The sequence below is a fragment of the Pseudomonas sp. FDAARGOS_761 genome, from assembly GCF_013343155.1.
GTDB classification, from domain to species: Bacteria; Pseudomonadota; Gammaproteobacteria; order Pseudomonadales; family Pseudomonadaceae; genus Pseudomonas; species Pseudomonas aeruginosa.
Genome location: NZ_CP054572.1, coordinates 2,108,845 through 2,560,561, shown reverse-complemented (window position 1 = coordinate 2,560,561; position 451,717 = coordinate 2,108,845). Strand labels below are relative to the sequence as shown.

General features: G+C 68.0%; 403 protein-coding genes and 7 pseudogenes (2 of these 410 running past the window's edge). 182 read left to right on the top strand and 228 right to left on the bottom strand.

Translation table 11 applies throughout. The annotated features are described in order from the left end of the window. The 10 genes and pseudogenes from FOC67_RS12040 to FOC67_RS11995 all read left to right on the top strand — a co-directional run. A protein-coding gene (locus tag FOC67_RS12040) for a GntR family transcriptional regulator (RefSeq protein ID WP_003089358.1) crosses the window boundary here: on the top strand, positions 1-132 show its 3' portion. Its footprint begins 618 nt before the window's first position; 132 of the gene's 750 nt are visible here — the last part of the coding sequence; its start codon lies beyond the left edge, outside the window; its stop codon occupies positions 130-132. Continuing rightward, positions 129-1,853, top strand: coding sequence for a fumarate reductase/succinate dehydrogenase flavoprotein subunit (locus FOC67_RS12035; protein WP_003139390.1), 1,725 nt, complete (start codon positions 129-131; stop codon positions 1,851-1,853). Before FOC67_RS12040 ends, FOC67_RS12035 begins: the two co-directional genes overlap by 4 nt. Positions 1,854-1,938: 85 nt before the next feature. Further along, positions 1,939-2,184, top strand: coding sequence for a ferredoxin family protein (locus FOC67_RS12030; protein ID WP_003089354.1), 246 nt, complete (start codon positions 1,939-1,941; stop codon positions 2,182-2,184). A gap of 149 nt (positions 2,185-2,333) precedes the next feature. Then, positions 2,334-2,525, top strand: a pseudogene (locus tag FOC67_RS12025) (ABC transporter ATP-binding protein); the annotation flags it as partial. Next, the gene (locus FOC67_RS12020; protein ID WP_024947886.1) at positions 2,522-3,487 is read left to right on the top strand and encodes a HEAT repeat domain-containing protein; all 966 of its coding nucleotides are present in this window, start codon (positions 2,522-2,524) and stop codon (positions 3,485-3,487) included. The pseudogene FOC67_RS12025 and the gene FOC67_RS12020, both read left to right, overlap by 4 nt. After that, a complete protein-coding gene (locus tag FOC67_RS12015; RefSeq protein WP_003112225.1) occupies positions 3,484-3,765 on the top strand; it encodes a gamma-butyrobetaine hydroxylase-like domain-containing protein in 282 nt (93 codons plus the stop codon). Before FOC67_RS12020 ends, FOC67_RS12015 begins: the two co-directional genes overlap by 4 nt. A gap of 301 nt (positions 3,766-4,066) precedes the next feature. Then, positions 4,067-5,464, top strand: a complete 1,398-nt coding sequence (gene oprB / locus FOC67_RS12010; RefSeq protein ID WP_152934953.1) for a carbohydrate porin OprB — start codon at positions 4,067-4,069, stop codon at positions 5,462-5,464. A 153-nt stretch (positions 5,465-5,617) separates the two neighbouring features. After that, positions 5,618-8,029, top strand: coding sequence for a glucose/quinate/shikimate family membrane-bound PQQ-dependent dehydrogenase (locus tag FOC67_RS12005; protein ID WP_174707731.1), 2,412 nt, complete (start codon positions 5,618-5,620; stop codon positions 8,027-8,029). 131 nt (positions 8,030-8,160) lie between these two features. Beyond that, a complete protein-coding gene (locus FOC67_RS12000; protein WP_003089339.1) occupies positions 8,161-10,281 on the top strand; it encodes a TonB-dependent receptor in 2,121 nt (706 codons plus the stop codon). Between the two features lie 120 nt (positions 10,282-10,401). After that, entirely contained in the window at positions 10,402-10,689 is a 288-nt protein-coding gene (locus FOC67_RS11995) for a hypothetical protein (RefSeq protein ID WP_003089338.1), read from the top strand. 12 nt (positions 10,690-10,701) lie between these two features. Here the strand turns inward: FOC67_RS11995 and FOC67_RS11990 are convergent, their stop codons facing one another. From FOC67_RS11990 to FOC67_RS11965, 6 genes are read right to left on the bottom strand one after another with little or no spacing between them, the layout of a single operon-like run. Beyond that, positions 10,702-11,337 (bottom strand): hypothetical protein, encoded by a 636-nt coding sequence (locus FOC67_RS11990; protein WP_003089334.1) that lies wholly within the window; start codon positions 11,335-11,337, stop codon positions 10,702-10,704. Continuing rightward, positions 11,324-12,868, bottom strand: a complete 1,545-nt coding sequence (locus FOC67_RS11985) for a M48 family metallopeptidase (RefSeq protein ID WP_174707730.1) — start codon at positions 12,866-12,868, stop codon at positions 11,324-11,326. The genes FOC67_RS11990 and FOC67_RS11985 overlap by 14 nt, the downstream gene beginning before the upstream one ends. Continuing rightward, complete coding sequence (locus tag FOC67_RS11980; RefSeq protein ID WP_004349794.1) at positions 12,869-13,531, bottom strand: hypothetical protein; 663 nt, start codon at positions 13,529-13,531, stop codon at positions 12,869-12,871. Next, entirely contained in the window at positions 13,528-14,199 is a 672-nt protein-coding gene (locus tag FOC67_RS11975) for a hypothetical protein (protein ID WP_014603818.1), read from the bottom strand. Before FOC67_RS11975 ends, FOC67_RS11980 begins: the two co-directional genes overlap by 4 nt. Then, complete coding sequence (locus tag FOC67_RS11970; protein ID WP_174707729.1) at positions 14,196-15,653, bottom strand: M48 family metalloprotease; 1,458 nt, start codon at positions 15,651-15,653, stop codon at positions 14,196-14,198. The genes FOC67_RS11975 and FOC67_RS11970 overlap by 4 nt, the downstream gene beginning before the upstream one ends. A gap of 6 nt (positions 15,654-15,659) precedes the next feature. Further along, positions 15,660-16,088 carry a hypothetical protein gene (locus FOC67_RS11965; RefSeq protein WP_009315805.1) on the bottom strand — a complete coding sequence of 143 codons (429 nt, stop codon included), beginning with the start codon at positions 16,086-16,088 and terminating at the stop codon, positions 15,660-15,662. A gap of 287 nt (positions 16,089-16,375) precedes the next feature. On the opposite strand from FOC67_RS11965, the gene FOC67_RS11960 reads away from it, so the two are divergent. Continuing rightward, the gene (locus FOC67_RS11960) at positions 16,376-17,230 is read left to right on the top strand and encodes an AraC family transcriptional regulator (RefSeq protein ID WP_003131783.1); all 855 of its coding nucleotides are present in this window, start codon (positions 16,376-16,378) and stop codon (positions 17,228-17,230) included. Positions 17,231-17,242: 12 nt separating this feature from the next. On the opposite strand, the gene arsH is transcribed toward FOC67_RS11960, so the two are convergent. The 5 genes from arsH to FOC67_RS11935 form a co-directional block, all read right to left on the bottom strand. Further along, complete coding sequence (gene arsH, locus FOC67_RS11955) at positions 17,243-17,935, bottom strand: arsenical resistance protein ArsH (RefSeq protein ID WP_003112097.1); 693 nt, start codon at positions 17,933-17,935, stop codon at positions 17,243-17,245. Between the two features lie 11 nt (positions 17,936-17,946). Next, positions 17,947-18,417: an arsenate reductase ArsC gene (locus FOC67_RS11950; protein ID WP_009315803.1), complete on the bottom strand. Its 471-nt coding sequence runs from the start codon at positions 18,415-18,417 to the stop codon at positions 17,947-17,949. 31 nt (positions 18,418-18,448) lie between these two features. After that, positions 18,449-19,732 (bottom strand): arsenic transporter, encoded by a 1,284-nt coding sequence (locus FOC67_RS11945; protein WP_009315802.1) that lies wholly within the window; start codon positions 19,730-19,732, stop codon positions 18,449-18,451. A gap of 13 nt (positions 19,733-19,745) precedes the next feature. Further along, positions 19,746-20,096, bottom strand: a complete 351-nt coding sequence (locus FOC67_RS11940) for a metalloregulator ArsR/SmtB family transcription factor (RefSeq protein ID WP_003089312.1) — start codon at positions 20,094-20,096, stop codon at positions 19,746-19,748. A gap of 78 nt (positions 20,097-20,174) precedes the next feature. Further along, positions 20,175-21,065: an AraC family transcriptional regulator gene (locus tag FOC67_RS11935; RefSeq protein WP_003110753.1), complete on the bottom strand. Its 891-nt coding sequence runs from the start codon at positions 21,063-21,065 to the stop codon at positions 20,175-20,177. Positions 21,066-21,273: 208 nt separating this feature from the next. Between FOC67_RS11935 and FOC67_RS11930 the strand changes: the two genes are divergently transcribed. After that, the gene (locus FOC67_RS11930) at positions 21,274-22,335 is read left to right on the top strand and encodes an NAD(P)-dependent alcohol dehydrogenase (protein ID WP_003139432.1); all 1,062 of its coding nucleotides are present in this window, start codon (positions 21,274-21,276) and stop codon (positions 22,333-22,335) included. A 24-nt stretch (positions 22,336-22,359) separates the two neighbouring features. Here FOC67_RS11930 and pumA read toward each other — a convergent pair whose 3' ends face one another. Then, positions 22,360-22,737 carry a monooxygenase PumA gene (pumA, locus tag FOC67_RS11925; protein WP_009315800.1) on the bottom strand — a complete coding sequence of 126 codons (378 nt, stop codon included), beginning with the start codon at positions 22,735-22,737 and terminating at the stop codon, positions 22,360-22,362. Between the two features lie 77 nt (positions 22,738-22,814). Between pumA and soxR the strand changes: the two genes are divergently transcribed. Beyond that, entirely contained in the window at positions 22,815-23,285 is a 471-nt protein-coding gene (gene soxR / locus FOC67_RS11920) for a redox-sensitive transcriptional activator SoxR (RefSeq protein WP_003089301.1), read from the top strand. Positions 23,286-23,292: 7 nt separating this feature from the next. Here soxR and FOC67_RS11915 read toward each other — a convergent pair whose 3' ends face one another. The 3 genes from FOC67_RS11915 to FOC67_RS11905 all read right to left on the bottom strand — a co-directional run bounded on the left by FOC67_RS11915 (position 23,293) and on the right by FOC67_RS11905 (position 26,225). Further along, positions 23,293-24,990: a penicillin-binding protein 2 gene (locus FOC67_RS11915; RefSeq protein WP_009315799.1), complete on the bottom strand. Its 1,698-nt coding sequence runs from the start codon at positions 24,988-24,990 to the stop codon at positions 23,293-23,295. Positions 24,991-25,111: 121 nt separating this feature from the next. After that, on the bottom strand, positions 25,112-25,627 hold the full coding sequence (locus FOC67_RS11910) for a GNAT family N-acetyltransferase (protein ID WP_003139434.1): 516 nt from the start codon (positions 25,625-25,627) through the stop codon (positions 25,112-25,114). A 7-nt stretch (positions 25,628-25,634) separates the two neighbouring features. After that, on the bottom strand, positions 25,635-26,225 hold the full coding sequence (locus tag FOC67_RS11905; RefSeq protein ID WP_009315798.1) for a TetR/AcrR family transcriptional regulator: 591 nt from the start codon (positions 26,223-26,225) through the stop codon (positions 25,635-25,637). 146 nt (positions 26,226-26,371) lie between these two features. Between FOC67_RS11905 and FOC67_RS11900 the strand changes: the two genes are divergently transcribed. Further along, on the top strand, positions 26,372-27,577 hold the full coding sequence (locus FOC67_RS11900) for an MFS transporter (RefSeq protein ID WP_003117816.1): 1,206 nt from the start codon (positions 26,372-26,374) through the stop codon (positions 27,575-27,577). On the opposite strand, the gene FOC67_RS11890 is transcribed toward FOC67_RS11900, so the two are convergent. Continuing rightward, the gene (locus tag FOC67_RS11890; protein ID WP_009315795.1) at positions 27,541-28,611 is read right to left on the bottom strand and encodes an antibiotic biosynthesis monooxygenase; all 1,071 of its coding nucleotides are present in this window, start codon (positions 28,609-28,611) and stop codon (positions 27,541-27,543) included. The two genes, FOC67_RS11900 and FOC67_RS11890, sit on opposite strands and share 37 nt — an antisense overlap. A gap of 86 nt (positions 28,612-28,697) precedes the next feature. On the opposite strand from FOC67_RS11890, the gene FOC67_RS11885 reads away from it, so the two are divergent. Next, complete coding sequence (locus FOC67_RS11885; protein ID WP_009315794.1) at positions 28,698-29,594, top strand: LysR family transcriptional regulator; 897 nt, start codon at positions 28,698-28,700, stop codon at positions 29,592-29,594. A gap of 99 nt (positions 29,595-29,693) precedes the next feature. Here the strand turns inward: FOC67_RS11885 and FOC67_RS11880 are convergent, their stop codons facing one another. From FOC67_RS11880 to ptxS, 8 genes are all read right to left on the bottom strand, one after another. Next, positions 29,694-31,013 (bottom strand): cytochrome c, encoded by a 1,320-nt coding sequence (locus FOC67_RS11880; RefSeq protein ID WP_009315793.1) that lies wholly within the window; start codon positions 31,011-31,013, stop codon positions 29,694-29,696. An 11-nt stretch (positions 31,014-31,024) separates the two neighbouring features. After that, entirely contained in the window at positions 31,025-32,800 is a 1,776-nt protein-coding gene (locus tag FOC67_RS11875) for a GMC family oxidoreductase (RefSeq protein WP_009315792.1), read from the bottom strand. Positions 32,801-32,802: 2 nt separating this feature from the next. Continuing rightward, on the bottom strand, positions 32,803-33,519 hold the full coding sequence (locus FOC67_RS11870) for a gluconate 2-dehydrogenase subunit 3 family protein (RefSeq protein ID WP_009315791.1): 717 nt from the start codon (positions 33,517-33,519) through the stop codon (positions 32,803-32,805). A 167-nt stretch (positions 33,520-33,686) separates the two neighbouring features. Continuing rightward, positions 33,687-34,673 (bottom strand): D-glycerate dehydrogenase, encoded by a 987-nt coding sequence (locus FOC67_RS11865; protein WP_009315790.1) that lies wholly within the window; start codon positions 34,671-34,673, stop codon positions 33,687-33,689. An 18-nt stretch (positions 34,674-34,691) separates the two neighbouring features. Next, a complete protein-coding gene (locus FOC67_RS11860) occupies positions 34,692-35,999 on the bottom strand; it encodes an MFS transporter (RefSeq protein ID WP_003113740.1) in 1,308 nt (435 codons plus the stop codon). Positions 36,000-36,061: 62 nt separating this feature from the next. After that, a complete protein-coding gene (locus FOC67_RS11855) occupies positions 36,062-37,012 on the bottom strand; it encodes a sugar kinase (RefSeq protein WP_003139444.1) in 951 nt (316 codons plus the stop codon). Next, a complete protein-coding gene (locus FOC67_RS11850; protein WP_009316370.1) occupies positions 37,005-37,787 on the bottom strand; it encodes a TIM barrel protein in 783 nt (260 codons plus the stop codon). The genes FOC67_RS11855 and FOC67_RS11850 overlap by 8 nt, the downstream gene beginning before the upstream one ends. A gap of 71 nt (positions 37,788-37,858) precedes the next feature. After that, positions 37,859-38,881: a transcriptional regulator PtxS gene (gene ptxS, locus FOC67_RS11845; protein ID WP_003089268.1), complete on the bottom strand. Its 1,023-nt coding sequence runs from the start codon at positions 38,879-38,881 to the stop codon at positions 37,859-37,861. Between the two features lie 563 nt (positions 38,882-39,444). On the opposite strand from ptxS, the gene ptxR reads away from it, so the two are divergent. Next, a complete protein-coding gene (ptxR, locus tag FOC67_RS11840) occupies positions 39,445-40,383 on the top strand; it encodes an HTH-type transcriptional regulator PtxR (RefSeq protein ID WP_003124663.1) in 939 nt (312 codons plus the stop codon). A 268-nt stretch (positions 40,384-40,651) separates the two neighbouring features. On the opposite strand, the gene pvcD is transcribed toward ptxR, so the two are convergent. The 6 genes and pseudogenes from pvcD to FOC67_RS11810 form a co-directional block, all read right to left on the bottom strand. Further along, positions 40,652-41,299: a paerucumarin biosynthesis heme-binding protein PvcD gene (gene pvcD / locus FOC67_RS11835; protein ID WP_009315787.1), complete on the bottom strand. Its 648-nt coding sequence runs from the start codon at positions 41,297-41,299 to the stop codon at positions 40,652-40,654. Continuing rightward, entirely contained in the window at positions 41,292-42,794 is a 1,503-nt protein-coding gene (pvcC, locus tag FOC67_RS11830) for a paerucumarin biosynthesis protein PvcC (RefSeq protein WP_009315786.1), read from the bottom strand. Before pvcC ends, pvcD begins: the two co-directional genes overlap by 8 nt. Before the next feature lie 51 nt (positions 42,795-42,845). Continuing rightward, the gene (pvcB, locus tag FOC67_RS11825) at positions 42,846-43,721 is read right to left on the bottom strand and encodes a paerucumarin biosynthesis oxygenase PvcB (RefSeq protein WP_009315785.1); all 876 of its coding nucleotides are present in this window, start codon (positions 43,719-43,721) and stop codon (positions 42,846-42,848) included. A gap of 17 nt (positions 43,722-43,738) precedes the next feature. After that, a complete protein-coding gene (pvcA, locus tag FOC67_RS11820) occupies positions 43,739-44,725 on the bottom strand; it encodes a paerucumarin biosynthesis protein PvcA (RefSeq protein ID WP_003089256.1) in 987 nt (328 codons plus the stop codon). Between the two features lie 214 nt (positions 44,726-44,939). Continuing rightward, a complete protein-coding gene (locus tag FOC67_RS11815) occupies positions 44,940-45,926 on the bottom strand; it encodes an asparaginase (RefSeq protein ID WP_174707728.1) in 987 nt (328 codons plus the stop codon). Between the two features lie 99 nt (positions 45,927-46,025). Next, positions 46,026-47,471 (bottom strand): annotated as a pseudogene (locus FOC67_RS11810) (alanine/glycine:cation symporter family protein). Positions 47,472-47,639: 168 nt separating this feature from the next. Here FOC67_RS11810 and FOC67_RS11805 point away from each other — a divergent pair. Further along, a complete protein-coding gene (locus FOC67_RS11805) occupies positions 47,640-48,458 on the top strand; it encodes a Cro/Cl family transcriptional regulator (protein ID WP_009315780.1) in 819 nt (272 codons plus the stop codon). A 132-nt stretch (positions 48,459-48,590) separates the two neighbouring features. On the opposite strand, the gene lpdA is transcribed toward FOC67_RS11805, so the two are convergent. The 4 genes from lpdA to FOC67_RS11785 are packed head-to-tail and all read right to left on the bottom strand — an operon-like array spanning position 48,591 to position 53,557. Then, positions 48,591-49,985 carry a dihydrolipoyl dehydrogenase gene (lpdA, locus tag FOC67_RS11800; protein ID WP_003120146.1) on the bottom strand — a complete coding sequence of 465 codons (1,395 nt, stop codon included), beginning with the start codon at positions 49,983-49,985 and terminating at the stop codon, positions 48,591-48,593. 3 nt (positions 49,986-49,988) lie between these two features. Next, positions 49,989-51,275: a dihydrolipoamide acetyltransferase family protein gene (locus FOC67_RS11795; RefSeq protein WP_126573657.1), complete on the bottom strand. Its 1,287-nt coding sequence runs from the start codon at positions 51,273-51,275 to the stop codon at positions 49,989-49,991. After that, complete coding sequence (locus tag FOC67_RS11790; protein ID WP_003089248.1) at positions 51,276-52,328, bottom strand: alpha-ketoacid dehydrogenase subunit beta; 1,053 nt, start codon at positions 52,326-52,328, stop codon at positions 51,276-51,278. Next, entirely contained in the window at positions 52,325-53,557 is a 1,233-nt protein-coding gene (locus FOC67_RS11785) for a 3-methyl-2-oxobutanoate dehydrogenase (2-methylpropanoyl-transferring) subunit alpha (protein ID WP_003124669.1), read from the bottom strand. Before FOC67_RS11785 ends, FOC67_RS11790 begins: the two co-directional genes overlap by 4 nt. Positions 53,558-53,866: 309 nt before the next feature. On the opposite strand from FOC67_RS11785, the gene FOC67_RS11780 reads away from it, so the two are divergent. Both FOC67_RS11780 and FOC67_RS11775 read left to right on the top strand, forming a co-directional pair. Next, positions 53,867-54,328, top strand: a complete 462-nt coding sequence (locus FOC67_RS11780) for an Lrp/AsnC family transcriptional regulator (protein ID WP_003089245.1) — start codon at positions 53,867-53,869, stop codon at positions 54,326-54,328. Positions 54,329-54,399: 71 nt separating this feature from the next. Continuing rightward, positions 54,400-54,693, top strand: coding sequence for a hypothetical protein (locus FOC67_RS11775; RefSeq protein ID WP_003089244.1), 294 nt, complete (start codon positions 54,400-54,402; stop codon positions 54,691-54,693). On the opposite strand, the gene FOC67_RS11770 is transcribed toward FOC67_RS11775, so the two are convergent. From FOC67_RS11770 to FOC67_RS11680, 19 genes are all read right to left on the bottom strand, one after another. Continuing rightward, positions 54,694-55,695 (bottom strand): DNA topoisomerase IB, encoded by a 1,002-nt coding sequence (locus FOC67_RS11770; RefSeq protein WP_009315774.1) that lies wholly within the window; start codon positions 55,693-55,695, stop codon positions 54,694-54,696. Between the two features lie 55 nt (positions 55,696-55,750). Next, positions 55,751-57,484 (bottom strand): FAD-dependent oxidoreductase, encoded by a 1,734-nt coding sequence (locus FOC67_RS11765; protein WP_009315773.1) that lies wholly within the window; start codon positions 57,482-57,484, stop codon positions 55,751-55,753. Between the two features lie 186 nt (positions 57,485-57,670). Continuing rightward, positions 57,671-58,738, bottom strand: coding sequence for an acyltransferase family protein (locus tag FOC67_RS11760; RefSeq protein WP_003089238.1), 1,068 nt, complete (start codon positions 58,736-58,738; stop codon positions 57,671-57,673). Positions 58,739-58,820: 82 nt separating this feature from the next. Beyond that, complete coding sequence (locus tag FOC67_RS11755) at positions 58,821-60,230, bottom strand: lipid II flippase MurJ (RefSeq protein WP_003131842.1); 1,410 nt, start codon at positions 60,228-60,230, stop codon at positions 58,821-58,823. 1 nt (position 60,231) lies between these two features. After that, entirely contained in the window at positions 60,232-61,668 is a 1,437-nt protein-coding gene (locus FOC67_RS11750) for a biofilm formation protein PslJ (RefSeq protein WP_009315770.1), read from the bottom strand. A gap of 2 nt (positions 61,669-61,670) precedes the next feature. Further along, a complete protein-coding gene (locus FOC67_RS11745; protein WP_003089232.1) occupies positions 61,671-62,774 on the bottom strand; it encodes a glycosyltransferase family 1 protein in 1,104 nt (367 codons plus the stop codon). After that, on the bottom strand, positions 62,765-63,973 hold the full coding sequence (locus tag FOC67_RS11740; protein ID WP_058176302.1) for a glycosyltransferase family 4 protein: 1,209 nt from the start codon (positions 63,971-63,973) through the stop codon (positions 62,765-62,767). The genes FOC67_RS11745 and FOC67_RS11740 overlap by 10 nt, the downstream gene beginning before the upstream one ends. A gap of 8 nt (positions 63,974-63,981) precedes the next feature. Continuing rightward, the gene (locus FOC67_RS11735; protein WP_003089230.1) at positions 63,982-65,310 is read right to left on the bottom strand and encodes a cellulase family glycosylhydrolase; all 1,329 of its coding nucleotides are present in this window, start codon (positions 65,308-65,310) and stop codon (positions 63,982-63,984) included. After that, positions 65,300-66,487, bottom strand: coding sequence for a glycosyltransferase family 4 protein (locus tag FOC67_RS11730; RefSeq protein WP_009315767.1), 1,188 nt, complete (start codon positions 66,485-66,487; stop codon positions 65,300-65,302). Before FOC67_RS11730 ends, FOC67_RS11735 begins: the two co-directional genes overlap by 11 nt. Next, complete coding sequence (locus FOC67_RS11725) at positions 66,487-68,475, bottom strand: exopolysaccharide transport family protein (protein ID WP_003089228.1); 1,989 nt, start codon at positions 68,473-68,475, stop codon at positions 66,487-66,489. The genes FOC67_RS11730 and FOC67_RS11725 overlap by 1 nt, the downstream gene beginning before the upstream one ends. A gap of 14 nt (positions 68,476-68,489) precedes the next feature. After that, positions 68,490-69,260, bottom strand: coding sequence for a polysaccharide biosynthesis/export family protein (locus FOC67_RS11720; RefSeq protein WP_003089227.1), 771 nt, complete (start codon positions 69,258-69,260; stop codon positions 68,490-68,492). Positions 69,261-69,289: 29 nt separating this feature from the next. Beyond that, positions 69,290-70,201, bottom strand: coding sequence for a glycosyltransferase family 2 protein (locus FOC67_RS11715; RefSeq protein WP_003089226.1), 912 nt, complete (start codon positions 70,199-70,201; stop codon positions 69,290-69,292). Then, entirely contained in the window at positions 70,201-71,667 is a 1,467-nt protein-coding gene (locus FOC67_RS11710; protein ID WP_003117248.1) for a mannose-1-phosphate guanylyltransferase/mannose-6-phosphate isomerase, read from the bottom strand. Before FOC67_RS11710 ends, FOC67_RS11715 begins: the two co-directional genes overlap by 1 nt. After that, positions 71,667-73,103 (bottom strand): undecaprenyl-phosphate glucose phosphotransferase, encoded by a 1,437-nt coding sequence (locus tag FOC67_RS11705; protein ID WP_003111160.1) that lies wholly within the window; start codon positions 73,101-73,103, stop codon positions 71,667-71,669. Before FOC67_RS11705 ends, FOC67_RS11710 begins: the two co-directional genes overlap by 1 nt. Before the next feature lie 527 nt (positions 73,104-73,630). Next, positions 73,631-74,227, bottom strand: coding sequence for a hypothetical protein (locus tag FOC67_RS11700; protein WP_003089218.1), 597 nt, complete (start codon positions 74,225-74,227; stop codon positions 73,631-73,633). A 118-nt stretch (positions 74,228-74,345) separates the two neighbouring features. Next, complete coding sequence (locus tag FOC67_RS11695; protein ID WP_009315763.1) at positions 74,346-75,065, bottom strand: MOSC domain-containing protein; 720 nt, start codon at positions 75,063-75,065, stop codon at positions 74,346-74,348. A gap of 215 nt (positions 75,066-75,280) precedes the next feature. Continuing rightward, positions 75,281-76,021, bottom strand: a complete 741-nt coding sequence (locus FOC67_RS11690; RefSeq protein WP_009315762.1) for an SDR family NAD(P)-dependent oxidoreductase — start codon at positions 76,019-76,021, stop codon at positions 75,281-75,283. A 49-nt stretch (positions 76,022-76,070) separates the two neighbouring features. Further along, positions 76,071-76,433, bottom strand: a complete 363-nt coding sequence (locus FOC67_RS11685) for a hypothetical protein (protein ID WP_009315761.1) — start codon at positions 76,431-76,433, stop codon at positions 76,071-76,073. A 94-nt stretch (positions 76,434-76,527) separates the two neighbouring features. Next, entirely contained in the window at positions 76,528-76,848 is a 321-nt protein-coding gene (locus FOC67_RS11680) for a hypothetical protein (RefSeq protein WP_159060630.1), read from the bottom strand. Between FOC67_RS11680 and FOC67_RS11675 the strand changes: the two genes are divergently transcribed. Beyond that, the gene (locus FOC67_RS11675; protein WP_199806072.1) at positions 76,783-77,877 is read left to right on the top strand and encodes an MBL fold metallo-hydrolase; all 1,095 of its coding nucleotides are present in this window, start codon (positions 76,783-76,785) and stop codon (positions 77,875-77,877) included. The genes FOC67_RS11680 and FOC67_RS11675 overlap by 66 nt on opposite strands. 507 nt (positions 77,878-78,384) lie before the next feature. Here the strand turns inward: FOC67_RS11675 and FOC67_RS11670 are convergent. After that, complete coding sequence (locus FOC67_RS11670) at positions 78,385-79,296, bottom strand: LysR family transcriptional regulator (protein WP_009315759.1); 912 nt, start codon at positions 79,294-79,296, stop codon at positions 78,385-78,387. A gap of 215 nt (positions 79,297-79,511) precedes the next feature. On the opposite strand from FOC67_RS11670, the gene FOC67_RS11665 reads away from it, so the two are divergent. Further along, a complete protein-coding gene (locus FOC67_RS11665) occupies positions 79,512-80,720 on the top strand; it encodes an MFS transporter (RefSeq protein WP_009315758.1) in 1,209 nt (402 codons plus the stop codon). A 93-nt stretch (positions 80,721-80,813) separates the two neighbouring features. Then, a complete protein-coding gene (locus FOC67_RS11660; RefSeq protein ID WP_078463937.1) occupies positions 80,814-81,917 on the top strand; it encodes an alpha/beta hydrolase in 1,104 nt (367 codons plus the stop codon). A 138-nt stretch (positions 81,918-82,055) separates the two neighbouring features. Here FOC67_RS11660 and FOC67_RS11655 read toward each other — a convergent pair whose 3' ends face one another. The 8 genes from FOC67_RS11655 to FOC67_RS11620 all read right to left on the bottom strand — a co-directional run bounded on the left by FOC67_RS11655 (position 82,056) and on the right by FOC67_RS11620 (position 92,215). Next, positions 82,056-83,639, bottom strand: a complete 1,584-nt coding sequence (locus FOC67_RS11655; RefSeq protein WP_024947106.1) for an aldehyde dehydrogenase (NADP(+)) — start codon at positions 83,637-83,639, stop codon at positions 82,056-82,058. Positions 83,640-83,767: 128 nt separating this feature from the next. Beyond that, positions 83,768-84,763, bottom strand: coding sequence for an AraD1 family protein (araD1, locus tag FOC67_RS11650; protein WP_009315755.1), 996 nt, complete (start codon positions 84,761-84,763; stop codon positions 83,768-83,770). Between the two features lie 27 nt (positions 84,764-84,790). Then, the gene (locus tag FOC67_RS11645; RefSeq protein ID WP_009315754.1) at positions 84,791-85,966 is read right to left on the bottom strand and encodes an L-lyxonate dehydratase; all 1,176 of its coding nucleotides are present in this window, start codon (positions 85,964-85,966) and stop codon (positions 84,791-84,793) included. A 30-nt stretch (positions 85,967-85,996) separates the two neighbouring features. After that, positions 85,997-87,319 carry an MFS transporter gene (locus FOC67_RS11640; RefSeq protein WP_009315753.1) on the bottom strand — a complete coding sequence of 441 codons (1,323 nt, stop codon included), beginning with the start codon at positions 87,317-87,319 and terminating at the stop codon, positions 85,997-85,999. A gap of 185 nt (positions 87,320-87,504) precedes the next feature. After that, complete coding sequence (locus tag FOC67_RS11635) at positions 87,505-88,755, bottom strand: OprD family porin (protein WP_009315752.1); 1,251 nt, start codon at positions 88,753-88,755, stop codon at positions 87,505-87,507. A 172-nt stretch (positions 88,756-88,927) separates the two neighbouring features. Then, positions 88,928-89,941, bottom strand: coding sequence for a 4-hydroxythreonine-4-phosphate dehydrogenase PdxA (locus FOC67_RS11630; RefSeq protein WP_003123450.1), 1,014 nt, complete (start codon positions 89,939-89,941; stop codon positions 88,928-88,930). Then, positions 89,938-90,897, bottom strand: a complete 960-nt coding sequence (locus FOC67_RS11625; RefSeq protein ID WP_003159110.1) for an amidohydrolase — start codon at positions 90,895-90,897, stop codon at positions 89,938-89,940. Before FOC67_RS11625 ends, FOC67_RS11630 begins: the two co-directional genes overlap by 4 nt. Beyond that, on the bottom strand, positions 90,890-92,215 hold the full coding sequence (locus tag FOC67_RS11620; RefSeq protein WP_009315749.1) for an MFS transporter: 1,326 nt from the start codon (positions 92,213-92,215) through the stop codon (positions 90,890-90,892). Before FOC67_RS11620 ends, FOC67_RS11625 begins: the two co-directional genes overlap by 8 nt. 266 nt (positions 92,216-92,481) lie before the next feature. Between FOC67_RS11620 and FOC67_RS11615 the strand changes: the two genes are divergently transcribed. The 8 genes from FOC67_RS11615 (at position 92,482) to FOC67_RS11580 (ending at position 99,723) form a co-directional block, all read left to right on the top strand. Next, positions 92,482-93,495: a tripartite tricarboxylate transporter substrate binding protein gene (locus tag FOC67_RS11615; RefSeq protein WP_305965286.1), complete on the top strand. Its 1,014-nt coding sequence runs from the start codon at positions 92,482-92,484 to the stop codon at positions 93,493-93,495. A gap of 27 nt (positions 93,496-93,522) precedes the next feature. Next, complete coding sequence (locus FOC67_RS11610) at positions 93,523-94,053, top strand: tripartite tricarboxylate transporter TctB family protein (protein ID WP_009315743.1); 531 nt, start codon at positions 93,523-93,525, stop codon at positions 94,051-94,053. Continuing rightward, positions 94,050-95,570: a tripartite tricarboxylate transporter permease gene (locus FOC67_RS11605; RefSeq protein WP_023091835.1), complete on the top strand. Its 1,521-nt coding sequence runs from the start codon at positions 94,050-94,052 to the stop codon at positions 95,568-95,570. Before FOC67_RS11610 ends, FOC67_RS11605 begins: the two co-directional genes overlap by 4 nt. Positions 95,571-95,637: 67 nt before the next feature. Continuing rightward, complete coding sequence (locus FOC67_RS11600; RefSeq protein WP_003089050.1) at positions 95,638-96,585, top strand: LysR family transcriptional regulator; 948 nt, start codon at positions 95,638-95,640, stop codon at positions 96,583-96,585. 81 nt (positions 96,586-96,666) lie between these two features. Continuing rightward, on the top strand, positions 96,667-97,143 hold the full coding sequence (locus FOC67_RS11595) for a hypothetical protein (RefSeq protein ID WP_009315739.1): 477 nt from the start codon (positions 96,667-96,669) through the stop codon (positions 97,141-97,143). A gap of 297 nt (positions 97,144-97,440) precedes the next feature. Beyond that, the gene (locus FOC67_RS11590) at positions 97,441-98,247 is read left to right on the top strand and encodes an ABC transporter substrate-binding protein (protein ID WP_003124678.1); all 807 of its coding nucleotides are present in this window, start codon (positions 97,441-97,443) and stop codon (positions 98,245-98,247) included. Between the two features lie 80 nt (positions 98,248-98,327). Beyond that, positions 98,328-99,044 (top strand): amino acid ABC transporter permease, encoded by a 717-nt coding sequence (locus tag FOC67_RS11585; protein WP_003089046.1) that lies wholly within the window; start codon positions 98,328-98,330, stop codon positions 99,042-99,044. A gap of 1 nt (position 99,045) precedes the next feature. Next, on the top strand, positions 99,046-99,723 hold the full coding sequence (locus FOC67_RS11580; protein WP_003089043.1) for an amino acid ABC transporter permease: 678 nt from the start codon (positions 99,046-99,048) through the stop codon (positions 99,721-99,723). A gap of 15 nt (positions 99,724-99,738) precedes the next feature. On the opposite strand, the gene FOC67_RS11575 is transcribed toward FOC67_RS11580, so the two are convergent. From FOC67_RS11575 to hcnA, 9 genes are all read right to left on the bottom strand, one after another. Next, positions 99,739-100,623 (bottom strand): DUF1911 domain-containing protein, encoded by an 885-nt coding sequence (locus FOC67_RS11575; RefSeq protein WP_009315738.1) that lies wholly within the window; start codon positions 100,621-100,623, stop codon positions 99,739-99,741. 125 nt (positions 100,624-100,748) lie between these two features. Then, a complete protein-coding gene (locus FOC67_RS11570) occupies positions 100,749-102,344 on the bottom strand; it encodes an EAL domain-containing protein (RefSeq protein ID WP_031686623.1) in 1,596 nt (531 codons plus the stop codon). Positions 102,345-102,432: 88 nt separating this feature from the next. Further along, the gene (locus FOC67_RS11565; RefSeq protein WP_003089038.1) at positions 102,433-103,308 is read right to left on the bottom strand and encodes an NAD(P)-dependent oxidoreductase; all 876 of its coding nucleotides are present in this window, start codon (positions 103,306-103,308) and stop codon (positions 102,433-102,435) included. Between the two features lie 5 nt (positions 103,309-103,313). Next, positions 103,314-103,658 (bottom strand): putative quinol monooxygenase, encoded by a 345-nt coding sequence (locus tag FOC67_RS11560; protein WP_003089035.1) that lies wholly within the window; start codon positions 103,656-103,658, stop codon positions 103,314-103,316. Beyond that, positions 103,655-104,692: an NADP-dependent oxidoreductase gene (locus FOC67_RS11555; protein WP_031686626.1), complete on the bottom strand. Its 1,038-nt coding sequence runs from the start codon at positions 104,690-104,692 to the stop codon at positions 103,655-103,657. Before FOC67_RS11555 ends, FOC67_RS11560 begins: the two co-directional genes overlap by 4 nt. 130 nt (positions 104,693-104,822) lie before the next feature. Next, positions 104,823-105,407 (bottom strand): TetR/AcrR family transcriptional regulator, encoded by a 585-nt coding sequence (locus tag FOC67_RS11550; protein WP_011666672.1) that lies wholly within the window; start codon positions 105,405-105,407, stop codon positions 104,823-104,825. Between the two features lie 152 nt (positions 105,408-105,559). Next, entirely contained in the window at positions 105,560-106,813 is a 1,254-nt protein-coding gene (gene hcnC / locus FOC67_RS11545) for a cyanide-forming glycine dehydrogenase subunit HcnC (protein ID WP_003132105.1), read from the bottom strand. Between the two features lie 2 nt (positions 106,814-106,815). Beyond that, positions 106,816-108,210, bottom strand: a complete 1,395-nt coding sequence (gene hcnB, locus FOC67_RS11540) for a cyanide-forming glycine dehydrogenase subunit HcnB (RefSeq protein ID WP_009315733.1) — start codon at positions 108,208-108,210, stop codon at positions 106,816-106,818. Beyond that, positions 108,207-108,521 (bottom strand): cyanide-forming glycine dehydrogenase subunit HcnA, encoded by a 315-nt coding sequence (gene hcnA / locus FOC67_RS11535; protein WP_003089025.1) that lies wholly within the window; start codon positions 108,519-108,521, stop codon positions 108,207-108,209. The genes hcnB and hcnA overlap by 4 nt, the downstream gene beginning before the upstream one ends. A gap of 197 nt (positions 108,522-108,718) precedes the next feature. Here hcnA and FOC67_RS29830 point away from each other — a divergent pair, with 197 nt between their 5' ends. Further along, complete coding sequence (locus FOC67_RS29830) at positions 108,719-108,985, top strand: alpha-amylase family glycosyl hydrolase (RefSeq protein WP_003147575.1); 267 nt, start codon at positions 108,719-108,721, stop codon at positions 108,983-108,985. Here FOC67_RS29830 and FOC67_RS11525 read toward each other — a convergent pair. Then, on the bottom strand, positions 108,945-109,358 hold the full coding sequence (locus tag FOC67_RS11525) for a CBS domain-containing protein (RefSeq protein ID WP_003158711.1): 414 nt from the start codon (positions 109,356-109,358) through the stop codon (positions 108,945-108,947). The two genes, FOC67_RS29830 and FOC67_RS11525, sit on opposite strands and share 41 nt — an antisense overlap. A 228-nt stretch (positions 109,359-109,586) precedes the next feature. On the opposite strand from FOC67_RS11525, the pseudogene exoY reads away from it, so the two are divergent. Next, positions 109,587-110,722: pseudogene (gene exoY / locus FOC67_RS11520) on the top strand (type III secretion system adenylate cyclase effector ExoY). Positions 110,723-110,827: 105 nt separating this feature from the next. Here exoY and FOC67_RS11515 read toward each other — a convergent pair. From FOC67_RS11515 to FOC67_RS11505, 3 genes are all read right to left on the bottom strand, one after another. Beyond that, a complete protein-coding gene (locus FOC67_RS11515; RefSeq protein ID WP_009315731.1) occupies positions 110,828-111,382 on the bottom strand; it encodes a ClpP family protease in 555 nt (184 codons plus the stop codon). A gap of 156 nt (positions 111,383-111,538) precedes the next feature. Continuing rightward, entirely contained in the window at positions 111,539-111,961 is a 423-nt protein-coding gene (locus FOC67_RS11510; protein ID WP_003089012.1) for a low affinity iron permease family protein, read from the bottom strand. 27 nt (positions 111,962-111,988) lie between these two features. Then, on the bottom strand, positions 111,989-113,203 hold the full coding sequence (locus FOC67_RS11505) for a carboxylate-amine ligase (protein WP_009315730.1): 1,215 nt from the start codon (positions 113,201-113,203) through the stop codon (positions 111,989-111,991). Positions 113,204-113,388: 185 nt separating this feature from the next. Here FOC67_RS11505 and FOC67_RS11500 point away from each other — a divergent pair, with 185 nt between their 5' ends. Continuing rightward, the gene (locus FOC67_RS11500) at positions 113,389-114,765 is read left to right on the top strand and encodes an iron-containing redox enzyme family protein (protein ID WP_009315729.1); all 1,377 of its coding nucleotides are present in this window, start codon (positions 113,389-113,391) and stop codon (positions 114,763-114,765) included. Beyond that, entirely contained in the window at positions 114,749-115,699 is a 951-nt protein-coding gene (locus FOC67_RS11495; protein ID WP_009315728.1) for a class I SAM-dependent methyltransferase, read from the top strand. Before FOC67_RS11500 ends, FOC67_RS11495 begins: the two co-directional genes overlap by 17 nt. Here FOC67_RS11495 and FOC67_RS11490 read toward each other — a convergent pair. Beyond that, complete coding sequence (locus FOC67_RS11490; protein ID WP_009315727.1) at positions 115,683-115,904, bottom strand: hypothetical protein; 222 nt, start codon at positions 115,902-115,904, stop codon at positions 115,683-115,685. The genes FOC67_RS11495 and FOC67_RS11490 overlap by 17 nt on opposite strands. Positions 115,905-116,065: 161 nt before the next feature. On the opposite strand from FOC67_RS11490, the gene FOC67_RS11485 reads away from it, so the two are divergent. After that, entirely contained in the window at positions 116,066-116,674 is a 609-nt protein-coding gene (locus FOC67_RS11485) for a Yip1 family protein (protein WP_003110768.1), read from the top strand. A 3-nt stretch (positions 116,675-116,677) separates the two neighbouring features. On the opposite strand, the gene FOC67_RS11480 is transcribed toward FOC67_RS11485, so the two are convergent. Beyond that, positions 116,678-118,630, bottom strand: coding sequence for a PAS domain-containing sensor histidine kinase (locus FOC67_RS11480; protein ID WP_009315726.1), 1,953 nt, complete (start codon positions 118,628-118,630; stop codon positions 116,678-116,680). A 229-nt stretch (positions 118,631-118,859) separates the two neighbouring features. On the opposite strand from FOC67_RS11480, the gene FOC67_RS11475 reads away from it, so the two are divergent. The 3 genes from FOC67_RS11475 to FOC67_RS11465 all read left to right on the top strand — a co-directional run bounded on the left by FOC67_RS11475 (position 118,860) and on the right by FOC67_RS11465 (position 120,403). Beyond that, positions 118,860-119,450, top strand: a complete 591-nt coding sequence (locus FOC67_RS11475) for a hypothetical protein (RefSeq protein WP_009315725.1) — start codon at positions 118,860-118,862, stop codon at positions 119,448-119,450. 12 nt (positions 119,451-119,462) lie between these two features. After that, positions 119,463-119,810: a hypothetical protein gene (locus FOC67_RS11470; RefSeq protein ID WP_009315724.1), complete on the top strand. Its 348-nt coding sequence runs from the start codon at positions 119,463-119,465 to the stop codon at positions 119,808-119,810. A gap of 284 nt (positions 119,811-120,094) precedes the next feature. After that, positions 120,095-120,403, top strand: coding sequence for a hypothetical protein (locus FOC67_RS11465; RefSeq protein ID WP_003132124.1), 309 nt, complete (start codon positions 120,095-120,097; stop codon positions 120,401-120,403). 13 nt (positions 120,404-120,416) lie between these two features. Here the strand turns inward: FOC67_RS11465 and FOC67_RS11460 are convergent, their stop codons facing one another. The 8 genes from FOC67_RS11460 to FOC67_RS11425 form a co-directional block, all read right to left on the bottom strand. Continuing rightward, positions 120,417-120,638: a hypothetical protein gene (locus FOC67_RS11460; protein WP_003088976.1), complete on the bottom strand. Its 222-nt coding sequence runs from the start codon at positions 120,636-120,638 to the stop codon at positions 120,417-120,419. Positions 120,639-120,693: 55 nt separating this feature from the next. Then, positions 120,694-121,044 (bottom strand): DUF2892 domain-containing protein, encoded by a 351-nt coding sequence (locus FOC67_RS11455; RefSeq protein WP_003088973.1) that lies wholly within the window; start codon positions 121,042-121,044, stop codon positions 120,694-120,696. Between the two features lie 26 nt (positions 121,045-121,070). After that, positions 121,071-122,147: a M42 family metallopeptidase gene (locus FOC67_RS11450; RefSeq protein ID WP_003088971.1), complete on the bottom strand. Its 1,077-nt coding sequence runs from the start codon at positions 122,145-122,147 to the stop codon at positions 121,071-121,073. Positions 122,148-122,150: 3 nt separating this feature from the next. After that, positions 122,151-122,621, bottom strand: a complete 471-nt coding sequence (locus FOC67_RS11445) for a hemerythrin domain-containing protein (RefSeq protein WP_003088967.1) — start codon at positions 122,619-122,621, stop codon at positions 122,151-122,153. Between the two features lie 201 nt (positions 122,622-122,822). Then, a complete protein-coding gene (locus FOC67_RS11440; RefSeq protein WP_003088965.1) occupies positions 122,823-123,275 on the bottom strand; it encodes a PA2169 family four-helix-bundle protein in 453 nt (150 codons plus the stop codon). Positions 123,276-123,400: 125 nt separating this feature from the next. Continuing rightward, positions 123,401-124,177: a S9 family peptidase gene (locus FOC67_RS11435; RefSeq protein WP_009315722.1), complete on the bottom strand. Its 777-nt coding sequence runs from the start codon at positions 124,175-124,177 to the stop codon at positions 123,401-123,403. Next, positions 124,174-125,271: a DUF3182 family protein gene (locus tag FOC67_RS11430; protein ID WP_009315721.1), complete on the bottom strand. Its 1,098-nt coding sequence runs from the start codon at positions 125,269-125,271 to the stop codon at positions 124,174-124,176. The genes FOC67_RS11435 and FOC67_RS11430 overlap by 4 nt, the downstream gene beginning before the upstream one ends. Positions 125,272-125,599: 328 nt before the next feature. Continuing rightward, positions 125,600-125,965 carry a DUF3509 domain-containing protein gene (locus tag FOC67_RS11425; RefSeq protein WP_003110773.1) on the bottom strand — a complete coding sequence of 122 codons (366 nt, stop codon included), beginning with the start codon at positions 125,963-125,965 and terminating at the stop codon, positions 125,600-125,602. Between the two features lie 367 nt (positions 125,966-126,332). On the opposite strand from FOC67_RS11425, the gene glgA reads away from it, so the two are divergent. The 12 genes from glgA (at position 126,333) to FOC67_RS11365 (ending at position 142,610) form a co-directional block, all read left to right on the top strand. Beyond that, positions 126,333-127,874 (top strand): glycogen synthase GlgA, encoded by a 1,542-nt coding sequence (gene glgA, locus FOC67_RS11420; RefSeq protein ID WP_009877798.1) that lies wholly within the window; start codon positions 126,333-126,335, stop codon positions 127,872-127,874. After that, positions 127,874-129,625 carry a malto-oligosyltrehalose trehalohydrolase gene (gene treZ / locus FOC67_RS11415; protein ID WP_003132140.1) on the top strand — a complete coding sequence of 584 codons (1,752 nt, stop codon included), beginning with the start codon at positions 127,874-127,876 and terminating at the stop codon, positions 129,623-129,625. Before glgA ends, treZ begins: the two co-directional genes overlap by 1 nt. Further along, positions 129,618-131,672 (top strand): 4-alpha-glucanotransferase, encoded by a 2,055-nt coding sequence (malQ, locus tag FOC67_RS11410; protein WP_009315719.1) that lies wholly within the window; start codon positions 129,618-129,620, stop codon positions 131,670-131,672. The genes treZ and malQ overlap by 8 nt, the downstream gene beginning before the upstream one ends. Next, positions 131,665-134,445 carry a malto-oligosyltrehalose synthase gene (locus FOC67_RS11405; protein ID WP_009315718.1) on the top strand — a complete coding sequence of 927 codons (2,781 nt, stop codon included), beginning with the start codon at positions 131,665-131,667 and terminating at the stop codon, positions 134,443-134,445. The genes malQ and FOC67_RS11405 overlap by 8 nt, the downstream gene beginning before the upstream one ends. Further along, positions 134,442-134,747, top strand: coding sequence for a DUF2934 domain-containing protein (locus FOC67_RS11400; protein WP_003088948.1), 306 nt, complete (start codon positions 134,442-134,444; stop codon positions 134,745-134,747). The genes FOC67_RS11405 and FOC67_RS11400 overlap by 4 nt, the downstream gene beginning before the upstream one ends. Before the next feature lie 12 nt (positions 134,748-134,759). Beyond that, positions 134,760-136,910: a glycogen debranching protein GlgX gene (glgX, locus tag FOC67_RS11395; protein WP_003132147.1), complete on the top strand. Its 2,151-nt coding sequence runs from the start codon at positions 134,760-134,762 to the stop codon at positions 136,908-136,910. A 99-nt stretch (positions 136,911-137,009) separates the two neighbouring features. After that, positions 137,010-137,426 carry a CBS domain-containing protein gene (locus tag FOC67_RS11390; protein ID WP_003088942.1) on the top strand — a complete coding sequence of 139 codons (417 nt, stop codon included), beginning with the start codon at positions 137,010-137,012 and terminating at the stop codon, positions 137,424-137,426. A gap of 66 nt (positions 137,427-137,492) precedes the next feature. Beyond that, a complete protein-coding gene (locus FOC67_RS11385) occupies positions 137,493-138,740 on the top strand; it encodes a zinc-dependent alcohol dehydrogenase (RefSeq protein WP_003088939.1) in 1,248 nt (415 codons plus the stop codon). A 3-nt stretch (positions 138,741-138,743) separates the two neighbouring features. Beyond that, positions 138,744-139,682 carry a DUF72 domain-containing protein gene (locus tag FOC67_RS11380; RefSeq protein WP_003132148.1) on the top strand — a complete coding sequence of 313 codons (939 nt, stop codon included), beginning with the start codon at positions 138,744-138,746 and terminating at the stop codon, positions 139,680-139,682. Further along, positions 139,679-140,416 (top strand): endonuclease/exonuclease/phosphatase family protein, encoded by a 738-nt coding sequence (locus tag FOC67_RS11375; RefSeq protein ID WP_003113649.1) that lies wholly within the window; start codon positions 139,679-139,681, stop codon positions 140,414-140,416. The genes FOC67_RS11380 and FOC67_RS11375 overlap by 4 nt, the downstream gene beginning before the upstream one ends. Further along, complete coding sequence (gene clsB, locus FOC67_RS11370; protein ID WP_003132149.1) at positions 140,413-141,618, top strand: cardiolipin synthase ClsB; 1,206 nt, start codon at positions 140,413-140,415, stop codon at positions 141,616-141,618. Before FOC67_RS11375 ends, clsB begins: the two co-directional genes overlap by 4 nt. Further along, a complete protein-coding gene (locus FOC67_RS11365; protein ID WP_003132150.1) occupies positions 141,615-142,610 on the top strand; it encodes a lysylphosphatidylglycerol synthase domain-containing protein in 996 nt (331 codons plus the stop codon). Before clsB ends, FOC67_RS11365 begins: the two co-directional genes overlap by 4 nt. Position 142,611: 1 nt before the next feature. Here the strand turns inward: FOC67_RS11365 and glgB are convergent, their stop codons facing one another. The 9 genes from glgB to FOC67_RS11325 all read right to left on the bottom strand — a co-directional run bounded on the left by glgB (position 142,612) and on the right by FOC67_RS11325 (position 154,514). Next, entirely contained in the window at positions 142,612-144,810 is a 2,199-nt protein-coding gene (gene glgB, locus FOC67_RS11360) for a 1,4-alpha-glucan branching protein GlgB (RefSeq protein WP_034054069.1), read from the bottom strand. Beyond that, on the bottom strand, positions 144,807-148,109 hold the full coding sequence (treS, locus tag FOC67_RS11355) for a maltose alpha-D-glucosyltransferase (protein WP_174707726.1): 3,303 nt from the start codon (positions 148,107-148,109) through the stop codon (positions 144,807-144,809). Before treS ends, glgB begins: the two co-directional genes overlap by 4 nt. Before the next feature lie 10 nt (positions 148,110-148,119). After that, positions 148,120-150,114 (bottom strand): alpha-1,4-glucan--maltose-1-phosphate maltosyltransferase, encoded by a 1,995-nt coding sequence (locus FOC67_RS11350; protein ID WP_009315709.1) that lies wholly within the window; start codon positions 150,112-150,114, stop codon positions 148,120-148,122. 143 nt (positions 150,115-150,257) lie between these two features. Beyond that, complete coding sequence (locus FOC67_RS11345; protein WP_003109863.1) at positions 150,258-151,139, bottom strand: Ku protein; 882 nt, start codon at positions 151,137-151,139, stop codon at positions 150,258-150,260. A gap of 22 nt (positions 151,140-151,161) precedes the next feature. Continuing rightward, a complete protein-coding gene (locus tag FOC67_RS11340; protein WP_003088922.1) occupies positions 151,162-151,404 on the bottom strand; it encodes a hypothetical protein in 243 nt (80 codons plus the stop codon). 13 nt (positions 151,405-151,417) lie between these two features. Next, positions 151,418-151,909: an MgtC/SapB family protein gene (locus tag FOC67_RS11335; protein ID WP_003088919.1), complete on the bottom strand. Its 492-nt coding sequence runs from the start codon at positions 151,907-151,909 to the stop codon at positions 151,418-151,420. After that, positions 151,906-152,040 carry a PSPA7_2676 family Cys-rich small protein gene (locus FOC67_RS29720; RefSeq protein WP_003088917.1) on the bottom strand — a complete coding sequence of 45 codons (135 nt, stop codon included), beginning with the start codon at positions 152,038-152,040 and terminating at the stop codon, positions 151,906-151,908. Before FOC67_RS29720 ends, FOC67_RS11335 begins: the two co-directional genes overlap by 4 nt. A gap of 96 nt (positions 152,041-152,136) precedes the next feature. Beyond that, on the bottom strand, positions 152,137-154,266 hold the full coding sequence (katE, locus tag FOC67_RS11330; protein ID WP_003132162.1) for a catalase HPII: 2,130 nt from the start codon (positions 154,264-154,266) through the stop codon (positions 152,137-152,139). A gap of 80 nt (positions 154,267-154,346) precedes the next feature. Continuing rightward, positions 154,347-154,514, bottom strand: coding sequence for a general stress protein (locus FOC67_RS11325; protein WP_003088912.1), 168 nt, complete (start codon positions 154,512-154,514; stop codon positions 154,347-154,349). A 248-nt stretch (positions 154,515-154,762) separates the two neighbouring features. On the opposite strand from FOC67_RS11325, the gene FOC67_RS11320 reads away from it, so the two are divergent. Both FOC67_RS11320 and FOC67_RS11315 read left to right on the top strand, forming a co-directional pair. Further along, positions 154,763-154,927 carry a hypothetical protein gene (locus FOC67_RS11320; RefSeq protein ID WP_003088911.1) on the top strand — a complete coding sequence of 55 codons (165 nt, stop codon included), beginning with the start codon at positions 154,763-154,765 and terminating at the stop codon, positions 154,925-154,927. An 85-nt stretch (positions 154,928-155,012) separates the two neighbouring features. After that, a complete protein-coding gene (locus FOC67_RS11315; RefSeq protein WP_003100818.1) occupies positions 155,013-155,411 on the top strand; it encodes a hypothetical protein in 399 nt (132 codons plus the stop codon). A 6-nt stretch (positions 155,412-155,417) separates the two neighbouring features. Here the strand turns inward: FOC67_RS11315 and FOC67_RS11310 are convergent, their stop codons facing one another. Together FOC67_RS11310 and FOC67_RS11305 are read right to left on the bottom strand one after the other, a co-directional pair. Continuing rightward, the gene (locus FOC67_RS11310; protein WP_034026136.1) at positions 155,418-157,856 is read right to left on the bottom strand and encodes a glycogen/starch/alpha-glucan phosphorylase; all 2,439 of its coding nucleotides are present in this window, start codon (positions 157,854-157,856) and stop codon (positions 155,418-155,420) included. Between the two features lie 52 nt (positions 157,857-157,908). After that, positions 157,909-158,196: a DUF2513 domain-containing protein gene (locus FOC67_RS11305; RefSeq protein ID WP_003088904.1), complete on the bottom strand. Its 288-nt coding sequence runs from the start codon at positions 158,194-158,196 to the stop codon at positions 157,909-157,911. A 254-nt stretch (positions 158,197-158,450) separates the two neighbouring features. Here FOC67_RS11305 and FOC67_RS11300 point away from each other — a divergent pair, with 254 nt between their 5' ends. Then, positions 158,451-158,627, top strand: a complete 177-nt coding sequence (locus tag FOC67_RS11300) for a hypothetical protein (RefSeq protein ID WP_169057975.1) — start codon at positions 158,451-158,453, stop codon at positions 158,625-158,627. Positions 158,628-158,646: 19 nt separating this feature from the next. Here FOC67_RS11300 and FOC67_RS11295 read toward each other — a convergent pair whose 3' ends face one another. The 6 genes and pseudogenes from FOC67_RS11295 to FOC67_RS11270 form a co-directional block, all read right to left on the bottom strand. Beyond that, positions 158,647-159,507: an SDR family oxidoreductase gene (locus tag FOC67_RS11295; protein WP_003109865.1), complete on the bottom strand. Its 861-nt coding sequence runs from the start codon at positions 159,505-159,507 to the stop codon at positions 158,647-158,649. Next, positions 159,504-160,051, bottom strand: a pseudogene (locus FOC67_RS11290) (CinA family protein). Before FOC67_RS11290 ends, FOC67_RS11295 begins: the two are co-directional and overlap by 4 nt. 10 nt (positions 160,052-160,061) lie before the next feature. After that, the gene (locus FOC67_RS11285) at positions 160,062-160,301 is read right to left on the bottom strand and encodes a metallothionein (RefSeq protein WP_003100805.1); all 240 of its coding nucleotides are present in this window, start codon (positions 160,299-160,301) and stop codon (positions 160,062-160,064) included. 19 nt (positions 160,302-160,320) lie between these two features. After that, positions 160,321-160,536 (bottom strand): PLDc N-terminal domain-containing protein, encoded by a 216-nt coding sequence (locus FOC67_RS11280; RefSeq protein WP_003088893.1) that lies wholly within the window; start codon positions 160,534-160,536, stop codon positions 160,321-160,323. 75 nt (positions 160,537-160,611) lie between these two features. Further along, positions 160,612-163,134: a DNA ligase D gene (gene ligD, locus FOC67_RS11275; RefSeq protein ID WP_034054071.1), complete on the bottom strand. Its 2,523-nt coding sequence runs from the start codon at positions 163,132-163,134 to the stop codon at positions 160,612-160,614. 17 nt (positions 163,135-163,151) lie between these two features. After that, positions 163,152-163,541 (bottom strand): response regulator, encoded by a 390-nt coding sequence (locus FOC67_RS11270; RefSeq protein ID WP_003161880.1) that lies wholly within the window; start codon positions 163,539-163,541, stop codon positions 163,152-163,154. Between the two features lie 248 nt (positions 163,542-163,789). Here FOC67_RS11270 and FOC67_RS11265 point away from each other — a divergent pair, with 248 nt between their 5' ends. Next, complete coding sequence (locus FOC67_RS11265) at positions 163,790-164,314, top strand: hypothetical protein (protein WP_003088874.1); 525 nt, start codon at positions 163,790-163,792, stop codon at positions 164,312-164,314. Positions 164,315-164,339: 25 nt separating this feature from the next. Then, positions 164,340-164,789, top strand: a complete 450-nt coding sequence (locus tag FOC67_RS11260; RefSeq protein WP_003088873.1) for a DUF421 domain-containing protein — start codon at positions 164,340-164,342, stop codon at positions 164,787-164,789. Here the strand turns inward: FOC67_RS11260 and FOC67_RS11255 are convergent. From FOC67_RS11255 to FOC67_RS11220, 8 genes are all read right to left on the bottom strand, one after another. After that, a complete protein-coding gene (locus FOC67_RS11255) occupies positions 164,767-166,131 on the bottom strand; it encodes a sodium:proton antiporter (RefSeq protein WP_003109868.1) in 1,365 nt (454 codons plus the stop codon). The two genes, FOC67_RS11260 and FOC67_RS11255, sit on opposite strands and share 23 nt — an antisense overlap. A gap of 28 nt (positions 166,132-166,159) precedes the next feature. Then, a complete protein-coding gene (locus FOC67_RS11250; protein ID WP_003088871.1) occupies positions 166,160-166,684 on the bottom strand; it encodes a DUF4142 domain-containing protein in 525 nt (174 codons plus the stop codon). Between the two features lie 141 nt (positions 166,685-166,825). After that, complete coding sequence (locus FOC67_RS11245) at positions 166,826-167,683, bottom strand: EAL domain-containing protein (RefSeq protein ID WP_003109869.1); 858 nt, start codon at positions 167,681-167,683, stop codon at positions 166,826-166,828. Further along, a complete protein-coding gene (locus FOC67_RS11240) occupies positions 167,680-168,393 on the bottom strand; it encodes a molecular chaperone (protein WP_031627711.1) in 714 nt (237 codons plus the stop codon). The genes FOC67_RS11245 and FOC67_RS11240 overlap by 4 nt, the downstream gene beginning before the upstream one ends. Then, on the bottom strand, positions 168,383-169,744 hold the full coding sequence (locus FOC67_RS11235; RefSeq protein ID WP_009315700.1) for a fimbrial protein: 1,362 nt from the start codon (positions 169,742-169,744) through the stop codon (positions 168,383-168,385). Before FOC67_RS11235 ends, FOC67_RS11240 begins: the two co-directional genes overlap by 11 nt. Further along, the gene (locus tag FOC67_RS11230) at positions 169,741-172,359 is read right to left on the bottom strand and encodes a fimbria/pilus outer membrane usher protein (protein ID WP_174707725.1); all 2,619 of its coding nucleotides are present in this window, start codon (positions 172,357-172,359) and stop codon (positions 169,741-169,743) included. The genes FOC67_RS11235 and FOC67_RS11230 overlap by 4 nt, the downstream gene beginning before the upstream one ends. After that, positions 172,343-173,089 carry a molecular chaperone gene (locus FOC67_RS11225; protein ID WP_003088863.1) on the bottom strand — a complete coding sequence of 249 codons (747 nt, stop codon included), beginning with the start codon at positions 173,087-173,089 and terminating at the stop codon, positions 172,343-172,345. Before FOC67_RS11225 ends, FOC67_RS11230 begins: the two co-directional genes overlap by 17 nt. Before the next feature lie 87 nt (positions 173,090-173,176). Then, a complete protein-coding gene (locus FOC67_RS11220; protein WP_003120281.1) occupies positions 173,177-173,728 on the bottom strand; it encodes a fimbrial protein in 552 nt (183 codons plus the stop codon). Positions 173,729-174,581: 853 nt separating this feature from the next. On the opposite strand from FOC67_RS11220, the gene FOC67_RS11215 reads away from it, so the two are divergent. The 3 genes from FOC67_RS11215 to FOC67_RS11205 are packed head-to-tail and all read left to right on the top strand — an operon-like array spanning position 174,582 to position 176,870. Continuing rightward, positions 174,582-175,808, top strand: coding sequence for a phosphoadenosine phosphosulfate reductase (locus tag FOC67_RS11215; RefSeq protein WP_009315698.1), 1,227 nt, complete (start codon positions 174,582-174,584; stop codon positions 175,806-175,808). Beyond that, complete coding sequence (locus tag FOC67_RS11210) at positions 175,805-176,317, top strand: GNAT family N-acetyltransferase (RefSeq protein WP_003088854.1); 513 nt, start codon at positions 175,805-175,807, stop codon at positions 176,315-176,317. The genes FOC67_RS11215 and FOC67_RS11210 overlap by 4 nt, the downstream gene beginning before the upstream one ends. Then, positions 176,235-176,870 carry a ParB/RepB/Spo0J family partition protein gene (locus tag FOC67_RS11205; protein ID WP_003088853.1) on the top strand — a complete coding sequence of 212 codons (636 nt, stop codon included), beginning with the start codon at positions 176,235-176,237 and terminating at the stop codon, positions 176,868-176,870. The genes FOC67_RS11210 and FOC67_RS11205 overlap by 83 nt, the downstream gene beginning before the upstream one ends. 35 nt (positions 176,871-176,905) lie before the next feature. Here the strand turns inward: FOC67_RS11205 and FOC67_RS11200 are convergent, their stop codons facing one another. The 4 genes from FOC67_RS11200 to FOC67_RS11185 all read right to left on the bottom strand — a co-directional run bounded on the left by FOC67_RS11200 (position 176,906) and on the right by FOC67_RS11185 (position 182,223). Beyond that, a complete protein-coding gene (locus FOC67_RS11200) occupies positions 176,906-178,354 on the bottom strand; it encodes an aldehyde dehydrogenase family protein (protein ID WP_009315697.1) in 1,449 nt (482 codons plus the stop codon). A gap of 21 nt (positions 178,355-178,375) precedes the next feature. Further along, complete coding sequence (locus tag FOC67_RS11195; RefSeq protein ID WP_174707724.1) at positions 178,376-180,013, bottom strand: GMC family oxidoreductase; 1,638 nt, start codon at positions 180,011-180,013, stop codon at positions 178,376-178,378. A 104-nt stretch (positions 180,014-180,117) separates the two neighbouring features. Then, complete coding sequence (locus FOC67_RS11190) at positions 180,118-181,050, bottom strand: LysR family transcriptional regulator (protein ID WP_009315693.1); 933 nt, start codon at positions 181,048-181,050, stop codon at positions 180,118-180,120. A gap of 36 nt (positions 181,051-181,086) precedes the next feature. Further along, positions 181,087-182,223, bottom strand: coding sequence for an SRPBCC family protein (locus FOC67_RS11185; RefSeq protein ID WP_078451813.1), 1,137 nt, complete (start codon positions 182,221-182,223; stop codon positions 181,087-181,089). Between the two features lie 125 nt (positions 182,224-182,348). Here FOC67_RS11185 and FOC67_RS11180 point away from each other — a divergent pair, with 125 nt between their 5' ends. From FOC67_RS11180 to FOC67_RS11165, 4 genes are all read left to right on the top strand, one after another. After that, a complete protein-coding gene (locus FOC67_RS11180; RefSeq protein WP_009315691.1) occupies positions 182,349-183,254 on the top strand; it encodes a LysR family transcriptional regulator in 906 nt (301 codons plus the stop codon). Between the two features lie 147 nt (positions 183,255-183,401). Beyond that, positions 183,402-183,830, top strand: a complete 429-nt coding sequence (locus FOC67_RS11175) for a nuclear transport factor 2 family protein (RefSeq protein ID WP_003088837.1) — start codon at positions 183,402-183,404, stop codon at positions 183,828-183,830. A 16-nt stretch (positions 183,831-183,846) separates the two neighbouring features. Then, positions 183,847-184,959, top strand: a complete 1,113-nt coding sequence (locus FOC67_RS11170) for a DUF2855 family protein (protein WP_003088836.1) — start codon at positions 183,847-183,849, stop codon at positions 184,957-184,959. A 125-nt stretch (positions 184,960-185,084) separates the two neighbouring features. Then, positions 185,085-185,327, top strand: a complete 243-nt coding sequence (locus tag FOC67_RS11165) for a DUF2790 domain-containing protein (RefSeq protein WP_003088835.1) — start codon at positions 185,085-185,087, stop codon at positions 185,325-185,327. A 166-nt stretch (positions 185,328-185,493) separates the two neighbouring features. Here the strand turns inward: FOC67_RS11165 and ada are convergent, their stop codons facing one another. After that, complete coding sequence (ada, locus tag FOC67_RS11160) at positions 185,494-186,570, bottom strand: bifunctional DNA-binding transcriptional regulator/O6-methylguanine-DNA methyltransferase Ada (RefSeq protein WP_003132212.1); 1,077 nt, start codon at positions 186,568-186,570, stop codon at positions 185,494-185,496. Positions 186,571-186,761: 191 nt separating this feature from the next. Here ada and FOC67_RS11155 point away from each other — a divergent pair, with 191 nt between their 5' ends. After that, entirely contained in the window at positions 186,762-187,745 is a 984-nt protein-coding gene (locus tag FOC67_RS11155) for a hypothetical protein (protein WP_009315689.1), read from the top strand. On the opposite strand, the gene FOC67_RS11150 is transcribed toward FOC67_RS11155, so the two are convergent. Next, positions 187,730-188,527: a putative hydro-lyase gene (locus tag FOC67_RS11150; protein ID WP_009315688.1), complete on the bottom strand. Its 798-nt coding sequence runs from the start codon at positions 188,525-188,527 to the stop codon at positions 187,730-187,732. The two genes, FOC67_RS11155 and FOC67_RS11150, sit on opposite strands and share 16 nt — an antisense overlap. Before the next feature lie 106 nt (positions 188,528-188,633). Continuing rightward, complete coding sequence (locus FOC67_RS11145) at positions 188,634-189,587, bottom strand: LysR family transcriptional regulator (RefSeq protein ID WP_003088829.1); 954 nt, start codon at positions 189,585-189,587, stop codon at positions 188,634-188,636. A 254-nt stretch (positions 189,588-189,841) separates the two neighbouring features. Between FOC67_RS11145 and FOC67_RS11140 the strand changes: the two genes are divergently transcribed. The 6 genes from FOC67_RS11140 (at position 189,842) to FOC67_RS11115 (ending at position 195,335) form a co-directional block, all read left to right on the top strand. After that, positions 189,842-191,113 (top strand): MFS transporter, encoded by a 1,272-nt coding sequence (locus tag FOC67_RS11140; RefSeq protein WP_003088828.1) that lies wholly within the window; start codon positions 189,842-189,844, stop codon positions 191,111-191,113. A gap of 24 nt (positions 191,114-191,137) precedes the next feature. Next, positions 191,138-192,367 (top strand): OprD family porin, encoded by a 1,230-nt coding sequence (locus FOC67_RS11135; protein ID WP_003111801.1) that lies wholly within the window; start codon positions 191,138-191,140, stop codon positions 192,365-192,367. Between the two features lie 32 nt (positions 192,368-192,399). Next, on the top strand, positions 192,400-193,143 hold the full coding sequence (locus FOC67_RS11130; protein WP_009315686.1) for a 5-oxoprolinase subunit PxpA: 744 nt from the start codon (positions 192,400-192,402) through the stop codon (positions 193,141-193,143). After that, positions 193,140-193,853, top strand: coding sequence for an allophanate hydrolase subunit 1 (locus FOC67_RS11125; protein WP_003111803.1), 714 nt, complete (start codon positions 193,140-193,142; stop codon positions 193,851-193,853). Before FOC67_RS11130 ends, FOC67_RS11125 begins: the two co-directional genes overlap by 4 nt. Further along, positions 193,850-194,791, top strand: coding sequence for a biotin-dependent carboxyltransferase family protein (locus FOC67_RS11120; protein WP_010794134.1), 942 nt, complete (start codon positions 193,850-193,852; stop codon positions 194,789-194,791). Before FOC67_RS11125 ends, FOC67_RS11120 begins: the two co-directional genes overlap by 4 nt. Before the next feature lie 67 nt (positions 194,792-194,858). Next, positions 194,859-195,335, top strand: a complete 477-nt coding sequence (locus tag FOC67_RS11115) for a DUF4142 domain-containing protein (RefSeq protein ID WP_003121670.1) — start codon at positions 194,859-194,861, stop codon at positions 195,333-195,335. Between the two features lie 18 nt (positions 195,336-195,353). On the opposite strand, the gene FOC67_RS11110 is transcribed toward FOC67_RS11115, so the two are convergent. Continuing rightward, a complete protein-coding gene (locus FOC67_RS11110) occupies positions 195,354-197,126 on the bottom strand; it encodes a thiamine pyrophosphate-requiring protein (RefSeq protein WP_003088823.1) in 1,773 nt (590 codons plus the stop codon). 170 nt (positions 197,127-197,296) lie between these two features. Here FOC67_RS11110 and FOC67_RS11105 point away from each other — a divergent pair, with 170 nt between their 5' ends. Further along, a complete protein-coding gene (locus FOC67_RS11105) occupies positions 197,297-197,695 on the top strand; it encodes a four-helix bundle copper-binding protein (RefSeq protein ID WP_003088822.1) in 399 nt (132 codons plus the stop codon). Positions 197,696-198,093: 398 nt separating this feature from the next. On the opposite strand, the gene FOC67_RS11100 is transcribed toward FOC67_RS11105, so the two are convergent. Genes FOC67_RS11100 through FOC67_RS11090 form a run of 3 tightly spaced genes read right to left on the bottom strand, consistent with a single transcriptional unit; the run spans position 198,094 to position 201,252 of the window. Continuing rightward, positions 198,094-198,852, bottom strand: coding sequence for an SDR family oxidoreductase (locus FOC67_RS11100; RefSeq protein WP_003088821.1), 759 nt, complete (start codon positions 198,850-198,852; stop codon positions 198,094-198,096). Further along, complete coding sequence (locus FOC67_RS11095; protein WP_083842343.1) at positions 198,837-199,766, bottom strand: alpha/beta hydrolase; 930 nt, start codon at positions 199,764-199,766, stop codon at positions 198,837-198,839. Before FOC67_RS11095 ends, FOC67_RS11100 begins: the two co-directional genes overlap by 16 nt. Before the next feature lie 10 nt (positions 199,767-199,776). Beyond that, on the bottom strand, positions 199,777-201,252 hold the full coding sequence (locus FOC67_RS11090) for an NAD(P)/FAD-dependent oxidoreductase (RefSeq protein WP_009315682.1): 1,476 nt from the start codon (positions 201,250-201,252) through the stop codon (positions 199,777-199,779). A gap of 146 nt (positions 201,253-201,398) precedes the next feature. Here FOC67_RS11090 and FOC67_RS11085 point away from each other — a divergent pair, with 146 nt between their 5' ends. Together FOC67_RS11085 and FOC67_RS11080 are read left to right on the top strand one after the other, a co-directional pair. Next, entirely contained in the window at positions 201,399-202,433 is a 1,035-nt protein-coding gene (locus FOC67_RS11085) for an AraC family transcriptional regulator (RefSeq protein WP_009315681.1), read from the top strand. A 148-nt stretch (positions 202,434-202,581) separates the two neighbouring features. Continuing rightward, the gene (locus FOC67_RS11080; RefSeq protein ID WP_003107935.1) at positions 202,582-203,427 is read left to right on the top strand and encodes a CmcJ/NvfI family oxidoreductase; all 846 of its coding nucleotides are present in this window, start codon (positions 202,582-202,584) and stop codon (positions 203,425-203,427) included. A gap of 1 nt (position 203,428) precedes the next feature. Here FOC67_RS11080 and FOC67_RS11075 read toward each other — a convergent pair whose 3' ends face one another. From FOC67_RS11075 to kynR, 13 genes are all read right to left on the bottom strand, one after another. Continuing rightward, on the bottom strand, positions 203,429-204,385 hold the full coding sequence (locus FOC67_RS11075) for a FecR family protein (protein WP_015502991.1): 957 nt from the start codon (positions 204,383-204,385) through the stop codon (positions 203,429-203,431). Further along, on the bottom strand, positions 204,382-204,891 hold the full coding sequence (locus FOC67_RS11070; protein WP_003107976.1) for a sigma-70 family RNA polymerase sigma factor: 510 nt from the start codon (positions 204,889-204,891) through the stop codon (positions 204,382-204,384). The genes FOC67_RS11075 and FOC67_RS11070 overlap by 4 nt, the downstream gene beginning before the upstream one ends. A 102-nt stretch (positions 204,892-204,993) precedes the next feature. Next, a complete protein-coding gene (locus FOC67_RS11065; protein ID WP_009315678.1) occupies positions 204,994-206,190 on the bottom strand; it encodes an MFS transporter in 1,197 nt (398 codons plus the stop codon). Beyond that, positions 206,177-207,457, bottom strand: coding sequence for an MFS transporter (locus FOC67_RS11060; RefSeq protein ID WP_174707723.1), 1,281 nt, complete (start codon positions 207,455-207,457; stop codon positions 206,177-206,179). The genes FOC67_RS11065 and FOC67_RS11060 overlap by 14 nt, the downstream gene beginning before the upstream one ends. Continuing rightward, on the bottom strand, positions 207,454-208,533 hold the full coding sequence (locus FOC67_RS11055; protein WP_009315675.1) for an LLM class flavin-dependent oxidoreductase: 1,080 nt from the start codon (positions 208,531-208,533) through the stop codon (positions 207,454-207,456). The genes FOC67_RS11060 and FOC67_RS11055 overlap by 4 nt, the downstream gene beginning before the upstream one ends. 12 nt (positions 208,534-208,545) lie before the next feature. Then, entirely contained in the window at positions 208,546-211,197 is a 2,652-nt protein-coding gene (locus FOC67_RS11050) for a TonB-dependent receptor (RefSeq protein ID WP_009315674.1), read from the bottom strand. A gap of 91 nt (positions 211,198-211,288) precedes the next feature. After that, positions 211,289-212,137, bottom strand: coding sequence for a trans-aconitate 2-methyltransferase (locus tag FOC67_RS11045; protein ID WP_003128648.1), 849 nt, complete (start codon positions 212,135-212,137; stop codon positions 211,289-211,291). Next, positions 212,121-212,777, bottom strand: a complete 657-nt coding sequence (locus tag FOC67_RS11040; RefSeq protein ID WP_003128649.1) for a hypothetical protein — start codon at positions 212,775-212,777, stop codon at positions 212,121-212,123. Before FOC67_RS11040 ends, FOC67_RS11045 begins: the two co-directional genes overlap by 17 nt. Further along, positions 212,774-213,676 carry an alpha/beta fold hydrolase gene (locus FOC67_RS11035; protein WP_009315673.1) on the bottom strand — a complete coding sequence of 301 codons (903 nt, stop codon included), beginning with the start codon at positions 213,674-213,676 and terminating at the stop codon, positions 212,774-212,776. Before FOC67_RS11035 ends, FOC67_RS11040 begins: the two co-directional genes overlap by 4 nt. A gap of 10 nt (positions 213,677-213,686) precedes the next feature. After that, positions 213,687-214,196 carry an aromatic-ring-hydroxylating dioxygenase subunit beta gene (locus FOC67_RS11030; protein WP_003088783.1) on the bottom strand — a complete coding sequence of 170 codons (510 nt, stop codon included), beginning with the start codon at positions 214,194-214,196 and terminating at the stop codon, positions 213,687-213,689. Between the two features lie 27 nt (positions 214,197-214,223). Beyond that, positions 214,224-216,056 carry an asparagine synthase (glutamine-hydrolyzing) gene (gene asnB / locus FOC67_RS11025; RefSeq protein ID WP_009315672.1) on the bottom strand — a complete coding sequence of 611 codons (1,833 nt, stop codon included), beginning with the start codon at positions 216,054-216,056 and terminating at the stop codon, positions 214,224-214,226. 87 nt (positions 216,057-216,143) lie between these two features. Then, positions 216,144-217,418, bottom strand: a complete 1,275-nt coding sequence (locus FOC67_RS11020; RefSeq protein ID WP_003109665.1) for a Rieske 2Fe-2S domain-containing protein — start codon at positions 217,416-217,418, stop codon at positions 216,144-216,146. Positions 217,419-217,619: 201 nt separating this feature from the next. Beyond that, positions 217,620-218,096 carry a kynurenine pathway transcriptional regulator KynR gene (gene kynR / locus FOC67_RS11015; protein ID WP_003088777.1) on the bottom strand — a complete coding sequence of 159 codons (477 nt, stop codon included), beginning with the start codon at positions 218,094-218,096 and terminating at the stop codon, positions 217,620-217,622. A 132-nt stretch (positions 218,097-218,228) separates the two neighbouring features. Between kynR and kynB the strand changes: the two genes are divergently transcribed. The 5 genes from kynB to FOC67_RS10990 all read left to right on the top strand — a co-directional run bounded on the left by kynB (position 218,229) and on the right by FOC67_RS10990 (position 225,790). Beyond that, positions 218,229-218,870 carry a kynurenine formamidase KynB gene (gene kynB / locus FOC67_RS11010; RefSeq protein ID WP_003088775.1) on the top strand — a complete coding sequence of 214 codons (642 nt, stop codon included), beginning with the start codon at positions 218,229-218,231 and terminating at the stop codon, positions 218,868-218,870. Between the two features lie 3 nt (positions 218,871-218,873). Further along, entirely contained in the window at positions 218,874-220,124 is a 1,251-nt protein-coding gene (gene kynU / locus FOC67_RS11005) for a kynureninase (RefSeq protein WP_003088773.1), read from the top strand. A gap of 155 nt (positions 220,125-220,279) precedes the next feature. Next, positions 220,280-221,686: an amino acid permease gene (locus tag FOC67_RS11000; RefSeq protein WP_003088769.1), complete on the top strand. Its 1,407-nt coding sequence runs from the start codon at positions 220,280-220,282 to the stop codon at positions 221,684-221,686. A 285-nt stretch (positions 221,687-221,971) separates the two neighbouring features. Beyond that, a complete protein-coding gene (locus tag FOC67_RS10995) occupies positions 221,972-223,846 on the top strand; it encodes a (7S,10S)-hydroperoxide diol synthase (RefSeq protein ID WP_009315671.1) in 1,875 nt (624 codons plus the stop codon). 39 nt (positions 223,847-223,885) lie between these two features. Beyond that, the gene (locus FOC67_RS10990) at positions 223,886-225,790 is read left to right on the top strand and encodes a 10S-dioxygenase (RefSeq protein ID WP_009315670.1); all 1,905 of its coding nucleotides are present in this window, start codon (positions 223,886-223,888) and stop codon (positions 225,788-225,790) included. A 36-nt stretch (positions 225,791-225,826) separates the two neighbouring features. Here the strand turns inward: FOC67_RS10990 and FOC67_RS10985 are convergent, their stop codons facing one another. Next, a complete protein-coding gene (locus FOC67_RS10985; protein WP_003139628.1) occupies positions 225,827-226,729 on the bottom strand; it encodes a LysR family transcriptional regulator in 903 nt (300 codons plus the stop codon). A 513-nt stretch (positions 226,730-227,242) separates the two neighbouring features. On the opposite strand from FOC67_RS10985, the gene FOC67_RS10980 reads away from it, so the two are divergent. Further along, positions 227,243-227,452, top strand: a complete 210-nt coding sequence (locus tag FOC67_RS10980; RefSeq protein ID WP_003088759.1) for a hypothetical protein — start codon at positions 227,243-227,245, stop codon at positions 227,450-227,452. A 176-nt stretch (positions 227,453-227,628) separates the two neighbouring features. After that, on the top strand, positions 227,629-229,296 hold the full coding sequence (locus tag FOC67_RS10975) for a hypothetical protein (RefSeq protein ID WP_174707722.1): 1,668 nt from the start codon (positions 227,629-227,631) through the stop codon (positions 229,294-229,296). A 28-nt stretch (positions 229,297-229,324) separates the two neighbouring features. Here the strand turns inward: FOC67_RS10975 and FOC67_RS10970 are convergent. From FOC67_RS10970 to fusA, 3 genes and pseudogenes are all read right to left on the bottom strand, one after another. Further along, positions 229,325-229,528: pseudogene (locus FOC67_RS10970) on the bottom strand (nitrilase-related carbon-nitrogen hydrolase); the annotation flags it as partial. A gap of 159 nt (positions 229,529-229,687) precedes the next feature. After that, complete coding sequence (locus FOC67_RS10965; protein ID WP_003088752.1) at positions 229,688-232,282, bottom strand: bifunctional diguanylate cyclase/phosphodiesterase; 2,595 nt, start codon at positions 232,280-232,282, stop codon at positions 229,688-229,690. Positions 232,283-232,453: 171 nt separating this feature from the next. Then, positions 232,454-234,562, bottom strand: a complete 2,109-nt coding sequence (gene fusA / locus FOC67_RS10960) for an elongation factor G (protein WP_003088751.1) — start codon at positions 234,560-234,562, stop codon at positions 232,454-232,456. A 275-nt stretch (positions 234,563-234,837) separates the two neighbouring features. Here fusA and FOC67_RS10955 point away from each other — a divergent pair, with 275 nt between their 5' ends. From FOC67_RS10955 to FOC67_RS10925, 7 genes are all read left to right on the top strand, one after another. Further along, entirely contained in the window at positions 234,838-237,480 is a 2,643-nt protein-coding gene (locus FOC67_RS10955; protein ID WP_009315667.1) for a TonB-dependent receptor, read from the top strand. Positions 237,481-237,659: 179 nt separating this feature from the next. Beyond that, positions 237,660-239,384 carry a carbamoyltransferase gene (locus FOC67_RS10950; RefSeq protein ID WP_009315666.1) on the top strand — a complete coding sequence of 575 codons (1,725 nt, stop codon included), beginning with the start codon at positions 237,660-237,662 and terminating at the stop codon, positions 239,382-239,384. A gap of 43 nt (positions 239,385-239,427) precedes the next feature. Further along, positions 239,428-240,591: an MFS transporter gene (locus tag FOC67_RS10945; RefSeq protein ID WP_003109654.1), complete on the top strand. Its 1,164-nt coding sequence runs from the start codon at positions 239,428-239,430 to the stop codon at positions 240,589-240,591. Between the two features lies 1 nt (position 240,592). Continuing rightward, positions 240,593-241,261, top strand: a complete 669-nt coding sequence (locus tag FOC67_RS10940) for an HAD family phosphatase (protein ID WP_003103648.1) — start codon at positions 240,593-240,595, stop codon at positions 241,259-241,261. Beyond that, a complete protein-coding gene (locus FOC67_RS10935; protein ID WP_003088740.1) occupies positions 241,258-241,896 on the top strand; it encodes a YdcF family protein in 639 nt (212 codons plus the stop codon). Before FOC67_RS10940 ends, FOC67_RS10935 begins: the two co-directional genes overlap by 4 nt. 148 nt (positions 241,897-242,044) lie before the next feature. Continuing rightward, positions 242,045-243,865, top strand: coding sequence for a copper resistance system multicopper oxidase (locus FOC67_RS10930; RefSeq protein ID WP_009315664.1), 1,821 nt, complete (start codon positions 242,045-242,047; stop codon positions 243,863-243,865). Then, positions 243,862-244,917 carry a copper resistance protein B gene (locus tag FOC67_RS10925; protein ID WP_009315663.1) on the top strand — a complete coding sequence of 352 codons (1,056 nt, stop codon included), beginning with the start codon at positions 243,862-243,864 and terminating at the stop codon, positions 244,915-244,917. Before FOC67_RS10930 ends, FOC67_RS10925 begins: the two co-directional genes overlap by 4 nt. 19 nt (positions 244,918-244,936) lie before the next feature. Here the strand turns inward: FOC67_RS10925 and FOC67_RS10920 are convergent, their stop codons facing one another. The 8 genes from FOC67_RS10920 to FOC67_RS10885 all read right to left on the bottom strand — a co-directional run bounded on the left by FOC67_RS10920 (position 244,937) and on the right by FOC67_RS10885 (position 257,452). Beyond that, the gene (locus FOC67_RS10920; RefSeq protein WP_009315662.1) at positions 244,937-246,160 is read right to left on the bottom strand and encodes a DUF2235 domain-containing protein; all 1,224 of its coding nucleotides are present in this window, start codon (positions 246,158-246,160) and stop codon (positions 244,937-244,939) included. A 202-nt stretch (positions 246,161-246,362) separates the two neighbouring features. Next, entirely contained in the window at positions 246,363-247,544 is a 1,182-nt protein-coding gene (locus FOC67_RS10915; protein ID WP_009315661.1) for an aminotransferase class V-fold PLP-dependent enzyme, read from the bottom strand. A gap of 145 nt (positions 247,545-247,689) precedes the next feature. After that, entirely contained in the window at positions 247,690-249,300 is a 1,611-nt protein-coding gene (locus tag FOC67_RS10910; protein ID WP_043542818.1) for an ABC transporter ATP-binding protein, read from the bottom strand. Position 249,301: 1 nt separating this feature from the next. Further along, complete coding sequence (locus FOC67_RS10905; RefSeq protein WP_009315658.1) at positions 249,302-250,318, bottom strand: ABC transporter permease; 1,017 nt, start codon at positions 250,316-250,318, stop codon at positions 249,302-249,304. A 1-nt stretch (position 250,319) separates the two neighbouring features. Next, positions 250,320-251,393: a microcin C ABC transporter permease YejB gene (locus FOC67_RS10900; protein WP_009315657.1), complete on the bottom strand. Its 1,074-nt coding sequence runs from the start codon at positions 251,391-251,393 to the stop codon at positions 250,320-250,322. Between the two features lies 1 nt (position 251,394). Continuing rightward, positions 251,395-253,203 (bottom strand): extracellular solute-binding protein, encoded by a 1,809-nt coding sequence (locus FOC67_RS10895; RefSeq protein ID WP_009315656.1) that lies wholly within the window; start codon positions 253,201-253,203, stop codon positions 251,395-251,397. Positions 253,204-253,206: 3 nt separating this feature from the next. Beyond that, positions 253,207-256,164: a TonB-dependent receptor gene (locus tag FOC67_RS10890; protein WP_009315655.1), complete on the bottom strand. Its 2,958-nt coding sequence runs from the start codon at positions 256,162-256,164 to the stop codon at positions 253,207-253,209. 385 nt (positions 256,165-256,549) lie between these two features. After that, positions 256,550-257,452 (bottom strand): LysR family transcriptional regulator, encoded by a 903-nt coding sequence (locus FOC67_RS10885; protein WP_003107805.1) that lies wholly within the window; start codon positions 257,450-257,452, stop codon positions 256,550-256,552. Between the two features lie 140 nt (positions 257,453-257,592). Here FOC67_RS10885 and FOC67_RS10880 point away from each other — a divergent pair, with 140 nt between their 5' ends. Then, on the top strand, positions 257,593-258,978 hold the full coding sequence (locus tag FOC67_RS10880) for an MFS transporter (protein ID WP_052150380.1): 1,386 nt from the start codon (positions 257,593-257,595) through the stop codon (positions 258,976-258,978). A 6-nt stretch (positions 258,979-258,984) separates the two neighbouring features. Here FOC67_RS10880 and cynR read toward each other — a convergent pair whose 3' ends face one another. Continuing rightward, the gene (gene cynR / locus FOC67_RS10875; protein ID WP_009315652.1) at positions 258,985-259,872 is read right to left on the bottom strand and encodes a transcriptional regulator CynR; all 888 of its coding nucleotides are present in this window, start codon (positions 259,870-259,872) and stop codon (positions 258,985-258,987) included. Positions 259,873-259,986: 114 nt separating this feature from the next. Between cynR and cynT the strand changes: the two genes are divergently transcribed. Further along, positions 259,987-260,649, top strand: coding sequence for a carbonic anhydrase CynT (gene cynT, locus FOC67_RS10870; RefSeq protein ID WP_009315651.1), 663 nt, complete (start codon positions 259,987-259,989; stop codon positions 260,647-260,649). Between the two features lie 39 nt (positions 260,650-260,688). Continuing rightward, the gene (cynS, locus tag FOC67_RS10865; RefSeq protein ID WP_009315650.1) at positions 260,689-261,159 is read left to right on the top strand and encodes a cyanase; all 471 of its coding nucleotides are present in this window, start codon (positions 260,689-260,691) and stop codon (positions 261,157-261,159) included. Between the two features lie 37 nt (positions 261,160-261,196). On the opposite strand, the gene FOC67_RS10860 is transcribed toward cynS, so the two are convergent. Then, entirely contained in the window at positions 261,197-262,150 is a 954-nt protein-coding gene (locus FOC67_RS10860) for a FecR family protein (protein WP_003128727.1), read from the bottom strand. Further along, entirely contained in the window at positions 262,147-262,653 is a 507-nt protein-coding gene (locus FOC67_RS10855; protein ID WP_009315649.1) for a sigma-70 family RNA polymerase sigma factor, read from the bottom strand. The genes FOC67_RS10860 and FOC67_RS10855 overlap by 4 nt, the downstream gene beginning before the upstream one ends. A gap of 328 nt (positions 262,654-262,981) precedes the next feature. Here FOC67_RS10855 and FOC67_RS10850 point away from each other — a divergent pair, with 328 nt between their 5' ends. Continuing rightward, on the top strand, positions 262,982-264,976 hold the full coding sequence (locus tag FOC67_RS10850; protein ID WP_009315647.1) for an alkaline phosphatase D family protein: 1,995 nt from the start codon (positions 262,982-262,984) through the stop codon (positions 264,974-264,976). Positions 264,977-265,033: 57 nt separating this feature from the next. Here FOC67_RS10850 and FOC67_RS10845 read toward each other — a convergent pair whose 3' ends face one another. Beyond that, positions 265,034-265,330, bottom strand: a complete 297-nt coding sequence (locus tag FOC67_RS10845; RefSeq protein ID WP_003088696.1) for an antibiotic biosynthesis monooxygenase family protein — start codon at positions 265,328-265,330, stop codon at positions 265,034-265,036. Between the two features lie 581 nt (positions 265,331-265,911). On the opposite strand from FOC67_RS10845, the gene cmrA reads away from it, so the two are divergent. The 4 genes from cmrA (at position 265,912) to FOC67_RS10825 (ending at position 270,655) form a co-directional block, all read left to right on the top strand. Next, positions 265,912-266,844, top strand: coding sequence for an AraC family transcriptional regulator CmrA (cmrA, locus tag FOC67_RS10840; RefSeq protein ID WP_003088694.1), 933 nt, complete (start codon positions 265,912-265,914; stop codon positions 266,842-266,844). Between the two features lie 87 nt (positions 266,845-266,931). Continuing rightward, complete coding sequence (locus tag FOC67_RS10835) at positions 266,932-268,287, top strand: hypothetical protein (protein WP_009315643.1); 1,356 nt, start codon at positions 266,932-266,934, stop codon at positions 268,285-268,287. Positions 268,288-268,345: 58 nt separating this feature from the next. Then, the gene (yidD, locus tag FOC67_RS10830; RefSeq protein WP_009315641.1) at positions 268,346-268,606 is read left to right on the top strand and encodes a membrane protein insertion efficiency factor YidD; all 261 of its coding nucleotides are present in this window, start codon (positions 268,346-268,348) and stop codon (positions 268,604-268,606) included. A 174-nt stretch (positions 268,607-268,780) separates the two neighbouring features. After that, positions 268,781-270,655 carry a transglutaminase family protein gene (locus FOC67_RS10825; protein ID WP_003088690.1) on the top strand — a complete coding sequence of 625 codons (1,875 nt, stop codon included), beginning with the start codon at positions 268,781-268,783 and terminating at the stop codon, positions 270,653-270,655. A 157-nt stretch (positions 270,656-270,812) separates the two neighbouring features. Here FOC67_RS10825 and FOC67_RS10820 read toward each other — a convergent pair whose 3' ends face one another. The 4 genes from FOC67_RS10820 to FOC67_RS10805 form a co-directional block, all read right to left on the bottom strand. Next, complete coding sequence (locus FOC67_RS10820) at positions 270,813-271,715, bottom strand: RluA family pseudouridine synthase (protein WP_009315638.1); 903 nt, start codon at positions 271,713-271,715, stop codon at positions 270,813-270,815. 120 nt (positions 271,716-271,835) lie between these two features. Beyond that, on the bottom strand, positions 271,836-273,065 hold the full coding sequence (gene sstT, locus FOC67_RS10815; protein WP_003088680.1) for a serine/threonine transporter SstT: 1,230 nt from the start codon (positions 273,063-273,065) through the stop codon (positions 271,836-271,838). A 487-nt stretch (positions 273,066-273,552) separates the two neighbouring features. After that, on the bottom strand, positions 273,553-274,923 hold the full coding sequence (locus tag FOC67_RS10810) for an APC family permease (protein ID WP_009315636.1): 1,371 nt from the start codon (positions 274,921-274,923) through the stop codon (positions 273,553-273,555). A 156-nt stretch (positions 274,924-275,079) separates the two neighbouring features. Continuing rightward, on the bottom strand, positions 275,080-276,456 hold the full coding sequence (locus FOC67_RS10805; RefSeq protein WP_003118546.1) for a glutamine synthetase family protein: 1,377 nt from the start codon (positions 276,454-276,456) through the stop codon (positions 275,080-275,082). A 552-nt stretch (positions 276,457-277,008) separates the two neighbouring features. Here FOC67_RS10805 and FOC67_RS10800 point away from each other — a divergent pair. After that, on the top strand, positions 277,009-277,719 hold the full coding sequence (locus FOC67_RS10800) for an AzlC family ABC transporter permease (RefSeq protein WP_009315631.1): 711 nt from the start codon (positions 277,009-277,011) through the stop codon (positions 277,717-277,719). Further along, positions 277,704-278,018, top strand: coding sequence for an AzlD domain-containing protein (locus FOC67_RS10795; protein WP_003088669.1), 315 nt, complete (start codon positions 277,704-277,706; stop codon positions 278,016-278,018). Before FOC67_RS10800 ends, FOC67_RS10795 begins: the two co-directional genes overlap by 16 nt. A 234-nt stretch (positions 278,019-278,252) precedes the next feature. Here the strand turns inward: FOC67_RS10795 and FOC67_RS10790 are convergent, their stop codons facing one another. After that, a complete protein-coding gene (locus tag FOC67_RS10790) occupies positions 278,253-278,774 on the bottom strand; it encodes a bifunctional 2-polyprenyl-6-hydroxyphenol methylase/3-demethylubiquinol 3-O-methyltransferase UbiG (protein ID WP_019484668.1) in 522 nt (173 codons plus the stop codon). A 733-nt stretch (positions 278,775-279,507) separates the two neighbouring features. Here FOC67_RS10790 and FOC67_RS10785 point away from each other — a divergent pair. Then, positions 279,508-281,166, top strand: coding sequence for a thiamine pyrophosphate-binding protein (locus FOC67_RS10785; protein ID WP_009315629.1), 1,659 nt, complete (start codon positions 279,508-279,510; stop codon positions 281,164-281,166). 7 nt (positions 281,167-281,173) lie between these two features. On the opposite strand, the gene FOC67_RS10780 is transcribed toward FOC67_RS10785, so the two are convergent. From FOC67_RS10780 to FOC67_RS10770, 3 genes are all read right to left on the bottom strand, one after another. Further along, a complete protein-coding gene (locus FOC67_RS10780; protein ID WP_009315628.1) occupies positions 281,174-281,848 on the bottom strand; it encodes a class I SAM-dependent methyltransferase in 675 nt (224 codons plus the stop codon). Next, a complete protein-coding gene (locus tag FOC67_RS10775) occupies positions 281,848-282,756 on the bottom strand; it encodes a siderophore-interacting protein (protein WP_003139694.1) in 909 nt (302 codons plus the stop codon). The genes FOC67_RS10780 and FOC67_RS10775 overlap by 1 nt, the downstream gene beginning before the upstream one ends. Before the next feature lie 134 nt (positions 282,757-282,890). Next, a complete protein-coding gene (locus tag FOC67_RS10770) occupies positions 282,891-284,315 on the bottom strand; it encodes a PLP-dependent aminotransferase family protein (RefSeq protein ID WP_003100354.1) in 1,425 nt (474 codons plus the stop codon). Between the two features lie 179 nt (positions 284,316-284,494). On the opposite strand from FOC67_RS10770, the gene FOC67_RS10765 reads away from it, so the two are divergent. After that, on the top strand, positions 284,495-284,749 hold the full coding sequence (locus tag FOC67_RS10765; protein WP_009315627.1) for a DUF1127 domain-containing protein: 255 nt from the start codon (positions 284,495-284,497) through the stop codon (positions 284,747-284,749). Then, on the top strand, positions 284,746-285,003 hold the full coding sequence (locus FOC67_RS10760) for a hypothetical protein (protein ID WP_003128788.1): 258 nt from the start codon (positions 284,746-284,748) through the stop codon (positions 285,001-285,003). Before FOC67_RS10765 ends, FOC67_RS10760 begins: the two co-directional genes overlap by 4 nt. 74 nt (positions 285,004-285,077) lie before the next feature. On the opposite strand, the gene FOC67_RS10755 is transcribed toward FOC67_RS10760, so the two are convergent. Both FOC67_RS10755 and FOC67_RS10750 read right to left on the bottom strand, forming a co-directional pair. Continuing rightward, a complete protein-coding gene (locus FOC67_RS10755) occupies positions 285,078-285,377 on the bottom strand; it encodes a helix-turn-helix domain-containing protein (RefSeq protein WP_003088651.1) in 300 nt (99 codons plus the stop codon). Positions 285,378-285,400: 23 nt separating this feature from the next. Beyond that, the gene (locus tag FOC67_RS10750; protein ID WP_003088649.1) at positions 285,401-285,874 is read right to left on the bottom strand and encodes an Lrp/AsnC family transcriptional regulator; all 474 of its coding nucleotides are present in this window, start codon (positions 285,872-285,874) and stop codon (positions 285,401-285,403) included. Between the two features lie 132 nt (positions 285,875-286,006). Here FOC67_RS10750 and FOC67_RS10745 point away from each other — a divergent pair, with 132 nt between their 5' ends. Together FOC67_RS10745 and FOC67_RS10740 are read left to right on the top strand one after the other, a co-directional pair. Continuing rightward, positions 286,007-286,399 (top strand): hypothetical protein, encoded by a 393-nt coding sequence (locus FOC67_RS10745; protein ID WP_003088646.1) that lies wholly within the window; start codon positions 286,007-286,009, stop codon positions 286,397-286,399. Between the two features lie 152 nt (positions 286,400-286,551). Next, positions 286,552-287,553 carry a bile acid:sodium symporter family protein gene (locus tag FOC67_RS10740; RefSeq protein WP_003128792.1) on the top strand — a complete coding sequence of 334 codons (1,002 nt, stop codon included), beginning with the start codon at positions 286,552-286,554 and terminating at the stop codon, positions 287,551-287,553. A 54-nt stretch (positions 287,554-287,607) separates the two neighbouring features. On the opposite strand, the gene gorA is transcribed toward FOC67_RS10740, so the two are convergent. After that, the gene (gene gorA / locus FOC67_RS10735) at positions 287,608-288,963 is read right to left on the bottom strand and encodes a glutathione-disulfide reductase (protein ID WP_003128794.1); all 1,356 of its coding nucleotides are present in this window, start codon (positions 288,961-288,963) and stop codon (positions 287,608-287,610) included. A gap of 144 nt (positions 288,964-289,107) precedes the next feature. Here gorA and FOC67_RS10730 point away from each other — a divergent pair, with 144 nt between their 5' ends. Continuing rightward, complete coding sequence (locus FOC67_RS10730) at positions 289,108-289,530, top strand: VOC family protein (RefSeq protein ID WP_003100368.1); 423 nt, start codon at positions 289,108-289,110, stop codon at positions 289,528-289,530. 178 nt (positions 289,531-289,708) lie between these two features. Here the strand turns inward: FOC67_RS10730 and galU are convergent, their stop codons facing one another. Both galU and FOC67_RS10720 read right to left on the bottom strand, forming a co-directional pair. Continuing rightward, positions 289,709-290,548 carry a UTP--glucose-1-phosphate uridylyltransferase GalU gene (gene galU / locus FOC67_RS10725; RefSeq protein WP_003088639.1) on the bottom strand — a complete coding sequence of 280 codons (840 nt, stop codon included), beginning with the start codon at positions 290,546-290,548 and terminating at the stop codon, positions 289,709-289,711. 47 nt (positions 290,549-290,595) lie between these two features. Continuing rightward, the gene (locus tag FOC67_RS10720) at positions 290,596-291,957 is read right to left on the bottom strand and encodes a UDP-glucose 6-dehydrogenase (protein WP_003088636.1); all 1,362 of its coding nucleotides are present in this window, start codon (positions 291,955-291,957) and stop codon (positions 290,596-290,598) included. A 153-nt stretch (positions 291,958-292,110) separates the two neighbouring features. Between FOC67_RS10720 and FOC67_RS10715 the strand changes: the two genes are divergently transcribed. After that, positions 292,111-292,335, top strand: a complete 225-nt coding sequence (locus FOC67_RS10715) for a DUF3203 family protein (protein ID WP_003088627.1) — start codon at positions 292,111-292,113, stop codon at positions 292,333-292,335. A 5-nt stretch (positions 292,336-292,340) separates the two neighbouring features. Here the strand turns inward: FOC67_RS10715 and amrR are convergent, their stop codons facing one another. After that, positions 292,341-292,973 carry a TetR family transcriptional regulator AmrR gene (amrR, locus tag FOC67_RS10710; protein ID WP_003088626.1) on the bottom strand — a complete coding sequence of 211 codons (633 nt, stop codon included), beginning with the start codon at positions 292,971-292,973 and terminating at the stop codon, positions 292,341-292,343. 164 nt (positions 292,974-293,137) lie between these two features. Between amrR and mexX the strand changes: the two genes are divergently transcribed. The 3 genes from mexX to FOC67_RS10695 are packed head-to-tail and all read left to right on the top strand — an operon-like array spanning position 293,138 to position 297,699. After that, complete coding sequence (gene mexX / locus FOC67_RS10705; RefSeq protein WP_009315624.1) at positions 293,138-294,328, top strand: multidrug efflux RND transporter periplasmic adaptor subunit MexX; 1,191 nt, start codon at positions 293,138-293,140, stop codon at positions 294,326-294,328. A gap of 15 nt (positions 294,329-294,343) precedes the next feature. After that, on the top strand, positions 294,344-297,481 hold the full coding sequence (mexY, locus tag FOC67_RS10700; RefSeq protein WP_003088621.1) for a multidrug efflux RND transporter permease subunit MexY: 3,138 nt from the start codon (positions 294,344-294,346) through the stop codon (positions 297,479-297,481). After that, the gene (locus FOC67_RS10695) at positions 297,481-297,699 is read left to right on the top strand and encodes a hypothetical protein (RefSeq protein ID WP_003088607.1); all 219 of its coding nucleotides are present in this window, start codon (positions 297,481-297,483) and stop codon (positions 297,697-297,699) included. The genes mexY and FOC67_RS10695 overlap by 1 nt, the downstream gene beginning before the upstream one ends. 22 nt (positions 297,700-297,721) lie before the next feature. Here the strand turns inward: FOC67_RS10695 and FOC67_RS10690 are convergent, their stop codons facing one another. After that, positions 297,722-298,651, bottom strand: a complete 930-nt coding sequence (locus tag FOC67_RS10690) for an SdiA-regulated domain-containing protein (RefSeq protein ID WP_003088602.1) — start codon at positions 298,649-298,651, stop codon at positions 297,722-297,724. A gap of 192 nt (positions 298,652-298,843) precedes the next feature. Here FOC67_RS10690 and liuR point away from each other — a divergent pair, with 192 nt between their 5' ends. The 6 genes from liuR to liuE all read left to right on the top strand — a co-directional run bounded on the left by liuR (position 298,844) and on the right by liuE (position 305,888). Continuing rightward, the gene (liuR, locus tag FOC67_RS10685) at positions 298,844-299,248 is read left to right on the top strand and encodes a liu genes transcriptional regulator LiuR (protein ID WP_003088601.1); all 405 of its coding nucleotides are present in this window, start codon (positions 298,844-298,846) and stop codon (positions 299,246-299,248) included. Positions 299,249-299,296: 48 nt separating this feature from the next. Next, positions 299,297-300,460: an isovaleryl-CoA dehydrogenase gene (gene liuA / locus FOC67_RS10680; RefSeq protein ID WP_003088600.1), complete on the top strand. Its 1,164-nt coding sequence runs from the start codon at positions 299,297-299,299 to the stop codon at positions 300,458-300,460. 122 nt (positions 300,461-300,582) lie between these two features. Continuing rightward, positions 300,583-302,190 (top strand): methylcrotonyl-CoA carboxylase subunit beta, encoded by a 1,608-nt coding sequence (gene liuB, locus FOC67_RS10675; RefSeq protein WP_003100387.1) that lies wholly within the window; start codon positions 300,583-300,585, stop codon positions 302,188-302,190. A gap of 13 nt (positions 302,191-302,203) precedes the next feature. Then, positions 302,204-303,001 (top strand): gamma-carboxygeranoyl-CoA hydratase, encoded by a 798-nt coding sequence (locus FOC67_RS10670; protein ID WP_009315623.1) that lies wholly within the window; start codon positions 302,204-302,206, stop codon positions 302,999-303,001. Beyond that, entirely contained in the window at positions 302,998-304,965 is a 1,968-nt protein-coding gene (gene liuD, locus FOC67_RS10665) for a methylcrotonyl-CoA carboxylase subunit alpha (protein ID WP_009315622.1), read from the top strand. Before FOC67_RS10670 ends, liuD begins: the two co-directional genes overlap by 4 nt. 20 nt (positions 304,966-304,985) lie before the next feature. Then, the gene (liuE, locus tag FOC67_RS10660; RefSeq protein WP_003088593.1) at positions 304,986-305,888 is read left to right on the top strand and encodes a bifunctional 3-hydroxy-3-isohexenylglutaryl-CoA lyase/hydroxymethylglutaryl-CoA lyase; all 903 of its coding nucleotides are present in this window, start codon (positions 304,986-304,988) and stop codon (positions 305,886-305,888) included. A 67-nt stretch (positions 305,889-305,955) separates the two neighbouring features. On the opposite strand, the gene FOC67_RS10655 is transcribed toward liuE, so the two are convergent. Further along, positions 305,956-306,759 carry an IclR family transcriptional regulator gene (locus tag FOC67_RS10655; RefSeq protein WP_009315621.1) on the bottom strand — a complete coding sequence of 268 codons (804 nt, stop codon included), beginning with the start codon at positions 306,757-306,759 and terminating at the stop codon, positions 305,956-305,958. 160 nt (positions 306,760-306,919) lie between these two features. Between FOC67_RS10655 and hmgA the strand changes: the two genes are divergently transcribed. The 7 genes from hmgA (at position 306,920) to bdhA (ending at position 315,564) form a co-directional block, all read left to right on the top strand. Beyond that, positions 306,920-308,218 carry a homogentisate 1,2-dioxygenase gene (hmgA, locus tag FOC67_RS10650; protein ID WP_003088587.1) on the top strand — a complete coding sequence of 433 codons (1,299 nt, stop codon included), beginning with the start codon at positions 306,920-306,922 and terminating at the stop codon, positions 308,216-308,218. A gap of 4 nt (positions 308,219-308,222) precedes the next feature. Further along, on the top strand, positions 308,223-309,521 hold the full coding sequence (fahA, locus tag FOC67_RS10645; protein WP_003111363.1) for a fumarylacetoacetase: 1,299 nt from the start codon (positions 308,223-308,225) through the stop codon (positions 309,519-309,521). Then, on the top strand, positions 309,518-310,156 hold the full coding sequence (gene maiA, locus FOC67_RS10640; protein ID WP_003088582.1) for a maleylacetoacetate isomerase: 639 nt from the start codon (positions 309,518-309,520) through the stop codon (positions 310,154-310,156). The genes fahA and maiA overlap by 4 nt, the downstream gene beginning before the upstream one ends. An 84-nt stretch (positions 310,157-310,240) precedes the next feature. After that, positions 310,241-311,593 (top strand): aromatic acid/H+ symport family MFS transporter, encoded by a 1,353-nt coding sequence (locus tag FOC67_RS10635; protein ID WP_003088580.1) that lies wholly within the window; start codon positions 310,241-310,243, stop codon positions 311,591-311,593. Between the two features lie 68 nt (positions 311,594-311,661). Further along, entirely contained in the window at positions 311,662-313,092 is a 1,431-nt protein-coding gene (hbcR, locus tag FOC67_RS10630) for a sigma-54-dependent transcriptional regulator HbcR (protein ID WP_003128846.1), read from the top strand. Between the two features lie 276 nt (positions 313,093-313,368). Next, complete coding sequence (locus FOC67_RS10625; protein ID WP_003088575.1) at positions 313,369-314,760, top strand: GntP family permease; 1,392 nt, start codon at positions 313,369-313,371, stop codon at positions 314,758-314,760. A gap of 33 nt (positions 314,761-314,793) precedes the next feature. Then, positions 314,794-315,564, top strand: a complete 771-nt coding sequence (gene bdhA, locus FOC67_RS10620; protein WP_003111365.1) for a 3-hydroxybutyrate dehydrogenase — start codon at positions 314,794-314,796, stop codon at positions 315,562-315,564. 200 nt (positions 315,565-315,764) lie between these two features. Here the strand turns inward: bdhA and FOC67_RS10615 are convergent, their stop codons facing one another. The 4 genes from FOC67_RS10615 to FOC67_RS10600 all read right to left on the bottom strand — a co-directional run bounded on the left by FOC67_RS10615 (position 315,765) and on the right by FOC67_RS10600 (position 320,122). After that, entirely contained in the window at positions 315,765-317,189 is a 1,425-nt protein-coding gene (locus tag FOC67_RS10615; protein WP_003088572.1) for a short-chain fatty acid transporter, read from the bottom strand. A gap of 212 nt (positions 317,190-317,401) precedes the next feature. Continuing rightward, on the bottom strand, positions 317,402-318,583 hold the full coding sequence (locus FOC67_RS10610; protein ID WP_009315619.1) for an acetyl-CoA C-acetyltransferase: 1,182 nt from the start codon (positions 318,581-318,583) through the stop codon (positions 317,402-317,404). A 149-nt stretch (positions 318,584-318,732) separates the two neighbouring features. Further along, the gene (locus FOC67_RS10605; RefSeq protein WP_003088567.1) at positions 318,733-319,389 is read right to left on the bottom strand and encodes a CoA transferase subunit B; all 657 of its coding nucleotides are present in this window, start codon (positions 319,387-319,389) and stop codon (positions 318,733-318,735) included. A 34-nt stretch (positions 319,390-319,423) separates the two neighbouring features. Beyond that, a complete protein-coding gene (locus tag FOC67_RS10600) occupies positions 319,424-320,122 on the bottom strand; it encodes a CoA transferase subunit A (RefSeq protein ID WP_003088566.1) in 699 nt (232 codons plus the stop codon). A gap of 131 nt (positions 320,123-320,253) precedes the next feature. Here FOC67_RS10600 and FOC67_RS10595 point away from each other — a divergent pair, with 131 nt between their 5' ends. The 6 genes from FOC67_RS10595 (at position 320,254) to FOC67_RS10570 (ending at position 325,801) form a co-directional block, all read left to right on the top strand. Then, on the top strand, positions 320,254-321,174 hold the full coding sequence (locus FOC67_RS10595) for a LysR family transcriptional regulator (RefSeq protein WP_003088564.1): 921 nt from the start codon (positions 320,254-320,256) through the stop codon (positions 321,172-321,174). 67 nt (positions 321,175-321,241) lie between these two features. Further along, positions 321,242-323,197, top strand: a complete 1,956-nt coding sequence (locus FOC67_RS10590; RefSeq protein WP_003139739.1) for an acetoacetate--CoA ligase — start codon at positions 321,242-321,244, stop codon at positions 323,195-323,197. 57 nt (positions 323,198-323,254) lie between these two features. Further along, entirely contained in the window at positions 323,255-323,533 is a 279-nt protein-coding gene (locus FOC67_RS10585) for a peptidylprolyl isomerase (protein WP_003088559.1), read from the top strand. 18 nt (positions 323,534-323,551) lie between these two features. Beyond that, positions 323,552-323,908: an MmcQ/YjbR family DNA-binding protein gene (locus FOC67_RS10580; RefSeq protein WP_003111913.1), complete on the top strand. Its 357-nt coding sequence runs from the start codon at positions 323,552-323,554 to the stop codon at positions 323,906-323,908. Then, entirely contained in the window at positions 323,905-324,468 is a 564-nt protein-coding gene (locus tag FOC67_RS10575) for a putative glycolipid-binding domain-containing protein (RefSeq protein WP_003088555.1), read from the top strand. Before FOC67_RS10580 ends, FOC67_RS10575 begins: the two co-directional genes overlap by 4 nt. A gap of 124 nt (positions 324,469-324,592) precedes the next feature. Then, positions 324,593-325,801 (top strand): MFS transporter, encoded by a 1,209-nt coding sequence (locus tag FOC67_RS10570; RefSeq protein WP_009315618.1) that lies wholly within the window; start codon positions 324,593-324,595, stop codon positions 325,799-325,801. 32 nt (positions 325,802-325,833) lie between these two features. On the opposite strand, the gene FOC67_RS10565 is transcribed toward FOC67_RS10570, so the two are convergent. From FOC67_RS10565 to pedF, 10 genes are all read right to left on the bottom strand, one after another. Continuing rightward, positions 325,834-327,528: a NahK/ErcS family hybrid sensor histidine kinase/response regulator gene (locus tag FOC67_RS10565; protein WP_003106469.1), complete on the bottom strand. Its 1,695-nt coding sequence runs from the start codon at positions 327,526-327,528 to the stop codon at positions 325,834-325,836. Further along, positions 327,512-328,675, bottom strand: coding sequence for an alcohol dehydrogenase-like regulatory protein ErcA (gene ercA, locus FOC67_RS10560; RefSeq protein ID WP_003088548.1), 1,164 nt, complete (start codon positions 328,673-328,675; stop codon positions 327,512-327,514). Before ercA ends, FOC67_RS10565 begins: the two co-directional genes overlap by 17 nt. An 86-nt stretch (positions 328,676-328,761) precedes the next feature. Further along, positions 328,762-330,588, bottom strand: a complete 1,827-nt coding sequence (locus FOC67_RS10555) for a S9 family peptidase (RefSeq protein WP_174707721.1) — start codon at positions 330,586-330,588, stop codon at positions 328,762-328,764. Between the two features lie 4 nt (positions 330,589-330,592). After that, the gene (pqqE, locus tag FOC67_RS10550; RefSeq protein WP_003119136.1) at positions 330,593-331,738 is read right to left on the bottom strand and encodes a pyrroloquinoline quinone biosynthesis protein PqqE; all 1,146 of its coding nucleotides are present in this window, start codon (positions 331,736-331,738) and stop codon (positions 330,593-330,595) included. Next, a complete protein-coding gene (gene pqqD / locus FOC67_RS10545) occupies positions 331,710-331,988 on the bottom strand; it encodes a pyrroloquinoline quinone biosynthesis peptide chaperone PqqD (protein WP_003088542.1) in 279 nt (92 codons plus the stop codon). Before pqqD ends, pqqE begins: the two co-directional genes overlap by 29 nt. Continuing rightward, positions 331,985-332,737, bottom strand: coding sequence for a pyrroloquinoline-quinone synthase PqqC (gene pqqC, locus FOC67_RS10540; protein WP_003111679.1), 753 nt, complete (start codon positions 332,735-332,737; stop codon positions 331,985-331,987). The genes pqqD and pqqC overlap by 4 nt, the downstream gene beginning before the upstream one ends. Positions 332,738-332,746: 9 nt before the next feature. Continuing rightward, positions 332,747-333,661, bottom strand: coding sequence for a pyrroloquinoline quinone biosynthesis protein PqqB (gene pqqB / locus FOC67_RS10535; RefSeq protein ID WP_023119208.1), 915 nt, complete (start codon positions 333,659-333,661; stop codon positions 332,747-332,749). 52 nt (positions 333,662-333,713) lie between these two features. Beyond that, positions 333,714-333,785 carry a pyrroloquinoline quinone precursor peptide PqqA gene (gene pqqA / locus FOC67_RS10530; protein WP_003106462.1) on the bottom strand — a complete coding sequence of 24 codons (72 nt, stop codon included), beginning with the start codon at positions 333,783-333,785 and terminating at the stop codon, positions 333,714-333,716. A 357-nt stretch (positions 333,786-334,142) separates the two neighbouring features. Next, the gene (locus FOC67_RS10525; RefSeq protein WP_023097707.1) at positions 334,143-335,663 is read right to left on the bottom strand and encodes an aldehyde dehydrogenase family protein; all 1,521 of its coding nucleotides are present in this window, start codon (positions 335,661-335,663) and stop codon (positions 334,143-334,145) included. Positions 335,664-335,749: 86 nt separating this feature from the next. Then, positions 335,750-336,187: a cytochrome c-550 PedF gene (gene pedF, locus FOC67_RS10520; RefSeq protein WP_009315612.1), complete on the bottom strand. Its 438-nt coding sequence runs from the start codon at positions 336,185-336,187 to the stop codon at positions 335,750-335,752. A 312-nt stretch (positions 336,188-336,499) separates the two neighbouring features. Here pedF and exaA point away from each other — a divergent pair, with 312 nt between their 5' ends. Continuing rightward, positions 336,500-338,371 carry a quinoprotein ethanol dehydrogenase gene (gene exaA, locus FOC67_RS10515; RefSeq protein ID WP_003139755.1) on the top strand — a complete coding sequence of 624 codons (1,872 nt, stop codon included), beginning with the start codon at positions 336,500-336,502 and terminating at the stop codon, positions 338,369-338,371. A gap of 53 nt (positions 338,372-338,424) precedes the next feature. Continuing rightward, positions 338,425-339,072, top strand: coding sequence for a pentapeptide repeat-containing protein (locus FOC67_RS10510; protein WP_003088520.1), 648 nt, complete (start codon positions 338,425-338,427; stop codon positions 339,070-339,072). Positions 339,073-339,098: 26 nt separating this feature from the next. Here the strand turns inward: FOC67_RS10510 and FOC67_RS10505 are convergent, their stop codons facing one another. Genes FOC67_RS10505 through FOC67_RS10495 form a run of 3 tightly spaced genes read right to left on the bottom strand, consistent with a single transcriptional unit; the run spans position 339,099 to position 340,588 of the window. Next, positions 339,099-339,776, bottom strand: coding sequence for a response regulator transcription factor (locus FOC67_RS10505; RefSeq protein WP_009315609.1), 678 nt, complete (start codon positions 339,774-339,776; stop codon positions 339,099-339,101). A 12-nt stretch (positions 339,777-339,788) separates the two neighbouring features. Next, on the bottom strand, positions 339,789-340,439 hold the full coding sequence (locus FOC67_RS10500) for a sensor histidine kinase (RefSeq protein ID WP_009315608.1): 651 nt from the start codon (positions 340,437-340,439) through the stop codon (positions 339,789-339,791). Between the two features lie 8 nt (positions 340,440-340,447). Beyond that, positions 340,448-340,588 carry a hypothetical protein gene (locus FOC67_RS10495; RefSeq protein ID WP_003088510.1) on the bottom strand — a complete coding sequence of 47 codons (141 nt, stop codon included), beginning with the start codon at positions 340,586-340,588 and terminating at the stop codon, positions 340,448-340,450. Between the two features lie 515 nt (positions 340,589-341,103). Between FOC67_RS10495 and agmR the strand changes: the two genes are divergently transcribed. Both agmR and FOC67_RS10485 read left to right on the top strand, forming a co-directional pair. Continuing rightward, the gene (agmR, locus tag FOC67_RS10490) at positions 341,104-341,769 is read left to right on the top strand and encodes a response regulator AgmR (RefSeq protein WP_043550840.1); all 666 of its coding nucleotides are present in this window, start codon (positions 341,104-341,106) and stop codon (positions 341,767-341,769) included. A 9-nt stretch (positions 341,770-341,778) separates the two neighbouring features. Then, positions 341,779-342,642: a DMT family transporter gene (locus FOC67_RS10485; RefSeq protein WP_174707720.1), complete on the top strand. Its 864-nt coding sequence runs from the start codon at positions 341,779-341,781 to the stop codon at positions 342,640-342,642. A 1-nt stretch (position 342,643) separates the two neighbouring features. Here FOC67_RS10485 and nahK read toward each other — a convergent pair whose 3' ends face one another. From nahK to FOC67_RS10460, 5 genes are all read right to left on the bottom strand, one after another. Continuing rightward, entirely contained in the window at positions 342,644-345,289 is a 2,646-nt protein-coding gene (nahK, locus tag FOC67_RS10480; protein ID WP_074222478.1) for a hybrid sensor histidine kinase/response regulator NahK/ErcS', read from the bottom strand. After that, a complete protein-coding gene (gene nosP / locus FOC67_RS10475; RefSeq protein ID WP_003139768.1) occupies positions 345,219-346,382 on the bottom strand; it encodes a nitric oxide-sensing protein NosP in 1,164 nt (387 codons plus the stop codon). Before nosP ends, nahK begins: the two co-directional genes overlap by 71 nt. Positions 346,383-346,484: 102 nt before the next feature. Continuing rightward, the gene (locus tag FOC67_RS10470) at positions 346,485-347,684 is read right to left on the bottom strand and encodes a porin (protein ID WP_009315605.1); all 1,200 of its coding nucleotides are present in this window, start codon (positions 347,682-347,684) and stop codon (positions 346,485-346,487) included. A gap of 266 nt (positions 347,685-347,950) precedes the next feature. Then, positions 347,951-350,278 carry a pyrroloquinoline quinone biosynthesis protein PqqF gene (gene pqqF / locus FOC67_RS10465; RefSeq protein WP_174707719.1) on the bottom strand — a complete coding sequence of 776 codons (2,328 nt, stop codon included), beginning with the start codon at positions 350,276-350,278 and terminating at the stop codon, positions 347,951-347,953. Between the two features lie 76 nt (positions 350,279-350,354). Then, entirely contained in the window at positions 350,355-352,058 is a 1,704-nt protein-coding gene (locus FOC67_RS10460; protein WP_009315602.1) for a phosphoethanolamine transferase, read from the bottom strand. Positions 352,059-352,584: 526 nt separating this feature from the next. Between FOC67_RS10460 and brnQ the strand changes: the two genes are divergently transcribed. Together brnQ and FOC67_RS10450 are read left to right on the top strand one after the other, a co-directional pair. Then, on the top strand, positions 352,585-353,898 hold the full coding sequence (gene brnQ / locus FOC67_RS10455) for a branched-chain amino acid transport system II carrier protein (protein WP_009315601.1): 1,314 nt from the start codon (positions 352,585-352,587) through the stop codon (positions 353,896-353,898). A gap of 235 nt (positions 353,899-354,133) precedes the next feature. After that, a complete protein-coding gene (locus FOC67_RS10450) occupies positions 354,134-354,373 on the top strand; it encodes a hypothetical protein (RefSeq protein ID WP_003088496.1) in 240 nt (79 codons plus the stop codon). A 66-nt stretch (positions 354,374-354,439) separates the two neighbouring features. Here the strand turns inward: FOC67_RS10450 and FOC67_RS10445 are convergent, their stop codons facing one another. Both FOC67_RS10445 and FOC67_RS10440 read right to left on the bottom strand, forming a co-directional pair. Beyond that, a complete protein-coding gene (locus tag FOC67_RS10445; RefSeq protein WP_003088494.1) occupies positions 354,440-354,787 on the bottom strand; it encodes an I78 family peptidase inhibitor in 348 nt (115 codons plus the stop codon). Between the two features lie 91 nt (positions 354,788-354,878). Beyond that, positions 354,879-355,112 (bottom strand): hypothetical protein, encoded by a 234-nt coding sequence (locus tag FOC67_RS10440; protein WP_003088492.1) that lies wholly within the window; start codon positions 355,110-355,112, stop codon positions 354,879-354,881. A 184-nt stretch (positions 355,113-355,296) separates the two neighbouring features. Between FOC67_RS10440 and FOC67_RS10435 the strand changes: the two genes are divergently transcribed. Beyond that, positions 355,297-355,797, top strand: a complete 501-nt coding sequence (locus FOC67_RS10435) for a hypothetical protein (RefSeq protein ID WP_009315599.1) — start codon at positions 355,297-355,299, stop codon at positions 355,795-355,797. A gap of 20 nt (positions 355,798-355,817) precedes the next feature. Here the strand turns inward: FOC67_RS10435 and FOC67_RS10430 are convergent, their stop codons facing one another. Both FOC67_RS10430 and FOC67_RS10425 read right to left on the bottom strand, forming a co-directional pair. Then, positions 355,818-356,189 (bottom strand): 5-carboxymethyl-2-hydroxymuconate Delta-isomerase, encoded by a 372-nt coding sequence (locus tag FOC67_RS10430; RefSeq protein ID WP_003088488.1) that lies wholly within the window; start codon positions 356,187-356,189, stop codon positions 355,818-355,820. Between the two features lie 129 nt (positions 356,190-356,318). Next, positions 356,319-356,654, bottom strand: coding sequence for a hypothetical protein (locus FOC67_RS10425; protein WP_003119150.1), 336 nt, complete (start codon positions 356,652-356,654; stop codon positions 356,319-356,321). Between the two features lie 304 nt (positions 356,655-356,958). On the opposite strand from FOC67_RS10425, the gene FOC67_RS10420 reads away from it, so the two are divergent. Then, positions 356,959-358,548: an ABC-F family ATPase gene (locus FOC67_RS10420; protein ID WP_003111315.1), complete on the top strand. Its 1,590-nt coding sequence runs from the start codon at positions 356,959-356,961 to the stop codon at positions 358,546-358,548. An 85-nt stretch (positions 358,549-358,633) separates the two neighbouring features. Here FOC67_RS10420 and FOC67_RS10415 read toward each other — a convergent pair whose 3' ends face one another. Beyond that, complete coding sequence (locus tag FOC67_RS10415) at positions 358,634-358,900, bottom strand: hypothetical protein (RefSeq protein WP_003088334.1); 267 nt, start codon at positions 358,898-358,900, stop codon at positions 358,634-358,636. Positions 358,901-359,006: 106 nt separating this feature from the next. Next, positions 359,007-359,615 (bottom strand): FMN-dependent NADH-azoreductase AzoR2, encoded by a 609-nt coding sequence (azoR2, locus tag FOC67_RS10410; RefSeq protein WP_003088332.1) that lies wholly within the window; start codon positions 359,613-359,615, stop codon positions 359,007-359,009. A gap of 147 nt (positions 359,616-359,762) precedes the next feature. Between azoR2 and FOC67_RS10405 the strand changes: the two genes are divergently transcribed. Continuing rightward, on the top strand, positions 359,763-360,698 hold the full coding sequence (locus FOC67_RS10405) for a LysR substrate-binding domain-containing protein (protein ID WP_009315598.1): 936 nt from the start codon (positions 359,763-359,765) through the stop codon (positions 360,696-360,698). A gap of 10 nt (positions 360,699-360,708) precedes the next feature. Here the strand turns inward: FOC67_RS10405 and FOC67_RS10400 are convergent, their stop codons facing one another. After that, positions 360,709-361,425: a DUF1294 domain-containing protein gene (locus FOC67_RS10400; RefSeq protein WP_003132686.1), complete on the bottom strand. Its 717-nt coding sequence runs from the start codon at positions 361,423-361,425 to the stop codon at positions 360,709-360,711. 70 nt (positions 361,426-361,495) lie between these two features. Beyond that, positions 361,496-362,329, bottom strand: coding sequence for an undecaprenyl-diphosphate phosphatase (locus FOC67_RS10395; protein WP_003088326.1), 834 nt, complete (start codon positions 362,327-362,329; stop codon positions 361,496-361,498). A gap of 281 nt (positions 362,330-362,610) precedes the next feature. Here FOC67_RS10395 and pnuC point away from each other — a divergent pair, with 281 nt between their 5' ends. The 8 genes from pnuC to FOC67_RS10355 all read left to right on the top strand — a co-directional run bounded on the left by pnuC (position 362,611) and on the right by FOC67_RS10355 (position 368,983). Further along, positions 362,611-363,186, top strand: coding sequence for a nicotinamide riboside transporter PnuC (gene pnuC / locus FOC67_RS10390; protein ID WP_003088324.1), 576 nt, complete (start codon positions 362,611-362,613; stop codon positions 363,184-363,186). Beyond that, positions 363,183-363,710, top strand: coding sequence for an AAA family ATPase (locus FOC67_RS10385; RefSeq protein WP_003088322.1), 528 nt, complete (start codon positions 363,183-363,185; stop codon positions 363,708-363,710). Before pnuC ends, FOC67_RS10385 begins: the two co-directional genes overlap by 4 nt. A gap of 302 nt (positions 363,711-364,012) precedes the next feature. After that, positions 364,013-364,504: a hypothetical protein gene (locus tag FOC67_RS10380; RefSeq protein ID WP_003117397.1), complete on the top strand. Its 492-nt coding sequence runs from the start codon at positions 364,013-364,015 to the stop codon at positions 364,502-364,504. Continuing rightward, positions 364,501-365,070: a hypothetical protein gene (locus FOC67_RS10375; RefSeq protein WP_009315597.1), complete on the top strand. Its 570-nt coding sequence runs from the start codon at positions 364,501-364,503 to the stop codon at positions 365,068-365,070. Before FOC67_RS10380 ends, FOC67_RS10375 begins: the two co-directional genes overlap by 4 nt. 56 nt (positions 365,071-365,126) lie before the next feature. Then, positions 365,127-366,149, top strand: coding sequence for a hypothetical protein (locus FOC67_RS10370; RefSeq protein WP_003088317.1), 1,023 nt, complete (start codon positions 365,127-365,129; stop codon positions 366,147-366,149). Between the two features lie 61 nt (positions 366,150-366,210). Further along, positions 366,211-366,891, top strand: a complete 681-nt coding sequence (locus FOC67_RS10365) for a C39 family peptidase (protein WP_003117395.1) — start codon at positions 366,211-366,213, stop codon at positions 366,889-366,891. Positions 366,892-366,904: 13 nt separating this feature from the next. Beyond that, positions 366,905-367,657 (top strand): hypothetical protein, encoded by a 753-nt coding sequence (locus FOC67_RS10360; RefSeq protein ID WP_009315596.1) that lies wholly within the window; start codon positions 366,905-366,907, stop codon positions 367,655-367,657. Positions 367,658-367,717: 60 nt separating this feature from the next. Continuing rightward, positions 367,718-368,983, top strand: coding sequence for a transporter (locus tag FOC67_RS10355; protein WP_003088309.1), 1,266 nt, complete (start codon positions 367,718-367,720; stop codon positions 368,981-368,983). A gap of 133 nt (positions 368,984-369,116) precedes the next feature. On the opposite strand, the gene rbsK is transcribed toward FOC67_RS10355, so the two are convergent. From rbsK to FOC67_RS10320, 7 genes are all read right to left on the bottom strand, one after another. Beyond that, positions 369,117-370,043, bottom strand: coding sequence for a ribokinase (rbsK, locus tag FOC67_RS10350; protein ID WP_003088307.1), 927 nt, complete (start codon positions 370,041-370,043; stop codon positions 369,117-369,119). Positions 370,044-370,096: 53 nt separating this feature from the next. Continuing rightward, positions 370,097-371,110: a LacI family DNA-binding transcriptional regulator gene (locus tag FOC67_RS10345; RefSeq protein ID WP_003119158.1), complete on the bottom strand. Its 1,014-nt coding sequence runs from the start codon at positions 371,108-371,110 to the stop codon at positions 370,097-370,099. Between the two features lie 3 nt (positions 371,111-371,113). Beyond that, complete coding sequence (locus FOC67_RS10340; protein WP_003088303.1) at positions 371,114-372,112, bottom strand: ABC transporter permease; 999 nt, start codon at positions 372,110-372,112, stop codon at positions 371,114-371,116. A 23-nt stretch (positions 372,113-372,135) separates the two neighbouring features. Beyond that, on the bottom strand, positions 372,136-373,668 hold the full coding sequence (locus FOC67_RS10335; RefSeq protein WP_003111272.1) for a sugar ABC transporter ATP-binding protein: 1,533 nt from the start codon (positions 373,666-373,668) through the stop codon (positions 372,136-372,138). A 21-nt stretch (positions 373,669-373,689) separates the two neighbouring features. Continuing rightward, positions 373,690-374,649: a sugar ABC transporter substrate-binding protein gene (locus tag FOC67_RS10330; protein WP_009315593.1), complete on the bottom strand. Its 960-nt coding sequence runs from the start codon at positions 374,647-374,649 to the stop codon at positions 373,690-373,692. Between the two features lie 218 nt (positions 374,650-374,867). Continuing rightward, complete coding sequence (locus tag FOC67_RS10325) at positions 374,868-376,196, bottom strand: sigma-54 dependent transcriptional regulator (protein WP_003111270.1); 1,329 nt, start codon at positions 376,194-376,196, stop codon at positions 374,868-374,870. A 135-nt stretch (positions 376,197-376,331) separates the two neighbouring features. Next, on the bottom strand, positions 376,332-377,819 hold the full coding sequence (locus tag FOC67_RS10320; protein WP_003139792.1) for a RimK family protein: 1,488 nt from the start codon (positions 377,817-377,819) through the stop codon (positions 376,332-376,334). 190 nt (positions 377,820-378,009) lie between these two features. Between FOC67_RS10320 and FOC67_RS10315 the strand changes: the two genes are divergently transcribed. The 6 genes from FOC67_RS10315 (at position 378,010) to FOC67_RS10295 (ending at position 385,963) form a co-directional block, all read left to right on the top strand. Beyond that, positions 378,010-379,107, top strand: coding sequence for a GNAT family N-acetyltransferase/peptidase C39 family protein (locus tag FOC67_RS10315; protein ID WP_003088292.1), 1,098 nt, complete (start codon positions 378,010-378,012; stop codon positions 379,105-379,107). A gap of 157 nt (positions 379,108-379,264) precedes the next feature. Then, complete coding sequence (locus tag FOC67_RS29715; protein WP_003088290.1) at positions 379,265-379,399, top strand: hypothetical protein; 135 nt, start codon at positions 379,265-379,267, stop codon at positions 379,397-379,399. A gap of 310 nt (positions 379,400-379,709) precedes the next feature. Continuing rightward, positions 379,710-381,605 carry a di-heme-cytochrome C peroxidase gene (locus tag FOC67_RS10310; protein WP_003111268.1) on the top strand — a complete coding sequence of 632 codons (1,896 nt, stop codon included), beginning with the start codon at positions 379,710-379,712 and terminating at the stop codon, positions 381,603-381,605. Positions 381,606-381,783: 178 nt separating this feature from the next. Continuing rightward, the gene (locus tag FOC67_RS10305; protein WP_009315592.1) at positions 381,784-382,923 is read left to right on the top strand and encodes a catalase family protein; all 1,140 of its coding nucleotides are present in this window, start codon (positions 381,784-381,786) and stop codon (positions 382,921-382,923) included. Between the two features lie 288 nt (positions 382,924-383,211). After that, positions 383,212-384,225: an SIR2 family protein gene (locus FOC67_RS10300; protein WP_009315591.1), complete on the top strand. Its 1,014-nt coding sequence runs from the start codon at positions 383,212-383,214 to the stop codon at positions 384,223-384,225. A 10-nt stretch (positions 384,226-384,235) separates the two neighbouring features. Next, a complete protein-coding gene (locus FOC67_RS10295) occupies positions 384,236-385,963 on the top strand; it encodes an ATP-binding protein (protein ID WP_009315590.1) in 1,728 nt (575 codons plus the stop codon). Positions 385,964-386,509: 546 nt separating this feature from the next. Here FOC67_RS10295 and FOC67_RS10290 read toward each other — a convergent pair. From FOC67_RS10290 to FOC67_RS29915, 6 genes and pseudogenes are all read right to left on the bottom strand, one after another. Continuing rightward, positions 386,510-386,890 carry a DUF4354 family protein gene (locus FOC67_RS10290; RefSeq protein WP_009315589.1) on the bottom strand — a complete coding sequence of 127 codons (381 nt, stop codon included), beginning with the start codon at positions 386,888-386,890 and terminating at the stop codon, positions 386,510-386,512. A 492-nt stretch (positions 386,891-387,382) separates the two neighbouring features. Beyond that, positions 387,383-389,587 (bottom strand): xanthine dehydrogenase family protein molybdopterin-binding subunit, encoded by a 2,205-nt coding sequence (locus FOC67_RS10285; protein WP_009315588.1) that lies wholly within the window; start codon positions 389,585-389,587, stop codon positions 387,383-387,385. Next, positions 389,584-390,573: a xanthine dehydrogenase family protein subunit M gene (locus FOC67_RS10280; RefSeq protein WP_003102358.1), complete on the bottom strand. Its 990-nt coding sequence runs from the start codon at positions 390,571-390,573 to the stop codon at positions 389,584-389,586. Before FOC67_RS10280 ends, FOC67_RS10285 begins: the two co-directional genes overlap by 4 nt. Continuing rightward, positions 390,570-391,082, bottom strand: a complete 513-nt coding sequence (locus FOC67_RS10275; protein WP_003088271.1) for a (2Fe-2S)-binding protein — start codon at positions 391,080-391,082, stop codon at positions 390,570-390,572. Before FOC67_RS10275 ends, FOC67_RS10280 begins: the two co-directional genes overlap by 4 nt. Positions 391,083-391,251: 169 nt before the next feature. Further along, a pseudogene (locus FOC67_RS29920) lies at positions 391,252-391,596 on the bottom strand (methyl-accepting chemotaxis protein); the annotation flags it as partial. 231 nt (positions 391,597-391,827) lie between these two features. Next, positions 391,828-392,547, bottom strand: a pseudogene (locus FOC67_RS29915) (PAS domain-containing protein); the annotation flags it as partial. 308 nt (positions 392,548-392,855) lie between these two features. Here FOC67_RS29915 and FOC67_RS10265 point away from each other — a divergent pair. Both FOC67_RS10265 and FOC67_RS10260 read left to right on the top strand, forming a co-directional pair. After that, complete coding sequence (locus tag FOC67_RS10265; RefSeq protein ID WP_003088248.1) at positions 392,856-393,152, top strand: hypothetical protein; 297 nt, start codon at positions 392,856-392,858, stop codon at positions 393,150-393,152. A 46-nt stretch (positions 393,153-393,198) separates the two neighbouring features. Beyond that, the gene (locus FOC67_RS10260; protein ID WP_003139808.1) at positions 393,199-393,768 is read left to right on the top strand and encodes a GNAT family N-acetyltransferase; all 570 of its coding nucleotides are present in this window, start codon (positions 393,199-393,201) and stop codon (positions 393,766-393,768) included. Positions 393,769-393,829: 61 nt separating this feature from the next. Here the strand turns inward: FOC67_RS10260 and metE are convergent, their stop codons facing one another. The 6 genes from metE to FOC67_RS10230 all read right to left on the bottom strand — a co-directional run bounded on the left by metE (position 393,830) and on the right by FOC67_RS10230 (position 405,219). Further along, complete coding sequence (gene metE / locus FOC67_RS10255) at positions 393,830-396,130, bottom strand: 5-methyltetrahydropteroyltriglutamate--homocysteine S-methyltransferase (RefSeq protein ID WP_009315586.1); 2,301 nt, start codon at positions 396,128-396,130, stop codon at positions 393,830-393,832. Between the two features lie 132 nt (positions 396,131-396,262). After that, positions 396,263-398,533, bottom strand: a complete 2,271-nt coding sequence (locus tag FOC67_RS10250) for an OsmC domain/YcaO domain-containing protein (RefSeq protein ID WP_031627705.1) — start codon at positions 398,531-398,533, stop codon at positions 396,263-396,265. 80 nt (positions 398,534-398,613) lie between these two features. Next, on the bottom strand, positions 398,614-398,940 hold the full coding sequence (locus FOC67_RS10245) for a DUF2149 domain-containing protein (protein ID WP_003088238.1): 327 nt from the start codon (positions 398,938-398,940) through the stop codon (positions 398,614-398,616). After that, on the bottom strand, positions 398,940-399,416 hold the full coding sequence (locus FOC67_RS10240) for a MotA/TolQ/ExbB proton channel family protein (protein ID WP_003088234.1): 477 nt from the start codon (positions 399,414-399,416) through the stop codon (positions 398,940-398,942). Before FOC67_RS10240 ends, FOC67_RS10245 begins: the two co-directional genes overlap by 1 nt. Next, positions 399,413-403,258 carry a cobaltochelatase subunit CobN gene (cobN, locus tag FOC67_RS10235; protein WP_114012706.1) on the bottom strand — a complete coding sequence of 1,282 codons (3,846 nt, stop codon included), beginning with the start codon at positions 403,256-403,258 and terminating at the stop codon, positions 399,413-399,415. Before cobN ends, FOC67_RS10240 begins: the two co-directional genes overlap by 4 nt. After that, positions 403,258-405,219 carry a TonB-dependent receptor domain-containing protein gene (locus FOC67_RS10230; protein ID WP_114012707.1) on the bottom strand — a complete coding sequence of 654 codons (1,962 nt, stop codon included), beginning with the start codon at positions 405,217-405,219 and terminating at the stop codon, positions 403,258-403,260. Before FOC67_RS10230 ends, cobN begins: the two co-directional genes overlap by 1 nt. A gap of 167 nt (positions 405,220-405,386) precedes the next feature. Between FOC67_RS10230 and FOC67_RS10225 the strand changes: the two genes are divergently transcribed. The 18 genes from FOC67_RS10225 (at position 405,387) to FOC67_RS10140 (ending at position 425,662) form a co-directional block, all read left to right on the top strand. Then, positions 405,387-406,196, top strand: a complete 810-nt coding sequence (locus FOC67_RS10225) for a trans-aconitate 2-methyltransferase (protein ID WP_003088221.1) — start codon at positions 405,387-405,389, stop codon at positions 406,194-406,196. 157 nt (positions 406,197-406,353) lie between these two features. Then, positions 406,354-408,381 carry a ribonucleoside triphosphate reductase gene (locus FOC67_RS10220; RefSeq protein ID WP_015503072.1) on the top strand — a complete coding sequence of 676 codons (2,028 nt, stop codon included), beginning with the start codon at positions 406,354-406,356 and terminating at the stop codon, positions 408,379-408,381. Positions 408,382-408,424: 43 nt separating this feature from the next. Beyond that, a complete protein-coding gene (nrdD, locus tag FOC67_RS10215; protein WP_003088212.1) occupies positions 408,425-408,571 on the top strand; it encodes an anaerobic ribonucleoside-triphosphate reductase in 147 nt (48 codons plus the stop codon). Continuing rightward, a complete protein-coding gene (locus FOC67_RS10210) occupies positions 408,568-409,266 on the top strand; it encodes an anaerobic ribonucleoside-triphosphate reductase activating protein (protein WP_003105843.1) in 699 nt (232 codons plus the stop codon). Before nrdD ends, FOC67_RS10210 begins: the two co-directional genes overlap by 4 nt. A gap of 193 nt (positions 409,267-409,459) precedes the next feature. Then, a complete protein-coding gene (locus FOC67_RS10205) occupies positions 409,460-410,860 on the top strand; it encodes an FAD-binding oxidoreductase (RefSeq protein ID WP_009315579.1) in 1,401 nt (466 codons plus the stop codon). Positions 410,861-410,872: 12 nt separating this feature from the next. Further along, positions 410,873-411,220 carry a cupin domain-containing protein gene (locus FOC67_RS10200; RefSeq protein ID WP_003088200.1) on the top strand — a complete coding sequence of 116 codons (348 nt, stop codon included), beginning with the start codon at positions 410,873-410,875 and terminating at the stop codon, positions 411,218-411,220. 44 nt (positions 411,221-411,264) lie between these two features. Beyond that, a complete protein-coding gene (locus FOC67_RS10195) occupies positions 411,265-412,497 on the top strand; it encodes an aromatic amino acid transport family protein (protein ID WP_003139822.1) in 1,233 nt (410 codons plus the stop codon). A 63-nt stretch (positions 412,498-412,560) separates the two neighbouring features. Further along, positions 412,561-414,108, top strand: coding sequence for a PucR family transcriptional regulator ligand-binding domain-containing protein (locus FOC67_RS10190; RefSeq protein WP_009315578.1), 1,548 nt, complete (start codon positions 412,561-412,563; stop codon positions 414,106-414,108). Between the two features lie 567 nt (positions 414,109-414,675). Next, on the top strand, positions 414,676-415,902 hold the full coding sequence (locus tag FOC67_RS10185) for a DUF2599 domain-containing protein (protein ID WP_003112111.1): 1,227 nt from the start codon (positions 414,676-414,678) through the stop codon (positions 415,900-415,902). A 106-nt stretch (positions 415,903-416,008) separates the two neighbouring features. Then, positions 416,009-416,689: a hypothetical protein gene (locus tag FOC67_RS10180; protein WP_009315577.1), complete on the top strand. Its 681-nt coding sequence runs from the start codon at positions 416,009-416,011 to the stop codon at positions 416,687-416,689. 91 nt (positions 416,690-416,780) lie between these two features. Beyond that, positions 416,781-417,287, top strand: coding sequence for a sigma-70 family RNA polymerase sigma factor (locus FOC67_RS10175; RefSeq protein ID WP_003088185.1), 507 nt, complete (start codon positions 416,781-416,783; stop codon positions 417,285-417,287). Continuing rightward, on the top strand, positions 417,284-418,234 hold the full coding sequence (locus FOC67_RS10170; RefSeq protein WP_003139826.1) for a FecR domain-containing protein: 951 nt from the start codon (positions 417,284-417,286) through the stop codon (positions 418,232-418,234). The genes FOC67_RS10175 and FOC67_RS10170 overlap by 4 nt, the downstream gene beginning before the upstream one ends. A gap of 207 nt (positions 418,235-418,441) precedes the next feature. After that, positions 418,442-420,856, top strand: coding sequence for a TonB-dependent receptor (locus FOC67_RS10165; RefSeq protein WP_009315576.1), 2,415 nt, complete (start codon positions 418,442-418,444; stop codon positions 420,854-420,856). A gap of 40 nt (positions 420,857-420,896) precedes the next feature. Next, on the top strand, positions 420,897-422,048 hold the full coding sequence (locus FOC67_RS10160; protein WP_003088170.1) for a PepSY domain-containing protein: 1,152 nt from the start codon (positions 420,897-420,899) through the stop codon (positions 422,046-422,048). Continuing rightward, entirely contained in the window at positions 422,045-422,233 is a 189-nt protein-coding gene (locus tag FOC67_RS10155; protein ID WP_003088166.1) for a hypothetical protein, read from the top strand. The genes FOC67_RS10160 and FOC67_RS10155 overlap by 4 nt, the downstream gene beginning before the upstream one ends. Before the next feature lies 1 nt (position 422,234). After that, positions 422,235-423,446 (top strand): MFS transporter, encoded by a 1,212-nt coding sequence (locus FOC67_RS10150; protein ID WP_011666695.1) that lies wholly within the window; start codon positions 422,235-422,237, stop codon positions 423,444-423,446. Beyond that, the gene (locus tag FOC67_RS10145; RefSeq protein ID WP_009315573.1) at positions 423,443-425,083 is read left to right on the top strand and encodes a dienelactone hydrolase; all 1,641 of its coding nucleotides are present in this window, start codon (positions 423,443-423,445) and stop codon (positions 425,081-425,083) included. The genes FOC67_RS10150 and FOC67_RS10145 overlap by 4 nt, the downstream gene beginning before the upstream one ends. 42 nt (positions 425,084-425,125) lie before the next feature. Then, positions 425,126-425,662: an HIT family protein gene (locus tag FOC67_RS10140; protein ID WP_003088158.1), complete on the top strand. Its 537-nt coding sequence runs from the start codon at positions 425,126-425,128 to the stop codon at positions 425,660-425,662. Between the two features lie 146 nt (positions 425,663-425,808). Here the strand turns inward: FOC67_RS10140 and phzG are convergent, their stop codons facing one another. From phzG to qscR, 8 genes are all read right to left on the bottom strand, one after another. Then, positions 425,809-426,453, bottom strand: a complete 645-nt coding sequence (gene phzG, locus FOC67_RS10135) for a phenazine biosynthesis FMN-dependent oxidase PhzG (protein WP_003112073.1) — start codon at positions 426,451-426,453, stop codon at positions 425,809-425,811. Positions 426,454-426,478: 25 nt separating this feature from the next. Further along, complete coding sequence (gene phzF / locus FOC67_RS10130) at positions 426,479-427,315, bottom strand: phenazine biosynthesis protein PhzF (RefSeq protein ID WP_003093628.1); 837 nt, start codon at positions 427,313-427,315, stop codon at positions 426,479-426,481. Positions 427,316-427,328: 13 nt separating this feature from the next. Next, the gene (gene phzE / locus FOC67_RS10125; protein WP_009316358.1) at positions 427,329-429,212 is read right to left on the bottom strand and encodes a phenazine biosynthesis protein PhzE; all 1,884 of its coding nucleotides are present in this window, start codon (positions 429,210-429,212) and stop codon (positions 427,329-427,331) included. Further along, the gene (gene phzD, locus FOC67_RS10120) at positions 429,209-429,832 is read right to left on the bottom strand and encodes a phenazine biosynthesis protein PhzD (protein ID WP_003093625.1); all 624 of its coding nucleotides are present in this window, start codon (positions 429,830-429,832) and stop codon (positions 429,209-429,211) included. Before phzD ends, phzE begins: the two co-directional genes overlap by 4 nt. Continuing rightward, positions 429,829-431,046 (bottom strand): phenazine biosynthesis protein PhzC, encoded by a 1,218-nt coding sequence (phzC, locus tag FOC67_RS10115; protein WP_015503079.1) that lies wholly within the window; start codon positions 431,044-431,046, stop codon positions 429,829-429,831. The genes phzD and phzC overlap by 4 nt, the downstream gene beginning before the upstream one ends. A 23-nt stretch (positions 431,047-431,069) precedes the next feature. After that, positions 431,070-431,558 carry a phenazine biosynthesis protein PhzB gene (gene phzB / locus FOC67_RS10110; protein WP_023105015.1) on the bottom strand — a complete coding sequence of 163 codons (489 nt, stop codon included), beginning with the start codon at positions 431,556-431,558 and terminating at the stop codon, positions 431,070-431,072. Positions 431,559-431,587: 29 nt separating this feature from the next. Next, a complete protein-coding gene (phzA, locus tag FOC67_RS10105) occupies positions 431,588-432,076 on the bottom strand; it encodes a phenazine biosynthesis protein PhzA (RefSeq protein WP_003117657.1) in 489 nt (162 codons plus the stop codon). Between the two features lie 481 nt (positions 432,077-432,557). Beyond that, the gene (gene qscR, locus FOC67_RS10100) at positions 432,558-433,271 is read right to left on the bottom strand and encodes a quorum-sensing transcriptional repressor QscR (RefSeq protein ID WP_009314546.1); all 714 of its coding nucleotides are present in this window, start codon (positions 433,269-433,271) and stop codon (positions 432,558-432,560) included. 761 nt (positions 433,272-434,032) lie between these two features. On the opposite strand from qscR, the gene FOC67_RS10095 reads away from it, so the two are divergent. The 8 genes from FOC67_RS10095 to FOC67_RS10060 all read left to right on the top strand — a co-directional run bounded on the left by FOC67_RS10095 (position 434,033) and on the right by FOC67_RS10060 (position 442,195). Beyond that, on the top strand, positions 434,033-434,800 hold the full coding sequence (locus FOC67_RS10095; protein ID WP_003102692.1) for a sterol desaturase family protein: 768 nt from the start codon (positions 434,033-434,035) through the stop codon (positions 434,798-434,800). Positions 434,801-434,805: 5 nt separating this feature from the next. Then, a complete protein-coding gene (locus FOC67_RS10090; protein ID WP_003088150.1) occupies positions 434,806-435,975 on the top strand; it encodes a hypothetical protein in 1,170 nt (389 codons plus the stop codon). Between the two features lie 18 nt (positions 435,976-435,993). Next, complete coding sequence (locus FOC67_RS10085; RefSeq protein ID WP_009314567.1) at positions 435,994-437,268, top strand: fatty acid desaturase; 1,275 nt, start codon at positions 435,994-435,996, stop codon at positions 437,266-437,268. Positions 437,269-437,284: 16 nt separating this feature from the next. Continuing rightward, complete coding sequence (locus tag FOC67_RS10080) at positions 437,285-437,908, top strand: 2OG-Fe(II) oxygenase (protein WP_009314568.1); 624 nt, start codon at positions 437,285-437,287, stop codon at positions 437,906-437,908. Positions 437,909-437,933: 25 nt separating this feature from the next. Next, positions 437,934-440,363, top strand: a complete 2,430-nt coding sequence (locus FOC67_RS10075; protein ID WP_174707718.1) for a penicillin acylase family protein — start codon at positions 437,934-437,936, stop codon at positions 440,361-440,363. After that, positions 440,360-441,097: a hypothetical protein gene (locus tag FOC67_RS10070; RefSeq protein WP_003088145.1), complete on the top strand. Its 738-nt coding sequence runs from the start codon at positions 440,360-440,362 to the stop codon at positions 441,095-441,097. The genes FOC67_RS10075 and FOC67_RS10070 overlap by 4 nt, the downstream gene beginning before the upstream one ends. After that, positions 441,094-441,483 (top strand): hypothetical protein, encoded by a 390-nt coding sequence (locus FOC67_RS10065; protein WP_009314571.1) that lies wholly within the window; start codon positions 441,094-441,096, stop codon positions 441,481-441,483. The genes FOC67_RS10070 and FOC67_RS10065 overlap by 4 nt, the downstream gene beginning before the upstream one ends. Before the next feature lie 88 nt (positions 441,484-441,571). Next, positions 441,572-442,195, top strand: a complete 624-nt coding sequence (locus FOC67_RS10060) for a glutathione S-transferase family protein (protein WP_003088140.1) — start codon at positions 441,572-441,574, stop codon at positions 442,193-442,195. A gap of 13 nt (positions 442,196-442,208) precedes the next feature. Here the strand turns inward: FOC67_RS10060 and FOC67_RS29825 are convergent, their stop codons facing one another. Next, positions 442,209-442,595: a hypothetical protein gene (locus tag FOC67_RS29825; RefSeq protein ID WP_275966472.1), complete on the bottom strand. Its 387-nt coding sequence runs from the start codon at positions 442,593-442,595 to the stop codon at positions 442,209-442,211. Between the two features lie 165 nt (positions 442,596-442,760). Here FOC67_RS29825 and FOC67_RS29820 point away from each other — a divergent pair, with 165 nt between their 5' ends. The 3 genes from FOC67_RS29820 (at position 442,761) to FOC67_RS10045 (ending at position 445,483) form a co-directional block, all read left to right on the top strand. Further along, positions 442,761-443,048 (top strand): hypothetical protein, encoded by a 288-nt coding sequence (locus FOC67_RS29820; protein WP_003088136.1) that lies wholly within the window; start codon positions 442,761-442,763, stop codon positions 443,046-443,048. Between the two features lie 373 nt (positions 443,049-443,421). Continuing rightward, a complete protein-coding gene (locus tag FOC67_RS10050; protein ID WP_003132715.1) occupies positions 443,422-444,831 on the top strand; it encodes an alpha/beta fold hydrolase in 1,410 nt (469 codons plus the stop codon). Beyond that, positions 444,815-445,483, top strand: coding sequence for a hypothetical protein (locus FOC67_RS10045; RefSeq protein WP_003102715.1), 669 nt, complete (start codon positions 444,815-444,817; stop codon positions 445,481-445,483). The genes FOC67_RS10050 and FOC67_RS10045 overlap by 17 nt, the downstream gene beginning before the upstream one ends. A 3-nt stretch (positions 445,484-445,486) precedes the next feature. On the opposite strand, the gene FOC67_RS10040 is transcribed toward FOC67_RS10045, so the two are convergent. Together FOC67_RS10040 and FOC67_RS10035 are read right to left on the bottom strand one after the other, a co-directional pair. Beyond that, positions 445,487-447,850 carry a DNA polymerase II gene (locus tag FOC67_RS10040; RefSeq protein ID WP_003139876.1) on the bottom strand — a complete coding sequence of 788 codons (2,364 nt, stop codon included), beginning with the start codon at positions 447,848-447,850 and terminating at the stop codon, positions 445,487-445,489. Between the two features lie 68 nt (positions 447,851-447,918). Then, positions 447,919-448,452, bottom strand: a complete 534-nt coding sequence (locus tag FOC67_RS10035) for a GNAT family N-acetyltransferase (RefSeq protein ID WP_009314575.1) — start codon at positions 448,450-448,452, stop codon at positions 447,919-447,921. An 85-nt stretch (positions 448,453-448,537) separates the two neighbouring features. On the opposite strand from FOC67_RS10035, the gene FOC67_RS10030 reads away from it, so the two are divergent. Beyond that, positions 448,538-449,089, top strand: coding sequence for a helix-turn-helix domain-containing protein (locus FOC67_RS10030; protein WP_003139878.1), 552 nt, complete (start codon positions 448,538-448,540; stop codon positions 449,087-449,089). On the opposite strand, the gene ndhC is transcribed toward FOC67_RS10030, so the two are convergent. Together ndhC and FOC67_RS10020 are read right to left on the bottom strand one after the other, a co-directional pair. Beyond that, positions 449,086-449,484, bottom strand: a complete 399-nt coding sequence (gene ndhC, locus FOC67_RS10025) for an NADH-quinone oxidoreductase subunit A (protein ID WP_003088123.1) — start codon at positions 449,482-449,484, stop codon at positions 449,086-449,088. The genes FOC67_RS10030 and ndhC overlap by 4 nt on opposite strands. 12 nt (positions 449,485-449,496) lie before the next feature. Continuing rightward, positions 449,497-449,820, bottom strand: a complete 324-nt coding sequence (locus tag FOC67_RS10020) for a multidrug efflux SMR transporter (protein ID WP_003102734.1) — start codon at positions 449,818-449,820, stop codon at positions 449,497-449,499. Between the two features lie 330 nt (positions 449,821-450,150). Here FOC67_RS10020 and FOC67_RS10015 point away from each other — a divergent pair, with 330 nt between their 5' ends. Both FOC67_RS10015 and FOC67_RS10010 read left to right on the top strand, forming a co-directional pair. After that, complete coding sequence (locus FOC67_RS10015; protein WP_003102736.1) at positions 450,151-450,612, top strand: (2Fe-2S)-binding protein; 462 nt, start codon at positions 450,151-450,153, stop codon at positions 450,610-450,612. A gap of 4 nt (positions 450,613-450,616) precedes the next feature. Beyond that, a protein-coding gene (locus tag FOC67_RS10010) for a xanthine dehydrogenase family protein molybdopterin-binding subunit (protein ID WP_009314576.1) crosses the window boundary here: on the top strand, positions 450,617-451,717 show its 5' portion. Its footprint extends 1,095 nt past the window's final position; 1,101 of the gene's 2,196 nt are visible here — the first part of the coding sequence; the start codon lies at positions 450,617-450,619; its stop codon lies off the right edge, out of view.

Here is a 451,717-nt window from a genome sequence, read left to right as displayed (position 1 = left end):
CCGATCATGCGCATCGAGCGCCTGACCCATGCCGCTGACGGCGCGCCGCTGGACTTCGAATACCTCTACTACCGCGGCGACGCTTTCCAGTATCGCCTGCGCATCGATCGGCAGAAGGGAGAGCGGGCATGAACACCCTGGAGCAGGAATACGACATCGTGGTGATCGGCGGCGGCACCGCCGGGCCGATGGCGGCGATCAAGGCCAAGGAACACGACCGCGAACTGCGCGTGCTGCTGGTGGACAAGGCCAACGTCAAGCGCAGCGGCGCCATCAGCATGGGCATGGACGGGCTGAACAACGCCATCGTCCCCGGCCACGCCACGGCCGAGCAGTACACCCGGGAAATCACCGTGGCCAACGACGGCATCGTCAACCAGGCGGCGGTCTACGCCTATGCCAGCCACAGCTTCGAGACCCTGCGGCAACTGGATCGCTGGGGCGTCAGGTTCGAAAAGGACGAGACCGGCGACTATGCGGTGAAGAAGGTCCACCACATGGGCGCCTACGTGCTGCCGATGCCGGAAGGGCACGACATCAAGAAGGTGCTCTACCGCCAGCTCAAGCGTGCGCGGATCCCCATCGCCAACCGCCTGGTCTGCACCCGCCTGCTCACCGATGCCGAGGGCGCGGTGAACGGCGTACTCGGTTTCGACTGCCGCAGCGGCGACTTCCATGTGATCCGCGCCAAGGCGGTGATCCTTTGCTGCGGCGCGGCGGGCCGCCTGGGCCTGCCGTCCTCGGGCTACCTGATGGGTACCTACGAGAACCCGACCAACGCCGGCGACGGCTACGCCATGGCCTATCATGCCGGCGCCGAGCTGGCCAACCTGGAATGCTTCCAGATCAACCCGCTGATCAAGGACTACAACGGCCCGGCCTGTGCCTACGTCACCGGCCCGCTGGGCGGCTATACCGCCAACGCCAGGGGTGAACGCTTCATCGAATGCGACTACTGGAGCGGGCAGATGATGTGGGAGTTCCACCAGGAACTCGAAGGCGGCAACGGCCCGGTGTTCCTCAAGCTCGACCACCTGGCGGAGGAAACCATCCAGACCATCGAGGACATCCTCCATGGCAACGAACGCCCCAGTCGCGGACAGTTCCACGCCGGGCGCGGCACCGACTACCGCCAGCAGATGGTCGAGATGCACATTTCCGAGATCGGCTTCTGCTCCGGCCACTCGGCCTCCGGCGTGTGGGTCAACGAGAAGGCCGAGACCAGCGTGAAGGGCCTCTACGCCGCCGGCGACATGGCCGCGGTGCCACACAACTACATGCTCGGCGCCTTCACCTATGGCTGGTTCGCCGGGCGCAACGCCGCCGAATACGTCGCCGGGCGCGCCTTCAGCGCGGTCGACCGCGCCCAGGTCGAGCGCGAGCGTGCGCGGATCGAGGCGCCGCTGCTGCGCGAGCACGGCCTGCCGGCGGCGCAGGTGGAGTACAAGCTGCGCCGGCTGGTCAACGACTACCTGCAGCCGCCCAAGGTGACCCGCAAGATGGAATTGGGCCTGCAACGCATCCAGGCCATCGCCGAGGACCTGGAGCGGATCAAGGCGGACAACCCCCACGAGCTGATGCGCGCCCTGGAGGTCAGCGCGATCCGCGACTGCGCGGAGATGGCCGCGCGCGCCTCGCTGTTCCGCACCGAGAGCCGCTGGGGCCTGTACCACCATCGGGTGGACTATCCGCGGCGCGACGACGAGGCCTGGTTCTGCCACGCGCACCTGAAGAAGGACGAACAGGGGCGCATGGCCAGCTTCAGGAAACCGGTCGAACCCTACCTGTTCGCCATCGACGAGGGCGAACAGCAGGCCTACCAGCGCTTGCGGCTGAGGAACGACGCCGCCTAGGGCCCCGCGCCCCGGCGTAGTACCGCTAGACACCGAGCCCGCCGCCACGAAAGCGGGCCAGATCGAACCACGAGGACCGCGTGCCATGGCCTACCGACCCCAGGACATCTTCTTCCGCAGCAGCGCCCCGGTGACCATCGACGAAGACCGCTGCATCGCCGACAAGGGCTGCACCGTCTGCGTCGAGGTCTGCCCGATGGACCTGCTGGCCATCGATCCGACGACCCGCAAGGCCTACATGGCCTACGACGAGTGCTGGTACTGCATGCCTTGCGAAAAGGACTGCCCGACCGGCGCGGTGAAGGTGGAGATTCCCTACCTGCTGCGCTGACGCCCGCTTCCGGCAAGCGAGGCACAACCTGCCATCCGGCCACTCCCGGACGCCACCCTGAAACACCCCTCGTTTCCCACCACCGTCCGGGTGGCGGAGACGATTCCCATGACCCTGATTCGAGGGGAATCCCCATGCGACTGCGTGCAATCCTGGCCAGCCTGACGCTGGATTTCCCGCGCCCTCGCGACGCCCGGCTGGTGACCAGCGCCGACTTCGTGCACCTGAAGCGCCACTGCCTGGAACTGCTCGACCACGACGACGGCCGCCAGTGGCCGCGCCTGACCCCGCTCGGCCTGCCGCCGGGCATTACCCCGGACCGACTGCGGATCGCCATATGACCTGTGAAAACGCCACCCTGCCCGAAATCCTCGAACTGTCGCCGCGCCTGGAGGACGCCGATCCCGGCGTGCGTCGCCTGGCGCTGATCGAACTGGCCGACCTGGAGCTGCCGGAGGCGCTGCCGTTGCTGGTTGCGGCCCTGCGCGGCGATCCCGACCCCGGCGTGCGCGGCGAGGCCGCGCGCCTGCTGGAGGCCTGGGAGGAAGACGCGGTGGTCGATGCGCTCTGCGCGGCTCTGGCCGATCCTCTGCCGGCGGTGGCCGAGGCCGCCGCGCAGAGCCTTGGCGAACTCAAGGAACCGGCCGCCGGGCGGCGCCTGCTGCCGTGGCTCGAGCATGCCGATGCCTTCGTCCGTGCCAGCGTATTGCGTGCGTTGCGCGAACTGCGCCTGGAGGAAAGCGCCGCACCGGCCCTGGCCGCCCTCGGCGACCCGCAGGCGGCGGTGCGCCGCGAGGCGGTGGCGGTGCTCGGCTGGCTCCGCCACCAGCCGGCCCTGGCCGAACTGGCCAGGCTGGCCAGCGCCGACGCCGACCCGGAGGTGCGCCGGGCGGCCACCGGCGCCCTCGGCCTGAGCCGCGAGGCGGCGGTGCTGCCGGCGCTCTGCGCGGCGCTGGCGGACGCCCAATGGCAGGTTCGCGAAGAGGCGGCGACGACCCTTGGCAAGCTGGGCCGGGAGGAGGCCGGCGAGCCGCTGCTGAAAGCACTGGCGGACGACTACTGGCAGGTCCGCCTGCGCGCCGCGCGGGCGCTCGGGCGCTTGCGCCACCGCCCGGCGCGGGAGGCGCTGGAAGCGTTGCTCGGCCATCCCATCGGCAACCTGCGCAAGGAGGCCGCCCTGGCCCTCGGCGAACTGGCGGACCCGGCCTCGGCCCAGGCCTTGCGGGTCGCCGAAGGCGACGGCGATCCCGAGGTGCGCAAGGCGGTGCGCATCGCCCTGGCGCAACTGCGGGTGCCGGCATGACCCAGCCGCCGCTGCGCCTGCGCAATGCCGCCAGGGACGGCTGGCTGATTCTCGAATGGGCGGACGGCGCGGTCAGCCGGATCGACCATGCCCGCTTGCGCGCCGCCTGTCCCTGTGCGCAATGCCGGGCGCAGCGCCTGCGCGGACGGATCGACGCGGCGGAGCAGGGCGTGCGCCTGCGCGATATCCGCCTGCAGGGCTACGGCGTGCAGTTGGTGTTCGACGATGGTCACGAGCGCGGTATCTACCCCTGGTCCTATCTGCGCGACGAACTCTGAGCGGAGGATTGTTTCGCTATCGGAAACAACGTGAAGCGCGCTCATGGGTATCAGGTTGTTTCCGCGCTCCGCGATCTTCACCGTAGCCGCTCTGCGCCTCGGTCGTCCTGAGCGAGAGCGCCAGGGCTTGGCTTCGTTGTCGTTTATGTAACAGTGTTTTCCAGCCTGAAACGTTTCAGCTTTGCCCGCAAAGTCCTTATCATTCGCAAATTAACCATTGTTCTGCTTGGCTCAGATCATGAGCCCTCTTCATATACCCTTGTTCCTGGCAAGGGTATCGAGGGAGTAGAGCGGTCGCTGCATGCGACCAGTCGACCATTCGCAACGAGGAAGCGTTCGCGTGAAATCCCATCTTCTCCGTCCGGCCCTGCGCCCCGTGGCGGGCAGCCTGCTGTCCGCCTCCCTGCTGTGCAACGCGGCGCACGCCGCCGAGGCGTTCTCGCCGAACTCGAAATGGATGCTCGGCGACTGGGGCGGCAAGCGCACCGAGCTGCTGGAGAAGGGCTACGACTTCAAGCTGGAGTATGTCGGCGAGGCGGCGGCCAACCTCGACGGCGGCTATGACGACGACAAGACCGGGCGCTACACCGACCAGTTCGCTCTGGGCGTGCACATGGACCTGGAGAAGATCCTCGGCTGGAAGGCCACCGAGTTCCAGTTCACCGTCACCGAGCGCAACGGCAAGAACCTTTCCAACGACCGCATCGGCGACCCGCGTGCCGGGCACATCAGCTCGGTGCAGGAGGTCTGGGGCCGCGGGCAGACCTGGCGGCTGACCCAGCTGTGGCTCAAGCAGCAGTACTTCGACGGCGCGCTGGACGTGAAATTCGGCCGTTTCGGCGAGGGCGAGGACTTCAACAGCTTCCCCTGCGATTTCCAGAACCTGGCCTTCTGCGGCTCGCAGGTGGGCAACTGGGCGGGGAGCATCTGGTACAACTGGCCGGTCAGCCAGTGGGCGTTGCGGGTGAAGTACAACTTCGCGCCGGACTGGTACGTGCAGGTCGGCGCCTACGAGCAGAACCCGTCGAACCTGGAGACCGGCAACGGCTTCAAGATGAGCGGCAGCGGGACCAAGGGCGCGCTGCTGCCGGTGGAGCTGATCTGGCAGCCGAAGGTCGGCGCCGAGCAACTGCCGGGCGAGTACCGGCTGGGCTACTACTACAGCACGGCGAAGGCCGATGACGTCTACGACGACGTCGACGGCCAGCCGCAGGGGCTGACCGGCAACGACTTCAAGTCGCGCGGCAGCAAGCATGGCTGGTGGGTGGTGGCGCAGCAGCAGGTCACTTCGCACAACGGCGATGCTTCGCGCGGGTTGAGCCTGTTCGCCAACCTGACGGTCCACGACAAGGCGACCAACGTGGTGGACAACTACCAGCAGCTCGGGGTGGTCTACAAGGGTCCGTTCGATGCGCGGCCGAAGGACGACATCGGCCTGGGCATCGCGCGCATCCATGTCAACGATGATGTGAAGAAGCGCCAGCGCCTGGTGAACCAGGTGAACGGCATCGACGATTACGACAACCCGCTGTACCAGCCGCTGCAGGACACCGAGTACAACGCCGAGCTGTACTACGGGGTGCATGTGACCGACTGGCTGACGGTGCGGCCGAACCTGCAATACATCAAGCAGCCGGGCGGGGTCGACGAGGTCGACAACGCGCTGGTGGCGGGGATCAAGATCCAGACGGTGTTCTAGGCTGTTGCTTCGGACAACCGCGATTCGGTCATGGCCAGCGGCCATTTCTTCAGCGCCGCCCAACGCGGCGCGGCGGGCTGAACAGCCCGGCGTGCAGAACGTAATAGGAGAGTAAGCAATGCCTGTCATCAACCCCGAAGGGAGTACCGGACGATGAGCGAAGGTAACCGCAGTCGATCGCGCCTGCTGCCGAGCCTGCTCGGCCTGTTGATCCTGCTGTCCGGCCTGGCGCTGCTGGCCGGCGGCATCAAGCTGGCGAGCCTGGGCGGCTCGCTGTACTACCTGCTGGCCGGCATCGGCCTGGCCCTGAGCGGGCTGTTGCTGCTGCTGGGCAAGCGTGCGGCGCTAGGCCTGTACGCCCTGGTGCTGTTCGCCAGCACCGTCTGGGCGCTGTGGGAAGTCGGCCTGGACTGGTGGCAACTGGTGCCGCGCCTGGCCCTGTGGTTCGTCTTCGGCCTGCTGCTCTGGCTACCCTGGTTCCGCCGCCCGCTGCTGGCCGACGGTCCGGCGCCGCTGGGCACCGCGGCGCTGGGCGTGGCGGTGGTCCTGGCCGGCGCCGCCGCGGTGGGCAGCCAGTTCACCAATCCGGGGCAGATCGTCGGTCGCATCGACCGCGACAGCGGCATGACCAGCACCGCCCCGGCGATGCCGGACGGCGACTGGCAGGCCTACGGCCGCACCGAGTTCGGCGACCGCTACTCGCCGTTGAAGCAGATCACCCCGGCCAACGTCGGCCAGCTCGAGGAAGTCTGGCGCATCCGTACCGGCGACCTGCCGACCGCCGACGATCCGCTGGAACTGACCAACGAGAACACCCCGCTGAAGGTCAACGGCATGCTCTACGCCTGCACCGCGCACAGCAAGGTGCTGGCCCTCGACCCGGACACCGGCGCGGAAATCTGGCGCTTCGATCCGCAGATCCAGAGCCCGGTAGGCTTCAAGGGCTTCGCCCACATGACTTGCCGTGGCGTCTCCTACTACGACGAAGAGCAGTACGCCAGGAGCGACGTCGGCGCGCCGCCGGCCGCGCTCTCCGAGGCCGGCAAGGCGGTCGCCGCCAGTTGTCCGCGGCGCCTGTTCCTGCCCACCGCCGACGCCCGCCTGATCGCGATCAACGCCGACAACGGCAAGGTCTGCGAGGACTTCGGGGTCAAGGGCGCGGTCGACCTGACGGCCGGCATCGGTCCGTTCACCCCGGGCGGCTACTACTCCACCTCGCCGGCGGCGGTCACCCGCAATCTGGTGATCATCGGCGGCCACGTCACCGACAACGAGTCGACCAACGAGCCGTCCGGGGTGATCCGCGCCTTCGACGTGCACGACGGCAAGCTGGTGTGGAACTGGGACAGCGGCAACCCGGACGAGACCGAGCCCCTGGCTCCCGGCAAGTTCTATACCCGCAACTCGCCGAACATGTGGTCGCTGGCCAGCGTCGACGAGAAGCTCGGCCAGGTCTACCTGCCGCTGGGCAACCAGATGCCCGACCAGTGGGGCGGCAACCGCACCCCCGGTGCCGAGAAGTTCAGCGCCGGCCTGGTGGCCCTCGACCTGAACACCGGCAAGCTGCGCTGGAACTACCAGTTCACCCACCACGACCTGTGGGACATGGACGTCGGCAGCCAGCCGACCCTGCTCGACCTGAAGACCGCCGATGGCGTCAAGCCGGCGCTGATCGCGCCGACCAAGCAGGGCAGCCTGTACGTGCTGGACCGCCGCGACGGCACGCCGATCGTGCCGATCCGCGAAGTGCCGGCGCCGCAGGGCGCGGTGGAGGGCGACCATACCGCGCCGACCCAGGCGCGTTCCGACCTCAACCTGCTGCGCCCGCCGCTGACCGAGCGTGACATGTGGGGCAGCAGCCCGTTCGACCAGATGCTCTGCCGCATCCAGTTCCGCTCGCTGCGCTACGAGGGCCAGTACACCCCGCCGTCGGAGCAGGGCAGCCTGATCTATCCGGGTAACGTCGGGGTGTTCAACTGGGGCGGGGTGTCGGTCGACCCGGTGCGCCAGATCCTCTTCACCAGCCCCAACTACATGGCCTTCGTCTCGCAGATGGTGCCGCGCGACAAGGTGCCCAGCGGAAGCAAGCGCGAGGGCGAGACCAGCGGCGTGCAGCCGAACACCGGCGCGCCCTACGCGGTGATCATGCATCCGTTCATGTCGCCCATCGGCCTGCCGTGCCAGGCGCCGTCCTGGGGTGACGTGGCGGGTATCGACCTGACCACCGCCAAAGTCGTCTGGCAGCACAAGAACGGCACCAGCCGCGACAACACCCCGGTGCCGATCGGCCTCACCGTCGGCGTACCGAGCATGGGCGGCTCGATCACCACCGCCGGCGGCGTGGCCTTCCTCAGCGGCACGCTCGACCAGTACCTGCGCGCCTACGACGTGAAGGACGGCAAGCAGCTCTGGCAGGCGCGCCTGCCGGCCGGCGGCCAGGCCACGCCGATGAGCTACACCGGCAAGGACGGTCGCCAGTACGTGCTGATCGTCGCTGGCGGACACGGCTCCTTCGGCACCCGCATGGGCGACTACATCATCGCCTACGCCCTGCCCAGGCAATGACCCGCCCACCGGGAGCCCACAGCCGGCTCCCGGCCTTCCGGGCTTCGGCCCGGAAGGGGCTTTGCCAAGGGGAGGCGCGTTCCCGCCCTTGGCAAAGTCCCTTCGATACCTTGCGATCCGCGGAACCCTGCATGCCGTCCCGACCCCGTCCCAGCTTCGTCTCCCACCTGTTGCCCGGCTCCCTCGCGCTCTGCGGCCTGGCCATCGCCTGCGCCGTCCAGGGCGAGGAGCGACGCAGCCTCGAACCCATGGTGGTGACCGGCAGCTACAACCCCAGCGATACCTTCGACCTGCCGTTCTCGGTGGATAGCATCGAGCGCCGGCAGATCGCCGACGGCCAGCTCGGCATCAACCTCTCGGAAGTCCTGCCGCGGGTACCCGGCCTGGTGGTGCAGAACCGCCAGAACTACGCCCAGGACCTGCAAATCTCCTCGCGCGGCTACGGCGCCCGCTCGGCCTTCGGTATCCGCGGGCTGAAGCTGCTCGCCGACGGCATCCCGGCCAGCACGCCGGATGGCCAGGGCCAGGCCGCGACCCTCAACCTCGACGTCGCCGAGCGCATCGAGGTACTGCGCGGGCCGGCCTCGACGATCTACGGCAGCAACGCCGGCGGGGTGATCCAGATGTTCTCCCGCGACGGCCAGGGCGCCCCGCGGGTCGGCGCGGAAACCACCGTCGGCAGCGATGGCCTGAGCCGCAACCACCTGTACACGGAAGGCGAGGGCGACGGGGTCGGTTTCCTGGTGGATGCTTCGCGGATGGACACCGACGGCTACCGCGACCACAGCGCCGCGCGCCGCGACCAGACCTTCGCCAAGCTCAACTTCAGGCCCGACGCCGACAGCCGCCTGGCGCTGATCTACAGCAGCCTGGAGCAGAACGACACTGAAGATCCGCTGGGGCAGACCTGGGACGCCTACAAGCACGACCCGCGCTCCGTCACCGCCAACGCCGAGCTGTACGACACGCGCAAGAGCATCGACCACCAGCAGGCCGGGATGAACTACGAGCGCTACTTCGGCGAGGCGACCTTGCAGGTCAACGCCTACGTGGGCAAGCGCAGTGTCGTGCAGTACCTGTCGATCCCCAGGGGGGTGGTCTCCAACAGTCAGCGTGGCGGCGGCGTGGTGGACTTCGACCGCGACTTCCACGGCGGCACCGTGCGCTGGCTGCAACCGGTACGCCAGGCGCCGGGCGAGCTGAACCTGACCGTCGGCCTCGACTACGACCAGAGCCGCGACGACCGTCGCGGCTACCAGAACTTCAACGGCGACCAGCTCGGCGTGAAGGGCGAGTTGCGCCGCGACGAGGTGGACACCGCCACCAGCCTCGATCCCTACCTGCAGGCGAGCTGGGCCATCGACGCCTGGACCCTGCAGGCCGGGGTGCGCCACAGCACCATGAAGATGGAGGTCGACGACCGCTACTTGAGCAACGGCGATGCCAGCGGCTCGCGGCGCTACCGGAAGAACACCCCATCGTTCTCGGTGATGTACGCCTTCACCCCCGACCTGCACGGCTACCTCAGCGCCGGCAAGGGCTTCGAGACCCCGACCCAGGCGGAGATGGCCTATGCGCCGGTGGCGGCGAACGCGCCGGACGTCTTCAACTTCGGCCTCAAGCCGGCCACCAGCAGCCAGTACGAAGCCGGGCTGAAGGCGCGCCTGTGGGGCAATACGCGGGTCAACGCGGCGATCTTCCAGATCCGCACCGAGGATGAGATCGTCGTCGCCAGCTCCCTCGGCGGTCGCACCAGCTACCAGAACGCCGGCAAGACCCTGCGCCGCGGCTTCGAACTGGGCGTGGAGAGCGAACTGAGCGAGCACTGGAACGCCAACCTGGCCTATACCCGGCTATCCGCCACCTACGATTCGGATTTCGAGGCCGGCGGCAAGACCATCGGCAAGGGCAAGCACCTGCCGGGCGTGCCGGCAAGCAGCCTGTTCGGCGAACTGGTATGGAAGCCCGTGGAGGGCATCAGCATGGGCTGGGAAGGCATGTACCGCAGCCAGGTCTACGTCGAGGACAGCAACAGCGAAAAGGCCGCGCCGAGCTATGCGGTATTCAACTGGCGCACCCGCTTCGAACAGCGCCTGGGGGCCTGGACCTTCCACCAGCTGGTGCGCCTGGACAACCTGTTCGACCGCCAGTACGTCGGCTCGGTCATCGTCGGCGACGGCAACCGGCGTTACTACGAAGCGGCCCCCGGGCTGTCCTGGTACGCGGGAGCCGGGGTCGAATACCAGTTCTGAAGTGCCGGGCGCGCTTGTTCGCGCTACCCGGCCAGCCCTTGTCAGCGTCGTCAATTCCGATTACTGTATGGATGTACAGTAATCGGAAATCGCCTGCCTGCGCGACAAGGAGCACCGATCATGAGCCACAACCTTGCCGAACTGCCGCTGTCCCGACGCCGCGCCCTGGAGCGCGAGAAACAGGCCTGCCTGCGCCTCCACCTGTCCCGCAATCGTGCCAGCGAACGCCTGGAGCGCGCCGTGCGCGACGAAGTCGAGCGCCTGCTGGGTGCCCGCGAACGCCAGGGGGCCGGCTGGCCGGAGTGGGTCAGCGCGGAACTCTGCGTGGCGGACGACCCGCTCTTCGTGCGCAAGGTGGTGGCGCGCCTGAAAGCCGCGGTGGACTGGCAACGCCAGCGCGCAGCCTGAGCGTTGCTCGCTTCAGGCCCCGCTGCCGTCGCTCCCGGGCGCGCGATGATGTTGCAGGGCGCGCTGACGATGGCCGGCGAGGATGTACCGGTAGATCAGTCGTGCGAGTGGCTCCAGTTCCATTTTCTGGCCGTTCAGCGCGGCGCCGCAGAGTGCCAGCTTGACCCGCTTGCCGCCGGCCACCGCACGGGCTTCGGGGCGGGCGAAAGCCCGCGGGTCGAAACGGGCATGGCTGTCGAAGCGCGGTGCCGTGCAATCGAAGGTGGTCGCGAAGGTGAGTTCCAACCAGCGCCCGCGCTCGATCTCCAGCGACTGGAAGGTGTACATCGGCACCTGCGGCGCGTTGGCGAAGGCGATGCTCTCCGGGGTCAGGGTGAGCGCTACCTGGCCGTGGCGCCGGTAGAGGAACACGCCCGCCAGGCAGGCGTACAGGCCGCCGCCCAGCAGCAGCGCGGCTGGCAGCCAGAACAGCCATTGGCCACTGGCCAGACGCCAGGCGTGGGGCAGCGAAGCGAGCCAGAGACCGGTGGCGCCAGCCACCAGGCCAGCGAGCAGGGCGACGCAGGCGGTGCCCCGCGAGACCTCGCGGATCTCGCAGCGGGCTTCCAGCGGCGGCAGTTCGTCGAGGGTTTCGTCAGTTTCTTGCATGGGGGTTCTCACAGGTCTTGCCGAGCAGGTCGGCGCTGAGCGCTCGGCTCAACGCCAGGGGGGCGCCGAACCAGACGCTCAGCGCCTGGCTCGGCGGTCGTGTCGGAACGGCCCGGCCAGCGGTCCCGGCCCAGGTGCGTTCGAAGCCCTCTCCCAGCGCCGTACAGCGCAGGCCCAGCGGAGGGTGGGTATCCTGCGGATGGACCTGGAGTCCCTCCGCCCCGGGGTCCGGTGCTTCCAGGCCGGACTGGCCCAGGTAGACGTGGATGGCGTCCACCAGGTTGTCCGGCGCGTGCGCCGGAGCGAGCAGGCAGTGTTCGAGGAACGCCCGTATCGGCGCGCCGGCCGCTGCGCTGCGCAGTAGGGCCGAGGCCATCGCCGGCGCACCGGCCAGTTGCGCGGCGCGGCGGTCGGCGGCGAATTCGCGCAGGCGGCTCCAGTGGTTCACGGCGAGGGCGAAACGTTCGAGGAAGTACCCGGCCAGCAGCCGCGCCGGTTCCAGTGCCGCACGTTCGAAGACGTTGGCTTCCTGCTCTTCGATGGCGGCCAGTTGGCTCGCGGCGCCCTGGTAGATCGGCAGGAAGCGCAGGCTGTAATGGGCGTCGCGGCCGGCGAAGTGGGCCAGTTCGTGGGCCATCACTGCACTCAGTTCGGCGCGGTCCAGCAGGCCCAGCAACGGTAGCGAGAGGTATAGGCTGCGTCCTTCCAGATGCTCGCCGGAAGGTTGCAGGCAGACGCGGTTGGCGGTCACGTAGAAGCCGTCGCAGAGACCTACCAACAGGTGCTGCGGGGCTGGCGTGTCGAGGCGCGCCGCCAGCTCGCGCAGTAGCGTCCAGAGTTCCGGTGCATCCTCTTCGCCCAGCCGGCGGCCGATGACATCCAGGGCCGGCGCCGGGCGCAGTCGCAAGCGGCTGATCTTCGCCAGCATTTGCCACGCCGACGCCAGCAGGCCGAGAAGGATCAGCGCCACGCTCAGCTGGGTGCGTCCTTCGCTGACCGGAACCTGGCCGACCCGCCACAGCCCGAGGATCTCGAACGTTCCGGCACAGACCAGGGCCAGGGCGAGCAGGCCGATCTGGGCGAGGAGCAGGCAGGGCAGCAGGCGTCGGCCCAGCTCGAACCACAGGAGCAGGCAGCGACGCGAGCGCAGTGCGCTGCGTGCGGCGCCGGCGATGCCGGCCAGGGAGACGGCTCCCAGTACGGCGACCAGCGCCGCCAGGCAGGCTCCGCTATCGGCGAGGACGGCGGCGAAGCGATTCAGGCGCTGTGCGCTTCGCGTGTCGGCGAGTTGCTCGTCGAGCCGCGTCAGGGCCAGGTCGCGCACATAGGCCCGGCCGTCGACCCGGACGCTGGCCCTCGGCGGCAGCGCCCGCGCCTCGGCGAGCGCGCGCTCGACCCGCTGCTGCGCGGCGCCCAGTCGCTCGGCCTGCTGCTCGGCGCGCCAGGACTGCCAGGCGCCGAGCCCCGCCAGCAGCGCTGGAACCAGCACCAGGCAAAGCAGCAGCCTTCGCGGATGGACCGTGCCCTTCACTCAGCCCTGGCTGCGCAGTTGTTGCAGGTAGCGCTGGGCGTGGGCGGCCTGGATGTAGGCGTCGAGGATCGCCGCCATGTCGTCGCAGTCCAGCTTCTTGCCGTCGCTCTGCAGGCCGGCCGACATGATGGTGATGCGCGGGTCCTTGCCTTTGAAGGCCATGGCCTGGGAGGCGAACACCTGGCGTACGGCGCGATGGGTCGGCAGGGGCGTTTCGGGCCGCAGGTGGAGGGTCTGGGTGGTTTGCAGCATGTCGGCCTTGACGCTGAAATCGATGACGTCGGCCAGCTCGACCGGAGCCGACAGGCTGTCGGCCCAGAGCTGGGTACGGGTCAGGCGCATGAAGGGGGTCTTGCCGGAGTTGCGATGCTGGTAGCCGAGGAACAGCCCGAACAGGCCGAGCAGCAAGCCGACGACGCCGACCCCCGGCTTGCCCTGGGTGAACCACATGCCGCTCATGATGAAGGGCACGATGCTCAGCAGCGGACCCAGCACCACGTACTTGCGGGTATTGGTGAACTCGGTGGCCGGCGGCACGTTGGCGATCACCCGCTCCAGATGGGCGATGACCTCGGCGGTCTTCTCCTGGTTCAGTTCCTCGTGTTCGGCGCCGAGGGTTTCGGCGAGGTTGGAGACGAGGTCCCGGGGTTCCTGGTTGCTCATGGAAATATCCTTGGAGTTGGGAGTGAAGAGGAAGCACTGGGCGGGATTTCGCCCAGTTGGCGGAGCCGGGCCTGGGCGCGGGCGATGTCCAGGTAGAGGTCGATGACCTCCGCGGCCTCCAGTAGCGACAGGTTGCGACCATTGAGGCGCCAGCCGGGGGACAGCAGGCGAACCTGTGGGCCGTCCCGGCATTCGCTGACGGCACGCGCGGCGAACGGGTCGAGCGGGCGCGTGGATGGCGCCGGTAGTGCCTTGCCGTGCAGTTCGAGGACTATCGCGGAGAACCAGACTCCGTCCTCCAGGCGCAGGTCGGCGACCTCCAGCAGGTCCAGCGGCGCCGACAGGCTGCGGGCGCGCAGGCGCCCCTGGCCGAGGACGAGGAACGGCGCGTTCCTGGCGTTGCGCTGCAGGCAGGCCAGGCACATGAGGAGGGCGGCCGCCGCCAGCAGGCACAGCGCCGCCGCCTCATGCCCGGGACCGGGGTGGTCGCGCAAGGTCCAGGCGCCGCCGAGCAGCAGCAGGCCGAGCAGGGCGGACAGCGGCGCCGCGCCACGGGCGGCGCCGATGCTTATCCGGTTGGGAACGCTGGCGACGAAGCGCCGCAACCGCGTGGCTTCGTCGTCCCTTGCCCCGGCGGGGCAGGGTGCTTGCGCGCCCGGCGGGATCATCGGCTTTCCCCGTGGCCTGCATCGAGCAGGCGGTTGAGCCACTGCGTGTCGTCGGCGCTGACGATGCGCCTTGCCTGTCGCAGCAGATCGTCGTCGAGCGCCAGGGAAAGGTCCGCGATCCGCTGGTAGGTCGGCGGGTGGCTGTCGAAGGGGTGTTCCAGGCGGCGCGCGCTGTCCTGTTCGTCCAGTTCCAGGGAGTGCCCGCGCAGATGGTCGGTCAGCGCATGCACCAGGTTGCGCGTCTGCGGGCTGGCCAGCAGGCGTTCGATCAGCCCTGCCAGGGCGCAGGTGCGTAGCAGGGCGATGGCGAAGACCCGCGCGCCGGCTACCCGCGCCCCGACCTTGTCGGCGGCCAGTTCCTGGCGGCGATTCCAGTGCAGGTAGGCGCGCTCGAAGCGTTCGAGGAAGTACAGCGCGGCCCACAGGCCCGGCTTGCCGAGCAGGCCGACACGCCCATCCTCGGGTGCGGCGATGCGTTCGATGCGCAGGCGCACCTGCCGCTGCAGGAGCGACAGGGAGGCGCCGTGGGCGGTGTCGCCGGCGGCGAAGTGGCCCAGTTCGTGGCCGATGATCGCGGCGCTTTCGGCCTCGCTCATGACCGTGGCGTAGGTCAGCGGGATGTACAGGGTACGCCCCTCCAGCGGAATGCCGCGGGGCGCCAGCAGGACCTTGGCCTGGGTGACGAAGTAGCAGTGCTCGATGCCGGTGACGACATGGTCCGGTAGCGGCGCTCCGGCGCGGTCGGCGATCTGTCCCAGCCATTGCCAGAGGCCGGGCGCGGCGACCCGGTCGAGTTCGCGGCCGAGCAGGTGGAGCACCGGTTCCTCCAGCGGCAGCAGTTCTCCGCGCAGGCGCCGCAGCATGAGCAGGCCGCCGAGGAACAGCAGCCACAGCGGCAGCGAGAAGAGCAGGGCGACGAAACCGTGACTGTGCCAGTGGCTGTAGCTCCACAGCGCTTCGTAGAGCAACTGGCTGGCCAGGGCGGCGACCAGCAGGCCGGCGTGCAACGGGACCAGTCGACCGAGGCGCCGCCAGGCCGGCGCGAGGTGGCCGAGCAGGTAGGCTTGCGAGCGCATCGAGCGGCGCCCGTCGTATTCCAGTCTCGCCAGCAAGGCGGCCGCGACCAGCGCCGACGCCAGCGCGCAGAGCTTGCCGATAGCGGCCAGCCAGCCGCGCAGAGCCAGCCAAGGATGGTCGCGGCGGATGGCCTCGGCGTCTTCGGCTAACTGGTGAAGATGACCTTCGACGCCATAGGCCGGACGGAACAGGTGACGGGGAATGGCGCCGGCGGCGTCCGGGTCGTTGCGCGCCGAGGCGCTCCAGTCGCGCATGAACTGTTCGTCGCGCAGGGTCGAGTCGACCCGGAAGGCCTGCACGGTGGACCAGGCGTAGAGCGCCAGGGGAATCAGGAAGAGGAACGCGAGCAGCCTTACCCGCAGCGTATCGTGGCTCATCCGCGTTTATTTCTGCTCGAGGTAGTCGGTCAGGAATGCCTGGGGCTCGCCTGCGGATGACAGCGACTCGCTATAGGCGACCTGCCGCGTCTGCTGTTCGCCGGGCAGGTAGAGCTCGCCCCAGCCGTCGCGCACGATCAGGATCACATACTTGCTGCCGTTCAGTTCGGTGGAGTAGCGACTGTCCCTGGCGCTCTTTTCCACCTTTACCTTGTGGATCAGGCGGTCCCAGTCGTGGTCCAGTCCTTCGACCTGCAACAGCGCTTCGCCGGCCGCCGCTTCGCCGATACGCAGGGTCCAGACCTTGAGCCCCTGCTGGCCCTGGTAGGCCAGCACCTTGTCGGCGACTGGCGGCCGCGCCTCTTCGGCCTGCGCCGTGCAGGATCCCCACGCCAGTGCGCCCATCAGCAGCGCCGCAGTCCACTTTGCTATCATTCTCGCCCCCTTTGGCAACGCGATGTAAAAGGGGCGCATCTATTAATACAGGCGCGAGCCACGAACAACCGAGGCGGCCGCCGCTCACAGGAAAAGTGTCGTCGCCCACAGGTTCGGTTCGATCAGCGCACGGAACCATCCTGGAAAGCCGCTGCCTGAACCGGTTCAGATGGTTGCGTCCCACCGATACCTACGCCATGGAAAGCTGGAATCCCTACCACGACACGGAGCTTTATTTCGACGCTCCTTCGCCCCTGTGCCAGTCGCAGATCCTCGACGCGCGCGAAATGCTCGGCAGCGCCACCGGTCACTACCAGGCGCGGACGGTGCGCCCGTCGATGCAGTATTTCGATTGCGACCTGAGCTTCACCGAGCCGCTGCGAACCCACAAGGTGCTGCCGGAAGGCCTGTGCATCGTGCAGATGTTCGACGGCCAGTGGCGGCACAGCGTCGACGGCGGCGAGCCTTATCTCTACAACCTGGGCGGTCCTTCGGTGCTCGGCACCGGCGAGCCGATGGAAGCCTTCGACATCCTGCCGGCGGGCAGCCGCGTGCGCCTGGGTGGGCTGCGGATCGCCGCCAGCTACCTGGAGGAGGAACTGGAAACCGGCGATGGCGCCCTGCGGCCGCTGGCGCGGCTGAAGGGCGACGGCGCGAGCTTCACCCAGTTGTCCCGTTGCGGCGCCATCAGCGCCCTGTTCGAGCGCCTCTACCAGAATCCATACCGCGGCGCCCTCGGACGCCTGCACGAAGAGAGCCTGACCCTGGGCCTGCTGGTGGAGCTGGCCGCCTACCTGGGTGGCGCGGACCTTCGTCGCGCGCGCACCCCACGCGCCCAGCGCGACCTGGCCCACGAAGCGCGCCGCCTGCTGGAGGCGAACCTCGGTGAGCCGCCGGCCAGCCTCGAACTGGCGCGCCAACTGGGGGTCGGCGAAACCACCCTGCGGCGGATTTTCAAGAACGAGTTCGGTCGCTCGATGTTGCAGTACGTCCGCGACCGGCGTCTCGAGATCGGCCGGCAGATGGTCCGCGAGGGTCGCTGGCAGATCGCGCAGATAGCCTATCGCCTGGGTTACTCCAGTCCGGAAAACTTCACCCATGCCTACCGCGCGCGCTTCGGCCATCCGCCGGGGCGCGAGTGAGGCGGACGCGGCTCAGAGCGAACGCTGGTCGACCCGCGCGGCAAGCTGCTCGGCGCTTTCCTTGCGCTCCGAATAGCGGTCCACCAGGAGGTCCGTGCGTTCGCGCAGGAGCAGGGTGAACTTGAACAACTCCTCCATCACGTCGACCACCCGGTCGTAGTAGGGAGATGGCTTCATCCGGCCCGCTTCGTCGAACTCCAGGTAGGCCTTGGGAACCGAGGACTGGTTGGGGATGGTGAACATGCGCATCCAGCGACCCAGCACGCGCAACTGGTTGACCACGTTGAACGACTGCGAGCCGCCGCAGACCTGCATCAGCGCCAGGGTCTTGCCCTGGGTCGGGCGCACCGCCCCGAGCGCCAGGGGAATCCAGTCGATCTGCGCCTTGAATACCGCGGACAGCGCACCGTGGCGTTCGGGCGAGCACCAGACCTGGCCTTCCGACCACTGCACCAGGTCGCGCAACTCGCGGACCTTGGGATGCTCCAGCGGGGCATCGTCGGGCAATGGCAGCCCGGAAGGGTCGAAAATCCGCGTTTCGGCACCGAAGCGTTCGAGCAGGCGTGCGGCCTCCAGCACCAGCAGGCGGCTGAAGGAGCGCTCGCGGGTCGAGCCGTAGAGCAGGAGGATGCGCGGCCTGTGCCCGGAGACGGGGGGCAGGTCGCCGAGCAATGCGGAATCGAGGTTGGGTAGTCGTTCGGGCATGTTGCCTCCGGTCAGAGCGAGCCGATGCGCTCCAGCTCGCGCTTGAGCTGGTCGCGATCCAGGGTGGCGAAGGGCAGGCCGAGGAAGGCTCGGCAACGCTGTTCGATGCGTGCCAGGGTGGCGCGGAACGCCGCATCCCGCAGGGCTTCGTCGCCATCCAGGGCGGAGGGATCGGCCAGGCCCCAATGGGCCTTCAGCGCTGCGCCGAGATACAGCGGGCAGGCTTCCCCCGCGGCGGCGTCGCAAACGGTGATGACGATGTCCGGCGGTGCGCCTTCGAAGGCTTCGCTGCCCTTGCTGTACAGGCCGTGGGTGGCGATGCCGGCCTGTTCGAGGGTCGCCAGGCTGCGCGGATGCACCCGCCCGCTGGGCTGGCTGCCGGCGCTGCATGCCTCGAAACCCGGCGGGGCCAGGTGGTTGAACATGGCTTCGGAAAGAATGCTGCGGCAACTGTTGGCCGTGCACATGAACAGGACTCGCATGGGATGCTCCTGCCGCCGTCGCCGGCGGCCGTCAGATGGCCAGGCGCAGGGCCAGGGCCGAAAGGGTCGCCAGCAGGACCGGCAGGGTCAGCAGGGCGCCGACCCTGAAGTAGTAGCCCCAGGTGATGCGCATGCCTTTGCGCGCCAGCACGTGCAGCCAGAGCAGCGTCGCCAGGCTGCCGATAGGGGTGATCTTCGGACCCAGGTCGCAGCCGATGACGTTGGCGTAGATCATCGCTTCGCGCACCGCGCCGGCGGTGTCGCTGGCCTGGATCGACAGGGCGCCGAGCAGCACGCTGGGCATGTTGTTCATTACCGACGAGAGGGCGGCGGAAAGCAGTCCGGTACCCAGCGCGGCCGCCCATACGCCGTGCTCGGCCAGGCGGTTCAGGAGCTGCGCCAGGAGGTCGGTGAGACCGGCGTTCTTCAGGCCGTAGACCACCAGGTACATGCCCAGCGAGAAGACCACGATCTGCCAGGGCGCTTCGCGCAGCACCCGCCGGGTCGAGATCACCCGCCCGCGCCCGGCCACCGCCAGCAGCAGCGCCGCACAGGCCGCGGCCACCGCGCTGACGGGGACGCCCAGCGGCTCCAGGGCGAACAGCCCGGCGAGCAGGACCAGCAGCATCCAGCCACCGACGACGAAGGTCGCGCGGTCGCGGATCGCCGCCCGCGGCGGCTTCAATTGCTCCAGCGCATAGACCGGCGGCAGGTCGCGGCGGAAATAGAGGAACAGCACCAGCAGGGAGGTCGCGACGCTCACCAGGTTTACCGGCAACATCACCGCGGCGTACTCGCCGAAGCCGAGCCCGAAGTAGTCGGCCGAGACGATGTTCACCAGGTTCGAGACCACCAGCGGCAGGCTGGCGCTGTCGGCGATGAAGCCCGCCGCCATGACGAAGGCCAGGGTCGCCGCCGGGCTGAAGCGCAGGGCCAGCAGCATCGACATCACGATGGGCGTGAGGATCAGCGCCGCGCCGTCGTTGGCGAACAGCGCCGAGACCGCCGCGCCGAGCAGCACGCAGAAGGCGAACAGGCGCCGGCCGTCGCCGCCGGCCCAGCGCGCGACGTGCAGCGCTGCCCATTCGAAGAAGCCGGCCTCGTCCAGCAGCAGGCTGATGACGATCACCGCGATGAAGGTGGCGGTGGCATTCCAGACGATGTTCCAGACGGTCGGGATGTCGCCCGGCGCGACGCTGCCCAGCGCCAGGGCGAGCAGGGCGCCGATGCTGGCGCTCCAGCCGATGCCGAGGCCCCTGGGCTGCCAGATGACCAGGACCAGGGTTAACAGGAAGATGGCGAAGGCGATCAGCATGGGGCGGCTCGCGCTATTGGCAGCAGGCGGAGGCGCGCTGCGGGCGGCCGTCCATGTCGCGCAGGCGCGCGGCGTCGGCTTGCAGCCAGTCGCCGTTGGCCCGCAGGGTCACTTGCAGGACTTCGTGGATCCAGGCCGGCAGCGCAGGGTTCAGGCGGTAATACACCCACTGGCCCTGGCGACGGTCGAGGAGCAGCCCGGCACTGCGCAACTGGGCCAGGTGGCGGCTGATCTTCGGCTGGCTGTCGGCGAGGGCGCACATCAGTTCGCAGACGCACAGTTCGCCCTGGTCGACGATCAGCAGGGTGGCGCGAACGCGCGTCTCGTCGGCCAGGCACTTGAACACTTCGGCGGGGCTGGGCATCGCTGGGCCTTCCTGAATATATGGAAAGCCGAATATACGGACATCCGTATGTATTGCAAGCGCCCCCGATCCTGCCGGCTAGCGGCGGGCGGCCTGGACTTCCTCGCTCGGCGTGCGCCCGAAGTAGCGCTTGAACTCGCGGCTGAACTGCGAGGGGCTCTCGTAGCCGACCTGGTTGGCGGCGGTACTGGCGTTCAGCCCGTCCTGCACCATCAGGCTCCAGGCCTTGTACAGGCGCACGCTCTTCAGGTACTGGAGGGGCGAGGTGAAGGTCATCGCCTTGAAGTTGTGGTGGAAGGTCGACACGCTCATGTTCGCCTCGCGAGCCAGGGTGTCGATGTCCAGCGCACTGGCGTAGTCGGTGTGGATGCGCCGCAGGGCCCTGGCCATGCGCCCGTAGCCGCTGTGCCGGCCGGCCACCGCACGCAGGGCGTTGCCCTGCTCGCTGCGCAGGGCGCGGAAGATGATCTCGCGGACCAGTTGCGGGCCGAGGATATGGCTGTCCAGCGGGCTCTGCAGGCAGCGCAGCAGGCGCATCACCGCATCGGCCATCCCCGCGTCCAGCGGTACCGAAGCCATCGGCGCGCTGGGCGCCAGTTCGTTGTCGTCGTCGCTGCCGGGAGCCTCTTCCATCTGTAGCAGCAGTTCCTTCAAGGTGCCGATTTCCACGTCGACGCTCACTCCCAGCAAGGGCTCGGCGGCGGAGGCGTGGGTTTCGCATTCGAACGGCAGGGGCACCGACATCACCAGGTAGCGTTCGGCGTCATAGCGGTAGGTTTCGCCACCGAGGAAACCGATCTTCTGGCCCTGGGCGAGGATGCAGATGCGCGGCTCGTAGAACACCGGGCTGCGCGGATAGGCCTGTTCGGCGCGCATCAGGCGGACGCCGGGGATGCGGGTGGCGTCGAAACCCGGTTCGCCTTGCAGGGTGGTGATCAGCGACGCCATGTCGGTGGAAGTAGTGCTCATGCCTTGGCTGTTTCTCCAGGAGGGGAGGCAAACGTAGCAACCCCGCGCGCGCCTGGGCAGTGGCGGGACGCAACATCGGCACGAATGGGCAAGGCTTCGACAGGAATGGACATTCTGCGGCGGCGCCCATCCGGCGAACAATTGCCCCCCGAACGGACCGCCGCCAGCAGGTCGTCGCGGCCCGCCATCCTGCGAAGAGGACACACCGATGACCCTACAGATCCGCGGCTACGCCGCCCAGTCCGCCAGCGCCCCGCTGGCTGCCCATCGCTTCGAACGCCGCGCGCCGCGCGCCGACGATCTGGTGATCGACATCCTCTACTGCGGCGTCTGCCACTCGGACCTCCATCAGGCGCGCAACGAATGGCACAACAGCCTGTACCCGCTGGTGCCGGGCCACGAGATCATCGGCCGGGTCGCCAGCGTCGGCGAGGCGGTGAGCGGTTTCGCGGTCGGCGAACTGGTCGGCGTCGGCTGCATGGTCGACTCCTGCCGGCACTGCGCCGCCTGCTCCGAGGGCCTGGAGCAGTATTGCGCGGAATACCCGACCCTGACCTACAACGGCCGCGACCGCCACGACGGCCTGCCGACCTTCGGCGGCTACTCGGAGCGCATCGTGGTCTCGGCCAGGTTCGTCCTGCGCATTCCCCAGGGACTCGATCCGAAGGCGGCGGCGCCGCTGCTGTGCGCCGGGATCACGTCCTACTCGCCACTGCGTCACTGGAAGATCGGCCCCGGTAGCCGGGTGGCGGTGGTCGGCCTGGGCGGCCTCGGTCACATGGGCCTGAAGTTCGCCAGGGCGCTCGGTGCCGAGGTGGCCCTGTTCACCCGCTCGCCGGGCAAGGAAGAGGAAGCGCGGCGGCTCGGCGCCGACCAGGTGATCCTTTCCACCGACCCACAGCGGATGGCCGCCGTCGCCGGGCGCTTCGACCTGATCCTGGACACCGTGCCGCACCAGCACGACCTCAATCCCTACCTGGCGACCCTCAAGCGCGACGGCACCCTCGTGCTGGTCGGCCTGCTCGAGCCGCTGGAGCCGGCGGTGCACGGTGCGCAACTGGTGATGGGGCGCCGCTCGATCGCCGGCTCGGCCATCGGCGGCATCGCCGAGACCCAGGAAATGCTGGATTTCTGCGCGACCCACGGGATCGCCTGCGACATCGAGATGATCGAGATCCAGCAGATCAACCAGGCCTACGAGCGGATGCTGGCCAGCGACGTGAAGTATCGCTTCGTGATCGACATGGCCTCCCTGCCGAAGTCCTTCTGAGACGGGCCGTCGGCGCCGGCGGGCTCAGCAGCCCTCGGCGTCGACCAGGAAGGTCTCGAAACGCACGCTTTTCGTCCCCAGCCGCCAGACGCCCGCGCTCAGCGGGCCTTGCGCGTCCTGCCGGGCTTGCCAGGCGCGTTCGCAGTCCTCGCGTGAACGCCAGCAGGTGTAGTTCAGCACGTGCTGGCCGTCCTCGCTGGGGTGCAGGCTGGCGGACAGGTAGCCCGGGCAGTTCCTGAAGCAGCGTTCCAGGCGTTGCAGGTGCGCGTTCTGTTCCAGCGCCAGCGACAACTGGCTGGCGGGTTCCACCTCGATATCGATGAGTTGCGCGTAGCACGGCGACCGCTCGCTAGCGGCCGGGCACTGGTCGTCGGTGCAGCAGTAGGAGGAGGGGATGAGCATGGCGGGTTACTCCGGGTGACTTGTGTCGAGGGCCGGCCCAGGGTAAAACCTCAAGCAAACTTGAGGTCAAGCCAATCATGAAGAATTCCTGCGCATCCCGCGAACTGAGCGTCGGCGAACTGGCCAGGCGTGCCGGCGTGGCGGTCTCCGCCCTGCATTTCTACGAAACCAAGGGGCTGATCAGCAGCCAGCGCAACGCCGGCAACCAGCGGCGCTTCAGTCGCGAGACGCTACGCCGGGTGGTGGTGATCAAGGTCGCCCAGCGGGTCGGCATTCCCCTCGCGGAGATCGCTCGCGCCCTGCAGACCCTGCCGGCCGGGCGCAGCCCTAGCGCGGCGGACTGGGCGCGCCTGTCGGCGCAGTGGAAGGAGGATCTCACCGAGCGCATCGACAAGCTGCTGCTGTTGCGCGACCAACTGGACGGCTGCATCGGTTGCGGCTGCCTGTCGCTCCAGGCCTGCCCGTTGCGCAACCCCGGCGACCAGCTGTCCGCCGAGGGGCCGGGAGCGCACTGGCTGGACGCCGAGGGCCGCGAGCACGACGGCTAGGCAGCGGTCAGCCGTGGTGCTGGCGGTCGGCGACGGCCGGGCTGTCCTGCAGGTTGTCCGGCGGGATCGCCAGGGCGCGTAGCGATCCGGCCATGATGTCGCTGAAGGTGGGCGCCGAGACCAGGCCGCCGAAGTAGCCAATCCTGGTCGGCGAATCGATCATCACCGCCAGCACCAGTTGCGGGTCGGACGCCGGCGCCATGCCGACGAACAGCGAACGGTAGGACTTGTCCGCGTAGCCCCGGCCCGAGGCCTTGCGCGCGGTGCCGCTCTTGCCCGCCACGTGGTAGCCCGGCACGCGGGCGCGGACCACGCCCTTCGGGTCTTCCACCACGGTTTGCAGCATCGCCCGGATGCGCCGTGCGATCTGCGGGTCCATCGCCTGGCGCACCTGGTTCTGCGGGTTGTCGCGGAGCAGGCTGAGCGGCACCAGCTTGCCGTCGTTGGCGAACACCGAGTAGGCCTGGGCCAGCTCGGCGGTGTTCACCGCCAGGCTGTAGCCGAACGACATGCTGGCGGTGGCGATGTTCGACCATTTCTCGTGGAACGGCAGGTAGCCCGGGTTCTCGCCGGGGAAGCCCAGCGACAGCGGCGCGCCGAAACCGACCCGGCCGAGCTGTTCGAGGATCGGCTGGGGTCCGATCTGCAGGGCGACCTTGCTCATGCCGATGTTCGAGGAGTTGATCAGCACCCCGGTCATGGTCAGTACGTCGCGCCGGGCGACGTCGTGGATGGTGTGCCCGTCGATGGTCATCCAGCCCGGTGCCACGCTGACTTGGCTGTTCTCGTCGAACTTGCCGGAGGCCAGCGCCGCCGACATGCTGAACGGCTTGATCACCGAGCCCGGCTCGAAGGTATCGGTGAGGGTGCGGTTGCGCATGAAGGCCGGGGCGAAGCTGGCGCGGTTGTTCGGGTTGTAGGAGGGGAAGTTGGCCATCGCCAGGATCTGCCCGCTCTTCGGGTTCACCAGGACCGCCGAGCCGGAGTGCGCGCCGAACTTGAGCACGGCCTTTTCCAGCGCCTTGTAGGCGATGAACTGTAGTCGCAGGTCGATGCTCAGGGCCACGTCCTGGCTGGCCTTGGGCGTCTTCAGCACCTTGATGCTGTTGACCAGCGAGCCGCGCGGGTTGATCGCCACCTCGCGTCCCCCGTCCTTGCCGCTCAGCCAGTCGTTGAAGCCCAGTTCGGTGCCTTCCTGGCCGCGGCCGTCGATGTTGACCAGGCCGATCAACTGCGCGGTCAGCTCGGAACTGGGGTAGAAACGCTTGTATTCCTTGATCTGGTGTACCCCGGTTATGCCCAGGGCCATCACCTCGCTGGCCTCGATCGGCGACAGGCCGCGCTCGAGGTAGAGGAAGCGCTTGTTCGGGTTGGCCTGGAGCTGGGCCAGCAGCGGCGCCGCGGGGCGGTGCAGGGCGCCGGCCAGGCGCGGCACCTCGTCGAGGTGGTCGGCCATTTCCCTGGGGTTGCACCAGATCGACGCGACTTCGGTGGATACCGCCAGCGGCTCGCCGTTGCGGTCGGTGATCATGCCGCGGGTGACCGGGATCGGCAGGTCGCGGATCGAGCGGAGGTCGCCCTGGTCGGCGAGGAATTCGTGGTCGTGGACCTGGAGATAGACCAACCGTCCGGAGACGGCCAGGGAGGCGAGGACGAACAGGGTGACGACAAGGATGAAGCGGTAGTTTCGGCGTTGGCTGCTCATGCAAGGGCACACTGGGGAAGAGGGAGAGCGGAAGCCCGTCCGGGGCAGCGCTGAAACATCCTGTTGCAGTTGGCAACTGTACCGCCACCCGCCACCCGCCGGTCAAGCCCTTTGCCGCCGTCTAGAGCAGCAGGCGCATCGCGCAGCGGCTGTCGGCGGCGAAGCCGATCTCCTGCTCGTGGCCGAGGATCGCGCGCAGGCGCTCGCCGGCTTCCTGCCAGGTCAGCCGCTGGAAGCCCAGGCGTGCGTAGAACGGCGCGTTCCAGGGCACGTCGCAGAAGGTCGTCAGGGTCAGCGCCCGGCAGTGGCTGGCGTGGGCGTAGGTCACCGCGCGCTCCAGCAGGCGGCGGCCCAGGCCCTGTTGCTGGTGGGCCTGGGCGATGGACAACTCGGCGATGTGCAACTCGTCGGCGCAGCGTTCGGCGGCGAGGAAGCCGACCGGCTGGCCATCGGCGTCTTCCGCCAGCCAGTGGCTGCCGCGCTCGATCAGGCGGCGATGGAAGTCCACCCCGGCGACCCCGGCGTCGGCGATCCAGGCCAGCTCGGGCAGCAGGCGGAAGCTTTCCCCGGCTGAGCGCTCGATGGCCGGGAGCAGCGCGGCGTCCTCGTCGCGGCTGGTTCTGATGCGGTAGTCCATTGGCTTTTCACTCCATGAGCAGGCCGTCGAGCAGCACGTCCAGGGCCTGGCAGGCCCTGGCCAGGCTCTCCGGCGGGTGTTCGGCGTTGGCGATACGCAGGGCGGCGTCCACCAGCGCGCCGTTGAGCAGCCAGGCCAGGGCCTCGGCGTCGGTGCGGCGGACCCGCCCGCTGTCCATCAGTTCGCGCAGTTGCCCGGTCATCGAGCTTAGGCAGCGCAGTTGGCTGGCCTCGCTGCTGGGGCTGCCGAGGATGGCCGGGGCATCGCGCAGGACGATGCGCTGGATTTCCGCTTCCAGGGCCATTTCCAGGTAGGCGTGGTTGTAGGCACGGAAGCCGCTCCAGAGGTCCTCGCCGGCAGCCAGGATGGCGCCGAGGCGAAGATTCATCTCGTCGTCGATCTGCTGCACCACCGCGGCCAGCAGGCCTTTCTTGTCGCCGAAGTGGTGATACAGCGCGCCGCGGGTGAGGCCGGCGCTGGCGGTCAGGTCGTCCATCGAGGCGCCGGCGTAGCCGTTGTCGGCGAACGCTCGGCGCGCGGCGTCGATCAGCTTGGCGCGGGTTTCCTCGATCATCTCGGCGCGAGGCTTGCGGGCCATGCGAGGTCTCCGGGTGGCGAAGGGGCTTCAGGATAATTGACATACGCTGCGTATGTCTCCATGATTTTTGACATACGCAGCGTATGTGAATTTCGTCTTCTCCCGTCGTCGCCGGTTCCGCTGGAGCCGGCCAGCCGAGGCTTTCCATGAGCAACCCCTATCTCGAACTGTTCGCCGCGCCCGGCGCCAAGGGCTTTTCAGCCGCCGGCCTGCTGGCGCGGATGCCCCTGTCGATGACCGGCCTGGGCATCGTCACCATGCTTTCCCAGGTGCATGCCGACTACTGGCTGGCCGGTACCGTGGCGGCCACCTTCGTGTTCTGCAATGCCTTGCTCGCGCCGCAGGTATCGCGCCTGGTGGACCGCTTCGGCCAGGGCCGGGTGCTGCTCCCGGCCGCGCTGGCCAGCGCCCTGGCGATGAGCGCGTTGTTGCTGTGTACGCACTATCGAGCGCCGAATGCCTGGCTCTACCTGTTCGCCTTGCTCGCCGGGGCGATGCCGAGCATGCCGGCCATGGTGCGGGCGCGCTGGACCGAGCTGTACCGGGGCTCGCCGAAGCTGCACACGGCGTTTTCCTTCGAATCGGTGATGGACGAGGTGTGCTACATCATCGGGCCGGTGCTGGCGGTGAGCCTCAGCGTCGGCTGGTTCGCCGAGGCGGGGCCGCTGCTGGCGACGCTGTTCCTGGTCGCCGGGGTGAGCCTGTTCAGCCTGCAACGCGGCACCGAACCGCCGCTGCATGCCCATCCGCGGCGCCGCGCCGGCAGCGCGCTGGCCTATCCGGCGGTACGCGTGCTGGCGCTGGTACTGGCCGCCATCGGGGTGATCTTCGGCGCGGTGGAAGTGGTCAGCGTGGCCTTCGCCGAGGCGCACGGCAACAAGGCTGCGGCAAGCCTGGTGTTGTCGGTCTATGCCGTCGGCTCATGTCTCGCGGGATTGCTGTTCGGGCTGCTGCGCTGGCGCCTGGCGCTTTCCCGGCAACTGCTCTGCATGGTTACGCTGATGGCCCTGAGCCTGATGCCGCTGCTAGGGGTGGAGAGCATCCTCGCGCTTGCCCTGACCGTGCTGGTGGCCGGTTTCAGCGTGGCGCCGACGATGATCCTGGCCATGGGCCTGGTCGAGCGTGCGGTGGACCCGGCGCGCCTCACCGAAGGCCTGACCTGGGCCATCACCGGGCTGGGCATCGGCATGGCCCTGGGCTCGGCGCTGGCCGGCTGGGTGGTGGAGGGCTACGGCGCCGCCAGCGGTTTCCTCGTCGCGGTCGGCGCCGGCTGGCTGGCCTGGCTGCTGGCCCTGGCCTGCTTCCGGGTGCTGGCTCAGGACGAGGCCGGCGACTGCGCGGTGTCCGGCTGAGCCGGGAAGGCGTATTCGCGTTCGACCCGGGCGATCCGCGCGCTGAAACCGGCGTACCAGTCGCGCCGGCCGCGCGCCTGGGCGTCACGGTGCTCCGCGTGGCGGCTCCAGGCACGGATCGCCGCCTCGCTGTCCCAGTAGGAGACGGTGATGCCGAAACCGTCGGCGCCGCGGACCGACTCCACGCCGAGATAGCCCGGCTGGCGGCTGGCCAGTTCCAGCATGTGCTCGGCCGCTTCGGCGTAGCCGTCGTCGACGGCGCTGCGGTGGGAGCTGAAGATCACTGCGTAATAGGGCGTAGGGCCGCGCCGCGGGCGGTCGCGGCGCTGCGTCCGGCACGCCTCGACGAATGCCTTCGGCAGTGGTGGCAGGACGCCGGCCAGGGCTGCCCGCTCGGGTTGGAACAGGGTGGCGACGAAGAACGGATGCTGTTCCAGCTCCACCGCGCGGATCGCCCCGTCGGCGCTCCAGGCGCTGGCCCGCAGTGCGCCGCCGGTAAGTTCCGCGGCGAAGCGCGGGGCGATTGCGTAGCGGCAGTGGTAGTCCGCCTCGATCCAGTTAGCGGCATACGCCAGGGCCAGGCGCGAGCCGCGCAGCAGGCGGACTTCCTCGCGGGCTTCGAGCAGGGCGCAGGGCAGGGCGGCGATCACCGCCTGGTCGCTGTGCGGATGCTCCTCGCCATGGGTCGCCGCCTGCCAGCCGAGGGCGTTGCGGGCGAACTCGAGGATCGTGTGCTGGAAGCCGGCGCAGGTACCGAGGAACGGCCGGCGCCGGCCCCGGGCATGGGCGATCAGGCGCAGCACCGCGTCGGCGTCGCGATAGGGGCTGCCCGGCACGCACCAGAACCCGTCATAGCGCTCCAGCGCCGGTTCGGCGGGCAGGCGGTCGCTGGCCAGCCAGTCGAATGCGATCTCCAGGCCGAGTGCCTCGCCGGCCAGGCGCAGGGCCAGGGGAATCGCCTGGTGGGCGGTGATGTGCGGGTCGTGGTCGCCGACCAGGGCAATGCGCAGCGGCGCCGCGGGAGGGGTGGACATCCGTTTTCGCTCCAGTTTCGCCACGCCGGTTGGCGGGCCCTGGCGCTCACTCTATAGTTGCGTTTCCGCACTCGATATCGGCGCCAATGCAAAAGATGAATGCACCGCTGCAATATCGCCTGGACCATGCCGATCTTGCCCTGGTCCTCGCCCTGGTTCGCGGCGGTAGCCTGGCGCGGGCCGCAGAGTTGCTCAGGGTCGATGTGTCGACGGTTTTCCGGGCCATCCGCCGGCTGGAGAAGAACCTCGGCAAGGCGTTGTTCGACAAGAGCCGCAGCGGCTACCTGGCGAACCAGACCGCCCGCCGCCTGGCGCAGCAGGCGGAACTGGCGGAACAGGCGCTGGAGGCGGCGCGCATCGGCCTCGAACTGGAGCGCGAGGTGCTCAGCGGTACCGTGCGCCTGACCTGCTCCGACGCCGTCCTGCATGGCCTGCTGCTGCCGGCGCTGGCGCGCTTCATGCCTGGCTATCCGGCCCTGCAACTGGAGCTGGCGACCTCCAACGACTTTGCCAACCTCAGCCGGCGCGACGCCGACATCGCCCTGCGCATGACCCGCACGCCGCCGGAACACCTGGTCGGGCGCAACCTCGGCGAGGTGCGCTACGTGCTCTGCGCCAGCGAACGCTACCTGGAGGGCCGCGACGCGGCGGAGCCCGCCATGCTGCACTGGATCGCCCCGGACGATTTCCTTCCCGACCACCCGAGCGTGGTCTGGCGTCGTCGACACTACCCCGGGGTGCTGCCGGCCTACCGCTGCAACGGTGTGCTGGCGGTAGCCGAGATGGCCCGCGCCGGCCTCGGCCTGGCGGCGATCCCCGCCTACCTGCTGCGCGACGGCGACGGCCTGCGGGTACTGGACGCCGACCTCGAGGGCTGCGCCAGCGCCCTGTGGCTGCTGACCCGTCCGGACTGCCGGGCGTTGCGCTCGGTGGTCGCGTTGTTCGACGAGCTGGGGCGGCATGTGCGCTTGGGTGATGAGTGAAGGGGGAGGGCCGTGCCCGGTACGGCGCGCTCCCGCTCCCCAACCCTCTCCCGCGAGCGGGAGAGGGGCTGGAATGGCGTTTCGCCAGAGGCCTGGCGCTCAGCCGCGATCCGCCGCGGCCGGTCCCGGCGGCGGAATGTCGCCCACCGCCGCCGCGCCGGTGTCCTTGCGCAGGCGCTTGACCTCGTCGACGCTGACGCTCGGCGCCTGGTTGCCCCAACTGGTGCGGATGAAGTTGACCACGTCGGCGATCTCCTGGTCGTTCATCCGCCAGCCGAACGGCGGCATGGTGAAGCTCGACGGTGCCTGGTGGGTGGCCGGCAGGGTGCCGCCCTTGAGCACGATGTGCACCAGGGAGGTCGGGTCGCTGCCGGTCACCACCGGGTTGCCGGCCAGGGCCGGGAAGACCCGCGCATAGCCCTTGCCGTCGGTGCGGTGGCAGGCCCCGCAGTTGTCGACGTAGAGCGCCGCGCCGGTCTTGCTGTCGTCGCCGTGGAACAGTGCCTGGGCCACGCTCTCGTCGTAGACGTGCGGCTGGTCGGCGGGGTCCGCCGGCGGCAGCGACTTGAGGTAGCGGGCGATGGCGGTGAGGTCGGCGTCGGTCATGTACTGCATGCTGTGCACCACCACGTCGGACATGCCGCCGAACACCGCGCTGCGCTCGCTGCGGCCGGTGCGCAGGAAGCTGACCAGGTCGGCTTCGCTCCAACTGCCCAGTCCGGTCCGGTGGTCGCCGCGCAGGCTCTTGGCGATCCAGTTCTCCAGCGGCGCGCTGCCGGACAGGTAGGCCGCGCCATCGCTCGCCGCCAGGGCCTTCTCCTGCATGCCCAGCCCACGCGGGGTATGGCAGGCGCCACAGTGGCCGAGGCCTTCGACCAGGTAGGCGCCGCGCGCCAGCACCGGGTCCTGCCCGGCGGCGGCCTGGAAGTCCTTCACCTCGGGAGCGAAGGTCCAGCGCCAGAATGCCAGCGGCCAGCGCATCGACAGCGGCCAGGGGATGTCGCTGGCCTTGTTGGGCTGCTCCACCGGCTCCACGCCATGCATGAAGTAGGCGTAGAGGGCGCGCATGTCCGCTTCGCTGACTCGCGCGTAGGACGGGTAGGGCATCGCCGGGTAGAGGGTGTCGCCGGACCTGGCCACGCCGTGGCGCACGGCGCGGTCGAAGTCCTCGAAGCTGTAGTCGCCGATGCCGGTCTTGCGGTCCGGGGTAATGTTGGTCGAGTACACCGCGCCGATCGGCGTTTCCATCGGCAGGCCCCCGGCGAACGGCTTGCCGTCCTTGGCGGTGTGGCAGGCCACGCAATCGCCGGCGCGGGCCAGGTATTCGCCCTGCCTGACCAGGGCCGGGTCCGGCGCTGCGGCGGCCTGGGCGATGCCGCAGGCGAGGGCGGAGAGGGCGAGGAAGGCTGTCGGTTTCATCGTTGCGCTCCTCATGCCTGCACCAGCGGACCGGGGTTCTTCAGGTATTGCTCGCGGATCGCCTTGGCCGACCAGTAGGCCAGCGCCGCCACCAGCCCTGTGGGGTTGTAGCCGGTGCCCTGGGGGAAGGCCGAGGCGCCCATGACGAAGACGTTGTGCACGTCCCAGCTCTGCAGGTAGCGGTTGAGCACGCTGGTCTTCGGATCGCTGCCCATGATCGCCCCGCCGAGCAGGTGGGTGGTCTGGTAGACCCGTGTATTGAAGTGGTCGCCGAAGTTCTTGACGTTCACCGAGATGGCCTTCGGGTTCATCGCCTCGGCGATCTTGCGCATGTGCTCGGTGACGTAGCGGCTCATGCGGATCTCGTTGTCCTTCCAGTCGAAGGTCATGCGCAGCAGTGGCTGGCCGTAGGCGTCCTTGTAGGTCGGGTCGAGGTCGAGGTAGTTGTCGCGGTAGGTCATGTTGCTGCCGTGGGCGTCCATCGACACGGTGTGCGTGTAGGCGTCCTTGACCGCCTGTTTCCAGCCGCTGCCCCAGCTCGGCGTGCCGGGCGGCACGGCGAGGCCGCCGATCGGCTTGGAGCCGGCCTGGTTGACCCACATCGGCGAGCCGCCGACGAAGCCCAGCGGTCCGTGGTCGAAGTTGTCGGCGTTGAAGTCGTCCACCGCCACGCCGCCGCCGCCGGTGCCGACGAAGGGGTTGGTATGCACGTCCTTGTCGAAGAACGCCTTGATGGTGGCCATGTTCTGGTAGGCGAAGTTCTTCCCCACCACGCCCTCGCCGGTGCGCGGGTCGTAGGGCTTGCCGATGCCGGAGAGCAGCAGCAGGCGCACGTTGTGGAACTGGAAGGCACTGATGATCACCAGCTTCGCCGGCTGCACGATCTCGCGCCCCTGGGCGTCGACGTAGGTCACGCCGGTGGCCTGCCTGCCGTCGCTGTCGAGGTTGACCTTGAGCACGTTGCAGTTGGCGCGCAGTTCGAACAGCGGGGTCTGGCGCAGCGCCGGCAGGATGTTCAGGTTCGGCGAGGCCTTGGAATACATGTAGCAGGCGTAGCCGCTGCAGAAGCCGCAGAAGTTGCACGGCCCCATCTGCACCCCGTAGGGGTTGGTCCAGGGCCCCGAAGCGTTGGCCGCCGGCAGGTCGTAGGGGTGCAGGCCGAGTTCCTCGGCGGCCTTGCGGAACAGTTGCGCGGAGTACACCTGGCGCAACGCCGGCAGCGGGAAGTCGTCCGAGCGGTCGGCGGCGAACGGATTGCCCGTGCCGACCACCTGGCCCTTGACCGTATGCGCGGTGCCGGAGGTGCCGAAGACCTTCTCGGCGAAATCGAAGTGCGGCTCCAGCTCTTCGTAGCTGACCCCGTAGTCCTGGATGGTCATGCCTTCGGGGATGAATTTCTTGCCGTAGCGTTCCTCGTAATGGCTGCGCAGGCGCAGTTCCTCGGGCATGATCCGGAAATGCACGCCGGACCAGTGCAGGCCGGCGCCACCGACGCCGTCGCCGGGAAGGAAGGCGGAGAGCTGACGGTAGGGCAGCGCGGTGTCGTTGATCCCGTGGCGGATGCTCACGGTGCTCTTGGAGAGATTCTGGAACAGCTTGCCGCGTGTGTTGTAGGTCAGCTCGTCGAGGGTGTTCGGGTAGGCGCCGTCGGGATAGGTATCGCGGTTCTCGCCGCGCTCCAGCGCCACCACGTTGAGCCCGGCCTCGGTCAGCTCCTTGGCCAGGATCGCTCCGGTCCAGCCGAAGCCGACCACCACCGCGTCCACCGGTTTGAGTGTCGTCGCCATGTTCAACCCCTCTCGCCGGAAATCGCCACCGGCGGGAAGGGATACTTCTCGCCGCGGTCGGCCCAGTCCATGAAGTCGGCGCGGGCGCCGGGGAAACCGACCAGCTTCCAGCCCACCAGGCCGCGATTGCCGCCGTGCTGCGGATCGGAGAAGAAGCCTTCGTGGGTGTTTTGCAGCAACTGGCCGAAGAGCAGCTTGGCCGGCAGGTCCTGCAGGTCGATCTGGCCGGCTTCCAGGCGTTGCAGGATGTCGTCCTGCGCCGACGGCTCCAGCTCGGCGAACGGCTTGCCCTGGTTGGCCTTGCTCCAGCGTTCCAGGGCGGCGATGCCGACCCGGTAGATGTCGCGTGGTACCAGCTTCAACTGATGGCCGAATTCCGGCGCGGCGTCGGTGACGAACGATCCCTGCATGTACCAGAGTGCGCCGTGCCCGTAGGGGGTTTCCATCTGTCGGTCGATGAACTCCGGCACCCCGGCCTCGATGGCGCCGGGGCCGTTGTCGTCGCTGGGGATCAGTCGCGCCACCGCGGCGTTGACGAAAGCCCATTCGGTGTTGGTGAAGAAGCGAGGCTGGTAGCGTTCGCGGGGTTTGTCCTGCTCGGCGGCGGGCGTCTGCATGGCATGGCCGACGCCATAGCCGGCCAGGGTCACCGCCGGGATCACGGTCAGGGTCTTGCGCAGGAAGTCGCGGCGGCCGTTGACGGCCTTGTCATCGGGCATGGTGGGGTCCTCTCTGGATCATCACGGTTTCGTCTTTCTGATAATGATTAGCAGGCTAATTATAAGTTCATGTGTCACGTTGAAAAAACGTTTCAGCAAGGATTCAGGCAGGCCAATACCGGCAAGTGAAGCAGAACGGCGCGCCGGGCGTCGGCCCGGCGCGGCCTTCAGGCGCCTCGCCGTCGCGCCCAGGCCGAAGGATTGACCAGGTTCAGCGGCCGCTCGCCGGCGAGGGCGGCCAGCAGGTTGTCTACCGCGCAGCGGGCCATGGCTTCGCGGGTTTCCTCGGTGGCCGAGCCGATGTGCGGAGTGGCCACCACGTTTGGCAGGCGCAGCAGCGGCGAGTCGGGAGACAGCGGCTCGCGCTCGAACACGTCGAGGCCGGCGGCGCGGATCCGCCGCTGGGCCAGGGCCTCGATCAGGGCCGCCTCGTCGACCACCCGGCCACGGGAGATGTTGATGAAGATCGCCTGCGGGCGCATCCGGGCGAACTGCGCGGCACCGATCAGGCCTTCGGTGGCGGCGGTCAGCGGCAGGGTCAGGCAGACGAAGTCGGATTCCTCGAGCAGCGCGTCGAGGGAGCGGTAGCTCGCTGCGTAGCGTTCTTCGACGTGGGGCTTCGGGCTATGGCTGTGGTACAGCACGCGCATGCCGAAGCCGTGGTGCCCGCGCCGGGCCAGGGCCTCGCCGATGCGGCCCATGCCGACGATACCGAGGGTCTTGCCATGCACGTCGGTACCGAACTGGGCGGCGCCGACGCTCTTCTTCCATTCCCCGGCGCGCACCCAGCCGGCCAGTTCCACTACCCGCCGGGCTGTCGCCAGGATCAGCGCGAAGCCGGTGTCGGCGGTGGTCTCGGTGAGCACGTCGGGGGTATTGCTGAGGAGGATGCCGCGGCGGTCGAGGTAGTCGATGTCATAGTTGTCGACGCCCACCGAGACGCTGGCGATGGCTTCCAGTCGCGGTGCCAGGTCGAGCAGTCCGGCCTCCAGGCGCAGGCTGGCGCCGAGCAGGCCGTGGGCCTCGGGCAGGGCGTCGCGCAAGCGGGCCAGGCCGTCGCGGCCGGGCTCCTCGACCAGGAGCACCTCGACCCGTTCGCGCAGGCGTTCCATCAGGGGCGCGGAGAGACGTTTGTAGAGAACCACTTTCTTCATCGGATGCTCCGGAGTCGGTCAGGGGTGGGCCGGCGCCGCCCGCCGCGAGGCGTGCGCGCGAGCGGCATCGGGCTCGCGCTTGTCGGCGTGCGGGTTGAGGAACACGGTGAGCAGCACCGACAGCAGCAGCGCTCCGCTCATGAACAGATAGGAAGCCCCGGGCCCGCCGGTGATGCCGTTCAGGTAGCCGACCAGCCAGGAGCCGGAGAACGAGCCCAGCGCGCCCATGCTGTTGATCAGCGCCATGGCGCCGCCGGCGACGTTGGCCGGGAGGACTTCCGGGACGATGGCGAAGAACGGTCCGTAGGGCGCGTACATGCAGGCCCCGGCCAGCACCAGCAGGGCGTAGGACAGCCAGAAGTGCTCGCTGCCGAGGGCGTAGGAACCGTAGAAGGCGATGGACGCGATGAGCAGCGGCGGCCAGACGAAACGCTTGCGTTTCTGCAACCGGTCCGAGGCCCAGGACACTCCGAGCATGGCGATCACCGCCGCCAGGTAGGGCAGCGCCGACAGCCAGCCGGCTTCGATGATGTCGATGTTGGCGCCGTGCTTGAGGATCGACGGCAGCCAGAGGACGAAGCCGTAGACGCCGATGCTCCAACAGAAATACTGCAGCGAGAGGACGATGACCTTTGGCGAACGGAACGCCTCGCGGTAGTTCTTCACTGGCTTGATGCCCTGCTGCTCGGCGGCCAGGGCGTCTTCCAGGTCGCGTTTTTCCGAGCCGCTCAGCCAGGCGGCCTGGCGCGGGCGGTCATCCACCAGGCGCCACCAGATGAAGGCCCAGATCACCGCCGGCAGGCCTTCGATGATGAACATCCAGCGCCAGCTGAAATGCTCCACCAGGTAGCCGGAGACCACCGACATCCAGAGGATGGTCACCGGGTTGCCGAGGATCAGGAAGGTGTTCGCCCGCGAGCGCTCGGCGCGGGTGAACCAGTGGCAGAGGTAGACCAGCATCGCTGGCATCACCGCCGCCTCGACCACGCCGAGGAGGAAGCGGATGCCGATCAGCAGGTAGACGTTGGCGACCATCCCGGTCAGGGTGGCCAGCCCGCCCCAGAGGATCAGGCTGACGAAGATCAGCTTCTTGACGCTGCGCTTTTCCGCGTAGATCGCCCCCGGCACCTGGAAGAAGAAGTAACCGAGGAAGAACAGCGCGCCCAGCAGCGAGGACAGCCCGGGGGTGATCCGCAGGTCGTCGGCCATCCCGGAGGCGGCGGCGAAGCCGTAGTTGGCGCGGTCCAGGTAGGCCAGGCTGTAGGTGACGAAAACGATCGGCATGATGTACCACCAGCGGCTGCTGGCGAGGCGAGGCATGGTCATGGTCGGGTATCTCCTGAGCTTGTCTTGTTCTTGTCGCAACAGGTGCCGCGTGGGCGGCGGGTTCAGGCGCTCTTGCGGTGCTCGCGGTCGAGCAGTTGGCTGCGTTTCGGCAGCCCCTCCATGTCGCCGCGGACCTGTACCGCGCGGCTGCCGATCCAGTTGCCGCGCGCCACCGCGTCGGGCAGCGGCAGACCTTCCAGCAGCGCGCTGACCACCCCGACCGCGAAGCCGTCGCCGGCGCCCACGGTGTCCACCACGGTCGCCACCGGCACGCCGGGGACCAGTCCCTCGCCGTGGGCATCGCGATAGTAGGCGCCGCTCGGGCCGAGCTTGATCGCCACCGCGTCGACGCCCATGTCCAGGTAGAACGCGGCGATATCCGCGGGTTCCTGCCAGCCGCTGAGCAGGCGGCCTTCCTCCAGGCCCGGCAGGACCCAGTGGGCATGCGCGGCGAGGGCGTTGATCTCGGCGATCATGCGGCGCTCGCTGGGCCACAGCGAGGGTCGCAGGTTGGGGTCGAAGGACAGGCTGGCGCCCTTGCCGCGCATGCGCCGCATCAGTTCGTGGGACAGTTCGCAGGCACTCGCCGAGAGTGCCGGCGGAATGCCGGTGGCGTGCAGGTGGCGGGCGCCGAGCATTTCTTCGCGGATATGGGCGAGGCCCAGCCGGCTGGCCGCCGAGCCGCGGCGGAAGTACTCGACCCGCGGGTCGGCACCATCGACCTCGCGGGACTTCATCTGGAACCCGGTGGGCGCTTGCGCGTCGACCTCGACGAAGCGGCAGTCGAGACCCTCGCGGGTCAGGCTGTCGAGTACGAAACGGCCGAGCGAGTCGTCGCCGACCCGGCTCAGCCAGGCCACCGCGAAGCCGAGGCGGGCGAGGCCGATGGCGACGTTGCTGTCGGCGCCGGCGATGCGCTTGCCGAACTGCTCGACGCGGTCCAGTTCGCCGGGCTGTTCGGCGACGAACATGGCCATGGTCTCGCCGAAGCAGAGGATCTCGAAGTCAGCCATGCTGGCGTTCCTCCTGGGGATGGCCGAGGCGGGCGAGGGCGGCGATGTGCCGGCGGCTGAGACTGAGCAGGTCGTCGCCCTGCAGCGGGTATTCGATGGCCCGCGCCACGCCTTCCGGGAAATGCTGCAGCAGGCGCTGCCAGTACTGCAGGTCGGCGGCCGACGGCGGTACCGCGACCAGCTTGCCGTCGCGGTTGCGGATCACCGCCTTGCAGTGCACGTAGCCGACGTAGCGGCCCAGGCGCAGGGCGGCATCGTCCACCGCCTGCTCCTGCCAGCGCCAGTTGCCGATGTCGAAGGTCATCGCCAGGTCCAGTTGCTGGCGCTCGGCGAGGCGGAAGAAGCGTTCCAGCACCTCGATCCGGCCGCCATGGGGCGTCTGGTCGTTCTCCACCAGTAGCTGCAAGCCGTGGCGCGCCAGGCGCCGGGCGAGGGCGGCGAGGTCGGGCTGTTCCGGCAGATGACCGAGCGAGACCTTGAGCCAGCCGGCCCCGCAGGCTTCGGCGCGGCGCAGGGTGGGCTCCAGCTCGGGGTTCAACTGGCCGTCTTCGCGCCACAGCTCGAGGGGCGAGGAGAACACGCATTCCAGCCCCTGCAACTGGATGGCGGCGGTCAGCGCTTCGGTATCCGGCGGGCCGGCGAAGAGTTCCTCGCGCAGTTCCACGCGCTGCGCGCCGGCCATCCCCAGCAGGGGCAGGAAGCTGGCCTGGCCGCGACTGCGAACGAGGTCCGCGCCGTAGCTGGAAAGACTGATGGAGACAGGGTGAAGGGACATTGGCGATCCTCTGAAACCGGTTTCATTTCAGGCCGTGCGAAAGCCGCCGGCAACGCGCCGGCGGCAGGCCGCTAGCCGCGTGGATGGGTCGAGCCGCGAACGATCAGTTGCGCCGGGAAGGTCACCCGGCGCGCCGGCTCGCGGTCGCCTTCGAGTCGCGCCAGGAGGCGCTCGAAGGCGGTGCGGCCGATTTCGTCGGTGGGTTGGGCGAGGGCGGTGATGCCGCTGCCCACCAGCGGGTACCAGTCGAGTTCGTCCAGGGCCAGCAGGCCGACCTCGTCGAACAGCCGGCAGCCGAGGTCGCGCAGTTGGCGGGTGGCGCAGAGGGTGGCGACGCCGTTGCAGGTGAACAGCGCCTTCGGCCCGGGGCCGCTGGCCGAAAGGAAGGCGCGCAGGCCGTCGCGGAAGAAGTCGTCGGTCTGCAGGACCTGGCCCTTGAGCGCCGGTCGCCGGCCGATGGAGGCATTGAAGGCCTGGACCCGCTCGATCCGCGAGCTGGTGCCGTCGAGCGGTTCGGTGACCAGCAGGATGTCGCGGAAGCCGCGTTGTTGAAGGTGGTCCAGGGCCTGTTCGACGGCGTCGGCGTTGTCCAAGCCGACCAGGTCGGTATCCAGCTCGGCCAACTGGCGGTCCACCAGCACCATCGGCAGTTCGCGGTGCAGGGCGCGCAGTTCGCCGGGATGGTGGCCGAGGGTGTTCACGATCAGTCCTTCGACGTTGTAGGACTGCAGGGCGGCCAGGTGATGACGCTCCTGCTCGTCGTCGCGGTCGGTATTGCACACCACCAGGCTGTAGCCGTGTTCGCGGCAGGCGGTTTCCACGCCATGCATGACGGCCACGGAGTAGGGGTTGAGGATGTCCGCCACCAGCATTCCGATCAGCCGTGTGCGCCCGCGCTTGAGGCCTCGGGCCATCTGGTTGGGGCGGTAGTCGAGCTGGTCGATGGCGCGCTCGATGCGCCGGGCGGTGGCATCGGCGAGCAACTGGCGGTCGCCGCCGATATAGCGCGACACGCTGGCCTTGGAGACGCCGGCGGCCTCGGCCACCTGGTTGATGGTGACGCGGCCACGGCTGGGCAGTACTGAACCATTCACGGACCTGGTACCTCTTGGTGCTGTTCTTATTGGTGTGTCCGGCTGGTCTTCGCCAGCGGATGCCAGGAGTTGAAACCGGTTTCAGAAAATACCAGAAGGCCGATGCCCGTCAACGGAAAAAAAACGCCTACCGAGGGTCGGTCAGGCATGACAGCCAGGAGGCTGTTCATGAAAAACGAATAATCGTTTCGCATGATGGCTTTCGATTATTAATGTCGAATGGAATGAATGTGCCGTATCTCCATAAATAAAAAGGAAGTTTGTCCAATACTTGAGAAACTACTTTAAGAGTGGTTTGTCGGTAGAAAGCGATCAATCAGGCGGGGCTCGCTGACATGAAAGCACCCGGCCGACCGTCTGAAGCAGTTCTCACTTATCGGAAAACGAAGGTGGCGCGCTGAAACTTATGCGCGCCTGGCGGTCTTTAACGACGACCTGACCGCCCGGTCGCGTCATCACGCTCACCGATCGTTGCGGGTCCTGTCGAATGCCGCCGTTCCGTCGCAGCAGGATTTTTTCGACAAGACCCGTCCGGACCCACTTCCCGGCTAAGGAATGACAGGATGAGCGCCGCCCTGGAGCGATTGAATCATCTGAACCTGAATCACTTGTATGCCTTCGTCGCCGTCGCCGAACACAACAGCTTCACCGCCGCGGCGGAGGCCCTGGGCTTGTCGAAGTCGCTACTCAGCGAGCAGTTGCGACGCCTGGAGGCCGACCTCGGGATCCAGTTGCTGACCCGTACCACCCGTCGCATGACCCTTACCGATCGCGGCGAACTGCTGTTCGGCGTGGCCCAGCGCATGCTCGGCGAGCTGGACGGCGCGCTCTCCGATGTGCGCGACCTGCAGGGCGAGCCCAGTGGCCGGTTGCGCATCACTGCGCCGCAGGACTTCGTCAAGTGGCACATCAGCAGCGTTTCCGCGGCGTTCATCCGGCAGTTTCCCAAGGTCCAGGTGGAAATGCTGGCCGATGACCAGTTCAGCGATCTGGTCGGCCAGCGCATCGACCTCGCGGTGCGTATCGGCTGGCCGCGCGATTCCGGCCTGCATGCCAGCAAGCTGTGCGACTTCCAGCAGGTTGCCGTGGCGACGCCGGGATACCTCGCCGGCTTGTCGCCGGTGCTCCAGCCGCACGACCTGGCGCGCTGCGAATGGATCGGCCATACCCGCCTGAGCACGCCCTGGACCTGGACCTTCGAACGCCAGCGCGAGCGTGCCACGGTACAGACCCGAGGGCGCCTGCTGGCGAACAACACCCTGGCGGTGTACCGCCTGGTGCTCGACGGTGCCGGCGTCAGCGTGCTGCCGAGCTTCCTGGTGGCCCGCGAGATCGCCCGCGGGCGGCTGGTCCGGCTGCTACCTGGCTGGCACCTGCCGCAGGGCGGCATCTACGCCCTGTACCCCTCGGCGCGCTACATGCCGGTGCGGGTCAGGGCGTTCATCGAGTCGCTGCGCGAGCATCTCGGTCGCGAGCCGTTCCGCCTGGCGCAGGGCGAATGACGCCGGGCATCCGTGCCTGGGGGTAGGGCGAATAACGCCACAGGCGTTATCCGCCGCCGACGTCACGGATAGGCGGCGGATAACCGCAGGCGGTTATTCGCCCTACGGATCGGGCTTCGGCAGCATCTCGGTCGCGAGCCGTTCCGCCTGGCGCAGGGCGAATGACGCCGGGCATCCGTGCCTGGGCGGGAGGGCGAATAACGCCACCGGCGTTATCCGCCACCGACGTCATGGATAGGCGGCGGATAACCGCGAGCGGTTATTCGCCTTACGGCCCCAGGCTGCCCAGGTAGCCGGCGAGCGCCTGGATGTCACTATCCTCCAGGCCGCCGGCGACCGCGCGCATGGTCGCGCTGTTGCCACGCTTGCCGTCGCGGAAGCCGTGCAACTGGGTTGCCAGGTATTCCGCCCATTGCCCGGCAAGGCGCGGCGCCTTCAGCGCCGCCAGGCCCTGGGCGGCGGGGCCGTGGCAGGTGACGCAGGGGGGTACGCCGCGCTGCGCCAGGCCGCCCTCGAAGAGCTGGCGGCCGCGTTCGCGTTGCCTCGGGTCGGCCAGGGTCTGCTCGCCGGCGCTCATGCGCTGGGCGGCGAACCAGGCGGAGACGTTGACCACGTCCGCCGCGCTCAGCTCCTCGCCGCGACCGTTGGTGGCCGGGTTGCGCCGGCGCTGGGTCTTGAGGTCGTAGATCTGCTTGTACAGGTATTCCCGGTCGAGCCCGGCGAGCTTCGGGTAGCTGCGGTTCGGTCGTGGCCCGCCGTTGCCGTCGTCGTCGTGGCAGCGCGAGCACATCTTCTGCGCCATCGCCTTGCCGCGCGCCAGGTCGGCCGGCGAGTCCGGGCCCGGCACGGCGGCGGCCAGCGGCAGGGAAAGCAGGGCCGAGAGGCAGCCGGCCAGCCAGCGTTTACGCTCAGTCATGCTGCCAGGGCCCCCGCAGCCAGCCGTGGATGTCGTAGTCGGCCATGCAGCGCTGGACCATCGCCTCGCAGTAGGCCAGGTGCCCGCGACGGCTGGCCCAGGCCAGCGAGTCGAGGCGGATCTGCTCGGCATTGCCGGAATAATGGCTCTCATAGACCGCGTGGCGCGCGCCGAACTCGCTGCCGGTGGCGTCCCAGATCAGCTTGAACAGCTTCAGGCGCTGCTCCGGCTCCAGCTCGGCACCGCGGTAGTAGCTGTCCACCAGCCGCCGCGCCTCGCCGTCGCGCAGGTCGGCGGCGCCCGAGACGGTGACCAGCGGGGCGCCGCCGAGGGCGCTTTCCAGCAACTCGCGGACACGCTTCCAGATCTGCGGCACCTGGATGCGCAGGGCATTGGCGTACTCCAGGCGCGGCACCGCCGAACCGGCGGCGTTGCGCTCCGGGTCGCGGGCCATGGCGGTGGTCAGCGCCTGCAGCAGGTGCTGCAGGGCGATCAGCTCGCCGAGGGCCGCCTGTATCCCGCGGAAGCCCTGGGTGCCATTGGCGCGCACGCCGAGGGAAAGCAGGCCGATCATCAGTTCCAGCTTCACCCCGAGGCGGATGCCGGACTGGAAGTTGTACAGGTTGGCGAAGCCCGACTCGGCATAGAAGCCGGTGGCGCGGCGCAGGTCGCGGTAGACCAGGACGTCCTCCCAGGGAATCAGCGCCTTGTCGAACAGCAGCACGCTGTCGTTCTCGTCGAAACGACTGGACAGCGGGTAGTCGAAGGGACTGCTCGCGCGCTCCTCGTAGGATGGCCGGCACATCAGGCGCAGGCCGGGGTTGTCCATGCGGGTGAAGAACACAACGGCGAAGTCCTCGGCCTTGCCGGCCTCCATCTGCGCCGAGGCGACCGGGGCGACGAAGGTGGCGTTGGTGATGGCGCTGCCGGTGGCGAGCATCTTCGCCCCGCTGACGACGATACCCTGGTCGGTCTCGCGTTCGACGTGGACGAACACGTCGCGCATCTCGTGGATCGCCTTGCTGCGGTCCAGCGGCGGATTGATGATCGCGTGGTTGAGGAACAGCCCGCGGTCGGCGAAGGCGCGGTGCCAGGCGCAGGCGTTCTGCCGGTAGTCGCCGTAGAAGCCGGCGCCGGCTTCCAGCCCGGACATGAACGCCGCCTTGTAGTCCGGGGTACGCCCCATGAAGCCGTAGGTCATGCGCGACCAGCAGCCGATCGCCTCGCGCGCGCCGAGCAGGTCCTCGGCGTTCTGTGCGGGGGTGAAGAAGCGGTGGCTGCGGCGGCCCTGGGCATCGACCCGGGTGAGGACGTCGCGCTGCTCGCCGTGGAGGCCGTCGTAGAGCCCGGCGATGCTGCGGCAGGCGTTGCGGAACGCCCTGTGCCGGGTGACGTCGGCGACCCGTTCGCCGTTGAGGTAGACCTGGCGACCGTCGCGCAGGCTGTCGAGATAGTCGGCGCCGGTCATCAGCGCGTTGGGGACGGAATGGCTCATGCTGGTTCCTTGTCGGGACGCCGGCCGTGGCGCGCACGGCCGGCGGGGCGGTCAGTCGCGCTGTAGGTGCGGGTTGCGCAGCGCCGGCTCGGCGTGGATATGCACCCGCCGCAGGTGGCGCGGCGCGCGGTGGACGAAGGCCTCGCGACCGTGCAGCAGGGTCAGGTTGTCGGCGATCACCAGGTCGTCGCTGCGCCAGCGGTGGGCGTAATGCGCCTGCGGGTGGTACAGGCAGCGCCGCAGGCTGGCGAGCAGTTCGCCGCGCTGTTCCGGGGCGATGCCGTCGTAGTGGAACTCGGAGGGGTTGATGAAGCTGGCGTCGCCCTCGACCGGCGGTTCGCAGAAACGCAGGATGGGGAATTCTCGGCGCGGGTGGCGCTCGACTATCGGTGCCGCCGAGCGGCTGCTGTAGTGCGCTGCGCTGCGCTGGTACCGGCCGCTGACGCGGCGCCAGAGTTCCAGCTCGCTACTGTCGGCCAGTTGCAGCGCCGCCGGGGTCGAGCTGAAGGTGGTGCGGCCGCCGTCGCTGTCGCCGGGCGCGTCGACACAGTGGAACAGCTGGAATTCCGGCACCGTCTCCAGGTACATGCCGTCCCAGTGCAGCGGCACGTAGTTGTTGGCGAAGATGTGGTCCTCGGCGCCTTCCTGTTCCACCAGCTCGAGCACCGCGCCGAACGGCCACAGCATCACTTCGCCGAAGTCGTGGCAGTAGCGGGTCAGGCTCTCGGCGTCGGCGAAGGCGGCGAAGCCGCGCAGGAGCAGCAGGTGGTGGCTGCGCGCCAGGCCCTTGAGCCACTGCGCCGGCAGCTCGCCGACGTGCATGCCGGGGCGGCCGGGCTCCAGCAGCAGGCCGAAGCGCGGCTGGTTGCCCTGTTCGTCGCGCAGCGGCGAGAGACGTACCGGTTGATCGCTGAGATAGGCGTTCATCGTCTGGCTCCTCGGGCTCAGGCCACGGCGGCGCGCCGGGCGGCCCTGGCCGGCAGGCGGTAGTGACTGGGCTGGCCGTTGATCTGCACCAGTTCGCCGCCGAGTTCCAGCACCTCGCTGCGCTTCATCAGCACGAAGCGGTCCTCGGTGTTCACCGCCACGCCGTGCCAGGGCGTCAGCCAGTCGTCGCGGGTCGGCATCATGTGGATGCCGAACTTCAGGCTGTCCGCCGGCTGCGGATGGATGGACAGGCGGATCGCGCGGGGGAACTGGTCGGCCAGCAGCGCGCCCCAGGCCCAGCTGCGCTGGATCACCCCGTAGGCGCGCTCCTTGGCGTCGCGTTGCAGGGCGGTCTTCGAGCCCTGGTAGTCGGGGGTCAGGCCGTCCTCGTAGAGGAAGCGGGTGATGGCGCGGTACAGCAGCAGGCCTTCTTCGCTGGCCAGCAGGGTCTCGCGGATGCTTTCCAGCGGCTCGGCGTAGCCGTCGATCAGCAACTGGCGGAGCTGCTCGTGGTTGTCGCGCTGGGCCTCGAAGGCGCGTACGTCCTCCAGGTTGAACACGCCGATATGGGTGGCGCCGATCTCCTCGATCATCAGGCGCAAGGCATCCTGGTAAGCGCTGATGTGCGCATCGCCGATCCTCACCAGGTCGCCGAACACCCGGCCGTCGGAGCAGACGGTGATCTTCGCGCCCGGTGCATAGAACAGCTGGATGCGCTGGCACAGGTGGTTGAGGAACGACAGCGACAGGCGCTCGGCCATGTCCGGACGGCTGTCGAGGACCTTGCCGGGGTTCGGCGACTTGGCCGGAAACGCCGGCAGGACGAATTCGATGGGCTCGCCGGCTTCGATGAAGGCGGCGATGCGCGGCAACTGGACCTGTTCGATGCGGCGGATCTCGTCCGCTTCGCTGGCGCTCTGGCGATGCTCGGGGTAACGGCGGCGATAGAGCAACAGTTCTTTCAATACGCGTGCGGGAAGGGTGTCTTCGGCGATGGCGTACATGCAGGTGTTTCCTCCTTGTGGGCGGATGCCGGCGGGGCCGGCAGCGGAAGGCGACATCCTGTGGACTCGCCGCCGGGGGATAAACCGGGGAAGGCCGGAAACACTGTTCGCTGAAGCTTGACGATGGGCGCCGGGCACGGGCGGGCCGCGGGCGTTGTCGCGTATCGCGGGGAGGGCGGAAGGAAGCGGCCGCCGGCGGGCGGCCGCAGGGCGGTCAGTCGGCGTTCTCGCCGCACAGGTCGAGGGCGAACCAGCGTTGCGCTTCGTCGCGTCCGAGGCCGGCGCCGAGCAGGCCGAAGAGCTTGCCCAGGGCCGCCTCGCGGGTCATTCCGCCAGCCGAGAGCAGGCCGGCGTCGCGCAGGCGGCTGCCGGCGGCGTAGACGCCGAACTCGACCTGGCCGTAGGCGCACTGGCTGACCGCAGCGAGCAGCACGCCGCGGGCGTGGGCTTCGCGCAGGGTCGCCAGCAGCTCCTCGTCGTCGGACGGGCCGGTGCCGCTGCCATAGCATTCCAGCAGCAGCGCTTCCACGCCGCTGTCGAGCAGCCCGCGCAGGTGCGCGGCGCGCAGCCCTGGATAGAGCGGCAGCACGGCGAGGTTCACTTCCCGGCGCGGCTGGCGGTAGCCGAGCGCCGCGGGCACCGGCGCATGCTCGGCGTGGCGCGGTCGCGGCAGTTCGGCGAAGGCGTCGAACGCATCGCTGCGCAGCTTGCTGACCCGCGCGCCGTGCAGCAGGGCATCGTTGAAATAGACCTGTACGCCGCGCGCGTGGCCCTCCTGGAGGACGCGCAGGGCGCCGACCAGGTTGTCCCAGGCATCGCTGCCCGGCGTGCCGGCCGGCAGCATGGAGCCGGTCAGCAGCACCGGGATCGGCAGGTCGAGGAGCAGGAAGGACAGCGCCGCGGCGCTGTAGGCCAGGGTGTCGGTGCCGTGCAGGAGCAGCACGCCGTCGTGGCCGGCGTCGAGCGCGGCGACGATGGCGTCGCGCATCGCCAACCAGTTGCCCTGGGTCATGTTGGCGCTGTCCAGCGGCGGTTGCAGTTCGGCGAAGCGCCAGCGCAGGTCCGGGGCGTCGCCGAGGCTTTGCAGGTGGTCGCGCATGCGCGCTTCGAAGCCGCCGGCCGGGGCCAGGCCCTGCGGGGTCTGCAACATGCCGATGGTGCCGCCGGTGTAGAGCACGAAGAGGTTCTTGACTGGGAGCATCCGTAATCCTTGTGTCGGGCCTTTTCGCGACGGACGTGCGAAGAGGGGACGCCATTGTGGCGCAGGCGCCGCTCCAGGGGGAGGGCGCCTGCGCGAAACTCAGCGAGTGCCGCTCGGCAGCGGCTCGGCGTCCGCCTGCGCCGGGGGCTCGGCGTGCTGGCCGGCGGGCCAGGCTTCGCGGTCCAGGTCGAGGTCGGCGAACTGCGCCGAGTCGAACACCGGCTGCTTGATCCCGGCGCGGCGCTGCACGTCGTAGTCGCGCATCACCCGCAGGCCGACCTTGAACAGCAGAGCCAGGGCCATCAGGTTGACGAAGGCCAGGCAGGTCATGGTGATGTCGGCGAAGGCGAACACGGTGGACAGGTCCTGCACCGAGCCCCAGACCACCAGGGCCAGCACCAGCGCGCGGTAGCCGATCAGCACCAGGCGGTTGCGGCTGAGGAACCGCAGGCTGTTCTCGCCCAGGTAGAAGTTGTAGAGGATGCAGGTGAAGACGAACAGCGACAGGGCCACGCTGACGAACACCCGGCCCCAGTCGCCGACCACCGCGGCCAGGGAGTTCTGGGTGAGGACGATGCCGTCGCCTTCGAAGCCCGGGGTGTAGAAGCCCGAGAGCAGGATCAGCAGGGCGGTGCAGGTGCAGATCACGAAGGTGTCGAGGAACACGCTGAAGGCCTGGACCACGCCCTGTGCCGCCGGATGGCGCACGGCGGCGACCGCGGCGACGTTCGGCGCGCTGCCCAGGCCGGCCTCGTTGGCGAAGACGCCACGCTTGACGCCCATCACGATGGCGCTGCCGAGCAGGCCGCCGAACGCCGGGTCGAGGCCGAAGGCGCTCTTGACGATGGTTTACAGCATTGCCGGGACGTGCTCGATCTGGCTGGCGATGACGTACAGGGTGACGCCGATGTAGGCCAGGGTCTTGATCGGCACCAGCAGGTCGGAGACCGCGGCGATGCGCTTGATGCCGCCGATGAAGACCACGCCGAGCAGCACCGCCAGGGCGATCCCGGTGTGCTGCGGGGCGAAGCCGAAGGCGTTCTGCAGCGAATGGGTGACGGTGTAGGACTGCAGGCCGTTGAAGGCGAAGCCGTAGGTCACCAGCAGGAGCACCGCGAAGACCACCGCCATCGAGCGCAGCTTCAGGCCGTGCTGGATGTAGTAGGACGGGCCGCCGCGATACAGGCCGTCGCCGTCGCTGCGCTTGTAGACCTGGGCCAGGGTGCATTCGAAGAAGCTGCTGGACATGCCGACCAGCGCGGTGACCCACATCCAGAACACCGCCCCCGGACCGCCGAGGGTCACGGCGATGCCGACCCCGGCGATGTTGCCGGCGCCGACCCGGCCGGCGAGGCTCAGCATCAGGGCCTGGAAGGAACTGAGCTGGCCGGCCTGGCCGCGCAGCGATTCCCTGAATACGCCGAACATGTGGCCGAAGTGGCGGAACTGGACGAAGCGCGAACGGATCGTGAAGTAGGCGCCCAGGCCGACGATCAGGACGATGAGGACTTTTCCGGAAAGGAAATCGTTGAGCATTTCAAGCATGGAGGTCTACCTCGGTTCTTATTCTGGTGTCGGCGTGCGCTGCGGCAGCGCCTTGGTGCGCGGCGCATGGTTGGCCATGACGCACCCGGTTACAATTTCGCGGGTTGCTCCTGCTTGATGCGACCTGATGCTAGAATCGCGTCCATAGCATCACTTTCGGAGCCGCCGATGTCCGAGCACCTGGGCGCCAATCTCAAGCTGCTTTGCAGCCATTACCGCTCGATTTCCGAGGTTTGCCGGCAATTGGCGATCAATCGCGCGCAGTTCAACAAGTACCTCAGCGGCCAGAGCCAGCCGACGCCGTACAACCGCAAGCGGATCGGCGACTTCTTCGGCGTCGAGGACTACGAGCTGGGCTTGCCGCCCGAGCAGTTCGCCCGCCTGATCGGCGCCCGTGCCAGCGCCCAGCCGCGCCAGTCCAGCAACGACCCGCTGTTGCGGCTGCTGCAACCGCTGCGCGCCGAGGCCGGCGACCTGAGCCGCTACTGCGGCTACTACTTCGAATATGCCAACTGCATGTCGGTGCCGGGCAGCATCCTGCTCTCCCTGGTGCATCTCTACGAGGAAGACGGGGTGTTCCTCTTCGAGCGCCAGGAACGCCAGGAGCGCACCAGCAGTACCGACGTGCAGGCGGAGGAGTGGGCGCGCTGCCGCTACCTCGGCGCGGCCTTCCAGTTGCAGGACCGGGTGTTCCTGATCGACTACGAGTCGCTGACCCTCAACGAGATGAGCCAGACCATCCTCATTCCCAGTTTCAAGAGCCGTATCACCCGCCTGAACGGCCTGAAGATGGGCGTTTCCAGCGGTGACCGGCGGACCCCGGCATGCAGCCGGGTGGTCTGGGAGTACCTCGGTGCGGAGATCAACCGGATCAACGCCTACCGCCAGGTGCGCCTGTACCGCCCGGACGATCCGCGGATCGACGAGGATATTCGCCAGCGCCTGGCGGCGGGGAGCTTGCGGCATGGGTTGCTGGAGACGGAGTGAGGGGCGGGGGATCGCGCAGGGCGGTGAGACCTGCTGACGACCCGGTTCGCGGCCACGAAAAAAGCCCCCTTGCCCGACGGGCAAGGGGGTAATGTGCGCCGGTGGTTGGCCGGCTACCGAGGTTCGCGGGAATCAGATGTGCAGGGCGTGTCCCAGCGCGCGCAGGGCGGCTTCCTGGACCGCTTCGCCGAGGGTCGGATGGGCGTGGATGGTGCCGGCGATGTCTTCCAGGCGGGCGCCCATCTCCAGCGACTGGGCGAAGGCCGTGGACAGTTCCGAGACCGCCTTGCCCACCGCCTGCCAGCCGACGACCAGGTGGTTGTCGCGACGCGCCACCACGCGGACGAAGCCTTCGTTGGCCTCCAGGGTCATGGCGCGGCCGTTGGCGGCGAACGGGAAGCTCGCCACCAGGCAGTCCAGGCCGGCATCCTTCGCCTGCTCCGGGGACAACCCGGCGACCACCACTTCCGGATCGGTGAAGCACACCGCGGGGATCGCCACCGGGGCGAACTGGCGACGCTTGCCGGCGATCAGCTCGGCGACCATCTCGCCCTGGGCCATGGCCCGGTGCGCGAGCATCGGCTCGCCGGCGAGATCGCCGATGGCCCAGACATTGCGCATCGAGGTGCGGCACTGGTCGTCGACCTTCACCGCCCGGCCGTTCATGTCCAGGCCCAGGCTTTCCAGGTTCCAGCCTTCGCTGCGCGGCTTGCGGCCGACCGCCACCAGTACCTGGTCGGCGGCGATCTCGCGCTCCTCGCCGGCGCCGTCGCGGACCCGCACGCCGTTCTCGCTCGGGCCCAGCAGGCTGTGCCCGAGGTACAGCTCGACGCCCAGCTTGCGCAAGGCCTGGGCCACCGGCTTGGTCAGTTCTTCGTCGTAGCCCGGCAGGATGCGCGGTTGCGCTTCCACCACCGCCACCTCGACGCCGAGCTTGCGGTAGGCGGTACCCAGCTCCAGGCCGATGTAGCCGCCGCCGACCACCACCAGGCGCTTGGGCAGGCTGCCGGGCGCCAGCGCCTCGGTGGAGGAGATCACCTTGCCGCCCAGCGGCAGGATCGGTAGCTCGACGCTCTGCGAGCCGGCGGCCAGCAGCAGGTGCTCGCACTCGATGCGCTGGCTGCCGCCGCCGGCGAGTTCGACCGCCACGCTTTTGCCGTCGAGGATCCTCGCCCAGCCCTGGACGACATCGACCCCGTGTTTCTTCAGCAGCGCGGCGACGCCGCTGGTGAGGCGGTCGACGATGGCGTCCTTCCATTCCACGGTGCGGGCGATGTCGATGCTCGGCGCCTGTACCTGGATGCCCAGCGCCGACCGGCCGGCATAGTGGCGGGCCTTGAGGTATTCCTCGGCGGCGTGGATCAGCGCCTTCGACGGGATGCAGCCGACGTTCAGGCAGGTGCCGCCGAGGGCGGCGCCCTCCACCAGTACGGTGGGAATGCCCAGTTGCCCGGCACGGATCGCCGCGACGTAGCCGCCGGGACCGCCGCCGACGATCAGCAGGGAAGTCTTCAGGATCTGGCTCATCGCTTACTCCAGGAACAGGGTGGCGGGATGTTCGAGCAGGCCGCGCACGGCCTGGATGAAGGCCGCCGCGTCCATCCCGTCGACCACCCGGTGGTCGAAGGAGGAGGAGAGGTTCATCATCTTGCGCACGACGATGTTGCCGCCGACCACCATCGGTCGCTCGACGATGCGGTTGACGCCGACGATGGCCACCTCCGGATGGTTGATCACCGGTGTGCTGACGATCCCGCCGAGCGCGCCGAGGCTGCTCAGGGTGATGGTCGAGCCGGACAGCTCCTGGCGTTGTGCCTTACCGCTGCGCGCGGCTTCGGCCAGGCGCGCCACCTCGCTGGCGTTGCCCCAGAGGTCGCGCGATTCGGCGTGGCGCAGCACCGGCACCATCAGGCCGTTGTCGCTCTGGGTGGCGATGCCGACGTGCACCGCGCCGTAGCGGATGACTACCTCGGCCTCGTCGTCGTAGCGCGCGTTCAATTGCGGGAAGTCGCGCAGCGCCACGACCATGGCGCGGACCAGGAACGGCAGCAGGGTCAGCTTGCCGCGCTGGCCGCCCCATTTCTGGTTGAGATGGGCGCGCAGGGCTTCCAGGTCGGTGACGTCGATTTCCTCGACATAGCTGAAATGCGGGATGCGTCGCTTGGCGTCCTGCATCTTCTGGGCGATCTTGCGACGCAGGCCGATCACCGGCACCGCCTGCTCGTCGTGTCGCTCGGCATACCCTTGCGCGGCGCCGCCGCTGCGCGTGACGCTGCCATCCTGGGTCAGGTAGGCATCGAGGTCCTCGTGGAGGACGCGTCCGGCGGGACCGCTGCCTTGCACGAACTGCAACTCGATGCCCAGGTCGCGGGCGCGCTGGCGCACCGCGGGGGAGGCCAGCGGGCGTTCGCCGGGCTGGCGCCGCTGCCGTGGCGCCTCGCTGTCGCGCAAGGTGCGCGGCGCTTCGGCGGCGGCTTTCGGCGGCGCGACCGGGGTCTCCTTGGGTTCCTCCGGGGCGGCTGCGACGGGCGCGGCCGGCGTCGCCGCGGCCGGACTCTCGGCGAGGTTGCCGGCGCCTTCCACCTCCAGGCGGATCAGTTCGCCGCCCACCGCCATCACCTGGCCCGGCTGGCCGCCGAGGGCGAGGATGCGTCCGGCCACCGGCGAGGGAATCTCCACCGTGGCCTTGTCGGTCATCACCTCAGCGAGAACCTGGTCTTCATTGACCGAGTCGCCGACCTGGACATGCCACTCCACCAGTTCGACCTCGGCGATGCCTTCCCCGATGTCCGGCATCTTGATCACATGGGTACCCATTCAGACCTCCATCACACGCTTGAATGCCGCGCCGACGCGCGCGGGGCCGGGGAAATACGCCCACTCCTGGGCATGCGGGTAGGGGGTGTCCCAACCGGTGACGCGCTCGATCGGCGCCTCCAGGTGGTGGAAGCAGTGCTCCTGCACCAGCGACATCAGCTCGGCGCCGAACCCGCAGGTGCGGGTCGCCTCGTGGGCGATGACGCAGCGGCCGGTCTTCTTCACCGAGGCGACGATGGTTTCCAGGTCCAGCGGCCAGAGGCTGCGCAGGTCGATGATCTCGGCGTCCAGGCCGGTCTCGTCGGCCGCGGCCTGGGCCACGTAGACCATGGTGCCGTAGGTCAGCACGGTCAGCGCCGCGCCGGGGCGGACGATCGCCGCCTTGTCCAGCGGCACCTTGTAGTAGCCGTCCGGCACCTGGCTGGCCGGATGCTTGGACCAGGGCGTCACCGGGCGGTCGTGGTGGCCATCGAACGGGCCGTTGTAGAGGCGCTTGGGCTCGAGGAAGATCACCGGGTCGTCGTTCTCGATGCAGGCGATCAGCAGGCCCTTGGCGTCGTAGGGGTTGGACGGCATCACCGTGCGCAGGCCGCAGACCTGGGTGAACATCGCCTCCGGGCTCTGGCTGTGCGTCTGCCCGCCGTAGATGCCGCCGCCACAGGGCATGCGTACGGTCATCGGCACGATGAAGTCGCCGGCCGAGCGATAGCGCAGGCGCGCCGCCTCGGAGATCAACTGGTCGGAGGCCGGGTAGACGTAGTCGGCGAACTGGATCTCCACCACCGGGCGCAGGCCGTAGGCGCCCATGCCGACCGCGGCGCCGATGATGCCGCTCTCGGAGATCGGCGCATCGAACACCCGCGAGGTGCCGTATTTCTTCTGCAGGCCTTCGGTGCAGCGGAACACGCCGCCGAAGTAGCCGACGTCCTGGCCGAATACCACCACGTCGTCGTCGCGCTCGAGCATGATGTCCATCGCCGAGCGCAGCGCCTGGATCATGGTCATGCTGGTGACCGTCTGGGCGTTCTCGTGTTGCGGGTTCATGGCATTCATACCCCGAGCTCCTGGCGTTGCCGGCGCAGGTGCTCCGGCAGTTCTGCATAGACGTCCTCGAACATGCTGGCGGCGCTCGGCACCCGGCCGTCGATCAGGGTGCCGTGGCTCTCCGCCTGTTTCTGCGCGGCCAGCACTTCGGCTTCGAGGGCCTTGTGGGTGGCTTCGTGCTGTTCCTCCGACCAGATGCCGAGGCCGATCATGTGCCGCTTCAGGCGGGCGATCGGGTCGCCCAGCGGGAAGTTGGTCCAGTCGTCGGCGGGGCGGTACTTGGACGGGTCGTCCGAAGTCGAGTGCGGGCCGGCGCGGTAGGTGACCCATTCGATCAGGCTCGGCCCGAGGTTGCGCCGGGCGCGCTCGGCGGCCCACTCGGAGGCGGCGTAGACCGCCAGGAAGTCATTGCCGTCGACCCGCAGCGAGGCGATCCCGCAGCCCACGCCACGGTTGGCGAAGGTGGTGCCTTCGCCGCCGGCGATGGCCTGGAAGGTGGAGATCGCCCACTGGTTGTTGACCACGTTGAGGATTACCGGCGCGCGGTAGACATGGGCGAAGGTGAGGGCGGTGTGGAAGTCCGACTCGGCGGTGGCGCCGTCGCCGATCCAGGCCGAGGCGATGCGCGTGTCGCCCTTGATCGCCGAGGCCATGCCCCAGCCGACCGCCTGGATGAACTGGGTGGCGAGGTTGCCGGAGATGGAGAAGAAACCGGCCTCCTTGCTCGAGTACATGATCGGCAGCTGGCGGCCCTTGAGCGGGTCGGCCTCGTTGGAGAGAAGCTGGCAGATCATGTCCACCAGCGGGTATTCGCGGGTGATCAGGATGCCTTGCTGGCGATAGGTCGGAAAGCACATGTCGCCGTCGCGCAGGGCCAGGGTGTGGGCGGTGGCGATGGCTTCCTCGCCGAGGCATTGCATATAGAAGGAAAGCTTTTTCTGCCGTTGCGCGGTGAGCATGCGCGCGTCGAACAGACGGGTCTTGAGCATCGCCCGCATGCCGCGCAGCAGTTGTTCGTTGCTGAGCTGCGGATTCCAGGGACCGACGGCGTGGCCGTCGTCGTCGAGCACGCGTACCAGGCTGTAGGCCAGGTCGCTGGTCGCGGCGGGCTCGACATCCACCGGCGGCTTGCGTACCTCGCCGGCGGGGGACAGGTGCAGATAGGAAAAGTCGGTCTTGCAGCCAGGACGCCCGGTGGGCTCCGGGACATGCAGACGCAACGGCTCGTAATCACTCATGACAGGCCTCCGGCCCGGTCCGGGCCAAACGGTTGGAGAGATCAGAAACGGGCGAACGGCGCTCGAAGCGGCGGACTGGGCGGATGGCGGGTTCCCGTCCTGTGGGTGGGGGCGGGTTGCAGGCATGCCGGGGTACGGCAGGCGCGGTCGTACTGGGTGACGTCACTCATGGTGAGGCCCTCGGGTTTTGTTTTTGTAATTTCAGTATAGGCTTCGGGTGCTAGTTTTTTGCTCCAAATTGACTAAGGTATTCCGACAGTATTGGGTTGTTTGAACTACAAGAATCGCTAACAAGAGAAACAACGCACCATGGCTGAACTCGACCGCATCGACCTGAAAATCCTCCGCGCCCTGGCCGACGACGGCCGCCTGAGCTGGCGCGATCTCGCCCAGAAGGTCGGCCTGTCGCTGACGCCGACGCTGCGCCGGGTACGCCGCCTGGAAGAGGAACACTACATCCAGGGCTACTTCGCCCGGCTCGACGAGGAGCGCCTGTCCGGGGCGATGAGCGTGTTCGTCTCGGTGTCCCTGGAAAAGCAGACCGGCGACTACCTCGCTCGCTTCGAGGAACGCATCGTCGATGCGCCGCAGGTCATGAGCTGTTTCCAGATGACCGGCGATGCCGACTACATGCTGCGGGTGGTGGTCAAGGATCTCGCCGCCTACCAAGCGTTCCTCACCAATACCCTGACCTGCATTCCCGGCGTGGCTGGCATCAAGTCGGCCTTCGCACTGAAGTCGGTGATGCTGCGCTCGGCCCCGCCGCTCTAAGCATAGACCCTGTTTATCTGCGTAACGTTACGCTATTCTGATTGCGTAACGTTACGCAGATGGAGGCGTTCATGAAAGCCAGCAAACCCGGCCCCAAGCCGAGCGGCAAGGCCAAGTCGGCCGCCCAGCGGATGCGCGAGTACCGCGCGCGCAAGGCCGAGGAGGCCCTCGGCGCCGAGCATTCCGACAAGGAGCGCGAGCGGCAGATCCGCCGCGAGGCGCGCGCCGAACTCGAACGCATGAAGCTGGAGCAGCAGCGCCGCGAACACACCCTGCGCAAGGAACTGGAAGCCTGCCAGACCGAGATTGGCCGCCTACTCGGCCTGCTGCGCCGGCACGGCATCGATCCGCACCCGGGCAACTGATCAGCCGGGCGTGTCGAGGAAGGCCAGCAGGGTCGCTTCCTCGGCGCTCAGCCAGCGGCGCTTGCGGGCGCGCCTGAGCTGGCCCAGTTGCCCGGCCTGGTAGGCCTCGATGATCGCCGGGTGGATGTAGCATTGCCGGCAGATCGCCACGCTGTTGCCCAATTCGGCGGCGACCTCCGCGACCACCGCGCCAAGCCCGTCGGCTTTGGCACGCCGCAGGCGCTCCAGCGCCAGCGCGCTGCCGGCCCAGGTACGGTAGTCCTTGGCGCTGAAATCCTCGCCGGTGTGCCGGCGCAGGTACTCGTTGATGTCGTGGGAGCCTATGCGGTGCGGTTGGCCGTCCTCGTCCAGGTACTGCAACAGGTCCTGGCCGGGCAGTTCCAGGCAGCGCCGCAGCACCCGCGCCAGGCGCGGATGCTCCAGGCTGACGTCGTGCTCGATGCCGCTCTTGCCCTTGAAGCGGAACCGGATGCGACTGCCGTTCACGTCGACGTGCCGGGTACGCAGGGTGGTCAGGCCGTAGGAGCGGTTGTCGCGGGCGTAGCGGTGGTTGCCGACGCGGATCAGGGTGGCGTCGAGCAGCGCCACCGCCAGGGCCACCACCTTGTCGCGACCGAGGCCGGGCAGGCGCAACTGGGCGTCGATGTGTCGGCGCAGCCGCGGCAGCGCCTGGCCGAAGCGCAGCAGGCGCTCGTACTTGTCGGCATCGCGTACCTCGCGCCAGCGCGGGTGGTAGCGGTACTGCTTGCGCCCACGGGCGTCGCGGCCGGTGGCCTGGAGATGGCCGTTGGGGTCGGGACAGATCCAGACCTCGCGATAGGCCGGCGGAATGGCCAGCTTGTCCAGCCGGCGGATTTCCTCGGCGTCGCCGATGCGCTGGCCGTTGGCGTCGAAATAGACGAAGCGCTTGCCCTGCCGGCGTCGACGGATGCCCGGCTGGCGGTCGTCGACGTAGCAGAGGCCGGCGGGCAGGGCGGGGATCTCCGGTGGCGCTGCGCTCATGCTTGGGTTCCGAAGGAAAGCTTGCCTGTTTAGGCCGCTGCGCCCGTTGGAACGTTCAACCGCGCTGCGCTTGCTCCTGCTCGTAGCCGATGGCGCCGGCGATATGGCGTCCGGCGATGTAGCCGAAGGTCAGCGCCGGTCCCAGGTTGATGCCGCCGGAGGGATAGTGGCCGGCGAACAGACTCGCCATGTCCGCTCCCGCCGCGTACAGGCCGGGGATCGGCTGGCCGCCGCCGTCCAGCACGCGGGCCTGGGCGTCGGTCTTCAGCCCGGCGAAGGTACCGAAGCAGCCGGGCTCGACCTGCACCGCGTAGTACGGTCCGCGTTCGATGGGGGCGACGCAGGGATTCGGCCCCGGATACGCCGGGTCGCCCTGCTTGCGGTTGAATGCCGTGCCGCCGCGGCCGAACTCTGGGTCGCGGCCCTCGCGGGCGTGGCGGTTGTATTCGGCGACGGTGGCGGCCAGGCCGGACGGGTCGATGCCGCAGCTCCTTGCCAACTGATCCAGGCTGGTCCCGCGCTTGAGATAGCCGCTGCGCAGGTGCGCGGCGATCGGCAGCGGCGCCGGACGCACGTAGCCGAGGCCGTAGCGACGCAGGAAGCGCCGGTCGCAGACCAGCCAGGAGCGTGCCGGCTGCCCGGGCGGGGTGGCTTCGAGCAGGGCGGCGACATAGTCGTGGTAACCGTGCGCCTCATTGACGAAGCGCCTGCCGTTGGCCAGCACGCCGATCACCCCGGGCTTGCCGCGCTCGATGATGTGCGGGAAGTGCCCGGTCTCGCCATCGCCGTGGGGAACTCGCGAGACCGGCGCCCAGGCGATCGGCGAGCGCAGGTCGTCGGCCACCCGGCCGCCGGCGCTTTCCCCCAGGCGCAAGCCGTCGCCGTTGCAGCCCGGCGGCGGCAGCGGCAGCAGGGTGTCCAGGGTGGGGGCCAGCTCGGCGCGGCGCTGCGGATCATGGGGAAAGCCGCCGCAGGCCAGGACCACGGCGCCTGCCTCGATGCGCAGGAGTCCCTCGGCGCTCTCGACCAGCGCGCCGACCACCTTGCCGTCACGCAGCAGCAGTTCGCGGGCTGGCGCCGATTCGATCAGGCGCACACCCAGGGCTTCGGCGGACTTGGCCAGGCGCGCTACCAGAGCCACGCCATTGACCAGGTGCATGGCGCGACCGTAGCGCAGCAGGTGCCAGAGGTGGCTGGAAAAGCGCCGGGCGACATGCAGGAAGGCCGGCAGCGAGCGGGTCAGGTCGAGGAAGGCGGCGAGGTCGGCGCCGGCCATGATCGGCATGCCCATGAACGAGGTCTCCCGCAGGGTCTTGCGCAGGCGCGGCAGCAGCGGGCCCAGTTGCCGTGCGTCATAGGGCGCGGCGACCAGCTGGTGGCCGCCCTCGGCGGCGCCCGGCGTGTCGCCATGCATGTCCGGGATGCCGTTGCCGTCGACGAACCGCAGGTGGGTGTGACGCTCGAAGAAGGCCACCATGTGCGGGCAGGCTTCGAGGAAGGCGTCGATCCGCGCGGCGTCGTAACGCTCGCCCAGTTCGTGGCGCAGGTAGGTACGCGGTTGCTCGATGTCCTCCTCGATACCGGCGCGACGCGCCAGCGGGTTGCGCGGCAACCAGGCCCAGCCGCCGGACCAGGCGCTGGCGCCGCCGAACACCGGGTCCTTCTCCACCAGGACTACCCGGCGCCCGTGCCAGGTCGCGGTCACCGCCGCCGCCAGCCCGGCGGCGCCGGAGCCGACGACCAGCACGTCACAGGTTAGCGGGGTGGTCTCGACGGCCGCAGAGGTCATGGCTTCTCCCTTTTTCAAGATTTCGGAACGATGTTCCATATTCTAGGAAGGCAATGCCCGCCTACCAACCCGCTCAGCGAAAGGAGCGGGCGATCATCGGCCAGGTCGAAGCGAGGTCGGCCGCCCGGTAGGGAAAAGGGAGACGGGAGGGGAAAGGCCCGGCGCAGGCGCACCGGGCCGAGGGCGTCAGCGCGCTTCGCCGCCGCCCTGGACCGCGGCGGCCTTCTTGCGCACCGGGAAGGGGAAGTAGAGGGCGCGCAGCAGCGCGACGCGCTTGATCACTTCGCCGATCAGCAGCGAGACGATCACCGAGATCACCAGGGCGACGCTGGCAGCGGCCGGTTCCGACAGGCCCAGGTGGACCAGCAGGTTGAAGGTCTTGTGCTGGATCTCGCCGTGGAAGATCAGCAGGATCAGGGTCGACTGGCCGATGTAGGTCATCGCCTTGCCCAGCCAGTCGATCTTCATCATCAGCCCAGACAGCGCCCAGCACAGGTAGACGCCGCTCACCGCCTGGACGGTGGCCCAGAACCAGTGGTCGTAGCGGCGCTGCGCCATGTCCACCACCGTCGGGTAGTAGAGGAAGCTGGCGGTGGTCACGGCAAGGGCGATGCACAGGGTCAGCAACGAACTCTGGTGGCGACGCAGGACGTCGCGCAGGACATAGCCGAACATGAAGTGGGCGCTGCTGATCAGGGTGATGTCCAGGCTGAACGGCAGGCCCGGCAGCAGGTACTGTTCGCCGCCGAACTCCACCGGGATCTGCCAGAACGTCTTGAGGAACAGGATGCCCAGGCCCAGTTGCACGGCCAGCAGCACGCAACTGGCGGCGAGGGACAGGCCGAGACGCTGGATGACGCGCAGCATGAACCAGGCGAACAGGGTCGCTACCCAGAAGTGCGGCAGGTACCAGAGCGCCTGCCAGGGCAGGGTGTCGACCGAGGCGTACAGCACTCCGCCGATGTCCGGCAGCAGCGGCTGGCCGCGCAGCAGGTCGCGGAGGATGACGTAGCCGAGCATGGTCACGAAGAACGGCTTGAGCAGGGCGTCGGCCTTGCGCAGGGCCATCTCGCCGAAGGGTTGCTCGGTCCTGAAGAACACCCCGGAAATGAAGAAGAACAGTGGCAGGATGAACGGAGAGAGCAACGGATAGAGCACGGTCGGCGAACTGGCGACGAACCAGCTGTGCCCGAAGACGATGATCAGGATGCCCACGCCGCGGGTCACATCCATCTGAATCCAGCGTTTTTTCACTTTGCAACTCCCGCTTGACGCGCTAACTCACAGTGGTTGTTCGAAGGCCCCCAGGGCCAGGCTCCCTACCCGGAGCCATGGGTCAATCGGTGCGCCAGGGCCGCAGCCAGAGCGCCATGCCGAGCAGCGCCAGGCAGCCGGCGACGGTGCCCAGGCCCAATTGCAGCCAGATGCCGTCGATGCGGAACAGCAGGCCGGCGGCCAGTGCCATGGCCAGGGCGCTCAGTAGCCACAGCCGGGCCCAGGGCAGGGCGCCGAGCAGGGCCTGGCGACGCATCAGCAGCAGCGCGGTGCAGAGCACCCCGCCAAGGGCCGCGAGGGGAATCCCCGGCAGTCCGAAAATCAACGGCAGGACCGCCAGCAGCGCGGCGTTCAGCGCGCTGCCGAGCAGCTCGCAGCGCAGCGGCAGGCGAGTATCGCCGGCGGCGTAGGCGTAACGCGCCAGCAAGGCATTCCAGGCGCCGAACACCAGTGGCACGGCGAACCAGGCCAGCAGCGCCGGCAACGGCGAGCCGGCGGTCTGCTGCGGCAGCAACAGGGCCACCAGGCCGGGTGCGGCAGCGACCAGCCCGACCCCGGCCGGCAGGGTCAGCAGGCTGGCGGTCTCCAGGCCGCGGCGAAGCAGGGCCAGACGCTCGCCACCCTGGCGTCGGCTCATCATGCCGAGCAACACCTGGTTGAGGCTCATCAGGGCGATCAGCGGCAGGTTCATCAGCTTGCGCGCCAGGTTGACCCAGGTCACCGCGCCTTCGCCGAGCAGCGACGCCACCAGCCGCTCGACCAGCGCCAGGCCCTGGCTGGCGGCGTTGCTCAGCAACAGCGGACCGATGCGCCCGCCAAGCTCGCCCAGTTCGACGCCGGAAAGGCGCCAGTGCCAGGGCCGCCAGCCCTCGATCCATAGCGAAGGCAGCAGCACCAGCGGCATCAGCAGGCTGCCGAGCAGGCAGGCCAGGGCCAGTTGTTCGGGCTGGCTGGCCTGGCCGTGCAAGGCCAGGTAGAGCACCGGCGGCAGGTTGAACAGCAGCGAGCCGAGCCCGGCCAGGACGAAACGCTCGGCGGCCTGCAGGGGGATGCTGAACAGCGCATGGAGCATCAGCCCCGGCACGCACCAGGCGAGGATCCGCAAGTTGGCCGCGGCCTGGGCGCTGGCCGTCTCGGCCAGGCCCGGGCCGAGCAAGCGCACCAGCCAGGGCGCCGCCGCCAGCAGCAGGAGGCTGAGCGCCACGGCGATACCGAGCAGCGCCGGGAGGATCGCCGCCAGCCAGTCGAGGCGACGTTCGCCCTGGCGTTCGAGGAACAGTGGCAGGGCCGCAGCGCTGAGCACGCCGCCGGCCAGCGACATGCGCAGGGCCTCGGGCAGGAACAGGGCGATGAGGAAGGCGTCGCTGCGCTCGCCGGCGCCCCAGGAGGCCACCAGCAGCCATTCGCGGGCGAAGCCCAGGCACAGGCCGAGCAGGGTAGCCAGGGTCAGCCAGAAGGCGGAGCCGAGCATCTCAGGCCTCGGCCCCGCGCTCGAGCTGTCGCTTGAGCTTGCGATAACCCACCGCCCGCGGTTGCGGCTGGCGTTCCGGGAACAGCCGGCGGGCTTCCAGCAGGTTGATCCCGACCAGCAGCCAGAACAGGCCGATCATCACCACGGCGAAGCTGAAGTAGTGGTCGAACAGGCCGCTGACCAGCGCCGCCAGGATGCCGCCTGTGCTGCCCAGCCAGATCGCGTTGTCGCGGGTCAGGCGGATCGGGCCTTTCTCCGGACGGGCTTCGCGCCACCAGCGCCAGGTCACCGCGATGAACAGCAGCATGCCGCCGAGGCCGACCTTGTACATGAAGTTCAGCCACAGGTTGGAGATGCCCAGGAGGTCGGTGCCCGGCACCGGCGGGTCGACCTTGAAGCCGATTCCCAGCGGATAGCGGGCGACGGCCTTGGGGAACATCCGGTATTCGTCGAAGCGCACCTCGGTACTGGCGTTCTGCGGCGAGAAGATGGTCGCCAGGCGTTCCTGCAACGGCGGGTAGCTGAGCACCAGGACCACCACCAGGCCGACCCCGAGCAACAGCAGGCGGCCGGTGTAGGGCACCTTGCGCAGGGACATCCAGAACAGCACCACCGCCAGGCTGAGCATCGCCCCGCGGGAACTGGCGAGGAGGATCGCGGCGGCGCCGAGGACCGCCACGGCGAGGCCCAGGCCGCGCCGCCAGCCCTGGTTGGCGACCCCGTAGCAGAACGCCAGGGGCAGCAGCAGGGCCATGATCCCGCCGGTGGCGTTGGGGTGCATCCATGGCGAGCCCATTCGCGAGGAAAGCGCCTCCAGGCCGAACTTGAGGGTGTCCAGGTTGGCGTAGTTGAACATCGCCAGGATCGGCGCCATCCCCGACGCCGAGCGGTAGCGGATGAACACCGCGATGGACATCAGCAGCATCGCCAGGGTGCCCAGCAGCAGGGCGATGACCAGTGTCTCGCGGTTCTTGCGCTCCACCAGCAGGCGTCCGGCGAGGAACACGATGGACAGGTTGAGCAACCAGCGCAGCCAGTTCGACAGGCCGCTGGCCTCGGCCTTGATGCTGACCTGGCCGACCACGAATGGCAGCACGGTGAACAGCATCAGCCACAGCAGCATGCGCTCGGTGGAGCGGTAGCGCAGCGCCGGCGCCGGCGGCAGGCGCGAGAGGAAGATGTGCCAGATCACCGCGCCCCAGGTCAGGGCGAGAATCGCTTCGCTGACCGTCGAACGGATCCCCACGTTGACCGTGGAGTAGGGCATGAAGGTCGCCACCAGGGCGAACAGCAGCAGTCCCCAGAACGGGAAGCGCAGGATGGTGACCGCGGCCGCCAGGCCGACCATGGCGGCGCCGGCCTTGGCCGGGCTGAGCATCAGCAGCGCTCCGCCGAAGGCCAGGCCGAAGACGACAGCGACGAGGTTTCCCAACGACATTCTCAACTCAGTTCCTCGATCAGTGCGGCCAGCCGTTGCCGGTAGGCTTCGCGGTTGAAGCGCGCGGCCCAGGCGATGAGTTCTTCCGCCGAGGCTTCGCGCGGCGCATCGGCCAGGCGCAGCATCAGGCGTTCCAGGGCGGCGCCGTCGCTGGGCGAGAAGCGCGGCGCCGACGGCGGGGTGACTTCGTCCAGCGAGGTGCCGCTGGCCACCGCCACCGGCGTGCCGACGCTCAGCGCCTCGACCACCGGCAGGCCGAAGCCTTCCGCGTAGGACGGTTGCCAGAGCCGCTCGGCCTGGCGGTACAGCGCGTGCAGTTCGGCGTCGTCGAGCCCGCCGAGCGCGTGCAGGCCGGGCAAGCCGCGTTGTTCCTCGGGCAGGTGGTCGAGGCTGCCGACCAGCACCAGCGGCGGCACGCCGGGCGCCTGGGCGCGCGCCCGGGCCCAGGCACTGACGAACCAGGGCACGTTCTTGCGCAGTTCGCGGGTACCCACCAGCAGCCAGTAGCGTGGCGGCAGGCCGCGTGCCGAGAGGTCGGCGGGTTCGCCGGCGAAGCCGTCGACCTGGTTGGGCAGCACCCGGACTTTCCCGGCGACCCCGGGAAACAGCCGCACAGCCTCGTCGGCGCTGTACTGCGAAGGGGTCCAGACACGGTCGGCGACACGCAGCGCATAGGCAATCGACAGGTAGTCGCTGACCCGATAGACCAGTGCCTTGAGGCGGTTGGCGTGGTAGTTCTTCAGGGTGATCTGGAACAGGTCGTGGATCAGCAGCGCATAGCGCACGCCCGGCGGACGCGGCGGTAGCGGCAGGCCCATGTTGAAGGTGCTGATGTACAGGTCGATGTCCTGCTCGCGCAAGGCGCGTGGGAGGAACCCGGCTTCGAAGCGCAGGCGCTGGTGCGGCTGGTGCATCGCGGTGCGCGGGCAGCCCCACGGCGGGCAGACCGCCCGCTGGCGCAGCGGGTCGTCGAGAGGGGCCACGGTGAAGCGGGTCACCTGCGTGCCGGGCAGGCTTTCCAGGGCCTGCTCCATGGCATAGACCTGGCGGCTGATGCCCGAGTGCGGCGAGCTGCCGACGGTGCGGTAGTCGAGTCCTATGCGCATGCCGGCGCTCCTTCGGCGAGGCCGGCGTAGACCTGTTCCAGTTGGCTGGCGGCGACGCTCCAGTCGTGCGCGCGGCGCGCGTAGGCGCGGCCGTTCTCGCCCAGCACGCGGGCCCGCGCGGGGTCCTGCAACAGGCGCACCACGGCGTTGGCGAGCTGCTCGGCGGTTTCGCCGCCCAGGTAGTCCTCGCCGTCCCGCAGTTCCAGGCCGGAAACGCCCTGCGCGGTACTCGCCAGCGGCAGCCCGGCGGCCAGGGCCTCGAGCACCTTCAGCTTCGAACCGCCGCCATGGCGCAGCGCGGCGAGGAACACCGAACTGCTCGATTGCAGTTGCAGCAGGTCGGGAACGAAGCCTTGCCATTCGATGCGCGGATCGCTCCAGCGTTGCGCCCACTCCGCCGGCAGCGCATAGCCGCAGACGCTCATGCGCGCCTCGGGGCAGTGTGCCCAGACCCGCGGCAGGATTTCGTCGAGCATCCATTCCACGGCATCGACGTTCGGTGCGTATTCGTAGTTGCCGAGGAACAGCACGCGCTGCGCTTCGGGCGTCGGCCGGGCGGCGGCGAAGTGCTCGCAGTCGACCCCGTTGACCACCACCGGTACCGGGCGCCCGAGCATCGCGCCGAGCTGCCGCGCATCTTTCTCGGTCACGGCGACGACCGCTGCCGCCTGGCTCATCACCCGGCGTTCCCAGCGGCGGTAACGCCACTGGTCGTAGCGCACGAAGGGCAGCGCCCAACCCGGCAGGCGGTCGTAGGTGGCGGCACCGAGGGACGACTCGACGTTGTGCTCGGTGAGCACGAACGGCTGGCCGGCGTCGCGCAGCGGTCGCTCGTAGGGCTGGAAGCTATAGCTGTGCTCGACCTGGACCACGTCCCAGGGCTCGCGCAGCAACTCCGTGGCGGTGCGTTGCAGCTCCGCCGACAGGCCGTTGACGCTGGCCAGCAGCGGGTAGGGCGCGAACAGCGCGGCGAGCAGCGTGGAGAGGCTGCGCAGCGGTCGGCGCGGCAGCACGACCAGGCGTTCGAGGAAGGGCTCCAGGGCCTGGCGGTCCTCGGCGCTCACCGGCTGCTTGCTGTGCAGCAGCACGGTGATCCGGTGGCCGCGTGCCGCGAGGCTGCGCAGCAGGTGGTACTGGCGGGTCTTGCCGCCGCTGGTGGTGGGCCAGGGCGAGTAGGGCAGGATCCAGAGAATACGCATGGGTGGCTTCACTCCCAGACCAGCATCTGCAGGCTGGACTTCACCGGGACTTCCAGGCCGTCGCTGCCGCTCAAGGGCGTGACCTTGCCGCTGAGCGGATCGTGCAGGGTGGCCTCCTTGAGCTTCGGCAGGCGCACGTTGCCGCCGCGGGCCGACCAGAACAGCCAGACGTTGCGACCGTCCTCGCGGGTCCAGCCGATGCTGAAGGAACCGTCGGGCAGGTCCTCGGTGACCGGCGGGTCGGCCGGGCGCAGCTTCGGCCCGGTGACCTTGAGGAAGCGTTGCAGGGCCAGGTAGACCGGCTTGGGGTTGGCGTCCAGGTCGAGCAGGCCGTAGTCGCGGTCGCGCACGCTGGCGCGCTGGTCGAGATCGCTGAGGGTGAAGAGGAAGATCCGGTCGTAGTCCAGCGCACTCATCAGCGCCAGGCGACGCAGCACGTAGTCGGCCTGGCCTTCGACGCCGATGATGTCCTGCAACTCCTTCGGCCCCTTGTAGGCCGACCAGCCCCACTCGGTGCTCCAGATCGCCGGCACGCCGGCGTTGCGCAGGGCGCGGTTGATCTGGTTGGCGTGGGAGACGAAGTCCAGGTTCCACGGGTAGTTGCCTTCCGGCAACTGGGTATAGGGGTGGTAGGTGGCGATGGTGCCGAGGCTCTCCACGCCCAGGTGGCCGAGGGCATCGAACATGGTGCGGCCGTCGGGCATCTCGCTGAAGAAGGCCATGCCGGCGGAAACCACCGGCTTCTCCGGGTCGACCATGCGCAGGGCGATGGTGCTGGCCTGGAGCAGCTTGGCGTAGCCTTCCGGATCGGCCTTGGGCCGCCAGAAGCCGATCAGGTTGGGCTCGTTCCATACCTGCCAGGCGGCCACGCTCGGGTAGCGCTGCGAGAGCATCGCCATGCGCCGGGCGAAGACTTCCGGGTCGCGCGGCGGATACTGGTCCTGGAAGGGCGAATAGAACGGCGCGGTGGTGATGAAGCGGGCCGATCCGACCAGGTAGAACACCGACTTCAGCTGGCGCGCCTCGAGATCCTTGACCAACTGGTCGAGGGAGGCCAGCTGGTACTGGTCTTCGGCGGTTTCCAGGCGGTCCCAGTGCAGGTCCAGGCGCACCCACTCCAGCCCCAGGTCCTGCAGGCGGTCGATCTGCTTGTTGTAGCGCTCCGGGCTGAACCAGAGGAACTGCGCGTTGACCCCGAGGAAGTCTTTCCAGACCACCGCGCGAGGCGCCTTCAGTACCTGGATCTCGGCGTCCGCGGGACGCCCCCAGAACACCAGCAGCAGTACCACGGCGAGCAGCAGCGCGCTGCCGCCCAGATAGAGTCCCTTACGTGCCATGAACGGTTCCCACCATGTCGTTGAACAGTGCCTGGAAGCGCAGCGCGGTGCGCGGCCAGGTCCGCGCATGGCCGATCGCTCCGGCGCGCTCGGCCCAGGCCTGTGCCAGGCGGGGTTCGCGAGCGAGGTTCAACAACTGTTCGGAGAGGGCTGCCACGTCTCCCTGAGGGTAGATGGCGCCGTTGCCGCTGGCGACTTCCTCGGCGAAGGCGCGAGCGTCCGAGGTGATCGCGCCGCGCCCGCAGGCTGCCGCCCAGGACAGGGCGCCGCTGGTGCCGCGCTGCTGGCCGAGCAGACCGAGTTTCTTCGACTCGCGGTACGGCAGGACCATCACGTGGTGGGCCTGGATGGTACGTGGGATGTCCGCGGCGGCCAGGTTCAGGTTCCAGTCGATGGCATCGGCCAGGCCAAGCTCGGCGATCTGTGCCTTCAACTGGTCGAGGTAGTTGCCGCCGGCGCCGAAGGCCATTTCCGCGGCGGTGCCGCCGGCCAGGGTCAGGCGCACGCGCTGGCGCATCTCCGGCGCGCTGGCGAACAGGTCGGCGAGGGCCTCGAGCAGGTCCTCGATGCCTTTGCCGCGATAGATGAATCCGAAGTACAGCAGGCGCAGGGTGTCCAGCGACGGCAGCGGCACCGTGGCGATCTCCAGGTTGCCGTGGTTGATCACCTCGACCCGCCCGGGCGGCAGGCGCATCCGCCGGGCCAGGCACTCGCCGCCCAGGCCGGTGAGGGTCACCAGGCGCGTCACGCCCTGGGCCACGGCACGCTCTTCGCGCAGGGTCAGCGGGTCGGCGAGCACCACGGCGGCCTGGGGCAGGGGAGAGGGCAGGCGTTCCAGCAGGTTCAGCGGCCAGGGCAGGCGCTCGCGGCGCCAGACCATGCGCTCCGGATCGTGCACGGTGGCGCTCAGCGGCAGGCGCGGGAAGCGCTTGCGCAGCTCGCGCAGGGCGATGAACTCACCCAGGCGGCCGCCGCCGAGTTCGGCATGGACCAGGTCGAAGGCGTTCCAGTCGACGCTGTCCAGCCGGCTGGCGATATTCGCGCTGTCGGCCGCCACGCCGGCGAGCGGCGTGGCTACTTCGATGCCGAGACCCTGCAGGGCGTTGCGGAAATGACTGGCGTAGTCGGCGATGCCATTCTTTTCCGGCGGCAGGGGCGCGAGGAGGGCGATCCGCATCAGAACGCGCTCCGGTAGCGGGCGATGGTCTGCAGGACCTTGCTCGGCACCTCGAAGCGGCGCCGGTTGATGATGATCCCGTCGACCTTGCCGAACGCCGTGGTGAGGATGGTCAGCGCATGCTCGACCACCGGCACGGTGCTCTTCTGCGCCTCCACCACCAGGGCGATCAGGTCGGCGCGGCGCAGGGCGATGAAGGCCTCGCGGCTGTCCAGCAGGGCCGGCGCGTCGAGCAATACCACTTCGCCCGGCTGGGCCGGTTCGCCGCCGACCCGCACGCGCACGCCGTTTTCCTCCAGCAGGCGGCGCAGTTGCTCGATGATGAAGGTCACGCCTTCACCGTGGCGCGCCGAGGTCAGGCCCAGGGTCAGGCCCTTTTCCTCGATGCGCGCGTAGGGCAGCAGCCCGTACAGCCGGTAGATGCTGGCGGTGAAGGCGTTGCTGCTCTCCGCGGTGCTGTTGCTCAGCTCCGGCAGGGTGGTCCACAGCGGCAGGCCGAATTTCTCCTCGACCAGGCCGCCGTCGTGGATGCGCTGGTCGAGCAGGTAGCAGAGATAGACCACCAGCAGGCCGACGGCGAGACCGAAGGGCACGGCGAGGAACAGCATCAGCAGGGTTTTCGGGAAGATCCGCCCGGGGTTGTAGGTGGCTTCCTCGATCACCGAGATGTTGCTGATCTGGCTCTTGTCCAGTTCACGGTCGATCCGCGATTTCTCCAGGCTGTCGACGTACAGCGCGTAGTTGCGCTCGGTGGCGTTCAGCTCGCGCTGCAGGCGCGCCAGGGTCGGCTCGATGTCCAGCGCTTCGCGCCGTTGCGCCTCGAGTTCGGCGAGCTGCTTTTCCTGCTCCGCGAGCTGGGTGCGCAGGGCCGCGTTGTTGCTGGTCTCGTCCAGCAGGACCCGTTCCAGGTGAGTGGTCAGGGTGTTCGGCGCGCGGTCCTCGGAACTCTGCACGGTGGCGCCTTCGTCCTGGACTTCTTTCTCCAGGGCACGGATCGAGGCGTCCAGGGCCTTCACCGGCGGCGCGTCGTCGGTGTAGGTGCGCATCATGTCGGCGCGTTCCAAGCGCTTCTGGTTGAGCAGCCGGCGCAGGTCCTGCTGCGCCGGGTTCAGCGCGATCTGCCGCACCGTGACGATCTCCCTGGGCAGCCCCTTGAGTTGCTGGCGGGTGGATTCCAGGGCGCTGTCGGAGGAGGCGATCAGGCGGATCGAGTTGAAACGCTCGCCGCGCAGCACGTTGATCCGCTCGGACAGGTCCTGCAGGCGGTCCTCGATGCTGGATGCGCCGATCTCGTTGAGGTGCTTGAGGATCTGCGCCTTGTAGCTCTTGATCTGCGCCGCGCTGTCGGCAGTCTGCGCCTCGTAGAAGGCGTACAGGCTCTTGCGGCCGAGCGCCTGGGTGCGCTCTTCCATGTAGATCTCGATCCAGGCCTTGACCACTTCCTGGGCGACTTCCGGCTCGCTCCAGGTGAAGCTGATCTCCATCACCGTCGAGCCGGCCGCATGGGTGACCTCGAATTTCTTCTCGAGGTCCTTGGCCAGGCGCTCGACCGCGGTGGTTTCCTCGATCACGCCGAAGGTTTCCAGGGTCACGCGAATCCCGTCGAACACCGCGCCGATGGCCTTCTTCACATAGAACTTGGTGCGCTTCCACAGGCCCTCCGGCGGCGGCCGGTTGGCCAGCACCTCGAGGTAGCGCTCGGCCACCTGGCGGACGATCGGTCGGCCGGTGAGCAGGCGTTCTTCGTCGACGATAGGGTCGCGCTGGGTGCTCGGCATCACCAGCGCCTGGCGGTTGCTGATCTCGATCGGCAGGGTCGAGTCACGGCCCGGCTTGACCAGCAGGCGTGCGTTGGACTCGTACTTGGCCGGCAGCAGGAAGGCGCCGAGGACGATGATCACCACCGCGCTGAGGGCCGCCAGCTTGAACTCGCGCTGGTAGATGAACAGCAGGCGCAACAGATCACGCAAGGAACGAATTTCTATCATGGCGATGTCGCTCCTCAGCGATCGTTGTTGACGGTGTAGCTGACGCCGACGCCGATGGACTTGGCGAAGGGCAGCAACTGGTTCAGGTAGACGTCGACGCCCTCGATACGGTCGCCGACCATCGACTTGGGCACGAAGACGATGTCGCCACGCTGCATGGCCAGGGGCTTGCGGCCTTCCGGCCCGATCTTCATCAACTGGCTGAAGTCGAGGAAGTAGGCGTGATAGCGGCCTTCCGAGTCCTCGCGCATGAGCGCCACGCGGCGGGCGTCGCCCACCGGCAGGATGCCGCCGGCGCCGAGGATCGCCTGCTCCATATTGTTGGCGGCGGGGATCGGCACGGCCGACGGGTTGCGCACCGCGCCGCCGACGAACACCGTATTGCCCGGCGCCTGGTTGATGTTCACCGTGACCCGCGGCTCGCGGTAGATCGGCGCGAGCTTGGTGGTCAGCTCGTTGGCGATTTCCTGCGGCGTACGGTGCGCGGCCTGGATGCGACCGATGAACGGATAGTAGATGCTGCCGTCGTTGAGCACGGTGTACAGCGTCAGTTCGTAAATGGTGGCGACGTTGAACGCCGAGAGGGTCGGCATCTCCCCGGCATCGCGGACGATCCGCAGGGTGTCCCCGACGCGCACCCGCTCCATCGCCGGCGGTAGCCTGGCGAGTTCTTCCAGGGCACGCTTGCCGCTGTCCACGGTGTCGCTGTCCGGTGCGGGAATCCGTGCGGGGGTGTTGCATGCGGCCAGGGCGAGCATGGCGAGCATGAGGAGGGTGCGTTTCATGAGGGAGCACTTCCTGTAGGTCATGATGTTCACTTCCAGTAGCCTGGAAACATGCTGATGCGGCGCTTGAGGGCGACCGGCAGGTGGCGTTCCAGCTGGCCAAGGCGGTAGCCGAGCAGCTTGAACGCGCTACGCAGCGCTATTTCAGGTACGCGATACAGGGCACCGGCGGCACGCAAGGCCTGTATCTCGGCGAGGACATAGCGCTTGCCCTCGCCACCCGCGCCGCCGAAGGCGGCACGTATCCAACGCTCGCGGCCGTAGAACACGCCGATGTCGAAATAGCGGCGGAACTCTTCCAGCAAGCGGTAATCGTGGGAATGGTAGACCTCGGCGCTGGCCGCGTAGCGCACCGCGTAGCCGGCCTGCAGCAGGCGCGCGGCGACGTAGGCGTCCTCGCTGCCGATGACGTCTTCGGGGAAGCCGCCGACGGCCGCCAGGGCGTCGCTGCGGTAGGCGGAGAACGAGTCGGAACTGAAGCAGGTCTTGATCCCCAGTTCCGAGGCGTCGGCCAGGCGCTTGCTGCGGCTTTCCGGCGGGTAGTTGAAGCGCCGCGCCTGGGCACCGAGCAGGCCGGCGCCGGGGTGCGGCAACTGGCGGCCGTAGGCCACGCCGATGTCGGCCTCGGCATAGAGTTCGTCGAGCAGGTTGGCGAAACTGTCGGGCGAGGCGGGAATGGCGTCCTGGGTCAGGTAGATCAGCGCGTCGGCCTCGACCTGCTGGCTGGCCCAGCGCCGCGTCCCGCCGTGGTTGAAGCTGGCCGGCTCGATGACCTCGACCCGCGCGCCGAAGGCGCGGAAGCGCTCCACCGTGTCGTCGCTGGAGCGGCTGTCCACCACCAGGATGCTGTCCGGCTGCCGCCGTTGCGCGGCCAGGGCCGGCAGCAGCCGGTCCAGGTGCGCGCCGGCGTTGCGCGTGGGAATGACCAGGGCGCAGCGCATCAGGCTTTCTTCTCGTCGCTGGCGGGGGCGCGACCGTAGATGTCGTTGAAGCGGACGATGTCGTCCTCGCCGAGGTACTCGCCGCTCTGTACCTCGATCATCACCAGGTCGATGATCCCCGGGTTGCTCAGGCGGTGGCTATGCCCGGCGGGGATGAAGGTGGATTCGTTGGTGTTGAGGAGAAACTCGCGCTCGCCGTTCTCCACCAGCGCCATGCCGCTGACCACGATCCAGTGCTCGCTGCGATGGTGGTGCATCTGCAACGACAGCGAAGCCTTGGGGCGCACCACGATGCGCTTGATCTTGAAGCGGCGGCCTTCCTCGAGCACGGTGTAGGTGCCCCAGGGCCGGCTGACCGTGCGGTGCAGGCGGAAGGCGTCGTGGCCGCGACGCTTGAGTTCCTGGGCGACGAACTTGACGTCCTGGCTGCGCGCCGCGTCGGCCACCAGCAGGGCGTCGGGGGTGTCGACGATGATCAGGTCGTGCACGCCGACGGCGCCGACCAGGCGCTTCGGCGAATCGATGTAGCAGTTGCTGACGTCGTGCAGCACGCTTTCGCCGCGTACCTGGTTGCCGTTCTCGTCCGCCGCGCTGAGTTCGCGCAGCGCCTGCCAGGAGCCGATGTCGCTCCAGCCGATGGAGCAGGGCACCACGGCGACCTTGTCCGAGCGCTCCATCAGCGCGTAGTCGACGGAGATGTCCGGCGCCTCGGCGAAGGCCCCGGCGGCCAGCTCGCGCTGGCGGCACTGGCCGTTCTCCAGGCTGCTGCCGTCGGCCAGGGCGGCGCGGGCGGCGATCAGCACCTCCGGCGCGTGGCGCTCCAGTTCCTGCAACACGGTGGCGGCCTGGAAGCAGAACATGCCGGCGTTCCACAGGTACTTGCCGCTGTCCAGGTAGGACTGGGCGGTGGCCTGGTCGGGTTTCTCGACGAAGCGTGCGACCCGGAAGCCGTTGCCCAGCGGGGCGCCCTGTTCGATATAGCCGAAGCCGGTCTCGGCGCGCTCCGGGGTGATGCCGAAGGTCACCAGGTAGCCTTGGGCCGCGAGTCCGCGAGCCTCGGCCACCGCCGCGGCGAAGGCCTGCTCGTCGCGGATCAGGTGGTCGGCGGGAAGGATCAGCAACTGCGCCTGGTCGCCGAAGTGCTCCTGCACATGCAGCGCGGCGGCGGCGATGGCCGGCGCGGTATTGCGTCCCATCGGCTCCAGCAGCAGGTCCTGGGCCAGGCCGCTGCGGTTGACCGCGCGGTAGTCGTCCAGGGTACGGAACAGCAGATCGCGGTTGGTCACCGTGAGCAGGCGGGCGACGTCCGGCAGCCCGGCGATACGCAGGAAGGTCTTCTGCAACAGGCTCTGGTCATCGGCCAGGCGCATGAAGGGTTTCGGCATGCTCTCCCGGGAAACCGGCCACAGGCGGGTCCCGGAACCGCCGGAAACGATGCAGGGGATCAGCGGGGCGACGGCGTTCATCAGTAGACTTCCTTGGTCAGGAGTACGGCTGGCACCGTACGGAACAGGATGTAGAGGTCGAACCACACCGACCACTTGGCGATGTATTCGAGGTCGTATTCCACGCGTTTCTTGATCTTGTGCAGGGTGTCGGTCTCACCGCGGTAGCCGTTGATCTGCGCCCAGCCGGTGATGCCGGGCTTGACCCGGTGGCGCGAGCTGTATTCGCTGACCGCCTCCTCGAAGGGAATGCCGGCGGCCTTGGTCGCGGTGGCGTGGGGGCGCGGGCCGACCATCGACATGCTGCCGGCGAGCACGTTGAACAGCTGCGGCAGCTCATCGATGCTGGTCTTGCGGATGAAGCGGCCGACCCGGGTGATGCGGTCGTCGTCGCGGGTGGTCTGGCGTTCGGCGTTGGCGTCGGTCCTTTCCGTGTACATCGAGCGGAACTTGAAGACCCAGATCAGCCGGTTGTTGTAGCCGTAGCGTTTCTGCCGGAACAGCACCGGCCCCTTGGAGTCGAGCCTGATCGCCAGGGCCACCAGGGCCATCAGCGGGGCGAAGAGGACCAGCGCGATGCTCGCCAGGACCAGGTCCTCGCAGCGCTTGATCAGCGGCGACCAGCCGCGCAGCGGCAGCTCGGACGCGTTGAACATGGGGATCCCGGAAACGTCGACGATGCGGTTGTGGGCATGCCGGAAGGCAGCCATGTCCGGCACCAGCAGGACGTTCACCGGCAATTGCCGCAGGCGGTGGACGATGGCGCCGATGCGCCCCTCGGCGAACCAGGGCAGGGCGACCAGCACCTGGTCGACCTGTTCCTGGCGGATCAGTTTCTCCAGGTCCTTGGTGTTGCCCAGCAGCGGCAGCGAGTTGTAGTTCTCCGGGACCCGCTCGGAGCGGTCGTCGATGAAGCCGATGATGCCGGAGCGGATGTCGTGGTTGCGTACCAGGTATTCGGCCAGGTGCATGCCGCTCTCGGTGAAGCCGAGGATCACCGTGCGTTGCAGGTACATGCCGCGTTTCATCCAGGCCCGGTACAGGCGCAGCACCAGCAGGCGCTGCACGCCGAACAGCAGCAGGCTGCCGGTGAACCAGAAGATCACCAGCTTGCTGCTGAGGTAGGGAAACAGGCCCAGGCCCTGGTACATGAACAACAGCAGGCAGAACGCCGAGGCCCAGGCGAAGAACATGATGCGGAAGCGCAGGCGGTTGCTGAAGATATCGTCGGAGTAGACGTCCAGTGCCTGGAACATGATCACCGTGAGCGCGCCGAAGAACAGCAGCAGCCCGAGCATGTTGCTGCGCAGCTCCACGGGAACCAGGCCGGGGTAGTACAGCAGGAACAGCGCCGGGGCGATGGCGGTGAGCGCGTGTACCAGCTTGGTCGCGACCAGGAAGTACTCGATGAATCCAGCCCGTGTCAGCGACAGGCTATCTACCGACTTCGAATGCATGTTGTTTGCTCTGCCGATCACGGGCAGTCCATTGAGTGGATAGGGAAGAGCAAGGCGGTGAAGCGTCAATTTAGTGACTATTTTTCATTTGCCACGCGGTTTAGTCATTTTCCCGTCGAATAGGTTCATTCGTCGATAGTGGCTTTGTGATAGCTATCTTAGCATTCCCAGGGAAATATCCGTAGTCTGGGTAAGTTTTTTTAGTCAATTTATTGACGTATTTCTGGCGCCAAACTTTTATCCAAACAGTAGACGAGGAAATCTGACGCTGCCAATCCGCGAGCGCTCTGGCCTGGGAAGCGAAACGGGGTGAAAGGTGAGGGCAGGCCGCTCGGCCAGGTGGCCAGCCGCCGGTTCGACGACCCGCCTGTTCACTGGCGCTGCGGGCTGCCTGGGCAGGATGCGCCTGCGGTTCCATGACGCAGGATGGCCGTTCGAGCGTGCCGATCCGGCTTGGGGCCGTCTTGGCGGACGCTACCCTCGTCGAAGGCGGAAGAGGTTCGAGCCCGCGGCGTGCGCGGACCGGGCTACCAGAACCAGCCGCCGCGCGACAGCTCCTGCTGGCAACTGCGGTACTGGGCGCCGAACAGAGAGGCTCGGGACTGGACCTTCTGCGAGACGTTCTTCAGCCATGGCTTGGCGTCGTAGCTGCGGTTGCGGTAGCCGCCCCAGCCCTCGTGGTAGTTCAGGTACTGGCCGTAGGCGTCCCACTTGGAGACGCCGTTGACTCGCTGGCTCTTCTGGATGTACCAGCCCATGAAGTCCAGGGCGTCGGCGAAGTCGTCGCGGCTGGCGCCCCAGCCGCCGGCCTCGCGCTTGTAGTCGGCCCAGGTCTCGTCCTTGGCCTGGGCGTAGCCGTAGGCGGAGCTGACCCGGCCCCAGGGGATGAAACCGAGGAAGTAGTAGCGCGGCGGCAGGGCGTCGTGCTTGAAGGACGATTCCTGGTACATCATCGCCATCGGCACCTGGACCGGCGCGCCCCAGCGCTGCTGCATCTTCAGCGCCGCCTCGTGCCATTTCGGTTTTTCGCGGAAGATCTCGCAGAGGTTATCGGGATTGGCGGGGGGCTTGGTGGCGCAGCCGGCAAGAGCCAGGAGCAGGGCCGGCATCGAGAGCCGCAGCATGAAAGGGGTCCTTTGGCAGACGTCTGGGTCGCTTAACGCTGGCGCTTTATACCCGCTTTCCGGCACTCCATGCATCCCCAGGCCGATTCCCTGCCTGCGGGGGGCGGTCGGCGCTTCCTCAGGTCGGCCTGGGCGTCTCGGCCTGGCCGGGGGCTCCCTCCAGGCGCGGCCCCCAGTCCTCGACATGGCCTTTTTCCAGGCGCCGCTCCAGGGTGCGCCGCCAGGATGGCGTCAGCGGCAGCGCCAGGGACTGGCGCAGCAGCTCGGCGTCGGCCCGCCTGTCGAACAGCACCTCGGACAGGCGCAACAGCGACCAGTCCGGATGGCGCCGTTCGACCAGTTGCAGGATATCGCCAGCCGCCACCACGCCTTCCTCCAGCACCCGGTAGTACCAGCCGGTGCGCCCGGACTCCTGCACCCTCAGGGACATCCCGGCGACCTCGAAGCGGTCGTTGAGTTTCCAGCAGGGCATGCGCCCCTGGGACACCTCCAGCAGCGCGGTGCCGGCCCGCACGCGGTCGCCGAGGCAGACGTCGGCTTCGCTCCAGCCGCTGGTGCTGAAGTTCTCGCCGAAGGCGCCCGCCTGCATCAGCAGGGGGTGTTCGCCCAGTTCGGCGATCCAGGCGGCGTAGTGTTCGCGTGGGTAATGGTGGATCGCTTTCTCGACGCCGCCATGGACGCGCAGGTCGCCCTGTTCGTCGCCCTCCAGGCCGACGGGGGTGACCCTGAGCGCACCGTCGCGCGGAGACTTGGCGATGCCGCTGCGCGAGCCGGGGCGGGTGAAGGGCCGGGCGCGGCCGGTGAGAAGGGCATCCAGGGGTAGGGCAGGCAGGGGCATGGGAGGGTTCTCTAAGATGCGAGATGGTATCGACTAAATACAATATAGAGTCCGCCAAGCCTTCGCCCGCTGTCAAGCCGCCAGACCCTCCGGATGCGTCGATAGCCTCGGCGGGCCGGGGGCATCCAGGCCCCCTAGTTGAGCTGCCGTGGGGTCCCGACAGGAAACCGCAAAGGCGCCGGACGTCGCGATACGACGTCCGGCATCGGCGGCCCTCAGCGCAGCCCGTAGCCCTTGTCGACGATCAACTCCTGCCCGTAGAGCCCGGCGGATTTCGACGACAGCAGGAACTTCACCACGTCGACGATTTCCCCGGGGCTGAGGAAGCTGCCGTCGACCAGGCGCTGGTTGATGCTCCGGGTGACAGACTCCGCCTGGGCATCGCTCAGGCCCAGTGACGCCCATATCGGGGTGGCGGTAGGGCCGGGGGAGACGAGGTTGATCCGCACGCCTTTTTCCGCCCATTCCACCGCCAGCGTCCTGGCCTGGGCGATCAGGGCCGCCTTGGAAGCGATGTAGGCGGCGAGCCCGGGGAAGGTCACTTGGCTGAGGAAGGTACCGATGAAGACTACGCTGGCCGGTTTGCTCGTTTGCCGGCTGAGTACGGAAAAGGTGTTCAGCGCCCCGGCGCCGTTGACCCGCCACTGCTGCTCGAACGCCAGGCTGTCCAGGCCGTCGGCGAGCTGGGCGATGCCGGCGTTGGGCACCAGGTAATCGACGGGGCCGATGGACGCGGCACGCGAAGCCAGGGCGTCCAGGTCCCGTTCGCGGGTGACGTCGCCCGCCAGCCAGTGCAGACGCTTGCCGGAGTGGGCGTGCAGGCTTTCCGGCGGTCGTTCGCGCCTTGCCATCGCCAGGACAGTCGCGCCGTGCCCGAGCAGCGTTTCGGTCAGTTTCAGGCCGATGCCGGAACTCGCGCCGGTGACGACGGCGAACCGGTCGTTGAATTCACTCATGGGAATCCCTCGTGGGGTGATGGAGATACGGGTCTTCGATAGGGATGGATCAACGCGAGAGCGACGGGGCAGGGATGAGGCGGATGCCCTGTACCTGCACCTGGTCGCCGGCGTCGAACTGGGCGTTGGGAGAGCGGAAGCGTTCGGTCGTGCCGTCCTCGTAGCGAACGGTGTAGGCGTTTTCGCTCAGACCGGTTGCCTGCTGGACGGAGGCGCCTCCCAGGGCTCCCAGCGCGCCCCCGGCGATAGCGCCCAGGGGACCGCCGAGGGCCGCGCCGACCATGACGCCAACCACGCCGCCAGCGCCGTAGCCGACCGTTCGGTCCCTATCTGCGGAAATCACTTCGGCGGTGTGGGCGAGGGGAGTCGTGGTTGCCAGGGCCAGTGCGATGAGCGGGAGCATGCGTTTCATGGGAAATCCTGAATGGGAAGGAGTCGCCATTGGCTTTCCATTTCCCATGCCAGGTTTTTTATTGATGTAGATCAATGATTTGAAGGTTTATGAGTCATATTGACACGGTCTTTTTGCGGTCGTAATGACCCGCATGGAGTCGATTTGACTCTGCGCCGATGACAGCTTCGGGCGCTTCGGAACGGCCTCGTCGATGACGCTCAATGATTGGGGCGAGCGGGGTATTCGACCGTTTGAGCAGGCCCGCACGATCGGGCAAGGACTCCCGAGGAATAGGCAATGACGAGGAGGGGAGGATGCCCAATAGTGACCGCGAACGAATGCCGGCGGCTGCGCTGCGGTTGTCGAAATGCCAGACAGGAATAATGACGCTTTGAAACTTCCCTCGATACGGCGAGCCGCCATCGGCGGACATCACGATTCCCCGCAATTGCGCCAGGGGCGTTTCCACAATCTCAGCCCCAGGCCGGTGGACATGCCGGCACCCGGTGCCCGGGTGCTCTGGAACGCGCTTTTCAACAAGCCGAGAAGCACCGTCCCGCGGCAGCCTTTACCCGTGCTCAGCCCGAGCCGTGCCGAACTCGATGCGACCGTCGATGGCAGTCTGTTCCGCCTGGGTCATTCGACCTTGCTGCTGAAACTGGCCGGTAGCTGGTGGCTGACCGACCCGGTATTTTCCGAGCGCGCCTCGCCGTTGCCGTTCGCCGGGCCGAAGCGTTTCCATGCGCCGCCGGTGGCATTGGCGGATCTTCCGCCGATCCGTGGGGTAATTCTTTCCCACGATCACTACGACCACCTGGACCGCGCCGCGATCAAGGCCCTGGTCCCGCTCGTCGAACTGTTCCTGGCGCCGCTCGGCGTAGGCGACCGCCTGCTGGCCTGGGGCGTACCGCCAGGCAAGGTGCGCCAACTGGACTGGTGGCAAGATATCGAGGCTGGCGGTTTGCGCCTGACCGCCACGCCGGCACAGCACTTCTCAGGCCGTGGGCTACATGATGGGAACCGTACGCTGTGGTGTTCCTGGGTGATCGAAAGCGCCGAACTGAAGCTGTTCTTCAGCGGAGACAGCGGTTACTTCGATGGTTTCGCCGAGATCGGCCGACGCTACGGACCGTTCGATCTGACCATGCTGGAAACCGGCGCCTACAACGAACATTGGCCCTACGTGCACATGCACCCGCAGCAGACCCTCCAGGCTCACCGGGATCTTGGCGGGCGCTGGCTGCTGCCGATCCACAACGGCACCTTCGACCTGGCCATGCATGCCTGGTACGAGCCGTTCGAACGGATACTCGAACTGGCCACCGAACACGGCGTACGGGTTTCCACGCCGATGATGGGCGAACGGATCGATCTGCAAGCACCGCATGCCGGCCGACGCTGGTGGCGCGAAGTGGTCGACAGCGAAACGCAGGTGCAGGGTTACGGCTGTTGCAGAAGCTAGGTCGGCGAGCGATCGCACGAGGGCTCCAGACGGAAGCCGCCATGGAGTCGCTTCGAAATGCGTGATGCTGCCCTAGGTCCTGTGAACCTGTATATTCGCATAATGTATATTATGTTAAATTAAATATGACCTAGGTGGAACTCACATCCTTTGCGATTGAGCTTTCGGCTCGAATCTCGCCCTCTTGCCCGACACTGATAGTTAATAACCCAGCGCCGTTGTCGCCGGGTTCCTCGACATCGCTCGAAAGGATGTTTCGTTCTCGCGCTCCGACGACAACCTCCGGCCCAGGTTGGCCAGGAGGTCCTCGCCCTCGAACATTTCTTCCCACCATGCGTATGCGTCGCGTGTCTGTGAGCTGGCCTGAACCTGTGTCCGAAAAACAGCAGGTGCCTGAGGCTGGATGGTCAAACGTCGCATCTCTGGCGATTGCCGCCGTTTTCACAGATCGTCCACCCCGTGATGAGTGGCCGGCGACCGAGTCCCTGCATGCCCGCTACCCGACGCCTATGGTGCCGTTCCCCTGGGCCTGGTGTAACGCAGCGCATCCACGACCAGGCTGAAAGCCGGCGATGGTTGCCGACGGTTCGGGTAGTACAGGTAGTAGCCAGGGAACGGTGGGCACCAGTTTTCCAGCACTCGCAGCAACCGGCCCTCCTCGATATGCGGAGCGAATTCCTCTTCGGGGAGCCAGGCGATTCCCAGCCCCGCCAGCGCGGCATCCACGATATTCGGCGAGGCGTTGAAAATGAGCTGTCCATCGACACGGACGTTCACGTGTCGATCTTTCCGCTGAAAATCCCAGGCATACAGGCCGCCGCCGGACTGCATGCGCATGTTGATGCAGTTGTGGTCGACCAGATCGCGAGGACTCCTGGGCTTCGGATGTGCCGCAAAGTAGGCCGGGGCCGCGACGACCGCCATGCGCACTGGCGGCCCAATCGGCACGGCGATCATGTCCTTGTCTATGGTGTCGCCCAGGCGTACGCCGGCATCGAACCGGTCGGCCACGATGTCCCGAAAGGCATAGTTGATGTCGAACTCCACCTTGATGTCTGGATATTCCAGCAGCAACGGGGTGAGCCTGGGTAGCAACAGGGTTCGCTGGATGTGATCGCCACAGGTAATGCGAACCGTGCCACTTGGTTTGTCGCGCAGCGCCGACAACTCGTCCAGTTCCGCCTCGATCTCGTCGAAGCGATTGCCGATGGCATTCAACAGGCGCTCCCCTGCCGCCGTGGGCGAAACGCTGCGGGTGGTGCGGGTGAGCAAGCGGATCTGCAGGCGCGCCTCCAGGCCGCTTATCGACTGGCTCAATGCCGACTGCGTCACGCCCAGCTGGGCGGCGGCACGGGTGAAGGTGCCCTCGCGGGCGACGGCAACGAAGGACAGGAGGTCGTTGAGGTTACGTTTGATCATGGCCAATTCTTCCACGGACCATTAATTAGTAGAGCTTATATACCCATTAAGAATTGTTTAGCTAGTAACAGGCCGCCGCATACCCGAATATTCATTTGCAGCAATCATCTCCGCCTACCGCACCCTGACTTCCCTTCCCTGCCGACTCAGCCCAGGCGTTTGTCACCAGCGGAGCCGATCTCTTCTTTTCACTCTTTGGATAAGCCAGTTTTTTCATGACAACCCGCGCACTCGATACCGCCAACGAAAACCCTGAACAATCGGGCTCCTGGAGTGGCGTCCTGGCCATTGCGGTTTGCGCCTTCGCACTGGTCGCGTCGGAGTTCCTGCCGGTCAGCCTGCTGACTCCCATCGCCAACGACCTGGGAACTACCGAGGGCATGGCAGGCCAGGGCATCGCCATCTCCGGCGCCTTCGCCGTTTTAACCAGCCTGTTCATTTCATCCGTTGCCGGCAGCCTGAACCGCAAGACGCTGTTGCTGGGACTGACGGCGGCAATGGGCATGTCCGGCGCAATCGTCGCGCTCGCGCCAAACTATTTCGTCTACATGCTGGGCCGGGCGCTGATCGGCATAGTGATCGGCGGCTTCTGGTCGATGTCGGCAGCCACGGCCATGCGCCTGGTGCCTGCCAACGACGTGCCGCGAGCCCTGGCCCTCGTCAATGGCGGCAACGCTCTGGCGACAGTGGTGGCCGCGCCGCTGGGCGCCTGGCTAGGCACCCTCATTGGCTGGCGAGGGGCTTTTCTCTGCCTTGTGCCGGTAGCCCTGGTGGCACTGGCCTGGCAATGGACCACCCTGCCCTCCATGCGGGCCGGCGCGCGTGCTCCCGGCCCGGGCAATGTGTTCACGGTATTCGCTCTGCTCAAGCGTCCCGGTGTGATGCTCGGCATGCTCGCCAGCAGCCTGTTCTTCATGGGCCAGTTTTCCCTGTTCACCTATGTGCGACCATTCCTGGAGACGGTCACCGGCGTACATGGCGCGCATATTTCGCTGGTACTGCTGGTGATCGGTGCAGCGGGCTTTATCGGCACCCTGCTGATCGACCGGGTTCTGCAACGGCGCTTCTTCCAGACACTGGTCGCCATCCCGTTGCTGATGGCCCTGATCGCCCTGGTGCTGACGGTCCTTGGCGGCTGGCCCGCCATCGTTGTCGTCCTGCTCGGATTGTGGGGACTGACCGGTACCTCGGCCCCCGTCGGTTGGTGGGCCTGGATCGCCAGGGTGTTCCCAGAGGACGCCGAAGCCGGTGGCGGCCTGTTCGTCGCCGTGGTGCAACTCTCCATTGCCCTGGGCTCCACATTGGGTGGTCTGCTGTTCGATCGCACTGGCTATCAGGCGACCTTCTTCGCCAGCGCCGCGATGCTGCTGATCGCAGCCTTCCTGACCATCCTCACCGCACGCTCGAAAGCCCCGGCCGGCTAGACCCCGGGAACGCCCGGACGCGACTTGCCTCGCGCCGCAGGCCAGGTCGTCGAGCCGAATCCCACCACGTCGATCTGATCGATGGAGAACGCCATGGAAACCAAGCACAGCAATCGAGCCCGCTCTCGCAAGGGTGCCCTGAGGGGCGCAGTCCTTGCCGGTGCGCTGATGGCTCTCGTCGGCTGCCAGACCAGTCCGGCGGCAACGACTTCGTCAAACACCGGAGGAACCAACATGCAGCTGCAATTGACCCAGGAGTGGGACAAGACCTTTCCCCAGAGCGCAAAGGTCGAACATCGCAAGGTCACCTTCGCCAATCGCTACGGCATCACCCTGGCAGCTGACCTGTACCTGCCGAAGAAGCGTGGCGGCGATCGGCTGCCGGCAATCGTGATCGGCGGTCCGTTCGGCGCGGTCAAGGAGCAGTCCTCCGGCCTGTATGCGCAAACCATGGCCGAACGCGGATTCGTCACGCTGGCGTTCGACCCATCGTATACCGGTGAGAGTGGCGGTCAGCCACGCAACGTCGCTTCGCCGGATATCAATACCGAAGACTTCAGCGCGGCAGTGGATTTCATCGGCCTGTTGCCGGAGGTGAATCGCGAGCGCATCGGCGTCATCGGCATCTGCGGCTGGGGTGGCATGGCGCTGAACGCGGTGGCCGTGGACAAGCGCGTCAAGGCGGTGGTGACCAGCACCATGTACGACATGACGCGGGTCATGTCCAAGGGCTACAACGACAGCGTGACCCTCGAACAGCGTACGCGAACGCTGGAGCAACTGGGCCAGCAGCGCTGGAAGGACGCGGAAAGCGGTACCCCCGCCTATCAGCCGCCCTACAACGAACTGAAGGGTGGCGAGGCACAGTTCCTCATCGACTACCACGATTACTACATGACACCCCGCGGCTACCACCCGCGGGCAGTCAACTCCGGTAACGCCTGGACGATGACCACGCCGCTGTCGTTCATGAACATGCCGATCCTCACCTACATCAAGGAGATCTCGCCACGCCCGATCCTGTTCATCCACGGCGAAAAGGCCCATTCACGCTACTTCAGCGAGACCGCCTACGCCGCTGCCGCAGAGCCAAAGGAGCTGCTGATCGTTCCGGGCGCCAGTCATGTCGACCTGTACGACCGGCTGGACAGGATTCCTTTCGATCGGATTGCCGGGTTCTTCGACGAGCATCTGTAGCGTCGTGCACGCCAGGGTAACAGCGCCGGGAGATTGATTCGGCCCGCTCCCCCGCGTCCTGCCGCACACCTCTCCGGCTTTTTCCGCGCCAGCGAGGTCCCGCTCCGCTCGGGACCTCGCCCCTCCCTGGCACCCCTTTCAAGCAACCGCCGCCCGCGTCACGATCCCGTCCACCAACCGCGCAATCCCCAATGGGTTGCCATCCTTCAGCGCTTCCGGCAGCCACGCGTCCGGGTAGTTCTGGTAGCACACCGGGCGCAGGAAACGCTCGATGGCCAGGGTGCCCACCGAGGTGCCGCGGGCGTCCGAGGTGGCCGGGTATGGGCCGCCGTGGACCATCGCGTCGCAGACTTCCACGCCGGTCGGATAGCCGTTGAGCAGCAGGCGCCCTGCCTTCTGTTCCAGGAGCGGTACCAGGTCGGCGAAGGACGCCAGGTCTTCCGCTTCGGCGATCAGGGTCGCGGTGAGCTGCCCGTGCAGCCCATGCAGCGCGCGCTTCAGTTCGGCGTGGTCGGCGACCTCGACGACCACGCTGGCCGGGCCGAAGACTTCTTCCTGCAGCAACTCGTCGCCCTCCAGCAGCAGGCTGACGTCCGCCTGGAACAGTTGCGGCCGGGCCTGGCGGCCCTCCTGCGGTTGCCCGGCGAGATGGCGGACGCGCGGGTGGGCGTGCAGCGCCGCCAGGCCTTTTTCATAGCTGGCCAGCGTGCCGGCGTTGAGCATGGTCTGCGCCGGCTGGTCGTCCATGCGGGCGGCGAAGCGTTCGAGAAACGCCGAGAATTGCGCAGAGCGGATGCCGATGACCAGCCCGGGATTGGTACAGAACTGGCCGCAGCCGAGCACCACCGAGGCACTCAGTTCGTCGGCCACGGCCTCGCCGCGCTTCTTCAGCGCTGCCGGCAGCAGCACCACCGGGTTGATGCTGCTCATCTCGGCGAACACCGGGATCGGCTGCGCCCGGGCGGCCGCCATGTCGCAGAGGGCGCGGCCGCCCTTCAGCGAACCGGTGAAGCCGACCGCCTGGATCGCGGGGTGGCGGACCAGCCGCTCCCCTACTCCGCCGCCGTAGATCATGTTGAACACGCCCGCCGGCATGCCGGTGCGCTCGGCCGCGCGGAGGATCGCCGCGGCGACCCGTTCGGCGGTGGCCATGTGTCCGCTGTGCGCCTTGAACACCACCGGGCAGCCGGCGGCCAGGGCCGCGGCGGTATCGCCGCCGGCGGTGGAGAACGCCAGGGGGAAGTTGCTCGCGCCGAACACCGCCACCGGGCCGAGGCCGATCCGGCACTGGCGCAGGTCGACGCGTGGCAGCGGCTTGCGTTCGGGCCGGGCGCGGTCGATGCGCGCGCCATGGAAGTCGCCGCGCCGCAGGACTTCGGCGAACAGGCGCAGCTGGCCGCTGGTGCGGCTGCGTTCGCCCTGGATGCGCGTGGCCGGTAGCGCGGTTTCACGGCAGACGATGGCGACGAAATCAGCGTCCAGCGCGTCGAGTTCGGCGGCGATGGTATCGAGGAATTCCGCGCGGCGGCTGGCCGGCAGTTGCCGGTAGTGCGGGTAGGCGCTGGCGGCGGCTTCGGCGGCGGCGTCCACTTCTTCCGGGGTGGCTTGCACGAAGCGGTACGGCAGCGCCTCACCGCTGGCGGCGTCGAGGCTTTGCAGGAAGAGCGTGCCGGCCGCGCTGCGGGCGCCGCCGATGAAGTTGTGTCCGAGGATGGCTGTCATGTCGACCTCATACAGGGGAAGCCCCGCCGGGGATGGCCGGCGGGGTTGGAGCCAAGGCTCCGCAGGAATGAAGGAAACCGTGCCGCGGGTCTCTCGTGGAGCTCCGGCCTATGCACGGCGGTGGGGCTTCAGAGCGCTACCACCCGCCCCGGCGTCAGTGCGGTCTCGACGGCGGCGATGCCATTGCGCAGCGGCGCGCCGAACTCGGCCATGGCGATCTCGAAGACATCCCCCGGAGCAGCCTTGATCCCGTCGGCGAAGGACAGCGTGGCGGTACCGAAGTAATGCACGTGGACGTCGCCCGGACGGAGGAACTGCGCGTACTTGAAATGGTGGTACTCGAGGTTCTCCAGGCTGTGGCACATGTTGTCCTCGCCGGAAAGGAACGCCTGCTGCCAGAGCACTTCGCCGTCGCGCAGGATCCGGCTCTCGCCCTGCAGGTGGCGCGGCAGTTCGCCGACTCGCAGCTCCGGCCCGTAGCAGCAGGCGCGTAGCTTGGAATGCGCCAGGTACAGGTAGTTGCGGCGCTCCATCAGGTGGTCGGAGAACTCGTTGCCCAGGGCGTAGCCGAGCCGGTAAGGCCGGCGGTCATCGCCGATCAGGTAGAGCCCGACCAGCTCCGGTTCCTCGCCGGCGTCCTCGGCGAAGGCCGGTAGCGGGAAGTCCGCGCCGGGGCGCACGATGATGCCGCCGTCGCCCTTGTAGAACCATTCAGGCTGCGCGCCGACCTGGCCCGCCGGTGGCTTGCCGCCCTCCAGGCCCCACCTGAAGATGCGCATGGTGTCGGTCAGCGCGGTCTCGTCGCCCTGGTTCTGCTGGTGCATGCGGTCGCGCGTCGCGGCGCTGCCCAGGTGGGTCAGGCCGGTGCCGCTGACCAGGCAATGGGCCGGGTCGTCATGATCCAGCGGCGGCAGCACCCTTCCCTCCTCAAGCAACCCGGCATAGTCTGGGCCTGGCTCGCTGCCTCGGCGCAGCACCTCGTCGTGCAGGCTGCTGCCCGCGCGAATCGCCGCCAGCCCCAGTTCGCGCGTGCTGCGCACGCCGCGCAGCACCTGTATCCCGGCGCCTTCGACGACGCCGACCCGGCGCTGCCCTGCCCGGTCCTCGAATTGAATCAGCCGCATCTCGGCTCCTCCTGTGGGCTCCGACTATCACTCGATGATGATGAAATCCTTGAGGTGCTCTTCGGATATCTCCAGGCCCAGGCCGGGCTTGTGGTCGTCCAGCTGGATATAGCCGTCGACCGGCTGCGGCTCGCCTTTGAACACGTAGTAGAACAGCTCGTTGCCGACCTCGACGTCGAACACCGGGAAGAACTCGGCCATCGGCGAGGCGGTGCTGGCCATGGTCAGGTGATAGTTGTGCAACTGTCCGGCGTGCGGGATCACCGGCACCGACCAGGCCTCGGCCATGGCGTTGATCTTGCGCGCGGCGGTGATCCCGCCGACGCGGTTGGTGTCGTACTGGATGACGTCCACCGCGCGGCGCTCCAGCAGGTCCTTGAAGCCGTGGCCGGTGAATTCGTGCTCGCCGCCGGAGATCGGCATGATCCCCATCTTCTTCAGCTCGACGTAGCCCTCGATGTCATCGGCGATCACCGGCTCCTCCAGCCAGCGCGGTTCGAACTCGGCGAGCTTCGGCAGCATCCGCCGGGCGTATTCCAGGGTCCAGCCCATGTAGCATTCGAGCATGATGTCGATGTCCGGCCCGGCCAGTTCGCGTAGCGCGCGGACCTGCTCGATGTTCCTGCGCATGCCCGTCGGGCCGTCCTTGGGGCCATAGCCGAAGCGCATCTTCAGCGCGGTGAAGCCCTGGTTCAGGTAGCCCTGGGCCTCTTCGAGGAAGGCGTCGAGGTTGTCGTTGGCGTAGAGCTTCGAGGCGTAGGTCCAGATCTTCTCCTTGGTGCGGCCGCCGAGCAGCTTGAACACCGGCTTGTTCACCGCCTTGCCCATGATGTCCCAGATCGCCAGGTCCACCGCCGAGATGGCCGCCATGCCGATGCCCTTGCGGCCCCAGGCGTGGGTGCGGCGATACATCTTCTGCCAGATGTACTCGTTGTCGAACGGGTCTTCGCCGATGCAGATCGGCGCCAGGTAGAGGTCGACGACTTCCTTCGCCACGCGCGGCGCCAGGGCGCAGTTGCCGATGCCGACGAGGCCGTCGTCGGTCTCGATCTCCACCACCAGCCAGCCGTGGAAGCGGAACGAGCCCATGGCGTCTCCCTTCTCGAACAGGATGTCGCTGGCATTGGTGCAGAAGTGCGCCTGCGGCGGGACGACCTTGCCCTTCCATTCGAAGACGCGGGTACGGACGGATTTGATTTTCATGTCGCAGCTCCTATCGGTGCGTAGTGTGAGTCAGCCGGCCTGCCGCGCTCGCAGCGGGACGGACGACGATCCGGAAGTCTTCAGCCGGGCCAGCAGGCAGGCGCCGAGCAGGCCGACGGCGGCCAGGGCGAACATGCCGGCGCGCGGGTCGGCGAACTGGCTTTCCATGAGGGTCTTGAGGTTCGGCGCGACGAAGCCGCCGAGGTTGCCCAGGGAGTTGATCAGGGCGATGCCGCTGGCCGCGGCCGCACCGCTCAGGTAGCCGGTGGGAAGGGTCCAGAACAGCGGCTGCACCGAGACGAAGCCGGACGCGGCGAAGCAGAAGGCGATCACCGCCAGGCCCAGGTTGCCGGCCAGCGCCGAGGCGGCGATACCGGCTGCGGCCATGCCCAGCATGGCCACCGCGAGCTGGCGATGCTGGCCGATGCGGTCGGCCTGGCGGGTCACCAGGCGCGTTACCACCAGGGCGCAAGCCCAGGGAATCGCGGTGATCAGGCCGACGTTCAGGCCGACCTGGCCGTCGAGGAAGCTGGCGATGCGGGTCGGCAGGTAGAACACCACGCCGTACACGCTCATCTGGATGGTGAAGTAGACCAGGCAGAACTTCAGCACCTGGCCGCTGCGCAGAGCGCTGAGGAAGCCGTGCGGGCCGCGTGCCTGTTTGCGGGTGTCTTCTTCGGCCAGCTCGCCTTCCAGCGCCCGCTTCTGCTCGTCGCTCAGCCAGCCGGCATCGCGCGGGCGGTCGACCAGGTAGAAGTAGGCGGCAATGCCGACCAGCGAGGCCAGCAGGCCCTCGGTGACGAACAGCCACTGCCAGTTGGCCAGGCCGAAGATGCCGTGGAACTCCAGCAGCCAGCCGGACAGCGGACCGCCCAGCACCAGCGCCAGCGGCAGGCCGAAATAGAACAGGCCGAGCGCCTGGGCACGGCTGCGCTGCGGGAACCAGTAGGTGAGGTAGAGGATGATGCCGGGGAAGAAGCCCGCCTCGGCGACGCCCAGCAGGAAGCGCAGGACATAGAAAGTCATGGCGTCGTCGGCGAACATCATCGCCGCCGAGACCAGGCCCCAGGTGACCATGATCCTGCACAGCCAGACCCTGGCGCCGAGGCGGTGCAGCATCAGGTTGCTGGGTACCTCGAAGCAGGCATAGCCGATGAAGAAGATGCTCGCGCCGAACGCGAAGGCGGCATCGCCGAGGCCGGTGTCGGCTTGCAGGAAGGCCCGCGCGTAACCGACGTTGGCCCGGTCGATGAAAGCCAGTACATACATCAGGACCAGGAAAGGCAGGAGCCGCAGGCGGCTGGTGGCGATCGCCGAGGACAGCAGCCTGGCGTGGTCGTTCATGGCGCTCATGGAGGGCTTCCTTCTTGTTGTTGTTCGACGCGGAGGCGGCATGGCCGCTTGCGTTGGGCCGACTGTAGCCAGGCCGCTCCCGCGCGGATAATCACTTCTGCGCATTCATCGATAACCCCAGGCAATACCTTTTCACCAATCAGCCAATCGCCGGTTATCGGGCAGCAGCGAGAACGGCCCTGCGCTCAGAGCAGCGGCAGGGAATACGAGAGGATCAGGCGGTTCTCGTCGACATCGGCGGCATGGTTGGACCGCAGCATGGCGTTGCGCCAACGCAGGCCGAGGTTCTTCAGCGGGCCGCTCTGGATCACGTAGGCGACGTCCACGTCGCGTTCCCAGGCGCGGCCGTCGTCCATCGCCTTCGTCCGGGCATGGGCGCCGCTGGCGTAGCGGGCCATGGCGGTCAGCCCGGGAATGCCCAGGGCGACGAAGTCGTAGTCGTAGCGCAGTTGCCAGGAGCGCTCGCCGGCGCTGGTGAAGTTGCGCACCTGGATGTCGTTGACCAACGGCGTGCTGGTGCCGGCGATGTAGAGCATCCCGTCGTCGCCGTACATGCGCTGGTAGCCGGCGCCGAGGCTGTGGCGGCCGCGGGTCGCGCTGAAGAAACCGGTCAGCGCGCGATTCTCCAGATCACCGAGCTTCGCGGCACCTTCGTCGCGCGTGTCGAAGAGCCCGACGCTGGCGCCCAGGCGCCAGCCGCCGAAGCTCTGCTTGTGGCTCAAGCTGTAGTAGTCCTGCCGGTAGATGTCTTGCAGTCGCGCCTGCCACAGCCCGACCTGGCTGCGCTCGGCATTGAAGCGGTACTCCGCGCCCAGGTAGTCGAAACGGTCGGAGAACACCCCGCCGCGCCCATCCACCGAGAGGTCCTGGTGGTCGCTGGAGTTGCGCTGGCTGAGCGAACGCATCTGCCCGCCGTGCAGGGTCAGGCCGGCGATTTCCCTGGAGGTCAGCATGCCGCCCTGGAAGGTCTGTGGCAGCAGGCGGCCGTCGTTGCGCAGGAGGATTGGCAGTTCCGGCAGCAGTTCGCCGAGCTTCAGCTCGGTATTCGACAGCTTCAGCTTCGGCGCCACGCCCAGTCGCGCGTAGTCGTCCGCTGCGCGTCCGTCGGCGTGGCGTGGCAGCAGCCCGGAGCCGGCACGATCAGGGCTGCTGTCGAGCTTCAGGCCGAGCTGGCCGATCAGCTCGACGCCGAAGCCCAGGGTGCCCTGGGTATAGCCGGATTTTGCCTGTAGGAGAAAGCCTTGGGCCCACTCCTCCTGTTTCGACTGCGCCGCGCCGGGCTGGCGGAAGTCGCGATTGAAATAGAGATTGCGCAGGCCGAGGCTGACGCTGGCGTCTTCGATAAAGCCCTCGGCGCCGGCGAGCGACGGCAGGCCGGCCAGCAGGACCGGGGCGAGCGAGGCGGATTTCAGCAGGTTCGGAGCGGAACGGGTCATTGTTGTTTTTCCTTTTCCCAGGCCGAAGCGAGCCGTGGAGCGCTGCGGCTCCAGGCGATGTGTCTCTCGTCGAAGGTGCGACGCCTCCTGCCCCGCCGCGACGGTACAGGGAGGCGCCAGGGAGCGCGTTACGAAGGGGCGGCGCTCTGGTTGTCGCGTCGCATGCAGGCGATCAGGCTTTGCGCCTGCCCATCCGGCAGGCGATCTCGAACGCCTGGCGGGTGGCGCCGACGTCGGCCCTTCCCTGCCCGGCGATATCGAAAGCGGTACCGTGGGCCGGCGTAGCGATGGGGATCGGCAGGCCGCCCTGGACGGTCACGCCGCGGGAGAAGCCCATCAGCTTGATCGCGATCTGCCCCTGGTCGTGGTACATGGTCACCACCGCGTCGAAGGCACGGGCGTCGCCCTGCACTTTGAGGAAAATGGTGTCGGCGGGATACGGGCCGTCGGCGGCGATCCCCTGTTCGCGCGCCTTCTGCACCGCCGGAGCGATGATGTCCAGCTCCTCGCGGCCGAAGCTGCCGTTGTCGCCGTTGTGCGGGTTCAGTCCGCAGACGCCGATGCGCGGCCGCGCCAGGCCGCTGCGGCGCAGCGCGTCGTCGATCAGGCGGATCGCCTCCCCTACCCGCTCCTGGCTGAGCAGGCCCGGCACCTCGGCCAGGGCTACGTGGGAGGTCACCCGCGAGGTCCAGAGGTCGTCGAGGACGTTGAACTCGCAGAACGGGCCGCCGAACCCCAGGCGCTCGGCGAACCAGTGCAACTCGTCGCTGTGGTCCATGCCGGCCATGTGCAGCGAGGTCTTGTTCAGCGGGCCGAAGAGGATCGCGTCGGTCCTGCCGCTGCGGGTCAGTTCGAGGGCCAGCGCGAGGGTTTCCAGGCTGTAGCGGCCACCGACGGCGCTCGCTTCGCTGCGTGGGAACTCGTCCCCGCCCTGGCTGAGCCAGGGATGCAGCAATGGCGTGGCGTCGGCGAAATCCAGGGTCTCCAGGGCGTCGATGCGTCGGTAGGGGAATTCGCAGCCGGCGATGCGCATGCCGCGGCGCATTTCCGCTTCGTCGGCGATCAGCACGATGTGCGCCTTCTCGCGCACCTCGGTGTCGGCCAGCAGGCGGGCGATCAGTTCCGGGCCGATGCCGGCCGGATCGCCCAGGACCATGGCCAGTCGCGGTAGGGATGGAGCGTTCATGGGGAAGTCCTCGGGTCGAGCGACGCCTGCTGCAGGCGCACGGTGTCGGGTACGGTGCGGTAGATGCGCCGCGCGTTGCTATGGAAAAGCCGTTCCTGGTCGGCGTACGGCAGGTCGGCGACGATGCGTTTGAAACCGCCATAGATGTCGTCGAACGAGCCGCACAGGCTGTCCACCGGGAAGTTGCTGGCGAACATCGCCCGCTCGACGCCGAACAGGGCGATGCTTTCGCGGACGATCCAGGCGTTGTCCTCGACGCTCCAGCGCCGGCCGGCCTGGCCGATGCCGGAGATCTTCAACGCCACGTTGGGGCATTCGGCGAAGCGCGCCATGGCCCGTTGCCAGGCGGCCAGCCCCTCCTCGCTGCGATCGGACGGCAGGCCGGCATGGTTGAGCACGATCAGCGTATCGGGGAAGTCGCGCGCCAGGCATGCGGCCTCGGCGAGGTTCCACCAGGGTGTCTGCAGGTCGAAGTGCAGGCCGTGCCGGGCCAGCTCGGCATAGCCGCGACGCCAGCGCTCGTCGCTCATCAGGCTGCGCAGCTCGCCGACCTGTTGCGGGCGTTGCGGACCGCCGGGCTTGTGGCGGACGCTGCGGACCCGTGCGAAGCCCGCCTGCGCCGCCAGCACCTCGGCGGCGTCCGGCGCGTCCAGCCAGGCCTGCGCCACCACTGCGTGGGGCGCGCCATGGCGTTCGGCGAGGTGATGCACGAAGCGGGTTTCGCCGAGCGGATCGCGCGGGTCCCACTCGGTTTCCACGTAGACCGTCTCGACCACCCTGTGTGCGCCGACGTCGCCGAAGTAGTCCGCCGGCAGGTAGCGGCGCTTGATCGCGCTGTAGTCGCCGTAGCGGAACGGAATCTTGGCGTCCTCCGCGAGCCAGGGGTGGTAGTTCGCCTGCGGGTCCCAGAAATGATGATGGGCGTCGACGATCGGCCCGTCGTACAGCTCAGCCATGCTTTGCCTCGGTCTTGTCCAGGGAAATCAGCAGGGTGCCGGCGATGAAGGCTGCCGAGCAGAGGGCGAAGAAGCCCAGCACCGCGGCATATCCGCCCAGGTGTTGCAGCAGCAGCCCGACCAGGATCGGCACGGCGATGCCGCCGAGGCTGCCGGCCATGTTCATCACCCCGCCGACCAGGCCGACCCGGGCCGGAGCGGCGAGCAAGGCCGGAAAGCTCCAGTACAGGCTGCCCCACATCAGGAAGAAGGCGGTCAGCGCCAGCAGGGTCACGGCGGCATAGGCATCTTCCAGGCTCGGCAACAGCAGGAAGGCGACCAGCGCCGCGAGGCCCGAGACCGTCAGCAGGCCCTTGGCCGCCAGGCCGCGGCGCACGCCCTTGCGGATCAGCAGGTCGCAGAGGAAGCCGCCGACCAGGGAACCGACGGCGCCGCAGAGGAAGATGACGAAGGTCGCGGCGCCGATACCCTTGATATCGAAGCCGCGCGCCTGCGCCAGGTAGCTAGGACCCCAGGTCAGCAGGCCGAAGAACACCATGGCCCAACTGGCGCGGCCGAGGACGATACCGACCAGGGAGCGGCCGGCGATGCCCAGTCTTCCGCCGGCCTGGCAGTCCGCTTCGGCGAGCGGGGTGGAGCGGTCGGCGTTGATCCGGTCCAGCTCGGCGGCGTTGACCCCGGGATGCTCGGCCGGGTCGTCGCGCAGGTAGTGCCAGGCCAGCCAGGCCATGGCCAGGGTGGCAATGCCGGCGATGAAGAAGGCGCTGCGCCAGGAGCCGAGCACGGCGATCAGGTAGGCGATGACCAGCCCGCCGAGAGCGACGCCCAGCGGCCCTCCGCAGTCCATCAGCACGGCGCCGCGGCTGCGTTCGCTGGAGCCCAGCCACAGCGAGTTGAGCTTGCCGCCGGAGGGGAACAGCGGCGCTTCCGCCGCGCCCAGGGCGACCCGGGCGAACATCAGCGACAGGCCGCCGCTGGCGAAGGCCGCGAGGGTCTGGAAGGCTCCCCAGAGGCCGGTGGACCAGCCGATCACCCGGCGCGGGCCGTAGCGGTCGATCAGCCAGCCGCCGGGAATCTGCAACAGCGCGTAGGCCCAGAAGAAGCTGCTGAGGATCAGCCCCTGCATGCTCGGCGTGAGCTGGAATTCACCGGCGATGGTGGGCATGGCGATGGACAGCGAGACCCGGTCGACCAGGTTGATCACCGTCAGGGCGAAGACGATGGCGAAGATGCGCCAGCGGACGTTGCTGGGTTTTGCGGCAGTGGCCTTGTCCTGGGCAGGATCAGCCTGGAGCACGGCGGTCTGTGCCTGAGCCATGGGTCGTACCTCTTTTATTGTTGTTCTTGTGCTGCGGAACTGGGTTGGCAGGTCCGGCAGGCCCACTATCCGGCTTTCCATCGATAACCGTCTAATCAAAGCTGCTCATACGGCCATTTCCTACGGTTATCGCTCCAGGTATCCGACATCCGCTTCCACTCATAACCCCAGGCTATCGGTGTATGCCTTATTTTGAGTGGACGCTTATCGGTGCGCTTCGCACACTCCGCTCTACCCATAACAACAATGACAACCAGAGGTCCTCCATGCGTACCGCATATGCGCGCTCCGTCCCCTCCTTCCTGGCCGCTTGCGCCCTGCTCTGCTGCACCGCCCTACCCGCCCTGGCGGCTGCCTGGAAACCCGAAGAGAACCTGGAAATCGTCGTCGCCGGCGGTCCCGGAGGCGGCACCGACCAACTCGCCCGCCTGGTCCAGTCGGCGATCAGCCAGAACAAGCTGCTCGACGTCAACACCGTGGTGCTGAACAAGGGCGGCGGCAACGGCGCCGAAGCCTTCCTCGACCTGAAGCTGGCCAAGGGCAACGCGCACAAGCTGGTGATCGGCACCAACAATGTCTACCTGCTGCCGTTGGTGGCCCGGCTGGGCTACCAATGGACCGACCTGACGCCGGTGGCGGCGGTGGCCGAGGACGACTTCATCCTCTGGACCTACCAGGCGGCGCCGTGGGCGGACGCCGCGGCGTTCCTCGCCGATCTGAAGAAGGACGCGGCAGGCATGCGCTTCGGCGGCAGCCAGTCGAAGGACGTCGACCAGACTCTAAGCCTGCTGCTCGGCAAGCAGGTCGGCGGCAAGCCGACCTACATCTCCTTCAAGAGCGGCAGCGAGGCGTCCATCCAGTTGGCCGGCAGGCACATCGCCGCCAACCTCAACAACCCGGCGGAAAGCCTCAGCCAGTGGCGCGGCGGCCAGGTCCGGCCGCTCTGCGTGTTCAGCCACGAGCGCATGATCTACACCGCCAAGGTCGCTGCCGAGCAGTCCTGGGCGGACATCCCCACCTGCCACGAACAGGGCCTGGGCATCGACCAGTACCGCTTCCCGCGCACCGTGTTCCTGCCCGGCGGAGTCAGCGACGAGCAGCGCGCCTTCTACGTCGAGTTGATGCGCAAGGTCAGCCAGACCGGCGAGTTCAGGGACTATGTAGAACGCTCGGCGCTGGCGCCGACCTTCCTCGCTGGCGAGGACCTGGTGAGCTACATCGAGAAGGACCGCCAGCGCGTCATCCCGCTGTTCCAGGAAGCCGGCTGGCTTCGCCAGTAACCCGCGTAGCGCGACCAGGAGACGAACATGTCCAGCTCATCCAATGCGCCGCTGGTCGCCACCCGCTGGGTGGAGATCGGCCTGGCGCTGTTCACCGCCGCGCTCGGCGCGATCGTCATGTACGGCAGCCAGGATATCGGCATCGGCTGGGGCGACAGCGGCCCCGAGGCCGGCTATTTCCCCTTCTACATCGGCCTGCTGCTGAGCGCCGCCAGCCTCGGCAACCTGCTCATGGCCCTGTGCCGCTGGCGGGCGCTGGGTACCTCGTTCGTCGCCCGCGCGGCCTTTCGCCGGGTGCTTGCGGTGTTCCTGCCGATCGCCGCCTACGTGGCGGCCATGCCGTTCGCCGGGATCTACCTCGCCTCCGCGTTGTTCATCGCCTGGTTCATGTGGCGCGACCGCAGCCGCGACAAACCCTACGGCGTGCCGCTGATCGTCACGCTGTCCTGCGGCGCGGCGCTGGCCAGCTACCTGGTCTTCGCCGTCTGGTTCAAGGTGCCGCTGGATGCCGGAGTACTGGCCGACCTCGCGGCCTTCGTCGGGAGCGCCAGGCCATGAGCGAATTCGATTCCCTGATGCAGGGCATGAGCCTAGTCCTCAGCGCCCATCACCTCGGCCTGATGGTGATCGGCGTGCTGCTCGGCATCCTGGTCGGCGTGCTGCCGGGCCTCGGTGCGCCGAACGGGGTGGCGCTGCTGCTGCCGCTGACCTTCAGCATGTCGCCGGTGTCGGCGATCATCCTGCTTTCCTGCATGTACTGGGGCGCGTTGTTCGGCGGCTCGATCACCTCGATCCTGTTCAACATCCCCGGCGAGCCCTCGTCGGTGGCCACCACCTTCGACGGCTACCCGATGGCGCGCAACGGCCAGGCCGGCGAAGCGCTGACCGCCGCCTTCACCTCGGCGCTCCTCGGGGCGCTGGTCGGCGTGCTGCTGCTGACCTTTCTGTCCACCCATATCGCTCGCTTCGCCCTGGCGTTCAGCTCGCCCGAGTTCTTCGCCGTCTACCTGCTGGCGTTCTGCACCTTCATCGGCATGAGCCGCAACCCGCCATTGAAGACCCTGGTGGCGATGACCATCGGCTTCGCCATGGCCGCCGTGGGCATGGATACCGTGTCCGGCGACCTGCGCCTGACCTTCGACCAGCCCTGGCTGCTTTCCGGGCTGAGTTTCGAGGTGGCGGTGATCGGCCTGTTCGGCATCGGCGAGATCCTCTGCACGGTGGAGGAAGGTCTGGTGTTTCGCGGCGAGCGCGCACGCATCACGCCGATGGTGATCCTGCGTACCTGGGCCAAGCTGCCGCGCTACTGGCTGACCTGGCTGCGCAGCGCGCTGGTCGGCTGCTGGATGGGCGTCACTCCGGGCGGCCCCACCGCAGCCTCGTTCATGAGCTACAGCCTGGCGCGGCGCTTCTCGAAGAACCGCGAGAACTTCGGCAAGGGCGAGGTGGAAGGCGTGATCGCTCCGGAGACTGCCGACCATAGCGCCGGCACCAGCGCCCTGCTGCCGATGCTGACGCTCGGCATCCCCGGCTCGGCGACCGCCGCGGTGATGCTCGGTGGCCTGATGATCTGGGGGCTGCATCCCGGGCCGACGCTGTTCGTCGAACAACACGACTTCGTCTGGGGCCTGATCGCCAGCATGTACCTGGGCAACGTGGTCAGCCTGATCGTGGTACTGGCGACCGTACCGCTGTTCGCCTCGATCCTGCGGATTCCGTTCGCCATCGTCGCGCCGATCATCGTCATGGTCTGCGCCATCGGCGCCTACTCGGTGCACAACGCCATGCTCGACGTGGTCCTGATGCTGCTGTTCGGCGCGCTCGGCTACCTGTTCAAGAAACTCGGCTACCCCATCGCCCCGCTGGTGCTCGCCGCGGTGCTCGGCGACAAGGCCGAGGACGCGTTCCGCCAGTCGATGCTGTTCTCCGACGGGCAACTCTCGGTGTTCTGGTCCAACCCGCTGGTGGCCAGCCTGACCGGCGCGGCGCTGGCGATGCTGCTCTGGCCGTTGCTGGCGCGGTGCGCCGGGGCGCTGTTCCGGCGTGGCCGGCGGAGTCTCCGGCATGCCGCCTGAGCCTGCGTCTGGCGGCGGGGTGGATTTCTTGTCACCCTGGGTCTCCCCGCCGCCAGCGAGATACGCCATGTCCCGGATTCCCGACGCCAGCATCATCCACAGCCGCCTGCGCCTGCGCCAGTTGCGCCTGATGCTGGCCCTGGAGGAACTCGGCTCGCTGCGCCGCGCCGCCGACGAGATCGGCATGACCCAGCCGGCGGCGACCAAGATGCTCCACGAGGCCGAAGACCTGCTCGGCGTCGAGTTGTTCGAGCGCTTGCCGCGCGGCATGCGCGCGACGCCTTTCGGCGAGACGCTGATCTATTACTCGCGGATGATCTTCGCCGAGCTGTCCGGGATGCGCGAGGAACTGGTCGCGCTGGAGTCCGGCAACCTCGGCCGGGTCACCGTCGGAGCGATCCCGGCGCTGGCCTCGAGCCTGCTGACGCGCACCATCGCGACCCTGAAGCAGAGTCATCCACGGCTGTCGATGAGCATCCAGGTGGACACCAGCGACGTGCTGGTCCAGGCCCTGCAACAGGACCAGTTGGACGTGGTGCTCGGACGCATCCCCAGCGGCGCGCGCACCGACGACCTGGTGTTCGACAGCCTCGGCGAGGAAGAGCTCTGCGTGGTGGTCGGCGCGCAGAACCCGTTGTCGCAGGCACGCAAGCTGGACTGGGGCGAGTTGCAGGAGCTGACCTGGGTGTTGCAGCAGCACCCCAGCCCGATGCGCGGGATCGTCAACCAGGCCTTCCACAATGCGCGCATCGACCTGCCGAGCAGTATCGTCGAGACCACCTCGATCATGACCCTGCTCTCCCTGCTGCAACAGACCGACATGATCGGCATCACTCCACGCTCGGTGATCGAGGACTACCCGGGCAAGCACCTGCTGGCGATCCTGCCGATCCAGCTGGAGCCGCGCCTGCCGCCCTATGGCCTGATCACCCGACGCAACCGGGTCCACTCCTCGGCCATGCAGACCTTCATGGCCAGCGTACATGCCGAACAGGCGCGGCACCTGGCGAAGTGAGCGGCACTAGCACAAATGAGCTAATAGCCGCGAGCCGGCTGGACCTCTAACATCCTCGGGCATTTCAACGGAGTGAATGCCATGCCCTCGATCAAGCCCTTCGGTCTCGCCCTGCTCGTCCTCGGTCTCAGCGCCTGCGCCTCCCTCGGTCAGTCGGGGAATCGCGACAACGAGGTCAAGGTCGCCGCGCAGAAGCTCATCGGCCAGCCCGCCGGCAAGGCCTTCGAACTGTTCGGCAAGCCCGACCAGGGCCTCGGCCCTTCGTCCTACGGTAGCGGCGGCTTCTACGCCTGGAACCGCGTGCGGACCCACATGGGGCCGGACAAGGTCTTCATACAGACCGGCACCGAGTACGTCGGCCAGCGCGAGACCTGGGTCGGCGTCGGTGGCCAGGGGGTCGCCGGCATGGCGCCGGTGAGCAGCGAGGCGGTCTATCGCAAGACCGGCTACTACGAGAACGAGACCATCCTCGACTATTTCTGCAGCATCACCCTGTACACCGACAGCCGGGACATCATCACCAACGCCAGCGTGATCGACTGCCAGGACAGCCGCTGACGGGGCCGCCGGGCCCCGGCCTTCCTTCTCGACGACGAACCCCCGACGCGGAAGCCCTGCGGACCATGGCGTTACGCTATCGTTTTTATTTCCTTGAATCCTTGTTTTCATACCTCTTATTTCGTCTGGAAATAAGATAGATCGATTCATTCTTTTCTCCCGACCCTTGGCCCCTGCCAAACTCCCTTCGCCACGGGATACCCCCGCGCCGACATGGCGGCATTCCCATCCGGAATGTCCGCCCCACATTGCAAGGCCCTGATCGTCGATCGCGGCCGACAAGGAGCTGGAACTTTCATGAAGAAACTCCCCGCCATCACCGCCCTCGCCCTCGCCCTGATCTCCGGCCTGGCCCAGGCCGACCGCCTGGAGGACATCCGCAAGGCCGGCGTATTGCGCGTCGCGTCCTTCGACAGCAACCCGCCGTTCGGCTTCGTCGACGCCAAGAGCAAGCAGATCGAAGGCCTCGACGTCGACTATGCCAAGGCCCTGGCCGACAAGCTGGGCGTCCGGCTGCAAGTGCTGCCGACCAACCCGGCCAACCGCATCCCGCTGCTGACGGCGAACAAGGTCGACCTGGTCCTGGCCAACTTCACCATCACCCCGGAGCGTGCGCAGCAGGTGGACTTCAGCATCCCCTACTTCTCCTCCGGCCAGCAGTTCATCGTCAAGAAAGGCACCCTGACCTCGCCGGAAGTCCTCAACAAGTGGCGGGTCGGCGTGGACAAGGGCACGGTCAACGAAGGCGTGCTGCGCGAGAAGTTCCCCGGCGCCAAGGTCATCGCCTACGACGACACGCCCTTCGCTTTCACCGCCCTGCGCAACGGCCAGGTCCAGGCCATCACCCAGGACGGTCCGAAGCTGATCGGCCTGCTGGCCAACGTGCCCGACCGCGACAAGTACGAAGTGCCGCCCTTCACCATTTCCAACGACCTGATCGGCGTCGGTATTCCCAAGGGCGAGAAGTCCCTGACCGAGTTCGTCGACAAGAGCCTGCGCGAGCTGGAGCAGGACGGTCAGGCGCAGAAGATCTACGACACCTGGTTCGGTCCGCAGACCAAGACCCCGCTGGCGCGCCTGTACAAGATCGGCGACAAGAGCTGAGCGGCCCGCTTCGCCCGCACGACCCGCGCGCCTCACTTCGCTGAGGCGCGTTTTTCGTTCTACCCGACGGAATCCCGCACATGTTCGGCGAACTTCTCGCCCCCCAGTACCTGCGCTGGTTGCTCGACGGCTTCCTGCTGACCCTCGGCCTTGCCCTGCTCAGTTGCCTGCTCGCCACCCTGATCGGCGCCCCCCTGGCCATCGCCCGGCTGTCGCGCCGACGCCTGCTGTCCTGGCCGGCGCGCGCCTACCTGGCGCTGTTCCGCAATACCCCGCTGCTGGTGCAGCTGTTCTTCTGGTACTTCGGCGTTCCCGCGCTGCTGCCGGAGGCGCTGGTGAGCTGGCTGAACACGCCGCACGAGACGCCCTTGCTCGACTGGCCGTCCTTCGAGTTCCTCGCCGGTGCCTGGGGGCTGACCCTCTATACCTCGGCTTTCGTCGCCGAGGAGTTCCGCGCCGGCATCGCCTCGGTACGCCCCGAGCAGCGCGCCGCCGGCCTCGCCCTGGGGCTGACCCAGCGCCAGGTATGGCGCGTGGTGGTGCTGCCGCAGGCCCTGCGCACAGCCCTGCCGCCGCTGCTCGGGCAGTACATGAATGCGCTGAAGAATTCCTCGCTGGCGATGGCCATCGGCCTGGCCGAGCTGTCCTACGCTTCGCGCCAGGTGGAAACCGAGACCTTCAAGACCTTCCAGGCCTTCGGCATCGCCACCCTCCTCTACATCGGCGCCATCGCCCTGATCGAAGCCTTCGGCCAGGCGTTGCAGCAGACCCGCCGCTACCGCCAGGGAGGCGCCTGAGATGGATTTCTCGGTCATCTCGGACAACCTGTCCTACCTGCTGCTCGGCGCCTACCCGGACGGCCCGCTCGGCGGAGCGGCGCTGACCCTGCTGCTGGCGTCGCTCTCCGGGCTGGCTTCGGCGGTGCTCGGCCTGGTCCTCGGCGTGGCCCTCGCGGTGCTGCCCGGCAAGCCGCGCCTGCTGCTGGTGACGTTGCTCGGCTTCTTCCGCGCGATCCCGGTGCTGATGCTGATCTTCTGGACCTACTTCCTGCTGCCGATCGTCTTCCATGTCGACGTACCGGCGCTGGCCACCGTGGTCTGCGCGCTGTCGCTGATCGGCGGCGCCTACCTCGCCCACTCGGTGTACGCCGGCATCCACAGCCTCCCCGCCGGGCAGTGGGCGGCCGCCCGCGCGCTCGGACTGCGGCCGTGGCAGGTATTGCGCCTGGTGATCCTGCCGCAGGCGCTGCCGGTGATGCTGCCATCCTTCCTCAACCAGTGGGTGTCGCTGATCAAGGACACTTCCCTGGCCTACGTGATCGGCGTCGGCGAACTGTCCTTCGTCGCCACCCAGGTGAGCAACCGGGTGATGGTCCACCCGACGGAGATCTTCCTGTTCGTCGCCCTGCTCTACTTCCTGCTCTGCACCAGCCTCGACCTGGCCGCCGCGTTCCTCGCCCGCCGCCGGCGGGCCTGAGCGGCGGCCGGTGGCTCAGGCGTCGCCGCGCGCCCGCGCGTAGTCGACCAGGTCGCCGAGGTAATGCGGCGAGGCGCGCAGGACGCCATCGTCCCAGCCGTAGAGCACGCCCAGCGCCGACACCTCCATGGCCCACCAGCCCCAGGCGTAGGGGCCGGTCAGGCGGCGGGTCTTCTTCTGCGCCTTGGGGGAAAGCTGGAAGAACTCCCGGTACTGGCTTTGCAGGTAAGGCGCCAGCGCCTGGGCGTCGCTGCCGTCCGCCTCTTCGAAGAACGCCCGCAACTGCCCGAACGGCCGTGGATGGAAGGTTTCCTCGCTGGCGGAAGTCAGGCCGAGGGCGGCCGCGCCGAGATAGTCGAGCAGGCGGTCGGTATCGAACTGCAGGACCTCCTCGACCAGGGCCGGGATTAGCTCCTGGGCGTCGAGCAGCACGCCCATGGCGAGCAGTTGCAGCGCGAACGGGTACTGGCCGGTGCGCGGCGCCAGGGCCGGCGCCGTCTCGAAGTCGACCTCGCCCTGCTCGCGCAGGCTGTCGCGGGCGGCGCCGAGCAGCCGGCTGTAGTCCAGCCACAGCGCGGCGGTCTCCAGGTAGATGGAACGCAGTTCGGCGCCGGCCAGGCCCCGGTCGATGGCCTTGAGCAGCAGCGTACTGGCGTTTTCCGCGGCCTGGCCCCAGGCCCAGGCGTTTTCCAGGGCTGCGTGCCCTTGCGCGGTGAACGGCTGGCGATAGCCGTGGCTCCGGGAAAACCTGTCGAGCGCGGCGATCAGTTCGCGCCAGTCGGCTTTCCAGTCGGCGAGGTCGATGTTCCTTCGCGGCGCCCGGTCGGTGCGGGCCAGGTTGCGCCATAGCGGCAGGGCGTCGGCGAGTCGGTTGTCCAGGGTGAGGGGGAATGCGTGCATGGCGGCCTGTGGTGATCGCGGCCGTTTCCGGCCGATCCGTGCGATCCGGAGTGCGGCCGTCCAGGCCGCGTCCGGTATGGACGGCCGATGCTAGCGCAGCGCGACGCCCCTGCGAAAGGCCCGCCCTAGCGGCCCGTCGGCTGGTTCCGGTAGTAGCCGAGGAAGGCCTCCAGCGGCAGTGCCTTGCCGAAATGCCAGCCCTGGCCGAGGGCCTCGGGCGAGCGGCGCAGCACGTGGTCGGCCTGGGCCTGTGTCTCGATCCCTTCGACGACCACGCCGATCTCCAGGTGCTCGGCCATCGAGCAGAGCTTGTCGAAGATCAGTTCGACGGCGCTGCTGTCGCCGATGGACTGGGTGAAGACCTTGTCGATCTTGATCGCGTCGACCGGCAGGTTGGCCAGGTAGACCAGGTTCGAATGGCCGGTGCCGAAGTCGTCCACGTAGATCTGCAGGCCGAGTTCGCGCAGGCGGTTCATCCCGGCCAGCAGGCAGCCCTGGGCCTCGGTGGTGCGCTCGGTCAGTTCCAGCGCCACCTGTTCCGGGCGCACGCTTTCCCTGGCCATCTGGCGCATGGCGAAATCGATGAAACCGGGGTCGGCGATGTCCTTGCCGGTGACGTTGACACTGACGTAGAAGCTCCGCTGCTCCCTCAGCAACGGCCCGAGCTGCTTCAGGGCGCGGCGGAAGACGAAACGGGTCAGCAGTTCGATGTCGCCGCTCTCCTCCAGGGCGCCGATGAAGACATCCGGGGAAACCCGCCCCAGGCTGCTATCGGTCCAGCGCGCCAGGGCCTCGACCCCGGCGCAGCGGCCGCTGGCCAGGCGTACGATGGGCTGGTAGTGCACCTCCAGGGCCTCGCGCTTCAACGCGCGCAGCAGCCTGGCCGGCAGTTTTTCGTCGTTGAGGAAGCCGAACAGGTAGCTGAGCAGCAGCATGACGCCGAACAACAGCCCGCCGCCGATCGCCGCGGCCATGGCCGCGCGTCCGGGCTCGGTGCCAAGCAGGCCGCGTTCACGGAGAAGGGAGACCACGCAGATGTCCTGCGTCGGGTCGCACAGGCTTATCTGCCGGGCGCCGATGAAGCGCGGCCAGCCGGGCCGGCCGAGCGCCTCGAGGGGCTGGTCGTCGTCCCAGGCGAAACGGTGGTAGATGTAGTCGCCGCCGCGGCTGACGGCCGCCGCCGAGATGCCCGGGTCCGGGTGGTCGACATCGAAGTAGGCATGCGGGGCGATGAAGAGGATGGCGTTGCCGCGCCCGACCAGGCCGGAAGGCAGCATCTGCAGGGGCAAGGGCATGCCCTCCGACCAGAAGCGGGTGCCTCTGGCGTCGATCCGGTCGGGCGCAGCCAGCCCCCACGGCGCTCGTAGCCGGCCGCGGACGCCGGTACAGACGATGCGATTGCCGCTGACCCGGCCGACGTCGCTCATGAAGCGCGATTCGAGCACGATGGAGCGCAGCGCCTCCAAGTCCTGGTCGCTGCAGGCCGCGGGGCCGCCGGCGTTCATCTCGTGGAGCATCTGCTCGGCCGCGGAGGAAATCTCCAGCGCCCGCTCCAGGGCCATTTCGGTGTAGGACGCCAGGTGCGCCCCGTCGTGCTGGCGATCCAGTTCGTTGATCACGAAGATCCCGCAGACACCGCCCACCAACGACGTGGTGAGCAGTATCGGCAGGATCCGCCGCCAGTTGATCCGGCCCGCGGCAGCCGTTTCACGCTCGGACATACCTTCTTCCCGTCAAAAGAGTTCATGGAAAGCACGCCAGATTGCCGAACAGCTTCACGGGCCCTGTCGGGCCGTGCGCAGAACCTTTTCAGATTTGTCCCGATCGTGACAACGCTACCTTCGCCAGCGCCGTCCAGTCCGATTCCCCGTCGCCATGGGCGATGGCTTCGAGCAACACGTCGTGCAACAGACTGGCCAGCGGCAGCGGCACGTTGTGGCGCTTGCCGGCGGACAGCGCCAGGTCGACGTCCTTCAACCCGAGGACCAGGCGGAACCTGGCCGGGGTGAAACGCTGCTCGACGATCTGCGGGCCGTAGTTGCGATAGACAGGCGCATCGAAAAGCGTCGAGGACATGAGCTCCATGAAACGGCCGGGCTCGACGCCCAGGCGCTTCACCAGGGCGACGCTTTCGCCCATGCTTTCGATGGCGCTGGCGATCATGAAGTTACCAGAGATCTTCACCGCCATTGCGCTGCGCGGGTCTTTTCCGAAAAACCATGTCTTCTGTCCCATAATTTCCAGCAGTGCCTTGACTTGCTCGATGGCTTCCTCCGGACCGCCGACGACGATGTTCAGCTTGCCGGCCTCGGCCACGTCGGTGCGGCCGAACACCGGCGCGGCGACGAACGCGATGCCCTGGCGCTGGTGTGCCTGGTCGAGCGCCTCGACGCAATCGAGCGACAGGGTCGACATGCTCAGGTGGATTAGACCCGGCCTCGCCCGTTCGAGCGCACCGCTGTCGAGCAGCACGGCGCGAATCGCCTGGTCGTCCGCCAGCATGCTGATGACCACGTCGAGGCCGAACAGCTCGCCGACCTCCTCCGCCCTGGTCGCGCCCAGCGCCACCAGCGGCTCGCAGGCCGCCGCGGAACGGTTCCACAGCGTCACTTCGAGCCCCGCCTGCACCAGGCGGGTGGCCATGGCGGCGCCCATGCCGCCCAGGCCCAGAAATCCGACTTTCATCCGTTTCACTCCTCGTGGGGTCTTGTAGGTTCCGGATCTACCGGAGACAGGCTGGCCGCTGGCAGTTCCTCGAGAAGGAACACCTGGCGGTCCGCCAGGAGATCGGCGACGGCATCGGCCATCGCCCTGTAGTGCGGCATCCGTCGGTGCCGCTCGATGGCGTCGCGGTCGGCCCAGCGTTCGACGAAGACGAAGCGCCCGGCCTCGTCGAGGCTCCGGTGCAGGACGTAGGACAGGCAGCCGTCCTCGGCCCGCGACGGCTGCACGCAGGCCAGCAGCAGCCGCTCGACCTCCGCCGCCCTGCCCTCGCGCGCCTGCAACAGCGCTACCACGCGGATCGCCTGGTTCATGCGTCGGCTCCGACGCGCACCACCAGCTTGCCGAAATTGCGTCCCTGGAGCAGGCCGAAGAAGGCCTCGGGGGCATTCTCCAGGCCTTCGACCCGCTCTTCGCGGTACTGGATGAGGCCGTCGGCGAACCACTTCGACATGTCGCGCTGGAATTCATCGTAGCGATGGCCGTAGTCGTCGAAGATGATGAAGCCCTGCACCTTGATGCGCTTGCGCAGGATCGTGCCCATCAGCGCCGGCAAGCGGTCCGGCCCGGGCGGCAGGTCGGTGTCGTTGTAGTGGGCGACGATACCGCAGACCGGGATCCGGGCCTTGGCGTTGAGCAGCGGAAAGACGGCGTCGAAGACCTTGCCGCCGACGTTCTCGTAATAGATGTCGATGCCGTCCGGGCAGGCCTCGGCCAGTCGTTCGGCGAAGTCCGCGGCATGGTGGTCGAGGCAGGCATCGAAGCCGAGCACCTGCACGGCGTGGCGGCATTTTTCCGCACCGCCGGCGACGCCGACCACCCGGCAGCCCTTGAGCTTGCCGATCTGTCCGACGGTGGCGCCGACCGGCCCGGTGGCGGCGCCCACCACCAGGGTCTCGCCGGCCTGGGGCTTGCCGATGTCGAGTAGGCCCATGTAGGCGGTGAAGCCGGGCATGCCGAGCAGGCCCAGGGCGTAGGACGGATGCTCCGGCGACTCGCCCAGGCGCGCCAGGCCGCTGCCGTCGGAAAGCGCGTAGTCCTGCCAGCCGTTGGCCGAGAGTACCCAGTCGCCGACCTTGAACCCGGGATGGTTCGAGGCTTCCACCCGGCTGACCGTGCCGCCGACCATGACCGCGCCGAGTTCCACCGGCGGCGCGTAGGACGGCGCGTCGCTCATCCGTCCGCGCATGTAGGGATCGAGCGACAGGTAGACGGTGCGCAGCAGCACCTGGCCCGCGCCGGGCTCAGGAAGCGGAACCTGCTCGATGCGGAAGTTATCCCGGGTCGGGGCGCCGTGGGGGCGCGAGGCGAGGACGATGCGGCGGTTGACCTGCGTGGATTGGGACATATCCAGACTCCTCTGTCTGACGCATGTGGCGAACGGTTCATACCGTGCGCGGTATAAATTAGACCAGTCGACTACTAACAGGCCGAAAAAATACCCGCCTCTCGCGGGGCGGGTATTTCCTGGCGGAACCTCAGATTTCCAGCAGGCTGCGGGTGGTCTGCATGGCTGTTTCCAGCGGTCCCGGGCTGCGGTGCAGCTTGCTCAGCAGGCTCGCGCCGAGCCACAACTGGTACAGCGCGCTGGCCATGTGCCGGGCATCGCAGGGCGCGAGGGAGCCGTCGTCGCGGCCCTGCCCGAGGCAGCCGACCAGGCGTTCGATGATCCCGTCGGAGCCGTCGCGCAGGGTGATGCGCATGCTTTCCGAAAGGTCCGCGACCTCGGCGCTGAGCTTGACCACCAGGCAGCGCTGCTCGTCGCAGGGCGGGCAGGCGTTGTCCAGCCACTTCTGCCAGTAGCTCATCAGTCGTTCGCGGGCATTCAGCCCTGGCGCGGAGAAGCGTTGGTCCATGTCCGCCAGGTAGACGCGGAAGTAGTCCTCCAGCAGGGCCTGGCCGAACTGTTCCTTGGATTTGAAGTAATGGTAGAACGAGCCCTTGGGAACGCCCGCGGTCTGCAGGATTTCGTTGAGGCCGACGCCGGAGAAGCCTTTGACCGCCATGATCCGGTATCCGGTATCGAGCAGATGCTGGCGGGTGTCGTCGTAGCTGGGTTTCATGGACGCACGGTAGCTTGAATTAGACCAGTCGTCTAGAAATAATTCGAAGCCATGAGTATAGCGCCGACGGCAACTGCGCCGCTGTCGGGAACCGTGCGGAACGGACGCCGGTCCGGCGCCCGCCCCGCTCCGCGGATTTACCCCTCGCGGACCTAGCAGGCCGCGACCGCCACGGCGGCAGGCTCCGGCTGGAAGCGCGCGGCGAGGAACGGCGCGATGTCCAGCGGCAGCGTCTCTTCGTGGACCAGCCGGTCGAGCAGCACCCCGGTGATCGCCGAGGTGAGGATGCCGGTGCGGAAATGCCCGCAGGCGTTCAGGTAGCCCTCCACCTCCGCCACCGGACCGAGAATCGGCAGTTCGTCCGGCGAGCCCGGGCGCAGGCCGGCCCAGGTGCGCTTGAGGTTGACCTGTTGCAGCTCCGGCACGCAACGCACCGCGCCCTGCACCAGGCCGGCGATTTCCGGGAAGGTGTTGCTGACGTCGAAGCCCTTGTCCTCGGTGGTGCTGCCGATCAGTATCTCGCCGTTGTCCTTCTGCGCCATGTAGCAGTCGCTGGTGGTCAGGCAACCGTTCAGCAGTCGCGGCATGCGCTCGGTGAGGACGATCTGGCCCTTCACCGGCTTCACCGGGATGCGCCGGCCGGTGGCCATTTCGCTGAGTTCGGCGGCCCAGGCGCCGGCGGCGTTGATCAGGGTCCGGCAATGCAGCACCCCGGCATTGTCCGTGCGCACTCCGCTGATCCGCCGGCCCTGGCGCAGCACGCCGGTGACGTTGGTTCCCAGCAACAGCTCGACGCCGTTCTGGCGCGCCGCCTCCAGGTAGGCGTCGGCCAGGCGGAACGGGCTGACCTGGTGGTCGCAGAGGAATTCCAGCGCGCCATGGGCCGCGTGGCTGACCGCCGGCTCGGCACGACGCAGTTCTTCGCGGTCCAGCCAGCGTACCTGCTCGGCCAGATGCGGGATCTGCGCCACGATGTGCTCGGCGTACTGGCGATCCTCGTCGTCCTGGATCACGTATTTCAGGCCGGTGCGCTCGAACTTGAAGTCCATCCCGTGGCGTTCGATCAGTTCCCGGTGCAGTTCCGGGTACAGCGCGTTGGATTGCAGGGCGAGGTCGAAGAACGCCGGCGGCAGGATGTGCGGCGTGCTCGCGTCCACCGCCACCGCCGCGCCCTGGGCCTCGCGCCGGTTGCGGGAGGACATCATGCGGAAGAAGATCACCCCGCAGCCCAGCCCCACCGATTCGCCGATGGCCCAGAGGCCGCCGGCCGAGGCGCGGGTGGCGTTGCCCGGTCGCTTGTCGTCGACCACGGCGATGCGCAGGTTGCCGCGCCTGGACAGTTGGTAGGCGCAGGACGCGCCGATCACGCCGCCGCCGGCAATCACGATGTCATAGGTTCTGTTCATGTTCAGGCTTCCGTACCGAGGTTCTGGAATGCGGAAAACGGGATCGGATCGATCGGGAAACGCGGTCGCAGCCAGCCGACGTCGTGGCGTCCGGTGGCGCGGCGCAGGCGATCGCTGCAGTAGCCGATGCACATCCGCCCCTGGCAGTCGCCCATGCCGGCGCGGGTGCGCATCTTCAGCCCGGCGATGTCCTGCACGCCCTGTTCGAGCGCGCGCTCGATGTCGCCGCGGGTGACCTGTTCGCAGCGGCAGATAACCGTATCGGCCCGCGCCAGTTCGACCTGGCGGGCGCCGCGCTGGGTGTAGCGCTCGACTCCGGCGCGGAAGCGCTTGATCGCCTCCAGCCGGGCGAGATGGGATTCTCGGCGTTCGATGGCCTCGGCGGGCGCGATGGCCTCGCGTTGCAGGAGGATCGACAAGGCCGCGATGCGCCCGCCGATCATCGCCGCCTCGCCGCCGCGGATACCCGCCATGTCGCCGGCCAGGTGGATGTGCGGTTGGCTGCTCTGCTGCCAGACGTTGCATTCCGCGCGCAGGTATCCGTCGTCGCTGAAGCCGTGCTCCAGGCCCAACTGCTGGCTGAGCTGGGTGCGCGGGATGAAGCCATAGCCGACCGCCAGGGTGCTGGCCTTCACCGGTCGCGCGTTTTCCAGGTCGGGCCGCCACTCTTCGTCGTAGGGCGCTACCGTCACTTCCGTCAGTTCCCCCTCGCCGCTGGCCTCCACCACGCCCCAGCCATAGTGCAGCGGAATGCCGTTGAGCTTGAGATAGCCGAGCATGCTCAGGCCGTCGAGGAACAGTTGCGGCTTGTTCAGCAGCGCCAGGCTTTCCCTGGCCATGCGGCCGAACGCGCAGGCCTCGTAGACCCCGGCGACACGTACCCCGGCCGCATGCAGCTGGCAGGCCACCAGTGGCAGCAGCGGGCCGCTGCCGGCGATCAGGGTATCGCCCAGGGGCTTCACCACGCCGCTCTTGATCTGCAATTGCAGGCCGCCGAGGAGCATCACCCCGGGCAGGGTCCAGCCGGGGAACGGCACGCTGCGCTCATGGCAGCCGGTGGCCAGGAGCAGGTGCGAATACTCCACCTCGTGCAGCCGTTCCGCCTCGTCGAGGACCATCAGGCGCTGGCCGTCGCCGCCGACCACGCGGCTGTTCAGGCGCAGGTCGATGTGCCCGGCGCAGGCGGAGAAATCGCGCCGCAGTTTTTCCAGCATCCGGGTGTAGCGCGCGCCGAGGTAGGCCGGATCGACGCCGGCCCGCAAGGGGCCGCGATAGACCACCCCGCCGGGACGCGAGGCCTCGTCGAAGAGGATGCAGGGGACCCCGCGCCTGGCCAGCTCGATGGCTGCGGCCATGCCGGCCGAGCCGCCGCCGACGATCACCGGGCGCAGGTTCATGGCCGTTCCTCCCGGTCGAAGCGGTTGCTTTCGGTTTCCACCCGCATGCCCGGCCGGACGACGGTCTGGCAGGCGCGGCGCTTGGGCCGGCCGTCGATGGCGACCAGGCAGCAGTGGCATACGCCCATGCCGCAGAAGGCGCCGCTGGCCTGGCCATGGTCGTTGCGCGCGAGCCGGCGCAGGCCCACGGCATTGAGCACGTTGAGCACGGTCTCACCGGCAGCCGCCGCGACGGGCTGGCCATTGAGGTGGATGGTCATGTCTGCCCGCGAGAGGGGCTGGATATCGTGTTGACGTTCAAGAAGGTGCATTGCCCTTTCATCCGTGAGAGAGAGTCGGGAGCCGGCGACACTAGGAGTCGGGCCGGGCGCGGACATTGATCCATGACAGGTGGGTATCTTCCCCTGCCAATTCTGGTAGGTGGGGTGCAGGTGTTCGCGCGGAAAAGTCGAACCCGCGCCTACCCCAGGGTGCCAAGCAGCAAAGCCGGCTCACCCGTGGAGGCCCCATGCTGCAATCCTTCCAGCCGCCCTGGTGGAAACGCGCGGTGATCTATCAGGTCTACCCGCGTTCGTTCACCGACAGCGACGGCGACCTGCCCGGCCTGGTCGCGCGCCTGGACCACCTGCGCCGCCTTGGCGGCGACGCCCTCTGGCCGTCACCGGTGTATCGCTCGCCCGACCCCGGCGCTGCCGCCGCAGATCGCCACCACCCGTCGTTCCGTCATGTCCGACTCAGTGCGCGCGGGCCACGCCGCGCAAGAGGTTGGCGCTGAGCTTGTCGGTGTTGCAGGTCGCGATGTTGGCCAGCGAGACGATGCCTACCAGGCGCTTGTTGCGATCCATTACCGGCAAGCGGCGCTTCTCCAGTTGCGCCATGTTCTTCGCCACATGGTCCACTTCCTCGTCCTCGAAGCAGTAGCGCAGTTCCCCGCTCATCACCTCGCGCACCGGGCGGTCGGCTCCGAGTCCATCGGCGAGGCCGCGCACCGCCAGGTCGCGGTCGGTGACCACGCCGGTCAGGCGCTCGCCCTCGTTGACCAGCAAGGCGCCGATATCGGCTTGGCGCATCAGCAGCGCCGCCTCGCCGAGGGTGGTCTGGGGGGTGACGGTACGTACTTCGCGACTCATGATTTCACGGACTTTCATCGTTCTGTCTCCTTCTTCCGGCGCGCCGTTTTCGGCGCGGCTCTCCCTGCTTGTGAATCGCCCGCATGTGGGGAGTTCGAAGTTTCTTCCCGGCGTCGCAGCCATCTACCTAGCGCTCGCGCGGGCAGCGTGCGGAAAACAAAAAATTTGTCCGCGTTTTCTGATATCTCGCCGCTGCCCGGATTCTTATTCTCGACTCCTTCTTTGGCATATGCGGGAAAACGAACCATGCGTATCGACGGTCATCGTCAGGTGGTTTCTAACGCAACGGCACAGCCCGGACCGCTACTGCGCCCTGCGGATATGCAGGCACGGGCTCTACAGGACCTGTTCGATGCGCAGGGGGTGGGGGTTCCCGTCGAACATGCCTTGCGCATGCAGGCGGTGGCCAGGCAGACGAATACCGTCTTTGGCATTCGCCCGGTTGAAAGAATCGTCACTACGCTGATCGAAGAGGGTTTCCCGACCAAGGGCTTCTCGGTGAAGGGGAAAAGCTCGAACTGGGGTCCGCAGGCGGGGTTCATCTGTGTCGACCAGCATCTCAGCAAGCGGGAAAACCGCGACACGGCGGAAATACGCAAGCTGAACCTGGCTGTGGCGAAGGGAATGGATGGCGGAGCCTATACCCAGACCGACCTGCGTATCTCTCAGCAACGCCTTGCGGAGCTGGTGCGGAATTTCGGCCTGGTGGCAGACGGTGTCGGGCCGGTTCGCCTCCTGACCGCGCAGGGCCCCAGCGGTAAACGCTATGAGTTCGAGGCCCGCCAGGAGCCGGACGGTCTCTACAGGATCAGCCGCCTGGGGCGGTCGGAAGCGGTGCAGGTACTGGCCAGCCCGGCTTGCGGGCTGGCGATGACCGCCGATTATGACCTCTTCCTGGTAGCGCCCTCGATCGAGGCGCATGGCAATGGTGGTCTCGATGCAAGAAGGAATACCGCGGTCAGATACACCCCCCTCGGTGCAAAGGATCCCCTGAGCGAGGACGGATTCTATGGCAGGGAGGATATGGCCAGGGGAAACATCACTCCGCGCACGCGGCAACTGGTGGACGCCCTCAATGACTGCCTGGGCCGGGGGGAGCACAGGGAGATGTTTCACCACAGCGACGATGCGGGCAACCCAGGCTCCCATATGGGTGACAACTTCCCGGCCACCTTCTACCTTCCCCGGGCCATGGAGCATCGGCTCGGAGAAGAGTCCGTTCGCTTCGATGAGGTCTGCGTGGTGGCGGATCGGAAGAGCTTTTCCTTGCTGGTCGAGTGCATCAAGGGCAACGGCTATCACTTCACCGCCCATCCCGACTGGAACGTGCCGCTGCGGCCCAGCTTCCAGGAGGCGCTCGACTTTTCCAACGTAAGGTCTGATGCGCGAAGGTCGTTGGCAAAGCCCGCTTTCCCCGGCGGCATGGGCATCCTGCCGCCTGTCCAAGGCCTTCCGCTTGCCGGAATATGCTGGGCGGCGCGGGGAAGCTAGGAATGGATACTCCACTGGCAGGCGGAAGCGGGTATAGGCGAATCGTCCACCGTATGGATCAGTCCGCAAGCCAGGGCGTCTTCCGGACCGAGGATGCGCGGATAGGCCATCAGGTAGCTCGGGATGTCCAGGCGTTCCGGCGCATCACGGGTGTTCTCGGCGACGATCCGGGCGTAAAGCTCCAGGTCGTAGTCGAGGCTCATCGCATATTCCGCCATCCGCGCATGGTCCACCGCGCCATGCAGGGTCCAGTGGAAAGGATGGAACAGGAACTTGCTGTGGGCACTGGCGCTGCGTCGCTCGCCGGCGAGGAACAGGATGTTGCCCATCGACTCGACGGTACCCAGGTTGTGGGTATGTATCGGCACCGGCAGCGCGCGCAGGAAGTTGTACAGGGTAAAGCCGTAGCTGCATTCCCCGCCCATGGTGGCGATGTTGATCCGCAACTCCTCGGCCTCCTGTTGCAGGATCTTGGCGCAAGTGTTGATCAGATTGCCGCAGGTGGACGAATTGATCGGCCCGGTGAAATGGATGATGTGCTGCTTGGACATGCTCGCCTCTCTTTCCGTATCGGTTCCTCGACGGTCTGCACGGGTTTCCCTACAGAGGATTGTCGCGCCTGCGCCGCGAGCCATCGGCGCGACGAATGGCAGTGCCGGCCAGGAACCAGGCACGATGAGCACGCGGCTGCCTTACGCAGGGAGGCTTCAGGCGTCGCGCTGTCGTTCCTCGCAGGCGCATTCGCGGGCTTCTTCGCTGGCTACGCCCTGCGGCGTATCTCCATCCCGCTCACCCATCCGCTGGTAGCGCTCACGCAGTTCGCGCAAGGTGTCGGCGTCCAGGTCGTCGAGTCCGAGCAGCGCGTTGTGGGCGCGCCGGGTGCTGCGCAGCAGTTCGTCGATCTTGATGTGCAGCGCATCGGTATCGCGGTTCTGGGTGTTCTGGATGAGGAAGACCATGAGGAAGGTAACGATGGTGGTCGAGGTATTGATCACCAGTTGCCAGGTATCGTTGAAGTCGAAGAACGGCCCGCTGATCGCCCATGCCAGGATCAATCCGAGGGCGATGACGAAGGTCGGCGGCCGGCCGCTCCAGTTGGACAGGCGTTGGGCGAATCGGGAAAAGCTCATGGTGGCGAACCCCCTGTGACGTTCTCCCTACTCCTGACCGCGGATTGACATCGGCGCTCCAGCGGCCGGACGGAATGACCGGCCGCCTTCGTGGGCGCGCTTGCCGGCCGGACCGGCCAAGGCCGGCTGGAGATTCTCCTCCAGCAGTTCTTCCACCAGCCGGCGCAGCGCCACGTGCCGTTCCTGGCCCGCTGCGCGCAATGTCTGGTAGCGCCGCAACTGGCGACTGGCGGAGGTCTCTCCGAGCAATCCACGGGCATGCTCGTAGGCCCATTCGTTGCCCTGGCGGGCCTGCGGCCGGCACTGTCGCCAGGCCATTTCCAGCCAGTCCCCGGCACCTACGGCGCGGCCGCCGACGAGATAGCGGCCGGCGCAACCGTAACGCAGCGCCTGCCAATAGTTTTCCTCCAGGCAGGCGTCGCGCGCGACCGGCAACGTACGCGGGCCCGCGCCTAGCGCTTCGCCCACCAGCGCCCTGAACAGCCCGGCCAGGCTCAGCGCGTCGGCCAGGCGCGGGCAGGCGTCGCAGATACGCAGCTCCAGGGTCGGCACATGGGATGACGGCCGGATCATCCACCAGACCTGGCCATCCTCGCGGATGCAGCCGGCCTCGCGCAGCAGCGCCAGGTGGCGGCGATAGGCGTCCTCGTCGGGCAAGGCAGGAGGAATGTTCATCCTCGGCCACTCGCCGCACAGCGCCCGTCGATAGCTCGCCAGGCCGCTGCGCCGGCCGCCGCGGAACGGCGAGGATGCGCTCAACGCCAGCAGCAGCGGCAGCCACGGCAACACGCGCTGGAGCACGGCCATGCGGTCGTGGCTCGGCGGTATCTCCACATGCACGTGCAGGCCGCAGACCAGGCTGCGCCGGGCCACCCGCCCCTGGTCCTCGAACAGGCGGGCGAAGTGCGCCGCCGGGTTGCTTCGCGCCCGCCGCCAGTCGGCGAAGGGATGGGTGCCGACGCAGAGCGAGCGCAGGCCGAAGTCCATGGCCAGATGCGCCAGGCGTTGCCGGGCCTGCCCGTGGAAGCGCGCGGCCTCGGCCAGGGTGGAGAACACCGGGCTGGCCACCTCGACCTGGCATTCGAACATCTCCTCGGCGAAATGCTCGCCGAGCGTGTCGCGGCAGGCCGCGACGAATCCGGCGGGTGCGGAGCGGACGATGTCCAGGTCGGAGGCATCGAGCAGGAAGAATTCTTCCTCGATGCCGAAGCGAAGGCCGCTGGCGGCCAGGTCGTGGGTCATCGGCGCAGCTCCCGGGGTTTGTCTCGGGAAGACGCCGGAGTGCCCTCGAGGTTCGTTTTTTCCGCCGTGAGGTTCCCCGGCGCGCCACCGATCCTGCCAGTGAAACCTTTTTCCCCTGGTATCACTCGCACCCATATGTGTGGTCGCCCCGGCCGCCCCCGCAAACCCACGACAAGGAACGCGACATGAGCCTGTCTTCGCCCCTCCCTGCCTCCAGTGCAAGCCCTTCGCCCAGGGTCCGCGACCTGTACCACGCCCTGCTCGACGAGCCCCGCGAGCATCTCGAAGCCGCCGGCGAGTTCCTCGACCAGCAATTGAGCCTGGCCGCCACCCATGACGACGACCTGCCGGAGGACCCCGCCGATTGGCCGGCCTGGCTCGATGCCGGGGCCCGGCGCACCGCCGAGGCGCATGCCGAATACCTCCGGGCACGTCGGCGCGGCGAAGGGCGACGCTACTTCCAGGTTCCCTCCCAGGCGATGCACTTCATTCGCAGCGTGGCCCCGACCAAGCTGGTCGATGGCGCCTGGCTCTATGGGCTGTTGCCGCATCATGGCGAGGAACGCCTGCGGCCGCTGCTGGAGACCTTCCTCGAAGAACTCGGCGACGGCGTCCCGGCACGCAACCACGTCCTGCTCTACCGGCGCCTGCTGGCCAGCATCGGCAGCGAGGAAGTCGAAGGCCTCAGCGACCTGCACTACCTGCAGGGCACCCAGCAACTCGCCCTCGGCCACCTCGCCGCGGACTACCTGCCCGAAGTGATCGGCTACAACCTCGGCTACGAGCAACCGCCGCTGCACCTGTTGATCACCACTCAGGAGCTGCGCGAGCTGGGCTTCGACTCCTACTACTTCCAGTTGCACGTGACCATCGACAACGCCGCCAGCGGGCATGCGCGCAAGGCCCTGCGCGCGCTCTACGACAACCTGCCGCAGCTTGGCGGGCGCGCGGCCTTCCTCGAACGGGTGAGGAACGGCTACCGCCTGAACGAGGTCGGCCTGAGCACCGAGCAGGTGATCGACGGCTTCGATCTCGAGGAAGAATTGCTGGCCATGTTCGAGCGCAAGCGCCCCTACGCCGCCGGTATGCATTCGGATCGTTGCCGGATCGGCGGGCGCACGGTGAACCAGTGGCTGGCGGTGCCCGGGCGGTTCCCGGCGTTTCTCGCCTGCCTGGAGGAAGAGGGCTGGATCCGGCGCCATGCCGATCCGCGCGGCAGCCGTTTCTGGAACCTGATCGAGGGCGACCGGGCGGCGATGTTCGGAGTCTTCACTCCCTACGAGCGGCAGTTGCTGTACGACTGGATCGCTGGCGACTGGCAAGCCCCCGCTCCGGCGGACAGGGACCCGCTTGCGCCGCTGGCGGAGCCGGCGACGGCGGGCAGCGACGTGGACGCCGAGCAGGTCGCGCTGCGACGCGAGCTGCTGCGGCTATCCCCCGAGCAGGGCGTCGCACGCCTTCTCGAACTGATGGCCCCGCACCGCCACCACGGACCCGCCGGTCTCCTTGCCACGCGGATGTTCAGCCAGCGCTGGAGGGCCGCCCATGCCCAGCCTGAATGATCCGCGCCTGGACGTCCTGGTCAGCCTCGGCAACTGGTTGCGAGGCCAGGACTACCGTTTCGTCACCGTCACCCCGGCTACCCATGAGCGCGTCAACGCCCGCCCGGAAAACCGCATGGCCCGGGACCTGGCCGGCATCTTCGGCTGGAGCCGGGCATTCGCCGGGGAAAGCCTGCCGGCCGACTGGCTGACCCTTCTTGCCGGCACCGACCTGATCCGCCGCGAGGCGGACGGCTGGCGCAGCCAGGTGCGCGTCTCCAGCCTCGGCGAGCAACTGTTCGTCCATTCGGCCTTCCCTACCCTGGCCGCCGACGCGGTGTTCTTCGGCCCCGACACCTACCGCTTCGACCGGCTGATCCGCAGCCACCTGGCATCGTCCGATCCGGCACGCATCCGCCGTGCGGCGGATATCGGCTGCGGCGCCGGCCCCGGCGCGATCCGCATCGCCATGGCCTGCCCGGACGCCGAAGTACACGGGCTGGATATCAATCCGGCGGCGCTCGACCTGGCGCGGGTCAACGCGGCGCTGGCCGGGGTCGGTAACCTGACCCTGGCGCGTAGCGACCTGCTGAGCCAGGCGCCCGGTCGCTTCGACCTGATCGTGGCCAACCCGCCCTATCTCCTGGATGCCTCGGAGCGCGCCTACCGGCATGGTGGCGGGATGCTCGGCGCCGGGCTCTCGCTGGCAATCGTCGATGCCGCCCTCGAGCGCCTGGAAGCCGGCGGCAGCCTGCTGCTGTATACCGGGGTGGCGATGGTCGAAGGCGGCGATCCATTCCTCGCCCGCATCCGCGAACGCCTGGCGTCTCGGGAGTGGGAGTGGGACTACCAGGAACTGGACCCGGACGTGTTCGCCGAAGAGTTGGACAGCCCCGCCTACCGCGAAGCCGAGCGGATCGCCGTGGTCGGCCTGCGGGTCACTCGCCCCGCCTGAGGCGCTCCAGGCCTTCCACCAGGTCCTCGTTCAGGCGCTGCCAGCGCTCGGCCACCTCGGCCTCGGCCGGAATCACCGCGAGGACCTCGCCATCCACCCACTCCCAGGGCAGGCACAGGCGTTCCGCCTCGGCCCGGCTGGCGGCGCGCACGGTGCGGGCGAAACGCCGCCAGCCGCGCATGTGCTGGATTTCGTAGGTGGTCATGGGCTCCTCCGGAAGACAGGGACGTTTGTCTTTCGGCGCTCCCCGCGTCTTCCGGTTCAAGGCCCTGGATGGGTGGTCGCGGACCGCCCGGCACGCCACCTGAACCCCCTCGCGCCGGGCCGGTCCAGACTCCTGAACGCCACAGAAAAGAGGTGCCCGTCATGACCCGCGAAATGGCTCGGCTACTGATCAGTCCCACCAATGCCTGGCCTCGTCTGCGCCAGGACTACGACCATCACCCTTTCGCCTTCCTCGTTCCGCTGTTGCTGTTGCCGCTGCTGCCGGCGGCCTGCCTGTTCATCGGCACGACCCAGGTCGGCTGGTCGCTGCCGGGCAACGACAGCGTGCAACACCTCTCCAGCGGCAGCGCCCTGCTGCTGGCGACGATGTGTTACCTGGGCTTCGTCGCCGGCGTGGTGATCATGGGCTTCTTCGTACGCTGGGTGCTGTTCCGCACGCCGTCGCGCCCCAGCGTACCGGGCAGCCTGACCTTCACCACGGCGATCGCCGTGCCCTTGATGCTCGCCGGGATCGTCGCCCTGGTGCCCTGGCGGGTCCTCCTGCTGCTGGCCGCGGCGGCTGCCTGCGCCTACTCGGTACGCCTGCTGTTCACCGGCCTGCCGCTGTTCATGCGCATGCAGGAGCGGCAGACATTGTTCTACGCCTTCTGCATCCTCGGCGTCGGCTTCCTGACCCTGCTGACCACCGCCTTCATCTTCATCGAGTTCTGGGGGCAAAGCCTGGCCGGCAGCGGCGAGTACCTGCGCTGAGGCTCAGCCGGCCTTCAGTGTGCCGGTCAGGAACAGGTACAACTCTTCCTGGCCGAAGGGCTTGGCCAGCTTGGGCAACTGTGCCGCCGCGCCTTCGATCTTTTCCGCGAAGCCGGTGGCCAGGGCCATCTTCAGCGGCCGGCCCTGGGCCATGACCCGCTCCACCAACTGGCTGCCGTTCATCCGTGGCATCGCCTGGTCGGTCAGGAGGATGTCCAGTTCCGGCGTCGCCGTGAGAATCTCCAGGGCCAGGCTGCCGGAGTCGGCCTTGAGTACCGAGCAACCGAGGTCCTCCAGCATCGCCGCGGTGTTGTTCAACACCAGCGGGTCGTCGTCCACCACCAGTACTCGACAGGACAAGCGCACCCGCTCGCTTTCGCTGGGCGCCTGCGGCGTCACGCCATTGCCCGTACGGGCGCTTTCCGGGGTTCGCGGGACGGCGGGTATCCAGATGTTCGCGGTGGTGCCGACGCCCGGCTGGCTCTCCAGGGTGAGCCGGCCGCCGAGCTGCTCGGCGAGGCCGTCGACGATCGACAGGCCCAGCCCGGTGCCACGCCCCACCCCCTTGGTGGTGTAGAAGGGTTCCACCGCACGGCGCAGGGTTTCCTCGTCCATGCCGCTGCCGGTGTCGCTGATGCTCAGGCAGATATAGTTGCCCGGTGCGAGGCGATGGGGATTGTCCGCCGGCACCCGCTGGTTGCTCGCGGAAAAGACGATGCGCCCGCCGTTGGGCATGGCGTCGCGGGCGTTGGTGGCAAGGTTGATGATGGACAGTTCGAGCTGGTTGGCGTCGGTCAGGCCGAGGTCGAGATCCAGGGGAAAGCGCGTCTCGATCGATACGCTCGGTCCCAGGGAATGGATCAGCAGGTCGGTCATCCCGCGCAACAGGTCGGGGATCGCGCAGGGCTGCGGATCGAGACGTTGCTTGCGGGCGAAGGAAAGCATCCGCTGGGTCAGGTTGGCGCCGCGCTGGGCGGCCTCCAGGGCGTTCTGCAAGAGGTCGGCGGTGCGCTGGTCGCCGGGCAGGCGTTTCTTCAGCAGCCCGAGGCTGCCGATGATCACCGTCAGCAGGTTGTTGAAGTCGTGGGCCACGCCGCCGGTGAGGTGCCCCAGGGACTCCATCTTCTGGGCCTGGAAGAGTTCCTGGCGGGCCCGTTCCAGTTCGCGTTCGGCTTCGATCCGGTGGGTGATGTCACGGGTTACCTTGGCGAAGCCGATCAGCCGGCCATCGCTGTCGCGGATCGGATCGATCACCACGTTGGCCCAGAAGCGACTGCCGTCCTTGCGCACCCGCCAGCCTTCCTTCTCGAAACGCCCTTCGCGTTCGGCGGCGGCCAGGCCGCGGGCCGGTTCGCCGGCCTCGCGGTCTTCGGGGGTGTAGAAGCAGGAGAAGTGCCGGCCGATCACCTCTTCCGGCAGGTAGCCCTTGATCCGCTGAGCGCCGAGGTTCCAGTTGGTGATCCGCCCGCGGTGGTCGAGCATGTAGATGGCGTAGTCGGTAACGCTCTGCACCAGCAGGCGGAACTGCTCCTGGCTGCGCCGCAGCGCCTCCTTGGCCGCGCGCCCTTCGCTGAGGTCGTGGATCAGTTGGGCGAAGCCGAGCAACTGGCCCTGGCTGTCGCGGATGGCGTCGATCACCACCTGCGCCCAGAAGCGCTTGCCGTTGCTGCGCACCCGCCAGCCCTCGGTCTCGAAGCGGCCCTCGGCATCCGCCTGGCGCAGCGCCTGTTGCGGAACGCCGGCGTCGCGGTCCTTGCGGGTATGAAAGCAGGCGTAGTCGCGGCCGAGGATCTCGCTCGCGTCGTGGCCGAACAGGCGCGCCGCGCCGGCGCTCCAGCTGGCGATACGGCCAGCGCTGTCCAGCGTGTGGATCGCGTAGTCGTCGACCGCTTCGTCGAGCAGGCGGTTGCGCGTGGCCTGGTTCAAGGGGACTTTCGGTTTTCTTGTGGTTTTCATGGACGTGTTCACTCGTCGGCTGCTCGACCCGGGCTGCAAGGCACACCCAGCAAGGTAGTACGAAGAACGTCTTCCGGCCGCTCGCTGGCTCGCCCCAGGAACTTGGCCGACCTTTCGGAAGACCCCGGCGCGGCCGGCGAATTCCATTCGCCGGAACCTTGTGCGGAGTATGGCTTTCGATATGCAGGTAGGGACATCTCCTTTCCACCGCACCGACCCCGGAGTTCCCATGCGCAATCTGGAAACCGCAACCCTGAAGCTGGGGATATTCCATCCCCACGACAGCCTGAGCCAGGCGCTGATCGCCGCCGCCTTGCAGCGACAGATCGAAGTCAGCGCCTTGCAAGCCGATCTCAACAGCCTGCAGGCGCGCCCCGGGCTGCGCTGCAAGCCAGCCAGCCTGGCGTCGTCGATCGAGGTCAGCCAGGCGGCTGCCGGTCTCGACCTGCTGTTCGCGCCGTTGTCCGACTACGCCGCCGAAGCCTTGCCGCCGATCTGCGCCGCGCTGATCGATGGCGCCCTGCGCGCCGAGGTACCGCGCCTGTTCCTGCTTGGCCATTGGCAATGGCTGGTGGCGCCGCGCGACGCCGGCGAGGAGCAACTGGGTGCCGGGCTCGAGCGCAGCCTCACGGTCAGCGGCCTGGACTGGACGCTGGTGGAGGTCCCGAGCCTGCCCGCCGGCCTGCGCATCGACGATTTCAGCCGCGCCGGCGACGTCACGGAAGTGGAGGCCGCCAGGGTATTCGCCTGCGCCGAAGCGCTGCTCGACGAAGTCCGTCTCGGCCTGCACAAGCGCCAGTGCCTGCGCCTGGCGCCCTGAGGAGAACCCGCCATGTCCGGCCCCGATACCCTCAGCCAGGCCTTCGGCACCTTGCTGCTGGCCCTGGCCTTCAGCGCCTTCATCGTTTTCGTTCGCGGCTACCGCCCGGGTGGGGTCAGCGGCGCCTGGTACGACCTGGTGCTCGCCTTCGTCGCGGTATGGCTGGCGTTCTGGCCCGAAGCCGGCGTACTCGCACGCTCGCCGAGCCTGGCCAATGCCCTGGGGTTGGTCTTGCAGGTCGGCGCTACCCTGCTCGGCTGCCTGCTCGGTTACGGGGTGGCAAGGGGATTGCGGCGGGCGATGCGGGAAACCCGGCAAAAAAGATCGGCTTCTTCGCTGGTGAATCGGCGAGGTTCGTAGCGGAGATATCGAGAAAACACATATAACCCGATGGCGTTGCGAATTTTCCAGATGCTTATAAGGAGTGCCGAACGGGCTTTTCACCCGCGATGATTGCATTCCGGCATCAGCGTTCTGCACGATCTCTTGCATTCTGCATCCCGCGCGCCATGCGGGATGCAGCTTATCCCGCAGATTCTGGATGTTGCCGGCATTTCGGCCTCGCGGCACCTATAGTTATCCGTACCGTTGGCATGTATCGACGGTTTCTCTCTGATTCAGGCTAATCCCGCTCCAGGGACGGAGTGGATTTTTTTCTTGCGTTGCGCAAACCGGGGAGAGCTGGCCAGATGAACCTTTCCTACCTGTACCTGAAGAAGATCCTCGAGGAGGAACTGCGCGACCACGACTGCCAGTGCCAACTGAACCCCGACTTCACGGTGACCATCAGTTGCCGCGTGGGTGGTCCCCACGGCGCGCTCTACATCGTGCCCAACAGTGACTTCCTGAAGAGCAGCAGCTTCAGCGACCTCAGCGCCTTCATCCTCAACCTGCGCGAGGAAATCAGGCGCTTCGGCGAGTTCGAGGCGGAACTCCAGACCGGCACCGGCTGAGCCCCTCCCGCCGTCAGGGCTGCTGGTAGTGTCCCGGCGTGGTGCCCGGTTCATGGGTACGTTCCACCTTGCTGACCTGGATATCGCTGATCGCCTCGGCGTCGTGCGGTCGATGCAGTGCCTCCAAGTGGCGGCGGGCCTCCTCGCGGCTGAGGGTTTCCGCCTCGCTGTGCAATTCGCAGGTCATCGGCTGGTCGTCGAGGATGTAGCTGATCAGGAACAGCTGGCTGGCCATCGTCTCGCCCTCCTCTCTTCGATGGGCCCTGCGCCAGGCGCAGGGCCCATGGCTATCACGGCAGGTTCGGCGGCAGCTCGGCGTCCAGCGCAGCGTCCTGCCGCGAGTCGTCGCGCTGGCGCTCCTGCAGGCGCTGCAGGCGGCGGGTCAGGTGCTGCACCTCTTCGCGCAGCAACTGCAACTCTTCCCGCGGTTCATTGAGCAGGCCCTTGACATGGCAATGCCCACTCAACCCGCGGCTGACCAGCAGGCCGCCGGCGACCGCCTTGCAGGCGCCGGGCAAGCCACCGCGGGCCAGGCCGAAGCCGGCCAGGACCAGTCCGGCGCCGATGGAAGCGAGTCGCTCGCCGCGCTGCAGGTTGTGCGGCAGGCCATTGGCCGTCGAAGTCGGCAGGTATTCGTTCATGGAATTCTCCTTGCTTCGGTTATCGGTCAGGCTTCGTCGTCCGGCGGTTGCACGAGGAACTCGACCAGCGTCCGCCGGCAAGCCTCGATGCCCTCTTCCAGGACGATCTCGAAACCGTGGGTGTTCTCGGTCGGAATGCCGATGCAGCCGACCTGCGCGGCCTCGCCGTGGCTCAGCAGCGCGCTGGCGTCCGAGGCGAAGTCCACCAGCAGCGCCGCCTGCGGCTGGTACTGGCAGCGTTCGGCGGCCCGCAACAGGCGGTCGGTGACATGGCGGCTGTAATAACCCTTGGAGTCGCCGCTGTTGACGATCGGGTCGCGGCACAGCCGGGTGCCGTATTCGGCTACCGTTGGGCCGACTTCCACCGCGATGCTGATGTCGCCCGGCAGTCGGCGCGCGGCGAACAGCGCGCCGGCGTTACTCTCCTCCTCCATGGTGGTGAGCACCAGGTAGAGGTCGCCGTGCAACTCGTCGCGGCGCCGGGCGATCTCGCGAGCCACGCCGAGCACGGCGAGCAGCGGTGCGCGGTCGTCGAGGAAGTGCGCGGCGACGCAATCCTGGAAGTACAACGGGCGCCGCCACAGACGGTTGAGCACCACGCGGGTACCCGGTCGCACGCCCAGATTCGCCAGTTCCTCGGCGCTGCGCCGGGTGACCACGTGTACGTCGCGCCAGTGCACCGCGCCCGAGAGCACGTCGGAGCCCTGCGGCGACTCGCCGGTAGCATGCATGCTGCCGTAGGACAGCACGCCGTCGAGTACCGCCTCGCCGGCCAGGATCTGTACCGGACAGACGCCGAAGCTCACCGGCTGGGCGCCGCCGAGCGCCACTACGCGCAGGGTACCGTCGGCCTCGACGCGCTTGACGATCATGGCGATCTCGTCGAGGTGCGCGAGCAGCCGCACCGCGGCCCGCCGCGCCTGCTCGCGCGGCAGGTGCGGCGGGCTGATGCGCGCGACCAGGTTGCCGGCGGCATCGCTGCCGACCTCGTCGCAACAGCCCTCGAGTTCCCGCTGGCAGATGGCCCTGACCTCGTCTTCCTGGCCACCGGGGCCACGTGCCAGCAGGAGTTCCTCGAGCAAGGCGCGGTCTTCTTCGCGCATGCCTCAGGCCGCCCGTTTTTCCAGGCGCGCCTTCAGCTCTTTCTTGTGCTGCTGCATGGCCTGGCCGAGTTGCTTGAGGGCGGCGGCGTCGAGCAATTGCCGGGCGCGCGGGAACAGCTCGCCCTCCTCCTCCTCGATGTGGTGCTCCAGGAGTTCCTTGAGCACCTTGACCCGGCCGGCGAACTGCACGGTGTCCGGGCGGGTGCGCTTGAGGTCGGGAAGGACCAGGGAGTCCACCGTGCGGTGTTCCTCCTTGGCCTCGTAGTACATCTTCAGCTCTTCCTTGCCGCCGCTGTCCCTGATCGCCGGATAGAGGATGTCTTCCTCGATGGCGGTGTGCAGCACCAGTTCCAGCTCCAGCCTGCCCAGCAGCTCGCTGCGCTTCTTCAGCGCCCGTTCGGTGGTCTCGCTGAGTTCATTGAGCAGTTTCTTCACGGTCTCGTGGTCATGGACCAGCAATTCGATGGCGTTCATGGTCGCTCCTCATCGGTTTGTTATCCGAGTGCTCCGGCACTCTCTCTGGCTGAGCGCGCGCTCCTCCGCCGAGTTCAGTCACGAGGACGGGCGGTCGCCTCGATCAGCGGAAACGCGGAGATCCGCAATGAGCGCGGTTCCTGGCCGTCGCGCAGCAAGGCCCGGGACCGCCTCATGGCATTCCCCTCGCGGCACCGGGCCTCAGGCGCGGGCGTCGCGCAGGGCGCGGACCCGGTCGTGGTGACGGAGCACGCCCTGGTACTGGCGCTCGATCACCTGGTGGATCTCCGCCGGCAGCGGTTTTTCCAGCGCCGCCTGGTAACGCTGCTTGGCGACATCCTCGCCGCGCTCGCATTCGTTGAGCACCGCCTCTTCGTCCTTGCCGGTGACCAGTGACTTCAGGTCGACCCAGCGCCGATGCAGGTCACCGGCGAAACTGGTGCTGTCCTTGGGTTTGCCACCCAGTTCCAGGACGATCCGCTCCAGCTCGTCGGCAGCCGCGGCGCAGTCGCGGCTCTGCTCCAGCATCGCCGCCTTCAACTGCGGATCGCGCAGGTCTTCGGCGCAGGCCTGGAAGCCGGCCTCGCCATCCTTGCTGGTTTGCAGCAGGTCGTTGAGTACGTCGAGGGTGTCGTCGAGGTTGGTCTGGTTCATTTCGCTCTCCTTGGCCCGGAGCTGTCCGGGAGTTCTCGCGTCTGACGACGCCGGCGCCTGCCGGCACGGGACGTGGGCAGCAACCAGCGCCCACGGAAGGTGGGAGGCCCGCCGTCGCGGAGCGTTCAGAAAGCCGGATGGATGGTGGCGTAGGCCGGGGTGATGCTGAGACGTTCGCCGACCACCATCTCGGTGATCCAGTCCACCAGGATCGAGGTATAGGCGTCCTGCGCCGCCTCGCTGCTGAGCGCATGGTCGGCGTGGTCGATGATCCGGTGGGTCAGCGAATGGGTCTGCTGGAAGGCGGCGCGGAAACTCATGATGGTCGAGTGCGGCACATAGCTGTCGAACTCCGACTCCACCAGCAGCACATCGCCGCGGAATCCCGCGCAGGCCTGCAGGGCTCGGTTGCTGGCGGCCGGGATCAGGCTGCCGCGGTACTCGATGAGGTCCTCGCGGTTGAGCAGCAGCTTGGGCGTCAGCCAGTCCTCGTCGCGGTAGATCGCCGGTACCCGCAAGGCCAGCCAGCGCACCGCGCGCAACTGGCTGAGGATCGCCGCCAGGTAGCCGCCATAGCTGGTGCCGACCACCGCGATCGCCTGGCTGTCGATGGCCGGGTGGGCCACCAGCCGGTCGTAGGCGGCGAGCAGGTCCTGCAGGTTGTCCTCGCGCGTCACCAGCGCCTGGCGCCCGCTTTCCGCGCCGTGGCCGCGCAGGTCGAAGGTCAGGCACACGCAGCCGAGCCCGGCGATGCCCTGGGCGCGCTTCAGGTCGCGCTGCTGGCTGCCGCCCCAGCCGTGCACGAAGAGCACGCCGGGGACCTTCGCCCGGGGGCTGAGGAAGGTGCCTTCGATCCGGTCGTCGCCGACCCCGATGCGGATGCGTTCGCTGTTCGCCGTCATGCCTCCCCCGTCATCGCATATTTGAGCAGGAAGTCGCCGTGTTCGTCGGGGCCGCGATAGATCACCCGGCTGTTGTCCGGCAGGCGCTTGTCTTCGTGGGTCTCGAACGACGCGGCGCGCACCGCGGGCAGTCCCGGGTCGGCGCGGAAGGCCTCCAGCGCGGCGATCTCGGCGCTGCTCGCGCCGCCGACCCGCCAGGACTGCTCGAGCACGCCGAAGCGCTCCCGACCGTTGCCGTCCCGGCCCTGGGCAATGTCGTAGTTGCGCCGCGAGGCGAAGCAGCCGGGGAAGAAGATCGCCGCGGCGGTGTCGAAGATGCGCGCGTACTCGATGGCCTGGCGCACCTCGCGGGCCAGGTCCAGGGTCAGCAGCTCGGCATAGCCACCGCGCGCCACCAGCAAGTCGGAGCCGGCGTAGACCAGTTCGCCGCGCGCGTTGCGGGTCTGGTGCTGCTGACCGTGGTAGCTCAGCAGGAAGCCGTTGACCCGGAGCTGGCCGACGCTATGGGTAACGACCCCGTCCAGGTTGGCTTCCAGTACCAGGCCCTGCGCCAACTGGCGCTCCTCCAGCCCGCCGAGCCAGCCGTCCAGTTCGTCGAGGTCGTGCGCCACGTACTGGCCGAGGCCGCCACAGGCCTCCGCCAGCTTGGCCCGCACCGGTCCTTCGGCGAGCAGGCGGCCGCCGGCGCGGTGTGCGTCGGCCAGGCTGAAGACGCTGACGCCGTTGAGCACGACGTCGCGGACCTTCTCCGCGAACAGCGGGTTCCAGCCTTCCGGCGCCACGCCGCCGCGCGGCAGCGGATGGACGATGGCCTTGCCGGCGATGAACGCGTGCTCGACGAAACCGCCGAGCAGATCTTCGTCACTGTTCACGCCCAGGCGCACGGCGGTCTCCCTGCCGACCAGGGTGCGGGTCGGGACCAGGTAGAGGGGGCCTCGCTGGTGCAATTCGGGTTCGTAGCGGCCGCCGAACTCCAGCTTCTGGACTTCCGCCAGCCAGCGCGCCAGGGCCAGGTTGCCCTGCACTTCATGTTCGGCGGCCGCGGGATCGACGCTATGGGCCACCACCAGTCTCTGCCGAGGGTCTGCGCTCATGTTCCGCTCCTCCTGGATGGAGACCCGGCGTTCAGGGCTCCGGTATGGGCGAGAGGGACTCTTCGTCGGGCCGTTCCATCGGAACTTCTTCCGGGAACTCCTGGGGGACGTGGCTTTCGTGGTCAGGAACCGGGTATTCGTCCGGGTCCCCGGATGGGTTGCGTGGACTCGTCGCTGGCGCACCCGATGATGCAGAAATGGAAAAACGCATGTCCGCCTCCATCGTTGGTATGAGTTCTAGATGGAGGGTACGAGAGCGGATTTGGTTCGGACCATGCGTCGGAAGGCCGGGTCGGCGCCTGGCCGCCCCGGCGCTGAAACAGCCGGCTCAGCGAGCCAGGCTCATGGTGCGCAGCTTGCCGCCGGCGACCAGGACCTTGCGGTGGGTGAGATGCTGGTTGTCGCTATCGCGGAACGTGAGCAGGTCGATACGCTTGCGGAAATAGTCGCTGTCGCGGATCTGCAGCGGCCCCTGGTCGATGATCAGGTCCCGGCGGATGCGCTCCAGCACCTGGTTCAGCAACAGCGGGTTGCTCTGCTCCTGGCCGGAGATCGCCCGGCTCACCAGGCGCTTGCCCTGGTCGTTACGCAAGGTCACCAGCAACGCGCCGTCAGGCCGAGGTTGGCAACTGACGCGCACATCCTTGAAATGCTCTTCCAGGTACTCAACCAGGTTTTCATCGGTCTCTAGCATTGCTGGCCTCCTGTCTCATCAGATTCTTTGACGCCGGTAATCAGGCGTATCTCTGTCGAGCAGAAGGCGTACCAATTTCTCTGGAAAATAAAATTCTTATAAATCAATAAGTTGAAAAACAAGCCGGCGAATTGATATTTGCACTTTGCAAGAAAACCCCCGGCAAGCCTTGCATTCGGCAACCCGCCGCGCCCGTCGTCTCGCCTGCAACCCCCTGGCGAGGCCTCTCGCAAGCCGAGCCGCCGGTAAAAAAAACTAAACTTCCGCCGCTCCCCTCCGGTCACCCCTAGCAAGGACTTCGCCCATGCCACGGCGCGACGGAGTCCGACCGACCAACGCCAAGGACAACGTACGACCGGAGGATGACATGGGACATTCTGTTGCAGGCGCTTGCCTGGAAGAACCCGCGGTACTGACCGCTTTTCCGTCGCTGCTGCACCCGCAGGACCCGCCGCAACAGAGGGATCGGATACTCTTCGTCACCGCCGAGCTAAGCGACTTCGTCAAGGTCGGCGGACTCGGCGACTTTTCCGCCGCGCTGCCGCGGGTCCTCAAGCGCGAGCATTCGGTGCGGGTCCTGCTGCCCGGCTACCGCCAGGTGCTGGAGCGCTGCCGCGACCTGCGGATCATCGGCAGCCTGCCCGGCCGGGCGGCGATCCCGCCCTGCGAGATCGGCCTGGTGACCCTCGACGACGGCCTGGAAGTCATGCTGGTGCTCTGCCCGCTGCTCTACGAGCGCGAGGGCACGCCATACATGGACGACCAGGGCAATGACTGGCCGGACAACCACCTGCGCTTCGCCCGCCTGTGCCTGGCCGCCGCCGAGATCGCCGGCGGCCGCGGCGCCCAGGGCTGGCAGCCGGGCCTGGTGCACGCCAATGACTGGCCGTCGGCGCTGACCCCGGCCTACATGGCCTGGAACGGCGTGCGCACGCCGAGCCTGTTCACCATCCACAACCTCGCCTACCAGGGCCTCTGCGACCTGCAATGCAGCGCCGAGCTGGGTCTTCCCGACGAAGCGCTGAGCCACGAAAGCATGGAATTCCACGGGCGCCTGTCGTTCCTCAAGGCCGGCATCGCCCATGCCCACCACATCACCACGGTGAGCGAGACCTACGCCCAGGAAATCACTACCCCGGAATACGGCTGCGGCCTGCACGGCATCCTCAAGTGCAAGGTCGAGAAGCGTCAGCTCAGCGGCATCGTCAACGGTATCGACGATAGCTGGCAGCCGCACTGCGATCCACACCTGGTGGCCGGCTTCAGCGCCCGCCAATGGGCCGGCAAGCGCGCCAACACGCGCTACGTGGAGGAGCGTTTCGGCCTGGAGCCGGGCAAGGGGCCGCTGTTCGCGGTGGTCTCGCGCCTGGTGCAGCAGAAAGGCATCGACCTGACCCTGGAGATCAGCGATGCCCTGCTCCAGGCCGGCGGCCGCCTGGTCAGCATCGGCCGTGGCGAGCCGAACCTGGAGAAGGCCATGCTCGAGCTCGCCCGGCGTCATCCCGGCCAGGTCGGCGTGCATATCGGTTTCGACGAGACCGAGGCCCGCCGTATCTACGCCGGCAGCGACTTCCTGCTCATGCCCTCGCGCTACGAGCCCTGCGGGCTCAGTCAGCTCTATGCGCAATGTTTCGGCTCGCTGCCGATCGCGCGCTGCACCGGCGGCCTCGCCGATACCATCGTCGACGGGGTCACCGGCTTCCTGTTCCGTGAGGAAACCGCGCAGAGCTACCTCGACGCGGTGATGCGCGCGATCAACGTCTACCACTGTCCCTCGCTGCTCAACGCCATGCGCTGCAAGGCGATGGCCGCGCCGATGTTCTGGAGCGACTCGGTGGAGCCTTACAACCGCCTGTACCGGCGCCTGTTGAGGAATACCGCTCCGGCCCTGCGCGGGGTACGCCAATGATGGCGATCCGGCGCCGCTTCGGCGCCCAGTTCCAAGGCAACGGCCGAACCTGCTTCGGCCTCTGGGCTCCGGACGCCCGCGAGGTCCGGGTCGAGACCGCCGACGGCCGCGACTGGCCGCTGGAAGGCAGCGACAGCGGCTGGTTCGAGGCGACCCTGCCCTGTCCGCCCGGCACCCGCTACCGCTACCGCATCGATGGCCGCCCCGGGGTGCCGGACCCGGCCTCGCAGTTCCAGCCCGACGGCGTGCATGGCCACAGCCAGGTGCTGGACCATGACGCCTACGCCTGGCGCGTCGACGAGTGGCGCGGGCGGCCCTGGCACGAAGCGGTGATCTACGAGCTGCACGTCGGCCTGTTCGGCTCCTACGCCGAGGTCGAGCGCTTCCTTCCGCGCTTGGTGGAACTGGGCGTGACCGCCGTGGAGCTGATGCCGCTGGGCGAGTTTCCCGGTCGCCGCAACTGGGGCTACGACGGCGTGCTGCCGTTCGCCCCGGCGTCGGCCTACGGCACGCCCGAGCAGCTCAAACATCTGATCGACAGCGCACACGGCATGGGCCTGATGGTCTTCGTCGACGTGATCTACAACCACTTCGGCCCGGACGGCAACTACCTCGCCCAGTACGCCGCTGCGTTCTTTCGCGACGACCGGCAGACGCCCTGGGGCCAGGCCATCGATTTCCGTCGCGGCGAAGTCCGCGAGTTCTTCTATGAAAACGCCCTGATGTGGCTGCTCGACTATCGCATCGACGGCCTGCGCTTCGATGCCGTGCACGCGATTCCCGATAGCGCGTTCCTCGTCGAGATGGCCCGCCGCCTGCGCGGCGCCGCCGGCCCCGAGCGCCATCTGCACCTGGTCCTGGAGAACGACGACAACCGCGCCAGCCTGCTGCGCCAGGGCTACGACGCACAGTGGAACGACGATGGCCACCATGCGCTGCACGTCCTGCTCACCGGCGAGAACGACGGCTACTACCAGGACTACCCCGAGCCGCTGCGGTGCCTGGCGCGCTGCCTGGCCGAAGGCTTCGTCTACCAGGGCGAAGCCAACCGCCACGGCCGGCCGCGCGGCGAACCGAGTGCCGACCTGGCGCCGGACGCCTTCGTGCTGTTCCTGCAAAACCACGACCAGGTCGGCAACCGCGCCTTCGGCGAGCGTCTCAGCGTTCTCGCCGAACCCCAGGCGTTGCGCCTGGCGATAGCGCTGCAACTGCTCGCGCCGATGATCCCGCTGCTGTTCATGGGCGAGGAATGCGCCGCGCGCGAACCGTTCCTGTATTTCACCGATCACCAGGGCGAACTGGCGGACGCGGTCCGCGAGGGACGACGCAAGGAGTTCGGCGAGTTCGGCCGCTTCGGCGACGGCGCCACCCTGGCTTCGCTCCCCGATCCCAACGCGGTGGAGACCTTCGAGCGCTCGCGTCCCGGCCTGGCCGATTGCGACCCGGCCTGGCGCGGCTTCTACCGGCAACTGCTGGAAATCCGTCACGAACACCTGATCCCGCGCCTGCGCGGCGCCCGTTCGCTGGGCGTGACCACCATCGCCGGCGCCGCGCTGTCGGCGCGCTGGCGACTCGGTGACGGCAGTGACTGGCGAATCGATTTCAACCCTTCTCCGCTCGAAGCGGAAGTCGAGCCGCCGGCGGCCGCCACCCAGGTGCTGTTCCTCGACAACCTCGCTTGTGCCGAGTATCGCCGCGGCCGCCTAAGTCCCCGCAGCATCGCGGTCAGCCTGGAGCCCGCCCATGAGTGACGCACGCCTGGCCGAACTGGCCGCCGCCGTGGGCCTGCAACTCGACTGGCAGGACGCCAACGGACGGCCGCAGCGGGTCGACCCGGAGGTCCAGCGCGGCCTGCTGGAAGCACTCGGCTATCCGGCGCAGAGTCCGCAACAGATCGAACAGAGCCTGGCCGCGCTGGCCCGGCTGCGCGAGGACAGCGCCAACCTCGGACTGCTGGTCGGCGAATGCGGCCAGCCGCTGGAGCAAGCGCTCGGCCCCGCCGGCACCCCGGGCGAACTGGTCTACGAGGACGGCACGCGGATCGCCCTGCGCCTGGACGCCGAAGGCCGCCTGCCGGCGCAGGCCCGCAGCGGCTATGCGCAGCTGTCGCTGGAGCAGCGGGAATGGGCGGTGGCGATGGCGCCGCCGAGCTGTCCGTCCCTGGCCAGCCTCGCCCCGGGTCGCTCGCGTCGCTGGGGTCTGGCCGCCCAGGTCTATGCCCTGCGCCGCCCCGGCGACGGCGGCCTGGGCGACAGCGCCGCCCTCGAGGACCTGCTACGCAGCGCCGCGCGGCATGGCGCCGACGCGCTGGCGATCAGCCCGCTGCACGCCCTCGCCGAGGCCAACGGACATGCCTACAGCCCCTACTCGCCGTCCAGCCGGCTGTTCTTCAATGTCCTGCACGCCGCGCCGGCGAGCATTCTCGGCGCGGCGGCGGTGGAACAGGCGATCCGTCGCGCCGGCCTGGCCGCGGAGATGGCCCGCCTGGAGAGCCTGGAGCTGATCGACTGGACAGCGGCGGCGGACCTGCGCATGCGCCTGCTGCGCCAACTCCACCGCGACTTCATCGAGCGCGCCAGTCCCTTGCGCCACGACCTCGCCGAATTCCGCCGCGAAGCCGGCGAGGCCCTGCTGCACCACTGCCGCTTCGAGACCCTGCAGGCGCACCTGGGCGCCGGCCCCGACTGGCGACGCTGGCCGGAGCCGCTGCGCCGCCCCGGCGAGCCGGCGGTGGCCGCGTTCTGCGCCGATCATGCCGATGAAGTGGACTTCCGCGCCTTCGGCCAGTGGCTGACCCAACGCTGCCTGCAACATGCCCAGCGCCAGGCGCGCGAGGCCGGGATGGCCATCGGTCTGGTCGCCGACCTGGCGGTGGGCGCCGACGGCGGCGGCAGCCAGGCCTGGTCGCGGCAGGAAGAGCTGCTCGCCGAAGTGAATGTCGGCGCGCCGCCGGACATCCTCAACCAGTCCGGACAGGACTGGGGCGTTTCCGCGTTCAATCCCGAAGGCCTGCGCCGCCACGGCTACCGGGCATTCCGCGAGATGCTGCGGGCCAACCTGGCCTGGCCCGGAGGGCTACGCATCGATCATGCGATGGGCCTGCAACGTCTCTGGCTGATCCCGCGCGGCCAGCCGCCCCACGCCGGCGCCTACCTGCGCTACCCGCAACGCGAGCTGCTGCGCCTGCTGGCGCTGGAGGCCAGTCGCGCCTCGGCGCTGGTCATCGGCGAGGACCTCGGCACCGTGCCCGAAGGCCTGCGCGAGGAACTGGCACGCCGCCAGGTGCTGGGTACCCGCGTGCTGCTCTTCGAGCGGCGCGGCGAACGCTTCGTGCCCCCGGCGCAATGGCCGGCGGACGCCATGGCCACCACCAGCACCCACGACCTGCCGAGCCTGTCCGGCTGGTGGCGGGGCCAGGACATCCACTGGCGCGGCCGCGCCGGACACCGCAGCGCCGAGGAATGCGCGGCCGACCTGGAACTGCGCGCCGAGGAGCGCCGGGCGCTGGCCGCCAGCCTCGAACCGCCGGTCGATCCCGACCCCGCCGCCGAAGTGCCGCTGGACGCCTGCATCGGCTATGTCGGGGCAACCCCCGCGCCGGTGGTGCTACTGCCCCTGGAGGACGCCCTGGGCAGCCTGGAGCAGCCGAACCTGCCCGGCCCCGGCGACGCCCACCCGAACTGGCGGCGGCGCTGGCCGGAAAACGCCGCGCAGATGCTCGGAACGCCGCAGGTCGACCGGCGCCTGCGCCTGCTCGAACGCAGCCGCCGGGATGCCGAGGAGGCCGCCCATGATTGAGCCCCGCGCTACCCTGCGCCTGCAATTCCACGCCGGCTTCACCCTCGACGATGCCCTGCCCTGGCTGGACTATTTCGCCGACCTGGGCATCAGCCATCTCTACGCCTCGCCGCTGTTCCGCGCGCGGCCCGGCTCCAGCCACGGCTACGACGTGGTCGACCCGACCCGGATCAATCCGGAACTGGGCGGCGAGCCGGCGCTGCTGCGCCTGATCCAGGGGCTGCGGCAACGCGGCATGGGCCTGCTCATGGACATAGTGCCGAACCACATGGGCATCGGCGGCGGCGCCAATCCCTGGTGGCAGGACGTGCTCGAATGGGGGCGCGAGAGTCCCTACGCGAGTTTCTTCGACATCCAGTGGGAATCCCACGACGCCGCGTTGCGCGGCCAGGTGCTGCTGCCGTTCCTGCGCAGCGACTACGGCGAGGTCCTGGCTGCCGGGGAGATCGGCCTGAGCCTGGACCGCGAGGCCGGCCGCCTGCTGGCGAGCCACGGCGAGCAGCGCTTCCCCCTCTGGCCGGGCAGCTACCCGGAGCTGCTGGAAGACAGCGGCGAGCCGCGCCTGTCAGACCTGGCCGGCGGTTTCCGCGAGTGCCGGCAGGACCGCGAGGCCTTGCGCGAGATGCAGCGTCGACTGGCGGCTGCGCTCGCCGAGAGCGCTCCGCGCGCCGCCCTGGAGCGCACCCTGGGCAAGCTCCAGGAACGCCACGAGGAGGCTCGCCAACGCCTGCACCGCTTGCTCGAGGCGCAGCACTACCGCCTGGCCAGCTGGCGCACCGCGGCGGACGACATCAACTGGCGCCGTTTCTTCGACATCAGCGAACTGGTCGGCCTGCGGGTCGAGCGCGGCGAGGTGTTCGAGGCCGTGCACGGCAAGGTCTTCCAGTTGCTCGAGGACGGTCTGCTCGATGGCCTGCGCATCGATCACGTCGACGGCCTGGCCGATCCGCGCGGCTATTGCCGACGCCTGCGCCGCCGCAGCGAGCGGATCCGCGCCCGTCGCGGCGGCGCGCCGATGCTGCTGTACGTTGAGAAGATCCTCGGTGGCGAGGAGCGCCTGCCCGAGGATTGGCTGTGCGACGGCACCACCGGCTACGACTTCATGAACCAGGTCAGCCTGTTGCAGCACGATCCGCGCGGCGAACGACCGTTGCGCGAACTCTGGCAGCGGGTCAGCGGACGCCCGGAGGCGTTTCTCGACGAGGTCTACCAGGCTCGCCAACTGGTCCTGGCGGGAAGCCTCGCCGGTGACCTGGAGAACCTCGCCCAGGGTCTTTTGCGGGTGGCGCGGGCCGACCTGGCCAGCCGCGACCTGACCCTGGGCGGTATCCGCCGCGCGCTGTTCCAGTTGCTCGCGCGCTTTCCGGTCTACCGTACCTACGCCGGGGCCTGCGGTCGCTCGGTGCAGGATCGCGAGGTGTTCCGCTATGCCGCAGAGGCGGCCCGCGAGGATCTCGACGAAGCCGACCGGGCGGTCCTCGACCATCTCGAACGCTGGCTCGGCGGGCAGCCGCTGCGCGAGCTGCCGCCCGGTCCGCTGCGGCGCCTGCGCGGCGAGTTGCTGGCGCGCTTCCAGCAGTTGAGTTCGCCGACCGCCGCCAAGGCCGTGGAGGATACCGCCTGCTATCGCTCGGCGGCCCTGCTCTCGCGCAACGACGTCGGCTTCGACCCGCAGCGCTTCGCCGCTTCCGCCGAGGAATTCCATGCCGCCTGCGAAGCCAGGCGCCTGGCCAGCCCGCGCGCCCTGCTGGCCACCGCCAGCCATGACCACAAGCGCGGCGAGGACGCCCGCGCCCGTCTTGCGGCGCTCAGTGAACTGGCGCCCTGGTTCGCGCGTAACGTCGAGCACTGGCAAAGCCTGGCCACGCCGTTACGCCGCGACCTCGCCGAGGGGCCGGCGCCGAGTCCCGGCGACGAGCTGATCCTGTTCCAGGCCCTGCTCGGCAGTTGGCCGCTCGACGCGCCTTGCGACGGCGCCGCCCTGGACCAAGCGTTCCTCGCGCGGATGCGCGAATGGCAATGCAAGGCCTTGCGCGAAGCCAAGCTGCGCACGCGCTGGACCGCGCCCGACGAAGACTACGAGCGCGCCTGCGCCGACTATCTGGAACAACTCCTGCGCGCGCCACTGGCCCAGGCCCTGCGCCAGTCGCTGGGCAACGCGGCGGCGCGACTGATGCCGGCCGGGGCCCTGAATGGCCTCGCCCAATGCCTGCTGCGCCTGACCTGCCCGGGTATCCCCGATCTCTACCAGGGGCGCGAGGACTGGGACTTCAGCCTGGTCGACCCGGACAACCGGAGGCCGGTGGACTTCGCCCGGCACGCCGCCGCCCTGGCCGCGCCGACGCCCTTCCCGGAACTGCTGGAGCACTGGCGCGACGGTCGCATCAAGCAGACCCTGATCGCCCGCGTGCTGGGGCTGCGGCGGATGCAGCCGGGCCTGTTCCGCGACGGCGACTACCTGCCCCTGGAGGTCAGCGGCGAGCATGCCGAGCGGGTCCTGGCCTTCGCCCGGCGCAGTCGTCACGGTTGCCTGCTGGTGGTGGTCCCGCGCCTGGCCTGCGCCCTGCTCGGCCACGCCACGCAGCCGCAGGTGCCGGCCGAGGCCTGGGGCGACACCTGCCTGCTGCTGCCGCCGAGTCTCTCCGAATGCACCTACAGCGGCCTGTTTTCCACCATGCCGCTGCCCAGCGACGGGCACCTGAGCCTGTCCGAAGTGCTCGCCGACTTTCCCGTCAACCTGCTTTACCGCCTCGCCCAGGAGGACACCCCATGAGCGCCGACGAAAAACGCATACGAGAGTTCGCCTACCAGATCTGGGAATCCGAGGGCTGCCCCGACGGCCAGGCCGAACGCCACTGGGCCATGGCCCGGCAACTGGCCGAAGCGGAAGCCGCCGCGGCGGCACCGAAGAAGACCCGCGGTCGGGCCAAGGCCGCCAAGGAAACCCCGGCCCTGCTGCAAGCGCCGGCCGCCAAGCCGCGCAAGCCGAGGGCCACGTCCCCGGCGCGGCCCGCCAGCGAAAAACCGGCGGCGGCCAAGCCGCGCAGCCGCCGCAAGCCCGAAGCGGGCGAATGAGGAGTCCAGTGCATGAGCAGAAAGCGTAGCCCCGCCCCTTCGCGGATCAGCGAAGGGCACCCCTTCCCCCTTGGCGCCACCTGGGACGGCCTCGGCGTCAATTTCGCGCTGTTCTCGGCCCACGCGACCAAGGTCGAGCTGTGCCTGTTCGACGCGCGCGGGGAAAAGGAGATCGAGCGCATCGAATTGCCCGAGTACACCGACGAGATCTGGCACGGCTACCTGCCCGACGCCCACCCGGGGCAGATCTACGGCTACCGGGTGCACGGTCCCTACGAGCCGGATGCCGGCCACCGCTTCAATCCCAACAAATTGCTCCTCGATCCCTACGCCAAGCAGTTGGTCGGCCGCCTGCGCTGGTCCGAGGCGTTGTTCGGCTACACCATCGGCTCGGCCGACGCCGACCTCAGCTTCGACGAGCGCGACAGCGCGCCCTTCGTGCCCAAGTCGAAGGTCATCGATCCGGCCTTCACCTGGGCCGAGCGCCCGCCGGTACGCGTCCCCTGGGACCGCACGGTGATCTACGAAGCCCACCTGCGCGGGCTCAGCATGCGCCATCCGCAGGTCCCGGAGGCGGTTCGCGGGACCTTCGCCGGGCTGATGAACGCCGACCTGCTGGCGCACATCCGCCGGCTCGGGGTGACCAGCGTCGAGCTGCTGCCGATCCACGGCTTCGTCGACGACAAGCACCTGCTGGAAAACGGCATGAGCAACTACTGGGGCTACAACAGCATCGCCTTCTTCGCCCCGCACCCGGCCTACCTCGCCAGCGGCCAGGTCAACGAGTTCAAGGAGATGGTCGCGCACCTCCACGACGCCGGGCTGGAGCTGATCCTCGACGTGGTCTACAACCACACCGCGGAAGGCAACGAGCTGGGTCCGACCCTGTGCATGCGTGGCATCGACAACGCCTCGTACTACCGCCTGATGCCCGACCAGCGCCGCTACTACATCAACGATTCCGGCACCGGCAACACCCTCGACCTCAGCCACCCCTGCGTGTTGCAGATGGTCACCGACTCGCTGCGCTACTGGGCCACAGAGATGCGCGTGGACGGCTTCCGCTTCGACCTGGCGACCATCCTCGGCCGCCATCCGGACGGTTTCGACGAGCGCCACGGCTTCCTCGTCGCCTGCCGCCAGGACCCGGTGCTGAGCAAGTGCAAGCTGATCGCCGAACCCTGGGATTGCGGCCCCGGCGGCTACCAGGTAGGCGGCTTCCCGCCCGGCTGGGCGGAATGGAACGACCGTTTCCGCGATTGCGTGCGCGCCTACTGGCGCGGCGACGACGGCATGCTGCCGGAACTGGCGCGACGCCTAACCGCCTCCGGCGATCTCTACGACCAGCGTGGACGGCGGCCCTACGCGTCGGTGAACTTCGTCACCGCCCACGACGGTTTCACCCTGCGCGACGTGGTTTCCTACGATCACAAGCACAACGAGGCCAACGGCGAGAACAACGCCGACGGCAGCGACCACAACCTGTCCTGGAACCACGGCTGCGAGGGCCCCACCGACGACCCGGAGATCCGCGCCCTGCGCCTGCGCCAGATGCGCAACCTGCTGTCCACCCTGCTGCTGTCCCAGGGCACCCCGATGCTGGTCGCCGGCGACGAGTTCAGCCGCACCCAGCAGGGCAACAACAATGTCTATTGCCAGGACAACGAACTGGGCTGGATCGACTGGCGGCTGGACGACGAGGGCCGTTCGCTGCTGGCCTTCACCCAGCGCCTGCTGGCCCTGCGCCAACGCTATCCGATCCTGCGCAGGGGGCGCTTCCTGGTCGGCGAGTACAACGAGGCGCTGGGGGTCAAGGACGTCACCTGGCTGGCGCCCGGCGGCGAGGAGATGACCGAGGAACACTGGCACGACGAGCACGCCCGCTGTCTCGGCGTGCTCCTCGATGGCCGCGCGCAACCCACCGGGATCCTGCGCAGCGGTGAGGATGCCACCCTGCTGCTGATCCTCAATGCCTACCACGACGCGGTGTCCTTCCGTCTTCCCGAGGTGGCCGAAGGCAGCGGCTGGTCCTGCCTGCTGGATACCCAGCGGCCGGAGGACCCGCTCGGCGAACGCTACCCGTTCGCCAGCGAGTTCCTGGTCGGCGGCCGCAGTTTCCTGCTGTTCGAGCTACAACCGCCGGGCGCCGGAGCGGAAGGATGAACGGCGGGGAAAAAAGCTGAACCGCCCCCGGCACCTCCAGTCGGAACCTGTAGGTGCCGCACGCGGCGCCCGCACATCCACCCTACACAGGAGGACAGCATGAAGATCAGCGACATCATGACCCGCAACGTCCAGGTCGCCGACCCGCAGCAGAGCATCCGCGAGGCGGCCGCCACCATGGCGAGGATCGACAGCGGCGCCCTGCTGGTCGGCGAAGGCGACCGCCTGGTCGGGATGATCACCGATCGCGACATCGCCATCCGCGCGGTGGCCGGCGGCCTGTCCGGGGATACCCCGCTGGGCCGCATCATGAGCGGCGACATCCACTATTGCTTCGAAGACGAAGACGTCCAGCACGTGGCCCGCAACATGGCCGACATCCAGATGCGCCGCCTGCCGGTGCTCAACCGCGAGAAGCGGCTGGTCGGCGTGGTATCCCTGGGCAACATCGCCAGCTGCCGCGACCAGGCCTCCAGCGCCACCGTCCTGCAGGGCGTCGCCCAGGCCCACTACTGAGCCTTTCTTCCACCCGGCCCGCCTTTGCCGTTCCGGCCGAGGCCGGGCCCCAACCGGGAGAACGCCATGAAAGCCGTGGTATTCCATGACATCGGCGACATCCGCCTGGAAGACGTGGCGGAGCCGCGCCTGCAGGAACCCACCGACGCCATCGTGCGGCTGACCGCCTCGGCGATCTGCGGCACCGACCTGCACTTCGTCCGTGGCAGCGTCGGCGGCATGCGTCCGGGAACCATCCTCGGCCATGAGGGCGTGGGCATCGTCGAGGCGCTCGGCGACGAAGTGCGCAACCTGCAGGTCGGCGACCGGGTGGTGATTCCCTCAACCATCGCCTGCGGCAATTGCGTGTATTGCCGAGCCGGCTACTACGCCCAGTGCGACGTCGCCAACCCCGGCGGCAGCCAGGCCGGCACCGCGTTCTTCGGCGGTCCCCGGGCCAACGGCGGCTTCCATGGGCTGCAAGCCGAGAAAGCGCGGATTCCCTATGCCAACATCGGCCTGATCCGCCTGCCCAGCAGCATCAGCGACGACCAGGCGATACTCCTGTCGGACATCTTCCCCACCGGTTACTTCGGCGCCGAACTGGCCGGTATCGCCCCCGGCAACACCGTCGCCGTGTTCGGCTGCGGTCCGGTCGGCCAGTTCGCCATCGCCAGCGCGTTGCTCCTCGGCGCCGCCCGGGTGTTCGCCATCGACCGCCACCCGGACCGCCTGCACATGGCCCGCCAGCAAGGCGCCGAAGTGATCGACTTCGAGCGCGAGGATCCGGTCCAGGCCCTGCGCTGGCTGACCGCCGGGATCGGCGTGGACCGCGCCATCGACGCCGTCGGCGTGGACGCCGAGCACAGCCATGGCACCGCCACCCCGGCGCCGCGCCAGGAGGGCACCAGCTGGAGTCCCGGCAACGCCCCCGCACAGGCCCTGGAGTGGGCGGTGCAGGGCCTGGCCAAGGCCGGCACCCTGTCGATCATCGGCGTCTACGCCGAAGACTCGCGGCAGTTTCCCATCGGCCTGGCGATGAACCGCAACCTGACCATCCGCATGGGCAACTGCCACCACCGCAAGTACATTCCGCTGCTGCTCGAACATGTGCTCAGCGGACGCATCGACCCGGCGAAGATCCTCACCCAGGTGAAGCCGATCGGCGACGCCATCGAGGCCTTCGAAGCCTTCGACCGCCGCGAGACCGGCTGGATCAAGGTCGAACTGGTGCCGCAGAAGCGCCAGGTCGAGGGCAGCGAGGAACGCCTCGACGAACGCGCGGTGGACGAACTGGCGCGCCGGCCGACGCCGGAAAGCGGCGCCCGGGGGTGATGCATGAGCGCACCGGCACGCCTGCGCATCGGCATTTCCGGCTGGCGCTACGCCCCCTGGAGAGGTGACTTCTATCCCGAGGGGCTGCGCCAGAAGGACGAACTGCGCTTCGCCTCGCGGGCGGTGAACAGCATCGAGATCAACGGCACCTTCTACGCCCTGCAGACGCCCGAGCGCTTCCGCGGCTGGGCCGAGGACACCCCCGAGGACTTCGTTTTCAGCGTCAAGGCCCCGCGTTACATCACCCACGTGCGGCGCCTGCGCGAGATCGACGAGCCGCTGGCGAACTTCTTCGCCTCCGGCCCCCTCGCCCTGCGCCAGCGCCTCGGCCCGTTCCTCTGGCAGTTCCCGCCGAGCATGCGCTTCGACCGCGAGCTGTTCGCCGATTTCCTCGCCCGCCTGCCGCGCGACGGCGCCGCCGCGCAGAAGCTCGCCCGGCACAGCGCCGCGCGCCTGCACCGCGAGGGCTACCTCGACGGCGATCCGGCGCAGCGCCTGCGGCATGCCGTGGAAATCCGCCATGAGAGCTTCGTCGACCCGACGTTCATCGAGCTGCTGCGCGAATACCGGGTGGCCCTGGTGGTGGCCGATACCGCCGGCAAGTGGCCGCTGCTCGGCGACGTCTGCGCCGACTTCCTCTACCTGCGCCTGCATGGCGACAAGGAGCTGTACCGCAGCGGCTACTCGGAAGCGGCCCTGGGCCAGTGGCAGGCACGGATCCACGCCTGGGCCGGCGGCGGCCAGGCCGACGACCTGCGCCGGGCCAGCCAGGACGCACCGGCGAAGGCGACGGCGCGCGACCTGTACTGCTACTTCGACAACGACGTCAAGGTGCGCGCACCTTACGACGCCCGGCGCCTCCTGCAGCTGCTGGAACTCGACGGCAGCCTGCGCACGGTGCCCGGACAGTTGCCCGATGACCTGCGGGAGAGTGCCGCATGATCCTGCCGCGCCTGCAGGTGCTGACGGTGAACACCCACAAGGGTTTCAACCCGTTCAATCGGCGCTTCATCCTGCCGGAGTTGCGCGAAGCGGTGCGCAGCGTCGGTGCCGACCTGGTGTTCCTCCAGGAGGTCCTCGGCTCCCATAGCCTGCACGCCGCGCGCCTGCCGTCCTGGCCGCCGGCGCCGCAATACGAGTATCTGGCCGACAGCATGTGGCCGCAGTTCGCCTACGGGCGCAACGCGGTGTATCCCGAAGGCCACCATGGCAATGCCGTGCTCTCCAAGCATCCGATCCTCGCCCACCGCAACCTCGACGTCTCGGTGGCGGGCAACGAGGAACGCGGCCTGTTGCATGCGGTGATCGACATCGGCCGTCCGCTGCACGCGGTCTGCGTGCACCTGGGATTGCGCGAGGCGCAGCGCCAGCGCCAGTTGCAACTGCTCTGCGAGCTGGTGGCGGGCCTGCCGGAGCGCGAGCCGGTGGTGGTCGCCGGCGACTTCAACGACTGGCGCCAGCGCGCCGACCGCCTGCTCGCCGGTTGCGGCCTGCGCGAAGTCTTCGTCGGCGCCCAGGGCCGGCCGGCGCGCAGCTTCCCGGCGCGCTGGCCGGTGCTGCCGCTGGACCGCATCTACCTGCGCAATGCCCGCGGGCGCCAGCCGCGCATCCTCTCGCGGCGGCCCTGGTCGCACCTGTCCGACCACCTGCCGCTGGCGGTGGAGGTGGAGCCATGAACTTCCCCTGGCGCGACGGCAACCGCGTAGAACTGCTGATCAACGGCGAAGAGTACTTTCCGCGCCTGTTCCAGTGCATCGCCGAGGCGCGCCGGGAGATCCTCCTGGAAACCTTCATCATCTTCGAGGACGAGGTCGGCCGGCAGTTGCAGGAAGCCCTCAGCGCCGCCGCCGAGCGCGGTGTCGAGGTACAGGTCACGGTGGACGGCTACGGCACCGCCTCGCTCAGCCCGGACTACCTGGCCAGGCTGACCGCCGCCGGGGTTCGCGTGCACCTGTTCGACCCGCGCCCGCGCCTGCTCGGCATGCGTACCAACCTGTTTCGCCGGTTGCACCGCAAGCTGGTGGTGATCGATCGCCAGCAGGCCTTCGTCGGCGGCATCAACTACGGCGAGGACCACCTGGTGCGTCGCGGCAACATGGCCAAGCAGGACTACGCGGTGCGCGTCGAGGGTCCGGTGGTGCGCGATATCCGCCAGGCCTGCCTGGCGTTGCTCGAACCGGACGCCGACTACCCGCCGTTGCGGCCGTCGGGCGCCGGGCAGCCGGCGCGGGTGCGCCTGGTGATCCGCGACAACGACCAGTCCAGCGACGACATCGAGCGCGAGTACCTGCAGGCGATCCGCCAGGCGCGGCGGCGCCTGCTGATCGCCAACGCCTATTTCTTCCCCGGCTACCGCCTGCTTCGCGAGCTGCGCGATGCGGCGCGCCGCGGCGTGCGCGTCGACCTGGTACTACAGGGCATGCCGGACATGCCGCTGGTGCGCCTGTGCAGCCGGCTGCTCTACGACTACCTGCTGCGCGAGGGCGTGCGTATCCACGAATACTGCCAGCGTCCGCTGCACGGCAAGGTCGCGGTGATCGACGACGACTGGTCGACCATCGGTTCGAGCAATCTCGATCCCCTCAGCCTGTCGCTGAACCTGGAGGCCAACCTGGTGATCCACGACGTCGCCTTCAACGGCCAGCTCTACCAGCACCTGCGCGAGCTGGCGCGCCGCCACTGCCGGCGCATCAGCCGCCGCCACGCCAGGCGCGGCTACTGGTGGCGGGCGCCGCTGATCTTCCTCGGCTTCCACTTTTCCCGGCATTTCCCGGCCATCGCCGGTTGGGTACCCGCCCATCTGCCGCGCCTGAAATCGCTGGAGCCGCGTCCGTCGCGGCGCTGGCAGGAACGCCAGGGCCAGCGGGGCAACCCATGAACGGCGGCGGTCACGCAACTGCCTCGGCGGCGCCACGCCGCGCTCACTGGCGCTGGCTGCGCAGGCTGCTGACCCTGGCGTTCTTCGTGCTGGTCCCGGTGCTGCTGTTCCTGCTGGTGAAGAATCTCGACTGGCAGGAAGTCCGCCACGCCCTCGGCGAGTATCGCCCCGCGACCCTGTTCCTCGGACTGCTGCTGGCGGCCGCCGGCTATACGGTGTTCAGCAGTTTCGACCTGCTCAGCCGCTACTACATCGGCCACTCGCTGCCCAAGCGGCGGGTCTTCACCGTGGCCTTCGTGTGCAATGCGTTCAACCTCAACCTGAGTTCCTGGGTCGGCGCCGTGGCGCTGCGCTATCGCCTGTACAGCCGGCTCGGCCTGGGCATCGCCGACATCACCCGGATCCTCACCTTCAGCCTGGTGACCAATTGGTTCGGCTACCTGCTGCTCGCCGGCATCCTGTTCAGCTGCGGCCTGCCGGCCTTGCCGCCGGGCTGGAAGCTCGGCAGCGACGGCCTGCGCCTGATCGGCGCCCTGCTCCTGGCGCTGGCCGCCGGCTACCTGCTGGCCTGCCGTTTCGCCCGACGCCGCGCCTGGGGCTGGCGCGAGCATCGGCTGACCCTGCCCTCCTGGCGGCTGGCGGCCCTGCAAGGCCTGCTCGGAGCGAGCAACTGGTCGCTGATGGCGCTGCTGCTGTACAGCCTGCTGCCGCACGGCGTGGATTACCCGAGCGTCCTGGCGATCCTCCTGATCAGCAGCATCGCCGGGGTCATCACCCATATCCCGGCGGGGCTCGGGGTGCTCGAAGCGGTGTTCATCGCCCTGCTCCAGGGGCGCCTGTCCCAGGGCGTGCTGCTGGCCGCGTTGATCGGCTACCGGGTGCTGTATTTCCTCCTACCCCTGGCGCTGGCCTGCGTGGTCTACCTGCTGTTGGAGCGCCGGGCGATCCGCCTGCGCCGCAAACAGCGCCGCCTGCGCCAGGGCCAGGCCTGAATCAGCCGGCCGGACGCAGCAGCAGCGTACCCAGCGGCGGCAGGTCGAGCAGCAGCGACTGCGCCTGGCCATGGGCGCCGCACGACTCGCTGGAGACGCGGCCCTGGCTGCCTGAGCCGGAACCGGCGAACGCCTGGGCGTCGCTATTGAGCAGCACGTCCCAGTCGCCGCCTTGCGCTACGCCGATCCGATAGCCCTGGCGCGGCACCGGGGTGAAATTGTGTACCGCCAGCAGCGATGGCTCGCCGGCCGCGTGGCGCAGCCAGGCGTAGACACTGTTCGCCTGGTCGTCGCCGATCAGCCATTCGAAGCCGAGCGCCTCGCCGTCGCGCGCATGCAGTGCGGGGAGTTCGCGGTACAGCCGGTTGAGGGCCGCCACCAGGTCCTGTACGCCCTGATGCTCCGGATAGCGCAGCAGGTACCAGTCCAGTTCGCCGTCGTGGTTCCACTCGCGCCACTGGCCGAACTCGCAGCCCATGAACAGCAGCTTCTTGCCCGGGTGCGACCACATGAAGCTCAGGTACAGGCGCAGGTTGGCGAACTTCTGCCAGCGGTCGCCGGGCATCTTGTCCAGTAGCGAGTGCTTGCCATGTACCACCTCGTCGTGGGAGATCGGCAGGATGAAATGCTCGGAGAAGGCGTAGAGCAGGCCGAAGGTCAACTGGTGGTGGTGATAGCGCCGGTGCAGCGGGTCTTCGCCGATGTACGCCAGGCTGTCGTGCATCCAGCCCATGTTCCACTTATGGCTGAAGCCCAGGCCGCCCTCCGCCACCGGACGGCTGACGCCGGGCCAGGCGGTGGATTCCTCGGCGATCACCAGCGCGCCGGGGGTTTCGCTGGCGACCACCTGGTTGAGGTGATGGAGGAAGTCGATGGCCTCCAGGTTCTCCCGGCCGCCATGGCGGTTCGGCAGCCATTCGCCTTCCTTGCGCGAATAGTCGCGATAGAGCATCGAGGCCACCGCATCCACCCGCAGGCCGTCGACGTGGTAGGTGCGCAGCCAGTGCAGCGCCGAGGCCAGCATGAAGCCGTGCACCTCGCTGCGGCCAAGGTTGTAGATGTAGGTATCCCAGTCCTGGTGGAAGCCTTCGAAGGGATGTTCGTACTCGTACAGCGCCGTGCCGTCGAAACGGCCCAGGCCGTGGGCGTCGGTGGGAAAATGCGCCGGCACCCAGTCGAGGATCACGCCGATGCCGGCCTGGTGGCAGGCGTCGACGAACGCGGCGAAGTCCTCCGGCGTGCCGTAGCGCGCGGTGGGGGCGAACAACCCGAGCGGCTGGTAGCCCCAGGAGCCGCCGAAGGGATGTTCCATCACCGGCATCAGCTCGATATGGGTGAAGCCGAGCTGGCGCACGTAGGGAATCAGCTCCTCCGCCAGTTCCGACCAGTGCGGCGGCCGGCCGTCGCGGTGGCGCCAGGAGCCGGCGTGGACTTCATAGATCGACAGCGGTGCCGCATAGCCCTGGCGCTCCGCGCGCCGGGCCAGCCAGTCCTGGTCGCGCCACTCGTGGCGCAACGCCGCGCAGGTCTTCGAAGCGGTTCCGGGCGGCGTCTCGCAGGCCAGCGCCAGGGGGTCGGCCTTCAGCGGCAGGAGGCCGTCGTGGCCCTGCAACTCGTACTTGTACAGTTCGCCCTCGCCGAGGCGCGGGACGAACAGTTCCCAGACGCCGGATGGATAGCGTCGTCGCATCGGGTGACGGCGCCCGTCCCAGCCGTTGAAATCGCCGACCACCGAGACGCGCACGGCGTTCGGCGCCCAGACCGCGAAGCGCACGCCCTCCACGCCTTCGTGACGGGTCAGTTGCGCGCCCAGGCAGGAGGCCAGTTGGCGGTGGTTGCCTTCGGCGAACAGGTAAAGGTCGAGTTCGCCGAGCAACGGCCCGAAGGCATAGGGGTCTTCGCTTTCCTGCACGCCGTCCGGCCAGTGCACGCGCAGGCGGTAGCGCGGCGGCAGGGGCTCCAGGTGGCGCTGGAACAAGCCGCTGCCGGGGTCGCTCTGCTCCAGTTCGGCGAGCGTCGCGCCGTCTTCGTCGAGCAGCTCGACGCGCTGCGCGCCGGGCAGGTAGGCGCGCAGCACGCCGCCTTCGCCGCCGGGGTCGCGCTGCGGGCCGAGGAAGGCGAATGGATCGCCCTGCAGGCCGCGCTGCAGCTTGTCCAGCTCCAGTTGCCAGCGTTCGCGTTCGGACATCGGTTCGCTCATCGGTTCTTGCCCTTCAGGAGGTGTTCGGTGAGTTCGGCCAGACCGGCGAGAGGCACTTCCAGCCAGTCGGGGCGGTAGTCGGCTTCGTAGAGCAGTTCGTAGGCGGCCTTTTCCAGGCAGGCCAGGGCCAGCGCCGCGCCCTCGCCTTCGCGGCCGTGCCAGGCGTGCGCGAGGCCCGCTGCGGCGGCGCGGTAGCCGACCAGGAAGGCGTCGCGGGCTTCGCTGCGATAGCGCATGGCGACCTTGCGCCGGGCGCTGTCGGCCTGTTCCGAGCTATCGGTGCTCTGCGCGTTGCGCAGGACCATCGCCGCCGCGTAGTCGAACGAGCGCAGCATGCCGCCGACGTCCTTCATCGGACTGTGGCGCTGGCGGCGCTCTTCCAGGCTGCGCGCCGGCTCGCCCTCGAAGTCGATGAAGCGTGCGTCGCCCTGGACCATCAGCACCTGGCCCAGGTGCAGGTCGCCGTGAACCCTGATCAGCAGCCCGCCGGCTGCCTGCCGGGCCAGCAGCGGCAGGCGTTCGAGCAGCGCCGGCAGGCGTTCCAGCAGGCGCCGCGCCTGTTCCGCCGCCTCGCCCTGCAACGGCCGTGGCGGCTCGCTCAGGCGTTTGCCGGCTTCGCGCAACTGTTCGGCGATGCGCAGCGCCCAGGCCTGGACGCTGGCTTCGTCGCTCTCGCGGCTGCCGAAGGCCGGATCGTCCGACTCGCCGGCCAGTACGCTGTGCATCTCGCCGAGCCGGGCGCCGAGGTTGGCGGCGAAGCCGCGCAGTTCGGCGAGGCTGTCGTATTGCCCTTCGAGCGCCTCGCTGGCCGCGGATATCTCGTCGCGCACGGCTCGCTCCAGGTTGTCCAGGGTCCAGTTCCAGGCGTCGCCCTGGTTGTTCAGGTAGCCCTGCAGGATCATCAGCGTGTGCGGCTCGCCATCCGCGCCGACCCGCCGTACCTCGCCGAGCAACGGGGCGATGCCGGGGTAGCCGTGGCGGGTCAGGTAGCCGCCGACCTCGATTTCCGGGTGCAGCCCCGGAAGGATCTTGCGCAGCACCTTGAGGACCATGCGCTCGCCGAAGCGGATCGAGCTGTTGGACTGCTCCACCGAGAACGGCAGGACGTCTTCGTCGGCGATGTCGTCCATTTCCGCCAGTCCCGCCGCCGGGATGAACTGGAACTCGCCGTCGCCGTGGGCGATCACCGCCTCGGCGCGGAGTTGCGCGAGGACCTTGCGGGCGAACAGCGGCAGGCTGGCGGCGTCGGTCAGCAGGCCGACCTTGCGCCCGCGCCGCAGGCGCGCCAGGGCCAGCAACTGAGGCAGGCTGTCGCCGCGCTGGTCGGCGTCGAGGAAGCCCAACGGCAACTGGTAGCGCAGCCCGTCGATCTCCACTTCGCACAACGCACAGCGCGGCTCCGCCTCGTCCAGCGGAACGATGTAGCAGAGCCGTGGCTGGCCTTTCTCGCCGGCGAACCAGCGGCGCTTCGGCAGGTAGGCCGGCAGTGTCTCGCCTTCCAGGATGTTCCGCGATGCGCCCTGCAGCAGCTCGCCGAGGCGCTGCTTGACCACCAGGGTCGGCAGTTCCGGCAGGCGCTCGTCGGCGGCCACGTGCCAGCTCGGCATCTGCGTCGCGTCGGCCAGGTAGAACCAGTAGAAGCCGTAGGGCGGCAGGGTCAGCAGGTAGGTCAGCTCGCCGATCGGCGGGAACGACATGCCGCCGATCATCTCCACCGGCACCTTGCCGGCATGGCTGGCGAGGTCCAGTTCCACCGCCTGGGCCGCGCGCGACAGGTTGGCCACGCAGAGGATGCTGTCCTGCCGTTCGCCCTCGGCGTATTCGCGCAGGTAGGCGAGGATCCGTCGGTTGCTCGGCGCGAGCATCTTCAGGCTGCCGCGGCCGAAGGCCTTCTGCTGGCTGCGCACGGCGAGCAGGCGGCGCATCCAGTTGAGCAGCGAATGCGGGTCGCGCGCCTGCGCCTCGACGTTGATCGTCTGGTAGCCGTACAGCGGGTCGAGGATCGGCGGCAGCACCAGCTTCGCCGGGTCGGCGCGGGAGAAGCCGCCGTTGCGGTCCACCGACCACTGCATCGGCGTGCGCACGCCGTCGCGGTCGCCGAGGTAGATGTTGTCGCCCATGCCGATCTCGTCGCCGTAGTACAGGGTCGGCGTGCCCGGCATCGACAACAGCAGGCTGTGCAGCAGCTCGATGCGCCGCCGGTCACGCTCCACCAGCGGCGCCAGGCGCCGGCGGATGCCCAGGTTGAGGCGCGCGCGGCGGTCGGCGGCATAGTGGTTCCAGAGATAGTCGCGCTCGTCGTCGGTGACCATCTCCAGGGTCAGCTCGTCGTGGTTGCGCAGGAAGATCGCCCATTGGCAATTGGCCGGGATGTCCGGGGTCTGGCGCAGGATGTCGGTGATCGGATAGCGATCCTCCTGGGCGATGGCCATGTACATGCGCGGCATCAGCGGGAAGTGGAAGGCCATGTGGCATTCGTCGCCCTCGCCGCCATCCTCGCCGCCGAAGTACGGCCGGGTGTCTTCCGGCCACTGGTTGGCCTCGGCCAGCAGCATGCGGTCGGGATAGTGCGCGTCCAGCTCGGCGCGGATGCGCTTGAGCACCTGGTGGGTCTCCGGCAGGTTCTCGCTGCTGGTGCCGTCGCGTTCGATCAGGTAGGGAATCGCGTCCAGGCGCAGGCCGTCGACGCCCATGTCCAGCCAGTAGCGCATCACCCCGAGCACCTCGCGCAGGACCTGCGGGTTGTCGAAGTTCAGGTCCGGCTGGTGGGAATAGAAGCGGTGCCAGTAGTACTGTTGGGCGACCGGGTCCCAGGTCCAGTTGGACTGCTCGGTGTCGATGAAGATGATCCGCGTACCCTGGTATTTCTCGTCGCTGTCCGACCAGACGTAGTAGTCGCGGGCGCGCGACCCCTTCTTCGCGTGGCGGGCGCGGATGAACCAGGGATGCTGGTCGGAGGTGTGGTTGATCACCAGCTCGGTGATCACCCGCAGGCCGCGTCGATGGGCCTCGGCGATGAACCGGCGGGCGTCGGCGAGGCTGCCGTAGTCGCTGTGCACGCCACGGTACTGGGCGATGTCGTAGCCGTCGTCGCGGCGTGGCGACGGGTAGAACGGCAGCAGCCAGAGAGTGTTCACGCCGAGGTCGGCGATGTAGTCGAGCTTCTCGATCAGCCCGGCGAAGTCGCCGATGCCATCGTTGTTGGCGTCGTAGAAGGATTTCACGTGGACCTGGTAGATCACCGCGTCCTTGTACCATTGCGGGTCGTTGAGAAAGACCGGTTTCTCGCGTCTGGCCATGGGTTTCTCCTTATGCGTCGACGCGCCGCACGCGCCAGATGCCGAACGGCAGGTGCCAGGGTTCGATGCGCATCCACTGGACCTTGCCGTGCCAGACCCAGCGATGCCCGTTCATCAGGTCCTCGCCCTGGAGGCTGGCGTCGTCGGGCAGGCCGAACTCCCACAGCGGCAGTTCGAAATGCGCCTCCTGGGCTTCGTGCGGATCCAGGCAGACCGCCACCAGGACGAAGTTGGCGAGGTCCGCGGTGCGCTTGCCGAAATACAGGATGCGGTCGTTCCAGGCGTTGTAGGCCTGGAACCCGAGGTGCGTCTGCAATGCCGGGTTTTCCCGGCGGATGCGGTTGAGCCGGGCGATCTCGGCGACGATGTTGCCCGGCGCCTGGTAGTCGCGCGGACGCAACTGGTATTTCTCCGAGTCGAGGTACTCCTCCTTGCCCGGCAAGGCCGCCGCCTCGCACAGCTCGAAGCCGGAGTACATGCCCCACAGCCCCGAACCCATGGTCGCCAGGGCGGCACGGATGAGGAAGCCGGGGCGGCCGGAGCTTTGCAGGAACCAGGGATCGATGTCCGGGGTGTTGACGAAGAAGTTCGGCCGGTAGCAGTCGCGCCAGGGTGGCTGGTTGAGTTCGGCGAAGTACTCCGCCAGTTCCTGCTTGTCGTTGCGCCAGGTGAAATAGGTGTAGCTCTGGCTGAAGCCGACCTTGCCCAGGCGCGCCATCATCGCCGGACGGGTGAACGCCTCGGAAAGGAAGATCACCTGCGGATGGCGGCCGCGCACTTCGGCGATCAGCCACTCCCAGAACGGCAGTGGCTTGGTGTGCGGGTTGTCGACGCGAAACAGCGTCACGCCCTGCTCGACCCAGCCCAGCACCACGTCGCGCAAGGCTTCCCACAGGCTCGGCAGGGCCTGTTCGGCGTAGAAGTCGACGTTGACGATGTCCTCGTACTTCTTCGGCGGGTTCTCCGCGTAGCGCAAGCTACCGTCCGGACGCCAGGCGAACCAGCCGGGATGCTCGCGCAGCCAGGGGTGGTCGGGGGAGCACTGGATGGCGAAGTCCAGCGCCAGTTCCATGCCGTGCTCGCGCACCGCAACGAGCAGCCGGCGGAAATCCTCGCGGTCGCCCAGTTCGGGATGGATCGCCTCGTGGCCGCCCTCCTCGCTGCCGATCGCATACGGGCTGCCGGGGTCGCCGGCCTCGGCACGCAAGGAATTGTTGCGGCCCTTGCGATGGGTGCGGCCGATGGGGTGGATCGGCGGGAAATAGAGAACGTCGAAGCCCATCGCGGCGATCTGCGGCAGGCGCCGGATCACGTCGTCGAAGGTACCGTGGCGTGTCGGGTCGCCGCTTTCCGAGCGAGGGAACAGCTCGTACCAACTGGCGAAGCGCGCCAGCGGTCGCTCCACCTCCAGCGGGTATTCGCGGCTGCGCACCAGGTGCTCGCGCGGGCCGACCAGACGCAACAGTTCGCCGGTCTGCGCCGCCAGCCATAGCGCCACCCGCTCCTCGACGCTCTGGCAGGCCTGCAGGCGTTCGGTCAGCGGCGCACAGGCGGCGGCGATCTCCGGACCGCCGCGCTCGGCGCAGCGCTGCAGCAGTTCGTCGCCCTCGCGCAGCTCCAGGTCCAGCGGCAGGCGCGCGCCATGCTTGGCGCGCAGTTCGCGGCGGTAGCCGGCAAAACGGTCGATCCAGGCTTCGATACGGAAGTACAGGCGGCCGCAGGGCGGCGTGCGCAGCTGCGCGCTCCAGAAATCGTTGCCTTCGGGCAGTAGCGGCAGGCGCCGCTCCGCGGTTTCCCCGACACGCCGCCAGACCACCTCGGCACCGAGTACCTCATGGCCATCGGTGAAGATTCGCGCGGCCAGGCGCAGGTCGCGGTCGCTCTCGGTCTTCGCGGGATAGGCGCCCTCTTCCACCACCGGGCTGACCGACTCGATGGCGATACGGGGCTGCTGGATGGCGATGACCAGCGGATCATCGTCGCTGTTGCGGACAATCGAACTCATCGAGGCGCGCTCCTCCGGGACGTGGGTTCGGCGATGGGTCGCGAGGCTTCCGCCGGCCTCGAATGGCCGGCGGCGCGGACGATCATTGATTCCGAGCCCGCCGGCGACCGATTGGTTCAGGTTGATTTACCCAGCGGTTCGCCTCAGGCCTTGCGCCGCGAACGCGAGGCACCGGACTTGGCGCGACCCTTCGCGTCGGCCCCGGCCTTTTCGCTACCCTTGTCCTTGCCGCCGCCGGCGCGGGAACGCAGGCTGCGCTTGAGCAGGTCGGTGAGATCGATGATGTCGGCGCCCTTGCCGGCCACCTCCTCCTCTTCCTCCACCGCGTGCAGTTGGCCCTTGGCGGCCTTTTCCTCGACCAGCTTCATGATCTTGTCGCTGAAGCTGTCCTTGTATTCGTCCGGCGCCCAGTGGGAGGCCATGTCCTCCACCAGGCGCTTGGCCATCTCCAGCTCGCGCTTGTCGAGTTTCGCCTCGGTGACGCTTTCGTCCAGCTCCAGGCCATCCAGGCTGCGCACCTGCGACGGCCAGCGCAGAGTGATCAGCACCAGGGCGTCCTCTAGAGGCCGCAGGAGCGCCAGGTGCTGGCGGGTGTGCAGGACGACGTTGGCCAGGGCGACCTTGCCGGTGCGCTCCAGGGTCTCCCGGAGCAGCGCGTAGACCTTGCCTCCGCGCCGGTCGGGGGCCAGGTAGTACGGGGTATCGAAGTGCTGCAGGGGAATTTCCTGGCTATCGACGAAAGCGAAGATCTCGATGGTCTGGGTCGACTTGGGATGCGCCGCGCGGATTTCTTCCTCGCTCAGCACCACGTAGCGACCCTTTTCGTACTCCACGCCCTTCACGATGTTCTCGCGCTCGATCTCCTTGCCGGTGACCTTGTTCACCCGTTTGTAGCCGACCGGCTCCATGCTGCGCTGGTCGAGCCAGTCGAAATCGATGCCCTGCGACGAGGTCGCCGCCGACAGGCTCACCGGTATATGCACCAGGCCGAAGCTGATCGCGCCTTTCCAGATCGCACGCGCCATGCCGGTTTCCTCCTCTTGGTGGTTACAGCGTGCCGCCGTCCGCGTAGCGCACGCGGCCGTCGGCGGCGATGTCGGTGATGCGCTGGAGCAGGTTGTCGGCGGCGGTCTCGGCGTCGCTCAGGCAACTGCAACCCGGGGTCACTACCCACAGCATGCGTACCGCCGCGCCACGCCGCTTGGGCTGATAGAGGATCAGGCCGACCGGCTGGCAGCGCTCCTGCATCGCGTCGGTCCAGGCGGTACAGGCGTCGAAGTCCTTGAACATGACGGAACTCTCCTCAATGGCTATCGGAAGATGGCGGCGAACGGTTCAGGCAGGCCAGGACATGCAGCACCAGTAGCGCCAGGACCGTCCCGAGTACCGCGGTACCCTGGTGACCGAGTCCGACCGCGACGCCTATGGCGGTGCTGGCCCAGAGTCCCGCCGCGGTGGTCAGGCCCCTGACCCGGCTTTCCCGACCTGCCTTGAGGATGGTGCCGGCGCAGAGGAAGCCGATGCCGGCGACGGTGCCCTGGATCACCCGGCTCAGCGCGTCCGCCCCGCCACCCTGCAATTGCAGCGGCATGACGAACAGCGCCGCGCCGAGGGTTACCAGCATGTGCGTGCGCAGGCCGGCGGCCTTGCCGCTCTGCTCGCGCTCGTAGCCGAGTACCGCGCCGAGCGCCGCCGCCAGCAGCAGGCGCAACGCGGCGCGGGCGGTCTGCTCGAAGTCGGCGAGATCGGCGAACTCCTCGCCGAGGATCTTCCACAGCGTCTCCCAGGCGCTCATCGGCGTTGTATCCCGCTGTAGCGCAGGGCACCGCAACGCAGGCAGCGCTCGCAGTCGAAGGTTTCCTCACCCAGTCGCAACGCCGGTTGCCGGCACCAGTCGCAACCGCCGATCAGGCAACGCAAGGTCATCCGGGTCCTCCCGCCGAATCGCTCGGCCAGCCGCCCTTTCCAGCTGTGACCGACGAGACGACGGGAAGGTGCGATCGGATTCGCCAGCGGCGCTCCTCAGGCGGGGATCGCCTTGGTCGCCGCCTCGCGCTGCCAGATCCGGTGCTGCATCAATGCCTGGCGCAGACCGGGGAAGACATCGGTGGCCGTGGCGCCGAGCACCACGCCGGGGTCGCCAGGCAACGAAAGCTGGCTGGCCAGCGCCTGGGCATCGCCGGCGAAGGCCACTGGCTTCAGGTGCTTGTAGGCTTCCAGCAGGTAGTGCAGACCGCGTCCGTCCGCGCCGATGGCCTGGCTGCTGGCCGCGCCACCAGGCACGAAGACCGCGTCGAAGGCTACCGACGGCAGGCCGTCCCAGGTTCCCTCCGGGATCAGTTCGGCACCGTTTTCGGCCTGCACCGGCGAAGCGCTGGGGGCGATCAGCTTGGCGTCCGCGCCCTCCTGTCGGAGCGCGTCGCGTAGGTCGCTGACGTCGCTCTCGGCGACGCCGTCGGCGATCAGGATCGCCACCTTGCGCGAACGGATGTCGCCGGACAGCAGGTTCATCTGGCTCAGCGCCGGCGACGGCTTCGGCTGCGGTGCCGGGTTGGCCGGCGCGGCGAGCTGCACACCGACGTTCGCCGCGACCCTGGCGGCCAGTTGCGGATCGATGTTGAGGAGTATCTGGTTGACTTCGCGCTCACGGATCGATTGCCGCTCGACCTTGGACAGTTCGAAGCTGTAGGCGGCGACGATATGCGCCTGCTCGGCCTCGCTCATGCTGTGCCAGAACAAAGCGGCCTGGCTGAAATGATCGGCGAAGGAGTCGGCGCGCTTGCGCAGCTTGCTGCCGCTGACCGGCTCGTGGTAGCTGGAGAAGCCGCCGTTGCGCGCCGCCGGCGGGGTTTCCTTCGGCCAGCCGCCGTCGATCGAGTTCGGTTCATAGGAAGCCCGGCCGCGGTTGATGGTCTGCCGGTGCGGCGCGTCGCGCTGGTTGTTGTGGAACGGACACAGCGGGCGGTTGATCGGGATTTCGTTGAAGTTCGGCCCGCTCAGGCGCAGCAGTTGGGTGTCGGTATAGGAGAACAGCCGACCCTGCAACAGCGGGTCGTTGGTGAAGTCGATTCCGGGGACCACGTGGCCGACGTGGAACGCCACCTGTTCGGTCTCGGCGAAGAAATTGTCGGGGTTGCGGTTGAGTACCATCCGTCCCACCACCCTTACCGGCACCAACTCCTCGGGCACCAGCTTGGTGGGGTCGAGCAGGTCGAAGTCGAAGCTGTCCTGCTGGTTCTCCGGGATCACCTGCAGGCCCAGTTCCCATTCGGGATAGTCGCCCTTCTCGATGTCCTCCCAGAGGGTCCGCCGGTTGAAGTCGGGGTCCTTGCCGGCGAGCTTCTGCGCCTCGTCCCAGACCAGCGAGCAGGTCCCGGACTTCGGTCGCCAGTGGAACTTGACCAGCACGCTCTCGCCGGCCGCGTTGACCAGGCGGAAGGTGTGCACGCCGAAGCCCTGCATGTTGCGGTAGGCGATCGGAATGGCGCGATCGGACATCAGCCACATGACCATGTGCGCCGACTCCGGGGTCAGCGAAACGAAGTCCCAGAAGGTGTCGTGGGCAGACGCTCCGGTGGGAATCTCGTTGTGCGGTTCGGGTTTCACCGCATGGACGAAGTCCGGGAACTTGATCGCATCCTGGATGAAGAACACCGGCATGTTGTTGCCGACCAGGTCGAAGTTGCCTTCGTCGGTATAGAACTTCACGGCGAAGCCGCGTACGTCACGCACCGTATCCGCGGACCCGCGCGGCCCCTGCACGGTGGAGAAACGCACGAAGACCGGGGTACGCTTGCCCGCCTCGGCGAGGAAGCCGGCCTTGGTCAGGTCGCTGAGGTCCTCGTAGGCCTCGAAGTAGCCATGCGCCGCCGAGCCACGAGCGTGGACCACGCGCTCGGGAATGCGCTCGTGGTCGAAGTGGGTGATCTTCTCGCGCATGATGAAGTCTTCGAGCAACGACGGTCCGCGCTCGCCGGCCTTCAGGGTGTTCTGGTTATCGGCGATGCGGGTGCCGGTATTGGTGCTCAGGGCCTCTCCGGTGGCGTCCTCGCGATAGGCCTCCAGCTGTTCCAGCTTGGCGTTGCTGTTGCCACGGTCGACGGTGTCGGTGCCGGCCGCCTGGCTGCGCTGCTCGTTGTTCTGCTCGCTCATCGGTTTCCTCTCCTCATCCTGGGCATGAAAATGGGGCGGATGCCTCCCTGCTCCGCCCCATTCACTTCACTGCGCGGTTATCAGTTCCCGCCGTGGCTGCGCTGGCCACCTTTCTTGCCAGCCTCGGAGGCCCGCTGCGGATCGTTCTTGAAGTTGCCGCCGCTGGCCTGGCCGCCCTTCTTGCCGGCCTCCGAAGCACGTTTCGGGTCTTCCGCGAAGTTGCCTTTACCACCTTGATGCTGTGCCATTTCTATTTCCTCCGAATAATCTCTTCAGAACAGATTTCATGGACGCATGCGTTGCGCATGCCCTAACTCTGAGAGGGTGTTTCGCCAGGGGTTCAGATTATTTTCAGCGAATGAAAGCGAAGCGTTTTGCCAGCATGTTTCGAGCGCAATCCATAGGGTTCAAAGATCCTTGCCTTATTCCATTGCCAGCATTGACAGAAATCCCCGGATTGCGTCAGATGAAAGCCCGCACATCTCGGAGGAGCACCATGAAACCCTACGAGCATCCGGCCTACAGCGATCCCGTGGTAAGCAACGAAGAACCCGATCGCGATTGCCATGAATGGAATTTCGAACCGGGAGACAGCGATCAGGAACCCTACCCCGAATATCATGGAGCGAATACCGAAGAAGCCCCAGGCGGAGGCACTTAATTATTCTTTTCTATTGCAACCCCTGACATTCCGATAGACCCATTCAATAATTAATCGTCGAACTTTAAAACAAATGGAACTCGCCATGGAAAACAGTGACGAAGTGCGATTCCAGCACTATTTCATTTCTCTCGTCGAACAGGTGGCGAAACCGCTTTTCGTCGACTCCTGCGAAGAGGCGCGCAGCTACGGCCTGGACTGCAACGTGGACCTCGACCTCGACGAGGACGGCCATCCTCGCCTGCGCCTGGAAGTCGGCGAGCCGGGAGGCGAGAAAAGCCACTACAGCCTGCTGGCGATTCCCGGCGAGCGGGTCATCCATCGCCAGTACCTGGCCGGGGCCCAGGAATGGCACAGCCTGCCGGCCGAGCTGGCGTCGATCAACCCGATGGTGCTGGACAGCGAGCTGGCGGTATTCTTCCGCCGCGCCTTCGACCTTCGCCTGGAGGGCCCCGAACGCCGTCACCCGGCCGGCTTCTGGTAAGGCCCTTCATAGCTTCCAGATATCCCGGGCGTATTCGCTGATCGTCCGGTCGGCGCTGAACCAGCCGATCCGCGCTACGTTGAGCAACGCCGAGCGCCACCAGCGATCGGGCTCGCGCCAGACTTCCTCGACCCGGCACTGCGCATGCCAGTAGGCTTCGAAGTCGGCGCAGAGCATGAAGCGGTCGTCGTGCACCAGGCCGTCCACCAGCCCTTCGTAGCGGCTGCGGTCGTCGGCCGAGAACAGCCCGCTGCGGATCGCCTCCAGGGCTTCCTCCAGCCGCGGCGAGGCCGCGATCACCCCGCCCATCTCCAGCTCCCCGGCTTGCCGGCGCTGCTCCACCTGCTGGGCGCTGAGGCCGAAGATGAACATGTGTTCCAGGCCGATCCGCTGGCTCATCTCGACGTTGGCGCCGTCCAGGGTGCCGATGGTCAGCGCGCCGTTGAGGGCGAACTTCATGTTGCTGGTCCCGGAGGCCTCGAGCCCGGCGGTGGAAATCTGCTCGGAGAGGTCCGCCGCGGGAATGATAGCCTCGGCCAGGCTGACGTTGTAGTTGGGCAGGAACACCAGCTTGAGCAGGCCGCGCACGGTGGGGTCGTCGTTGATGGTGCGGGCGATGTCGTTGGCCAGCTTGATGATCAGCTTGGCCTGGTGGTAGCTGGCGGCAGCCTTGCCGGCGAAGATCTTCACCCGCGGCACGCGGTCGGCGGTCGGGTCGTTGCGGATCTCCTGGTACAGCGCCACGGTGTGCAGCAGGTTGAGCAACTGCCGCTTGTATTCGTGGATACGCTTGATATGCACATCGAACAGCGCTTCCGGTTCGATCGCCACGCCGAGGCTGTCCAGCACCAGGCGCGCCAGGGCGGTCTTGTTCTGCCGGCGCTGCTCGGCGAAGCGCGCCCGCAGCCTGGCGTCCTCGACGTGCTCCTCGAGGTCCGGCAGGCGCCGTTCCGGGGTGTCCAGCAGGTCGGCGCCGAGGGTCTCCACCAGCAGCTCGGTCAACCCCGGGTTGGCCTGGAACAGCCAGCGGCGGAACGACACGCCGTTGGTCTTGTTGCTGATGCGCTGCGGGTAGAGGCGATGCAGGTCATGGAACACGGTTTCGCGCATCAGCTCGGTGTGCAAGGCCGATACCCCGTTGATCTGGTGCGAACCGAGGAACGCCAGGTTGCCCATGCGCACCCGCCGGCCGTGGCCCTCCTCGATCAGGCTGACCGAACGCAACAGGTCGAAGTCGTGGATGTCCTGGGCGCGCAGCGCGTCTATATGGAAGGCGTTGATCAGGTAGATGATCTGCATGTGGCGCGGCAGCAGGCGCTCCATCAGCGCCACCGGCCAGGATTCCAGGGCTTCCGGGAGCAGCGTGTGGTTGGTGTAGGACAGGGTCGCCACGCTCAGCGCCCAGGCGTCCGGCCAGGCCAGTTGGTGCACGTCCACCAGTTGCCGCATCAGCTCGGCGACGGCGATCGCCGGGTGGGTGTCGTTGAGCTGGATCGCCACCTGTTCCGGCAGGCTACGCAGGTCGTGATGATGGCGCAGGTGGCGGTCGAGCAGGTCCTGCAGCGAGGCTGAGACGAAGAAGTACTCCTGGCGCAGGCGCAGTTCCTGACCGGCCTCGGTGCTGTCGGCCGGATACAGCACCCGCGAGATGCTCTCCGCCTTGACCACGTCGACCACCGCGCCGATATGGTCGCCGGCGTTGAAACGGTCCAGTTGCAGGTCTTCCTCGGCGCGGGCGCGCCACAGGCGCAGGGTGTTGACGCTGGCACGCCGCCAGCCGACGATCGGCGTGTCGTAGGCGATCGCCCGGATCCGCTCGTCCGGCCGCCAGATGGCGCGGCCACTGTGCTCGCTGTCGACCTGCACGCTGCCGCCGAAGTCGATGTAGTAGCTGACCTCGGGTCGTTCGAACTCCCAGGGATTGCCGAAATCCAGCCAGGTCTCGGTCTGCTCCTGCTGCCAGCCGTCGGTCAGCACCTGGCGGAACAGGCCATGCTCGTAGCGGATGCCATAGCCATGCGCGGGAATGTCGAGGCTGGCCATGCTTTCCATGAAGCATGCCGCCAGGCGTCCGAGGCCGCCGTTGCCGAGCGCCGCGTCCGGCTCCAGGGCCACGATCCGCTGCAGGTCGACGCCCAGCTCGGCAAGGGCCTGGCGGGTTTCCTCGAGCAGCCCGAGGTTGCCGAGGTTGTCCAGCAGCAGGCGACCGATGAGGAACTCCAGGGACAGGTAGTAGACCCGCTTGCGCGCGGGCGCTTCGCCTTGCGGGGTGGCCTCCTCCCAGTGGTCGATGATGTGGTCGCGCACCGCCAGGGCCACCGCTTCGAACCAGTCGTGCGGGCAGGCGGTGGATGGGTCGCGGCCGACGCTGTAGCGCAGCTTGGCGAGGATGCTGGCTTTCAGGGTCTGGACCGCGTTCGGGGTCTGGTCTTGGCTGTCGGGCATCGCCGGGCTTCCTTCCGGCCCGCCGCTGCAGGCCGGTGCTTGCGGGGTTTTCTCAGGCGCTCTTGCGTACCGGCACGGCGGCCGCCGCGCTTTCCTGGCGCAGGCGGTCGAGCAGGTCGTGGCCGGCCAGGGTCAGGTGGTGGACCACCCAGTGCTCCTGGCCGGTCCAGGAATGCTGGACGCTGCCGCAGAGCAGTTGTGCCTGGTTGAGCAACTGCAAGTGGTAGGCCACCGCCTCGCGGCAATGACCGGGTAGCTCGCGTGCTTCCCAGTGCTGGCCGAAGCCAAGGCTTTCCAGATGCTCCAGCAGATCCCTGATCAACCCCCAGTCGCGTTTCATCGCCGTGCTCCTTGTCTGCGTCGCGGCCGGCCGTTCCGGCTACCTAGAAGCGGAGTCGCGGCGGCCGCGATGGTTCATTCTTTTTCGCCGGCGGCCCGCCTGTCCGCACGACGGAACCGCCGGGCGCCGGCGTCAGTCGGGAGGAATGCCGTTGCCAACGGTCGGTGCGCGAACTGGCGCGAGAGCTGGAGCGCAGCTTCACTGAGCAGTGACCTTTCCCGTATTCCGGCAGGAGCGCTCCGATGCAGGCTTTCATGGTTCATTTCTCAGACGCCGGACAACCCGGCCGGACCGTGCTCACCACTTTCGCGCCAACCCTCAGCACCAGCGAGGCGCACGTTCGCCTGCAACTCTGCTATCCCCTGCTGTTCCCGCAGCGTCTGAGCGCGGTGCGGGTCTACCCCCTGCTGCCGGCGGCGGCACGCGAGTGAACGCGGCCGCCGGGGCGCCTCAGCCGTTGACCACCGTACCGCCGTTGACGTGCAGCACCTGGCCGCTGACGTAGGACGAGTCGTTACAGGCCAGGTAGACGTAGCTGGCGGCCAGCTCTTCCGGCTGGCCGGGCCGGCCCATCGGCGTATCCGCGCCGAAGTGGGCGACCTTCTCGGCGCTGAAGGTGGACGGGATCAGCGGCGTCCAGATCGGGCCCGGGGCCACGGCGTTGACGCGGATGCCGCGGTTGACCAGGTTCATCGACAGCGACCGGGTGAACGAGGTGATCGCGCCCTTGGTCGAGGAATAGTCGATCAGTTGGGGGTTGCCCTTGTAGGCGGTGATCGAGGTGGTGTTGATGATCGCCCCGCCCTTGCCCATCAGCGGCAGCGCCGCCTTGGTCAACTGGAACATGCCGAAGATGTTGGTGCGGAAGGTCTTCTCCCACTGCTCTTCGCTGATGTCCTCCAGGCGCGCCTGCGGATGCTGCTCGCCGGCGTTGTTGACCAGCACGTCGAGGCGCCCCCATTTCTGCCTTAGCGTGTCCACCACCTGGCGGCAGAAGCCGGCGTCGGCGACGTCGCCGGCGAACGCCAGGCACTGGCGGCCGAGCGACTCGATGATCTCGCGGGTCTTCGCCGCGTCTTCGTTCTCATCCAGGTAGACCAGCAGCACATCCGCCTTCTCGCGGGCGAAAGCCACCGCCACCGCGCGGCCGATACCACTGTCGCCGCCGGTGACCAGGGCCACCTTACCCTCCAGCTTGGCCGCCGGACGGTAATCGGCGGAAACGAACTCCGGCTTCGGCTGCATCTCGCTTTCGTGGCCGGGACGTTGATCCTGGTGCTGCGCCGGCAGGGTCTGTCGCTGTTCGCTCATGGTGGTTTCCTCTCTGTCGGACGCCTCAGGCGCGTTCGCCGCGCAAGGCGCGTTGATGGAATTCGGGCAGGCGCCGCAGCGCCCAGCGGGTGGCTTCCCGGCGCATCCGCGCGGGGTCGCCGTGGAAGCGCTCGCGGCGCGAGAACAGGGCGAGGCCGGCGGGCAACCGGAAGGCCCAGGCGAAGCACACGGTACCGGGCGGGATGCCGTCCTTCGCTTCACTGCCGAGCAACCCCGTGACCGCCAGCGCGGCGCTCGCCGGACTGCGTTGCAGGGCCGCCCTGGCCATGGCCTCGGCGACCTCCACGCTGGTCAGGTTGAAACGCTCCAGCCAGTTCGGGTCGAGCCCCAGCAGGGCAAGCTTGGCCGCCGGCGAATAGACGACGAAGCCGCCTTCCATCACCTTGCCGCTACCGGCCACCGCCGACAGTTCGGCGCTGATCTGCCCGGCAGTACAGGATTCCGCGGTGATCAGGCTGAGGTCGGCGCTACGCAGGTAGGCCACCAGGCGAGAGGCCTCGTCCGCGAGTTGCAGGTCGGGCATGGCACGCTCCTCAGGGCGAGATCGGGTCGCTGGCGGGAAAGGTCTCCTTCAACGCATCGTCCAGCTGGCGATCTTCCGCCACCTGGGGCCGGGTGGTGCCGCCACAGGGGCAATCGGCGTCGCGACACGGCTCGCCCTGGGGGTGGCCGCTGGCGCAGGCCGCGCAGCAATAGTGCTGGCCGTCGCGTTCGACGGCATCGGCACCGGGCTGGCAGGTGCATTTGGGACAGGCACAGGTTTCGCTGTTCATGGGCAGTCTCCAGTGGGGTTCACTTGCTGTGTTCCGGTGAGGTCACCGGGCGCAAGCCACGGGGGCCGGTCCAGCCCCAGAGGACCAGGCCGAGCACGGGCAGGAGCAGGATCAGCAGCGACCAGCCGAGCTTGCGACTGGCGGAGCTGTCGCTGCGGAGCACGCTGTTGATGGCCCAGGCATCCACCAGGAGCAACAGGACCAGCAGCGCGAGGATCAGGTAGGCGGTATCCATCGGGGGCCTCCTCGGCATCTCGTTGCACGGTGGAGGCCCTGTGCGCCGGGGGAGTTCCGCCTTTTTCGCGGACGGTCAGCCGCGCCCGAGCTGGCGCCGCATGGCCGCGCTGATGCGCTGGCGGGTGCCGGCGTAGTCGGCCCAGGGATCGTCGCCGGCGAGTTCGTCGAGGCGCTGCGGCAGACTGCGCAGGTTCCATTGGTTGGCGCCCTGCAGCGAGTCGAGTTCCTCGCGGAACACCGGTACCGACACCGGCAACCCTTCGCGGGCGCGCACCGAGTAGGCGGCCACGGTGCTGGCGCCGCGGCTGTTGCGCAGGTAGTCGACGAAGATCTTGCCGACCCGGTTGCGCGGCCCGGAAACCGCCGAGAAACGCTCCGGCATCAGGCGCGCCAAGTGCTGGGAGATGGCCTGGGCGAAATCCTTGACCTCGTCCCAGCCATGCCGGCGCTCCAGCGGCACCAGCAGGTGCATGCCCTTGCCGCCGCTGGTCTTGAGGAAGGCGCGCAGGCCCAGCTCGTCGAGCAACGTCAGGCTCAGCTGGGTCGCTTCGAGCATGCGCTTCCACGGCAGCGCCGGGTCCGGGTCGAGGTCGAGGACGAAACGGTCGGGCCGTTCCAGGTTGGCCAGGCTGGCGTTCCAGGTATGGAATTCGATGCTGCCCATCTGCACCGCGCCGACCAGCGCCTCGGCGCTGCGGATCTGCAACAGCGGCGGATGACCGGGATCGAGCGCCGGGTCGAGCTGGACGATGCCGGGGATCTTCAGGCGCGCCGCGTGCTTCTGGAAGAACAGTTCGCCGCCGATTCCGTCGGGGCCGCGCACCAGCGACACCGGGCGCTCGCGCAGGTCGCGCAGGAGCAGGTCGGCGTAGCGCGCATGGAACTCGGCGAGTTCCAGCTTGCTGGCCTGGATCGACGGGTCGATCAGCCGCTGCGGATGGCTGATGCGCACGCCGGCGGTGGCCGCCCGCGACGCACCGGCGCCGGCCTTGCGCGCGCCGCGCAGCGGCGGCGGGCCGGCGGGACGCTCGCCGGTCACCTCGCGCGCCGGCTTGTCTTCGCGCAAGCCGTGGAACACTGCCTGGCGGATGATCCCGCCACGGGTCATCTGCGCATAGGAAACCTCGCACAGCTGTTGCGGGCGCACCCACTGCACCGACCCGGTCTCGCGCGCCGGCGGCACCTTCGCCAATGGGCTGGAACGGACCGCGAGGGGTTCCAGGCGCTCACGGACCTTCTTCAGGCTGGCCGCGGTGAAGCCGCTGCCGACCTTGCCGGCATAGCGCAGCCGGCGCTCCTCGTCAGGGCTGTAGAGGCCGAGCAGCAAGGCGCCGATATGCCGGCGAGAGCCCTTCGGCTCGGTATAGCCGACGATCACGAACTCCTGGCGCAACTGGCACTTCAGCTTGATCCAGTCGTTGCTGCGGCGCGAACGGTAGGCGCTGCCCAGACGCTTGCCGATCACGCCTTCGAGACCGAGCTTGCAGGCGCTGGCCAGCAGGTCGCGGGGGTCTTCCGCGAGCGTCGCGGAGAACCGCAGCGGGTCTTCGTCGCGCCCTTCCAGCAGCGCCTCCAGGCGCGCGCGGCGCTCCTCCAGGGCGACATCGCGCAGATCCTCGCCTTCGTGGTACGGCAGATCGAAGAGGACGTACAGGATGTTCTCGCCGCGACCTTCCTCGAAGGCGTTCTGCAAGGCCTGGAAGTCCGGTCGACCCTCCTCGTCGAGGACCACCAGTTCGCCGTCCAGCCAACTGCGCTGCAGACCGAGCCCGGCCAAGGCCTTCTCCAGGTGCGGCAGGCGTTCGGTCCAGTCATGGCCGTTGCGGGTCAGCAGGCGCACGCGGCCGTCTTCGATGCGGCTCATCAGCCGATAGCCGTCCAGCTTGAGTTCGTAGGCCCACTCCCCTCGCGGAGGCTGCTCGACCAGGCTGGCCAGCTCGGGGGCGATCCATTCGGGCATCGGCGTCTTCCCCCCGCTCTTGCCGCGTCGCGCCGGCCTGGCCGCGGGCGTGGCGGCTTCGCCATGGCGGGGCAGCAGCGTACGCTCGCTGAGCACGCTGTCGGGACGCTCCTTCAGCACGTCGAAGCGATCCAGGCTGCGCGCCTCGCCGTCCTTGGCCTTGACCAGGAACCACTGGGGCTGCTTGCCGCGCAGGTTGGTGCGGATCAGGTGCCAACGCCCGGAGAGTTTCTCGCCATCCAGGGCGAAGCTGAGATGGCCCTTTTCCAGGCCCTCGCGCGGATCGTCCAGAGGCGTCCAGGCGCCTCGGTCCCAGACGATGACATCGCCGGCGCCGTAGTGCCCCTGGGGGATGCTGCCTTCGAAATCGGCATAGTCCAGCGGATGGTCCTCAACCTGCACCGCGAGCCGCTTCACCGCCGGGTCGAGGCACGGCCCCTTGGGCACCGCCCAGCTCTTCAAGGTGCCATCCAGCTCCAGGCGGAAGTCGTAGTGCAGGCGGCTGGCGTCGTGCTTCTGGACGCAATAGCGGAGCAGACCGGTGCTGTCCTTGCGAGGCTTGCGGCCGCTGGGCTCCGGGGTCTGGCGGAAATCGCGCTTGCGGGCGTACTCGGCGAGCGGCTTGCTGCTGGGCATGGCGGGCTCCTCGGTGGTCAGACGCCGGGGCAGACCGGCGCGCTGTGCAGGACCAGGTCGATGGCTTTCCCCAGTTCTTCCAGGGTCACCGGTTTGAGCAGCACCGGATAGGGTGCCGCCGGGTCGATGCCGACGCGAGCGCTGTCGCTGAGCAGGATCACCCGCATCCGCGGGCGCACCGGCAGGCTGGTTTCGATGAGCATGCTGCCGCTCAGAGGACCTTCGAGCTGCTCGCTGAGCAGGAACAAGTCGATCACCGCGTCCGAGGCCAGGTGGTCGAGGGCTTCGTCGCGACTCGCCGCGCTGAGCACCGCGTAGCCTCGATCGAGGAGGAATTCCTCGATCCGCCAGAGCTGCTCGGCGTGTTCTTCGAGGACCAGGACGATCTTGTTTTCTCCGTTCACCATGGTTCTCCCTGTCGGATTGTCAGGAAGGCTTCGCTGCAAGGTTCGCGCCGTCCGCCCCGCTTGCGCCGGAGCAGCGTGACCACGGCGATTGGGCGCGGGCTGATCGCAAAGTGCGATCAGCAGAGTGCCCGGAAGGCGCCTGTTCATCGTGCAGATTGCCCGACCCGCGCGGACCGCTGGTAAGCCCGCCGGCACCAACCGCGTCGACCGGGGTCCAGCCTGAGAGACCGCGAGCGAAGGAGCCAGCCATGCGCCCTGCCCCAGAAGACGCCGCAGACGATGCGTTCGACCAGCGCGAGTATCCGATCCCGGAGCGCCTGGAAAGCCAGCGCCGCGCCTGGCGTTTCGAACGGGCGGGCCTGTGGGTCCTGCTCGGGGTGATCCTCCTGGCGCTGACCGGAGTGTTCGCCGGCGGGCCTCTGAGTTCGCGGACGCTGGTCAGCGACAGCGGCAGGCTGACCCTGGCCTACGAGCGTTTCGAACGCAGCGGCGCCGCCAGCCGCCTGCGCATCGATCTGCGCGGCGCGCCGGGCACCGAGGTTGGCGTGCGCCTGGGCGGCGGACTGCTACAGGCGCACAGCATCCAGAGCCTGCAACCGCAACCGCTGCGCAGTCACAGCTGGCGGGGTGGCCTGGAACTGGAGGGAAGGCTCGACGAAGACGGTCGCCTGAGCCTGTTCCTGACGTTGTTGCCGAACCAGCTCGGCGAAGTCGCCAGTCGACTGGAGTTCGCCGGCGAGAGCCTGGCCTTCGACCAGTTCATCTACCCCTGAGTCATCCGTTCCGAGGAGGCGCACGATGGATTCCGTACTGCGAGCCGCCGCGCTCTACCTGGTCCTGCTGGTACTCTTCCGCATCGCCGGGCGGCGTTCACTGACTGACATCACCACCTTCGACCTGCTGCTGCTGATGATCATCGGCGAAGCCACCCAGCAGGCGCTGCTGGGCGACGACTTCTCGCTGGTCAACGCGGTACTGGTGATCATCACCCTGATCGTCATCGACGTCGGTCTGTCCCTGCTCAAGCTGCGCCATCCGAAGCTCGACACCCTGATCGAGGGCTCGCCGACGCTCATCGTCGAGTACGGCAGGCCATTGCACGCACGCCTGGCCGAGGCCCGCCTGCGCGAGGAAGACATTCTCCTGGCCGCCCGCGAGACCCAGGGCCTGGAACGCATGGAGCAGATCCGCTTCGCCATCCTCGAGAAGAACGGCAAGATCTCGATCATTCCCGATCGCGGCGACTGACGCTGCGCGCGTGGCGCATCAGCAGCGGCTGGATGCTCAGGCCGTGCACGCAGATGCTCAGGGCGACGAGGCTCAGCACCAGGTCGCTGGCGGTATGCGCGAGCGCCGTAGGCAGCCCCTGGTTCAGCGCGTAGCTGAGGTAGTACAGGCTGCCGATGCCGCGGATGCCGAACCAGCCGAGCAGGCGCCGCTGCGCCGGGTGCATCAGCCGCCGGCCGACCAGCAGCCAGACCATCGCCGGCCGGCACACGCAGAACAGCAGCAGCGCCAGCGGCAGCGCGCGCCAGTCCCAGTGCTGGTAGAGCATGGCGCCGAGCAGGGTCACCAGCAGCACTTCCAGCGAGCGCTCCAGCAGGTTGCCGAAGGAGAGCACGTCGAGCATCACCGCGCCGGCTGCCACCTTCGGGTGTTCGCTGCGGTCGGCGCCATACTCGATGGCGCCGCTGGCCTGCCCGGCCTCGCGCACGTCGGCGGCGGCCGCCTGCGCCTCGGCCGGTGCCGAGGCGTGTCCCAGCGTCGCCACCTCGGCGTGGCGCAGGCCGATCCCGGCGGCGAAGCTGGCGAGGAAGCCCCAGCCGCCCAGCGCGTCGGCGCCGACATAGGACAGCGCGATCAGCGCCAGGGCGAGGAAGTCGTTGGCCGACACCGAGGTGTCGGTGTGCCGCGCCCGCAGGTGGATGGCCAGGCGGCCGAGGCCATGGCCCAGGCAATAGCCCACCAGCAATCCGGCGGGGATGGCCCAGAGGACGTCGCGCAGCAGCCAGTCCAGGCCGCTGCGGTCGAACTCGCCAGGCAGGCCGCCGCCCTGACCGATCAGCAGCAGGGCGGCGATGACGAAGGGAAAGGCGATGCCGTCGTTGAGTCCCGCCTCGCCGGATACGGCGTAGCGCAGGCGATCGTCGTCGCCGGCGTGGTTGACCTGGATGTCGCTGGCCAGCACCGGGTCGGTGGGCGCGAGGATCGCCGCGACCAGCAAGGCCAGCCCCCAGTCCAGGCCGAACAGGAAATGCGCGCCCAGGGTAAGGCCGAGGATACAGCCGAGCAGGACCGGTCCGGCCAGCAGCCAGGCGGCGGTCCAGGCCGGCGAGCGCAGCGGCAGGCGCAGCTTGAGGCCGCCGATGAACAGCGAGATCAGCAGGGCCGCCTCGGCGAGGTGTTCGAACCAGCCGCTGATGTCCGCCAGGCCACTGCGCCAGGCATGCAGCCCGGCCGGGCCGATGGCCAGGCCGAACAGCAGGTAGAGGAACGAGGTGCTGACCGGCAGCAGGCGCAGGTAGGCCGAGGCCAGGCCGAGCGTCAGCAGGATGCAGCCCAGTACCAGCAACCACAGGCTGAAGCTCATGCCTGGCCAGGCTCCGCCCGCGGGGGCGTTACTTGGATGGGTGCGCCTTGGCCAGCGCGCGGGCCATTTCCAGGTGGTGCTTCAGGGCCGGCAGGTGGGTCTTGGCGAAGGCCTGCAGTTCCGGGTCGGTGAGGTTGTCTGCGGCCTGGGTGAAGAGTTCCACGGCTTTCTCGTGGGCCGCCACCTGGTTGTTGGCGTAGGCCGGGTCGAAGGAGGCGTCGCGCAGGTCGAGCAGGGTCGCCTTGGCCTTGTCGGTCAGGCTGGCGTCGTCTTCGACCTCCAGTTTCTTGCGCTCGGCCAGGCTGCGCAGTTCGGCGTTGACCTTGCCGTGGTCGTCGATCATCTGCTTGGCGAATACCTTCACATCGGCGGCGGTGCTCTTTTCCAGCGCCATCTTGCCGGCTTCGATTTCCGCCACGCCGGCCGCCGAGGCCTCGCTGACGAAGGTCTGTGGCGCGGTCTTGTTCATGTCCTGGGCGTTGGCGAAAGGCAGGGCCAGGACCAGCAGGAGCCAGGCGGCTCCCTTGAGGGGAAGGCTGATTGCTCTGTTCATGGTCGACTCCGTTGGCGTGACAGGGAAAAAATGCCGGGACTTCGGCACAACGCACCTCGGCATCGTCGCTGCTGTGACGGCGCCGCTGGCCGACCGTTCAGATTTTTCGCCGACCGTGCCAGGCCGGGGGCCCCTCCCCGGTCACCCCTGGCGGCTCGCCAGCGCCTCGATCCGCGCCCGGCTCTTCGGCCGGCGTACGGACAGCGGCGGTTCGACCCGCATCGGCGGCGCGATCGCGTTGCCCTGGAGATAGACGTCCCCGGTCGGCAGCCGGGCGAACGCATCGTCCTCCTCGAGACCTTCCAGGACCACGCAGGGCGCCAGTTCGCGGCACAGGGCCAGCAGATGGCGCAGCACTTCGGCACCCTTCGCCGAGCGACGTGCTTCGCGGGTATACCGGCAATCGATCTTGATCACATCGGGACGGGCATCGAGAACGAAGTCCAGGTTGTTGTGCGCCGCGCCGAAGTCGTCTATAGCGATGCGCACGCCATGTTCGCGCAGGCGTCGGATGAACTCCCGGGTCGCGACTCTCTCGCCCACGGCGGTCTCGGTCAGCTCCAGCGTCAGCCGCCGTGCCACCTGCGGACGGGCGGCCAGCCATCGGCAGACGGCTTCCCACCAGGCATCCATCGCCGCGCTCTGGCGCGACAGGTTGCAGGCCAGGCGCAAGGTAGGCTCGGCGTTCAGCCGGTCGAGGACCGTGCCCAGCACGCAGCGATCGAGCAGGCGTATCAGGCCGAGCCGCTCCAGCGCCAGGATCAGTTCCTGGGTCGGCAACGGCGGCTCGCCGCTGGCGGCCGTGACCCTGAGCAGGGTTTCCCGGTAGAGCGGCTCCCATTCCGGATGCCCGGCATGCCGTACGGCCTGCCAGTCCAAGCGCACCCGACCGCGCGCCAGGGCGGCCTGGAAACGCCGGGCCAGGCGCAGGTCGCCGGCCAGGGAGGCGGCAACGGCCGGCGGGTGCTCGTGCTGGCGAGCCTGTGGGGAACTGTTCACTGTAGAGCTTTCCTTTCCTGGCGGCTGACGCCGTTGTCGTCGATCCAGTCGAACGCCACCTCGCCGCGCGTCCCGCCGTCCACCCGCCGCGGCAGGCCGAGGCGTCGTTGCGAGCGCGGAGCCAGCAGCGTTCCGGGCAGATCCAGGCGCGTCTCCCCTATCTCCAGCGCCAGCCCCGCCAGGGACACGAAGTACGGCGTCGGGTTTTCCACCCGCAGGGTCTCGTCGCGCAGCGCGAAGCCCAGTTCGGCGGCCGCGTCCTCGGCGTGCGGATGCAGGCCGTGCGGGCGGTACAGCACCTTCATCTGGGTTCGCAGGGTGACCGTGAGCCGGGGCCGGCCAGCGGCCTCGGCGGTGGCTTGCGGGGGGATCTCGTAGATGTTCAGCCAGTACAGCGATTCGCGATCCCGTGCCTGGGCCTGGCCGGTAGCCAGCAGGCGCAGGCTGCGCTGGCGTCCCGGCTCCAGGCGGAATACGGGCGGCAGCGGCAGGAACGGAGCCAGCGCGGTATCCGGTTCGCCGTCGAGGGCGCCGTCATCGACCCACGCCTGCACCAGCACCGGGTAGGGATTCTGGTTGACCAGCAGCAACGAGGCCTCGCGCTGGCCCTCCACGAACACCAGGCGGGTGCGCTCCGCGGTCACTCCGGCCTCGCTCGTCGGCGCGAGGCAAAGCATGGCCAGCAGCGCGAGCGCGCGCCTACTGGACACGGATCACCACCTGCGCCGTGGCCTCGACTCGCCCCGCCGTGACGCCGGGCTGGCTGCCGAGCGCGAGTTTCTCTAGGCGCGCGCGGAAGGTTTCGCGGTACAGGTCGATGCCGCCGCTACCGCCGTTGGCCTGGGTCGCGCCACCGATGGCGGGGTACCAGCCGGTGGCCTCGGCGTTGCTGCCGCCGGCGGAGTTCTCGTTGGCCAGGAGCGTCATCGGCGTGCCGTCGCGGTAGATGCGGATGCCGACCCCACGGGCAATGCCCGGCTCCCCGTAACGGTCGGAGAGCAGGTAGGACAGTCCGCCACTGGCGTTGACCAGGCCCAGCACCGGGCTGGCCGCCAGGGCCCCGCTGGACACGCGGATGCCCAGCGCCGTGGCGCCGGCCCCGGTGCCGTTGGTCATGCCGCTCTGGCACTTGAAGGTGAGTTCGAAGGGCGCCTCGCGCACGCCGCCGCTATCGATCTCGGCCAGGGTGATGGGCGGGAACTGCACGTGCGGGGTGACCGTCATCACCGCGCAGGTGGGATAGCGTTTCAGGGTCACGTAGCGGTACAGCCCGATGGCACCCGGCCAGTTGCTGTACCAGCCGCCCCAGTTGCCGCCCACGTGCGCCTGGCCGACGGTCGGCGCGGTCAGGCCCGGCCCCTTGATGGCGATGTAGGCCGCCGGCTGGGTGTAGGAATAGGGCTGCGAGAGGATCGTCGGCGAGTAGTAGCGGATCGCCTCCAGCGGCGCGCTGTACAGCTCGGCGCGTACCGCTGCGAGGTTCTTCGCCTTGACCAGCTGGAAGCCGCGCGAGTCGATGTCCAGCCCGGAGAGCTGGCGCTCCTTCCAGATCGGCGTGATGGTTTCCCCCGTCTCGACGTTGGTCAGGCGCAGCAGCACGTTGGGCCAGGCGGTCCGGTAGGCATCCTGCAGGCCGATGTCGTTGCCCACCGTGTCGGCGCCGGTGTAGTAGCCGCTATAGAGATCGTCGCCGTTGGTAGAAAACATCTCGTAGACGGCGTCCCCGGCGCTACAGCGGAAGAACACCCGCTCGGGGTCGTAGCCGCCGGTGGCGCCGTACTGGGTCAGCGGCGCCACCGCGCTGGCGATGAGCGTCGGATAGGGCTGGAAACTCTCGTCGCTGACGTTGACCACGCTGGGCAGGCCGAGCGAGCCATTGCAGGTGTCGCAGGCGCCGGTCCAGCTGCCGGCGGTACCTTCGCCTGGGCGGATCTGGGTGGTCGAGGTGGTCGTCTCGCTGCCTACCGAGGTGACCCGGTAGCAAGTCGCCTGGCCACTGACGGGAAGCCCCAGCGACACGCCGAGGGCCAGCGCGGGCAGCAGAGGAAGCGTGCGGTTCATCTTGCGTTCTCCAGGTTGGAGTCGGTGGTGGCTGCCCGGCAGGTACCGCGCAGGCGGATCAGCGCCTGGTCGCGAGGCACACCGGCCAGGTCGTAGGGCAACTCGCAACGCTCCTTGCGCGCCGTTCCCCATTGCACCAGCAACCTGCCCCGCTGGTTTTCCGCGCGCGCATAGACCTGGCCGCCCTGCCCGACCATGCCGATGGCCGCCCCGCCGTCGTCGACCACCACGGCGCCGAGCGGCAGCACACTGCCGTCCTCGCGCCGCGCCTGGATCAGCAGCGGATGGCCGGTCAGCGTCCTGAACGTCACGCGCACGCTGGCACCGGCGTAGGGCGCGACCTTGCGCTCGGTTTCCAGCAGTTCGGCGTCGGGATCGATGCCAACGGGATCGAGGGAGATCGGGTTGTAGCGATAGGGCGACAGCGAGGGGGCCAGCGCATAGCCGTTGCCGTCGATGCGCGCGCCCTGCCCGCCGCGTATCGCGGCACCGCTGGCGCCCTTGGCCTCGACCAGGGCGAAGGTATCGCCGACGCTGGGGCCAAGGGTCAGCCCGTCGCGGTGGGCGACCAGCGCGCCACGGATGCCGCCGCTGTATTGCCGGTAGCGATCGCCCTGGGCATAGCCGGCATTCACGGTGGCCAGCGCCGCCTGCTTCTGCAAGGTGCCGTTCCAGGTGGTGTCGGCGACTTCGCTGTCGCGGTTGGCGGACAGCGCGTAGCTCCAGGTACGCTCGTCGCCCAGCGTACCGTTCAGCCCGGTTTGCAGGCTGCCGCCACGGCTGTCGCCGGAACGCCGGGTAGCCATGGCGCTGAGCGTCGGCGCCCGACTGGAAGAACCCAGCGGCATGGAGACGCTGAGGGTCAGGGTGTCGTTGCGCTGGCCGCTGCGCCGGTCGCGCCGGAGCAGCTCGACGCCAGGGTCCTGGTCGCCCTGCTCCTGGTAGTAGGTGGTGGTCTGCCGCGACCAGGCGAGGTTGTAGCTCAACTGCCCCCAGGTATTGGAGTAGCCGAACTGCAACTGGCTATCGCGGCTCTTGCCGTCGTAGAAATCGCTGGAGGAACCGGACAGGTAGAGGTTGCCGTAGCCGCCCAGGGCCTGGCTCACCAGCAGGTTGAACTGGTTGCGCTGCTTGTAGCTGCCGGAATCCCAGGTGTCCCCGTGGCGCAGTGCGTCGCGCGAGCCGAGCACGTCGCCGAGTTCGCGGTAGCCTTCGGTGGAATAGCGGTAGCCGGCCAGGGTCAGGGTAGTGCCGGTGGGCTGGAAGGTCCGGCTGTAGTCGAGCCCGATGCGCCAGCCCTGCTTGCGCGCGCCATCCTCGACGCGTGCGCTGGAATAGGTGCTGTTCAGGCCGAAGGCGCCGAAGCGGGTGGCGAGGACGCCGCCGCCCAGCATGGCCAGGTAGTCGTCGGCGACACGCAGTCCCAGGTTGGCGGTCAGGGCGTTGCTCATGCCGCGCTGGTAGGTGAAGTCGGCGAACAGGTCGTCGCCGTCACCGTACTGGCGCGCCTGGCCCAGGGTGAAGCTGTAGCGCGACAGGCCGGGACGCATGGACTCCGGGACCGAGGCGAACGGCACGCTGAAGCTCGATACGCTGCCATCGGCTTCGAACACCTGGACATCCAGATCGCCGGCATAGGCGCTGTCGTAGAGATCGTCGATGACGAACGGACCGGGGGCGACATTCACCTCGCGGATCTTCCTGCCGTTCTGGCTGATCACCACCCGCGCCGCGGTGGCCGCGGTGCCCCGCACCTGCGGCGCATAGCGGCGCAGGGACTCGGGCAGCATGCGGTCGTCGGTGGCCAGGCTCAGGCCGCGGTAGCCGATGCTGCCGAGCAGGTTGCCGGCGGTGTAGCTCTCCCCCGCCGTCAGTTCGCTGCGCCAAGCCGGCAAGGCGCGCTGGGCATAGGTGCGGATGCCGTTCCACTTGCGCCTGGCCTGCCCGTTGTAGCGGGAATAGGTGTAGTTGGACTGGTGGCGCAAACGCCACAGGCCGAGGTTGATGCCGCTGTTCAGGCCGACATAGGCGTAGTCCGATCGTCCCGATTCGCCGCCGCGGTAGTCGGAGCGATAGAGGTTGGTGTCGTAGTTGACGAAGCCCATGCTGTCGCCGGCGTCCCACTCCTCGGGGCTGACGTAGCCGCGCGGCTTGAGGTCGAGCAAGGCCTGCGGCACCGAGAGGTCCAGGCGCAGGCGGGCGACGTCCAGGCTGAACCGCGAGCCGGGCAGGCGCGTGTCGAGAAAGGCGCAGTGGGCACCTTCGTCGCTCTTGCGCGGCTTTTCGCCAGGCTTGGCGCCGAGGCGCTGGCGCAGGAAGTCTTCCTCGAGGCAGGGCTCCACCGCGCCGCTGGCGGGGTTGGCGCGGAAACTCACTTCGCTGCGGCTGGCGAAGCGCTCGTTGAGGTAGACATCGACGTGATAGCGACCCGGATCGATCCGACCGTCCTGGTTGAAGCGCGACAGGTCGCCGCCGCCCAGGGAAGAGCCGAGCAACAGGCGATCATCGAATTCGTAGCCGGGCTGGGCATGACCGAAGGCGCTCGCCGCCAGCGCCATGCCGCCCGCCATCAGGGCCGTGCCGGTGCGGCAGCGGCGTTCATGGCGATAGATCATGACGGATATCCATATGGGCGCCGTAGTCGTTGATCAGCAGCGCGTGCAGGCGCACGCGTCCCGGCGGCAGGGCTTCTCGGGTTTCGGCCTGCCATTCGGCATGGCTGCGCGGCTCCAGCATGCCGCTGCGCAAGCGCCAGCGGCGCTGGCCGACGCTGAGCGTGGCGCTGGCGAACGAGGCGTAGTAGCCGCTCGGGTTGTCCACCCGCACCGCCCAGCCGGCGCTGCGCCGGACCAGTGCGAAACGCAGTTGCCCGGGCAGGTCCTCGGGACGGCCCTGGATGCCCGCCGGGCGGTAGAACAGCTTCAGGCGATTGCGCAGCATCAGCAGCATCTGGTTCCGATCCGCATGGCTGCTGTTGCGTGGCGGGATCTGCAGGACGTTGAGATGGAACAGCGATTCGCGATCGCCCGGCAGGCCCTGCCCGGTGTAGACGATGCGCAGCGTCTGGCCGCTGTCCGGGGCCATGCGGAATACCGCCGGGTTGACCAGGAACGGCGCGTCCGCCTGGTCCGGCGGCGCGTCCGGGGCGTCGATGTCGACCCAGGCCTGGACGACGTTGGGAAACGCATCGCGATTGCTCAGTTGCACGGTCTTCTCCCGTGCCTCGCCGGGATAGATCACCCGGGTCCCGGTCACCACCACGCTTGCCCGCGCCTGGGCGATGCTCGCCAGCAGGACGAGCAGAAGCGCCGATGTCCTGCCGGATCGGTACGAATGTCTGGGCATGCGGCTTACCTGGCCGGGCACGGTCCAGCGACCGGGCCCGGCTTTAGTGCTGGGAAAAGGAAGGGGCGGCGCATGCGCCGCCGGCATTCACTCGTAACGCAGCGTGTAGGTCACGGCGCCGAGTACCGGACCGGGCGTCACGGTCGCCGCTTCGGAGACGTACTGCACCGCGTAGTCGTAGCTGGTGCTGGTGGCTCCGTTGGCGAGCACGATGTCGCCGGCGGGCACCGCCGCGCCGCCGGCCAGGTCGACCGGGTTGCCGCCGACGCTATCGAGCAATTGCAGCGCCACGCCCGTCGCGCCGCTGGCGGCGGTGTTCACCAGGTTCCCGGCGGCGCTGGGGTTGGTGGCCTGGAACAGGGTGGTGAAATGCTCGTCGGCCGTCGGCGCGACGCAATCGGTGAGTTGCAGGGTGAAGGCGGTTTCGCCGGCGCTGCGGCCCACTGCGCCATCGAGGGCGCTCACCGGTACGCTGTCGAGGATCACCGTGGGGTCGGTGAAGCCGTTGACCGCGACCTGGCAGGTCTGGTCGGTCACTTCGCCGCTGAATGTGATAGTGTTTGCCGCCATCGCGGTTCCCGAAGCGGCAATTGCCGCAAAGGCCAATACCACTGCGCATGGGTTCGAAGTTCTGGTCATGCCTATGTTCCTTGTGTGAGGCAATAATCGTCCACCCGCCTTTTATTTCGGCCGGGAACGCGGTAAAGACTCGAACGAGTTCAAATCGATAATCAGTGGTGCGAACCACCGATATAAGTATCCCGTGCACAGGCGTCGAGGTGAACGCCGAACGGCGGACTTATAAATCCGTTCGAGTGCCCGCCATTCGGGGAATTGCCTCGTTTCGCAGGGTACCGCCGCCTCTTCGCGCTATCCGTCGACATTGCAACGCTTGTATTTCCGACTATGGAACTCTGGCATCCCGGCCTCTCTTGCTTGTCTTCGCCAGTTTGGACTTATAATAAAAACCGTCATCCGTGTAATGCATGGATGGTGCCATGCAGTTAACTTCCAAGTTGGAAGTATGCACTTCCCTGTTATTCAACGAATAATTACCTTCGACTTTTCCCGGGCAATTTCCATGTTCACCCGCAGGCGCTTCTCCTTGCGCAGCAAGCTTTTTCCGCCGCCGCTCAGAAGTCCGGTGCGCAGACGAGTGCCAACGGCGGCGTGCGCACTCTCGTTGCAAGTGGGCGCTGCGCCGATGCTGTTCGGAGAATCCGTCTTGCGACAAGTCAACAACTCGAACCACGGCTTCGCCTAGCATTGAAAAAGTTCCTGCACGACAGTTGTCGGGCCTGTTGGTCGTCGCTCTGCCAAGTGCCTGGACATATTTCCGTTATCCACTGATTCGGAGTCCAACGTCGCCGAACGTGCCGGCTGCCGCGACTCTCGAAAAAATAGCCTGGAGAAACTCCGAAACAAACATTGCACATGGACCGTCGTCGCAACGGTCTCCCTCAATAGTTATTAAAAGAAGAGGTTCGCACCCATGGCAGGCAAGCATTACCAGGATGCCGATGTGCATGCCGCAACCCTATCCCGCCTCCGACTGGTATTCCGGAACTTCGAGCGCGTCTGTGTCGCCTTCTCCGGTGGCAAGGACAGCTCGGTCACCCTGCAATTGGCGCTGGACGTGGCACGCGAGTTGGGACGCAGCCCGGTGGACGTACTGTTCATCGACCTGGAGGGGCAGTACCAGGCCACCATCGATCACGTCAGCGAGATGCTCGGGCATCCCGACGTACGCCCCTGGTGGGTCTGCCTGCCACTCAACCTGCGCAACGCCTCCAGCCTGGAGGAACCCTACTGGTGCTGCTGGGAGCCCGGCGCCGAGGCCGACTGGGTGCGCCCGCTGCCGAAGCACCCGGGGGTGATCAGCGACCCGGGGTTCTTCCCCTTCTACCGCTACCGCATGGAGTTCGAGGAGTTCGTCGCCGGCTTCAACGCCTGGCTGTCCAGGGAAGAGCCTACCGCGTTCCTGGTCGGCATCCGTTCGGACGAATCGCTCAATCGCTACCTGGCGGTCAAGCGCAGGAGCCGGGCGAAACAATGCGCCTGGACGCCGCCGGGCGGCTCCGCGCCGCTGGCCTGGAGCGCGCGCGACCGGGCCAACCCGCAGGCGGTGAGCTTCTTCCCGATCTACGACTGGCGTTTCGAGGACCTCTGGCGCTGCGTCGCCGACCATGGCTACGCCTACAACCGCCTCTACGACCAGATGTACCGCGCCGGCGTGCCGTTCTCGCAGATGCGCATCTGCCAGCCCTATGGCGACGACCAGCGCAAGGGCCTCGACCTGTTCCACCGGATCGAGCCGCGCACCTGGTTCCGCGTGGTCCGGCGCGTCGCCGGCGCCAACTACGGGGCGCGCTATTGTCGCCAGCGCTTCCTCGGCTACCGTGGCGGCCTTGGCCTGCCGCCCTCCTTCGGCACCTGGCGCGAGTACAGCCAGTTCCTCCTGCGCAGCATGCCGCCGCCCCTGCGCGGCATCTACCAGCGGCGCATCGAGCGTTTCATCCTCTGGTGGAAGCAGCACGACTATCCCCTTGCCATCTGGCCGGACGCGGGGATCCCGGCCCTGGAGAATCGTCGCAAGCAGCCGTCCTGGCGGCGTATTGCGCTATCCCTGCTGAAGCAGGACATGGCCCGCTCGCTGTCCTTCGGCTTCTCCCAGGCCGATATCGACAGACTGGTCCCCGGTCGGGAGAAGCGCTCGTGATCCGCCCGCAAGACTGCGAGATCCTGCAGTGGCGCTCGTTCGACGACGAGGCCGCCTTCTTCGCCAGCATGGGCCGCTTCTTCGCCAGCGCCCGGGTGCGCCGCGAATGCGGCGGCTACCCGCTGAGCGACGGTCCCTACCACCGCTGGTTCGTGCTCCGCCGCCAGGGGGACACGCGGATACTGGGGTTCGTCAGCCTGGAGCAACATCCCGACGTGGTTCGCCTGCGCGATGCCTACCTGCGTGCGGAAGCGCGCGGTCGCGGGCTGTTCCGCACCCTGCGCGAGCGGGTTCTCGGACATGTCGACCAACTCGGGCTGGCCTGTACCACCCGCGCGCCCCAGGCCTGCGCGCGCCTTCTCGAACCGCACGGCTTCGCCGTGCATTCCACCCGGGGTAGCTGGGTGACGCTCATGAGGAAAGCCCATGGCACAGACAAAGACACTGACGGAGCGGGCCGAGGCGCTGTTCGGCGAACTGCACGGGTTGCCGCTTGCCGAGCGGATTGAAGCCATCAACCGGATCCGCCGGCTGCTCCACGCGCACAGTCCGTTCGCCGAAGAGCCGGTCGATTGCGTGCAGTGGGTGCGTGCCGAGCGCGTCGCCGGCAACGACTACAACCCCAATACCGTCGCGCCGCCGGAGATGCGACTGCTGAGGCTGTCCATCGAGTCCGACGGATTCACCCAGCCCATCGTCGCCTATCCGCAGGCCGACGGGCGCTACGAGGTGGTCGACGGCTTTCACCGCCTGCGCGTGGGCAGCGCCAAGGGCGCGCTGCGCCAGCGTTTGCACGGCTACCTGCCGATCGCCGCGATACGCGCCGGGCGTGAAGGCGACAGCGAGCGCATCGCCGCCACCATCCGCCACAACCGAGCACGCGGCGTGCACGGCGTATTGCCGATGACGGCGATCGTGGTGACCCTGCTCAAGGCCGGCTGGAGCGAGGCCGACGTGGCCCGCGAACTGGGCATGGACAATGACGAGGTGCTGCGTTTCAAGCAGGTTTCCGGATTGCCCGAGCTGTTCCGCGAACACGTGTATTCCCGCTCCTGGGAGTAGCGGGCGGCGCCGTCGGCCGCACCGCTCGCCCAGGCTCAGGCCGCGCCGGTGGTCAGGCTGATGTGCTTGTACTCGACGAAGTCGTCCAGGGCGGCGACCCCGTTCAGCCGGCCGAGGCCGGACTGGCGGTAGCCGCCCTCCTCGAATTCGTCGTAGACCTTGGCCCAGTCGTTGATCCACACGGTGCCGGCGCGGATCTTCCGCGCCACCCGGAACGCACGCGCGACCTCGCGGGTCCAGACCCCGGCCGCCAGCCCGTACTCGCTGCGGTTGGCCAGGGCGACGCCCTCCTCCTCGCGGTCGAATACCTGCAGGGTCAGCACCGGTCCGAAGGTTTCCTGTTGCACGATGTCCAGGTCCGGATCATCGACCTCCAGCAGGGTCGGACGGTAGAAGGCGCCGGCCGCCAGCTCGCCCTCGGTTACCGGGCCGCCGCGGACCACCACCCGCGCGCCGGCGGCGATGGCCTGGCGTACGGCTCGCTCGACGCGCTCGACGTTGGCCTTGTCGATCAGCGGCCCCATGTCGCTGCGCGGGTCCGCCGCCGGCCCCACGCGCAGGTTTTCCAGGCGCTGCGCCAGGCGTTCGCGTAGCCGTTCGGCAACGCCGCGCTGCACCAGCAGGCGCGAACCGGTCATGCAGAACTGCCCGGCGAACACCGTCAGCGACTTCTCCAGCACGGGCAAGGCGGCGTCCAGGTCGGCGTCGTCGAACACCAGGTGCGGTGTCTTGCCGCCCAGTTCCAGGCCGAAGCGCTTCAGGTGCCGCGCGCCGGCGGCGGAAATCGCTCGTCCGGTGGCGCTCGAGCCGGTGAAGCTGATCACCGGCACCTCGGCCGCGTCGATCAATCGCCGGGCGCCTTCGGAACCCGATTCGCTGAAGATGTTCACCGCCCCGGCAGGCAGCGACGGCGCTTCGGCGATGATCCGCGCGACCAGGGCGTTGGTCTGCGCGGTCTGCCCCGGCATCTTCACCACCGTGGTGGTACCGGCGGCCAGCGCCGGCGCCAGGGAGCGGATCATCAGCACCACCGGTGAATTCCACGGCACGATGATGCCGGCGACGCCCATCGGCTCGCGCAGCACCAGCGACACCACGTCGGGGCGCGGCGTGCCGCTGGCGCCCCGTTCGCTGCGCGCCAGGCCGGCGTAGTAGCGCAGCTTGCCCGGCACCATGCCGACCTCGAAGGCAGCCTCGGGCTTGATCTTGCCGTTCTCCAGGGCAAGCAGGTCGATGAGCGCATCGGCATGCCGCTCGAAGGCCGCGGCGATTTCCTCCAGGGCTGTCGCGCGCAGCGCGTGGTCGTCCTTCCAGGGACCATCTTCGAAGGCGCGCACAGCTGCGGCGATCGCCGCATCGGCCTCGGCCCGCCCGCCGTCGGCGTAGGTGCCGATCGACTGGCCGCTGGCCGGGTCGAAAGATTGTCCCCGCTGCGCGGAATCGAGCCATGCGCCATCGATCCAGTGTCTGGCGTGTCCGTTCATCTGCAAGTTCTCCTGGGTCGGTCAGGCGATGCGCTGCGCGAGGTGCTCGGCAACGGCGATGGTGGTGATGTTGGTGGCCACCGAAATGGCATCGGGGAAGATCGAGGCGTCGATCACCCGCAATCCTTGCAGGCCATGCACCCTGCCCTCCAGGTCGACCACCGCCCAGCGCTCGCCGGCACGGCCCATCGGCGCGCTGGAGGTCGGGTGGTGGTAGGTATCGAGGGTGGCGCGGATCGCCGCTTCGATCTGCGCATCGCTGCGTGCCTCGGGCCCCGGTCCGAGTTCGGCGTGGATCAGCCCGGCGAGCGGTTCGCTGCGGCCTATCCGGCGCGCCAGCTTGACCCCTTCCAGCAACCGCGCGCGGTCTTCGGCCTCGGCGAGGAAGTTCAGGTCGATCAGCGGCGCGACGGCCGGGTCGCGGCTGGCCAGACGCACGCTGCCCAGCGATTGCGGCCGGGTCAGGGCCACGGCGAGGACGAAGCCGACCCCGGTCGGGCTCATCTCGGCGGGGAACAGGTGGGTGGCGGTGATGTGCAGGTCCAGCTCGCCGTTCTGCGCCCGCGAGCTATGGGTCCAGAGCTTGGCGCCGATCACCGGCGACTGCGCGCCGATGCGCTCCGGCCGGGCGGCATAGGCGTTGTAGTAGAACGGATGGTCCTTGAGCCGGCGGCCCACCGGCAAGTCGGCAAGCAACGGGATCGACAGCGCCTTCAGCTCGTCGGCCGGGCCGACACCGGAGCGCAGCAGGATCGCCGGGCTGCCGTAGGCGCCGGCGCTGAGGATCACTTCGCCGGCGTGGATTTCCTCGCCGGAGGCCAGGCGCACGCCCACCGCGCGCTTGCCTTCGAAGAGCACCCGGTCGACCAGCGCGTCGCCGCGGATCGACAGGTTGGCGCGAGCGCGCACGGCGTTGTCGAGATAGGCCATGCCGGTGTTGACGCGCACACCGTTGACGACATTCATCGGGTACGGCCCGACGCCGTTGGCGTCGGCGCCGTCGAAATCGGCGATGGCCTTGAAACCGTTGGCCAGGGTGGCGTCGACGAAGGCCCTCTGCATCGGCGAGAGATCGGCGCGGCTCAGTTGCCGCACCGGCAGCGGTCCGTCCCCGCCGTGCAGGGCCGGGTCGCCGCCCTGGCGGGTCTCCAGGCGGCGGAACGCCGGCAGCAGGTCGTCGTAGGACCAGCCCGGCAGGTTCCAGCGGGCGAAGTCTTCGCGCCGCGCGCGGATCGCCACCGCGCCGTTGATCGCCGAGCTGCCGCCGAGGACCTTGCCGCGGATCGCATGGATCGGATGCCCGATCGCCCCCGGTTGGGACTGGTAGCCCCAGTCGCTGGCGGGGTCGCCGCCGACGCTGTCGCTGCTGGCGATGATCCTGGGGTAGTCCCAGGCCGGATAGGCCTGGCCGGCTTCCAGCAACAGTACCCGGCGGTCGCCGCGCTCGCTCAGGCGCCGGGCGAGGGCCGCGCCGGCGGAGCCGCCGCCGACGATCAGCACATCGATCCTGCCGCCATCGAAGGCCTTGCGGGGCGTTTCCGCCGTGGCGCTGGCCACGCCGGGCGCGCCGCCGAGCAGCGAGCCCAGGGCGAGCGCGGCGGAGCCGGCGACGGTCTGCGCCAGCAAGGTGCGGCGCGCCGGGTTTTCGGGTTGGTGCATGGGGTTCTCCCGTATCCAGATCGATTGACGGGAGCAACGCTATGCCCGGCGCGCCCTCGGCGACAGACAGCGGAAGGCGAACCGCTGGTTCGGTTTTTCCGAACTCAGCCCGGCGGCAACAGGCCACGCTCGATGAGCGCGCGGTCCCAGGGCGCCGGATCGCCGATTTCCTCTTCGAGGAACTGGCCGAGGACGAGGATCTTCCGGGGCGTCCGTTGGGTCTTGCGGTAGACCACGGAAACCTGCCCGCCGTCCGGCGAGTAGCCAGGCAGGACCGGCAGCAGCTCGCCGGCCAGCAAGGCTTCGGCGGCCAGGAAGCTCGGCAGGATCGCCAGGCCGAGCCCGGCGCGCGCACCTTCGAGCAACTGGTGCCCGGAGTCGGTGCGCATCCTCACCCGGATGCGGAACGAGGCCGGTTCGCCGTCCACCGGCAGACAGAGCATGCCGCCGGGCTCGCGGTTGTAGTAGACCAGCCCGTCGTGCGCCTGTAATTCCTCGGGATGCTGCGGCACGCCATGCCGCGCCAGGTAGTCGGGACTGGCGCAGAGCAGGTGGCGGTTGGCGGTGATCGGCCGCGCCACCAGGCAGGAGTCGTCCAGCCGGCCCATGCGCAGGGCCATGTCGAAGCGCGGTTCCTGGAGGTTGACGAAACGATCGTCGGCCTGCACGTCCACCCGCAATTGCGGATGGCGCTCGGCGAAGCGCGCCAGCAGCGGCGCCAGGTAGCGCGGAGTGAAGGCCAGCGGCGCGGAGAGGCGCAACTGGCCGCGCAGGTCGTCGTCGGCGTCGAGCACCGATGCTTCCGCCTGCTCCAGCTCCTGTAGCAGGCGGCAGGCATGTTCGTAGTAGGTGCGACCGGGGTCGGTGAGACTCAGCGGCCGGGTGCGGTTCAGCAGCACCCGGCCCAGGCGCCTCTCCAGTTGCTGGATACGCTGGCTGACTTGCGACTTGGTGGTGCCCAGGCGGCGGGCGGCTTCGGAGAAGCTACGGGCGTCGACCACGCTGACGAAGGTGGTCATTTCGGCAAACTTGTTCATCGGTGTCCTTCTGCGATCCGCCCCCGCGGACCCCGATCATACGCTTTCCGCCGCCGCTATCCGCGCCTCGGCGACCCGGCGCAGGCGCTGCATGGACTCCTCCGACTCGCGCTCGATGCGCCGGCGCAGCAGGAACAGGTTGGCCAGGCGCATCGACCAGCCGTCGAAGCGGTATTCCAGGGTGCGCACGAAGCGGGTGCCGGCCGCGCTCGGCTGGCATTCGTAGCTCAGGCGCAGGTGCAGGCCGTGGTCGCCACGGGCGTTGGCGCGCCAGAGGCGGCCCGGCTGGTACTCGACCACCGTCCAGGACAGGTGCCCGGCGCGGCCGCCGGCGTGGATGTCCTCCTCGAAGCGCGCGCCGGCCGGCAGCGGGCCAGCGGCGCCGTCGACCCGCAACGACGAGGGATGCCATTCCGGCCAGAGCCCCGGGCTGGCGGCGTAGGCGAGGGTCGCCTCGGGCCCGCGGGCGATCTCGATTCGGTGCTGCATGCGGGTCATGGCGTGCTCCTCGGCGGTTTCCGCTTCCCAGTGGAGGGTACCGTAGCACCAGTCCATCAACGGGAAGACCAGGTTGAAGTTGTGCGTCTGCATCAGCTCGCGACGGTGATGCAGTTCGTGCAGGCGGCGCATGTGGCGGATCCACGGCAGACGGCTGAGCGGATGCTCCGGCGGCAGGTGTTCGCAGGCGTGGAAGATCTCGTAGCTGAGGTAGCCCAGCAGCAGGGTCGCGGCGAACAGCGCGGCGAGGTTGTCGTTCAGCAGGCCGAGCAGGCTCCAGGCGAGCAGCGCGCCGAGGCTGAAGACCACCACCAGCCAGGCCGGGAACAGGATCACCCGCCAGTCGCGTGCCTGTTCGTAGCGCATCTGGCCGGCGACGAAGAAGCTGTGGTGGTCGCCGGTATGGCGCTTGTAGAACATCCGCCCCAGCGGGTGCTTGTGGTGGCCGAGGGACTTGTGGATGCGGTACTCGCCCCAGTTGAAGAACACCAGCGCGGCCGGCACCGTCAGCCATTCCAGCAGGCTCGGCTGCTCGAGCCGGGAGAGGAAGAAGACGATCCAGGCGCCGCCGTAGGCGAGGACGAAGCCGGCGTGCAGCCAGGGGTTGTAGCCGGGCCGGATGGCCGCGCGGTACTGCTGGCGAAAGGGTTGGGGATCGAAGGACATGGTCGGCATCTCGCGTGTGATTGTTATTGGCTGGGCCGCGAACCGGGCCGATCCGCCGGGGCGGAAGGGCTTGCATTCGAGTGTAGCGATGCCAGTCTTATCAGGGTAATGGATAAATAGAATGAGGATTATTCATGAAGCTGAACTTGCAGCAGCTCGACCTCAACCTGCTGCTGGTCTTCGATGCCCTGATGCGCGAACGCAACCTGTCGCGCGCGGCGATCCGCCTGCATCGCAGCCAGCCGGCGGTGAGCAACGCCCTCGCCCGCCTGCGCGAACAGCTCGACCAGCCGCTGTTCCGGCGCACCGCCAAGGGCCTGGAACCCACCGCCGCCGCCCTCGCCCTGTACGTGCCGGTGCGCCAGGCCCTGCATCTGCTGCAGGCCGGGCTGGGCTCCCAGGAAGCCTTCGATCCGCACACCGCGCGGACCTTTCGCCTGACGATGAACGACTATGCCCAGTTGCGCCTGCTGCCGGGCCTGGTGACCCGCTTGAAGACCCTGGCCCCGCGGGTGACGCTGGAGGTGCGGCCCGACGAAGGCGCCTCGATCCCGGCGCAACTGGCCAGCGGCGAACTGGACCTGGCGATCGACTACCTGTACTTCGACGAGCCCGAGCTGGCCTACCGGCCGGTCGGCGAGGAACGCCTGGTGGTGATCGGCCGCCAGGGCCATCCGGCCTTCCGCGGCGGCCTCGACCGCGCCGCCTACGAGGCCGCGCAGCACGTCTCGATCCTGCCGCGGGTCGGGCGCGGCAGCCCGCTGGAGATCGTCCTCGGCTCGGCCAGGGTGCAGCGCCGGGTGCAATTGCTGGTGCCGCACTACCTGACCATCCCGGCCATCGTCGCCAGCACCGAGCTGCTCGGCACCGTGCCGCGCCGCCTGGCCGAGCGTTTCGCCGGCAGCCATGGTCTGCAACTGGCGGACGTCCCCTTCGAGATGGCTCCGGTGCAGGTCAACCTGATCTGGCATCGCCAGCAGGAAGCGACGCCCGGCCTGCAATGGCTGCGCGAGCAGATCGTGCAGATCGAACAGGGCTGAGTCGCAGGTTGCGCGCCAGGATCAGTCTTCCGTCACTTTCGATCATTGAGCGAGGCCTTTCCCGCGCCCTATGGTGAGGCTGCGCCCCGCTGCCGGTCCCCGGCCGCCCCGGGGATACAGTCCAGCACCCGCCAGAGGAGCCACCGTATGACCAGCCTGCCGCTCGAAGCCAACGCCGCCGCCACCCTCGCCGAATGGCACGGGCTGATCGCCCGCCGCGACCTCTCCGGGTTGCCGCGCCTGCTGCACCCCGACGCCGTGTTCCGCTCGCCGATGGCGCACAAGCCGTATGCCGGCGCACCGGTGGTCTCGATGATCCTGAATACCGTGCTCACGGTCTTCGAGGATTTCGCCTATCACCGCCAGTTGGCCAGCGCCGACGGCCGCAGCGTGGTGCTGGAATTCAGCGCACGGGTCGGCGAACGCGAACTGAAAGGCATCGACATGATTCGCTTCGACGACGACGGCCGGATCGTCGACTTCGAAGTGATGGTCCGTCCCATGAGCGGCCTCCAGGCCCTCGGCGAGGAAATGGGCCGGCGCCTGGCGCCCTATCTGGCCGCGAGCAAGGCCTGAGGCGGAGGAACCTGCCATGACCCGCATCACCGAAGTCGTGGTCGAGCGTCGCCAGCTCGCCACCGCCGCCCTGCGTACGCGCAACCTGCCCGCCCCGGAGGCGCTGGCGGAAGGCCAGGCGCTGCTGGCGGTCGGCGAGTTCGCCCTGACCGCCAACAACGTCACCTATGCCGCCCTCGGCGATGCCCTGCGCTACTGGGAGTTCTTCCCGGCCGGCGAGGGGCTGGGCATCGTCCCGGTCTGGGGCTTCGCCGAGGTGCTTGCCTCGCGCTGCCCGGGGGTCGAACCGGGCGAGCGCTTCTATGGCTACTATCCGATGGCCAGCCACCTGCTGGTCGCGCCGGCGCAGGTCCGCGGCAGCGGCTTCGTCGACGCCAGCGAGCACCGCCGGAACCTCCCGTCGGTCTACAACCAGTACCTGCGCTGCAGCAGCGACCCGCTCTACCGGGCCTCCGACGAGGCCCTGCAGATGCTCCTGCGGCCGCTGTTCACCACCTCGTTCCTGCTCGACGACTTCCTCGCCGAGCATGCCTTCTTCGGCGCCACCGACCTGCTGCTGAGCAGTGCCTCGAGCAAGACCGCCATCGGCCTGGCCTTCCTCCTCCAGCGCAATCGTGCGCAACGCGGCCAGGACTACCGCATCGTCGGCCTGACCTCCGCGGGCAACCGCGCCTTCGTCGAAGGCCTGGGCTGCTATGACGAGGTCCTGGCCTACGACCGCCTGGACGCACTGGACGCCAGCGGAGACGCGCTGAGCGTGGATTTCGCCGGCAACGGCGCCCTGCTCGGCCAGTTGCACCAGCGCCTGGGCGACCGCCTGCGCTACAGTTGCCTGGTCGGCGCCGCCCACTGGGACCAGCGCGGCGGCCTGCCGAAGGCGCTGCCGGGTCCGACGCCGAAGCTGTTCTTCGCCCCGGCGCAGGCGGAAAAACGCCTCAAGGACTGGGGCGGCGCGGCGTTCCAGGCGCGCCTGGCGGAAGTCTGGGGCGAGTTCTCGGCCTTCGTCGGCGGCTGGATCCAGGTCCGCCGCGGTGTCGGCGGCAGCGAGGTGCTGGAGGTCTACCAGGACCTGCTGGCCGGGCGCTCGGCACCGCAACTGGGCTACATCCTTTCCCTCGACGGCGGCTGAGGCCGCCGTTCTATACTGCTGGACGGAGGTGGCGAACCCGTCGCGAACGACGAAGCGGGTTCCACCCATGGCGTCGGCGGCGCCCTTGCGCCGTCGCTTCGCGGGGGGATGGAGAGATACCGTCCATGAACCGAGCCAAGCTCTACCTCTGCTGCGTCGCACTACTGCTGGTGCCGGCCATCGCCGGTGCGGCGACTGCCGACTACGTCTACGGCATGCCGCTGGACGTGGCCAGGGTGCTGAGCGTCGACGAGGCGCCCAGCGATACCTGCCAGGTGGTGCGCGCCACCCTGGTGTACCTGGACTCCCACGGCGAGCGCCAGGTGTTGCACTACCTGAAGCAGGCGCGTGCGTGCAGCGACGAATGAAACGACGGAGGAAAGGACGAACGGTCAGGGTTGTCGTTTCATTTCACGAAATTTTCACCGCTGACATGGATACTGGAACCAGCTGAAGGACCAGCGCCCCATTGCATAGAGCCCACCATCGAGTGGGCTTTTTGCATTCCGGGCCGCGTATCGCCTGGCCTTGGGCTCAATCCCGCTCTTCCCTGCGCAGCAGTTCGCGCTTGCGCTCCACACCCCAGCGGTAGCCGGAAATGTCGCCGTCGCGACGTACCACCCGGTGGCAGGGAATCGCCACTGCGATCCGGTTCGCCGCGCAGGCCTGCGCCACCGCGCGCACCGCTCGCGGCGCGCCGATCCGTTCGGCGACCTGCGCATAGCTCGCCGTGCTGCCCGGCGGTATTTCCCGCAGTGCCTGCCAGACCCGTTCCTGGAACGCCGTACCGCGTACGTCCAGCGGCAGGTCCAGTCCCAGTTGAGGCGACTCGACGAAGCCCACCACCTGCGCCACCAGCCGTTCGAAGTCGGCGTCGCCGCCGAGCAGCTGGGCGCGCGGGAACTGGTCCTGCAACTCGCGCAGCAACGGCTCCGGCTCCTCGCCGAGGAGGATCGCGCAGATGCCGCGCTGGCTCTGCGCCACCAGGATCGCGCCCAGCGAGCACTGGCCGATGGCGAAGCGGATCGCCGCGCCGGCGCCGCCATCGCGGTAATCGCGCGGGCGCATGCCGAGGCGTTGCGACGAGGACTCGTAGAAACGGCTGTTGGAGTTGAAACCGGACTCGTAGATCGCCTCGGTCACCGAGGCGGATGCCTGGCCCAGGCGCTCGCGCAGGCGCCGGGCACGATAGGCCGAGGCGTAGGCCTTGGGCGTCAGGCCGGTTTCGGCCTTGAACAGGCGATGGAAGTGGAACGGACTCATGCCCAGTCGGGCGGCCAGCGCCTCCAGTGCCAGCGGCGTCTCCGCCGTCTCGATCATCCGGCAGGCCTGCGCCACCCGCTCGGCGCGCTGCTCCGCCGCCAGGCTGCGGTCGCCGGCGGCGCGCCGGCTGGGCCGATAGCCGGCGGCCTCGGCGGCCTCGGCAGTGGCGAAGAACTCGACGTTCTCGCGCCTGGGCCGACGCGCCGAGGAACTCGGACGGCAATAGACCCCGGTGGTCTTCACCGCATAGACGAACGCCCCGTCCGCCGCCGCGTCGCGCGCCAGCACGGCGGCCCAGCGCTGTTCGTCGGTGTGGTAGGCGTTGCAAGGATCGGGCTGCTGGCTCATGGCGTTTCCCCTGTGGGAGCGGATGATGCCCGCAGACTAATTCGCCGTTCAAGCGCAAGAACTCCGGTTCTTGCGCTTGAATTCGAGCGAGGCCGTGCGCCCGGCTTCGGCAGGCGCGGGAGGCCGCCGGCTTGCCTACCCATCGCCAGGCGCCATAATGGCCCGCTCGAACCGGCGGAAGGACTGGGAACATGGCGTTCAAACGGATAGCACTGGCCTACTGCGTGCAACTGGAGCGAGTGATCTCCATCGCCAGTGCCCGCCGCGAATACTTCTCCCAGGCCGAGCCGCGCAAACGCTTCGACTTCCTCTGCTCCAGCGAAGCGTGCAGGGCACAGGGGATCAAGGTATCGGCGAGCAACTACGACAAGCTGCCGCAGGACACCCGCAAGGCCGCGCACTTCAGCAAGTTCCCGCATTCCACCCACCTGCCGGACTGCGAGTGGTTCGTCGAGGACGACGAGGACGCTCTGCGCCCGGGCGAATCCGCCGAGGAGGCCGGCCAGCGGCGCATCCGCGACAAGCTGGACGCCTACGTCGAGGAATTCGATCCGGCCATCGCCGAGGAAGCCGCGCCGCCACCAGCGGACCCGGACGCCGAGGAACAGCCGCCGGCCTCCGCCGCAGTGCGCGCCGACGCTCCCGCCGCGCCTCGGCAGAGAACGCAACGGCGGCGGCGCACCCGCGATTTCGAACAGCTCGTCGACACCTTCCGCCAGGCCCGCGCCGAACTGCCGGCGGACGAATTCAAGCAGTTGGACATCCACATCAGCGGCCTCGGCCGGATAGCGCTGCGCGCCTATTTCCAGCACATCGGCTATGCCACCCCGGGCAGCGCCGGCAAGGTGTTCTACGGCGGCGCCGACCTGCTGCCCAAGCGCTACGGCTCGCCGAACCGGCCGCAAGGCTTCCGCTTCAAGTTCCGCGACCGCATCGACGGCAAGCCGGTATTCCTCTACGTCGCCCCGGAAACCTTGCAGGCCTATCCGCATCGGCGCTACCTCGAAGACATCCTCGGCTGCGCCGAAACGGTGCGCTACTTCACCCTCTACGCCCTCGGCCGGCTCGTCGAGGCGCCGAGCGGCAAGAGCTACAGCCTGGAGCCGGACACCCTGCGCCACCTGGCGATCATCCCCGGTCCGGCGAAGGACGACGCCTCTCAGAGTTCGTCGTAGAGTCGGTCGCTGACCAGCATGTGCCCCGGCGCGTGGCTGATGTACAGCTCCGGCTGGGCTTCGGCGAGTACCGCCTGGGGCGTGACCCCGCAGGCCCAGAACAGCGGGATCTCGTCCGCCGCGAGCGGCACCGGGTCGCCGTAGTCGGGTCGCGCCAGATCGCGGATGCCGATCAGCGCCGGATCGCCCAGGTGCAGCGGTGCGCCATGGGTCATCGGGAAACGGCTGGTGACCTGGATCGCCCGGATCGCCTCGGCGGCCTTCAACGGCCGCATCGATACCACCGTGGGGCCAGCCAGGCGACCGCTCGGCCGGGTGGCCATGGCAGTGCGGTACATCGCCACGTTGCGGCCCAGCTCGAGGTGGCGCAGGCCGATGCCGGCGTCGAGCAACGCCTGTTCGAAGGAGAACGAGCAGCCGATGGCGAAGGCGACGAAATCCGCCTCCCAGAACGCGCCGATGTCGTTCACCTCGACGGGCTCCTGGCCGCGCCGATGCACCCTGTAGCGCGGCAGGTCGCTGCGCACGTCGATATCCGCGCCGAGCCGGGCGAAGTGCGGCGAGCCGGGTTCGCTGACGTCGAGCAGCGGGCAGGCCCGGGGGTTCAGGGCACAGAAGCGAAGGAACTCGTCGGCCCAGGATTTCTGCAGGATCACCAGGTTGGCCTGCAAGTGGCGCTGGCCGAGGCCGCTGGTATGGCCGGCGTAGTCGCCGCGGCGGATCAGTTGGCGCAGGACCGGCGGCGGCAGTTGCGCGAGTTCGTGGAAGGTCGGTTCGGGCATGGCGGCTCCGTGCGCTGGCGGACGTGGTTGTTGGCGGGTTTGTAGAAGCGGACGGCGGTCAGCGTCCAACGAGATTTTTCCGCCGGGGGCGATCGGAAAATCCGAATCAGCGCGAACGCAGCCGCCCCACTCCTTTCTTCAGCGGCGCCAGGAGCATGCACTCCGGGCCGACGTTGGCCGCGTAGTCGGCCAGCACCGTCTTGCTCAGCTCCACCACTTCGTCCACCAGCTCCAGGCCGGTGCCGCCGCGCCAGGACACCACCACCGGCAGGTTCGGCGGCGGCGGGCCGAGGCGCAGCAGGGTCAGTTCGCCGCGTTCCAGTTCCTGGCTGACCAGCGCCGGCGGCAAGGCGCCGACGCCGAAGCCGTCGCGCAGCAGGCGGGTCATCGCCGCCACCGAGTTCACGCAGTTCAGGCGCGGTGCCGCGACGCCGTTGGCGTGCAGCAGGCCGAGCACGTCCTGGTGCGGCCGCGAGTGCTTGGAGAAGGTCACCACCCGCTCCCGCGCCAGGTCCGCCAGCGAGGCGTAGTCGCGGTGGTAGATCGAGCCGGTGGAGACGATCCAGCGCAGCGGGTAGCTGCCCAGTTCCAGGTTGAGCACCGACTCGTGGCGCAGCGAGTCGGTCTGGAAGATCAGGTCCAGGTAGCCCTTCTGCAACTGCTCGGAGAGGTTGCGCGCGGTGTCCGCCATCAGCTCGATCTCCACCGCCGGGAAGGTTTCCGTGACCCTGGCCACCAACGGGCTCAGCCAGGTGTGGATGACCGTGTCCATGGCGCCGATGCGAATCCGTCCCTGGGTGCTGGCGCCGGTGTCGAGCGACTGCTTCAGCGCGTGCATGGTGTCCATCATGCGCTCGGCGTAGGCCAGTACCTTGTCGCCTTCCGGGGTCAGGGTCACGCCGCGAGAGTCGCGGACGAACAGTTTCACGCCGAGTTCGTCCTCCAGCACGGCGATCCGGCTGGAAATGGAAGCCTGGGTGCTGAACAGCTTCTCCGCGGTGAGGCGGAAGCTCTTCAGGCGCGCGACCCAGACGAAGGTCTCGAGGAATTTCAGGTTCATGTGGCGGGCACCGACGGGCAAGGGACACAAGGTGACAGGAGCGAGCAGCTTCCATGCCAGCGCCCGCCTTCCGGCGGCACATGATCGACGCATGACGGCCTGCTCCGCCATCGAAATTTCTTATCCCCGGCGGCCGCATAAATTAGTTGGACGCTCGCTGGCCAGCCTCGAAGAATGCGACCACCGGGTGCGACGGCGCCCACCGAATCCTCATAACACCAATAACGACGATCGGTGCCCCCATGGAAAAACACATGACCCTCGACGCCGGCCCGGACGCTTCCCGGGACGGTCATTTCGGCTGGTATCGCGCCCTCGACAAGCAGGAACGCCGGGCCTTCTGGAGCTGCAAGATCGGCTACGGCCTGGACGGCATGGACACCCAGATGCTGAGCTTCGTGATCCCCACCCTGATCGCCCTGTGGGGGATCAGCACCGGCGAAGCCGGCTTCATCCACACCATGACCCTGCTCGCCTCCGCCGCCGGCGGCTGGATCGCCGGGATCCTCTCCGACCGCATCGGCCGGGTGCTGACCCTGCAACTGACGGTGCTCTGGTTCGCCTTCTTCACCTTCCTCTGCGGCCTCGCGCAGAACTACGAGCAGTTGCTGGTCGCGCGGACCCTGATGGGCTTCGGCTTCGGTGGCGAATGGACCGCCGGCGCGGTACTCATCGGCGAAGTGATCAAGGCCCGCGACCGCGGCAAGGCGGTCGGCCTGGTGCAGTCCGGCTGGGCCATCGGCTGGGGCCTCACCGCCATCCTCTACTCGCTGATGTTCAGCCTGCTGCCGCCGGAAGAGGCCTGGCGCGCGCTGTTCATGCTCGGCCTGTTGCCGGCGCTGTTCGTCCTGGTGGTACGCCGGCTGGTCAAGGAACCGGCGATCTACCGCGAGGCCAGGCAGCGCAACCAGGGCGCCGACAAGGTCAGCTTCTACGAGATCTTCGCCCCCGGGATGCTCAGCATCACCCTGCGCGCCTCGCTGCTGACCACCGGCGCGCTCGGCGGCTACTACGCCATCACCGCCTGGCTGCCGACCTTCCTCAAGACCGAGCGCGGGCTGACCGTGCTCGGCACCAGCGGCTACCTGGCGATGGTGATCCTCGGCTCCTACGTCGGCTACGTGGTCAGTGCCTTCCTCACCGACCTGATCGGGCGCAAGAAGAACTTCGTCCTGTTCGCCGTCGGCTCCTTCACCGTGGTCCTGCTCTACACCCAGTTGCCGGTAAGCAACGGCGCCATGCTCTGGCTCGGCTTCCCGCTCGGCTTCTTCGCCTCGGGCATCTTCAGCGGCATGGGCTCGTTCCTCACCGAACTGTTCCCGACCCGCATCCGCGGCTCCGGCCAGGGCTTCTGCTACAACGCCGGGCGCGCCATCGCCGCGCTGTTCCCGATGCTGATCGGCATGCTCGGCCAGAAGCTCTCGCTGGGCCTGGGGATCGGCGCCTTCGCCGCGGTCTCCTACGGCGTGGTGATCCTCGCCGCCCTCAGCCTGCCGGAAACCCGCGGCAAACAACTGGAACTCTGAGCCGTCGACCGAGGAAACCCCAGCATGCATCCCACTCCCCGCCTGGCTGCCGCGCTGCTCGTCGGCAGCGGGCTGGGCTGGCCGCTGCTCGCCCAGGCCGACCTGGTCGAGGACAGCCACGCCAGCCTCGAACTGCGCAACTTCTACTTCAACCGCGACTTCCGCCAGAGCGGCGCGCGCGACAACGCCGACGAATGGGCGCAGGGCTTCCTCCTGCGCCTGGAGTCCGGCTTCAGCGAAGGCACCGTCGGCTTCGGCGTCGACGCCATCGGCCTGCTCGGCCTCAAGCTCGACTCCGGCGGCGGCAGCGGCGGAACCGGGCTGCTGCCGGCCGACGGCTCCGCCGGGGGTTCCCAGGACGACTACGCCAAGCTCGGCCTGACCGCCAAGGCGCGGGTCTCCAACAGCCTGCTCAAGGTCGGCGCGCTGCACTTCAAGAGCCCGCTGGTCTCGGCCAACGACACCCGCCTGCTGCCGGAACTGTTCCGCGGCGCGCTGCTCGACGTGCAGGAGATCGACGGCCTGACCCTGCGCGGCGCGCACCTGGACCGCAACAAGCTGAACAGCTCCAGCGACTACCAGGTGTTCAGCGCCAACCGCATCGGCGGGCGCAGCGATGCCTTCGACTTCGCCGGCGGCGACTATCGCCTGACCCCGGCGCTGACCGCCAGCCTGCACCAGGGTCGGCTCAAGGACATCTACCGACAGACCTTCGCCGGCCTGGTACACACCCTCGACCTCGGCGGACAGCGTTCGCTCAAGAGCGACCTGCGCTTCGCCCGGGCCAGCGAGGACGGCGGCTTCCGCGAACTGGACAACCGCGCCTTCGGCGCCCTCTTCAGCCTGCGCCTGGGCGCCCACGCGGTGGCCGCCGGCTACCAGCGGATCAGCGGCGACGATCCCTATCCCTACATCGCCGGCAGCGACCCGTACCTGGTCAACTTCATCCAGATCGGCGACTTCGGCAACGTCGACGAGCGTTCCTGGCAACTGCGCTACGACTACGATTTCGGCGCGCTCGGCCTGCCCGGCCTGAGCTTCATGAGCCGCTACGTCTCCGGCGACAACGTCGCCCGCGGCGCGGCCAACGACGGCAAGGAATGGGAACGCAACACCGACCTCGGCTACGTGGTGCAGAGCGGGCCGCTGAAGAACCTCGGAGTGAAATGGCGCAACGCCACGGTGCGTTCGAATTTCGCCAACGACCTCGACGAAAACCGCCTGATCCTCAGCTACAGCCTGGCGCTGTGGTGAGGTCCGGCGAGCAATGACCTGAAGGAACCAGCATGAACAGCCTGTTGTTGAACTGCGATATCGGCGAGAGCTTCGGTGCCTGGAGCATGGGCCTGGACGCCGAGGTGATGCCGCTGATCGATTGCGCCAACATCGCCTGCGGCTTCCACGCCGGCGATCCCGGCACCATGCGCCGCACCGTGGCCCTGGCGGTGGAGCATGGCGTGCGCATCGGCGCGCACCCCGGCTACCCCGACCTGGTCGGCTTCGGCCGGCGCTCGCTGGCCTGCTCGGCGCAGGAAGTGGAAGACCTGCTGCTCTACCAGATCGGTGCCCTCGACGGACTCTGCCGCGCCCAGGGCACGCGGGTACGCTACGTCAAGCCGCACGGCGCGCTGTACCAGGACATGATGCGCGACCCGGCGATCCTCGCCGCCGTGCTGCGCGCACTGGCGGCCTACGACCGCACCCTGCCGCTGATGCTGATGAGCACCCGCGACAACACCGCGGCGCGCGCGCTGGGCGCGGCCCACGGCATCGAGCTGTGGTTCGAGGCGTTCGCCGACCGCGCCTACGACGGCGCCGGCTACCTGGTCTCGCGCAGCCAGCCCGGCGCGGTACACCACGACGCCGAGACGGTGCTCGCCCAGGCCCTCCTGCTGGCCCGTGGCGCGCCGCTGAGAGCCAGCGACGGCAGCGCCCTGGCGCTGGAGGCGCAGACCCTCTGCGTACACGGTGACAACCCCGCCTCGCTGGCCGCGGTGCGGCGCATCCGCGACGCCCTGGAGGCGGCATGAGCCAACCGCAACCGCGCATCGAGGTGGCCGCCATCGACAGCTTCGTCCTGCGCCTGTTCGAGCGCATCGACGAAGCCAACATGCCCTGGCTGCTGGCGGCGGAGGAAAACCTGCGGGCGGCGTTCGGCGCCGCCCTGCTCGACCTGGTGCCGTCCTACACCACCCTGCTCCTGCAATACGACCTGCTCCAGCTCGACCCCGGCGAAGCCCGCGCGCGGATCGCCGCGGCGCTGTCCGACTTGAGCCCGAGACGCCAGGACGGCGGCCGCCTGCACGTCCTGCCGACCTGGTACGACCCGCGGGTCGGCCCCGACCTGGAACCCCTGGCGCGGCGCAAGCAGCTCGGCGTCGCCGAGCTGATCCGCCGCCACAGCCAGCACGAGTACCGGGTCTTCGCCCTCGGTTTCAGCCCCGGCTTCGCCTTCATGGGGCTGGTCGAGGAAGCCCTGGCGGCGCCACGCCTGGCGACTCCCCGGCAACGCATCGCCGCCGGCAGCGTCGGCATCGCCGAGCGCCAGACGGCGGTCTATCCGCAGGCCTCGCCAGGCGGCTGGAACCTGCTCGGGCGCTGCCCGGTGCGCTTGTTCGACCTCACCCTGGACGGCTACAGCCTGCTGCGCGCCGGCGACCGGGTGCGTTTCGAACCCATCGGACACGCCGAATTCGTCCGCCTCGGCGGCGACGACACGCCCCTGGAGGTCCAGGCATGAACGACTCCATCCACGGCGGACTGCGGGTGTGCCAGAGCACCCCGCTGGTCCAGTTGCAGGATCGCGGCCGCTTCGGCTGCCGCCATCTCGGCGTGACCCAGGGCGGCGCCCTCGACTGGCTGTCCATGGGCTGGGCCAACTGGCTGCTGGGCAATCCCCTGGACGCCGCGGTGATCGAGATCGCCCTCGGCGGTTTCGTCGCCGAATGCCGTGCCGACGGCTGGTTGGCCCTGGCCGGCGGCGATCTCGGCGCGACCCTCGATGGCCAGCCGCTGCCGGCCTGGGGCGCGTTCGCCGTGCGCGACGGCCAGCGCCTGGCCTTCGCCCACCCGCGCCAGGGCGCCCGCGCCTACCTGGCGGCGCCCGGCGGCTTCGCCGGCGAGCGCCAGTTGGGCAGCCTGGCCACGGTGGCCCGCGAAGGCCTGGGCGGCCCCCGCGCCGACGGCAAGGCCCTGGCCGCAGGCGACAGCCTCGGCTGGCTGGCCGATGGCGCACGGCCACGCACGCTGCCGATGCCCAGCGAACGGATCATGGACTGCACCGGCGAAGCGCGCCTGGAGCTGATCCTCGGCGCGCAGATCGGCGACTTCCCGGCCATGAGCCTGTTCGATGCGTTCAACGGCGACTGGCAGGTGGATACCCGCGCCGACCGCATGGGCGTACGTCTGCTCGGCCCGCGCCTGGAATGCCGGCAGCAGTCGATGATTTCCGAAGGCATCGCCCTCGGCGCGGTGCAGGTGCCGCCGGACGGTCAGCCGATCGTCCTGCTCAACGACCGGCAGACCATCGGCGGCTATCCCCGTCTCGGCGCCCTCGCCCCGCTGGCGCTGGCGCGCCTGGCGCAATGCCTGCCAGGCCAGCGGGTACGGCTGCTGCCGACGGTGCAGGAGGCGGCGCACCGCGAGCATCGACGCCTGCTGGCGGCCTGGGACGCGTAGGCGGTTTTTTTGAACGGCGCCGTATGGCGAGCGTCCACCGCACACTCGTCCCGTCCGGAGGTTCGCCATGCCCAGTCGCCTGTCACTGATCGCCGCCCTGCTGTTGCCCCTGGCCGTCCAGGCCGAACCCGCTGATACCCGCGCCCTGCTCGCCGACAGCCTGGCCGACAGCCAGGCCCAGGTGGAGGCAGCCGAGCAAGCCATGCGCCGTTCCGAAAACAAGGCGGTGCAGCTCTATGCCAAGCGCGTACTCACCGAACAGCAGGAGTTCGACCATCAGTTGCGCGCCCTGGCCGGGGAAAAGGCCTTGGCGCTGCCCTCGCCGCGCCAGACCGAACGGCAGGCCGCCGCTCCCGGCGGCTTCGACGAGCGCGGTTTCCTCGACGCGCAGATTCGCCAGCAGGACCGTCTGGTCGCACGCTTCGAGGGAATCGCCCGAAACTCCGCCGATCCCGACCTGCGCCGCTTCGCCGACGAATGGCTGGCGCGCTTCTACCACCACCGCGAACTGGCCGACCAGTTGCGTAGCGGCCGCGCCGACTGAGCGCCGCGACCGCCTTGCTCAGTGCCGCGCGAGGACCTGCCGGGCGCTCTGGCGAATCACCCCCCAGCGCTTGGGATCGTCCTGCAGCATGGCGCCAAGCAGGTGCTTGGCCTGCTCGAAACTGATGTGCGGCGGCAGCGGCGGCACGTTCGGGTCGGTGACCACCTCCAGCAACACCGGGCGGTCGGCGGCGAAGGCCTCGGCCCAGGCGGCGTCGATATCCTCCGGGCGATCCACGCGGATGCCCTTGAAGCCGAGCATGTCCGCATAACGCGCGTAGGGGAAATCGATCACTTCCTGCGCCGGGCTGAACTCCGGGTCGCCGGCCAGGGCACGCTGCTCCCAGGTCACCTGGTTGAGATCGCCGTTGTTCAGCACCAGCACGATGAAGGTCGGCGAGTCCCAGCGCTGCCAGTACTGCTGCACGGTGACCAGTTCGGCGTTGCCGTTCATCTGCATGGCGCCGTCGCCGACCATCGCCACCACCGGCCGCTGCGGATAGGCGAGCTTGGCGGCGATGGCGTAGGGCACGCCGCTGCCCATGGTCGCCAGCTTGCCCGACAGCGAGCCGAGCATGCCCGGGCGCATGCGGATGTCGCGGGCGTACCAGTTGGTATGCGAGCCGCTGTCGCCGCAGAGAATCGCATCGTCCGGCAGTTGCTCCGACAAGGAACGGAATACCCGCTGCGGGTTGATCGGGTCGGCTGGCTCTTCGGCCTGGCGCCGGGCTTCCTCGCGACTGGCCGTCACCGCCCGCTCGACCCGGCGGCGCCAGGCGCCGTGCTTTTTCTGCTCGAGCAGCGGCAGCAGGCGCTCCAGGGTTTCCCCTGCATCGCCGAGCAAGGCCTGATCGATCGGATAGCGGATACCGATGTTGCGCGGATACAGGTCGATCTGCACCGCCCGCGCCTGGCCGGCCTTGGGTAGGAACTCGCTGTAGGGGAAAGTGCTGCCGACGATCAGCAGGGTGTCGCAATGCTCCATCAGCATGCTGCTGGCGCGGGTGCCGAGCAGACCGATGGAGCCGGTCACGTACGGCAGGTCGTCGGAAACCGCCGCCTTGCCCAGGAGCGCCTTGGCCACTCCGGCGGCCAGGCGCTCGGCGACCGCTTCCAGTTGCCGGTGCGCGCCCAGGGCCCCGGCACCGGCGAGGATCGCCACGCGCCGGCCGCGATTGAGGATCGCCGCGGCGGCTTCCAGGTCGGCGTCGCGCGCGTAGGGTCGCGGCTGGACGAAGCCCACCGCCGACATCACGTGGCCGTGCTCGTGGGGCTGGCGCTTCGGGGCCGCCATCTGTTGCACGTCGTTGGGCACGATCACCGTCGCCACCTGCCGCTCGCCGACCGCCACGCGCAGGGCTCGGTCCAGCACATGGAGCAGTTGTGCCGGGCTGACCACGGTCTCGACATAGGCGGAAACGTCCTTGAACAAGCTCTGCAGATCGACTTCCTGCTGGTAGTCGCTGCCCAACGCGGTAGCCGCCTGCTGGCCGACGATGGCCAGCACCGGCTGATGATCCATGCGCGCGTCGTAGAGCCCGTTCAGCAGGTGGATCGCGCCCGGCCCCGAGGTGGCGAGGCACACCCCGACCTCTCCGGTGAACTTGGCGTGGGCGCCGGCCATGAAGGCCGCCATCTCCTCGTGGCGCACGCGGATATAGTCGAATGCCTCGGCGCGCCGGCCCATGGCGCCCATGATCCCGTTGATGCCATCGCCGGGGTAGCCGAAGACGCGCTTCACCCCCCACTGGCTCAAGCGTTCGAGCAATTGATCGGCAACCGTGCTGGACATTCTCGCCTCCTGGTCGTGTCTGGGGTCGTACCAGTGAGGACTGGCGCCGCAGGCGAGGGTTCAAGGCAATCGAGCGGCGGTGCCGACGGCGAAATCGACTGAACTGTCGGCGCGGGCGACCGGCCCAAGGGACAGGGCCCGCATGGGCGCAATCGCCAGGAGGTGCCGCCATGACCCGCGCCATCAACGATCCCGGAAACGAAGACCCCGGTTCCCTGCTGGAAACCGACGCCGACGCCCTGCTCGGCGGTGCCGCCGCCCAGGCGCCGGAAGAGCGCTGCCGGCTCGCAGCCCAGGCCTGCATCCGCGCGTGCGAGCGCTACCTGGCGCTCTGCATCGAGTCCAGCAGGGAACAACGCCAGCACGCCGGCGACTGCGCCGACCTCTGCCGCCTCGCTGCCCTGCTGCTGGAGCGCCGCAGCCCATGGGCGCCGGCCGCCTGCGAGCTGGCGGCGCGCTATGCCCTGGCATGCGCGGAGCGTTGCGATGGCGACGAGCCGCTGGAGCGCGAATGTGCGGGTGCCTGCCGGCGCTTCGTCGAGGCCTGCCGGCCATTGTTGCCGGCCTGAGGCTGGCCATTTCTGCCGTCGTGGTCTTGAGTCTGAATGTGCTGGGCAAGCTGATTTCCTTGCCTGCCCCGGCTTCTCGTTTCGCCTTCCCAGGCGAGCCCCTTTTGCAAGCGTCTGTACGGACCGGAGACATAGCGGACAGGTGTGCGGAGTTGCCGGAGAAAGACCACGACGCCATGAGCCTGAGAGATGAGTTCATTTCGAAGTCCTGATCCGTAGGGCGAATAACGCCACGGGCGTTATCCGCCGATGTCGCGGATAAGCGGCGGATAACCGCGAGCGGTTATTCGCCCTACGGAGCTGGAGCGGCAGTCGGCGTTTCCGGGGCCTGTAGGGCGAATACCGCCACAGGCGGTATCCGCCAATACCCCGGATAAGCGGCGGATAAACGCAAGTGCCTATTCGTCCCGCGACAACCACGCCATCACCGCTCGGTTCACCCACGGCGGAGACAACTGCCCAGCCCAGTACAGCGCCGTGAACAACCCGCCCACCGGCCGGTGTACCCGCCGGCTGTGCGCCTGCCGCCAGGCCGCCTCGGCGATATCCTCGGCGTCCAGTCTCAGCCCCAGGCGACGCAACACCGGCGGTCGGTAGGTCTGCCCGGCGACCATCGGCGTGCGGACGAACGGCGGCATCAGGTCGGCGACGCGAATCCCGTGGCGGCGCCATTCCAGCTCCAGCGCCTCGGTGAGCCCGCGCACGGCGAACTTCGAAGCCGAGTAGACGGCCATCTCCGGTACGCCATAAAGCCCCGATGCCGAGCCCATGTTGAGTACCTGCGCCTGCGGCGTCGCGCGCAGGAACGGAAAGGCCGCGTGACAGCAGTTGAGGACGCCTTGCAGGTTGATCGCCAGCAACCGCGCGTGGTCCTCCAGGGCGACCTCTTCGAAGCGGCCGAAACGCAGGATGCCGGCGCAGTTGAACAGCAGGCGCAGGCGGCCGTCGGCACAGAACTGCGCAAGCGCCTCGCCGACCGCGTCGGGCTCGCTGACGTCCACGGCACGCTGCCAGGCGCCCGGCAGTTGCGCGGCCAAGCCGCGCAACGCCTCGGCATCGATGTCCAGCAAACCGACCCGCCAGCCCCGGCGGTGGAACAGTCGCGCGCTGGCGGCGCCGATCCCGGAGGCGGCACCGCTGATCAGGATGTTCTGCACTGGTCGCCCTCCGCGCTGCATTCGACGACGAACGCCGCCGCCTCGTCCAACGCCCGGTCGGCGCTGGCCAGCACGCCGGCATGGGCCTGGAACACGTGCCAGCAACCGGCGTAGCGCTGCAATCGCACCGCGACGCCCTGCTCGCCGGCCCGTTGCGCCAGGCGCAGGCTGTCGTCGCGCAGCAATTCGTCCTCGCCGACCTGTACCAGCAGCGGCGGCAGCCCCGCCAGGTCGGCATGCAGTGGCGACAGGGCGGCCGAGCCTGGCTCCGCGTCGGCCGGCAGCAGCAGGCGCACCGCGCTTTCCAGCCAGGCCCTCGACAGCAGCGGGTCGCCGGCCTCCGGCGTGTGCAGGCGCTGGCAGCTGAGGTCGGTCCAGGGCGAGAACAGCAGCAACCCGGCCGGCAACGGCAAGCCGCGCGCCTTCAGCTCCAGGGCCAGGGACAGCGCCAGGTGGCCGCCCGCCGAGTCACCGGCGAGCAGCAGTCGGCGCGGCGAATGGCCGGCCTCCAGCAATGCCAGGTAGACCGCCAGGGCGTCGTCGCGGGCGGCGGGAAACGGATGTTCCGGGGCACGCCGGTAGTCCACCGCGCAAACCTCGGCGGCGCAGCGCCGGGCCAGGTGCGTGGTGATCGCCCGGTGGGTCGCCGGCGAGCCGATCAGGTAGGCGCCGCCGTGCAGGTAGAGCACCCGGCGCCGTGCCTCCACCCCGCGCGGCCGCAACCACTCGCAGGGCACGCCGGCGAGGCTGCGGCGCTCGCGAACGACGCCGCCGGCGCCCAGCGTCGCCAGGCTCAGCCCGCGCAGCACGCCGCGTTGCAGCGCCACTGGCATGGGCGGACGGACCAGCCCGCGGAACAACAGGCGCAGGCAGCCGCGCAGGAGACCGGCGCGCAGGCGTTGCGGCGGCGACATCAGGGGCGCTTCAGCGGGCCAGGTCATAGTCGGCAAGCTCCGGCCGGCGCGTACGCCAGCGATAGACGAAGGTGTAGCCCGGCCAGTTGTTGGTGTTCTTGCCGGCGGCAGTCTTGTACCAGCTGTCGCAGCCACGCTCCCAGACGGTATGGCGCAACCCCTGTTGCACCTCCAGGTTGAAGCGCCGCTGGACCTCGGGCTTCACGTCGAGGTAGCGCAAGCCCTGCGCCTGGAGCTGGCGCAGGCAGCCGAGCACGTAGGGGAACTGGCTTTCCAGCATGTAGACGATGGAGTTGTGACCGAGGTTGGTGTTCGGCCCGTAAAGGATGAACAGGTTAGGGAAGCCGCTGACGCTAATGCCCTTGTAGGCTTCCGCGCCATCCGCCCAGGCCTGCCGCAGGTCGCGTCCGTCGAGGCCGAGGATGCGCATCGGGGCGAGGAATTCGGTGGCGGCGAAGCCGGTGCCGAAGATGATCGCGTCGACCTCGTGCCGGCGGCCGTCACGGCCGACCACGGCGTCTTCGGTGACTTCGCGGATGCCCGTATCGACCAGTTCGACATTGCTCCTGGCCAGCGCCGGGTAATAGTCGTTGCTGATCAGGATGCGCTTGCAGCCCAGTGGGTAGTCGGGGACCAGCCGCGCGCGCAGTTGCGGATCGGCGATCTGCCGGTGCAGGTGGCGACGGAAGCTCAGCCGCATCACCTTCATCAGCGCCGGGAAGGTCGCGAAGGCGAGCATCCGCGATTCGTGGTGCAGGTACTTGAGCCCCCGGTCCAGGCGTTGCAGCCACGGCCAGCGCGCCTTCAGGCGGCGTTCCCAGTCAGCGTAGGCGCGGTCCGGCTTGGCGATCACGTAAGGCGCGCTGCGCTGGAACAGCGACAGGCGTTGCACCTGCGGGGCGATCCGCGGGACGAACTGGATGGCGCTGGCTCCGGTGCCGATCACCGCGACCCGCTTGCCGGCCAGCTCGACCTCGGCGTCCCAGTTCGCCGAGTGGAACGCCGGACCCTGGAAGCGCTCCAGGCCGGGCAGGCGCGGCAGCAGCGGCCGGCTCAACTGGCCGGTGGCGCAGACCAGGGCCCGTGCGCGCAGCGTCTGGCCATCGGCGCAGCGCACCTGCCATTCGCCGCTGCCGGCGTCGAAACGGGCCTCCTCCACCTCGCAGTGGAAACGGATCTTCTCGCGCAGACGGTACTTGTCCGCGCAATGCCGCAGGTAGTCGAGGATTTCCGCCTGCGGGGCGAACTTGCGCGACCAGTCGGCCTTCGGCTCGAAGGAAAACGAATAGAGATGCGAGGGGACGTCGCAGGCGGCGCCCGGGTAGCGGTTTTCCCGCCAGCAACCGCCGACATCGGCGGCCTTTTCCAGCACCAGATAATCGTCGATGCCTGCCTGTCGCAGGCGGATCGCCAGGCCGAGACCGGCGAAGCCGGCGCCGACCACCAGCACCCGCAAGGGGGCTTCAGGGCGGGACTCGTTGTGCATTGTTGTGCTCCCGTTTGTTGCTTGCCACGCCGTCCGGCGCGATTCCGCCCAGCGGCGGATGGCAGCATCCTAGTTCGCCGGGGCGACTGGCGTTATGGCCGGGCCGGACATAAAGTTGTGATTTTCGGTCAACCTCGGACGCCACCATGCCCACTCCGCCCTGGTCTCCCCGCCGCAGCGCCATCAGCGCGCACCTGCTGATCCAGTTCGGCATCGACCGCGGCCTCGGCCTGGAGCAGTGCCTGGCAGGTAGCGGCCTGGATATCCGCCTGCTCGGCGATCCCTCCGGGGAAATCGACGCGGCCCAGGAACTGAGCGTCGTGCGCAACCTGGTCCGGCACCTGGGCGACGCCTGCGCACCGGGCCTGGCGGCAGGCCTGCGCTATCACCTCAACGCCTACGGCATCTGGGGCTTCGCCCTGCTCAGCAGCCCGACCTTCCTCAGCGCCGCGCAACTGGGCCTGCGCTACCTCGACCTGACCTTCGCCTTCCATGGCATCCGCCTGGAGGTACACGACGACGAAGCGCACCTGGTGCTCGACGACGCCGGCATTCCCGAGGACCTGCGGATTTTCCTCCTCGAACGCGACGCCGGTGGCGTGCTGCGCATCCAGCGCGACCTCACCGGGCAGCGCCTGCCGATCCTCCGCGCCGGCTTCCGCCGCCCACCGCCCGCCGATCCCGCGCCCTACGTGCGCGAGCTGGGCCTGTGCCCGGCGTTCGGCCAGGCGGACAACCGGGTGGTCTTCGAACGGCGCTTCCTCGACCTCCCGCTGCCCGGCGCCAATCCAGAGGTGGCGCGAGCCTGCGAGGAACAGTGCCGCGCCCTGCTCGCCCGCCGCCAGGTGCGCGGCGGTCTGGCCGGACGCATCCGCGACCGCTTGCTGAGGACGCCCGGCCACTTGCCGGACATGCAGACCCTGGCCATGGAACTGCACCTCACCGTGCGTACCCTGCGTCGCCGCCTGGACGACGAGGGCAGCAGCTACCGCCTGTTGCTCGACGAGGTGCGCCAGGCCCTCGCCGAAGAGCTGCTGGCCACCGGCGCGATTCGCCTGGAGGAGATCGCCGAGCGCCTCGGCTACGGCGAGGTGTCCAACTTCATCCACGCCTTCAGGCGCTGGAAAGGCATGACGCCGCGCCAGTATCGCCAGCGGCGACGACTCGGCGCGATGCCCTGAGCCGCTCCGGGCTTATTCCACGAAGGCAGGACGCCAGCGCTCGATGTTCGTTTCGCCGCCGCCTGCCAGCGGCTAGATTGGCCGTTCACGCGCGGCATCCGGCGGCGCGGCAGCGGAGGCATCTCCGCTGGCAACGGGAGAACGACACATGGGTTGCCAGCAACACGCATGGCCGGCGCACGCGCCGGAGCAGGTCGAGGCCGAGGTCAACTATATCCGCGACAACGGCCAACGGCCGGTCGCCTACACCTATCCGGCCCCCGCCGGGACGCCGCAGCGCAGCGCGCTGTTGCAGCCGACCCGGGTGGCGATCCGCAATGCGCGTCTGCTGGCGCAACCGGCCAGCCTGGAGCGCGAGGGTTTCCAACTGGTGCGCGAGGCGAGCGCGGTGGGCGATTTCGAGGATGAAGCCCAGGTTCGTGAACGCTACTACCCGGAAAGCATCGCCCTGCTCCGCCGCCTGACCGGCGCCGCCGAGGCGGTGATCTTCGACCACACGCTGCGCGTCGACCAGGCCGGGCGCGAAGAACGCGGCCTGCGCGAACCGGTGCGCTACGTGCACAACGACCAGACCCTGCGCTCGGCGCCGCGCCGGGTCCGCGATCACCTGCCGGCGGAACGCGCCGAACGGCGCCTGGCCGGACGCTTCCAGATCGTCAACCTGTGGCGTCCGTTCGGCCACCCGGCGCAGCGCGCGCCGCTGGCGTTGCTGGACGCCCGCAGCCTGGCGTTCGACGACCTGGTAGCCAGTGACCTGGTGTACCGCGACAAGGTGGGCGAAACCTACTCGGTCAAGCCCAACCCGGAGCACCGCTGGTACTACTACCCGCACCTGCTGCCGGAGGAAGCGCTGCTGCTGAAGATCTACGATTCGCGGGAGGACGCGCAGGCCCGCCTCGGCGCGCACACCGCCTTCGACGATCCCTGCACCCCGGCCGATGCGCCGCCGCGGCAGAGCATCGAACTGCGTTGCCTGCTGTTCTTCGACGAATGAGTCAGGCGGGGCGCAGGCTGATCCAGTAGTCGCTGTAGCGCAGCACGCGGATCGGCAGGCTGCGCCCGAGCATGTCCAGGGACGTGTGCATGTCGTCCAGCGGGAACAGACCGCTGACGCGGTTGCCGGCGATCTCCGCGTCGAGCTGGAGGATGCCTGGCAGATAGGGCCGGAAGGCCTCCGCGACCCAGGCCAGGGAGCGGTCGTGGACCTCCAGCCAGCCGCTGGCCCAGGCATCCTCTCCGGCCTGCATCGGGCCCTGTTCGAGCAGGCCGCCGGCATCGAACAGCAGGCTACGTCGTGCCGCCACCGCCAGCTGGCGTCCCTCACCGGTGGTCAGCCGCGCGCTGCCGCGCAGGGTCACCAGGCGGATCGCCCCGCGCTCCTCGGCCAGCAGCAGGCTGCCGCTGGCGCAGTCCACCCGTCCGGCGGCGCAGTCGAGGGCGAAGGCGCCGCGCGGGTCCTCCTTCACTTCCAGGCGCAACGCGCCGCGCCGCAGTTCCAGGCGTCGCTGGGCGCCGTCGAACAGCGGCCGCGCCTTGCTCCGCGCGTTCAGGCGCAGGCGGCTGCCGTCGGCCAGCAACCAGTCGCGGCGCTCGCCGGTGCCGGTCGCCAGTTCGCCGGGCAGGCCCATGCCGGCCTGGACCCAGCGCTCCAGGCCGGCGCCGCCGGCGAGCAGGACGAACAGCCCGAGGGCGCCGCCGACGAAGCGCCGGCGGCTCGACGGCTGCTCCAGGGCGCGCAGCACGGTAGCGCTCGGCTGGCCGCGCCAGGGCGAGTCCTGTAGCGGCGCGAGGCTGCCAAGCAGTTGCCGGAACACCTCGGCATGCTCGCTCGACAGCGCCTTCCAGCGTTCCAGGGCATCGCCCTCGGCGGCGCTGAAGTCGCCGGATTGCAGGCGCACCATCCATTCGATGGCCTCCTCGACGATGCGTTGCCGTTCCGGCTTCTCGCTCATTCCTGGAATCCCCGGTAGCAGCAGTGCAAGGCATCCTTCATCAACTGGTGGATGCGCCCCAGGGACAATCCGAGGCGCTCGCCGATCTGCACGTAGGTCAGGCCTTCCAGCTGGCTCATCAGGAACACTGCCCTGGCCTGCCCGGACAGGCCGTCGAGCAGGCGGTCGATGGCTTGCAGGCTCTCGATCAGCATCCACTGCTCGTGAGGCGACGGCTGCACCGCCTCCGGCGCCTCGGCGAGGATCTGCAGGTAGGCGCGCTCCAGGTCCTTGCGCCGCCAGCTCTCGTACATCAGGCGTTGCGCGATGGTCGCGAGGAACGCCCGCGGCGAGCGGATCGACGCCGGGTCGGGGAGCATCCAGACCTGCAGGAAGGCCTCGGCGGCGAGGTCTTCGGCGCTGTGGCTACAGCCGGTCTGGTAGGACAGCTTCTTGCACAGCCAGTCGTAGTTCTGCTGGAACAACTGGGCGATCAGGGTGTTCTTGATGGAGCCTTGGCTATCCATGGTAAGCGTTCGCTGCTGGCAGGCCACGCCACGGATAGCGGTAGTGAGCCTGGAGGTTGAGGAACGGCGCCCGGGGCTGTTCCCGTGGCGCGCGGTAGGGAATCAATCGAGGCGCTCCCGGCAGTCCGCCGTGCCCGCCGCCGGCCGCTGCGCGGACAGCCAGCCGCAGGCGGCGGCGCCGAGGATCAGCGCGGCGCCCCACCAGGGGAGCGCGCGCACCGCCACCTGGTCCACCAGGATCGCGCCGATGAAGGCGCCCAGGGCCACGCCGAGCTGGATCGCGCTGGTGTTGAGGCTGATCTGGATCGCCGCGGTGTCCGGGCTGAGTTCCACCAGGTATTTCTGGATCGCCGGCCCCGGCGCCATGTTGAACACGCACCAGAACACCACCGCGCCCAGCAGCAGCGGCAGGCCGCCAGTGGCGAACGGCAGCAGGACCAGGGCCAGTGCGTGCAGGAGCAGGAAGGCGACGAAGGTGGCCGGCCCCGGCCAGCGGTCGGCGGCGCGTCCGCCGAGCAGCGCGCCAAGGATGCCGCCGCCCCCGTAGACCAGCAGGACCAGGCTGATGGTCGGTTTGTCGAGGGCCATGCTGCCGACCAGGAACGGCACGATGTAGGTGTAGACGGTGAACTGGCCGGTCATCTGCAACAGCGATGCCAGGTGGGCGAACGGCACCCGGCCCCGGGCCAGCGCCCGCAGTTGCTCCGCCGGGGCGATGCCGGGCGCGCCGGGTATGGCCGGCAGCAGGCGCAGGAGCAGCGGCAGGCCGAGCAACGCGACCCCGGCGAGCAGCAGGAACAGGCTACGCCAGCCCCAGAACTCGCCGATCAGGGTGCCCAGCGGTACGCCCAGCACCAGTGAGGCGACGATGCCGGCAAACACCAGGCCGATCGCCCGGCCGCGCCGTTCCGGTGCGACGATGGCCACCGCCAGGGTGATCGCCACCACCACAATGACCGAGGCACTGGCCGCCACCAGCAGCCGGCTCGCCAGCAACAGGGCGAAGCTCGGCGCGGCGGCGCTGGCCAGGTTGGCGCCGACGAACGCCAGCAGCGCGCCGGCCAGCAGGCGGCGGCGCTCGATGCCGGCGCTGAGGTAGACCAGCAGCGGGCCGAGCAGCGCATAGACCAGCGCGTACAGGCTCATCAGCAACCCGGCCCGGCCCTGGCTGACGGCGAAACTGGCGGCCAGTTCGTCGAGCACCCCGGCCACCACCAGTTCCACCGTGCCGACCACGAAGGCCAGCCCGGCCAGCAGCCAGACGCCCACCTCCGCCCTGCTCCGTTCAGTCTCGCCCATGGCTGCGTGCCTCCCCGTCGATGGCATAGCGATAGCGCCCGAGCATGACCAGCAGCCCTGCCGCCACGCCGAACGCGCCGAGCAGGACCAGCGTCGAGCCCGCGTAGGAGCCCGCGCGGTCGTAGAAGTAACCCAGCAGCCAGGACCCCAGGCTGATGGCGATGGCGAAGGTGAAGGGCTGGATCGAGCCATAGATCACGCTGAAATGGCGCAGGCCGAAGTAGCGGCTGACGAAGTACTGGGTGGTGCCGGTCTCGCCGCCGGCGCCCAGGCCGATCAGGAACACCGCGCCCCAGAGCAGCGCCGGCGGTCCGCCAAGGAGCAGGAGCAGCAGCCCGAGCGCCGCCAGCACGGCGAACGGCAAGGCGATGCGCGGGGTGTCGTAGCGGTCCAGCAGGTAGCCCAGCGCCGGTTGCGAAACGATCATGCCGACCCACAGCGCCGCCAGCACGTCGGTGGCGACTTCCCGCGACAGGCCGCGCTCCTGCAACAGCGGCACGCCATGCACCATCACGCCGGTGACGGCGAACACGCCGAGGATCAGGTTGCCGACGATCAGCCAGAAGTCCGCCGAGCGCCAGGCCTGGCCTGGCGTCGCTCCGGGCAGCGCGCCGGCTGGCGGGCGCCGCGCCTGCGGCAGGTCGCCGGGCCGCTCGCGGAACAACGCGTAGAGCAGCGGCAGCGCCAGCAGGCCTTCGAGCAGGCCATAGACGAGGAAGGTGGCACGCCAGCCGAAGGCGTCGATGCAGGCGCTGCCCAGGTACAGCGCCAGCGGCCCGCCGACGCCGAAGCCGAGTCCGAGGATGCCGTAGGCTGCGCCGCGACGACGCTCGAACCAGCCGCCGAGAATCCGCGCATAGGGAATGTTGCCCGGCGTCAGCAGGCCGAGCAGCGCGAACAGCAGGTATAGCTGCCAGCCGCTGCGCGCCAGCGCCAGGCTGGCCAGGCACAGGGCCAGCGCGGCGGTCAGCGGCAGGACCAGGGCGCGCGCGCCCCAGCGATCCACCAGCCAGCCCTTCAGCGGGCTGCTCAGGGCTACCGCCAGGCCCAGCAGGGTCACCGGCAGCGCCGACTGGCCACGGTCCCAGTCCAGGTCGGCGGCGATCGGCTCGATGAACAGCGAGAAGCTGCTGATCACCAGCCCGGTGGGGCCGAAGATCACCCCCACTACCGAGGCCAGCAGCACCCCACAACTGGCCACGCCGAACTCGCCGACGGCAGGCGCCGGCGCGACGTCCTCCATGGCCTCGCGGGCGACGCCGCTCATGCGTCGCGCCTCAGGCGCTCGATCAGTTGGCGGCGCAAGCGGATGTCCTCGGCGTTCTCGGTGGTGGCCTCGAGCTGGACGATCTCGATGCCGGCGCGATGAAAGGCCAGGATCTGTTCCGCCACCTCGCCGACGCTGCCCACCAGCACCCCGGCGAAGCTGCGCTGCACGGTATTCGCCACCCATTCGCGCAAGGCCTCCGGCTCCAGCCGGGCGAGCCGGTCGCGCTCGCCGTCGCGGGCGACCTGCGGCGATGCCGCCAGTTCGTCGAGGGGCCGTGCCAGAAGCAGTTCGAAAGCGGCCTGGCGGTAGTGCTCGGCGATGTCCAGGGCCGCCGCCGGACTGTCGCCGAGGATCACCTGGAAGTGCTTCCAGAACTTCAGCCGCCGGCCCTGCTCCGCCGCCTCCTCGTTCAGCCTGCGCTTGAGCTCCGCGGTCTGCGTGGGGCTGGCGAAGTGGCCGGCGTAGACGTCGGCGAAGCGCACCGCCAGGCGTTGTGCCTGCGCCGAGGAGCCGCCAACGGATAGCTGCGGGCGCGGCCGCTGGATCGGCAGGAAGCCGCTGCCGGCGTCCTCCAGCCGGTAGAACTCGCCGTGGTAGTCGAAGGGGTCGCGGCTTTCCAGGGCGCGGGTGAAGACCTCCAGGTACTCCACGGCGCGCCGGTAGCGTTCGTCCTTGTCGGCGAAGTCGCCGTCGCGGCGCACGTCGGCGTCGCTGGAGCCGATCACCAGGTGTACGCCGGCGCGCCCGTTGGACAGGCCGTCGAGAGTGGCCAGGGCGCGCGCGGCAACGGTCGGCTGGGCGCTCCCCGGTCGGTGCGCGACGGTGGCGCGCAGGCGCGGCGCCGCGGCCAAAGCCCAGCCGGCGACCAGCCAGGGGTCGGGCCAGGCAGCGGAAACGGTGAACAGCGCGCCGTCGAGGCCGTCCGCCTCTTCCAGGCGGGCCTTCTGCTGGATGTCGAAGGCACTCACCGCGCGACTGCGGGTGTCCGGCAGGAAACGCGCGGCCTGGCGGGCGAAGGCACTGTCGCCGATGACCGCGGAAGCGCGCACGCCGCCGCGCAGTTCGATGCTCATGGTTCGTCCTCCTTAGAAGGTGTAGGCCGCGCCGAGGTAGTAGAAGGCGCCGTTGAAGCTGATCTGCGAGGCATAGGTGTCGTACTGGTTGAAGCCGAGGTAGGCGCTCTCGGCCGGCAGCTTGTCGGGCTTCACGTCGAACAGATTGTTGGCCCCGGCGCTCAGGGTCAGGTTGCGGCTCGCCGCATAGCGCAGGGCGACGTCGGTGATGTACTTGGGCGAGTTCTCGAAGCGGTTGAAGACCGTGGTCGAATAGGCATGCTCGCCGGTGTAGTAGTCCAGTTCGGAAACCGTCTTGCTGTAGCGCGTTTCGCGCAGGGTCAGGCCCCAGCGCCGGTAGCTCCAGTCGGCCTGCAGGCTGACCTGGCTGCGCGGCGTGGAACTGGTGATCCAGGCCTGCTGCTGGTCGTTGAGCAGCGGCTGGCCGTTACGCCCGCGATGGTTCCTGACCAGCTTCGTGCGATTGACGTTGGCGCCCAGGCGCCAGTCGATCCGGCCCCACTCGCCGAGCCGGGTGAGGTAGCTGGCGGTGAGGTCGAGGCCGTGGGTACGGGTGTCGGCGCCGTTGGTCATGTAGTGGGTGCTGACCTGGGTCAGTCCGGCCGGGATGCTGATCCCGCCGGCGCGCAGCGCATCGATCGCCGGCTGTCCGGAATAGGTGGCACCGTCGACGATGCGGTCGCGGATCTCGATGCGATAGGCGTCGATGGCCAGGTTCAGGTCCGGCAAGGGATCGAGCACCAGGCCGAGGTTGTAGCTGATCGACTTTTCCGGCTCCAGGTCTTCGGCGCCGAGCAGCCTGGCCGCCGGCGAGTTGACCGCCAGCAGGCCGCTGGCGATGGTCGGCGAGACGCCCAGGCTGGTGTAGTTCTCCTGGGCCAGCGACGGCGCGCGGAAGCCGCTGCTGAGACTGGCCCGCGCCGATACCTCGGGGCTGAAGCGGTAGCGGCTGGCGAGCTTGCCGTTGGTGGTGCTGCCGAAGTCGCTGTAGTGCTCGTAGCGCGCCGCCGTCTCCAGTTGCCAACCCTCGCCGAGGGCGGTGGACAGGTCGAGATAGGCGCCGAGCACGTCGCGGCTCCACTGTCCGGCGCTGGCCGGCGCCTGCCCGGGGAGCGCCTTGGAACCGCCGTTGTAGTAGGACCAGGGATCGCCGGCCTCGACCTCGTAGAGTTCGCGGCGCTGCTCCAGGCCCCAGGAGAAATTCAGCGGCGCCGGCAGCCAGGCGAGGTCGAAGTCGCGGCGCAGGTCGAGATTATTGGTCCACTGGGTGGCCTTGTAGCGCGCCAGGTCGAAGGAGCGCGGCGAATCGCCGGTCTCGCCGTAGAGGGCGAGGTTGATCGAGTGGTCCATGCCGATCTCCGGGCGGTCGGCGCCGTAGGTCGAGCTGAGGTCCCAGTCCCAGGCGCCGAACAGCTCGCCGCCACGGGCGCCGAGGGTCAGCGAATAGTCGTCCTCGTCGCTGGTGATGCGCGGGGTGAAGCCGTTCGGATAGAGCCGCGGCGCCAAGGACGGCAACTGGTAGATCTGCGCCGAGGACACCGAGCGATGGGTATAGGTGGCGAAGCTGTACAGCTCGACGTTGTCGTCCAGCGCCACGCCGGCGTTGTAGGCCAGCGCCTGGCGGTGCAGCGAAGGGTCGCCGATGGACGGGTTGCCGTAGCGCCCGGTGCGCTGGTCGATGCCGGCGCGGATGGTCCGCGCCTGCTCGCGGAACTGCGCGCTGAGGTTGAGGAAACCGCTCTCGCCGAAACGCAGGCCGCCATTCACCCCGCCGTTCTGGGTCAGGCCGTCGCCATCGCCGTAGCGACCGTTGTCGTAGGCGAGCCGGCCGCCGTGGTCGGCCGACTTGAGGATGACGTTGATCACCCCGGCGATGGCGTCCGAGCCGTACTGCGCCGAGGCGCCGTCGCGCAGCACCTCGATGCGCTCGATGGCGGCGAGCGGGATGGTGTCCAGGTCGACCCCGGTGGAGCCGCTCTGCAGCCCGCCGCTGACATTGATATTGGCGGTCTCGTGGCGGCGCTTGCCGTTCACCAGCACCAGCACGTGGTTGGGACTCAGGCCGCGCAGCGACTGCGCGTTGGTCAGCGCCGAAGCGTTGTAGGCCTGGGCCTGGCGCGACAGCGAGGGCAGCAGGCGCACCAGGGCGTCGCGCAGGTCGCCGCTGCCACTGTCGCGCAATTGCTCGGCGCTGACCACATCGATCGGTGCCAGGCTCTCGCCGGCCTTGACATCGGCCTTGCGGGTGCCGGTGACCACCACCGTGGCCAGGGTCCCGGCGGGCTTCGCCGCCGGCAGCGCGGCATCCGGCGCCGTGGCGCGTTGCAGGCTGAGCACGCCGGCGGCGCTGCGGCTGTATTCCAGGCCGCTGCCCTGCAAGGCCCGCTGCAGCGCCTGCTCGACGCTGTAGGAGCCCTGGATCGCCGGTGCCGGCAGGCCCTCCACCAGGTGCTGGTCGAAGGCGATCGGGGTGCGACTCTGGCGGACGATGCTCAGCAGCACCTGGGCCAGTTCGCCGGCCGGGATGTCGAAGCGCTGGATCTCGGCGCGGCTGGTGGCGCGGACCTCCTCTGCCGCCGACTCGCCGGGCTGGCCGAGGCAGGCCAGGCCGACCGCGCAGAGCACGGGGACGAGTCGAAGACGTGGCGAACGCGGGTTGGGCATGGTCGGTTCATCCTTGAGCGGTTGCGGATGCCACCGAGTGCAATTGCCCGTACCGATTTTCAGCCGCGCGGCAGACCGATTGCGCATAAGGTTATGCCTCGCCCTCCCGCCCCCGGCAGCGCCAGACGCTGACCGGGATTTCGCTGACCTGTCCGTCGGCCTGCATGCGCCGCTCGGCGATCCGCCCGAGGCGGACGAAGAATTCCTCCAGGCGCGTCGCCGGCACCAGCGGTGCGAAATAGGTGCCGAAGGTGGCGGCGTGGAAACGCTGGTACTCGGCGGAGTCGGCGACACGCAGGACCGCCGGGCGGGAGACGATGGAGTCGACCCGGAAGTGTCGTTCGACGCGTTCGCGCAACGCCTCCCGGCCACGGGTGCGGGTGCCCATCGGCAGCAGCCCGGCTTCCGCGTAGAGCGCCGCCACCCGTTCCGGCGCGGCCAGGCCCATCTCGACCAGGGCCTGGGCGACCAGGTCGTCCTCGCCGCCGAGGCCATCCTCGGCGAACGGATGGTGCGAGGTGAACAGGAATACCCCCTGCGCCTCAAGGTGCCGCGCGACCCACCGGAACAGCCGCTCTTCATCGGGATACAGCCAGTGCAGCACGGCGGTCATGCTGATCAGCTCGAAGCGTTCCGCCAGCGGCGGCAGGTCGAGCAGGTCGCCCTCCAGCAGACGCGCCTCGACGCCAGCCCCGCGCAACTGCGCGCGCGCCTGCTCCAGGCGCAGAGGCGAACGCTCGATGCCCCACAACCGTTGCAGGCCGGGCCAGCGCCGGGAGGCGCCGAGCAGCAGCGAGCCGATGCCGCAGCCGAGATCGAGCAGGCTGCGCGGCTCGATGCCGGCGCGGTCGAGCACCCAGTCCTGGTCGCGACGTTGCAGCAGTTCGCTGGAATCCTGGTAGCCGTCCAGGCTGCGCGCCTGTTCAATGATCGCGTTCATGTACGCCTGCTCCTTGGTTGAGGCTGTCCGCCGTGATGGTCCATACGCAGCCGTGGCCTTGCGGCTCTTCGTAGAGCCGCCAGTCGGCGTGGCAATCGCTGGCGGCGACGAACGCCGACAGCAGCTTGGTGCAATAGGTGCAGGCCGACTCCAGGGTGATCGGCACGCCTCGGGCGCGGGCGCGCTCGCGGTAGTCCCAGATCGCGCAGTGACGGTTGTGGAATACCGCGCGCCCGCCAGCCTCGGCCTGCACCTCGAAACGCGAACCGTAGAGCGCGGCCTGGCGTGCCAGACGGTCGGCGGCGCTGGCCGGATCGCCCCGCCCCGCCGGTTCCAGCGCGCGATAGATGCGCGCGGTGGCGCGCGCCCAGTCGTCGAGCCGGTAATCCGCCGGGCGCGCGACGATGAACTGTTCGATCAGCGCCTGGGCGCGGAAGAACACCGCCTGCCAGGCTTCGGCGCGCAGGTCGTCGGTCGCCGGCAGATCGGCGAATATCCGTGCGCTGGTCGCCACCCAGTCCCCCAGGTCTTCACGCCGATGGCGCTCGGCGAGGTAGGCGGACATCGCCGCGTGCACCTCGAACACCCGCTGTCGCCAGAGCGTCGCCTGCGCCGCCGGATCGCGTTCGACGGCGCTCATCGGAGCGCCTCCCGGTGGCTGGCGAGAAACCCCAGCAGGTGCTCCAGCACCGCGTCCGGCGCGTCTTCGGGGAGCATGTGGCTGGCGCCGATGGCGGCGCCCTCGACCTGCCCGGCCCAGGTCTTCCAGATTTCCAGCGGATGCTGCCCGGCGGCGTAGGGGCGCTCCTGCCAGAGCACCTGGACCGGGCATTGCAGGCGCCGGCCGGCGTCGCGATCGGCCTGATCGGCGTCGGCATCGACGCCCACCGCGGCCCGGTAGTCCTCGCACATCGCATGGCGCACGGCGGGGTCGCGGAACGCCCGGCGGTAGCTTGCCAGCGCCTGCGGGTGGTAGATGTCGCGGCCCTGGGCCATGCGTCGCAGGGTGTAGTCGAGGAAGTGCTCCGGATCGGCGCCGATCAGGCGCTCCGGCAGGTCGTACGGCTGGGCGAGGAGGAACCAGTGGTAGGCGTTGAGGGCGAAGGCCTTGTTCACCGCCGCCCAGTTGTCGAGGATCGGCACCACGGTCAGCGAGACGAAGGCCGCGACCGCCTGCGGATGGTCCAGCGCCAGGCGATAGCCGACCCGCGCGCCGCGATCGTGGCCGATCACCGTGAAGCGTTCGAAGCCGAGCTGGCCCATCGTTTCCAGTTGGTCGCGGGCCAGCGCGGCCTTGGAATAGTCGGCGCCCTCCTCGTCCAGCGCCCGCGATTCGCCGTAGCCACGCAGGTCGGCGAGGACCACGCTGTAGTCCTCGGCCAGGCGCGGAGCGATGCGATGCCAGGCCAGGTGGGTCTGCGGATAGCCATGCAACAGCAGCAGCGGCGGGCCGCTGCCCTTCACGGCGACGCGGAGGCGCGCGGCGGAGGTGTGCAGGGTCAGGTAGTCGAAGCCGGGCAGCAACGGATCGGTGCTCATGGGCGGCGCCTCACAGGATGATGCTGATGCGCCGCTGGGCGCTGATGGTCTCGTGGTCCAGGCGGATCTCCCGCGAGACGATGCGCAAGCCCTCGGGACCGTCGCGCAGGACATGGCTGGCTTCGCCGACGAAGTTCCAGGCCTCGCGGTTGCGGAACTGATGGACGACGAAGTTGCTGCGGCTGCTGACCAGTTCGCCCTCGACCCGCTTCAGCCGCACGTTGCCCACCAGGCGGCGGGTGCGCGAGCGCGGCTGCTCCATCCAGGTATGCCCGCCGAGGATGCTGTCGACCCGCTCGCGCAGGCGCACGTGGTCGTCGTCGATGATGTACAGGCTGTCCTCCGGCGCCTGGCCGGCCAGTTGCTCCTGCAAGGGCAGCACCCGGTAGCGTGCGGCGCGCTCGAACAGCGCGAACCAGGTATCCAGCAGGCGGTCGTCGAGCAGTTCGGCTTCGGCGACGAGGAAATCGCTGACCCGCGCCAGCAGGTCGCTGTCGGGACGGGACAAGGCAAGGCTCATGAATATCCTCCGGGAAGAAAGTGCCGCTCAGAGGCTGATATCGACCCCATGGCGGGTCAGCCAGCGGTCCAAGTTCAGCAGGTAGGCCAGGCCGGCGGTCGGGCTCGCCGAGGCACGCGGGCTGGGCAGCGGCGTGCCCTGTTCGAGAGCTTGGCGGACCCGCCCGGCGTCCACCAGTTCGAACAGCGGCGAGCGGCCGTCGTCGAGCAGGCGGCCGACCCGCTCGCGCAGCAGCGCCAGGTAACGTGGGTCGGGGTTGGCCGGGAAACCGCTCTTGCGCCGCTCCAGGATCGCCTGCGGCAGGTGCCCGCGCAGGGCCCGGCGCAGCAGGCTCTTGCTTTCCCCGGCGACGCTCTTCAGCGCCCAGGGCAGGTTCCATACGTACTCCACCAGGCGGTGGTCGCAGAACGGCACGCGCACTTCCAGGCCGACCGCCATGCTCATCCGGTCCTTGCGTTCGAGCATCGCCGGCAGCCAGCGGCTCAGCGCCAGGTAGGCGACCTCGCGCTGGCGCCGCTGGGCGGCATCCTCGCCATCCAGTCGCGGCACTTCGGCGAGGGCCTCGCGGTAGCGCGCCCGGATGTATTCCGGCGCCGCCACCCGTTCGGCGACCTCCCGCCGCAGCAGTTGCCAGGGCCCGCTCTTGCCGGCCAGCCAGGGGAAGCCGTCGTATGCGAGGGCGCTCGGGTCGTGGAAGAACGGGTAGCCGCCGAACACCTCGTCGGCCGACTCGCCCGACAGTGCCACCGTGGTGTGCTCGCGGACCTGGCGGAACAGCAGGTAGAGCGAGGCGTCCAGCTCGCCCCAGCCGGGCAGGTCGCGGGCCTGGAGCACCGCCTCGTCCTGTTCCAGCACCTCTTCCGGGGCGACCAGCACGGTGCGGTGCGGCGTACCGAGGAAGTTCGCCGCCAGTTGCGCATAGGGTTCGTCCCAGCTGCTTTGCCAGGGCGTCGGGACGAAGCCGCGGCCTTCGCCGGGGAAGTCCACGGAGAAGGTCGGCAGGCGCCGCGCGTCGCCATCCAGCGCGGCCACCGCGAAGGCGCTGATGGCGCTGGAGTCGAGCCCGCCGGAAAGCAGGCTGCCCAGCGGGACGTCGGCCACCAGTTGCTCGGCCACTGCCTCGCGGAGCAACTGGCCGGCGCGTTCGGCGCTGTCCTCGGCGCCCTCTTCGTGACGTTCCGCGCGCAGCGCCCAGTAGACCAGCTCGCGCACACCATTGCGGTCGAAGCGCAGCGCCTGGCCCGGCCGGACCTGGCGCAGGCCCTTGTACAGGCCGTGGCCGGGAGTCGGCGCGGTGGTCAGGGCGAACAGCTCGGCGATGCCGCTGGCGTCGAGCACCGGGTTGGCCTCGGGGTTGGCGAAGATCGCCTTGGGTTCCGAGGCGAACAGCACGCCTCCGGCGGTCGGGTAGTAGTACAGCGGCTTGACCCCGAAGCGATCGCGCACCAGCCACAGGCTCTGCTCGCGCTCGTCCCACAGGGCGAAGCCGTAGATGCCGCGGAGCCGGGCGAAGGAAGCCTCGCCCCATTGCAGATAGGCGCGCAGCACCACCTCGGTGTCCGAGCGGGTACGGAAGACCTGGCCCAGCGTCTCCAGCTCGGCGCGCAGCTCGCGGAAGTTGTAGACCTCGCCGCTGTAGGTCAGCGCCACCCGCCCGCCAGCCTCGGCAAGCATCGGCTGGGCGCCGTTCTCCAGGTCGATGATCGCCAGGCGCCGATGGCCGAGCAGCGCGTGCCGCGACAGCCACAGGCCTTCGGCGTCCGGCCCGCGCGGGGCCAGGGTACGGGTCATGCGTTCGAGGATGCTGCGCTGCTCGCCGAGGTCGCGGCTCCAGTCGGTCCAGCCGGTGATTCCACACATGGATGACGTTCCTTGCAGTGACCCTTTATTCCCCGCGTAGCCAGGGCGGCGCGCAGGGATCTGCAGGGAGCGATGGTTGAAGACGGCTCAGACGGCCACGGCGAGACGCCGCAGGGCGGCGGGCTGCTGCCCGAGCCGGCGGCTCCACTCGCGCCAGAAGCCGCGGTTCTGTTCCTCGTCGACGTGGCGGCGGGTTGCCGGCCCCATGCCGCGGGAAAAATCGCTGTAGCCGAGGGCGGCGTGGGCGTAGGCGCGCTGACAGGATTCGAGGATCTCGACGTCGTCGGGGGTGCCGAAACCGCCCGGGCCGATGAACGAGATCAACCCATTGATCCGCGCCGCCCGCTCCTCGCGGGTCTCATCGGCGAAGCCGGCGCCCCATACGGTGACGCTGACCTCATCGGCGGCGGTCGGGAAGAACGAGCGGATGTTCAGGCCGAGGATGTCGTTGATCACCAGGTTGGGAAAGATGAACAGGCTTTTGTTGGTGTGGGCGATGTCCTCTGCCCGCGCCTGCCCGAAGCGTTCCACCAGGCGTTCGAACTTGGCGGCGATGGACGGCTTGAGCGCTTCCGGGAACAACGGGCTCCAGTAGGCGATCGGCCGTCCGGTGGACGGCGGGCCGCTGATGATCAGCGCGTGGCCGTTGCCCAGCGCCTCGCCGCGACCGTGGCGCTTGTGCGACTCCGGATCGGTGCCGAGGGTATTCAGGTATTCCAGGTAGCGCTTGTGGGCGAACGGCAGGTGGTAGGCGTCCACGCCGTTTTCCGCGAGCAGCTTCCAGTTGGCCTTGATCGAATGCTCGAAGCCGCCGGGGATGATCTCCAGTTCCGCCTCGGACTGGTCGCAGATCAGGTCGATATAGTCCTTCGCCTGGCCCAGGTAGGTTTCCAGGGACGCTTGCCGGGCGCCGTAGTGGATGAACAGGAAGTTGCGGTAGACCGCGTGTTTCACCCGTGTCAGGGACAGCTCCGGATGGCATTGCCCGGCGTGCTGGTAGGCGGCCTTGTCCGGCAGGCCGATCAGGCTGCCGTGGCTGTCGTAGGTCCAGCCATGGTAGGGACAGGTGAAACGCTGGCTGTTGCCCTGGCGCTCGGCGCAGACCTTGGCCCCACGGTGCGCGCAGGCGTTCAGGTAGACCGCCGGCTCGCCATCGGCGCGACGCTGGATGATCAGGTTGCGCCCGCCGACGTCGCGGGTGATGAAGTCGCCGGGCTCGCGCAGCTCGCTGAGGTGGGCGGCATACAGCCAGCTGTCGTCGAATATCTCGTGCAGTTCGCGCCGGTGCAGTTCCGCGGAAACATAGGCCTGGCGCCTGACCCGGAAGTAACTTGCGTCGTCGGTCTCGATATATTCACTCACCGCCTAACCTCCGTGTAACGTTGACAACCCGGCAACGGGGACGGAGGAAACCTAGCACGGGGAAAATCAATTCCGGCAGACTATTTATTCATTAGCTAATAACTCGTAACCCCATGAAAAAAGACAAAATAATTATTTCCCTCGGCGACTGAAAATTCGTCCCTCTCATTGCACTCATGCTTTTATGAGGGGTCGCCCCGTTCAACTCTTCAGGTTCACCAGGTCGAGCAGGTCGGCACCGGCCTTGATCTCCTGCAGGACGATTTCCGAGCGGATGTCGGTGACGCCGGCGGCGCGGTTCAGCTTGTTCACGATGAAGTCCGAATAGTGCTTGAGGTTGCGCGCCCGGACCCGTAGCACATAGTTGGTGGCGCCGGTCACCACATAGGCGGTGACTACCTCCGGCCAGTCCCGGACCCTGGCGATGAACGCCTCGTGCCAACCCTCGACGTCCTGGCGCAGCGACACATGGACGATGGCTTCCAGCTCCACGCCCAGTCGCTCGGCATCCAGTTCCACCGAGTAGCCGCGGATGATCCCCTCGCTTTCCAGCAGGCGCAGCCGGCGCAGGCAGGCGGATGGCGAGAGGGAGACCTTCTCCGCCAGGTCCTGGTTGCTCATCCGCCCGTCCTGCTGCAGGTGACGGAGAATGCGCAGATCGATGGCGTCCAGGGACATGTGCAGTTCCTATCAGAATGAATAGCTATCTTCGAATTTTGTGCGAATAGATTGCCATGCGACCTTGCATTTCGCACGAAAATTCTCCGAAATCTCGTTCATTATCATTCGCTGGATTTCCGGAGAAAAACAATGACTTCGCTCCGCTACTGGGACATCAGTCCCGCCCTCGACCCGAACACGCCGACCTGGCCCGGCGACACGCCGTTCCAGCAGGAATGGGCGGCGCGGCTGGACGAGCAGTGCCCGGTCAACGTCGGCCGGATCACCCTTTCGCCGCATACCGGCGCCCACGTCGACGGCCCCCTGCACTACCGCGCCGACGGCCTGCCCATCGGCCAGGTGCCGCTGGACGTCTACATGGGACCGTGCCGGGTGATCCACTGTATCGGCGCTAACCCGCTGGTGACCCCCGAACACCTCGCCGGCCAGCTCGACGACCTGCCCTCGCGGGTGCTGCTGCGGACCTTCGAACGGGTCCCGGCGAACTGGCCGGAAGGCTTCTGCGCTATCGCTCCGGCCACCATCGAGTGCCTCGCCGAGCGCGGCGTCAGGCTGGTCGGCATCGACACCCCGTCGCTCGACCCCCAGCACTCCAAGACCCTCGACGCCCACCACGCGGTGGGCCGCCACGGCATGGCGATCCTCGAAGGCGTGGTTCTCGACGACGTGCCCGCCGGCGACTACGAACTGCTCGCCCTGCCGCTGAAATTCACCCACCTCGATGCCAGCCCGGTGCGTGCCGTGCTGCGCGCCCTGCCTACCGCGGAGTAACCGATGACCACTCGTGACGACTGCCTGGCGCTCGACGCCGGCGATCCCCTGGCCGACCTGCGCCAACTGTTCGCCCTGCCCGACGGCGTGATCTACCTCGACGGCAACTCCCTCGGCGCCCGCCCCCGGGCCGCCGTGGAGCGCGCCGCCGAAGTGGTCGCCGCGGAATGGGGCGAGGGGCTCATCCGCAGCTGGAACAGCGCCGACTGGCGCGGCCTGCCGGAACGCCTCGGCGACAAGCTGGCGCCCCTGATCGGCGCGCGCGCCGGCGAAGTGGTGATCACCGACACCACCTCGATCAACCTGTTCAAGGTGCTCAGCGCCGCCCTGCGGATCCAGGAGGAAGAAGCGCCAGGGCGCAAGGTGATCGTTTCCGAATCGAGCAACTTCCCCACCGACCTGTACATCGCCGAGGGCCTTACCGACATGCTCCAGCGCGGCTACCGGTTGCGCCTGGTGGATGGCCCGGAGCAACTGCCGGCGGCGATCGACGCGGATACCGCGGTGGTGATGCTCAGCCATGTCAACTATAAGACCGGCTACCTGCACGACATGCGCGAGGTCACCCGCCTGGTCCACGAAAACGGCGCCCTGGCGATCTGGGACCTGGCCCACTCGGCCGGCGCGCTGCCGCTGGACCTGCACGCGGCCGAGGCCGACTACGCCATCGGCTGCACCTACAAGTACCTCAACGGCGGCCCCGGCTCGCCGGCCTACGTGTGGGTCGCGCCGCGCCTGCGCGAGCGTGTCTGGCAACCGCTGTCCGGCTGGTTCGGTCATTCCCGCCAGTTCGCCATGGAGCCGCGCTACCAGCCCGGCGAAGGCATCACCCGGTTCCTCTGCGGCACCCAGCCGATCACCTCGCTGGCCCTGGTCGAATGCGGCCTGGATATCTTCGCCCGGACCGACATGCAGCGCCTGCGCGACAAGTCGCTGGCCCTCGCCGATCTGTTCATCGAATTGGTGGAAAGCCGTTGCGAACGCTTCGGCCTGACCCTGGTGACCCCGCGCGAGCATGCCCGGCGCGGCAGCCATGTCAGCTTCGAGCATGCCCAGGGCTACGCCATCGTCCAGGCCCTGATCGACCGCGGGGTAATAGGCGACTACCGCGAGCCGGGCATCCTGCGCTTCGGCTTCACCCCGCTGTACACCCGCTTCGTCGAGGTCTGGGATGCGGTGCAGGCGTTGCTGGAAATCCTCCAGAGCGAAGCCTGGAAAGAGCCGCGCTACCAGGTCCGGCACAAGGTGACCTGAGCCCCGCTCGCGCGGGCCGCGCCGGTATTCCCGGGGCGGCCCACGAACACCCACCGCTCTCGCGCACAGGAGCCCGCGACCGGCACCCGCACATCGCCACCGACGTTCCCTCGGCAATTCATAAGAACCCCAATAAGATTCCAGAGGACATCCAGATGAACGACCCCCAGGGCTTCGAGGCCATCTCGCGCCGCGAACAGGGCCTGCAACGGCGGCTCTCGGCCGCGCAGATGAGCATGATCGCCATCGGTGGCGCCATCGGCACCGGCCTGTTCATGGGCAGCGCCTTCGCCATCGGTTTCGCCGGCCCCAGCGTCCTGCTCAGCTATGCCATCGGCGCGCTGATCACCCTGCTGCTGATGGGCTGCCTGGCGGAAATGACCGTGGCCCATGCCACCCCCGGCTCGTTCGGCGCCTTCGCCGAGCACTACGTCGGCCCGCTGGCCGGGTTCCTGGTACGCTACGCCTATTGGGCGGCCATCGTCCTGGCGGTGGGCACCGAGGTCACGGCGGTGGCCATGTACATGAAGTACTGGTTCGCCGGTATCCCGGAATGGGTCTGGATCATCTCCTTCTCGACCCTGCTGATCGGCCTGAACGCCAGCAGCGTGAAAGCCTTCGGCAACTTCGAATACTGCTTCTCGACACTGAAGATCGCCGCCATCGTCGCCTTCATCCTGCTCGGCGCCTACCTGGTGTTCGGCTCCGCCAACCCGGCCTACGGCGTGCACAACTACAGCGCCCACGGCGGCTTCTTCCCGCACGGCCTGAAAGGCATGTGGATCGCCGTGGTGGTGTCGATCTTCAGCTATCTCAGCGTGGAGATGATCGCGGTCGCCGCCGCCGAGGCCGAGCATCCGGAACAGGCGGTGAAGTCGGCGTTCCGCTCGACCATCGTGCGCCTGGTGGTGTTCTACCTGCTGACCCTGGCGCTGATGCTCGCCATCGTCCCCTGGGACCAGGCCGGGCAGAGCCAGAGCCCGTTCGTCACGGTGATGCAGGCGATCGGCCTGCCCGGCGCGACCGGCGTGATGAACTTCGTGGTGCTGGTGGCCGCGTTGTCGGCGATGAACAGCCAGCTCTACATCACCACCCGGATGATGTTCAGCCTGTCGCGCGCGGGGCACGCGCCGAAGGGCCTCGGCGAACTGAGCCGCCAGGGCGTGCCGCTGAACGCGCTGCTGCTGTCGAGCGTCGGTATCGCCCTGGCGACCCTGCTCAACCTGGTCTACCCCGAGCAGTCCTTCACCCTGATGATGGCGGTGTCGATGTTCGGCGCCCTCTTCACCTGGCTGATGATCTTCTTCACCCACCTCTGCTTCCGCCGCCACCGCGCCCGCCACGGCGGCGCGCCGCTGGCCTTCCGCATGCGCCTGGCGCCCTGGTCGACATTGCTCGGCCTGGCGCTGATGGCGGCGATCCTGGTCACCACCTTCTTCACCGAGGCGTTCCGCATGACCCTGGTCTTCGGCGTGCCGTTCCTCGCGCTGCTCAGCGCACTCTACCTGGTCTTCGTCCGCAAGCCCGGCAGGGATTGTCCGATAGAGCGGGCAACGCCCTAGGCGCTCTCCGCCCTGCGAACCTGGCGCGCAGGGCGAAGCCCGACCGGCGCGCCCTTTCCGGACCGGGCGGTTCCGTTTCCCATACCTTTTCCGTCGCACAAAAAGCATTACCCGCCGGCCGCCGCGACTCCGTAGCGTAGTGCCCAACCGGACGTTCCGGCCCGCGGCGCGCCGCGGCCGGCGCGCTCCCGTCAGGGACGAAGTGGCGGCACGCCCAGCCATCGAGCGCACTGCATCGCTCTGCCCTGTGGGGACGCAGACGTCGTCAGCCATGAGGGGAACACGATGCATCCGACCTTTTCGCGGGTCCTGCTGGCCGCCGCGCTGGCCAGCGCCGGCAGCCCTGCCGTCGCCACCGAAATCCAGCTCGAGCAAGGCTGGAACGCCGAGCAACGCGCCTCCTGGTACGACGCCTCGCTCGGTTCGCGGCTGCTGCCGCTGGCCTGGGCCCAGGCGCTGGAGCGTCCGGACAGCGAGGAGCGCCTGTTCTCCGAAGACAACGCCCGGCGCCTCGGCTTTCCCCTGCGCAACTGGCAAGGCGGCGAACTGCGCCTGCCGCGCGGCTTCGCCCTCGACCAGCAGGACGACAGCCAGTTCTCCGACACCCGCCTGCGCTGGAAAGCCCGCCAGTCGTCCAGCGAACCCTGGGTCGGGCTGAATTGCGCCGGCTGCCACTCCACCGACATCAGTTACCGCGGCAGCGAACTGACCGTCGACGCCGGCGCCACCCTGGCCAACGTCCAGGCGATCTTCGACGAAGTGCTCGCCGCGCTGCGCCGCACCAGCGACGACGGCGACAAGTTCGCGCGCTTCGCCGGCAACGTCCTCGGCAGCGAGGACAGCCCGGCCAACCGCGACCTGCTGAAGGCCGCCCTGGCCAAGCGCGCGGCGCTGATCGACACCCTGCTGAGCATGTCCGCCACCGACCTGCAACCCGGCCCGGGGCGCCTCGACGCCACCGGCCAGTCACTCAACCGCGCGGCGATCAACTCCGGCGCCCGCCATCTGCAAGCGAACCCGACCGACGCGCCGACCAGCTTCCCGGCACTGTGGCACACGTTGCAGATGGACAAGCTGCAATCCAGCGGATTCGTGCCCAACGTCAAGGTCCTCGATCTCAACGGCCAGGTCTTCGACCTCGGCTACCTGGCCGGTGACATCGGCGTGGTCCAGGGCGACTACGGCGACGTGGTCAGCCATCCGCTGTCCGGCCTGGAGGGCTACATCTCGAGCATCCGCGTGGACAACCTGACCCGTGTCGAGGGCCTGATCCACAAGCTCAAGGCGCCGGCCTGGCCAAGCCAACTGTTCGGCGCCCCGGACAGCGCCAGGCTGGCCCAGGGCAAGCGCCTCTACGAGGAAAACTGCGCGGCCTGCCATGCGAGCATCGGCCGCGACGACCTGCAAACCCCGATCAAGGTCCGCCAGGTGCGCCTGAAGGCCCATGGCGACGACGCGCCGATCGGCACCGACCCGTGGATGGCCTGCAACACCTTCACCTTCAGCAGCCCCAGCGGCAACTACTTCGGCCTGTTCCGACCGTCCCTCGGCACCCCCAGCGGCGTCGGCATCGTCGGGCGGACTTCGAAGATCGCCGACATGCAGGTCCCCGAGGTGTTCCAGATCATGCTCGGCAAGAAAGGCCAGCTGGCCGACGGCATCGCCGAGATCATCCACGCCATCGTCACCGGGCAGCAGACCCTGCCCGGCTCCGACAGCCTGCAAGCGCTTCCCACCGGGCCACTGCTGCTGGCCGGCGGCGACCCGGCCGGCAGCCAGGCGCCGAGCCTCGCCGCCGGCGAAGTCCCCGCCGACAAGAGTGCGCGCAAGGACTACTGCCTGAACACCGAGCATCCGTTCCTCGGCTACATCGCTCGCCCGCTGAACGGCATCTGGGCCACTGCGCCCTACCTGCACAACGGTTCGGTGCCGTCGCTGTACGACCTGCTGCTGCCCCAGGAGCAACGGCCGACCACCTTCTACACCGGCAGCCACGAGTTCGATCCGAGCCGGGTCGGCTACCTCACCGGGCCTGGCCCGGAAAACGCCTTCCTCTTCGACACCCACCTGGAAGGCAACTCCAACGCCGGCCACGACTTCGCCCGCGAGTACGACGAAAGCCAGCGCCTGGCGCTGCTCGAATACCTCAAGACCCTGTGAGCCGGCCCCGCCCACATGCCCAATAGAGAGAACCGCCCGATGACCCTATCGCGACTCAGCCTTGCCATCCTTTCCGTCCTCGCCGGTGCCCCGGCATTCGCCGACGACAGCGGCGTCGACCTCGACCAGGGCTGGAACCAGACCCAGAAGACCGCCTGGCTGGAAGCCGGCCAGGGCTCGCGGATGCTGCCGCTGGCCTGGCTGGTGGCGCTGGAGCAGCGCGCCAGCGAAGAACCGCTGATGTCCGACGCGCTGATCCGCCAGTACGGCTATGTCCCGCACACCCTCGGCGGTTCCAGCGTGAAGGTGGTGCAGGGCTACGCGGTCGACCGCAGCGACGACAGCGACCTGACCTTCACCAAGCTGCGCTGGAAAGCCCTGCAGGGCTCCAGGGAACCCTGGGTCGGACCGACCTGCAGCATGTGCCACACCTCGCACATCAGCTACCAGGGCACCCAGTTGACCGTCTACGGCGGGCAGACCATGGGCGACCTCGCCGGCTTCCAGCTGGAGATCCTCGGCGCCCTGCAGAGCACCCGCGCCGACACCGCCAAGTTCGAGCGCTTCGCCCGCAAGGTGCTCGGCGCCGACGGCCTGGTCAGCGGCTACAACGACGCCAACAAGGCGCGCCTGCAGGCAGCCCTGGACGCCACCATCGTGCGCCTGCGCGACGGCTCGCACTTCAACCTGCCGCACGATCCCGAGTTCGGCCCGGGGCGCCTGGACGCCATCGGTTCGATCTTCAACTCAGTGGGCTACGAACTGCACGCCGACGAGCAGATCTACGGCGCCGAGGACGCCCCCGTGAGCTATCCGTTCCTGTGGAACGTACCGCAGCTGGACCGCGTGCAGTGGACCGGCTTCAACCCGAACCACATCAACGTGGTCGACATCGACAACCGCAAGTTCGACGTCGGCGCCCTGGCGCGCAACGCCGGCGAGGCGGTCGGGGTATTCGCCGACGTCAAGGTGCTCAGCCCGATCCAGTCGGCGCTGCACATCGGCTACCCGTCGAGCATCAACGTCGACAACCTGATCCGCATCGAAGACCAGCTCGGCCAACTGAAGCCGCCGGCCTGGCCGAACCAGCTGTTCGGCGCCCCGGAGCCGGCCAGGGTCGCCGAGGGCCGCGAGCTGTACCGGCAACATTGCTCCAGCTGCCACACGCCGCTGGACCGCAACGACCTGCGGACCCCGGTGAAGACCGTGCTCACCCACCTGCAGGCGCGCGGCGAGGTCGCGCCGATCGGTACCGACCCGTGGACCGCCTGCAACAGCATCGCCCAACTGAAGACCGGCTATGTGCGCGGCAAGCCCTACCTGTCCTTCGTCGGCACCGGCCAGCGCGGTTTCTACGGCAAGCAGGCCTATGCGGTGGACGTGCTCCAGGAAGTGGTGGTCCAGGCCCTGGCCGCGCGCGGCCTGAGCGTCGCCCTGGGTGCCTTCCAGACCGCCGCCCTGGGCATCTTCGACGGGCAGTTGCCGCCGCTGATCAGTCCGGTGCCGGACAGCCCCGACGCCGACAGCGTCGAAGCGACCGCCGCGGACGCGCCAGGCGCCCTGCTCCTGGCCGAAAACGTCGCGGCCGACAGCGACAAGGCCCGGCGCCTGGAGCAGTGCCTGGCGATGACCAGCGACCTGATGGCCTACAAGGCGCGCCCGCTGAACGGTATCTGGGCCAGCCCGCCCTACCTGCACAACGGCTCGGTGGCGACCCTCTACGACCTGCTGCTGCCGCCGGACCTGCGGCCGCGGACCTTCTATACCGGCAGCGTCGAGTTCGACCCGGTCAACGTCGGCTACATCACCGATGCCGGCGGCGCCAACCGCTTCCTCTTCGACAGCGGCAAGCCGGGCAACGCCAATGGCGGCCACGACTACGGCAACGCGCAGTTCAACGAGCAGCAGCGCCGCGCCCTGGTCGAGTACATGAAGACCCTCTGAAGCCCCTTGCGCGGCCGGCGCTCCCGGCCGCCTCCCTCAACCGGCGGCGACCCGCCGCGCGGTCTCGACGAAGCATTCGAACTGGGTGTCGCTGGCGCGAAGCCGCGAAGTCGGCGACACCGCCAGCCCCACCGGCAGGCGGAAGCCTTCGTTGACCGCCGCCGGCAGAGCGGTGAAGGCCACCCCCGGATAGGCGAACTTGGTCAGCGACAACGGCAGGAAGGCGAAGCCGTCGCCGCTGGCGACCTGGGCCAGGAGAATGCTCAGGTCGTTCGGCCGCACGCTGCGCCGGGGCGCGAAGGCGGCGGCATCCATCGCATCGTTCATGAACTGGCTGTAGGCGGGAAACAGCGAGTCCTTCGGTACCAGCAGCGGCTCGCCAATCAGGTCGTTCAGCGACCAGTCGGGCGCCAGTCGCCGGTGCAGGGTTTCCGACAGGGCGATGACGTGCTCGTAGCTGCCGATCTCCATCAGCTCGTATTCGCGCACCACCTTCGGCGGCGCGCCGATGATCGCCGCGTCCAGGGACGACTCGCGGACCAGGCTGAGCAGGTCCAGCGATGGCGCCCAGGATGGCGAAACGGCGCTGCACACCCGCGCTTCCTTCAGTTGCCGGGCCAGCTCGCCGGACCAGCCGGGATCGAGGTAGCGGCTGAAACCGATGTGCAACTGGCGGTCGTCGCCGTCGCCGATGTCGCGGGTCAGCGCCTTGGCCTCGGCGATGATCTTCACCGCGCGGCAATGCACCACCCTGCCCACTTCGGTCAGGCTCACCCCGGCCGGACCGCGGACGAACAGCGCCTCGCCGATGTGCACTTCGAGCGCCTGGATCTGCCGCGACAGCGACGGCTGCGAAACGTGCAGCACCTCGGCGGCCTGGCCGATGCTGCCGTACTCGGCGACACAGGCGAAATACATCAGCTGGCGCAACGAAGGCATCGCCTTCGACCAGTTGATGATCGGGAAACTGGCATCGGTCACGGACATTGCGTACATACCCCTCGCTGGCAACACGGGTCGGATCGGCACGGACAGGGAAACCCCGGGACGGCGCGACGAGCGACCGCCGGCCGCCTTCATCCGAAAGCCGTTTCGCGGCAGAAGAACGAAAGATAGGTAGCGGAGATGACAGGAAGCGCGACGTTCGGGTCCGGGACGCTCTTCATGGACGGCGTCTTGTTCCCGCGCCGCCAGTATAGCCAGGCGGCATGGGAAACTGGCCATGCGGCGCGCCACCACCGCGGGCCACCCTCGCCGTTCGGATAGGTCCCCTTGCCAGGTCGGTCCGAAGCTGCCGGGGGCTATCGAAAGCGCTGCGCCGTGGGCACCGGCCACGAACGCAGGCCACCCCGTCGGCAGCGGCTGAACCGCTTCGTCTTTTCGTGAACCGCTTCCGTGTCGGCGGAGCGCCAGGGGGGCTACGCTGAGTTTTTCAGGATCAGGAGTACCGCCATGCTGGATCACGACCTGACTGTCGCCCTGCTCTGCCGTCTCAACCAGAACCAGAGTGCCCTCGGCATGGCCCTGGAGGAGCTGGCGATCTGGGCGAAGCGCCATGAAGGCGGCGAAACCTACGATGTCGTCATGAACCACCTGCAGACCCTGGAGCGCAACGCCGACTTCGTCGCCGAGGCCATCGTCGTCCTGATGGCGGATCGCTGAAGCGCGCCGGACCCGTACGAGCGGACGAGCCTGCGCGGTGCGCTGGGCACGGTGCGCAGTAAAATCTTCAAGATTTTTCTTACAAGGCAATAGGACTCGTCCAAGTTACCTCGCCCATAGCTCCCGGTACCCTCGCCCGTTACACCTTCCAAGCACCAACGGGATCTCCAGGGCTTATGCTTCTTCGAACCATCAGTGTGGAAACTGCCGAGCAGACGGAACTGAATGCGGCCTTGTTGTGTGGTTTCGCCATTCCCGCCAGCGACCGCAACTTCATCGCCTACAGCCTCAACGAACAGGTCGACGAAAACGACTCGCGCGTCTACATCGCCTCCCTGTTCAAGACCGACGACGGCTTCCGCCTGGGCCGCCTCGACACCGACGAGGCCTGCGAGGCGGCCATCCAGGTGTTCCGCCAGCTGGTCCGCGAAGCCACCACCGGCAACCGCCGGACCAGCGACCTGGCCTACCACCTCATCGACCTGCAGGACGCGGCCATCGCCCCCTCGCGCCGGGAAGAACACCGCTCCCTGGTGCTCGAACGCGAGTGGGTGATGAAGCTCGTCACCTTCGAGTCCCCCCATGGCTACGGCCCCGCCCTGGATGGCGAGGAACCCTGCGCGGACGTCCCGCCGCTCGTCCATGAGGCCCTTTTCGAAGACGCCGCTCCCGATGTCTTCGCCGCGGACGATGCGGACGAGGCCTCGGACGGGCCGGCGGAGCCCATCGACGAGCCCGAGGCGGCGGAAGACGAAACCGTCACCGAGGCCGGCTGCGTCGAGCCCGAGCCGCGGCCGGAGGCGGAAACGGCAGCGCCCGAGGGTGGGGCGCCAGCCGAGTTCGCGACGAAAGCGGAGCAGTCCGCCAAGGTAGCGGATGCCGAGGCCATCGGCGCCTTCGTCGACAACGCCAGTCATCTTCGCGAGGAGCTTGCCGACCTGGCGCAGCTGCTCCACCCCGCGCTGCACGCCGCCGACGCCACGGGCAGCGCCAACCTTCCGTCTCCAGACGCCGCCGAGGAATCCTCCATGCCCCCGAGCCCCTCCCCCCTCGCCGCTTCCGCACCCGCGCCGGAACCGGTATCGGCCAGGGTCCCCAGCCTGTCGCTGCGCCTCCGGGTGCCGCCCGCACGCCTGGCGGGCGCCGAGGGCGAGGCCGACGCCAGAGAGGCGCCCACCCAGGCCGCCGCCGTCATTCGCCAACCCGAGGATGAAGCCCACGTGGATACGGATACCGCGCTCGATATCGGCAACGATACCGAGCATCTGCTACAGGACGTGCAGGGCACCCTGGCCGACCTCGCCGGCATGGCCCAGCAACTGAGCCTGCAGAAGCAGGAAGCGCTCAAGCAGCAGGAGTCGCTGGAGTCGCTCCAGACGCAATTGCACGAGAAGGAGCGGCAATTGCAGGAAAAGGAAAAGCAGCTCCGGCAGTGGCACAAGCGCCTGCAGGACGACCGCCAGGCGCTGGAGCGGGAAACCGAGCAAAGCAACCGTCTCCTGGCCGAGCGCAGCGCGGCCCTGCAACAACTCGCGGAAAGCGTCGAAGCCCGCGAGCGCAGCAGCACGCGGCGAGCCGAAGTACTGCAGATCGAACAGGAACGCCTCGAAGAGTTGCGCAGCCAGCAGAACCTGCGCCAGGCCGAACTGGAAAAGCGCGAAGCCAGCGTCCAGCAGCGCAGCCTGGAACTCGGCGAGCGCTTCAAGAAGCTGGAAAGCGCCCGCGAGAAGCTGGCGCAGATCGTCAAGGGTTTCAACGAGACCGTACAGTTCAATACCGCTCTGCACGCCATCAGTCATACCGGGTTGAAGCGCCAGGAAGAGAGCGCAGCCGAACTGGAATAAGGTTCTCCTCCGGCAAAAGGGCGCGGCGCCGATACTGGCCCGCGCCCTTTTTCATTCGCCCGGCCGCGCCCGGCCGCTCGCCCTCGGGACGCGGTGCCGCCGGCCAGTTCACCGGTGCGCAGAGCAGTTGTGCGCCGGACAGCGCCGGCAGGCGCACCCATTCGGGAAACTCCAGGTCGTAGCAGACCATCACCGCGATTCGCCCGAAGCGGGTGGCGACCACCGGCGCTGGCCCTGGCACAAGGCCATGGGAAGGACGGAGTGTCGGCAAGCGAAGACGGGAAGGGAATCAGTCAGGTCAAATAATCAGTTGAGCATTCTCTGAACCATACGCAGGGCGTTCGCTGAACCGAGGGCCGCTGAGGCTCCGCGTGGTCTCTTCTGCCCCCGCTCAAGGGCGGCGCGCAGCATGGCCCTCGGCGGAAACCTGTGGCGCCTGGGTCTGCCCCGCCTCGCGCGCCAGCAGGTCGCGCAGGCCGTGCGCATCCAGCGGCCGGCTGAGCAGGAATCCTTGCAGTTCGTGGCATTGCTCGTCGCGCAGGATATGCATCTGCCCTTCGGTCTCCACCCCCTCGGCGGTGACCCGCAGGTTCAGGGCGTTGCCGAGATTGATGATGGCCTGCACGATCGAACGGTCGCGCCCGGTCTTCTCCATGCTGGCGACGAAGCGCTTGTCGATCTTGATGCTGTCGAAGGGATAGGTGCGCAGGTAGCCGAGCGAGGAATAGCCGGTACCGAAGTCGTCCATGTTGAGGCGGACGCCCAGTTCCTTGAGGGCCGTCATGGTCCGCAGCGCGCCGTCGACATCGTTGAGCATGACGTTCTCGGTCACCTCCAGCTCCAGCCGGCGGGCATCCAGGTGGGCCAGGCGCAGCGCCTCGCGCACCTGCCAGACGATATCGCCGGTCATGAACTGCGCCGGCGACACGTTCACCGAGACCATCACCTCGCCCGGCCAGGAGGCGGCGGTGGCGCAGGCCTCGCGCAGCACCCAGTTGCCGATCTGCACGATCAGGTCGCTTTCTTCCGCCAGGCCGATGAACTCGTCCGGGCCGATCAGCCCGCGGTGCGGATGGTTCCAGCGGATCAACGCCTCCGCCGAGGCGATCGTCTGTTCCTGCGCCAGGAAGCGCGGCTGGTAGTACAACTCGAACTCGCCGTTCTGCAAGGCGGCGCGCAACTCGGTCTCGCGCAGCTTCTTCTCGGCGAGATGGGAGTCCATCGCTTCCAAGTAGAAACGCCAGGTATTGCGCCCCGCGGCCTTGGCCTCGTACATCGCCACGTCGGCGCAACGCAGCAGGCCGCGCGGATCGCCGCCGTGCTCCGGCGCCAGGGCCACGCCGATGCTGGCGCCGACATGGAAGCTGTGCCCTTCGTAGGCGATCTCGCGGTTGATCACGTCGATCAGCCGGCTACAGAACTTCTCGATTTCCAGCTTCGACGACACGTGGGTACTGACCACCACGAACTCGTCGCCGCCGAGCCGGGCAACCATGTCCTGGTCGCGGGTCGAGGCGCGCAGCCGTTCGGCGATGGCGTAGAGCACCGCATCGCCGGCGGGATGGCCATGCTGGTCGTTGATCGGCTTGAAGCGGTCGAGGTCGAGCATCAGTACCGCTACCGGCGACTTGCCAGCCTTTTCCGCCAGCAGGCGTTCGAGGAACTGGAACAGCTTGTTGCGGTTCGGCAGGCCGGTCAGGGCATCGTGCAGGGACAGATGCTGGATCTTCGCATGGGCTTCGACCTCGTCGGTGATGTCGGCCGCCGTGCCGCGATAGCCGCTGGCGACGCCGTTGCGGATCGCGCTGGCGCTCAGCTTGCCGACCCGCGCCTGGCCCTGGCTGTCGCGGAAAGCGCAGACCAGGCTGGACGGCGCACCGGCATCGGGCAGCCCTTCCAGCCACTTGACGATGTTCACCGTATCGCTATCCAGCAACTCGTCCAGCCGCCGCCCGATCCAGGCCTCCGGCTGGTAGCCGGTGACGTCGCGGAAGCGCACGGAGAGATAGGTGAAGACGAAATGCCCGTCGACTTCCCAGATCCAGTCCGAGGCCGCCTCGGCTATCGACTTGAAACGTTCCTCGCTGGCCAGCAGGGCCTGGTTGCTGCGTTTCAGGACCTTCTGCTGGCGATCCACCGCGCGAGCGTTGAGCACGGCGCTGCGGCTCAGCCAGAACAGCAGCCCGGCGGCGAGCACGAAGATTCCCAGCAGCGGCAACGCGGTCTCCCGCAGCATGGCGCTACCCGGACGCGACGACACCCAGGCCAGGCGATGGGGAGTGCCCTCCAGGGCCAGGCTTTCCTTGTCGCCCGCCGCGCCGCCGGCCAGCAGGTGCAGGTTGGCGATGCCGTAGTCGCCGCCGAGCTTGGCCAGCTTCGCCGGGGTCAGCCGGTCGACGAAGACCATCACCGAGGCCTTGTCCAGGTCGATGGGCGCATGATCGCTGGTGGGCTTGATCGCCGAGGCGACCAGGATCGCCGGTGCGCCGTCGAAGTCGACGTAGCGGCTGATCGCCGCCTCGTCCACCGCGGCGCGGCGGGCGGCGCTGAGGATGTCTCCGGCATCGGCGCCCAGCGAGTCGGCCAGCGAGCGCTCGGACAGCTCGCCCTCGAGCATGGCGTAGCGAGTGCCACGGTCGTCGATGACGAAGACGCCGTCGTAGCCGTTGGTGGTGTAGAGCACCGAGCCGAGGTTGTTCTTGGTAAAGGCCCAGTCCACGTCGACCCGGTTTCCCAGATAGACGTAGGCGTCGGTCCAGAACGAATAGGTGGTGGAGAACTGCTCGGAATTTTCCCGGCGATTCTGCAGCGCCTTTTCCACGTAGAAATGGCTCTGCTCGATGGCGATGTCGTCCTGCTGCCTGGCGATGTGCAGGATCGCCCAGCCGCATGCACCGAGGGCGAGGAAAAGGGCGGCCAGGAACATTAGGAGATGCTTGGAGACCTGGGAGACTGCGGTACCGCTGGCAATCGCTGAAGCAAGCATCGATTCGCCATCCTTGTGACCGTATAGGTGCGGGCCTTGGTCACTGTCTTATAGTTAAGCATCCAGGGGGCGTCAAAAAAACCGCTTGGCAAGCGCATCGGCGCCGGAGATGCGGCTGCCGCTCCCGGAAAGGCGCGCGCCGCCGCTGGCCTCGGCGGCGCGCGGCGGCTCTCAGCGGCCCTGCCTGGCGACGATCGCCTCGGCCACGCTGGCCGGTACCTCGGCATAGCGGACGAACTCCATCGAGTAGCTCGCGCGCCCCTGGGACATCGAGCGCACGTCGGTGGCATAGCCGAACATTTCGCCCAGCGGGACCTCGGCACGGATCACCTTGCCCGCCGGGGTATCCTCCATGCCCTGGATCAGGCCACGCCGGCGGTTGAGGTCGCCCATCACGTCGCCCATGTAGTCCTCCGGGGTCACCACCTCGACCTTCATCACCGGCTCCAGGAGCACCGCTCCGCCCTTCTGCGAGAGTTGCTTGGTGGCCATCGAGGCGGCGATCTTGAACGCCATCTCGCTGGAGTCGACGTCATGGTAGGAGCCGTCGTACACCGTCGCCTTCAGGCCAATCAGCGGGTAGCCGGCGAGCACGCCGTTCTGCATCTGGTCCTCGATGCCCTTCTGGATCGCCGGGATGAACTCTCGGGGAATCACCCCGCCGACCACCTCGTTGTGGAACTCCAAGCCTTCCTGCCCCTCGTCGGCCGGAGCGAAGCGGATCCAGCAATGGCCGAACTGGCCGCGGCCGCCGGACTGGCGGACGAACTTGCCCTCGATCTCGCAGGTGTTGCGGATGGTCTCGCGATAGGCCACCTGCGGCTTGCCGATATTGGCTTCGACGCCGAACTCGCGGCGCATGCGGTCGACGATGATGTCCAGGTGCAACTCGCCCATCCCGGAAATGATGGTTTGCGCGGTCTCCTCGTCGGTCTTCACGCGGAACGACGGGTCTTCCTGGGCCAGCTTGCTCAGGGCGATGCCCATCTTCTCCTGGTCGGCCTTGGTCTTCGGTTCCACCGCCACCGAGATCACCGGATCGGGGAAGTCCATGCGTTCGAGGATGATCGGCTTGTCGATGGCGCACAGGGTGTCGCCGGTGGTCACGTCCTTCATGCCGATCAGCGCGGCGATGTCGCCGGCGCGCACTTCCTTGATCTCGTCGCGCTGGTTGGCGTGCATCTGCACCATCCGCCCGACCCGCTCCTTCTTGCCTTTCACCGAGTTGAGCACCGCATCGCCGGAAGTCAGCACCCCGGAATACACACGGGCGAAGGTCAGGGTGCCGACGAAGGGGTCGGTGGCGATCTTGAACGCCAGCGCCGAGAACGGCTCGTCGTCGTCCGCATGGCGCTCGTCGTGCTTCTCTTCGTCGTCCGGGTCGGTGCCCCTGATCGCCGGGATTTCCGATGGAGCCGGGAGATAGTCGATCACCGCGTCGAGCACCAGAGGCACGCCCTTGTTCTTGAACGAGGAGCCGAGCACCGCCGGTACGATCTGGTTGGCCAGGGTCCGCTGGCGCAGCCCGGCCTTGATCTCCTCGATGCTCAGTTCCTCGCCTTCCAGATACTTGTTCATCAGTTCGTCGTTGGCCTCGGCGGCGGCCTCGACCATGTGCGCCCGCCACTCCTCGGCCAGCGCCCGCAACTCCGCCGGGATCTCCTCCTCGCGGTAGCTGGTGCCCTGGTCGTCATCGTTCCAGTAGATGGCCTTCATCTTCACCAGGTCGATCTGCCCGCTGAAGTTTTCCTCCGCGCCGATCGCCAGCTGGATCGGCACCGGGACATGGCCCAGGCGTTGCTTGATCTGCGCGACCACGCGGAGGAAATCGGCGCCCTGGCGGTCCATCTTGTTCACGTAGGCCAGGCGCGGCACATGGTACTTGTTGGCCTGGCGCCAGACCGTCTCGGACTGCGGCTCGACCCCGTCGGCGCCGCTGAACACCACCACCGCGCCATCGAGCACGCGCAGCGAGCGCTCCACCTCGATGGTGAAGTCGACGTGGCCGGGGGTGTCGATGATGTTGAAGCGATAGCGGTGCGGGAACTGCTTGGTCGAGCCCTGCCAGAAGGCCGTGGTCGCCGCCGAGGTGATGGTGATGCCGCGCTCCTGCTCCTGGACCATCCAGTCCATGGTCGCCGCGCCGTCATGGACCTCGCCCATCTTGTGGTTGACGCCGGTGTAGAAGAGGATCCGCTCGGTCGTCGTGGTCTTGCCGGCGTCGACGTGGGCGACGATGCCGATGTTGCGATAAAGCTCGATGGGAGTGGTGCGAGCCATGATCTGCCCCTTGGGTGCTGCCCTGGATGATGGGAACGACTGCTGAAAGAAAAATGTAGCTGAAGAAAGGACGCCACAGCACCGCCGCGACGCCTGCTTTTCGACCTCGGCAGAGGGGACTGGTTCTGCCGCTCCGGCCCGCCGATGAAAGGCGCAACGGCAGGGCTTGTTCCCAGCGGACATAAACTCATGGCGCAAAGGTCTAAGCCGTCCCTGGAAAATCCCCCGGCTCGACGGACATCCCTGGACACACCGGAACAAGGGATGCCCCGACCATGCACCGATCGCTCCACACCGACCCGCCGCTGGGCGCCGCCCTGCTGCTGGCCCTGCAGCTCGCTCCCGGCAGCGCCGCCGCGGCGGAGGGACAGGCGCCTGTCGACCCGCCCACGGTCCAGTTGCAACGAATCGAAGTGACCGGTAGCGCGATCCGCCGGGTCGATGCGGAAACCGCGGTGCCGATCAGCGTCCTGCGCGCCGAGGAGTTGCGCCAACAGGGCGTGACCAGCACCGAGGAACTGATCGGCCGGCTTTCCGGCAACCAGGGCGTATACAACTCCAGTCGCTCGGTCGGCAGCGCCACCGGCGGCGCCTCGTTCGCCGACCTGCGCGGGATCGGCGCGAACAAGACCCTGGTGCTGCTCAACGGCCGGCGTCTGGCGAACAATGCCATCGACGGCTCCGCCGTGGATCTCAACACCATTCCCTTCGCCGCCATCGACCGGGTCGAGGTGCTGCGCGACGGCGCCTCCGCACTGTACGGCACCGATGCCATCGGCGGGGTGATCAACTTCATCACCCGCAAGAGCCTGAACGAAGGCCGCGTCGACAGCGGCTACGCCTCCCCCACCCACGACGGCGGCGGCAACCAGCGCAACGTCAGCGCTAGCTGGGGCTTCGGCGAGCTGGAGGAGGATCGCTTCAATGTCTTCGCGGTGGCCAACTACGACAAGCAGGAACGCCTCGGCGCCAAGGACCGCGGCTACACCTACAACTACCAGCCGGGACGCGGCCTCGACTACAGCTCCGGCACCGCCTTCCCCGGCAACTGGAGCCAGGGCGCCAACGCCAGCAATCCGCTGGCCGCCGGCGGTTGCAAGGGCGCCGACCTGATCCCGCGCAACGGCATCTGCCGGCAGAGCCTGTGGCGCTACCTCGACCTGGTGCCGGAAACCGAGAAGACCTCGGTGTTCAGCCGCGCCACCGGCAAGCTGGCCGACGAGCACAACGTCAGCCTGGAGTACTTCTGGTCGCGCAACGACAACGCTACCCAGGTCGGCCCAGGGACCCTCACCGGCCTGCAGATCGATCCCGGCACCGCCTTCTATCCCGGCAACGGCATCACTCCCGGTCCCGGCGGCTTCGTCCTCGACCCGAGCCGGCCGGTGGAGGTCAACTGGCGGCAGAGCGTGCTCGGGCCACGCCTGCAATCCTCGCAGAACACCGGCCAGCGCCTGCTGCTCGGCTTCGACGGCCGGTTCGCCGGCTGGGACTACGATATCGGCGCCTCGTACAACCAGAACAAGGTGGTCGACCATATCCACAGCGGCTACGTCGATGATCGCGCCGCCGCCCTCGGCATCGCCAACGGGACGCTGAACCCGTTCGGGCCGCAGACCGACGCCGGCCTCGCCTACCTCGGCAGCCATGCCCTGAGCGGCGACTTCCGTACCTCGGTCGGCCGCGTCAAGGGCCTGGACGCCCGCGCCAGCCGGGAGATCGGCGACTGGTTCGGCGCCGGGCCGGCGGCCCTGGCGCTGGGCGGCGAATTCCGCAAGGAGGCGTTCCACCAGGACATCCAGGACTTCGCCGGCAACGTGCAGAGCCTCGGCGTCGATCCCGCCGCCACGGTCAGCGGCGAGCGCAACCTGAAGGCGCAGTACGCCGAACTCAACGTGCCGGTGCTGGACAGCCTGGAACTCAGCGCGGCGATCCGCCACGACAAGTACAGCGACTTCGGCAGCACTACCAACCCGAAATATTCGTTCCGCTTCCAGCCGTTCCGCCAGTTGGTCCTGCGCGGCGCCTACAGCGAAGGTTTCCGCGCGCCGTCGCTGTACGAACTGTACAACCCGACCTTCACCACCTATACCAGCGCCAACTACGACGACCCACGCCTGTGCGCCGGCGGCCAGCCGAGCCAGGGCGGCATCGCCAACCGCGACTGCGCCCAGCAGTTCTACAACGCCACCGGCGGCAACACCGACCTGCGACCGGAAACCGCGCGCAACGTTACCCTGGGCCTGGTCTACCAGCCGCTGCGCGACCTTTCCGTCGGCCTGGACTTCTGGTGGATCAGGATCGCCAACCAGATCGCCGAGTTTCCCGAAGCGGCGATCTTCGCCGACCCGCAGGCCTACGCCGGACGCATCGTGCGCAAGGCCGACGGCTCGATCGATCACGTCGTCACCGGACTGGCCAACCTCGGCAAGGTGAAGACCAGCGGCGTCGACCTGAGCCTCGACTATCGTTTCCCGGCCAGCCGCTACGGGCAGTTCGGGCTCGACCTGCAAGGCACCTACGTGTCCCGCTACGACTTCCAGCAGCAGATCGGCGGCCAGTACCTGGACAACGTCGGCGACTTCCAGGGCGTCGGCGTGATCGCCCGCTGGAAGCACGTCGCCAACGCCACCTGGAGCCGCGACGCCTGGCAGGCCACCCTGAGCAACCGCTACACCAGCGGCTACAACGACTACGACCGCGCCAGCCACGGCAAGGTCGGCTCGTGGAACCTCTGGGACCTGGCCGGCAGCTACCGCCTCAGCCACGCGCTGGGGCTGACCCTCGGGGTGAAGAACCTGTTCGACCGCGAACCGCCGTTCAGCAACCAGACCTACACCTTCCAGAGCGGCTACGACCCGCGCTACACCGATCCCTACGGGCGCATCCTGTTCGGCCGCCTCAGCTACAGCTTCTGATGCCGGCGCGGGCGCCCGGCCGGTATGGCCGGCAAGCCCGTCGACGGCTGTCCAGCTACCAGATCCGGTAGCCCTGCCAGATTTCGCAGGCGACCAGATCTGGCAGGTTGTTGGGCCCCCGGCGCCATGCAACCTATTACGCCTCTCGCCCCCCACCCGTTCGCGCAAGAGGACACCGCATGATCATTCTCGGGATCACCAACAACGACCTGGCCGGCGCCTGCCTGGTGCGCGACGGCACGATCGTCGCCGCCGCCAGCGAGGAGCGCTTCACCCGCCAGAAGGACCACAAGGCCTGGCCGAGCCGCTCCATCGACTATGTGCTCGGCGAGGCCGGCATCGACCTGGCCGACATCGACCGCATCGCCTACGGCTGGAACGCCGGGTTCGACGCCGGGCGGCACCTCGACCTCTACCTGGACCGGGTCCTCGAGGAAGCCCGCGAGCGTCCCGAGGGCCTGCCGCACCTGCGCAAGCGGATCGCCGACGAGATGGCCAACGACAAGGCCAAGCGCGGCGAATTCGATGCCTTCGTCCGCGCCAACGGCCTGCGCGGCAAGGTCGAGTACATCGACCATCACGAATGCCACGCCCTCGGCGCGTTCGTCTGCTCGCCGTTCGACGAGGCGCTGACCCTCACCTGCGACGGCCGCGGCGACTTCCAGTCGCTCACCGTCACCCACTACCGCGCCGACGGCGGCGAGACGGTCCTGCAACGCGAGACCAGCGTCGACAGCCTGGGCTACTTCTACGGGCGCATCACCCGCCTGCTCGGCTTCAAGCCGAACCGCCACGAAGGCAAGATCACCGGCCTGGCGGCGTTCGGCGACGCGGAAAAGCTGCTGCCGCTGATGAACGACATGATCCGCCTGGAGAACGGCCGCCTGCGCGCCCGCTGCGGCGAACTGTACCTGCCCTCCTACGACGGCTACAGCGATCCGCTGCTGCAACGCTGCGCGGCGGAACGCCCGGCGGATGTCGCCGCCGCCGCGCAACGGCACTCCGAAGACCTGCTGGTGGCCATCGCCCGGCAGCACGTGGCGCGCACCGGTTGCGCCAACCTGTGCCTGGCCGGCGGGGTGTTCGGCAACGTCAAGCTGAACCAGCGCCTGCGCGAGATCCCCGGGGTCCGCGATGTCTACGTGCTGCCCTGCATGGGCGACGGCGGCCTGGCCCTGGCCGCGGCGGTGGCGGTGGCCTATCGCGAGAACGGTACGCGCTTCCCGGCGCCGAGCATGGCCCTCGGGCCGGACGCGCGCAGCGCCGCGCAGAATGCCGAGCTGATCGCCAGCCAGTACCCGCAGCTGGCCTACAGCCGGCCAGCCAACCTGATCGAGACGCTGGTCGAAGCGCTGCGGGAAAACCAGGTGCTGGGCATGTTCAAGGGCCGCATGGAGTTCGGTCCGCGCGCCTTGTGCAACCGCAGCATCGTCTACCATCCCGGCGATGCCAGCGCCAACGACTGGCTCAACCAGCGCATGGAACGCACCGAGTTCATGCCATTCGCCCCGGTCACCGCGGTAGAACACGCCGAGGCTTGCTACGTTGGCTGGCGTGAAGACCAGGTGGCGGCCGACTACATGACCATGACCTACGACTGCCATGCGGATTTCCGCGCGCGCTGCCCGGCGGTGGTGCATGTCGACGGCACCGCCCGGCCGCAGATCATCCGGCCGCAGGCCGATCCGTTCATGCACGCCCTGCTGCATGCCTGGCATGCCCGCAGCGGCCAGCCGGCGCTGATCAACACCTCCTTCAACCGCCACGAGGAACCGATCGTCTGCGCCCCGCAGGACGCCCTCGGCGCGCTGGAGGACGGCATGGTCGACCTGGTGGTGCTGGGCGAGTCCCTGCTGGTCTGGCGCAAGGGCGAGAACGCCTTCGCCAGGGCGCGCTTCGAGTGAGGCGCAAACCGCAGCGAACCGGCACGGCGACGCGGGAACCGGCATGTACCTGATCTTTTCCGGCTACTTCGCCGCCGAGGGGCTGATCTATCCGTTCTGGCCGACCTGGCTGGCCAGCCTGGGCTTCGGCGCCAGCCAGATCGGCCTGTTGATCGCCGCGGCCTACTGGCCGCAGGTGATCGCCGGGGTGGCGCTGACCTACGTGGCCGACTGGCGCATCGACCAGTTGCGCCTGGCGACCCTGCTGGCGGCCCTGGCCGGCGCCTGCGCCCTGCTGTTCCAGCTGGCCGAGGGCCTGCCGCTGTTCATCGCCCTGAGCGTGCTCTACGGCGCGTTCTGGACCAGCGTGCTGCCGCTCACCGAGTCCTACCTGCTCAAGCGCGACAAGGCCGCCCTGCAGAACTACGGGCGGGTACGCGCGGTCGGTTCGCTGGCCTTCATCCTCACCGCGACCCTGGGCGGCCTGCTGCTCGGTCGTTTCGGCCAGCAACTGGTGCCCGCCCTGGTCGGCCTGACGATGCTGCTCACCGCCCTCGCCTGCCTGTTCCTCCGTCGCCGCAGCCTGCGCCGTCCGGACTCGCCGCTGCCGGGCGCCAGGCGCCGTCCCGACCTGCGCGGGATCCTCCGGCAACGCCCCCTGCTGCTGGCCATCGCCGCGGCGGGAATGATCCAGCTGAGCCACTCGCTGTACTTCACCACCGCCTCGCTGGGCTGGCAGGCGCTGGGCTACTCGTCGTTCTCGGTCGGCGCCTTCTGGGGCCTGGCGGTGATCGCCGAGATCAGCTTCTTCGCCGTCTCCAACCGCATCCTGGACCGCCACCCGGCGCTCCAGGTGATGCTCTTCTCCAGCCTTTGCGCAGCGCTGCGCTGGGGCCTGCTGGCCGGCAGCGAACATCTCGCCGCGATCCTCCTCGGCCAGTGCCTGCACGCCCTCAGCTTTGCCGCCTACCACGCCGCGGTGATGCGCTACATCCGCGACCACGCGCCGGAAAGCGCGCGGGTACTGACCCAGGGAATCTACTACTCTCTGGCGGTAGCGCTGCCCATGGGCCTCGCCAGTCCGGCCGCCGGCTGGCTGTACGAAGGCCTGCCGCAGTGGTCCTATCTGATCATGGCGCTGTTCGCCCTCGGCGGCGCGGTCCTGGTCTGGCTTGCCCTACAGAGTGCCCGAGATGCATCGACTAGCGTTTTCAGCCGTTCTGTTTGACATGGACGGCGTCCTGATCAGCTCCCGCGAAGCCATCGCCGCGGCCTGGAGCCGGGTTGCCGGCGAACAGGGCGTGGCGCTCGGCCCGGACTGCCTGCGCGACCACGTGCACGGTCGCCCGGGCGGCTACACCCTGGACTATCTGTTCGGCCACCTGCCGATGGAGCGCCGGCGGATCCTCAAGCAACGGGTCGATGCTCTGGAGGAAGGCGCCGACTGTCCCCTGCTGCCCGGCGTCGCCGCGGTGATCCGCCAGTTGCGTTGGCTGGACGTGCCCTTGGCGCTGGTCACCAGCAGTTGGCCGGCACGCATCGACCACGTGCTGCGCCAGCACGACCTGCAGGCGGCGTTCCGCACCCTGGTCAGCCGCGACGACGTGGTCCACGGCAAGCCGGCTCCGGATGGCTACCGCCTGGCCGCGGCCAGGCTCGGCGTGGCACCGTCGCGCTGCCTGGTGTTCGAAGACTCCCTCAGCGGCGTGCAGGCCGCCTGCGCCGCCGGCGCGACCTGCGTGGCGATCGGCGAGGAGAGCGGCCTGCTCGCCGCCGGCGCGCGCTGGTCGGTCCGGGATTTCCGCGAGCTGCGGATCGTCCGCGAAGACGACCGGCTGTACTGCCAGCATCGGCACCCCGCCACGACCGGCAGCGAGAGGAGCGTTGGCGTCCCATGAGCCCGACCCTGCAAGATGCCCGGCTGCTCTGGGACTTCCTCGGCCAGGGCCGCTGCCATGTGCCCTGCGAACTGCTGGTGGTATGCGGCTCCTACGACCTGCGGGTCTGCGACCACGCCTGCGAACTGCTCGAACGCGGCCTCGCCGAACGCCTGCTGTTCACCGGCAACACCGGGCACTGGACGCGCCATCTCTGGGTCGAGCCGGAAGCCGAGCTGTTCGCCCGCCACGCCAGGGCACGCGGGGTAAGCGACAGCCTCATCGTGATCGAGCCGCGGGCGACCAACTTCGCCGAGAACATCGCCTTCGCCCGCGAGCTGTTCCCCGACCTGCGCCGCGCGACCTTCGTCACCAAGCCCAACTCGATCCGCCGCGTGGCGCTGACCCTGCCGGTCCGCTGGCCGGGGCTGGAGGGACACGTGGATGCGCCCGACTACGCATTTCCCGACGGCATCTCGAACCTGGTCGGCGTACTCGGGGTGATCGACGAGATGGTTGGCGACCTCGACCGCATCATGCGTTACCCGGCGCTGGGCTTCCAGGTCGCCTGCCCGATCCCGGCGCAGGTCATGGACGCCTGGGAACGCTTGGTGGCGCGGGGTTTCGACCGCCACCTGGTGAACCCGCCGCGCTGAGCTGACAGCTCTGTAATCTTCCCCACAGCTTGCCGACAGGCGCGCGCCGCTAGGGTGTCCGCATCGCCGCACCGCCCTGGCGGGGCCGCGACCTCCCGGCTGCGCAGGCTCGCGCAGTCCGTCCTGCCACCTGCGTGGAAACCAGCGGATGCACAGAACTTCGCGACGCACCTTCGTCAAAGGCCTCGCCGCCACCGGTCTGCTCGGCGGACTGGGTCTCTGGCGCGCCCCGGCCTGGGCCCTGGCCGGGCCGGGCCAGCAGAACCTGCTCGCCGGCGACAGTTTCGACCTGTTCATCGGCGAGACCCCGGTGAACCTCAGCGGCTCGCCGGCCACCGCCATGACCATCAACGGTTCGCTGCCCGGCCCGACCCTGCGCTGGCGCGAAGGCGACAACGTGACCCTGCGGGTGCGCAACCGCCTCGCTGAGGACACCTCGATCCACTGGCACGGCATCATCCTGCCGGCCAACATGGATGGCGTGCCGGGCCTCAGCTTCGAGGGCATCGCTCCCGGCGGTCTCTACGAATACCGCTTCAAGGTCCGGCAGAACGGCACCTACTGGTACCACAGCCACTCGGGGCTACAGGAGCAGGCCGGGGTCTACGGCGCCCTGGTGATCGACGCCCGCGAGCCGGAACCGTTCAGCTACGACCGCGACTACGTGGTGCTGCTCAGCGACTGGTCGGACGAGAAGCCGCAGCGCATCCTCGCCAAGCTGAAGAAGCAGTCCGACTACTACAACTTCCACAAGCGCACCGTCGGCGACTTCATCGACGACGTCAGCGCCAACGGCTGGGCCGCGACCCTGGCCGACCGCAAGATGTGGGCCGAGATGAAGATGAGTCCCACCGATCTCGCCGACGTCAGCGGCTACACCTATACCTACCTGCTCAACGGACAGCCGCCGGACGGCAACTGGACCGGCCTGTTCCACCCCGGCGAAAAGCTCCGCCTGCGCTTCGTCAACGCCTCGGCAATGAGCTATTTCGACGTCCGCATTCCCGGCCTGAAGATGACCGTGGTGGCCGCCGACGGACAGCACGTCGAGCCGGTCAGCGTCGACGAGTTGCGCATCGCCGTGGCCGAGACCTACGACGTGATCGTCGAGCCGGGCGGCGAGCGCGCCTATACCCTCTTCGCCCAGTCCATGGACCGCAGCGGCTACGCCCGCGGCACCCTGGCGCTGGCCGAAGGGCTTAGCGCGCCGGTGCCGACGCCCGATCCGCGCCCGCTGATCGGCATGGACGACATGGGCATGGGCGGCATGGACCACGGCGCCATGGGGCATGGCGCGGCGACGAGGCCCGCCAGCGAGATGGACCATTCGAAGATGTCGGGCATGGACATGAACGGCATGGACCACTCGAAGATGGCCGGCATGGACATGAGCGGCATGGACCATTCCAGGATGGGCATGGGCGCCATGCCGATGCAGTCCCATCCGGCTTCGGAGGACGGCAACCCGCTGGTCGACATGCAGACCATGACGCCGACACCGAAGCTCGCCGACCCCGGCCTCGGCCTGCGCGACAACGGGCGGCGGGTGCTGACCTACGCCGACCTGCGCAGCCGCTTCGCCGACCCGGACGGCCGCGAGCCGGGGCGCACCATCGAGCTGCACCTGACCGGGCACATGGAGAAGTTCGCCTGGTCCTTCGACGGCATCAAGTTCTCCGACGCCGAGCCGCTGCGCCTGACCTACGGCGAGCGCCTGCGGATCGTCCTGGTCAACGACACCATGATGACCCACCCGATCCACCTGCACGGCATGTGGAGCGACCTGGAGGACGAGCAAGGCAACTTCCTGGTGCGCAAGCACACCATCGACATGCCGCCGGGCACCCGCCGCAGCTACCGGGTCACCGCCGACGCCCTGGGGCGCTGGGCCTACCACTGCCACCTGCTGTTCCACATGGAGATGGGCATGTTCCGCGAAGTGCGGGTAGACGAAGGAGACAACGCATGAGCCGCCAGCCGAAACCCGCCCGCCTGGCCGGCGGTGCCCTCGCCCTGGGTCTGCTGCTGGGCCTGCCGAATCCCGTCGAGGCCGCGCAGGACAATGGCATGGAGCACTCGGCCATGGACCACGGCGCGATGCCTGGCATGGACCACGGCCAGAGGACCTCCGCCCCGGCGAAACCCATGGACCACCAGGGGATGGGGCATGGCCGGATGCCGGGGATGGACCACGGCGCCGCATCGCCCGCCCCGGCACAGCCCATGGAGCACCAGGGAATGGACCATGGCCGGATGCCGGGGATGAGCCACGCTGCGCGGCAACCTCCGGGGCAGGCCGCGCCCAGCCAGAGCCGTACGCCGATCCCGGTGCCGACCGAGGCCGACCGCCGTGCCGCCTTTCCGCTGCTGGAGGGGCACAAGGTGCACGACAGCGCGCTGAACAGCTTCTTCCTGCTCGACCAGTTGGAATACCAGGACGCCGACGACGGCAGCGCGCTGGCCTGGGACGCCAGCGGCTGGATCGGCGGCGACATCAACCGCCTGTGGCTGCGCAGCGAAGGCGAACGGCTCGACGGCAAGACCGAGGACGCCGAGGTCCAGGCGCTGTTCGGGCACGCCATCGGTCCCTGGTGGGACCTGGTCGCCGGCGTGCGCCAGGATTTCAAGCCCGGCTCGCCGCAGACCTGGGCGGCGTTCGGCGTGCAGGGCCTGGCGCTCTACGACTTCGAGGCGGAAGTCACCGCCTTCCTCGGCGAGAACGGCCAGAGCGCGCTGCGCCTGGAGGGCGAGTACGACATCCTGTTGACCAACCGGCTGATCCTCCAGCCCAGCGCCGAGGTCAACCTGTACGGCAGGAGCGATCCCGCCCGCGGCATCGGTTCGGGCCTTGCCGATAGCGAGCTGGGCCTGCGCCTGCGCTACGAGATCCGTCGCGAGTTCGCGCCCTACATCGGGGTGACCTGGAACCGCTCCTACGGCAACAGCGCCGACCTGGCCCGCGCCGAGGGCGAGGACGACGACGAGGCGCGCTTCGTCGCCGGTATCCGCATGTGGTTCTGAACGCGATCGCGGCCAACCGCTAGCGGTAGCCGTCAAGCAACGGCGAATCGTCGATGAGGTCGCAGCGTTCCAGCGCTGGCAGGTTGCACGGCCGGTAGTCGGGGCATTCGTCCAGCCGCCGCTGCACCGAACGGTGCAGCTTGACCCGGGTTTCCTGCCCGACCGGTTCCAGCGGCCGCGAGCGCGGCCGGCCACGCGACCAGCGCCAGGCGCGGTTGCCGCTGCGGCGGTCCCAGACCAGCAGCGGCAGCCACTCGGCCAGGCGCCAGGGCCGGGTCATCACCGGCAGGATCGGCGCGGTCGGGTCCGGGCCCTGCTTCGAACGTGCGCGCAACTGGTCGCGGCTGCGCGCCGGGTCGACATGCAGGCCGGCCTCCAGCGCCTCGCCGAGCATCCAGGTAAAGGCCACCAGAGCCAGCCGCGAGTCCTTCGGCGCATAGCCACCGCCGACATCGGAGTGCATGCCGGGGAACCACACCTGCAACACGTCGGACTTGCGGTCCTTCTCGCCGAACCAGAGGTTCTGCCGGAAGAAGCAGCGGCATTCGTCGATGGCCAGGGCCTGGCGGACCACGTCGACCATTTCGTTGTTCGAGGAATACGGCACGGTCAGCGGGTCGTAGACCCAGCCCACCGAGGTCACGGTGTCGAACAGGCCGAGGAAGTGCACCTTCACCTGCCGGCCGAAGACCTTGCGGAAGCGTCCCAGCAGACCGAAGTCCGGCCCGCGGCGACGCGTGCCGGCCCGCTTGTCTTCGTCGCGGGGCGGCATGCGGGTGGTGAGCAGGGTCCAGGCGTAGTCGAAGAGATGCGGCTGGTGCGCATCGATCAGGCCCACCGCACGCAGCATAGCGGCCAGCACGCGCACCGCGTAGGCGCCACGGGAAAAGCCGAAGAGGAATATCTGGTCGCCGGGCCGGTAGTGCTCGGCGAGGAAGCGATAGGCGCCCTCGACGTTGCGCTTGAGCCCCCAGCCGAAGGCCAGGCCGGCGACCCGCGAGGGAAACTTCTGCCACTCGAACAGGGTTTCCTTCAGGCCGAAGGTGCCGACGCCCTGGTCGTAGTAGGCCAGCACCCTGCGCGGATCGCGCGACAGCGAACGGTACAGGCGCACCACGTTGGTCGGCTGGTCGCCGAAGCGGTTCGAGGTTCCGTCGATGCAGACCACCAACTGGCGCGGCGCGTCGTTGTCCTGGGCGCTGCCGGCAGGCGGCAAGGCGGAATCGGGGGAAAGATCGTCCATTGGGCTCACGCAGGCAAAGCCTGACTTCCGTCGGCGGTGGATGGGAATGGCGACGCATGATACCCAACCTGGATGATCCGCCAAGCGCGCATTGCCGGGAAACGGCGGCAAAGACGAAAAGCCCCTGGAGCCGCAGGGCGAATAACCGCTTCGCGGTTATCCGCAGCCCCTGGCTTCGGCGAGGGCGGGTCGAGCCGGCCGCTCAGCCTGCCCAGGACACCCCGAGGAACGGCTGCCACGCCGGCGCGCCACTATCCGCCGCGGCCTTGAGGGCGGCTACCGCCGCGTCGACGTCGGCCTCGCGGGTGTAGCGACCGAGGCTCAGGCGCACGCTGCGGCCAGCGCTGGCGGCATCGTGGCCGAGGGCGAGAAGCACGTGGGACGGCGCCGGCCGCGCCGAGTTGCAGGCCGAGGTGCTGGACACCGCCAGGCTGGACTCCAGCGCCTGGGGGACGAAGGCGGGGTTGTCGAAGGTCAGGTTCAGGGTATGCGCGATGCGTGCGTCGGCGCTGCCGTTCAGGCGCCAGCCGTCGATCTGCGCCAGCCCCTCCAGCAGACGCCGCTGGAGTCCGGCGATGCGCTTGCCCTCCTCCTCGAAAAGCTCGCCGGCGAGGGCGAAGGCCTCGCCCATGCCGACGATCTGGTGGGTCGCCAGGGTCCCGGAACGCAGGCCCTGCTCGTGTCCGCCGCCGTGGATCTGCGCCTTCAGCCGGCGCTCGGCGCGCGGCCCGACGTACAACGCGCCGATGCCCTTGGGCCCGTAGGTCTTGTGTGCGGAGAACGACATCAGGTCCACCGCCAGGCGGCCCAGGTCGATCGCCACCTTGCCGCTGGCCTGCGCCGCGTCGACGTGGAACAGCGCACCGCGCTCGCGCACCCGTTCGCCGATGGCGGCGATGTCGGTCAGGGTGCCGAGTTCGTTGTTGACCCGCATCAGCGACACCAGGCGGGTATCGGCGCGCCAGGCCGCCTCCACCTGTTCCGGCCGGATCAGGCCATCGGCGCCGGGCGCCAGCCAGGTCACGCTCCAGCCGTCATCGGCGAGTTGCTGCACGGTGTCCAGCACCGCCTTGTGCTCCAGGCGACTGGTGATCAGGTGGCCGGGCGTGTCCAGCGCCTGGGCCACGCCCTTGAGGGCCAGGTTGTTGGATTCGGTGGCGCCGGAAGTCCAGACGATCTGCCCGGCGCTGGCGCCGACCAGCGCGGCCACCTGCTCCCTGGCCCGCTCCACCGCCCGCCGCGCCTGGCGGCCGTAGGCATGGGAGTTCGACGCGGGATTGCCAAAACACGCCTGGTAGCCGAGACACTCCACCATGGCCCGGATCACGCGCTCGTCCACGGGCGTGGTGGCGGCGTAATCGAAGTACAACGGTAACGAACTCATCGCATTCCCCCAATCGATCGAACGGCCCCGGAAGCCGACATGGCTCCTTGTCCCTGACGGGCCCGCAGGCCGATCTTAAGAAAAGCGCCGGGGCGTCTGGAAAGAACCTTTCGGAACATCCTTAGAGTCTGCATGGTTTCCCGCCTCAGATTCCCAGCCCGGCCACCCGCAGGTGCTCTTCCAGGCGCAGCGCGGGTATCGCTCCGAGCAACTCGCGGGTATAGGGGTGGCGCGGCTGGCTGAACAGCGCCGCGGCGCTGCCCTGCTCCACCACCCGGCCGTCCTTGAGTACCAGGATGTCGTGGGCCAGGGCGCGTACCACGGCCAGGTCGTGGCTGATGAACAGGTAGCTCAGCCCGTGGCGACGCTGCAACCGACGCAGCAGCTCGACCACCTGGCACTGCACGCTGCGGTCGAGCGCCGAGGTCGGTTCGTCGAGCAGGATCAGCGCCGGCTTCAGCACCAGCGCGCGGGCGATGGCGATGCGCTGGCGCTGGCCGCCGGAAAACTCGTGGGGATAGCGTTCCAGGCAAGGCTCGTCGAGACCGACCTCGCGCAGTGCCTCCAGCACCCGCGCGCGGCGTTCGCCGGCATCGCCGATGCCATGGATACGCAGGCCTTCGCCGACGATCTGTTCCACGCTAAGGCGCGGGTTGAGGCTGCCGTAGGGGTCCTGGAACACCGCCTGGAACTGCCGGCGCAATGGCAACAGGCGCTTGCCGTGCAGCCGGTCGAAGCGCTCGCCCTGGAGCAGGATCTGCCCTTCGGCCGGCAACAGGCGCAGCAGCGCCTGGCCGAGGGAGGACTTGCCCGAACCGCTTTCGCCGACGATCCCCAGGGTGCTGCCACGGCGCAGCCGCAGGCTGACCTCGTGCACCGCGCGCAGTCCCGCGCGCCGGCGCAGCCAGCCGCCGGGCGCGGGGTAGTCGAGGCTCAGCGCGCGCACCTCCAGGCAGGTCTCGCGGCACGCCACCGGCTCCGCCAGGCCACCCGGCTCGGCCTCGATCAGCAGCCGCGTGTAGGGATGCCGGGGCGAACGGAACAGCGTCTCGCAGGCGTTCTCCTCGACGATCCGGCCATCGTGCATCACGCAGACCCGGTCGGCGACCCGACGCACCAGGTTGAGGTCGTGGCTGATCAGCAGGATCGCCATGCCCAGCCGTCGCTGCAAGCTTTGCAGCAGCTCCAGGAGGCGTTTCTGCACGGTGACGTCGAGAGCCGTGGTCGGTTCGTCGGCGATCAGCAGTTGCGGCTCGCAAGCCAGCGCCATGGCCAGCATCACTCGCTGTCGCTGGCCGCCGGAGAGCTGGTGCGGATAGGCCTCGAGCAGGCGTCGCGGCTGCTCGAGGCCGGCCAGTTCGAGCAGTTCCAGTACCCGCCCGCGCAGCGCGGCGCCACGCAGGCGGCGATGCAGGCGCAGGCCCTCGCCGACCTGGCGGCCGATGCGCTGCAACGGATTGAGCGAGGTCATCGGCTCCTGGAACACCATGCCGATGCGCTGCCCACGAATCGCCAGCAATGCCTGCGGCGACAGGGCGAGCAGTTCCTCGCCGTCCAGACGCACGCTGCCGCCCAGGCGCGCCGCGCCCGGCAGCAGGCGCAGCAGGGCGTGGGCGGTCTGCGACTTGCCGGAGCCGGACTCGCCGACCAGGGCCAGGGTCTCGCCGGCGCGCAGGCTGAAGTCGATCCCCTTCACGACCTGCGTGTCGCCATAGGCGACGCTCAGGTTTTCCACTCGCAACAGTTCCCGGTTCATCTCATTTCCTCGGATCGAAGGCGTCGCGCACCGCTTCGCCGATGAACACCAGCAGGCTGAGCAAGGTCGCCAGGACCACGAACACGGTCAGCCCGAGCCAGGGCGCCTGGAGGTTGTCACGGCCCTGCCCGACCAGTTCGCCAAGGCTCGGCGAGCCGGGCGGCAGGCCGAAACCGAGAAAGTCCAGGGCGGTCAGGGTGGTCACCGCGCCGCAGAGCAGGAACGGCAGGAAGGTCAGGGTCGCAACCATGGCGTTGGGCAGGATGTGCCGGAACATCACCCCGGCGTCGCCGAGGCCGAGGGTCCGCGCCGCCTTGACGTACTCCAGGTGACGACCGCGCAGGAACTCGGCGCGAACCACGTCGACCAGGCTGGTCCAGGAGAACAGCAGCATGATCGCCAGCAGCCAGCCGACCCCGGGCTGCACCAGGCTGGCGAGGATGATCAGCAGGTAAAGCATCGGCAGACCCGACCAGACCTCGATGAAGCGCTGGCCGAACAGGTCGATCCAGCCGCCGTAGTAGCCCTGCACCGCGCCGGCGCAGATTCCCAGCAACGACGAGGCCAGGGTCAGGCCGAGGGCGAAGAGAATCGACAGGCGCAAGCCGTAGATCACCCGCGCGAGCACGTCGCGGCCCTGGTCGTCGGTACCCAGCCAGTTCTCCGCCGAGGGCGGCGCCGGCGCCGGGCGCGCGTAGTTGATGCTGCGGGCGTCGAAGCGGATCGGCGGCCACAGCGCCCAGCCGTCGCGGGCGATGCGTTCGCTCATGAAGCGGCCGCGGTAGTCCGGCGGGAACGGCAGCTCGCCGCCGAAGGCGGTTTCCGGATAGTCCCGCAGCACCGGCAGGAACCACTGGCCACGGTATTCCAGCAGCAGCGGGCGGTCGTTGGCGATCAGCTCGGCGAACAGGCAGGCGACGAACAGCGCGAGGAACAGCCGCAGCGCCAGGCGCCCGCGGCGGTTGGCGCGGAACGCGCCGAGGCGGCGGCGGTTCAGCGGGGAAAGGACGATGGCCATCTCACTGTTTCCTCGCGGCGAAGTCGATGCGCGGGTCGACCAGGCTGTAGGCCAGGTCGCCGGCCAGCTTCACCAGCAACCCGAGCAGGGTGAAGATGAACAGGCTGCCGAACACCACCGGGTAGTCGCGGCCGAGCGCCGCTTCGTAGCCCATCAGGCCGAGGCCGTCGAGGGAGAACAGCACCTCGATCAGCAGCGACCCGGTGAAGAACACCGAGACCAGCGCCGCCGGCAGCCCGGCCACCACCAGCAACATGGCGTTGCGGAACACGTGGCCGTAGAGCACCCGGCGCTCGCCGAGGCCCTTGGCGCGGGCGGTGGCGACGTACTGCCTGGATATCTCGTCGAGGAAGCTGTTCTTGGTCAGCAGGGTCAGGCTGGCGAAACCGCCGACCACCAGCGAACCCACCGGCAGCGCCAGGTGCCAGAGGTAATCGGCGAAGCGCGCCAGCGGGCCGAGGCGCTCGGCGCCCTCGGAAGCCAGGCCGCGCAGGGGGAACCAGTCCAGGTAGCTGCCGCCGGCGAACAGCACGATCAGGACGATGGCGAAGAGGAAGCCGGGCACCGCATAGCCGACCACCACCAACGCGCTGCTCCACAGGTCGAAGGCGCTGCCGTGGCGCACCGCCTTGGCCACCCCCAGGGGAATCGACACCAGGTAGGTGATCAGCGTCGCCCACAAGCCCAGGGACAGCGAGACCGGCAGCTTCTCGGCGATCAGGTCGACGACCCGTGCGTCGCGGTAGAAGCTCTCGCCGAAATCCAGCCGGGCGTAGCTCGACAGCATCAGCCAGAGCCGTTGCAGCGGCGGCTTGTCGAAGCCGTACTGGCGCTCCAGGGCGGCCACCAGCTGCGGGTCGATGCCGGTCTCGCCGTGGCGCTGCGGTTCCAGAGCGCCATGCCCACCCTCCCCGCCACGCCCCAGCGGGCCACCGCCGTCGACGCCCTGCAGGCGCGCGATGGCCTGATCCACCGGCCCGCCGGGTGCGGCCTGGACGATGGCGAAGTTGATCAGCAGGATGCCCAGCAGGGTCGGCAGGATCAGCGCCAGGCGGCGCAACAGGTAGCCGCCCATGTCACTGCGCCTCCCGGCTCGGCACGGCCCGCTCGCGGACTTCCCACCAGGTGTTCAGCCCGAGGCTGTAGCGCGGCGCCTGCGGCGGTCGGCCGAAGCGATTCCAGCTGGCGATCCAGACCTCGTCGGAATACCAGGTCGGGATCAGGTAGTAGCCCCATTGCAGCACCCGGTCGAGGGCACGCACGGCGGTTTCCAGGGCGGCCCGCGAGTCGGCCTCGACCACCGCCTGCACCAGCCGGTCGATGGCCGGGTCCTTCAGGCCGATGCGGTTGTAGCCGCCGGGATCGGCGTAGCTGGAGGAATGCCAGAAGCTGTACTGCTCGTTGCCCGGCGAATTGGACTGGGAGAAGCTCGAAACGATCATGTCGTAGTCCCGCGCACGTATGCGCTCGATGTATTGCGAAGCGTCCACCTGGCGCAGGCGCATATCGATGCCGATCCGCGCCAGGTTGCGCTGGAACGGCAGCAGCGCGCGCTCCAGGCCCTTGCCCTGGAGCAGGAGTTCGAAGCGCAGCGGCCGTCCGGCGGTATCCAGCAGGCGTCCGTCGATGGCATGCCAGCCGGCCTCGCCGAGCAGGCTGTAGGCCTGCACCAGGCGCTCGTGGATATCGCCGCTGCCGTCGTTCACCGGCGGAGCGTAGGCCTGGCCGAAGACTTCCTCGGGGATCTGCCCGCGCAGCGGCTCCAGCAAGGCCAGTTCGTCGGCGCCGGGCAGGCCGCGAGCGGCCATCTCCGAGTTGTCGAAATAGCTGCGCAGGCGCTTGTAGCGACCGCCGAAAAGCTGTCGGTTGGTCCATTCGAAGTCGAACAGCAGGCTCAGCGCCTGGCGTACCCGGCGGTCCTCGAACAGCGGCCGGCGCAGGTTGAACACCAGGCCCTGGAGGCTGGCCGGGTACGGGTAGGGAAAGCTCTCCTGGCGCAACCGGCCATCGCGCAGGGCCGGCGAGTCGTAGCCGCTGCTCCAGGCCTTGACGCTGGTCTCGACATTGATGTCGGCCTGCCCGGCCTTGAACGCCTGCAAGGCCACGCCGCTGTCGCGGTAGTAGTCGAAACGGATCCGCTCGAAGTTGTACAGGCCACGCCCGACCGGCAGGTCGCGAGCCCACCAGTCGGGGTTGCGCCGGTAGCTCACCGAACGCCCCGCCTCGGCCTTCTCCAGCCGGTAAGGTCCGCTGCCCAGCGGCGGCTGCATGCTGCTGCGGTTGAAGTCGCGTCCCTGCCACCAATGCCTGGGCAGCACGTAGAGCTGGGCCAGCACCAGCGGCAGTTCGCGGTTGCCGGCATGACGGAAGTCGAAGCGGATGCGCAGGCGATCCTCCACCACCGGCTCGCGGACCTCCTTGTAGTAGGCGCGCCAGAACGGGCTGCCCTGCTCGACCAGGCTATCGAAGGAAAACTTCACGTCCTCGGCGGTGACCGCCACGCCGTCGCTGAAGCGCGCCCGCGGATCGATATGGAAACGCACCCAGCTGTTGTCCGGGGCTTTCTCGATGTAGCGCGCCAGGTAGCCGTATTCGGTGAACGGCTCGTCCAGCGACTGGAAGCCGAGGGTTTCGTAGATCAGCGCGGCCTGGGTCATGCTGATCGGCGTGCCGCGGTTGGCGAAGGGGTTCAGCGTGTCGAAGCTGCCGCTTTCCATCCGCCGCAGGCTGCCGCCCTTGGGCGCCTGCGGGTCGACGAAGTCGAAGTGCTGGAAACCCGGCGGGTATTTCGCCGGCTCGTCGTAGAGCGTGATGGCATGGCGCGGCTCGCTGCAGGCCAGGCTGGCGAGCAGGCAGCAGGCGAAGACCAGGATGCGTCCGGGCATGGCTCAACCACCGAAGTGATAGCTGAAGTCCAGCCACCATTGGCGGCCCATGGCGTCGTAGTTGCCGGTGGGATAGTACGGCCAGCCATCGGAGTCGTCCTCCTTGATCTGGTCGAGCAGGTTGTTCACCGTCAGGCCGACGCTGGCGCGTTCGTTGAGCCGGTAGCGGGCGCTGGCGTTGAACACCGTCCACGGGCTCAGGCGCCCGCTGCCAGCGGCGTTGGTGACGCTGCCGTAGCGCACCGCGAAGAGCGTCGAGGTGAACTGTGCGTAGTCCCAGGTCAGGCTGGCGTTGAGTTTGCTGCGCCAGTCGTGGGAGTCGAGGCTGTCGCGCTGGTTCTCGCTGGGGTAGTCGTCGGACTGCTGGTAGTCGTGGGACAACACCAGGGTGTAGCCGAGGGTCGAGGAGAAGGCGCCGTAGTCGCCGGCGCCCCAGCGGATGTTGCTGCGCAGGTCGATGCCGCTGGTGCGCTCCTTGGCCGCGTTGATGGCATTGACGTAGACCTTGTTCAGGCGATTCGGATCGACGCTGGCGTCGCCGGCGTTGCGTTCGACCCGCGCCAGGGTGTCGCGGCACTGCGCCGAGTCCGGATCGAGCCCGCCGCTGCGGCAGGCCGCCTCGTCGCGCAGCAGTTTGTCCGGGTCGAGGGTGGTCAGCAGGTCATCGATCTGGATGTGGTAGTAGTCGGCGGAAAAGTCGAACCTGCTCGACGGCGACCAGACGAAGCCGTAGCTCCAGTAGCGCCCGCGCTCGGACTTCAGGTCGGGCGTGCCGCTCTGCACGTAGTCGACCCGGCCGTTCTTGCAAGCGCCGTCGACGCCTTTCTCGCAACCGTAGTAGTCCTTCTGCGCCGGGTAGTAGCCGTTGGCGTCGGCCTGGTAGATGTAGTTCAGGTCCGGCGCGCGGAAGCTGGTGCCGTAGCTGCCGCGGAGCAGCAGGCTGGTCAGCGGGCGCCACTCCAGCCCCAGGTTGTAGGTAGTCTGCTCCTCGGTGCGACCGCTGAACCTGTACTGGTCCCAGCGGCCGGCGGCGGACGCCAGCAGCGTGTCGTGCAGCGGGATGCTGAATTCGCCGCCGGCGGCGTAACGGTCGCGCGAGCCGCCGGAGCTACTGGCCTTGGAGACGTTGTAGAGGGAGCCGTCGTTGTATTGCGAGTCGGGACGGATCCTGTAGCCCTGCTTGCCCACCTCCAGCACGCCGGCGAAGGCCACCGGGCCGGCCGGCAGGTCGAACAGCTCGCCGTTGCCGGTGAAGCTGTAGGTCTGCGAGTAGGACTCGCTGTGCTGGGTCACGTTGCGCCGCAGGCTGCGCCACTCTTCCTCGCTCAGCGGACGTCCGAGGCGCGCCGGATCGGGATCGTAGACCGGGTAGCCATCGCGTTCGCCGAGCTTGCGGCCCAGGTACAGGTCGAGGATCCCGGCCGCCGGGGTGTAGCGGGTAGTGCGGTCGCTGCGGTACTCGGAGCGGGTCGCGGCCAGTTCGTATTCCCAGGAAGTATTGGCGACGCGGTCGCTGTAGCCGAGGGTGCCGGTCCAGGACACCTCGCGCCACTTGCTGTTGTTGCTGCTCTTACCGCCGATCTCCTCGGGCGAGAACAGCCGGTACCAGCGCTCCAAGTCGCCGCTGGAGGCATTGATGAAGTCCGGCGAGGTGAAGGACGGCCCGCGGGTATTGTTCTGCAGGTGGTCGAAGCCGAACAGCAGGTCGGCGAACAGCTTGCCGCTGTCGCTCAGGTGCCAGGTGCCGCCGGCGTAGCCGTCGTAGTTTTCCTTCTTGGTCTGCAGGGTCCAGTAGTTGTTGTAGTACTGGTCAGTCATGCAGCGATAGCCACCCCTGGCGCCCGGCACCGGCGCCACGTTGCCGCCGAACAGGCCGCCGAGGCCGGCGCAGGAGGCGTCGCCGAGGTAGCGTCCGCTCTGCGGGTTCAGCCGGTAACCGACGTTGTTGCCGTCCGGGTAGCTGTCCATGAAACCGCGCTGGTTGGCCCAGACCGGCTGGCGCTGCTCGACCTGCATGCCGAACAGGCCTTCGAAGTCGCCCGTCGCACCGCCGCCGACCAGTTGCAGGCGCTGGTTGTCGCCGCCGCCGCGCTCGGTGGTGCCGGCGCGCAGGTTGACGTCGACGCCATCGAATTTCTTCTTCAGGACGATATTGACCACCCCGGCGATGGCATCCGAGCCATAGATCGCCGAGGCGCCGCCGCTGAGGATCTCGATGCGGTCGATCATGACCGCCGGGATGTTCGCCAGGTTGGTGAAGTTCACCGAGCCGCCATAGGCGGTCGGGTAGTCGGCGACGCGCCGGCCGTTGATCAGCACCAGCGTGTGGTTGGGGCCGAGATCGCGCAGGTTGAGGGCGTTGGCCGCCGGTTGCCAGGTGTTGCCGTAGTCCTCGCCCTGGGTCATGCCGGTGTTCTGGGTCTGCGTCTGCAAGGCCTCGAAGACGTTGCGGTAGCCACGGTTCTGGATTTCCTCGCTGCTGATCACCGTGACCGGCGACGGCCCTTCCTGCTGGGCGCGGGGAATCCGCGAGCCGGTCACCACCACCCGCTCCAGGGTCTGCTCCGCGTTCGCCGCCAGCGGCTGCACCTTCGCCGCCGGTACGACCGCGCGCAGCGGCGCGGCGGAAATCACCGCGCCGCGCTCGGAACGGCGGAACTGCAGGCCGCTACCGCGCAGGGCCTGTTCCAGGGCCTGGTCGACACTCAGCGGACCGCGCACCGCCGGCGCCTGCCGGCCGCGCACCAACGCCTGCTCGAAGGAGATCAGCAAGCCGCTCTGCCGCGAGATGCCTAGCAGCACCTGGTCCAGCGGGCCGGCGGCGACGTCGAAGGTGAGCGCCTTGGCGGCGAGCGCGGGCGTCTCCGCACGAGCCTCCGGCGGCGCGGCGTAGGCCGCCGCGAGCAGCGCGGCCAGGGCCAGGCTGGAAGGCAGGCGTGTGGATGGAGCATGGTGCGGCATCGTTCGGTTCCCCCCGAAAACATGGTTTCCAGGGGATGAGCGATGAGCGCGGGAGATTTGCAGGGCCAGCTTGGAACGCTTTGTTCTGAGCTTATAAGCGCGGGCGAATAGGCATAGCGGCGGATAACGCCTCCGGCGTCATTCGCCCCAACCGACAATCTTCCCCAGCTCCGCTACCGGCCTTGCCCCGCGTAGGGCGAATAGTCGCTTGCGGCTATCCGCCGGTTCAGGCACGGCGTATCGGCGGATAACGCCTCCGGCGTTATTCGCCCTACCCGACAATCTTCCCCAGCTCCGCTACCGGCCTTGCCACGCGTAGGGCGAATAGCCGCTTGCGGCTATCCGCCGGTCCGAACACGGCGTTATCCGCCCTGCCGCCCTCGGGTCAGTACGTCAGCGCCCCGCACCAGTGCGCGCTCTTCAGTTCCTCGTAGAGCGCGCCGATCTTCAGCGAGCACTGCCGCGACGGCGGGTAGATCAGCGACACCGGGCACAGCGGCGGTTCGAAGGGCTGGAGGATGCGTACCAGTCGACGCCGGCGGATCGCCTCCTCGGCCATGAAGCCCATCACCTGGACGATGCCCTGGCCGACCAGCGCCGCGTCGACCAGCGCGTCGGCCACGTCCAGCACCAGGTCGCCGCGCACCGCCAGGCTCAGCGGCTGGCCGTCGCGCTGGAACTGCCATTCCAGCAGCTTGCCGGTGTGCAGGTCGCGCACCGTCGGGCAGTTATGCCCGGCGAGTTGCTCCAGGCGCTCCGGCGTGCCGTGACTGCGCAGGTATTCCGGCGACGCCACCGTGACCCAACGCAAGGCCGCCAATGGCCGGGCGATCAGGCGCACGTCGCCGACCCGGCCGAGACGCACGGCGGCGTCGAAGCCTTCCTCGGTGAGGTCGACCAGGCGATCGGTCATCGCCGCCTCGATCTGCAATTGCGGGTAGCGCCGGGTCAGTTCGCGCAGCACCGGCATGATCACGATCCGCCCGAGCGCCTGCGGGGTGGTGATCTTCAGCGGACCGCTCGGCGCGCACTGGCGGTCTACCAGCAACTTCTCGACTTCCTCCAGCTCCGCCAGCAAGGGTGCGCAGCGCTCGTAGAACAGCTGGCCGTCCGGGGTCAGGCTGACGCTGCGGGTGGTGCGGTGCAGCAGACGCACGCCGAGTTCGGCTTCCAGCCGGCCGATGGCGCGCGACAGGCCGGACTGGGTCAGACCGAGGGAAACGGCGGCCTGGGTGAAGCTACGGGTCTCGGCCACGCGGGCGAGCAACTTGACGGCATTCAGGTCCATGGCGATCTCATCGATGATTATTTTCATCAGTGAAAGGACGGAGAGGCTATTTATCACGATTCCAGCATGAGAAACACTGGCCGCGCCCAACCCAGACCAGGAGTCCCGCCGTGACGGACCGTGCCGCCCCTTCCAACTGGATGCTCGCCCTGCTCGCCTGCGCGCAACTGATCATCGCCCTCGACGCCACCATCGTGTTCGTCGCCCTGCCGGAAATCAGCCGGGCGCTGGATTTTTCGGCGCAACGCCTGCAATGGGTGGTGAGCGCCTATACGGTGGCCTTCGGCGGCTTCCTCCTGCTCGGCGGGCGCGCCACCGACCTGCTCGGCCGGCGCCGCATGTACGTCCTCGGGCAAAGCCTGTACGCCCTCGCCTCCCTCGCGGGCGGCCTGGCCCAGAGCGAGTTGCCGTTGATCCTCGCCCGCGCCGTGCAGGGCCTGGGTGGCGCGCTGCTGTTCCCGGCGACCCTGGCGCTGATCGGCAATCACTTCGCCGAGGGCCCGGCGCGCAATCGCGCCCTGGCGATCTGGAGCATCGCCTCGGCGTTCGGCCTGGCCCTCGGCTCGGCGCTCGGCGGCGCGCTCACCGAGCTGTTCGGCTGGGCCTCGATCTTCCTGGTCAACGTGCCGCTGGCCGGCGCCGCGGCGCTGCTCGCCCTGCGCCTGATCCCGGCCGACGCCCGGCGCCAGCGCGGCCGGCGCTTCGACCTGGCCGGCGCGCTGACGGTCACCGCCGGCGCCACCCTACTGGTCTTCGCCCTGGTCCAGGGCCCGGAGTCGGGCTGGGATGCGCCCTCGGTACGTTTCGGACTTTACCTTTCCGTCCCGCTGCTGCTGGCGTTCCTCGCCATCGAACACTACAGCCGCGACCCGCTGATGCCGCTGCGCCTGCTGGGCAACCGCAACCTGCAGGTGGCGATGCTGCTGACCGCGATCTTCATGAGCAGCTACGGCGTGCAGTACTACTTCCTGGCCATCTACTTCCAGTCTGTGTACGGCTACAGCGTGTTGCAGACCGGCCTGGCGTTCCTCCCGGCGACTCTGCTCTGCACCCTCGGTATCCGCGTCGCCGAGCGCCTGCTGGCCCGCCACGGGGCACGCGCGACGCTGGTCGCCGGCCTGCTGCTGGGCGCACTCGGGCTCGGCCTGCTGGCAGCGTGCCTGCCGCTGGGGCGCAGCTTCCTGGCGCTGCTGCCGGCCATCGTGATCCTCAGCGTCGGCCAGGGCATGACCTGGACCGCCATGTGGGTCAGCGCCGCCAGCGGCGTCGACCCCGCCGAACAGGGCGTCGCCTCGGGGATGGCCTCGATGACCCAGCAGATCGGCGGCGCGCTCGGCCTGGCCCTGCTGGTAGCGCTGGCCAACGCCCAGGTGCGCGGCGCCGATGCCGCCAGCCTGCTAGCCAGCCAGGCGCGCGGCATCGAATGGGTGACCGCGCTCAGCGCCCTGCTCGCCCTGTTCGGCGCCGCCCTGGCCTTGCGTCTGCGCCGCGAGGAACCCGCGGCGTTGCAGCCGAGTCGCGGCTGATCCCGCTCAGGCGTCGCCCAGCTCGGCGCCGAGTTCCAGCGCCAGGGCCTGGAAGGCCAGGCGCGCGGCGCCGGGATGGCTGCCCTGGCGCCAGAACAGCGCTACCTGGCGGGTCGGCAACGCCGGCCGCAGCGCCATGCAGCGCAACCCGGCCTGCTGGCGCGCCACCGCCTCCGGCAGGATGCTGGCCAGCCGTCCGCGGCGAACCACGTCGACGATGGCGCTGATCGAGTTCGCCTCCAGCGCCACCCGCGCCGTCACCCCTTGCTGGCGCAGGTAAGCGTCAATGTGCCGGCGCGTGGCGAAGTCGTCGCGCAACAACGCCAACGGCAACTCCGCCAGCGCTGCGGCGGCCAGCGGTGCGTCCGCCGCCGGGTGTTCCGCCCCCAGCACCAGGCCCAGGCGCTCCAGGTAGAGCGGCTGGCTGTCGATCTCCAGCGAACCCGGTTCGCTGAAGGCCACGCCAAGGTCCAGGCGATCGTCGATCAGCGCCGCCTCCAGGGCGTCCTGGGGCAACTCCTCGAGGCTCAACTCGATGCCTGGATAGCGCTGATTGAACGGATCCACCAGGGCGCCCACCAGATAGCAGGTGAAGGTCGGCGTCATGCCCAGGCGCAGGCGGCCGCGACTGAGGTCGCGCACCTCGTGGATCGCCCGTTGCGCCGCTTCCAACTCGCGCAAGGCACGCCGCGCATGAAGCAGGTACAGCTCGCCGACATCGGTGGGACGCACGCTCCTGCCGGAGCGGTCGAGCAATTGCACGCGCAGTTGCTCTTCCAGTTGCCGCACCTGCTGCGACAGGGTCGGCTGCGAAACGTGCAGCGCCTCGGCGGCGCGGGTGAAGTTGCGATGCTCGGCGACAGCGAGCAGGTAGCGCAGGTGGCGAAGCAGCATGGAAACATCCAACTATAGGCCAGACCAATGATTGGAATAATAAACCGGTCTTGGACCCTATGGCTCAATCCGCGCATCCTGGCCCCACCATTCGACGGCCAGGAGCCCAGCGCCATGCGTGACATCATCGACGGCTTTCTCCGCTTCCAGCGCGACGCCTACCCGGCGCGCTCGCAACTGTTCAAGTCCCTGGCCACCCGGCAAGCCCCCAAGGCGCTGTTCATCGCCTGCTCGGACAGCCGGGTGGTCCCCGAGCTGCTGACCCAGCGCGAGCCCGGCGAACTCTTCGTGATCCGTAATGCCGGCAACATCGTCCCCGGCTACGGGCCGCAGCCCGGCGGGGTCAGCGCCTCGGTGGAATACGCGGTGGCGGTGCTCGGGGTCGGCGACATCGTGGTCTGCGGCCACTCGGACTGCGGCGCGATGGGCGCCATCGCGTCCTGCGCCTGTCTCGACCAGTTGCCGGCGGTGGCCGGCTGGTTGCACAACGCCGAGGCCGCACGGGCGATGAACAGCGCCCACGAACACGCCTCCGAGGCGGCGCGGCTGGACGCCCTGGTGCGGCACAACGTGATCGCCCAACTGGCCAACCTGCGCACCCACCCCTGCGTCGCCCGCGCCCTGGAACAGGGTCGGCTGAACCTGCACGGCTGGGTCTACGACATCGAAAGCGGCCGCATCGACGCCCTCGACGGCGCCAGCCGGCGCTTCGTCTCCCTCGCCGAGCATCCCGAAGTGCGCGCGGTAGGCGGCGCACCCGGGCAGGCGGTCGCCTGAATCCCTTCCCTCACAACCACCCGCAAGGAGAGTCATCCCATGCAACACAGCCAAGTGTCCCCCAACGCGCGCCAGCAACTGGCCGAGACCGTGGTCCTGAACAAGGCCCGCCTGGGCCTGTCCTGGCAGGATCTGGCCGACGGCACCGGTCTCGCCCTGACCTTCGTCACCGCCGCCCTGCTCGGCCAGCATGCCCTGCCAGAGGCGGCGGCGCGCAAGATCGCCGCCCAACTCGGCCTGGACGACGACGCGGTGCTCCTGCTGCAAAGCATCCCGCTGCGCGGCAGCATTCCCGGCGGCATCCCCAGCGACCCGACCATCTACCGCTTCTACGAGATGCTGCAAGTCTACGGCAGCACCCTGAAGGCACTGGTCCACGAACAGTTCGGCGACGGCATCATCAGCGCGATCAACTTCAAGCTGGACATCAAGAAGGTCGAGGACCCGGAAGGCGGCTCGCGGGCAGTGATCACCCTCGACGGCAAGTACCTGCCGACCAAGCCGTTCTGAAGCGTCGCGCCGCCCGGCTCGCCGCCGGGCGCGCGCCTCAGCGGCTGGCGATGCTGACCCAGTAGGGCCCGTGGTAGTCGATCCGGATCGGCAGGCTCTGCTCCAGCAATGCCAGCGCCACGCCGCTGTCGTCCAGCGGGTAGATACCACTGACGCGCAGCGCCGCCGCGTCGTCGGCGACGCTGACGATGCCGCGGCGATAGGCGCGCAACGCCTCCAGTACCTCCCCCAGCGGACGGTCGCGGACCTCCAGCCGGCCATCCAGCCAGGCGCTCTCGCCGCCTTCGGCAGGACCTCGGGCGAGAATCGCCGAGGCGTCGAAACGCGCGCTCTGGCCGCGCTCCAGCAGGCATTGCCGTCCGTCGGCCGTGGTGATCCGCACCCGCGACTCGAGCACCACCACCCGCGAGCTGGCACCGTCATCGCTGACCTGGAAGCGGGTTCCCTGCGCCTCGACCTGGCCGCGCCCGGTGTCGACGACGAACGGCCGCGCCGGATCCCGTGCCACGTCAACCAGCAGGCGCCCCTCGCGTAAGCGCAGGCGACGCCGGTAGCCATCGAATTCGGGGCGTACCCGGCTGCGCGCGTCCAGCACCAGTTGGCTGCCATCCTCCAGGCGGAAACTCTGGCGTTGTCCGGTGCCGGTATACAGGTCGCCGGGCCAGGGGAAGCCGACGATGCCGATCCGCCCCAGCGCCAGCGTCGCCACGCCGAACGCCGCCAGGCCGAGGCTGCGCTGGAGAAACCGGCGACGGGCGGACGGCGCCTCGAGGGCTCCGATCAATTGCTCGGCGCGCAAGCCGTGCAAGGGCTCGTCGCGAAACGACTGCAAGCCCAGGCTGAGCCGGTCGAACACCGCACCGTGCTCGGCGTCGGCCTGGCGCCACTGCTGGAACGCCAGGCGCTCCTCGGCGCCGGCATGGCCGGATTGCAGCAGCGCCATCCACTGCGCCGCTTCGTCGAGGATGCGTTCGCGCCTTCCCTGGCTCATTCGGCAAGCACCTGGTAGCACTGCTTGAAGCCCTCGACCATGTACTGGTGGATGCGGCTGACGGAAACCTCCAGCAAGCCGGCGATCTCCACGTAGGTCAGTCCGCCGATCTGGCTATGGATGAAGGCGGCGCGGGCCTTCGGCGACAGCCCGGCGAGCATGCGCTCCAGGCGCAGCAGGGTTTCCACCACCTGGGCCTGCTCCTCGGCGGACGGCGCGAGGGCATCCGGAAGCCCGGCCAGGCTTTCCAGGTAGGCGCGTTCCAGGTCCTGGCGCCGCCAGCCGTCGTACATCAACCGGCGGGCGATGGTGGTGAGCAGCGCGCGCGGCTCGCGGATGCTTGCCGGGTCCGGCAGGGCGAGGACCTTGAGGAAGGTTTCCGAGGCGATGTCCTCGGCGCTGTGGGGGCAGCCGAGGTAGCGCCGCAGGCGCCCGCTCAGCCAGGAATAATCGTTCTGGAACATCAGGCCGACGAGGCGATTGCGTGTCTGATCCATGCCCATTCCGCACTCTCGTGCTACGGGCCTGCGCCACCGGGCGTCGGGGTGGCAGGCGAAACCTTGATCGGCGGGAGGCGGCGCCGACGTCGGATTGCACGTGTCCCTCCCGCAAACAGCGATGGCAGACCGCCGGGGCCTGCGCGGAAGGCAATATGCCGCAGAAGCCAGAACGCAAAAAAGAATATTAATTAAGGTGTACTTAACTTTTTGGCATTAGAAGATCGCCATCCCGCGACGACTGTCGTCATTCCTTACGAAATGGCAACGCCGCGAGCCGCGGAAAGCGGCATACTCGTCAGCTTGTTTCGCCGCGTCGACAGCGCCCGCACCAATGTCCGCCTCGCTCCCCAACGACACCCCGCCCAACGACACCCTGCCCCTGGTCCTGGCCGGCCCCCTGCTGCGCCGCGCAGAGCCCGAGCGCCTGGTGTTCTGGCTGGCCACGTCATGCCCGACGACCATCGAGCTGGTCCTCGCCAGCGAAGGCGAGGCGGAGCGTCGGATCCGCCTCGCGGAAGGAACCCACTCGGCCATCCGCATCGGCACCCATGCCTGGCTGCACCTGCTGGATGTCGCGCTCGACCCGCCGTTGCCCTGCGCCCGGCTGGTCGACTACGACCTGCGTCTGGCCGCCGACGGCCGGGAGCCCGCGGGAATCGCCGAATGGGCGCCGCATCTGCTCTACCCCGGTCGCCAGCGCGCCAGCCTGGTGCTCAAGCCACGTCTCGACCAGTTGCTCCACGGCTCCTGCCGCAAGCCGCATCACCCGGCGGCCGATGGCCTGCTGCAGGTCGACCGGCTGCTGGAGGAAAACCTGCTGCAGGCCGAAAGCCGCCCGGCGTTGCTGATGATGAGCGGCGACCAGGTCTACGCCGACGACGTCGCCGGGCCGATGCTGGTGGCCATCCATGGGCTGATCCGCCGCCTCGGCCTGTACGGCGAACACCTGGAAGGCGCGCTGGTGGACGACAGCGAGGCGCTCTACGCACACCCGGCCACCTACTACCGGCGCGAGGACCTGCTGCCCGCCTTCAAGTCCAACGAAGCCCTGCGCGAGCGCTTCTTCGGCGGGGTGAAGAAGCCGATCTTCACCTCGGCCAACGCCCACAACCATCTGGTCGGCCTGGCCGAGGTGCTGGCGATGTACCTGCTGGTCTGGTCGCCGGCGCCCTGGCGCCTGGTCAGGCTGGAACCGCCGCCGGGGCTGGATGCGCGGCACGCGCAGCGCTTCGCCGACGAGCGCCGGCACATCGAAGCCTTCCGCGATGGCCTGCCCGGCGTGGCGCGGGCACTGGCGCATATCTCGTCGCTGATGATCTTCGACGACCACGACATCACCGACGACTGGAACCTTTCCGCGCGCTGGGAGCTGACCGCCTACGGCCATCCGTTCTCCCGGCGGATCATCGGCAACGCCCTGCTCGCCTACCTGCTCTGCCAGGGCTGGGGCAACGACCCGCAGCATTGCGGCGAATGGCTGGCGCCGGTCGCGGCCCTGATGGAGGGCGCCGCGGCAGACGGCCGGCTGCCCTGCGCCGAGCAGGACCGCCTGCTCGATGCCCTGCTCGACTTCCAGCACTGGCACTACCGGTTGCCTGGCAGCCCGACCCTGATCGTCCTCGACACGCGCACCCGCCGCTGGCGCAGCGAGCGCAACCTGGGCCGGCCCTCCGGGCTGATGGACTGGGAGGCACTGAGTGAACTCCAGCAGGATCTGCTCGGCGAAAAGGCGGCGATCATCGTGTCGCCGGCGCCGATGTTCGGGGTCAAGCTGATCGAGGGCGTGCAGAAGCTCTTCAGCTGGATCGGCCAGCCGCTGCTGGTCGATGCGGAAAACTGGATGGCCCATCGCGGCGCGGCCTCGGTGATGATGAACATCTTCCGCCACTCGCGCACGCCGGGTAACTACCTGATCCTTTCCGGCGACGTGCATTACTCCTTCGTCTACGACATCCGGATTCGCCACCGCGAGCACGGGCCCCGGCTCTGGCAGATCACCAGCAGCGGGATCAAGAACGAATTCCCGCGACGCCTGCTGGACTGGTTCGACCGCCTCAACCGCTGGCTCTATGCGCCCTGGTCGCCGCTGAACTGGCTGACCCAGCGGCGCAGCCTGGAAATCCGCCCGCGCGTTCCGCAGCACAGCCAGGCCGGCGAGCGCCTGTGGAACAGCGCCGGGATCGGCCAGGTATTCATTGGCGAGGACGGCCGTCCGCGCGCGGTGTTGCAGGTCAATGCCGATGGCTCGCCGGCGACCGCCTTCGAGCGACATCGCGACGTCGAAGACGAACGAGCGGACCAGTCGCCGGTCGCGCCGGGTCGCTGAGACGCCAGAACAAGGGGGACGGGCGGACGCCGCGCCGCGTCATCCGCCCGCCCGGTTTCAGAACGGCCGCTCCTGCACGTCCAGGGTCGCCGCCAGCGCTTGCCAGAGCACCTCGGCGAAGACCCGCTGGGCGTCGCCGGACAGGTACGCCTGCATGGCAGCTTCATCGCTCCACTCGCTGTGCAACAGCCACAGGTCGGCGTCCCCGTCCGCCTGGCGCAGTTCGTAGCGCAGACAACCGGGCGCGGCCTGGCCCGCCTGCGCCAGCTCTTGCAGGCGCAGGCCGAGGCGGTGCGACTGGCCGCTGCGGGCGCGAATGCTGACCAGGTGACTGGCCCGATTGAACGCTGGCATGCTCTCTGCCTCCTCGACATGGATTCGCCGCTGCGCAAGCGGCACCAGGAGTGGAAGGGCCGGCGGCGCCGAGACGCCGGCCGGCCGCTGTGGGGTGTAAGGGTGACGCATGTGCCCTGCCTCCGATTACCAGTTGCCGGGATGGGTCCGCGCCAGCGTGCCGCCCGCGGCGGGGCCGGCAGGCGAACGGGAAGGCGTGTCGGGGACCAGAGCGCCGTCGCGCGACCGCGAACGGGAGGCGCCCGGCGCGCGCTCCGGCGGCACGCCGCCCGATGACAGTCTGGCCTGTTGATTTGACATAGGTGTGTCCCCCTGCAGGTATTTCCCATCGGCATGACGGAGATTCCGCCATGCCAGCCAGATTAGGGGGACGGCGCGGGGAATCGGTAGACGGATACTGTCGGGTTCTTGCCTGAAACTGCCGCGTTCCGGTTTTTTCTCATCCGCTTGCGCCCGGTGAAACGAGCTGGCTTGCCTGTTCCTGGCGAATGCTTGCCTGATCCTGCCATCGCGCAGCGCGATGGATGCCTGTCGCCGCGACGCGCGCTAGTCTTGGGAAGGTTTCCCCCGCGAGTCCCCGCATGAGCGAAAACACCCCGCTTCTTTCCGTCGATCTCCCCGCCGAATTGCGCCAGCGCCAGAGCGAACTGGCGCAGTCGCTGCTCAGGCATTGTCCCCGCGACGGTATCTACGGCACCGCCGTCGAACCCCTCGCCCTGATCCGCGCCGACGGCCCCACCCTGCCGGCGCGCGGCATGCACAAACCTGCCCTGTGCATCATCGCCCAGGGCCGCAAGGAGGTGCAGTTGGCCGAGGAGCGCTATATCTACGATCCGTTGCACTACCTGGTGGTCTCGGTCACCCTGCCGCTGGCCGGCCAGGTGATCGACGCCTCGCCGGACGCGCCCTACCTCTGCGTCCGGCTGGATATCGACCCGGCGGAAATCACCCAGTTGATCTCCGACGCCGGGCCCATGGAAGTGGCCAGCCGGCGCGGCGACCGCGGCCTCTACGTCGACCGTATCGACGCCAGCCTGCTGGATGCGGTGCTGCGCCTGATCCATCTGCTGGACAGCCCGCGCGACATCCCGATGCTGGCGCCGCTGATCCTCCGCGAGATTTTCTACCGGCTGCTGCGCAGCGGCCAGGGCCAGCGCCTGCACGAGATCGCCATCGCCGACAGCCAGGCCCACCGCATCACCCGCGCCATCGACTGGATCAACCAGAACTACGGCAAGCCGCTGCGCATCGAGCAACTGGCCCAGGTGGTCAACCTCAGCCCCTCGACCCTGCACCACCGCTTCAAGGCCGTGACCGCGATGAGCCCGTTGCAGTACCAGAAGCAGCTGCGCTTGCAGGAAGCACGCCGGCTGATCTTCAGCGAGGGCCTGGAAGTGGCCGCCGCCGGCTACCGGGTCGGCTACGAAAGCCCGTCGCAGTTCAGCCGCGAGTACAGCCGGCTGTTCGGCGCCCCGCCGCTGCGCGACCTGGCGCGGGCGCGCAACACCGCCTAGGGGAACGCGGCAGCGGCCGCGACGGTCAATCGGGAAGCGGCGGCATACCTTCGTCGCCCCGACCGACCTTGCGCAACCGTACCCGCCATGACCCGAGCCCTGCCCCTGCTCCTGCTTGCCCTGTCCCTTCCCGCCGCGGCGACGGACAGCGAGTCGTTCGCCCGCCGCTACCTGGCCTATGTCCATGCCATCGGCCAGCACAGCGAACGACTCTGGCCCGGCTGGCGGATGGCCGACAAGGCCTTCCTCTACAGCGATGGCCGCAGTACCTGGGTCGCCGATGCCGAAGGCCGCGCGCAGCGCACCACCGCGGCTGGCGACAGCGACCCGGCTCTCGACCTGAGCTATGCCTTTCCGCATTACCGGGGCCGTCCGGCGGTGCTGCTGCAGATCAGCGCCGCGCACCTGCGGAGCAATACCGGCAATAGCGAGACGCTGGCCGCCATCGGCCCGCACGAAGCCTTCCATCGCTACGCCCAGGAAGACTGGCCGGGCCTGCGCAAGCCCGGCGGCTATCGCGGCGACCTGGCCACGCTCGACCCGCGCCCGCGGGAATACCGCTATGCCCTGTTCCAGTCGCTGCTCCAGGCCCTGCGCACGCCCGGGCAGCGCGACAGCTACCTGAGCGACGCCCAGGGCTGGCTGCGCCGCTGGCGCGAAGCGGCTCCCGAGGAAAGCCGGCTGGCGGCGCAGGTCGATCTCAGCGAAGGCACCGCGCGCTACATCGAGATGGCCGCCGCCGCGCGCTACCGCAGCGATTTCGCCGAGGATCCGCAACGCTATCGGCAGGCGCTGCGGGAGTACGCGCTGGCCTTCTACGATGCCAACGAGATCGGCGTCGGCGTCGACAGCGAAGCCTACGAGATCGGCGCGCTGGCCGGAGTGCTGCTGGACCTGCGCGACGACGACGCGGACTGGAAGGAAGCCGCGATGGCCGGCACCTGGCCGCTGGACTACCTGCTGCGCGACCAGCCTCCGGCCTGGAGCGAACTCCCCGAAGACGCGCGGGCGCGCGGCGAGCGCTACCGGCGCGAGATGGGCGCCACCCGCCAGCGCCTGGTCGAGTTGCAGGAGGCCTTCGCCGACCCACGGCGACCGCTGCTGGTGATCCCGCAACCGCGCCGCACCATCGGCTTCGCCACGGCGGCCAGCAAGGTGCGCGGGGGCTTCTACGTTCTTGCCGACGGGCCGTTCCGCCAGGCCTACCTCGGCGCGCGCTGGAATGTCGGCGAGCTGACCCTGGACGGCGTCGACTACCTGGAGGGCGACGCCGAGGCGTACTGCCCGGGCTACGGCCGTTCGGCACTGATTCCATTGCGCGGAGGCGCTTGGCGCGAGGGCACGCTGGCGCCGGAAGAACCCGGCCTGCGCGGCCGCCTGGCGACTGCTCGCAGCCTCGTCGACGGGCGGACCCTCTATTGCGCGGTGGAGAATGCTCCTTGAGGACCGACAACGGCGCTACAATGCCCGCTCGCCGCCGCAACCCCGCCGAGGGCTCGCCATGAAGTTCCTGCTGATCGGGCTGATCCGCTTCTACCAGTACGCAATCAGCCCGCTGATCGGTCCCCGCTGCCGCTTCTACCCCAGTTGCTCGCACTACACCCTGGAAGCCATCCGCGTACATGGCGCGCTGCGAGGCGGCTACCTCGGCGCGCGCCGGCTGCTGCGCTGCCACCCCTGGCACCCGGGCGGTTACGACCCGGTTCCGGAGCGCCAGGAACAGGTGTGCGCCTGCCACAGAACGGCGAAGCCCGGCGAATGAAGCCGGCGAAAAGATCGCAACGGCGACATCCCGCACATAACCGGACCCGCCGGTCGACATGCGGAATTGATAAAATCTATCATTCAGGGTCCATCTCCCCGGCTATCGCCCGGCGCCCCCTTGCGCCCGGCTACGCCGGGGAGTTCCGCTCAAACGTTTCATCCTGAGGCTCCGATGCCCCGTCATCCCTTCTCCCCTTCCTTTCTCGCCGCCAGCGTCTTCTGCGCCGCCACCCCGGCCCTCGCCGCGCTGCAACCGATCGCCGAGGCGCCGCTGGCCGGCGAAACCGAGTTCCGCTGCCAGTTCAACGCCGACAACAGCACCGATTGCGTGAGCACCTACAGCTTCACCATCCTCAAGCCGAGCGGCCGCGAGATGCTCTCGCGCATCGATCGCAGCTACGCGGAGACCGATAGCCTGATCGTGGAGAAGGCCGAGCTGACCCAGCCCGGCGGCAAGCCGGTGCCACTGGACCAGTCGCAGATCGATACGCGCACCGCGCCGAACCCGGACCAGGGCTTCCTGCGCGAACGCCAGACCTCCCTGGCGTTCCCCAACCTGCGCGTCGGCACCCGCATCAGCTACACCCTGCGCGAGCACTTCACCGCCAAGCCGCTGAGCACCCAGTTCCACTACATCCTCAGCCGCCCGCCGATGCCGGTGCGCGACGACCGCTTCGTCGCCGAGTTCAAGGCCGAGCGGCCGATCTTCGTGCGCAGCGAGCTGATGGACGCCTATCGCATCGAACAGAGCGCCGACAAGAAGACCCTCAAGGTCAGCCTGAAAAAGCCGCAATACACCAACTACATCAACGAAGCCGGCAACGCCTACCTGCGCCATACCCCGCGCCTGGAGCTGGGCAGTTCGCTGGACCTGCAGGACAACTTCGGCCCGTTCGCCGCGCGCTACAACGAGATCCTCGCCGCGGAGCTGCCCAAGGGCGCCGCGGCGGCCGTCGCCGCGGTGAAGGGCAAGCCGGCCCGCGAGCAGGTCGCCGGCCTGATGCAGTACATCAACGACACCTACCGCTACCTGGGCGACTGGCGCGCCAGCGAGCGCGGCTACGTGCCTTTCTCCCTGGCGGAGATCGAGCGCAATGGCTACGGCGACTGCAAGGACCTGGCGATCCTCCTCGCCGCCATGCTCAAGGCCGCCGGGATCAAGGCCGAACCGACCCTGGTCAGCCGCGGCGACGTGGTCTGGGACCTGCTGGTGCCCGGCATGTACGCGCCGAACCATGCCATCGTCCGCGCCGAGGTGGACGGCAAAACCTGGTGGCTGGACCCGACCAACCCGGTGTTCGCCCCCGGCCGCACCATGCCCGACATCCAGCAGCGCTGGGCGCTGGTGCTGGGCGCCGACGGCAAGGTGCGGCGCGACGAGATTCCCCTGGAAGCGCCCGGCGACACCCTGCGCGTGACCCGCAGCGAGCATTACACCCATGACGGCGAAGCCCGGGTCGAGTCGCGCGTGGAGCTGTCCAATGCGCCGCTGATGCAGCTCAGCGTCGCCGATCGCCAGCGCGGCCGCACCAGCACCGACCAGGACCTGTGCCGCAACTTCGCCAAGGAAGGCAGCGACTGCGTGCTGGAGCGCGACGACAGCCAGTTCGTGCTGCCGCCCAGCTATACGATCAGTGCCAGGCTTACCGACCGCCGCGCCCTCGACCGGCTCGGCGGAGAGTATTTCTACAACCGCCAGGACCTGGCCAGCCAGTGGGATGCCTTCGCCAAGTACCGCAGCGAAGGCCAGTTGGCCGAGCTGTACCTGGGCGAACCGCAGATCACCTCCTACGACATCAGCCTGTCCGGCGGCAAGACCGACGAGCCGGCGCACAGTTGCGAGATCCGCAGCCCCTGGTTCGACATCGACCTGCAGGCCGAACCGGCCAAGGACGGCGGCTACCACTATCGCTACCGGGAAGTGCAGAAGACCAGTTGGCTCAACCACGACGAGATCAACAGCGCCGAGTTCGGCAAGCTGATCGAGCAGAGCCGCGGTTGCGTCGAGCAACTGCGCCTGGTGGTCAAGCTGGACAAGCGTCCCTGAGCGACGCGCGCCCGCTCCGGCGGGCGCGTCCAGCCGCACAGCGGGCGATTCTTCTACTCGCCCGCGCAGCCCTCCAGGCCGAGCGCCTGCTCATAGAAACGCGCCATGCGCTCCGGGTCGGCGACGTACGCCAGCATTCCGCTGGCGAGCCTGTCGCCTACACCTGCCAATCGAGCCGCAGCCCGGATTCGAACGTACGCCTCTCCCCGCTCAGCGGGTCGTCGAAGCGCAGCCCCCTGGCCAGCAGCTTGAGCGGCCGCCGGTAATCGTCGGGGCTGTCCTCGGCGTCCAGCAGCTCGGGATAGAACCCGTCGTTCTGGATACCCGCGCCGAGTGCCGCGAGGTGCACGCGCAGCTGGTGCTTCTTGCCGGTCACCGGATACAGCCGGTAGCGCCACCAGCGGCCGTTGCGCTCGGCGACCTCGATGCGCGTCTCGCTGTTCGGCTCGCCCTCGCCTTCGCGCATGCGGAAGAACGGCTCGCCGGGCACCAGGCGGGTCCTGCGCAGCAACGGGAAGTCCAGTCGCGACAAGGCCGGAGCGATCGCTTCGTAGTACTTGTCGATGCGCCGCTCGCGGAACAGCGCCTGGTAGCGCCCGCGGCTGCCGGGATTGGTCGAGAACAGCACCAGCCCGGCGGTATGCCGGTCGATCCGATGCAGCGGCACCAGGTCACGATTGCCGGTGCTGCGGGCCAGCCGCGCCAGGAGCGTCTGCTCGACATAGCCGCCGGCCGGCATCACCGGCAGGAAGTGCGGCTTGTCCGCCACCAGCAGATGCTCGTCGCGGTACAGGATGCGCGCCTCGAAAGGGATCGGCGCCTCCGCCGGCAACTCGCGGAAGTAGTGCACACGCAGGCCTTCGCGATACGCCGCCTGCGGGCCCAGCGCACGCCCCTCGGCGTCCAGCACCCGGCCCCGCTGCATGCGCGCCAGCCAGGTGTCGCGGTCGATGGCCGGGAAACGCGCGCAGAGACAATCGAGCACGGTGCTCCAGGGGCCGGCCGGCAGATGCAGGGTGCTGGCGCGGAGACTGGCGTCGGGCAAGGAAGGAGACGACATGCGGCAACTCGGGAAGGACGGGCGACCATTAGGCCGCAGCGCGGCGCACAGGTCAAAGCGCGCCGGAGCGAAACGAAGAAACCGCCCGAGGGCGGTTTCTTCCGTGATCCAGGGATCGAATCAGGCGGCGCTCGCCTTGCGCTCCTCCGCCAGGCAGGCGGCGGCGGTGAACAGCACGTCGGTCGAGGAGTTCAGCGCCGTCTCCGCAGAGTCCTGGAGAATCGCGATGATGAAGCCTACCGCTACCACCTGCATCGCCACCTCGCTGGGAATCCCGAACAGGCTGCAGGCCAGCGGGATCAACAGCAGCGAGCCGCCGGCCACGCCGGATGCGCCGCAGGCGCAGACCGACGCCACCACGCTGAGCAGGATCGCGGTCGGTACGTCCACGGCGATGCCCAGGGTATGCACCGCTGCCAGGGTCAGCACGGTGATGGTGATCGCTGCGCCGGCCATGTTGATGGTCGCGCCCAGCGGGATCGATACCGAATAGGTGTCTTCGTGCAGGCCCAGGCGCTCGCAGAGCTGCAGGTTGACCGGGATATTGGCTGCCGAGCTGCGGGTGAAGAACGCGGTCATGCCGCTTTCGCGCAGGCAGGTCAGCACCAGCGGATAGGGATTGCGGCGGATCTTCAGGAACACGATCAGCGGGTTGACCACGAAGGCCACGAACAGCATGCAGCCGAGCAGCACCACCAGCAGGTGGGCGTAGCCTTTCAGGGCCTCGACGCCGGACTCGGCGAAGGTCGAGGCGACCAGGCCGAAGATGCCCAGCGGGGCGAAGCGGATCACCACCTTGACGATCAGCGAGACGCCGTTGGACAGCTCGGAGAGCAGGTTGCGGGTGGTATCGCTGGCGTGGCGGAAGGCGATGCCGAGGCCGATGGCCCAGGCCAGGATGCCGATGAAGTTGGCCGAGATCAGGGCGTTGACCGGGTTGTCCACCACGCTCAGCAGCAGGGACTGGAGCACCTCGGCGATGCCGCCCGGAGGCGACATCTCGCCCGGATGGCTGGCCAGCACCAGGCTCGAGGGGAAGGCGAAGCTGGCGATCACCGCCACCACCGCGGCGCTGAAGGTGCCGACCAGGTACAGCAGCAGGATCGGCCGGATATGGGTCTGCTGGCCTTGCCTGTGGTTGGCGATGGATGCCATCACCAGGACGAACACCAGTACCGGCGCGACGGCCTTCAGCGCGGAAACGAAGACCTTGCCGATGAAGCCGACCTTGAGCGCGGCGGCCGGGAAGAAGCTGGCGAGCAGCAGGCCGGCGATCAGGCCGACGATGATCTGGCCCACCAGGCTGGTACGCGTCAGCAGATGAAGCAGGGGACGTTCAGGGTATGTCATGCAGATTTCTACTCTTATAGGTGTGTCGAAGGCCGGCCCAGGCAGCTTCCATGCCGAACGACCCTGTGCCGTTCCGCCCCCGCGAAGGGATGGTTCGAGCGAGCCGGGTAGTCTAGGGAAGGACGCGCAGCACCACAGGAAACACCGACCAGCGGATACCAGGCTCCCCCGCCACGGCCATCGAACCGGATCGGGACGGCGTGGATTCTAGCCGTGTCTGCGCTTTTTGGGGGCGTCCAATTCTGTCTGGATTCGGACATGTCGTCGCAGGTGCATTGCCAGCCGGGAGGCCGGAAACCCCTGTGAAAAGGAGGGAAAACGCGGAATTCGCTGTCTGCAGATAGCCAAAGCCCGCCGTGAGGCGGGCTTCAGATGGGGGGCTAGTCCGTTAGCCATGGGTCCATGATTGACCCGTCACCGTGAAAATTTCGTGAAGATTACCAATCTTTTTCCTTCACTTTTTCGCTGAATCCATTCACCGCCCGCCTCACTGGGTCGGACTCAGTTCGCTCTCCTGGAAGCGCGGCGGCGGACGGCTGAAGCTGCGGGTCAGGTAGAACAGGTAGCCGAAGCCCAGCCCGGCCCAGATCAGTCCCATCACCAGCGAGGTGCTTTCCAGGTTGAGCCAGAGCACCGCGACGATGGCCGCGCCGAGCAGCGGCAGGACCAGGTAGTGGAAATGCTCCTTGAGGCTGCGGTTGCGCCCGCCGCGCACATAGAAATGCACGATCACCGAGAGATTGACGAAGGTGAAGGCCACCAGGGCGCCGAAATTGATCAGCGCGGTCGCGGTCACCAGGTCGAAGGAGATCGCCGAGAGCGCCACCATGCCCACGATCAGCACGTTGATCGACGGCGTGCGCCATTTCGGATGGACGAAGCCGAAGATCCGCTCCGGCAGCACATTGTCCCGCCCCATCACGTACAGCAGGCGCGACACGCTGGCCTGGGAGGCCAGGCCAGACGCCAGGGTATTGATGAAGGTGGCGCAGAGGAAGATCGACTGGAACAGCTTGCCGCCGACGTACAGGGCGATTTCCGGCAGCGCCGCGTCGGGTTCCTTGAAGCGTACGTTGGTCGGGAAATAGGACTGCAGGAAATACGACACGGTGATGAAGATCACCCCGCCGTACAGCGCGGTGAGGAAGATCGCCCGCGGGATCACCTTGGCGGCGTCGCGGGTTTCCTCGGACAGCGTGGTCACCGCGTCGAAACCGAGGAAGGAAAAGCAGAGGATCGTCGCCCCCGCCACCATCGCCGAGAGATGCGCGTGCTCGGAGAAGAACGGCTGGGTGCTGAGCACCGTGGCGGTCCCCTCCCCGTTGTTCAGGCCATGGATCACCAGGCCGATGAAGACCACGATGATCGCCAGCTGGACCAGCACGAAGACGGTGTTGAAATTGGCGACCAGGTTCACGCTCTTGATGTTGATGAGGGTCATGATCAGCACGAACATCACCACCCAGATCCACGGGGCGACCTCAGGGAACAGTGCGGTCAGGTAGATCTTCGCCAGCAGCGCGTTGATCATCGGCAGGAACAGGTAGTCCAGCAGCGACGACCAGCCGACCATGAAGCCGACATGGGGATTGATCGCCCGTTGCGCGTAGGTATAGGCCGAGCCTGCGGTGGGGAACTGGCGGACCAGCTTGCCGTAGCTGATCGCGGTGAACAGCACGCCGGCGAGGGCCAGCAGGTAGGCGGTGGGCACGTGTCCCTGGGAAATCCCGGAAACGATGCCGAAGGTGTCGAAGACGGTCATCGGGGTCAGGTAGGCCAACCCGATCATGACGATCTGCCACAGCTTGAGGGACTTGCGAAGCTGGGTTCGTTCTGCGGTAGGGGGAGGATTCGACATGGGTATGCTTGCCTCGATTTCTTCTTTTTCTAATGCATAGCAAAGGAAGGCGGACGGGCGGAAACCGCAGGCTTGCCGCCGTCTACCATCAGCAAGGGTGGGAACCTCGACGGAAGAACGGGCGGGCGGCGCCGGACCGGAGCCGCCCGCCCATGCTCACACGGTGTGCAGGTACCAGTTGTACTCGAGGTCGGAGATCGAGTACTCGAACTCCTCCAGCTCGCTTTCCTTGCAGGCGACGAAGATGTCGATGTACTTCGGATCGATGTACTTCGCCAGGATCTCGCTGTCGTCCAGTTCGCGCAGGGCGTCGCGCAGGTTGTTCGGCAGGCTCGGCTCCAGCTGCTCGTAGGAGTTGCCTTCGATCGGGGCACCCGGCTCGACCTTGTTGGTCAGCCCGTGGTGCACCCCGGCAAGCACCGAGGCCAGCAGCAGGTAGGGGTTGGCGTCGGCGCCGGCGACGCGATGTTCCAGGCGTACCGCGTCCGGGCTGCCGGTGGGCACGCGCAGGGCCACGGTGCGGTTGTCCAGGCCCCAGCTCGGCGCGTTCGGCACGTAGAACTGCGAACCGAAGCGGCGGTAGGAGTTGACGTTCGGGCAGAGGAAGGCCATGGAGGCCGGCAGGGTCTCGAGCACGCCGCCGATCGCATGGCGCAATGCGGCGTTCTGCTCGGGATCCTCGCTGGTGAAGATGTTGTTGCCGTGCTTGTCGAGCAGCGAGATGTGTACGTGCAGTCCGTTCCCGGCCTGGCCCGGATAGGGCTTGGCCATGAAGGTGGTGTCCATCTCATGGTCGTAGGCGATGTTCTTGATCAGGCGCTTGAGCAGAACCGCATAGTCGCAGGCCTTCATCGGGTCGGCGACGTGATGCAGGTTGACCTCGAACTGCGCCGGTGCGGATTCGGCGACGATGGCGTCGGCCGGGATGCCCTGGGCGCGGGCGCCGTCGATGATGTCCTGGAGGCACTCGACGTATTCGTCGAGGTCGTCGATGGAGTACACCTGCACCGACTGCGGACGCTTGCCGGAGATCGGCGAGCGCGGCGGCTGCGGCCGGCCGTTCACGTTCTCCTGGTCGATCAGGTAGAACTCCAGCTCGAAGGCGGCGACGATGGTCAGTTCCATCTCGGTGAACCTGGCCACCACCTGGCGCAGGACTTCGCGGGGGTCGGCGAAGAAGGGATCACCTTCCAGCTCATGCATGGTCATCAGCAGTTGCGCGGTCGGCCGCTTCTGCCAGGGTTCCATGGAGAGGGTGCCGGGGATCGGGTAGCAGATCCGGTCGGCGTCGCCGATGTCGAGACCCAGGCCGGTACTCTCTACGGTGGAGCCGGTGATATCGAGGGCGAACAGGGAAGCGGGAAGGTTGATACCTTTTTCGAAGACTTTGGGCAGACTGTTGCGTTCGATTCGCTTGCCGCGAACCACGCCATTCATGTCTGAAATCAGAAGGTCGACGAACTGGACCTCGGGATGTTCCTGAAGGAACAGGCTCGGCTCAGTGAGCTGAACGGCACGCAGGGGTACCGACATGATGCAACACCTTTTTTGTTAAAAATTTCAATCATGCGGGGGCTGGAGCCAGAGTCAATCGGAAAGCCAATTTGTTGTCAATAGCCCTCTCGTCGCCCTCGCGGACGGCGAAATGGCCGTAGACAGGGCCTTCCAGAGCATCGCGAAAGCGGCCAAAGCCAGGCCAGGCAAGGTGTTCAACCTGGTGCAGCAGATATTTTACAGGCTCCGTTGTACGAAAAATTGAACAAGGCTAAGCTGTGCCAACCCTACAACAGCAATAAACCGGGTGTTCCATGTCCTACCAGCCGTCCCTCGGCGCCAAGTTCCGCGGCCACAAGATCGGTCAGCATCCGCGTTAGCTCCGCTCCGGTTCTTTTCTCCCTCGATTCTTCGCAGCGCCCTCGAGCGGCCCTCGCTCGTCCGCCGCCTGCCCTGCCCGTCCTCCTTATATAAGGAAGGACACCGGCCGCTTTCGCCTGCGTGGATAACGGATACGAAGAGCAAGATCGTTCAAGCCAGCCCGATGCGCCTGCTGGCATGCTGGACCGACGTTCACCACCGCCATGCCCCATGACTGCCCACGACCTGCCCCGCCAAGCCTTTCTCCGCGGCGCCGTCGCCATCCTCCCATTGTCCCTGGCCGTCGCGCCCTGGGGGCTGCTGGCGGGATCGATGGCCATCGAAGCCAACCTCACCCCGGCCGAGGGCCAGGGCCTGTCCGCCATCGTCTTCGCCGGCGCCGCCCAGTTGGTGGCGATCGGCATGCTCAAGGGCGGTGCCGGGTTCTTTTCGATCATCTTCACCACCCTCCTCCTGACCTCGCAGCACCTGCTCTACGGCATGAGCTTGCGGCCGGTCCTGTCGCCTCTGCCGGGACGCTGGCGGATCGGCCTGGGCTTCCTGCTCACCGACGAGTTCTTCGCCCTCGCCAGCCAGCACGACCGGCGCAACTTCAACCGCTGGTACGCCCTCGGCGTCGGCCTGACCTTCTATATCGCCTGGAACCTGTTCACCCTCGCCGGCATCCTGCTTGGCCGCAGCATTCCCGGTCTCGAACACCTGGGCCTGGATTTCTCCATCGCCGCCACCTTCATCGCGCTGGTCGCGCCGCTGGTGCGCAACGTACCGACGCTGGTCTGCGTGGCCACCTCGCTGTTCTGCTCGGTGCTGTTCAGCCACTGGCAATGGAGTTCGGCGCTGGTCCTCGCCGGCCTCGCCGGGATGGCCGCCGGTTTCGTCTGCAACAAGCTGTATCGGGAGGCGCCATGGTCTGGGCAGTGATCTTCGGCATGGGCGCGATCGTCTTCCTCAACCGCTACCTGTTCCTCGAACCGCGCCTGCCGATCCGCCTCGGCAGCAACCTGCGGCAGTTCCTCGGTTTCGCCGTGCCCGGCATGCTCACGGCGATCTGCGGCCCGATCGTGTTCATGCCAGAGGGCCGCATCGACCTCGGCTACGACAATCCCTACCTGGTCAGCGGCGCAGTCACCGTGGCGCTGGTGCTCTATACCCGCAATACCCTGGCGAGCATGCTGCTGGGCATGGCGTTCTTCTTCCTGTTCAAGTGGTGGCTGATTTGATCGATGTCAGTCGCTGACGGCATGACCTCTGCATGCAGCCCCTTGCAGGGTTCATACAAACTCGCGGCGGGCGGCTATATGGCCCACCAGATGCTCCGGAGCAGCCGCTATCCGGCTGACAGCCAGGCTACTATCGATGCAGTACCTGATAGCAACCAGCTCCCTTCTATCTAGCCTGGATAAACACGCGTAAACCTGGCGCCCGCCCAGGCAAAGCAATTGACGGGGAGCACTTTAGAAAATCACCCGAAAATAATGACGATAGTCACAGTGAACGCCATCCTCCCGCTCGACGGCTTTCACCTTGAACTGCTTTGCCCCCAGCAACTCCAAGACACGAACCAGTTGATCATGGCTGAATATCTGTGTATGCCCGATTGCTGGAACTCCGCGAGAGTCAGTCACCAACAGTAGCTCACCGCCCGTCCTCAACCTGCCCACACAGTCAATCAGGAACTGGATCCAGTCGGCCGTATGGTCAAGCACATTTGAGCAAACGACGAAATCGAAAGCACTCTCTATATCGGCAACACCATCCCTTATATAACAAGAAGAACCTCTTTCCCCGAGAATCGAGAATGGAAGGTTCTCTGCATACAGCCCCATCAATGAGTCCTGGGCAGTCACTGTCACGCCTTCGACCTTCTCGAAAAAGCCGATCGGCCCACTACCTACTTCCAAAACCTTACCTTCAAAACCTTCGTAGCGATAATGCGAGGAGCCGTACGTGAACCCCATCTTCCCAAGAAACCACATTGCATCCTTATGCCGGACCTCTTGTAGTTCCTCGACAGACAGATGGCGATAGGGCCATTTATCCTTCCAGAAAGAAAGCTCGTACTCCTGGGAATGTATCCACTGCTCCGGATCTGCAGACGCAACGCTACGTACGTCAGGAGCAGTTTCAACCCTACGGGACACCGACGAGAATTCGCCTGCACCACTGCCACGCTCTTCGATACACACTAGAGGAGTGCCACTCGAACGACGGCGTTCCCAGAAACCGGATAAAAATTTCACCCTAAAAACCTCCCTGCTCATTGATACCCTTGCCCATCGGACTAAAAGATAAAAAGCCGAAACTTGCCGACAACCAAACAACAACTCGCCCTCTATCTCAGCGCCCCAGCAAAGATCTTCCCCTCAGGAAGCAGCCAAACAGCACGGCGCGAGGAAAAACTAACAAAGAAAATTTATAAATAATGTAAGAACAATCCTTTTTGCTAGAGGAAATAGTTACATAGACATAGTTGAGGAGAAGATGGAGAAACGAACGGAAAACCGCGCTCTCCGATCCGCCTAGGGGAGATCCGTTGCGATGACGCTCCAGGCCCATCCCTTCCAGATGAAGTGCTGAAAGGGGCCTCCCCCGGAACGAAGAACGAGGGTTCATGCGCCACGGGAATGAACTCGCGAAGAAAGGTCGCTTGGCGCTGGCGCGCTTTGGGCCGAAGATCGGGGCAACCACAACGTGCGCAGCGAGGCCCTCATGTCCGACTCCCTTCCCCAGCGCAACGGCGGGCAGATCCTGGTAGAGGCATTGCGGCGCAATGCCGTCGATACCGTCTACTGCATCCCCGGGGAAAGCTACCTGCCGGTGCTCGACGCGCTGTACGACGCCGACGGCATCCGCACCGTCGTCACCCGCCACGAGGGTGCCGCCTCGAACATGGCCGATGCCTACGGCAAGCTGACCGGCCGACCAGGCATCTGCTTCGTCACCCGCGGCCCCGGTGCCACCCATGCGGCGAATGGCGTGCACACGGCGCAGCAGGACTCGACGCCGATGATCCTGTTCGTCGGCCAGGTGGAAAGCGCCTTCAAGGGCCGCGAGGCGTTCCAGGAAGTCGACTACGTGCAGATGTTCTCGGGCCTGGCGAAGTGGGCCGTGGAAATCGACCGTATCGAACGCATCCCGGAGATCGTCGGCCGCGCCTTCAGCGTCGCCACCTCGGGCCGACCGGGCCCGGTCGTGGTCGCCCTGCCCGAGGAAATCCTCTTCGGTTCCGCGCAGGTCGCCGATGCGCCGGTGCCAAGGGTGCTTCCGGGGCGGCCGGGCGCCACGGCGATGGCAGAACTGCGCGAACTGCTGGCGAACGCCAGGCGGCCCCTGCTGGTACTTGGCGGCAGCGGCTGGGACGGCGCCGCCAGGAAACGGCTAGGCGCCTTCGTCGAGGCCAATGGCCTACCGGTGGCCACCTCATTCCGTCGCCAGGACCTGTTCGACAACCGTGACCCGCACTACGCCGGGCAACTGGGCTTCGGCGCGGCGCCGGCACTATTGGAGCGGCTGCGCCAGGCCGACCTGCTGCTGGTGGTCGGGGCGCGCCTGGGCGAAACGCCGAGCGCCGGCTACAGCCTGGTGCGTAGTCCGGCCCCCGCGCAGACGCTGGTCCACGTGCATCCGGACAGCGCGGAACTGAACCGCGTCTACCTGGCGCGACTGCCGATCCAGGCCACCCCGTGTACCTTCGCCGAGGCCCTGGCCGACCTCGCGCCGTTGCCCTCGAGCACCTGGCAGGACTGGCGCGAAGCCGCCCATGCCGACTACCTGGCCTACTCGACCCCGGCCGCGAGCGACCCCGCCATCCAGGGCGTCGACCTGGCGTCCGTGGTCGCGTACCTCAGCGAAAACCTGCCGGACGACGCGGTGATCGCCAACGGTGCCGGCAACTATGCCGTCTGGGTGCATCGCTTCTACCGCTATCGCCAGGCCCGCACGCAGTTGGCGCCGACCAACGGCGCCATGGGCTACGGCCTGCCCGCCGCGATCGCCGCCAGCCTGCGCGATCCGCAGCGCAGCGTGGTGTGCTTCGCCGGCGACGGCTGTTTCATGATGTATCCGCAGGAGCTGGCGACCGCCGCGCAGTTCGGCGCGACGCCGGTGGTGATCGTGGTCAACAACGGCATGCTCGGCACCATCCGCATGCATCAGGAACGCGAATATCCCGGGCGGGTATCCGCCACCCGCCTGGACAACCCCGACTTCGTCGCCCTGGCGCGAGCCTTCGGCGCCCACGCCGAACGAGTGGAATGCAGCGCCGACTTCCCCGCCGCGTTCCGCCGCGCCCGCGAAAGCGGACGCCCGGCGCTGCTGGAGCTGCTGACCGACCCACGCCAGATCACGCCGCAGGCGCGCCTCGCCTGAGGCATCCTCAGCCGGCGCGGAAGGCGATCCAGGCCTGGTAGCCCACGGCCTGGAAATAGCGGCTGGGCAGGACGAAGCCGGTGTCTTCCAGCAGTTCGCCGAGGCGCTGCTCGGACAACGGATCGAAATCCTCGCGCAAGCGTTGCAGCATGCCGTCGCTGTCCTCCGGGGAAAGCCCGGCCAAACGGCAGGCCTCGGCCTGCACCGGGCGTTCGAAGGCGTCCCGGGCTTCCATCAGGTTGGCCAGCAGCAACGGCGCCGCTGGCGCCAGACGCTCGGCGACCGCCTCGAGGAAGCGCCGCTTGGCCTGGTCGCCGCGCAGGAAATGCAGCACCAGCAGGACCAGCGCCGCATCGCAAGGCGGCGCAGGCGGTAGCCCGGCGACGTCGCCGCAGTGCAGCTCGATCCGCTCCAGCAGGCCGAGCCTGGCGCAGCGCTGGCGGGCCAGGGCGAGCATGTCGGCCGACAGGTCCGCCCCGACGAAACGCCAGCCTGGACGCAACCCGGCCAGCTCCGCCAGTTCGCCGCCGGCGCCGCAGCCGACGCTGAGCAGGCGCGCCCGTTCCGGCATACGGGCCAGCAACTGCGCGCGACTGAGCAGGTGCAGCAACTCGTAGCCCGGCAACAGGCGGCCGATCCGCGTCTCGTAGCCGTCCGCCTGTTTCCCGACGAAGCGGCCCATCAGTCGAACACCTTGCCCAGGCGCCAATAGCCCATCAGGGTCAGATGACGCTTGTCGATACCGCGCTCCTGCACCAGGTAGCGCCGGATCGCCATCACCGCCGCCGACTCGCCGGCGACCCAGGCGTAGAAACTGCCGCTCTCGGGGCTCGCCAGTTCCCAGAGGATCTCCTCGTCGATATCGATGTCCTCCAGCTCCTGGGCCGCACCACCCGCCACCTCGCGCTCCGGCAGCCGCGCCTGGCGCGCCGCCTCGATCATCCGCTCGCCGTTGCGCGAATGGATGCCGGCCTGGTGGCGCGGCAGCCAGTGCAGGCGCGCACCGGGAATCGCCGGCAGGTCGAGGATATCGGCTTCTCCCGGCACTTCGAGAAAGGCCTCGACCACCGGCGGCTCGGCTTCGCCGGCCAGCTCCTCGAGAATTCCCGCCACCGCGGGCAAGGCGGTTTCGTCGGCGATCAGCAGGATATGGCGGACGCCAGCCGGCGGCTTCCATTCGTAGCCGCCGGGGTCATCGCCGTATTGCCGGTTGGGCGCGGCCAGTTGCAGGCGGTCGCCGATCCGCGCGTGGGTCGCCCAGGCCGAGGCCGGGCCGTTCTCGCCGTGGAGGACGAACTCCACGTCGACCTCCTCCTGCTCGGCGCGCAGCGCACGGATGGTGTAGGTACGCATCGGCGGCCGGCGAGCCGGCTCGACGCTGCGATAGGCCTGGTACCACTCGCTGCCACCGGGCAGGCTGGGCGGCTGGCCGCTGGCATCGGGGAAGAAGATCTTGATCCGCTGGTCGGCGGCCAGGGTCTTCATCTCGGCGACCTCCGGGCCGCCGAAGACGAAGCGGGTCAGCGCCGGGCTGAGTTGCTCGCGGCGCTTGAGTTCGACATTGAACAGACGATAGGCGGGTTGCGACATGACGATGGTCTCCTGGTGACCGGCGCCCAGCGGCGCCGGCGGATGCATGCATCAGGCAACTCTAGCAAACAATGCGAATGATTAGCATTTGCTATTTGTGCAATCGTCGACTGCGTCGAAAGCACGACTGCCGCTCAGGCCTCGCAAGGCTCCAGCAGCTCGCAAGCGCTCTCCCCTACTCGCCTGACCGCCTGCTCGATGGCCGGGGTCGGCAACGCCGCGTAGTTCATCCGCAGGCAGTTCCGGTACTTGCCGGAAGCGGAGAAGATGCAGCCCACCGCGACTTGTACGCCGCGGTTGCGCAAGGCCTTGTCCAGGCGCAGGGTGTCGAACGCCTCGTCCAGTTCGACCCAGAGCAGGAAACCGCCCTGGGGCCGGCTGGCGCGGGTGCCCTCCGGGAAATAGCGCGCCACCCAGTCGATCATCAGATCGCGTCCGCGCTGGTACTGGGCGCGCATGCGCCGCAAGTGCGGCTCGTAGTGGCCGTTGCCGATGAATTCGGCGATCGCCAGTTGCGGTTGCAGGGCGCTGGCGCCGGTACTGATGTACTTCATGTGCAGCACGCGGTCGGCGTAGCGCCCGGGTACCATCCAGCCGATCCGCAGGCCCGGCGCCAGGACCTTGGAGAACGACCCGCAGAGCAGCACCCGGCCATCGTCGTCGTACGACTTGATGGTGCGCGGGCGCGGATAGGTGTAGGCCAGGTCGCCGTAGACATCGTCCTCGATGATCGCCACGTCGTAGCGCTGGGCCAGGGCCAGCAGCGCCCGCTTGCGCGACTCGGGCATGATGTAGCCGAGCGGGTTGTTGCAGTTCGGGGTCACCTGGATGGCCTTGATCGGCCACTGTTCCAGCGCCAGTTCGAGGGCTTCCAGGCTGATGCCGTTGACCGGATCGGTGGGGATCTCCAGGGCCTTCATGCCGAGGCCTTTCAGCGATTGCATGGCGCCATGGAAGCTCGGCGACTCCACCGCGACGATGTCGCCCGGTTCGCACACCGCGCGGATGCTCACCGACAGGGCCTCGTGGCAGCCGGTGGTGATCACCACGTCGCTGGCGGTGGCCCGACAGCCAGAGTCCACCAACAGGCGGGCGACTTCCTCGCGCAGCAACGGCGAGCCGTGGATCCCGTCGTAGGCCAGCGCACGGGCGTCGGCGTGGCGGTTGAGCCGGGCCAGGCTGCGGGTCAGCGGTTTCAGCGAAGGGCTGGAGATGTCCGGCATGCCGCGGCCGAGCTGGACCACGTCCGGCCGCGGTACCGTGCTGACCAGGGCCAGCACCTGCTCCCATTGCGAGATTTCCACCGGCCGCTGGGCCAGGCGGGCGATCGCCGGCAGCGGCGGCATCTGTCGCGCGACCGGTACGAAATAGCCGGACTTCGGCCGCGGCTCGGCCAGCCCGCGATCTTCCAGCAGCCTGTATGCCTGTTGCACGGTGCTCAGGCTGACGCCGTGCTCGATGCTCATGGCCCGCACCGAGGGCAGCCGGTCGCCCGGACGGTAGAGGCCCTGTTCGATGCGCGAACCGAGGGTCTCGGCGAGTTGCAGATAAAGGGTCATGAGCGGGACTCCAGGGTGAGCGAAAGCGGGACCGGTACAGATGGTGGCGAAATCCACCATTCAGGCCGGGGAGCGCTTGATCTGTATGCAGTCAACCCACCTTTTCTGGACCTGTACGGAACAGCGCGCGATGGCCATTCTATCTCCGTCGTCCAGCCGATCAATATGGAGTACGCAGCATGACGCGACTCAGTGCGAAATCCGAGCGCCGCCAACGCCTCGATGGCCCCTTCCCACTCACCGCGATGGACAACCTGGCGCAGGCCCTGCGTCGCGGCTATCGCCTGGCCCGGCAACGCCAGTTGACCCGGCGCGCGCTGCTGGACCTGGAAGCGGCGGAACTGAAGGATATCGGCCTGAGCGCCGAGCAGGCCCGCGAGGAAGCCTCGCTGGCGTTCTGGCAGGCGGGAAAATCCGGCGGGAGGAAGGGATGATCCGCTGTCGCAACTGTGGCGAACGCCCAGCCAGCGAAGGGCATATCTGTATGGTCTGCAAGCGCCGATCCGACATCGACCCATACAAGGCGCTGATCGCCATGGCCCTGCTGGTCTACTGCGGCGTCAGCCTGGCGGCCTACCTCAAGCCGCATATGCCGTCACCGCCGCCTACCGCCGGCAGCAGCGTCCAGCCCGCCGAGGAGCTGGCCCAGCGCGCTCGCCAGGCCACCCTGGAACAGCGCGGCATCTGAAGAACGCATGCTCGGGAGGGGAGGCAGTTTGAGCCCCTCCTTCTTTTATATGCATATGGCCGCCAGCGCGTGGCTCATTGCGCCGGATACTCCAGCGCCGCCGCGATTCGCCGATGCTGCTCGACCACCCACTCCCGCCGTACCGCCCCCCAGTCGCGGATGACATAGCCGCCCTGGTGGTTGCGCGCACCCTCCCGCTGCTCGAACTCGCAGACGATGTCCAGTTCCTCCAGCGCGGCGATGGTGTCCTGGGCGGTACGCCGGGGCATGCCGGTGGCGGCCATGATCTCCGGCACGCTGGCGATGCCGCTGTCGATCAGGTAGGCGACGTAGAGGCGGCGGTAGAAGCTGGACTTGGTCTTGCTGATGGTCATGGGCAGGCGTTCTCCGGGAAGGCTCAGGGAGCGAGCAGGGGCAAGGTAGTGGTGGATTTGATTTCCGACAAGGCGACGATGGAGTTCACTTCCTGGATGCCCGGCACCGCCGACAGCTTCTCGAAGAAAAAGCGTTCGTAGGATTCGATATCGCGGGTGACGATACGCAGCATGAAGTCCACCGCGCCCATCAGTACGTGGCACTCCAGCACCTCGGGAAACTGGTGCATCGCCTCGGCGAAGTCGGTGAGGTTCTTGCGCCCATGGGCGTTGAGCTTGATCTGGGCGAATACCTGGGTATTCAGGCCGATCTTCTTGCGGTCGAGCAGGGTCACCTGCTTGCGGATCACCCCCTCCTCCTTCAGGCGTTGGATGCGCCGCCAGCAGGGCGACTGGGAAAGTCCGATGCGCTCGGCGATCTCGGCGGTGGAAAGCGAGGATTCCTCCTGCAGCAAAGCGAGAATACGCTGATCGTACATATCCAGCGGAATGGACATAAATATTCCCTACAAAGAAAAATATAGGGATCAAGTATGCACAGATAGCGCAAAATCACGCAAAAACAGGAGAAAAAATCCGGCACGCCTCTGGGAGAATTTCTCTCGTCGAAACACTGCCTGGAGCGTCACATGTCAACCCTCGCCCCCCTTTTCCTGGCCAAACACCCTGACGGCGAAGAACGCCAGGTGATCCGCCCGAACGTCTGGGAAACCTCCTGCGCAGATACCGAGACCCTGTCGATCTTCCATATCGAGGGCATGGCCGACCCGGACCTGCTGTGCCGGGTGCTCAACCTGTTCGCCGTGCAGTCCTTCACCCCGGAGCGGGTTCGTGCCGACCGCGAGGACCACAAGATCCGCCTGCTGCTGACCTTCCCCGGCCTCAGCCAGCACCGCGCCAGCGTGATCGCGGAGAAACTGCGCTCGCTGGTCACCGTGCTCGCCGTCCGCCTGGAGTTCTCTCCCCATGCCGGCAAGGTCCGTCCCAGCGTCAGCGAGCCGCTGCTGGCCAGCGTCGTCTGAGCCCCTCGGGGCGGCGCGGCGGCCGCCCTGTCCACTCAGCGTCATCGGCTGGCCTTCTGGCGTTAGCCGGTCGCCCAGCCCATGGCTACAGTGCAGGTTCGCCAGGCAGCCAGAAGACTGCCGTGTGTTCCCCGATCCTGCAGAGCGTGCCCATGTCCCGACCGCGTTTCCTTCCGGATAACTTCACCCTGGCGCTGATCGCCACCGTCCTTCTCGCCACTTTCCTGCCCTGCAGCGGCCAGACCGCCGTGGTCTTCGAATGGGTGACCAACATCGGCATCGGCCTGCTGTTCTTCCTCCACGGCGCCAAGCTGTCGCGCCAGGCGATCGTCGCCGGCATGACCCACTGGCGCCTGCACCTGCTGGTGTTCGCCTGCACCTTCGTGATGTTCCCGCTGCTCGGCCTGGCGCTGAAACCGGCGCTGTCGCCGATGGTCACCCCGGAGCTGTACCTCGGCATCCTGTTCCTCTGCGCCCTGCCGGCCACGGTGCAATCCTCCATCGCCTTCACCTCGCTGGCGCGCGGCAACGTGCCGGCAGCGGTATGCAGCGCTTCCGTGTCGAGCCTGCTCGGCGTATTCCTCACCCCGCTGCTGGTCAAGCTGCTGCTCGGCGCCGAAGGCGAGACCGGCAACGCGCTGGACGCCATCGGCAAGATCACCCTGCAACTGCTGGTACCCTTCATCGCCGGCCAGGTCCTGCGGCGCTGGATCGGCGCCTGGGTGGAGCGCAACAAGCCGGTGCTACGCTATGTCGACCAGGGCTCGATCCTGCTGGTGGTCTACACCGCCTTCAGCGCCGCGGTGATCCAGGGTCTGTGGCACGAAGTACCCTGGCTGGCGCTGCTCGGCCTGACCGTCGCCTGCTGCGTGATCCTCGCCCTGGCCCTGGTGCTGACCACGGTGCTGGCGCGACGCCTGGGCTTCAGCAAGGAAGACGAGATCACCATCGTCTTCTGCGGTTCGAAGAAGAGCCTGGCCACCGGCGTGCCCATGGCCAAGGTGCTGTTCGCCACCAGTGCGGTGGGGCCGATGGTGTTGCCGCTGATGCTGTTCCACCAGATCCAGCTGATGGTCTGCGCGGTGCTCGCGCAACGCTACGCCAGGCGCCGCGACGACGCAGCGGCGGCGCTGGCCGAGGCCCCCTCGCGCTGAGCGCGAAAATGAAAGAAGCCGGCCCTGGGGCCGGCTTCTTCGTTCAGACGCGGCTCAGCGCGTCGGCGTGCGCAGGGTGACGAACTCTTCCGCCGCGGTCGGGTGGATGCCGATGGTCTCGTCGAACGCCTGCTTGGTCGCCCCGGCCTTCATCGCCACCGCGATACCCTGGAGGATCTCGCCGGCCTCGGCGCCGACCATGTGGCAGCCCAGCACCCTGTCGTCGTGGGCATCCACGACCAGCTTCATCAGGGTCTTTTCCTGGTCGTCGGTAAGGGTCAGCTTCATCGGCCGGAAGCGGCTCTCGAAGATCTTCACCTTGTGCCCGGCGCTCAGCGCCTCCTCCTCGGTCAGGCCGACGGTGCCGATGTTGGGCAGGCTGAACACCGCGGTGGGAATCAACTTGTAGTCCACCGGACGGTACTCCTCCGGCTTGAACAGCCGCCGCGCCACCGCCATGCCCTCGGCCAGCGCCACGGGGGTCAACTGGACGCGACCGATCACGTCGCCCAGGGCGAGGATCGACGGCTCGCTGGTCTGGTAATGCTCGTCGACCGCGATGAAGCCCTTGTCGGTCAGCTTCACTCCGGTGTTTTCCAGGCCAAGGTCATCCAGCATCGGCCGCCGCCCGGTGGCATAGAACACGCAGTCCGCCTCCAGCACCCGGCCGTCCTTGAGGGTCGCGGCCAGGCTGCCATCGGCCTGTTTGTCGATACGGGCGATGTCGCTGTTGAACTGCAGGTCCAGGCCCTTCTTGCCCAATTCGTCGCGCAGGTGTTCGCGGACGCTGCGGTCGAAGCCGCGCAGGAACAGGTCGCGACGGTAGAGCAAGGTGGTCTCGGCGCCGAGCCCGTTGAAGATCGAGGCGAACTCGACGGCGATGTAGCCGCCGCCGACCACCAGCACGCGGCGCGGCAGGCGCTCGAGGAAGAACGCTTCGTTGGAGGTGATCGCGTGTTCCTTGCCGGGAATGTCCGGCACCTGCGGCCAGCCACCGGTGGCGACGAGAATGTGCTTGGCGCTGAAGCGCTGGCCGTCCACCTCGACGTTGTGCGCATCGAGCAGACGGGCGTGACCTTCGAGCAAGGTCACCCCGCTGTTCACCAGCAGGTTGCGGTAGATCCCGTTGAGCCGCTGGATCTCGCGGTTCTTGTTGCCGATCAGGGTCGCCCAATCAAACTGCGCCTCGCCGGCGCTCCAGCCATAGGCCCGGGCCTGCTCGAAGTCCTCGCTGAAATGCGCGCCATAGACCAGCAGCTTCTTCGGCACGCAGCCGACGTTGACGCAGGTGCCACCCAGGTAGCGACTCTCCGCCACCGCGACACGGGCACCGAAGCCGGCGGCGAAGCGGGCGGCGCGTACGCCCCCGGAGCCGGCGCCGATGACGAACAGATCGAAATCGAAAGACATGTTCCTACTCCTGGATCAGATGCGTTCCAGCATAACCCATTCACCAGCGTCGGCTCCCGCCGGATCGACGCAGAAACCTGTCGAAACGGCTCAGCGCAGGGCCTGGCAGGCGATGGGCTATGCTTGTCCGTGGAGGTAAGCGCGATGTCCCCCACCCTCACCCACCTGGCGCTGCACGTCCCCGACCTCGACGCCTGCATCGCCTTCTACGAAACCTTCTGCGGCATGCGGGTGATCCACCGGCGCCCCGGCAAAGGCTCGCAGATCGTCTGGATGGCCGAACCCGGCCAGGAACAACGCTTCATCTTCGTCATCATGCCCGGCGGCCAGCCGCGCAACCTGGCCAGCGACGATTACAGTCATTTCGGCTTCGCCCTCTCCAGCCGCGCCGCGGTAGACGATCTGGCGCGCCGCGCCGAGGCCGCCGGCTGCCTGGTCTGGGCGCCGCGCGACGAGCCCTATCCGGTCGGCTACTACTGCGGCCTGCGCGATCCCGCGGGCAACTACGTGGAGTTCAGCTACGGCCAGCCGCTGGGCCCGGGTTCCGAGGCGCTGCCGATTCCCTGACCGGGCGCGGAGGCGCCGCGTGGCCCAGGCCAGGCTGGCGGGGTTATTCGCCCAACGCCAACAACGCCACGCCCGCCGACAGCTCAGGTAGGGCGGATACCCCATGGCCGTTCGCCCCATACGAAAAACGCCGCGCCCCCATCGGGGACGCGGCGTTCTTCATCGGGAACGGCGAGGCTCAGTGAGCCTTGCCGGTCTTGTAGAGGTTTTCGTAGCAGAAGTTGGTCGCCTCGATGTAACCCTCGGCGCTGCCGCAGTCGAAACGCTTGCCCTTGAACTTGTAGGCCAGCACGCAGCCGTCCTGGGCCTGCTTCATCAGGGCATCGGTGATCTGGATCTCGCCGCCCTTGCCCGGTTCGGTCTGCTCGATCAGGTCGAAGATGTCCGGGGTCAGGATGTAACGGCCGATGATCGCCAGGTTCGACGGCGCCTCTTCCGGCTTCGGCTTCTCGACCATGGTGTTCACCCGGAAGATATCGTCGCGGATCATCTCGCCGGCGATCACGCCGTACTTGTTGGTCTCTTCCGGCGGCACTTCCTGGATCGCCACGATGGAGCAGCGGAACTGGTTGTACAGCTTGACCATCTGCTTCAGCACGCTGTCGCCTTCGAGGTTCAGGCACAGGTCGTCGGCCAGGACCACGGCGAACGGCTCGTCGCCGATCAGCGGACGACCGGTGAGGATGGCGTGGCCGAGGCCCTTCATCTCCACCTGGCGGGTGTAGGCGAAGGTGCACTCGTCGATCAGCCGACGGATGCCGACCAGGTACTTTTCCTTGTCGGTGTTGCGGATCTGGTGTTCCAGCTCGTAGCTGATGTCGAAGTGGTCTTCCAGCGAACGCTTGCCGCGGCCGGTGACGATGCCGATCTCGGAAAGGCCGGCTTCCAGCGCCTCCTCCACCGCGTACTGGATCAGCGGCTTGTTCACCACCGGCAGCATTTCCTTGGGCATGGCCTTGGTGGCCGGGAGGAAACGAGTGCCGTAACCGGCGGCCGGGAAAAGACATTTCTTGATCATGAGAATCCTTCGACATGGACGAAGTATGCGGATGGCGCGCAGTCTAATCAGGCTGCGCTCGCCTTACAATGCCCGGCCCTTGGACGTCCTATGCCCTGGTAGATGAAGCCCAGTTCCGCCATCCGCGCCGGTGCGTAGAGATTCCGACCGTCGACCAACAGGGGAGTTCGCATGGATCCACGGATTTTCTGGAAGTCCGGCTGGCGGAACTGTTTCCACTCGGTCACCAGCACCAGGGCATCGGCGCCCTCGACGGCGGCGTAGGGCGAGTCGTGGAGCGTCAACTGGGCGCACGCCAGCGCGTCCGGATAGCGTGCCGCGACCCCGGCGTTGGCCACCGGGTCATGGGCCCTGACCCGCACCCCGTGGCGCAGCAGTGCCTCCAGCAGGACCAGGCTCGGCGCCTCGCGCAGGTCGTCGGTACCCGGCTTGAAGGCCAGCCCCCAGAGCGCCACCGTGCGCCCTTGCCAGCGTCCCTGGAACAGTTCGCCGAGGGTCTCGAAGAGCAGTTCCTTCTGCCGCGCGTTGCGCGCTTCCACCGCACGCAGTATCTGGCTATCGAAGCCCTGTTGCTCGGCGCTGCGGATCAGCGCGCGGACGTCCTTGGGAAAGCACGAGCCGCCGTAGCCGCAGCCGGCGTAGATGAAATGGGTGCCGATGCGCTTGTCGCTGCCCATGCCGCGGCGCACGTCCTCGATGTCGACGCCGGTGAGGGCGCACAGCCCGGCCATCTCGTTCATGAAGGAAATCTTGGTGGCGAGGAAGGCATTGGCCGCGTACTTGCTGAACTCGGCCTCGCGACGCCCCATCAGCAGGACCCGCTCGTGATTGCGCAGGAACGGCGCGTAGAGCTGGCGCAGGGTTTCCCCGGCCTGCGCCTCGGCGCTGCCGATGATGACCCGGTCTGGGCGCCTGAAGTCGTCCACCGCCGAGCCTTCCTTGAGGAACTCCGGATTGCTCGCCACCGCCACCCGGAAGCGCTTGCGCCGGCGCGCCAGGCCCAGGCGGATGATCTCTTCGACCCGTTCGGCGGTGCCCACCGGCACGGTCGATTTGTTGACCACGATGCAGGCCTGGCGCAGTTGCGCGCCAAGTTGCTCGGCGACCGCCATCACGTGGCTGAGGTCGGCCGAGCCGTCCTCGCCGCACGGCGTGCCGACGGCGATGAACACCACTTCGGCGTCGGCCAGGCCTTCCGCCAGGCTGGCGGTGAAGGTCAGGCGGGCGGCGTCCAGCTGATCGCGCAGGATGCTTTCCAGGCCCGGTTCGTAGATCGGCATCTCGCCGCGTCTCAGCCGCGCGACCCGCTCGCGGTCACGCTCCACGCAACGCACCTGGTTGCCCATCTCGGCGAAACAGGCCGCCGTCACCAGTCCCACATAGCCCGCACCAATCACGCATAGCCGCATGGCGTCGTCCTCCGCTGGCCTCGCCCTCTCTCTGCGGACGATTGCAGCCAAGCGCGGTGGCAGGCGCGTGACGCTGGCGTGAAGCTACCGTGACAGAACCCGCGCGGATGCCCGGGGTCCACCCAAGGTAGGCGGAGAAAACGGGAGGTTCCCATGTCCATCGAAATCGATTCGGAACAAGGCATCTGCAGCGTGGAGATCGAAGGCAGCCGGCATCGCGCGCCGGTCGACAGCCTGCGCATCGGTACCGACGCCGAGGCGCGCCTGTCGGTGCTCTACATCGACGGCAAGCGCCTGCACATCAGCGAGGAAGACGCCCAGCGGCTGGTGGTCGCCGGCGCCGAGGACCAGCGCAGGCACCTGATGGCGGACGATTGACGCCCTCAGGCGTCCGCCAGCAACAGGTAGGGAGAACTGCGCAGGCTGTCGAGGCCGGCGCGGAACATGCGTTCGGCGCGGTTCCAGGGATCGTCGCGCAGGCGCTCGGTCCAGGCCAGGGTGCCGCAGATGCCGTCCCAGAGCGATTGCAGATAGATGCTGGCCAGCTCGACGTCCAGCCGCGCCGGCAGTTCGCCGCGCTCCACCGCCCGGCGGATCTGCCGGAGGCCGAAGCGTTGCCCCTGCTTCTCGAGCAGCTCGCGGCGGCGCAGCAGCGGCTCGTTCTCGTCGCTGCGTTCGCACTTGAGGTAGAGGATCTCCAGCACCCGCTGCACCGAACCGGGCTCGCAGCACTGGCGGAGAAAGCCCATGCCGGCGCGCAGGAGGATATCCAGCGCCGGCACCCTGGCGTTTTCGTCGGGTACCTCAATCTGGCCGAAGGCGCGGTCGCACATCGCCAGGCAGACCTCGATCTTGTTCTTGTAGTGGCCGTAGACCGCACCGCGAGAAACCCCGGCGGCGTCCGCCAGGTCGGCCATGGCAGTAGTGCCCACGCCCTTTTCCAGGAAAACCCGCTCGGCGGCATCGAGTATGCCGTCGCGGGTTTTCTGGGATTCCTCTTTGGTTTTCCTGGCCACTGAACGTCCTCACAAGGGAAAGGCGCCGCAGATCATAAGGATATGTTACAGAAACGCCAATTAATTAATCACTCATGATTGATTATATGCTACTGTCGCGCCGCTCGTGAGTTGCGGTGCCCTTTCCCGGGCAAGCTCGCGAGTTCACGAATCGAGGGACACCCATGCACATCCAATGGACCGGCTCGCTGCGCGGGCTGCTGGCGGCCCTGGTCGCCCTATTCCTGCTGGGCTGCGAAGAAGCAGCGGACACCGGGAAGACTGCGGAGGCCCCCGCCGAGGTCGGCGTGATCGTCGCCAGGCCGGCGCCCATCGGCATCACCAGCGAGCTGCCCGGACGCCTGGAAGCGTACCGCCAGGCTGAAGTGCGGGCGCGCGTCGCCGGCATCGTCACCCGTCGCCTGTACGAGGAAGGCCAGGACGTCCGCGCCGGCACCGTGCTGTTCCAGATCGACCCTGCGCCCTTGAAGGCGGCCCTGGACATCAGCCGCGGCGCCCTGGCCCGGGCCGAGGCCAGCCACGCGGCGGCGGCCGACAAGCTCAAGCGCTACGCCGACCTGATCAAGGACCGCGCCATCAGCGAACGCGAGTACACCGAAGCGCAGACCGACGCGCGCCAGGCCCTGGCGCAGATTGCCTCGGCCAAGGCCGAACTGGAGCAGGCCCGCCTGCGCCTGGGCTACGCCACGGTCACCGCGCCGATCGACGGCCGCGCGCGGCGTGCGCTGGTCACCGAAGGCGCGCTGGTCGGCGAGGACTCGCCGACACCGCTGACCCGCGTCGAGCAGATCGATCCGCTCTACGTGAACTTCTCCCAGCCGGCCGGCGAAGTCGCCGCCATGCAGCGGGCGATCCGCGAAGGCCAGGTGAAGGGTGTCGCCGACAAGGACATCGCCGTGCGCCTGGTCCTGGCCGACGGCAGCGAGTACCCGCTGGCCGGCGAGCTGCTGTTCTCCGACCTGGCGGTCGACCCCGGCACCGACACCATCGCCATGCGTGCCCTGTTCCGCAATCCGCATCGCGAATTGCTGCCCGGCGGCTACGTGCAGGTGCGCCTGCAGCGCGCGGTGAACCCGCAGGCGATCACCGTCCCGCGCGACGCGCTGATCCGTACCGCCCAGTCCGCCGTGGTCAAGGTGGTCAACCCACAGGGCGTGGTGGAAGACGTGGAGGTCCGCGCCGACACCCTGCAGGGCCGCGACTGGATCATCAGCCGCGGGCTCAAGGGCGGCGAGCGGGTGATCGTCGAGAACGCCGCCCAGCATGCCGCCGGCTCCAGCGTCCAGGCGGTGGTCCGCCAGCCGGCCAGCGCCGACGCCCCCTCACCGCTGGCCGCGTCGCCGGCGGGCCAGTGACGGAGAACGCTACGAATGGCTCGTTTCTTCATTGACCGGCCGGTCTTCGCCTGGGTGATCTCCCTGCTGATCGTGCTCGCCGGGGTCCTGGCGATCCGCTTCCTGCCGGTCGCCCAGTACCCGGACATCGCGCCGCCGGTGGTCAACGTCAGCGCCAGCTATCCCGGCGCCTCGGCCAAGGTGGTCGAGGAAGCGGTGACCGCGATCATCGAGCGCGAGATGAACGGCGCGCCCGGCCTGCTCTACACCAAGGCCACCAGCAGCACCGGCCAGGCTTCGCTGACCCTGACCTTCCGCCAGGGCGTGAACGCCGACCTCGCCGCGGTGGAAGTGCAGAACCGCCTGAAGATCGTCGAGTCGCGCCTGCCCGAGTCGGTGCGGCGCGACGGCATCTATGTGGAGAAGGCGGCGGACAGCATCCAGCTGATCGTCACCCTCACCTCCTCCAGCGGCCGCTACGACGCCATGGAACTGGGCGAGATCGCCTCGTCCAACGTGTTGCAGGCGCTGCGCCGGGTGGAGGGCGTGGGCAAGGTCGAGACCTGGGGCGCCGAGTACGCCATGCGCATCTGGCCCGACCCGGCCAAGCTGACCTCGATGAACCTCAGCGCCAGCGACCTGGTCAACGCCGTGCGCCGGCACAACGCCCGCCTCACCGTGGGCGACATCGGCAACCTCGGGGTCCCCGACTCGGCGCCGATCAGCGCCACGGTGAAGGTCGACGACACCCTGGTGACGCCCGAGCAGTTCGGCGAGATTCCGCTGCGCATCCGCGCCGACGGCGGCGCGATCCGCCTGCGCGACGTGGCCCGCGTCGAGTTCGGCCAGAGCGAGTACGGCTTCGTCTCGCGGGTCAACCAGATGACCGCCACCGGCCTGGCGGTGAAGATGGCGCCCGGCTCCAACGCGGTGGCCACCGCCAAGCGCATCCGCGCCACCCTCGACGAGCTGTCGCGCTACTTCCCGGAGGGCGTGAGCTACAACATCCCCTATGACACCTCGGCGTTCGTCGAGATCTCGATCAGGAAGGTGGTCAGCACCCTGCTCGAGGCGATGCTGCTGGTGTTCGCCGTGATGTACCTGTTCATGCAGAACTTCCGCGCCACCCTGATCCCGACGCTGGTGGTGCCGGTGGCCCTGCTCGGCACCTTCACGGTGATGCTCGGCCTGGGCTTCTCGATCAACGTGCTGACCATGTTCGGCATGGTCCTGGCGATCGGCATCCTGGTGGACGACGCGATCATCGTGGTGGAGAACGTCGAGCGGCTGATGGCCGAGGAAGGCCTGTCGCCGCACGACGCCACGGTCAAGGCGATGCGCCAGATCAGCGGTGCCATCGTCGGCATCACCGTGGTGCTGGTCTCGGTATTCGTGCCGATGGCGTTCTTCAGCGGCGCGGTGGGCAACATCTACCGCCAGTTCGCGGTGACCCTGGCGGTCTCCATCGGCTTCTCGGCGTTCCTCGCGCTGTCGCTGACCCCGGCCCTGTGCGCCACCCTGCTGCGCCCGATCGACGCCGACCACCATGAGAAGCGCGGCTTCTTCGGCTGGTTCAACCGCGCCTTCCTGCGCCTGACCGGACGCTACCGCAACGCGGTGGCCGGCATCCTCGCCCGGCCGATCCGCTGGATGCTGGTCTACGCCCTGGTCATCGGCGTGGTCGCCCTGCTCTTCGTGCGCCTGCCGCAGGCGTTCCTGCCGGAAGAGGACCAGGGCGACTTCATGATCATGGTGATGCAGCCCGAAGGTACGCCGATGGCGGAGACCATGGCCAACGTCGGCGACGTCGAGCGCTACCTGGCGGAGCACGAACCGGTGGCCTACGCCTATGCGGTCGGCGGCTTCAGCCTGTACGGCGACGGCACCAGCTCGGCGATGATCTTCGCCACCCTGAAGGACTGGTCGGAACGCCGGGAGGCCAGCCAGCACGTCGGCGCCATCGTCGAGCGCATCAACCAGCGCTTCGCCGGCCTGCCCAACCGTACGGTGTATGCGATGAACTCGCCGCCGCTGCCGGACCTGGGTTCCACCAGCGGCTTCGACTTCCGCCTGCAGGACCGTGGCGGGGTTGGCTACGAGGCCCTGGTCAAGGCCCGCGACCAGTTGCTGGCGCGCGCCGCCGAGGACCCGCGCCTGGCCAACGTGATGTTCGCCGGCCAGGGCGAGGCGCCGCAGATCCGCCTGGACATCGACCGACGCAAGGCGGAGACCCTCGGCGTGAGCATGGACGAGATCAACACCACCCTGGCGGTGATGTTCGGCTCGGACTACATCGGCGACTTCATGCACGGCAGCCAGGTGCGCAAGGTGGTGGTCCAGGCCGACGGCGCCAAGCGCCTGGGCATCGACGACATCGGCCGGCTTCACGTGCGCAACGAGCAGGGCGAGATGGTCCCGCTGGCGACGTTCGCCAAGGCCGCCTGGACCCTCGGCCCGCCGCAACTGACCCGCTACAACGGCTATCCCTCGTTCAACCTCGAGGGCCAGGCCGCGCCGGGCTACAGCAGCGGCGAAGCCATGCAGGCGATGGAGCAATTGATGCAGGGCCTGCCCGAGGGCATCGCCCACGAGTGGTCCGGCCAGTCCTTCGAAGAACGCCTGTCCGGCGCCCAGGCGCCGGCGCTGTTCGCCCTCTCGGTGCTGATCGTGTTCCTCGCCCTAGCCGCCCTCTACGAAAGCTGGTCGATCCCGCTGGCGGTGATCCTGGTGGTGCCGCTGGGCGTGCTCGGCGCACTGCTCGGGGTGAGCCTGCGCGGTCTGCCCAACGACATCTACTTCAAGGTCGGCCTGATCACCATCATCGGCCTCTCGGCGAAGAACGCCATCCTCATCATCGAGGTGGCCAAGGACCATTACCAGGAAGGCATGAGCCTGCTGCAGGCGACCCTGGAGGCCGCGCGCCTGCGCCTGCGACCGATCGTCATGACCTCGCTGGCGTTCGGTTTCGGCGTGGTCCCGCTGGCGCTCTCCAGCGGCGCCGGTTCCGGCGCCCAGGTCGCCATCGGCACCGGGGTGCTCGGCGGGATCGTCACCGCCACGGTACTCGCGGTGTTCCTGGTACCGCTGTTCTTCCTGGTGGTCGGGCGCCTGTTCCGGTTGCGCAAGGCGCCGCGCACCGGCAACTCGCCCCAGATCCCCACGGAGCAAGCCTGATGCCCCTAGCGAAACTCTCGCTCCCCACCCTGGCACTGTGCGTCGGGCTGCTCGGCGCCTGCCCGCCGACGTCTCGCCAGCCGCGCGCGGCCCCCATCGTTCCGGCCAACGGCCCCGACCTTCGGGGCAAGCTGGACGACTGGCAACAGCAGTTCACCGACCCGCTGCTGCGACAGATGATCGGCTACGCGCCGGCGCTATCCGGCGCGCAAGCCTGAATTCCGCCGTCCTTTTCCCACCCTAGTCGGCCGCCGGCAGCGCTCGGCTGAAGCGGTAGAACAGGTTCGGCTCGCTGACCACGTACAGGCTGCCCCGGTCGTCCATCGCCAACCCTTCGGCCTGCGGCACGTCGTCCGTCAGGCCATGGTTGCCACCACGCAGGGTCAGGCTGCCGAGCGGATCCCCGGCGCGATCCAGTTCGATGACCACCCGCGACTCGTCGGAAAGCACCAGCAGGTGATCGCTGGCCTTGTCGTAGTAGAGGCTCGACAGATCGGTGAGGAACAACCCGCGATCGCGCTGCGGGTCGCCGCCGACGCTCAGGTCGAGCGCCTCGCCGCGGTCGTTGAAGAAGCCGTTTACCTCGATGATGCCCACCGGCGCCTTTTCCCGGGCCACGAACAGGCGCTCGCGCAGCGGGTCGTAGGCCAACCCCTCGAAGCCCTTGTTGCGCTTGTTTGCACTGCCCAGGGAGAACTTCCGGGCGTTGCGCGGATCGTCGATGTCGATCACCCGGGTGTCGGCGTCGACATGGATCTCTACCAGGCGTTGGCGACGCTCCTCGGCGACCACGTAGACGCCGGGCCGGATGTACTCGATAGCCTCCGGATCCTGGAAACCGCGCAGGGGGATGCGTCGCAGCAATTCGCCGTCCAGCGACAGCTCGAGGAAATGCGGGTCCTGGTTGGTCACGCTGACCAGGCTGCGCCGGCTGGGGTCGAAGGACAGCGCCGAGACGTTGGACTCCGCGCCCAGCACGCGGGCTTCGATATCGACCCGATAGTCGGCCAGGCGCAGGGCGTTCTCGCGCGCAACATCGCCGCCGTAGCGCTGCTCCAGCTTGAACCAGATGCGCTCGAACGCGCGCTGCTGCTGACCCGCCACCAGCAGCGCAAGCAACGCGGCGAGCAGGCAAGCCAGCAGCGTCCTGTAGGTCATCAGCCGACTCATCGTTACGACTCCTCCGAGAAACACAGTGTTCGGCGAAGCAGAACAGAGCCATCCGTGCCCTTTCATGAGGCGCCGATTAAATCTTTCTGACAAGTATCTTTCACGGCTGTCATTTTTCCCCCGTTCCAGGCGTTGACAGGATTTCGGTGCAGCTTTACGTTAACGTAAAGGTAAACAAGCAGGTGCCTGCGCATGTCCACCACCTACACCATCTCCGATCTCGCCCGCGAACTGGACATCACCACCCGCGCCATCCGCTTCTACGAGGAGCAAGGCCTGCTCTCCCCCGAGCGACGCGGCCAGGAACGCATCTATTCGCCGCGCGACAAGGTCAGCCTGAAGCTGATCCTGCGCGGCAAGCGCATCGGTTTTTCCCTCGCCGAATGCCGCGAACTGATCGAGCTCTACGACCCGGACCCGAGCAGCGGCAACCAGAAGCAGTTGAACACCATGCTGGAGAAGATCGCCGAGCGCCGCGCCCAGCTGGAACAACAGTTGCTGGACATCGAACAGATGCAGCTGGAACTGGATACTGCCGAGGAGCGCTGTCGAGCGGCGCTGATCAAAAGCTATAACAAACAAACAGTTGCAACATAAACCTCATTCGAAGCTTTAAACCGGACAAGCACAATTACAGGTGAAAGCATGACCTATCCCAGCCTCAACTTCGCCCTCGGCGAAACCATCGACATGCTCCGCGACCAGGTCCGCGGCTTCGTCACCGCCGAACTGCAGCCGCGCGCCGCGCAGATCGACCAGGACAACCAGTTCCCCATGGACATGTGGCGCAAGTTCGGCGAGATGGGCCTGCTCGGCATCACCGTCGACGAGGAGTACGGCGGTTCGGCGCTGGGCTACCTGGCACACGCCGTGGTCATGGAAGAGATCAGCCGGGCCTCGGCCTCGGTGGCGCTCTCCTATGGCGCGCATTCCAACCTCTGCGTCAACCAAATCAAGCGCAACGGCAACGCCGAACAGAAGGCCCGCTACCTGCCGGCCCTGGTGTCCGGCGAACACATCGGTGCGCTGGCGATGAGCGAACCCAACGCCGGCTCCGACGTGGTCTCGATGAAGCTGCGCGCGGACCGGGTCGGCGACCGCTTCGTTCTCAACGGCAGCAAGATGTGGATCACCAACGGTCCCGATGCTCATACCTATGTGATCTACGCCAAGACCGACGCGGACAAGGGCGCGCACGGGATCACCGCGTTCATCGTCGAGCGCGACTGGAAAGGCTTCAGCCGCGGGCCGAAGCTGGACAAGCTGGGCATGCGCGGCTCGAACACCTGCGAACTGATCTTCCAGGACGTCGAGGTGCCCGAGGAGAACGTCCTCGGCGCGGTCAACGGTGGGGTCAAGGTACTGATGAGCGGCCTCGACTACGAGCGCGTGGTGCTTTCCGGCGGCCCGGTGGGAATCATGCAGGCGTGCATGGACGTGGTGGTGCCGTACATTCATGACCGCCGCCAGTTCGGCCAGAGCATCGGCGAATTCCAGCTGGTCCAAGGCAAGGTGGCCGACATGTACACCGCCCTCAACGCCAGCCGCGCCTACCTGTACGCCGTGGCCGCCGCCTGCGACCGCGGCGAGACGACCCGCAAGGACGCCGCCGGGGTGATCCTCTACAGCGCCGAGCGCGCCACCCAGATGGCCCTGGACGCGATCCAGATCCTCGGCGGCAACGGCTACATCAACGAGTTTCCCACCGGCCGCCTGTTGCGCGACGCCAAGCTCTACGAGATCGGCGCCGGCACCAGCGAGATCCGCCGCATGCTGATCGGCCGCGAGCTGTTCAACGAAACCCGCTGAAGCCTCGCTCTTCCCGGCCCTTTTCCGCCAGGGAGAGGGCATTCCATTGCATCGACAGGCGCATCGCCAGGTCGGGAGCGGGCGCCAACCGCTTCCGCCCGCCTCGACACGGAGCCACCGCCATGGCCATCCTGCACACCCAGATCAATCCACGCTCCGCCGAGTTCGCGGCCAACGCCGCGACCATGCTGGAACAGGTCAACGCCCTGCGCACCCTCCTCGGCCGCATCCACGAAGGCGGCGGTAGCGCCGCCCAGGCCCGGCACAGCGCGCGCGGCAAGCTGCTGGTGCGCGAACGCATCAACCGCCTGCTCGACCCCGGCTCGCCGTTCCTCGAGCTTTCCGCCCTCGCCGCCCACGAAGTCTACGGCGAAGAGGTCGCCGCCGCCGGCATCGTCGCCGGGATCGGCCGGGTCGAAGGGGTGGAATGCATGATCGTCGGCAACGATGCCACGGTGAAGGGCGGCACCTACTATCCGCTGACCGTGAAGAAACACCTGCGAGCCCAGGCCATCGCCCTGGAGAACCGCCTGCCATGCATCTACCTGGTGGACTCCGGCGGCGCCAACCTGCCGCGCCAGGACGAGGTGTTCCCCGACCGCGAGCACTTCGGCCGGATCTTCTTCAACCAGGCCAACATGAGTGCCCGCGGCATCCCGCAGATCGCCGTGGTGATGGGCTCCTGCACCGCCGGCGGGGCCTATGTGCCGGCGATGTCCGACGAGACCGTGATGGTGCGCGAACAGGCCACCATCTTCCTCGCCGGGCCGCCGCTGGTGAAGGCCGCCACCGGCGAGGTGGTCAGCGCCGAGGAGCTTGGCGGCGCCGACGTGCACTGCAAGGTCTCCGGGGTCGCCGACCACTATGCCGAGGACGACGACCACGCCCTGGCCATCGCTCGCCGCTGCGTCGCCAACCTCAACTGGCGCAAGCAGGGCCAGCTGCAATGCCGTGCGCCGCGCGCACCGCTGTACCCCGCCGAGGAGCTGTACGGGGTGATTCCCGCCGACAGCAAGCAGCCCTACGACGTGCGCGAAGTGATCGCACGGCTGGTGGACGGCTCCGAGTTCGACGAGTTCAAGGCGCTGTTCGGCACCACCCTGGTCTGCGGCTTCGCCCACCTGCACGGCTATCCGATCGCCATCCTGGCCAACAACGGGATCCTCTTCGCCGAGGCCGCGCAGAAAGGCGCGCACTTCATCGAACTGGCCTGCCAGCGCGGCATCCCGCTGCTGTTCCTGCAGAACATCACCGGTTTCATGGTCGGCCAGAAGTACGAGGCCGGCGGCATCGCCAAGCACGGCGCCAAGCTGGTGACCGCGGTGGCCTGCGCGCGGGTGCCGAAGTTCACCGTGCTGATCGGCGGCAGCTTCGGCGCCGGCAACTACGGCATGTGCGGACGCGCCTACGACCCGCGCTTCCTGTGGATGTGGCCGAACGCGAGGATCGGCGTGATGGGCGGCGAACAGGCCGCCGGGGTGCTCGCCCAGGTCAAGCGCGAGCAGGCCGAGCGCGCCGGCCAGCAGCTCGGCGTCGAAGAAGAGGCGAAGATCAAGGCGCCGATCCTCGAGCAGTACGAGCACCAGGGCCATCCCTACTACTCCAGCGCGCGACTGTGGGACGACGGCGTGATCGATCCGGCGCAGACCCGCGAGGTGCTCGCCCTGGCGCTTTCCGCCGCCCTCAACGCCCCCATCGAGCCGACCGCCTTCGGCGTGTTCCGCATGTGACGAGCAGACCAGCATGAGCGAATTCCAGACCATCCAGCTTGAGATCGACCCGCGCGGCGTAGCCACCCTGTGGCTGGACCGGGCGGAAAAGAACAACGCCTTCAATGCCGTCGTGATCGACGAACTGTTGCAGGCCATCGACCGCGTCGGCAGCGACCCGCAGGTCCGCCTGCTGGTGCTGCGCGGCCGTGGCCGGCACTTCTGCGGCGGTGCCGACCTGGCCTGGATGCAGCAGTCGGTGGACCTCGACTACCAGGGCAACCTGGCCGACGCCCAGCGCATCGCCAAACTCATGACCCATCTCTACAACCTGCCCAAGCCGACCCTGGCGGTGGTCCAGGGCGCGGTGTTCGGCGGCGGGGTCGGCCTGGTCAGTTGCTGCGACATGGCCATCGGCAGCGACGAGGCGACCTTCTGCCTGTCCGAGGTGCGCATCGGCCTGATCCCGGCGACCATCGCCCCGTTCGTGGTCAAGGCCATCGGCCAGCGCGCCGCGCGACGCTATTCGCTGACCGCCGAGCGCTTCGACGGACGCCGCGCCAGCGAACTGGGCCTGCTCAGCGAAAGCTGTCCCGCCGCCGAACTGGAAAGCCAGGCCGAGGCCTGGATCGCCAACCTGCTGCAAAACAGCCCGCGCGCCCTGGTCGCCTGCAAGGCGCTCTACCATGAGGTCGAGGCCGCCGAGCTGAGCCCGGCGCTGCGCCGCTACACCGAGGCGGCCATCGCCCGCATCCGCATCAGCCCGGAAGGCCAGGAAGGCCTGCGCGCCTTCCTGGAGAAACGCACGCCCGCCTGGAGAAACGACGCATGAACCCGGACTACCGCAGCATCCAGCGCATCCTGGTCGCCAACCGCGGCGAGATCGCCTGCCGGGTGATGCGCAGCGCGCGCGCCCTCGGCATCGGCAGCGTCGCCGTGCACAGCGACATCGACCGCCACGCCCGCCACGTCGCCGAAGCCGACATCGCCGTCGACCTGGGCGGCGCCAAGCCCGCCGACAGCTACCTGCGCGGCGACAGGATCATCGCCGCCGCCCTCGCCAGCGGCGCCCAGGCGATCCATCCCGGCTACGGCTTCCTCTCGGAGAACGCCGACTTCGCCCGCGCCTGCGAGGAAGCCGGCCTGCTCTTCCTCGGACCGCCGGCGGCGGCCATCGACGCCATGGGCAGCAAGTCGGCGGCCAAGGCGCTGATGGAAGAAGCCGGCGTGCCGCTGGTGCCCGGCTACCACGGCGAAGCCCAGGACGCCGAGACCTTCCGCCGGGAAGCCGGAAGGATCGGCTACCCGGTGCTGCTCAAGGCCGCCGCTGGCGGCGGCGGCAAGGGCATGAAGGTGGTGGAGCACGAGGCCGAGCTGGCCGAGGCCCTTTCCTCCGCCCAGCGCGAGGCCAAGGCCGCCTTCGGCGACGCGCGGATGCTGGTGGAGAAATACCTGCTGAAGCCGCGCCACGTGGAGATCCAGGTATTCGCCGACAGCCATGGCCACTGCCTGTACCTCAACGAACGCGACTGTTCGATCCAGCGCCGCCACCAGAAGGTCGTCGAGGAAGCCCCCGCCCCCGGTCTCGGCGCGGAACTGCGCCGGGCCATGGGCGAGGCCGCGGTACGTGCGGCGCAGGCGATCGGCTACGTCGGCGCCGGCACCGTCGAATTCCTCCTCGACGAACGCGGCCAGTTCTTCTTCATGGAAATGAACACCCGCCTGCAGGTGGAACACCCGGTCACCGAGGCCATCACCGGCCTCGACCTGGTCGCCTGGCAGATCCGCGTCGCTCGCGGCGAGGCGCTGCCGCTGACACAGGAACAGGTGCCGCTGAACGGCCACGCCATCGAAGTGCGGCTCTACGCGGAAGACCCCGAGGGCGGTTTCCTCCCCGCCAGCGGCCGCCTGGCGCTGTACCGCGAAGCGGCCGCCGGCCCCGGCCGGCGGGTCGACAGCGGGGTACGCGAAGGCGACGAGGTCTCGCCGTTCTACGACCCGATGCTGGCCAAGCTGATCGCCTGGGGCGAAACCCGCGAGGAAGCCCGCCAGCGCCTGCTGGCGATGCTGGCGGAAACCTCGGTCGGCGGCCTGCGCACCAACCTGGCATTCCTCCGCCGCATCCTCGGCCATCCGGCGTTCGCCGCCGCCGAACTGGACACCGGTTTCATCGCGCGCCACCAAGACGACCTGCTGCCGGCGCCGCAAGCGCTGCCGGAACACTTCTGGCAAGCCGCCGCCGATGCCTGGCTGCAGAGCGAAGCGGGCTACCGTCGCGACGACGACCCGTATTCGCCGTGGAGTCGCAACGACGGCTGGCGCAGCGCCCTGGCGCGGGAGTCCGACCTGATGCTGCGCTGCCGCGACGAACGCCGCTGCGTCCGCCTGCGCCACGCCAGCCCCAGCCAGTATCGCCTCGACGGCGACGACCTGGTCAGTCGGGTGGACGGTGTCACCCGTCGCTCGGCGGCGTTGCGCCGCGGACGCCAGTTGTTCCTCGAATGGGAGGGCGAACTGCTGGCCATCGAAGCCGTCGACCCGATCGCCGAGGCCGAGGCCGCCCATGCCCACCAGGGCGGTTTGAGCGCGCCGATGAACGGCAGTATCGTGCGGGTCCTGGTCGAGCCCGGCCAGACGGTCGAAGCCGGCGCCACCCTGGTGGTGCTGGAGGCGATGAAGATGGAACACAGCATCCGCGCGCCCCACGCCGGGGTAGTGAAGGCGCTGTATTGCAGCGAGGGCGAACTGGTCGAGGAAGGCACGCCGCTGGTGGAGCTGGACGAGAACCAGGCCTGACAGCCAAGACGAGGAACAGCATGAACCTGCCGAAGAAGGTCCGCCTGGTGGAGGTCGGTCCGCGCGACGGACTGCAGAACGAGAAACAGCCGATCGAGGTGGCCGACAAGATCCGCCTGGTCGATGACCTGAGCGCCGCCGGCCTGGACTACATCGAAGTGGGCAGCTTCGTCTCGCCCAAGTGGGTGCCGCAGATGGCCGGCTCGGCCGAGGTGTTCGCCGGCATCCGCCAGCGTCCCGGCGTGACCTACGCGGCGCTGGCGCCGAACCTGAAAGGCTTCGAGGCGGCGCTGGAGTCGGGGGTGAAGGAAGTGGCGGTGTTCGCCGCCGCGTCGGAAGCCTTCTCCCAGCGCAACATCAACTGCTCGATCAAGGACAGCCTGGAGCGCTTCGTACCGGTGCTGGAGGCGGCGCGCCAGCACCAGGTGCGGGTGCGCGGCTACATTTCCTGCGTGCTCGGCTGTCCCTACGACGGCGATGTCGATCCGCGCCAGGTCGCCTGGGTCGCCCGCGAACTCCAGCAGATGGGCTGCTACGAGGTGTCCCTGGGCGACACCATCGGCGTCGGCACCGCCGGCGCCACCCGCCGGCTGATCGAGGCGGTGGCCAGCGAGGTTCCCCGCGAGCGCCTCGCCGGGCACTTCCACGACACCTACGGGCAAGCCCTGGCGAACATCTACGCCAGCCTGCTGGAAGGCATCGCGGTATTCGACAGCTCGGTGGCCGGCCTCGGCGGTTGTCCCTACGCCAAGGGCGCCACCGGCAACGTCGCCAGCGAAGACGTCCTCTACCTGCTGAACGGCCTGGAGATCCATACCGGGGTCGACATGCACGCCCTGGTCGACGCCGGCCAGCGCATCTGCGCGGTGCTCGGCAAGAGCAACGGGTCGCGAGCGGCGAAGGCGTTGCTGGCCAAGGCCTGAGAAGCGGCGGATAACCGCGAGCGGTTATCCGCCCTACCCGACGTCGCGCCCAGGCTCGGAGACTGCGTCATCCACCCTGGGTGCCGTCATACCCCATCCGCCAACTGATAGCCCGAGTCGTCGCAAGCAGCCGTTCCGCCGCTGGCCCCTGCTCCTCGGCCTGGAAGATGCTCGCCGGGCCGACCACCGTGAGCACCGCCGCCACCCGCCCGCGGGCATCGAACACCGGCGCCGAGAGCGCTTCCACCCCAGGCATCAGCAGCCCATGGATCGCATGCAGGCCGCGCGCGCGGATGCCCTCCAGCAGCACCGCATAGGCCGCCGGGTCGGCCAGCGGATGGTCGGCGCGCCCGGCCAACTCTTCCTCGCGCAGCTCGGCCACCTCGCGTTCCGGCAGGAACGCGGCGAACACCAGGCCGGTGGACGAACCGAGCAGCGGCAGCACCGAGCCGACCTGGGTGACCACCGTCACCGCGCGCACCGCCTGTTCCACCTGTACCACGGTGGCGCCACGGTTGCCCCAGACGGCGAGGAAGCAGGTCTCGTTGAGCACGTCGCGCAGCTCGGCCAGCGGCGCGGCGGCGCTCTTCAGCACGTGCATGCTGTCCAGCGCCGCCAGGCCCACGCGCAGCGCCTCGCGCCCCAGCGAGTAATGATTGGTGGAGGCGTCCTGGACCGCGAAGCCGCTGGCGATCAATGCCTGCAGATAGCGATGGACCTTGCTCGCCGGCATCCCCACATGCTCCGCCAGGCGCGACAGCGAGGTCGCCGGGGAGAGTTCGGCGAGGGCCTTGAGGATATCGGTACCGACTTCGGCGGAGCGGACCTTCTGCTTGCCGGAGGTTCCGGCGGGACTGCTGTTCTTTTCCATGGACGCGGGTTCCTGCGGGCGGGGCCGACGTTATAGCTTGACGCTGCCTTCCACTCAAATTACGTTATGCGTAATTGAATTACGATAAAAATAACGCAGCCAGCGTGCCAGGTCCCCGGCGGATCGGCGGCAAGCTGCCCCCACTCCCCGGAGGCCTCAGATGAACCTCGACTCCACTGCCCTCGCCTATCAATCGGGCTTCGGCAACGAATTCAGCAGCGAAGCGCTCCCCGGCGCCCTGCCGGTCGGCCAGAACTCCCCGCAGAAAGCGCCCTACGGCCTGTACGCCGAACTGCTCTCCGGCACCGCCTTCACCATGGCTCGCAGCGAGGCCCGGCGCACCTGGCTATACCGCATCACGCCGTCGGCCAAGCATCCGCCGTTCCGCCGCCTGGAACGACAGATCGCCGGTGCCGAACTGGATGCGCCGACCCCCAACCGCCTGCGCTGGGACCCGCTGGCACTGCCCGAGCAGCCCACCGACTTCCTCGACGGCCTGCTGCGCATGGCCGCCAACGCGCCCGGCGACAAGCCCGCCGGCGTGAGCATCTACCAGTACCTGGCCAACCGCTCGATGGAGCGTTGCTTCTACGACGCCGACGGCGAACTGCTGCTGGTCCCGCAGTTGGGCCGTCTGCGCCTGTGCACCGAACTCGGCGCGCTGCAGGTCGAACCGCTGGAGATCGCGGTGATCCCGCGCGGGATGAAGTTCCGCGTCGAGCTGCTCGACGGCGAGGCACGCGGCTATATCGCCGAGAACCACGGCGCGCCGTTGCGCCTGCCCGACCTCGGCCCGATCGGCAGCAATGGCCTGGCCAATCCGCGCGACTTCCTGGCCCCGGTGGCGCGCTACGAAGACAGCCGCCAGCCGCTGCAACTGGTGCAGAAATACCTCGGCGAGCTGTGGGCCTGCGAGCTTGACCACTCGCCGCTGGACGTGGTCGCCTGGCACGGCAACAACGTGCCCTACAAGTACGACCTGCGCCGCTTCAACACCATCGGCACGGTCAGCTTCGACCACCCGGACCCGTCGATCTTCACCGTGCTGACCTCCCCCACCAGCGTCCATGGCCTGGCCAACATCGACTTCGTGATCTTCCCGCCGCGCTGGATGGTGGCCGAGAACACCTTCCGTCCGCCATGGTTCCACCGCAACCTGATGAACGAGTTCATGGGCCTGATCCAGGGCGCCTATGACGCCAAGGCCGGCGGCTTCGTGCCCGGCGGCGCCTCGCTGCACAGTTGCATGAGCGCCCACGGCCCGGACGCGGAAAGCTGCGACAAGGCCATCGCCGCCGACCTCAAGCCGCACAGGATCGACCAGACCATGGCCTTCATGTTCGAGACCAGCCAGGTCCTCCGGCCGAGCCGTGCCGCCCTCGAGACGCCGGCCCTGCAGAATGACTACGATGCCTGCTGGGCGTCGCTCGTATCCACCTTCAACCCGCAACGGAGATAACCCCATGAACCAGCCAACCCCCACTCGTAGCTGGGTCGCCTCCGCCAATGGGCATGCCGACTTTCCCCTGCAAAACCTGCCGCTGGGCATCTTCAGCCGTGCCGGCCTGAGCCCGCGTTGCGGCGTGGCCATCGGCGACTCGATCCTCGACCTGGACGCGGCGCTGGCCGCCGGCCTGTTCGAGGGGGCCGCCGGCGAAGCCGCCGAAGCCACCCGCGGCGGCGCGCTGAACGCCTTCTTCGCCCTCGGCAAACCGGCCCGCGTGGCGCTGCGCCAGCGCCTGCTGGAGCTGCTCGGCGAAGGCGCAGCGGAGCGCCCGGAGCTGCTCCATGCGGCCGCCGAGTGCCAAATGCACCTACCGGCCAGGATCGGCGACTACACCGACTTCTACGTCGGCATCCGCCATGCCGAGAACGTCGGCAAGCTGTTCCGCCCGGACAACCCGCTGCTGCCCAACTACAAGCACGTGCCCATCGGCTACCACGGCCGCGCCTCGACCGTGCGCGTCTCCGGCAGCGAAGTGCGCCGGCCCAACGGCCAGACCCTGCCGGCCGGCGCCAGCGAGCCGGTGTTCGGTCCCTGTGCGCGTCTGGACTACGAACTGGAGCTAGGCATCTGGATCGGCCAAGGCAACGCCCTCGGCGAAGCCATCCCGGTTTCCCGCGCCGCCGAGCACATCGCCGGCTTCTGTCTGCTCAACGACTGGTCGGCGCGCGACATCCAGGCCTGGGAATACCAGCCGCTCGGCCCGTTCCTGTCGAAGAGCTTCATCACCAGCGTTTCGCCCTGGGTGGTCACCGCCGAAGCCCTGGAGCCGTTCCGCCGCGCCCAGCCAGCGCGCCCCGAAGGCGACCCGCGGCCGCTGCCGTATCTTTACGACGACAACGACCAGGCCCACGGCGCCTTCGACATCGAGCTGGAGGTCCTGCTGCTCACCGAGGGCCTGCGCGAGAAAGGCCTGCCGCCGCAGCGCCTGACCCTGAGCAACAGCTTGAGCATGTACTGGACGGTGGCGCAGATGGTCGCCCACCACAGCGTCAATGGCTGCCAGTTGCAGCCCGGCGACCTGTTCGGCTCCGGCACCCTGTCCGGCGCCGAGCCCGGCCAGTTCGGCTCGCTGCTGGAGATCACCGCTGGCGGCAAGCAGCCGGTGCAACTGGCCTCCGGCGAGACCCGGCGCTTCCTCGAGGACGGCGACGAGGTCATCCTCCGCGCCCGCTGCAAGCGCGAGGGACACGTCTCGATCGGTTTCGGCGAATGTCGCGGCAAAGTGCTCGCGGCCCATCCGGGGGCGCGCGGATGAAGCTCTATACCTACTACCGTTCCACCTCCTCCTACCGGGTGCGCATCGCCCTGGCGCTGAAGGGGCTGGACTACCAGTCGCTGCCGGTCAACCTGGTCCGCGACGGCGGCGAACACCGCCAACCCGCCTACCTGGCGCTCAACCCGCAGGGCCGCGTACCGGCCCTGCAGGTCGACGAGGGCGAGCTGCTGATCCAGTCGCCGGCGATCATCGAGTACCTCGAGGAGCGCTACCCGCACCCCGCCCTGCTCTCCAGCGATCCGCTGCGCCGCGCCCACGAGCGCGGAGTCGCGGCGCTGGTCGGCTGCGACATCCACCCGTTGCACAACGCCAGCGTGCTCAACCTGCTGCGCCAGTGGGGACACGACGAAGAGCAGGTCCGGCAGTGGATCGGCCACTGGGTCGGCCAGGGTCTCGCCGCCGTCGAGCAACTGATCGGCGACCAGGGCTGGTGCTTCGGCGACCGGCCGGGCCTGGCCGACGTCTACCTGATCCCGCAGCTCTACGCCGCCGAACGCTTCGGCGTAGCGCTGGACGCCTGGCCACGGATCCGCCGGGTCGCCGACCTGGCCGCCGCCCATCCGGCGTTCCGCCAGGCCCATCCGGCCAACCAGCCGGACACCCCGGCCGCCTGAGGGACCGCAGAGTCCCGCTCCTGAAGATAAAGGGGGGCGTCCGCCGGACGCCCCATCACCAATAAGAACCTCAGGTACCTTGCGATGCACAACCAGATCGCCAGCTTTCGCGCGGCGCTCGACGCGCGCCCCGTGTCCCGCTACCAGTGGCTGTTGCTGCTGCTCCTCGCCCTGTTGTTGGTCACCGATGGCTACGATGCCCAGGTGCTCGGCTACGTGGTGCCGACCCTGGCCCAGGAATGGGGCCTGGACAAGGCCGCGTTCGGCCCGGTGTTCAGCGCCAACCTGTTCGGCCTGACCGTCGGTTCGCTGCTGGTGACGCCGCTGGCGGACCGCTTCGGCATCCGCCGGGTGCTGCTCTGCTGCGTGCTGATCTACGCCAGCCTGACCGTCCTGATGGTCTTCGCCGGTTCCCTGGAAAGCCTGATGCTGGCGCGCTTCGTCTGCGGCATCGGAATGGGCGGGGCGATGCCCAGCGCCATGGCGCTGATGGCCGAGTATTCGCCACCGCGCCTGCGTACCCTGATGGTCACCCTGGCGGCCTGCGGTTTCTCCTTCGGCGGCGCCGCCGGCGGTTTCGTCGCCGCCGCCTTCATGGACGGCTTCGGCTGGCAGGCGGTGTTCCTCGCCGGCGGCGTCACCCCGTTGCTGCTGTTCCCCTTCCTCCTCCTGTTCCTCCCGGAGTCGCTGCCGCGCCTGCTCCGCGACGCACCGCCCTATGCCCGCCTGCGCCAGCTCAGCGAGCGTATGGCGCCGGGCTGGCAGCCGCCGCCGGCACAGGCCGACGCCGAGCCGGCGGCGAGCCTGACCGTGCTGGAGCTGTTCCGCCACGGTTACGCGCGGCCGACCCTGCTGCTCTGGGCGACCTTCTTCGTCAGCCTGATCCTGCTCTACTTCATGGTCAGCTGGCTGCCCTCGCTGCTCCAGGAAAGCGGCCTGACACGCAATGCGGCGAACCTGGCGACCTCGATGTTCCTCTTCGCCGGCACCCTCGGCGCGATGCTCCTGGCCTGGCTCGCCGACCGCCTGCGCAGCAAGGTCCGCCTGCTGGCGGCGATTCTCGCCGGCGCCGCGCTGTTCACCCTGCTCCTCGGCCTCAACCACGACCAGCCGCGCTGGCTGCTGGCGTTCGTCTTCGCCGCCGGCTTCTGCATCATCGGCGGGCAGTTGACCCTGAACGCCTTCGCCAGCAACTTCTACCCGGCCCAGGTACGCGCCACCGGCACCGGCTGGGCGCTGGGCGTGGGCCGCTTCGGTTCGATCCTCGGCCCACTGTTCGGCAGCCTGCTGCTGGGCATGCACATATCCGTGGAGAACATCTTCATGCTTGCGGCGATTCCCGCCGGGCTCGCCGCGCTACTGATCCTCCAGGTCCGCTCGCCCGCCGCCCAGGCGCAGCGGGAAAGCGCCGCCGCGCTGGCCGTCGAGGAATCCTGAGCCTTCACCGCGAGCGGCTTCCCGGCTACAGTGGCGGGCCGTTTCGCCGTCCGCCGCAGGAGCCGCCGATGAACGACGCCGACAGCCTCCAGGATTACCAACGCGTACGCCAGCAGGCGATCCGTTCGCTGTTCGAGATCGTCGAAGGCTCCAGCGAAGGCACGGTGATCGTCGACCGCGAGGCCCGCATCGTCTGGATCAACCAGCGCTACGCCCAGCGTTTCGGCCTCGCCGACCCGGCGCAGGCCATCGGCCGGCCCTGCGAAAGCGTGATCCCCGGTAGCCTGCTGCGCGAGGTGGTAGGCAGCGGCAAGCCGATCCTGCTGGACATGATGGACAGCGCGAAGGACCCGCTGGTGGTGATGCGCCTGCCGATCCACGACGACGCCGGCGAGGTGATCGGCGCCATCGGCTTCGCCCTGCTCGACGAACTGCGTTCGCTGTCGCCGCTGGTGACCCGCTACCTGAGCATGCAGCGCGAACTGGCCTCGACCCGCTCGCAATTGCAGGCGCGCCAGGCCAAGTACAGCTTCAGCCACTTCGTCGGCACCAGTCCGGCCAGCCTGGAAGTCAAGCGCCGCGCCCGTCGTGGCGCGGCCAGCGAAGCGCCGGTGCTGTTGCTCGGCGAGACCGGCACCGGCAAGGAACTGCTCGCCCACGCCATCCACAGCGCTTCGCCGCGGGCGCACAAGGCCTTCGTCAGCGTGAACGCCGCGGCGATCCCGGAAAGCCTGCTGGAGGCCGAATTCTTCGGTACCGCCCCGGGGGCCTTCACCGGTGCCGAGCGCAAGGGCCGGCCAGGCAAGTTGCAGGTGGCCCAGGGCGGCACGTTGTTCCTCGACGAGATCGGCGACATGCCGCTGGCCTTGCAAGGCAAGCTGTTGCGCGTGCTACAGGAGAAAGAGTTCGAAGCGGTGGGTTCCAACGAAGTGATCCGCAGCGACATCCGCCTGGTCGCCGCCACTTCCATCGACCTGCAGCAGGCGATGCGCGAAGGCCGTTTCCGCGCTGACCTCTACTACCGGCTGAACGTCCTGCCGATCGAGATCCCACCGTTGCGCCAGCGCCTGGACGACCTCCCGGCGCTCTGCGAGTCGATCCTCGACAGCCTCGACCACGGCCGTCTCCACGAACTCGGCGGCGACGCCCTGGCGCTGCTCGCCCGGCATGCCTGGCCGGGCAACGTCCGCGAACTGCGCAACGTGCTGGAACGCGCGCTGCTGCTGGCCGACCAACCGTTGCTGGACGCCGCCGCCCTCGGCGCGGCGCTGGGCCCCCTGCAACCGCTGCCGGAGCTGCCTCGAGCGGCGGACGACAGGCCGGTCGGGGATTTCCAACAGGCCCGCGAAGCCTTCGAGCGCGACCTGATCGGACGGGCCCTGGCGCAGAGTGCCGGCAATGTGGTGGAAGCGGCGAAACGCCTGGGCCTGGGTCGCTCGACCCTGTACAAGAAGATCGTGGCGCTGGGCATGCGTCTCGATAACGGGACCCATCTCTAAATAGAGACGAACTGAGACCTGCATAGCCACGGAACTTTCGCTCGATTACGTCTCCATTTTGAGACAACGCTATTCCCCACGCTCCCCTTCGTCTCGCCGCAGCCCGCGAAAACCGCGACTCTGGAGCCTGGCACGGTTATCGCAACGTGCCTTTCCGACGGCCCTGCCCCGTTCCAGGCCGTCACGCCGGTGCCCGCACCGTTCGACAACAAGAAACAGGCCCGGAGCGCCTTCCCCATGCGAAGCGCGCCCCGCAGCGCCGTGGAGATATGCCCGATGAGCGTGATCATCGCCCTTGCCGCCCTGGGCCTGCTGATGCTGGCCGCCTACCGCGGCTACAGCGTCATCCTGTTCGCCCCCCTCGCCGCCCTCGGCGCCGTCCTGCTCACCGATCCCAGCGCGGTCGCGCCGACCTTCACCGGGGTGTTCATGGAGAAGATGGTCGGTTTCATCAAGCTTTACTTCCCGGTTTTCCTGCTTGGCGCGGTGTTCGGCAAGCTGATCGAGCTGGCCGGCTTCTCCCGCTCCATCGTCGCGGCGGCGATCCGCCTGCTCGGCACCCGCCAGGCGATGCTGGTGATCGTACTGGTCTGCGCGCTGCTCACCTACGGCGGCGTCTCGCTGTTCGTGGTGGTGTTCGCGGTCTACCCGTTCGCCGCGGAGATGTTCCGCCAGAGCGACATCCCCAAGCGGTTGATTCCGGCGACCATCGCCCTCGGCGCGTTTTCCTTCACCATGGACGCGCTGCCCGGCACCCCGCAGATCCAGAACATCATCCCCTCGACCTTCTTCGGCACCCACGCCTGGGCCGCGCCCTGGCTCGGCACCCTCGGCGCGCTGTTCGTCTTCGCCGTGGGCATGCTCTACCTGCGACGCCAGGCGAACAAGGCGCGGCGCAACGGCGAAGGCTACGGCAGCGACCTGCGCAACGAGCCGGAGACCGCCGATGACCTGCGCCTGCCGAACCCCTGGCTGGCGCTCTCGCCGCTGGTGCTGGTCGGGGTCGCCAACCTGCTGTTCACCCACTGGATCCCGCAATGGTACGGCCAGGTCCATACCCTGCAACTGGCCGGCATGGCCACGCCGTTGCAGACCGAGGTCGGCAAGCTCACCGCGATCTGGGCAGTGCAGGCGGCCCTGCTGCTGGGCATCCTGCTGGTGCTGGCGAGCGGCTTCGCGGCGATCCGCAGCCGCCTCGCCGAAGGCACCCGCAGCGCGGTGGCCGGCTCGCTGCTGGCGGCGATGAACACCGCCTCGGAATACGGCTTCGGTGCGGTGATCGCCTCGCTGCCGGGCTTCCTGGTGCTGGCCGACGCGCTCAAGAGCATTCCCAATCCGCTGGTCAACGAAGCGATCACCGTCACCCTGCTGGCCGGCATCACCGGTTCCGCGTCGGGCGGCATGAGCATCGCCCTGGCGGCGATGTCCGATACCTTCATCGCCGCCGCCAACGCCGCGCAGATCCCCCTGGAAGTCCTCCACCGGGTCGCCGCCATGGCCAGCGGCGGGATGGATACCCTGCCGCACAACGGCGCGGTGATCACCCTCCTGGCGGTCACCGGCCTGACCCATCGGGAGGCGTACAAGGACATTTTCGGCATTACCCTGATCAAGACCCTGGCGGTGTTCTTCGTCATCGGACTGTTCTACGCCACCGGCCTGGTCTGATCCGCCCTTTTTTCATCCAGCGGGAGAAACAGCATGACCCTGAAAGGCAAGACCGCCCTGGTCACCGGTTCCACCAGCGGCATCGGCCTGGGCATCGCCCTGAGCCTGGCCGAGGCCGGCGCCGACCTGCTCCTCAACGGCTTCGGCGAGGTCGACGCGGCGCTGGCGCAGGTCCGCGCCCACGGCGTGCGCGCAGAGCACCATCCGGCCGACCTCTCCAGCCCGGAGCAGATCGGCGAACTGATGGCCTTCGCCGAGCGGACCTTCGGCGGCGTCGACATCCTCGTCAACAACGCCGGCATCCAGTACGTGGCGCCGGTGCAGGAATTCCCCATGGAACGCTGGGACGCGATCATCGCGATCAACCTGTCCTCGGTGTTCCATACCACCCGCCTGGCCCTGCCGGGCATGCTCGCGCGCGGCTGGGGGCGGATCGTCAACGTCGCCTCGACCCACGGCCTGGTCGCCTCGGCCGGGAAGAGCGCCTACGTCGCCGCCAAGCATGGCGTGCTCGGCCTGACCAAGAGCGTGGCGCTGGAAACGGCGCGCACGCCGGTGACCTGCAACGCCATCTGCCCCGGCTGGGTGCTGACCCCGCTGGTGCAGAAGCAGATCGACGCGCGCATCGCCGAGGGCGTCTCGCCCGAACAGGCGGAACACGACCTGCTGGCGGAAAAGCAACCCTCGCTGGCCTTCGTCACCCCCGAGCAACTCGGCGGGCTGACGCTGTTCCTCTGCAGCGAAGCCGCCGACCAGGTGCGCGGCGCGGCCTGGAACATGGATGGCGGCTGGGTGGCGCAGTAGCCGGGGCGGCCTGCCTCTCCCCAGACCCTCTCCCTGAAGGGAGAGGGAACCATCCGGAGTTCGCCCGCCCCATTGCGTAGGGCGGATAACGCCACAGGCGTTATCCGCCGATACCTCGTTTCCCGGCGCGGCTACCCTCTACCCACCCTTCTCCCTTCAGGGAGAGGAAGTTATCGGGGCCAGGTCGGTCCGCCGATGCGCTACGGCATCACCGGCGGGATGTACGCCAGGGTGCTGCCCAGGGCCCAGAGCAGCACCAGCACCAGCGGGATATGCACCAGCAACTGGACGAACGAGAAGCCGATCAGGTCGCGCGCCTTCAGCCCCAGCACGCCGAGCAACGGCAGCATGTAGAACGGATTGATCAGGTTCGGCAGCGCCTCGGCGGCGTTGTAGATCTGCACCGCCCAGCCGAGGTGGTATTGCAGCTCGTTGGCCACCTGCATCACGTACGGCGCCTCGATGATCCACTTGCCGCCGCCGGAGGGAATGAAGAAGCCCAGCACCGCCGAGTACACGCCCATCAGCAGCGCGTAGGTGTCGTGGGAGGCGATCTGTACGAAGAAGGTCGAGATATGGTGGGCCAGGGTCTCGCCGTCGCTGCCGTTGACCGTGGTCATGATCGCCGCGATCGAGCCGTACAGCGGGAACTGGATCAGCACCCCGGTGGTGGTCGGCACCGCGCGCGCCACCGCGTCGAGGAAGCTGCGCGGGCGCCAGTGCAGCAACGCGCCGAGCATCAGGAACAGCAGGTTATAGGTGTTCAACCCGGAGATCGCCAGGATCGCCGGTTTGGTCGAGAACTCGTGGACCAGCCAGCCGCCGGCCAGCAGTACCAGCAGGATGATCAGCAACGGGCTGTGCTCCAGCCACTCGCCGGGCCGGGTCGGCGCCAGCCTGGCCGGAGCGGTGAAGCTCACGTCGACCCCGCAATCCTTGGCGTCGCGGGCGCTGGCGGCGCTCGGCGCGGTCATGTAGGCGATCACCAGCGAGACCAGGATCAGCGCCAGCAGCATGACCCCGGACTGCCAGAGGAAGATGGTCTCGGTGAACGGGATCACCCCGGTGATCGCCAGGATCGACGGTGGCAGGCTGGCCGGGTTGGCCTGCAACTGCGCGGCCGACGACGACAGGCCCAGCGCCCACACCGCGCCCAGCCCGAGGTAGGCCGCGGCGCCGGCGGCGCGGTAGTCCATGCGCAGGTCGCTGCGGCGCGCCAGGGCGCGTACCAGCAGGCCGCCGAAGACCAGGCTGAGGCCCCAGTTGAGCAGCGAGGCGAGCATCGACACCAGCGCCACCCAGCAGACCGCCGAGCGGCCATTCTTCGGCACCCGCGCGAGCAGGTCGATGAGACGCGAGGCGGGGCCTGAACTGGCCACCACATAGCCGCCGATGACCACGAAGGCCATCTGCATGGTGAACGGGATCAGGCTCCAGAAACCGTCGCCGAAGGCTTTCGCCGTGGCGGTCGGTCCGGCGCCCATGGCCAGCGCGGCCAGGCTGACGATGAGGATGGCCAGGGCGGCGAACACCCAGGAGTCGGGAAACCAGCGCTCGGCCCAGTTCGAGCAACGCATGGCAAAGCGCGCGGAGCGGCTTTCTTGGATGGGAAGGATAGCGGTCATCGCGGATTCTCTCGGTTTTATTGTTATTCGGCGACTACGGGGCCGCCTGTGTGTGCTACGGCTCCCTGGGCACCCGGCCGTCCCGAGGGGCGGAACGGTACGGGGCCGGTCGGACGGTCAAGGCCGTCCGCCGCTCGTTCCCTGGACACGAGCGCGCCATGCCCCCGCGAAAGGACATGGCGCGATCACGCCGCGAGCGGCAGGTCGATGGATCAGTCGCGGGCCAGGGTCAGGGCGACGCCCTGCCCGCCGCCGATGCACAGGGTGGCGAGGCCCTTCTTCGCGTCGCGACGGATCATCTCGTACAGCAGGGTCACCAGCACCCGGCAGCCGGACGCGCCGATCGGGTGGCCAAGGGCGATGGCGCCGCCGTTGACGTTGACCCTGGCGGCATCCCAGCCCAGTTCCCGGCCCACCGCCAGGGACTGCGCGGCGAAGGCCTCGTTGGCCTCGATCAGGTCCAGTTGCTCCAGGCTCCAGCCGGCCTTGTCGAGCGCGCGACGGGTGGCGGAGACCGGGCCGATGCCCATGATCGCCGGGTCGACCCCGGCGCTGGCGTAGCTGGCGATCCGCGCCAGCACCGGCAGGCCCAGGGCCTTGGCCTTGGCCGCGCTCATCAGCAATACCGCGGCGGCGCCGTCGTTGAGGCTGGAGGCGTTGCCGGCGGTGACGCTGCCGTCCTTCCTGAAGGCCGGCTTGAGCTTGGCCAGGGCCTCGACGGTGGTGCCGGCGCGCGGCTGCTCGTCGGTATCGAAGCTCAGCGGCTCGCCCTTGCGCTGCGGGACCTGGATCGGCGTGATCTCGTCGCGGAAGCGCCCGCCCTCGATGGCGGCGATGGCCTTCTGCTGCGAAGCGGCGGCGAAGGCGTCCTGCTCCTCGCGGGTCAGGCCGTACTTCTCCGCCAGGTTCTCGGCGGTGATGCCCATGTGGTAGTCGTTGAAGGCGTCCCACAGGCCGTCCTCGATCATGCTGTCGACCAGCTTCGCATGGCCCATGCGCAGGCCGGTGCGGGCGCCGGGCATGACGTAGGGCGCCAGGCTCATGTTCTCCTGGCCGCCGGCGACGATCACCTCGGCGTCGCCGCAGCGAATCGCCTGGGCGCCCAGGTGCAGGGCCTTGAGGCCGGAGCCGCAGACCTTGTTCAGGGTCATGGCCGGCACGCCGACCGGCAGGCCGGCCTTGATCGCCGCCTGGCGCGCCGGATTCTGCCCGGAACCGGCGGTGAGCACCTGGCCGAGGATCACTTCGTCGACCTGGCCGGCATCGAGACCGGTCTGTTCGAGCAGGCGGCGGATCACCGCGGCGCCCAGCTCGGGGGCGGGAATGCCGGCCAGCGAGCCCTGGAAGCTGCCGACGGCGGTACGGGTAGCGGCGACGATGACGACGTCTTGCATGGATGGTTCTCCTGGATTCGCCCGTGGCCGGGCCGAATCGCTGCGGGTGGACGTAGGCGGTGCGACAGGCTCCTATCCTACGCCCTCTGGAAAGGACGGTCCGCGCGGCCGGCGCCTTGCGTGGAGGCGCCGGCCGCGCGGGCCGCGATTCAGAAACTCATTTCCGGCACGTGCTCGGGGACGATCAGCTTGCCGGCGGTCTTCGCCACGATCTCCTCGACGCTGACGCCGGGGGCGCGCTCGCGGAGGATGAAGGCGCCGTCCTCGATCTCCAGGTAGGCCAGGTCGGTGAGCACCTTGCGAATGCAGCCGCAACCGGTCAGCGGCAGGGTGCAGTACGGCAGCAGCTTGGACTCGCCGTCCTTGGAGGCGTGGGTCATGGTGACGATGATGTTCTCGGCGCCGGCCACCAGGTCCATGGCGCCGCCCATGCCCTTGACCAGCTTGCCGGGGATCATCCAGGAGGCGATGTTGCCGCGCACGTCCACCTCGAAGGCACCGAGCACGGTGAGGTCGACGTGGCCGCCACGGATCATGGCGAAGGACTGCGCCGAGTCGAAGATCGACGCGCCGACGCGGGCGGTCACGGTCTGCTTGCCGGCGTTGATCATGTCGGCGTCGACTTCCGCCTCGCTGGGAAACGCGCCCATGCCGAGCAGGCCGTTCTCCGACTGGAGCATGACGTCGATGCCCTCCGGCACGTAGTTGGCCACCAGGGTCGGGATGCCGATGCCGAGGTTGACGTAGTAGCCGTCCTTCAATTCGCGCGCCACGCGCTGCGCCATCTGTTCGCGGGTAAGTGCCATCTGGGGAAACCTCTTGTCGTTGTAGCGGCCGCCGTCAGGCGCGCAGCGTGCGTTTCTCGATGCGTTTCTCGAAGCGACCCTGGATGATCCGGTCGACGTAGATGCCGGGGGTGTGGATCTGCGTCGGGTCCAGTTCGCCGGGCTCGACGATCTCCTCCACCTCGACCACCGTGATGCGCCCGGCGGTGGCGACCAGCGGATTGAAGTTCTGCGCGGTGTGGCGATAGACGACGTTGCCGAAATGGTCGGCCTTCCAGCCCTTGACGATGGCGAAGTCGCCGGTGATGGCCGGCTCGAGGATGTAGTGGCGGCCATTGAACTCGCGCGCCTCCTTGCCCTCGGCGACCGGGGTGCCGTAGCCGGTGGCGGTGAAGAAGGCCGGGATGCCGGCGCCGCCGGCGCGGATCTTCTCGGCCAGCGAGCCTTGCGGGGTCAGTTCGACTTCCAGCTCGCCACTGAGCAGTTGTTGCTCGAACAGGGCATTCTCGCCGACGTAGGAGGCGATCATCTTGCGGATCTGCCGGTCTTCCAGCAGCACGCCGAGGCCGAAACCGTCGACGCCGCAGTTGTTCGAGACCACCGTGAGGTCCCTGACCCCGCGCCGGCGGATTTCCGCGATCAGGTTCTCGGGAATCCCGCAGAGGCCGAAGCCCCCGGCGAGGACGGTCATGCCGTCGGTCAGGCCTTCGAGGGCCTCTTCGTAACTGCCTACTCGCTTGTCGAGTCCGCTCATGCTGCTGTGCCTCTTCCGGCTCTTGTGATTGTGCGTGCGGCAGTCTGACTGCCGGGTCGCACAGAGCTTCTCCGCTGCGGACTGATTTGTTAAGTTTGTTTTTCCAATCCATTGATGAGAAAAACAAATAAATGACCGTCAAGCAGTTGCGCGCCTTCCTCGCCGTGGCGCAGAGCCTCAGCTTCGCCCAGGCCGGCGAACGCCTGCACCTCTCCCAGCCGGCCCTGAGCCTGGCGATCAAGAGCCTGGAGGAAAGCCTCGGCGGTCCGCTGCTGGAACGTACCACCCGCAGCGTCAGCCTCACCCCCGAGGGCGAGACCCTGCTGCCGCTGGCGCTGCGCCTGCTGGCCGACTGGGACAATACCGAGGAATTGCTGCGCCAGCACTTCACCCTGCAACTGGGCAAGGTCTCCATCGCCGCCATGCCCTCCTTCGCCGGCAACCTGCTGCCGCTGGTCTTGAAGACCTTTCGCGAACGCCACCCGCGGGTCAACGTGGCGGTGCACGACGTGATCAACGAGCAGGTGCTGGAGATGGTCCGCAACCGACGCGTCGAGCTGGGCATCGCCTTCGAGCCGGAGTCCCTGGAAAACCTCGAGTTCACCCCGTTCTACAGCGACCGCTTCGTCGCCGTGGTGCCGACCGGCTCGCCGCTGTCCGGGCAGGAGCGGATCAGTTGGCGCGAACTGCTCGGCGAGCCCTTCATTACCCTGCAACGCCCCTCGGCGGTGCGCCTGCTCCTGGAAGAAAGCGTGGCCGCCGAGCACGGCCGCTTGCCGGTGGCGTTCGAGAGCCACCAACTGGTCACGGTCGGGCGGATGGTCGCCCAGGGACTCGGTGTCAGCGCCGTGCCGACCCTGTGCATCCAGCAGATGCAGGAACTCGGCGCGCGCTGCCTGCCGCTCTACGCGCCGCAGGTGCAGCGACGGGTCGGCCTGCTGCGGCTGAGCGAGCACAAGCTGTCCACCGCCGCCCAGGCCCTCAGCGACGTGCTGCTGCATGGCACCGACTGGCGCTCGCTGGCGCTGCCGCAGGACCAGTCCACGGAGTGAGGCAGGCAGCGGCGGGTCCGGTTATGCTTCCTGCATGTCCCGGAACAACAACAAGGACGGACACGCCATGCCCGCACCGCTCTGGAGCCCTTCCGCCGAACGCATCGCCGCCAGTCGCATGGAGGCCTTCCGGCGCTTCGTCAACCAGCGCCATGCCCTCGGTCTGGCCGACTACCCGGCGCTGCATGCCTGGAGCGTGCAGCGGCGCGAGGCGTTCTGGCAGGCCATCGTCGACTTCTTCGAGGTGCGCTTCCAGCAACCGCCGCGTGCGGTCCTCGAGGAAGGCACGCAGATGCCCTCGGCGCGCTGGTTCCCCGGCGCCACGCTGAATTTCGCCGAACACCTGCTGCGCCGCCGCGATGATGCCCCGGCGCTGATCGCGGTGAGCGAAGACGGTCGCCGCGAGGTGCTCAGCCACGCCGAACTGGCCCGTCACGTGGCGGGCCTGCAGAAGCGCCTCGCCGCCCTGGGCATAGGCCCCGGCGACCGGGTCGCCGCGCTGATGCCGAACACCTGGCAGACCGTGGTCGGCATGCTCGCCACCGCCAGCCTCGGCGCCACCTGGTCGAGCTGCTCGCCGGACTTCGGCACCCAGGGCGTGATCGACCGCTTCGGCCAGATCGAACCGCGGGTGCTGATCGCCTGCGCCGGCTACCGCTACGCCGGCAAGTCGCTGGACCTGACCGCCAAGCTCAACGAGGTGCTCGCCGGCCTGCCCGGCCTGGAGCAACTGCTGGTGGTGCCCTACGACCGTCCGCAGGCGCAGCCGCAGGACTACCGCTGCCAGGCGCGTGTCGCGCTGTGGGACGGGTTCTACCAGGCCGAGGGCGAGCCGGTCTTCACCCCGGTGCCCTTCGAGCAGCCGCTGTACATCCTCTATTCGTCGGGCACCACCGGGGTACCCAAGTGCATCGTCCATGCCACCGGCGGCGTGCTCCTGCAACATCTCAAGGAGCACGGCCTGCACACCGACCTGGGCGACGGCGACCGGCTGTTCTACTACACCACCTGCGGCTGGATGATGTGGAACTGGCTGGCCTCCGGCCTGGCGGTGGGCGCCAGCCTGGTGCTCTACGACGGCTCGCCGTTCCACCCCGGCCCCGAGCGCCTGCTGGACCTCGTCGACGCCGAGGACATCGCCGTGTTCGGCGCCAGCGCCAAGTACCTGGCGGCGCTCGAGAAGGCCGGCGTGCGCCCGCGCCACAGCCACCGCCTGGACAGCCTGAGGACACTGCTCTCCACCGGTTCGCCGCTGGCCCACGAAAGCTTTGATTACGTCTATCGCGAGCTGAAGAGCGACCTCTGCCTGTCGTCGATCTCCGGCGGCACCGACATCGTTTCCTGCTTCGCCATCGGCAACCCGGTGCTGCCGGTGTGGCGCGGCGAACTGCAATGCAAGGCGCTGGGCATGGCCGTGGAAATCTGGGACGACGACGGCCGCCGCCTCGCCAGCGGCAAGGGCGAGCTGGTCTGCACCCGGCATTTCCCGTCGATCCCGCTGGGCTTCTGGAACGACCCGGATGGCACCAGGTTCCACGACGCCTACTTCGCCAGTTTTCCCGGCGTCTGGGCCCATGGCGACTACGCCGAGGAAACCGCCCACGGCGGGCTGGTCATCCACGGCCGCTCCGACGCGGTGCTCAATCCCGGCGGCGTGCGCATCGGCACCGCGGAAATCTACCGCCAGGTGGAAAAGGTCGAGGAAGTCCTCGAGTCCATCGCCATCGGCCAGGACTGGCAGGGCGATGTGCGTGTGCTGCTGTTCGTCCGCCTGCGCGACGGCGTGCGACTCGACGAGCCGCTGCGTGAACGCATCCGCCAGACCATCCGCGCCAACGCCACGCCGCGCCACGTACCGGCGAAGATCATCCAGGTCGCCGATATCCCGCGCACCCTGAGCGGCAAGATCGTCGAGCTTGCGGTGCGCAACGTGATCCACGGCCGCCCGGTGAAGAACACCGACGCCCTGGCCAACCCGCAGGCGCTGGAGCTTTATCGCGACCTCGCCGAACTGCGCGACTGAAGCCGCGGCGAGCCTGGGCTAGAATGCGCGTTCCGTGCTACCGCAAAAGGTAATCCCATGCCCGTCGCCATGGCCCGCCACATCCTGGTCAAGACCGAAGCCGAGGCCGCGCAACTGAAGCAGCGCCTGGCCAAGGGCGAGGACTTCGCCACACTGGCGAAGAAGCATTCGACCTGCCCGTCCGGCAAGCGCGGCGGCGACCTCGGCGAGGTGCGTCCGGGGCAGATGGTCAGGTCCATCGACAATGCCATCTTCAGGAAACCCGTGGGCGTGCTCCAGGGTCCGCTGAAGAGCCAGTTCGGCTACCATCTCCTGGAAGTGTATTTCCGCGACTGAACCGCCACCGGAGCGTCCATGACCGCCGACCAGATCGCCGCCTTCTGCCTGCAACTGCCCGGCGCCCGGGAAGACCTCAAGTGGGGTTCGAACCGGGTGTTCTCGGTGGCCGGCAACAAGATGTTCGCCATCCTCGACTTCGTCGACAAGGACGGCGGCCTGGCCTTCAAGGTCGGCAGCGAGCTGTTCCTCGGCTATGTCGACCGCCCCGGCATCCGTCCGGCGCCCTACCTGGCGCGCGCGCACTGGATCGTCATGGCCCGCCCCTACCCGATGAAGGCGGCGGAGTTGCGCGAGGCCCTGGTCCGTTCCCATCAGCTGGTGGTGGCGCGCCTGCCCAAGCGCCAGCGCCTCGGCCTGGTACTCGACGCATGAGTCGCGACCGTCTGTACACCTGGGCCGGCCTGTGGCGCTCGCCGTCGTCCAGCTGGGAGGCCCTGCGCCTGGAGGACGACCAGGCGGAAAGCCAGTTGCGCGCGCCGGACGAACGCAGCGGCCTGCCCTACCAATTGGACTACCGGCTGCGCTGGGACGCCGACTGGCATCTGCGTGAGGCGGTGTTCCACGTCGAAAGCGAAACCGGGGTGCGCAAGCTGCACCTGCTCGCCGATGGCCGCGGCCACTGGCAGGACGGCGACGGCGAAGCGCTACCGGCATTCGACGGTTGCCTGGACATCGATATTTGGCCAAGCCCCTTCACCAACACCTTCCCGATCCGCCGCCTGGGCCTGGCCGATGGCCAGCGCGCGGAAATCCGCGCGCTCTACATCGAGGCCCCGGCCCTGGAGCCGCGTAGCATGCGCCAGGCATACACCCGCCTGGACGCCAGCCACTACCTCTACGAGAACCTCGAAGGCAGCGCGTTCAAAGCGGTACTGCTGGTGGACGAACAGGGCCTGGTGATCGATTACCCGGGTCTCTTCCAGCGTCTCTGAACGCGCTAGCGCCGGGCACCGCGCGTCGCCGATAGCCCGGCGAATCCGTTAGCCTGCTTTCATTCGTCATCCGCAACGGTCATCATGGCGGACCGCGACAACCCACTGCGACCGCGTTTCCCACATGTCCGTCGATATCCGCCCCACCCCGCCGGCGCAGGACAGCGCCCGGCAAAACGTCACCCTGCAGATCGTCTCGGTGGTGATGTTCACCTTCATCGGCTACCTGACCATCGGCATCCCGCTGGCGGTGCTGCCCGGCTACGTGCACGACGACCTCGGCTACGGCTCGGTGCTGGCCGGCCTGGTGATCAGCCTGCAGTACCTCGCCACCCTGCTCGCCCGGCCCTACGCCGGGCGCGTCATCGACGGCCTCGGGCCGAAGCGCGCGGTGCTCTACGGCATGGCCGGCAGCGCCGCGAGCGGGCTGTTCATGCTGCTCTCGGTGGCGATCCAGGGCTGGCCGGCGCTGAGCCTGGCCAGCCTGCTGGTCGGCCGCCTGGTACTCGGCGCGGCGGAAAGCCTGGTCGGCTCGGCGGCGATCGGCTGGGGCATCGGCCGGGTCGGCGCGCCGCACACCGCCAAGGTGATTTCCTGGAACGGCATCGCCAGCTACGGCGCCATCGCCCTCGGGGCGCCGCTAGGGGTGCTGCTGGTGCAGTGGCTGGGGCTGTGGAGCATGGGCGTGTCCATCGTCCTGCTCGGGGCGCTCGGCTTCGCCCTGGCCTGGCCGAAGTTGCCGGCGCCGCTGGTGCACGGCGAGCGACTGCCGTTCCACCATGTGCTCGGCCGGGTCACCCCGCACGGTATGGGCCTGGCGCTGGGGGCGATCGGCTTCGGCACCATCGCCACCTTCATCACCCTCTACTACGCCAGCCGTGGCTGGGCCAACGCAGTGCTCTGCCTGAGTGCCTTCGGCGGTTGCTTCATCGGCGCCCGGCTGTTGTTCGCCAATAGCATCAACCGGCTCGGCGGCTTCCGCGTGGCGATCATCTGCCTCGGCGTCGAAAGCCTCGGCCTGCTGTTGCTGTGGAGCGCGCCGAATCCCTGGGTCGGCCTGGCCGGCGCGGCGCTCACCGGCTTCGGCTTCTCCCTGGTGTTCCCGGCGTTCGGCGTGGAAGCGGTGAACCTGGTACCGGCTTCCAACCGTGGCGCGGCGCTGGGCGCCTACTCGCTGTTCGTCGACCTGTCGCTGGGCATCACCGGGCCGCTGGTGGGCTTCGTCGCCAACCTGTTCGGCTTCCGCTCGATGTTCCTCTTCGCCTGCCTGGCCTCGCTCGGCGGGCTGGCCCTGGCCGTCGCACTGCACCGGCGCAGCCGCCGGCCCGGCTAGGGCGTGCACCGTCCCAGGCGGCGGTACGCGTTCTAGAGCTCGCCGAGCAAGGCGCTCAGGGCCGCGCGCAACTTGCCGGGCTTCAGCGGCTTGTTGAGCAGCGGCACGCCCAGGCGGGCCAGCGCGCGGCGGCAATCGTCGCTGCGGTCGGCGGTGATCATCACCGCGGCGATCTCCGCGCCGTAGTCCTCGCGCAAGGCGCCCAGCAACTGGCAACCGGTAGCGCCGTGGTCCAGGTGGTAGTCGACCAGGATCGCATCCGGCGCGCGGCCATCGAGCGCCTTGCGCGCGCCTTCCAGGTCGGTGGCGGTAAGCACCTCGCAGCCCCACTGGCCGAGCAGCGCGGACATGCTGAAGAGAATCTCGGTCTCGTTGTCCACCACCAGCAGCCGCCGTCCCGGCAGCGGATCACCAGCCGAAACCCGCGCAATCGCCTCGCCGGGTGCTGGCCGCGCCGGCTTGCGGACCAGCGGCACCTCGATGGCGAACAGCGAGCCTCGGCCGGGAGTCGAATGCACCTCGATGCGGTAGCCGAGGATGCCGGCGATACGGTCGACGATGGCCAGCCCGAGTCCGACGCCACGGCGCTCGGAAGCGCGCCCGGCGTCCAGTTGGTTGAACTCGAGGAAGATCGCCTGCAACTGGTCGGCGGGGATGCCCCGGCCAGTGTCCCACACCTCCAGGCGTACCTTGCCGCCACGCCGGCGCGCCCCCAGCAGCACGCTGCCGCGCTCGGTGTAGCGGCAGGCGTTGCTGAGCAAGTTGCGCAGGATCCGCGACAGCAGGCGCGCGTCGGTGCGCACTGCCAGTCGCGGGATCCGCGCACGCAGGGCCAGGCCGGCGGCACGCGCGACTTCCTCGAACTCCGAGGCCAGCGGAGCGAGCAGTTCGTCGAGGGAATAGTCGTCCAGGTCCGGACGGATCGCACTCTGGTCGAGCCGGGCGATTTCCAGCAGGTCGGTGAGCAAGGTCTCGGCGCCTTCCAGGGCCAGGTGGGTGCGCTCCACCAGTTGCAGTTCGGCGGCCGGCAGGCCCCGCTCACGCAGGGTATCGACCAGCAGCCGCGCCGCGTTGAGCGGTTGCAGCAGGTCGTGGCTGGCGGCGGCGAGGTACTTGTCCTTGCTGTGGTTGGCGGCTTCGGCGGCGTCGCGCGCCTGGCGCAACTGGCGGTTGAGTTCTTCCAGCTCGTGGGTGCGCTCGGCTACCCGCCGCTCCAGTTCCTCGTTCATGGTCTGCAGGCGCTGCTGGGCCTGGACCCGTTCGGTGATGTCGGCGACGAAACCTTCGACCAATTCTTCCTCGTCGTGCCTGAGCAGCAGGTTCATCAATACCTCGATGTGACTGCCGTCCCTGCGCCAGAGGCGCGTCTCGTAGCCGAACAGGCCGCCGCGCTCGCGCAGCAGCGCGCGGATCCGTCGCATCTCGGCCTCGCCGCCGACGAACAGTTGCCCGGCCATGTCCTCCAGCGACCAGAGCACCTGTTGCGGATCGTCGTAGCCGAGCATCTGCGCCAGCGCCGGATTGGCGGCGCGCAGCCCCTGGCCGAGGCTGGCCTGGAAGATGCCGTGCACCGCGTGCTCGAACAGCCATTTGTAGCGGTTGCGCTCGGCCTCCAGCTCCTCCAGGCGCGCCAGCAGCTCCGGGTAGTGGCTCTTGCGCGCGGAGTGGCTGCCCAGGCCGAGCAACCCGGCCAGGGCCTCCTGCTGCTGCTCAGAGGGCCTCGCCATAGACCACCTCGACATCGCGCTGGCTCGACTCGCGCGGGTTGGTAAGGATGCACGGGTCCTGCATCGCGTGGCGCGAGAGGAAAGGAATGTCGGAGCTGCCGACCCCGTGCAGGGCGAGGCTCTCGTGGAAACCCACGGCGTGCTTGAAGGCGATCAGGTGGTCCACCAGGCGCTGGCGGACCTGCCCCTGGGTCAGACCGCGGCAATCGATGCCGAAGGTCTCGGCGATCACCTTGAAGCGTTCCGGCGCGGCGCTGTAGTTGAACGCCACCACGTGTTCGACCAGCGCCGCGTTGCACAGGCCGTGGGGCAGGTCGAGATAGCCGCCGAGGCTGTGCGACATGGCATGCACCGCGCCGAGGATGGCGTTGGAGAAGGCCAGCCCGGCCTGCATGCTCCCGAGCATGATCTTCTCGCGCAGGGCGATGTCGCCGGGATTGGCGATCATCTGTACCAGATTGCCATCGATCAGGCGCATCGCTTCCAGAGCGTGGGGATCGGTCAGCGGCCCGTGGCCGGTGGAGACGAACGCCTCGATGGCGTGTACCAGTGCATCGATGCCGGTACAGGCCGAAAGGAAGGGATCCATGGTCAACGTGGTTTCCGGGTCGATCAGCGAGACGTCAGGCACCACCGCCTTGCTCACCACGGAGAACTTCATGCGCTCGTCCTGGTTGGAAATGATCACGAACTGCGAGACGTCCGCCGAAGTCCCGGCGGTGGTCGGGATCAGGATCAGCGGCGGACTCGGCACCCGCAGCCGGTCGACGCCTTCGAACTCGAGGATGCTGCGGCCATGGGCGGCGACGATGCCGATGCCCTTGGCGCAATCCATCGGGCTGCCGCCGCCCACCGCGACGATCACGTTGCAGCCCTCGCTGCGATAGAACTCGGCGCCGAGCATCACCTCGTCGACCCGGGGGTTGGGCGAAACGTCGGTATACAGACAATAGTCGATGCCCTGCCCCTCCAGGCTTGCCTGGATATCGGCGACCCAGCCGGCGGCGAGCACGCCGGGGTCGGAGACCAGCAGGACCTTGCGCGCACCGAAGGTCTTCACGTAGTTGGCGACGCTGTGCCGGCAGCCGGCGCCGAAGATGATCTCGGGCGAGACGAATTTACGCAGTTGGCTGAGGTCGTGGCTCATCTGACAGACCATTCTTATTGTTATCGGACATTGCCGGCAGCCTACTGCATTCGTCGGTTATTGCAATGCGACCTTGGCGGGTCCTTTCAATCCTCCAGCAAGCCCAGGTAGAAGCGCCATTCCGCCAGCAGCGCATGGGCGCGATTGGCCGGCTGGCGGAAACCGTGGCGCTCCTGCGGATAGCGGTGGCACTCCACGCGCACGCCGCTGCGCCGCAGGCCGGCGACCATCGCCTCGGTCTGCTCCGGCACCACCACCGCGTCGAGCCCGCCCTGGAAGAACACCACCGGCGCGCGGATGCGCCCGGCCTGCAGCACCGGGCTACGCGCCAGGTAGCGACGGCGCTGGCGCTGCGGGTCGCCGATCAGCCAGTCGAGGTAGTCGCCTTCGAACTTGTGGGTGCAACGCGCCAGCGCCAACGGATCGCTGACCCCATAGAGACTGGCGCCGCCGCGCAGGCCATCGAGGCAAGCCAGGGCGCGCAGCGCGCTGTAGCCTCCGGCGCTGGCGCCACGGACGAAGACCCGGGCGCGGTCGATCCGTCCCTCCGCGTCCAGCCGCGCCAGCGCGGCCTCGATATCGCGCAACTCCAGGCGCCCCCACTGGCCGCGCAAGCGCTGCCGATAGGCGCGGCCGTAGCCGCTGCTGCCCCGGTAGTTCAGCGCCGCCACGGCGAAACCGCGCTGGGTCCAGAATTGCAGGCCGGCATCGAACGCCGGCGAATGCATCGAGGTCGGTCCGCCATGCAGCCACACCAGCAGCGGCGCTGGTCGTCGGGGATCGACGCGGCGGCGGGCATTGCGCGGCGGATAGAAGAAACCGTGGCCGTTTTCGCCGTTGCCCAGGTCATAGACGAAGGCCTGCGGATGCGACAGGTCGTCCTCCGCCAGCGGTCGCTCGCCGCCACGCAGCACCTCGACGCGCAGGTCGTCGCGGTGGATCGCCAGCAGCGCCGGCAGGCGTCCGGCCGCCGCCGCGATGCAGTAGAACGCCCGGGCGTCCGCGGCCAGTCCGGCGAACCGGTTCCAGTCCGCGGCCAGGCGCCGCTCGCTGCCGTCCGCTTCGCGCAGGAACAGTTGCCCGCCGCCGGCCTCGACGCGACTGAGCAGCAGCCTTCCCTCTCCCAGCGGCAGGTAGCTGCAAGCGCCCAATTGCCAGGGCGCGCCAGCGTGGTCGGCATCGGCGAAGCGGCCGGCCAACGCGACCTCGGCGCAGGGACGCCACCAGCCGTCGCGGTCGCTCAGCCAGTGAAGGCGGCCGGCGGGATCGAAGCGTGGTTGCTGGATCGACTCGCCGCCTCCGGCTCCGGCCAGGCAGCGCGTACGCCCATTCTCCGCCAGGCCCAGGCGGGTCTCGGTCCAGGGCTGGTGCGGACGGTCCCATTCGATCCAGGCCAGCCGCCGCCCCTGGCCGGCGGCACGCGGCGCGGCGTAGAAATCGGCGCCCTCGACCAGCACCCGGCGCGCGCCATCGGCGTCCAGGCGCACGATGCGATGCACGACCCCGGTCGGCCCATGGCTCTCTTCCACCGCCAGCAGGGCATCCCAGGCATCGACGTAGGCCAGGTCGCCGTAGCGACACTGCGCCCCGCCGCCCAGCACTTGGGCTGCGCGGCCCGCTCGCCAGCGGCGTACCTGCTGGTCGGTTTCGTCGACCCAGGCCAGCCCGTCGAGCGTCACGCAGCAGGCGCCGCCGCCGTACTCGTAGACCCGGCTGCGCACCGAGCCGTCCGGCGCGGTGGGCTCCTCCAGCACGCCGTCGCGCCACAGGTACAGGCGCGAGCGCGCGCTGGCCGGATCGAATTCCACCCAGGCCAGCCCGCCATGGGCCGCCTTCAGCTCGCTGAAATCGCGCCCGGCGGCTACCGCGCGCTCGGCGCTCCAGTCGCTCGGCCAGTCGCCGTAGTCGACCATTGCCTCAGGCCTTGCAGATCAGGCGTGACGCGCGCTGGTTGCGCCAGGTCAGCGCGTCCAGGCCAAGCGGCGCCTCCTCGGCCTGGCGACGGGCCGCGAGGATCAGGTCGTGCCGTGCCGACTTGGCGCAGACCGGGTCGGTGGCGTCGGCATCGCCGGTGAGGAGGAACGCCTGGCAGCGGCAGCCGCCGTGGTCCCTCTCCTTCTCCTCGCAGGAACGGCACGGCTCGGGCATCCAGGCGTCGCCGCGGTAGCGGTTGAAGCCGAACGATTCGTACCAGATGTGGCGCAGGCTGTGCTCGCGCACGTTGGGAAACTGCACCGGCAATTGCCGCGCGCTGTGACACGGCAGCGCGGTGCCGTCGGGGGTGATGTCGAGGAATACGCTGGCCCAGCCGCCCATGCAGGCCTTCGGCCGTTCCTCGTAGTAGTCGGGGGTGACGAAGATCAGCTTGCACGGATTGCCTTCGGCGGCCAGCCGTTGGCGGTATTCGGCGGTGATCCGCTCGGCGCGCTCCAGTTGGGCGCGGGTCGGCAGCAGCCCGGCACGATTCAGCGCGGCCCAGCCGTAGAACTGGCAAGTGGCGAGTTCGACGTAATCGGCTTCCAGCTCGATGCACAGCTGGATGATCCGCTCGATGTTGTCGATGTTGTGCCGGTGGGTGACGAAGTTGAGCACCATCGGATAGCCGTGCGCCTTCACCGCGCGGGCCATCGCCAGTTTCTGGGCGAAGGCCTTGCGTGAGCCGGCGAGCAGGTTGTTCACTTCTTCGTCGGCGGCCTGGAAGCTGATCTGCACGTGGTCCAGCCCGGCCTCGGCGAAGCGCGCCAGGCGTGCCTCGTCGAGGCCGATGCCGGAGGTGATCAGGTTGGTGTAGAAGCCCAGGCCGCGCCCTGCCTCGATCAGTTCGGCGAGGTCCTGGCGCAGCAGCGGCTCGCCGCCGGAGAAACCGAGCTGTGCGGCGCCCAGCTCGCGAGCCTGGCGGAACACCTCGATCCATTCCGCGGTACTCAGCTCGGCGCCCTCGCGGGCGAATTCCAGCGGGTTCGAGCAGTACGGGCACTGCAACGGACAGCGATAGGTCAGCTCGGCCAGCAGCCAGAGCGGCGGCCCCACGCTTTCACTGCAGCTCGATCCAGAATTGCGCATGGGCCACCTCGAGGAACGCCAGGATGTCTTCGTCTATGCCGGGGACTTCGGGGAAACGCTCGCGCAGCGCCGCGACGATGGCCGCCACGTCGCGGCGGCCATCGACCAGCTTGAGGATTTCCCCGGCGCTGTCGTTGAGCTTGACCATGCCTTCGGGGTAGAGCAGCACATGGCAGTCCTGGGCCGGTTCGAACTGGAAGCGGAAGCCCCGGCGCAGCATCGGCACGCTGTCGAGCGACGGCAGGCTCATGATGCCAGCCCCCGATGCCAGACCCGCTCGCGGGTCACCGTGTGGTACGGCGGGCGTTCGAGTTCGTAGGCCATGCTCATCGCGTCGAGCATGCTCCACAACACGTCCAGCTTGAATTGCAGGATATCCAGCATGCGTTCCTGTGCCTCGCGGGTCCGATAGTGCTCCAGGGTGATCCGCAGGCCGTGCTCGACGTCGCGCCGGGCCTGGGCCAGGCGACTGCGGAAATACTCGTAGCCGGCCGCCTCGATCCACGGATAGTGGCGCGGCCAGCTGTCCAGCCGCGACTGGTGGATCTGCGGGGCGAAGAGTTCGGTCAGCGAACTGCTCGCCGCCTCCTGCCAACTGGCGCGACGGGCGAAGTTGACGTAGGCGTCGACGGCGAAGCGCACGCCGGGCAGCACCCGCTCCTCGGACAGCACCTGCTCGCGCTCCAGGCCCACCGCTTCCGCCAGACGCAGCCAGGCCTCGATGCCGCCCGCCTCGCCGGGGGCGCCGTCGTGGTCGAGGATACGCTGGATCCACTCGCGGCGGACCTCGCGGTCGGGACAGTTGGCCAGGATCGCCGCGTCCTTCAGCGGGATGTTGACCTGGTAGTAAAAACGGTTCGCCACCCAGCCCTGGATCTGTTCGCGACTGGCACGGCCCTCGTACATCGCGACATGGAACGGATGGTGGATATGGTAGTAGCGTCCCTTGTCGCGCAGCGCCCGTTCGAATTCGGCGCGATCCATGGCGGCACGGCTCATGTTGGCCCCCTACAGCTGGATGTGCATGCCATCCCAGGCCACTTCGATGCCACTGGCATCCAGTTCGGCGCGTTCGGCCGAAGCGGTGTCGAGGATGGGATTGGTGTTGTTGATGTGGATAAGCACCTTGCGCGCGGCCGGCACCTTCGCCAGCACCTCGAGCATGCCGCCCGGCCCGCTCTGCGCCAGGTGCCCCATCTGCCGGCCGAGCTTGTCGCCGACCTCGCAGACCAGCATCTCGTCATCGCGCCAGAGCGTACCGTCCACCAACAGGCAGTCGGCGCGGCGCATCCATTCGAGCAGCGCCTCGTCCACCTCGCCGAGGCCCGGCGCATAGAACAGCGTACCGGCGCTATCGAGGTCCTCGACGAACAGGCCGATGTTGTCGCCCGGATGGGGGTCGCCGCGATTCGGGGAATACGGCGGCGCGCTGCTGCGCAGGGGTATCGCGGTGAAGCGCAGGCGCGGACAGGCCGGAATGGCGAAAGGCGCGCCATCGAGGGCGATCGGCCGGTGGCGCAGGCCGCCGTTCCAGTGGGAAAGCATGGGGAACAGCGGGAAGCCTTCGCTGAGGTCCTGGTGGACCATCTGCGTGCACCAGACTTCGTGCGGGCAGCCTTCGCGCAGGCTGAGCAGGCCGGTGGTGTGGTCGATCTGGCTGTCGAGCAGGACGATCGCGCCGATCGCCGTATCGCGCGGCCGACGCGCCGGCTGGAGGGCCGGGAAGGCGGCGATCTGGGCACGGATGTCGGGCGAGGCGTTGCAGAGGATCCAGCGCTCGCCGTCGTCGGACAGGGCGATGGAGGATTGCGTGCGTGGCTGGGCCGCTACGCTGCCGTCGCGGACCCCGCGACAGTTGCGGCAGTTGCAGTTCCACTGGGGGAAGCCGCCGCCGGCGGCCGAACCGAGAATACGGATGTGCATGGGTCTGCCCCGCGGGCTGGAGGGAGGCCCCGGAAGACCGGGGCCGAACGGATCAGCGGTTGGCGAAGTAGAGGGTCACTTCGAAACCGAGACGCAGGTCGGTGAAGCTGGGCTTGGTCCACATGGGGTCGATCCTCTCTGGTGGGGCCGGGCGATTCCGGCAGGTCGAGTTAAACATCAGCGGGGCTCGCTCCGAATGAGACTTTCGAAGGAGTTTTCCCCCTGATTTGGTAGGGACTGCCTGTTCCGCCCAAGGTTCGCCGGGAGATCGCCGTTGCGCCCCCCTGGTTCGCCCTGGTGCAGGGCAGAAGCCTAGTCCATGCCGGGGCGGCGGCGAGGCGAAAAAAAAGACGCGGCCAGGGCCGCGTCGCGCCAGAACCCGCCATGGGGAAAGCCGCGTCGGGACGCGGGACGAGCGCACCCGCAGGTGCCTTGGCGGAAAGGCCGCGGGTCGGAGCGATCCGCGGCGGCTGAGGACCGCTCAGAAGAAGCCCAGCGGGTCGATGTCGTAGCTCACCAGCAGGTTCTTGGTCTGCTGGTAGTGGTCGAGCATCATCTTGTGCGTCTCGCGACCGACGCCGGACTTCTTGTAGCCGCCGAACGCGGCGTGGGCCGGGTACAGGTGGTAGCAGTTGGTCCACACGCGACCGGCCTTGATCCCGCGGCCCATGCGGTAGGCGCGGTTGATGTCGCGGGTCCAGAGGCCGGCGCCGAGGCCGTACTCGGTGTCGTTGGCGATGGCCAGGGCCTCGGCTTCGTCCTTGAAGGTGGTGACGCCGACCACCGGGCCGAAGATTTCCTCCTGGAACACGCGCATGCCGTTGTGCCCCTTGAGCAGGGTCGGCTGGATGTAGTAGCCGCTGGCCAGGTTGCCTTCGAGCTTCTCGACGCTGCCGCCGGCGAGCAGCTCGGCGCCTTCCTGCTGGGCGATGTCGAGGTAGGAGAGGATCTTCTCGTACTGCTGCTGGGAGGCCTGGGCGCCGACCATGGTCTCGGTGTCCAGCGGGTCGCCGCGCTTGATCGCCCTGACCTTTTTCAGCACCTCTTCCATGAACGCCGGGTAGATCGACTCCTGGACCAGCGCGCGGGACGGGCAGGTGCACACCTCGCCCTGGTTGAAGAAAGCCAGCACCAGGCCCTCGGCGGCCTTCTCGATGAACGCCGGCTCGGCCTGCATGATGTCTTCGAAATAGATGTTCGGGCTCTTGCCGCCCAGCTCGACGGTGGAGGGAATGATGTTCTCCGCCGCGCACTTGAGGATGTGCGAGCCGACCGGGGTGGAACCGGTGAAGGCGATCTTGGCGATGCGCTTGCTGGTGGCCAGGGCCTCGCCGGCCTCCCTGCCGAAGCCCTGGACGACGTTGAGCACGCCCGGCGGCAGCAGGTCGCCGATGAGTTCCAGCAGCACGCAGATGCCCAGCGGGGTCTGCTCGGCCGGCTTGAGCACCACGCAGTTGCCGGCGGCCAGCGCCGGGGCCAGCTTCCAGGCGGCCATCAGCAGCGGGAAGTTCCACGGGATAATCTGCCCGACCACGCCCAAGGGCTCGTGGATGTGGTAGGCCACGGTGCTGTCGTTGATCTCGGCGGCGGAGCCTTCCTGGGCGCGGATGCAGCCGGCGAAGTAGCGGAAGTGGTCGGCGGCCAGGGGGATGTCGGCGTTGAGGGTCTCGCGCACGGCCTTGCCGTTGTCCCAGGTCTCGGTGACGGCGAGCAGTTCCAGGTTCTGCTCGATGCGCTCGGCGATCTTCAGCAGGATGTTCGAACGCTCCTGCACCGAGGTACGGCCCCAGGCGTCGGCGGCGGCGTGGGCGGCGTCGAGGGCCTTGTCGATGTCCTCGGCGGTGGAACGGGGGAACTCGGCGATCGGCTGGCCGTTCACCGGCGAGGTGTTGGTGAAGTACTGGCCCTTGACCGGAGGCACGAACTCGCCGCCGATGTAGTTGCCGTAGCGAGGCTTGAAGGTGACGACGGCACCGGGGGTTCCGGGCGCTGCGTAGATCATGGCGAAGCTCTCCTGTGTGGTCGTTCCGCCGTGGCGCGGCGGACTCGTGCAAGGGCGCCGCGGTCGGCGGCGAAGGGTCGGGCGCGTCACTCGTCGACGTGCACGCTTTCCAGATAGCTGCGGATCGCCCAGAGGCCTTCCTGGCTGATGAAGTCGGCCATCTTCGGCATGTACACCGCGCCATCGCGCACCGCGCCGTTGATGACCCGCTCCTTGAACCATTCGTCGCCCTCGGCGCCGGTCTCCAGCAGGCGCAGGTCCGGGGCGATGCCGCCGGACTTGGCTTCCAGGCCGTGGCAGCGCGCGCAGTTCTGGTTGTAGGCGGAGGCGCCGATCTCGACGGCGAGGTCGTGCTTGGCGTAGGGCTCGCGGTAGGGGTTGATGTCGCGCCATTCCTTGCCCAGCGGCTCGAGTCCCTTGGTGTCCACTGCCTGGGGGGTCACATCGCCGTGGGCCAGCGCCAGGCTCGAGAGGCTGAGACCGGCCAGCACCAGCAGGCCGCGCAAGGCGTTGTTCTTGTTCATCACTTCATTCCTCCGGGGAGACAGGACAAGGCACGGGCGCCAAACGGCGCTCATCGCCATCCTAGGAAGCTCCGCCGCGCGCCCGAATCCTGCTTTGGGCGTCCTCGCCTACTCCCTTCGGAGTAGAGCCTCGGAAGGCCTTACGCGGGGCTTTGGCAGCAAGTCCAAGTCATGCCCCGTCCGGGAAGTCTTCCCGGACGAATCGGGCGATCTTCCGTTCCCGTCGGCGCGCCCCGCTTCCACCATGAAGCCGCCGCGGCCCGAGCAGCGGCCTGCCGTTTCTCGACCCTCACTCCAAACGGGAACCCGATCATGACAACAAGAACCTCACCCGCCCCTGCCGGCCTCCTGCGCCCGAGCCTGCACTGCCTCGCCTTCGCCGTCGCCCTGGGCAGCGCTGGCGCCGCGCTGGCCAAGGATGTGACCTGGGAGGACATCGCCAACGACGACAAGACCACCGGCGACGTGCTGCAGTACGGCATGGGCACCCACGCCCAGCGCTGGAGCCCGCTCAAGCAGGTCAACGCCGACAACGTGTTCAAGCTGACCCCGGCCTGGTCGTACTCCTTCGGCGACGAGAAACAGCGCGGCCAGGAGTCCCAGGCCATCGTCAGCGACGGCGTGATCTACGTGACCGCCTCCTACTCGCGGCTGTTCGCCCTCGACGCGAAGACCGGCAAGCGCCTGTGGACCTACAACCACCGCCTGCCCGACGACATCCGCCCGTGCTGCGACGTGGTCAACCGCGGCGCCGCGATCTATGGCGACAAGGTGTTCTTCGGCACCCTCGACGCCTCGGTGGTGGCGCTGAACAAGAACACCGGCAAGGTGGTGTGGAAGAAGAAGTTCGCCGATCACGGCGCCGGCTACACCATGACTGGCGCGCCGACCATCGTGAAGGACGGCAAGACCGGCAAGGTCCTGCTGATCCACGGCAGTTCGGGCGACGAGTTCGGCGTGGTCGGCCGCCTGTTCGCCCGCGATCCGGATACCGGCGAGGAAATCTGGATGCGTCCCTTCGTCGAAGGCCACATGGGCCGCCTGAACGGCAAGGACAGCACGGTGACCGGCGACGTCAAGGCGCCCTCCTGGCCGGACGATCGCAACTCGCCGACCGGCAAGGTCGAGTCGTGGAGCCACGGCGGCGGCGCTCCCTGGCAGAGCGCCAGCTTCGACGCCGAGACCAACACCATCATCGTCGGCGCCGGCAACCCCGGCCCGTGGAACACCTGGGCGCGCACCGCCAAGGGCGGCAACCCGCACGACTACGACAGCCTCTACACCTCCGGCCAGGTCGGGGTGGACCCGAGCAGCGGCGAGGTGAAGTGGTTCTACCAGCACACCCCCAACGACGCCTGGGACTTCTCCGGCAACAACGAACTGGTGCTGTTCGACTACAAGGCCAAGGACGGCAAGATCGTCAAGGCCACCGCCCACGCCGACCGCAACGGCTTCTTCTATGTGGTCGACCGCAGCAACGGCAAGTTGCAGAACGCCTTCCCCTTCGTCGACAACATCACCTGGGCCAGCCACATCGACCTGAAGACCGGCCGCCCGGTGGAGCGCGAGGGCCAGCGCCCGCCGCTGCCGGAACCGGGGCAGAAGCATGGCAAGGCGGTGGAAGTATCGCCGCCGTTCCTCGGCGGCAAGAACTGGAACCCGATGGCCTACAGCCAGGACACCGGCCTGTTCTACGTGCCGGCCAACCACTGGAAGGAAGACTACTGGACCGAGGAGGTCAGCTATACGAAGGGCAGCGCCTACCTGGGCATGGGCTTCCGGATCAAGCGCATGTACGACGACCACGTCGGCAGCCTGCGCGCCATGGACCCGCTCAGCGGCAAGCTGGTCTGGGAACACAAGGAACACCTGCCGCTCTGGGCCGGGGTGCTGGCCACCGCCGGCAACCTGGTGTTCACCGGCACCGGCGACGGCTACTTCAAGGCCTTCGACGCGAAGAGCGGCAAGGAGCTGTGGAAATTCCAGACCGGCAGCGGCATCGTCTCGCCACCGATCACCTGGGAACAGGACGGCGAGCAGTACCTCGGCGTGACCGTCGGCTACGGCGGCGCCGTGCCGCTGTGGGGCGGCGACATGGCCGACCTGACCCGGCCGGTGGCCCAGGGCGGTTCCTTCTGGGTATTCAAGCTGCCCAGCTGGGACAACCGCACCGCCAGCCGCTGATCCCCGCGCCGCGCCCTGCAAGGCGCGGCTTTCCCCGCCTGCGGAGTATCCCGATGAAGACCTTCCTCCTCTGCGCCGCCTTGCTCGGCGCCGGCCTGGCCCAGGCCGCCGACGACATCGACGACGTCCGCGTCATCGCCGGCTGCCGCCTGGAGCCCGGCGCGCGCTGCGCCAAGGCCGACCTGCGCGGCGCCGACCTGCGCAACCTCGACCTCGGCCGCATCGACCTGGCCGGCGCCGATCTCTCCGGCGCCGACCTGCGTCACGCCAGGCTCGACCTGGCCAACCTGGAAAAAGCCAACCTGCGTGGTGCCGACCTCACCCGCGCCAGCCTGCAGCAAGCCAACCTGCGCGGCGCCGACCTCTCCGGCGCCAGGGCGGTGGCGATCCAGGCCTGGGGCCTGTTCGCCCAGGGCGCCCAGTGGCAAGGCGCCGACCTCACCGCCGCCTACCTGGAGTTCGCCCGTCTCAGCGGCGGCCGCCTGCACCAGGCCACGCTGCGCGCCGCCGACCTGGAGATGACCTGGCTGTCCCGCGCCGATCTCAAGGGCGCCGACCTGCGCGACGCCAACCTGCAGGAAGTCAAGCTGGCCGAGGCCAACCTGGAGGATGCCGACCTGCGCGGCAGCAAGGTGCGCTTCGGCAACTTCCAGGGCAGCAACATGCAGGGTTGCAAGGACTGCCCCGCGGGCTGGCAGTGAAGCGCCGGACAGCAGCGACGGCGCCCCTAGCCGAGGCTGCCGCGAGCCTCCTCGGCGAGCGGCAGCGGCAGGCCCAGCCGCAGCACGCCGCTGTCGATGGCCCGGTGCACCAGTTCCGCCTGGGTACTCACCTGCAACTTCTGCTTGAGCAGGCTGACATGGTTGGACACGGTCTTGGCGCTTACCCCCAGGTGCTCGGCCACCTCGCGCAGGGCCAGGCCACGCGCGAGCAGGCGGAAGATCTCGAACTCGCGACGGGTCAGTCCGCGCAACGCTGCCCCGCCCTGCTCCTCCCGCGACTGGCAGGCCAGGCGCGTGGCCAGCGGCTGCTCCAGATAGAGCTGGCCGGCGAGCACTCGCCGTATCGCCTCCAGCAGCACCGTCGGCGCCGCACGCTTGGTCACGTAGCCGCGGGCACCGGCATCCAGCGCCTGGCGCACCAGGGCCAGTTCGTCGTGGAGGCTGAAGAACAGCACACGCAACTGCGGCAGGCGCTGGCGCAGCCGGCGAGTCAGTTCCAGGCCGCTGATGCCCGGCAGGCCGAGATCGACGATGACCAGCGAAGGAATGTCCCGCTGCACCGCCTGCAAGGCTTCTTCGCCATCGCCGGCCTCGCTCACCTCCACGTCGGGGAGCAGCCCGCGCAACAGCGCGGCCAGCCCTTCGCGGACCACGAAATGATCGTCCACCAGCAGGATCTTCATCGTCCTCTCCTCTCAGTCGCCGCGTTCCAGCGGCATCCGCAGGCGCAACGCCAGGCCCTGTCCGGGACGGCTGCGCAGGCTCAGTTCAGCGCCCAGGCAGTGCGCGCGCTGGCGCATCGAGTCCAGGCCGAAGCCGGGCGCCGGGTCCGCCGCGCAGCCGCGACCGTCGTCGCGTACGCTCAGGTAGAGAAAGCCGCCACGGCGTTGCAGGCGGATCCGCACGCGGCTGGCGCCGGCATGCCGGGCGACGTTGTTCAGCGCCTCCTGCAACAGGCGGTAGAGATGGGTCCCGGCCGCCGCATCCAGGGGCGGCAGCGGACCGCCCAGGCGCAGCTCGCAGGCGATGCCCTGGCCTTCCTGCCAGTCCGCCACGCAGGCGCGCAGCGCCTCGTCCAGCGACTGGCGTTGCAGGGCCGGCGGCGGTAGACCGCGCAGCAGCGCGCGGAAGCTGTCGTCCAGCCCCTGGCAGTAGCGCTCCAGGCGCGCCAGCGCCGGCTGCCCGTCGCCTGCCGTGCAGCGCAGCAACAACAGTTGGGTGCGGATACCCGTCAGGTACTGGCCGATATCGTCATGCACCGCCTGGGCCAGCAAGCGCCGCTCGCGCTCCTGCACGGCGAGCAGCCAGCGGTACTCCGCCGGGCCGGCGGGTCGCAGGTCATCCATGGCGTGGCTCAGGGGGCGATCCGACAGGCCTGTCCGACGGCGCAGGCGGCAGGTCTTTCCTGGCCGAGGTGGCGGGAATAGAGGAAATCGAACCCGAGCAGGCTGAGGATCAGCAGGATGGGCAACACCAGGGTGACGGCGATGCGCATGGCGGCGACTCCTGTCCATTGTCGTTGTCGAGACATGCTAGGACGCGCGGAGCCACGGCGTGCTACTACCTTGGTACTGCCGGGCCGCTACTTTTGCGGGGCCACCCGCCTCCAGCCGCCCTTGCGGGCGCCGCCGATGCAGCAGGAGCGCTGCGCAAGCGCCTGGTCCTGCTACTTTGGTACTGGTTCACCCCTCCGGACGTCGAATTTCCAAAGCAGCGCGCCTGCCCTGTAATGACGCATACAAGAAGAAACGACGAGAAGCCGCCATGCCCCGCCTTGCCTTGCCCCGCGTAGCGCCCGACTACCCTGCGGCGGTCCCGCCGCAGTACCGAGTTCGCCTTCTCCGCCTACCCGGCTGCCGACCGTCCGCGACGCGTCCCCGGCAGCGCGCGGCGGAACGCCCGCCCGCTGGGCTATCGCGCCCACGACTGCTACCGTGAGCGCATTCGCATCCGCCCGCGTGCCCCGAGCCGCCACCAGCCGCCCATAACGACAATAACGAGGTGCAGGCCATGTACAAGATCCTGATCGCCGACGACCACCCGCTGTTCCGCGAGGCCATCCACAATGTCATCGCCGACGGATTCCCCGGCAGCGAAGTGATGGAAACCGCCGACCTCGACAGCGCCCTGGACCTGACCCAGGAACACGACGACCTCGACCTGATCCTGCTCGACCTGAACATGCCCGGCATGCACGGCCTCAACGGCCTGATGAACCTGCGCAACGAGGCCCCGACCATTCCCGTGGTTATCGTCTCCGCCGAGCAGGACAAGCAGGTGGTGCTACAGGCCATCACCTACGGCGCGGTGGGCTTCATCACCAAGTCCTCGCCACGCGCGCAGATGACCGAAGCCATCGAGCAGATCCTCAACGGCAACGTCTACCTGCCCTCGGACGTGATCCGCACCCAGAAGAGTTCGCCGCGACGCAGCGGCCACGAAGAACACGGCATCTCCCCGGAACTGCTCCAGGCCCTGACCCGCAAGCAGCTGCTGGTGCTGGAGCGGATGACCAAGGGCGAGTCGAACAAGCAGATCGCCTACAACCTGGACATCGCCGAGACCACGGTGAAGGCGCACGTCTCGGCGATCCTGCGCAAGCTCAAGGTACACAACCGGGTCCAGGCGATCCTCAGCGCCGGCGACATCGACTTCGCCGCCTACCTGCGCCGCTGAGACCCGCCGATGCCCGACCGCCGTACCCTGCTGCTCACTGTCCTGGCGATGCTGGCCTTCGCCGGCAATTCGCTGCTCTGCCGCGCGGCGCTGAAGGACACCGCCATCGACGCGGTCAGCTTCACCGCCCTGCGTCTCTTCTCCGGCGCCCTCATGCTCGCCGTCCTGCTGCATCTGCGCCGGCGCCCGGCCACGCCCGCGCGCGGCGGCTGGCGCGGGGCGGCGGCGCTGTTCGTCTACGCGGCCGCGTTCTCCTACGCCTACGTGCAGCTGGACGCCGGCACCGGCGCGCTGCTGCTGTTCGGCGCGGTACAGGTCACCCTGCTGCTGGCCGGCCTGCTGCGCGGCGAACGGCTGGGCGGACAGGCGCTGCTCGGTTTCCTGCTGGCCCTGGGCGGCCTGCTGTTCCTGTTGCTCCCCGGAGCCAGCGCGCCGCCGCTGGGCGGTGCCCTGCTGATGCTCCTGTCCGGCCTCGCCTGGGGCCTCTATACCCTGCTCGGCCGCGGCGGCGGCGATCCGCTGGCGGTCAGCGCCGGCAACTTCCTCCGAGCCCTTGCCTTCACCGCCCTGCTGCTCCTGGCATTCCACGGGCAGTTGCGGCTGGACGGCGCCGGGCTGGCCTACGCCCTGCTTTCCGGCGCCCTCGCCTCCGGCCTCGGCTACGCCGTCTGGTACAGCGCGCTGCCGGGGCTGACGGCGATCCAGGGCGCCTCGGTGCAGCTCAGCGTGCCGGTGCTCGCCGCCCTCAGCGGCGCCCTGCTGCTCGGCGAGCCGCTCGCCCCGCGACTGCCGCCGGCGACCCTGGCGGTGCTCGGCGGGATCGCCCTGATCCTCGCCCCGCGCCTGGGCCGCGCGGCGCGCGAGGGCGCCTGAATCAGACCGAGGCTTCGCGCTCCAGCAAGTGGCAGAGCGCGGTCTTCAGCTTCATCGGCCGCACCGGCTTGTGCATCAGGGTATGGCCAAGCTCGCGAACCTGCTGCTTGAGTTCGTTGCTGTAGTTGGCTGTGATCATCAGCGCCGGCAGCGGCGAGCCGCGCCGGGCGTTGATCGCGGCGACCGCGTCGACGCCGTTGCGCTGGTCGTCGAGGTGATAGTCGACGATCAGCAGGTCGGCCTCGGCATGGTAGTTGTCGACCTGTCGCGCCAGGTCTTCCTCCGACAGCGCCGTCACTACCCGGCAGCCCCAGGCTTCGAGCAACGTGCGCATGCCGGCGCAGATCGCCGCATCGTTGTCCAGCACCCACACCCGCGAACCACGCAGGCGCTCGCGCAGGTCGTCCGCGCTGGCCAGCGGCTCGGCGCGACTGCGCGGGGCATGGCGGGCCAGCGGTACCTCGATGGCGAAGCACGAGCCCTTGCCCGGCAGCGAGCCGACCCGGACCCGGTGGCCGAGCATGCGGGCGATCTTGTCGACGATCGCCAATCCCAGGCCGAGCCCGCGGTCCTGGTGGCAACGCTGTGACTCGCCGCGCTTGAATTCCTGGAAAATCTCGCCGAGCTTGTCGGCGGCGATGCCCACCCCGGTGTCCCAGACCTCGATCGACAGGCGCTGCCGATGCCGGCGGCAACCCAGCAGCACGCGCCCTCGCGGGGTATAGCGGATGGCGTTGGAAAGCAGGTTGCGGAGGATTCGCGCGAGCAGTTGCTGGTCGCTGCGGACCAGCGCCCCGCAGGCCACGAAGTCCAGGCGTAGCCCTTCGCTGGCGGCTACCTGGCGGTACTCCGCGGCCAGGTTGCCGAGCAGTTCGCCAAGCTCGAACGGGGCGATGTCCGGGGTGATCACGCCGGCGTCCAGCTTGGAAATGTCCACCAGGGTGCCGAGCAGGTTCTCCACGTCCTCCAGCGAATGGCTGATGTTGTTCACCAGCGCCTCGTTGTCCGGCGCCGCGCTGCCGCGCTCCTGCAAGGCGCTGGTGAATAGCCGCGCGGCGTTCAGCGGTTGCAGCAGGTCGTGGCTGACCGCCGCGAGGAACTTGGTCTTCGACAGGTTGGCCTGTTCCGCCTCGCGCTTGGCCTCGCGCAGGCGCGCCTCGACCTGGCTGCGCTCGTGGATCTCGCGCTTGAACTGGTCGTTGAGGGTGGTCAGCTCGGCGGTCCGCTCGCGCACCCGCTGTTCGAGGTTCTGGTAGGCCTGGTGCAGCGCCTCGGCGGTCCGCCGGCGCTCGGTGATATCCCGAATCAGCACGAACAGCCCGGCGACCCGGCCGTCGGCCTGGCGGTTCGGCACGTAGGAGCGCTGCATGTAGCGCTCCTCGCCGGACAACGCGGTCTCGGCGATCTCGAAGGTCACGCTTTCGCCGGCCAGGGCCCGCTCGAAGTACGGCTCCAGGCGCCGGCAGTGCTCGGCGCCATGCACGTCGCGCAGGCAGCGGCCGAGCATCGAGCCGCTGGGCCAGCGGTACCACTCCTCGTAGACCTTGTTGGTGAATTCGTAGACCAGTTCGTCGCTGAGATAGGCGATCAGCGCCGGCACCTGGTCGGTGATCAGGCGGATCCAGCGCTCGCTGGCGCGCAACGCCTCGGCGTGGCGATAGCGTTCGGTGATGTCGGTGAAGGTGTTGACGAAGCCGCCGGTGGGCAGCGCATGGGTACGGATCTCCAGCACCCGGCCATCGAACAGGCGCTGCTCGCGGGCGCTCAGCGGACTCCCCTGGGAGTCCTGGCTGCGCGGCGTGAGCAACGGCAATTCGCTCTCCGCCATGACTTCGGCGAAGGCCCGGTGCCCGGCGATCGGCGCCAGCCCGCAGAGTTCCAGGAAGCGCCGGTTCCACAACTCCAGCACGCCGTCGGCGCCGACCATCGCCACGCCCTGGGAGAGGTTGTCCACCGCCCGCTGCAACAGGTGCGACTTCTGCGCCAGCGCCTGCTCGCGGCGCGCGGTCTCGCTGAGCTTGATCTCGGTGACGTCGCTGTAGAGCACCGCCAGCCCGCCGTCGCGGGTCGGCCGTTCGCTCATCCGCAGCCAGCGCTCGTCGCGCAGGCGATACAGGGTCTGCTGGTCGCCGCCGCGCTGTTCCTCGACGATCAGCCCGCCGCTGCGCGCCAGCCGGTGCAGTTCGGCGCGGCGCATGCCAGGACCGATCCGCGCCCGGCTGTCGACCCACAGCGCGCGGAAGCGCTCGTTGAACAGCACGATGCGCTGCTGCGGATCGAACAGGACGAAGGCGTCGGAGATGCTTTCGATGGCGTCGAGCAGATGCTGGTGGGCGGTCTCGGCACGCAGGCGAGCGTCGCTGAGCAACTGGTTGCTGGCCTTCAGTTCGAGCATCGTCTGGCTCAGCGCGTCGGTGCGCTCGCGGACCTGCTCGGCCAGCACCACGGAATACTGGAAGGCGCCGTAGGCCTCGTCGCTCTGCGCGGCGCTCGACTCGATGCGTCCGATCAGCGCCTGGTTGATCCGCTGCAACTTGTGCCGCTCTTCTTCGAGGGCGACGACCCGCGCCTGCAGCTCAGCGACGGACACCTCCACGGGGTCGGCCAATGGCGACCCCGGTGAAGGTCTGGTTGATATGCATGCCATTGAATTGCTCTCCGTAGGTGTTGAAGCCGATCACCTGCTGGCTGCGGAGAAACGCGGCGGTAGCTTGCGTGTCACCGCCGACCTCCAGCTCCAGGCGCCGCAGGAAGCAGTCGCAACCGATGGTCAGCAACGGCGGTCCGAGGCGCTCGTGGAGGCGGCGGAACTGCGCCTCCAGGTTGGGCAACAGCGGGCCGGTGCTCATCGCGGTGAGAACGATGCCGTTCTCCACCGCACAGTAGAACGTCAGGCTCAGGTCCTCGTTGGCCTGCTGGATCGAGCGCACGTAATAGCGTTCGTCGACCCGCACCGCCAGCGGATGCGCGGAGAACAGGGCGAAATCCAGCGCCTGCGGCGCCACCCCGACCAGCCGGGCGTATTCCAGCGCCGCCGGCTCGGCGTTGAGTTCGTGGACCCGCCGGCTGCCGCTGTCGGCGCGGGTCACCACCAACTTTTCGGCGCGCGGCACCACGTGATGGGTGGTGAAGACCTCGAAGTCCAGCCAGGTGTTGACCAGCACCACCACTGCCGCCCCGGTATGGAACTGGCCCTGGTGGTAGACATGGGTGTGGGTCAGGTGCCGGTCGTCGCCGGCCGAGCCACCGAAATGCGGGATCGCGCCGAGCGCCGCGCCAAGCGCGGCGAGCACCACCTCTTCGCGGCTGGACAGGCCGTCGAGCAGGGTCAGGGCGAAACTGTGGTCCTTGATCGGCGCCAGGCCGCCGCGGCGACAGCCGGCCACCAGGGTCTCGACCATCTGCTGCGCGTCCAGCAGGCTGAAGCGCTCCATTTCGTCGATCAGCGCGCTGCTGATGGCGAAGCTGCGCACGTCGAAGCCCACCGCGCTGACGCAGCCGCGCCCGTAGCCCGCCGGAGTGATCTCGCCGGCGGTGGTGCAGCCGACCAGGTCGATGCCGCCGAAGTAGCGTTCGAGCATCTCGCCGAGGGCCGGCAGGTCGTATTCCGCGGAACAGAAGAACAGCACGAAGCCCAGGTGCGGATGGATAAGCTGGCGCGCCAGGTCCTGGGCCACCACTTCGACGTCGCGCGCGCTGGACATGCCCCTGCAGACCCCTTCCCCCTGCCCTTCGTACATGCCCGCTCCCCCGTCGTTCCGCCTCGCCAGCATTCTACGAAGGGCGCCGCCGCGGCCCCTATCCTACTTGGGTCGCGGCGGGGTCCTTCGAAAGTAGCGGTATCACCAGTTCAGTACGGCGCCGAGGGCCACGGTGTCGGTGTCCTCGTCGAGCGCGGCACCGTCGCGCCCGTCGATCCGGTAGCGGTTCAGCTCGGCGACCAGCTTGAGGTTGTCGTTGATCGTGCGGAAATAGGCGATGCCGCGACTCTCGTAGTCGGCCGCGGAACCCAGGCCGTTGCCGTCGTCGACGGTCTTGCCGTAGGACAGCGCCAGGCGGTTCTTGCCCCATGAATACGAGCCCTGCAGCAATGCGCCGCGGCTGTCCACCTCGCGCAGCGCGGCTTCGCCGGCATTGTTGGTGAAGAAGGGATTGATGCCCTTGGCGGTGAACCCCGAACCGGTCACGGAGAAACCGCCCATCTTCACCTGCAAGCCATAGCCGACCCCCTTGGAAGTCACGCTGTCGACGCTGTCGCTGGTGTTCTTCGAAGTCTGGTAGCCGCCGTTGATCCAGCTGTAGACCTGCGCCCCGGCCAGGTCGAACTGGTAGCTGACCTCGCTCTCGTAGCGCGGGTTGTCCTGGTAGGCCTTGTCGTCGAGGCCGTCGCTGGCGTCTTTGTCGATCTGGTTGGAGTCGATCGGGTCGAGGATGCCCACGGCGATGCGCAGGCCGGGCAGCAGGTCGTTGTTGCGGTAGGTGATCTGCGAGGTGGGGAACGGGTACGGATAGCCGGTGCCGATGTTGCCGAAGGAGACGCCCTTGCCGTCCACCAGGCCGAGGGTGTCGCTGGGGTTGCCGAAACCGGCCAGCAGTTCGTCGAGGAAGATGTTCGAGCGCGAGAACAGGCCGAAGTCCTTGCCGATCAGCACCTCGCCCCAGTCGCCGGCGACCGTGCCGTAGAACTGACGGACGTCGATGGCGGTATCGGTGCCGTCGGTCTCGCTGTCGTTGATGGTCACCCAGAAGGAGGCGCGACCGCCGAGGCTCAGCTCGTCGATCTTCCTGCCGAAGTTGAAGCCGATGTAGTTCGGCAGGAATCCCATCTTCACCCGCGACTGGCGGCGATCGTAGGTCTCGCCCTGGCGGTCGACGTCGCTGTTGACGTAGAAGGCATTGAAGTAGCCGTCGGAGGAAAAGGTGGTCTCGTCCTTGTCGTACAGCAGGATATCGGCGGCGGCCGGTTGCAGGCCGCCCAGGGCACCCAGCGAGGCCAGGGTCAGCGGCAGGATTCGGCGAACGGCGGTGTTGTTCTTGTTCATGGCGCACTCCGCGAGGTGAAACGACCGGGCCGGTCGTGGCGGAGCCGATTATCGAAACCGGGAAAGCCCGGCCATACGCTTCCTTGGGCCTGCTTCGACGCTTCTTCATGGTGGGCGTGGGTGCCGCTGCGCAAGGCGCGGGCAGCGCTCCTCCGGCGGTAGCGCAACCTTGGTCGCGGCGGGAGCGCCACCGAAGCAGCGCGGCTTTCGACCTAACGCCGCAGTGACGCCGGCAAGGCTGTCGTCGAGTTACCGCGTGGCTCGCTTCAGCGCCGGCTGGAAAGCACCCACCAGCCGCCGCGCGCCTCCAGCAACCGGGCCTGGGCCGCGAGCAGGTCGTCGCCGCTCAGGCCGAGGGCGGCCTCGGCGAGCAGCCGGGAGCGACCGGCGCCACCGCCAAGGTGCTCCGCCCAGGCGCGCCGGGCTCGCTCGGCGAAGCTACCCGGCGCTCGGCGCAGGTCGTCGGCGAGGGCTTCGCGCAGGCCGGCCAGGCGTTGCGCCGGCAGTTGCGCGAGCGCCTCGACGGAGCGCTGGAGGAAGGTCTCCATATGCTCCAGCAGGCGTTCCGGGCAGGCACGCGGGGATTGCGCGGCGAACAGCAGGCCGCGCCGGGCGCCGACCTCGCGGAAGCCGCAGAACAACGCGTAGCCCAGTTGCAGCTCGTCGCGCAGGCGCCGCTGGAAGGCCGGTTCGTGCAGGCGCGCCAGCAAGCGCCAGGCCGCCTCCATCGGCACCTCCGGCGAGGGCAGCGGGCAGAACAGCAGCAACGCCGACTCGCCGTCCATGGCCAGTTCGCGGCGATGCCGTCCGGGCCTCGGCGGCATAGGCTCCAGGCGCTCGCCGGCAGCCTGGCCGGGCATCCATCGGGGATCTGGCATCGCGGCCTGCATGACCAAGGCGTCCCAGCGCGTCCGCCGCCAGTCGTCGACCTCCGCCAGCGGCTCGCCGAGTAGGCCGGGCAAGGCGTCCAGCAACTGCCGGATCGGCAGGCCAGTGGCGCTGCGGCGCCGCTCGGCGGAGGACAGACGCTCGCCGCTCGCGCGCCAGTCGGGCGGCGCCGCGAGGAGCCGGGCCAGGGCCGGGCGCACGGCGGCCTCGAGGCGATCGCGCGGACCGAGCAGGCTCAGCGACCAGTCTTCGCCGAGCGCCTCCAGGCCCATCTCCACTCCCCCCAGGCGCGCCTGGCCGCACAGCGGACGCAACGCCTGGCGCAGCGCCAGGAAGCGTGACCGTGCGGGCACACCGGGAAAGCGCCAGCGCAGGAACAGCGCGCCCTCGGCGGCGGCACTGGGCGGCAACGGCAGTTCGAAGCGCCAGGCATGCCGCTGCGCGGTCAGCGGCGGCGCTGCGGCAACCGGCGCCACGCTCAGGCGGAAGCCCGCCGACCAGCGCGCTTCGGCGCCGTCGAGTTCGCCGTCCAGGTGCAGCCGCAGGCAGCGGTCGGCGCGCAGCGCGTCCAGGCAGGCAGGGCGAATCTCCGCCGGCAGGCCGAGAACGCGCTGGCGTAGTCGCTCCAGCGGCGCAGTGGGCTCCGCCAGCAACGGCCGGCGCGCCGCCAGCAAGCTGGCGGCATCGTCGCGCAGGGCGCCCAGCCAGTCGAAAAAGGCCGCCTCCAGCGCCGCCGCCGCGCTGCCGTCGAACAGTTCGAAGGTCAACGCCAGGAGCGCCTGCCGCGCGTCCCGATGAACCACCCGCAGCGCCGCCGATTCGCCCAGGCTCTGTTCGCCGAGTGCCGCCAGCAACCCACCCGGCGAGCGATCGCCGAGCAATTCGGCGAACGCCAGCAGGGTCTGTTCGTCGGTCCCCCGCAAAGCGTCGAGGGCAAAGCCCAGCACCAGCCGCGGAGGTCCCGGCAGGCGCAGCGCCAGCGCTTCGCCGGCGAAGGGCAGCAACGGCGGCGGCGGCGGACTCGCGCCTGGCGCGCGCCCCGGCAGGTCGGCGCAGGCACGCTGCGCCAGCCTCTCCAGCTCGTCCAGTGCCTGCGGCCCTTGCAGCCATAGCTGGCAATTGCCGGCGTGATAGTGGGCGGCATGGAATTCGCGCAGGGCCCGCTGGAACGCATCGCTCTCCAGGGCCAGGCTGTCGTGGCGCCCGGCAGCGAAACGCCGCAGGGGGTGTCCGGCGGGCAGGCCGAGGGCCAGCGCCGCGTCGATCAGGGTCTGCTCGTCGGCCGAGCGCGCCAGGTATTCGGCCTCGAGCACTTCGCGCTCGCGCCGTTGCGCATCGATGTCCAGCAAGGGGCGGGCGAGCATGTCGATCAGCCGTGCCAGACCGGCGCCAAGGTGCTCCGCCGTCACCTCGAAGAAATAGTCGGTGGTCCTGCCCCGGGTGCTGGCGTTGACCTGGCCGCCGCGCACCTGCAACCACGGCATCAGGCGCTCGTCGCCGGGAAACGCCGCGCCACCGAGAAACGACAGGTGCTCGAGGAAGTGGGCCAGGCCGGGATGCGCGCTCGGCTCGTCGTGGCTGCCCGCCGCCACCCGCAGCCAGGCAGCGGCGCGCGATGCCGCCGGATCATGCGCCAGGTGCAGGCGCAGGCCGTTGGGCAGCACGCAGGCGCGGCTCCTGGGGTGGTGTTGGGCGTGGCGATCCATGGGCGTCCTCGCGGGTTCCTAGGCTGAACCTTACCCTTCCGCGAGGCGAAGGAAATAGTCCTTTCGCCGGGTCGTATCAGGAAGCCGGCGGCTCCTGGCCAGACGCTTCCTCGGAGTACAGCGCCCGTCCGCCGTCGGCCTTGAGCGCCTGCAGGACCTCGGGCGCACGGCACGGGGCGAACAGGTCGAGGCCGGGATCGTAGGCGCCGGTGCGCACTTCCAGCAGGCCGAGCATCGAGTGGAACAGGTTGTCCTGGGACAGCTCCTCGTCGCTGCGCTGGCGCAGGCAGCCACTGTCGAGGCCGAAGGCGCTCTGGTAGCCGGGCGAGAACCAGGCCAGCATGCCGACGTGCTTCTGCTGGTCCGGCGCCAGCAGGTAAGGCGTGCCATGCAGGTAGAGGTTGTACTCGCCGAGCGACTCGCCATGGTCGGAGAGGTAGAGCATGCCGGTATCGATGCGCTCTTCGTTCTTGCGCAGCAGGTCGATCAGGCTGGCCAGCACGTGGTCGGTGTACAGCAGGGTGTTGTCGTAGCCGTTGATGATGCTGTCCCGCGAGCAGGCGCTGAAGTCGTTGCTGGCGCAGACCGGGGTGAACTTCTCGTACTCCCTGGGATAGCGCTTGAAGTAGGCCGGGCCGTGGCTGCCCATCTGGTGCAGGACCAGCACGGTGTCCTGTTGCAGCCCGTCGATGAAGGCCTGCAAGTCGCGCAGGAGGATCTCGTCATGACACTCGCCGCCGGCGCACAGGGCCGGATCCTTGCTCTCGCTCAGGTCCTGGAAGGCGACGCGGTCGCAGGTGCCCTTGCAGCCGGACTGGTTGTCCCGCCACAGGACCCGCAGGCCTGCGCGCTGCAACACATCGAGAAGGCCTTCCTGGGTGCGCGCGCGAGCGTCGCTGTAGTCCGCGCGGCCCAGGTTGGAGAACATGCAGGGCACCGACACCGCGGTCTCGGTACCGCAGGAGTGCACATTGGAGAAGTTGATCAGGCCCTCCTCGGCCTTCAGCCGCGGGTTGGTCTCGCGAGCGTAGCCGTTGAGGCCGAAGTTCTGTGCCCGCGCGCTCTCGCCCACCACCAGCACGGTCAGCGACTTGCGCGCATGGCCCTGCCACAGGTCGGCGCGCCGGGCATCGACGGCGATCGGCCGCAGCGGCTGGCTGGCGGCCTGGGCCTGGCCCTTGGCGTAGCCGATGGCGGCGCCGACCAGGTTGCTCGGGGTGACCTGCAGGCGCAGTTCCTTGTTGTTGCGGAACAGCGAGGACAGCCCCTGGTAATTGGCCAGCGCCACCCCGGCGAGCAGCGCCAGGCAGGCGAGCGCCACCAGCAGCTTGCTCAGCAGCTCGCGTGGCCACGGCCGGTAGCGCACCGGCGTGCGCCACAGCAGCCAGACCGGCAGCGCGCCAAGCAACGCCAGGTAGACGGCGAGCTTCGGCGAAAGCAGGTCGGCGACCTCGGCCGGGTTGGTCTGCATGACGTTGCGCAGCATGCCGACGTCCATCAGCACGCCGTACTGGGTCATGAAGTAGGTGGTACCGGCGGCCGCCAGGATCAGCAGGGTCAGCGCCGGCTTGAGCAGCCAGCGGAACGCCAGCAGGGTCAGCGCCAGGTTGAAGATCGCGGCGATCATCAGGCCGACCGCCAGCATCATGCCGAGGCCCTGCCAGCCCGCCGGGGTGATCGCCAGCAGGCGTTGCCACAGCGGCAGGTTGTAGAACAGCAGGAAGGCGAGGCTGACCAGCAGGGTCAGCAGTTCGGGACGGACGGCGCGGGCTTTCGACATGGGCACGGATCTTCACTGACTTCCGGGTTGCCGTGCGCAGCGTTGCCCCTGGCAGCACTCGACGACGGCGGCAGTCTGCTCGGCGATCCGTCAATCTTTCGTGAAGAATACCTACAGAAAACGTAACCCTTCGGAAGTGCCGCAGCCCTTGTATTCCGGGGCTTTCAGCCGGATTGCAAAAAGTTCGCGGGAAGCTTTCCGGGCGTTTTCCGGGTTCGCCGGCATACCCCCCGCATGACGCCGCCGACGCAGGCGGAAGACAGCAAGCGGCAAGGAACGCGGAGCGCTCCGGCGCCGGTGCCTACGGACTGTTCTGATTGCGACGTCGTTTTTCAACAAAAGGACAGCCAGACCAATGTCTATCCCGCGACCCCGGCATTTTCGTTAGCATGCCAAGTTTCCGGCCCGGTTCCCACAAGGACGGCGGCCGCCTCCCCTGCTCGTCCCATCCAGATGAGTGCCGTTTCCCTTACCCCCCGGGAAACCCTTCTGTGAATTTCCTCGAGCAGCGCGGTACCTCTCCAGCATGAACGCTTTGAAAGGCCGGGACATCCTGGCGCTTGGTTTTATGACCTTTGCCCTGTTCGTCGGGGCCGGCAACATCATCTTCCCGCCCATCGTCGGCTTGCAGTCCGGCCCCCATGTGTGGCTGGCGGCGCTGGGCTTCCTGATCACCGCGGTGGGGCTGCCGGTGATCACCGTGATCGCCCTGGCCAAGGTCGGCGGTTCGGTCGACGCCCTCAGCCATCCGATCGGCAGGTATGCCGGCGGCCTGCTGGCGGCGGTCTGCTACCTGGCGGTCGGCCCGCTGTTCGCCATTCCGCGCACCGCCACGGTGTCCTTCGAGGTCGGCGTGGTGCCGCTGCTCGGCGAGAGCGGCACGGCGCTGTTCGTCTACAGCCTGGCGTACTTCCTTCTGGCCCTGGCCATCTCCCTCTACCCCGGTCGCCTGCTGGACACCGTCGGACGCTTCCTCGCCCCGCTGAAGATCCTTGCCCTGGCGATTCTCGGCGTCGCCGCCTTCCTCTGGCCCGCCGGCCCGATCGGCACGGCCCAGCCGGAGTACACCCAGGCCGCGTTCTCCCAGGGTTTCGTCAACGGCTACCTGACCATGGACACCCTCGCCGCGCTGGTCTTCGGCATCGTCATCGTCAACGCCATCCGTTCCCGCGGCGTGCAGTCGCCGCGGCTGATCACCCGCTACGCCATCGTCGCCGGGCTGATCGCCGGCGTCGGCCTGGTGCTGGTCTACGTCAGCCTGTTCCGGCTCGGCGCCGGCAGCCATGCCATCGCCGCCGACGCCAACAACGGCGCGGCGGTCCTGCATGCCTACGTGCAACATACCTTCGGCAGCCTCGGCAGCTCGTTCCTGGCGGGACTTATCGCGCTGGCCTGCCTGGTCACCGCGGTCGGCCTGACCTGCGCCTGCGCCGAGTACTTCTGCCAGCGCCTGCCGCTGTCCTACCGCAGCCTGGTGATCATCCTGGCAGGGTTCTCCTTCATCGTTTCCAACCTCGGCCTGACCAAGCTGATCCAGGTCTCGATCCCGGTGCTCACCGCGATCTATCCGCCGTGCATCGTGCTGGTGGCGCTGAGCTTCTGCATCGGCCTCTGGCATTCGGCGACGCGCATCCTCGCCCCGGTGATGCTGGTTTCCCTGGCGTTCGGCGTGCTCGATGCCCTGAAGGCGGCGGGCCTGGGCCAGGACTTCCCGCAATGGCTGCTGCACCTGCCGCTGGCCGAACAGGGCCTGGCCTGGTTGATCCCCTCGGTCGCCACTCTCGCCGCCTGTAGCCTGGTCGACCGCCTGCTGGGCAAGCCTGCGCAAGTCGCCGCCTGAGCAGGCCCCAGCGGCCTGCCGCCTGTTCTCCCGGCCGAGCGCGGGACATGCCGGCGGGCGGCGCCAATCGCGGCGTCCGCCCCACGGCCCGGCTGGCGCCTGCCGCCGCCGGCAGCGCTTCTTCCCGCGTTCAGCCGAACGAATAAGCACTATCGAGCGGGATGATTTCTAGCGCAGCGGCGCGGTTGTTAGCCTTTCGACCATTCCCCCAGGAAAGCGAATCCAGGAGCCGGTCATGGCCAAGGCACTCATCAGCGTACTGTTGTTCTCCCTCGCCCTCGCCGGCTGCGCCAGCGACTACAACCCCTCTCGCCCGTACAGCAGCGACGAGGTCAGGCAACTGGCGCTGGAAGACCTGGCCCGGCGCAGCCTGTCGTTCGAGGAATACCAGGCCAAGCGTCAGGCAATTCTCGAGGAAAAACCGCAAACCGCCGTCAGCCAGTCCAACGCCGCCCTACGCAGTACCGCCATCTGAGGCCTCTTCGAACGGCCAAGAGAAAGCCCCGCGATGCGGGGCTTCTTCGTATTCGGGGCTGGGCGGTCAGCCGCAGGACAGGCGCTTGATCACCAGCGTGTCGTCGACATCGATGTTCAGCCGGCGCGGGTTGTAGTCCATGGTCACCGCATCGTGCGGGCGCAGCGCCCGGGCGACTTCCGCTCCGGCGGCGCGGCGGGCCTCCTCGACGATGGCCGCGGAAGCCTGCTTGCCGACATAGGCCTGCACCGCATTGGCATCGCAACGGCCGTCCGCTGCCGGGGTGGCCGCGGGCGCGCTGGCGCTGCCGGTGGCTACGCTGGCGCCTTCGGTGGACGGGCTGTCGCCGTTGCTGCTGCAACCGGCGAGCAGGGCCGCGAGAACGAGTGCACTGGAAAACTGCTTCAAAGGCATACCGCCTCCTCTGATCTTCTGGGATCGCCACCTTACCAGTGGCATGGGTTTCCTGGCGAAACTGCAATCCGCGCTGACAAATTCGCCAGCTTCAGTCGCCGCTCAGGCGCTGCAGTTCGCGACGCACCATGGCCGCGTATTCCGGCGGACGCAGGAGGTAGAGCTGGCCCGCGACCCAGTCCAGCCAGCGGCCGCCCTGTTCAGCGCGGGCGTCGAGCAGGCGCCGCGCCTCTTCCTCCGCCCGTTGCCGGTGCTGCCGATGGAATGCCTGGCGCTTCGACAGGCCGGAGGCCTCTCCGGTTCGATCGTCGGGAGTGTCGGTCATGGCTCTCTTCGCAACCTGCTGCACAAGCCGGACATTCTAACCGCGGAACGCCGTTGCCGTTCGCGGCAAGCGCTTGCCTCCGCCCCGCCCTGCGCCATGCGCCGAGCCCTCTGGCGCGGGGTTCGGCGACCTGGCACGGCCCTTGCGACGGAGCGGCGGTCATTCATTTCCATGGAGGCAGGTCATGAACAGCATCGGTCCCGCCAGCCTTTCCGGCTGGTCTGCGCGTTACCCGAACAACCCGCGGCAAGCCAGCACCGAGATCGGCAACGGCGATCTGCTGAAACCGCGCCCCGCCCTTGGCACGCCATTGCGCAACGAGGCCGCCGATCCCGCCACGGAGTCCGCCCGCCAGGCCCTGGACGAGGGTTTCGCGAAGCTGAACCTGACGCTGAAGCAGAACCAGGCGAATGCCACTGCCGGCGCCGGCGAAGGCAAGTCGGCCTATGACGAGTTCAAGGAGTACATGCAGAAATCGCCCGCCGAGCGGATGCGCGAGCAGGTCCTGAAGAGCCTCGGCCTGACCGAGGAGGAACTGGACGCGATGCCGCCGGAGAAACGCGAACAGGTGGAGAAAGGCATCGGCGAACGCATGCGCGAGATGATCGCCATGCAGAACGGCCAGGCGCCGGGACGGCAAGAGGACCCGACGCAGGCCGGCGCGACGCTGAACGCCTGGATCTGAGCCAGGCGCGCGCCAGTCTCTCAGCGCTGCCGGGCGACGACGCGCTTGGCGTAGCTGGCGCGCTCCATCTCGCGCACTTCGACGCTGACCTGCACGCCCTCCTCGCCGCCGCCCGCCACCGCTCCGGCGAGCACCTCGCAGAGCGACTCGCCCAGCGCCTGGCGGGTCGCCGCGTCGCGCCCGTCGAGGATCGACAGGCAGGCATGCAGGTAGGCGCGCTCGACCGCCGCGGTTCCCTGCCGGTAGGCCTCCAGGGTGACGAAGCGCGACTTGATGTCCGCCTCGCCGAATTGCCCGGAAGCGAACAGCGCGGCATTGGCCTGCTCCAGCAGTTCGCCGGGGGACGTTTCGAGGCGGAGGTTGGCAGTGGCTTCGATAACGAGATGCGGCATGCTGGCGGGCCTTGCGGGGAATGGAGAGCGGGATTCTAGCGGCTCGACGAGCGATGCGACAGCCGGCCTGCGCCTGCGTGGCTCAGATCAACCCGGCGGCCGCGAAAGCCCGCGCGTAGATGGCGCGGATCAGCGCGTCTCGCAGGCCTGCCGCTGGCCCTTGGCCGGCGTGTACAGGTAGCCGGGCGTGTCGCCCGCCTGGCGGTACAGGACCGAACCGTCGCTATAGGAAATCGCGCTCAGCGCCTGGCCATCGGCGAGGCTGCGGACATCGCCGCCCAGCGACTGGACGCTGCTGCCGTCGGGCAGCTTTAGACTGGCGAAACCGTCGATCACCTCGAGTTTGCCGAAGTCTCCGCAGTGCAACGCCAGCGGCCCGGAAGCGGCCTTTCCGTCCGACGATGAATCCCCGCAACCGCCCAGCAGCGACAGAACCAACAACGCGGGGAGAACAGCGGGCTTCATCGGGGAGTCCTTTGCGGATGAGCGGAAGACGGGACTCTACCACCTGCCGGGCAGCGGGAAAAACCGCTTCGGCGTACGCTGTCATGCAACGGCAGGCGCACCTGTGAGACAATTCGCCGAATGCCAGGCATCACACCCCGCCTTCATCGCGCTACAGCCACGTCATGACGCTGGCTGCGGCACTCCACGAATGCCCGCAGGATCGACCCATGCTCCAGATGGAGCGCAGCGGAAAGCCGAGAACCGGTAGCAGACCGGTATCGCCACGGTCCAGGCGTGCGTAAGTCCTCTATAGGTAAAGAAGTTGATCTCCACCGCGAATATCACCATGCAGTTCGGCGCCAAGCCGCTGTTCGAGAACGTTTCCGTCAAGTTCGGCAACGGCAACCGCTACGGCCTGATCGGCGCCAACGGTTGCGGCAAGTCGACCTTCATGAAGATCCTCGGCAACGACCTGGAGCCGAGCGCCGGCCAGGTCATGCTGGAACCCAACGTGCGCCTGGGCAAGCTGCGCCAGGACCAGTTCGCCTACGAGGACTTCAGCGTCATCGATACGGTGATCATGGGCCACGAGGAACTCTGGGCGGTGAAGGCCGAGCGCGACCGCATCTACTCGCTGCCGGAAATGAGCGAGGCAGATGGCATGGCGGTGGCCGAGCTGGAAGTCCAGTTCGCCGAGTTCGACGGCTACACCGCCGAGTCCCGCGCCGGCGAGCTGCTGCTCGGCCTGGGCATCCCGCTGGAGCAGCACTTCGGCCCGATGAGCGCCGTCGCCCCCGGCTGGAAGCTGCGCGTGCTGCTGGCCCAGGCGCTGTTCTCGGACCCGGACGTGCTGCTGCTCGACGAACCGACCAACCACCTGGACATCAACACCATCCGCTGGCTGGAAGGCGTGCTCACCGCGCGCAACAGCACCATGATCATCATTTCCCACGATCGGCACTTCCTGAACAGCGTCTGCACCCACATGGCCGACCTGGACTACGGCGAGCTGCGCCTGTTCCCGGGCAACTACGACGAGTACATGACCGCCGCCGAACAGGCCCGCGAGCGCCTGCTGTCGGACAACGCCAAGAAGAAGGCGCAGATCGCCGAGCTGCAATCCTTCGTCAGCCGCTTCTCGGCCAACGCCTCCAAGGCCAAGCAGGCCACCAGCCGCGCCCGGCAGATCGACAAGATCCAGCTGGAAGAGGTCAAGCCGTCCAGCCGGGTCAGCCCGTTCATCCGCTTCGAGCAATACAAGAAGCTGCACCGCCAGGCGGTGACCGTGGAAAACATCAGCAAGGGCTATGACGGCAAGCCGCTGTTCAAGGGCCTGAGCCTGCAGGTCGAGGCCGGCGAGCGCGTCGCCATCATCGGCCCCAACGGCATCGGCAAGACCACCCTGTTGCGCTGCCTGGTCGGCGACCTGCCGGTGGATGGCGGCGAGGTGAAATGGACCGACAGCGCCGACGTCGGCTATTTCGCCCAGGACCATGCCGACGACTTCGCCGACGACATGAGCCTGTTCGACTGGATGGCCCAGTGGACCCAGGGCGGCGAACAACTGGTGCGCGGCACCCTCGGCCGCATGCTGTTCTCCAACGACGAGATCAAGAAGTCGGTGAAAGTGATCTCCGGCGGCGAGCAGGGCCGCATGCTGTTCGGCCGGCTGATCCTCAAGCGTCCCAACGTGCTGGTGATGGACGAGCCGACCAACCACCTGGACATGGAGTCCATCGAGGCGCTGAACCTGGCGCTGGACAACTATCCGGGCACGCTGATCTTCGTCAGCCACGACCGCGAATTCGTTTCCTCGCTGGCTACCCGCATCATCGAGCTGGGCGAGAACGGCGTGACCGACTTCAGCGGCAGCTATGACGACTACCTGCGCAGCCAGGGCGTGATCGTCTGAGTCCCCGTCGCGCAACGCAAAAGCCCCGCATCCGCGGGGCTTTTTCATTCCGGCATGGACGCGCAGGGCCTATGGGGAGCGCGACTCAGTCGACGTAGCCGGCCATCATCGCCGCGCGGGTCGCCAGGCGCTGGCCCTCGGCGATCTTCTCGCGCTGTTCGGCGGTCAGCTCGCGGGGCGGGTGGTCCTTGATGTAGGCAGCCACGTTCACCCCGATGTAGACGATCAGGGCGGCGGCGATCAGGACGTTCTTCGGATTGATGTCCGAGCGCCGCTTGCAGGCTTCGCAGATGCCGTTCTCGACGAGACGGGTCGCTCGGGCGCCGCAGTTGCGGCAGTAACACGCGCTCACAGGCCGGTTCCTTGTGCTTGTAATTGTCCGGTCAATCTACACGCAGCGCGCCGCTGCGCACAACGCGAAAACCCCGCCGAAGCGGGGTTTTCCGATGACGCGGGGATCAGGCCGCGGCGAACTGCCCGGCGATCTGCCGGCGGGCGGCGGCGATGGCCTGGGCGCGGGGCTCCTCGCCATAGGCCAGGCCTTCGGCGCGAACCACTTCGATATCGGTGATGCCGAAGAAGCCCAGCACGGTGCGCAGGTAGCCTTCGTGGGCCGCGCCGGTCGGCTGGCCGGCATGCACGCCACCGGCGGTGGAGACGATCACCACCTTCTTGTCGCCGGCCAGGCCAACCGGGCCGTTCTCGGTGTAGCGGAAGGTCTTGCCGGCGACCGCGATGCGATCGATCCAGGCCTTGAGCTGGCTGGAGATGGTGAAGTTGTACATCGGCGCGCCGATGACCACGACGTCGGCGGCGAGGAACTCTTCCAGCACTTCTTCACCCACCGCGACTTCATGCTTCAGCGCGGCATCGCGCAGCTCCGCCGGGGTGCTGCCGGCGGCCAGGGTCAGGGCGGAGAAATGCGCCACCGCGTCGGCGGCCAGGTCGCGGTAGGTGACGTCAAGCCCGTCTTCGTTCTGCCGCCAGGCCTGGACCAGCTCGGCGCTCAGTTGGCGGGAAGCGGAGGCGTCGCCGAGGATGCTGGAATCGATATGCAAAAGTTTCATGTCTCGCTCCTGAAAGTGGGGGATCGCAGTGTGGCGATCGAGTGGTTTGCATCCTACCGGCAAGGCCAATCGACGATTAGTCGGCAGAAACATGACTATTCGTCCCACACATAGGACAATCTGTTTTTCCCCCAGCGGAGCGCCTGCATGCCCCACGACCTCAACGACCTCTACTACTTCGCCAAGGTGGTGGAATGCGGCGGCTTCGCCGCGGCCGGACGCGAGACGGGGATTCCCAAGTCGCGCCTGTCGCGGCGCATCGCCGAGCTGGAGGAACGCCTCCAGGTACGCCTGCTGCACCGCACGACACGCAAGCTGGTGCTCACGGAGGTCGGCGAACGCTACCTGCAGCACTGCCGCAACCTGCTGCTGGAAGCGGAGATGGCCGAACAGGTGATCGCCGAGCTGAGCGTCGAGCCACGTGGCCGGCTGCGCCTTTCCGCACCGGTGGCCATGGCTTCGAGCAACCTGGCCGACCTGTTGCCGCGGTTTCTCGAACGACACCCGCAGGTCCAGCTGGAAATCCTCCTGACCAACCGCCGGGTCGACCTGCTCAACGAGGGGGTGGACGTGGCACTGCGCGTGCGCGAACTCGGCGACGAGGACCCTGCGCTGGTCTGCCGGCGCCTGGCTCCGGCGACCACGCAGATCCTCGCCGCCCCGTCGCTGATCGCCGGGCGTCGTCTGGAACATCCGGAAGACCTCGAAGACCTGCCCTTCCTCGGCGCTATCCATAACGACCGCAAGGTCCACGCGACCCTGATCGGGCCGGATGGCAGCCGCTACCAGTTGGAACGCGAACCGCGCCTGGGCGTCGACGACTTCGTCCTGCGCAAGAAAGCCGCCGTGGCCGGCCTCGGCGTCACCCTGCTGCCCGAAGGCTACTGCGACAGGGAACTGGCCGATGGCAGCCTGGTGCGCATCCTGCCGCAGTGGACCTTGCCGAAAAGCACCATGCAGGCCGCCTACCTGCCGCGCAGCAGCCAGATTCCGGCGATCCGTGCTTTGATCGACTTTCTCGTGGAAGCCCTGCAACGCCCCTCGGGCGAGACCGGCCCGGCCTACCGCCGCGCCCGCGAGTGAGCCGCGCCGTTCAGCCGATCCACTGCAACAGCGCGGCGGACAGGCGCCCGCCGAGCAGGCTGTCGAGCCAGAACAGCTGGTGCAGCAGGACGATGCCCCAGAACACCAGTTGGAACGAGAGCTTGCGGGTCTTGTGGCGGAACGCCTGCTGCGCGACCAGCGCGCCAGGCCAGCCGCCAAGCAGCTCGAACAGGTGCAGGCGGACCTCCGGGGTACGCCAGTCGCCGCGTGCGGCGCTGCGCTTGTCCTGCCAGTAGAGGGCGAATGCGAGCAGGCTGGCCAGCGGATAGGCCAGCAGCGGCCAGAGGGCCTGTCCGTCCAGGTACATCCGCCAGGCGCCGGCGGCCGGCAGCACGCAGAGGATCAGCAGGACCAGCAGCTTCGCCAACGGGCGCTGCAACGCGCTCGGCGGAGTCGGCGCCGGCCGCGCCTGGGCCCGCGTCACCGGCGCCTGGGCGCCACGGCGGACAGTCGGCGGATCGAGGGTCAGCGCGTCCAGCCGCGCCCTCTCGGCGCGCAGGCGGCCCTGGGCATCCTGGCTGGCGAGAAACCACACCTGGTCGCCCTGGCGGGGACGGCGGTCACCACGGAACGCGGAGATATGCAGGAAGACTTCTTCCCCGCCGGTCTTCGGCAGGATGAAGCCGAAGCCCTTGTCGTCGTACCAGCGGCTGATCATGCCCGGCTTTTCCATATCCACTCGCTCGCTACCCGTTTCGCGCTGCATTCTAGCCACCCGCGGCGGCCAGGCGAAAAAAACGCGGCTCGCGCCGCGCCTTTTACCTGGTTCCCGGGCCTCACATTTCGCCGGCGGTGCTCCAGTCGATCAGGTGGAATTGCCAGGTCGCCAGGATCAGCAGCCCGAAGGCGATCCGATACCAGGCGAAAGCCGCGTAGCTGTGGTTGCCGATGAACTTCAGCAAGGCACGCACCGCCACCATGGCGAAGACGAACGAGGTGACGAAGCCGACGGCGAACACCGGCAGGTCTTCGGGGCGGAACAGGTCGCGGTACTTGTAGCCGGAATAGACCGCGGCGCCGACCATGGTCGGCATCGCCAGGAAGAACGAGAACTCGGTGGCCGCCTTGCGCGAAAGGCCGAACAGCAGGCCGCCGATGATGGTCGCGCCGGACCGCGAGGTGCCGGGGACCATCGCCAGGCACTGGGCACAGCCGATCTTCAGGGCGTCCTTCCAGGTCATGTCGTCGACGTGTTCGGCGTGGATCACATGCTTCCGGCGCTCGGCCCAGAGCATGACCACCCCGCCCACCACCAGCGCCAGGGCGACGGTGATCGGATTGAACAGCCACTCGTGGATCAGGTCGGCGAACAGGACGCCGAGGACTACCGCCGGGAAGAACGCGATCAGCAGGTTGGCGGTGAAACGCTGGGCCTGGCGCTGGCTCGGCAGGTCACGGACGACTTGAAAGATCTTTCCACGAAACTCCCAGACGACAGCGAGGATCGCCGCCAGCTGGATGATGATGTTGAACGCCTTGGCGCGTTCGCCGCCGAAGCCGATGAGGTCGGCGACGATGATCTGGTGCCCGGTGCTGGAAATCGGCAGGAACTCGGTCAGCCCTTCCACGACGCCCAGGATGAACGCCTGGAAAGCAGTCCACCACTCCATGTTTCTCCCCCTTCTACTACTGTCCCGAACGAGCTTTCGTTGTTCTCGGCGATACACTTGCCGTCTTTTATGAAGGCCTTACGACTCCGAAGAACCCGACCAGTTCCCCCACTGCCGAAGTCGAAACCGGCGGGCATGCTACCAGAGCGGCCGGCAAAGAATCTTGGAATTGTTGCCGGCCGGCGTCCGAACGAATCCGTCCGCGCCCCCCTTTTTCCCAGGCCTTCGCGAAGCGCCGGATACATTCGCTACAATGCGTCCTCGTCGCATGAGGGCCTTCCGTGTCACCCCTTGAACTCTTCGCCGCTTCGCTCGGCGCCATCGCCGTCTACCTGACCGTCCGCCAGAATCCCTGGTGCTGGCCCATCGGACTGGTGATGGTGGCGCTCTACGCCTGGATATTCTTCGAGGTGAAGCTTTATTCGGACATGCTCCTGCAAATGGTCTACGCGGCGCTACAGCTCTATGGCTGGTGGCAGTGGACCCGCGGCGGGCAGGACCACGACGGCCGCTCGGTGAGCCGCCTGAACGCCGCGCAGCGCCTCTACGGGCTCGGTGCGGGCCTGGTCGGCAGCGTCGCGCTCGGTTACCTGATGGCCAACCACACCGATGCCGCCAGTCCCTGGTGGGACGCCGGATTGACCGCCTTCAGCCTGGTGGCGCAATGCTGGATGGCGCAGAAGCGCCTGGAATGCTGGGCCCTGTGGATCGCCGTGGACGTGCTGTTCGTGGCGCTCTTCGCCAGCAAGGCGCTGTACCTGACCGCCGCCCTCTACGCCCTCTTCACCCTGCTGGCGATCCACGGCTGGCGGACCTGGCGCCGCGACCCGGCATTACGCGAGGGCGTCGCCGCATGAAGGTGCTGGTACTCACCGGGCCCGAATCCAGCGGCAAGAGCTGGCTTGCGGAGCAGCTCCAGGCCCGCTTCGGCGGCCGGGTGGTCGGCGAGTACGTCCGCCACTTCATCGACGAACAGCGCCGCGACACCTGCTACGCCGACATCCCCGCCATCGCCCGCGGGCAACTGGCCTGGGAGGATGCCGCCCGCGCGGAGCGGCCGGCGCTGCTGATCCTCGATACCCACCTGCTGAGCAACATCCTCTGGAGCCGGATTCTCTTCGGCGCCTGCCCGGACTGGCTCGAACCCGCCCTGCTGCGGCGGCGCTACGACCTGCACCTGCTGCTCTCGCCGGAGGGCGTAGCCTGGAGCGCCGACGGCCAGCGCTGCCAGCCGGAACTGGCGCAGCGCCAGGCCTTCCACCGCGAATGCCAAGCCTGGCTGGAGCGGCATCGGCAGCCCTACCGCGCCATCGCCGGCGACTGGGCCGAGCGCCGGCGCCAGGCTTTCGCCGCAGTGCAAGGGCTGCTCCGGGACGGCTGAAGGGCCGGCCCTGTCACGCCGCCGATACACCGCCAGCGCGGTCCGGGCCTTGGCGCAGAGCGTTTCGCGACGGCACCGCGGAAAGCTGTCTCGGCGCTGAAACAGCTCCAGGCGCGTCCCCGGCAGGCTTCGCCCCCTGGTTGGCGGGCCTGCTGTTGCACGGATGCAACACTGTCCGCCAGGTTCCCCCGGCACTCACGGCCAAGTCCTTGATGGACAAGGAAAGCGCAAAACCGGCACGCCCCATGCTCGCTCCCTGCCAACGCTGATTAGGGCTCAGCGCCAACGAAGGAAGCGCCATCATGTCGGGGAGTTCGCTACGCATCGTCGTTCCAGCGCTGCTGGTCATCGTCGGCTCCGTGCCGGCGAACCTCCCGCCCGCGCATGCGGCGGACGGCACGATCGTCGTCCAGCGCCAGGTCCAGCCACGGGTCGCCTACCGTCCGAGCATGGTGCCCGACCCACATCCCACCGTCGTCGACACCAACGTCTCCGCCGAGGTCAACGCCCTCGCCAACGGGGCGGCCAGCGGCAATACCGTGAGCCGCGAACTGGGCGATGCCGACTTCGCCATCGTGACCAGCGGTTCCGGGATTCGCAGCATGATTCTCCCCGGCGGCGCCCTGCCGGGTTTCGCCAACCAGCCGGCGAACCCGGCGACGGTCCAGGCCGTCGGCAACCTCGGCACCACCCACGGCGCGGGAGGCGGCGCCGGCGCCGGCCTCGCCGGGCAGATCAACGGCAGCCTCAAGCAGGGCCTGGCGCCGCTGCAGATGCTCGGGGGTGGTCAATGAAGCGCCTGTCCGCCCTCCTCCTCGCCTTCGCCTGTATCGCGTCGCTCCAGGCCGACCCGCTGGCCTCACGCAATCGCGCCAGCATCGATGCCAGCGGCACCTACCGCGGCAACTTCGCCCTCAACCAGGCCGCCGGCGACGCCCAGCAACAGAGCAACGTTCGTGTCGTCGCGGTCGGCTCCGCGGCCCTCGTCGGCAACGACCAGCGCCAGCATCTACAACTCGACGCCAGCCAGCCGATCGCGGCCAGCGCCAGCATCTCGGGGGCGGCGCTGCGCGGCAGCGGCATCCTCGGCGTCAACCAGGGCGCCGGCCTCGGCAACCAACAGATCAACGCCTTCCGGCTGAGCGTCAGCAACGGCCCGGAAAGCCTGGATGACAGCGTTCTCGCGCAAAGCGTGGCGCTGACCAAAGTCTCCGGTTCGGCCACTCCGGTCCCGGGAGGACGCAGCGTCTCGACGGACGATCGCGCCTTCGCCAGGAGCAGCGGCGTGGTGCAGGTGAACCAGAGCGCTGGGGTGGGCAATCAGTCGATGAACACCCTCAGCGTCAGGGTCATGGAATGACTCTGCCAAGCCAACACAAGCCCAACACTAAGCACAGAAATGCAAGGAGAAACGCCATGAAAGCGACTATGGTCCTGACCCCGCTGGCCCTGGCAATGGCTGCAGTGCTGTCGGTATCGGCCTACGCCGGAAACGAAGGTGGCTGGCACCCGCCGAAACCCAACCCGCAGTCGAACAACAAGGGCGGAGCCACGGCCCTGGTGGTGGATACGCAGCAGAACTACAACAACAAGGTCAGCAACTTCGGCACGGTGAACAATGCCTCGGTGAGCGGCTCGATCAAGGATGCCTCGGGCAACGTCGGGGTCAACGTCGCCGCCGGCGACAACAACCAGCAGGCCAACGCCGCCGCGCTGGCCAGCGCCGACGCCAGCTTCGTGTTCGGCACCGCGACCGCCAGCACCAGCGTGCTGCAGAGCGGCTACGGCAATACGCTGAACAACTACTCCAACCCCAACACCGCATCGCTGAGCAACTCGGCCAACAACGTCTCGGGCAACCTGGGCGTGAACGTCGCCGCCGGCAACTTCAACCAGCAGAAGAACGACCTGGCCGCCGCCGTCTCCAACGGCCAGTACAGCACTGCCGGTAGCGCCGCGTCGCAGACCTCCACCGGCAACACCACCGTCAACAGCGCCAACTACGCCTATGGCGGCACCTACGTGTCGCTGAAGCTGAACGCCGACGGCAGCTACAAGGGCACCTCCGACCAGATCGGCAACGTCTACCTCGACACCTGGGAAGGCCAGACCCATCCGGGCGGCAGCAATACCGGCCACATCGACGTGGACAGCCAGGCCCAGGGCGCCAAGGACCTGAACCACGACGGCGGCGCGTTCGCCTTCAAGGAAAAGGGCGACGTCGACCTGAAAGGCACGGTGTCCGGCTTCATCCCGGCGATCGTCGGCTTCAAGACCCCGGTCACCAACAACGCCAGCCTGAGCAACTCGTTGCAGAACGTCTCGGGCAACGTCGGGGTGAACATCGCCGCCGGTGGCGGCAACCAGCAGAGCAACTCCCTGTCCATCGCCGCCGGTTGCAGCAGCTGCCCGGCCGGTGGCGAGAGCCTTGGCTTCTGATCCTGGCCCAGGGGTTCCGGCGCCAGCCGGAACCCTTTTCCATCCGACACAGGAACCGGCCATGCGCACGCTCATCCTTTCCCTGCTGCTGCTCGTCGACCTCACCGCCCAGGCGGCGACCCTCGGCTTTCCCGCCCTGCCCGGCGGCGGCCTGGTCTACAAGCAGGTGCAGAGCATCCGCGAGCGGCGCTTCGCCGACCTGGTCGAGCAGAAGACCGATTTCAGCTGCGGCGCCGCGGCCCTCGCGACCATCCTGGAGAAGGCCTACGGCGCCCCGCTCGACGAGCAGGCGGTGATCCAGGGCATGCTCGCCCACGCCGACCCGGAGATCGTCCGCACCCAGGGCTTCTCCATGCTCGACATGAAGCGCTACGTCGAATCCATGGGCATGCGCGCGCGCGGCTACCGGATCGAGGCGGCGCAACTGGAACAACTGAAGATCCCCGCCATCGTGCTGATGGAAATCCGCGGCTACAAGCACTTCGTCGTCCTGCAACGCACCCAGGGCGAGTACGTGTACGTGGGTGACCCGGCGCTGGGGCACAAACGCTACGCGCTGACAGAGTTCGCCAAGGGCTGGAACGGCATCGTCTTCGCCGTGATCGGCCAGGGATACGACCGCGGCAATCCGCTGCTGACGCCGCCCGAACCGCTGACCGCGCGCAATCGCCTGGACCGCTTCAAACCGGTCAGGGACGCCGAACTGATGGAGTTCGGCTTCATCCAGAGCGATTTCTTCTGATCGCAGGAGCCGGATGCTCCGGGAGCACGCCATGTACACGCACCACTGCTTCGTCCTCGCCTGCTGCCTGGGCGCTGCGCTGCCCGCCCCCGCCAGCGACCTCTTCGCCCCCGCCGAACTGAGCGACCAGGAGCTTTCCCAGTTGCGCGGGCGCTACGTGCTGCCGGGGCGGATCGTCAGCTTCGGGGTGACCATGAGCAGCACCTGGCAGAACGCCAGCGGCCAGGTCCTCGGCGCACGCGTCGACCTGCAGGTGCGGCAGAACCTGGCGCGCCCGGTCCTCAACGTCACCCTGGTCGATCGGCCAGGCGACACCCCGCCACCCGTCGCCGGCAACGGCCAGGTCCTCGGCGGCGCCGGACTGGCGCAGACCCAGGGGGTCAGCCAGAGCATCCGCACCGCCGGCGACCACAACAGCGCCAGCAATGGCGTCAGCATCGAGGTCCGCCACGGCGAGGCGCCGCCGCCACTGCCGGGCGGCACGCCGCTGGAAGGTGCGCTCGCCCTCAGCGGCGAGGCCGGGACGGTGAAGGTCACGCCGAACGGCGGCGCCCTGCAACTGGCGATCCAGGCCAGCGGCCAGGGCGCCAGCCTGCAAAGCCTCGGCGCCGGCGGCCTGGTGCAGAGCGTGGCGCTCAGCGGAAACCGCAACCTGGTGCAGAACCTGGCGGCGCTCGAGGTGATGCTCAAGGACCGGCCGGGCGCCGATCCGGCACTGAATTGCGCCTGGGAGCAATTGCGCGCGCTGCGCCCCAGCGGCTACTGAAAGTTGATCTAGTCTGAAATCACTGTGCTATCGGAAGGCCATAAAAACGGAACGGCAAACATGACCCAGACACTCTCGCTGCGAGCTGTCCTCTGCGCCACCACCCTGGTTTCCCCGTTCCTGGCGCAGGCCGCGACGGAGTCCGAGGTCGAGGCGCTGAAGAAGGAACTCCTGGAGCTGCGCCAACGCTACGAGGCCCAGCAGAACGCCCTGATGGTCCTCGAACAGCGCGTGCGCCAGGTCGAGGCGCAACCCCAGGCGCCGCAGCCGCAACGCCTGGTCAAGTCGATCCAGCCGCCGGCGCAGGCGCGCAACGACGCCAACGCGGTCGCCGGCACCTACGGCGCCAGCCTCAAGGACGATGGCGCGCCCGCGCCCAGCGTGGAAAACATCTACCAGGACGCCAGCGGCTTCTTCGGCGGCGGCACCTTCAGCCTGGAGACCGGCCTCACCTACAGCCACTACGACACCCGCCAGTTGTTCCTCAACGGCTTCCTGGCGCTGGACTCGATCTTCCTCGGCAACATCGGCGTGGACCAGATCGATGCCGACATCTGGACCCTCGACCTGACCGGCCGCTACAACTGGAACCAGCGCTGGCAGGTGGATATCAACGCCCCGGTGGTCTATCGCGAATCGACCTACCAGTCCGCCGGCGCCGGCGGCTCGACCTCGCAGATCACCGAGAAATCGGTGACCGGCGACCCACGCCTGGGCGACGTCAGCTTCGGCGTCGCCTACAAGTTCCTCGACGAAAGCGAGAGCACCCCGGACGCGGTGGTCAGCCTGCGGGTCAAGGCGCCCACCGGCAAGGATCCCTACGGCATCAAGCTGAAGCAGGTACCGGGCAACAACAACCTCAACGTGCCCGACGACCTGCCCACCGGCAACGGCGTCTGGTCGATCACCCCGGGCATCTCGCTGGTGAAGACGGTGGACCCGGCGGTGCTGTTCGGCAGCCTGTCGTATACCTACAACTTCGAAGAGTCGTTCGACGACATCAACCCGCAGCAAGGCGTGAAGACCGGCGGCAAGGTCAAGCTCGGCAACTGGTTCCAACTCGGCGTCGGCGTGGCCTTCGCGCTGAACGAGAAGATGAGCATGTCGTTCTCCTTCTCCGAACTGATCAGCCAGAAGAGCAAGGTCAAGCAGGACGGCCAAAGCTGGCAGACCGTCAGCGGCAGCGACGCCAACGCCGGCTACTTCGGCCTGGGCATGACCTATGCGGTGAGCAACAGGTTCAGCATCGTGCCCAGCCTGTCCATCGGCATCACTCCGGACGCGCCGGACTTCACCTTCGGCGTGAAATTCCCCTACTACTTCTGAGGGGCCACCGTTCGAGCCTGGGCATGCCTTACCCCTCGAAGGGATGCGTGAGCCTGGGAGCGATCCTCGCCTAGCTGCGCAGGGCGGATAACGCCGCAGGCGTTATCCGCCGGTAGCAACGGCACCGTCCCTCTCAAGCCTCGCCAGCGAGCGCCCGCTCGACTTCCTCGCGCGAGGGGATCGAGGTCTGCGCGCCGAGGCGGGTCACCGAGATCGCCGCGGCGGCCTGGCCGAAGCGGATCGCCGCCGCCTCGTCGAGGCCGCGCGCAAGGGCCGCGGCGAAGCCACCGACGAAGGTGTCGCCGGCCGCCGTGGTATCCAGCGCCTTGACCCGCGCCACCGGGAAATGCTCGACCCGCCCCTCGCCCACCAGCAGGGCGCCCTGGGCGCCGAGGGTGACGATCACCCTGCCGGCGCCCATTTCGCGCAGGCGCTCGGCGGCACGCCCGGCGCTCTCCAGGGAGTCCACCGGCAGGCGGCAGAGCAGTTCGCTTTCGGTCTCGTTGGGGACCAGGTAGTCCACCAGCGGCAGCCAGTCCGCCGGCACGTCGCGGGTGGCCGGCGCCGGGTTGAGGATCACCGTCTTGCCCAGCGCATGGGCCCGGCGCAGCACATGGCCAACCGTCTCCAGCGGGCTTTCCAGCTGGCAGACCACCACCTGCGCCTGCTCCAGCAAGTGTTCGTGGCGCGCCAGCACGGCCGGCGACAGGTGGCCGTTGCCGCCGGCGACGATGACGATGGCGTTCTGGCTGCTGTCGTCGACCACGATCAGCGCCACCCCGCTGGACTCCCCGGCCACCCGCTCGACGCCCTGGCAGTCGATGCCCTCGGCCTGCAGCGCGCGGTACAGCTGGTCGCCGTAGGCATCGTCGCCAAGGCAGCCGATCATCGCCACCCCAGCGCCGAGACGCGCCGCGGCGACCGCCTGGTTGGCGCCCTTGCCGCCGGGAATGGTGGTGAAGGACTGCCCGGCGAGGGTCTCGCCGCCCCGTGGCAGGCGCGGCGCGCGCACTACCAGGTCCATGTTCAGGCTGCCCACCACCAGTACTTTCGCTTGCATCGTTGCGTCCTTGTTCCAGCCTCTCTCTAGCGAGGGCGCCCCCGGCGCCCGGTTCAGACCCGCACCAGCGGCGGCGCGGTGGATTCGCGCAGGACCAGCGCCGGCGCCACCACCCGCCGCTGCATCGGCTCCTCGCGCTCGGCGATGCGTTGCAGCAGCAGTTGCGCGGCGATCTCGCCGAGCAGGCGGATCGACTGGCCCACGGTGGTCAAGGCGGGAAACACGAAGCGGCTCAGCTCGATATCGTCGAAGCCGATCACCGACAGTTCGTGCGGCACCCTGATATTCAGCTCGGCCGCGGCGCGCAGCACGCCGATGCCGATCATGTCGTTGCCGGCGACGATCGCCGTCGGTCGCTCGCCCTCGCCGCCCAGCAGGCCGAGCGCCGCGTGGTAGCCGCCGGGGCTGCTGAACTCGCTTTCCAGCAGCCACTGCGGGCGCACCTCCAGGCCGGCCTTGGCCATCGCCCGCCGGTAGCCCTCGACCCGCAGCGTCGAAACCTTGGTCGACAGCGGCCCGCCGATGCAGGCGATGTCGCGATGGCCCAGTTCGAGCAGGTGGCGGGTCGCCAGGTAGGCGCCCATCTCATGGTCGATCTGCACCCGGTCAGCTTCCACGCCTTCCACCTCGCGGTCGACGATCACGGTCGGCGTGCGCATGTTCGCCAGTCCCTTGGCCAGCGCGCCGTCGCCGCCGGCGGACGCCAGGACCAGGCCGTCGATGCGTTTCTCCTGGAGCACGCGCAGGTAGTTGGCCTGCTTCTGCGGGTTGTCGTCGGAGTTGCAGAGGATCACGCAGTAGCCGTTGCGCTCGCAGCAATCCTCGATGCCCCGCGACAGCTCGGCGAAATACGGGTTGGTACTGTTCGGCACCAGCAAGCCGATGATCGAGGTGGTGCGCACCTTCAGCGAGCGCGCCACCGCGCTGGGCACGTAGTGCAGCTGCGCGATGGCGTCCTCGACCTTCTTGCGCACCGCGTCGCTGACCGGCCGCGTCCTGTTCACCACATGCGATACGGTGGTGAAGGAAACCCCCGCCATCGCCGCCACGTCCTTCATTGTCGCCATCGTTCAGCCCTGTCTGCGGGCGCGATGGCTGCGGTAGGTATCCAGCACCACCGCTACCACGATCACCGCCCCGGTAATGATTCGTTTGGTCGGCTCCGACGCACCGATCTGCGCCAGCCCCGCCGCCAATACGGAAATGATCAGCACGCCGAAGAAGGTGCTGACCACCGAACCTCGCCCGCCCATCAGGCTGGTGCCGCCGATCACCACCGCGGCGATGACCTGGAGTTCCAGGCCGACCCCGGCGTTGGGATCGGCCGCTTCCAGACGCGAGATCTGGAACAGCGCGGCCAACCCGGCGAGCAGCCCCATCAGGGCGAATACTGCAATCTTATAGGGTTTCGGGTTCACACCGGCCAATCGCACCGCTTCTTCGTTGGTGCCGATGCCGATCAGGTAGCGGCCGAACACCGTGCGGGTGAGCACCGCCTGGGCGGCGAACATCACCAGCAGGGCGATCACGAAGGCCGGCGAGATGCCGAACGCCAGCGGATTGGACAGCCAGGCATAGGCGTCGCCGATATAGGCCGTGCGCGAGTCGGTCATCTGGTAGGCCAGCCCACGGGCCATCTCCAGCACCCCGAGGGACACGATGAACGAGGGAATCCGCCAGGCCACCGTGATCGAACCGGTGACGCAGCCGGCCAGGGTCGCGCAGGCCATCCCGAGCATCGCCGCCGGCAGCACGCCCCAGCCCCAGCCGAGCGTCGCCAGGCTTACCGCCGAGGCCGCCAGGGCCAGCACCGAACCTACCGAGAGATCGATGCCGCCGACGATCAGGATGAAGGTCATGCCCACCGCCAGCACCACTAGGTCGGGGATCTGGTTGGCGATGGCGAGGAAGGTGCCATAGCTGAGGAAGTGGCTGCTCAGCGCCGAGAACAGCGCGATCATCGCCAGCAGCGCGCCGGCCAGGCCGAGGTAGGTGCCCAGGCCGAAATAGTTGCCGCGTCGCAGGGTTGGCGCTGCGGCGGCGGTAGCGGAAGACGTCGGGTCGCTCATTTCTGGTTCCTTGCGTTGCATGTTCACGACGTCGCCAGCAGCGCGTCGCGTTTCTTGTAACCGGCGAAGGCCGCCGCCAGCAGCGCGTCCTGGGTCCAGGCATCGCGCTCGAAGGTGTCCACCATACGTCCCGCCGAGAGCACGCCGATGCGATCGCAGATCAGCATCAGCTCGCGCAGGTCGCTGGACACCACCACCAGCGCCTTGCCCCGGCGGGTCAGTTCGGCGAGCAAGGCATAGATGTCGAACTTGGCGCCGACGTCGATGCCCCGGGTCGGCTCGTCGAACAGCAGCACCTGGCAGTCGCGTTCCAGCCAGCGGCCGATCACCACCTTCTGCTGGTTGCCGCCGGACAGTTCGCCCACCGCCTGCGCGGTGTCCGCGCAGCGCACCCGCAGCGCCTCCACCTGGCGCCGCGCCAGGGCTTCCTCGCGGCGCCGGTCGATCACCCCGTGGCGCGCCAGCGCCGGCAGGTTGCCCAGGGCGAGGTTGGCGCTGATCGACTGGTCCAGCAGCAGGCCCTCGCCCTTGCGGTCCTCGGTGATCAGCGCCACCCCCTGGCGCACCGAGTCGGCCGGCGAACGCAGGCTCAGGCGCTGCGGCGGATCGCCGAGCAGGACCTGCCCACCGTCGGCGCGGTCGGCGCCGTAGATCAGGCGCAACAATTCGGTGCGCCCGGAGCCGATCAGTCCGGAAATGCCGAAGATCTCCCCCGCGCGCACCTCGAACGACACCTCATGCACCTTGCCGCGCCGGCTCAGCCGCTCCACCCGCAGCAGCGGCGCACCGGTCTGCCGTGGGCCCAGGTCGAAGCGCTCGCCCAGGTCGCGGCCGACCATCAGGGTCACCAGTTGGTCGGCGTCGTAGCGCTCGATCGGCTCGACGCAGACCAGGCGGCCATCGCGCAACACCGCGATGCGCTGCGAAATCCGCGCCAGCTCTTCCAGGCGATGGGAGATGTAGACGATCGCCACGCCGCGTTCGCGCAGCCGCTCGACCTGCTCGAAGAGCATGTCCACTTCGCGCGCGGTAAGCATCGCCGTGGGTTCGTCGAGGATCAGCAAGCGGCAGTCGCCGATCAGGTTGCGGGCGATCTCGACCATCTGCTGGTGGCCGATGCCGAGGTCGCCGACCAGCGTGTCGGGATCGATCGCCTCCAGGCCGACCTGGGCCATCGCCTCGCGGGCCGCCGCGCGCAGGCGCCGACGGTCGATCCAGCCGGCGCGCCGGGGCAGGTCGTGGAGGAACAGGTTCTCCGCCACCGACAGGGTCGGCAGCAGGTTCAGTTCCTGCATCACCATGCGCACGCCCAGCGCCTCGGCCTCGCGGCGGCTAGCGGGGGCGTAGGGCCGGCCGAGGAGTTCCAGGCTGCCGGCGCCGGGACGCTCCAGGCCGCCGACGATCTTCGACAGGGTGCTCTTGCCGGCGCCGTTCTCGCCGGTCAGGGCCAGCACCTCGCCGCCGAACAGTTGCAGGTCGATCTCCGCCAGCACCGGCTGCGCGTAGGTCTTGCCGACCCCGCGGATGCTCAGCAGCGGTAATGCGTCGCTAGACATGGGAAGGCTCCATCGGACGGCTCAGGGCGCGGTCACCAACTCGACAGGCGTCTCGACCACGCCGTCCTTCTCATGTTCCGGGGCTTGCCCAGCAAGCAGCTTGAGCGCGGTCTGGATACCGAACACCGCCTGCTTCGCGGCGAACTGGTCGGCAGTAGCCAGCACCCGGCCATCCTTGAGCATCGGCTTGATCGCCTGGATATTGTCGTAGCCGACCACCTTCACCTGCCCGGCGCGGCCCGCCGCGCGCACCGCCGATACCGCGCCGAGGGCCATGCTGTCGTTGCCGGCGAGCAGCGCCTTGAGGTCCGGATGCTCGTTGAGCATCGCCGAAGCCACCGCGTTGCCCTTCTCGATTTCCCAGTTGCCCGACTGCAAGGAGACGATCTTCATCCCCGCCGCGTCCATCGCATCCCTGAAGCCGGCGGTGCGCTGCTGGGCATTGGTGGTCGTAGAAACCCCTTCGATGATGCCGACCTCGTCGCCGGCCTTCAGCCGCTTCGCCAGGTACTCGCCGACCAGCCGCGCGCCCTTGCGGTTGTCGGGACCGACGAAGGGCACGCCGATCTTCTTCGCCTGCAGCACCTGCGGGTCGAAGCGGTTGTCGATGTTGACCACCACGATGCCGGCGTCCAGCGCTTTCTTCACCACCGGCACCAGCGCCTTGGAATCGGCCGGCGCGATCACCAGTGCGTCGACCCCGGAAACGATCATCTGCTCGACGATGCGGATCTGGCTGGAGGTATCGGTCTCGTCCTTGATGCCGTTGGAAACCAGTTCGAACCGGTCGGCATGCTCCTTCTGGTAGGCCTTGGCGCCGTCCTCCATGGTCAGGAAGAACTCGTTCGCCAGCGACTTCATCACCAGCGCGATCCTGGGCTTCTCGGGAGTTTCCGCGTGGACGGCGGACAGGGGCAGGAACGAGGAACAGGCAGTCAGCACAACGGCAGCCAACAGGCGCCGGGAAGCGACCCGCTTCATGGTGTATCCTCCAGCTTTTCTTATCGTTGTATTGAGGCTTTTCTAGGAGATTATCCAGACGCAAACGTTTGCGTTAGGTGAATATGCGTCGATCTGACAGATTCTGTCAATCGCCACGAGCAACTGTCGCGAACCGGTCGGGATCGGTTGGATTCTAGTTCGCTACGGCTGGGAAACGCAGGATATTTTGCCTGGCTGGCATATCTCCCGCCGCCCACTCAGCGCAACCGGTGCTTGTGCAACAGGCGGTAGAAGGTCGGCCGCGACACCCCGAGCATCCGCGCGGCCACGCTGAGGTTGTCGCCGTAGCGGGCCAGCGCGTCGCACATCGCCTGGCGCTCGGCGCAGAGCTTGTAGACCTCCAGGCTGGACAACGGCGGGCCGTCACCGCGCGCGCATTCCAGGCCGAGGTCCTGGGCCTCGATCTGCCGCCCCTCCGCCAGGACCAACCCGCGACGTACCCGGTTGGCCAGTTCGCGGACGTTGCCCGGCCAGGCGTGCATCGCCATCGCCGCCAGCGCGTCCTCGCTGAAGCGGCGCGGGCGGCGGCCGGTCTCCAGGCTGTAGAGCCGGGAGAAATGATTGGCCAGCAGCGGCAGGTCCTCGCTCCGTTCGCGCAACGGCGCGGTGCCGACCTGCAGGACGTTGAGCCGGTAGTAGAGGTCCTCGCGGAAGGTCCCGGCATCGATCGCCGCCTCCAGGTCGACATGGGTCGCCGCCAGCACCCGCACGTCCACCTCGACCGGCCGGTTACCGCCGACCCGCTCGATCTGCTGTTCCTGGAGAAAGCGCAACAGGTTGGCCTGCAACTCCAGCGGCAGGTCGCCGATCTCGTCGAGGAACAGAGTGCCGCCGTCGGCCGCCTCGATCCGTCCGACCTTGCGCTGGTGCGCGCCGGTGAAGGCGCCCTTCTCGTGGCCGAACAGCTCGGACTGGATCAGGTGCTCGGGAATCGCCCCGCAGTTGATCGCGACGAACGGCTTGTCCGCGCGCCGCGACTGCCGGTGCAGGGTACGCGCGACCAGTTCCTTGCCGGTGCCGCTCTCGCCACGGATCAGTACCGGCGAGTCGGTCGGCGCCAGCTTCGCCAGCAGCCGGCGCAGGTCGCGTACGGCCAGGCTCTCGCCGAGCAGTTCGTGCTCGCCCTCGGCATCGCCGGGCACCGTGCCGCGCCCGCGCAGGCGGGCCATGCCAAAGGCGCGGCCGAGGGTCACCTGCACCCGCGCCATGTCGAACGGCAAGGTATGGAAGTCGAAGAACCATTCGCAGACGAAATCGCCGACGCCATTCAGCGGCAAGGTGTCCGGGCTGAGCACGGCGATCCACTCGGTGCCGCTGCGGCTGATCAGGTCCTTCACCGTCTCCGGCCGCTCCAGGTGGAACGGCCGCAGGCGCAGCAGGCCGACGTCGCAAGCGCGTTCGCGCGCCGTTTCCAGCGCGCAGCTGTCCACTGCCCAACCCGCCTCGCGAAGGCCCGGCAACAGGCGCCGGCAATCGTCGCACGGGTCCACCACCAGCAGACGGCGGAGGTTCGATGCATCTAACATGTGTGCTCCTTTGCGGCGCCAATTCTTTGAACCGTCATAAAAACGGCATGTTGGCGCTCTGAAAGGAAAATCTAGCAATTTTTTGACGCACGAAAGTGAATCTTTGTTTATATCGCCAATGCCGAAATCGTCTTATCAGTCGTAGCCGCGACGCTTGACTTCCAGGCGCCGGACGAACTCCTCCAGGACCAGCTTGTAGAGGTCGTCGCCGAGGTAGACATCTTCCACCCCGCAGTCGATGTTCGGGTTGTCGTTCACCTCGATCACCACCACCTTGTCGCCGGCCTGCTTCAGGTCCACCCCGTAAAGGCCGTCGCCGATCAGGTTGGCGGTCTTCACCGCCAGCTCCACCACCTTGCGCGGCGCCTCGTGCACGGGCATGGTGCGGAAATCGCCGCTGACCTCCTCGGCGTCCGGGCTGTGGTCGTAGATCTGCCAGTGGCCCTTGGACATGAAGTACTGGCAGGCGAAGATCGGCTTGCGGTTGAGCACGCCGATACGCCAGTCGTACTCGGTATAGAAGAACTCCTGGGCAAGGATCAGCACCGAGCGCTCGAACAGCTCGGCGCTGGCCGCCAGCAACTGCTCCTGGTCCTCCACCTTGATCACCCCGCGCGAGAAGCTGCCGTCGGGAATCTTCAGCACCAGCGGGAAGCCCAGGCGCTCGCCGACCTTCTCCAGTTCCTGCGGGTTCTCCTTGTAGAGAATCTCCGTGGCCGGCATGCCCAGCTTGTGGCTGCGCAGCAGGTCGGCCAGGTACACCTTGTTGGTGCAGCGCAGGATCGACACCGGGTCGTCCATCACCACCAACCCTTCGCTCTCGGCCTTCTTGGCGAAACGGTAGGTGTGGTCGGCGACATTGGTGGTCTCGCGGATGAACAGCGCGTCGTACTCGGCGATCCGCGAATAGTCCTTGCGCTCGATCAGGTCGACGTCGATGCCGAGGCTGCGGCCGACCCGCACGAAGTTCTTCAGCGCCTTGGCATCGGAAGGCGGGAACGCCTCGCCGGGGTCGTGGAGGATCGCCAGGTCGTAGCGGAACGGCTTGCGCGAACGCGGCTTGCGCCAGATCTGCCGGCTGAAGTTGTCCAGGGCGTTGGCGAAGAGGTCCTCCTGATCCTCGCGCAGCTTGTGGATGGCGCCGGGCTTGATGCCCTCGATGTGCCAGGTGCGGTTGCGCTTGAACTCCACCAGCAGCAACGGGCAGGGAAACGCCTCGAACAACTGTCGCGCCAGGTCCTGCAACGGCTCGATGTCGGTACGGCCGAAATACAGGGTCAGGGTGAAACCATCGGTGCTGCCGTAGGGGTGCGCGGCCAGGGCCTTGTCCAGGGTGCGGTCGAGGTCCTCCAGGACCAGGCTGTACAGCGACTTCCTGGCCAGCTCGCTGATGGTCCGCACCGAGGGGATCACCTTGTGCCCGCGCGCCTCGGCGAGCAGCGAGCAGTAGTAGCCATGGCGCAGGTACTTGTAGTGCCGGCACAGGTTGATCACCTGGACCCGCTTGCCAGTGTCGTCGTCGATGGGCAGTTCCAGGTATTCCTGGGCGGTGACCACATCCTCGCTGGGGTAATAGGACGTCCAGTCTTCCTTGCGTTCCACGATGATGAACAGCTTGCTCACGACACCTCCCGGGGGGACAGCGAAACCACGGCGCATTCGGAACCGGCTTGCCGGCGCACGCATCCCGGCCAATACTCGGCGGGAATCCCTTGCGAAACCGCTCTATGGCGCCTGCCAGCAAACCGAAGCGTACAGCACCCATTACAGCACGCCCGCGCGGAAGTTCCCGCCCGCGGCCGTGGAGACCGCTATGAACCTGACCCTCCGCCCGGCCGGCGCGGACGACCTGTCCGCCCTGGTCGAGCTGGAAAACCGCTGCTTCGACTACGATCGCCTGTCCCGCCGCAACTTCCAGTGGATGCTCACCCGCGCCCACGCCAGCCTGACGGTAGCCGAGGGCGACGGCGGCGTGCTCGGCTACGCCCTGGTGCTGTTCCACGAAGGCACCTCGCTGGCCCGCCTCTACTCCATCGCCATCGACCCGCGCGCCCGCGGCATCGGCCTCGGCCAGAAGCTGCTGGAAGCCGCCGAGCAGGCCGCGCGGGACAACGACCGCGCCTACATGCGCCTGGAAGTGCGCCCGGACAACCGTGGCGCCATCGCCCTCTACGAGCGCAACGGCTACCGTCCCTTCGCCACCGTGCGCGACTACTACGAGGACCACAGCGAAGCGCTGCGCTTCGAGAAACGCATCCGCAACCCCGGCCACGACCAGCGCCGCCACGTGCCCTTCTACCGGCAGACCACCGATTTCACCTGCGGCCCGGCCTGCCTGCTGATGGCCATGGGCGCGCTGCAACCGGAGCGCCAGTTGACCCGCCGCGAGGAACTGCGCCTGTGGCGCGAGGCGACCACCATCTACATGACCGCCGGGCACGGCGGCTGTAGCCCCCAGGGCCTGGCGCTGGCCGCCTGGCGGCGCGGCTTCCGGGTCAAGCTGGTGCTGTCCGCCAGCGGCCCGCTGTTCCTCGACGGCGTACGCAACGAAGACAAGAAGGCGGTGATGCGCCTGGTCCACGAGGACTTCTGCGAGGAACTGGACGCCTCGGGCGTCGAGCAGAAGCGCTCGGCCAGGCTCGACATCCCGCGCCAGCTGGCCAGGGGCGGCCAGCCGCTGGTGCTGATCAGCAGCTACCGCCTGACCCGCTCCAAGGCCCCGCACTGGGTGCTGGTCACCCACTACGACGAGGACTTCGTCTACCTCCACGATCCCGACGTCGACCACAGCCAGCACCGCCAGCCGCTGGACTGCCAGCACATCCCGGTAAGCCACGCCGAGTTCGACAAGATGAGCCGCTTCGGCCGCAGCAAGCTGCGCGCGGCGGTGATCCTGTTCAACCCGGAATGATCCGCATCGCCCCGCCCTGCGGCGGGGAGATGTTCTCGCCTATCAATCAATTCCATCGATAGTGGCTAGTGAGACTATCCATTTTTCATTCGCCAACGCCGATGTTTACATAGTCGCCAGATCCCCGAATAACCAGAACGGAACTGGAGACGACACCATGAGCTACTCCGCCAAATCCTTCTCGGCCCTGATCAATGCCATGCGCGCCGACGGCATCACCCGCCTGGAACAACTGGCCCGCCAGCCCTTCCGCAACGCCCAGGGCTTCTGGAGCGCGGAGGCGAAGAAATGAAAGCCCTGCTCGACCGCCGTACCGATCCCACCTGGATGCTCTACGCCGCAATCATCGCCTGGCTGGCCTTCTCCGGTCTCTGACCGGCAGGCCACCGGCGCCTCGCCCTGCCGTTCCACGACGCTCCGGCGTCCGCCTTTCTCCGGTGAAATACCGAGCTTTCGTCGCCAACATCGCCAGGCGAGGCCTGCGCAAACGTTTTACCCGTTCGCTGTCAAGAAAACCTTGTCAAAAAAGCTGATAGCAGCTTGCCAATATGCCGACGCCTTGGCATAACGGTGCCAAAAAAAGGCCTACAAGGACGTTCCTGATGCGCACCGTGAAAAAGGCTCTGCTGGTTGTCGGCGTGATCGTGCTGGCGGTCGTCGGGGTGGTGGTCTACTACGTCGCCAATCCCAACCTGCCCCACTACCAGGCGCCGAGCGAGGTACGCTACCTGCCGCAATGGAAGGACGAGGCCCGCCAGCGCTTCTACTACACGCCCCAGGGCACCCTGGTGAAGGGCCTGCACTACGACTGGTTCACCGCCCTCGAACTGCCCTTCTCCGAAGAACCCTTCGCCGCCCCCGAATACCTCGCCCGCTTCGGCTTCCTCGTCGATCCGCAGCAGAAGGCCAGCGACCTCAACCCCGGCAACCTGCCGGTGGGCTTCAGCCAGCACCGCGACGAGAAGACCGGCACCCGCTACCTGGACATCACCTGCGCCGCCTGCCACACCGGCGAACTGCGCTACCAGGGCAAGTCGCTGCGCATCGACGGCGGCGCCGCCATGCACTCCATCGCCGCCACCGTGCCGACCCTGCGCGGCGGCGCCTTCGGCCAGGCGCTCGGCGCGAGCATGGCCGCCACCTACTACAACCCGTTCAAGTTCAACCGCTTCGCCAGGAAAGTCCTCGGCGAACGCTACGAACAGGACAAGTCGCAACTGCGCGCCGACTTCAAGGCCGTCCTCGACACCCTCCTGCGCACCGCCTGGAACGACACCCGCCGCCACCTCTACCCCACCGAGGAAGGCCCCGGCCGCACCGACGCCTTCGGGCGCATCGCCAACAGCGTCTTCGGCGATGCCATCGACCCGAGCAACTACCGCGTCGCCAACGCCCCGGTGAGCTATCCGCAGGTCTGGGACATCTGGAAATTCGACTGGGTGCAATGGAACGGCTCGGCCATGCAGCCGATGGCGCGCAATATCGGCGAGGCCCTCGGCGTCGGCGCGCGCCTGCAGATCTTCGACGAGCACGGCCAGCCGCTGCGGGGCGAGCAGCGCTACGCCTCCAGCGTACGCCTGCACGACCTGCACGCCCTGGAAGAAACCCTGCAACAACTGAAACCGCCGACTTGGCCGGAAGACCTCTTCGGCCGCATCGACCTGCAACGCGCCTCCCAGGGCCGCGCCCTGTTCGAAGCCAACTGCGCCTTCTGCCATGCACCCAAGGTGCAACCGGCGGAATACGCCGCCCCCGGACGCAATCCCGAGTGGCGCATGCACATGGTGCCGACCGAGGTGATCGGCACCGATCCGACCACCGCCGACAACATCGCCGACCACCGCTACGACCTGCGCAAGCTCGGCTGGAGCGTCGACGAACTGGCGCGGATGAACGTCCAGCTGATCGGCGCCGATCCGCAGCAACTCGACCTCTCGCAACTGTCCTCGGCCAAGGGCCTGGCCTACATCACCGCCTTCGTCGAGCAGCGCGCCTACCGGGACGCCGGCATCCCGCCGGAACAGCAGAAGACCATGAACGGCTTTGACCTGCCGATCGGCGTACAGGAACTGCGCGCCTACAAGGCCCGCCCGCTGGACGGCGTCTGGGCGACCCCGCCGTTCCTGCACAACGGCTCGGTGCCCAACCTGTTCCAGCTGCTCTCCCCGGCCGCCGAACGCTCGCCGCAGTTCTACGTCGGCACCTTCGAATTCGATCCGAAATTCGTTGGATTCCGCACCGAGAAATTCCCCGGCGGCTTCCTCCTCGACACCCGTCTCACCGGCAACCGCAACAGCGGCCACGAATTCCGCGACGGCTGCCGGCAGAACGGCGTGATCGGCCGCGCCCTCAGCCCGGAAGAACGCTGGGCGCTGGTGGAATACCTGAAGGTGCTCGGCAACCCCGAATTCGAGCGCCGCCTGGTCCCGGCCCAGACCCCACCCTGGACGCCCGGCCCGAAATGCCCGGCGCCGGAGCAACGGACCGCGCAACGCTGAACCTGGGAAATGGAGAAGCGCGAGGCATGGCGCCGCCGCCCCTCTCCACCCCGAGCAGCCCCTCTCCCTTCAGGGGGGACGCCTGGCCAGAGGACGGGGAGAAGCAATCGTGGCGCACTCCCCGCCCAAGAAGAATAAAAGCCCACAGCCTACGCACACCACCAAGGACACACACTCCATGCGCGCACTCCTCACCCACGCCTGGCTGTTCCTCGGCAAATGGCTCGGCCGCCTGCTCCTCCTGCTGCTGGCCGTCGGCCTCGGCGGCTGGGCCATCGGCAGCCTCTACTACGCCTGGAAATTCTCCGGCCCGGTGTCCGCGGAAGAGCAGATCGCCCCGGACGAAGCCCGCATCACCCAGGCGATCATCCAGGACGCCATCCGCGTGGTCGAACAGCACCGCGACAACACCCGCGTCCTGCGCGATGCCCACGCCAAGGCCCACGGCTGCGTGAAGGCCGAGTTCAAGGTACGCGCCGACCTCGACCCGACCCTGCGTCGCGGCGTGTTCGCCGAAGCGGGCAAGAGCTGGAACGCCTGGGTGCGCTTCTCCAACGGCAACGCCTACCCGCAGTTCGACAGCAAGAACGACGCGCGCGGCATGGCCATAAAACTGCTCGACGTGCCCGGCGAAAAACTCCTGCCCGGCCGCGGCCATGACGGCGAGCAGGACTTCGTCATGTTCAACCAGCCGGTGTTCTTCATCCGCGACATCGCCGAATACCGGCAGAACTTCGCCGCCCAGGCCGACGGCAAGAAAGCCCTGGCCTTCTTCCCCAACTGGAACCCCACCAGTTGGGAACTCCGCCACCTGCTGATCGCCCTGCGCACCCTCGCCCCCGCCCCGGACAGCCCGCTGCACGCCGGCTACAACGGCATCTCGCCGTACAAGCTGGGCGAACACAACATCAAGTTCCGCGTCGTTCCCGCCCCGGAGAAATGCCCGGTCTACCAGCTACCGAAGCAGAACCAGGACCTGCCCAACTTCCTCCGCGCCGCCCTGTACCAGCAACTGTCCATCGACCGCACCCCCGCCTGCTACGCCTTCCAGGTGCAGCGCCAGGACCCGGGCAAGTACATGCCCATCGAAGACACCAGCGTCGAATGGAAGGAGTCGGACGCGCCCTTCGCTACCATAGCTGACATCATTGTGCCAGCTCAGGATTTTGATAGCCGGGAACAGAACCTGTTCTGTGACAACCTCTCGTTCAACCCCTGGCACGCGCTGCCGGAGCATCGGCCGATCGGCGGGATCAACCGGTTGCGGAAGGCGGTTTACGAGGCGGTCAGTGGGTATAGGTTGGGGAGGAATGGGTGAGGGTTTAGGGGGAGGAGTGCTTGGTGTTACGTTGATCGGGAATGGCCAGAAGCAGCCCATTAACATTAATACTGTGGTCTGCCCCCGTTCAGGTATTGACTGCGCAGAGGCCGCGCGTGCTACTGAATACCCGCGATCATCGCTCGGAGGGCATGGAGCCGCAACTGGATGGAAAAACACCTACCGACCCCCATCATATAGATCGCTAGCTTCAAGCTGCGGGCCCTGTAGTCCGGCAGGATACCAGACGTAGACTTTAAGACTGGCACAAATAACAAGGATAGAAATTTGTCTGACCTGAATTACCAAAAACAAGCTCAGGACTATTACGGGAAGGCCCCTGTCATTATTTTGGGCAGCGGTGCTTCGGCTGCACACGGCATGTCTGGGATGGGAGCGCTTGCAAAGCATCTCGTCGCGCACACCGACGTTTCTGGTCTATCTGCTGCTGAACTGGAGGTCTGGAAGAAGTTCTGCCAGATTTTGAGTAATGGCGTAGACTTAGAATCCGCCCTGCACCAAGTAACAGCTACTGAAGAACTGACGTCGAGAGTCGTTAAGGCCACTTGGGCACTAATTGAATATGAAGATATAGAAATCTTTCAGAAGAGCCTTCAAGATAATGAAATATTTCCATTGAGCCGTCTTCTTGAGCACATGTTCAAAAGCAGCCTCAAAATGCTGAACATTGTCACTACAAACTATGATCGCCTGGCGGAGTACGCTTGCGACCAGGGGCGCATCCATCATTACACCGGGTTCACACACGGATTCTTTCGACAGCTCGCGCCCCCTACAGAAATCACCTCTGCGCGCAGAGCTAATATTTGGAAGGTCCATGGATCTCTGGATTGGTTCCAGTCCCCTCTGGAAGATACTGTCGCCCTCTCAAATAACCAAGGAATACCGGATAACTACCAACCACAGATCGTGACTCCTGGCACCCAGAAATACCAAAAAACACATCTGGAGCCGTTCCGCTCCATTATCAATAACGCTGATCAGGCTATTAATGAAGCTGGCTCGTACCTTTGTATTGGTTACGGCTTTAATGACGAGCACATACAGCCGAAGCTGATGGTGAAGTGCGTTCGGCAGAAAACACCTATAACCATTATCACTTATACGCTTTCCGAATCTGCCAAGAATCTTATTCTTGATGGCAAGGCACAGAACTATCTAGCAATAGAGCGAGGCGAAACAGACGGTCAGTCCATCGTTTATTCCTCCTTGGATAAAAGTCCTTTGACGGTAGAAAAGAACATCTGGAGCCTTGAAGGCTACCTGTCACTCATCATGTAGGAAAGTAGAGATGCCGATTTTCAACTTTAAGGACGAAGAAGCGCTTGGGAAGGTTGCCTCCGTCGACACTACAAATGTGATCGTAGAGGTAGAGAACGTCGACCAGCTCAAAAGGTTGCAGGTTAACCATCTCGCTGTACTGCAAAGCAGTAGACCTGGGCAGCACCTCATCGGACTTATTACGCAGGTGACCCGCAAACGTGGCACCGAAGACATTATCAATGACGGTATAAACGACCACGTGTCAGAGTCAAATCTGTGCCGTATCGCCCTGATTGGCACGATGCTGGATCGTGACGGTGAAAAGGAAAACGTATTCCGTCGTACTCTCGAAAGCGTTCCTGAAATCGACGCGAATTGTTTCTCGCTCGAAGGCGAGAATCTCACAGGTTTCATGCGCACGCTTTCCAGTGTATCAGCCGATGGAAATGCCCTGACTCTCGGTAGATACACGCTGGATGAACATGCTGTCGCCTACCTCAACGGCAACAAATTTTTCCAGCGCCACGCCTTCATTGGCGGCAGCACCGGTTCGGGTAAATCTTGGACGACTGCCAAAATCATCGAGCAGATGTCGGGGCTCTCCACCGCTAACGCTATCGTCTTTGACCTTCATGGTGAATACGCGCCTTTGGTCGGCAATGGCATCCAGCATTTCAAGGTGGCCGGCCCCGCAGACGTTGAAGCTAAACGCACCCTCGACGACGGTGTGATCTACCTTCCGTACTGGCTGCTTTCTTATGAAGCGCTCGTTTCCATGTTTGTAGATCGCAGCGACCAGAACGCGCCCAACCAGGCCATGATTATGGCGCGTGAAATCAACCACGCGAAGCTCAAATATCTAGAAGATAACGGCCAGCACGACGTGCTGAAGCACTTCACTGTTGACAGTCCGGTTCCGTTTGACCTCGATTTCCTCATGAGCAAGCTGAACGAGATCAACGTTGAGATGGTCGCTGGAGCACGTGGTGAGAAGCAGGGCGATTTCTTCGGGAAGCTCGCTCGCATGATTTCCCGACTTGAGAACAAAATCTCCGATAGACGCCTCGGATTTATGTTCAACGGTGGTGGAGACGTACTGAATTTCGCTTGGCTTGAGAAATTTACCACTGCCGTACTGGGTAGCACTAATGAGAATGGTAGGGCCGGTATCAAAATCATTAACTTCTCAGAAGTCCCATCAGACGTTCTGCCGCTGATCGTATCCCTGGTCGCACGGGTCACGTTCTCCGTTCAGCAATGGACGCCTTCTGAACTACGCCACCCCATTGCTCTTCTGTGTGACGAAGCGCATCTCTACATGCCTCAGCGCAACATCGCCGACTCTGCCGATGATATCTCGCTCGATATTTTCGAGCGTATCGCGAAGGAGGGCCGTAAATACGGTGTCAGTCTGGTGGTGATAAGTCAGCGTCCGTCCGAAGTAAATAAGACGATGCTCAGCCAGTGCAGCAACTTCGTATCCATGAGGCTGACCAACGCCGAGGATCAGGGCGTAATCAAGCGTCTGCTTCCCGATAGTCTTGGCGGATTTAGTGACATCCTGCCGACCCTCGATACAGGCGAAGCTCTGGTTGTCGGTGATGCCAGCTTGCTGCCAAGCCGGATCAGAATCGAAGAGCCCAAAAACAAACCGAATAGCGGTACGGTCAATTTTTGGGATGATTGGCAGAAGCCAATCAAGGATAAGCGCTTGCTGATTGCCGTCGATAACTGGCGCAAGCAGAATATCCAATAACCGCATTACTTAGAGACCTCAAGGGGGCAATACCCTTGAGGTCTTCCGCCAACTCATCATGTTCCTGCTTTACGGCATAGGGGCCTCGACACGATGACCGCTATTGGCCGTATACAGCCGTTCCCTCCCTAAGCCATAGCCTCTCCCATACCTGGTCGGCACATCTATTGCCACCCGCAGAACCACAACCTCCCCCACTGCTAATCGCAATAGCTGCGGCTTGAGTAGTGCGGATTCGTTTTTTGGAATCTGGTGTTGGCGGGTATTGTGCTGCAGGCCCTCGCCCCAACCCTCTCCCGCACGCGGGAGAGGGCGCCGGGCGTGCCTTGTGGGTCGAGCGCCTCGCTCGGGCGCAGCCTGGAACGATGTCTCCCCTCCCCTAGGCCCCGGGTATCTGGAATTCGGCCCCCAGCCCAGGCAACCAGAAGCGCCGGAAACGCGCCCTGAATGATTTCAGATTCGCGCCGAAACCTTCGAAAGCCGTTTCCTCGCACCCGAAAGCCGCCGAGGCTGCCCTGCGGCTTTCGCTGCGCAACGGCTAGTCGCCTACTTGCACCGGTCGCTCAGCCTGACCAGCGATGCGCCGTACACCGCGTCGTCTTCGGAGGCGAAGATCGCGTCGCCTTCGACGGTGGCCCCCGGCTTGAGGGTCTCGGTGGTGAGTTCCTCGTCCACGGTATCCAGCCTGAAGGACTGGCCGGCGGCGGACTGCGCCACCAGGCAGCTGTTCTTCAGGCTGATCTCGCTCTTCGCCGCATTCACCAGGCGGACCTTGAAGGCCTGGGTGCGGAAGTGCTTGTCGCCGACGGACACGCTGCCCTTGTCGCCCTGGCGGGCGAAGACCATCACTGCGTCCGGCGCGGCGGCGAAGCCGAGGGAAGGAGCGGCCAGCAGGCCGGCCAGGGTCAGGGCCATTGCGTTCTTCATACTGATTTCCTTTGGCAAAGACTGAACGACCCGGTGATTTTCCGTGGGTCTTTTCGCCGCGATCAAGCGCAGTGCCAAGGAATGCGGGGCGCCTCGTGTTCTGCAAGTCGGAGGGTTTCCAGCGGAACTTTTCCCGCAACCGTGCTTCCAGGCGAAAACCGCTCGCTACGCGGAACGCCGGTCTTCGAACCCACACGGTCCTCGCGCCCGCCAGGCTGCCCTCGAACGCTTGCAACCACAGGCCGGACGCTCGGCCCAGGCGATGGCCCAATGGGCGCCGGGCAGGTTCGCTTCGGCGTGGCCGCGATGCAACAAGTGCGCCTGGACCGGCATCGCGGTAGCGCTCGGCGAGGGCGTCACCGAGGCTGTCGGCGGCATGTCGTGTTCGACTCCGTTGCGGGTGGCGAGCGGGGCCTGCGATCTTCCCCTTGTGGGAGTCAAGCCCGGCGACCCGGCGGGTGGCCGCCAAGCTGCTTGCGCAGGCTGCCGGGCTCAGCCGAGCAACTTGTCGACGGTCAGCGGGAAGTCGCGCAGGCGGCGGCCGGTGGCGTGGTACACGGCATTCGCCACTGCGGCGGCGACGCCGACGATGCCTATTTCGCCGACGCCCTTGGAGCCCAGTTCGTTAACGATATCGTCGGGTTCGTCGACGAAGATCACCTCGATATCGCCAATATCGGCGTTAACCGGGATGTGGTACTCGGCGAGGTTGTGGTTCATGCAGCGGCCCAGCGCATGGTCGACCTGGGTTTCCTCCTGCAAGGCCATGCCCAGGCCCCAGACCACCCCGCCGAGTATCTGGCTGCGAGCGGTCTTCGGGTTGATCACCCGCCCCGCCGCGACCGCGCTGACCACCCGGCTCACACGCAGGGTACCGAGGGCTTCATCGATCCGCACCTCGACGAATACCGCCGAATGGGTCGCGGTGGCGTAGCCTTTGCGCCGCGCCGAGGGTTCAGCTTCCACCTCCACCTGCAACGCGTCTTCCGGCAGCCCTTGCAGCAGGTCGGCCAGGGCGTATCGCGTATCGCCCGCTTCCAGATGGCCACGGCATATGCGGAAACGTTCTTCGGCGGCGCCGGCCAGCTCCGGATGGCGGGCCCTGGCATGGGCGACCAGGGCCTGGCGCAGGCGCAGGCAGGCCAGGCGGACGGCGGAACCGACCGACGAGACGGTGAACGAGCCGCCCTGCAATGGAGCCTTGGGCAACGCACTGTCGCCAAGCTGGAAGCGCACCTCTTCCGGCGCCATGCCAGCGGCGTCGGCGGCGATCTGGGTCATCACCGTGTAGGTGCCGGTGCCGATATCCGTGGTCGCGCTGGCCACCCGCAGCAGGCCGTCCGCCTCCAGCCGCGCCCTCGCGCTGGCCTTGCTCTGCATGGCCTCCCAGACGCCGCCGGCCATGCCCCAGCCGAGCAACTGGCGCCCTTCGCTCATGCTCCGTGGCCGTGGGTCGCGGGCCTGCCAACCGAAGCGCCGTGCGCCCTCCTCGTAGCAGGCCAGCAGCGCCTTGCTGGAGTACGGCTTGTCCTCGTTGCCGTTGCGCTCGGCGAAGTTGAACCGGCGCAGCGCGATGGGGTCCATGCCGAGCCGCACCGCCAGTTCGTCCATCGCGCATTCCAGCCCGATCAGCCCCAGCGCCGCGCCGGGGGCGCGCATGTCCAGCGGGGTATAGACGTCCAGCGGCACCAGACGGTAGGCCAGGGAAAGGTTCTCGCAGCGATAGAGCATGCCGCTCCACTCCACCACGTGCTCGGTGAAGTCTTCGAAGCGCGAGGTCTGCGCTGTCGCCTGGTGGCCCAGCGCAAGCAGGCGCCCCTCGGCATCGGCGCCCAGTTGCAGGCGCTGCAGGGTGCGCGGCCGGTAGCCGAAGGTGAACATCTGCTGGCGGGTCAGCACTACGCGCACCGACCGCCGCAGTTGCAGCGCCGCCATCACCGCCAGGGCCAACTGGTATTGCGGACGCAGGCCGGAGCCGAAGGCGCCGCCGACGTAGGCGGCACAGACCCTTACCTTGTCGGCGGGCAGGCCGAAGACCTTTTGCAGGTAGGCCTGGCTGTTCTGCGTCCCCTGGGTCTTGTCGTGCACCAGCAGGCTGCCGTCGGGCTGGACGATGACCGTGGACGCGTGCGGTTCCATGGGATTGTGGTGCTCGATCGGCGTGCTGTAGCTGGCCTCGACCCGAATCGGCGCGGCGCGGTAGGCGGTGTAGAAATCGCCGCGCTCGGCGGGCAGTTCGGCGGGAGCCTCATGGGCCTGGTCGAGGGCGGCCAGGAGGTCGGTCTGGTGCGGCTCGGGCTCGATATCGATGCGCAGCAGCGAGCCCGCGTAGCGGGCCAGTTCCAGGCTCCGTGCCAGGACCAGGGCAAGGGGCTGGCCGCTGTACAGGACGCGGTCGTCGAACAGCGGGCGGAAGGGTTCGCCTTCGGCGGCATCGGCGTCCTTGTAGGGCTCGTCGTCGTCCGCCATCGGCGGCCGGTTCAGGTGATGCAGTACCGCGACCACCCCGGGTACCGCCAGGGCCGCCGCACAGTCGATGCCGCGCACCCGGCCGCGGGCGACGTCGCTGCTGACCACGCTGCCGTGGAGCAGGTCGGCGGCAGGATATTCGGCGGCGTAGCGAGCCTGGCCGGTGACCTTGGCTGGCCCGTCGACGCGATCCAGGGCTTGCCCGGTGCTGTGTGGCAGGCTGCTCATTGGCCGATCCCTCCCGAGTGGGCTTCTTCCAGTGCGCGAACGATGGCGTTGCGCGCCAATCCGATCTTGAAGGCGTTGTGGGCCAGCGGCCTGGCGTCACGCAGCAGCGCTTCGGCGAAGCGGACATAGCTGTCCCGGTTCGCCGGGTGGCCCCTGAAACGTTCCTCCAGCTCTGCGACGCGCCATGGCTTGTGGGCCACGCCGCCGAGCGCCAGGCGCAGTTCGCCAATGCGCTCGCCGTCCGGTTCCAGGGCCGCCGCTACCGAGACCAGGGCGAAGGCGTAGGAGGCCCGGTCGCGCACCTTCAGGTAGTGGCAATGCCGGGCGAAGCGCGGCGCTGGCAGCTCGATGGCGGTGACCAGTTCGTCGACGGCCAGGCAGTTGTCGCGCTCGGGCGTGTCCGCCGGCAGGCGATGGAAGTCGGCGAAAGCGACCCGCCGCTCGCCAGCGCGGCCGCGCACCAGTACCTGAGCCTCCAGCGCCGCCAGCGCCACGCACAGGTCGGATGGATGTACCGCCACGCAGTGTTCGCTGGCGCCGAGGATCGCATGGTTGCGGTTCAGCCCGCTGCGCGCGGGGCATCCGCTGCCCGGCTCGCGCTTGTTGCATGGCGTGCCGGTGTCGTAGAAATACTGGCAGCGGGTACGCTGCAACAGGTTGCCGCCGGTGCTGGCCATGTTGCGCAACTGCGGCGAGGCGCCGGCGAGGATCGCCTGGGCTAGCAAGGGATAGTCCGCCTCCACGGCGGGATTCCAGGCCAGTTCGGCGTTGCTGACCAGGGCTCCGACCAGCAGGCCGCCGGTGGGCGTCCGGCGGATGTCGCGCAGCGGGAGGCCGGTGATGTCGATGAGTCGCCGGGGCCTGGCAACGTTTTCCTTCATCAGGTCGAGCAGGTTGGTGCCGCCGGCGATGTAGCGCGACTCCGGGCCGGCGAGGCCCAGCGCCTGCTCGATGTCGGCCGGCTTGGCATAGGCGAAGGGCGTCATGCGCGCTGCCCTCCCTGTCCGTCGCGATCGAGCAGCGGCAAGGCGTCTTCCACGGCGTCGAGGATATTGCCGTAGGCGCCGCAGCGGCACAGGTTGCCGCTCATACCCTCGCGGATCTCCGCCCGCGAGCGCGCCCGCCCCTCGCTCGCCAGGCCAAGGGCCGAACAGATCTGTCCGGGCGTGCAGTAGCCGCACTGGAAGGCATCATGGCGGATGAACGCCTGTTGCAGGGGATGCAGGCGATCACCCTCGGCCAGACCTTCGATGGTAGTCAGTGCATCGCCGTCGCACATCACCGCCAGCGTCAGGCAGGCGTTGATCCGGCGACCGTTGCGCAACACCGTGCAAGCGCCGCATTGGCCGTGGTCGCAGCCCTTCTTGCTGCCCACCAGGTCGAGCCGCTCGCGCAGCAGGTCGAGCAGCGTCAGCCACGGGGGTACTCTCAGCTCTCGGCGCTGGCCATTGATCAGCAGGCTGATCGGCAGGTCCGCCGGCTCCGGATTGGTCATGGTACAAGCCTCACGGTCGGTGCATCGGCGCGGCGGATGCCGCTTTTTCAGGTCCGACCGAACGGCTCGAAGATACGTTCAAAGTAAATGACGGCCATGGCCATGCCACAAAGGCGGGCGGATGCTCGACGCCTGCGCCGCTATCGGCCGCCGTAGGCCTGCGCCGAGGTCACTTGAACAGGCTCGACACCACCCGCGCCACGTGCTCGGCGCCCTTGCTGATCTCCTGCATGATGCCGGCCACGGTGGTGATCTGGTTGTTGTTCTCCTGGGCGCTGGACTCGATGGTCTGCATGTTGTGGTTGATCTGCTGGGTCAGCTTGACGTTCTCGGTGACCACGTTCTTGATCTCCACCGTGGCGCCGCTGGTGCGCGCCGCCAGTTGCCGCACCTCGTCGGCGACCACCGCGAAGCCGCGCCCCATGTCACCGGCGCGAGCCGCCTCGATGGCGGCGTTGAGGGCCAGCAGGTTGGTCTGTTCGGCGACGCTCTGGATGGTGGTGACGATGTTCTCGATGTCCTTGGTCTGGTGGGTGAGCTGGGAAATCAGGCCGACGGCGGTGTTGACCATCGACAGGGTCTTGGCCGACAGGGCGACGGACTGGTCGAGGGAGTCGATGCCGCGGGTGGAAATCTGCGCGGTCTCTTCCGCGGTGGAGAACGACAGCTCGGCGGCGCGCCGTACTTCCTCGTTGCGATTGACCTGTTCGGTAACGTCGATGGCGAACTTGATGACCTTGATTATCCGCCCCGAACCGTCCTTGACCGGGTTGTAGGTGGCTTCGATATGTACACGCTCGCCGGCGGCGGTGCGGCGCTCGAAATGCCCGCGGGAGAATTCGCCGTGCCGCAACCGGGCCCAGAAATCCGGGTTCTCCCGATAGAACTCGTCGAAGCAGAGCATGCGGTGGTGCTGGCCCTTGAGCGACTTGAGGCTGTAGCCGAAGAGACGCAGGAAGTTTTCGTTGGCATCGAGTATCTCGCCGTCCGGGGTGAACTCGATGACGGCCATGGACTGGCGTATGGAGTCGTTGATCGCGTTGAGCAGGAGCAGTTCGGAATGGTTGCGGGTCACGTCGGCGGCGATCTTCAGCACTTCGACGACCGCCCCTTCGGCATTCTTCACCGGGAAATAGGTGGCCTCCAGCCAGATCGGCGACCCGTCGCGTCGCAGGCGCTTGAACACGCCGCGCTGGGGCGTGCCGCTGGCCAGTTCCTTCCAGAAGCGCACGTAGGCGGCAGAGGCCTGGTAGTCCTCGTCGCAGAAGATCCGGTGGTGCTTGCCGACCAGTTCGTCCGCCGAATAGCCGACCGCCGCGAGGAACAGCGGGTTGGCGGACAGTATCTGGCCATCGGGAGTGAATCGGATGGTGGCGACGTTCTGCCCGATGGCCTCGAGTCGCCACGCTACATCTTCATCCTTGGCGGCGCTTTCGACCGCCCTGCTTTTTCTGCCGAAGAGCATCGCGCACGACTCCTTGATGGCACCTGTCCATCGCGAGGGAGTGGAGAACCGGAGATAGTCGTCCTGCCGCTACACGCCAGTGTAGATCGGGGTCCGGCAATTTTCCTCGGCGCCCGCGGCACCGTCCGTCCCCTGCCGGGCGTGGCCCCGCGCCCGCGCCATCAGCCACGCAAGCGCCGGCCCGCGCTATGATCGCTACGCCCTGCCGATCGCGGTGGCCAAGGCCGGCATTGGCCAGAGGCGCCCGGCCTGACCGCGCTCCGACCTCGCGCCGTCGTCCCCCGAACCCCACCTCCAGGAGGAAGCACATGGCAACCGATCTCTACGCGCTGGCCGAACAGGTCGAGGACGAAGCGGGCTACCTGCGCTTCCTCGCCGCGCTGGCGGCGGACTGGGAGGAAGACCGCCGCCTCGCCGCCGCCAACCCGCCGAAGCCGTTCGGCCCCAGCCCGCTGGGTTGGGAGAACGGCAGCATCGGTGGCTTCCTCGATGCCGCCGCGACCTGGGGCGAGGACTCCCGCGACGGCCTGCCGGGCTATTCCAGGCCGGAGAATGCCTGGCGGCGCGCGGCGCAACTGATGCTGGCGGGCAAGTTCTATGAATGACTTCAAGTCCGCCCTGGCGCCCTTCCCGCCCGGCTACCCGAGGGGCTTGCCGGGCAACCGGCGGCAGGTGCCGATACTGCATCGCGACGCGGACTTCCTCCTGCGCGCGCTGCAACCCGACGATTTCGTCCGGACCAGCCGCTACGAGAACGCCAACCGCGAGTACCTGGCGCCATGGGAGCCGCTGCGCGACCCGGCGTATTTTTCCTTGGACAATGCCCGCGCCCGCACCCTGCTACAGGTGGCGAGCATGGACGAAGGCGAGGCGCTTCTCCTGCTGTTGCTCGATCCCGACGACGGCGAGGTGCTGGGGCGCTGCAGCTACACCAACATCGTCCGCGGGGTATTCCAGGCCTGCCACCTGGGCTTTTCCCTGGCCGCTGCGGCTCAGGGCCGCGGCCTGATGGCGCGTGCCCTGCGGGTAGCCAACCGGTATTGCTTCGAGCAGCTCGGCCTGCACCGGATCATGGCCAGCCACCTGCCGCGCAACGCACGCAGCGAGCGCCTGCTGGAAAGCCTCGGCTTCGAGAGGGAGGGCTACGCCCGCGCCTACCTGAAGATCGCCGGGGTCTGGGAAGACCATGTGCTACGGGCGCTGGTGGACGCTCCGCGCTGAACCGACGTGCAAATGCGCAACGGGACGCCAGGCGTCCCGTTCCGCTCACCAGGCCTACCGGTCAGCCGCGGGCGAGGTCGCCACGCAGTTCGCGGGCGGCGGCGACCATGTTCACCAGCGCTGCCTCGGTTTCCGGCCAGGCGCGGGTCTTCAGGCCACAGTCCGGGTTGACCCAGAGCCGCTCGGCGGGTATCCGCCGGGCCGCCTTGCGCAGCAACGCGACGATCTCTTCCCGGCTCGGCACGCGCGGCGAATGGATGTCGTAGACGCCCGGACCGATCTCGTTCGGGTAGTCGAACTGCTCGAAGGCCTCCAGCAGCTCCATGTCCGAACGCGAGGTCTCGATGGTGATCACGTCGGCGTCCATGGCGGCGATGGACTCGATCACATCGTTGAACTCGCTGTAGCACATGTGCGTATGGATCTGGGTTTCGTCGCGGACTCCGGAGGCGCACAGGCGGAAGGCCTCGGTGGCCCATTCCAGGTAGTGCGGCCAGGCGTTGCGGCGCAGCGGCAGGCCTTCGCGGAAAGCCGCCTCGTCGATCTGCACGATCCTGATGCCGGCCGCCTCCAGGTCGACCACTTCGTCGCGGATCGCCAGGGCCAACTGGCGCGCCTGCACCTCGCGAGACACGTCCTCGCGCGGGAAGGACCACATCAGCATGGTCACCGGGCCGGTCAGCATGCCCTTCATCACCTTGTCGGTAAGGCTCTGGGCGTACCTGATCCACTCCACGGTCATGGCCCGCGGACGGCTCAGGTCGCCATAGATCACCGCCGGCTTCACGCAGCGCGAGCCGTAGCTCTGCACCCAGCCGAAGCGGGTGAAGACGTAGCCGTCCAGTTGCTCGGCGAAGTACTCGACCATGTCGTTGCGCTCGGCTTCGCCATGTACCAGCACGTCCAGCCCCAGTTGTTCCTGGATCTGCACCGCATGGCGGATCTCGCTGTGCATCGCCTCGATGTACTCGGCCTCGCTCAGCTTGCCCTGCTTGAACGACTGGCGGGCCAGGCGGATCGACGAGGTCTGCGGGAAAGAGCCGATGGTAGTGGTCGGGAACGCCGGCAGGTCGAGCCCGGCACGCTGCCTGGCGATGCGTTCGGCGAACGGCGAGCGACGCTGGGCGTCGCTGGCCTTGATCGCGGCCAGGCGCGCCTGCACGGCCGGCTTGTGGATTCGCGGCGAGGAAGCGCGGCTGGCCTGGACCGCACGGCTCTCTTCCAGGGCGGCAAGCACCTCGGCGGCTTCCGGCTCAGTGGCGGCACGGGCCAGCACCGCGACTTCGCGGCACTTCTGCACGGCGAAGGCCAGCCAGCTCTTCAGCTCGGCGTCCAGCCCGTCTTCGCGTTCCAGGTCCACCGGGCTGTGCAGCAGCGAGCAGGACGGCGCGACCCACAGCCGCTCGCCCAGGCGCTCCCGGGCATGGCGCACCACCTCCAGGGCTTTCTCCAGGTCGCAGCGCCAGACGTTGCGCCCGTTGACCAGGCCCAGCGAGACGACCTTGTAGGCCGGCAGGCGGTCGAGGATGCTCGGATACTGTTCCGGCGCTCGCACCAGGTCGATGTGCAGGCCGTCCACCGGGAGGTTGGCGGCCAGGCCCAGGTTGTCTTCCAGGCCGCCGAAGTAGGTGGCGACCAGCTTCTTCAGCGGCTCGCTCTGTAGCAGGTTGTAGGCGCGTTCGAAGGCATTCTTCCATGCCTGCGGCAGGTCGAGGACCAGGATCGGCTCGTCGATCTGCACCCACTCCACACCCTGGCCGGCGAGACGACGCAAGATCTGGCCGTAGAGCGGCAGCAGGCGGTCCAGCAGGTCGAGCCTGTCGAACTCGGCGCCCTTGGCCTTGCCCAGCCACAGGTAGGTCAGCGGACCGATCAGCACCGGCTTCACCTGGTGGCCGAGGGCCCTGGCCTCGTCGACCTCCTCGAACAGTTGTTCCCAGCTCAGCTGGAACTGCTGGTCGGCGCTGAACTCGGGGACCAGGTAGTGATAGTTGGTGTCGAACCACTTGGTCATTTCCTGGGCATGGGCACCGCCGCAACAACTGTCGTCGCTGACGCCACGGGCCATGCCGAACAGGGTATGCAGGGTCGGCCCGGCCTCGCCGTGCGCCCGGAAGCGCTCGGGGATCACGCCGAAGGTCAGCGAATGGGTCAGCACCTGGTCATACCAGGCGAAATCGCCGACCGGCAGCAACTGGATGCCGGCGTCCTTCTGTACCTGCCAATGGGTGGCGCGCAGCTGCCGGCCGACGGCCCGCAGGCCGGCCTCGTCCAGCTCGCCCTTCCAGAACGCTTCCTGGGCTTTTTTCAGTTCGCGATCGCGTCCGATGCGTGGGAAGCCGAGAGTGTGGGCCAGGGCCATGGGTGTTCCTCCAGTCGAAAGGTCGATGGAGGGATTCTCGGGAGACTCATGCCATGAGACAAACTCAATTTCTTCGTGATGAAATCAAGTTTCCCTCATGATCATCCTCGCGCCCTGACCTCGGCGCCCTCCTCACTTGCGCTTGCGGATCGCCATGCGCCGAGGCTTGAGACCGCCAGCCGCGGCAGCGCCGGCCTCGCCGCCCACCACGGGCTGCATCCTGGCTCGCGCCGCGTGCAGCTTCTTGTAGCTGTCGATCAGCCGCAGGTGCCGGTCGAGCCCTTCCAGCTTCATGCTGGTCGGGGTCAGGCCGAAGAAGCGCACGCTGCCGTCCACCGAGCCCAGCGCGGCGTCCATCCGCGCGTCGCCGAACATGCGGCGGAAATTGGCCTCGTAGTCGGCGATCTCCAGCTCGTCGTCGAGGACGACCTCCAGCACCACGTTCAGCGCCTGGTAGAACAGGCCGCGCTCGACGCTGTTGTCGTTGTACTGGAGGAACGCCTCCACGCCTTCCTTGGCGTCTTCGAAGCGCTTCAGGGCGAGGCCGATGAGCACTTTCAGCTCGAGGATGGTCAGTTGGCCCCAGACCGTGTTGTCGTCGAACTCGACGCCGATCAGCGTGGTGATGTCGGTGTAGTCGTCCACCTCGCAGTCTTCCAGGCGCTCCAGCAACGCCCCGAGCGCAGCATCGTCGAGGCGGTGCAGGTTGAGGATGTCCTCGCGGAACGCCAGGGCCTTGTTGGTGTTGTCCCAGATCAGGTCTTCCACCGGATAGATTTCCGAGTAGCCCGGCACCAGGATCCGGCAGGCCGTAGCGCCGAGGTGCTCGTACACCGCCATGTAGACCTGCTTGCCCATGGCTTCGAGGATGCCGAACAGGGTCGCGGCTTCCTCGGCGTTGGCAGCCTCGCCCTGCCGGGTGAAGTCCCACTCGACGAACGGGAAATCGGCCTTGGCGCTGAAGAAGCGCCAGGACACCACGCCGCTGGAATCGATGAAATGCTCGACGAAGTTGTTCGGCTCGGTCAGCGCATGGCTTTCGAAGGTCGGCTGGGGCAGGTCGTTCAGGCCTTCGAAGCTGCGCCCCTGGAGCAGTTCGGTCAGGCTGCGCTCCAGGGCCACCTCGAAGCTCGGGTGGGCGCCGAAGGAAGCGAACACGCCGCCGGTGCGCGGATTCATCAGGGTCACGCACATCACCGGGAATTCGCCGCCCAGCGAGGCGTCCTTGACCAGTACCGGGAAGCCCTGCTCTTCCAGGCCGCGGATCCCGGCGAGGATGCCCGGGTACTTGGCCAGCACCTCCGGCGGCACGTCCGGCAGCGCCAGCTCGCCTTCGAGGATTTGCCGCTTGACCGCACGCTCGAAGATCTCCGACAGGCACTGCACCTGCGCTTCGGCCAGGGTATTGCCGGCGCTCATGCCGTTGCTGAGGTAGAGGTTCTCGATCAGGTTGGAGGGGAAATACACCACCTGGCCGTCGGACTGGCGCACGAAGGGCAAGGCGCAGATACCGCGCTGCACGTTGCCCGAGTTGGTGTCGTACAGGTGCGAGCCGCGCAGCTCGCCGTCGGGGTCGTAGATCGCCAGGCAATGGCCGTCGAGCAGTCCCAGCGGCAGCGCATCGTCGCGGCCGGGCTTGAACCAGCGTTCGTCCGGGTAATGGACGAACGCCGCATTGGCGATCTCTTCTCCCCAGTACTGGTCGTTGTAGAAGAAGTTGCAGTTCAGCCGCTCGATGAATTCGCCCAGCGCCGAGGCCAGCGCGCTTTCCTTGCTCGCGCCCTTGCCGTTGGTGAAGCACATCGGCGACTGCGCATCGCGGATGTGCAGCGACCAGACGTTGGGCACGATGTTGCGCCAGGAGGCGATCTCGATCTTCATGCCGAGGCCGGCGAGGATGGCCGACAGGTTGGCGATGGTCTGCTCCAGCGGCAGGTCCTTGCCCGGGATGCGCGTGCAGCCGGCGGCATCGGTGCCGGGCATCAGCAGCGCCTGGGCGTCGGCATCGAGGTTGTCGACCTCCTCGATGACGAACTCGGGCCCGGTCTGCACCACCTTCTTCACCGTGCAGCGGTCGATGGAGCGGAGGATGCCCTGGCGGTCCTTCTCCGAGATGTCGGCCGGCAGTTCCACCTGGATCTTGAAGATCTGCCGGTAGCGGTTCTCCGGGTCGACGATGTTGTTCTGCGACAGGCGTATGTTGTCGGTGGGAATGTTGCGCGTCTGGCAGTACAGCTTGACGAAGTAGGCGGCACACAGCGCCGACGACGCCAGGAAGTAGTCGAACGGCCCCGGCGCGGAGCCGTCGCCCTTGTAGCGGATCGGCTGGTCGGCGATCACCGTGAAATCATCGAACCTGGCTTCCAGTCGAAGGTTATCGAGAAAATTGACCTTTACTTCCACGGCGAGCACCAAGAGAAACGGAAACCGGCCATTATCCGGGAACTCCGGGCAAAAGTCCCAGCTCTCCGCCGTACGCGTCGCTACTTGCCGGCCTCCCCGCCGCTCTCCGGCACGTAGATCATCCGTCCGTCGGCCAAACGGTAGGTCACCCCGGCGCGGCTGCCCTGCCCTTCGCCGATCTCGCCGCTGGCCTGGTAGCGCTTCAGCTCCTTGCCGTCCTTGACCAGCATGCGCATGTCCGCCTCGCCGGGATTCTCGACCACCACCACCTTGTCCTGGCTGAACGGGTTGAGCGGGTTCTGCACGATGACGATCAGGAGGATGCCGATCACCACCAGGAACAGGTCGATCAGGTTGACCATCGAGAGGATCGGGTCGTCCGCCTCGTCGTGTTCGAGGAAGCGCATCAGCCGGCCTCCCGCGCGCGTTCGACGGCGCGCAGTTCCTGGAGCAGCCAGCGGCGACGCACGGTAAGGATGAAGAAGGTGATGCTGGCGGCGACCAGGGCCAGGATCACCGCGGAAAACGCCACCACCAGGTTCTCGCCGATCCCCTGGGCGTCGTTGCGGGTCAGCGCCAGCAGTGCCGGTCCCATGGGGATCATGGTCGCCACCAGGCCGAGCATCGGCGCGCTGCGCGAGGTGATCCGCAGCCATTCCAGGCGCTGCATGATCCACAGTTCGAGATCGTCGCTGTTGCCGCCATGCAGCGCCTGCCAGGCCGCCAGGCGCGAGCGGTAGCGCCCGCGACGGCGCTGCCAGGCTTCCATGGCGAAGCCGCCGAGGGCGACGAAGGCGTAGGCCAGCGCGGCGAGGATCAACAGCAGCACCGGCAGCAGGAACAGGCGGGTGAGTTCGTAGAGGCTGGTTTCCAGACCATTCATGAGCGATTTTCCATCGGACGACGATTGACTACGGATTGCCGGACGGCGCCGGCGGCGAACAGCGCGAGCAGCACGGCGGCGGCCAGCCGGAGCCACGGCTGCGGCTCGCCGGACGGCGGCGGCGCGACTTCTTCGAGGACGCGGCCGCTGACCGTTTCGCCGGCACCGGACGCGGCCGCGCCCTCTGCCTGCGCCGCGGCCTCGCCGAAACCGCCGGCCATCCGTTCGATGAATTCACGGGTGGTCGCCGCGCCGACCTCGCCGGCGCCGGCGGCCGCCAGTTGCCGCCAGCGCTCGGCCAGTTCGCGGCGGGTCTGCTCGCTGGCGTCCCAGTAGCCCTTGCGGATGGCCTCGGCCATGCGCGCGATGATCTGCGCCTGGGCGGTCGGATTGTGCGTTTCGAACCACTCGGCGAGACCCAGCTCGCGGCGGTCCATGACGAAGGTGTCGTGCAACGCCTGCCACTGGTCGGCGCGGACCATGGTGCGATCCGCCGCCTGCCAGCCCCACAGGTTGTTGGCCAGGTCGAGCATTTCCAGGCTGCCGGCGTAGCCCTCGCGCTGCATCGCGGCGATCCACTGCGGGCTGAGGTAGCGCCCGCGCAGCTCGCTGGCGAGGAACTGCGCGGCGGCCGTGGTGCGCGGCTGGCGCTGGCGCAGGTCGGCGATGTACAGCGCCGGGCTGGCGCCGTCGAGGTGGCGTACCGCCAGTGACAGGCCGCCGAGGTACTCGAACGGGTGGTCGGTGGAGAGCACGCCGTTGAGCGTCGAGGAGCGCGAGAGGATCGCCGCCTGTACGCCCTTCAACTGTTCGGCGAACAGGTTGCCGCCATCCAGCTTCACGCCCCAGTCGCGACTGCCATAGGCGTATTGCAAGCGCCCGAGGAACTGCTCGGCGAGCGCCGAGTCGTCGTCCCAGCGGGTGGAGTCGAGGGTCAGTTGCGTGACCCCGGTGCCGTAGTCGCCCGGCGCATTGCCGAACAGCCGCAGGCGCGACAGGCGCTGCGCCAGTGGCGCTTCGACGCCGCGTTCGCGCAGGCGCCGCTCCAGCGCCTGGCTGTTGCGCGCCAGCGGGTTGCCCGGCTCGTCCAGCGCGGCGAGGCGCTCGATGGCCTCGGCGAGCAGGCGCATGAAGCCGTCGAACTGGTCGCGGTAGACACTGGTCACCTGTAGCACCACGTCCACCCGTGGACGCCCCAGTTCCGCCGCCGGCACGATGTCCAGCGCCAGCAGGCGGCCACCGGCGTCCCAGCGCGGGCGCAGGCCGAGGGCGTGCAGCGCCTGGCTTTCGACGATGCCCAGGTGGCGCATGGTTTCCGACGACCAGAGGCTGAAGGCGAGCTTTTCCGGCGCCCTGCCCTGGTGCTCGGCGCGGTAGCTTTCCAGCAGTTGGCCGAAGGCCTCGGCGCCGGCTTCGTAGGCGGCGCGGGTCGGTACCTTGTCGGCCTCGAAGGCGAACAGGTTGCGCCCGCTGGGTACCTGCGGATTGCGGATCGGATCGCCGCCCGGCCCGGGCGCGACGAAGCGCCCGGCGAGGCCGGCGAGCAGCGCTTCCAGTTCGCCGGTGTCGGCGAGCTGGCGGTCCAGTTCGCGGGCGCGCAGCAACTGCTCGCGCAGGCGCGGATCGGCCACCTTGGCGATCTCGCCGCCGTCGCGCAGGTAGCGTTGCAGCGTGCGGTAGGCACGACCTTCCCGCAGCGCCCTGAAATCGGCGGCGAACAGTTCGTCGGGGTCGAGACCGAGCGCGCGGTAGTAGGGCTCGCCGAGCTGCTGCATGACGGTGCCCAGGCGCAGCTCCGGCGAGGCGGCGACACCGAAGGTGTGCAGCCCCAGCGGCATCGCCGAGCCGGCCAGTCGGTGCAGGTGGTCGTGGAGCACGCCGAGGAACGCCGGGAAATCCTCGCGCATCGCTGCCTCGCTCCAGCCCAGGTCGTCGTTCATGTGCGCCGCCCGCACCGCCGCGCGGATCTGCTCGGCGCTGCGTTCGCGCACCGCGCCCTCGTCCAGTTGCTGGTATTCGTGGATCAGCTGGTGCAGGTCGCGCAGTTCGTCGTACAGCCCGGCCGGGGCGAACGACGGCGTCTGGTGGCTGACGGTGACCGCGCGCCCGCGCCGGCGCGCCTGGATCGCCTCGCCAACGTTGTCCTGGATGTACGGGTAGAACACCGGCAGGTCGCCGAGCGCCCGCAGCGGGTAGTCGCCCACCGCCAGCCCGCGGTCCTTGCCGGGTAGCCATTCCTGGGTGCCATGGGTGCCGAAATGGATCAGCGCGTCGGCGCCGAAACCCTCGCGGACGAACTGGTAGACCGCCAGGTAGAGATGGTCCGGCGGCACCGCGCTGTCGTGGTAGGCCTCGCCCGGACGGCCGGCGCGCGGCGGCTGCGGCAACAGCAGCAGATTACCCAGGCGCGCCGCCGGGAACACGAAGCGTCGCTGGCCGTCGATATCGCGCAAGGCCCAATGTCGACGCGGGTCGCCCCAGCGCGCGCGGATCTGCTCGCGCAGGTCCGCCGGCAGCGCCTCGAACCAGTGCAGGTAGGCGTCCAGCGGCAGGCTCGCGGCGAGGCCGTCGCGATACAGCGCGTCCAGGGTCTGCGGCCGGTAGTAGCCGCCGAGCAGGCGCTGGGCGGTATCGATCAGCGCGCTTTCGTCGCTCGTCGCAACCCGGTAGCCGGCCGCCCGCAGCGCCTCGCCGAGACGGGCCAGGCTGGCCGGTACATTGAGATGCGAGGCGGCGACGTTCTTCTCGCCTTCCGGGTGGTTCCAGAACATCAGCGCCAGGTGCTTGTCCGCCGCCGGCAGGCGACGCAGGCGCAGCAGTCGGTCGAGCTTGTCCAGCAGGGCCTCGGCCTGCCCGGCCATCAGCTTCGGCTCGCCGTTCTCCAGGGCGCTGATCACCAGCGGATCGCTCATTCCCCAGGTTTCCGGCATGCCGAGGAAGGCCGCCGCGGTACGCGGCGCCACCCCGCTGGCGGCGGCCAGCCAGTCGGCCTCGTTGCCGTCGCGGTAGCCGAGGGTCTGCAATACCGGCACGTCCAGCGCGAGGAACTCGGCACGGCGCGCCGGGCCGTTCTGCAGGTGCTGCAGGTTGACCAGCGCCTGGACATCGGCGCCAGCGAAGGACTTCCTCAACGCTTCCGGATCGCTGTCGTCGAACCACACCGCCAGCGGCGCCTGGCCGTGCCGCTCGCTACGCCGCAACAGTTCGTCGATGGCGCCGGTCTGGGCGTCGGCGATGGCGCCGCGCGGGATCAGGAAGGCGATGCGCGGGGCGTCGCTGGCCCAGCGCGAGGCGCCCCAGGCGAGGTAGTCGGCGAGGCCGGCGAACGGCGCCGGTGCGTCGGGATGATAGAAGCCGGCCTGCGCCAGGGGCTGCGGCGCCGGCAACGCGTCGACGGGCAGGCCGGCATGCCAGCGTCGGACCGCCTCGAACAGCCGGCGCAGGTTGGCTTCGCCGCCGTTCGCGTAGTAGCCGACCAGGCGCCCGCCCAGCGCCGCCGGCAGGTTGCCGAAACCCGGCGGACCGCCGCCGACGCGGATCCAGGGTTGCGTCCCGCCTTGCAAGCGCTCGCCCAGCGCCCGCTCGACCTGGGCGCGATCGGTCGGCCGCGGCGTGTCGAGGATCAGCAGGTCGCCGCCGTCCAGCCAGTCGCCGGGCGGCGCATCGCCGATGCCGAGGCGCAGGCCGCGCAACTCGACACCGGCCTCGCGCGCCCAACCGGCTAGGCGCTGGTGCTTGCCCGGAAGGACGAAGTCGCTGCTGAGCAGACGCACCTGGGCCGGCTCCGCCCAGGCACAGAGACTGGCCAGCAGCGCGCCGCAGAAGAGTAGCGAACGGCGCATCAGAAGCTCGCCACCAGACCGAGATGGAAGGTCCGCCCAGGTTCGGCATAGGTGAAGTGCGTGTCGTCGTCGGCCAGGCGCTGGTCGCCAAGGTTCTCGATGCCGCCGCGCAGCGTCAGGTTCTCGTTGAGTTTCTGGCTCAGCTCCAGGTGCCACAGGCTGTAGGCCGGCAAGGCGTAGCCGACGTTGCTGCTGTAGGCCACCTGGCTGCCGACGTATTCGGTGCGCAACTGGGCGCTGAAGCGCGCATTGGGGCTCCAGCGCAATTGGCTGTTGGCGAGGTGCCGGGAGCGGTCGCCGAGGCGCTGGCCGGCGGTGCGGTTGCGCGCGTCGAGGTAGGTGTAATTGAGTTCCCAGCGCAGGTCCGCCGGCAGGTCCACGCCGCCGCCCAGCTCGAGGCCGCGGATCCGCGCCCTGTCGACGTTCTCGTAGTTGCGTATCTCGCCGCCGCGCACCCCGCAGCGCGCTACGCAGACGGTCTGGATCAGGTCGCGGACATCGTTCTCGAACACCGTGCCCTTCAGCGACCAGCCGTCGCCCTGGTAGTCGGCGCCCAGTTCGTAGGACGTATTGGTCTCCGGCTTCAGGTCGGGATTGCCGTAGATAGTGAAGCGCCCGCCGCCGCCGACCGCCGCATACTCCGGCGATAGCTGCTTCAGGCTCGGCGCCTTGTAGCCGCGACCGACGCCGGCGCGCAGGGTCAGCGCATCGGAAAGGTGGTGCAGCAGGTACAGGCGCGGACTGCTTTCCCAGCCGAACGCCTCGTGCTTGTCGAAGCGGCTGCCGAGGGTCAGCGACCAGTCCGGGCCGAAGGCGATCTCGTCCTGCAGGAACAACGCCTTGTGTCGCGCGCTGGCGTCGCCGGCGGTATTCACCGAGCGATCCTCCAGTTCTTCCTTGCGCCATTCGCCGCCGAGGGTGAAGAGATGCCGCTCGAAGGCCGGCATGCTGAGGTGGCCGTCGACCACGCTGTCGGTAAGGCGCTGCGGGTTGCTCGGCGGTTGTCCGTCGGAACGCGCGTTGTGCCGCTCCAGGCGGTTGCGGTAGGTGCGCAGCTGGCTGCTGCCCCAGTCCCACTGGCCATTGTGGGCGAGCGACCAGCGCTCGCGTTCGATCACGTCGCGCGACTCGTAGTAGCGCGAGCGCGGCCCCCCGGTCTCGCTGTTGCGCCAGCGTCGTTCGCGCCCGCGCTGGTGGCCGAGGTCGATGCGCTGGGCGTCGTCCGGGGTCCAACTGAGGTTCAGCCCGCCGCTGTCGGCGTTGCCGCCTTCCAGCTCGGAGAGCCGGCGCTCGTCGGCGTCCGGGGTTTCCTGCTGGCGGCGGCTCTCGCCGTTCAGGGCGAGGCCCAGCTTGCCGGGGACCAGCGGCCCGGCGAGATAGGCGCCGAGCTGGTGGCTCTGCCCGCCGAGGCCGTCCTCGCGCACGCCGCCATCGAGCAGGCCGCTGCCCGTCCAGGTATCGGTGGCGCGCCGGGTGATCACGTTCACCACTCCGCCGAGGGCTTCCGAACCGTAGAGCGAGGACATCGGTCCGCGTACCACCTCGATGCGCTCGATGCTCTCCACCGGCACCCAGCCGAGGTCGAAGTCGGAATGGGCGATGGCCCCGGACGAGGTGGAGATCCGCTGGCCGTCCACCAGCACCAGGGTGTGCTCGCTGGACATGCCGCGAACGCTGATGCCCCGCCGGGACATGCCGACGCCGTTGAACTGCAGGCTTTCCGAACCGCGCAGGGCTTCCTGCAGGTCGCGCACCGGGCGCCGCCGCAGGTCCTCGGCGGCGATCAGCGAAACGCTGGCCGGGGCGTCGCGCAGCTTGCGCTCGGTAGTGGTGGCGCTGACCACCGTCGGCTCCAGGTCGACCGGCGCGGCCAGCGCCAGGCAGGGAAGCAGGTAGAGGAACGGCACGGCGCGGGCCAGCCGCAGCGGAGGAAGACGGTGCGGGGAGGAATGGGGGGTCATGGTCGGCAGGTATGAATTATGAATATTTATAAGTTATAACATAACATTTAATCGAATGAAGAATGCCCGCCGTTTCTTCTTCATCGAGGCCAGGGAACGTCTCGCTCGCCGTATCCCTCGAAGCACAGGACCCCACTCTCAACCGGGCATGCCCCCCAGGAGGAAAGATGACCGCAACCGAGCAGATCATGGCGCTCCTCGAACGCTGGGACCGCCAGCAGGAGGGCTACATCCGCCAGCGCGAGGAGCGCTACGAGGCGATGTTCCAGTTGCTCGAAGACCTCTTCGGCCGCGACGGGCGCTTCACCGCCATCGACGCCGCCTGCGGCCCGGGCTCCCTCGGCCGGCGCCTGCTCGAACGCTTCCCGGCAGCGCGGGTGGTGGCGCTGGACGCCGACGTCATGCTGCTGGAGATCGCGCGTACGGCGCTGGCCGGTTTCGCCGAGCGGGTCCGCGTGGTGGAGTGCGACCTCACCGATCCAGGCTGGACCGAACGGGTCGCCGAAGCGCGCGAGTCCCTCGCCGGCGAACGGCCCGCGGCGCTGCTCTCTTCCACCGCGTTGCACTGGCTGTCGCCCGCCGAACTCGCCGGGTTCTACGCCCAGGCCGGCGAGCTGCTCGCCCCCGGCGGCGTGCTGCTGAACGCCGACCACATGCGCTACGACCGACGCTGGCCGGGACTCGCGGAATTGTCCCGGAAGCACCGCGAGCGGGTCCTCCAGGCTTCCGTGGCCAGCGGCGCGGACAGTTGGGAAGACTGGTGGCAACGCGCCGCGCAGATCCCCCGGCTGGCCCCGCTGAAGGCGCAGCGCGACGCCCATTTCGCGCGGCGCCCGCTCAGGCGCGCCAGCGAAGACGAAGACTGCTCGCTCGATTTCCATCTCGCCGCCCTGCGCCAGGCGGGCTTCGCCGAGGCCGCCACGGTCTGGCAGCAGTTGGACAACTACGTGGTCTTCGCCCGCCTCGCCCAGGCCTGATACGCCGTCACCCGGGCGCGGGGAATACCTCCAATGGAACCCGGGCAATCCGCCGGACGTTGACGCAGATCAACGCCGGCTCGGCGTCGCTCGCCAGAATCCACAACATCTTGTTGTTTTGCAAAATCAAAACACATCATGTTGTGGAGAGACTGAAATGACCCAGCCCCGGAAGGCTACCTGGCCGGCCACCCTGCTCAAGCGCAACGGACGTGAAGTCCCCTTCGATCCCGGCAAGATCGAACGCGCCATCGCCGCCGCCGGCCAGGCCACCGGCGAGTTCGACCCGCAGCAGGCGCAGGCGCTCGCCGAACGCGTGGTGGAACGCCTGCCGGAACGCGCCTGCCTGGATATCGAACGGGTCCAGGACCTGGTCGAACGGGTGCTGATGGAGGCCGGCCACTACCCCACGGCGCGCGCCTACGTGGTCTACCGCGAACGCCACGGCCGGCTGCGCCGCGAGCGCAAGACCCTGGTGGACGTCGCCGCGTCGATGAACGAATACCTTTCCCGCGAGGATTGGCGGGTGCGCGCCAACGCCAACCAGGGCTATTCCCTCGGCGGGCTGATCCTCAACGTATCCGGCAAGGTCACCGCGAACTACTGGCTGGACGAGGTCTACGATGCCGACATCGCCGCCGCCCACCGCGACGCCGACCTGCATATCCACGACCTCGACATGCTCGCCGGCTATTGCGCCGGCTGGTCGCTGCGCACCTTGCTGAACGAAGGCCTGAACGGCGTGCCGGGGCGGGTCGAGGCCGGTCCGCCGAAGCACCTGGGCAGCGCCCTGGGGCAGATGGTCAACTTCCTCGGCACCCTGCAGAACGAGTGGGCCGGGGCCCAGGCCTTCAGTTCCTTCGATACCTACCTGGCGCCCTACGTGCGCAAGGACCGCCTCGACTACGCCAGCGTGCGCCAGGCCCTCCAGGAGTTCATCTACAACCTCAACGTGCCGTCGCGCTGGGGCACCCAGACGCCCTTCACCAACCTGACCTTCGACTGGGTCTGCCCGGACGACCTGCGCGACCAGGTGCCGCGCATCGGCGGCGAGGAGATGCCCTTCGCCTACGGCGAGCTGCAGGCCGAGATGGACCTGATCAACCGCGCCTACATCGAGGTGATGCAGGCCGGCGACGCCCATGGCCGGGTGTTCACCTTCCCGATCCCGACCTACAACATCACCCACGACTTCCCCTGGGACAGCGACAACGCCACGCGCCTGTTCGAGATGACCGCGCGCTACGGCCTGCCCTACTTCCAGAACTTCCTCAACTCGGACATGCAGCCCAACCAGGTGCGCTCGATGTGCTGCCGCCTGCAACTGGACGTGCGCGAACTGCTCAAGCGCGGCAACGGCCTGTTCGGCTCGGCGGAGCAGACCGGCTCGCTGGGCGTGGTGACGATCAACTGCGCGCGCCTGGGCTATCGCCACCGTGGCGACGCCGCCGGCCTCTACCGCCAGCTCGACCACCTGCTCGAACTCGCCTTCGCCAGCCTGGAGCTGAAGCGCAAGGTGATCCAGCAGCACATGGATGCCGGCCTCTATCCCTACACCCGACGCTACCTGGGTACCCTGCGCAACCATTTCTCCACCATCGGCGTGAACGGCCTGCACGAGATGGTGCGCAACTTCAGCGACGACCGCGAGGGACTGCACAGCGAAGCCGGGCGCGAGATGGCCCTGGCCCTGCTCGATCACGTGCGCGCGCGGCTGGTGGCTTTCCAGGAGGACAGCGGGCACCTCTACAACCTGGAAGCCACGCCCGCCGAGGGCACCACCTATCGCTTCGCCCGCGAGGACCGCAAGCGCTATCCGCGCATCCTCCAGGCCGGCACGCCGGAGGCGCCCTACTACACCAACTCCTCGCAACTGCCGGTGGGCTTCACCGACGACCCGTTCGAGGCGCTGGAGCTGCAGGACGCCCTGCAATGCAAGTACACCGGCGGCACCGTGCTGCATCTCTACATGGCCGAGCGGATTTCCTCCGCCGAAGCCTGCAAGACCCTGGTGCGCACCGCCCTCGGTCGCTTCCGCCTGCCGTACCTGACCGTCACCCCCACCTTCTCGATCTGCCCGCGGCACGGCTACCTGGCCGGCGAGCACGAGTTCTGCCCGAAGTGCGACGAGGAGCTGCTGCAACGCTCCACGCCCAAGAGCTGTTGCGGCGGCTGCGGCGGTTGAGTCGCCTGTCGTTCCTTTCATCCACCAGCAAGGAGTACCACCGATGAACCCCAACCAGTTGCCCGAAGGCCAGCGCCAGCGCTGCGAAGTCTGGACCCGCGTGATGGGCTACCACCGTCCCGTGGCAGCGTTCAATGCCGGCAAGCAGTCCGAGCATCGCGAACGCCGCCATTTCCGCGAGACGCGATGAGCGCCACGCTCAGGGTCGGGGGCCTGGTGCCCCTGACCACCCTCGACTACCCCGGCCTGCTCGCCTGCGTGCTGTTCTGCCAGGGCTGCGCCTGGCGCTGCCGCTACTGCCACAACCCGGAACTGATCGCGCCGCGCGGCGCGGAGGAAATCCCCTGGCCACGCCTGCTCGACTTCCTCCGCCGACGCCAGGGCCTGTTGCAGGCTGTGGTCTTCAGCGGCGGCGAGGCGACCCTGCAGGCGGCCCTCGGCGACGCCATGCGCACGGTCCGCGAACTGGGCTTCCGCGTCGGCCTGCACAGCGCCGGCATCAACCCCCGCGCCTTCGCCCGGGTGCTGGCGCAGAGCGACTGGGTGGGCTTCGACGTCAAGGCGCCGGCCGAGGACGTCGCCGCCATTACCGGCGTGGACGGCAGCGGCGCGGCCAACTGGCGCAGCCTGGAATGCCTGCTGGACAGCGGCGTGGCCTACGAATGCCGGACCACGGTGCACTGGCGCTTGTTCGATAGCGAACGCCTCTGGCGCCTGGCGACGCGCCTGCGCGCGATGGGCGTGGAGCGCTTCGCCGTACAACTGGCGCGCCCGGCCCGCCAGCTCGATCCGCAGCTTCTCGCGAAGCCCGCGCCGCAGGGCGCTGCGCAGCTATGGCGAGAACTGGAAGAGCTGTTTCCCGCCTTCGAACTGCGCGACGCCTGAGCCTCCGGTTCAGCGGCGTCGCTCGGGCCTGCCAGCTCGCTCGGACAGGGCGGGCAGTCCCGACCAGACCTGCCCTTCACAAGACTCATACGATCGTACGAGAGCACCTTCTCGATTCCTAGTTGCGTCCAATTGTCGCGGACGGCGCCGCTCGCCACCCTTGCTCCAGATTCAGCGACCCCGGACCCGCGCCATGAAACTCACGCTCACCCCTCCCCTGACCCCCAGCCACTGGATGCGCTCGACCGACCTGGCCGACGCCGCCAGCGCCCCCCTCGTCGGCACCCACTCGGCGGACGTGGCGATAGTCGGCGGCGGTTTCGTCGGGCTCTGGACCGCCATCACCCTCAAGCAACTGGAGCCGGACGCACGGGTCCTGCTGCTGGAGCAGGACGTCTGCGGCGGCGGCGCTTCCGGCAGGAACGGTGGTTTCGTGATGTCCTGGTGGCCGAAGATCGGCACCTTGCTGGGTTTCTGCAGCGAGGCGCAGGCGCGCTTCCTTGGCGAAAGCGCGGAGCGGGCGATCCAGGAACTCGGGGAGTTCTGCGCACGGCATGACATCGATGCGCACTTCCAGCAGAAGGGCTGGCTGTGGACCGCCACCACGGCGCACCACCTCGACGCCTGGAACGATACCCTCGCCGCCTGCGAACGGCTCGGCGTCAGTCCCTTCGAACGCCTCGACGCCAGCGAAGTGGCACGCCGGACCGGTTCGCCGGTGCATCTCGCCGGGGTCTTCGAGCGCAGCAATGCCACCGTGCAACCAGCCTTGCTGGTGCAAGGCATGCGCCGCGTGGCGCTGGCCCTCGGCGTGGAAATCCACGAGCGCTGTGGCGTCAGCCAGATCGTTCCCGGCCAGCCGGCACAGCTGCTGAGCGCCGGGGCCCGGGTCCAGGCCAAGGCGGTGGTTCTCGCGACCAACGCCTGGTCGGCCGCCCTGCCCAGGCTCTCCAGGCTGATCGTGCCGGTGAACAGTTCCATCGCGGTTACCGAGGCGATACCGCAACGGCTGGAGCGAATCGGCTGGACCGGCGGGGAAGCCATCACCGATTCCCAACTGATGGTGGACTACTACCGCACCACCCGCGACGGGCGCATCGCCTTCGGCAAGGGCACCGGCGCCATCAGCTACGGCTCGCGCATCGGCCGGGTATTCGACGTCGACCGGGAGAGCCTGGCCCTGACCGAGGCCGACTTCCGCCGCACCTATCCCTCGCTAGGCGACGTCCCGCTGGTCGACGGCTGGTCCGGCCCCATCGACCGTACCTACGACAGCCTGCCGGTCTTCGGCCACCTGCACGAGAACATCCACTACGGCATCGGCTGGAGCGGCAACGGCGTGGGACCGAGCCGCCTGGGCGGGCGGATCCTCGCCAGCCTCGCCCTCGGCCGCGACGACCCGTGGAGCCGTTGTCCGCTGGTAGAACGCCGCTGCCGGAGCTTCCCCCCCGAGCCGCTGCGCTACCTGGGTGGCTCCCTGGTGCGCAACGCCGTCCTGCGCAAGGAACGCGCGGAACTCGCCGGTACCGCGCCCTCGGCCACCGACCGCTTTCTCGCGCGCTTCGCCCCCGCCGGCCTTGAAGACAAATCCTGAGGAGCCCATGGCATGAACCCTTCGCTCATCCGTCTCGACGACGAAAGTCCTTTCACCTCGCCCACGCCCGTCGGCCAGCCCCTGGGCGAACCGGTAGCCCTGACCCGTACCGCGGCCCACCGCCCGCTCGCCGACGGCAACGGCGTGACCGGCATCTGGGAATGCACCCCGGGGCGCTTCCGCCGACAGGTCGAGCAGGCCGAGTACAGCTACATCGTCAGCGGTGAAGGTCGCTTCACCCCGGACGAAGGCCAGGCCGTGGAGTTTCGCGCCGGCGACGCGCTCTATTTCGCCGCTGCCACCCAGGGCACCTGGGACATCCGCCAGACCGTGCGCAAGACCTACCTGATCTTCGACTGACCCCGAAGAACCGAACTCCACCGCCCTGACAGAGGAAACAAGAAATGGGTATGCGAGAAGCGAACGACAACGCATCGGGCCTCAAGGCCCATCCCCTGGGCTCGCTCGAGACGATCGCGATCATCATCGGCACCAACATCGGCGCCGGCGTGCTGAGCATGGCCTACGCCGCCCGCAAGGTCGGCTACGTGCCGTTGCTGGTATGCCTGGCCCTGACCTGCCTCTTCTGCATCGTCACCATGCTCTACGTGACCGAAGCCTGCCTGAGAACCCGCGGCAACAACCAGCTCAGCGGCCTCTCCCGGCGTTACCTGGGCCCGCTCGGCGGCTGGCTGATCTTCATCGCGGTGGCGGCCAACAGCTACGGGGCCCTGGTCGCCTACATGACCGGCAGCGGCAACATCATGCTCGAGTTCTTCGGCCAGTACGGACTCACGCGCGAGGTCGGCAGCCTGATCTTCTTCGTCCCCTCGGCGCTGGTGCTCTACCTGGGCCTGAAGGCGCTCGGCGTGGGCGAGAAGCTGATCAGCGCCGGCATGGTGGCCATCGTCTGCATCCTCATCGGCGCGACCCTGATGCACGACGACGCCCGTCTCGCCCACCTTTGGCAGAGCCAGTGGCAATACGTGGTTCCAGTGTTCAACCTGGCGGTCTTCGTGTTCGGCGCGCAGTTCCTGGTTCCGGAGCTGGTGCGCGGCAACCTGGCAACCCCCGCGCGCGTGCCGCGCCTGATCGTGGTCGGCATGCTGCTGACCTTCCTGCTGGTGGCGGCCATTCCTGCCTCGGTCATCGCCCTGGTCGGCCCCGACAACCTCAGCGAGGTGGCGACCTTGAGCTGGGGACGCTCCCTCGGCCAATGGGCCTACTACGTGGCGAACACCTTCGCCTTGCTGGCGATGCTGACCTCCTACTGGGGACTCGGCGGGTGCCTGTTCACCAATATCTTCGACCACTTCCGCCTGGGCAGCGAAACCAACCGGCGCAAACGCCTGGCGGTGCTCGCCGCGGTCTCGGTCCCGCCGTTCCTGCTGGCCTATGCGGGGCTCGGCGGCTTCGTGAACGCGCTGTACTTCGCCGGTACCTTCGGCGGCGTACTGATGGGCATCATCCCCATCCTCCTGCTCAACGCGGCGCGGCGCCACGGCGACCAACTGCCGGCATTCAGCTGCGGCTGGTATGCCCATCCGCTGATACAGGGGCTGATCGTCCTGGTGTTCGCCTCCAGCGGGGTCTATGCGATCGCCTCGGCACTGGGGATGCTGCCCGCCAGTTGGTGACAGGGCGCGCTGCCTGCGCCCGGGGCGATTACACTGAAAGCCCATGCCTGGAGTTTCCTGGACATGCCGCAGAGCATCCGCCACCTGATCGCCCTCCCCGAACTCCGTTCACGCCTGCTGAGCGGAGCCGGCGGCCTCGACCGCCCGGTTCGCTGGGCGCATGTCTGCGAACTCGACGACCCCACCGAATGGCTCGGCGAGGGTGACCTGCTGATGACCACCGGGCTGGGCATACCGAGCGAGGCCGAGCGGCAACGGCGTTACGTCCGAAGACTGGCCGAGGCCGGCCTGGCAGGCATGATGATCGGCGAGAACATGGAAGCCCCGAGCGACCTCGATGCCCTGCGCGAGACGGCCGAGGCCCTGGGCTTCCCGTTGATTCTCACCCACTACGGCGTCCCTTTCGCCGCCGTGACCCGGGCCATCGTCGATGCGGGGCAGAAAGACGAATACGAGCGCCGCAACGCCCTGGCCCGGATATACGAAAGCGCCCGATTGAGCATGCAGGGACTGGGCCTGCCGGCGCTGCTGCAACGCCTCGGCAAGGACGTGCGGAGCAGCCTCTACCTCATCGTTCCCGACACCCTGGCGGCCTGGCAGCCAGGCCTGCCAGGGCTGCCCGCGGAGTTGGCCGACGCGCTGCGCAACCGCCGTCGCGAGCAGGCGGAGCCGCAGCCAATGGTCCTTCGCCATCCGCTCGCGGAAGGCGAAGCGCTCAGCATCGGCATTCCTTCCGACCGGAACTGCCTGCTGATAGCCCTGGGCGAGCGGCTGCCGGACTACAGTCTCCTGCACCACCTGACGGCAGTGCTCGGCATAGAGATCGAACGGCTGCGCGTCGAAAGCGAACGCCACCTGCGCCTGGGTTCGGAATTGCTCGACGACCTGCTGCAACGACGGCTATACCGGGAACAAGCCGAGGAGCGGCTGGAGGAACTGCTGCCCGGGCTCGATCTCGACGATGCAGTCGTTTCCGTGGCAAGTTCCGAGGGGCTCGCGACCGACCCTATCGGTCTTTTCCGGGGCCACGACTCACGCCTGCTGGTTCGCGCGCAAGGCCAGGAAATCATTCTGCTGCACCAGGCCGGCCTCGCCTCGACACTGCAGGAAGCCCTGGACAGCTCGCTGGGAGTGAGCGCTCCGCTCCGTCGTGCCGAACGTTGCGCCGAGGCCTTGCGCGAAGCGCGCCTGGCCCTGGCCCACAGCCATTCCCGGCGGCCGTTGTGTCGCTACGCGGAACTGGACGACGAGGCGCCCTGGCTACCCAGAAGCCTCGCCGAGGCCGAGCGGGCGTTCCGCCTGGTCCTCGGCGCCCTCCACGACTATGACGCGGCCAATGGCTCCGCACTGCTATACACGCTGCAGGTCTTTCTCGAGGAAAACAGGTCCTGGTTGAACGCCGCGCAGCGGCTACACATACACAAGCAGAGCCTGGTCTACCGGATACGCCGCATCGAGGAAATCAGCGGTCGCTCGCTGGACAGCACCGCCGATGTGGCGACCCTCTGGTTCGCCTTGCAGGCAACCCGGCTGTCGCCGGAAGCGAGGGGCAGGACGGCGAAGAGCAGCCTCCTGGAGCAGTCCGCGCACCATGGCGGCGACATGGACTGACGGCGGAACCCGACACCTGGCGCTTGCAGGGCGACGCCGCCGCCAACAGGCGCGGCCAGGAACGGTTGCCCGACAGCGGCGTGGCCTGTGGATGCCGGACCACGGTGCATCGCAGCGAGCGCCGTTGCGAATGCATTAATCCCCCTTGCTAGCTAGCCACCCCGCCGCTGGAGCGGCGCGGCCCGCGCTTCTAGGCTCGAACGGTAAGACGGAAGCCCATCGGCGCGGCGCAAAGGAGGCCTGCGATGCGTAACGGAATCGACGCTGTATCCGCCCCGCTACCCACCCTGTTCGTATCTCCGCCGGCGGTCTTCACCGCCTCCCTCGAGCGACTTCCCCCACGCGCTCGGCAGGCCCCCGCCGCCCAGCGCCCGCCGGGGTCGCCCGGCATTCCCGGCAGCGCCCGGTTGCAGACTGGCGCCGCCACGTCCCGCTGACGTCCCAACGCCGACGGCCATGCCGTCGCAAGCGCTTCATCCCTCGCGATCCGCCCGTCGCGCTCGTCCCCATCGGGACCAACCGGGCCGCCCCCGGCCCGCTCCTTCGAACCTGCGTGGAGTCCATCCCATGAACGGAAGCAGATCCACCTTTCTCTACCTTCTCGCCGCCGCCGGCCTGGCGCTGACACCCGCGGCCCAGGCCGACCGGGGCAACGACGTGGTCGCCCGGCTCAACCAGTTGTACAACGACACCCGCCAGGATTGCGGTGGACCGTCGAAGCCGGCATTCCTCTGTTCCGGCGTGCTGTTCCGCGCCACCTGGCCTTCGACCGACTACATGTTCTACAGCATCAGTCCGAAGAGCCAGAAAAGCGGCGGCGTCTCCGCCTCCTACCTGCGCAAGGACGCCAAGTACCGCAAGCTCGCCTATGGCCTGAAGAGTGGCTTCATCTTCGACACCATCTTCGGTAATCCGAAGGACCACCAGGACTATGCGGTGCTCTGTTCCTTCCCCATCGACGCCGCCACCGACGACCGCGCCCAGCAGGGTTGCACCGATTCGCGGCGCACGCCGAACAGCGTCGAGAAGTCCTGCCAGGACATCAACGTCAGCACCGCCGAGCAGTGGGCGGCGAACTACCGGCAGAACCGCGGCGACCATTCGCGGCAGTGCTCCTTCGACGTCCGCGACGAGCGCAATACCGCCGCCGGCCCGGCCTTCTACCAGAGCATCCGGGCGATGGCGCAGATCGCCGACGAATCCTTCACCACCCAGAACGAACTGCGCCTGGCCAAGTGGGAGGAAAACCCGCCGAAGTCGCCGTCGATCCTCGCCGCGTTCTACACCGAGGACGCCGGCCTGGAGGGCGCTCGGCTCAACCAGATCCAGTGGTACCAGTCGGTCCAGGCATTCCTCCCGATCATCAACATGCGACTGCCGCAGACCCGCCAGCAGGACGCGCAGTTCGCCTACGACGGGCGTAAGCAGGCGATCTACCCGACCAGCGAGAAGAATGCCTGCGAGCGCTATGTGGAAAGCGCCACCTGGGTGGAGCGCGACGATCCGGGCTTCAGGAAGAAGATCATGACCCTGGAAGTGGTACCGACCGATTGCGGGCGCAAGATCCAGGACAACCAGACCAACAATTTCTTCAACGAGCTGGTGGTCGACCACTACCTGGACAGCGAATGGAAGGACAACCCGGACAACCGCGACAGCAATATCGGCAGCATGCGCCGACAACTGGTCTGCCACTTCAACGTCGCCCGCAACAAGCCCGAGTGGAACCTGGAACCCTCGCGGCCGTACACCTCCAACGAGGACTCCATCGCCAAGGGCTGCAATAACACCTGAGGCCGCTCCGCGGGGGCGCTACGGCGTCCCCTGCGAACAGCGATATGGCCTTTTGATATCACACGCTCTACCATGCCGTCTTTCCAAGCCGCCAGGGAACGAACGCATGGCTTTCGATGCCGCCCGCTATGTCCACCGCTACTACGCCAGCCTGGCGCCCGCCCCGGGCAACGAATACCCGCGCCTGAGGGCCTGGGAGTACCTCTGGGAGTATGTCTGGGACCCCAGTCGCAGCTGGGACGACCTGACCGCCCCCGAACAGCTCGACACCACCGCCCTGCACCTGGGTTTCTACCTGGCCAACTGGGGCATGTTCCGTGGCTCCTCGGGACTGCTGCAGAACAGCAACCTGGACCTGATGAAAGCGCTGGCCCGGCAGCTCTTCAGCGGTGCCGGAGCGGAACTCTTCGAGCTGTCCCTGGTGGATTTCGCCGGCAACGGCGCGCGCCTGGCGCACAACCGCAAGCTGCTGGAAACGGTACTCGGGTCGATGGACGCCCTCAGCAGCCGGGTGAGCTGGACCGACACCCTGAAGAGCAAGATCCTGCTCGGCGTCTGGGGCGAGTTTCCCGCCCTCGACCGCCACTACGTGGCCGCCTGTCGCGCGCTGTATCCACGCCGGGGCCTGACGAGCGTCAACGGCGGCACCCTCACCGCGCTGCACCGCCTGATCGGCGAAGAAAGGCTGTCGTTCCCGCGCCTGGAGACCGCCCGCAAGGGGCTCCTCTATCCCACCGGACGCCTGGCCGACATGGCTTTCTTCCAGTACGGCCTGGAAAACGCCTGAGACGCTGCGCCGCCGATCCGGGGGACTTGTAGGCATGCCCTCGCTGTAAGTAGTATGAGACTCATTCTCAATTACAACAGCGATCCCCTCCATGCCGCCGGCCGACGCCTCCCTGCACGACGCTGTGAGCCATCTCTACCAGGACCACCATGGCTGGCTGCAAGGCTGGTTGCGGCGACGCCTGGGCTGCGCGGAAAACGCCGCCGACCTGGCCCAGGACACCTTCGCCCGCCTGCTCGCCTCGCGCCGGGTACTGGATGCGCGCGAACCGCGCGCCTACCTGACCACCGTCGCCAAGGGGCTGATGATCAACTGGTTCCAGCGCCAGTCGCTGGAGCGCGCCTACCTCGATGCCCTGGCCAACCTCCCGGAAGACCTCGCGCCGCCGCCGGAACAGCGGTTGATGGTGCTGGAAACCCTGCATGAAGTAGACGCCCTGCTCGGCAGCCTGCCGGACAGGGTCCGCCAGGCGTTTCTCCTGGCGCAGATCGAAGGCCTGAAGTACGAAGCCATCGCCGAGCGCCTGGGCGTGTCCCTGGGCTCGGTCAAGCGCTACATGCAGCAGGCCTTCCGCCAGTGCCTGGAGCTGATGGAATGAATTCCGCGGGCGAAGGCCGGATTCCCTCGCCGATCCTCGACGAGGCCGCCGAGTGGCTGGTGCGCCTGCAGGACAGCGGCTGCACCGACGACACGCGCCAGGCGTGCGCCCAGTGGCGGCAGCGCAGCCCACAGCACGCCCATGCCTGGGAGCGCGCCGAGCGCCTGCTGCAATGCCTCGGCCGACTGCCGCCGGCGCTGGCCCTGCCGACCCTCGGCCGCGAGCGCGGGCTGGACCGGCGGCGCGCGATCAAGCACCTCGCCCTGGTCCTCGGCGGAGCCTCGCTGGGGCTCGCCACCTGGCAGGCCGAGCCGTTGCGCGACTGGCTGGCCGACCAGCGCACCGGCGTCGGCGAACAGCGCCGCCTGACCCTGCCCGACGGCAGCCTGCTGACCCTGAACACCGACAGCGCCGTGGACCTCGCCTTCGACGCCAGCCAGCGGCTGGTACGCCTGCTGCGCGGCGAGATCTTCGTCGATAGCCGCGCCGACCCGCGTCCGTTCCGCGTCGCCACCGCCGAAGCGCGGCTGCATGCCGGTGCCGCCCGCTTCAACGTACGCCAGGAGATGGCCGCGACCCGGGTCGCGGTACTCGCCGGGCGGGTCGAACTGAGCCCGCTCCACGGACGCGGGCGCTGGCTGGAAAGCGGCGAGTCGGTGCGCCTGGGCGCCGACGGCGAAGCGCGCCGGCTGGCCTTCGACGGCCTGCCGGACGCCTGGACCCGCGGCATGCTGATGGCCGACCGGATGCCGCTGGCCGAGGTGCTCGCCGAACTCGCCCGCTATCGTCGCGGCTTACTGCGCTGCGACCCGCAACTGGCCAGGCTGGCGGTGTCGGGCGCCTATCCGCTGCTGGACCTGCGGCGCACGCTGGGCATGCTGCAGGCCACCTATCCGCTGAAGGTGCGCGGGGTGACCGACTACTGGATCAGCCTGGTACCGGCGTGACGGCGCGGCCGCCATCCCCGTGGCAAGCGCCCCTCGCGTCCACCCCGGCAGGCCGTCCGCCGTTGCGCCGGAACAGGCGTTGCCATCGACATACCGTGCTCCGCAGAAAAATAACCGCCTCGACCTGAGACCTTTTTCCTTCTCGGCTGGCAAGTAGAGGAATCCGCCCCGACCCAAGGTCCGCAGAGACCACGAGGAACCCTGTACATGCCCGTACGCACGCTTCGCCCCCGTTCGCTGTCCCTGGCCATCCACGCCGCCGCCATGACCCTCGCCCTCGCCGGCGCGGCCCCCGACCTGCTTGCCGCCGAGGCGCCCGCCGCCAGCTCGGCGCGCAGCTATGACATCGCCCCCGGCCCGCTCGGTCGCACCCTGTCGGCCTTCGCCAGCGACAACGGGGTATCCCTGGCGTTCGACCCGGTCCTCGCCGAGGGTCGCCGCAGCGCCGCCCTGCGCGGCCGCTACGCGCCGGTCGAGGCGCTGCACCGCCTGCTGCTGGGCAGCGGCCTGGAGTTGCAGCAGCGCAGCGATGGCAGCTACACCCTGGTGCCGGCAGCCACCGATGGCGCGCTGGAACTGCAATCCTCGCTGATCACCGCCCAGGCCGCCGGTGCCGAGACCCTGCCCGCCGAGTACGCCGGCGGCCAGGTGGCCCGTGGCGCGCGCCTGGGCATGCTGGGCAACGCCGACGTGATGGATGCGCCATTCAGCATCACCAGCTACACCGCCAGGACCATCGAGCAGCAGCAGGCGCGCAGCGTCGCCGACCTGCTACAGGCCAACGATCCGTCGGTGCGGGTGGTCGGCGGGCGCGGCGACCTGGTGGACAGCTACACGATTCGCGGCTTCAGCGTGCAGAACGCCGACGTCGCCTTCAACGGCCTCTATGGCCTGCTGCCGTTCTGGCGGGTACCGATCGAATTCGCCGAGCGCGTGGAAGTGCTCAAGGGACCGAACGCCCTGCTCGGCGGGATTTCCCCCGGCGGCAGCGTCGGCGGCACCATCAACCTGGTGCCCAAGCGCGCCGACGACCAGCCGCTGACCCGCGTCAGCGTCGATTGGACCCAGCGCGGCCAGCTCGGCACTCACCTCGACATCGGCCGACGCTTCGGCGAGAACAACGCCTTCGGCGTGCGCTTCAACGGCGTCTACCGCAACGGCGATACCGCCGTCGACCATCAGAGCCGCGAGTTTCCCATGCTCTCCCTGGGCCTGGACTTCCGTGGCGAGCGCCTGCGCCTGTCCAGCGACCTGCTGTACCAGAAGGAAAGCCTGGAAGGCGTGGTGCGCCCGCTGCTGACCGGCCCGGGAACCACTCACATCCCCCACGCCCCGGACTCGAAGACACGCTTCGGCCTGCGCGATTCCTACCTGGACCAGGAGGATTACTCCATGGTCAACCGCGGCGAGTACGACCTCGCCGACAACCTGACGGCGTTCGCCAGCATCGGCGGTCGCCAGAGCAACTACGAAACCATCGCCGCCAACAGCATCCTCATCGGCAACCAGGGCGATATCGTCAACAGCCTGGCACGCCAGCGCGGCGACCGCCGCACCTATTCCGCCGAGGTCGGCCTGCGCGGCAACTTCGACACCGGCCCGCTCCGCCACGACTGGACGCTCAGCGCCAACCGCCTGCACGAACGGCTGGGCATGGTCTACGCCTTCACCGGGATGCAGCCGGGCAACCTCTACCAGACCTCGCCGCACACGCCGCTGCCGGACTTCTCCAGCCTCGACGGGAGCATTCCGAAGACCAATGAAACCGACCTCGGCGGCGTGGCGCTGGCCGACAGGCTGTCGTTCCTCGAGGATCGCGTGCAGGTCACCCTGGGCGTGCGCCGCCAGCAGATCGAGTCGCGCAACTACGACCAGACCAGCGGCGCGCGCACCAGCCACGACAAGCGGCACGTGTGGACGCCGATGGCCAGCGTGCTGGTCAAGCCGCTGCAGGACCTGTCGCTGTACGCCAACTACATCCAGGGCCTCAGCCAGGGCGAGGCGGCGCCGATGACCGCGGCCAACGCCGGCCAGGTGCTGGCGCCATACAAGGCCGAGCAATACGAGATCGGCGCCAAGTACGACCTGGGCGGCTTCACCACCACCCTGGCGCTGTTCGAGATCAGGAAACCGAACGCCTATACCGACGCCAGCAACGTCTTCCGCGCCGACGGCGAGCAACGCAACCGCGGCGTGGAGCTGAGCCTCTATGGCGAACCCCTGGACGGCGTGCGGGTGATGGCCGGCGCCACCTACATCAAGCCCGAGCAGAACAAGACCGGCGACCCTGCCAGCGAAGGCAAGGACGCGCCCGGCGTGGCCCGTCGCCAGGCCAACCTGGGGGTCAGCTGGGACACCCCGTTCGTCGACGGACTGACCCTCGACAGCCGCTGGATCTACACCGGCTCGGCCTACGTGGACAGCGCCAACGCCCTCGCCGTGCCGCACTGGAACCGCGTCGACCTCGGCGCCGCCTACGCCTTCCAGGTCGCCGGCAAGCCGCTGGTGGCGCGCGCCAACCTGGAGAACGCGCTGGGCAAGGACTACTGGACCGCAGCCAACGGCTACCTGTCGATCAGCTCGCCGCGCACCCTTTCCCTTTCCCTCACGGCGGACTTCTGAGTCCGCCCCACCATAACCAGAAACCGCCGATGACCAGCCTATGACCGCGAAAACCCTGCGCACCTGGTACCTGGTGCACAAATGGACCAGCCTGATCTCCACGATCTTCCTGCTGATGCTTTGCCTCACCGGGTTGCCGCTGATCTTCCACGAGGAGATCGAGCACTACTTCGAGCCGCATCCGCAGCTCGAGCCGCTCACTGCCGAGTCGCCGCGCATCGACTACGACGACGTGATCGCCCGCGCCCTGGCCGCCCGGCCGGGCGAAGTGGTGCGCTTCCTGGTATTCGAAAAGGACGACCCGCTGGGCCTGGTGATCAGCGCGCCGAGCCTGGTACCGCCGCCGGAGAACGGCCACATGCAGCCGTTCGACGCGCGTACCGGGGAATTCTTCGACGCGCTGCCGCCGCCGGGCGGCTTCATGTACCTGATGCTGAAGCTGCACACCGACCTGTTCCTCGGCCTGCCCGGCTACCTGTTCCTCGGCCTGATGGGCCTGCTGCTGGTGGCCTCGCTGGTGTCCGGGGTGGTGGTATACACGCCGTTCATGCGCAAGCTGGACTTCGCCACGGTACGCGCCGAACGCAGCCGTCGCCTGAAGTGGCTGGACCTGCACAACCTGCTGGGCATCGTCACCCTGTCCTGGGTACTGGTGGTCGGCGTGACCGGGGTGATCAACACCCTGGCCCTGCCGATCCTGATGCTCTGGCAAGGCGGGCAGTTGGCGGAAATGACCGCGCCCTACAAGGACGCGCCGCCGCTACAGCGCCTCGGCTCGCTCGACGCGGCCCTGGCCACGGCACGCCGGGCGGCGCCGGACATGGAGGTCAGCTTCGTCGGCTTCCCCGGCACCCAGTTCAGCAGCCAGCATCACTATGCGGTGTTCATGCGCGGCAACACGCCGCTCACCGAGCGCCTGCTGAAGCCGGCACTGATCGACGCGCAGAGCGGCGAACTCACCGACATGCGCGAGATGCCGCTGTACGTGAAGACGCTCCTGCTGTCGCAGCCGCTGCACTTCGGCGACTACGGCGGCATGCCGCTGAAGATCGTCTGGGCGCTGCTCGACCTCGTCAGCATCGTCATCCTCGCCAGCGGTCTCTACCTCTGGCTCGGCCGACGCAAGACGCCATTGGAGAAGCGCCTGGCGGAACTGCCGGACGGCAGCCTGGCGACGGAGGGCAAGGCATGAGGCGCGGTCTCTGGATGATCTTCCGCTGGCCCCTGCTGCTGGCCCTGCTCGGCCTCTTCGGGCTGCTCTCGGCGCTGCTCGGCGACGGCCTCTACGACCTGCTCTCCTGGCTCGCCCTGGGCACTCCGCTGGTGCTGGTCGGCTGGGTCTGGCTGCGCCTGCCGCGAACCCGAAGGAATCCCTGAGATGACCACCCCGCCGCCCTCCGCCAACACCCTGGACCTGCGTCCGCTGATGTTCGAGACCTTCGTCTGCACCCTCGCGGTGATGTCCTTCGTCGCCCTGGTCGGCCCGCTCGCCCGCAAGCTCGGCCTGGCGCCCTGGCAGGCCGGCGCCGCGGTGACCGTCGGCGGCATCGCCTGGATGCTCGCGGCGCGGCCCTGGGGCATCGCCAGCGACCGGCATGGGCGACGGCGGATACTGCTCGGCGGGCTGGCCGGCTTCGCCCTCTCCTACGCCTCGCTCTGCCTGTTCATCGTGCTCGCCTTGCACTGGACGTTGCCGACCCTGCTCGCCTTCGCCGGTATCGTTCTCCTGCGCGGCCTCGCCGGCGGTTTCTACGCCGCGGTGCCAGCCTGCACGGCGGCACTGGTGGCCGATCACGTCGAGGCGCAACGACGCGCCGCGGCGCTGGCCGGACTCGGCGCGGCCAGCGCGATAGGCATGGTGATCGGGCCGGGGCTGGCCGGACTGCTGGCGACTCACGGGTTGGTCCTGCCGTTGCTGGTCACCGGCGCGCTGCCCCTGGTCGCCCTGCTGGCGCTCTGGCGCTGGCTGCCGCGCGAGGAGCGTCGCCAGCCGAACCGCGGCGCCGCCCTGGCGATCGGCGACCGCCGCCTGCGGCGGCCGCTGGCGGTGGGCTTCGTGGCGATGTTCAGCGTCACCGTGGCGCAGATCACCGTGGGCTTCTTCGCCCTCGACCGGCTGCGCCTGGATTCCGCCGACGCCGCGCGGGTGGCCGGCATCGCCCTGACCGCCGTGGGCGTCGCGCTGATCCTGGCCCAGCTCCTGGTGCGCCGCCTGGACTGGCCACCGCCGCGACTGATCCGGGTCGGCGGGCTGGTCGCCGCCATCGGTTTCGCCGCCGTGTGCTTCGCCGACTCGCCGCCGCTGCTCTGGCTGGCCTTCTTCGTCGCCGCGGCGGGCATGGGTTGGGTGTTCCCGGCAGTCTCGGCGCTCAACGCCAATGCCGTGCGCGCCGAGGAACAGGGTGCCGCCGCCGGCACCCTGGTGGCCGTACATGGCTTCGGCCTGATCAGCGGGCCGCTGCTCGGCGCGCTGCTCCACCAATTGGACAGCCGCGCCCCCTACGCGCTGGTCGGTCTGCTGCTGGCGCTGGCGGCGTTCTGGCCGAGCCAACCGACGCGCCCCGTGGAAACGAGGAGCGAAGCACCATGACCGCTGTCGACCTGCTGCTGGTCGCGACCCTGCTGGCGGCCCTGCTCGCCTGGTGGATACCCGCCCTGCCCGGCCGCCGTGGCCTGCTGGCGCTCGCCTCGACGCTGGCGCTCGGCGCCGGCCTGTACGCTGCATGGGACGACCGCTGGCAAGCCGGCGTCGGCGCCTTCGCCGGTTTCTCCCTGCTGCTCGGCGCCTGCCTGCGCCGGAAGCCCGTGCGCGGCCTGCCGTTCCGGACCGGTTCGCTATACGGCCTGCTGGTGCTGCTGGCAATCGCCGCGCTGTACCTGTTCCCGGTCGCGCCGCTGCCGGCGCCGAGCGGCCCCTATGCGGTCGGCGTGCGCGATTTCGAACTGGACGACCCCAGCCGACCCGGCCTGCTCGGCGCCCCGGCCGGACAACCGCGGCGCCTGCTGGTACGCGCCTGGTACCCGGCACGCCCGATCGCCGGCGCCGCGCCGCGTCACTATTTCGACCCAGGCGAGGCACGCAGCACCGCGCGAGGCTTCGGTGAAATACTCGGCTTTCCGCCGTTGCTCACCTACCTCAAGCACCTGCGCACCAATTCCTATCCGGACGCCCCGCTGCGCGACGATTCCGCTCGCCTGCCGGTGGTGTTCTACAGCCATGGCTACAGCGCCTTCGCCGGCGGCAACTGGACCCTGATGGAAGAACTGGCCAGCCACGGCTACGCGGTCTACGCCATCCAGCACAGCGGCGACGCGTCGCCGACCCGCCTGCCCGACGGCACGCTGCTGCCCATGGACCCCGGGCTGGTCGAACACCTGCGCCGGGCCGCCCACGACGGCTTGCCGCAGGCCATGCGCCAGGGCTATGTCAGCGACGATCTCGACCAGCGCCTCGACGGCCAGTTGCACACCGCCCTCGACCTGCCCGCCCCGGCCAACCGCGCCGTCAACCTCAGCGCGCCGGTATGGCTGGCCGACCGCCTGTTCGTCCATGACCGCCTGCAGGCCGGCGAGGTCCCGGACAGGGTCGCCGACCTGGTGGCCGCCAGCGACTTCGCGCACACCGGCGAGATGGGCATGTCCTTCGGCGGCTCGACCACCGGCGCGGTCTGCATGGTCGACCGACGCTGCGCGGCGGCCGTCAACCTCGACGGCGGCGACTTCGACTTCGCGCCCTTCGATAGCGATTTCCCGGCGCCGCTGCTGATGCTGCACGCCGACCTTGGCAACTTCTACCGGCTGTTCGGCATCGAACCGCCGGCCCGCCCGAGAAGCTTCAACGACTTTTCCTACGAACGCTTCGAGCACGCCGGCCAGCGCCAGGACATTCATCGCCTGGTACTGCGCGATTCGGCCCATGCCGGGCTTACCGACAATCCGCTGTTCATCCGCCGGCCGCTGCGCGACGGGCTGCTCGGCTCGGCACCGACGGAAGTCCTCATCCAGGCTCCCAATGCCCTGGTGCTGGGTTTCTTCGATCACTACCTGCGCGGCCGCGCCAACGACTTTCCGCAAGCGCAGATGGCGCGCTTCCCCGCCTGGCTGACGCGCTACGACAACTCGGCGGTGCGCGACTGGTGGCTGGCCAAGCCGGAAGCCCAGCGCCTGGCGCTGCGACAACGCATCGACGAAATGAAACGGCGCAAGACCGGGCTGGATCTTCCCTGACGACGGGTTACAGTGGGCGCCCCATCTGCGGAGCGCCGCCCCATGCATATCCCGCCCGAGCTGATCATCCACCAGACCCGCCACTGGACGCTGAACCAGCGGATCGACTCGGCCCTGCCCGGCTACTGCATGCTCGGCTCGCGGCAACCGGCGACGGCCTTCCACCAATTGCCGGAACAAGCCCTCGCCGAATTCGGGCCGCTGCTGGCCAGGGTCGAGCGCGAAATGGACGCGCTGCTGCGGCCGCGACGCATCTATGTCGGCCGCTACGGCCACATGCCCGGCCTGCCGGTGCATTTCCACCTGATTCCACTGTACGACTGGGTCGAGGAACTGTTCTGGGAGGACACGCGCTACCGGACGCTCCAGCAGTTCGGCGTGCCGACCGCCGAACCCCTTACCGATGGCGCCGAGCTGACCCTGTTCGTCTGGCGCGAGTTCTGCGAACGCGCCGATCCGCCGGCCGTGCGCGGCATGGATCGGCAACAGGCGATCGCCGGATTGCGCCGGGCCTTCGGCTACGGCGTCCAACCCCGAACATCGCCTGGGCCGGACTCCGAGCCCGCGCAGGGCGCATGACCGCATGCGGCTATCCACCGTGAAACGGATGGGTTCCAAGGCCGTGAGGGATGAATACCCGCCATGAAACGGGTGGGCTTCGAGGCCGCGTAGGGCGAATAACCGCGTGCGGTTATCCGCCATGAAACGCCGGCGCAGCGGTGTCGTCACGGTTGCAGGTAGCGGTGCTTCCAGCCTCCTTCGTCGCGGTCGTAGCGCAGGCGCTCGTGCAGCCGCTCGGTGCCGTTGCCCCAGAACTCCACCGACTCCAGGCACAGTTCGAACAGGCAGTAGCCCGGCGGGCGCGGCAGCGGGCCATCGGTTTCCGCCAGGCGCCGGGCTTCGGCGCGCAGGGCGTGGATGTCGGCGAGGGTTTCGCTCTGCCGCGAGGCGATCGACATCGGGTGGGTCTGGTACGGGCGGCTCAGCCACTGGGCGTCGGCACGCTCGTCGGGCAGGCGTTCGGCGCGGCCGTTGAGGATGATCTGCTGGCTGCTCTCGCGCCAGTACAGCACCCCCGAGGCCCAGGGGTTCTGCGCCAGTTCGCGGCCCTTCTGGCTATCGGCGTGGGTGGCGAACACCACCCCGCGCTCGCCGAGTTCGGCGATCACCACGATCCGCGTCGACGGCCGGCCCTGCCCGTCGACCGTGGCCAGGGCCAGTGCCCGCGGCTCGCGCACGCCATAGCGGCGGGCGCGTTCCAGCCAGTTGCGCAGCACCTCCATGGGGTTCGCCGGCGGCGCCTCGAACTCCGGGAAAGGGGCTTCGATGGTCCCGGTGAGGGACTCGGAAATGTTCGCGTTGACGCCCATCATGGCGTTCCTCCGTTCTGCCCGTTCACAGGTAGGCCCGGCCTTCGGCGAAGGCCGCGCCGTTGCCCGACACTTCCACCGCCGAGACCCGCTCGCCGGCGCCCTCGGCGCGGGCGTACATGCGCGACGGCCGGCCGATCTCGACGCCCTGGAGGATCTCGATCTGCTGCCCGTAGGGGATCTGCCGGTGGCGCGCCAGGTGGATCGCCAGCGGCCCGGCGGCGGAGCCGGTGGCGGCGTCCTCGACCACGCCGTAGGCCGGCGAGAACATGCGGCTGCGCCAGTGCCGCCCGGCGCCGGCGAAGCAGTTCACCGCCAGGTCCGGGAAGTCGCACAGCGCGCGGTGGTCGGGGTGCAGCGCGGACAGCGCGGCGACGCTCTCCAGACCGACGAAGACGTGGCGCGGGCCGTTGCGGTAGACCTCGATGGGAAAGGTCGAGCCCTTCAGGCCGAGGGCGGCGAGCAGCTCGGCCGGGCGGCTGAAGTGCTCCCAGGTGGGGATCGGCTGCTGCATGCTGCAGGCCACCACCTTGCCGTCCTGGCGCTCCAGGGCGAAGGGCACGGTGCCCATCCTGGTCTCCAGGAACAGCCTGTCCTTGTCGGTCTCGGCGCCCAGGGCGATGGCGGTGCCCAGCAGCGGGTGGCCGGCGAACGGCAGTTCGTTGACCGGGGTGAAGATGCGGATGCGCGCGTCGCCGTCCTGTTGCGGGCGGAGCACGAAGGTGCTCTCCGACAGGTTCATCTCCCGCGCCATGCGCTGCATGCGCTCGCCGCTGAGGTCGTCGCAGTCGAAGAACACCGCCACCGGGTTGCCTTGCAGCGGTTCGCTGGCGAAGGCGTCTATCACGACATATCTGTGCATGGGCTCTCCTGGCTCAGGGCCGCCGCTCGACCAGCGCGTGGCGCAGCAGGTCGGCGATGATGCGCGGACCCTCGCGGGTCAGCACCGATTCGGGGTGGAATTGCATGGAGGCGAAGCGCGGCCCGCGCAGGGCGTGGACCTCGCCGGTCTCGCGGTCGCGGCTGATCTCGATCGGGCCGACCTCGGGGATCTCGATGCGGTCCTGCAGGGCGCGCGCGGCGAAGGTGTTGTAGAAGCCGACGCGCTCGGCGGCGCCGAACAGGTCGATCTGTTTCTGCACGCCCTGGTTGGGCTCCTGCCGGCGTTGCAGGTCCAGGCCCAGGCACAGGCTCAGCACCTGGTGGCTCAGGCACACGGCGAGGAACGGCCGGCGCTCGCTGAGCAGCGAACGGATGGCCAGGTGCAGGTGGCCGATCTTCGGCTGGCCGATCTCGGTGGGGTTGCCCGGGCCGGGGCCCATGATCACCAGGTCGTAGCCGTCGAACGAGTATGGCTCCTGGAAGCCGCGCACGGTCACCGTCAGGCCCAGCGACTTGAGCTGCTTGGCGATCATCGAGGTGAAGGTGTCCTCGGCATCGACGATCAGCACCTCGCGTCCGGACAGGTCGGCCTGCAACTGCTGGCGCTCGCTGGCGCCGCGCAGCCAGAAGTCGGCGATCGGCGCGTTGCGGCTGGCCAGCGCCGCCACTACGTGCGGGTGCGAGCCCAGGCGCTGCGGCGCCTGGCTCTTCAGCGCGGCGATCAGCCCGGAAGCCTTGGCCCGGCTTTCCGCCGCCTCGCCCAGGGGATCGGAGTGACGCACGATGGTCGAGCCGACGCCGATGCGCAGGCGGCCGTCGCCCTCGATCTCGGCAGTGCGGATCAGGATCGCCGAGTCCAGCGTGCGCCCGCCCTGGCCATCGCCGCCGATCAGCGCCGCCACCCCGCTGTAGTAGCCGCGACCCTGCGGCTCGTAGCGGCGGATCACCCGGCAGGCGCTTTCCAGCGGGCTGCCGGTGACGGTCGGGGCGAACAGCGTCTCGCGCAGCACCTCGCGCACGTCGCGGCTGGTCTGGCCCTCGATGAAGTACTCGGTGTGCGCCAGGTGCGCCATCTCCTTGAGGTAGGGACCGAGCACCCGGCCGCCGTCCTCGCAGATCCGCGCCATCATCTTCAGCTCCTCGTCCACCACCATGTACAGCTCGTCGGCTTCCTTGCGGTTGTCGAGGAATTCCATGACCTCGGCCAGGTTCGGCCCGGCCGGCGGGTAGCGGTAGGTGCCGCTGATCGGGTTCATCACCGCCAGGCCGTCGCGCACGCTGATGTGTCGCTCGGGCGAGGCGCCGACCAGGGTGCGTTCGCCGGTGTGGACGATGAAGGTCCAGTAGGCGCCCTTCTCGCGCAGCAGCAACTGGCGGAAGAAACTCAGCGCGCTGGCCGTGGCGTAGCCGTCGATGCGCGCCTGGAAGCGCCGCTTGATCACGAAGTTGGCGCCTTCGCCGCGACCGATCTCGTCGGCGATGACCCGCCCGACCACTTCGGCGTAGGCCTCGTCGTCGAGGTCGAAACCTTCCTCGCTCAGTTCCAGCGCCTGGTTCGGCAGCAGCGCCAGGGCCTGCTCCAACGGCAGCAGTTCCTGCTCCAGAACCTTCAGCGCCAGCAGCGGCGTGCCGTCGTCGAGCGCCTCGAAGCCGCGCTCGGCGATCTGCCGGTAGGGAATCAGCGCCAGCAGGTCATGGCGCGGCAGGCCCGGGCCGGGCTCGTCCAGCGGCAGGTCGGCCAGGCCGTGCAGTTCGAGCGTCTCGCCGCGAATCACGTCGAGCAGGCCCGGGCCATTGCTTTCCGGGCGGTAGAGCAAGGCGAACGGCGCCGGCCGTTCGAGCAGGCGCTGCAACAGCGATGTGGGCAGGGCGTTCATTCCAGCACCTCGTCGGTGGTGACCACCATCGCGCAGCGGCTGGCGGCGTATTCCAGGGCCATGCGGTGGTGCGCCTCGCTGAAGTCGGCGATGGCGTCGGCCACCAGGAACGGCTGGATGTCGTTGGAGTAGGCGTCGACCGTGGAGATCAGCACCCCGACGTGGGCGTATACGCCGCACAGCACCAACTGGTCGCGGCCGGCGGCGCGCATCCGCTGGAGCAGGTCGGAGTGGAAGAAGGCGCTGTAGCGCCACTTGGTCAGCAGCCAGTCGTCCGGCCCCGGCGCCAGCTCCTCGACCACCTCGCGGTCGGCCGGACTGGCGCGCATGCCCGGCCCCCAGAAGTCCTTGAGCAGGCCGCGCTGCTCCTCGGTCATGCTGCCCGGCTGGGCGGTGTAGGCGATCTGCACGCCCTGCTCGACGCACCAGCGGCGCAGCCGCGCGGCGTTGGCCACCAGCCCGGCGCGCAGGCTCTCGGGCAGCGGGCGCAGGAAGTAGCGCTGCATGTCATGCACCAGCAGCACCGCGCGCCGCGGCTCCAGGCTCCAGCGCGCCAGGTTGGCCGGCAGTTGCTGGGCGGTCGGCAAGGGATAGGCGGTGATTTCGGGAATGCCGCTCATGCCACGGTCTCCAGGGGGAAGGTTGCGCTCGGGGACGCTTCTGCGCCGGCCCAGGCCATCACCGCGCTGAGCGCCTGCCAGGGGTTCAGCCGCGGATCGCAGAGGCTGGTGTAGTGCCGGCTGACCTGGTGCAGGCCGCTGGAATCGGCGACGCACTCGGTGACGTCGTCCGGGGTGGTCTCCAGGTGCAGCCCGGCGGCCACGCCGCCGGAGCCGGACACCGCCAGGCGGAACGCCGCCACCTCCTCGGCGATGCTGCGCACCAGGCGGGTCTTGTTGCCGCAGGGCGCGACGATGGTGTTGCCGTGCATCGGGTCGCTCAGCCAGATCACCGGGTGCCCGGCCGCGCGCACCGCCTCCACCAGCGGCGGCAGGCGCTCGCCAACCTTCTGCGCGCCCATCCGCGCGATCAGCGTCAGGCGCCCCGGCTCGCGGCGCGGGTCGAGGCGCTCGCAGAGCGCCAGCAACTGGTCGCGGCCGATCTCCGGACCGACCTTGCAGGCCACCGGGTTGAGCACCTCGGCCAGCAGCGCCACATGGGCGCCGTCGACCTGGCGGGTGCGCTCGCCGATCCACGGCCAGTGGGTCGAACCGAGATAGACCCGGCGCTGCTCGTCCTCGCGCAGCATCGACAGCTCGTAGTCGAGCAGCAGCATCTCGTGGCTGGTCCAGACCGGCGAGGCATTCGCCTCCTGCCCGGACGCGGCGTCCCAGCCCAGGTGGCGCATGATGTTGCGCGCCGCCGCGTAGCCCTTGAGGATCCGCTGCGGATCGGCCCGGCGCTGCTCGGCATGGGCCTCGCGGCCGTTGACCATGTCGCCGCGATAGACCGGCAGGGTCTGCTCGCCAACCTGCTCGTGCGGCTTGGAACGCGGCTTGGCGTACTGCCCGGCGATGCGCCCGACGCGGATCACCGGCCGCCGGCCGGCCAGGCGCAGGGCGCCGGCCAGCAGTTCCAGCACGGCGGCCTTGCGCGCCACGTTCTCGGCATGGTGGTCGTCCATGTCCTCGGCGCAGTCGCCGCACTGCACCACCAGCGCCTCGCCGCGGGCGACCCGCGCCAGGGTCGCGCGCAGGGCCAGGATGTCGCCGGCGCGGATCAGCGCCGGACTGCCGCGCAGGTACGCCTGCACGTCGCGCAGGCGCGACGGATCGCCCCATTCGGGTTGCTGCAGCGCTTCGCAGCGCCGTACGCGTTGCAATAGATCGTCCATAGTTCACCCCTTCCAGGATGGCCTCAGGTGGGAATGCCTTCGCGTTTGATCTGCGGGACCGGAATGCTCAGGGCGCGCAATTGCTGGAAGACGTTCATGAATTCGCGGTTGCGCTTGATCTTGCCGTCGTCTAGCTCGAAGGAATGCAGGAAGTGGTTCTCGTAGTAACCCTCGGGATACCCGGGGAAGAGGATCTTGCCGTGGCCGTCGCACTCGACCCAGAAATGATTGGGGTCGTCGGTTCCGAATATATTTATGTTGTACCACTCCCAATCGGGAAAGCACTTCAATGACCAGACGGCATGTTCCGCAAGTTTGTCTTTGCCACGAATGACGATGGGCGAGCCGGTATCGGTGGTCCATAAACCGCCACAGCCGTCCTCGACGAAAAGTTCATGGCGGCGCAGGCGATCCTGGCCTTTGGTATTCATGTACTTCTCGACGGTGGCGCGATTCTTTTCGCGAAGTTCGTTGGCATCGGTGAAACCGATTGGATTTGTCGTGTCAGGCATCGTCAATGCTCCTTGGCGATAGATGTCATTCAAGTGGGAATACCGTCACGTTTTATTTGCGGAACGGCTATTCCCAATGCACGCAATTTCTGCATCGGGTTCATGAACTCGCGATTGCGTTTTATCCGGCCGTTCTCGAGTTCGAAGGAATGGATGTAGTGGTTCTCGCAATAGCCCTGCGGATACCCCGGGACCAGCGCCTTGCCGCGCCCGTCGCACTCGACCCAGAAGTGGTTCGGATCCTCGGTCTCGAAGATCCGCACGTTGTGCCACTCCCAGTCGGGGAAGCAGCGCTCGAGCCACTCGGCGAGCCGCCTGAGGCTCTCATGGCCCCGGAAAACCAGGGGTTCGCCGCTTTCCGTGGTCCAGTTGCCGGCGCAGCCGTCCTCGACGAACAGGCTGTGCCGCTGCAACCGTTCGGCCCCCTTCATGCGCATGTAGTGCTCGACCGTGGCACGGTTGCGCCGCCGTAATTCCAGGTTGTCGGTAAACCCTTTCAACCGTTGGTACTCTCGCATGGTGCGAATCTCCGCCAGTTCGAATCGACTGGCATCCATACCGGAAAGAAGACATCGGGATGACAGGCCGGAGAAATTGCCGTGAAACTTTTTCCGGGCAAAAGTTGCCCGCTTCGGAGCGTCTCCAAAGTTTCAACTAATGCCGAATTGCCATGACCGAATGTTTCGCCTGAAACCCAGTTGTAACCAGATTTGACAGGGGACAAACTTATAAACGCTTTTTTGCAATAGCCATAACCCCTTAAAAATTACAGGTGTGGGGCATCGATTCCGTTCTATTCTTTGGCCGGTTTGCCAAGCGTCCGGAAAGTTGCACTAGCGTGCCGGACAACAGGAGGACGGGCGCAATGGCGAAGGGGGCAGCGGGGAAACGCTGCCGGTGGGAAGGCTGCGCTCAGGCGACCGGCGCAAACGCTATCCGGCCATTCGGTGAATGGCCGGACGCTTGCGCGGCGGCCTCGCTAGGCGACGAGGCGTCGATTCAGTTGAGCAGGCCGATGGCGTAGGCCTTCATGGTGGCCTCCGCCTTGTTGTTGGAGTTGAGCTTGCGCATCGCATTGACGATATGGAATTTCACCGTGCGCTGGTCGATCGACAGGATCAGGCCGATCTCGCCGTAGGTCTTGCCCACCGCGGTCCACTTGAGCATCTCGGTTTCCCTGGCGGTCAGGCGCACATTGCTTTCCGGGACGATGCGCGGCGCCAGCAGGTCGCCGAAGGTAGCCTGCAGCATGCTGGTGATCCAGAGCAGGAAGGATTCCTTCTCCAGGATTTCCGTGGCGGCGATGCTCTCGCTGGAACGCACCAGGGACAGCATGCTGATCAGCCCGTACTTGCCGCGGACCGGGATCGACCAGCCGTGACGGATGCCGTGATGCAGCGCTTCCTCCCAGAAGAAACGGTTCTCCTGGAAGTCTTCGCCATTCCAGATCAGCGGGGTGTATTCCAGGAGACCATGGCGCACGATCGGGTCGATGGATGTGTAGTCTTCGGAGATATATCTGCTTTTCCATTCCCCTGGGTAATTGGACAAGAAATGATATTTAGGCGCGGTCAGCGGGAAAGGCGCCCGCGCACCGAATGAAAAGAATTCGAATCCATAATTACCGCATATCTCGAGAACCAGGGAGAAGAACTCTTCCTCGGTTGTTATTCTTGACAAAATCTCGAGATATCCCTCTCTCTCATCATGCATGCCAGCTTCACCAGTCAACAATCGATCCCGGCAGGATTCGGTTCTTCAGCGTTTTTATTCTTTTTTGTTTCCGTCTTATCCACTCATGACAACTCCCTTTATCAAGCCGGACCTGGAAGTACATATCGCCGCCGGCCCTGTGCGGGTGTTCCGGACGAGGTCGAGCCCATTCGCCGCCCGCCGGGCGACGACGAAACGAGGCTGAAGAGAATTTCTCGATGAGCACGGACACGAGGCGCCGCGCAGGAACTGCGCTGTGCTGGAGGGGACGGCGCCCCGGATCTTTGCGGAAACCGTAGAACGGCTCTCCGATGGGCCTCACGGCGGTCTTTCTCATTGTTCTTCTCGCACGCTCCATCGTCGTCGGGAGGGCCTCCCGACAACAAACCTTGGCCCATGGCGGGCCTCGTCGACGAGGCTCCCCGGGGACCAGAAATGGCAACTACATACTTCCCCCCCTATCTCTCCGCAGATACCTGCCCGGAAGGGCAGGTTGTCCCTGCCGGGCTGTGACAATTTAATTCGACCAGGCATTTCATTGTCCGTGCCGATTTTCACGAAGCGCATTCTGAGGCAATTAAAAAGAGCGCTCCATTCGACCATGGACAAGCTATCCACGCCTGACCGAGATCGCCTTCCGAATATAGCGAAGCGATAACCGCAGCCTGCCGAGAAGTGCTTCAGACAATAAACAGGACGCTGGCCTTTCGTATCGATGAAAGTTCCGCATGGCGTCCGCCCCTAAGGAAGAGGAGATAAATATGATTTATTACTTGATCGGAGTGGCGCTATTCATCTTCATGCTGGAACAGTTGGTTCCCGGCTGGAAATTGCCCAAGGTGAGCACCTGGGTGGCCCGGGTGATCTTCCTCAACATCGTCCAGGTGTCGATCGCCCTGCTCGCCGGCATCACCTGGAACAAATGGATGATGGGGCACAGCCTGCTGCACACCTCGGATGCCCTGCCACCACTGCTGGCCGGCTTCGCCGCCTACTTCGTCAACACCTTCGTCACCTACTGGTGGCATCGCGCGCGCCACGCCAACGACACGCTCTGGCGGCTGTTCCACCAGTTGCACCACGCGCCGCAACGCATCGAGGTATTCACCTCCTTCTACAAGCATCCGACCGAGATGGTCTTCAACTCGCTGCTGGGCAGCTTCGTCGCCTACGTGGTGATGGGCATCAGCATCGAGGCCGGCGCCTACTACATCATGTTCGCCGCGCTCGGCGAGATGTTCTACCACTCGAACCTGCGCACCCCGCACGTCCTCGGCTACCTGTTCCAGCGCCCGGAGATGCACCGCATCCACCACCAGCGCGACCGCCACGAGTGCAACTACAGCGATTTCCCGATCTGGGACATGTTGTTCGGCACCTACGAGAACCCCCGCCGCATCGACGAGCCGCAGGGCTTCGCCGGCGACAAGGAGCAGCAGTTCGTCGACATGCTGCTGTTCCGCGACGTGCACAGCCTCCCCGGAAAAACCCAGCCCGCTCCCGTCCTGGTCAAGCCCGACGTCAGGTGAACGCCATGATTCCAGACATCGATTCCCGTCTCAGCCGGAACATATTGAAATCCATCTCGTATGGCCTCCCCCTCGCCGAAGTGGTCCCCGACCATACCTATGCGCAACTGGAAACGCGCCTCGGCGAACTGAAACGCAGGTATCTGGAGCTGCGCATCTCCCACGGCGCGCGCGAGCTGCCGTTCAGCAACTACCTGTTCTACCTGATCCTCCAGTCGCGCCACCAGGAATTCGACTTCAAGCTGCGCCAGGGCAACTCGGTGGTCACCAACATCCACCGCTTCAAGAGCAAGGGACGCATCCCGTCCCTGACCACCCTGCTCCTGGCCGATGCGGTCAACGCCAAGAGCGAGCTGGAACTCAAGCATCCGGACATCCCGCAGCTCGACCGCCACGCCCGCGACATCGAGCGCTGGCTGGCCGCCGGCAACGTCATGCCGCCCAGCGAGCGGGCCCTGCGCGGCCTGGTTGAGGCGCTGGAGCGCGCCGCTGGCGAAGGCCGTCCGTTGCACCTGGTGAGCGCGGTATGCCCGGACTACTCGCACTCCAGCGATGCCGAGGGCAAGCCGCGCTACACCTTCGAGCGAGTCGGCGACCAGCCCGGCCTGGCCGGCGCCAAGCTGGTCAGCGCCGGGCAGGCGGTGGCGGAGCTGGCCAGGGCGCGCCAGGTGGAGATCCGCCACGCGATCCTCGGCGGCGAGTTCGAATACCTGTCGTTCAACCGCAACCCCGCCACCGGCGAGACCCGCGAGGGTTTCCTCGGCAAGGTCGAGCGCCAGCTCGAGCGGATCGCCGGGGCCCTGCCCTGCCCGGCCGCGACCTGCTCGTTCTTCGAGATGTGCGGCGGCGAGGACGGCTGGCACCGGGCCCACGGCGAGATCGTCCAGCGCCTGGAACAGGGCGACTACGGCCAGACCGGGCTGGACTACCCGGCCCTGGAATCGATCTTCCTGTCGCGCCTGCCGCTCTACGAGAAATGGTTCGCCAGCCAGTCGCGCGAGCAGATCTGGGCCAGCTTCGTCTCCCAGGCCGCCGAGTACGCATTGATGGGAAAACTCTTCGGCGAGCGCTTCGACAACTTCGTCGTGCTGGCCGTCGATCACTACCGGATGGAGCCGTTCTACTCGTTCTTCGCGACCGTCCCGACGCTCTACATCCGAACCGACTACCTGTAACCAGGGAGCGCCTGCGCCATGCAAGATGAACTGTTCAAGACCCGATACTCCAAGTACGGATACGGCATCGACGTGCGCCGTACCTACAAGGACCTGCCCTGCCAGCCGTTCTGGACCTGGGTCACCGGCAAGTCGCTGAACGACCGCCCGCCGCGACGGCCGAAAGACACCCTGCTCAAGCCCTGGCAGCTCTACCTGCACATCAGCTGGGGCTACGCGGTGTTCTTCCTCGCGGTGATCTACGGCCAGCAACTGCTCACCTCGCAGCAGCCACTGTGGCTGAAGTGCCTGCTGGGCGCGTTGATCATGTGCCTGGTGGTCAACCGCCAGCGCGGCTTCCTCCATACCTTCCACTACACCACCCATGGCGCCAGCCTGGAGAACAAGGCGCTGGCCCGCTTCACCTGCAAGTGGATCCTGTCGATCCCGATCCTGCACACCCCGCGCGACGAGTACGTGAAGCTGCACGTGAACGAACACCACAGCGTGCGCACCTTCAATACCGAGCACGACGTCGACCTGGTCTTCATGAAGCAGCACGGCTTCTACAAGGGCATGTCCGAAAGCGCCTTCTGGACCCGCCTGGTGCTCGCGCCCTTCCATCCGGCGCGGATCCTCGAGCACCTGAAGTTCCGCTTCGACGTCAGCTTCGTCTCCGCCCCGCGCCACGAGCGCGTCAGCCGGGCGCTCTACTGGGCCGCGCTGCTCGGCCTGGTGTACGCCAGCGGCTACCTGGAGGCGTTCGCGCTGTTCTACCTGTTCCCGATCTTCATCCTCACCCAGTACTCGTCGTGGATCCAGCACGTCTCCGAGCACCTCTGGTTCGCCCGCAACGAGCACGGCCTGCCGCGCTTCCTGCACTACGGCTCGCTGAGCTGGGGACGCTTCCTCGGCCGCCCCTACCCGGCCGACAAGCAGGGCCTGGCCTTCGCCCTGGCGTTCGTTCGCTGGAGCCTGGGCGTGCTGCTGATCGACATCCCGCTGCGGGTGTTCTCCTTCATGCAGGACCTGCCCAGCCACGACTTCCACCACCGCAAGCCGGGGGTGAACTTCTGGCGCATCGCGCCGGAGCGCGCGGCCAACGAGGCGCGCCCCTCGAAGTTCGGCCCGATGACCGAGACCTGGGGCATGTGGGAGAACTTCCTGATCCTGCGCGACCACCTCTGCCGCGGCCAGTCGGACCCGTTCGGAATCGTCGACTGGTACCGCGAGAACCATGCCCGGCTCGCTCCGGAGACCGATGCCGCCAACCAGCCCCACACCAACCAACCCGCATCCCAGGCTACCGCCTGATCACACAGGAAACCCCATGAATACTCAGATTGCCCAGATCACCCAGAGCCTGGCAGCCAACGGCTGCGCCTATATCACCCCCAGCGACGCGCTCTACGACGAGCAGGACTGGGAACTGATGAACCAGGTCCTGGCCAACTCGACCCTGCCGTGGGAGAAGATCCTGATCGGCGACGCCGACGAGGAGAACGACCTCTACGTAGCCCGTTTCATGACCGACCGCGACCGTCCCACGGTGGTCAACCATGCGCTGTCGGAGCTGATCATCCCGCGCGTCTGCAACGACAACGTGATGAGCCTGTTCCGCAAGCTGATGGGCGACGACGCCTTCTACGTGCGGCGCATGCAGGTGAACCGGATGAAGGCCGGCTCGTTCATCGGCCGGCACCTGGATACCGACAGCAACCCGGACTACCAGTACTCCATCGTCCTGCAGCTCGGCACCTACTTCGCCGGCGGCCAGTTCGTGGTCTACGACCGCGATGGCAATCTGCGCAACGACATCAAGCCGGAGCCGCGCTCGGTGATCATCAGCGATTGCAGCTATCCCCACGAGGTCCAGCGGGTGACCGCCGGCGAGCGCGTCTCGCTGGTGTTCTTCGTCAGTCGCCATGCGGACCGGAACCGGCGGGTCTATTGACCCGTCGGCGTGGAGACTCGAAGCGATGTCGAAGAACGCACGTTACGCCTGGCGCCTGTCCCTCGGCGGCCTGCTGCTGGGGCTACTGGCCTGCGCGGTCTACCTGCTGGCCGTCCCGCTGGGCTTCAAGTACGGCGAGATCCAGGTCGGCCATGGCCTGGAACACGAGGGGCGGATCGCCTGGGACGCCGCCGGCGTCCCGCATATCCGCGCGCAGAGCCTGGAGGACGGCTATTTCCTGCTCGGCTACAGCCACGCCAGAGATCGCCTGTGGCAGATGGAGTTCGCCCGCCGCTATGCCGGCGGGACGCTCTCCGAAGTGTTCGGCGCCAAGACCCTGCCGATGGACAGGTTCGCCCGCACCCTGGGCTTCCGACGCACCGCCGAAGGCATCTACGCCAACCTGGACGCGCCCACGCGCGTCCTGCTGCAACGCTACAGCGACGGGATCAACGCCTACCTGGAGCTGGCCCCGGCGGCGCTGCCGCTGGAATTCAGCCTGGTGCGCCACGAGCGGCCGGGGCCCTGGGGGCCGGTGGACAGCCTGTCCCTGCACCTGCTCTATTCCTGGACCCTGAGCGCCAACCTGGGCATGCAGTTGCAGCGCCTGGCGCTGGCCGAGCACCTGGACCTGGCGCGGATCAACGAGGTGTTCGCCCCCTATCCGGGCGAGCGGCCGCCGGCCACCCGCGACTACGCCAGCCTGTACCGCTCCCTGCGCGGCACGCCGGACGCCGGCAAGCTGCTGGGGCAACTGCCCGGTTCCAACGTCGAAGGCATCGGTTCGAACAACTGGGTGGTCTCCGCCAGCCGCAGCGCCACCGGCAAGCCGCTGCTGGCCAACGATCCGCACCTGCGCCTGACCAACCCGGCGGCCTTCTACCTGGCCAGCCTGAAGATCCCCGGCCTGAGCCTCACCGGCGCCAACTTCGCCGGCGCCCCGCTGTTCGTCATCGGCCATAACCAGCGCATCGCCTGGGGCTACACCAATACCGGCTCGCACATCCAGGACGCCTACCTGGAGCGCGTCGATCCCCAGGACCCGCGGCGCTACCTGACCCCGGACGGCTACCGGCCCTTCGAGACGCGCCTGGAACGCATCGCCGTGCGCGACGGCGAGCCGGTCTCGCTGGAGGTCCGCAGCACCCGCCACGGCCCGGTGATCAGCGACATCTACGAACCGGCGCGGCTGCCGCAGGCGCAGCGCGACCGGCTGGTGATCGCCCTCGCCTGGACCGGCCTCGACCGTCACGACAAGACCTTCCCGAGCCTGCTGGCGATCAACCGGGCCGAAGGCTGGGAACAGTTCCTCGACGCCGCCGCCGACTTCGGCGTACCGCCGCAGAACATGGTCTATGCCGACGTCGAGGGCAACATCGGCTACGTCTCCGCCGGTCGCGTACCGCTCCGCGGCGCCGACGACGACCTCCATGGCCTGGCCCCCTCGCCCGGCTGGGAGAGCCGCTACGACTGGGTCGGCTACGTACCGGAAAGCGCCAAGCCACGCAGCCTCAACCCGCGCGAAGGGTTCATCGCCACGGCGAACCAGCGCATCGTGCCGCCCGACAATGCCTTCGACTTCGGCCACGACTGGGTCCTGCCCTACCGCTATGACCGCATCCGCGAGTGGCTCGGCGGCCCCGGCCAGCGCACCCTGGAAGACAACCTGGAGTTGCAGAACGACGAGTTCTCCAGCGTGATGGCGAGCCTGTTGCCGAAGATGCTGGAGCAGGTCAGCGACCCCGAACTGCGCGCCAGCGAGGCCTTCGTCCTGCTCCAGGGCTGGAACCACCAGGCCGCCGCCGACCTGGCCGCGCCACTGATCGCCGGCTACTGGGTACGCGCCTTCACCCGCGAGCTGCTGCAACCGAGGATCGGCACGCAGTTGCTGGCCAGCGGCTGGAACCAGCGCAACTACGACGGATTCCTCCGGCTGATCCTCGACGGCCAGGCCGACCTGCGCTTCTGGTGCGGCCAGGAACAAGGCTGCGACCTCAAGCTGAACCAGTCGCTGCGCCGCGCCCTCGACGAACTGCGAGCCGCCCACGGAAGCGCGCCGGACGGCTGGAAGTGGGGCGAGGCGCACGCCGCCCTCGCCGAGCACGTGCCCTTCCACAAGACCCCGTTGCGCACGCTGTTCGACCTGAAGAACAACAAGGGCGGCGACAACTTCAGCGTCAACGTCGGGCGCTTCGACTACAGCGACCCGGCCAACCCGTTCAACACCCGGATCGCCGCGACCCTGCGGATGGTCATCGACCTGGCGGACTTCGACAACTCGCGCTACGCGCTGTCCACCCGCAACTCCGGCCTGCCGTTCGACGGCGCCACCGACCTCAACGAACTCTGGGCCCGCGGCGCGTACATCCGTATCGCCGACGACGCCCCCGACGCGACGGACCGCCAGTTGGTCCTGCGCCCTTCAGCCCCTTCCTCCGGCGAGCCACGACCATGACCAGCGATCCGCAGAAAAACGCCTTCGACCTCGACTACTCCAGCCGCGAACGGCAATTCCCCGAGGGCTTCAAACGCAAGATAGTCGCCGACCTGCAAGAGGGAATGCCGCAGTTCGACGTGCTGCAATACTTCGGCAATCAGCCGGATATCTTCGAGACCTACGACCACCTGGTATTGGCGACCGACCCGGAGGGCGAACGGATCATTGGCATCCTGGGCGCGAAGGACTTCGTCCGCGGCTCGACGCGCTTCCTCTACCTGTGGACGGCGATGGTGGTCGACCGCTACCACCGCACCAGCCTGTTCAAGCGGATCAACCAGTTCTTCCTGCGCCAGGTCAGCGAGCGCAACGGCGGGCTGCCGCCGCTGATCGTGGCGAAGACCTACAACCCGGTGGTCTACAACATGTTCCGCGCCCTCAGCGCGCGGATCCCGGGAGCGACGCTGTACCCGGACCTGGAAGCGCCGCGCCAGAGCCCGGACATGGTCGACCTGGCCCTCGACGTGGTCGGCACGCTGTCCGCCAACCTGCGCCTGGATGCGGAAACCGGCCTGATACCCGGCGGGCAACGCAGCGTCGCCCCGGATTTCTTCCCGCGCATGGCGATGTCCAGCCACGCCAGGACCAACGACCACTTCGTCGCCCACGTCGGCAGCAGCGACCAGATCCTCTGCATGGTCCGCCTCGCGCCCGGTGCCGAACCCTACGTGCAGCAGAGGATCATCCGGTGAGCGGACTCGCGCAGCGCTCCGACGACCCGTGGCTGGCGGCGCTGCCGGCCGCGGTGCTCTACGGCGCCTGGGCGGCCTATGCCAACCAGGACGGCGGCCTGGCCGGGATGGGCGTCGCCGCCCTGCTCCAGGGCGCCGCGAGTCTCCTGGCGACGCGCTTCGGCCTGTACCTGTTGCAATGTCTCGGCCGCCGCCACGGCCTTGCGCAACGCCAGACGCCCCTGCTGGTGGTGCTCCTGCTGACCGCGCCGATGGCCGCGCTGCACTGGCTCTCGGGCACGCCGCATCCATTGGCGAGCGTGGCGCCATCGTTCGTCATCGGCTGGCTCTACTTCGCCCTCTGGGCGCGCCGCCGCCCGGGTCGCCGGCAAGTCAGCGGCGCCTAGCCGGCGCCCCCGCTCGAGCCGTTCCCCGTCGGCGGGATCGGCCCGTATACTCGGAGCCTTCCTATCCGCCCAAGGACGCGCCATCGCCATGCTGGAGATTCTCGGAAAGGCCTCTTCGATCAACGTGCGCAAGGTGCTCTGGACCTGCGCCGAACTGGACCTGCCCTACCGCCGCGAAGACTGGGGCAGCGGCTTCCGCGACACCCACGCGGCGGAATTCCTCGCCCTCAACCCGAACGCCATGGTGCCGGTGCTGCGCGACGGCGAACTGGTGCTCTGGGAATCCAACAGCATCATCCGCTACCTGGCCAACCGCTATGCCGGCGAACGCCTCTATCCGCAGCAGGCGGCGCCGCGCGCGCGGGTCGACCAGTGGCTGGACTGGCAGGCCTCCGACCTCAACCGCTCGTGGAGCTATGCCTTCATGAGCCTGGTCCGGCAGTCGCCGGCGCACCGCGACGCGGCCCAGGTGGAGGCTTCGTTGCGCGGCTGGACGGGCTTCATGGAAATCCTCGAGGGACAACTGCTACGCACCGGCGCCTATGTCGCCGGCGAGACCTTCAGCCTGGCCGACATCGCCATCGGCCTGTCGGTCAACCGCTGGTACGAGACGCCGTTCGAGCATCCGTCGCTGCCAGCGGTGCGCGCCTATTACGAGCGCCTCGGCGCCCGTCCCGGCTTCCTCGCCCACGGCCGCAACGGCGTACCCTGAGCGAGGCGCGCGATCACTGGCCGAGCGCCTTGTTCAGGCGCTGCGCCAGGGCGGTGGTGTTGGCGCCGGCGGTATCCAGCAGCAGGTAGTCGTAGTCGGACTTGGCCACCGGGGCGATGCGATATTGCAGGACGCCCTCGACCACCTGCTGGCCGGCCGGCACGCTGAGGGTGCCGACGCAGGACAGCACGCCGCTGTCGGGATCCTTCTCGACGATCGCCACGTCGCGCAGCGCGCTGTCCTTGAACTCCGGCGAGCGCTCGGTGATCGCGCCCTGGAGGAAGATCCGCATCAGTTGGTCCTTCACGTCCGGCGAGGCACAGGCCTCGGCCTCCTTCTTCGCGCAGGCGCTCAACAGCAGCGCGGCGCCCAATACAGCGAGCACGGGTAGCTTCATCATCCCCTCGGGGGTCGGTTGGTGATGCGCAGTTGGACTGCGCCGCCGGCGAATGATTCCCAGGCCCCGCGCGGCGCCTGCCGCAGCCAGCACTGGCCAGCCGGCGCGTCTGCCAGTAGTCTGTCCGCCGCGCTGGCGACGCCGGCCCCACGCCAACTGGAGCAAGACATGTACCGAGACACCGTGACCCTCACCGTCAGCGCCGAGCAACGCGGCCGCGAAAGCGAGGCCGTGGACAACCCGAACGTCGCCATCGGCCTGGAAAGCGTCGAGCCGGGCGTGCTCAAGCTGCACTTCGAAGGCCAGCTGGACGCCCCGGAGAACGCTACCCACATCTGCTTCAGCCTGACCATCGGCCTCACCTACTACGGCCCGATCCTCGACGGCGCGGCCAGCGAGAACGGCGGCTGGATGACCTTCGAGAGCGACATGCTCGACCCGGCGCAACTGGCCTGATCGACTCTCCTTCGCAGCCATCCACCATGCGGAAGGCTGCGAAGTGGCACTTTGACACCCATCCCCCGGCGGTCTATAGACAGTTGCAGAACAGACACGGAAGTGGTGGTTCAGCATGTCAACGTCTTCGACAGTTCGCCCCACGGCGAGCCTTTCCGGGATATCCCAGGCCCGCTTCCAGGGGACCCTGACACACGCCTCCCCAGCCTTTCGCGGGACGACTTCTCCGCCTGCGCTCTCCCATCCCCCATGACAGCACCCGGCCGGCGACACGGGCACCGACAGCGCCAGAGCGTACCGACCGGCCTGCGTAACGGGTAGCGACCGGTCGAGTTCTGGCGCGCCGGAAAAGAATCTCCATGCGGGAATCGTCATGAAAATACTCGCCCTTCTCGCAGCCTGCCTGCTGGCAGGCTGCGCCGCCAACGCCCCGCTGCGCGATGACAGCGAATCGACCTGCGCCGACATGCGGCCTTGCAGCGACAGCTACTACGAACGCCATCCGAACTACGAGATCGGCTTCGTCGAATACAGCGAGCGCGGCAACGACTTCGCGCCTGCCAGAACGCAACGCCTGATCGACCAGCTAAAGCGCTACTCCGCCCGGGGGGACATCGCCATGGTGGTGTTCATTCACGGTTGGAAGCACAACGCGGGACGGGACGACGGCAACGTCGCCAGCTTCAACAAGGCACTCGCCAATCTCGCCTCCTCCGGGGTGCTGGGCAAACGCAGGCTGGTCGGCCTCTATGTTGGCTGGCGGGGCAAGTCGATGCATGGCCTGTATAGCGAGAACCTGACCTACTGGGACAGGAAGGCCGTCGCCGAGGAAGTCGGCCGGGGTGGCGTCGCCGAGTTGCTCGCCCAGTTGGAACGGATCGATCGCAAGGACAGGAACTATCTGGTGATCGTCGGCCACAGCTTCGGCGGCGCAATCACCCTAGGCGCACTTCACGACCCGTTGCTCGAACGCCTGCTGGCTCTCCAGGACGGTCAGCGGATACGCGCCTTCGGCGACGCGGTAATCATGCTGAATCCGGCGATAGAGGCCAATCAGGGCCTGCTGCTCAAGGAGAACAGCCTCAAGGTCGGCGCCCTGGGAACCCAGCCGCCGCCGCTGCTGTACGTCATCAGTTCGCACGGCGACAGCGCCACCCACTTCGCCTTCCCGCTCGGCCAATGGGTCGGCGTCAACCTCACCTGGAGCCAGGTGGACCTGGACAGGACCTACAACGGAACCCGCTATCGCCTCCGGGAAGAAGACCTGGATACCACCGCCCTCGGCAACTACAGCCTGTATCGGACCGCCCTGCTGATCGACCGCGAGTGCCCGCTGCCGGATGGCAGCGACAACTGCGCGCCAAGACCGCCCGAACCACGGGTGATCGACGACACCGATATCGGCAAATGGCGCTTCAGGAGCTTCTGCAGCGCGGACGGCGGCAACGCCGATCCGGCGCTGCCGCGCATGCCCTGCTACAGCAACGAGCCGGTCAACTTCATCTACACCTCGCAGTCCTTCATCGCCGACCACAACGATATCTTCAACGACCAGGTGATCGCCTTCATGGCCACCGCCGTCAGCAAGGCCATCTACGAACGTACGGCTGGCGCCTCCTACTACCGGGAGTGCCACGACCCGGTGCGGAAGAACTTCTCGTTCGGCAAGTGCTTCGACTTCCATTACCTCAAAGCCACGGCCATGCACCGGCGGCTGCAACGGCAGCTCTCGGAACCCGGCACCCGCAGCGAACAGGACGTCCTCTATGAAAACCCTCTCTAGCCTGCTCCTGATCGGCTTCGCCGTCGTTCTGCTCGCCCCGCGGATGGCGCCCGCCGCCAGCGCCGCCGAAGACAAGGCCACCTATTGCGGCTCCGGCTTCACCCAGTATCTGGTTCCGGACGACGTCGCGGGCTGCTCGCTCAGCGAGGCCTGCCGCCTGCACGATATCTGCTACGGCCGCTGCGACAAGGACGGCGACCTCTACGGCAGCGCCTACTGCGCGCAAAGCGAAAAGTCCGAAGCCCGCAACATGAGCAAGCAGCAGTGCGACGCCAGGCTGCAGGCCGACATCGCCGCACAGAACGGCAACAGCCGCCTGTGCCGCGCGGTGGGAGGCGTCTACCGGGTATTCGTGAAGCACCTGGGGCAAGGTCCGTTCAATGGCCGGGAGGCACTGGACATCTACCTGAAGGTCATGCAATCGGCGCCCAGCGCAGCCGATGCCGACGCCCGCCTCGAAGCCATCCATCAACTACAGAAGCAGGGCCTGACCGACGCCAAGGAAATCCGTTACGACGCCGAGCGTATCGTCATCCCACTCAACAGGCCCGTGGAGTCGCCGTTGACCAACGGCTCGGACACTCTCGTCCTGCCGCGCAACCTCGACCGGGAACGGCTGCGCCAGCTGGACCAGCGGCTCATCCGCCAATGAGCCTCAGAACAGTGCCATCTGCCGGTCGACCAAAGTGGCGAAATCGTCGCCGACGAACGGCAGGATGGCGTCGGCCACCGGCTGCAACTGCTTGCCCACATAGTGCTCGTAGTCGATGGCCGCACGCCGCGCCTCGAGCGGCTCGGGACCGGCGACGCTGATCACGTAGCTGATCCAGCCGCCGCTCTGGTATTGCCGCGGGCGCCCGCGCTCGAGGTTGTAGTCGTCGGCGATGCGCGCCGCGCGCACATGCGGCGGCACGTTGCGCTGGTAATCGTCGAGGCGCCGGCGCAGGCGCTTGCGGTAGACCAGCAGGTCGTCCAGCTCGCCGGCCAGGGTCCGTCGTACGTAATCGCGCACGTAGTCCTGGTAGGGCTGGCGGTTGAAGATGCGCAGGTAGAGTTCCTGCTGGAAGCGCTGGGCCAGCGGCGACCAGTCGGTGCGCACGGTCTCCAGGCCCTTGAAGACCATCTCCTCGCCACCGTCGGCGCGGCGCACCAGGCCGGCGTAGCGTTTCTTGCTGCCCTCCTCGGCGCCGCGCACGGTGGGCATGAGAAAACGCCGGTAATGGGTCTCGAATTGCAGCTCGAGGGCGCTGTCGAGGCCGAATTCTTCTTTCAGGTGCTCGCGCCACCAGTCGTTGACCCGCGCCACCAGCGCCCGGCCGATGGCCGAGGCCTCCTCCTCGGCGCGGGGGCTGCCGAGCCAGACGAAGGTGGAGTCGGTATCGCCATAGATCACCGTATAGCCCTCGGCCTCGATCAGCTCGCGGGTACGGCGCATGATCCGATGCCCGCGCAGGGTGATGGACGAGGCCAGGCGCGGGTCGAAGAAGCGGCAGCCGCTGGAGCCCAGCACCCCGTAGAAGGCGTTCATGATGATCTTCAACGCCTGCGAGAGCGGCTGGTTGCGTTCGCGCTTGGCCGCCTCGCGGCCCTCCCAGACCCGTGCGACGATGGCCGGCAGGCAATGCCGGGTACGCGAGAAACGGGCGCCGCGAAAACCTTCCACCGAGTGCTCGTCGTCCGGCTGGCGCAGGCCTTCCACCAGGCCGACCGGGTCGATCAGGAAGGTACGGATGATCGACGGATACAGGCTCTTGTAGTCGAGCACCAGCACCGATTCGTAGAGGCCCGGCCGCGAGTCCATGACGAAGCCGCCGGGACTGGCTTCCGGACGCTTCTCGCCGAGATTCGGGGCGACGAAGCCGGCACGGTGCATCAACGGCATGTACAGGTGGGTGAAGGCCGCCACCGAGCCGCCGCTGCGGTCCGCCGGCAGGCCGGTGACGGTGGCCCGTTCGAGGAGGAAGTCGAGCAGTTCGGTACGGGCGAAGATCCGCGTCACCAGTTCGCAGTCCTTCAGGTTGTAATGCGCGAGGGCCGGCTTGTCCTCGGCGAACATGCGATCGATCTCGTCCATCCGCTGGTACGGATTGTCGATCGCCTTGCCTTCGCCGAGCAGGGTCCGGGCGACGTTCTCCAGGCTGAACGAGGGGAAACTCCAGGTCGCCGAGCGCAGCGCCTCGATGCCATCGATGATCAGGCGGCCGGCCGCCGCGGCGAAAAAGTGGTTGTTGCGGCTGCCGTGCTCGCGCCAGCCCATTTCGTCGCCGCCACGCCCCAGGCGCAGCGGCACCTTCAGGCGCTGGGCATGCTCATGCAGGACGCGCAGGTCGAACTGCACCAGGTTCCAGCCGATGATGGCGTCGGGATCGTGCTCGGCCAGCCACTGGTTGAGACGTTCCAGCAGCCCGGCACGGCTGTCGCAATAGTCGAGGCAGAAATCCACGGCCGCGGCATCGCCGTTGGCCGGGCCGAGCATGTATACCTGGCGCTGGCCGCAGCCTTCCAGGGCGATGGAGTAGAGATCGCCGCGGGCGTTGGTCTCGATGTCCAGCGACACCAGGCGCAGGCGCGGGCGATAGTCCGGAGCCGGCTTCAGGCGCCGGGCGAGCAGGCTGCCGTCAGCCTCGACACTCGCCTCCAGGCTGACCGGCGCGGTGATGAAGCGCTCCATCAGGTAGCGCTCCGGCGGCCGGATATCGGCCTCGAACACCTCGACGCCGGCCTGGCGCAAGCGTTTCTCCAGATTCATCAGTTGGCGATGCTGCTGGCAGTACAGGCCGAGCACCGGCCGCTGCTGGAAGTCGCGCAGCGCCAGCGGCCGCAGCTCGGCGCCAGTCTCCCCGGCGAGCAGGGACTCGACGCGCCCCCGCTGCTCGGCGAGGACGAACGCCACCGACGGCTGCGGCGGCAGCCGCACCTGTCGCGGGCCCTGCTCGGTCGCCAGCCAGAACGCGACTTCCGTGCCGGCCGGCGTATCGCGCCAGTGCCGGGTCAGGACGAACCCTTGCAGTAACTCCACCATCGACCCCGAATCTCTCGCATCCGCCGATTCTACCCGGCCTGCCTTGGGAACGCTGGCATCTTCGGTCAGCCGGCAGCAGCCAGGCGCTTGTAGAAATAGGTGGTGGGACAGGGCGTGCCGTCCGGCATCAGGGCGTAGTCCGGGATTTCCCCGACCCGTGTCCAGCCGGTCTTCAGGTACAGCCGTTCGGCGGCGCTGCCGCTGACCGTGTCCAGCACCAGCAGGGACTTGCCGCAGGCCCGGGCGAGCCGGTCCAGCTCGCCCATCAGCGCCTCGCCGATGCCGCACCGACGCGCACGCCGGTGCACCAGCATCTTCGCCACGTCGGCGCGGTGCGGCTGGTTCGGCGGTTGGTCGAGGAGCAGTTGCACGGTACCGACGATCCGCCCCTCCGCTTCCGCCACCAGCAGCAGGCGTTCGTCGCCCGCCACGCTCTCGCCGACGCCGCGCCAGAAGGCCAGCGCCCGCTCCCGCGGCAACGGCCACATGAAGCTGACCGAAGCCCCGCCTTCCACGCAGTCCAGCAGTACCTCGGCCAGTTCGTCCAGGCGCGCCAGGATCTCCTCGCCAGCCAGGCGGCGAATCGTCGGTTCGGTCATCGCGGGCAAGCTCCAATGCAAGGTCGAATTTCCAATATATTGGACAGTGACTATCATGGACGAGAAAAATCCGCCAGGGCCACCCATGGATATCGACGAACTGATTGCCCGACGCCTAGCCGCCCTGCGCAAGGAGCGCGAGCTGACCCTCGCCCAACTGGCCGAACGCTGCGCGGTGAGCAAGGCGATGATCTCGCGCATCGAGCGCAACCAAAGCAGCCCCACCGCCAGCGTCCTCGGCCGTCTCGCCGGCGGCCTGGGGGTCGCCCTCTCCGAGCTGCTCGGCGACGCGCAGGCGCCGGCCGAACCGCTCTGCCGGCGCGCGCAGCAGGAAGTGTGGGAAGACCCGGCCAGCGGCTACCGCCGCCGCCAGGTCGGCGCTCGCGATCCGCGCAGCGGCTGCGAGATGGTGGAAGTGGAGATCCCGGCGAACGCCCGCCTCGACTATCCCCGCTGGGGCGGCCGGCCCTACCGGCAGCGCCTGTGGCTGGTCGAGGGTGCGCTGCGGGTGGACTACGGCGAGCAAACGTTCCACCTGCAACGCGGCGACCGCCTGGACTTCGGCGTCGACCGCGCGGTGACCTTCGCCACCGCCGGGCAAGCCTGCCGCTACCTGCTGGTGATCCTCCACGACTAGTCGTGCGGCTTTTTCCGCCGGCGCTCCGGCGACCAGTCGAGGGCGCCGACCCGGTGCAGGTAGAACAGTCCGACCAGCAGCAGGGAGACGAACAGCGTCGCCTCGACGAAACCCGCCCAGCCATTCTCCCGCAGCGACACCGCCCAGAGGTAGAGGAACGGCATCTCGATGCCGAAGATCACGAACAGCATGGCGACCAACGCGTACTTGACCGAGAAGCGCAAGCGCGACGAGCCGGTGGAATCAACCCCCGACTCGAACGGCAGGTTCTTCGCCCGGCCATGCGACCGGCCGCCCAGCACCCGGCCCAACCCCAGCATGAGCAGGCAAAGGGCGAGCGCGCCGAAGAGGTAGGCGAGCAAGGCCCAGGTCGCGGGAGCGAAGGATGCGTACATGGTGGTCACCCCTCAGCCCTGGCGGGTCGCCAGCTTGAGAATGACGATGCCGGCCACGATCAGCCCCACCGCCAGCAGCCGCAACGGGCTCGGGCTTTCGCCGAAGAGCAGGATGCCCAGGGCGAAGGCGCCGACCGCACCGATGCCGACCCAGATGGTGTAGGCCGTGCCGAGGGGCAGGGTTTTCATGGAAACGGCCAGCAGGCCGAAGCTGAGGATCATGAACAGCAGGGTGACCAGGCTTGGCCACAGGCGGGTGAAGCCGGCCGACTCCTTCATGGCCGTGGCCCAGACGATTTCGAAGACACCGGCGAGCAAGAGATAGATCCACGCCATTTTCAGCCTCTCTGCAGGGTCGTCCCCGCGCAATGAAAGAGGGAAAACGGGTCGTCCCGCTTCCGGCTGAAAGTGCGTGCCGCCCGGGCGGGCGTCAGTCACCGACGGCAGCGATCCTAGCGCGTTGCCGATGGCGGGTGAACGCCTGCGCCGACGGAGTTGTTTCGCCGCGTTTCCGCGCCGCGCCCGCCGGGACGCTCGGCAGGATTGATCTAGACTTTCGCAGGATCGTGCAAGGCGTCCGTTTCGTCCTTCGCGCACACTTCGCCCGATGCATCCCTGCCTGATAAGAGATAACGCCCTGCCCGGGCCTTTCCGTGGAGAATCAGCATGCCCACCTCGCTCGTCCTGAACGGCAAGAACGTCACCCTCGACGTCGATCCCAACATGCCCCTGCTCTGGGCCATCCGGGAAAGCGCCGGCCTGCACGGCACCAAGTTCGGCTGCGGCATGGCCCAGTGCGGCGCCTGCACCGTGCAGCTGGACGGCACCGCGGTACGTTCCTGCGTGCTGCCGGTCTCCGCGGTCGCCGGCAAGCGCGTCACCACCATCGAGGGTATCCAGAGCAAGCCCGGCAAGGCCGTGCAGGACGCCTGGGTCAAGCTCCAGGTACCGCAGTGCGGCTACTGCCAGTCCGGCCAGATCATGTCCGCCACCGCGCTGCTGGAGCAGAACGCCAGCCCCAGCGACGCCGACATCGATGCCGCGATGAACGGCAACATCTGCCGCTGCGCCGCCTATGTGCGGATCCGCGCCGCCATCCACGAAGCCGCCGACACCCTGAAGGCCTGACGCCATGAACAGCAAGATCGATCTGAGCAACGCCCTGCCCGGCTCGCGCCGCGGCTTCCTCAAAGGCGCCGCGGTGGTCGGCCTGACCATCGGCTTCCAGTGGAGCGGAGCCCGGCGCGCCCTCGCCGCGGCCCTGCCGGACGCCGGCTTCGCGCCCAACGCCTTCCTGCGGATCGCCCCGGACGACAGTGTCACGGTGATCGCCAAGCACGTGGAGATGGGCCAGGGCGCCTATACCGGTATCGCCACCATCGTCGCCGAGGAACTCGACGCGGACTGGAGCAAGGTCCGCGTGGAAAGCGCGCCCGCCGACGCCAAGCGCTACGCCAACCTGGCCTTCGGCACCATGCAGGGCACCGGCGGCAGTTCGGCGATGGCCAACTCCTGGATGCAATTGCGCGAGGCCGGGGCCAAGGCGCGCGCGATGCTGGTCGAGGCCGCCGCCCGACAGTGGCAGATACCAGCCGCCGAACTGCGTACCCGCGACGGCTTCGTCGAACATCCGGCCAGCCAGCGCAAGGCCAGCTACGGTTCGCTGGCCGCTGCGGCGGCGGAACTGCCGGTGCCGGAAAAAGTGCAATTGAAGGATCCCAAGGACTTCCGCCTGATCGGTCACCAGGCGCCGCGCGTCGACGTTCCCGGCAAGACCGACGGCAGTGCGCAATTCACCCTCGACGTCAGCCTGCCCGGCATGTTGGTCGCCCTGCTCCAGCGCCCGCCGCTGTTCGGCGCCACGGTGAAATCGTTCGACGCCACGGCGACCAGGGCGATTCCGGGGGTGGTCGAGGTGGTCCAGGTGCCGCACGGCGTGGCGGTGGTCGCCAAGGGCTTCTGGGCGGCGAAGCAAGGCCGCGACGCGCTCAAGGTCGAGTGGGACGAGAGCAAGGCCGAGAAGCGTGGTTCCGAGGCGCTGATGGCGGAGTACCGCAAGCTCGCCGAGCAACCCGGCAAGCCCGCGCGCAGGGACGGCGACGCCGCCAAGGCGGTGGCCGGGGCGACCCGCAGGATCGCCGCCAGCTACGAGTTCCCGTTCCTTGCCCATGCGCCGATGGAGCCGCTGGACGCGGTGGTCAGGCTGACCGCCGACAGCTGCGAGATCTGGGCC

Excerpts from the sequence above, each read along its gene's own strand:
- FOC67_RS12035 (WP_003139390.1), top strand. The coding sequence starts at position 129 with ATGAACACCCTGGAGCAGGAATACGACATCGTGGTGATCGGCGGCGGC.
- FOC67_RS12030 (WP_003089354.1), top strand. The coding sequence starts at position 1,939 with ATGGCCTACCGACCCCAGGACATCTTCTTCCGCAGCAGCGCCCCGGTG.
- FOC67_RS12020 (WP_024947886.1), top strand. The coding sequence starts at position 2,522 with ATGACCTGTGAAAACGCCACCCTGCCCGAAATCCTCGAACTGTCGCCG.
- FOC67_RS12015 (WP_003112225.1), top strand. The coding sequence starts at position 3,484 with ATGACCCAGCCGCCGCTGCGCCTGCGCAATGCCGCCAGGGACGGCTGG.
- oprB (WP_152934953.1), top strand. The coding sequence starts at position 4,067 with ATGCGACCAGTCGACCATTCGCAACGAGGAAGCGTTCGCGTGAAATCC.
- FOC67_RS12005 (WP_174707731.1), top strand. The coding sequence starts at position 5,618 with ATGAGCGAAGGTAACCGCAGTCGATCGCGCCTGCTGCCGAGCCTGCTC.
- FOC67_RS12000 (WP_003089339.1), top strand. The coding sequence starts at position 8,161 with ATGCCGTCCCGACCCCGTCCCAGCTTCGTCTCCCACCTGTTGCCCGGC.
- FOC67_RS11995 (WP_003089338.1), top strand. The coding sequence starts at position 10,402 with ATGAGCCACAACCTTGCCGAACTGCCGCTGTCCCGACGCCGCGCCCTG.
- FOC67_RS11990 (WP_003089334.1), bottom strand. The coding sequence starts at position 11,337 with ATGCAAGAAACTGACGAAACCCTCGACGAACTGCCGCCGCTGGAAGCC.
- FOC67_RS11980 (WP_004349794.1), bottom strand. The coding sequence starts at position 13,531 with ATGAGCAACCAGGAACCCCGGGACCTCGTCTCCAACCTCGCCGAAACC.
- FOC67_RS11975 (WP_014603818.1), bottom strand. The coding sequence starts at position 14,199 with ATGATCCCGCCGGGCGCGCAAGCACCCTGCCCCGCCGGGGCAAGGGAC.
- FOC67_RS11970 (WP_174707729.1), bottom strand. The coding sequence starts at position 15,653 with ATGAGCCACGATACGCTGCGGGTAAGGCTGCTCGCGTTCCTCTTCCTG.
- FOC67_RS11965 (WP_009315805.1), bottom strand. The coding sequence starts at position 16,088 with ATGATAGCAAAGTGGACTGCGGCGCTGCTGATGGGCGCACTGGCGTGG.
- FOC67_RS11960 (WP_003131783.1), top strand. The coding sequence starts at position 16,376 with ATGCTCGGCAGCGCCACCGGTCACTACCAGGCGCGGACGGTGCGCCCG.
- arsH (WP_003112097.1), bottom strand. The coding sequence starts at position 17,935 with ATGCCCGAACGACTACCCAACCTCGATTCCGCATTGCTCGGCGACCTG.
- FOC67_RS11950 (WP_009315803.1), bottom strand. The coding sequence starts at position 18,417 with ATGCGAGTCCTGTTCATGTGCACGGCCAACAGTTGCCGCAGCATTCTT.
- FOC67_RS11945 (WP_009315802.1), bottom strand. The coding sequence starts at position 19,732 with ATGCTGATCGCCTTCGCCATCTTCCTGTTAACCCTGGTCCTGGTCATC.
- FOC67_RS11940 (WP_003089312.1), bottom strand. The coding sequence starts at position 20,096 with ATGCCCAGCCCCGCCGAAGTGTTCAAGTGCCTGGCCGACGAGACGCGC.
- FOC67_RS11935 (WP_003110753.1), bottom strand. The coding sequence starts at position 21,065 with ATGAGCACTACTTCCACCGACATGGCGTCGCTGATCACCACCCTGCAA.
- FOC67_RS11930 (WP_003139432.1), top strand. The coding sequence starts at position 21,274 with ATGACCCTACAGATCCGCGGCTACGCCGCCCAGTCCGCCAGCGCCCCG.
- pumA (WP_009315800.1), bottom strand. The coding sequence starts at position 22,737 with ATGCTCATCCCCTCCTCCTACTGCTGCACCGACGACCAGTGCCCGGCC.
- soxR (WP_003089301.1), top strand. The coding sequence starts at position 22,815 with ATGAAGAATTCCTGCGCATCCCGCGAACTGAGCGTCGGCGAACTGGCC.
- FOC67_RS11915 (WP_009315799.1), bottom strand. The coding sequence starts at position 24,990 with ATGAGCAGCCAACGCCGAAACTACCGCTTCATCCTTGTCGTCACCCTG.
- FOC67_RS11910 (WP_003139434.1), bottom strand. The coding sequence starts at position 25,627 with ATGGACTACCGCATCAGAACCAGCCGCGACGAGGACGCCGCGCTGCTC.
- FOC67_RS11905 (WP_009315798.1), bottom strand. The coding sequence starts at position 26,225 with ATGGCCCGCAAGCCTCGCGCCGAGATGATCGAGGAAACCCGCGCCAAG.
- FOC67_RS11900 (WP_003117816.1), top strand. The coding sequence starts at position 26,372 with ATGAGCAACCCCTATCTCGAACTGTTCGCCGCGCCCGGCGCCAAGGGC.
- FOC67_RS11890 (WP_009315795.1), bottom strand. The coding sequence starts at position 28,611 with ATGTCCACCCCTCCCGCGGCGCCGCTGCGCATTGCCCTGGTCGGCGAC.
- FOC67_RS11885 (WP_009315794.1), top strand. The coding sequence starts at position 28,698 with ATGCAAAAGATGAATGCACCGCTGCAATATCGCCTGGACCATGCCGAT.
- FOC67_RS11880 (WP_009315793.1), bottom strand. The coding sequence starts at position 31,013 with ATGAAACCGACAGCCTTCCTCGCCCTCTCCGCCCTCGCCTGCGGCATC.
- FOC67_RS11875 (WP_009315792.1), bottom strand. The coding sequence starts at position 32,800 with ATGGCGACGACACTCAAACCGGTGGACGCGGTGGTGGTCGGCTTCGGC.
- FOC67_RS11870 (WP_009315791.1), bottom strand. The coding sequence starts at position 33,519 with ATGCCCGATGACAAGGCCGTCAACGGCCGCCGCGACTTCCTGCGCAAG.
- FOC67_RS11865 (WP_009315790.1), bottom strand. The coding sequence starts at position 34,673 with ATGAAGAAAGTGGTTCTCTACAAACGTCTCTCCGCGCCCCTGATGGAA.
- FOC67_RS11860 (WP_003113740.1), bottom strand. The coding sequence starts at position 35,999 with ATGACCATGCCTCGCCTCGCCAGCAGCCGCTGGTGGTACATCATGCCG.
- FOC67_RS11855 (WP_003139444.1), bottom strand. The coding sequence starts at position 37,012 with ATGGCTGACTTCGAGATCCTCTGCTTCGGCGAGACCATGGCCATGTTC.
- FOC67_RS11850 (WP_009316370.1), bottom strand. The coding sequence starts at position 37,787 with ATGTCCCTTCACCCTGTCTCCATCAGTCTTTCCAGCTACGGCGCGGAC.
- ptxR (WP_003124663.1), top strand. The coding sequence starts at position 39,445 with ATGAGCGCCGCCCTGGAGCGATTGAATCATCTGAACCTGAATCACTTG.
- pvcD (WP_009315787.1), bottom strand. The coding sequence starts at position 41,299 with ATGACTGAGCGTAAACGCTGGCTGGCCGGCTGCCTCTCGGCCCTGCTT.
- pvcC (WP_009315786.1), bottom strand. The coding sequence starts at position 42,794 with ATGAGCCATTCCGTCCCCAACGCGCTGATGACCGGCGCCGACTATCTC.
- pvcB (WP_009315785.1), bottom strand. The coding sequence starts at position 43,721 with ATGAACGCCTATCTCAGCGATCAACCGGTACGTCTCTCGCCGCTGCGC.
- pvcA (WP_003089256.1), bottom strand. The coding sequence starts at position 44,725 with ATGTACGCCATCGCCGAAGACACCCTTCCCGCACGCGTATTGAAAGAA.
- FOC67_RS11815 (WP_174707728.1), bottom strand. The coding sequence starts at position 45,926 with ATGCTCCCAGTCAAGAACCTCTTCGTGCTCTACACCGGCGGCACCATC.
- FOC67_RS11805 (WP_009315780.1), top strand. The coding sequence starts at position 47,640 with ATGTCCGAGCACCTGGGCGCCAATCTCAAGCTGCTTTGCAGCCATTAC.
- lpdA (WP_003120146.1), bottom strand. The coding sequence starts at position 49,985 with ATGAGCCAGATCCTGAAGACTTCCCTGCTGATCGTCGGCGGCGGTCCC.
- FOC67_RS11795 (WP_126573657.1), bottom strand. The coding sequence starts at position 51,275 with ATGGGTACCCATGTGATCAAGATGCCGGACATCGGGGAAGGCATCGCC.
- FOC67_RS11790 (WP_003089248.1), bottom strand. The coding sequence starts at position 52,328 with ATGAATGCCATGAACCCGCAACACGAGAACGCCCAGACGGTCACCAGC.
- FOC67_RS11785 (WP_003124669.1), bottom strand. The coding sequence starts at position 53,557 with ATGAGTGATTACGAGCCGTTGCGTCTGCATGTCCCGGAGCCCACCGGG.
- FOC67_RS11780 (WP_003089245.1), top strand. The coding sequence starts at position 53,867 with ATGGCTGAACTCGACCGCATCGACCTGAAAATCCTCCGCGCCCTGGCC.
- FOC67_RS11775 (WP_003089244.1), top strand. The coding sequence starts at position 54,400 with ATGAAAGCCAGCAAACCCGGCCCCAAGCCGAGCGGCAAGGCCAAGTCG.
- FOC67_RS11770 (WP_009315774.1), bottom strand. The coding sequence starts at position 55,695 with ATGAGCGCAGCGCCACCGGAGATCCCCGCCCTGCCCGCCGGCCTCTGC.
- FOC67_RS11765 (WP_009315773.1), bottom strand. The coding sequence starts at position 57,484 with ATGACCTCTGCGGCCGTCGAGACCACCCCGCTAACCTGTGACGTGCTG.
- FOC67_RS11755 (WP_003131842.1), bottom strand. The coding sequence starts at position 60,230 with ATGCTCGGCTCCGCCTTCTGGCTGACCCTGGCTACCCTGCTCGGCCTG.
- FOC67_RS11750 (WP_009315770.1), bottom strand. The coding sequence starts at position 61,668 with ATGTCGTTGGGAAACCTCGTCGCTGTCGTCTTCGGCCTGGCCTTCGGC.
- FOC67_RS11745 (WP_003089232.1), bottom strand. The coding sequence starts at position 62,774 with ATGCGCATAGGACTCGACTACCGCACCGTCGGCAGCTCGCCGCACTCG.
- FOC67_RS11740 (WP_058176302.1), bottom strand. The coding sequence starts at position 63,973 with ATGCGTATTCTCTGGATCCTGCCCTACTCGCCCTGGCCCACCACCAGC.
- FOC67_RS11735 (WP_003089230.1), bottom strand. The coding sequence starts at position 65,310 with ATGGCACGTAAGGGACTCTATCTGGGCGGCAGCGCGCTGCTGCTCGCC.
- FOC67_RS11730 (WP_009315767.1), bottom strand. The coding sequence starts at position 66,487 with ATGCGGATCGCCCTCCTCGCGCCCCTGCCGCCGGAAAAGAATGGCATC.
- FOC67_RS11725 (WP_003089228.1), bottom strand. The coding sequence starts at position 68,475 with ATGATAGAAATTCGTTCCTTGCGTGATCTGTTGCGCCTGCTGTTCATC.
- FOC67_RS11720 (WP_003089227.1), bottom strand. The coding sequence starts at position 69,260 with ATGAAACGCACCCTCCTCATGCTCGCCATGCTCGCCCTGGCCGCATGC.
- FOC67_RS11715 (WP_003089226.1), bottom strand. The coding sequence starts at position 70,201 with ATGCGCTGCGCCCTGGTCATTCCCACGCGCAACGCCGGCGCGCACCTG.
- FOC67_RS11710 (WP_003117248.1), bottom strand. The coding sequence starts at position 71,667 with ATGAACGCCGTCGCCCCGCTGATCCCCTGCATCGTTTCCGGCGGTTCC.
- FOC67_RS11705 (WP_003111160.1), bottom strand. The coding sequence starts at position 73,103 with ATGCATTCGAAGTCGGTAGATAGCCTGTCGCTGACACGGGCTGGATTC.
- FOC67_RS11700 (WP_003089218.1), bottom strand. The coding sequence starts at position 74,227 with ATGCTGCGGCTCTCGATGCCGGCCCTGCTCCTGGCTCTTGCCGGCTGC.
- FOC67_RS11695 (WP_009315763.1), bottom strand. The coding sequence starts at position 75,065 with ATGCCCCTGCCTGCCCTACCCCTGGATGCCCTTCTCACCGGCCGCGCC.
- FOC67_RS11690 (WP_009315762.1), bottom strand. The coding sequence starts at position 76,021 with ATGAGTGAATTCAACGACCGGTTCGCCGTCGTCACCGGCGCGAGTTCC.
- FOC67_RS11685 (WP_009315761.1), bottom strand. The coding sequence starts at position 76,433 with ATGAAACGCATGCTCCCGCTCATCGCACTGGCCCTGGCAACCACGACT.
- FOC67_RS11675 (WP_199806072.1), top strand. The coding sequence starts at position 76,783 with ATGCCAGACAGGAATAATGACGCTTTGAAACTTCCCTCGATACGGCGA.
- FOC67_RS11680 (WP_159060630.1), bottom strand. The coding sequence starts at position 76,848 with ATGTCCGCCGATGGCGGCTCGCCGTATCGAGGGAAGTTTCAAAGCGTC.
- FOC67_RS11670 (WP_009315759.1), bottom strand. The coding sequence starts at position 79,296 with ATGATCAAACGTAACCTCAACGACCTCCTGTCCTTCGTTGCCGTCGCC.
- FOC67_RS11665 (WP_009315758.1), top strand. The coding sequence starts at position 79,512 with ATGACAACCCGCGCACTCGATACCGCCAACGAAAACCCTGAACAATCG.
- FOC67_RS11660 (WP_078463937.1), top strand. The coding sequence starts at position 80,814 with ATGGAAACCAAGCACAGCAATCGAGCCCGCTCTCGCAAGGGTGCCCTG.
- FOC67_RS11655 (WP_024947106.1), bottom strand. The coding sequence starts at position 83,639 with ATGACAGCCATCCTCGGACACAACTTCATCGGCGGCGCCCGCAGCGCG.
- araD1 (WP_009315755.1), bottom strand. The coding sequence starts at position 84,763 with ATGCGGCTGATTCAATTCGAGGACCGGGCAGGGCAGCGCCGGGTCGGC.
- FOC67_RS11645 (WP_009315754.1), bottom strand. The coding sequence starts at position 85,966 with ATGAAAATCAAATCCGTCCGTACCCGCGTCTTCGAATGGAAGGGCAAG.
- FOC67_RS11640 (WP_009315753.1), bottom strand. The coding sequence starts at position 87,319 with ATGAGCGCCATGAACGACCACGCCAGGCTGCTGTCCTCGGCGATCGCC.
- FOC67_RS11635 (WP_009315752.1), bottom strand. The coding sequence starts at position 88,755 with ATGACCCGTTCCGCTCCGAACCTGCTGAAATCCGCCTCGCTCGCCCCG.
- FOC67_RS11630 (WP_003123450.1), bottom strand. The coding sequence starts at position 89,941 with ATGAACGCTCCATCCCTACCGCGACTGGCCATGGTCCTGGGCGATCCG.
- FOC67_RS11625 (WP_003159110.1), bottom strand. The coding sequence starts at position 90,897 with ATGGCTGAGCTGTACGACGGGCCGATCGTCGACGCCCATCATCATTTC.
- FOC67_RS11620 (WP_009315749.1), bottom strand. The coding sequence starts at position 92,215 with ATGGCTCAGGCACAGACCGCCGTGCTCCAGGCTGATCCTGCCCAGGAC.
- FOC67_RS11615 (WP_305965286.1), top strand. The coding sequence starts at position 92,482 with ATGCGTACCGCATATGCGCGCTCCGTCCCCTCCTTCCTGGCCGCTTGC.
- FOC67_RS11610 (WP_009315743.1), top strand. The coding sequence starts at position 93,523 with ATGTCCAGCTCATCCAATGCGCCGCTGGTCGCCACCCGCTGGGTGGAG.
- FOC67_RS11605 (WP_023091835.1), top strand. The coding sequence starts at position 94,050 with ATGAGCGAATTCGATTCCCTGATGCAGGGCATGAGCCTAGTCCTCAGC.
- FOC67_RS11600 (WP_003089050.1), top strand. The coding sequence starts at position 95,638 with ATGTCCCGGATTCCCGACGCCAGCATCATCCACAGCCGCCTGCGCCTG.
- FOC67_RS11595 (WP_009315739.1), top strand. The coding sequence starts at position 96,667 with ATGCCCTCGATCAAGCCCTTCGGTCTCGCCCTGCTCGTCCTCGGTCTC.
- FOC67_RS11590 (WP_003124678.1), top strand. The coding sequence starts at position 97,441 with ATGAAGAAACTCCCCGCCATCACCGCCCTCGCCCTCGCCCTGATCTCC.
- FOC67_RS11585 (WP_003089046.1), top strand. The coding sequence starts at position 98,328 with ATGTTCGGCGAACTTCTCGCCCCCCAGTACCTGCGCTGGTTGCTCGAC.
- FOC67_RS11580 (WP_003089043.1), top strand. The coding sequence starts at position 99,046 with ATGGATTTCTCGGTCATCTCGGACAACCTGTCCTACCTGCTGCTCGGC.
- FOC67_RS11575 (WP_009315738.1), bottom strand. The coding sequence starts at position 100,623 with ATGCACGCATTCCCCCTCACCCTGGACAACCGACTCGCCGACGCCCTG.
- FOC67_RS11570 (WP_031686623.1), bottom strand. The coding sequence starts at position 102,344 with ATGTCCGAGCGTGAAACGGCTGCCGCGGGCCGGATCAACTGGCGGCGG.
- FOC67_RS11565 (WP_003089038.1), bottom strand. The coding sequence starts at position 103,308 with ATGAAAGTCGGATTTCTGGGCCTGGGCGGCATGGGCGCCGCCATGGCC.
- FOC67_RS11560 (WP_003089035.1), bottom strand. The coding sequence starts at position 103,658 with ATGAACCAGGCGATCCGCGTGGTAGCGCTGTTGCAGGCGCGCGAGGGC.
- FOC67_RS11555 (WP_031686626.1), bottom strand. The coding sequence starts at position 104,692 with ATGTCCCAATCCACGCAGGTCAACCGCCGCATCGTCCTCGCCTCGCGC.
- FOC67_RS11550 (WP_011666672.1), bottom strand. The coding sequence starts at position 105,407 with ATGAAACCCAGCTACGACGACACCCGCCAGCATCTGCTCGATACCGGA.
- hcnC (WP_003132105.1), bottom strand. The coding sequence starts at position 106,813 with ATGAACAGAACCTATGACATCGTGATTGCCGGCGGCGGCGTGATCGGC.
- hcnB (WP_009315733.1), bottom strand. The coding sequence starts at position 108,210 with ATGAACCTGCGCCCGGTGATCGTCGGCGGCGGCTCGGCCGGCATGGCC.
- hcnA (WP_003089025.1), bottom strand. The coding sequence starts at position 108,521 with ATGCACCTTCTTGAACGTCAACACGATATCCAGCCCCTCTCGCGGGCA.
- FOC67_RS29830 (WP_003147575.1), top strand. The coding sequence starts at position 108,719 with ATGCTGCAATCCTTCCAGCCGCCCTGGTGGAAACGCGCGGTGATCTAT.
- FOC67_RS11525 (WP_003158711.1), bottom strand. The coding sequence starts at position 109,358 with ATGAAAGTCCGTGAAATCATGAGTCGCGAAGTACGTACCGTCACCCCC.
- FOC67_RS11515 (WP_009315731.1), bottom strand. The coding sequence starts at position 111,382 with ATGTCCAAGCAGCACATCATCCATTTCACCGGGCCGATCAATTCGTCC.
- FOC67_RS11510 (WP_003089012.1), bottom strand. The coding sequence starts at position 111,961 with ATGAGCTTTTCCCGATTCGCCCAACGCCTGTCCAACTGGAGCGGCCGG.
- FOC67_RS11505 (WP_009315730.1), bottom strand. The coding sequence starts at position 113,203 with ATGACCCACGACCTGGCCGCCAGCGGCCTTCGCTTCGGCATCGAGGAA.
- FOC67_RS11500 (WP_009315729.1), top strand. The coding sequence starts at position 113,389 with ATGAGCCTGTCTTCGCCCCTCCCTGCCTCCAGTGCAAGCCCTTCGCCC.
- FOC67_RS11495 (WP_009315728.1), top strand. The coding sequence starts at position 114,749 with ATGCCCAGCCTGAATGATCCGCGCCTGGACGTCCTGGTCAGCCTCGGC.
- FOC67_RS11490 (WP_009315727.1), bottom strand. The coding sequence starts at position 115,904 with ATGACCACCTACGAAATCCAGCACATGCGCGGCTGGCGGCGTTTCGCC.
- FOC67_RS11485 (WP_003110768.1), top strand. The coding sequence starts at position 116,066 with ATGACCCGCGAAATGGCTCGGCTACTGATCAGTCCCACCAATGCCTGG.
- FOC67_RS11480 (WP_009315726.1), bottom strand. The coding sequence starts at position 118,630 with ATGAAAACCACAAGAAAACCGAAAGTCCCCTTGAACCAGGCCACGCGC.
- FOC67_RS11475 (WP_009315725.1), top strand. The coding sequence starts at position 118,860 with ATGCGCAATCTGGAAACCGCAACCCTGAAGCTGGGGATATTCCATCCC.
- FOC67_RS11470 (WP_009315724.1), top strand. The coding sequence starts at position 119,463 with ATGTCCGGCCCCGATACCCTCAGCCAGGCCTTCGGCACCTTGCTGCTG.
- FOC67_RS11460 (WP_003088976.1), bottom strand. The coding sequence starts at position 120,638 with ATGGCCAGCCAGCTGTTCCTGATCAGCTACATCCTCGACGACCAGCCG.
- FOC67_RS11455 (WP_003088973.1), bottom strand. The coding sequence starts at position 121,044 with ATGAACGAATACCTGCCGACTTCGACGGCCAATGGCCTGCCGCACAAC.
- FOC67_RS11450 (WP_003088971.1), bottom strand. The coding sequence starts at position 122,147 with ATGCGCGAAGAAGACCGCGCCTTGCTCGAGGAACTCCTGCTGGCACGT.
- FOC67_RS11445 (WP_003088967.1), bottom strand. The coding sequence starts at position 122,621 with ATGAACGCCATCGAATTGCTGGTCCATGACCACGAGACCGTGAAGAAA.
- FOC67_RS11440 (WP_003088965.1), bottom strand. The coding sequence starts at position 123,275 with ATGAACCAGACCAACCTCGACGACACCCTCGACGTACTCAACGACCTG.
- FOC67_RS11435 (WP_009315722.1), bottom strand. The coding sequence starts at position 124,177 with ATGACGGCGAACAGCGAACGCATCCGCATCGGGGTCGGCGACGACCGG.
- FOC67_RS11430 (WP_009315721.1), bottom strand. The coding sequence starts at position 125,271 with ATGAGCGCAGACCCTCGGCAGAGACTGGTGGTGGCCCATAGCGTCGAT.
- FOC67_RS11425 (WP_003110773.1), bottom strand. The coding sequence starts at position 125,965 with ATGCTAGAGACCGATGAAAACCTGGTTGAGTACCTGGAAGAGCATTTC.
- glgA (WP_009877798.1), top strand. The coding sequence starts at position 126,333 with ATGGGACATTCTGTTGCAGGCGCTTGCCTGGAAGAACCCGCGGTACTG.
- treZ (WP_003132140.1), top strand. The coding sequence starts at position 127,874 with ATGGCGATCCGGCGCCGCTTCGGCGCCCAGTTCCAAGGCAACGGCCGA.
- malQ (WP_009315719.1), top strand. The coding sequence starts at position 129,618 with ATGAGTGACGCACGCCTGGCCGAACTGGCCGCCGCCGTGGGCCTGCAA.
- FOC67_RS11405 (WP_009315718.1), top strand. The coding sequence starts at position 131,665 with ATGATTGAGCCCCGCGCTACCCTGCGCCTGCAATTCCACGCCGGCTTC.
- FOC67_RS11400 (WP_003088948.1), top strand. The coding sequence starts at position 134,442 with ATGAGCGCCGACGAAAAACGCATACGAGAGTTCGCCTACCAGATCTGG.
- glgX (WP_003132147.1), top strand. The coding sequence starts at position 134,760 with ATGAGCAGAAAGCGTAGCCCCGCCCCTTCGCGGATCAGCGAAGGGCAC.
- FOC67_RS11390 (WP_003088942.1), top strand. The coding sequence starts at position 137,010 with ATGAAGATCAGCGACATCATGACCCGCAACGTCCAGGTCGCCGACCCG.
- FOC67_RS11385 (WP_003088939.1), top strand. The coding sequence starts at position 137,493 with ATGAAAGCCGTGGTATTCCATGACATCGGCGACATCCGCCTGGAAGAC.
- FOC67_RS11380 (WP_003132148.1), top strand. The coding sequence starts at position 138,744 with ATGAGCGCACCGGCACGCCTGCGCATCGGCATTTCCGGCTGGCGCTAC.
- FOC67_RS11375 (WP_003113649.1), top strand. The coding sequence starts at position 139,679 with ATGATCCTGCCGCGCCTGCAGGTGCTGACGGTGAACACCCACAAGGGT.
- clsB (WP_003132149.1), top strand. The coding sequence starts at position 140,413 with ATGAACTTCCCCTGGCGCGACGGCAACCGCGTAGAACTGCTGATCAAC.
- FOC67_RS11365 (WP_003132150.1), top strand. The coding sequence starts at position 141,615 with ATGAACGGCGGCGGTCACGCAACTGCCTCGGCGGCGCCACGCCGCGCT.
- glgB (WP_034054069.1), bottom strand. The coding sequence starts at position 144,810 with ATGAGCGAACCGATGTCCGAACGCGAACGCTGGCAACTGGAGCTGGAC.
- treS (WP_174707726.1), bottom strand. The coding sequence starts at position 148,109 with ATGGCCAGACGCGAGAAACCGGTCTTTCTCAACGACCCGCAATGGTAC.
- FOC67_RS11350 (WP_009315709.1), bottom strand. The coding sequence starts at position 150,114 with ATGAGTTCGATTGTCCGCAACAGCGACGATGATCCGCTGGTCATCGCC.
- FOC67_RS11345 (WP_003109863.1), bottom strand. The coding sequence starts at position 151,139 with ATGGCGCGTGCGATCTGGAAAGGCGCGATCAGCTTCGGCCTGGTGCAT.
- FOC67_RS11340 (WP_003088922.1), bottom strand. The coding sequence starts at position 151,404 with ATGTTCAAGGACTTCGACGCCTGTACCGCCTGGACCGACGCGATGCAG.
- FOC67_RS11335 (WP_003088919.1), bottom strand. The coding sequence starts at position 151,909 with ATGAGCGCCTGGGAGACGCTGTGGAAGATCCTCGGCGAGGAGTTCGCC.
- FOC67_RS29720 (WP_003088917.1), bottom strand. The coding sequence starts at position 152,040 with ATGACCTTGCGTTGCCTGATCGGCGGTTGCGACTGGTGCCGGCAACCG.
- katE (WP_003132162.1), bottom strand. The coding sequence starts at position 154,266 with ATGAGCGAGCAGAACAACGAGCAGCGCAGCCAGGCGGCCGGCACCGAC.
- FOC67_RS11325 (WP_003088912.1), bottom strand. The coding sequence starts at position 154,514 with ATGGCACAGCATCAAGGTGGTAAAGGCAACTTCGCGGAAGACCCGAAA.
- FOC67_RS11320 (WP_003088911.1), top strand. The coding sequence starts at position 154,763 with ATGAAACCCTACGAGCATCCGGCCTACAGCGATCCCGTGGTAAGCAAC.
- FOC67_RS11315 (WP_003100818.1), top strand. The coding sequence starts at position 155,013 with ATGGAAAACAGTGACGAAGTGCGATTCCAGCACTATTTCATTTCTCTC.
- FOC67_RS11310 (WP_034026136.1), bottom strand. The coding sequence starts at position 157,856 with ATGCCCGACAGCCAAGACCAGACCCCGAACGCGGTCCAGACCCTGAAA.
- FOC67_RS11305 (WP_003088904.1), bottom strand. The coding sequence starts at position 158,196 with ATGAAACGCGACTGGGGGTTGATCAGGGATCTGCTGGAGCATCTGGAA.
- FOC67_RS11300 (WP_169057975.1), top strand. The coding sequence starts at position 158,451 with ATGGTTCATTTCTCAGACGCCGGACAACCCGGCCGGACCGTGCTCACC.
- FOC67_RS11295 (WP_003109865.1), bottom strand. The coding sequence starts at position 159,507 with ATGAGCGAACAGCGACAGACCCTGCCGGCGCAGCACCAGGATCAACGT.
- FOC67_RS11285 (WP_003100805.1), bottom strand. The coding sequence starts at position 160,301 with ATGAACAGCGAAACCTGTGCCTGTCCCAAATGCACCTGCCAGCCCGGT.
- FOC67_RS11280 (WP_003088893.1), bottom strand. The coding sequence starts at position 160,536 with ATGGATACCGCCTACCTGATCCTCGCGCTGCTGGTCCTGTTGCTCCTG.
- ligD (WP_034054071.1), bottom strand. The coding sequence starts at position 163,134 with ATGCCCAGCAGCAAGCCGCTCGCCGAGTACGCCCGCAAGCGCGATTTC.
- FOC67_RS11270 (WP_003161880.1), bottom strand. The coding sequence starts at position 163,541 with ATGGTGAACGGAGAAAACAAGATCGTCCTGGTCCTCGAAGAACACGCC.
- FOC67_RS11265 (WP_003088874.1), top strand. The coding sequence starts at position 163,790 with ATGCGCCCTGCCCCAGAAGACGCCGCAGACGATGCGTTCGACCAGCGC.
- FOC67_RS11260 (WP_003088873.1), top strand. The coding sequence starts at position 164,340 with ATGGATTCCGTACTGCGAGCCGCCGCGCTCTACCTGGTCCTGCTGGTA.
- FOC67_RS11255 (WP_003109868.1), bottom strand. The coding sequence starts at position 166,131 with ATGAGCTTCAGCCTGTGGTTGCTGGTACTGGGCTGCATCCTGCTGACG.
- FOC67_RS11250 (WP_003088871.1), bottom strand. The coding sequence starts at position 166,684 with ATGAACAGAGCAATCAGCCTTCCCCTCAAGGGAGCCGCCTGGCTCCTG.
- FOC67_RS11235 (WP_009315700.1), bottom strand. The coding sequence starts at position 169,744 with ATGAACCGCACGCTTCCTCTGCTGCCCGCGCTGGCCCTCGGCGTGTCG.
- FOC67_RS11230 (WP_174707725.1), bottom strand. The coding sequence starts at position 172,359 with ATGATCTATCGCCATGAACGCCGCTGCCGCACCGGCACGGCCCTGATG.
- FOC67_RS11225 (WP_003088863.1), bottom strand. The coding sequence starts at position 173,089 with ATGCCCAGACATTCGTACCGATCCGGCAGGACATCGGCGCTTCTGCTC.
- FOC67_RS11220 (WP_003120281.1), bottom strand. The coding sequence starts at position 173,728 with ATGACCAGAACTTCGAACCCATGCGCAGTGGTATTGGCCTTTGCGGCA.
- FOC67_RS11215 (WP_009315698.1), top strand. The coding sequence starts at position 174,582 with ATGGCAGGCAAGCATTACCAGGATGCCGATGTGCATGCCGCAACCCTA.
- FOC67_RS11205 (WP_003088853.1), top strand. The coding sequence starts at position 176,235 with ATGGCACAGACAAAGACACTGACGGAGCGGGCCGAGGCGCTGTTCGGC.
- FOC67_RS11200 (WP_009315697.1), bottom strand. The coding sequence starts at position 178,354 with ATGAACGGACACGCCAGACACTGGATCGATGGCGCATGGCTCGATTCC.
- FOC67_RS11195 (WP_174707724.1), bottom strand. The coding sequence starts at position 180,013 with ATGCACCAACCCGAAAACCCGGCGCGCCGCACCTTGCTGGCGCAGACC.
- FOC67_RS11190 (WP_009315693.1), bottom strand. The coding sequence starts at position 181,050 with ATGAACAAGTTTGCCGAAATGACCACCTTCGTCAGCGTGGTCGACGCC.
- FOC67_RS11185 (WP_078451813.1), bottom strand. The coding sequence starts at position 182,223 with ATGCCGACCATGTCCTTCGATCCCCAACCCTTTCGCCAGCAGTACCGC.
- FOC67_RS11180 (WP_009315691.1), top strand. The coding sequence starts at position 182,349 with ATGAAGCTGAACTTGCAGCAGCTCGACCTCAACCTGCTGCTGGTCTTC.
- FOC67_RS11175 (WP_003088837.1), top strand. The coding sequence starts at position 183,402 with ATGACCAGCCTGCCGCTCGAAGCCAACGCCGCCGCCACCCTCGCCGAA.
- FOC67_RS11170 (WP_003088836.1), top strand. The coding sequence starts at position 183,847 with ATGACCCGCATCACCGAAGTCGTGGTCGAGCGTCGCCAGCTCGCCACC.
- FOC67_RS11165 (WP_003088835.1), top strand. The coding sequence starts at position 185,085 with ATGAACCGAGCCAAGCTCTACCTCTGCTGCGTCGCACTACTGCTGGTG.
- ada (WP_003132212.1), bottom strand. The coding sequence starts at position 186,570 with ATGAGCCAGCAGCCCGATCCTTGCAACGCCTACCACACCGACGAACAG.
- FOC67_RS11155 (WP_009315689.1), top strand. The coding sequence starts at position 186,762 with ATGGCGTTCAAACGGATAGCACTGGCCTACTGCGTGCAACTGGAGCGA.
- FOC67_RS11150 (WP_009315688.1), bottom strand. The coding sequence starts at position 188,527 with ATGCCCGAACCGACCTTCCACGAACTCGCGCAACTGCCGCCGCCGGTC.
- FOC67_RS11145 (WP_003088829.1), bottom strand. The coding sequence starts at position 189,587 with ATGAACCTGAAATTCCTCGAGACCTTCGTCTGGGTCGCGCGCCTGAAG.
- FOC67_RS11140 (WP_003088828.1), top strand. The coding sequence starts at position 189,842 with ATGACCCTCGACGCCGGCCCGGACGCTTCCCGGGACGGTCATTTCGGC.
- FOC67_RS11135 (WP_003111801.1), top strand. The coding sequence starts at position 191,138 with ATGCATCCCACTCCCCGCCTGGCTGCCGCGCTGCTCGTCGGCAGCGGG.
- FOC67_RS11130 (WP_009315686.1), top strand. The coding sequence starts at position 192,400 with ATGAACAGCCTGTTGTTGAACTGCGATATCGGCGAGAGCTTCGGTGCC.
- FOC67_RS11125 (WP_003111803.1), top strand. The coding sequence starts at position 193,140 with ATGAGCCAACCGCAACCGCGCATCGAGGTGGCCGCCATCGACAGCTTC.
- FOC67_RS11120 (WP_010794134.1), top strand. The coding sequence starts at position 193,850 with ATGAACGACTCCATCCACGGCGGACTGCGGGTGTGCCAGAGCACCCCG.
- FOC67_RS11115 (WP_003121670.1), top strand. The coding sequence starts at position 194,859 with ATGCCCAGTCGCCTGTCACTGATCGCCGCCCTGCTGTTGCCCCTGGCC.
- FOC67_RS11110 (WP_003088823.1), bottom strand. The coding sequence starts at position 197,126 with ATGTCCAGCACGGTTGCCGATCAATTGCTCGAACGCTTGAGCCAGTGG.
- FOC67_RS11105 (WP_003088822.1), top strand. The coding sequence starts at position 197,297 with ATGACCCGCGCCATCAACGATCCCGGAAACGAAGACCCCGGTTCCCTG.
- FOC67_RS11095 (WP_083842343.1), bottom strand. The coding sequence starts at position 199,766 with ATGTCGCCGCCGCAACGCCTGCGCGCCGGTCTCCTGCGCGGCTGCCTG.
- FOC67_RS11090 (WP_009315682.1), bottom strand. The coding sequence starts at position 201,252 with ATGCACAACGAGTCCCGCCCTGAAGCCCCCTTGCGGGTGCTGGTGGTC.
- FOC67_RS11085 (WP_009315681.1), top strand. The coding sequence starts at position 201,399 with ATGCCCACTCCGCCCTGGTCTCCCCGCCGCAGCGCCATCAGCGCGCAC.
- FOC67_RS11080 (WP_003107935.1), top strand. The coding sequence starts at position 202,582 with ATGGGTTGCCAGCAACACGCATGGCCGGCGCACGCGCCGGAGCAGGTC.
- FOC67_RS11075 (WP_015502991.1), bottom strand. The coding sequence starts at position 204,385 with ATGAGCGAGAAGCCGGAACGGCAACGCATCGTCGAGGAGGCCATCGAA.
- FOC67_RS11070 (WP_003107976.1), bottom strand. The coding sequence starts at position 204,891 with ATGGATAGCCAAGGCTCCATCAAGAACACCCTGATCGCCCAGTTGTTC.
- FOC67_RS11065 (WP_009315678.1), bottom strand. The coding sequence starts at position 206,190 with ATGGGCGAGACTGAACGGAGCAGGGCGGAGGTGGGCGTCTGGCTGCTG.
- FOC67_RS11060 (WP_174707723.1), bottom strand. The coding sequence starts at position 207,457 with ATGAGCGGCGTCGCCCGCGAGGCCATGGAGGACGTCGCGCCGGCGCCT.
- FOC67_RS11055 (WP_009315675.1), bottom strand. The coding sequence starts at position 208,533 with ATGAGCATCGAACTGCGCGGCGGCGTGCGCGCTTCCGCGGTCATCGGC.
- FOC67_RS11050 (WP_009315674.1), bottom strand. The coding sequence starts at position 211,197 with ATGCCCAACCCGCGTTCGCCACGTCTTCGACTCGTCCCCGTGCTCTGC.
- FOC67_RS11045 (WP_003128648.1), bottom strand. The coding sequence starts at position 212,137 with ATGAACGCGATCATTGAACAGGCGCGCAGCCTGGACGGCTACCAGGAT.
- FOC67_RS11040 (WP_003128649.1), bottom strand. The coding sequence starts at position 212,777 with ATGAGCGCCGTCGAACGCGATCCGGCGGCGCAGGCGACGCTCTGGCGA.
- FOC67_RS11035 (WP_009315673.1), bottom strand. The coding sequence starts at position 213,676 with ATGAGCACCGATCCGTTGCTGCCCGGCTTCGACTACCTGACCCTGCAC.
- FOC67_RS11030 (WP_003088783.1), bottom strand. The coding sequence starts at position 214,196 with ATGAGCCTTGCCTTGTCCCGTCCCGACAGCGACCTGCTGGCGCGGGTC.
- asnB (WP_009315672.1), bottom strand. The coding sequence starts at position 216,056 with ATGTGTGGAATCACCGGCTGGACCGACTGGAGCCGCGACCTCGGCGAG.
- kynR (WP_003088777.1), bottom strand. The coding sequence starts at position 218,096 with ATGTCCCTGGACGCCATCGATCTGCGCATTCTCCGTCACCTGCAGCAG.
- kynB (WP_003088775.1), top strand. The coding sequence starts at position 218,229 with ATGACTTCGCTCCGCTACTGGGACATCAGTCCCGCCCTCGACCCGAAC.
- kynU (WP_003088773.1), top strand. The coding sequence starts at position 218,874 with ATGACCACTCGTGACGACTGCCTGGCGCTCGACGCCGGCGATCCCCTG.
- FOC67_RS11000 (WP_003088769.1), top strand. The coding sequence starts at position 220,280 with ATGAACGACCCCCAGGGCTTCGAGGCCATCTCGCGCCGCGAACAGGGC.
- FOC67_RS10995 (WP_009315671.1), top strand. The coding sequence starts at position 221,972 with ATGCATCCGACCTTTTCGCGGGTCCTGCTGGCCGCCGCGCTGGCCAGC.
- FOC67_RS10990 (WP_009315670.1), top strand. The coding sequence starts at position 223,886 with ATGACCCTATCGCGACTCAGCCTTGCCATCCTTTCCGTCCTCGCCGGT.
- FOC67_RS10985 (WP_003139628.1), bottom strand. The coding sequence starts at position 226,729 with ATGCCTTCGTTGCGCCAGCTGATGTATTTCGCCTGTGTCGCCGAGTAC.
- FOC67_RS10980 (WP_003088759.1), top strand. The coding sequence starts at position 227,243 with ATGCTGGATCACGACCTGACTGTCGCCCTGCTCTGCCGTCTCAACCAG.
- FOC67_RS10975 (WP_174707722.1), top strand. The coding sequence starts at position 227,629 with ATGCTTCTTCGAACCATCAGTGTGGAAACTGCCGAGCAGACGGAACTG.
- FOC67_RS10965 (WP_003088752.1), bottom strand. The coding sequence starts at position 232,282 with ATGCTTGCTTCAGCGATTGCCAGCGGTACCGCAGTCTCCCAGGTCTCC.
- fusA (WP_003088751.1), bottom strand. The coding sequence starts at position 234,562 with ATGGCTCGCACCACTCCCATCGAGCTTTATCGCAACATCGGCATCGTC.
- FOC67_RS10955 (WP_009315667.1), top strand. The coding sequence starts at position 234,838 with ATGCACCGATCGCTCCACACCGACCCGCCGCTGGGCGCCGCCCTGCTG.
- FOC67_RS10950 (WP_009315666.1), top strand. The coding sequence starts at position 237,660 with ATGATCATTCTCGGGATCACCAACAACGACCTGGCCGGCGCCTGCCTG.
- FOC67_RS10945 (WP_003109654.1), top strand. The coding sequence starts at position 239,428 with ATGTACCTGATCTTTTCCGGCTACTTCGCCGCCGAGGGGCTGATCTAT.
- FOC67_RS10940 (WP_003103648.1), top strand. The coding sequence starts at position 240,593 with ATGGACGGCGTCCTGATCAGCTCCCGCGAAGCCATCGCCGCGGCCTGG.
- FOC67_RS10935 (WP_003088740.1), top strand. The coding sequence starts at position 241,258 with ATGAGCCCGACCCTGCAAGATGCCCGGCTGCTCTGGGACTTCCTCGGC.
- FOC67_RS10930 (WP_009315664.1), top strand. The coding sequence starts at position 242,045 with ATGCACAGAACTTCGCGACGCACCTTCGTCAAAGGCCTCGCCGCCACC.
- FOC67_RS10925 (WP_009315663.1), top strand. The coding sequence starts at position 243,862 with ATGAGCCGCCAGCCGAAACCCGCCCGCCTGGCCGGCGGTGCCCTCGCC.
- FOC67_RS10920 (WP_009315662.1), bottom strand. The coding sequence starts at position 246,160 with ATGGACGATCTTTCCCCCGATTCCGCCTTGCCGCCTGCCGGCAGCGCC.
- FOC67_RS10915 (WP_009315661.1), bottom strand. The coding sequence starts at position 247,544 with ATGAGTTCGTTACCGTTGTACTTCGATTACGCCGCCACCACGCCCGTG.
- FOC67_RS10910 (WP_043542818.1), bottom strand. The coding sequence starts at position 249,300 with ATGAACCGGGAACTGTTGCGAGTGGAAAACCTGAGCGTCGCCTATGGC.
- FOC67_RS10905 (WP_009315658.1), bottom strand. The coding sequence starts at position 250,318 with ATGGCCATCGTCCTTTCCCCGCTGAACCGCCGCCGCCTCGGCGCGTTC.
- FOC67_RS10900 (WP_009315657.1), bottom strand. The coding sequence starts at position 251,393 with ATGGGCGGCTACCTGTTGCGCCGCCTGGCGCTGATCCTGCCGACCCTG.
- FOC67_RS10895 (WP_009315656.1), bottom strand. The coding sequence starts at position 253,203 with ATGCCCGGACGCATCCTGGTCTTCGCCTGCTGCCTGCTCGCCAGCCTG.
- FOC67_RS10890 (WP_009315655.1), bottom strand. The coding sequence starts at position 256,164 with ATGCCGCACCATGCTCCATCCACACGCCTGCCTTCCAGCCTGGCCCTG.
- FOC67_RS10885 (WP_003107805.1), bottom strand. The coding sequence starts at position 257,452 with ATGGACCTGAATGCCGTCAAGTTGCTCGCCCGCGTGGCCGAGACCCGT.
- FOC67_RS10880 (WP_052150380.1), top strand. The coding sequence starts at position 257,593 with ATGCTCGCCCTGCTCGCCTGCGCGCAACTGATCATCGCCCTCGACGCC.
- cynR (WP_009315652.1), bottom strand. The coding sequence starts at position 259,872 with ATGCTGCTTCGCCACCTGCGCTACCTGCTCGCTGTCGCCGAGCATCGC.
- cynT (WP_009315651.1), top strand. The coding sequence starts at position 259,987 with ATGCGTGACATCATCGACGGCTTTCTCCGCTTCCAGCGCGACGCCTAC.
- cynS (WP_009315650.1), top strand. The coding sequence starts at position 260,689 with ATGCAACACAGCCAAGTGTCCCCCAACGCGCGCCAGCAACTGGCCGAG.
- FOC67_RS10860 (WP_003128727.1), bottom strand. The coding sequence starts at position 262,150 with ATGAGCCAGGGAAGGCGCGAACGCATCCTCGACGAAGCGGCGCAGTGG.
- FOC67_RS10855 (WP_009315649.1), bottom strand. The coding sequence starts at position 262,653 with ATGGGCATGGATCAGACACGCAATCGCCTCGTCGGCCTGATGTTCCAG.
- FOC67_RS10850 (WP_009315647.1), top strand. The coding sequence starts at position 262,982 with ATGTCCGCCTCGCTCCCCAACGACACCCCGCCCAACGACACCCTGCCC.
- FOC67_RS10845 (WP_003088696.1), bottom strand. The coding sequence starts at position 265,330 with ATGCCAGCGTTCAATCGGGCCAGTCACCTGGTCAGCATTCGCGCCCGC.
- cmrA (WP_003088694.1), top strand. The coding sequence starts at position 265,912 with ATGAGCGAAAACACCCCGCTTCTTTCCGTCGATCTCCCCGCCGAATTG.
- FOC67_RS10835 (WP_009315643.1), top strand. The coding sequence starts at position 266,932 with ATGACCCGAGCCCTGCCCCTGCTCCTGCTTGCCCTGTCCCTTCCCGCC.
- yidD (WP_009315641.1), top strand. The coding sequence starts at position 268,346 with ATGAAGTTCCTGCTGATCGGGCTGATCCGCTTCTACCAGTACGCAATC.
- FOC67_RS10825 (WP_003088690.1), top strand. The coding sequence starts at position 268,781 with ATGCCCCGTCATCCCTTCTCCCCTTCCTTTCTCGCCGCCAGCGTCTTC.
- FOC67_RS10820 (WP_009315638.1), bottom strand. The coding sequence starts at position 271,715 with ATGTCGTCTCCTTCCTTGCCCGACGCCAGTCTCCGCGCCAGCACCCTG.
- sstT (WP_003088680.1), bottom strand. The coding sequence starts at position 273,065 with ATGACATACCCTGAACGTCCCCTGCTTCATCTGCTGACGCGTACCAGC.
- FOC67_RS10810 (WP_009315636.1), bottom strand. The coding sequence starts at position 274,923 with ATGTCGAATCCTCCCCCTACCGCAGAACGAACCCAGCTTCGCAAGTCC.
- FOC67_RS10805 (WP_003118546.1), bottom strand. The coding sequence starts at position 276,456 with ATGTCGGTACCCCTGCGTGCCGTTCAGCTCACTGAGCCGAGCCTGTTC.
- FOC67_RS10800 (WP_009315631.1), top strand. The coding sequence starts at position 277,009 with ATGACTGCCCACGACCTGCCCCGCCAAGCCTTTCTCCGCGGCGCCGTC.
- FOC67_RS10795 (WP_003088669.1), top strand. The coding sequence starts at position 277,704 with ATGGTCTGGGCAGTGATCTTCGGCATGGGCGCGATCGTCTTCCTCAAC.
- FOC67_RS10790 (WP_019484668.1), bottom strand. The coding sequence starts at position 278,774 with ATGTGGTTTCTTGGGAAGATGGGGTTCACGTACGGCTCCTCGCATTAT.
- FOC67_RS10785 (WP_009315629.1), top strand. The coding sequence starts at position 279,508 with ATGTCCGACTCCCTTCCCCAGCGCAACGGCGGGCAGATCCTGGTAGAG.
- FOC67_RS10780 (WP_009315628.1), bottom strand. The coding sequence starts at position 281,848 with ATGGGCCGCTTCGTCGGGAAACAGGCGGACGGCTACGAGACGCGGATC.
- FOC67_RS10775 (WP_003139694.1), bottom strand. The coding sequence starts at position 282,756 with ATGTCGCAACCCGCCTATCGTCTGTTCAATGTCGAACTCAAGCGCCGC.
- FOC67_RS10770 (WP_003100354.1), bottom strand. The coding sequence starts at position 284,315 with ATGACCCTTTATCTGCAACTCGCCGAGACCCTCGGTTCGCGCATCGAA.
- FOC67_RS10765 (WP_009315627.1), top strand. The coding sequence starts at position 284,495 with ATGACGCGACTCAGTGCGAAATCCGAGCGCCGCCAACGCCTCGATGGC.
- FOC67_RS10760 (WP_003128788.1), top strand. The coding sequence starts at position 284,746 with ATGATCCGCTGTCGCAACTGTGGCGAACGCCCAGCCAGCGAAGGGCAT.
- FOC67_RS10755 (WP_003088651.1), bottom strand. The coding sequence starts at position 285,377 with ATGACCATCAGCAAGACCAAGTCCAGCTTCTACCGCCGCCTCTACGTC.
- FOC67_RS10750 (WP_003088649.1), bottom strand. The coding sequence starts at position 285,874 with ATGTCCATTCCGCTGGATATGTACGATCAGCGTATTCTCGCTTTGCTG.
- FOC67_RS10745 (WP_003088646.1), top strand. The coding sequence starts at position 286,007 with ATGTCAACCCTCGCCCCCCTTTTCCTGGCCAAACACCCTGACGGCGAA.
- FOC67_RS10740 (WP_003128792.1), top strand. The coding sequence starts at position 286,552 with ATGTCCCGACCGCGTTTCCTTCCGGATAACTTCACCCTGGCGCTGATC.
- gorA (WP_003128794.1), bottom strand. The coding sequence starts at position 288,963 with ATGTCTTTCGATTTCGATCTGTTCGTCATCGGCGCCGGCTCCGGGGGC.
- FOC67_RS10730 (WP_003100368.1), top strand. The coding sequence starts at position 289,108 with ATGTCCCCCACCCTCACCCACCTGGCGCTGCACGTCCCCGACCTCGAC.
- galU (WP_003088639.1), bottom strand. The coding sequence starts at position 290,548 with ATGATCAAGAAATGTCTTTTCCCGGCCGCCGGTTACGGCACTCGTTTC.
- FOC67_RS10720 (WP_003088636.1), bottom strand. The coding sequence starts at position 291,957 with ATGCGGCTATGCGTGATTGGTGCGGGCTATGTGGGACTGGTGACGGCG.
- FOC67_RS10715 (WP_003088627.1), top strand. The coding sequence starts at position 292,111 with ATGTCCATCGAAATCGATTCGGAACAAGGCATCTGCAGCGTGGAGATC.
- mexX (WP_009315624.1), top strand. The coding sequence starts at position 293,138 with ATGCACATCCAATGGACCGGCTCGCTGCGCGGGCTGCTGGCGGCCCTG.
- mexY (WP_003088621.1), top strand. The coding sequence starts at position 294,344 with ATGGCTCGTTTCTTCATTGACCGGCCGGTCTTCGCCTGGGTGATCTCC.
- FOC67_RS10695 (WP_003088607.1), top strand. The coding sequence starts at position 297,481 with ATGCCCCTAGCGAAACTCTCGCTCCCCACCCTGGCACTGTGCGTCGGG.
- FOC67_RS10690 (WP_003088602.1), bottom strand. The coding sequence starts at position 298,651 with ATGAGTCGGCTGATGACCTACAGGACGCTGCTGGCTTGCCTGCTCGCC.
- liuR (WP_003088601.1), top strand. The coding sequence starts at position 298,844 with ATGTCCACCACCTACACCATCTCCGATCTCGCCCGCGAACTGGACATC.
- liuA (WP_003088600.1), top strand. The coding sequence starts at position 299,297 with ATGACCTATCCCAGCCTCAACTTCGCCCTCGGCGAAACCATCGACATG.
- liuB (WP_003100387.1), top strand. The coding sequence starts at position 300,583 with ATGGCCATCCTGCACACCCAGATCAATCCACGCTCCGCCGAGTTCGCG.
- FOC67_RS10670 (WP_009315623.1), top strand. The coding sequence starts at position 302,204 with ATGAGCGAATTCCAGACCATCCAGCTTGAGATCGACCCGCGCGGCGTA.
- liuD (WP_009315622.1), top strand. The coding sequence starts at position 302,998 with ATGAACCCGGACTACCGCAGCATCCAGCGCATCCTGGTCGCCAACCGC.
- liuE (WP_003088593.1), top strand. The coding sequence starts at position 304,986 with ATGAACCTGCCGAAGAAGGTCCGCCTGGTGGAGGTCGGTCCGCGCGAC.
- FOC67_RS10655 (WP_009315621.1), bottom strand. The coding sequence starts at position 306,759 with ATGGAAAAGAACAGCAGTCCCGCCGGAACCTCCGGCAAGCAGAAGGTC.
- hmgA (WP_003088587.1), top strand. The coding sequence starts at position 306,920 with ATGAACCTCGACTCCACTGCCCTCGCCTATCAATCGGGCTTCGGCAAC.
- fahA (WP_003111363.1), top strand. The coding sequence starts at position 308,223 with ATGAACCAGCCAACCCCCACTCGTAGCTGGGTCGCCTCCGCCAATGGG.
- maiA (WP_003088582.1), top strand. The coding sequence starts at position 309,518 with ATGAAGCTCTATACCTACTACCGTTCCACCTCCTCCTACCGGGTGCGC.
- FOC67_RS10635 (WP_003088580.1), top strand. The coding sequence starts at position 310,241 with ATGCACAACCAGATCGCCAGCTTTCGCGCGGCGCTCGACGCGCGCCCC.
- hbcR (WP_003128846.1), top strand. The coding sequence starts at position 311,662 with ATGAACGACGCCGACAGCCTCCAGGATTACCAACGCGTACGCCAGCAG.
- FOC67_RS10625 (WP_003088575.1), top strand. The coding sequence starts at position 313,369 with ATGAGCGTGATCATCGCCCTTGCCGCCCTGGGCCTGCTGATGCTGGCC.
- bdhA (WP_003111365.1), top strand. The coding sequence starts at position 314,794 with ATGACCCTGAAAGGCAAGACCGCCCTGGTCACCGGTTCCACCAGCGGC.
- FOC67_RS10615 (WP_003088572.1), bottom strand. The coding sequence starts at position 317,189 with ATGACCGCTATCCTTCCCATCCAAGAAAGCCGCTCCGCGCGCTTTGCC.
- FOC67_RS10610 (WP_009315619.1), bottom strand. The coding sequence starts at position 318,583 with ATGCAAGACGTCGTCATCGTCGCCGCTACCCGTACCGCCGTCGGCAGC.
- FOC67_RS10605 (WP_003088567.1), bottom strand. The coding sequence starts at position 319,389 with ATGGCACTTACCCGCGAACAGATGGCGCAGCGCGTGGCGCGCGAATTG.
- FOC67_RS10600 (WP_003088566.1), bottom strand. The coding sequence starts at position 320,122 with ATGAGCGGACTCGACAAGCGAGTAGGCAGTTACGAAGAGGCCCTCGAA.
- FOC67_RS10595 (WP_003088564.1), top strand. The coding sequence starts at position 320,254 with ATGACCGTCAAGCAGTTGCGCGCCTTCCTCGCCGTGGCGCAGAGCCTC.
- FOC67_RS10590 (WP_003139739.1), top strand. The coding sequence starts at position 321,242 with ATGCCCGCACCGCTCTGGAGCCCTTCCGCCGAACGCATCGCCGCCAGT.
- FOC67_RS10585 (WP_003088559.1), top strand. The coding sequence starts at position 323,255 with ATGCCCGTCGCCATGGCCCGCCACATCCTGGTCAAGACCGAAGCCGAG.
- FOC67_RS10580 (WP_003111913.1), top strand. The coding sequence starts at position 323,552 with ATGACCGCCGACCAGATCGCCGCCTTCTGCCTGCAACTGCCCGGCGCC.
- FOC67_RS10575 (WP_003088555.1), top strand. The coding sequence starts at position 323,905 with ATGAGTCGCGACCGTCTGTACACCTGGGCCGGCCTGTGGCGCTCGCCG.
- FOC67_RS10570 (WP_009315618.1), top strand. The coding sequence starts at position 324,593 with ATGTCCGTCGATATCCGCCCCACCCCGCCGGCGCAGGACAGCGCCCGG.
- FOC67_RS10565 (WP_003106469.1), bottom strand. The coding sequence starts at position 327,528 with ATGGCGAGGCCCTCTGAGCAGCAGCAGGAGGCCCTGGCCGGGTTGCTC.
- ercA (WP_003088548.1), bottom strand. The coding sequence starts at position 328,675 with ATGAGCCACGACCTCAGCCAACTGCGTAAATTCGTCTCGCCCGAGATC.
- FOC67_RS10555 (WP_174707721.1), bottom strand. The coding sequence starts at position 330,588 with ATGGTCGACTACGGCGACTGGCCGAGCGACTGGAGCGCCGAGCGCGCG.
- pqqE (WP_003119136.1), bottom strand. The coding sequence starts at position 331,738 with ATGCGCAATTCTGGATCGAGCTGCAGTGAAAGCGTGGGGCCGCCGCTC.
- pqqD (WP_003088542.1), bottom strand. The coding sequence starts at position 331,988 with ATGAGCCTGCCGTCGCTCGACAGCGTGCCGATGCTGCGCCGGGGCTTC.
- pqqC (WP_003111679.1), bottom strand. The coding sequence starts at position 332,737 with ATGAGCCGTGCCGCCATGGATCGCGCCGAATTCGAACGGGCGCTGCGC.
- pqqB (WP_023119208.1), bottom strand. The coding sequence starts at position 333,661 with ATGCACATCCGTATTCTCGGTTCGGCCGCCGGCGGCGGCTTCCCCCAG.
- FOC67_RS10525 (WP_023097707.1), bottom strand. The coding sequence starts at position 335,663 with ATGATCTACGCAGCGCCCGGAACCCCCGGTGCCGTCGTCACCTTCAAG.
- pedF (WP_009315612.1), bottom strand. The coding sequence starts at position 336,187 with ATGAACAAGAACAACGCCTTGCGCGGCCTGCTGGTGCTGGCCGGTCTC.
- exaA (WP_003139755.1), top strand. The coding sequence starts at position 336,500 with ATGACAACAAGAACCTCACCCGCCCCTGCCGGCCTCCTGCGCCCGAGC.
- FOC67_RS10510 (WP_003088520.1), top strand. The coding sequence starts at position 338,425 with ATGAAGACCTTCCTCCTCTGCGCCGCCTTGCTCGGCGCCGGCCTGGCC.
- FOC67_RS10505 (WP_009315609.1), bottom strand. The coding sequence starts at position 339,776 with ATGAAGATCCTGCTGGTGGACGATCATTTCGTGGTCCGCGAAGGGCTG.
- FOC67_RS10500 (WP_009315608.1), bottom strand. The coding sequence starts at position 340,439 with ATGGATGACCTGCGACCCGCCGGCCCGGCGGAGTACCGCTGGCTGCTC.
- FOC67_RS10495 (WP_003088510.1), bottom strand. The coding sequence starts at position 340,588 with ATGCGCATCGCCGTCACCCTGGTGTTGCCCATCCTGCTGATCCTCAGC.
- agmR (WP_043550840.1), top strand. The coding sequence starts at position 341,104 with ATGTACAAGATCCTGATCGCCGACGACCACCCGCTGTTCCGCGAGGCC.
- FOC67_RS10485 (WP_174707720.1), top strand. The coding sequence starts at position 341,779 with ATGCCCGACCGCCGTACCCTGCTGCTCACTGTCCTGGCGATGCTGGCC.
- nahK (WP_074222478.1), bottom strand. The coding sequence starts at position 345,289 with ATGGCATGCATATCAACCAGACCTTCACCGGGGTCGCCATTGGCCGAC.
- nosP (WP_003139768.1), bottom strand. The coding sequence starts at position 346,382 with ATGTACGAAGGGCAGGGGGAAGGGGTCTGCAGGGGCATGTCCAGCGCG.
- FOC67_RS10470 (WP_009315605.1), bottom strand. The coding sequence starts at position 347,684 with ATGAACAAGAACAACACCGCCGTTCGCCGAATCCTGCCGCTGACCCTG.
- pqqF (WP_174707719.1), bottom strand. The coding sequence starts at position 350,278 with ATGGATCGCCACGCCCAACACCACCCCAGGAGCCGCGCCTGCGTGCTG.
- FOC67_RS10460 (WP_009315602.1), bottom strand. The coding sequence starts at position 352,058 with ATGTCGAAAGCCCGCGCCGTCCGTCCCGAACTGCTGACCCTGCTGGTC.
- brnQ (WP_009315601.1), top strand. The coding sequence starts at position 352,585 with ATGAACGCTTTGAAAGGCCGGGACATCCTGGCGCTTGGTTTTATGACC.
- FOC67_RS10450 (WP_003088496.1), top strand. The coding sequence starts at position 354,134 with ATGGCCAAGGCACTCATCAGCGTACTGTTGTTCTCCCTCGCCCTCGCC.
- FOC67_RS10445 (WP_003088494.1), bottom strand. The coding sequence starts at position 354,787 with ATGCCTTTGAAGCAGTTTTCCAGTGCACTCGTTCTCGCGGCCCTGCTC.
- FOC67_RS10440 (WP_003088492.1), bottom strand. The coding sequence starts at position 355,112 with ATGACCGACACTCCCGACGATCGAACCGGAGAGGCCTCCGGCCTGTCG.
- FOC67_RS10435 (WP_009315599.1), top strand. The coding sequence starts at position 355,297 with ATGAACAGCATCGGTCCCGCCAGCCTTTCCGGCTGGTCTGCGCGTTAC.
- FOC67_RS10430 (WP_003088488.1), bottom strand. The coding sequence starts at position 356,189 with ATGCCGCATCTCGTTATCGAAGCCACTGCCAACCTCCGCCTCGAAACG.
- FOC67_RS10425 (WP_003119150.1), bottom strand. The coding sequence starts at position 356,654 with ATGAAGCCCGCTGTTCTCCCCGCGTTGTTGGTTCTGTCGCTGCTGGGC.
- azoR2 (WP_003088332.1), bottom strand. The coding sequence starts at position 359,615 with ATGAAACTTTTGCATATCGATTCCAGCATCCTCGGCGACGCCTCCGCT.
- FOC67_RS10405 (WP_009315598.1), top strand. The coding sequence starts at position 359,763 with ATGCCCCACGACCTCAACGACCTCTACTACTTCGCCAAGGTGGTGGAA.
- FOC67_RS10400 (WP_003132686.1), bottom strand. The coding sequence starts at position 361,425 with ATGCAGCGCGAAACGGGTAGCGAGCGAGTGGATATGGAAAAGCCGGGC.
- FOC67_RS10395 (WP_003088326.1), bottom strand. The coding sequence starts at position 362,329 with ATGGAGTGGTGGACTGCTTTCCAGGCGTTCATCCTGGGCGTCGTGGAA.
- FOC67_RS10385 (WP_003088322.1), top strand. The coding sequence starts at position 363,183 with ATGAAGGTGCTGGTACTCACCGGGCCCGAATCCAGCGGCAAGAGCTGG.
- FOC67_RS10380 (WP_003117397.1), top strand. The coding sequence starts at position 364,013 with ATGTCGGGGAGTTCGCTACGCATCGTCGTTCCAGCGCTGCTGGTCATC.
- FOC67_RS10375 (WP_009315597.1), top strand. The coding sequence starts at position 364,501 with ATGAAGCGCCTGTCCGCCCTCCTCCTCGCCTTCGCCTGTATCGCGTCG.
- FOC67_RS10370 (WP_003088317.1), top strand. The coding sequence starts at position 365,127 with ATGAAAGCGACTATGGTCCTGACCCCGCTGGCCCTGGCAATGGCTGCA.
- FOC67_RS10365 (WP_003117395.1), top strand. The coding sequence starts at position 366,211 with ATGCGCACGCTCATCCTTTCCCTGCTGCTGCTCGTCGACCTCACCGCC.
- FOC67_RS10360 (WP_009315596.1), top strand. The coding sequence starts at position 366,905 with ATGCTCCGGGAGCACGCCATGTACACGCACCACTGCTTCGTCCTCGCC.
- FOC67_RS10355 (WP_003088309.1), top strand. The coding sequence starts at position 367,718 with ATGACCCAGACACTCTCGCTGCGAGCTGTCCTCTGCGCCACCACCCTG.
- rbsK (WP_003088307.1), bottom strand. The coding sequence starts at position 370,043 with ATGCAAGCGAAAGTACTGGTGGTGGGCAGCCTGAACATGGACCTGGTA.
- FOC67_RS10345 (WP_003119158.1), bottom strand. The coding sequence starts at position 371,110 with ATGGCGACAATGAAGGACGTGGCGGCGATGGCGGGGGTTTCCTTCACC.
- FOC67_RS10340 (WP_003088303.1), bottom strand. The coding sequence starts at position 372,112 with ATGAGCGACCCGACGTCTTCCGCTACCGCCGCCGCAGCGCCAACCCTG.
- FOC67_RS10335 (WP_003111272.1), bottom strand. The coding sequence starts at position 373,668 with ATGTCTAGCGACGCATTACCGCTGCTGAGCATCCGCGGGGTCGGCAAG.
- FOC67_RS10330 (WP_009315593.1), bottom strand. The coding sequence starts at position 374,649 with ATGAAGCGGGTCGCTTCCCGGCGCCTGTTGGCTGCCGTTGTGCTGACT.
- FOC67_RS10325 (WP_003111270.1), bottom strand. The coding sequence starts at position 376,196 with ATGTTAGATGCATCGAACCTCCGCCGTCTGCTGGTGGTGGACCCGTGC.
- FOC67_RS10315 (WP_003088292.1), top strand. The coding sequence starts at position 378,010 with ATGAACCTGACCCTCCGCCCGGCCGGCGCGGACGACCTGTCCGCCCTG.
- FOC67_RS29715 (WP_003088290.1), top strand. The coding sequence starts at position 379,265 with ATGAGCTACTCCGCCAAATCCTTCTCGGCCCTGATCAATGCCATGCGC.
- FOC67_RS10310 (WP_003111268.1), top strand. The coding sequence starts at position 379,710 with ATGCGCACCGTGAAAAAGGCTCTGCTGGTTGTCGGCGTGATCGTGCTG.
- FOC67_RS10305 (WP_009315592.1), top strand. The coding sequence starts at position 381,784 with ATGCGCGCACTCCTCACCCACGCCTGGCTGTTCCTCGGCAAATGGCTC.
- FOC67_RS10295 (WP_009315590.1), top strand. The coding sequence starts at position 384,236 with ATGCCGATTTTCAACTTTAAGGACGAAGAAGCGCTTGGGAAGGTTGCC.
- FOC67_RS10290 (WP_009315589.1), bottom strand. The coding sequence starts at position 386,890 with ATGAAGAACGCAATGGCCCTGACCCTGGCCGGCCTGCTGGCCGCTCCT.
- FOC67_RS10285 (WP_009315588.1), bottom strand. The coding sequence starts at position 389,587 with ATGAGCAGCCTGCCACACAGCACCGGGCAAGCCCTGGATCGCGTCGAC.
- FOC67_RS10280 (WP_003102358.1), bottom strand. The coding sequence starts at position 390,573 with ATGACGCCCTTCGCCTATGCCAAGCCGGCCGACATCGAGCAGGCGCTG.
- FOC67_RS10275 (WP_003088271.1), bottom strand. The coding sequence starts at position 391,082 with ATGACCAATCCGGAGCCGGCGGACCTGCCGATCAGCCTGCTGATCAAT.
- FOC67_RS10265 (WP_003088248.1), top strand. The coding sequence starts at position 392,856 with ATGGCAACCGATCTCTACGCGCTGGCCGAACAGGTCGAGGACGAAGCG.
- metE (WP_009315586.1), bottom strand. The coding sequence starts at position 396,130 with ATGGCCCTGGCCCACACTCTCGGCTTCCCACGCATCGGACGCGATCGC.
- FOC67_RS10245 (WP_003088238.1), bottom strand. The coding sequence starts at position 398,940 with ATGCGCTTCCTCGAACACGACGAGGCGGACGACCCGATCCTCTCGATG.
- FOC67_RS10240 (WP_003088234.1), bottom strand. The coding sequence starts at position 399,416 with ATGAATGGTCTGGAAACCAGCCTCTACGAACTCACCCGCCTGTTCCTG.
- cobN (WP_114012706.1), bottom strand. The coding sequence starts at position 403,258 with ATGCGCCGTTCGCTACTCTTCTGCGGCGCGCTGCTGGCCAGTCTCTGT.
- FOC67_RS10230 (WP_114012707.1), bottom strand. The coding sequence starts at position 405,219 with ATGACCCCCCATTCCTCCCCGCACCGTCTTCCTCCGCTGCGGCTGGCC.
- FOC67_RS10225 (WP_003088221.1), top strand. The coding sequence starts at position 405,387 with ATGACCGCAACCGAGCAGATCATGGCGCTCCTCGAACGCTGGGACCGC.
- FOC67_RS10220 (WP_015503072.1), top strand. The coding sequence starts at position 406,354 with ATGACCCAGCCCCGGAAGGCTACCTGGCCGGCCACCCTGCTCAAGCGC.
- nrdD (WP_003088212.1), top strand. The coding sequence starts at position 408,425 with ATGAACCCCAACCAGTTGCCCGAAGGCCAGCGCCAGCGCTGCGAAGTC.
- FOC67_RS10210 (WP_003105843.1), top strand. The coding sequence starts at position 408,568 with ATGAGCGCCACGCTCAGGGTCGGGGGCCTGGTGCCCCTGACCACCCTC.
- FOC67_RS10205 (WP_009315579.1), top strand. The coding sequence starts at position 409,460 with ATGAAACTCACGCTCACCCCTCCCCTGACCCCCAGCCACTGGATGCGC.
- FOC67_RS10200 (WP_003088200.1), top strand. The coding sequence starts at position 410,873 with ATGAACCCTTCGCTCATCCGTCTCGACGACGAAAGTCCTTTCACCTCG.
- FOC67_RS10195 (WP_003139822.1), top strand. The coding sequence starts at position 411,265 with ATGGGTATGCGAGAAGCGAACGACAACGCATCGGGCCTCAAGGCCCAT.
- FOC67_RS10190 (WP_009315578.1), top strand. The coding sequence starts at position 412,561 with ATGCCGCAGAGCATCCGCCACCTGATCGCCCTCCCCGAACTCCGTTCA.
- FOC67_RS10185 (WP_003112111.1), top strand. The coding sequence starts at position 414,676 with ATGAACGGAAGCAGATCCACCTTTCTCTACCTTCTCGCCGCCGCCGGC.
- FOC67_RS10180 (WP_009315577.1), top strand. The coding sequence starts at position 416,009 with ATGGCTTTCGATGCCGCCCGCTATGTCCACCGCTACTACGCCAGCCTG.
- FOC67_RS10175 (WP_003088185.1), top strand. The coding sequence starts at position 416,781 with ATGCCGCCGGCCGACGCCTCCCTGCACGACGCTGTGAGCCATCTCTAC.
- FOC67_RS10170 (WP_003139826.1), top strand. The coding sequence starts at position 417,284 with ATGAATTCCGCGGGCGAAGGCCGGATTCCCTCGCCGATCCTCGACGAG.
- FOC67_RS10165 (WP_009315576.1), top strand. The coding sequence starts at position 418,442 with ATGCCCGTACGCACGCTTCGCCCCCGTTCGCTGTCCCTGGCCATCCAC.
- FOC67_RS10160 (WP_003088170.1), top strand. The coding sequence starts at position 420,897 with ATGACCGCGAAAACCCTGCGCACCTGGTACCTGGTGCACAAATGGACC.
- FOC67_RS10155 (WP_003088166.1), top strand. The coding sequence starts at position 422,045 with ATGAGGCGCGGTCTCTGGATGATCTTCCGCTGGCCCCTGCTGCTGGCC.
- FOC67_RS10150 (WP_011666695.1), top strand. The coding sequence starts at position 422,235 with ATGACCACCCCGCCGCCCTCCGCCAACACCCTGGACCTGCGTCCGCTG.
- FOC67_RS10145 (WP_009315573.1), top strand. The coding sequence starts at position 423,443 with ATGACCGCTGTCGACCTGCTGCTGGTCGCGACCCTGCTGGCGGCCCTG.
- FOC67_RS10140 (WP_003088158.1), top strand. The coding sequence starts at position 425,126 with ATGCATATCCCGCCCGAGCTGATCATCCACCAGACCCGCCACTGGACG.
- phzG (WP_003112073.1), bottom strand. The coding sequence starts at position 426,453 with ATGGGCGTCAACGCGAACATTTCCGAGTCCCTCACCGGGACCATCGAA.
- phzF (WP_003093628.1), bottom strand. The coding sequence starts at position 427,315 with ATGCACAGATATGTCGTGATAGACGCCTTCGCCAGCGAACCGCTGCAA.
- phzE (WP_009316358.1), bottom strand. The coding sequence starts at position 429,212 with ATGAACGCCCTGCCCACATCGCTGTTGCAGCGCCTGCTCGAACGGCCG.
- phzD (WP_003093625.1), bottom strand. The coding sequence starts at position 429,832 with ATGAGCGGCATTCCCGAAATCACCGCCTATCCCTTGCCGACCGCCCAG.
- phzC (WP_015503079.1), bottom strand. The coding sequence starts at position 431,046 with ATGGACGATCTATTGCAACGCGTACGGCGCTGCGAAGCGCTGCAGCAA.
- phzB (WP_023105015.1), bottom strand. The coding sequence starts at position 431,558 with ATGCCTGACACGACAAATCCAATCGGTTTCACCGATGCCAACGAACTT.
- phzA (WP_003117657.1), bottom strand. The coding sequence starts at position 432,076 with ATGCGAGAGTACCAACGGTTGAAAGGGTTTACCGACAACCTGGAATTA.
- qscR (WP_009314546.1), bottom strand. The coding sequence starts at position 433,271 with ATGCATGATGAGAGAGAGGGATATCTCGAGATTTTGTCAAGAATAACA.
- FOC67_RS10095 (WP_003102692.1), top strand. The coding sequence starts at position 434,033 with ATGATTTATTACTTGATCGGAGTGGCGCTATTCATCTTCATGCTGGAA.
- FOC67_RS10090 (WP_003088150.1), top strand. The coding sequence starts at position 434,806 with ATGATTCCAGACATCGATTCCCGTCTCAGCCGGAACATATTGAAATCC.
- FOC67_RS10085 (WP_009314567.1), top strand. The coding sequence starts at position 435,994 with ATGCAAGATGAACTGTTCAAGACCCGATACTCCAAGTACGGATACGGC.
- FOC67_RS10080 (WP_009314568.1), top strand. The coding sequence starts at position 437,285 with ATGAATACTCAGATTGCCCAGATCACCCAGAGCCTGGCAGCCAACGGC.
- FOC67_RS10075 (WP_174707718.1), top strand. The coding sequence starts at position 437,934 with ATGTCGAAGAACGCACGTTACGCCTGGCGCCTGTCCCTCGGCGGCCTG.
- FOC67_RS10070 (WP_003088145.1), top strand. The coding sequence starts at position 440,360 with ATGACCAGCGATCCGCAGAAAAACGCCTTCGACCTCGACTACTCCAGC.
- FOC67_RS10060 (WP_003088140.1), top strand. The coding sequence starts at position 441,572 with ATGCTGGAGATTCTCGGAAAGGCCTCTTCGATCAACGTGCGCAAGGTG.
- FOC67_RS29825 (WP_275966472.1), bottom strand. The coding sequence starts at position 442,595 with ATGATGAAGCTACCCGTGCTCGCTGTATTGGGCGCCGCGCTGCTGTTG.
- FOC67_RS29820 (WP_003088136.1), top strand. The coding sequence starts at position 442,761 with ATGTACCGAGACACCGTGACCCTCACCGTCAGCGCCGAGCAACGCGGC.
- FOC67_RS10050 (WP_003132715.1), top strand. The coding sequence starts at position 443,422 with ATGAAAATACTCGCCCTTCTCGCAGCCTGCCTGCTGGCAGGCTGCGCC.
- FOC67_RS10045 (WP_003102715.1), top strand. The coding sequence starts at position 444,815 with ATGAAAACCCTCTCTAGCCTGCTCCTGATCGGCTTCGCCGTCGTTCTG.
- FOC67_RS10035 (WP_009314575.1), bottom strand. The coding sequence starts at position 448,452 with ATGACCGAACCGACGATTCGCCGCCTGGCTGGCGAGGAGATCCTGGCG.
- FOC67_RS10030 (WP_003139878.1), top strand. The coding sequence starts at position 448,538 with ATGGATATCGACGAACTGATTGCCCGACGCCTAGCCGCCCTGCGCAAG.
- ndhC (WP_003088123.1), bottom strand. The coding sequence starts at position 449,484 with ATGTACGCATCCTTCGCTCCCGCGACCTGGGCCTTGCTCGCCTACCTC.
- FOC67_RS10020 (WP_003102734.1), bottom strand. The coding sequence starts at position 449,820 with ATGGCGTGGATCTATCTCTTGCTCGCCGGTGTCTTCGAAATCGTCTGG.
- FOC67_RS10015 (WP_003102736.1), top strand. The coding sequence starts at position 450,151 with ATGCCCACCTCGCTCGTCCTGAACGGCAAGAACGTCACCCTCGACGTC.